General features: G+C 56.7%; 328 protein-coding genes, 7 tRNA genes, 3 rRNA genes and 100 pseudogenes (2 of these 438 only partly in view). 260 read left to right on the top strand and 178 right to left on the bottom strand.

The window, feature by feature from the left end; translation table 11 throughout:
* Together ilvD and ilvA are read left to right on the top strand one after the other, a co-directional pair.
* Nucleotides 1-162, top strand: partial view of a dihydroxy-acid dehydratase gene (gene ilvD / locus JZM24_RS07550; protein WP_215669217.1) — the 3' end only. The gene continues 1,689 nt to the left of window position 1, outside the view; the window shows 162 of its 1,851 coding nt (coding positions 1,690-1,851); its start codon lies beyond the left edge, outside the window; it ends in the stop codon at nucleotides 160-162.
* A 6-nt stretch (nucleotides 163-168) separates the two neighbouring features.
* Nucleotides 169-1,686 (top strand): annotated as a pseudogene (gene ilvA, locus JZM24_RS07545) (threonine ammonia-lyase, biosynthetic); the annotation flags it as partial.
* A gap of 46 nt (nucleotides 1,687-1,732) precedes the next feature.
* Here the strand turns inward: ilvA and ilvY are convergent.
* The gene (gene ilvY / locus JZM24_RS07540; protein WP_215669216.1) at nucleotides 1,733-2,614 is read right to left on the bottom strand and encodes an HTH-type transcriptional activator IlvY; all 882 of its coding nucleotides are present in this window, start codon (nucleotides 2,612-2,614) and stop codon (nucleotides 1,733-1,735) included.
* A gap of 194 nt (nucleotides 2,615-2,808) precedes the next feature.
* Between ilvY and ilvC the strand changes: the two genes are divergently transcribed.
* From ilvC to JZM24_RS07520, 4 genes and pseudogenes are all read left to right on the top strand, one after another.
* Nucleotides 2,809-4,287 carry a ketol-acid reductoisomerase gene (ilvC, locus tag JZM24_RS07535; protein ID WP_215669215.1) on the top strand — a complete coding sequence of 493 codons (1,479 nt, stop codon included), beginning with the start codon at nucleotides 2,809-2,811 and terminating at the stop codon, nucleotides 4,285-4,287.
* Nucleotides 4,288-4,446: 159 nt separating this feature from the next.
* Nucleotides 4,447-5,622: pseudogene (locus tag JZM24_RS07530) on the top strand (UvrD-helicase domain-containing protein); the annotation flags it as partial.
* A gap of 81 nt (nucleotides 5,623-5,703) precedes the next feature.
* Nucleotides 5,704-6,902 (top strand): annotated as a pseudogene (locus JZM24_RS07525) (IS3 family transposase).
* A gap of 37 nt (nucleotides 6,903-6,939) precedes the next feature.
* Nucleotides 6,940-7,809: pseudogene (locus tag JZM24_RS07520) on the top strand (3'-5' exonuclease); the annotation flags it as partial.
* Between the two features lie 154 nt (nucleotides 7,810-7,963).
* Here the strand turns inward: JZM24_RS07520 and gppA are convergent.
* Nucleotides 7,964-9,419, bottom strand: a pseudogene (gene gppA, locus JZM24_RS07515) (guanosine-5'-triphosphate,3'-diphosphate diphosphatase).
* A 7-nt stretch (nucleotides 9,420-9,426) separates the two neighbouring features.
* A pseudogene (gene rhlB / locus JZM24_RS07510) lies at nucleotides 9,427-10,695 on the bottom strand (ATP-dependent RNA helicase RhlB).
* Between the two features lie 117 nt (nucleotides 10,696-10,812).
* On the opposite strand from rhlB, the gene trxA reads away from it, so the two are divergent.
* The 22 genes and pseudogenes from trxA to JZM24_RS07400 all read left to right on the top strand — a co-directional run bounded on the left by trxA (nucleotide 10,813) and on the right by JZM24_RS07400 (nucleotide 31,446).
* Nucleotides 10,813-11,139, top strand: a complete 327-nt coding sequence (gene trxA / locus JZM24_RS07505) for a thioredoxin TrxA (RefSeq protein ID WP_215669214.1) — start codon at nucleotides 10,813-10,815, stop codon at nucleotides 11,137-11,139.
* A 390-nt stretch (nucleotides 11,140-11,529) separates the two neighbouring features.
* On the top strand, nucleotides 11,530-12,789 hold the full coding sequence (rho, locus tag JZM24_RS07500) for a transcription termination factor Rho (protein ID WP_215669213.1): 1,260 nt from the start codon (nucleotides 11,530-11,532) through the stop codon (nucleotides 12,787-12,789).
* 278 nt (nucleotides 12,790-13,067) lie between these two features.
* Entirely contained in the window at nucleotides 13,068-14,183 is a 1,116-nt protein-coding gene (gene wecA, locus JZM24_RS07495; protein ID WP_215669212.1) for a UDP-N-acetylglucosamine--undecaprenyl-phosphate N-acetylglucosaminephosphotransferase, read from the top strand.
* The gene (gene wzzE, locus JZM24_RS07490) at nucleotides 14,180-15,232 is read left to right on the top strand and encodes an ECA polysaccharide chain length modulation protein (RefSeq protein WP_215669211.1); all 1,053 of its coding nucleotides are present in this window, start codon (nucleotides 14,180-14,182) and stop codon (nucleotides 15,230-15,232) included. The genes wecA and wzzE overlap by 4 nt, the downstream gene beginning before the upstream one ends.
* Nucleotides 15,233-15,338: 106 nt before the next feature.
* Nucleotides 15,339-16,451, top strand: a pseudogene (gene wecB, locus JZM24_RS07485) (non-hydrolyzing UDP-N-acetylglucosamine 2-epimerase); the annotation flags it as partial.
* A gap of 15 nt (nucleotides 16,452-16,466) precedes the next feature.
* Nucleotides 16,467-17,729 (top strand): UDP-N-acetyl-D-mannosamine dehydrogenase, encoded by a 1,263-nt coding sequence (gene wecC / locus JZM24_RS07480; protein WP_215670047.1) that lies wholly within the window; start codon nucleotides 16,467-16,469, stop codon nucleotides 17,727-17,729.
* On the top strand, nucleotides 17,726-18,799 hold the full coding sequence (rfbB, locus tag JZM24_RS07475; protein WP_215669210.1) for a dTDP-glucose 4,6-dehydratase: 1,074 nt from the start codon (nucleotides 17,726-17,728) through the stop codon (nucleotides 18,797-18,799). Before wecC ends, rfbB begins: the two co-directional genes overlap by 4 nt.
* A 14-nt stretch (nucleotides 18,800-18,813) precedes the next feature.
* Nucleotides 18,814-19,695 (top strand): glucose-1-phosphate thymidylyltransferase RfbA, encoded by an 882-nt coding sequence (gene rfbA / locus JZM24_RS07470; RefSeq protein ID WP_215669209.1) that lies wholly within the window; start codon nucleotides 18,814-18,816, stop codon nucleotides 19,693-19,695.
* Complete coding sequence (rffC, locus tag JZM24_RS07465; RefSeq protein ID WP_215669208.1) at nucleotides 19,673-20,401, top strand: dTDP-4-amino-4,6-dideoxy-D-galactose acyltransferase; 729 nt, start codon at nucleotides 19,673-19,675, stop codon at nucleotides 20,399-20,401. Before rfbA ends, rffC begins: the two co-directional genes overlap by 23 nt.
* The gene (gene rffA / locus JZM24_RS07460) at nucleotides 20,388-21,509 is read left to right on the top strand and encodes a dTDP-4-amino-4,6-dideoxygalactose transaminase (RefSeq protein WP_215669207.1); all 1,122 of its coding nucleotides are present in this window, start codon (nucleotides 20,388-20,390) and stop codon (nucleotides 21,507-21,509) included. Before rffC ends, rffA begins: the two co-directional genes overlap by 14 nt.
* A 1-nt stretch (nucleotide 21,510) precedes the next feature.
* Nucleotides 21,511-22,761, top strand: a complete 1,251-nt coding sequence (wzxE, locus tag JZM24_RS07455) for a lipid III flippase WzxE (RefSeq protein WP_215669206.1) — start codon at nucleotides 21,511-21,513, stop codon at nucleotides 22,759-22,761.
* Nucleotides 22,758-23,843: a TDP-N-acetylfucosamine:lipid II N-acetylfucosaminyltransferase gene (locus JZM24_RS07450; RefSeq protein ID WP_215669205.1), complete on the top strand. Its 1,086-nt coding sequence runs from the start codon at nucleotides 22,758-22,760 to the stop codon at nucleotides 23,841-23,843. The genes wzxE and JZM24_RS07450 overlap by 4 nt, the downstream gene beginning before the upstream one ends.
* Entirely contained in the window at nucleotides 23,840-25,189 is a 1,350-nt protein-coding gene (wzyE, locus tag JZM24_RS07445; RefSeq protein WP_215669204.1) for an ECA oligosaccharide polymerase, read from the top strand. The genes JZM24_RS07450 and wzyE overlap by 4 nt, the downstream gene beginning before the upstream one ends.
* Before the next feature lie 27 nt (nucleotides 25,190-25,216).
* A complete protein-coding gene (gene wecG, locus JZM24_RS07440) occupies nucleotides 25,217-25,957 on the top strand; it encodes a lipopolysaccharide N-acetylmannosaminouronosyltransferase (protein WP_215669203.1) in 741 nt (246 codons plus the stop codon).
* Between the two features lie 121 nt (nucleotides 25,958-26,078).
* Nucleotides 26,079-26,155, top strand: a tRNA-Arg gene (locus tag JZM24_RS07435).
* Nucleotides 26,156-26,217: 62 nt separating this feature from the next.
* Nucleotides 26,218-26,293 (top strand) — tRNA-His (locus tag JZM24_RS07430).
* Nucleotides 26,294-26,307: 14 nt separating this feature from the next.
* A tRNA-Leu gene (locus tag JZM24_RS07425) sits at nucleotides 26,308-26,394 on the top strand.
* Nucleotides 26,395-26,474: 80 nt separating this feature from the next.
* Nucleotides 26,475-26,551, top strand: a tRNA-Pro gene (locus JZM24_RS07420).
* Between the two features lie 908 nt (nucleotides 26,552-27,459).
* Nucleotides 27,460-28,212 (top strand): methyltransferase domain-containing protein, encoded by a 753-nt coding sequence (locus JZM24_RS07415; RefSeq protein WP_215669202.1) that lies wholly within the window; start codon nucleotides 27,460-27,462, stop codon nucleotides 28,210-28,212.
* Between the two features lie 7 nt (nucleotides 28,213-28,219).
* On the top strand, nucleotides 28,220-28,594 hold the full coding sequence (locus tag JZM24_RS07410; RefSeq protein ID WP_215669201.1) for a cupin domain-containing protein: 375 nt from the start codon (nucleotides 28,220-28,222) through the stop codon (nucleotides 28,592-28,594).
* 1 nt (nucleotide 28,595) lies between these two features.
* Nucleotides 28,596-29,624: a pyridoxal phosphate-dependent aminotransferase gene (locus JZM24_RS07405; protein WP_215669200.1), complete on the top strand. Its 1,029-nt coding sequence runs from the start codon at nucleotides 28,596-28,598 to the stop codon at nucleotides 29,622-29,624.
* Between the two features lies 1 nt (nucleotide 29,625).
* Nucleotides 29,626-31,446: an MATE family efflux transporter gene (locus JZM24_RS07400; RefSeq protein ID WP_215669199.1), complete on the top strand. Its 1,821-nt coding sequence runs from the start codon at nucleotides 29,626-29,628 to the stop codon at nucleotides 31,444-31,446.
* Between the two features lie 304 nt (nucleotides 31,447-31,750).
* On the opposite strand, the gene JZM24_RS07395 is transcribed toward JZM24_RS07400, so the two are convergent.
* The 3 genes from JZM24_RS07395 to JZM24_RS19390 are packed head-to-tail and all read right to left on the bottom strand — an operon-like array spanning nucleotide 31,751 to nucleotide 32,629.
* Complete coding sequence (locus JZM24_RS07395) at nucleotides 31,751-32,371, bottom strand: alpha/beta fold hydrolase (RefSeq protein WP_312884946.1); 621 nt, start codon at nucleotides 32,369-32,371, stop codon at nucleotides 31,751-31,753.
* Nucleotides 32,322-32,462, bottom strand: a complete 141-nt coding sequence (locus JZM24_RS19395; protein WP_312884945.1) for an alpha/beta fold hydrolase — start codon at nucleotides 32,460-32,462, stop codon at nucleotides 32,322-32,324. The genes JZM24_RS07395 and JZM24_RS19395 overlap by 50 nt, the downstream gene beginning before the upstream one ends.
* Nucleotides 32,459-32,629, bottom strand: a complete 171-nt coding sequence (locus JZM24_RS19390) for a hypothetical protein (RefSeq protein ID WP_312884943.1) — start codon at nucleotides 32,627-32,629, stop codon at nucleotides 32,459-32,461. The genes JZM24_RS19395 and JZM24_RS19390 overlap by 4 nt, the downstream gene beginning before the upstream one ends.
* A gap of 89 nt (nucleotides 32,630-32,718) precedes the next feature.
* On the opposite strand from JZM24_RS19390, the gene JZM24_RS07390 reads away from it, so the two are divergent.
* The 13 genes and pseudogenes from JZM24_RS07390 (at nucleotide 32,719) to JZM24_RS07330 (ending at nucleotide 43,238) form a co-directional block, all read left to right on the top strand.
* Complete coding sequence (locus tag JZM24_RS07390; protein ID WP_215669198.1) at nucleotides 32,719-33,105, top strand: MerR family transcriptional regulator; 387 nt, start codon at nucleotides 32,719-32,721, stop codon at nucleotides 33,103-33,105.
* Nucleotides 33,106-33,242: 137 nt separating this feature from the next.
* Nucleotides 33,243-33,770, top strand: coding sequence for a winged helix-turn-helix transcriptional regulator (locus JZM24_RS07385; protein WP_215669197.1), 528 nt, complete (start codon nucleotides 33,243-33,245; stop codon nucleotides 33,768-33,770).
* Nucleotides 33,767-35,025, top strand: a pseudogene (gene fabF, locus JZM24_RS07380) (beta-ketoacyl-ACP synthase II). Before JZM24_RS07385 ends, fabF begins: the two are co-directional and overlap by 4 nt.
* A 731-nt stretch (nucleotides 35,026-35,756) precedes the next feature.
* A complete protein-coding gene (locus tag JZM24_RS07375) occupies nucleotides 35,757-36,413 on the top strand; it encodes a helix-turn-helix domain-containing protein (RefSeq protein ID WP_246580011.1) in 657 nt (218 codons plus the stop codon).
* A gap of 60 nt (nucleotides 36,414-36,473) precedes the next feature.
* Nucleotides 36,474-37,121 carry a PRD domain-containing protein gene (locus JZM24_RS07370; protein ID WP_215669195.1) on the top strand — a complete coding sequence of 216 codons (648 nt, stop codon included), beginning with the start codon at nucleotides 36,474-36,476 and terminating at the stop codon, nucleotides 37,119-37,121.
* Nucleotides 37,094-37,804 (top strand): PTS sugar transporter subunit IIA, encoded by a 711-nt coding sequence (locus tag JZM24_RS07365; protein WP_312884942.1) that lies wholly within the window; start codon nucleotides 37,094-37,096, stop codon nucleotides 37,802-37,804. The genes JZM24_RS07370 and JZM24_RS07365 overlap by 28 nt, the downstream gene beginning before the upstream one ends.
* Before the next feature lie 63 nt (nucleotides 37,805-37,867).
* Nucleotides 37,868-38,077 (top strand): annotated as a pseudogene (locus tag JZM24_RS19680) (HPr family phosphocarrier protein); the annotation flags it as partial.
* 42 nt (nucleotides 38,078-38,119) lie between these two features.
* Nucleotides 38,120-38,566, top strand: coding sequence for a PTS sugar transporter subunit IIA (locus tag JZM24_RS07355; protein ID WP_215669193.1), 447 nt, complete (start codon nucleotides 38,120-38,122; stop codon nucleotides 38,564-38,566).
* Between the two features lie 13 nt (nucleotides 38,567-38,579).
* Nucleotides 38,580-38,894, top strand: a complete 315-nt coding sequence (locus tag JZM24_RS07350) for a PTS fructose transporter subunit IIB (RefSeq protein ID WP_215669192.1) — start codon at nucleotides 38,580-38,582, stop codon at nucleotides 38,892-38,894.
* A gap of 21 nt (nucleotides 38,895-38,915) precedes the next feature.
* The gene (locus tag JZM24_RS07345) at nucleotides 38,916-39,992 is read left to right on the top strand and encodes a PTS fructose transporter subunit IIC (protein WP_215669191.1); all 1,077 of its coding nucleotides are present in this window, start codon (nucleotides 38,916-38,918) and stop codon (nucleotides 39,990-39,992) included.
* Nucleotides 39,940-41,751 (top strand): phosphoenolpyruvate--protein phosphotransferase, encoded by a 1,812-nt coding sequence (gene ptsP / locus JZM24_RS07340; protein WP_215669190.1) that lies wholly within the window; start codon nucleotides 39,940-39,942, stop codon nucleotides 41,749-41,751. Before JZM24_RS07345 ends, ptsP begins: the two co-directional genes overlap by 53 nt.
* A gap of 144 nt (nucleotides 41,752-41,895) precedes the next feature.
* Nucleotides 41,896-42,726, top strand: a complete 831-nt coding sequence (locus JZM24_RS07335) for a class II fructose-bisphosphate aldolase (protein ID WP_215669189.1) — start codon at nucleotides 41,896-41,898, stop codon at nucleotides 42,724-42,726.
* A 104-nt stretch (nucleotides 42,727-42,830) separates the two neighbouring features.
* On the top strand, nucleotides 42,831-43,238 hold the full coding sequence (locus JZM24_RS07330; RefSeq protein ID WP_215669188.1) for an ureidoglycolate lyase: 408 nt from the start codon (nucleotides 42,831-42,833) through the stop codon (nucleotides 43,236-43,238).
* A gap of 61 nt (nucleotides 43,239-43,299) precedes the next feature.
* Here the strand turns inward: JZM24_RS07330 and phnA are convergent, their stop codons facing one another.
* The 6 genes from phnA to JZM24_RS07310 all read right to left on the bottom strand — a co-directional run bounded on the left by phnA (nucleotide 43,300) and on the right by JZM24_RS07310 (nucleotide 46,921).
* Nucleotides 43,300-44,436: a phosphonoacetate hydrolase gene (gene phnA, locus JZM24_RS07325; RefSeq protein ID WP_215669187.1), complete on the bottom strand. Its 1,137-nt coding sequence runs from the start codon at nucleotides 44,434-44,436 to the stop codon at nucleotides 43,300-43,302.
* 33 nt (nucleotides 44,437-44,469) lie between these two features.
* Entirely contained in the window at nucleotides 44,470-44,583 is a 114-nt protein-coding gene (locus JZM24_RS20040; protein ID WP_512699061.1) for a twin-arginine translocase TatA/TatE family subunit, read from the bottom strand.
* Complete coding sequence (phnE, locus tag JZM24_RS07320) at nucleotides 44,584-45,279, bottom strand: phosphonate ABC transporter, permease protein PhnE (protein ID WP_246579910.1); 696 nt, start codon at nucleotides 45,277-45,279, stop codon at nucleotides 44,584-44,586. It lies immediately after the preceding gene.
* Entirely contained in the window at nucleotides 45,272-45,967 is a 696-nt protein-coding gene (locus JZM24_RS07315) for a phosphonate ABC transporter ATP-binding protein (RefSeq protein WP_246579909.1), read from the bottom strand. The genes phnE and JZM24_RS07315 overlap by 8 nt, the downstream gene beginning before the upstream one ends.
* Before the next feature lie 76 nt (nucleotides 45,968-46,043).
* Nucleotides 46,044-46,268: a substrate-binding domain-containing protein gene (locus tag JZM24_RS18525; RefSeq protein WP_246579908.1), complete on the bottom strand. Its 225-nt coding sequence runs from the start codon at nucleotides 46,266-46,268 to the stop codon at nucleotides 46,044-46,046.
* 218 nt (nucleotides 46,269-46,486) lie between these two features.
* Complete coding sequence (locus JZM24_RS07310; protein WP_215669185.1) at nucleotides 46,487-46,921, bottom strand: PhnD/SsuA/transferrin family substrate-binding protein; 435 nt, start codon at nucleotides 46,919-46,921, stop codon at nucleotides 46,487-46,489.
* A gap of 136 nt (nucleotides 46,922-47,057) precedes the next feature.
* Between JZM24_RS07310 and JZM24_RS07305 the strand changes: the two genes are divergently transcribed.
* The gene (locus tag JZM24_RS07305; RefSeq protein WP_215669184.1) at nucleotides 47,058-47,816 is read left to right on the top strand and encodes an FCD domain-containing protein; all 759 of its coding nucleotides are present in this window, start codon (nucleotides 47,058-47,060) and stop codon (nucleotides 47,814-47,816) included.
* Between the two features lie 141 nt (nucleotides 47,817-47,957).
* Here the strand turns inward: JZM24_RS07305 and hxlB are convergent, their stop codons facing one another.
* The 19 genes and pseudogenes from hxlB to rpmH form a co-directional block, all read right to left on the bottom strand.
* Nucleotides 47,958-48,521, bottom strand: a complete 564-nt coding sequence (gene hxlB, locus JZM24_RS07300) for a 6-phospho-3-hexuloisomerase (RefSeq protein WP_215669183.1) — start codon at nucleotides 48,519-48,521, stop codon at nucleotides 47,958-47,960.
* A complete protein-coding gene (hxlA, locus tag JZM24_RS07295) occupies nucleotides 48,514-49,155 on the bottom strand; it encodes a 3-hexulose-6-phosphate synthase (protein ID WP_215669182.1) in 642 nt (213 codons plus the stop codon). The genes hxlB and hxlA overlap by 8 nt, the downstream gene beginning before the upstream one ends.
* Nucleotides 49,156-49,173: 18 nt before the next feature.
* Nucleotides 49,174-50,193: a dihydroxyacetone kinase subunit DhaK gene (locus JZM24_RS07290; RefSeq protein WP_215669181.1), complete on the bottom strand. Its 1,020-nt coding sequence runs from the start codon at nucleotides 50,191-50,193 to the stop codon at nucleotides 49,174-49,176.
* Entirely contained in the window at nucleotides 50,174-50,839 is a 666-nt protein-coding gene (gene dhaL, locus JZM24_RS07285) for a dihydroxyacetone kinase subunit DhaL (RefSeq protein ID WP_215669180.1), read from the bottom strand. The genes JZM24_RS07290 and dhaL overlap by 20 nt, the downstream gene beginning before the upstream one ends.
* Before the next feature lie 24 nt (nucleotides 50,840-50,863).
* The gene (locus JZM24_RS07280) at nucleotides 50,864-52,003 is read right to left on the bottom strand and encodes a mannitol dehydrogenase family protein (protein WP_215669179.1); all 1,140 of its coding nucleotides are present in this window, start codon (nucleotides 52,001-52,003) and stop codon (nucleotides 50,864-50,866) included.
* A gap of 11 nt (nucleotides 52,004-52,014) precedes the next feature.
* Nucleotides 52,015-52,830 (bottom strand): annotated as a pseudogene (locus JZM24_RS18520) (PTS system mannose/fructose/sorbose family transporter subunit IID).
* An 11-nt stretch (nucleotides 52,831-52,841) separates the two neighbouring features.
* Nucleotides 52,842-53,577: pseudogene (locus tag JZM24_RS07265) on the bottom strand (PTS mannose/fructose/sorbose/N-acetylgalactosamine transporter subunit IIC).
* A gap of 2 nt (nucleotides 53,578-53,579) precedes the next feature.
* Nucleotides 53,580-54,077 (bottom strand): PTS sugar transporter subunit IIB, encoded by a 498-nt coding sequence (locus JZM24_RS07260; protein WP_215669176.1) that lies wholly within the window; start codon nucleotides 54,075-54,077, stop codon nucleotides 53,580-53,582.
* A complete protein-coding gene (locus JZM24_RS07255; RefSeq protein ID WP_215669175.1) occupies nucleotides 54,070-54,492 on the bottom strand; it encodes a PTS sugar transporter subunit IIA in 423 nt (140 codons plus the stop codon). The genes JZM24_RS07260 and JZM24_RS07255 overlap by 8 nt, the downstream gene beginning before the upstream one ends.
* A gap of 27 nt (nucleotides 54,493-54,519) precedes the next feature.
* Nucleotides 54,520-55,326: a sorbitol-6-phosphate dehydrogenase subunit gene (locus JZM24_RS07250; protein ID WP_215669174.1), complete on the bottom strand. Its 807-nt coding sequence runs from the start codon at nucleotides 55,324-55,326 to the stop codon at nucleotides 54,520-54,522.
* A gap of 103 nt (nucleotides 55,327-55,429) precedes the next feature.
* A complete protein-coding gene (locus tag JZM24_RS18075; RefSeq protein WP_220098829.1) occupies nucleotides 55,430-55,858 on the bottom strand; it encodes a PRD domain-containing protein in 429 nt (142 codons plus the stop codon).
* Nucleotides 55,825-56,085 carry a hypothetical protein gene (locus tag JZM24_RS18070; RefSeq protein ID WP_220098828.1) on the bottom strand — a complete coding sequence of 87 codons (261 nt, stop codon included), beginning with the start codon at nucleotides 56,083-56,085 and terminating at the stop codon, nucleotides 55,825-55,827. The genes JZM24_RS18075 and JZM24_RS18070 overlap by 34 nt, the downstream gene beginning before the upstream one ends.
* Nucleotides 56,086-56,228: 143 nt before the next feature.
* Nucleotides 56,229-56,915 carry a hypothetical protein gene (locus tag JZM24_RS18065; RefSeq protein ID WP_220098827.1) on the bottom strand — a complete coding sequence of 229 codons (687 nt, stop codon included), beginning with the start codon at nucleotides 56,913-56,915 and terminating at the stop codon, nucleotides 56,229-56,231.
* Between the two features lie 406 nt (nucleotides 56,916-57,321).
* Nucleotides 57,322-58,050 carry a sigma 54-interacting transcriptional regulator gene (locus JZM24_RS19675; protein ID WP_220098826.1) on the bottom strand — a complete coding sequence of 243 codons (729 nt, stop codon included), beginning with the start codon at nucleotides 58,048-58,050 and terminating at the stop codon, nucleotides 57,322-57,324.
* A gap of 330 nt (nucleotides 58,051-58,380) precedes the next feature.
* Nucleotides 58,381-59,745 carry a tRNA uridine-5-carboxymethylaminomethyl(34) synthesis GTPase MnmE gene (gene mnmE, locus JZM24_RS07240; RefSeq protein WP_215669173.1) on the bottom strand — a complete coding sequence of 455 codons (1,365 nt, stop codon included), beginning with the start codon at nucleotides 59,743-59,745 and terminating at the stop codon, nucleotides 58,381-58,383.
* A 102-nt stretch (nucleotides 59,746-59,847) separates the two neighbouring features.
* Nucleotides 59,848-61,491: a membrane protein insertase YidC gene (gene yidC / locus JZM24_RS07235; protein ID WP_215669172.1), complete on the bottom strand. Its 1,644-nt coding sequence runs from the start codon at nucleotides 61,489-61,491 to the stop codon at nucleotides 59,848-59,850.
* Nucleotides 61,492-61,493: 2 nt separating this feature from the next.
* Nucleotides 61,494-61,751, bottom strand: coding sequence for a membrane protein insertion efficiency factor YidD (gene yidD / locus JZM24_RS07230; protein WP_215669171.1), 258 nt, complete (start codon nucleotides 61,749-61,751; stop codon nucleotides 61,494-61,496).
* Nucleotides 61,715-62,074: a ribonuclease P protein component gene (gene rnpA / locus JZM24_RS07225; RefSeq protein WP_215669170.1), complete on the bottom strand. Its 360-nt coding sequence runs from the start codon at nucleotides 62,072-62,074 to the stop codon at nucleotides 61,715-61,717. The genes yidD and rnpA overlap by 37 nt, the downstream gene beginning before the upstream one ends.
* Nucleotides 62,075-62,091: 17 nt before the next feature.
* Entirely contained in the window at nucleotides 62,092-62,235 is a 144-nt protein-coding gene (gene rpmH, locus JZM24_RS07220; RefSeq protein ID WP_071881986.1) for a 50S ribosomal protein L34, read from the bottom strand.
* 634 nt (nucleotides 62,236-62,869) lie between these two features.
* On the opposite strand from rpmH, the gene dnaA reads away from it, so the two are divergent.
* Genes dnaA through gyrB form a run of 4 tightly spaced genes read left to right on the top strand, consistent with a single transcriptional unit; the run spans nucleotide 62,870 to nucleotide 68,911 of the window.
* Nucleotides 62,870-64,255: a chromosomal replication initiator protein DnaA gene (dnaA, locus tag JZM24_RS07215; protein WP_215669169.1), complete on the top strand. Its 1,386-nt coding sequence runs from the start codon at nucleotides 62,870-62,872 to the stop codon at nucleotides 64,253-64,255.
* 2 nt (nucleotides 64,256-64,257) lie between these two features.
* Nucleotides 64,258-65,358, top strand: coding sequence for a DNA polymerase III subunit beta (gene dnaN / locus JZM24_RS07210; protein WP_215669168.1), 1,101 nt, complete (start codon nucleotides 64,258-64,260; stop codon nucleotides 65,356-65,358).
* Nucleotides 65,359-65,384: 26 nt separating this feature from the next.
* Nucleotides 65,385-66,479: a DNA replication/repair protein RecF gene (recF, locus tag JZM24_RS07205; protein WP_215669167.1), complete on the top strand. Its 1,095-nt coding sequence runs from the start codon at nucleotides 65,385-65,387 to the stop codon at nucleotides 66,477-66,479.
* A gap of 17 nt (nucleotides 66,480-66,496) precedes the next feature.
* The gene (gene gyrB / locus JZM24_RS07200; protein WP_215669166.1) at nucleotides 66,497-68,911 is read left to right on the top strand and encodes a DNA topoisomerase (ATP-hydrolyzing) subunit B; all 2,415 of its coding nucleotides are present in this window, start codon (nucleotides 66,497-66,499) and stop codon (nucleotides 68,909-68,911) included.
* A 355-nt stretch (nucleotides 68,912-69,266) separates the two neighbouring features.
* On the opposite strand, the pseudogene JZM24_RS07195 reads toward gyrB, so the two are convergent.
* A pseudogene (locus JZM24_RS07195) lies at nucleotides 69,267-70,411 on the bottom strand (IS3 family transposase); the annotation flags it as partial.
* 690 nt (nucleotides 70,412-71,101) lie between these two features.
* Here JZM24_RS07195 and JZM24_RS07190 point away from each other — a divergent pair.
* A pseudogene (locus JZM24_RS07190) lies at nucleotides 71,102-72,303 on the top strand (IS3 family transposase).
* A 330-nt stretch (nucleotides 72,304-72,633) separates the two neighbouring features.
* On the opposite strand, the gene JZM24_RS19670 reads toward JZM24_RS07190, so the two are convergent.
* Nucleotides 72,634-72,978, bottom strand: a complete 345-nt coding sequence (locus tag JZM24_RS19670; RefSeq protein WP_376775518.1) for a helix-turn-helix transcriptional regulator — start codon at nucleotides 72,976-72,978, stop codon at nucleotides 72,634-72,636.
* A gap of 645 nt (nucleotides 72,979-73,623) precedes the next feature.
* Between JZM24_RS19670 and JZM24_RS07180 the strand changes: the two genes are divergently transcribed.
* Nucleotides 73,624-73,773, top strand: a complete 150-nt coding sequence (locus JZM24_RS07180; protein ID WP_215669165.1) for a hypothetical protein — start codon at nucleotides 73,624-73,626, stop codon at nucleotides 73,771-73,773.
* A gap of 212 nt (nucleotides 73,774-73,985) precedes the next feature.
* Here JZM24_RS07180 and JZM24_RS07175 read toward each other — a convergent pair.
* Nucleotides 73,986-74,853, bottom strand: a pseudogene (locus JZM24_RS07175) (ShlB/FhaC/HecB family hemolysin secretion/activation protein); the annotation flags it as partial.
* A gap of 1,403 nt (nucleotides 74,854-76,256) precedes the next feature.
* Here JZM24_RS07175 and JZM24_RS07170 point away from each other — a divergent pair.
* From JZM24_RS07170 to JZM24_RS07155, 4 genes are all read left to right on the top strand, one after another.
* The gene (locus tag JZM24_RS07170; protein ID WP_215669164.1) at nucleotides 76,257-76,865 is read left to right on the top strand and encodes a hypothetical protein; all 609 of its coding nucleotides are present in this window, start codon (nucleotides 76,257-76,259) and stop codon (nucleotides 76,863-76,865) included.
* A 588-nt stretch (nucleotides 76,866-77,453) separates the two neighbouring features.
* Nucleotides 77,454-77,723, top strand: a complete 270-nt coding sequence (locus JZM24_RS07165) for a hypothetical protein (RefSeq protein ID WP_215669163.1) — start codon at nucleotides 77,454-77,456, stop codon at nucleotides 77,721-77,723.
* Between the two features lie 102 nt (nucleotides 77,724-77,825).
* On the top strand, nucleotides 77,826-78,173 hold the full coding sequence (locus JZM24_RS07160; protein WP_215669162.1) for an LPXTG cell wall anchor domain-containing protein: 348 nt from the start codon (nucleotides 77,826-77,828) through the stop codon (nucleotides 78,171-78,173).
* A 24-nt stretch (nucleotides 78,174-78,197) separates the two neighbouring features.
* Nucleotides 78,198-78,458, top strand: a complete 261-nt coding sequence (locus JZM24_RS07155; protein WP_215669161.1) for a hypothetical protein — start codon at nucleotides 78,198-78,200, stop codon at nucleotides 78,456-78,458.
* A 472-nt stretch (nucleotides 78,459-78,930) separates the two neighbouring features.
* Here JZM24_RS07155 and JZM24_RS07150 read toward each other — a convergent pair whose 3' ends face one another.
* The gene (locus JZM24_RS07150) at nucleotides 78,931-79,497 is read right to left on the bottom strand and encodes an ROK family protein (protein ID WP_215669160.1); all 567 of its coding nucleotides are present in this window, start codon (nucleotides 79,495-79,497) and stop codon (nucleotides 78,931-78,933) included.
* Nucleotides 79,498-79,513: 16 nt separating this feature from the next.
* Between JZM24_RS07150 and JZM24_RS07145 the strand changes: the two are divergent.
* The 5 genes and pseudogenes from JZM24_RS07145 to metF all read left to right on the top strand — a co-directional run bounded on the left by JZM24_RS07145 (nucleotide 79,514) and on the right by metF (nucleotide 85,221).
* Nucleotides 79,514-80,712 (top strand): annotated as a pseudogene (locus JZM24_RS07145) (IS3 family transposase).
* 209 nt (nucleotides 80,713-80,921) lie between these two features.
* A pseudogene (locus JZM24_RS07140) lies at nucleotides 80,922-81,098 on the top strand (PLP-dependent transferase); the annotation flags it as partial.
* A 2-nt stretch (nucleotides 81,099-81,100) separates the two neighbouring features.
* A pseudogene (locus tag JZM24_RS07135) lies at nucleotides 81,101-83,539 on the top strand (bifunctional aspartate kinase/homoserine dehydrogenase II).
* Nucleotides 83,540-83,807: 268 nt separating this feature from the next.
* Nucleotides 83,808-83,969: a hypothetical protein gene (locus JZM24_RS07130; RefSeq protein WP_215669159.1), complete on the top strand. Its 162-nt coding sequence runs from the start codon at nucleotides 83,808-83,810 to the stop codon at nucleotides 83,967-83,969.
* Between the two features lie 328 nt (nucleotides 83,970-84,297).
* Nucleotides 84,298-85,221, top strand: coding sequence for a methylenetetrahydrofolate reductase (gene metF / locus JZM24_RS07125; protein ID WP_215669158.1), 924 nt, complete (start codon nucleotides 84,298-84,300; stop codon nucleotides 85,219-85,221).
* A gap of 106 nt (nucleotides 85,222-85,327) precedes the next feature.
* On the opposite strand, the pseudogene ppc reads toward metF, so the two are convergent.
* A pseudogene (ppc, locus tag JZM24_RS07120) lies at nucleotides 85,328-87,971 on the bottom strand (phosphoenolpyruvate carboxylase).
* 253 nt (nucleotides 87,972-88,224) lie between these two features.
* Nucleotides 88,225-89,370, bottom strand: a complete 1,146-nt coding sequence (gene argE, locus JZM24_RS07115) for an acetylornithine deacetylase (protein WP_215670043.1) — start codon at nucleotides 89,368-89,370, stop codon at nucleotides 88,225-88,227.
* A 195-nt stretch (nucleotides 89,371-89,565) separates the two neighbouring features.
* On the opposite strand from argE, the pseudogene argC reads away from it, so the two are divergent.
* The 4 genes and pseudogenes from argC (at nucleotide 89,566) to oxyR (ending at nucleotide 94,364) form a co-directional block, all read left to right on the top strand.
* Nucleotides 89,566-90,563, top strand: a pseudogene (argC, locus tag JZM24_RS07110) (N-acetyl-gamma-glutamyl-phosphate reductase).
* A gap of 23 nt (nucleotides 90,564-90,586) precedes the next feature.
* Nucleotides 90,587-91,360: an acetylglutamate kinase gene (gene argB / locus JZM24_RS07105; protein WP_220098823.1), complete on the top strand. Its 774-nt coding sequence runs from the start codon at nucleotides 90,587-90,589 to the stop codon at nucleotides 91,358-91,360.
* A gap of 129 nt (nucleotides 91,361-91,489) precedes the next feature.
* A pseudogene (argH, locus tag JZM24_RS07100) lies at nucleotides 91,490-92,856 on the top strand (argininosuccinate lyase).
* A 590-nt stretch (nucleotides 92,857-93,446) separates the two neighbouring features.
* Nucleotides 93,447-94,364, top strand: a complete 918-nt coding sequence (gene oxyR, locus JZM24_RS07095; RefSeq protein WP_215669157.1) for a DNA-binding transcriptional regulator OxyR — start codon at nucleotides 93,447-93,449, stop codon at nucleotides 94,362-94,364.
* On the opposite strand, the gene sthA is transcribed toward oxyR, so the two are convergent.
* Nucleotides 94,347-95,744 carry a Si-specific NAD(P)(+) transhydrogenase gene (gene sthA / locus JZM24_RS07090; RefSeq protein WP_215669156.1) on the bottom strand — a complete coding sequence of 466 codons (1,398 nt, stop codon included), beginning with the start codon at nucleotides 95,742-95,744 and terminating at the stop codon, nucleotides 94,347-94,349. The two genes, oxyR and sthA, sit on opposite strands and share 18 nt — an antisense overlap.
* 243 nt (nucleotides 95,745-95,987) lie before the next feature.
* On the opposite strand from sthA, the gene fabR reads away from it, so the two are divergent.
* Together fabR and JZM24_RS07080 are read left to right on the top strand one after the other, a co-directional pair.
* A complete protein-coding gene (fabR, locus tag JZM24_RS07085) occupies nucleotides 95,988-96,632 on the top strand; it encodes an HTH-type transcriptional repressor FabR (RefSeq protein ID WP_074012463.1) in 645 nt (214 codons plus the stop codon).
* 3 nt (nucleotides 96,633-96,635) lie between these two features.
* A complete protein-coding gene (locus JZM24_RS07080) occupies nucleotides 96,636-97,013 on the top strand; it encodes a YijD family membrane protein (protein ID WP_215669155.1) in 378 nt (125 codons plus the stop codon).
* A 28-nt stretch (nucleotides 97,014-97,041) separates the two neighbouring features.
* Here the strand turns inward: JZM24_RS07080 and trmA are convergent, their stop codons facing one another.
* Complete coding sequence (gene trmA / locus JZM24_RS07075; protein WP_215669154.1) at nucleotides 97,042-98,154, bottom strand: tRNA (uridine(54)-C5)-methyltransferase TrmA; 1,113 nt, start codon at nucleotides 98,152-98,154, stop codon at nucleotides 97,042-97,044.
* 249 nt (nucleotides 98,155-98,403) lie between these two features.
* On the opposite strand from trmA, the pseudogene btuB reads away from it, so the two are divergent.
* From btuB to rrf, 6 genes and pseudogenes are all read left to right on the top strand, one after another.
* Nucleotides 98,404-100,291 (top strand): annotated as a pseudogene (gene btuB, locus JZM24_RS07070) (TonB-dependent vitamin B12 receptor BtuB).
* Nucleotides 100,236-101,108, top strand: a complete 873-nt coding sequence (murI, locus tag JZM24_RS07065; protein ID WP_215669153.1) for a glutamate racemase — start codon at nucleotides 100,236-100,238, stop codon at nucleotides 101,106-101,108. The pseudogene btuB and the gene murI overlap by 56 nt, the downstream one beginning before the upstream one ends.
* A gap of 636 nt (nucleotides 101,109-101,744) precedes the next feature.
* A 16S ribosomal RNA gene (locus JZM24_RS07060) occupies nucleotides 101,745-103,286 on the top strand.
* Between the two features lie 219 nt (nucleotides 103,287-103,505).
* A tRNA-Glu gene (locus JZM24_RS07055) sits at nucleotides 103,506-103,581 on the top strand.
* A 392-nt stretch (nucleotides 103,582-103,973) separates the two neighbouring features.
* Nucleotides 103,974-106,978 (top strand): 23S ribosomal RNA (locus JZM24_RS07050).
* Between the two features lie 180 nt (nucleotides 106,979-107,158).
* Nucleotides 107,159-107,274: ribosomal RNA gene (gene rrf / locus JZM24_RS07045) — 5S ribosomal RNA — on the top strand.
* The 16S, 23S and 5S rRNA genes sit together here with 1 tRNA gene alongside, the layout of an rRNA operon.
* Before the next feature lie 363 nt (nucleotides 107,275-107,637).
* Here the strand turns inward: rrf and mobB are convergent.
* The gene (mobB, locus tag JZM24_RS07040; protein ID WP_376775517.1) at nucleotides 107,638-108,132 is read right to left on the bottom strand and encodes a molybdopterin-guanine dinucleotide biosynthesis protein MobB; all 495 of its coding nucleotides are present in this window, start codon (nucleotides 108,130-108,132) and stop codon (nucleotides 107,638-107,640) included.
* Between the two features lie 16 nt (nucleotides 108,133-108,148).
* A pseudogene (gene mobA, locus JZM24_RS07035) lies at nucleotides 108,149-108,737 on the bottom strand (molybdenum cofactor guanylyltransferase MobA).
* 144 nt (nucleotides 108,738-108,881) lie between these two features.
* Here mobA and JZM24_RS07030 point away from each other — a divergent pair.
* From JZM24_RS07030 to spfP, 5 genes are all read left to right on the top strand, one after another.
* Entirely contained in the window at nucleotides 108,882-109,136 is a 255-nt protein-coding gene (locus JZM24_RS07030) for a YihD family protein (protein ID WP_215669151.1), read from the top strand.
* A gap of 94 nt (nucleotides 109,137-109,230) precedes the next feature.
* Nucleotides 109,231-110,217: a serine/threonine protein kinase gene (locus JZM24_RS07025; RefSeq protein WP_215670041.1), complete on the top strand. Its 987-nt coding sequence runs from the start codon at nucleotides 109,231-109,233 to the stop codon at nucleotides 110,215-110,217.
* Between the two features lie 41 nt (nucleotides 110,218-110,258).
* Nucleotides 110,259-110,882 (top strand): thiol:disulfide interchange protein DsbA, encoded by a 624-nt coding sequence (dsbA, locus tag JZM24_RS07020; RefSeq protein WP_215669150.1) that lies wholly within the window; start codon nucleotides 110,259-110,261, stop codon nucleotides 110,880-110,882.
* A 407-nt stretch (nucleotides 110,883-111,289) separates the two neighbouring features.
* Nucleotides 111,290-114,076, top strand: coding sequence for a DNA polymerase I (gene polA / locus JZM24_RS07015; protein ID WP_215669149.1), 2,787 nt, complete (start codon nucleotides 111,290-111,292; stop codon nucleotides 114,074-114,076).
* A 164-nt stretch (nucleotides 114,077-114,240) separates the two neighbouring features.
* Nucleotides 114,241-114,288: a small protein SpfP gene (spfP, locus tag JZM24_RS19985; RefSeq protein ID WP_446680066.1), complete on the top strand. Its 48-nt coding sequence runs from the start codon at nucleotides 114,241-114,243 to the stop codon at nucleotides 114,286-114,288.
* A gap of 373 nt (nucleotides 114,289-114,661) precedes the next feature.
* On the opposite strand, the gene yihA is transcribed toward spfP, so the two are convergent.
* Entirely contained in the window at nucleotides 114,662-115,306 is a 645-nt protein-coding gene (gene yihA, locus JZM24_RS07010; RefSeq protein ID WP_215670040.1) for a ribosome biogenesis GTP-binding protein YihA/YsxC, read from the bottom strand.
* Nucleotides 115,307-115,475: 169 nt separating this feature from the next.
* On the opposite strand from yihA, the gene yihI reads away from it, so the two are divergent.
* Both yihI and hemN read left to right on the top strand, forming a co-directional pair.
* Nucleotides 115,476-116,018 (top strand): Der GTPase-activating protein YihI, encoded by a 543-nt coding sequence (yihI, locus tag JZM24_RS07005; protein WP_215669148.1) that lies wholly within the window; start codon nucleotides 115,476-115,478, stop codon nucleotides 116,016-116,018.
* Between the two features lie 182 nt (nucleotides 116,019-116,200).
* Nucleotides 116,201-117,549: pseudogene (gene hemN / locus JZM24_RS07000) on the top strand (oxygen-independent coproporphyrinogen III oxidase).
* Between the two features lie 58 nt (nucleotides 117,550-117,607).
* Here hemN and JZM24_RS06995 read toward each other — a convergent pair.
* The 4 genes and pseudogenes from JZM24_RS06995 to glnA all read right to left on the bottom strand — a co-directional run bounded on the left by JZM24_RS06995 (nucleotide 117,608) and on the right by glnA (nucleotide 121,865).
* Nucleotides 117,608-117,730: a YshB family small membrane protein gene (locus tag JZM24_RS06995; protein ID WP_215669147.1), complete on the bottom strand. Its 123-nt coding sequence runs from the start codon at nucleotides 117,728-117,730 to the stop codon at nucleotides 117,608-117,610.
* 105 nt (nucleotides 117,731-117,835) lie between these two features.
* Nucleotides 117,836-119,249, bottom strand: a pseudogene (gene glnG, locus JZM24_RS06990) (nitrogen regulation protein NR(I)).
* An 8-nt stretch (nucleotides 119,250-119,257) separates the two neighbouring features.
* Entirely contained in the window at nucleotides 119,258-120,307 is a 1,050-nt protein-coding gene (glnL, locus tag JZM24_RS06985) for a nitrogen regulation protein NR(II) (protein ID WP_215669146.1), read from the bottom strand.
* 139 nt (nucleotides 120,308-120,446) lie between these two features.
* A complete protein-coding gene (gene glnA / locus JZM24_RS06980) occupies nucleotides 120,447-121,865 on the bottom strand; it encodes a glutamate--ammonia ligase (RefSeq protein WP_215669145.1) in 1,419 nt (472 codons plus the stop codon).
* A 368-nt stretch (nucleotides 121,866-122,233) separates the two neighbouring features.
* On the opposite strand from glnA, the gene typA reads away from it, so the two are divergent.
* A complete protein-coding gene (typA, locus tag JZM24_RS06975) occupies nucleotides 122,234-124,045 on the top strand; it encodes a translational GTPase TypA (protein WP_215669144.1) in 1,812 nt (603 codons plus the stop codon).
* Nucleotides 124,046-124,115: 70 nt separating this feature from the next.
* Here the strand turns inward: typA and deoR are convergent, their stop codons facing one another.
* Nucleotides 124,116-124,883, bottom strand: coding sequence for a DNA-binding transcriptional repressor DeoR (gene deoR / locus JZM24_RS06970; RefSeq protein WP_215669143.1), 768 nt, complete (start codon nucleotides 124,881-124,883; stop codon nucleotides 124,116-124,118).
* A gap of 656 nt (nucleotides 124,884-125,539) precedes the next feature.
* Between deoR and fucP the strand changes: the two are divergent.
* The 5 genes and pseudogenes from fucP to fabY all read left to right on the top strand — a co-directional run bounded on the left by fucP (nucleotide 125,540) and on the right by fabY (nucleotide 130,065).
* Nucleotides 125,540-126,870, top strand: a pseudogene (gene fucP / locus JZM24_RS06965) (L-fucose:H+ symporter permease).
* A 307-nt stretch (nucleotides 126,871-127,177) separates the two neighbouring features.
* Nucleotides 127,178-127,755 (top strand): annotated as a pseudogene (gene yihX / locus JZM24_RS06960) (glucose-1-phosphatase).
* 55 nt (nucleotides 127,756-127,810) lie between these two features.
* Nucleotides 127,811-128,714: pseudogene (locus JZM24_RS06955) on the top strand (virulence factor BrkB family protein).
* A complete protein-coding gene (gene dtd, locus JZM24_RS06950; protein ID WP_215669142.1) occupies nucleotides 128,662-129,099 on the top strand; it encodes a D-aminoacyl-tRNA deacylase in 438 nt (145 codons plus the stop codon). The pseudogene JZM24_RS06955 and the gene dtd overlap by 53 nt, the downstream one beginning before the upstream one ends.
* 36 nt (nucleotides 129,100-129,135) lie before the next feature.
* On the top strand, nucleotides 129,136-130,065 hold the full coding sequence (gene fabY / locus JZM24_RS06945; RefSeq protein ID WP_215669141.1) for a bifunctional GNAT family N-acetyltransferase/hotdog fold thioesterase: 930 nt from the start codon (nucleotides 129,136-129,138) through the stop codon (nucleotides 130,063-130,065).
* A gap of 128 nt (nucleotides 130,066-130,193) precedes the next feature.
* Here fabY and JZM24_RS06940 read toward each other — a convergent pair.
* From JZM24_RS06940 to JZM24_RS06910, 7 genes and pseudogenes are all read right to left on the bottom strand, one after another.
* Nucleotides 130,194-131,886: pseudogene (locus JZM24_RS06940) on the bottom strand (AsmA family protein).
* 138 nt (nucleotides 131,887-132,024) lie between these two features.
* Nucleotides 132,025-133,353, bottom strand: coding sequence for a uracil-xanthine permease family protein (locus JZM24_RS06935; RefSeq protein WP_215670039.1), 1,329 nt, complete (start codon nucleotides 133,351-133,353; stop codon nucleotides 132,025-132,027).
* A 219-nt stretch (nucleotides 133,354-133,572) separates the two neighbouring features.
* Complete coding sequence (recG, locus tag JZM24_RS06930; protein ID WP_215669140.1) at nucleotides 133,573-135,657, bottom strand: ATP-dependent DNA helicase RecG; 2,085 nt, start codon at nucleotides 135,655-135,657, stop codon at nucleotides 133,573-133,575.
* A gap of 229 nt (nucleotides 135,658-135,886) precedes the next feature.
* Entirely contained in the window at nucleotides 135,887-137,992 is a 2,106-nt protein-coding gene (spoT, locus tag JZM24_RS06925; RefSeq protein WP_215669139.1) for a bifunctional GTP diphosphokinase/guanosine-3',5'-bis pyrophosphate 3'-pyrophosphohydrolase, read from the bottom strand.
* A gap of 20 nt (nucleotides 137,993-138,012) precedes the next feature.
* Nucleotides 138,013-138,288: a DNA-directed RNA polymerase subunit omega gene (gene rpoZ, locus JZM24_RS06920; protein ID WP_215669138.1), complete on the bottom strand. Its 276-nt coding sequence runs from the start codon at nucleotides 138,286-138,288 to the stop codon at nucleotides 138,013-138,015.
* Nucleotides 138,289-138,342: 54 nt separating this feature from the next.
* Entirely contained in the window at nucleotides 138,343-138,966 is a 624-nt protein-coding gene (gene gmk, locus JZM24_RS06915) for a guanylate kinase (RefSeq protein WP_215670038.1), read from the bottom strand.
* A gap of 382 nt (nucleotides 138,967-139,348) precedes the next feature.
* Nucleotides 139,349-139,774 carry a MarR family winged helix-turn-helix transcriptional regulator gene (locus tag JZM24_RS06910; RefSeq protein ID WP_215669137.1) on the bottom strand — a complete coding sequence of 142 codons (426 nt, stop codon included), beginning with the start codon at nucleotides 139,772-139,774 and terminating at the stop codon, nucleotides 139,349-139,351.
* Nucleotides 139,775-141,292: 1,518 nt separating this feature from the next.
* Between JZM24_RS06910 and JZM24_RS06905 the strand changes: the two genes are divergently transcribed.
* The 13 genes and pseudogenes from JZM24_RS06905 (at nucleotide 141,293) to JZM24_RS06845 (ending at nucleotide 151,613) form a co-directional block, all read left to right on the top strand.
* Nucleotides 141,293-141,709 (top strand): VOC family protein, encoded by a 417-nt coding sequence (locus JZM24_RS06905; protein ID WP_215669136.1) that lies wholly within the window; start codon nucleotides 141,293-141,295, stop codon nucleotides 141,707-141,709.
* A 439-nt stretch (nucleotides 141,710-142,148) separates the two neighbouring features.
* Nucleotides 142,149-143,042 (top strand): ABC transporter permease, encoded by an 894-nt coding sequence (locus JZM24_RS06900; protein ID WP_215669135.1) that lies wholly within the window; start codon nucleotides 142,149-142,151, stop codon nucleotides 143,040-143,042.
* Nucleotides 143,043-143,140: 98 nt separating this feature from the next.
* The gene (locus tag JZM24_RS06895) at nucleotides 143,141-143,992 is read left to right on the top strand and encodes an ABC transporter permease (RefSeq protein WP_215669134.1); all 852 of its coding nucleotides are present in this window, start codon (nucleotides 143,141-143,143) and stop codon (nucleotides 143,990-143,992) included.
* A complete protein-coding gene (locus JZM24_RS06890; RefSeq protein ID WP_215669133.1) occupies nucleotides 143,989-144,957 on the top strand; it encodes an ABC transporter ATP-binding protein in 969 nt (322 codons plus the stop codon). Before JZM24_RS06895 ends, JZM24_RS06890 begins: the two co-directional genes overlap by 4 nt.
* Nucleotides 144,950-145,966, top strand: a complete 1,017-nt coding sequence (locus tag JZM24_RS06885) for an oligopeptide/dipeptide ABC transporter ATP-binding protein (RefSeq protein WP_215669132.1) — start codon at nucleotides 144,950-144,952, stop codon at nucleotides 145,964-145,966. The genes JZM24_RS06890 and JZM24_RS06885 overlap by 8 nt, the downstream gene beginning before the upstream one ends.
* Nucleotides 145,963-146,343: a hypothetical protein gene (locus JZM24_RS06880; protein ID WP_215670183.1), complete on the top strand. Its 381-nt coding sequence runs from the start codon at nucleotides 145,963-145,965 to the stop codon at nucleotides 146,341-146,343. Before JZM24_RS06885 ends, JZM24_RS06880 begins: the two co-directional genes overlap by 4 nt.
* A 276-nt stretch (nucleotides 146,344-146,619) precedes the next feature.
* Complete coding sequence (locus JZM24_RS06875; protein WP_215669131.1) at nucleotides 146,620-147,540, top strand: ABC transporter substrate-binding protein; 921 nt, start codon at nucleotides 146,620-146,622, stop codon at nucleotides 147,538-147,540.
* 160 nt (nucleotides 147,541-147,700) lie between these two features.
* Nucleotides 147,701-148,351: pseudogene (locus JZM24_RS19665) on the top strand (MFS transporter); the annotation flags it as partial.
* A gap of 13 nt (nucleotides 148,352-148,364) precedes the next feature.
* Nucleotides 148,365-148,718 carry an MFS transporter gene (locus JZM24_RS06865; RefSeq protein ID WP_312885000.1) on the top strand — a complete coding sequence of 118 codons (354 nt, stop codon included), beginning with the start codon at nucleotides 148,365-148,367 and terminating at the stop codon, nucleotides 148,716-148,718.
* Nucleotides 148,719-148,734: 16 nt separating this feature from the next.
* Nucleotides 148,735-149,580 carry a CocE/NonD family hydrolase gene (locus tag JZM24_RS06860; protein ID WP_215669129.1) on the top strand — a complete coding sequence of 282 codons (846 nt, stop codon included), beginning with the start codon at nucleotides 148,735-148,737 and terminating at the stop codon, nucleotides 149,578-149,580.
* Between the two features lie 61 nt (nucleotides 149,581-149,641).
* Nucleotides 149,642-150,646, top strand: coding sequence for a CocE/NonD family hydrolase C-terminal non-catalytic domain-containing protein (locus JZM24_RS06855; RefSeq protein WP_215669128.1), 1,005 nt, complete (start codon nucleotides 149,642-149,644; stop codon nucleotides 150,644-150,646).
* A 35-nt stretch (nucleotides 150,647-150,681) separates the two neighbouring features.
* Complete coding sequence (locus JZM24_RS06850) at nucleotides 150,682-151,044, top strand: type 1 glutamine amidotransferase family protein (protein ID WP_215669127.1); 363 nt, start codon at nucleotides 150,682-150,684, stop codon at nucleotides 151,042-151,044.
* On the top strand, nucleotides 151,002-151,613 hold the full coding sequence (locus tag JZM24_RS06845) for a GlxA family transcriptional regulator (protein WP_215669126.1): 612 nt from the start codon (nucleotides 151,002-151,004) through the stop codon (nucleotides 151,611-151,613). Before JZM24_RS06850 ends, JZM24_RS06845 begins: the two co-directional genes overlap by 43 nt.
* 44 nt (nucleotides 151,614-151,657) lie before the next feature.
* On the opposite strand, the gene JZM24_RS06840 is transcribed toward JZM24_RS06845, so the two are convergent.
* From JZM24_RS06840 to JZM24_RS06810, 7 genes and pseudogenes are all read right to left on the bottom strand, one after another.
* Nucleotides 151,658-152,176, bottom strand: coding sequence for a nitrilase-related carbon-nitrogen hydrolase (locus JZM24_RS06840; protein ID WP_281418184.1), 519 nt, complete (start codon nucleotides 152,174-152,176; stop codon nucleotides 151,658-151,660).
* 22 nt (nucleotides 152,177-152,198) lie between these two features.
* A complete protein-coding gene (locus tag JZM24_RS19115) occupies nucleotides 152,199-152,450 on the bottom strand; it encodes a nitrilase-related carbon-nitrogen hydrolase (protein ID WP_215669125.1) in 252 nt (83 codons plus the stop codon).
* 250 nt (nucleotides 152,451-152,700) lie between these two features.
* On the bottom strand, nucleotides 152,701-153,714 hold the full coding sequence (locus JZM24_RS06830) for a CocE/NonD family hydrolase (protein ID WP_215670036.1): 1,014 nt from the start codon (nucleotides 153,712-153,714) through the stop codon (nucleotides 152,701-152,703).
* A 108-nt stretch (nucleotides 153,715-153,822) separates the two neighbouring features.
* Nucleotides 153,823-154,455, bottom strand: coding sequence for a CocE/NonD family hydrolase (locus JZM24_RS06825; protein WP_215669124.1), 633 nt, complete (start codon nucleotides 154,453-154,455; stop codon nucleotides 153,823-153,825).
* Nucleotides 154,456-154,799: 344 nt separating this feature from the next.
* Nucleotides 154,800-155,369, bottom strand: coding sequence for a GNAT family N-acetyltransferase (locus tag JZM24_RS06820; protein WP_215669123.1), 570 nt, complete (start codon nucleotides 155,367-155,369; stop codon nucleotides 154,800-154,802).
* Nucleotides 155,366-155,935 (bottom strand): helix-turn-helix domain-containing protein, encoded by a 570-nt coding sequence (locus JZM24_RS06815; RefSeq protein ID WP_215669122.1) that lies wholly within the window; start codon nucleotides 155,933-155,935, stop codon nucleotides 155,366-155,368. The genes JZM24_RS06820 and JZM24_RS06815 overlap by 4 nt, the downstream gene beginning before the upstream one ends.
* Before the next feature lie 62 nt (nucleotides 155,936-155,997).
* Nucleotides 155,998-158,291 (bottom strand): annotated as a pseudogene (locus JZM24_RS06810) (FdhF/YdeP family oxidoreductase).
* Between the two features lie 157 nt (nucleotides 158,292-158,448).
* Here JZM24_RS06810 and JZM24_RS06805 point away from each other — a divergent pair.
* Nucleotides 158,449-158,878, top strand: a pseudogene (locus JZM24_RS06805) (GNAT family N-acetyltransferase).
* Between the two features lie 27 nt (nucleotides 158,879-158,905).
* Here JZM24_RS06805 and JZM24_RS06800 read toward each other — a convergent pair.
* Complete coding sequence (locus JZM24_RS06800; RefSeq protein ID WP_246579906.1) at nucleotides 158,906-159,949, bottom strand: type III polyketide synthase; 1,044 nt, start codon at nucleotides 159,947-159,949, stop codon at nucleotides 158,906-158,908.
* Nucleotides 159,950-160,413: 464 nt separating this feature from the next.
* Between JZM24_RS06800 and JZM24_RS06795 the strand changes: the two genes are divergently transcribed.
* Complete coding sequence (locus tag JZM24_RS06795; RefSeq protein WP_215669120.1) at nucleotides 160,414-161,067, top strand: Tle-like phospholipase domain-containing protein; 654 nt, start codon at nucleotides 160,414-160,416, stop codon at nucleotides 161,065-161,067.
* A 534-nt stretch (nucleotides 161,068-161,601) separates the two neighbouring features.
* On the opposite strand, the pseudogene JZM24_RS06790 reads toward JZM24_RS06795, so the two are convergent.
* From JZM24_RS06790 to JZM24_RS06765, 6 genes and pseudogenes are all read right to left on the bottom strand, one after another.
* Nucleotides 161,602-162,588: pseudogene (locus tag JZM24_RS06790) on the bottom strand (NAD(P)/FAD-dependent oxidoreductase); the annotation flags it as partial.
* Between the two features lie 308 nt (nucleotides 162,589-162,896).
* A complete protein-coding gene (locus tag JZM24_RS06780) occupies nucleotides 162,897-163,394 on the bottom strand; it encodes an RcnB family protein (RefSeq protein WP_215669117.1) in 498 nt (165 codons plus the stop codon).
* Nucleotides 163,395-163,906: 512 nt separating this feature from the next.
* Nucleotides 163,907-164,371, bottom strand: coding sequence for a hypothetical protein (locus JZM24_RS06775; protein ID WP_215669116.1), 465 nt, complete (start codon nucleotides 164,369-164,371; stop codon nucleotides 163,907-163,909).
* Between the two features lie 568 nt (nucleotides 164,372-164,939).
* Nucleotides 164,940-165,089 carry an NUDIX hydrolase gene (locus JZM24_RS18500; RefSeq protein ID WP_246579905.1) on the bottom strand — a complete coding sequence of 50 codons (150 nt, stop codon included), beginning with the start codon at nucleotides 165,087-165,089 and terminating at the stop codon, nucleotides 164,940-164,942.
* 39 nt (nucleotides 165,090-165,128) lie between these two features.
* Nucleotides 165,129-165,548 carry an NUDIX hydrolase gene (locus JZM24_RS06770; protein WP_246579904.1) on the bottom strand — a complete coding sequence of 140 codons (420 nt, stop codon included), beginning with the start codon at nucleotides 165,546-165,548 and terminating at the stop codon, nucleotides 165,129-165,131.
* Nucleotides 165,549-165,575: 27 nt separating this feature from the next.
* Nucleotides 165,576-166,709, bottom strand: a complete 1,134-nt coding sequence (locus JZM24_RS06765) for an MFS transporter (protein WP_215669115.1) — start codon at nucleotides 166,707-166,709, stop codon at nucleotides 165,576-165,578.
* A 120-nt stretch (nucleotides 166,710-166,829) separates the two neighbouring features.
* On the opposite strand from JZM24_RS06765, the pseudogene JZM24_RS18495 reads away from it, so the two are divergent.
* Nucleotides 166,830-167,729 (top strand): annotated as a pseudogene (locus JZM24_RS18495) (LysR family transcriptional regulator).
* A 262-nt stretch (nucleotides 167,730-167,991) separates the two neighbouring features.
* On the opposite strand, the pseudogene JZM24_RS06750 reads toward JZM24_RS18495, so the two are convergent.
* Together JZM24_RS06750 and JZM24_RS06745 are read right to left on the bottom strand one after the other, a co-directional pair.
* Nucleotides 167,992-169,189, bottom strand: a pseudogene (locus JZM24_RS06750) (IS3 family transposase).
* 599 nt (nucleotides 169,190-169,788) lie between these two features.
* Entirely contained in the window at nucleotides 169,789-170,190 is a 402-nt protein-coding gene (locus JZM24_RS06745) for a VOC family protein (RefSeq protein ID WP_215670035.1), read from the bottom strand.
* A 220-nt stretch (nucleotides 170,191-170,410) separates the two neighbouring features.
* Here JZM24_RS06745 and JZM24_RS06740 point away from each other — a divergent pair, with 220 nt between their 5' ends.
* Nucleotides 170,411-171,304, top strand: coding sequence for an AraC family transcriptional regulator (locus JZM24_RS06740; RefSeq protein ID WP_215669112.1), 894 nt, complete (start codon nucleotides 170,411-170,413; stop codon nucleotides 171,302-171,304).
* A gap of 695 nt (nucleotides 171,305-171,999) precedes the next feature.
* Here JZM24_RS06740 and JZM24_RS06730 read toward each other — a convergent pair.
* The gene (locus JZM24_RS06730) at nucleotides 172,000-173,160 is read right to left on the bottom strand and encodes a replication initiation protein (RefSeq protein WP_246579903.1); all 1,161 of its coding nucleotides are present in this window, start codon (nucleotides 173,158-173,160) and stop codon (nucleotides 172,000-172,002) included.
* Nucleotides 173,161-173,780: 620 nt separating this feature from the next.
* On the opposite strand from JZM24_RS06730, the gene JZM24_RS06725 reads away from it, so the two are divergent.
* From JZM24_RS06725 to JZM24_RS06715, 3 genes and pseudogenes are all read left to right on the top strand, one after another.
* Nucleotides 173,781-174,311: an SEN1982 family lipoprotein gene (locus tag JZM24_RS06725; RefSeq protein ID WP_215669111.1), complete on the top strand. Its 531-nt coding sequence runs from the start codon at nucleotides 173,781-173,783 to the stop codon at nucleotides 174,309-174,311.
* Between the two features lie 10 nt (nucleotides 174,312-174,321).
* Nucleotides 174,322-174,597, top strand: a pseudogene (locus tag JZM24_RS06720) (hypothetical protein).
* 963 nt (nucleotides 174,598-175,560) lie between these two features.
* Nucleotides 175,561-176,621 (top strand): annotated as a pseudogene (locus tag JZM24_RS06715) (IS3 family transposase); the annotation flags it as partial.
* Nucleotides 176,622-176,798: 177 nt separating this feature from the next.
* On the opposite strand, the pseudogene uxuR reads toward JZM24_RS06715, so the two are convergent.
* From uxuR to uxuA, 3 pseudogenes are all read right to left on the bottom strand, one after another.
* Nucleotides 176,799-177,576 (bottom strand): annotated as a pseudogene (gene uxuR, locus JZM24_RS06710) (Uxu operon transcriptional regulator).
* Between the two features lie 345 nt (nucleotides 177,577-177,921).
* A pseudogene (locus JZM24_RS06705) lies at nucleotides 177,922-179,394 on the bottom strand (fructuronate reductase).
* Between the two features lie 96 nt (nucleotides 179,395-179,490).
* Nucleotides 179,491-180,680: pseudogene (gene uxuA, locus JZM24_RS06700) on the bottom strand (mannonate dehydratase).
* Between the two features lie 368 nt (nucleotides 180,681-181,048).
* Between uxuA and JZM24_RS06695 the strand changes: the two are divergent.
* Nucleotides 181,049-181,821: pseudogene (locus JZM24_RS06695) on the top strand (transporter substrate-binding domain-containing protein).
* Nucleotides 181,822-181,893: 72 nt separating this feature from the next.
* On the opposite strand, the pseudogene JZM24_RS06690 reads toward JZM24_RS06695, so the two are convergent.
* Nucleotides 181,894-184,038, bottom strand: a pseudogene (locus JZM24_RS06690) (TonB-dependent siderophore receptor).
* Nucleotides 184,039-184,259: 221 nt separating this feature from the next.
* Nucleotides 184,260-184,598: a hypothetical protein gene (locus JZM24_RS06685; protein ID WP_215669110.1), complete on the bottom strand. Its 339-nt coding sequence runs from the start codon at nucleotides 184,596-184,598 to the stop codon at nucleotides 184,260-184,262.
* A gap of 30 nt (nucleotides 184,599-184,628) precedes the next feature.
* Between JZM24_RS06685 and JZM24_RS06680 the strand changes: the two genes are divergently transcribed.
* Both JZM24_RS06680 and JZM24_RS06675 read left to right on the top strand, forming a co-directional pair.
* Entirely contained in the window at nucleotides 184,629-185,273 is a 645-nt protein-coding gene (locus JZM24_RS06680) for an HAD family hydrolase (RefSeq protein ID WP_215669109.1), read from the top strand.
* A 180-nt stretch (nucleotides 185,274-185,453) separates the two neighbouring features.
* Nucleotides 185,454-186,935: pseudogene (locus tag JZM24_RS06675) on the top strand (SulP family inorganic anion transporter).
* Nucleotides 186,936-187,094: 159 nt separating this feature from the next.
* Here the strand turns inward: JZM24_RS06675 and JZM24_RS06670 are convergent.
* From JZM24_RS06670 to JZM24_RS06630, 9 genes are all read right to left on the bottom strand, one after another.
* Entirely contained in the window at nucleotides 187,095-187,706 is a 612-nt protein-coding gene (locus JZM24_RS06670) for an undecaprenyl-diphosphatase (protein ID WP_215669108.1), read from the bottom strand.
* Between the two features lie 322 nt (nucleotides 187,707-188,028).
* A complete protein-coding gene (gene arnF, locus JZM24_RS06665) occupies nucleotides 188,029-188,421 on the bottom strand; it encodes a 4-amino-4-deoxy-L-arabinose-phosphoundecaprenol flippase subunit ArnF (protein ID WP_215670034.1) in 393 nt (130 codons plus the stop codon).
* Nucleotides 188,421-188,756: a 4-amino-4-deoxy-L-arabinose-phosphoundecaprenol flippase subunit ArnE gene (arnE, locus tag JZM24_RS06660; RefSeq protein WP_215669107.1), complete on the bottom strand. Its 336-nt coding sequence runs from the start codon at nucleotides 188,754-188,756 to the stop codon at nucleotides 188,421-188,423. Before arnE ends, arnF begins: the two co-directional genes overlap by 1 nt.
* On the bottom strand, nucleotides 188,753-190,405 hold the full coding sequence (arnT, locus tag JZM24_RS06655; protein WP_215669106.1) for a lipid IV(A) 4-amino-4-deoxy-L-arabinosyltransferase: 1,653 nt from the start codon (nucleotides 190,403-190,405) through the stop codon (nucleotides 188,753-188,755). The genes arnE and arnT overlap by 4 nt, the downstream gene beginning before the upstream one ends.
* A gap of 7 nt (nucleotides 190,406-190,412) precedes the next feature.
* Nucleotides 190,413-191,306 (bottom strand): 4-deoxy-4-formamido-L-arabinose-phosphoundecaprenol deformylase, encoded by an 894-nt coding sequence (gene arnD, locus JZM24_RS06650; protein ID WP_215669105.1) that lies wholly within the window; start codon nucleotides 191,304-191,306, stop codon nucleotides 190,413-190,415.
* On the bottom strand, nucleotides 191,303-193,285 hold the full coding sequence (arnA, locus tag JZM24_RS06645; RefSeq protein WP_215669104.1) for a bifunctional UDP-4-amino-4-deoxy-L-arabinose formyltransferase/UDP-glucuronic acid oxidase ArnA: 1,983 nt from the start codon (nucleotides 193,283-193,285) through the stop codon (nucleotides 191,303-191,305). The genes arnD and arnA overlap by 4 nt, the downstream gene beginning before the upstream one ends.
* Nucleotides 193,282-194,262 (bottom strand): undecaprenyl-phosphate 4-deoxy-4-formamido-L-arabinose transferase, encoded by a 981-nt coding sequence (gene arnC / locus JZM24_RS06640; protein WP_215669103.1) that lies wholly within the window; start codon nucleotides 194,260-194,262, stop codon nucleotides 193,282-193,284. Before arnC ends, arnA begins: the two co-directional genes overlap by 4 nt.
* A gap of 1 nt (nucleotide 194,263) precedes the next feature.
* Nucleotides 194,264-195,403 carry a UDP-4-amino-4-deoxy-L-arabinose aminotransferase gene (arnB, locus tag JZM24_RS06635; RefSeq protein WP_215669102.1) on the bottom strand — a complete coding sequence of 380 codons (1,140 nt, stop codon included), beginning with the start codon at nucleotides 195,401-195,403 and terminating at the stop codon, nucleotides 194,264-194,266.
* 1,003 nt (nucleotides 195,404-196,406) lie between these two features.
* The gene (locus JZM24_RS06630; protein ID WP_376775541.1) at nucleotides 196,407-197,510 is read right to left on the bottom strand and encodes an ABC transporter substrate-binding protein; all 1,104 of its coding nucleotides are present in this window, start codon (nucleotides 197,508-197,510) and stop codon (nucleotides 196,407-196,409) included.
* A 424-nt stretch (nucleotides 197,511-197,934) separates the two neighbouring features.
* On the opposite strand from JZM24_RS06630, the gene JZM24_RS19385 reads away from it, so the two are divergent.
* Together JZM24_RS19385 and JZM24_RS06625 are read left to right on the top strand one after the other, a co-directional pair.
* Nucleotides 197,935-198,123, top strand: coding sequence for a hypothetical protein (locus tag JZM24_RS19385; protein ID WP_312885010.1), 189 nt, complete (start codon nucleotides 197,935-197,937; stop codon nucleotides 198,121-198,123).
* On the top strand, nucleotides 198,065-199,255 hold the full coding sequence (locus JZM24_RS06625) for a chloride channel protein (protein WP_312884999.1): 1,191 nt from the start codon (nucleotides 198,065-198,067) through the stop codon (nucleotides 199,253-199,255). Before JZM24_RS19385 ends, JZM24_RS06625 begins: the two co-directional genes overlap by 59 nt.
* Here JZM24_RS06625 and JZM24_RS06620 read toward each other — a convergent pair.
* Nucleotides 199,239-200,453: an MFS transporter gene (locus tag JZM24_RS06620; protein WP_215669100.1), complete on the bottom strand. Its 1,215-nt coding sequence runs from the start codon at nucleotides 200,451-200,453 to the stop codon at nucleotides 199,239-199,241. The two genes, JZM24_RS06625 and JZM24_RS06620, sit on opposite strands and share 17 nt — an antisense overlap.
* A gap of 258 nt (nucleotides 200,454-200,711) precedes the next feature.
* On the opposite strand from JZM24_RS06620, the pseudogene JZM24_RS20035 reads away from it, so the two are divergent.
* Nucleotides 200,712-200,813: pseudogene (locus JZM24_RS20035) on the top strand (integrase core domain-containing protein); the annotation flags it as partial.
* Nucleotides 200,814-201,695: 882 nt separating this feature from the next.
* Here the strand turns inward: JZM24_RS20035 and JZM24_RS19380 are convergent.
* Both JZM24_RS19380 and JZM24_RS06610 read right to left on the bottom strand, forming a co-directional pair.
* The gene (locus JZM24_RS19380) at nucleotides 201,696-201,824 is read right to left on the bottom strand and encodes a hypothetical protein (protein WP_312884936.1); all 129 of its coding nucleotides are present in this window, start codon (nucleotides 201,822-201,824) and stop codon (nucleotides 201,696-201,698) included.
* Nucleotides 201,803-202,396, bottom strand: coding sequence for a PAS domain-containing protein (locus tag JZM24_RS06610; protein WP_312884935.1), 594 nt, complete (start codon nucleotides 202,394-202,396; stop codon nucleotides 201,803-201,805). The genes JZM24_RS19380 and JZM24_RS06610 overlap by 22 nt, the downstream gene beginning before the upstream one ends.
* Nucleotides 202,397-202,687: 291 nt before the next feature.
* Here JZM24_RS06610 and JZM24_RS06605 point away from each other — a divergent pair.
* Nucleotides 202,688-203,907 (top strand): annotated as a pseudogene (locus JZM24_RS06605) (acid phosphatase).
* Between the two features lie 64 nt (nucleotides 203,908-203,971).
* Here JZM24_RS06605 and JZM24_RS06600 read toward each other — a convergent pair.
* A pseudogene (locus tag JZM24_RS06600) lies at nucleotides 203,972-204,807 on the bottom strand (MurR/RpiR family transcriptional regulator).
* Nucleotides 204,808-204,950: 143 nt separating this feature from the next.
* Here JZM24_RS06600 and murQ point away from each other — a divergent pair.
* The 5 genes and pseudogenes from murQ (at nucleotide 204,951) to tadA (ending at nucleotide 208,588) form a co-directional block, all read left to right on the top strand.
* Nucleotides 204,951-205,810 (top strand): annotated as a pseudogene (gene murQ / locus JZM24_RS06595) (N-acetylmuramic acid 6-phosphate etherase).
* Between the two features lie 183 nt (nucleotides 205,811-205,993).
* Nucleotides 205,994-207,151 carry a PTS transporter subunit EIIC gene (locus JZM24_RS06590; protein ID WP_376775516.1) on the top strand — a complete coding sequence of 386 codons (1,158 nt, stop codon included), beginning with the start codon at nucleotides 205,994-205,996 and terminating at the stop codon, nucleotides 207,149-207,151.
* A 45-nt stretch (nucleotides 207,152-207,196) separates the two neighbouring features.
* The gene (locus tag JZM24_RS19660) at nucleotides 207,197-207,340 is read left to right on the top strand and encodes a hypothetical protein (protein ID WP_376775515.1); all 144 of its coding nucleotides are present in this window, start codon (nucleotides 207,197-207,199) and stop codon (nucleotides 207,338-207,340) included.
* Between the two features lie 33 nt (nucleotides 207,341-207,373).
* Complete coding sequence (yfhb, locus tag JZM24_RS06585; protein ID WP_215669099.1) at nucleotides 207,374-208,012, top strand: phosphatidylglycerophosphatase C; 639 nt, start codon at nucleotides 207,374-207,376, stop codon at nucleotides 208,010-208,012.
* A gap of 66 nt (nucleotides 208,013-208,078) precedes the next feature.
* Entirely contained in the window at nucleotides 208,079-208,588 is a 510-nt protein-coding gene (gene tadA / locus JZM24_RS06580) for a tRNA adenosine(34) deaminase TadA (RefSeq protein WP_215669098.1), read from the top strand.
* Nucleotides 208,589-208,804: 216 nt separating this feature from the next.
* Here the strand turns inward: tadA and mltF are convergent, their stop codons facing one another.
* Nucleotides 208,805-210,292, bottom strand: coding sequence for a membrane-bound lytic murein transglycosylase MltF (mltF, locus tag JZM24_RS06575; RefSeq protein ID WP_246579902.1), 1,488 nt, complete (start codon nucleotides 210,290-210,292; stop codon nucleotides 208,805-208,807).
* A gap of 292 nt (nucleotides 210,293-210,584) precedes the next feature.
* Here mltF and purL point away from each other — a divergent pair.
* The 6 genes and pseudogenes from purL to glyA all read left to right on the top strand — a co-directional run bounded on the left by purL (nucleotide 210,585) and on the right by glyA (nucleotide 220,836).
* Nucleotides 210,585-214,452, top strand: a pseudogene (gene purL, locus JZM24_RS06570) (phosphoribosylformylglycinamidine synthase).
* A 726-nt stretch (nucleotides 214,453-215,178) separates the two neighbouring features.
* Nucleotides 215,179-216,612, top strand: coding sequence for a sensor histidine kinase (locus tag JZM24_RS06565; protein WP_215669097.1), 1,434 nt, complete (start codon nucleotides 215,179-215,181; stop codon nucleotides 216,610-216,612).
* 3 nt (nucleotides 216,613-216,615) lie between these two features.
* The gene (locus tag JZM24_RS06560) at nucleotides 216,616-217,533 is read left to right on the top strand and encodes a hypothetical protein (RefSeq protein ID WP_215669096.1); all 918 of its coding nucleotides are present in this window, start codon (nucleotides 216,616-216,618) and stop codon (nucleotides 217,531-217,533) included.
* Nucleotides 217,530-218,867: a two-component system response regulator GlrR gene (gene glrR, locus JZM24_RS06555; protein ID WP_215669095.1), complete on the top strand. Its 1,338-nt coding sequence runs from the start codon at nucleotides 217,530-217,532 to the stop codon at nucleotides 218,865-218,867. The genes JZM24_RS06560 and glrR overlap by 4 nt, the downstream gene beginning before the upstream one ends.
* Before the next feature lie 67 nt (nucleotides 218,868-218,934).
* Entirely contained in the window at nucleotides 218,935-219,264 is a 330-nt protein-coding gene (gene glnB / locus JZM24_RS06550) for a nitrogen regulatory protein P-II (RefSeq protein ID WP_215670033.1), read from the top strand.
* Nucleotides 219,265-219,582: 318 nt separating this feature from the next.
* Complete coding sequence (gene glyA, locus JZM24_RS06545; protein ID WP_215669094.1) at nucleotides 219,583-220,836, top strand: serine hydroxymethyltransferase; 1,254 nt, start codon at nucleotides 219,583-219,585, stop codon at nucleotides 220,834-220,836.
* Between the two features lie 181 nt (nucleotides 220,837-221,017).
* Here the strand turns inward: glyA and csiE are convergent.
* Nucleotides 221,018-222,271, bottom strand: a pseudogene (csiE, locus tag JZM24_RS06540) (stationary phase inducible protein CsiE).
* 420 nt (nucleotides 222,272-222,691) lie between these two features.
* Between csiE and JZM24_RS06535 the strand changes: the two are divergent.
* Entirely contained in the window at nucleotides 222,692-223,720 is a 1,029-nt protein-coding gene (locus JZM24_RS06535; RefSeq protein ID WP_376775540.1) for a nickel/cobalt transporter, read from the top strand.
* Here the strand turns inward: JZM24_RS06535 and idnO are convergent.
* Both idnO and suhB read right to left on the bottom strand, forming a co-directional pair.
* Nucleotides 223,721-224,485: pseudogene (idnO, locus tag JZM24_RS06530) on the bottom strand (gluconate 5-dehydrogenase).
* A 588-nt stretch (nucleotides 224,486-225,073) separates the two neighbouring features.
* Nucleotides 225,074-225,877: an inositol-1-monophosphatase gene (suhB, locus tag JZM24_RS06525; protein WP_215669091.1), complete on the bottom strand. Its 804-nt coding sequence runs from the start codon at nucleotides 225,875-225,877 to the stop codon at nucleotides 225,074-225,076.
* 136 nt (nucleotides 225,878-226,013) lie between these two features.
* Here suhB and trmJ point away from each other — a divergent pair, with 136 nt between their 5' ends.
* From trmJ to sseB, 5 genes and pseudogenes are all read left to right on the top strand, one after another.
* Entirely contained in the window at nucleotides 226,014-226,781 is a 768-nt protein-coding gene (trmJ, locus tag JZM24_RS06520) for a tRNA (cytosine(32)/uridine(32)-2'-O)-methyltransferase TrmJ (protein ID WP_215670032.1), read from the top strand.
* A 214-nt stretch (nucleotides 226,782-226,995) separates the two neighbouring features.
* A complete protein-coding gene (gene iscR, locus JZM24_RS06515) occupies nucleotides 226,996-227,493 on the top strand; it encodes a Fe-S cluster assembly transcriptional regulator IscR (protein ID WP_215669090.1) in 498 nt (165 codons plus the stop codon).
* A 47-nt stretch (nucleotides 227,494-227,540) separates the two neighbouring features.
* Entirely contained in the window at nucleotides 227,541-228,734 is a 1,194-nt protein-coding gene (locus tag JZM24_RS06510; RefSeq protein ID WP_215669089.1) for an IscS subfamily cysteine desulfurase, read from the top strand.
* Between the two features lie 540 nt (nucleotides 228,735-229,274).
* Nucleotides 229,275-230,573 carry an aminopeptidase PepB gene (pepB, locus tag JZM24_RS06505; protein WP_215669088.1) on the top strand — a complete coding sequence of 433 codons (1,299 nt, stop codon included), beginning with the start codon at nucleotides 229,275-229,277 and terminating at the stop codon, nucleotides 230,571-230,573.
* A gap of 111 nt (nucleotides 230,574-230,684) precedes the next feature.
* A pseudogene (gene sseB / locus JZM24_RS06500) lies at nucleotides 230,685-231,478 on the top strand (enhanced serine sensitivity protein SseB).
* A 159-nt stretch (nucleotides 231,479-231,637) separates the two neighbouring features.
* On the opposite strand, the pseudogene sseA reads toward sseB, so the two are convergent.
* A pseudogene (sseA, locus tag JZM24_RS06495) lies at nucleotides 231,638-232,488 on the bottom strand (3-mercaptopyruvate sulfurtransferase).
* Nucleotides 232,489-232,787: 299 nt separating this feature from the next.
* Here sseA and ndk point away from each other — a divergent pair.
* From ndk to JZM24_RS06445, 10 genes are all read left to right on the top strand, one after another.
* Nucleotides 232,788-233,219 (top strand): nucleoside-diphosphate kinase, encoded by a 432-nt coding sequence (gene ndk / locus JZM24_RS06490; protein WP_215669087.1) that lies wholly within the window; start codon nucleotides 232,788-232,790, stop codon nucleotides 233,217-233,219.
* A gap of 172 nt (nucleotides 233,220-233,391) precedes the next feature.
* Nucleotides 233,392-234,576, top strand: a complete 1,185-nt coding sequence (gene rlmN, locus JZM24_RS06485) for a dual-specificity RNA methyltransferase RlmN (protein ID WP_246579901.1) — start codon at nucleotides 233,392-233,394, stop codon at nucleotides 234,574-234,576.
* A 71-nt stretch (nucleotides 234,577-234,647) separates the two neighbouring features.
* Nucleotides 234,648-235,418 carry a type IV pilus biogenesis/stability protein PilW gene (gene pilW, locus JZM24_RS06480; RefSeq protein ID WP_215669086.1) on the top strand — a complete coding sequence of 257 codons (771 nt, stop codon included), beginning with the start codon at nucleotides 234,648-234,650 and terminating at the stop codon, nucleotides 235,416-235,418.
* Entirely contained in the window at nucleotides 235,408-236,337 is a 930-nt protein-coding gene (rodZ, locus tag JZM24_RS06475) for a cytoskeleton protein RodZ (RefSeq protein ID WP_215669085.1), read from the top strand. The genes pilW and rodZ overlap by 11 nt, the downstream gene beginning before the upstream one ends.
* A gap of 36 nt (nucleotides 236,338-236,373) precedes the next feature.
* A complete protein-coding gene (gene ispG, locus JZM24_RS06470) occupies nucleotides 236,374-237,495 on the top strand; it encodes a flavodoxin-dependent (E)-4-hydroxy-3-methylbut-2-enyl-diphosphate synthase (RefSeq protein WP_215669084.1) in 1,122 nt (373 codons plus the stop codon).
* An 18-nt stretch (nucleotides 237,496-237,513) separates the two neighbouring features.
* Entirely contained in the window at nucleotides 237,514-238,788 is a 1,275-nt protein-coding gene (hisS, locus tag JZM24_RS06465) for a histidine--tRNA ligase (RefSeq protein WP_215669083.1), read from the top strand.
* Between the two features lie 13 nt (nucleotides 238,789-238,801).
* A complete protein-coding gene (locus JZM24_RS06460) occupies nucleotides 238,802-239,425 on the top strand; it encodes a YfgM family protein (protein ID WP_215669082.1) in 624 nt (207 codons plus the stop codon).
* A gap of 10 nt (nucleotides 239,426-239,435) precedes the next feature.
* Nucleotides 239,436-240,617: an outer membrane protein assembly factor BamB gene (gene bamB, locus JZM24_RS06455; RefSeq protein ID WP_215669081.1), complete on the top strand. Its 1,182-nt coding sequence runs from the start codon at nucleotides 239,436-239,438 to the stop codon at nucleotides 240,615-240,617.
* A gap of 135 nt (nucleotides 240,618-240,752) precedes the next feature.
* Entirely contained in the window at nucleotides 240,753-242,231 is a 1,479-nt protein-coding gene (gene der / locus JZM24_RS06450) for a ribosome biogenesis GTPase Der (RefSeq protein ID WP_215669080.1), read from the top strand.
* Nucleotides 242,232-242,236: 5 nt separating this feature from the next.
* Entirely contained in the window at nucleotides 242,237-242,461 is a 225-nt protein-coding gene (locus JZM24_RS06445; protein ID WP_215670030.1) for a zinc ribbon domain-containing protein, read from the top strand.
* On the opposite strand, the gene JZM24_RS06440 is transcribed toward JZM24_RS06445, so the two are convergent.
* From JZM24_RS06440 to JZM24_RS06410, 7 genes and pseudogenes are all read right to left on the bottom strand, one after another.
* On the bottom strand, nucleotides 242,458-242,832 hold the full coding sequence (locus tag JZM24_RS06440) for a protealysin inhibitor emfourin (RefSeq protein WP_215669079.1): 375 nt from the start codon (nucleotides 242,830-242,832) through the stop codon (nucleotides 242,458-242,460). The genes JZM24_RS06445 and JZM24_RS06440 overlap by 4 nt on opposite strands.
* Nucleotides 242,833-242,879: 47 nt before the next feature.
* Nucleotides 242,880-243,914: a M4 family metallopeptidase gene (locus JZM24_RS06435; RefSeq protein WP_215670029.1), complete on the bottom strand. Its 1,035-nt coding sequence runs from the start codon at nucleotides 243,912-243,914 to the stop codon at nucleotides 242,880-242,882.
* A gap of 477 nt (nucleotides 243,915-244,391) precedes the next feature.
* Nucleotides 244,392-245,264, bottom strand: coding sequence for an NAD(P)-dependent oxidoreductase (locus JZM24_RS06430; protein ID WP_215669078.1), 873 nt, complete (start codon nucleotides 245,262-245,264; stop codon nucleotides 244,392-244,394).
* Between the two features lie 19 nt (nucleotides 245,265-245,283).
* Nucleotides 245,284-245,733, bottom strand: a complete 450-nt coding sequence (locus JZM24_RS06425) for a GNAT family N-acetyltransferase (protein WP_215669077.1) — start codon at nucleotides 245,731-245,733, stop codon at nucleotides 245,284-245,286.
* 596 nt (nucleotides 245,734-246,329) lie between these two features.
* Nucleotides 246,330-246,785, bottom strand: coding sequence for a GNAT family N-acetyltransferase (locus JZM24_RS06420; protein WP_215669076.1), 456 nt, complete (start codon nucleotides 246,783-246,785; stop codon nucleotides 246,330-246,332).
* Nucleotides 246,786-247,068: 283 nt separating this feature from the next.
* A pseudogene (locus JZM24_RS06415) lies at nucleotides 247,069-248,240 on the bottom strand (oligosaccharide MFS transporter).
* A 135-nt stretch (nucleotides 248,241-248,375) separates the two neighbouring features.
* A pseudogene (locus tag JZM24_RS06410) lies at nucleotides 248,376-251,448 on the bottom strand (beta-galactosidase).
* 297 nt (nucleotides 251,449-251,745) lie between these two features.
* Here JZM24_RS06410 and JZM24_RS06405 point away from each other — a divergent pair.
* Nucleotides 251,746-252,822: a LacI family DNA-binding transcriptional regulator gene (locus tag JZM24_RS06405; RefSeq protein WP_215669075.1), complete on the top strand. Its 1,077-nt coding sequence runs from the start codon at nucleotides 251,746-251,748 to the stop codon at nucleotides 252,820-252,822.
* A 44-nt stretch (nucleotides 252,823-252,866) separates the two neighbouring features.
* Here JZM24_RS06405 and JZM24_RS06400 read toward each other — a convergent pair whose 3' ends face one another.
* The 3 genes from JZM24_RS06400 to mqo are packed head-to-tail and all read right to left on the bottom strand — an operon-like array spanning nucleotide 252,867 to nucleotide 255,404.
* Nucleotides 252,867-253,292: an MDR/zinc-dependent alcohol dehydrogenase-like family protein gene (locus tag JZM24_RS06400; RefSeq protein WP_215669074.1), complete on the bottom strand. Its 426-nt coding sequence runs from the start codon at nucleotides 253,290-253,292 to the stop codon at nucleotides 252,867-252,869.
* Nucleotides 253,289-253,780: an alcohol dehydrogenase catalytic domain-containing protein gene (locus JZM24_RS06395; protein WP_215669073.1), complete on the bottom strand. Its 492-nt coding sequence runs from the start codon at nucleotides 253,778-253,780 to the stop codon at nucleotides 253,289-253,291. The genes JZM24_RS06400 and JZM24_RS06395 overlap by 4 nt, the downstream gene beginning before the upstream one ends.
* A gap of 4 nt (nucleotides 253,781-253,784) precedes the next feature.
* Nucleotides 253,785-255,404 (bottom strand): malate dehydrogenase (quinone), encoded by a 1,620-nt coding sequence (mqo, locus tag JZM24_RS06390; protein ID WP_215670028.1) that lies wholly within the window; start codon nucleotides 255,402-255,404, stop codon nucleotides 253,785-253,787.
* 554 nt (nucleotides 255,405-255,958) lie between these two features.
* Between mqo and JZM24_RS06385 the strand changes: the two genes are divergently transcribed.
* The gene (locus tag JZM24_RS06385) at nucleotides 255,959-256,450 is read left to right on the top strand and encodes a GNAT family N-acetyltransferase (protein WP_215669072.1); all 492 of its coding nucleotides are present in this window, start codon (nucleotides 255,959-255,961) and stop codon (nucleotides 256,448-256,450) included.
* An 83-nt stretch (nucleotides 256,451-256,533) separates the two neighbouring features.
* Complete coding sequence (locus JZM24_RS06380; RefSeq protein ID WP_215669071.1) at nucleotides 256,534-257,754, top strand: MFS transporter; 1,221 nt, start codon at nucleotides 256,534-256,536, stop codon at nucleotides 257,752-257,754.
* Between the two features lie 459 nt (nucleotides 257,755-258,213).
* Here the strand turns inward: JZM24_RS06380 and xseA are convergent, their stop codons facing one another.
* On the bottom strand, nucleotides 258,214-259,590 hold the full coding sequence (gene xseA / locus JZM24_RS06375) for an exodeoxyribonuclease VII large subunit (protein WP_215669070.1): 1,377 nt from the start codon (nucleotides 259,588-259,590) through the stop codon (nucleotides 258,214-258,216).
* 168 nt (nucleotides 259,591-259,758) lie between these two features.
* Here xseA and guaB point away from each other — a divergent pair, with 168 nt between their 5' ends.
* The 17 genes and pseudogenes from guaB to JZM24_RS19375 all read left to right on the top strand — a co-directional run.
* Entirely contained in the window at nucleotides 259,759-261,222 is a 1,464-nt protein-coding gene (gene guaB / locus JZM24_RS06370; RefSeq protein ID WP_215669069.1) for an IMP dehydrogenase, read from the top strand.
* A gap of 107 nt (nucleotides 261,223-261,329) precedes the next feature.
* A complete protein-coding gene (guaA, locus tag JZM24_RS06365; protein WP_215669068.1) occupies nucleotides 261,330-262,907 on the top strand; it encodes a glutamine-hydrolyzing GMP synthase in 1,578 nt (525 codons plus the stop codon).
* Between the two features lie 148 nt (nucleotides 262,908-263,055).
* Nucleotides 263,056-263,304, top strand: coding sequence for a transposase (locus tag JZM24_RS06360; RefSeq protein ID WP_215669067.1), 249 nt, complete (start codon nucleotides 263,056-263,058; stop codon nucleotides 263,302-263,304).
* 673 nt (nucleotides 263,305-263,977) lie between these two features.
* A complete protein-coding gene (locus tag JZM24_RS06355; RefSeq protein WP_215669066.1) occupies nucleotides 263,978-264,235 on the top strand; it encodes a hypothetical protein in 258 nt (85 codons plus the stop codon).
* Nucleotides 264,236-264,435: 200 nt separating this feature from the next.
* A complete protein-coding gene (locus tag JZM24_RS06350; protein ID WP_312884997.1) occupies nucleotides 264,436-264,711 on the top strand; it encodes a leucine-rich repeat domain-containing protein in 276 nt (91 codons plus the stop codon).
* A gap of 88 nt (nucleotides 264,712-264,799) precedes the next feature.
* Nucleotides 264,800-265,643, top strand: a pseudogene (locus JZM24_RS06345) (transposase).
* Between the two features lie 900 nt (nucleotides 265,644-266,543).
* The gene (locus tag JZM24_RS06340; RefSeq protein WP_215669064.1) at nucleotides 266,544-267,470 is read left to right on the top strand and encodes a MurR/RpiR family transcriptional regulator; all 927 of its coding nucleotides are present in this window, start codon (nucleotides 266,544-266,546) and stop codon (nucleotides 267,468-267,470) included.
* Nucleotides 267,471-267,484: 14 nt separating this feature from the next.
* Nucleotides 267,485-268,414 (top strand): agmatinase, encoded by a 930-nt coding sequence (locus JZM24_RS06335; RefSeq protein WP_246579899.1) that lies wholly within the window; start codon nucleotides 267,485-267,487, stop codon nucleotides 268,412-268,414.
* A 76-nt stretch (nucleotides 268,415-268,490) separates the two neighbouring features.
* Nucleotides 268,491-269,276, top strand: a complete 786-nt coding sequence (locus JZM24_RS06330; protein WP_215669063.1) for a transporter substrate-binding domain-containing protein — start codon at nucleotides 268,491-268,493, stop codon at nucleotides 269,274-269,276.
* 75 nt (nucleotides 269,277-269,351) lie between these two features.
* Entirely contained in the window at nucleotides 269,352-269,639 is a 288-nt protein-coding gene (locus JZM24_RS06325) for an MmgE/PrpD family protein (RefSeq protein WP_215669062.1), read from the top strand.
* 7 nt (nucleotides 269,640-269,646) lie between these two features.
* Nucleotides 269,647-270,162: an MmgE/PrpD family protein gene (locus JZM24_RS06320; RefSeq protein WP_215669061.1), complete on the top strand. Its 516-nt coding sequence runs from the start codon at nucleotides 269,647-269,649 to the stop codon at nucleotides 270,160-270,162.
* A 19-nt stretch (nucleotides 270,163-270,181) separates the two neighbouring features.
* Nucleotides 270,182-270,403, top strand: a complete 222-nt coding sequence (locus tag JZM24_RS06315) for a hypothetical protein (RefSeq protein WP_312884932.1) — start codon at nucleotides 270,182-270,184, stop codon at nucleotides 270,401-270,403.
* A gap of 9 nt (nucleotides 270,404-270,412) precedes the next feature.
* A complete protein-coding gene (locus tag JZM24_RS06310; protein ID WP_215669059.1) occupies nucleotides 270,413-270,649 on the top strand; it encodes an MmgE/PrpD family protein in 237 nt (78 codons plus the stop codon).
* Complete coding sequence (locus JZM24_RS06305; protein ID WP_376775538.1) at nucleotides 270,633-271,298, top strand: amino acid ABC transporter permease; 666 nt, start codon at nucleotides 270,633-270,635, stop codon at nucleotides 271,296-271,298. Before JZM24_RS06310 ends, JZM24_RS06305 begins: the two co-directional genes overlap by 17 nt.
* Before the next feature lie 12 nt (nucleotides 271,299-271,310).
* Nucleotides 271,311-271,970 (top strand): annotated as a pseudogene (locus JZM24_RS19980) (amino acid ABC transporter permease).
* Nucleotides 271,967-272,716, top strand: a complete 750-nt coding sequence (locus JZM24_RS06295; RefSeq protein ID WP_215669057.1) for an amino acid ABC transporter ATP-binding protein — start codon at nucleotides 271,967-271,969, stop codon at nucleotides 272,714-272,716. The pseudogene JZM24_RS19980 and the gene JZM24_RS06295 overlap by 4 nt, the downstream one beginning before the upstream one ends.
* Nucleotides 272,717-272,885: 169 nt before the next feature.
* Nucleotides 272,886-272,993 (top strand): annotated as a pseudogene (locus tag JZM24_RS19375) (RidA family protein); the annotation flags it as partial.
* 66 nt (nucleotides 272,994-273,059) lie between these two features.
* Here JZM24_RS19375 and JZM24_RS06285 read toward each other — a convergent pair.
* From JZM24_RS06285 to bcsO, 7 genes and pseudogenes are all read right to left on the bottom strand, one after another.
* On the bottom strand, nucleotides 273,060-273,557 hold the full coding sequence (locus JZM24_RS06285) for a tetratricopeptide repeat protein (protein ID WP_215669056.1): 498 nt from the start codon (nucleotides 273,555-273,557) through the stop codon (nucleotides 273,060-273,062).
* Nucleotides 273,520-274,851: a tetratricopeptide repeat protein gene (locus tag JZM24_RS06280; protein WP_215669055.1), complete on the bottom strand. Its 1,332-nt coding sequence runs from the start codon at nucleotides 274,849-274,851 to the stop codon at nucleotides 273,520-273,522. Before JZM24_RS06280 ends, JZM24_RS06285 begins: the two co-directional genes overlap by 38 nt.
* Before the next feature lie 37 nt (nucleotides 274,852-274,888).
* Nucleotides 274,889-276,895, bottom strand: a complete 2,007-nt coding sequence (bcsB, locus tag JZM24_RS06275) for a cellulose biosynthesis cyclic di-GMP-binding regulatory protein BcsB (protein ID WP_281418210.1) — start codon at nucleotides 276,893-276,895, stop codon at nucleotides 274,889-274,891.
* Nucleotides 276,896-276,907: 12 nt separating this feature from the next.
* Nucleotides 276,908-277,141, bottom strand: a complete 234-nt coding sequence (locus tag JZM24_RS06270; RefSeq protein ID WP_215669053.1) for a cellulose biosynthesis cyclic di-GMP-binding regulatory protein BcsB — start codon at nucleotides 277,139-277,141, stop codon at nucleotides 276,908-276,910.
* Nucleotides 277,142-277,178: 37 nt separating this feature from the next.
* A pseudogene (gene bcsA / locus JZM24_RS06265) lies at nucleotides 277,179-279,278 on the bottom strand (UDP-forming cellulose synthase catalytic subunit).
* A gap of 19 nt (nucleotides 279,279-279,297) precedes the next feature.
* Nucleotides 279,298-280,098, bottom strand: a complete 801-nt coding sequence (gene bcsQ / locus JZM24_RS06260) for a cellulose biosynthesis protein BcsQ (protein WP_215669052.1) — start codon at nucleotides 280,096-280,098, stop codon at nucleotides 279,298-279,300.
* Nucleotides 280,089-281,048 carry a cellulose biosynthesis protein BcsO gene (bcsO, locus tag JZM24_RS06255; protein ID WP_215669051.1) on the bottom strand — a complete coding sequence of 320 codons (960 nt, stop codon included), beginning with the start codon at nucleotides 281,046-281,048 and terminating at the stop codon, nucleotides 280,089-280,091. The genes bcsQ and bcsO overlap by 10 nt, the downstream gene beginning before the upstream one ends.
* Before the next feature lie 781 nt (nucleotides 281,049-281,829).
* Between bcsO and hmsP the strand changes: the two genes are divergently transcribed.
* Entirely contained in the window at nucleotides 281,830-283,836 is a 2,007-nt protein-coding gene (gene hmsP / locus JZM24_RS06250; RefSeq protein ID WP_215669050.1) for a biofilm formation regulator HmsP, read from the top strand.
* A gap of 235 nt (nucleotides 283,837-284,071) precedes the next feature.
* Nucleotides 284,072-285,558, top strand: a pseudogene (locus tag JZM24_RS06245) (M16 family metallopeptidase).
* 164 nt (nucleotides 285,559-285,722) lie between these two features.
* Here the strand turns inward: JZM24_RS06245 and kdgK are convergent.
* Nucleotides 285,723-286,664: a 2-dehydro-3-deoxygluconokinase gene (gene kdgK / locus JZM24_RS06240; RefSeq protein ID WP_215669049.1), complete on the bottom strand. Its 942-nt coding sequence runs from the start codon at nucleotides 286,662-286,664 to the stop codon at nucleotides 285,723-285,725.
* Nucleotides 286,665-287,167: 503 nt separating this feature from the next.
* Between kdgK and JZM24_RS06235 the strand changes: the two genes are divergently transcribed.
* Complete coding sequence (locus tag JZM24_RS06235) at nucleotides 287,168-289,225, top strand: AsmA family protein (RefSeq protein ID WP_215669048.1); 2,058 nt, start codon at nucleotides 287,168-287,170, stop codon at nucleotides 289,223-289,225.
* Between the two features lie 45 nt (nucleotides 289,226-289,270).
* Here the strand turns inward: JZM24_RS06235 and JZM24_RS06230 are convergent.
* From JZM24_RS06230 to JZM24_RS06210, 6 genes and pseudogenes are all read right to left on the bottom strand, one after another.
* Nucleotides 289,271-290,045: pseudogene (locus JZM24_RS06230) on the bottom strand (CDP-diacylglycerol diphosphatase).
* Nucleotides 290,046-290,156: 111 nt separating this feature from the next.
* On the bottom strand, nucleotides 290,157-290,435 hold the full coding sequence (locus tag JZM24_RS18490; protein WP_246580004.1) for an MFS transporter: 279 nt from the start codon (nucleotides 290,433-290,435) through the stop codon (nucleotides 290,157-290,159).
* 6 nt (nucleotides 290,436-290,441) lie between these two features.
* A pseudogene (locus tag JZM24_RS06225) lies at nucleotides 290,442-291,463 on the bottom strand (MFS transporter).
* A 625-nt stretch (nucleotides 291,464-292,088) separates the two neighbouring features.
* Nucleotides 292,089-293,158, bottom strand: a pseudogene (yhjD, locus tag JZM24_RS06220) (inner membrane protein YhjD).
* Between the two features lie 181 nt (nucleotides 293,159-293,339).
* Nucleotides 293,340-294,692 (bottom strand): glutathione-disulfide reductase, encoded by a 1,353-nt coding sequence (gene gorA / locus JZM24_RS06215; protein ID WP_215669047.1) that lies wholly within the window; start codon nucleotides 294,690-294,692, stop codon nucleotides 293,340-293,342.
* Nucleotides 294,693-294,790: 98 nt separating this feature from the next.
* On the bottom strand, nucleotides 294,791-295,633 hold the full coding sequence (locus JZM24_RS06210; protein ID WP_215669046.1) for a 23S rRNA (adenine(2030)-N(6))-methyltransferase RlmJ: 843 nt from the start codon (nucleotides 295,631-295,633) through the stop codon (nucleotides 294,791-294,793).
* Between the two features lie 845 nt (nucleotides 295,634-296,478).
* Between JZM24_RS06210 and JZM24_RS06205 the strand changes: the two genes are divergently transcribed.
* A complete protein-coding gene (locus JZM24_RS06205; RefSeq protein WP_215669045.1) occupies nucleotides 296,479-297,792 on the top strand; it encodes a purine-cytosine permease family protein in 1,314 nt (437 codons plus the stop codon).
* A 37-nt stretch (nucleotides 297,793-297,829) separates the two neighbouring features.
* On the opposite strand, the gene JZM24_RS06200 is transcribed toward JZM24_RS06205, so the two are convergent.
* Nucleotides 297,830-298,498, bottom strand: a complete 669-nt coding sequence (locus JZM24_RS06200) for a MarC family NAAT transporter (RefSeq protein ID WP_215669044.1) — start codon at nucleotides 298,496-298,498, stop codon at nucleotides 297,830-297,832.
* A gap of 178 nt (nucleotides 298,499-298,676) precedes the next feature.
* Between JZM24_RS06200 and JZM24_RS18485 the strand changes: the two genes are divergently transcribed.
* The 3 genes from JZM24_RS18485 to JZM24_RS18475 all read left to right on the top strand — a co-directional run bounded on the left by JZM24_RS18485 (nucleotide 298,677) and on the right by JZM24_RS18475 (nucleotide 299,710).
* Nucleotides 298,677-299,135, top strand: coding sequence for a pyridoxal-phosphate dependent enzyme (locus JZM24_RS18485; protein WP_246579898.1), 459 nt, complete (start codon nucleotides 298,677-298,679; stop codon nucleotides 299,133-299,135).
* A 125-nt stretch (nucleotides 299,136-299,260) separates the two neighbouring features.
* Nucleotides 299,261-299,521: a hypothetical protein gene (locus JZM24_RS18480; RefSeq protein WP_246579897.1), complete on the top strand. Its 261-nt coding sequence runs from the start codon at nucleotides 299,261-299,263 to the stop codon at nucleotides 299,519-299,521.
* A 9-nt stretch (nucleotides 299,522-299,530) separates the two neighbouring features.
* A complete protein-coding gene (locus JZM24_RS18475; protein ID WP_246579896.1) occupies nucleotides 299,531-299,710 on the top strand; it encodes a hypothetical protein in 180 nt (59 codons plus the stop codon).
* Nucleotides 299,711-299,918: 208 nt separating this feature from the next.
* Here the strand turns inward: JZM24_RS18475 and JZM24_RS06190 are convergent, their stop codons facing one another.
* Nucleotides 299,919-300,341, bottom strand: a complete 423-nt coding sequence (locus tag JZM24_RS06190) for a DoxX family protein (RefSeq protein ID WP_220098820.1) — start codon at nucleotides 300,339-300,341, stop codon at nucleotides 299,919-299,921.
* A 272-nt stretch (nucleotides 300,342-300,613) separates the two neighbouring features.
* On the opposite strand from JZM24_RS06190, the gene prlC reads away from it, so the two are divergent.
* Nucleotides 300,614-302,665: an oligopeptidase A gene (prlC, locus tag JZM24_RS06185; protein ID WP_215669043.1), complete on the top strand. Its 2,052-nt coding sequence runs from the start codon at nucleotides 300,614-300,616 to the stop codon at nucleotides 302,663-302,665.
* Complete coding sequence (gene rsmJ / locus JZM24_RS06180; RefSeq protein ID WP_215669042.1) at nucleotides 302,662-303,423, top strand: 16S rRNA (guanine(1516)-N(2))-methyltransferase RsmJ; 762 nt, start codon at nucleotides 302,662-302,664, stop codon at nucleotides 303,421-303,423. The genes prlC and rsmJ overlap by 4 nt, the downstream gene beginning before the upstream one ends.
* A gap of 209 nt (nucleotides 303,424-303,632) precedes the next feature.
* Here the strand turns inward: rsmJ and JZM24_RS06175 are convergent, their stop codons facing one another.
* The 3 genes from JZM24_RS06175 to uspA form a co-directional block, all read right to left on the bottom strand.
* Nucleotides 303,633-304,166 (bottom strand): NAD(P)-dependent oxidoreductase, encoded by a 534-nt coding sequence (locus tag JZM24_RS06175; protein ID WP_215669041.1) that lies wholly within the window; start codon nucleotides 304,164-304,166, stop codon nucleotides 303,633-303,635.
* Between the two features lie 178 nt (nucleotides 304,167-304,344).
* Nucleotides 304,345-305,271, bottom strand: a complete 927-nt coding sequence (locus JZM24_RS06170) for a LysR family transcriptional regulator (RefSeq protein WP_215669040.1) — start codon at nucleotides 305,269-305,271, stop codon at nucleotides 304,345-304,347.
* Nucleotides 305,272-305,869: 598 nt separating this feature from the next.
* Nucleotides 305,870-306,322: a universal stress protein UspA gene (uspA, locus tag JZM24_RS06165; protein WP_215669039.1), complete on the bottom strand. Its 453-nt coding sequence runs from the start codon at nucleotides 306,320-306,322 to the stop codon at nucleotides 305,870-305,872.
* Between the two features lie 442 nt (nucleotides 306,323-306,764).
* On the opposite strand from uspA, the gene uspB reads away from it, so the two are divergent.
* Nucleotides 306,765-307,097 carry a universal stress protein UspB gene (gene uspB / locus JZM24_RS06160; protein ID WP_215670026.1) on the top strand — a complete coding sequence of 111 codons (333 nt, stop codon included), beginning with the start codon at nucleotides 306,765-306,767 and terminating at the stop codon, nucleotides 307,095-307,097.
* Nucleotides 307,098-307,151: 54 nt separating this feature from the next.
* Here uspB and pitA read toward each other — a convergent pair whose 3' ends face one another.
* Nucleotides 307,152-308,726 (bottom strand): inorganic phosphate transporter PitA, encoded by a 1,575-nt coding sequence (gene pitA / locus JZM24_RS06155; RefSeq protein ID WP_215669038.1) that lies wholly within the window; start codon nucleotides 308,724-308,726, stop codon nucleotides 307,152-307,154.
* A gap of 273 nt (nucleotides 308,727-308,999) precedes the next feature.
* On the opposite strand from pitA, the gene JZM24_RS06150 reads away from it, so the two are divergent.
* Nucleotides 309,000-310,211 carry a BaiN/RdsA family NAD(P)/FAD-dependent oxidoreductase gene (locus JZM24_RS06150; RefSeq protein ID WP_215669037.1) on the top strand — a complete coding sequence of 404 codons (1,212 nt, stop codon included), beginning with the start codon at nucleotides 309,000-309,002 and terminating at the stop codon, nucleotides 310,209-310,211.
* A gap of 112 nt (nucleotides 310,212-310,323) precedes the next feature.
* On the opposite strand, the gene JZM24_RS06145 is transcribed toward JZM24_RS06150, so the two are convergent.
* The 5 genes and pseudogenes from JZM24_RS06145 to JZM24_RS06125 form a co-directional block, all read right to left on the bottom strand.
* Entirely contained in the window at nucleotides 310,324-310,602 is a 279-nt protein-coding gene (locus JZM24_RS06145; RefSeq protein ID WP_246579895.1) for an FAD-dependent oxidoreductase, read from the bottom strand.
* 20 nt (nucleotides 310,603-310,622) lie between these two features.
* Nucleotides 310,623-311,243, bottom strand: a complete 621-nt coding sequence (locus tag JZM24_RS06140; protein WP_215669035.1) for an FAD-dependent monooxygenase — start codon at nucleotides 311,241-311,243, stop codon at nucleotides 310,623-310,625.
* A gap of 13 nt (nucleotides 311,244-311,256) precedes the next feature.
* On the bottom strand, nucleotides 311,257-311,472 hold the full coding sequence (locus JZM24_RS06135) for an FAD-dependent oxidoreductase (protein WP_215669034.1): 216 nt from the start codon (nucleotides 311,470-311,472) through the stop codon (nucleotides 311,257-311,259).
* A gap of 317 nt (nucleotides 311,473-311,789) precedes the next feature.
* The gene (locus JZM24_RS06130) at nucleotides 311,790-312,677 is read right to left on the bottom strand and encodes a DODA-type extradiol aromatic ring-opening family dioxygenase (protein WP_215669033.1); all 888 of its coding nucleotides are present in this window, start codon (nucleotides 312,675-312,677) and stop codon (nucleotides 311,790-311,792) included.
* A gap of 115 nt (nucleotides 312,678-312,792) precedes the next feature.
* Nucleotides 312,793-313,991 (bottom strand): annotated as a pseudogene (locus JZM24_RS06125) (IS3 family transposase).
* 976 nt (nucleotides 313,992-314,967) lie between these two features.
* Here JZM24_RS06125 and JZM24_RS06120 point away from each other — a divergent pair.
* From JZM24_RS06120 to JZM24_RS19645, 3 genes are read left to right on the top strand one after another with little or no spacing between them, the layout of a single operon-like run.
* A complete protein-coding gene (locus tag JZM24_RS06120) occupies nucleotides 314,968-315,570 on the top strand; it encodes a pentapeptide repeat-containing protein (RefSeq protein WP_215669032.1) in 603 nt (200 codons plus the stop codon).
* Nucleotides 315,542-315,904, top strand: a complete 363-nt coding sequence (locus JZM24_RS06115) for a pentapeptide repeat-containing protein (protein WP_215669031.1) — start codon at nucleotides 315,542-315,544, stop codon at nucleotides 315,902-315,904. The genes JZM24_RS06120 and JZM24_RS06115 overlap by 29 nt, the downstream gene beginning before the upstream one ends.
* A complete protein-coding gene (locus JZM24_RS19645; protein ID WP_215669030.1) occupies nucleotides 315,894-316,091 on the top strand; it encodes a pentapeptide repeat-containing protein in 198 nt (65 codons plus the stop codon). Before JZM24_RS06115 ends, JZM24_RS19645 begins: the two co-directional genes overlap by 11 nt.
* Before the next feature lie 514 nt (nucleotides 316,092-316,605).
* On the opposite strand, the gene metJ is transcribed toward JZM24_RS19645, so the two are convergent.
* On the bottom strand, nucleotides 316,606-316,923 hold the full coding sequence (gene metJ, locus JZM24_RS06105) for a met regulon transcriptional regulator MetJ (protein WP_011411976.1): 318 nt from the start codon (nucleotides 316,921-316,923) through the stop codon (nucleotides 316,606-316,608).
* A gap of 316 nt (nucleotides 316,924-317,239) precedes the next feature.
* Between metJ and metB the strand changes: the two are divergent.
* A pseudogene (gene metB, locus JZM24_RS06100) lies at nucleotides 317,240-318,229 on the top strand (cystathionine gamma-synthase); the annotation flags it as partial.
* Nucleotides 318,230-318,646: 417 nt separating this feature from the next.
* A pseudogene (locus tag JZM24_RS06095) lies at nucleotides 318,647-319,707 on the top strand (IS3 family transposase); the annotation flags it as partial.
* Nucleotides 319,708-319,741: 34 nt separating this feature from the next.
* Here JZM24_RS06095 and JZM24_RS18465 read toward each other — a convergent pair.
* The 7 genes and pseudogenes from JZM24_RS18465 to aspA form a co-directional block, all read right to left on the bottom strand.
* Entirely contained in the window at nucleotides 319,742-320,248 is a 507-nt protein-coding gene (locus JZM24_RS18465; protein WP_246579893.1) for a tyrosine-type recombinase/integrase, read from the bottom strand.
* Between the two features lie 59 nt (nucleotides 320,249-320,307).
* A complete protein-coding gene (locus JZM24_RS18460; protein ID WP_246579892.1) occupies nucleotides 320,308-320,571 on the bottom strand; it encodes an Arm DNA-binding domain-containing protein in 264 nt (87 codons plus the stop codon).
* Between the two features lie 185 nt (nucleotides 320,572-320,756).
* Nucleotides 320,757-320,832, bottom strand: a tRNA-Phe gene (locus JZM24_RS06085).
* Between the two features lie 106 nt (nucleotides 320,833-320,938).
* Nucleotides 320,939-321,514: pseudogene (gene dicD / locus JZM24_RS06080) on the bottom strand (division control transcriptional repressor DicD).
* Between the two features lie 43 nt (nucleotides 321,515-321,557).
* A pseudogene (locus JZM24_RS06075) lies at nucleotides 321,558-323,332 on the bottom strand (protein-disulfide reductase DsbD).
* On the bottom strand, nucleotides 323,308-323,676 hold the full coding sequence (gene cutA / locus JZM24_RS06070) for a divalent cation tolerance protein CutA (protein WP_215669029.1): 369 nt from the start codon (nucleotides 323,674-323,676) through the stop codon (nucleotides 323,308-323,310). The pseudogene JZM24_RS06075 and the gene cutA overlap by 25 nt, the downstream one beginning before the upstream one ends.
* Nucleotides 323,677-323,745: 69 nt before the next feature.
* Nucleotides 323,746-325,182, bottom strand: coding sequence for an aspartate ammonia-lyase (aspA, locus tag JZM24_RS06065; protein ID WP_215669028.1), 1,437 nt, complete (start codon nucleotides 325,180-325,182; stop codon nucleotides 323,746-323,748).
* A gap of 354 nt (nucleotides 325,183-325,536) precedes the next feature.
* On the opposite strand from aspA, the gene JZM24_RS06060 reads away from it, so the two are divergent.
* The 4 genes and pseudogenes from JZM24_RS06060 (at nucleotide 325,537) to JZM24_RS06045 (ending at nucleotide 328,758) form a co-directional block, all read left to right on the top strand.
* Nucleotides 325,537-325,992: an FxsA family protein gene (locus JZM24_RS06060; RefSeq protein ID WP_215669027.1), complete on the top strand. Its 456-nt coding sequence runs from the start codon at nucleotides 325,537-325,539 to the stop codon at nucleotides 325,990-325,992.
* Between the two features lie 219 nt (nucleotides 325,993-326,211).
* On the top strand, nucleotides 326,212-326,505 hold the full coding sequence (locus tag JZM24_RS06055; RefSeq protein ID WP_215669026.1) for a co-chaperone GroES: 294 nt from the start codon (nucleotides 326,212-326,214) through the stop codon (nucleotides 326,503-326,505).
* A 45-nt stretch (nucleotides 326,506-326,550) separates the two neighbouring features.
* Nucleotides 326,551-328,197, top strand: a complete 1,647-nt coding sequence (groL, locus tag JZM24_RS06050) for a chaperonin GroEL (RefSeq protein ID WP_215669025.1) — start codon at nucleotides 326,551-326,553, stop codon at nucleotides 328,195-328,197.
* A 208-nt stretch (nucleotides 328,198-328,405) separates the two neighbouring features.
* Nucleotides 328,406-328,758 (top strand): annotated as a pseudogene (locus tag JZM24_RS06045) (DUF4156 domain-containing protein).
* Between the two features lie 143 nt (nucleotides 328,759-328,901).
* Here JZM24_RS06045 and epmB read toward each other — a convergent pair.
* A pseudogene (epmB, locus tag JZM24_RS06040) lies at nucleotides 328,902-329,930 on the bottom strand (EF-P beta-lysylation protein EpmB).
* A 41-nt stretch (nucleotides 329,931-329,971) separates the two neighbouring features.
* Between epmB and efp the strand changes: the two are divergent.
* The 3 genes from efp to JZM24_RS06025 all read left to right on the top strand — a co-directional run bounded on the left by efp (nucleotide 329,972) and on the right by JZM24_RS06025 (nucleotide 330,980).
* Nucleotides 329,972-330,538 carry an elongation factor P gene (gene efp / locus JZM24_RS06035; RefSeq protein ID WP_215669024.1) on the top strand — a complete coding sequence of 189 codons (567 nt, stop codon included), beginning with the start codon at nucleotides 329,972-329,974 and terminating at the stop codon, nucleotides 330,536-330,538.
* Nucleotides 330,539-330,618: 80 nt separating this feature from the next.
* Complete coding sequence (locus tag JZM24_RS06030) at nucleotides 330,619-330,741, top strand: entericidin A/B family lipoprotein (protein WP_215670025.1); 123 nt, start codon at nucleotides 330,619-330,621, stop codon at nucleotides 330,739-330,741.
* A 107-nt stretch (nucleotides 330,742-330,848) separates the two neighbouring features.
* Nucleotides 330,849-330,980: an entericidin A/B family lipoprotein gene (locus JZM24_RS06025; RefSeq protein WP_215669023.1), complete on the top strand. Its 132-nt coding sequence runs from the start codon at nucleotides 330,849-330,851 to the stop codon at nucleotides 330,978-330,980.
* Nucleotides 330,981-331,396: 416 nt separating this feature from the next.
* On the opposite strand, the gene JZM24_RS06020 is transcribed toward JZM24_RS06025, so the two are convergent.
* Entirely contained in the window at nucleotides 331,397-331,939 is a 543-nt protein-coding gene (locus tag JZM24_RS06020; protein WP_215669022.1) for a lipocalin family protein, read from the bottom strand.
* 232 nt (nucleotides 331,940-332,171) lie between these two features.
* On the opposite strand from JZM24_RS06020, the gene epmA reads away from it, so the two are divergent.
* Nucleotides 332,172-333,149: an elongation factor P--(R)-beta-lysine ligase gene (gene epmA / locus JZM24_RS06015; protein ID WP_215669021.1), complete on the top strand. Its 978-nt coding sequence runs from the start codon at nucleotides 332,172-332,174 to the stop codon at nucleotides 333,147-333,149.
* A 187-nt stretch (nucleotides 333,150-333,336) separates the two neighbouring features.
* On the opposite strand, the gene mscM is transcribed toward epmA, so the two are convergent.
* From mscM to rsgA, 3 genes are all read right to left on the bottom strand, one after another.
* Entirely contained in the window at nucleotides 333,337-336,657 is a 3,321-nt protein-coding gene (gene mscM / locus JZM24_RS06010) for a miniconductance mechanosensitive channel MscM (RefSeq protein ID WP_215669020.1), read from the bottom strand.
* 31 nt (nucleotides 336,658-336,688) lie between these two features.
* Nucleotides 336,689-337,576, bottom strand: coding sequence for an archaetidylserine decarboxylase (asd, locus tag JZM24_RS06005; protein ID WP_215669019.1), 888 nt, complete (start codon nucleotides 337,574-337,576; stop codon nucleotides 336,689-336,691).
* An 83-nt stretch (nucleotides 337,577-337,659) separates the two neighbouring features.
* On the bottom strand, nucleotides 337,660-338,697 hold the full coding sequence (gene rsgA / locus JZM24_RS06000; protein WP_215669018.1) for a small ribosomal subunit biogenesis GTPase RsgA: 1,038 nt from the start codon (nucleotides 338,695-338,697) through the stop codon (nucleotides 337,660-337,662).
* Nucleotides 338,698-338,800: 103 nt separating this feature from the next.
* Here rsgA and orn point away from each other — a divergent pair, with 103 nt between their 5' ends.
* Both orn and JZM24_RS05990 read left to right on the top strand, forming a co-directional pair.
* Entirely contained in the window at nucleotides 338,801-339,346 is a 546-nt protein-coding gene (orn, locus tag JZM24_RS05995) for an oligoribonuclease (RefSeq protein ID WP_215669017.1), read from the top strand.
* A 147-nt stretch (nucleotides 339,347-339,493) separates the two neighbouring features.
* Nucleotides 339,494-339,568 (top strand) — tRNA-Gly (locus JZM24_RS05990).
* Nucleotides 339,569-339,887: 319 nt separating this feature from the next.
* Here JZM24_RS05990 and JZM24_RS05985 read toward each other — a convergent pair.
* A pseudogene (locus JZM24_RS05985) lies at nucleotides 339,888-341,086 on the bottom strand (IS3 family transposase).
* A gap of 363 nt (nucleotides 341,087-341,449) precedes the next feature.
* On the opposite strand from JZM24_RS05985, the pseudogene JZM24_RS05980 reads away from it, so the two are divergent.
* The 8 genes and pseudogenes from JZM24_RS05980 to JZM24_RS05945 form a co-directional block, all read left to right on the top strand.
* A pseudogene (locus tag JZM24_RS05980) lies at nucleotides 341,450-341,721 on the top strand (transposase); the annotation flags it as partial.
* Nucleotide 341,722: 1 nt separating this feature from the next.
* Nucleotides 341,723-341,902: pseudogene (locus JZM24_RS05975) on the top strand (PTS fructose transporter subunit IIB); the annotation flags it as partial.
* Between the two features lie 26 nt (nucleotides 341,903-341,928).
* Nucleotides 341,929-343,009: pseudogene (locus JZM24_RS05970) on the top strand (PTS fructose transporter subunit IIC).
* Nucleotides 343,010-343,020: 11 nt separating this feature from the next.
* The gene (locus JZM24_RS05965) at nucleotides 343,021-343,872 is read left to right on the top strand and encodes a class II fructose-bisphosphate aldolase (RefSeq protein WP_215669016.1); all 852 of its coding nucleotides are present in this window, start codon (nucleotides 343,021-343,023) and stop codon (nucleotides 343,870-343,872) included.
* A 95-nt stretch (nucleotides 343,873-343,967) separates the two neighbouring features.
* Nucleotides 343,968-344,828 (top strand): ketose-bisphosphate aldolase, encoded by an 861-nt coding sequence (locus JZM24_RS05960; protein WP_215670024.1) that lies wholly within the window; start codon nucleotides 343,968-343,970, stop codon nucleotides 344,826-344,828.
* Between the two features lie 446 nt (nucleotides 344,829-345,274).
* Nucleotides 345,275-345,532 carry a biofilm development regulator YmgB/AriR family protein gene (locus JZM24_RS05955; protein WP_215669015.1) on the top strand — a complete coding sequence of 86 codons (258 nt, stop codon included), beginning with the start codon at nucleotides 345,275-345,277 and terminating at the stop codon, nucleotides 345,530-345,532.
* Between the two features lie 210 nt (nucleotides 345,533-345,742).
* A complete protein-coding gene (locus tag JZM24_RS05950; protein WP_215669014.1) occupies nucleotides 345,743-346,561 on the top strand; it encodes a class I SAM-dependent methyltransferase in 819 nt (272 codons plus the stop codon).
* Nucleotides 346,562-347,089: 528 nt separating this feature from the next.
* Nucleotides 347,090-347,935, top strand: coding sequence for a fumarylacetoacetate hydrolase family protein (locus tag JZM24_RS05945; RefSeq protein ID WP_215669013.1), 846 nt, complete (start codon nucleotides 347,090-347,092; stop codon nucleotides 347,933-347,935).
* A gap of 166 nt (nucleotides 347,936-348,101) precedes the next feature.
* Here the strand turns inward: JZM24_RS05945 and hemY are convergent, their stop codons facing one another.
* From hemY to hemC, 4 genes are read right to left on the bottom strand one after another with little or no spacing between them, the layout of a single operon-like run.
* Nucleotides 348,102-349,418: a protoheme IX biogenesis protein HemY gene (gene hemY / locus JZM24_RS05940; RefSeq protein WP_215669012.1), complete on the bottom strand. Its 1,317-nt coding sequence runs from the start codon at nucleotides 349,416-349,418 to the stop codon at nucleotides 348,102-348,104.
* A gap of 3 nt (nucleotides 349,419-349,421) precedes the next feature.
* A complete protein-coding gene (hemX, locus tag JZM24_RS05935) occupies nucleotides 349,422-350,627 on the bottom strand; it encodes a uroporphyrinogen-III C-methyltransferase (RefSeq protein ID WP_215669011.1) in 1,206 nt (401 codons plus the stop codon).
* Nucleotides 350,628-350,649: 22 nt separating this feature from the next.
* Entirely contained in the window at nucleotides 350,650-351,390 is a 741-nt protein-coding gene (gene hemD, locus JZM24_RS05930; protein ID WP_215669010.1) for a uroporphyrinogen-III synthase, read from the bottom strand.
* Nucleotides 351,387-352,328, bottom strand: coding sequence for a hydroxymethylbilane synthase (hemC, locus tag JZM24_RS05925; RefSeq protein ID WP_215669009.1), 942 nt, complete (start codon nucleotides 352,326-352,328; stop codon nucleotides 351,387-351,389). Before hemC ends, hemD begins: the two co-directional genes overlap by 4 nt.
* Before the next feature lie 287 nt (nucleotides 352,329-352,615).
* Here hemC and JZM24_RS05920 point away from each other — a divergent pair, with 287 nt between their 5' ends.
* From JZM24_RS05920 to JZM24_RS05880, 9 genes and pseudogenes are all read left to right on the top strand, one after another.
* Entirely contained in the window at nucleotides 352,616-355,165 is a 2,550-nt protein-coding gene (locus JZM24_RS05920; protein ID WP_215669008.1) for a class I adenylate cyclase, read from the top strand.
* Nucleotides 355,166-355,305: 140 nt separating this feature from the next.
* Nucleotides 355,306-355,524, top strand: coding sequence for an LPS translocon maturation chaperone LptM (gene lptM / locus JZM24_RS05915; protein ID WP_215669007.1), 219 nt, complete (start codon nucleotides 355,306-355,308; stop codon nucleotides 355,522-355,524).
* Nucleotides 355,525-355,593: 69 nt separating this feature from the next.
* The gene (gene dapF, locus JZM24_RS05910; protein ID WP_215669006.1) at nucleotides 355,594-356,418 is read left to right on the top strand and encodes a diaminopimelate epimerase; all 825 of its coding nucleotides are present in this window, start codon (nucleotides 355,594-355,596) and stop codon (nucleotides 356,416-356,418) included.
* Complete coding sequence (locus tag JZM24_RS05905; protein ID WP_215669005.1) at nucleotides 356,415-357,119, top strand: DUF484 domain-containing protein; 705 nt, start codon at nucleotides 356,415-356,417, stop codon at nucleotides 357,117-357,119. Before dapF ends, JZM24_RS05905 begins: the two co-directional genes overlap by 4 nt.
* Nucleotides 357,116-358,027 carry a tyrosine recombinase XerC gene (xerC, locus tag JZM24_RS05900; RefSeq protein ID WP_215669004.1) on the top strand — a complete coding sequence of 304 codons (912 nt, stop codon included), beginning with the start codon at nucleotides 357,116-357,118 and terminating at the stop codon, nucleotides 358,025-358,027. Before JZM24_RS05905 ends, xerC begins: the two co-directional genes overlap by 4 nt.
* Nucleotides 358,027-358,740: a 5-amino-6-(5-phospho-D-ribitylamino)uracil phosphatase YigB gene (gene yigB / locus JZM24_RS05895; RefSeq protein ID WP_215669003.1), complete on the top strand. Its 714-nt coding sequence runs from the start codon at nucleotides 358,027-358,029 to the stop codon at nucleotides 358,738-358,740. The genes xerC and yigB overlap by 1 nt, the downstream gene beginning before the upstream one ends.
* A gap of 78 nt (nucleotides 358,741-358,818) precedes the next feature.
* Complete coding sequence (gene uvrD / locus JZM24_RS05890; RefSeq protein ID WP_215669002.1) at nucleotides 358,819-360,981, top strand: DNA helicase II; 2,163 nt, start codon at nucleotides 358,819-358,821, stop codon at nucleotides 360,979-360,981.
* Nucleotides 360,982-361,318: 337 nt separating this feature from the next.
* A complete protein-coding gene (gene corA, locus JZM24_RS05885; protein WP_215669001.1) occupies nucleotides 361,319-362,269 on the top strand; it encodes a magnesium/cobalt transporter CorA in 951 nt (316 codons plus the stop codon).
* A gap of 121 nt (nucleotides 362,270-362,390) precedes the next feature.
* A pseudogene (locus JZM24_RS05880) lies at nucleotides 362,391-363,477 on the top strand (AbrB family protein).
* 7 nt (nucleotides 363,478-363,484) lie between these two features.
* On the opposite strand, the gene rarD reads toward JZM24_RS05880, so the two are convergent.
* Both rarD and JZM24_RS05870 read right to left on the bottom strand, forming a co-directional pair.
* Nucleotides 363,485-364,381, bottom strand: coding sequence for an EamA family transporter RarD (gene rarD, locus JZM24_RS05875; protein WP_215669000.1), 897 nt, complete (start codon nucleotides 364,379-364,381; stop codon nucleotides 363,485-363,487).
* A 3-nt stretch (nucleotides 364,382-364,384) separates the two neighbouring features.
* Complete coding sequence (locus JZM24_RS05870) at nucleotides 364,385-364,837, bottom strand: thioesterase family protein (RefSeq protein ID WP_215668999.1); 453 nt, start codon at nucleotides 364,835-364,837, stop codon at nucleotides 364,385-364,387.
* A 205-nt stretch (nucleotides 364,838-365,042) separates the two neighbouring features.
* Between JZM24_RS05870 and pldA the strand changes: the two genes are divergently transcribed.
* From pldA to gntT, 8 genes and pseudogenes are all read left to right on the top strand, one after another.
* Nucleotides 365,043-365,918 (top strand): phospholipase A, encoded by an 876-nt coding sequence (gene pldA, locus JZM24_RS05865; protein ID WP_215668998.1) that lies wholly within the window; start codon nucleotides 365,043-365,045, stop codon nucleotides 365,916-365,918.
* 63 nt (nucleotides 365,919-365,981) lie between these two features.
* Nucleotides 365,982-367,823: an ATP-dependent DNA helicase RecQ gene (gene recQ / locus JZM24_RS05860; RefSeq protein WP_215668997.1), complete on the top strand. Its 1,842-nt coding sequence runs from the start codon at nucleotides 365,982-365,984 to the stop codon at nucleotides 367,821-367,823.
* Between the two features lie 348 nt (nucleotides 367,824-368,171).
* On the top strand, nucleotides 368,172-368,798 hold the full coding sequence (gene rhtC, locus JZM24_RS05855; protein ID WP_215668996.1) for a threonine export protein RhtC: 627 nt from the start codon (nucleotides 368,172-368,174) through the stop codon (nucleotides 368,796-368,798).
* Nucleotides 368,799-368,812: 14 nt separating this feature from the next.
* A complete protein-coding gene (pldB, locus tag JZM24_RS05850; RefSeq protein ID WP_215668995.1) occupies nucleotides 368,813-369,808 on the top strand; it encodes a lysophospholipase L2 in 996 nt (331 codons plus the stop codon).
* Nucleotides 369,809-369,854: 46 nt separating this feature from the next.
* On the top strand, nucleotides 369,855-370,661 hold the full coding sequence (yigL, locus tag JZM24_RS05845; protein ID WP_215668994.1) for a sugar/pyridoxal phosphate phosphatase YigL: 807 nt from the start codon (nucleotides 369,855-369,857) through the stop codon (nucleotides 370,659-370,661).
* 258 nt (nucleotides 370,662-370,919) lie between these two features.
* A pseudogene (locus JZM24_RS05840) lies at nucleotides 370,920-371,615 on the top strand (pirin family protein).
* 132 nt (nucleotides 371,616-371,747) lie between these two features.
* A pseudogene (gntR, locus tag JZM24_RS05835) lies at nucleotides 371,748-372,687 on the top strand (gluconate operon transcriptional repressor GntR).
* A gap of 273 nt (nucleotides 372,688-372,960) precedes the next feature.
* Nucleotides 372,961-374,278, top strand: a pseudogene (gene gntT / locus JZM24_RS05830) (gluconate transporter).
* A gap of 150 nt (nucleotides 374,279-374,428) precedes the next feature.
* Here the strand turns inward: gntT and JZM24_RS05825 are convergent.
* Nucleotides 374,429-375,022 (bottom strand): YhgN family NAAT transporter, encoded by a 594-nt coding sequence (locus tag JZM24_RS05825; RefSeq protein WP_215668993.1) that lies wholly within the window; start codon nucleotides 375,020-375,022, stop codon nucleotides 374,429-374,431.
* Nucleotides 375,023-375,230: 208 nt separating this feature from the next.
* Between JZM24_RS05825 and asd (JZM24_RS05820) the strand changes: the two genes are divergently transcribed.
* The 6 genes and pseudogenes from asd (JZM24_RS05820) (at nucleotide 375,231) to glgP (ending at nucleotide 386,322) form a co-directional block, all read left to right on the top strand.
* On the top strand, nucleotides 375,231-376,337 hold the full coding sequence (gene asd / locus JZM24_RS05820; RefSeq protein ID WP_215668992.1) for an aspartate-semialdehyde dehydrogenase: 1,107 nt from the start codon (nucleotides 375,231-375,233) through the stop codon (nucleotides 376,335-376,337).
* Between the two features lie 782 nt (nucleotides 376,338-377,119).
* On the top strand, nucleotides 377,120-379,297 hold the full coding sequence (glgB, locus tag JZM24_RS05815) for a 1,4-alpha-glucan branching protein GlgB (RefSeq protein WP_215668991.1): 2,178 nt from the start codon (nucleotides 377,120-377,122) through the stop codon (nucleotides 379,295-379,297).
* Nucleotides 379,294-381,246 (top strand): annotated as a pseudogene (glgX, locus tag JZM24_RS05810) (glycogen debranching protein GlgX). Before glgB ends, glgX begins: the two are co-directional and overlap by 4 nt.
* 12 nt (nucleotides 381,247-381,258) lie before the next feature.
* Nucleotides 381,259-382,549 (top strand): annotated as a pseudogene (gene glgC / locus JZM24_RS05805) (glucose-1-phosphate adenylyltransferase).
* Between the two features lie 52 nt (nucleotides 382,550-382,601).
* Nucleotides 382,602-384,032: a glycogen synthase GlgA gene (gene glgA / locus JZM24_RS05800; RefSeq protein ID WP_215670023.1), complete on the top strand. Its 1,431-nt coding sequence runs from the start codon at nucleotides 382,602-382,604 to the stop codon at nucleotides 384,030-384,032.
* A gap of 24 nt (nucleotides 384,033-384,056) precedes the next feature.
* Nucleotides 384,057-386,322: pseudogene (gene glgP, locus JZM24_RS05795) on the top strand (glycogen/starch/alpha-glucan family phosphorylase).
* 197 nt (nucleotides 386,323-386,519) lie between these two features.
* Here glgP and glpD read toward each other — a convergent pair.
* The gene (glpD, locus tag JZM24_RS05790; RefSeq protein WP_215668990.1) at nucleotides 386,520-388,028 is read right to left on the bottom strand and encodes a glycerol-3-phosphate dehydrogenase; all 1,509 of its coding nucleotides are present in this window, start codon (nucleotides 388,026-388,028) and stop codon (nucleotides 386,520-386,522) included.
* Between the two features lie 305 nt (nucleotides 388,029-388,333).
* On the opposite strand from glpD, the gene glpE reads away from it, so the two are divergent.
* The 5 genes and pseudogenes from glpE to malQ form a co-directional block, all read left to right on the top strand.
* Nucleotides 388,334-388,657, top strand: coding sequence for a thiosulfate sulfurtransferase GlpE (glpE, locus tag JZM24_RS05785; RefSeq protein ID WP_215668989.1), 324 nt, complete (start codon nucleotides 388,334-388,336; stop codon nucleotides 388,655-388,657).
* A gap of 310 nt (nucleotides 388,658-388,967) precedes the next feature.
* Nucleotides 388,968-389,624 (top strand): rhomboid family intramembrane serine protease, encoded by a 657-nt coding sequence (locus tag JZM24_RS05780; protein WP_215668988.1) that lies wholly within the window; start codon nucleotides 388,968-388,970, stop codon nucleotides 389,622-389,624.
* 24 nt (nucleotides 389,625-389,648) lie between these two features.
* Nucleotides 389,649-390,407 carry a DeoR/GlpR family transcriptional regulator gene (locus tag JZM24_RS05775; RefSeq protein ID WP_215668987.1) on the top strand — a complete coding sequence of 253 codons (759 nt, stop codon included), beginning with the start codon at nucleotides 389,649-389,651 and terminating at the stop codon, nucleotides 390,405-390,407.
* A 371-nt stretch (nucleotides 390,408-390,778) separates the two neighbouring features.
* Nucleotides 390,779-393,186: pseudogene (malP, locus tag JZM24_RS05770) on the top strand (maltodextrin phosphorylase).
* 53 nt (nucleotides 393,187-393,239) lie between these two features.
* Nucleotides 393,240-395,309, top strand: a pseudogene (gene malQ / locus JZM24_RS05765) (4-alpha-glucanotransferase); the annotation flags it as partial.
* A gap of 350 nt (nucleotides 395,310-395,659) precedes the next feature.
* On the opposite strand, the gene nfuA reads toward malQ, so the two are convergent.
* The 3 genes from nfuA to JZM24_RS05750 are packed head-to-tail and all read right to left on the bottom strand — an operon-like array spanning nucleotide 395,660 to nucleotide 396,879.
* On the bottom strand, nucleotides 395,660-396,235 hold the full coding sequence (gene nfuA, locus JZM24_RS05760; protein WP_215668983.1) for a Fe-S biogenesis protein NfuA: 576 nt from the start codon (nucleotides 396,233-396,235) through the stop codon (nucleotides 395,660-395,662).
* 59 nt (nucleotides 396,236-396,294) lie between these two features.
* Nucleotides 396,295-396,441, bottom strand: a complete 147-nt coding sequence (locus JZM24_RS05755; protein WP_215668981.1) for a phosphoribosyltransferase family protein — start codon at nucleotides 396,439-396,441, stop codon at nucleotides 396,295-396,297.
* Between the two features lie 9 nt (nucleotides 396,442-396,450).
* On the bottom strand, nucleotides 396,451-396,879 hold the full coding sequence (locus tag JZM24_RS05750) for a hypothetical protein (RefSeq protein ID WP_215668979.1): 429 nt from the start codon (nucleotides 396,877-396,879) through the stop codon (nucleotides 396,451-396,453).
* Here JZM24_RS05750 and JZM24_RS05745 point away from each other — a divergent pair.
* Nucleotides 396,878-397,084, top strand: coding sequence for an alpha/beta hydrolase family protein (locus tag JZM24_RS05745; protein ID WP_376775512.1), 207 nt, complete (start codon nucleotides 396,878-396,880; stop codon nucleotides 397,082-397,084). The two genes, JZM24_RS05750 and JZM24_RS05745, sit on opposite strands and share 2 nt — an antisense overlap.
* A 206-nt stretch (nucleotides 397,085-397,290) precedes the next feature.
* On the opposite strand, the gene JZM24_RS05740 is transcribed toward JZM24_RS05745, so the two are convergent.
* From JZM24_RS05740 to JZM24_RS05720, 6 genes and pseudogenes are all read right to left on the bottom strand, one after another.
* A complete protein-coding gene (locus JZM24_RS05740) occupies nucleotides 397,291-398,979 on the bottom strand; it encodes an alpha-amylase family glycosyl hydrolase (RefSeq protein WP_281418209.1) in 1,689 nt (562 codons plus the stop codon).
* 205 nt (nucleotides 398,980-399,184) lie between these two features.
* On the bottom strand, nucleotides 399,185-399,313 hold the full coding sequence (locus tag JZM24_RS19110) for a hypothetical protein (protein ID WP_281418183.1): 129 nt from the start codon (nucleotides 399,311-399,313) through the stop codon (nucleotides 399,185-399,187).
* Between the two features lie 98 nt (nucleotides 399,314-399,411).
* Nucleotides 399,412-399,615, bottom strand: a complete 204-nt coding sequence (locus JZM24_RS05735; protein WP_215668977.1) for a FeoC-like transcriptional regulator — start codon at nucleotides 399,613-399,615, stop codon at nucleotides 399,412-399,414.
* Between the two features lie 9 nt (nucleotides 399,616-399,624).
* A pseudogene (gene feoB / locus JZM24_RS05730) lies at nucleotides 399,625-401,925 on the bottom strand (Fe(2+) transporter permease subunit FeoB).
* Nucleotides 401,926-402,001: 76 nt separating this feature from the next.
* Nucleotides 402,002-402,228: pseudogene (gene feoA / locus JZM24_RS05725) on the bottom strand (ferrous iron transporter A).
* Between the two features lie 758 nt (nucleotides 402,229-402,986).
* Nucleotides 402,987-405,330: pseudogene (locus JZM24_RS05720) on the bottom strand (Tex family protein).
* 151 nt (nucleotides 405,331-405,481) lie between these two features.
* Between JZM24_RS05720 and greB the strand changes: the two are divergent.
* The gene (greB, locus tag JZM24_RS05715) at nucleotides 405,482-405,955 is read left to right on the top strand and encodes a transcription elongation factor GreB (RefSeq protein WP_215668976.1); all 474 of its coding nucleotides are present in this window, start codon (nucleotides 405,482-405,484) and stop codon (nucleotides 405,953-405,955) included.
* A gap of 161 nt (nucleotides 405,956-406,116) precedes the next feature.
* On the opposite strand, the gene JZM24_RS19640 is transcribed toward greB, so the two are convergent.
* Nucleotides 406,117-406,329, bottom strand: a complete 213-nt coding sequence (locus tag JZM24_RS19640) for a hypothetical protein (RefSeq protein WP_376775551.1) — start codon at nucleotides 406,327-406,329, stop codon at nucleotides 406,117-406,119.
* Here JZM24_RS19640 and ompR point away from each other — a divergent pair.
* Nucleotides 406,249-406,898: pseudogene (ompR, locus tag JZM24_RS18455) on the top strand (osmolarity response regulator transcription factor OmpR). The gene JZM24_RS19640 and the pseudogene ompR overlap by 81 nt on opposite strands.
* Nucleotides 406,895-407,919, top strand: a pseudogene (envZ, locus tag JZM24_RS05700) (two-component system sensor histidine kinase EnvZ). The pseudogenes ompR and envZ overlap by 4 nt, the downstream one beginning before the upstream one ends.
* Nucleotides 407,920-408,198: 279 nt before the next feature.
* On the opposite strand, the gene pckA reads toward envZ, so the two are convergent.
* The 5 genes and pseudogenes from pckA to JZM24_RS05675 all read right to left on the bottom strand — a co-directional run bounded on the left by pckA (nucleotide 408,199) and on the right by JZM24_RS05675 (nucleotide 414,081).
* Nucleotides 408,199-409,818 (bottom strand): phosphoenolpyruvate carboxykinase (ATP), encoded by a 1,620-nt coding sequence (gene pckA, locus JZM24_RS05695; protein ID WP_215668972.1) that lies wholly within the window; start codon nucleotides 409,816-409,818, stop codon nucleotides 408,199-408,201.
* A 195-nt stretch (nucleotides 409,819-410,013) separates the two neighbouring features.
* The gene (gene hslO, locus JZM24_RS05690; protein ID WP_215670021.1) at nucleotides 410,014-410,892 is read right to left on the bottom strand and encodes an Hsp33 family molecular chaperone HslO; all 879 of its coding nucleotides are present in this window, start codon (nucleotides 410,890-410,892) and stop codon (nucleotides 410,014-410,016) included.
* Between the two features lie 33 nt (nucleotides 410,893-410,925).
* A pseudogene (hslR, locus tag JZM24_RS05685) lies at nucleotides 410,926-411,288 on the bottom strand (ribosome-associated heat shock protein Hsp15); the annotation flags it as partial.
* Between the two features lie 53 nt (nucleotides 411,289-411,341).
* Nucleotides 411,342-412,022, bottom strand: a complete 681-nt coding sequence (gene yrfG / locus JZM24_RS05680) for a GMP/IMP nucleotidase (RefSeq protein WP_215668969.1) — start codon at nucleotides 412,020-412,022, stop codon at nucleotides 411,342-411,344.
* 116 nt (nucleotides 412,023-412,138) lie between these two features.
* A pseudogene (locus JZM24_RS05675) lies at nucleotides 412,139-414,081 on the bottom strand (IgaA/UmoB family intracellular growth attenuator).
* A 351-nt stretch (nucleotides 414,082-414,432) separates the two neighbouring features.
* Here JZM24_RS05675 and nudE point away from each other — a divergent pair.
* Entirely contained in the window at nucleotides 414,433-414,996 is a 564-nt protein-coding gene (nudE, locus tag JZM24_RS05670) for an ADP compounds hydrolase NudE (protein ID WP_215668968.1), read from the top strand.
* Nucleotides 414,997-415,035: 39 nt separating this feature from the next.
* Here the strand turns inward: nudE and mrcA are convergent, their stop codons facing one another.
* A complete protein-coding gene (gene mrcA, locus JZM24_RS05665; protein ID WP_215668966.1) occupies nucleotides 415,036-417,585 on the bottom strand; it encodes a peptidoglycan glycosyltransferase/peptidoglycan DD-transpeptidase MrcA in 2,550 nt (849 codons plus the stop codon).
* 149 nt (nucleotides 417,586-417,734) lie between these two features.
* Between mrcA and JZM24_RS05660 the strand changes: the two genes are divergently transcribed.
* The 12 genes and pseudogenes from JZM24_RS05660 (at nucleotide 417,735) to JZM24_RS05605 (ending at nucleotide 429,181) form a co-directional block, all read left to right on the top strand.
* Nucleotides 417,735-418,559: a hypothetical protein gene (locus tag JZM24_RS05660; protein WP_215668964.1), complete on the top strand. Its 825-nt coding sequence runs from the start codon at nucleotides 417,735-417,737 to the stop codon at nucleotides 418,557-418,559.
* Nucleotides 418,547-419,110 carry a PilN domain-containing protein gene (locus JZM24_RS05655; protein ID WP_215668962.1) on the top strand — a complete coding sequence of 188 codons (564 nt, stop codon included), beginning with the start codon at nucleotides 418,547-418,549 and terminating at the stop codon, nucleotides 419,108-419,110. The genes JZM24_RS05660 and JZM24_RS05655 overlap by 13 nt, the downstream gene beginning before the upstream one ends.
* Entirely contained in the window at nucleotides 419,076-419,702 is a 627-nt protein-coding gene (locus tag JZM24_RS05650; protein WP_215668960.1) for a hypothetical protein, read from the top strand. Before JZM24_RS05655 ends, JZM24_RS05650 begins: the two co-directional genes overlap by 35 nt.
* 321 nt (nucleotides 419,703-420,023) lie before the next feature.
* The gene (locus JZM24_RS05645) at nucleotides 420,024-421,268 is read left to right on the top strand and encodes a secretin GspD/PilQ domain-containing protein (RefSeq protein ID WP_246579891.1); all 1,245 of its coding nucleotides are present in this window, start codon (nucleotides 420,024-420,026) and stop codon (nucleotides 421,266-421,268) included.
* A gap of 334 nt (nucleotides 421,269-421,602) precedes the next feature.
* Nucleotides 421,603-422,124: a shikimate kinase AroK gene (gene aroK / locus JZM24_RS05640; RefSeq protein WP_011412117.1), complete on the top strand. Its 522-nt coding sequence runs from the start codon at nucleotides 421,603-421,605 to the stop codon at nucleotides 422,122-422,124.
* A gap of 40 nt (nucleotides 422,125-422,164) precedes the next feature.
* Nucleotides 422,165-423,250: pseudogene (aroB, locus tag JZM24_RS05635) on the top strand (3-dehydroquinate synthase).
* Between the two features lie 104 nt (nucleotides 423,251-423,354).
* A pseudogene (locus tag JZM24_RS05630) lies at nucleotides 423,355-424,398 on the top strand (SPOR domain-containing protein).
* An 87-nt stretch (nucleotides 424,399-424,485) separates the two neighbouring features.
* Entirely contained in the window at nucleotides 424,486-425,298 is an 813-nt protein-coding gene (gene dam, locus JZM24_RS05625) for an adenine-specific DNA-methyltransferase (protein ID WP_215668959.1), read from the top strand.
* Nucleotides 425,299-425,344: 46 nt separating this feature from the next.
* Nucleotides 425,345-426,025 (top strand): ribulose-phosphate 3-epimerase, encoded by a 681-nt coding sequence (rpe, locus tag JZM24_RS05620; RefSeq protein WP_215668957.1) that lies wholly within the window; start codon nucleotides 425,345-425,347, stop codon nucleotides 426,023-426,025.
* Nucleotides 426,018-426,729: pseudogene (locus JZM24_RS05615) on the top strand (phosphoglycolate phosphatase). The gene rpe and the pseudogene JZM24_RS05615 overlap by 8 nt, the downstream one beginning before the upstream one ends.
* Nucleotides 426,726-427,730, top strand: coding sequence for a tryptophan--tRNA ligase (gene trpS, locus JZM24_RS05610; RefSeq protein ID WP_215668955.1), 1,005 nt, complete (start codon nucleotides 426,726-426,728; stop codon nucleotides 427,728-427,730). Before JZM24_RS05615 ends, trpS begins: the two are co-directional and overlap by 4 nt.
* Before the next feature lie 182 nt (nucleotides 427,731-427,912).
* On the top strand, nucleotides 427,913-429,181 hold the full coding sequence (locus JZM24_RS05605) for a cytosine deaminase (RefSeq protein ID WP_376775537.1): 1,269 nt from the start codon (nucleotides 427,913-427,915) through the stop codon (nucleotides 429,179-429,181).
* Nucleotides 429,182-429,193: 12 nt separating this feature from the next.
* Here the strand turns inward: JZM24_RS05605 and JZM24_RS05600 are convergent.
* Nucleotides 429,194-430,655, bottom strand: a pseudogene (locus tag JZM24_RS05600) (aminotransferase-like domain-containing protein).
* Between the two features lie 175 nt (nucleotides 430,656-430,830).
* Between JZM24_RS05600 and JZM24_RS05595 the strand changes: the two are divergent.
* Complete coding sequence (locus JZM24_RS05595; RefSeq protein WP_215668952.1) at nucleotides 430,831-431,088, top strand: DUF1127 domain-containing protein; 258 nt, start codon at nucleotides 430,831-430,833, stop codon at nucleotides 431,086-431,088.
* Between the two features lie 270 nt (nucleotides 431,089-431,358).
* Here JZM24_RS05595 and JZM24_RS05590 read toward each other — a convergent pair.
* Nucleotides 431,359-432,369: pseudogene (locus JZM24_RS05590) on the bottom strand (HoxN/HupN/NixA family nickel/cobalt transporter).
* 378 nt (nucleotides 432,370-432,747) lie between these two features.
* Nucleotides 432,748-433,929: pseudogene (gene tsgA, locus JZM24_RS05585) on the bottom strand (MFS transporter TsgA).
* 298 nt (nucleotides 433,930-434,227) lie between these two features.
* Between tsgA and ppiA the strand changes: the two are divergent.
* The 5 genes and pseudogenes from ppiA to argD all read left to right on the top strand — a co-directional run bounded on the left by ppiA (nucleotide 434,228) and on the right by argD (nucleotide 438,540).
* Complete coding sequence (gene ppiA / locus JZM24_RS05580) at nucleotides 434,228-434,800, top strand: peptidylprolyl isomerase A (RefSeq protein WP_215670019.1); 573 nt, start codon at nucleotides 434,228-434,230, stop codon at nucleotides 434,798-434,800.
* Nucleotides 434,801-435,418: 618 nt separating this feature from the next.
* Nucleotides 435,419-435,577: a YhfG family protein gene (locus tag JZM24_RS05575; RefSeq protein ID WP_215668950.1), complete on the top strand. Its 159-nt coding sequence runs from the start codon at nucleotides 435,419-435,421 to the stop codon at nucleotides 435,575-435,577.
* A pseudogene (locus tag JZM24_RS05570) lies at nucleotides 435,567-436,160 on the top strand (putative adenosine monophosphate-protein transferase Fic). Before JZM24_RS05575 ends, JZM24_RS05570 begins: the two are co-directional and overlap by 11 nt.
* Nucleotides 436,161-436,620: 460 nt before the next feature.
* Complete coding sequence (locus JZM24_RS05565) at nucleotides 436,621-437,202, top strand: aminodeoxychorismate synthase component II (RefSeq protein ID WP_215670018.1); 582 nt, start codon at nucleotides 436,621-436,623, stop codon at nucleotides 437,200-437,202.
* 193 nt (nucleotides 437,203-437,395) lie between these two features.
* A pseudogene (argD, locus tag JZM24_RS05560) lies at nucleotides 437,396-438,540 on the top strand (bifunctional acetylornithine/succinyldiaminopimelate transaminase).
* Between the two features lie 69 nt (nucleotides 438,541-438,609).
* Here the strand turns inward: argD and JZM24_RS05555 are convergent.
* Both JZM24_RS05555 and crp read right to left on the bottom strand, forming a co-directional pair.
* On the bottom strand, nucleotides 438,610-440,694 hold the full coding sequence (locus JZM24_RS05555) for a YccS/YhfK family putative transporter (RefSeq protein WP_215668949.1): 2,085 nt from the start codon (nucleotides 440,692-440,694) through the stop codon (nucleotides 438,610-438,612).
* Between the two features lie 52 nt (nucleotides 440,695-440,746).
* Nucleotides 440,747-441,379, bottom strand: a complete 633-nt coding sequence (gene crp / locus JZM24_RS05550) for a cAMP-activated global transcriptional regulator CRP (protein WP_011412109.1) — start codon at nucleotides 441,377-441,379, stop codon at nucleotides 440,747-440,749.
* Nucleotides 441,380-441,696: 317 nt separating this feature from the next.
* Between crp and JZM24_RS05545 the strand changes: the two genes are divergently transcribed.
* Nucleotides 441,697-442,104, top strand: coding sequence for an OsmC family protein (locus tag JZM24_RS05545; protein WP_215668948.1), 408 nt, complete (start codon nucleotides 441,697-441,699; stop codon nucleotides 442,102-442,104).
* 385 nt (nucleotides 442,105-442,489) lie between these two features.
* Here JZM24_RS05545 and JZM24_RS05540 read toward each other — a convergent pair.
* Nucleotides 442,490-443,360, bottom strand: a pseudogene (locus JZM24_RS05540) (phosphoribulokinase).
* Between the two features lie 191 nt (nucleotides 443,361-443,551).
* Nucleotides 443,552-443,773 carry a YheU family protein gene (locus tag JZM24_RS05535; RefSeq protein ID WP_215670017.1) on the bottom strand — a complete coding sequence of 74 codons (222 nt, stop codon included), beginning with the start codon at nucleotides 443,771-443,773 and terminating at the stop codon, nucleotides 443,552-443,554.
* Between the two features lie 128 nt (nucleotides 443,774-443,901).
* Here JZM24_RS05535 and JZM24_RS05530 point away from each other — a divergent pair, with 128 nt between their 5' ends.
* Nucleotides 443,902-444,495 carry a LysE family translocator gene (locus JZM24_RS05530; protein ID WP_215668946.1) on the top strand — a complete coding sequence of 198 codons (594 nt, stop codon included), beginning with the start codon at nucleotides 443,902-443,904 and terminating at the stop codon, nucleotides 444,493-444,495.
* A 187-nt stretch (nucleotides 444,496-444,682) separates the two neighbouring features.
* Here JZM24_RS05530 and JZM24_RS05525 read toward each other — a convergent pair.
* Nucleotides 444,683-446,603, bottom strand: a pseudogene (locus tag JZM24_RS05525) (ABC transporter ATP-binding protein).
* 129 nt (nucleotides 446,604-446,732) lie between these two features.
* On the opposite strand from JZM24_RS05525, the gene kefG reads away from it, so the two are divergent.
* The 4 genes and pseudogenes from kefG (at nucleotide 446,733) to slyD (ending at nucleotide 449,943) form a co-directional block, all read left to right on the top strand.
* Nucleotides 446,733-447,296, top strand: coding sequence for a glutathione-regulated potassium-efflux system ancillary protein KefG (kefG, locus tag JZM24_RS05520; protein WP_215670016.1), 564 nt, complete (start codon nucleotides 446,733-446,735; stop codon nucleotides 447,294-447,296).
* A pseudogene (kefB, locus tag JZM24_RS05515) lies at nucleotides 447,286-449,114 on the top strand (glutathione-regulated potassium-efflux system protein KefB). Before kefG ends, kefB begins: the two are co-directional and overlap by 11 nt.
* On the top strand, nucleotides 449,098-449,301 hold the full coding sequence (locus tag JZM24_RS05510; protein WP_215668945.1) for a YheV family putative zinc ribbon protein: 204 nt from the start codon (nucleotides 449,098-449,100) through the stop codon (nucleotides 449,299-449,301). The pseudogene kefB and the gene JZM24_RS05510 overlap by 17 nt, the downstream one beginning before the upstream one ends.
* A 93-nt stretch (nucleotides 449,302-449,394) precedes the next feature.
* A complete protein-coding gene (slyD, locus tag JZM24_RS05505; protein WP_215668944.1) occupies nucleotides 449,395-449,943 on the top strand; it encodes a peptidylprolyl isomerase in 549 nt (182 codons plus the stop codon).
* Between the two features lie 60 nt (nucleotides 449,944-450,003).
* Here slyD and JZM24_RS05500 read toward each other — a convergent pair whose 3' ends face one another.
* Both JZM24_RS05500 and JZM24_RS05495 read right to left on the bottom strand, forming a co-directional pair.
* Nucleotides 450,004-450,222 carry a protein SlyX gene (locus JZM24_RS05500; RefSeq protein WP_215668943.1) on the bottom strand — a complete coding sequence of 73 codons (219 nt, stop codon included), beginning with the start codon at nucleotides 450,220-450,222 and terminating at the stop codon, nucleotides 450,004-450,006.
* Nucleotides 450,223-450,462: 240 nt separating this feature from the next.
* Nucleotides 450,463-451,633 (bottom strand): annotated as a pseudogene (locus JZM24_RS05495) (IS3 family transposase).
* 224 nt (nucleotides 451,634-451,857) lie between these two features.
* Here JZM24_RS05495 and fkpA point away from each other — a divergent pair.
* The 13 genes from fkpA to rplC form a co-directional block, all read left to right on the top strand.
* Entirely contained in the window at nucleotides 451,858-452,685 is an 828-nt protein-coding gene (gene fkpA / locus JZM24_RS05490; protein WP_215668941.1) for an FKBP-type peptidyl-prolyl cis-trans isomerase, read from the top strand.
* A gap of 287 nt (nucleotides 452,686-452,972) precedes the next feature.
* On the top strand, nucleotides 452,973-453,695 hold the full coding sequence (locus JZM24_RS05485; RefSeq protein ID WP_215668940.1) for a helix-turn-helix transcriptional regulator: 723 nt from the start codon (nucleotides 452,973-452,975) through the stop codon (nucleotides 453,693-453,695).
* Nucleotides 453,692-454,084 (top strand): sulfurtransferase complex subunit TusD, encoded by a 393-nt coding sequence (tusD, locus tag JZM24_RS05480; RefSeq protein ID WP_312884923.1) that lies wholly within the window; start codon nucleotides 453,692-453,694, stop codon nucleotides 454,082-454,084. The genes JZM24_RS05485 and tusD overlap by 4 nt, the downstream gene beginning before the upstream one ends.
* A gap of 7 nt (nucleotides 454,085-454,091) precedes the next feature.
* Nucleotides 454,092-454,451: a sulfurtransferase complex subunit TusC gene (gene tusC, locus JZM24_RS05475; RefSeq protein WP_074013461.1), complete on the top strand. Its 360-nt coding sequence runs from the start codon at nucleotides 454,092-454,094 to the stop codon at nucleotides 454,449-454,451.
* Between the two features lie 14 nt (nucleotides 454,452-454,465).
* A complete protein-coding gene (gene tusB / locus JZM24_RS05470; RefSeq protein ID WP_215668938.1) occupies nucleotides 454,466-454,753 on the top strand; it encodes a sulfurtransferase complex subunit TusB in 288 nt (95 codons plus the stop codon).
* A 133-nt stretch (nucleotides 454,754-454,886) separates the two neighbouring features.
* Nucleotides 454,887-455,261 (top strand): 30S ribosomal protein S12, encoded by a 375-nt coding sequence (gene rpsL / locus JZM24_RS05465; RefSeq protein ID WP_215668936.1) that lies wholly within the window; start codon nucleotides 454,887-454,889, stop codon nucleotides 455,259-455,261.
* Between the two features lie 94 nt (nucleotides 455,262-455,355).
* A complete protein-coding gene (gene rpsG / locus JZM24_RS05460; RefSeq protein ID WP_215668935.1) occupies nucleotides 455,356-455,826 on the top strand; it encodes a 30S ribosomal protein S7 in 471 nt (156 codons plus the stop codon).
* A gap of 94 nt (nucleotides 455,827-455,920) precedes the next feature.
* Nucleotides 455,921-458,026 (top strand): elongation factor G, encoded by a 2,106-nt coding sequence (gene fusA / locus JZM24_RS05455; RefSeq protein WP_215668932.1) that lies wholly within the window; start codon nucleotides 455,921-455,923, stop codon nucleotides 458,024-458,026.
* 71 nt (nucleotides 458,027-458,097) lie between these two features.
* The gene (tuf, locus tag JZM24_RS05450; protein ID WP_215668931.1) at nucleotides 458,098-459,282 is read left to right on the top strand and encodes an elongation factor Tu; all 1,185 of its coding nucleotides are present in this window, start codon (nucleotides 458,098-458,100) and stop codon (nucleotides 459,280-459,282) included.
* 534 nt (nucleotides 459,283-459,816) lie between these two features.
* Nucleotides 459,817-460,011, top strand: coding sequence for a bacterioferritin-associated ferredoxin (bfd, locus tag JZM24_RS05445; RefSeq protein WP_215668930.1), 195 nt, complete (start codon nucleotides 459,817-459,819; stop codon nucleotides 460,009-460,011).
* 74 nt (nucleotides 460,012-460,085) lie between these two features.
* Nucleotides 460,086-460,565: a bacterioferritin gene (gene bfr, locus JZM24_RS05440; RefSeq protein WP_215668928.1), complete on the top strand. Its 480-nt coding sequence runs from the start codon at nucleotides 460,086-460,088 to the stop codon at nucleotides 460,563-460,565.
* 426 nt (nucleotides 460,566-460,991) lie between these two features.
* The gene (gene rpsJ, locus JZM24_RS05435; protein WP_009639175.1) at nucleotides 460,992-461,303 is read left to right on the top strand and encodes a 30S ribosomal protein S10; all 312 of its coding nucleotides are present in this window, start codon (nucleotides 460,992-460,994) and stop codon (nucleotides 461,301-461,303) included.
* Nucleotides 461,304-461,335: 32 nt separating this feature from the next.
* Nucleotides 461,336-461,373: the 5' end (the start) of a 50S ribosomal protein L3 gene (gene rplC / locus JZM24_RS05430; protein ID WP_215668926.1), read on the top strand. 592 nt of this gene lie beyond the right edge of the window; the window shows 38 of its 630 coding nt (coding positions 1-38); it begins with the start codon at nucleotides 461,336-461,338; its stop codon lies beyond the right edge, outside the window.

Genomic DNA, 461,373 nt, shown 5'->3' with positions numbered 1-461,373 from the left:
GAACTGGCGGCACGGCGCGAAACCGAACTGGCGCGCGGTGCTGCGGCCTGGACGCCGGTCGCGCGTGAACGGCAGGTGTCGTTCGCCTTGAAAGCCTATGCCAGTTTAGCGACCAGTGCCGACAAAGGTGCGGTGCGCGATAAAGCCAAGTTGGGAGGATAAGGCGCCATGGCTGAGTCTCAACCGTTTTCCGCCGAGCCCTGCCCTGCGGAGTACCTGCGCGCGGCGTTGCGCGCGCCGGTGTATGAAGTGGCACAGGTGACGCCGCTGCAGGTGATGAATAAAGTGTCGGAACGCCTCGGCAATACGGTACTGGTGAAACGTGAAGACCGTCAGCCGGTGCACAGCTTTAAACCGCGCGGCGCTTACGCGATGATTGCGGGGCTCAGCGAAGCACAGCGCGCCTGCGGCGTCATTACCGCCTCGGCGGGCAACCATGCCCAATGGGTGGCACTGTCCGCTAGCCGGATCGGCATTCCGTCGCTTATTGTCATGCCGGTCAACACCGCCGATATCAAAGTGGATGCGGTGCGCGGCTTCGGCGGCGAGCCGCTGTTATTCGGCGCCAACTTTGATGAAGCTAAGGCTAAGGCCATTGCGCTGGCGCGCGAACGTCATATGACTTTTGTGCCGCCGTTCGATCATCCGGCGGTGATCGCCGGGCAGGGGACGCTGGCGATGGAGCTGTTGCAGCAAGACGCCCATCTGGACCGCATATTTGTGCCGGTGGGCGGCGGCGGGCGTGGCGGTGCTGATAAAGCATCTGATGCCGCAGATCAAAGTCATCGGCGTCGAAGCGGAAGAGTCCGCCTGTCTGGCGGCTGCGCTACAGGCCGGCGAGCCGGTGGATTTACCGCGGGTCGGTCTGTTTGCCGAGGGGGTGGCGGTAAGGCGTATCGGCGATGAAACCTTCCGTCTTTGCCGCGATTACCTTGATGATGTGGTCACCGTGGACAGCGACGCGATTTTCGCGGCGGTAAAAGATTTGTTTGAGGACGTACGGGCGATTGCCGAACCCTCCGGCGCGCTGGCGCTGGCGGGGATGAAAAATATGTCCAACAACACGGCATCCGTGATGAGCGTCTGGCGCACGTACTGTCCGGCGCTAACGTCAATTTCCACGGCCTGCGCTATGTCTCGGAGCGCTGCGAACTGGGCGAGCAGCGCGAGGCGCTGATGGCGGTGACCATCCCGGAAAGAAAGGGCAGTTTTCTGGCCTTTTGCGAGCTCCTGGGCGGTCGGCCGGTAACGGAGTTCAATTACCGCTACAGCGATGCCGATAACGCCTGTATTTTTGTCGGCGTCAGGCTGACCCGCGGGCGCGAGGAAATCCTGGCGGAGATGGTTGCCGGCGGCTATCAGGTGTCGGATCTGTCCGATGACGAGATGGCCAAACTGCACGTCCGCTATATGGTGGGTGGACGGCCGTCGAAACCGCTGCGCGAGCGTTTGTACAGCTTCGAGTTCCCCGAATCCCCCGGGGCATTGTTGAAATTCCTCTACACGCTGGGCACGCGCTGGAATATCACCTTATTCCATTACCGCAGTCACGGCACGGATTTCGGCCGGGTCTTGGCGGGCTTTGAACTGGCGGAGCGTGAGCCGGAGTTCGATCATCACCTGTCGGCATTGGGCTATGAATGCCACGATGTCACCACCAATCCGGCGTTTCGTTTGTTCCTGGCGGATCTACCGCCATGTCCGCCGGGGCGAATCTGGCGTCAAGCGGCGGTCAGCGCTCCAGCAGTTGCCAGAAGGCGTCGATCAGCGGTTCCTGTAGCCGCTTTCTTTGCGCGCAAACCCCGAGCGCCAGCGGCGAGACCGGGGTGCCGTGCTCCAGCAGAGTGATGCGGCTGCGCACCGGCTCCGGCGAATTGTCCATCACCACCGACGGGATCAGCGCGATGCCGCAGCCCAGTGCCACCATCGACACAATCGCCTCATTGCCGGCAACGGTAGCGTAAATCAGCGGATTGCTGATATGGTTGCTGCGAAACCACAGTTCAATACGCCGGCGCGCCGGACCGTGCTCCGGCAGTATGAACGGGGTGTGCGACCAGTCAGGCTGTGGGGTCTTCACTCGGGCGCGAACCGGGCAAGGCAGCGCCGGCGCGATTAATATCATGGGAATTTCGCCGATCGGGGTGAAATCAATACTCGCCGGCAGGATTTCGGGATGTCCGGCAATCCCTAAATCCGCTTCGCCGGACTGCACTTTGTCCAGCGCATTGGCGGCGTCGTCGGTGGTGAGTTTGATTTCCACCAGCGGGTGCTCGGCGCGGAACAGATCGAGTATCGGCGGCAAATGGCTGTAGGCAGCGGTCACCGAGCAGAACAGCCGCAGTTCGCCGCTGAGCGAGGGGCCATGCTGGCCGAGGCGCAACTGCTGGTATTGCAGCAGGGTTTGCGGCGCGAACTCTTTAAGCTGCTGGCCGGCGTCGGTCAATTGCACCGTGCGGTTGTCGCGTAGAAAAAGCGTCTGCCCGACGTCCTCTTCCAGGCGCTGGATCTGGCGCGACAAGGTCGATGGGCTGACGTGCACCGCCTTGGCGCTACGGCCGAAATGGCGGCTTTCCGCCAGGTGGAGAAACAACTTGAGGTCGCGGATGTCCATGAATTCGCCCCGAAAGTGAATGAACCCACCGTCGCGTATTGTCGGCGAGGTATATTGCAGATTCTGCAAGGTCAGATTGTTAATATATCAATTTAAGCAATGCTTTTCCTGCTTTATAGTGGTCGGCAGAGAAGAATCCTGTCCGCGGGCCAACGCCTGCGGCAAGCCCTAATACCTGATGATGGAGTTGCTAGATGGCTAACTATTTCAACACCTTAAACCTGCGTCAGCAGTTGGCGCAGTTAGGTAGATGCCGTTTCATGAGCCGGGATGAATTCGTCGATGAAGCGGATTACTTGAAAGGCAAAAAAGTGGTGATCATCGGCTGTGGCGCCCAAGGCTTGAATCAAGGGCTGAATATGCGCGACTCCGGTCTGGATATTGCCTACGCGCTGCGTAAAGAAGCCATTGCCGAGAAACGTCCCTCCTGGCGCAAGGCGACCGAAAACGGTTTCCGCGTCGGCACCTATGAAGAGCTGGTGCCGGACGCGGATCTGGTGGTCAACCTGACCCCGGACAAGCAACATTCCGCCGTGGTGCAGGCGGTACAGCCGCTAATGAAGCAAGGCGCCGCGTTGGGCTATTACCACGGCTTCAACATCGTTGAAGTGGGCGAGCAAATCCGTAGCGATATCACCGTTATCATGGTGGCGCCGAAATGCCAGGGTACCGAGGTGCGTGAAGAGTATAAGCGCGGCTTCGGCGTGCCGACCCTTATCGCGGTGCGCCAGGAAAACGATCCGAAGGGTGAGGGCATGACGCTGGCCAAAGCCTGGTCGGCCGCCACCGGCGGCCATCGCGCAGGGGTTCTGGAATCCTCTTTCGTCGCCGAGGTAAAGTCGGATCTGATGGGCGAGCAGACCATTCTGTGCGGCATGCTGCAGGCCGGCTCGCTGCTGTGCTTCGACAAAATGGTTGCCGATGGCGTCGACCCGGCTTATGCCGGCAAACTGATCCAATTCGGCTGGGAAACCACTACCGAAGCGCTGAAACAGGGCGGCATCACGCTGATGATGGACCGGTTGTCCAACAGCGCGAAATTGCGCGCTTATGCGTTGTCCGAGCAGCTCAAGCAACTGATGCAGCCGCTGTTTGAAAAACACATGGACGATATCATCACCGGCGCCTTCTCCAGCGGCATGATGGCCGATTGGGCCAACGATGATGTTAAACTGCTCGGCTGGCGTGAAGAAACCGGCCGTTCGCCGTTCGAGAATGCGCCGCAGTTCGACGGCAAAATCAGAGAGCAGACCTACTTCGATCACGGCGTACTGATGATAGCCATGGCAAAAGCCGGCGTGGAACTGGCATTTGAAACCATGACCCGTTCCGGCATTATCGCCGAGTCGGCCTATTACGAGTCGCTGCACGAATTTCCGCTGATCGCCAACACCGTTGCGCGCAAGCGTTTGTATGAAATGAACGTGGTCATTTCCGACACCGCCGAGTACGGCAACTATCTGTTCGCTAATGCCGCCGTGCCGTTGCTGAAAGACGCGTTTATGGGCAAATTGCAGGCGGGAGATCTGGGTAAACCGGTGGCCGACGGTGAGATCGACAATGCGCGTCTGCGCGATGTTAATGAGGCTATCCGCCAGCATCCGATTGAAATCGTGGGCGCCGAACTGCGTGGTTACATGAAGGATATGAAACGCATCGCGGTCGCGAACTGACCGGCGGCAGGGTCATCCAGACGGCTGACGCGCCATGCAAACTTCAGCCCCCGCCGTCCGGCGGGGGTTTTTTTTGCCCGCCGCGGGGATAAACCCCGGCGCCGCTTTCTGCTACAATCCCCCTCCGTTCACACCACCGTTTTTGCCCGGGATTCATGTATGCGCCTTAATACAAGCCAATAGCAAGCCGTCGAATTCGTCACCGGACCCTGCCTGGTGCTGGCCGGCGCCGGCTCAGGTAAAACGCGGGTTATCACCAATAAAATCGCCCATCTGATCCGCGGTTGCGGCTATCAGGCGCTGCATATCGCGGCGGTGACGTTTACCAATAAAGCCTCCAGGGAGATGAAGGAGCGGGTGGCGCAAACGCTCGGACGTGCTGAGGCGCGCGGGATGACCGTCGCCACGTTCCATACGCTCGGACTGGCTATCATCAAGCGCGAATATAAGGCGCTGGGCATGAAGGCCAAATTCTCGCTGTTTGATGAGCAAGACCAACTGGCGCTACTAAGGGATCTGTCCGAGCCGTGGCTGGAAGGGGACAAAGACCTGCTCAAGTCGCTGACCTCCGCCATATCCAACTGGAAGAACGATCTGCTGTCACCGGCGCAGGCGGTGGCCCGTTCCGAACGGGATAAGTTGTTCGCCCATTGCTATGCGCTCTATGACGACCATCTTATCGCCTGCAATGTGTTGGATTTCGATGATTTGATTCTACGGCCGACCCAACTGCTGCAGCGCGACGAGGCGGTGCGCGAGCGCTGGCAGAACCGGCTGCGCTATTTGCTGGTGGATGAGTATCAGGATACCAATACCAGCCAGTATGAACTGGTGAAGCTGCTGGTAGGGCCACGGGGCCGTTTCACCGTGGTGGGCGACGACGATCAGTCGATCTATTCCTGGCGCGGCGCGCGGCCGCAAAATCTGGCGTTGCTGCAACAAGATTTCCCGACGCTTGCGGTTATCAAGCTGGAGCAGAATTATCGCTCCACTGAGCGCATTCTGAATGCCGCCAACATTCTTATCGCCAACAATCCTCATGTTTTTGAAAAACGCCTTTTTTCCCGCCTCGGCCATGGCGGCATCCTGAAAGTCATCACCGCCAACAATGAAGATCACGAGGCCGAGCGGGTGGTGGGGGAGCTGATCGCTCACCACTACATCAGCAAAACCCGTTATCGCGATTACGCCATTTTGTATCGCGGCAATCACCAATCGCGGCTGTTTGAAAAAATGCTGATGCAGAACCGCATTCCTTATCGCATCTCCGGCGGGACGTCGTTTTTTTCACGGCCGGAGATTAAGGACTTGCTCGCCTATCTGCGTGATTTATCCCCCTGAAACACCAGACAGTAGCTGTATCTCCAGATAAGAGATAGGCTTGAATATATGTCTAACACTAACGCCAATTTTGATATGACCGGGATCCTGTTAGGTCAAGAAGTCCGTAAACGTAAAACTCCTCAGGAAAAAATGGCCATTATTCAGCAGAGGATGGAGCCCGGCATGAATGTCTCCCATCTCGCACGACTGCACGGTATCCAGCCCAGCCTGCTGTTTAAGTGGAAAAAGCAATATCAGGAAGGCAGCCTCACCGCCGGGGAGGACGTTGTTCCTGCCTCTGAGCTTGCAGCTGCATTGAAGCAGGTCCGGGAGCTCCAGCGCCTTCTGGGTAAGAAGACGATGGAGGTTGAGATCCTAAAAGAAGCCGTGGAGTACGGCCAGTCACGAAAATGGATAGCGCACGCGCCCTTGTTGCCAAAGGCCGGGGAATAGCACAGGTCAGCCGCGCCATGAGCGGGTCGCGTGCGCCGCTGTCACTGCGGATTAAGCGTTCTGCCGACTGGCAGGACAGGCGCTGTAACCGGCGTAATGACGAAGCAGACGCTGAAATACTGTCGGACATCCTCGACATCATCAGCGATATGCCCAGCTACGGCTATCGGCGGGTGTGGGGCATCCTGTGTAAACAACGTCGCGCAGAGGGACTGCCGCCGGTAAATGCGAAACGACTTTACAGGATCATGTGTGAGCATAACCTGCTGTTATTACATTGAAAACCAGAGCGGCCGAGGCGTGAGCATAAGGGCAGGATCGCGGTGGCAGAAAGCGATATGCGCTGGTGTTCAGATGGCTTCGAGTTCGGCTGCGACAACGGTGAAAAACTGCGGGTCACCTTCGCACTGGACTGCTGCGACAGAGAGGCCATAGACTGGGCTGCGAGCACTGTAGGCTACGACAGTTCGACCGTGCAGGATGTGATGCTGAGGTCGGTAGAAAAGCGCTTCGGCGACAGGTTACCCGATACAGCGGTGCAGTGGTTGACGGACAACGGTTCAGCGTATACCGCGCATGAAACGCAGAGGTTCGCCAGAGAACTGGATCTGGAGCCCTGCACAACAGCGGTGAGCAGCCCGCAGAGCAATGGCATGGCCGAACGGTTCGTGAAGACGATGAAGGAAGACTATATCGAGTTCATGCCAAAACCGGATGCGAGAACAGCCCTGCGAAACCTTGCAGCAGCGTTCACGCATTACAATGAAAACCATCCGCACAGCGCGCTGGGATATCACTCTCCGAGAGAATACCGGCGGCAGCGGGCTTCGTTAACTTAAGATACAAAAGCTGTACGGAGATGGCGGGGCAAGATCAATCGCCTATCTGCGTGTGCTGACCAACCCCGATGACGATAGCGCGTTTTTGCGGATAGTGAATACGCCGCGGCGGGAAATAGGCGCGGCGACGCTGGCCAAATTGGGCACCTGGGCGACGCAGCGCGACAAGAGCATGTTTACCGCCAGCTTTGATTTGGGCCTTGGACAAACGCTCAGCGGCCGCGGTTTGGAGTCGCTGCAACAGTTTACCCACTGGCTGGACGGTGTCGCCCGACAGGCGGAACGAGAGCCGGTGGCAGCAGTGCGTGAACTCATCCACAGCATCGACTATGAAAGCTGGCTGTATGAGAGTTCCACCAGCCCGAAAGCGGCGGAAATGCGGATGAAAAATGTCAACCAACTGTTCAGTTGGATGACCGAAATGCTGACCGGCTCCGATTTAAATGAGGCGATGACGCTGGATCAGGTGGTCACCCGTTTCACCCTGCGCGATATGATGGAACGCGGCGAGAACGAGGAAGAACTCGATCAGGTGCAATTGATGACGTTGCATGCCTCTAAGGGGCTGGAGTTTCCCTATGTGTTCCTGGTCGGCATGGAAGAGGGGTTGTTGCCGCACCAAAGCAGTATCGACGAGAATAATATCGAAGAGGATCGCCGGCTGGCTTATGTCGGCATTACCCGCGCGCAAAAGGAACTAACCTTCACCCTATGCCGCGAGCGGCGTCAATACGGTGAGCTGGTCAAGCCAGAGCCGAGCCGCTTCCTGCTTGAGTTACCCCAGGACGATGTGCAGTGGGAGCAGGTACGCAAACCGGTCAGCGCCGAGGAGCGCATGAGCCGCGGCCAGGGGCATCTGGCCAGCCTGCGCGCCCAGTTGGCCAAGGCGCGCGGCGAGGGCGACTGACCTTCCCCGCGCTGAGAGGGTACGCGGTTCGGCGGGGGGCACCCTCGGGACGCCTCCTGCGGCAAACTAGTCGGCGGTGAGGGGGCGGTGGAAGCTCAGCGTTGCGGCACGTCCTGCGGCCATCGCCGTTAATGGCAAAGCGGCCTATGCCAGCTCAGACTTGCGGCGTTTCTTCCAGCAATAAGGGCCAATGGACATAACTCTGCCACTGGCTTTCTTGCTCCAGGTATTCCGCCCGCAGCGGATGCTGGTGCAACCAGCCGTGGGACAAGATGACATGCAACGTCTCTTCCATGGCGCGCAGCTCTACCGCGGGCAGCGCATCATCGCGGCGGCGGCTGGCAAAGATGAGCGCCAGCCGCATCAACCGGCATAAACGCTGGGCGAGACGCGGTGGCAGGCTGTTTTGCTCATTGAGCTGGGTTAAGTCGATGTGATTGCTCTGATTTTGCAGCAGCGTGGCGATAAGCTTTTGCTGGGCGGGGGTGAAACCGGGAAGGTCGGTATGGCGGACGAGATAGGCGGCGTGTTGCGGAGCGCGTTTGATATCAATACTGAGACCGATTTCGTGGATCATGCTCTTCGGCCACCTGGCGGGCAAATCCGTCCGCCAGCCGGGTCACCCGCTGCGCCTGCTCAGTATCCAACTGGTAGCGGCGCTGCAAATTCTTAAGGGTACGCTGGCGGATGTCGCCGCCGACCGGCAGCGCCATCATGCCGTACATCATGCCCTCGCGCAGCGCGCCACCCGCCAGGGTCATGGTCTTGATGCCAAGCTCGGCAAACACCGCCAGCAGAATGGCCAGTCCGCTTGGGAACACCAGCGCCCGATCCAGCGTCAATCCTTCGATTTCCAACTCTTCGAGCTTGCCGCAATGGATGGCCCGCTGTTTAAGCTGCAACAGCTTGCTGAGCGTAATGTGCTCATCCATCCCATGGGCGACCATTATTTCCTGCAGCGCCTGCACCGTGCCGGAGGCGCCGACGCACACCTGCCAGCCCCGGGCCAACAGCCGGAAGGCGACCGGCCGGATTTGTTCGCGCGCCGCCTGCTCCGCCCGCTCGAAGTTTTCCCGGGTCAGGCTGCGATCGTTAAAATAACGCTCCAACCAGGTGACGCAACCCATTTCCAGACTGAACAATTCCAACGCCTGCGCGCCGCGCCCCACGACCAGCTCGGTGCTGCCGCCGCCGATGTCCACCACCAGACGTTCATCGGAGCAGCCGGTGGTATGGGCGACGCCCTGATAGATGAGCCTGGCTTCCTCTTCGCCGGAGATGACCTGCACTGGGCAGCCCAGAATGTCACTGGCCGGGCCGAGAAACTCCGCCGCGTTGGTGGCCAGGCGCAGGGTGGCGGTGGCGACCACGCGTACCTGAGTGGGAGGAATATCCTGCAAATGTTCGGCAAACAGGCGCAGACACTGCCAGCCCCGCTGCATCGCGTCGCTGGACAGCCGATTATCGCTATTAAGTCCGGCGGCCAGCCGCACTTTACGCTTGATACGCGCCAGCGTCTGAAGGGTGCCGGCCACCTCACGCACCACCAACATATGAAAGCTGTTGGAGCCTAAGTCAATGGCGGCATAAAGAGAGGTGGCGCTTATCATCTATGTTTCATCCCGGACGTTTACGGTTATGGCGCAGTGCGCCGCTGCGGGGACCACTGCCGCCGGTGCGGCGGCGGGTCAACCGTTTTGGCGCGGGCAGGTCGGTCAGCAGCGCGTCGCTGTTATATTTACTGACGGGGATCTGATGGCCAATATAGCTTTCTATGGCAGTAAGATTCAATGCATATTCTTCGCACGCCAGGCTGATGGAGCAACCGCTCTCGCCGGCGCGTCCTGTACGGCCGATACGGTGCACGTAATCTTCGCAATCGTCGGGCAAATCATAGTTGAAAACGTGGGTCACGGAAGGAATGTGCAGTCCGCGGGCGGCCACGTCCGTCGCCACCAGAATATCCAACACGCCCTGGGTGAACTCTTCCAAGATGCGCAGGCGCCGTTTCTGCGAAACATCGCCGGTCAGCAGCCCGACGCGATGACCGTCAGCAGCCAGATGGCCCCAGATATCCTCGCAGCGGTGCTTGGTATTGGCGAAAATAATACACCGGTCGGGCCATTCTTCCTCGACCAGCGTTTGCAGTAGCCGCATTTTTTCCTCGTTGGAGGGATAAAACAGCTCTTCTTGTATGCGGTGGCCCGTTTTCTGCAGCGGCTCCACTTCCACATACTCAGCGTTATTCATGTGCTCGAACGCCAGCTCGCGCACCCGATAGGAGAGCGTGTCTGAGAACAGCATATTCAGCCGTCCGGCGTCGGACGGCATCCGGCGGAACAGCCAGCGGATGTCTTTGATAAAGCCGAGGTCGAACATCCTGTCGGCTTCGTCCAGCACCACGACCTGTATGGCGCCCATATTGACGTAGTTTTGTTTGGTATAATCAATCAGCCTGCCGGTGGTGCCCACCAGGATATCCACCCCGGCTTCCAGCACTTTCAACTGCTTATCATAACCATCGCCGCCGTAGGCCAACCCCATTTTCAGGCCGGTCGCCTGGGCTAATGGTTCGGCATCGGAATGGATTTGCACCGCCAACTCGCGGGTAGGCGCCATGATCAGCGCGCGGGGCTGATTGGTTTGACGTCCCTAGACGGCAGGGTGAGTAAGTAAATGATGAAACGTGGCCGTTAGGAAGGCCAGCGTTTTGCCGGTACCGGTTTGCGCCTGTCCCGCGACGTCTTTGCCTGCAAGCGTAATGGGCAAAGTCAGCGCTTGAATGGGCGTACAATTATTAAAGCCTTTAGAATCAAGTGCTTCAATGATCAACGGGTGCAGGGCGAAGTCGGAAAACTTCTTTTCTGTTAAGTGTGTTTTGCTCATAGTGTGGTAGAATAACAGTTAACTATTGCATTACGAAAGTGTATACAGTGAAATAAAGTCAACCTGTTGTTGGCAATGGCTGCAACGGCAGGTAACGATAATCCTGTGGAGTAAAACATGAGCGATAAAATTATTCATCTTAGCGACGACAGCTTCGAAAAGGACGTATTACAGGCCAAAGGGCTATTTCTGGTCGATTTCTGGGCGGAATGGTGTGGTCCATGTAAAATGATTGCGCCTATTCTGGCAGAAGTTGCTGATGAATTCGACGGCAAACTGACCATCGCTAAATTGAACATCGACAAGAATCCGGCCACTGCACCGAAGTATGGTATCCGCGGCATTCCCACCCTGTTGTTGTTCCGCGATGGTGAAGTGGTAGCCACCAAGGTTGGCGCCCTGTCCAAAGGACAGTTGAAAGAGTTCCTTAACGCAAATCTGTAAGCGGTATTGCGAATATTCCTCCGGGCGCTGGCGTTCATAAGCATTTCTCATATTGACCGCTAGACGCCCATCAAGAACCATGCTAAGTTTATGTCCACTGCATTGTGATCTTACCTGTAGTTTGAATCTAAGCTTTACTCTTTGTCCGCCCCCCGTTGTAAGAAAGCACCAAACGTGACCAACGAGGCGTCAGGCAGGCGGGATTTAAATTAATCCGTTGTTAGGCACTCTTAATCTCAGTCTTCTTGTTATTCATACTGCATGAGTGGCTGTTCATCAGCCCAAACGTGATATACCGGGATTAAATGCCATAGACAGGCACGATTTTACGCTGCCATACCATCCACAAAATCAGTTCGAGATATACCCCAAGTTTAAGAACCCACCATTATGAACCTTACCGAATTAAAAAATACGCCGGTTTCAGAGCTAGTGACCCTCGGCGAAAATATGGGGCTGGAAAACCTGGCCCGCATGCGTAAACAAGACATCATCTTCGCCATCCTCAAGCAGCATGCCAAGAGCGGCGAGGATATCTTCGGCGATGGCGTACTGGAAATTTTGCAGGACGGATTCGGTTTTCTCCGCTCCAGCGACAGTTCCTACCTTGCCGGTCCCGATGATATCTATGTTTCTCCCAGCCAGATCCGCCGTTTCAACCTGCGTACCGGCGACACCATCTCCGGCAAGATCCGCCCGCCGAAAGAGGGTGAGCGTTACTTTGCGCTGCTTAAGGTTAACGAAGTCAACTATGACAAGCCGGAAAACGCCCGCAATAAGATACTGTTTGAAAACTTGACGCCGTTGCACGCCAATTCGCGTTTGCGCATGGAGCGCGGCAACGGCTCTACCGAAGACCTGACCGCGCGCGTTTTGGATCTGGCCTCGCCTATCGGCCGCGGCCAACGTGGGCTTATCGTGGCACCGCCGAAAGCCGGTAAGACCATGCTGCTGCAAAATATTGCCCAAAGCATCGCCTATAACTATCCCGACTGTGTGCTGATGGTGTTGCTGATTGACGAACGTCCCGAAGAAGTGACCGAAATGCAACGTTTGGTGAAAGGCGAAGTGATCGTCTCTACCTTCGACGAGCCGGCCTCTCGCCATGTGCAGGTTGCTGAAATGGTAATTGAAAAAGCCAAGCGCCTGGTTGAGCATAAAAAAGACGTTATTATCCTGCTGGACTCCATTACCCGTCTGGCTCGCGCCTACAACACCGTTGTGCCCGCTTCCGGCAAGGTATTGACCGGTGGTGTGGACGCCAACGCCCTGCATCGTCCGAAGCGTTTCTTCGGCGCCGCGCGCAATATGGAAGAAGGCGGCAGTTTGACCATCATCGCCACCGCGCTTATCGACACCGGCTCGAAGATGGACGAAGTGATTTACGAAGAGTTCAAGGGAACGGGTAACATGGAACTGCACCTGTCGCGTAAAATCGCCGAGAAACGCGTCTTCCCGGCGATCGATTACAACCGCTCGGGTACCCGTAAAGAAGAATTGCTCACCACCCAGGAAGAGCTGCAGAAAATGTGGATCCTGCGCAAAATCATTCATCCCATGGGTGAAATCGACGCGATGGAATTCCTGATGAACAAGTTGGCGATGACCAAAACCAACGATGAATTCTTTGACATGATGAAACGTTCGTAAGTCACAAAAACTCGGGTAGCGCCACGTGAGAACGTGGCGTTTTTCGTTTCTGATGCTAGGATAGTCACATCTTTGGTGTGCCCGGTTACATGCCTTTCAGCTGTCCGGGCGATTTTGATCCTATCTGCACGCCTGACGGAGATTCAGGTGGAAAATAAAGAGATAACAGAAACCCTATTTCGTTGTTACAAAACTCAGTGACGGGTAAGGCATCGGAGTTGAGGCGTAAACCATGGTGACGCATTGAACGGCCTGATGGATGCAGAGAGCTTTCTATTGTGAACATACTCAATATGAGTACTGATTTTGTTGCTATTTTTCTGTTTTCTTTGCTCTTTTTGTTTTTAGCGCGCAAGGTTGCCAAAAAAATAGGCCTGGTTGACAAGCCCAACTACCGCAAACGCCATCAGGGACAAATCCCCTTGGTCGGCGGTATTTCCATATATGCCGGCATCTGTTTCGCCTTTCTCTATACTGATCATTATATTCCCCATGTCGCGCTGTATCTCATGTGCGCGGGCGTCCTGGTGGTGACCGGCGCGCTCGACGATCGGTTCGATATCAGCGTGGTGGCGCGCGCCATTATCCAGGCTCTGGTCGCGGTGGCGATGATGGTGTTTAGCGGCCGCTATATCAATAGCCTAGGCTATATCTTTGGACCGTGGGAGATGGTGCTGGGCCCTTTCGGCTATCTGGTGACGCTGTTCGCCGTCTGGGCGGCGATCAACGCCTTCAACATGGTGGACGGTATCGACGGACTGCTGGGCGGGCTCTCCTGCGTGTCCCTAGGCGCCATGGGTATCCTGCTAACGCTTGATAATAATCCTGGTCTGGCGCTGTGGTGCTTTGCCATGATCGCCGCCGTTTTGCCCTATATTCTATTGAACCTGGGGGTCTTCGGCCGGCGCTATAAAGTGTTTATGGGGGACGCCGGCAGCACCATGATCGGTTTTACCATCATCTGGCTGCTGCTGCAAAGCACCCAAGGCTGTGGGCATCCGATGAATCCCGTCACCGCGCTGTGGATTATCGCCGTGCCGCTGATGGATATGATAGCCATCATGTACCGCCGGATGCGCAAAGGCATGAGCCCGTTTGCGCCGGACAGGCAGCATATCCACCATCTCATCATGCGCGCGGGGTTCAGCTCGCGCCAGGCATTTATCATTATCACGCTTACCGCCGCGCTGTTAGCGTTTTTCGGCGTGGCGGGAGAGCGTTGGCTGCGCTGGCCGGAGTCGGTCATGCTGTTGCTGTGGATCGGGGTGTTTTTGTTGTATGGCTACGTACTGAAATGCGCCTGGCGGGTTGCCCGCTTCGTCAAGCGGACCAAGCGACGGCTCGGCCATTATAAGAAAAGCACCACCTTAAACGTAAATTCGGGGCGAAAATGACATCTGCAAGCTCACCATCCTCTGCCGGCCGGGAACAGGGTATCGACAATGAACTGGACTTGCGCGGTCTGCTGTGTGCCCTGTGGCGCGGCAAGATCACACTTATCGCCTGTGCTCTGTTGTTTGCGCTGGGGGCGCTGATTTACTCCCTGGTGGTGCGTCAAGAGTGGACCGCCATCGCCATAACCGATAAACCCACGGTGAATGTGCTGGACAGTTACTTTTCCCAGCAGCGGTTTCTGCGCAATCTGGATGTGAAAAATACCGCGCTGCCGACTACCGACACCCTTTCGATTGCCGACGAAGCCTATCAGGAGTTTTTGCGTCAGCTCGCCTCCTATGATACCCGGCGGGATTTCTGGCTTGCCAGCCCCTATTACCAGGCGCGAAAAAAGGGCGACACCCATGCCGACGCGGTGCTGCTGGATAAATTAATCAACGCGATTCAGTTCCTGCCGCGCGACGAGGTAAAAAAACTGCCCGACAGCGCGCGTTTGGTGGCGGAAACCGCGCCGGACGCCAATCAACTGTTGCGGCGCTATGTGGATTTCGCCAACCAGCGTGCGGCCAACCACCTCAATGAGGACGTTGTGGCCGCCTGGGCTGCGCGCACCGTTTCGCTCAAGGCGCAGGTGAAGCGGCAGGAAGCGGTGGCAACGGCGATTTACCATCGCGAGCAGTTGCAGCTTAATCAGGCGCTAAAACTGGCGCACGCCCAGGGCATCGATCGCAGCCGGACCGATGTCGCCGCCGACAATTTGCCTCAATCCGAACTGTTCCTGTTGGGCCACCCGCTATTGCAGGCACGTCTGGACGCTCTGCAGGCGGCCGGACCGGCCTATGATACCGATTACGACCAAAACCGCGCGATGTTGACTAACCTCAATGTAGGGCCGGTATTGAACAAAAGCTTCAAAACTTACCGTTATTTAAGGACCCCTGAAGAGCCGGTAAGACGCGATAAGCCACGCCGCCTGTTCCTGCTTATTTTGTGGGGCGCCGTGGGTACGTTGGTCGGTGCGGGTGTCGCGCTGGTGCGCCGTCGTTAATGCCGCCGACAGGCATTAAACTGTCGGAATAGACCGCTGCCGTTAGCCGCGCGGCCCACCGAATTCAAAGCCCTAGCCGGCTTTGCTCAGAATTAAGGGAACTGTTGTGAAAGTGTTGATCGTCTTTGGCACACGGCCGGAAGCCATCAAAATGGCGCCGCTGGTTCTGGCTCTGGCCAATGATCCGGCCTTTGAAACCCGCGTCTGCGTGACGGCCCAGCATCGCGAGATGCTGGATCAGGTGCTGCGCCTGTTCGCGATCGTGACTGATTACGATCTGGATATCATGCGCCCGGCTCAGGGCCTGAGTGAGATAACCAGCCGTATTCTGACCGGCATGCAGCCGGTGCTGGAGGATTTCCGCCCGGATGTTGTGCTGGTGCATGGCGATACCACCACCACCTTGGCCGCCAGCCTGGCGGCGTTTTACCAGCATATTCCCGTGGGCCATGTGGAAGCGGGGCTGCGTACCGGCGATCTGCTTTCCCCGTGGCCGGAGGAGGCGAATCGCAAATTGACCGGCCACCTAGCCCGCTGGCATTTTGCGCCGACCGAAAACGCGCGCGCCAATTTGCTGGCGGAGGGACTGCCGGCGGCGCAAATTGCGGTAACCGGCAATACGGTTATCGATGCGCTGTTCTGGGTGCGTGATCGGGTCATGAGCGACGCGGCACTGCGCGCCAGCCTGGAACGGCGTTACGCATTTCTCGATGGCGTGCAGAAGATGATTTTAGTTACCGGCCACCGCCGCGAGAGCTTTGGTGATGGTTTCAAGCGCATTTGCGCCGCGCTGGCGCGCATTGCGCTTGATCATCCCGACGTGCAGGTGGTTTACCCGGTGCACCTCAATCCAAACGTCAGCGAACCGGTTAACCGTATGCTTAGCGGTATCGCCAATATAAAATTAATTGATCCGCAAGACTATTTGCCGTTCTTGTATTTAATGGATCGCGCCACGATTATTCTGACCGATTCCGGCGGCATCCAGGAAGAAGCGCCTTCTCTGGGAAAACCGGTGCTGGTGATGCGTGTTGCCACCGAGCGACCGGAGGCGGTGGCGGCCGGCACCGTGCGGCTAGTAGGGACGGACGAGCAGGCGATTCACCAGGCGGTATCGCAGCTGCTGAATGATGCCCAGGCGTATCAGCGGATGAGCCGGGCACATAACCCCTACGGCGACGGCCACGCCTGTGAGCGGATTATCACGGTATTAAAAAATATAGCAGGTGAATCTATGAGTTTTGACACAATTTCCGTAATTGGACTGGGGTATATCGGTCTGCCTACCGCCGCGGCGTTTGCCTCGCGCCGCAAGCGGGTAATCGGGGTAGACACCAATCAGCACGCGGTGGATACCATTAACCGCGGCGCTATTCACATCATTGAACCCGATTTGGACCGTGTGGTGACCGAAGCCGTACGCGAGGGGCTGTTGCGGGCGGTAAGCCAGCCGCAGCCGGCGGACGCGTTCTTGATTGCGGTGCCGACCCCTTTCAAAGGCGAACATCAACCTGATCTCAGCTATGTGCAGGCGGCGGCGTTATCCTTAGCGCCGGTGTTAACGCCGGGCTGTCTGGTGATCCTCGAGTCCACCTCGCAGGTCGGGACAACCGAACAGATGGCCGGCTGGCTGGCCGGCGCACGGCCCGATCTGACCTTCCCGCATCAGGTGGGCGAAGCGGCGGATATCAATATCGCTTATTGCCCGGAGCGCGTGCTGCCCGGCAAGGTGATGGTGGAACTGATTAAAAATGATCGGGTGATTGGCGGTATGACGCCGCGCTGCTCGGCGCGCGCCGCCGAGCTGTATCGCATCTTCCTGGAAGGGGAATGCGTCGTCACCCATGCCCGTACTGCCGAAATGTGTAAACTGACCGAAAACAGCTTCCGCGATGTCAATATTGCTTTCGCCAATGAGCTGTCGGTGCTCTGTGCGGAACAGCAAATTAACGTCTGGGAGCTGATAGCGCTGGCCAATCGCCACCCGCGGGTCAATATTCTGCAGCCGGGGCCTGGCGTCGGCGGCCATTGTATCGCGGTGGATCCCTGGTTCATTGTGGCGCAGAACCCGGCGCAGGCGCGGCTAATTCGCACTGCCCGCCAGGTCAACGACGATAAGCCCGACTGGGTGGTGGAAAAAGTGAAGGCGGCGGTGGCGGACTGTCTCAACGACAGCGGGCGCGGCAGTAACGATGTGACCATCGCCTGCTTCGGGCTGGCGTTCAAACCTGATATCGACGATTTGCGCGAAAGCCCCGCGCTGCACGTGACGCAGCTGATTGCCCGCTGGCATCGCGGCCAGACGCTGGCGGTGGAGCCGAATGTCCACGCGCTGCCGGCATCTCTGGACGGGCTGGTCACGCTGGTTGACCGCGATCGGGCGCTGGCGACCGCCGATGTGCTGGTGATGCTGGTGGATCATCAACAGTTTCGCGCCATGGCGTCTGATGCCATTCGCCAGCGCTGGGTGGTGGATACCCGCGGAGTCTGGCGATGAGACGCCTGCTGATTACCGGCGGCGCGGGGTTTATCGGCTCGGCGCTGGTGCGCTATATCCTTGGCGCTACCGACGATCGGGTGCTGGTCGTCGACAAGCTGACTTATGCCGGTAATCTGGACTCGCTGGCGCCGGGGGCTGGTCATCCCCATTATCGCTTTGCCCGCGCCGATATCGGCGATGGCCCGGCGATGGCGCGGCTGCTCGCGGAGTTTCAGCCTGACGCTATCATGCATCTGGCGGCGGAAAGCCATGTCGATCGCTCAATTGACGGTCCGGCGGCGTTTATCGATACCAATATCACCGGCACCTCGATCCTTATGGAAGCGGCGCGGGAATACTGGCAGGCATTGCCCCCCGCCGCCCGCGCCGATTTTCGCTTTCATCATGTCTCCACCGATGAAGTGTATGGCGATTTGCCCGATGACGGCAGCCGGTTTAACGAAAGCTCGCCCTATGCGCCCAGCAGCCCGTACTCCGCCTCGAAAGCCGCCAGCGATCATTTGGCGCGCGCCTGGATGCGCACTTACGGTCTGCCGGTGCTGGTCACCCATTGCTCCAATAATTATGGCCCCTACCATTTCCCGGAAAAGCTGATTCCGCTGATGATCATCAACGCGCTGGCGGGCAAGCCGTTACCGGTTTACGGCGACGGCGGCCAGATTCGTGACTGGCTGTATGTGGAAGATCATGCCCGCGCGCTCTATCAAGTGGTGACCCGCGGCCGTCCCGGTGAAACCTATACCATCGGCGGCCATAACGAGCGGCGCAATATTGAGGTGGTCGAGGCGCTATGCGCGCTATTGGAGCAGGCCGGTGCCCCTCATCCAGCCGGCGTCACGGCGTTCAGGCAACTCATTACGCTTGTAGAAAATCGGCCGGGGCATGACCGGCGCTATGCGATTGACGCCGGCAAAATTGCCCGGGAATTAGGTTGGCGGCCGCAGGAAACCTTTGACAGCGGCCTGGCGAAAACCGTGCAGTGGTATTTGACCCATCGTGAGTGGTGGCAGCGCGTTCTGGACGGCAGCTATCGCGGCGAACGTCTCGGTCTCGGGCCAGGCCTGTAAGGCGAGGATGACAGATGAAAGGTATTGTCTTGGCGGGCGGCAGCGGCAGTCGCCTCTATCCGATTACCCGCGGTATCTCCAAACAGTTGTTGCCCGTGTACGACAAGCCGATGATTTATTATCCGCTATCGGTGCTGATGCTGGCGGGGATCCGCGATATTCTGATTATCACCACGCCGGAAGAGATGCCGCTATTCAAGCGGTTGCTCGGCGTGGGCGAGGCGTTTGGCGTTCGTCTGACTTATGCCGCCCAGCCGAGTCCCGACGGTATAGCGCAGGCGTTTCTGATTGGCGAAAGCTTTATTGGCGACGACCGTTGCTGCCTGGTGCTCGGCGATAATATTTATTTCGGCCAGGGGTTCAGTCCCAAGCTGCGGCAGGTGGCGTCACGGGAGCAGGGCGCGACGCTATTCGCCTATCAGGTGATGGATCCTGAGCGTTTCGGCGTGGTGGCGTTCGACGACGATTTTCGCGCCGTCGCGCTTGAGGAAAAACCGGACCATCCACGCTCACGCTGGGCGGTGACCGGGCTTTATTTCTATGATCGTCAGGTGGTGGATTTCGCCAGGCGAGTCACGCCTTCAGCGCGCGGAGAGCTGGAGATTACGTCGATAAACCAGATGTATCTGGAGCAGGGCGGGCTGCACGTCGAGCTGCTGGGACGGGGTTTTGCCTGGCTGGATACCGGCACTCATGACAGCCTGATTGAAGCCAGTACCTTTGTGCAGACCGTTGAGAAGCGCCAGGGGTTTAAAATCGCCTGTCTGGAAGAAATCGGTTGGCGCAACGGTTGGCTCGACGATGACGGCGTGCGGCGCGCGGCGCAGGCACTGGCGAAAACCGGCTATGGCCAATATCTGTTGGATCTGCTCAATGTCCGTCCACGCCAATATTGATCTTCTGACCTGGGAGAGCGACTTTTTCGGCCGTCGCCTCGGCCGCGTCGTATTTGATGATACCGCACCCTGTTTGACGTCCGGGTGGCTTACGGCGTTTGCGCTGGTGCAGGCGAAAGTGGTGGCACAGGCGACGGTGCAAATGGATGCGCTCAGCGCCCTCGGCTTTCGGCCGGTAGAAGGTGAAATAGACTGCTGCTATACCTTGCCAGCCGCCGCCGCGCCCGTCGCGGCATTGCCGGCGGCGGAAATGCGCGTGGCGGAGGCCGCCGATATTCCCGCGCTGCGCGCGCTGGCGGCGCAGACGTTGACGTTGAGCCGCTTTCGGCCGCCGTGGTTTAGCGATGAAGAACGCCAGCGTTTTTATGCCCAGTGGGTGGAAAACGCCGTGCGCGGCAGTTTTGATCATCTTTGCCTGGTGGCTGACGGGCCAGGCGGCCTGGAAGGGCTGGTGACGCTCAGGGATACCGGCGAACAAACGGCGCGTATCGGCCTGTTGGCGGTGTCTCCCGCCGCCCGCGGTCGCGGTATCGGCAAATTGCTGTGCCGCGCGGCGTTGGGCTGGTGTCGCAGCCGCGGCTTCAGCCAACTGCGGGTGGCGACGCAAACCGCCAATCTGCCGGCGCTGCGGCTTTATCTGGCAAGCGGCGCGCAGATTGTGCATGCCGCGCATTGGTTATACCGAGGACCTCATGATTCCATTTAACGCGCCACCGGTGGTCGGCACCGAACTGGGCTTTATGCAAGCGGCCATGGGCAGCGGCAAGTTGTGTGGCGACGGCGGATTTACCCAGCGCTGCCAGCAATGGCTGCAGCAGCGCTTTGGCAGCGCGAAGGTGCTGCTTACGCCCTCCTGCACCGCCTCGCTGGAGATGGCGGCCATCCTGCTGGATATTCGTCCCGGCGATGAAGTGATTATGCCGAGCTACACCTTCGTTTCCACCGCTAACGCCTTTGTACTGCGCGGTGCGACCATTGTGTTCGTCGATATCCGCCCGGACACCCTGAATATCGATGAAACGCTGATAGAGGCGGCGATTACGCCAAAAACCCGCGCCATTGTGCCGGTCCACTATGCCGGCGTAGCCTGCGAAATGGATACTATAATGGCCATCGCCGAGCGGCATCGCTTGTGGGTCGTGGAGGATGCCGCCCAGGGGGTCATGGCGACCTATAAGGGGCGCGCCATCGGCACTATCGGCCATATTGGCTGCTTTAGTTTCCATGAAACCAAAAACTATACCGCCGGCGGCGAGGGCGGCGCGACGCTTATCAATGACGCCACCCTGGTCGAGCGGGCGGAAATTATTCGCGAAAAAGGCACCAACCGCAGCCAGTTTTTCCGCTGGCAGGTGGATAAATATACCTGGCGCGATATTGGTTCCAGTTACTTGATGGCCGATTTGCAGGCCGCCTATTTATGGGCGCAGCTGGAGGCGGCGGACACCATCAATCAACGCCGCCTGGCGCTGTGGCATCGCTACGCTTCCTCGCTGGCGCCGCTGGACGGCCTGACGTTGCCGTCAGTGCCGGAAAGCTGTCAGCACAATGCGCATATGTATTACGTCAAATTGCGCGATATCGACGACCGCGACGCCTTCATCCGCCATATGAAAGCGGCGGACATCTTGACGGTGTTTCATTATATTCCGCTGCACGACAGTCCGGCGGGCCGCCGCTTTGGCCGGTTCCACGGCAACGCTCGCTACACCGGTAGCGAAAGCCGGCGCCTGGTGCGCCTGCCGCTGTTTTATAATTTGGGCGACGACGATCAGCAGCGCGTTATCGACGCGACACACGGCTACTACCGCTGATATGTCGCTGGCGAACGCCTCGATATGGAATGCGCTGTCCACGCTGATTAAAATCGGCGCCTGCCTGCTGGTAGTGAAAGTGTTGGCGGTGGCTTTCGGCCCCGACGGCGTGGGGCAGGCGGGGAATTATCGCCAGTTGGTCACGGTGCTGGGCGTGCTGTCCGGCGCCGGCATCTTCAATGGCATAACCAAATTGGTGGCGGAGCACCAGCATCAGCCTGAGCGGCTGCGCGCGGCGTTGGGCACCGGTTCGGCGATGGTCCTCGCCTCCTCGCTGCTGCTGGCGGCGGTGTTCATATTTGCCGCCGATCCGGTCAGCCGCGCGCTGTTCGGCCACGAGCGCTATCAGGGAGCCATCGTCGCGTTGGCGTTTATTCAGCTCGGCATCGCCTACGCCAATCTGGGGCTGGCAGTATTGAAAGGGTACCGCGACGCCGCCGGCAATGCCCTGGCCGTCAGCGCCGGCAGTTTACTCGGCGTCGCGGCCTTCTTCGCCTGCTATCGCCTGGGCGGTTATGCGGGGGCGTTGGCCGGATTGGCGCTGCTGCCGGCGATGGCGCTGCTGCCGGTGCTGTTGATGTTGTGCTACCGCCTTCAAATGCCGCTGTCGTTGTTGTTGCCCGCCTGTGACCGGGGTTATGCCGCGTTGCTGGGCAAGTTCACCGTCATGGCGATCATTACCTCGGTAACACTGCCGGTGGCCTATGTGATGATGCGTAATTTTCTGGCGCGCAGCGAGGGGTGGGCAGCGGTGGGGATCTGGCAGGGCGTCAGCAGTATCTCGGATGCCTATTTGCAGTTTATCACCGCCTCGTTTACCGTTTATTTATTGCCTACCCTTTCGCGATTAACCGATAAGCGGGCGGTGGGACGGGAAATTGCGCGCGCGTTGCGGTTTGTCTTGCCGGCGGTGGCGACGGTCAGTCTGACGCTTTGGCTGCTGCGTGATGTGGCGATACGGTTGCTGTTTTCCGCCGAATTCAGCGCCATGAGCGGTTTATTTGCCTGGCAACTGGTGGGGGATGTTCTCAAAGTGGGCGCCTATGTTTTTGGCTATCTGGTGGTGGCCCTGGCGGCGCTGCGGGTCTATTTACTGGCTGAAATCACCCAGTTTGTCCTGTTGACCGGTTTTTCCCACTGGCTGATTCCGCGTCACGGCGCGCTGGGCGCGACCCAGGCCTATATGGCTACCTATATCGTCTATTTCGCGCTGTGCGGCGGTGTGTTCCTACTTTATCTCAGGAAAAAATGAGTAATTTAATTCATGTGCTGGGATCCGATATCCCGCATCATGATGTGACGGTGCTGCGTTTCTTTAACGATACGCTGGCGGCAATTTGCCCGCCGGCGCAGACCCGGCGTTTTATGGTGGTTGCCCGGGACGGCGCGCCATTTTCCAACCTTGGCCAGCTGGATATAGAACGTTTCGACAGCAAACGGTCATTAACCAAAGCGCTGGTGCGCCGCGCCGCCGCGGCACCGGACGAACGCTATCTTCTGAACGGCCAGTTCAATCCATCGCTGTGGCTGGCGATGCTGGCGGGTAAAATTCGCCCGGCGCGCCTGAGTTGGCACGTATGGGGCGCGGATCTGTATGAAGACTCACGTCGTCTGCGCCACCGGTGGTTCTATCTGCTGCGCCGGCGCGCCCAGGGGCGGGTTGGCCATGTGTTCGCCACCCGCGGCGACCTGGCCTGTTACCGCCAGCGTCATCCGTCGGTGCCGGCTTCGCTGCTCTACTTTCCCACCCGGCTGGCCACGGATATCGCGCGGGTGGCGCCTGATGAGACAGATAATCGGCCGCTGACGCTGCTGGTAGGGAATTCCGGTGATGCGTCCAATCGCCACAGTCAGGCGCTGCGCGCCATTCATCATCGCTTTGGCTCCGGGGTGCGCATCATTGTGCCGATGGGCTATCCCGTCGGCAACGATGCCTATATTGCCACGGTGCGGGCGCAGGCAGAGCGCTGTTTCCCGGCCTGGCAGGTAAAGATCATCACCGAACAGCTGGCCTTTGACGATTATCTTGCGCTATTGCGGCAGTGCGACGCCGGCTATTTTTTGTTTCCGCGCCAGCAGGGTATCGGCACGCTGAGCCTGATGATCCAGCTTGGCCTGCCTTTTGTGCTCAGCCGACACAATCCGTTCTGTCAGGATCTTCTGGCGCAGCAGGTGCCGGTACTGTATGAGGATGACGCGCTCGATGCCGCCATGATCCGTGAGGCGCAGCGGCGCATGCTGGCGCTGGACTCGGCGCGCATCGCCTTTTTCTACCCCAATATCCTGCAAGGCTGGCGCCAGGCGCTGTCCATTGCCGCGGGAGTACCGCTATGACCCTTGCGCAGTTTGGCGGCCTGCTGGTGGTCTATTTATTATCGCTCACGTTGGTGGTGGCGATGACCTACCGGGAGTTTCGGCGGGTCAGGTTCAATTTCAATGTCTTTTTCTCATTGTTATACCTGTTGACGTTTTATCTCGGCTTTCCTTTTACCTGCCTGCTGGTGTTTCGCTACGGCGTCGAGGTGGTCCCGGTAGATAACCTGCTTGAGGCATTATTAGCGGCGACCGCCTTTTACGGCATATATTATGTCAGCTATAAAACCCGCCTGTTCGCTCGCCAGCGCGGCCCGCGGCCGCCCTGGTTTAGCATCAGCCGCACCGAAATCCATGTGCTATGGCTGCTGCTGGCGCTCATCGCCGTAGCAACGGTGTTGATCTTCTTCATGCAGAACGGTTTCCTGCTGTTCCGGCTGCGCGCCTACAGTCAGATCTTCTCAAGCGATGTTTCCGGCGTGGCGTTAAAGCGCTTCTTTTATTTCTTCATCCCCGCCATGCTGCTGATTTATTTCCTGCAGCCTACCCGACGCAACTGGATTATATTTCTTATTACTACGGTTGCTTTCGGCATTTTTACCTATCTGGTGGTGGGCGGCACCCGCGCTAATATTATCATTGCCTTCGCGTTGTTTTTGTTCATCGGTATTCAGCGCGGCTGGATCACGCTGTGGATGCTAGCGGGTGACGGTGTGGTGGCGATCGGTGGCATGTTCTGGCTGGCGCTGAAACGCTACGGACTCAATGTCAGCGGCGATGAGGCGTTTTATACTTTTCTCTATTTAACGCGGGATACTTTCTCGCCCTGGGAAAATTTGGCGCTACTGCTGCAAAACTATGGCCATATCGATTTTCAGGGGTTGGCGCCCATCGTGCGTGATTTTTACGTATTCATCCCCGTCTGGCTGTGGCCGGATAGGCCATCGCTGGTGCTCAATACGGCCAATTACTTTACCTGGGAAGTGCTGGGCAACCATTCAGGACTGGCGATATCACCCACGCTTATCGGCTCGCTGGTGGTGATGGGCGGGGTGGGATTTATCCCGCTGGGCGCTGTCGTGGTCGGGCTTATCATCAAGGGCTTCGACACGCTGTATGAACGCGGCAGGGCGACGGAGAATCGCTACCGCGCATCGCTACTGCAGTCATTTTGCTTTGGCGCGGTATTTAACATGATTGTTTTGGCGCGGGAAGGTGTGGATGCGTTTGTATCACGGGTGGTGTTTTTCTGCCTGATATTCGGCCTGTGTCTACTGATGGCCAAATTATTGTTCCTGCTGTTCCGACATGCGGGATTAATTCGGCCGCGCGCCGCCAGATTAAACGACTACAGCGCTATGCCGTAACCGATTACCCCCCATGGGAAAAACATAATGCATAATAACGACGGGGTACCCCACTATCACATCCGCGGTCTGTCAATTTGTGGGTTTCGCGATCGGGCCGAATTTGTCGATTATTTGTTTGCAGGTGGACGGCCGAAAACCGGCACGCTGGTGGCGATTAACGCCGAAAAAGTGCTCAATGCCGAGCGGGATGCGGCGCTGAAAACGCTGCTCGACCAAGCGGAATACAAATATGCCGACGGCATCAGCATCGTGCGCTCGATCCGCCGTAAATATCGCCATGCCGAGGTAAGCCGCATCGCAGGGGCGGATTTATGGGAAGATTTAATGGCACGCGCCGGCAGGGAAGGTGTGCCGGTATTTTTGGTCGGCGGCCGCCCGGTGGTGTTGATGCAGGCCGAGGCGCAACTGCGCGCACGCTGGAATGTCAACATCGTCGGCCGGCAGGACGGCTATTTTAGCGCCGATGCGCAACCGGCCCTGATAGCACGCATCCGCGCCAGCGGGGCCGCTATTGTCACCGTTGCCATGGGGTCGCCGCGCCAAGAGCAACTGATGCAGGCAATTCGGCGAGAGCATCCTGCGGCGCTGTATATGGGCGTGGGCGGCACCTATGACGTGTTTACCGGTCACGTCAAGCGTGCGCCCAAGGGATGGCAGGATCTCGGTCTGGAGTGGCTTTACCGGTTATTGAGCCAACCATCGCGCCTGCAGCGTCAGCTTAAACTTTTACGTTATCTGGGCTATCATATTAGCGGACGCCTGTAGCCGGTGGAAAGAAAAGGCGCGCCGCCGACCTAAGTGAGCAAAGGGTAACCAAACGCATCATTTCTCGGAAAAATCACTAGACAGCCGGCGCGTAAATCCGTACTATCCACAATGGCGCTACGCGCCCGTAGCTCAGCTGGATAGAGCGCTGCCCTCCGGAGGCAGAGGTCTCAGGTTCGAATCCTGTCGGGCGCACCATCACATTTGTGCCGCAGAGCCGTGGTAAGTCTAATGCCGCGTTGCAATAGTAATCAGTAATGGTGATTGTAGCTCAGTTGGTAGAGCCCTGGATTGTGATTCCAGTTGTCGTGGGTTCGAGTCCCATCAGTCACCCCATTATTAGTGGGCATGCGAAGGTGGCGGAATTGGTAGACGCGCTAGCTTCAGGTGTTAGTGTCTTAACGGACGTGAGGGTTCAAGTCCCTCTCTTCGCACCACATCCTTGATTTGCCAGTATTACCTGCCCGTTTACACCCGGTATGAGCTTGCTCACGGTGGCATGCGCAGCGTTTCACCTCGGCGAGTAGCGCAGCTTGGTAGCGCAACTGGTTTGGGACCAGTGGGTCGGAGGTTCGAATCCTTTCTCGCCGACCATATTCCCCTAAGGCTTGTTAGACGATGTCCAGACAGGTCTTATGAAAAAAACAGCAAGTTATCATAACTTGCTGTTTTTTTATCACTCATCCTCTCATGCGGGTACTGTCTTTACTTTTTCAGTCAAGGTGTGTTGAGTCTCCTGTGGCCGGTTTTGCTGTAACTTTCTGGGGCACCCGCCTGAGGTGCAATGAAGACGTGCCAAAACCGGCCCGCGGCACGCGTGATAGCAGAAAGCAGCCACTTCACTGCGTTTATCATTAGCGCCTCGCAAATCATCCCCCTTGTCAGCCTACATTCTAAAATCCATGCCAATGCTTGTTTCAGCGTGATGGCGAAACGCCAGGCAAAAGACATCTTATTTATTATTAACACTAAAAGAATCAGATAAAATGTTTTAAAATTAATTTATATTATTAATTAATTATAATCAATAATGAAGTGAGTAATAAGCTTTGATATTCACAAAATCCTGAAATTTACTTATCTTTAGGAAAAAGGAATTAAGTATACAAAAAGGTGATTGCTTAAGTGTAATTAAGAGATGCATCACATATTTAATTAAATATGACATGCTATATCTATAAAAGACAATATGAGGATTTTTATTATTTCCTTATCGATCGCAAATTGTCATCAAATATAATACAATATTAATTAGTGTTATTTGAAAGAAGGTAACTGTCTCATCCAACGGAAACAAGGTTGGTCATTTTTGGTGTGTTACCATCTCGGTAAAACCGGTGTGTTGGAACTGTTTACCAATAATGAAAACGTCAATTTGAGGACAATCCATAACTCGTTGTTGGAGGAGAGTCATCCCGAATGGGCCGATACGTTAATCACCTTTGGCATCAAATGTGGGATATTCAGACGGCAACGTGAGGATCAATTAGCGCTAACACAACTTGGTCAGGATATTTAAAAAAAATATCGGTTTTTTTATATGGGCGGTAGGGGGATATGGAGAGCTATTCAGAAAATATCCCTACCCGATTGCCGCCGAGGGAGAAGGCTGTCACGCCTTCGCCCTCGGCGGCAACGTAGCGCAGGGGTCGCGTCTGGCGAACCAGTCGTTTATGTGGGATATCATTACCACCGAGTTTCGTCGGCACCCCATCAAGCGCGTCGCCGATCTGGGCAGCGGGAATGCCGGTGCGTTGATTAGCCTGTGCAAGGTGTTCCCGGAGGCGACGGGGATAGGCATTGATGTCAGCGCCAAGGCTATAGACGATGCGCAGCGAAATATTCTCCGCCACGGACTGCAGGACAGGATCAGGCTTTATAATCAGAACGTCCTGCAAGCGGTAGAGGATCCTGTATTGCAACAGCGTTTTGCACAGGCGGATACCCTGATGACTTTCATTATGATGCATGATCTCTTCAATATTGAAGACCCGATATGGGTATTGAAAAAACTCCGCAGCACGTTCCCCAACGTAAGGGAATTCCTAATTGCCGACACGTTCATATCGGAAGAACAAAGCCTGTCTGATGAAAGCCCCATATTCGTTTACGGTTTTGAATACGTTCATAGCCTGATGAAAATCAAACTGTTCAAAAAAAGCGACTATGAAAATTATTTCGCTGCCGCCGGGTTTAACATAATGGCGACCCACTATCTGAATGTCCCCAATACCTATCTTTTTGTTTTGCAATGAGGCCGATATGGAACAGCAGAAAGCGTATTGCCAGTTGCCAATTTTTCATCACGTCACGGGTCATCATCAGCCGGTGCCTTATTTCCTGACTTCAAACATGTTTGGGGGACTGCCGTTTGAACTGGCGGGGGGCGATATTTCTCTGCAAGTGGGCCAGCCCGTTGCTGAGCCGCATCGGCATGAGGTAGATGAAATTTATTTACTTATCTCACCGGTGCCAGGGGAGGCCGTGATTGACGTCAATATACAGGGTGGTGTGAAAACGTATTCATCGCCCAGCGTTATCCATGTTCCCGCCGGTGCAACGCATCAATTTATTACCAGAAAAGCCGGTCTGGGTAGTTTTTGTTTCGGTATTTTATACCGCCGCGACGGGAGGTAGCATGACCCGATTGCCCACCTTTAATACCTGCGATCGGCACGTGCGGCACCGTTTGCATCTTAACGAAACCGATTCTAAAGTCGTACACCCCCTGCAAACCTGCTTCAACGAAGAATTTGCCCGAATCAGCATTTATCCCGATCCAGAAAACCAGGTCGCCACGGAATGCATCGACCGTCATTACCGCTTGTCCGCCGATCAGCTGCTTCTTGGCAACGGGGTAGACGAAATCATTTTATTAATCTGCCTGTCTTTTTTGCAATACGGCAGGCAAGCGCTATTGAGTGAATCAACTTTTCCCGGTTATCAAGCCGCAGTACGACTGGCCGGCGGACACTGCCTGTGGGTGCCGCTAGATCGTGGCCGCTGCGATCTTCAGGCCTACCGGCAAAGCGTCGGCAGTGGCGCGGCGCTGGCTTTTTTATGCAACCCCCATAATCCCACCGGCACGGTGATGGAAAGTCGGGAGGTGACGACGTTTATCGACAGTATGAATCAGAATAATATTATCCCGATCATCGATGAAGCCTATGTTCACTTCGCCGGCGAAACGCGTTATTCGATTCTGGCGGCGATACGTCAAGGCGCACAAGCGATAATGCTGAGAACGTTTTCCAAAGCGTTCGGTCTGGCCGGGCTAAGGGTCGGCTTCGCCACGGTTGGCCGCTCGGCGCAGGCGTTACCGTTCAGAGTAAATCGTTTCGCTCAGCGGCTGGTGGCAGAAGTGCTCACACTCGGTGCGGTAGACAATACCGTCGCCTGCGTCAGGGGATGGCTTCGGGGGATCATGGCGGCGTTTGACGCAGGGGGAATCGACTATCTGCCTACCGCCACCAATTTCATCTGCTTTAAGCCGCCGCTCGGTAGCGAAGCGCTGCTGGCCCGCGCCCAAACCAATGCGATCCGGGTGCGTGATTGTGCTCCGTTCGGGATGCCGTGCTGGATCCGGGCTTCCATCGGTCAAGAAAGCGATCGCGATACTCTGCTGGAGTTACTGCAGCTTCCCGGCGTTACTGTTTTGGAACCCTGATATGGCAATCGCGAATATCAAGTACCGTTATCAACAAGTGGCGTTAACGGCCGTTCCTTTCATTTTGTTGATGCTTTCGCAAAGTCTGAACAGTTTGATCGATATGTCTATCGTGGGCAGGATAAGCGTTTCCGCCGTTGCGGCAGTGGGGCTGTGCGGCTTTATTTTCTCTCTCCTTACCAGCACCGTCACCGGCATTATGATTAGCGTGCAGACCCTGGTGGCGCGCAATCTGGGCGCAGGCAGTGTGCAGCAGGCGGTGGATGCGCTGCACAGCGCCTGCATGGTGGCGCTGTTGGCCGGTGCGCTGATTATGCTGGCCATTCCGCTGGTACCCGGCGTTATCCGGCTGATAGTGGCTGACGGCGAACTGGCTGAGAATTGTATTACCTATCTACAAATACTGATGTGCGCGGCGCCGGCGATTGGCTGTGTGCGGGCTTTTCGCGGCTATTTCGGCGGACTGGGAGAAAACCGTTTCAGTCTACTCATCATCATCGGTATCTACCTGTGCAATTTCATTATCGGCTACACACTGGTCTCGGCAGGTATGGGTATCAGGGGAGCCGGCCTCGGCACCGTCGCCGCCTGGTATATGGGTACGCTGCTGTTTTTTCTCAGCGGTCACTTGCTGGACGCGGAATATCGCTTTTACACCGTCCACTCTTTGACCGCTCAGTTAAAACCCATCGTCAGTCTTTCCTGGTATGCCGGCGTACAGCAGTTGTTTTTTTCGGGCGGCTTCGCCGTGATGTTTATTATCGCCAGCAGGATGGGGACAGCACCGCTGGCGATCATCACGGTGCTGAATAACCTGATGCTGTTCAGCGTCACACCGCTAATCGGTATTGGTATGGCCTCGGCGGCATTCATCAGCAAATCTCTTGGCGCGGGCCGCTGCCGGGAGGACGGCCGCTGGGGAAATGCGGCGCTGTTGGTCGGGATCACCCTGTTTGCCACGCAATTGCTGCTGTTATTAGATCCGATCACTGTGATGTCATTTTTCCTCCACGATGCCACGCTGCTCGACGGGCAAATCGCGCTGTTACGCGCCACGGTAGCCTGTGTCATTTTTGAGGTGTTTGCGCAGATTTTAAAATTCTCGCTGTTTGGCGCAGGTTATAACCGGCAGATAGCCAAACTGACCATTCCACTGCAATGGGGGGTATTTGTGCCCTCCGCCGGCTATTTGTGTCTGCTACAGCACGGCGCGATCCAATTCATTTCTCCCTCGCGCTATCTCACGCCCTGTATGGGGTTTCAGCAGGGTGAGGCCATTGCCAGCAGTATGCTGTCGGAGGACGAAGCCATTGCCGCGCCGCTTAAGCGCTATGTGGAGCAGGTCATAGCGGCACTGCCTTCGCCGCAAAACTTCGTTTTTCACGCCGAGGTGTTCGAGGACCGGCATGGCGATTTGAAACTGTGCGAAATTGCCGCTCGAGCAGGCGGCGGGCCGGTAATTCCGGCGATAGAAACCGTTTACGGCCTTAACCTGAAGGAAATCGCCTTCAAATCTATTCTCGGTCAGCCGCAGGCGTTGACGTGTCTTGGCAAGCGAAACGGCCGGCTGAGCGGCTGGCTTATTATACCGAACCGCTATCCCCAGGCGCGGGTGGAAAATCTTCCCGCGCACTGTCCTTTTCCTGACGTGGTCAATTACAACGTATTTTATCAAAACGGCGCTGCGTTTGCCGATAGCTACCAGGTTCTGGCGGAAATCATTGTCACCGGCGAGTCTACGCGTCACATTGCGGCAACGCTCTCGCAGGTCATGGCGTGGTTTAATGACACTGTACAATGGCACGCTCAAGGGAATGAGTAGTCCCCCGGGTTGGCGTGGTGGGCCGCCCGTAATAAACGCTCTGCGCCGCACGGCGCCAGCCCCAATCGCTATGGGGCGCTGAATGTCAATGCGCCGGGCAGGGCGACCCGTAAGGTGGATAGCCATTGTCAGCCCGGGCGACCTTTAACGTTGGATAGCCATTGTCAGTCCGGGCAATACCTGCTCTCGAAGACTAATACCCCCAGGGCAATAGCTATCGCCGAAGATGAATACCTTATACCCGGCAATATTTGTCACCGGAGGTGAACACGCCAGCCTGGCCGATGCGCGACGATAGGGATCCCTAGTGTCCCGCCTCGGCAATAAACGCGGCGAGATCGTGATTAAACCGCTGTGATTCCTCAATAAATGGCGCATGGCCGGCGTTGGCGTAAACTATACTGCGGATGTGCGGATTCAGCGCTTTGGCCCGGGCGATGGCGGCTGTCGGATCCACCAGTGCGTCCTTGCCGCCGTACAATAACAGCACCGGTATATTGGCGCGGCCCAAGCCCTGCGGCGCAGCGACATCCAGCGATTGAATGACCTTTTGCATATCCCAGGCGGCCGTGGCGGCATTGGCCAGTAAGCGTTCAAAGGTCACCGTATCGGGTTGATGATAAAAACACAGCCGCAGGAAATCCCGTTCCGCATCCAGATGGGTACGCAAATCCGGCGAAGTCAGATCGCGATACACGCGCGAATGCGGCGGGATCTGCGAGGATGTCAGCTCTATCACACCGTCGACATATAACGCGCCGGCTAATCGGCTGTCGCCATAGTACGCCAGATAATTACTGATAACCGTCCCCCCCAGCGACCAGCCGGCCAGGAGGGCTTTTTGCCCCTGGGTTAACGTCAACACCGTGGCGAGTTCATCGGCCCAACGCCGGTTTACCGGACAGGCCATGCCCGCGCAAATCATAGGTAATCAGGCGGTAGTGCTGCAAAAGTGGGCTGTTGACTTGCGCATCCCAGTTCAGATGGCTCCCCAGTAAGCCGTGAATAAAAATCACCGGCGACCCGGCGGGGGGTTACCGGCCTCCTGCACCGCAATTTTGACGCCGTCTGGCGCGCTAAGGGTATAAAGACGGGTTTGCGCCAACACCTGGTCCTGGATCAGCAGGAAAACAAGGTACATCAGCAAGGCATACAGCTGACGTGAATAAAGAAGTTTGTACATAGATAAAACTCGCTTGTAGGATGGGAGCCTCCAGTGTTAAGCCTGATATCAATGTCAGGGTCAAGAGAAGATGAGAACAGGTCAATGCTATGGAAAAAACCGCTGACGCCACTCCGCTGACCATCGGTAAACTTGCGCGCGTCACGGGCGTCAGCGTGCGCGCCATCCGCCATTATGATGCCAATCAGTTGTTGGCTTCCTTCCGCGCCTGTAACGGTTATCGCTTGTTCCCCACAACGGCGATTACTCAGGTCAGACAAATTCAGCGCATGCTGGCAACCGGTTTCAGCCTGGCGGAAATCCGCGCCTTCCCCGATTGTATGCGGCTGATTGAAGGTGCCGGCGCTTGCAGTGAAACAACGGCGCTACAGCGTAAGCGGCTGGCCGACATTGAAGCGCAGATTGCCGGACTTGAGCGGCGGCGCGCGCGGCTGCTCCGAACCTTGGCGGAGGGCGTGATCCCGCCCCTCGATTAAGGCGATTCTTACCGCCATCATTGCTCCCTACAGGTCAGACTTGTTTAGCTTACACTTGTACGCTAAAGTGACTTTATAGTTACTACATTTATAGTAGTTACTAGGGTTGCAGTATTTATGAGAACAGGCGGAGCGCAATGCAACGAACGCAGTTTGAGAATAGCGACTGTCCTATCGCACAGTCATTGGCGCTGGTGGGAGAGTGGTGGAGCATCCTAATTTTGCGCGATGCTTTTCATGGCCTGACAGAATTTGATGAGTTTCAGCAAAGCCTGCAACTATCGCCGACGATGCTTACCCGACGGCTGAAACATTTAGTGCAGCACCGCATCCTTTATAAGCACCCGTATCAAAGCCGACCGGTGCGATATGAATACTTGCTTACGCCCCGCGGCAAAGCGTTTTTCCCGGTGCTTATCAGTCTGCTGCATTGGGGTAACACGGCGTTTGCCCGTGACGATATCGCGGTGGTGCCCGTGCACCGGCAAACGGGCCTGCCAGTGGCGCCCGTGTTGATGGATAAAATTAGTCAAGAAATGTTGACCCTGGATAACCTGACGTTGGTGCCGGGGCCGAAAGCCGGAGAGAGTATGAAACGGCGGCTAAAAAACTTGCAGGGTTCGCTCTCCCTTGCCGGCTCGCCTAACCTTGGGAATACAGAATGAACCGTCGCATCGTTATCACAGGAATGGGAGCCGTCTCGACTTTGGGCTGCGGCGTGGAAATTATCTGGTCGAGATTGCTGGCGGGTCAATCCGGGATACGGTCGCTGCCGAAGGAGATTGGCGCGCAGTTACCGGTAAAAATCGGCGGCAGCGTGCCGGATAGTATTGCCGATCCGCTGGCGGGTTTTAACCCTGAAAGCGTCGTGGCCCTCAAAGATCAGAAAAAGATGGACCGCTTCATTCTTTTCGCTCTCGCCGCCGCCGAAGAGGCGCTGCGCCAGTCGGGTTGGATTGCCGCTGGGCAACGGCAGCAGGAGCGGACCGCGACCATTATCGCAACGGGAATCGGCGGCTTTCCGGCTATCGCCAATGCGGTCCTAGCCGGGGACCCGGGCGGTTATCGCCGTTCACCATTCCTTCATTTCTGGCAAATATGGCGGCAGGCCAGGTGTCGATTAACTACGGCTTTAAAGGTCCGCTAGGCGCCCCCGTCACCGCCTGCGCCGCAGGAATACAGGCTATTGGCGATGCCGCGTGATTAATTCATTGTCATGAAGCGGATAGCGCGCTGTGTGGCGGCACCGAGTCGGCTATGAATAGCGTCAGCCTGAGGGGATTCGCCGTAGCCCGCGCCGTGGCCACCCATTATAATGATCTGCCTGAACAGGCATCGCGACCTTTTGACAGCGATCGCGAGGGTTTCGTCATGGGGGAAGGCGCGGGTCTGCTGGTTATAGAGGCCCTGGAAAATGCCTTGGCGCGCGGCGCCGAACCTATCGCCGAAATAGTCGGCTACGGTACCAGCGCCGATGCCTACCACATGACCTCTGGACCGGAAGATGGCGATGGCGCCTATCGCGCGATGTCGCAGGCACTGCGTCAGGCGAATATTTTCCCTGAGCAAGTACAGCATATTAATGCCCATGCCACCTCGATACCTGTCGGCGACCTGGGCGAAATTAATGCTATTAAACGCTTATTTGGCGAAAACAGCGCCCTGGCGATTACCTCGACAAAATCGGCCACGGGGCACCTGTTAGGTGCGGCAGGCGGTATAGAAACGCCGTTTACCGCCTTGGCGTTAAGGGACCAGCGGGTGCCTGCGACGCTGAATTTACACCACCATGACCCCGCTGCCGACGGTCTGAATCTTGTTAGCGGCGATGCGATAAGTTGGCCTATGACCTACGCCTTATCGAACGGTTTCGGCTTTGGCGGCGTTAACGCCAGTATTTTACTAAAAAAATGGCAGTAAAATCTGGCCGCCGTTGGCCCGCGGGGATGTTCACCCCATCCCTGGCCCCCTCTCTTTCTTCATGTCCATCTCCAGCTCCAGTCCCGGTCCCAGCCGAGTTGACCTTCCCGCAGACCTATGCTGCCGCCTGTAACCGTCATCGACGTGTTTATTGATGGCACAGCCTACAACCTCTTCTGGGCGCCGGCTGCGCTGATAAGATTCTCAACCTTTCCTTTCCCTTCCCCATCGCTGGCTGTAACCGTTATTTTGGCGCTTATGGCTGATGAAGGTCTGTCACATTCTCGAGCGAAGACCTTGGCGTATTCCTAAGCCCGCGTGGCGCTCGGTCAGCCGCTGCACCAGCGGACCATTAAAGCAGTTTGCCACCTACGCCATGAAAATCGACGCAATAGCGCGGGCTCGGCGTCGGCCGATAATGGGATGGTAAATTTAAAAAAAGCCAGGCCGGCTTATCCCATTTTTTGTGATACAACAAGCGACTACGCTTCTTTGAAATGAAAAAAATGTGACGGCCAATTAAATAATTAGCTTTTTTCAATTTAAAACGTGATCTTGATCTCTGTAATATGGAAAAATCTTCCGAATGTGAAAATATTATGCCCTCAGGTCGCTTTGCTATCCCTGAACGTGCTGGTAATATCAATAATGAATATTGAGGAAACAAGATGATTCCCGCGAAGGAAAAAGCAACAACCTGACGATAGTAGGGTTAAGGTGTAATTACCGTGATGCTATTTACTGTCCGACAAAGAAAGATAATAGAAATCCTGTGGATGGTGAGAGATTTTATCACGGTAAAAGATATTGCCGATGAGATTGCATTCTCGGAAAAAACAGTCAGAAGTGAACTCAATATTATTGGTCATGAAATTCATCACAATAACATAGGTAAGCTTTTCGCTAAAACTAACAAGGGCTTTTTTCTTGATGTCGACAGGGCTGCTTTTGATAAAATTTCAGCGACGTTTATTGATAAACATATAGATAATCGTATTCAAAGTAGATTGGCGCGTGTGCTGGTTATGCTGCTGACGATGACAAAAGTGACGTTGCAGGAATTGGCCGATGGTGCGTATTTAGATAAAAGCGGGCTTAAGAAATACCTGACAGAGGCGGAGCAGTGGTTAGCCCGGTTTGAGGTAAGGTTGCATAAAAGTGAAACTTATTATTCTTTGGAGGCCAGCGAGGCAGCCTTACGTAAGGTTTACTGGCATTTATTTCTTGAATTGAAAAGCCGGCTAAAAAAAGATGCTGCTGCATTAGAAGAAATTCATGAAAGGCATCACATTTCTCTGGATGAAAGTGACTATCTGGCGATTAAGGTACTGTTTAAAAAGGAAATGAACTATTTCGATCCGGTGATAAAAACGCTGGATAGCTTATAAAATCATTTTTTTGTTCACTACACATATGATGCCTTTGTTTGGTTAATCGTCAATCTGTTATTGGCGGTAAGCCGCCAGGATAAAACCAGCGACCCTGACTCTTTGCTGCCGACGGCCTATCTAAGAACAAATAATGCTAGTCCAGAACAGGCAATGGCGATTTATCTCTGCCAGCAATTGAAAATCGCGGCCGGTGGACGTTCCGCCACGCTGGAGCGCCATTACATAACCGCCTGTCTTTTATGCTGTGAGCTTAATGAAATTAAAGAAAAAAATTTAATAGAACAGGTTATCTCTTCACCGCCGGACATCATGGAGGTTACACAGCGGTTTATCCTTTCACTGAGCAATATAGTCAGCGGTGAGTTGGTGCGCGATAAGTCTTTATTATCAAGGTTGATTCTTCTGATCCGCCAGATGATTTTCCGGCTGACGTTCAAAATGAACAACGTAGAGACTGAGTCCGCTCAGCTTTTGGTCAGGCAAGTTAATCTTTCTTATTTGGACCTTTTTCTGGAGATTGAATATTTTATCCGCCTTTTCGAGAAACAATACGGCACCGCCTTTACCGATCATGAAATTGGTTTCATCACACTTTGCATAAAGAATGCGCAAAGTTTATCCATGAAAAAATACGCGTTGCGATTGTATGTAACTATGGTATCGGTGTTTCACAATTTGTGGCGCAGAAAATCCAGCGTGCCATAACTCAGGTTGAGATTGTTGACATCTTGTCAGTCCGGGAAATGTACCGCCTTGATAGCAAATTTTGTGATTTGGTCGTCGCTACCGTTCCCGTGAATTTGCCTAAAGAAACCACGGTCCAGGTAAACGATGTCTTGCTGCCTTATGACCTCGCCGTCATCAAGGACGCCGTGAAAAAAATGCAGAAAAGCAAAATGCTGGAAAGTGTTCTGTCGCACGGGAAAGTTACCGCAAAGCGCTTTCAAGCTTACATATTGCCAGAGATGACCTTCATCATGGAAGGCGCAATGGATAAAGGGACGCTATTGACCACCCTGTGTCATGCCGCCGTGGCGCAGGCGCTCGTTGAGCCCGATTATCTTCAGTCAATTCTTGCAAGGGAGAAAATCTTTTCGACGGAGATTGCGGCGGGCGTGGTGTTAACTCACGGCGCTCCGGTTCTGGTCAAACAAAATTTTATCTCCCTGACGCGGTTAGCGACGCCCGTCTATTGGCAAGAAGGGCGAGCGTGCGACGTTATTATACTTGTCGCTTTTAAAAAAGCGGCTGACGGTAAAATAGATAGTAGTATCGCCGGTTTCTACTCAATGTTAGCGCGTTTAGTGGACAATGAGTATGCCATGAAAGCACTGCGGCAATGCAAAACGCCCGGGGAATTATACCATTATTTTATCAGCCAACATTGAAAAGAGAGGGAGAGGATGAAAACCCACGAAGTCATAATTCAGAGTGAATAGGGATTACATGCCAGACCGGCGGCGGACCTCGTTGATAAATCCAAAAGCTTTACAAGCAAAATCACGCTTGAAAAGGATGGGGAAACATTCAACGCCAAAAGTTTTACTTCGGTGTTAAGCATGGGGGCATGCAAGAATGATAAGGTTATCATTATGGCGGAGGGGAATGACGAGGCGTTTGCGATTTCGTATCTCACCCGCTTGCTTAATGCCGTGCAGTAATGAACAGGATGTTTGTAGCGGATTAACGTTAAGGTTGTCATTATGATACTTTCAGATGTTATCAATAAAAATGCCATACAGGTCAACATGCGAGCGCAAAACAAAGAGCAAGCCATTAGCATGTTGGCGGCGTTATTGCAAAAAGATGGCGCAGTTAAGGATAGTGAAAGGTTTATCCAAGATGTCTATCAACGTGAGCGCGAGGGCAAGACTGGCATTGGTGGTTATATCGCGATTCCTCATGGGAAATCCGAGTTTGTCGCCCATACCTGTATCGCCATTGGTTTATTGGATCAACCAATTAATTGGGAATCTTTGGATGGTAACCCGGTAAAAGTCGTTATTTTATTTGCGGTGAATAAGAAAGATAAGAATGATTATTCTGTCAAAATGATGTCGCAGGTTGCACGCATGCTTGGCAAGGAAGAAGTCTGTGCACAACTGTTGTCGGCGAAGTCGGCCGAGGAATTGATCTCTATATTTAATTAATCCGGAGTGTGATATGAACATCGTCGGAATTACCGCCTGTACTGCGGGCATTGCCCATACCTACATTGCAAAAGAAAAATTAATCCAGGCGGCGATTAGCCTGGGTCATAATATAAAAGTTGAAACGCAGGGCTCAATTGGCGTTGACGATAAACTGAGCGCCGAGGATATCGCCAATGCTGATATCGTCATTTTGGCGACAGATATCTGCATCGGCGGCCCGGAGAGATTTAAAAACAAGCATGTGGTCGAAGTGCCAATCGCAACGGTTGTAAAGTCACCTAAGTCCCTGATCCAGAAAATTCAGGAAAAAATGGCTAACGGCTAATATGATTGATGAGGCAATAAAATGACTTACGGTATCGGTTTTAAAAAGCACATGCTTACCGGCGTATCTTATATGATCCCGGTGGTAGTAGCTGCCGGATTGTGTATGGCGATCGCGAAAATTTGTGGTGGCCCTTTTGTTGCTAATGCCACCGAGACGGTGCCCTGGTTTATTAATCAACTTGGGGTAGTGGCGATGGGATTGGTCGTCCCGGTGTTGACCGCAGGGATTGCCTATTCTATTGCTGAAAGACCGGGGATAGCGCCAGGTCTGATCTTGGGTTTTATCGCTTTGGAAATCAAGGCCGGCTTTTTGGGCGGTATGCTGGCGGGTTTTCTGGTCGGTTATGTGATATTGGCGATACGACGTTTTCTCAAATTACCGTCCAGCATGCAGGGCTTGATGCCGGTATTGTTCATCCCGTTGTTATCCACGTTGGTTGTCGGATTGGCCTTTTATCTCATCGTTGGCAAACCGGTGGCGATAGCGCAGGCCGCGGTTATCGATTGGATGAGCAGCCTGATGGGCGGATCCAGAATGGTACTGGGGGCCATTATTGGCGCCATGATGGGTTTTGATCTGGGTGCTCCCGTTAATAAATCAGCCTCTTTATTCTCGAATGCCATGCTGGCACAGGGGATCTATGGTCCCGAGGCGGCCAAAATTGTCGCCGGCATGGTACCGCCTATCGGCGTGGCGATTTCGGTATTTATCTCGCGGCGTAAATGCTATTCCCAAGGGGAAATTGATGCCGCTAAGGCCGCCTTTCCGCTAGGTTTATGCTTTATCACCGAGGGCGTGTTGCCTTTTGCCGCCGCTGATCCGCTGCGGGTTATCCCTGCGTGTATGGCCGGGGCCGCCGCGGCCTGTGGTCTGACTATGTTGTGGAATGTCACCAGTACGGTTCCCCATGGCGGCATTTTCGTTATCCCGATTATGGGTAATCCCTGGGGCTTCGTCGCCGTGCTGATTCTCTGTAGCCTCATTACCGCCGCCGTCCTGACCATCCTGAAGCCGGTATTAACCGCTACCGATGCACAATCGGATGCAGAAGATGAGCCGGAAATCGATGATTTTGAAATCAGCATCAAACAGTAACCGGCATCAGGGCATTCATTTATTACATTCGAGGGTCACCATGTACAGCATACAGGGCATTGGAGCAGCGGCGGGAATGGCAATCGGTAAAATACAGATCATCCGTCCGGCAACGCTGTCGCTCCCCGCCGAGGTAAAAGGCACGCCTGCAGATGAATGGCAACGCTTGCTTGCGGCTCAGCGTCAGAGCCTGAAAACGATGTCTGATTATCATGAACAGGCGCAACAACGTTATTCGCAAGAGATGGCGAAGATTTACAAAGCCTATTGGCTGATGCTAGATGACGAGGTTTATCTCGATAACATCAAAAAGTATATCGATGCCGGAGAGCGGGCAGAGCGCGCCGTTGCTCTCGAAACCGAGCGCTTGTGCTGTAGATTGAGCAAAACCCAATCGGCTTATTTAGCCCAGCGGGCAGAAGATATTCGTGCCGTACAACACAGGCTGATTGCGGCGTTGGGCTCTGCTGACAAAACGGAATCTCCCGCTCCCCAGGAGGCAAGGATTATCATTGCCGAGAAATTGACACCGGCCGATACCCTGGTTTATACGCCAGAACAATTGCAAGGATTTGTGACCTGCGGTGGCGGTATTACCTCGCATTCCGTCATTCTGGCGAAAGAGTTAGGTATTCCCGCCATTGTCGGCGCCGAGATGGCTTTAGACGAGTTTACGGACGGGCAGTGGGCGGTACTGGATGCCGACAGGGGCAGACTTTATATCGATCCGGATGAAACCTGCCTTGCGCAATACCGGCAAATGCTGAAGGCGGCCGCCGAGAAAGAGGAACAAATGAAGCGCTTCGTCTCGACGGCAGCGCTCCAACCGGGACAGGTCAGCGTTTGTGCTAACATCACCGCTCTGAGCGAGGCGCAAAAGGCCCTGGAGCAAGGCGCTGATGGCATTGGCCTGGTGCGTACCGAATTTCTGTATATGAACCGCGATGCATTTCCCAGCGAGAGCGAGCAGTTTACCTTTTACCAAACACTGGCTTTAATGATGCCGGAAAAAGAAATTGTCATCCGTACCCTGGATATCGGCGGCGATAAACAGGCGGCTTATATCGGTATCCCGGCGGAGGAGAATCCGTTTTTGGGGCATCGAAACATACGTTACTGTCTGGAAAATCCAGACGTCCTCTCTTGTCAATTACGGGCTATTCTGCGGGCTTCAGCCTTTGGCCAGCTAAAGATCCTGATTCCGATGGTGACGACGCTGGAAGAGCTGTTCGCCACCCGAGCGCAATTGGAACGTGAAAAGGCACGGCTACGGCAGGAGCGCATCGCTTTTGATGAAAATATTGCTCTGGGAGTCATGATTGAGACGCCGGCGGCGGCAATAATGGCGGATGTGTTTGCCGCCCACTGTCATTTCTTTAGCATTGGGAGTAATGATTTGACGCAATATATTACGGCCAGCGATCGTAATAACAGTAAAACCCAGCATCTATATTGTCCGCATAATCCTGCCGTTTTGCGCATGATAAATCATGTTATTTCATCCGCGCGTAAGCATGCCATTCCGGTACACGTTTGCGGTGAAATTGCCTCTGATGAAAAGATGATCCCTTATTTGATAGCGGCAAGCGTCGATGAATTAAGCGTGACGCCGTTGAATATTTCAAAAGTCAAATATTTGGTAGCCAAAAGCGCACAGACGTCAGATATCGATTGGCTTGCGAATATTATGTCGATTTGCGAAATTGCTAACCTGGAACGTGAATTGAAAAAAAGAAGTGATGAGGTAATGGCGCTTTAGTAAAGCCCGCTTTCATATTGCTAGATACTTTACGGCTATTTGATATTTATCAGAAAGCGGAATCGCTATTGCCTAACTGTCCTTAAGTCAATAAACACTATTGGGGTAATATTATGTATGTAACCATGAAAACCATATTGGACGATGCAAATAAACATTTTTTACGGGGTGATCTCTGCCAGCGTGATTAACCTGGAATTAGTGCGCGGTGCAATCAGGGCGGCACAGGAAGAGAATGCACCGATCATCATTAATATTGTCCAGGGGCAAATGAGTAAACATGGCGATGGCGAAATCATTTCCGGTATCGTCAGGACGTTAGCCGCGCGGGCAACGGTACCCGTTGCGCTGAATCTTGACCACGGCAAAGACTATGAGCGGATTACGCATGCTTTTCGCCACCAATTTTCTTCTATCATGATTGATGCCTCCGAATACCCGCTGGAAGAGAATATTCGTCGCACCAAAGAGGTCGTGACGTTATGCCATTCGCAGAATGTCACGGTGGAAGGTGAAATCGGTTTTATCGGTCAAGCGGCTAACGCTGATGAGAAAAAGCTGGATCTCTTTACCCGGGTTGAGGACGCGGTGTATTTCTTCGAGGCTACCGGCGTCGATGCCATGGCTATCGCCGTAGGCACCGTGCACGGAAAATACCCTTCACATCTTGCACCCAAGATAGATTTCGATCGCATTTCGCAAATCAAGCAGGCGACCGGTAAGCCGTTGGTGCTGCATGGCGGTTCTGATTCCGGAGAAGATAATATCCGGCAGGCGGTGGCGTGCGGTATCAACAAAATCAACGTCTGTACTGATACCTTTGTCGGTTGCAAGGAAGGTTTAAAAACCATACTGCAAGAAACGCCCGATGTCGATTTTATGACGATGATGATCAACATGGAAACCACGGCCAAGAATATCTTGCAAAAGTATATTTACATTTCGGGTTCCAGCGGTAAAGCGGCGAATTTCTAGTCGTCGTTGTTGCACGCTTTATTTGTTTTGCCTGGGTGTATTTTTGGCGCTCTGGCAGGGGTTCTCTCAACCTGTCCAGAGCTTTTTTAAAAGGAGTGACGCTTATGTGCCATCACGCGGTGACAATTACCGAACATGAAGGCAGCGGTTTAAAGATGATGGTCGAGAGCGATGGCTGGTTTGTCGGCATCAAAAATTGGAAGCCTGAAAACGATTTACACAACCTCGATTGCCTGGAACGTCATCTGCTGACCGATGAGGTCTTTATTTTACTGGCCGGCCGTTGCACGCTGGTTATCGCGGAAAAGGATGACAATGACCAGTTGTCGTTGCGGGCTATCCCGCTCCAACCCCATAAAGTGTATCGTGTTGCGAAAAGCGTTTGGCATAACACCATTACTTGGCCCGGGGTGAAATTAGCGCTGATTGAAAACCGCGATACCGGCGTTGCTAACAGTGAGTTCATGCCTCTTGATGAACACCTGCGGGCAGAGCTCAGCGCTGTCCTGTAGCCCGGAGGGATGTCCGGAGCCGTTGCACGGCCCCGGAAAGTTGGTCCCGCAGGCGTTAACGCTACCGCCTGCGCCCGCCGCGGGCGCGTAGGCGATGACCTTTAAGGCCTTCAAGGTCATGCCGTTCGGCACTGCTGCCGATACAGACGTTCTTTTTCGTCACCACCACCACGTCCGCTTCTCTGTCTTCAGGTAAGTCAAAAAGACGGCAGGCCGTCGTTTTGTTCAGGGCGTAATCGATGCCTTCAATAGCATGAATGCGATCGATTATCGCCTGTACGTTGACGTTCCCTTTGCTCCACACCCGGACGAAGCTGCCCAACGCGCCGTGGTGCGCGACAAAGACGTCGGTGATGTGGCATATGACCGTGGTTTCTCCCGTGCCAAACTCGGCGTCGAGTATTTCCTGAAGCCAGATGACATTCGGCTCGTCCCGGTCGTTGCTCTTGTCGCTCATGCCATGGTCGGCGATAAGCCCCAGCACGATATCTTGCTGCGCTAGCCGGCCAAAAGCCTCATCAAGCTGCCGATAGAATGCCAGCGCCTCGGTTTCCTGCGGCGCCCATTTATGCTGTACGAAATCGGTAAGGGAAAGGTACATCACATCGGGACGGCGGTCCTGCAATAAGCGGATACCGGCCTCCAGCACGAACAACGACAGCGCCATAGAGTACATGTCGGGTTTGGGCATGCCGATGTAGGCCAACACGTCCTCGATACCGTTTTCAGCCAGCGTACAGCGGTCGGCATATTCGTAAGAAAAGCTGATATGGCCCTGGCTAACGTCCAGCCCCTTGCCCAACTGACGGCGCAGCTTATCCTTCGCGGTAATGGAAACCACCTTGGCACCGGCGTTGGCAAACCCGGCAAGAACGGTCTCTCCCCGCAGCAGTTCCGGTCCGGTCATGACCACCGGTTCCCAAGTGTGGGTATCCAGATAAAAATTCCCTGAAATACCGTGTTGCGACGTGGGTACCCCCGTGATAATCGACATATTATTCGGACAGGTGAAGGAGGGCATGGCGCTGGCCGCCACCGCCGCATAGCCTCGCTGAATGAAACGTTGAATATTGGGGATTGCCCCCGACGCCAGATAGGTTTGCAGGTATTCGGGATCGCCGCCGTCAATGCATACCACGACGACGGGGCGTTCGGGATGGCGGTAGGGTATACCGTTGATAGTGAGGGTTTGGTTCATGCTTTTTCCTTTCAAACAATGATAAAGGGCGTTTTACCGCCTGGGGGTCAGGAGCGAGGATCGGGCATAGGAGGAGAGTTGTTCCACGCCCAATACCAACAAGAAAATCATCAAAATGATGGTGGCCTCCTGATCGAAACGGAACATTTACATGGCGATCGCCAGCTCGGCGCCAATGCCGCCCGCGCCCACCAAGCCGAGTACCACCGAGGAACGTACCGCTTTTTCACAGGAAAACAGGCTGCTGTTTATTAGACTGGGCAGCGACATCGGCAAGGCGGCGCAGACAATAATGGCCGTGCGTGATGCACCCATTGCCGCCAGGGCCTCCGGCGGGCCTTCATCGACTTCTTCGATGGCTTCGGCAAAAAAGCGGGCGCAAAAGCCGACCGTATCCATGATGAGCGTCAGCGTCCCGGCGAAAGGGCCAAGACCGACCGAGGCGACGAAAAATAACGCCCAGGCAAGATCCGGCACCGTGCGAATAAAACTTACCGCTCCCCGAATAGCGGTTCGGATGGCGGGATGCGGCGTGTAGTTTTTGGCCATCAAAACCGCTAATGGCAGACTCAGCACAATGCCGATGAGGGTGCCGACCAGCGCCATCTGAAAGGTTACCAGCAGCGCATCCATCAGCGGAAGGGCGCGGTCCGTGGCGGGGGGGACCATGTCTTTGGCTATCACCGCCATATTCGGTAAGCCGCGCAGAAACTGCGGCACGGATATCCCTGCGGCAGATAACGACCAGGCAAAAAAGACCACAAAGGCGGCAAACAGCAGCGATTGGCGCCATGACGGTGACGTCCATCGTCCCGGTAGACTGGCGCGCGGTTCTTCACTCATACAGGCCTCGTAATTGTTCAAGATTAAGGTCGCGGCCCGGCGCATCAAGATTCAGGCGCGCGTTTTGCAATCCCAGGATGCGATCGGCATAGCACAGCGCGTGCGCCATATGATGCGTCACAAATACCAGCGTGATGGATTCGCGCCGGGCGAGTTCGGAAAACACCTGCATGACTTCTTCCCCGGCGCGCGGATCCAGGCTGGCGACCGGTTCATCGGCGAGAATTATCCGCGGCTTTTGCATCAGCGCGCGGGCAATGGCGACGCGTTGGGATTGGCCGCCGGACAGTTCGTTCACGCGGCGTCCGCTAAGCGGTGCGAGTTTCGCCTGCTCCAGGCAGTGCATGGCATAATCCCGATGTTCGCGGGTGGCGATGCTGTGGAACCACATGCGCGGCGTACGTGAACAGGCCATTCCGCCGTGCAGTACGTTGGTCAGCACGGAAAGCCGATTAACCAAATTGTGTTTTTGAAACACAAACCCCACCCGCGCCCGTGCTCTGGCCAGGTCGCGATAGGACAGACCGATAATGTTTTTGCCGGCCAATTGCACGTCGCCGGTGTCGGGCTCAATCAGGCGCATACAGCAGCGCAGTAGCGTGCTTTTCCCGGCGCCATTGCCGCCAATAATGGCAACGCGTTGTCCATAAGGGATGTCAAAAGAGACGTCTGACCAAACGGGAGGCATTCCCGTTCCGAATCCTTTACTCAGTCCCCGCACGCGCAATGCCACGGGACTTACTGACCGATCGGCGGCTGACATGTCATTCACCAATGAAGTCGGCATATTCTGGGTAACCCGCGGTGCGATACATGGCCCGCACGACGTTGTAATCTTTATCCGCCATCGCCGTGAGAAAACGCATGCCCTGATAGCGCTTAACATGCTCAGCCCCCTGACCAATGCTGGCGATAATCGACGCCGAATTGTCGATGATCGCCTGACGCAACGAACGGATAGTCTCCGGCGGCACATGGGCACCCGCCATCAGCAGATCGTTAGGGAGATCGCCGCTGCGGGCGAGAACGCGGTAGGCGTTCTGCTGTTCCTTTGGCGCTTGGCTCAGGAAACTATCTCGGAACGCACCATGCCGATGGCGTCCAGCGTGCCATTGTTCAGCGCCTCCCAGGCCAACCGCAGGTTGGTATTGGTGATGGCGGTATCCTTAAGCGGGTTCAGACCGGCATCGGCCAGTAATTGTAGTTGTCATAAATGGCGCGATGTGGAACCCACCGAACCCATACCGATGCGCTTGCCCTTAAGATCCTGCGCGGTGAAATACGGGCTATCGGCCTTGACCACAATGAGCGAATAGTAATCATGGCGGTAAAGTCCCACCACCACGCTGGCGTTGGCGCGTTTTTGCATCACCACATATTCGGCCGGGCCTGCCAGAACGAAGTCCACTTTTTGAAACCGTAGCGCTTCCAGCGCCGCCGTGCGGTTGGTTACCGGCAGAAACTGGATATCCAGACCGCTAGTACGTTCAAGCTCCTGTTTGAAGGGCCCAAATTCTCGCTGCAGCTCCTCCAGACCGACCAGATCCGTCACCGCCAATCTGACGGTCTGTGCCTGAGCGCCCAGCGCCGTTCCGACCAGGGTTAGCGTCAACAGGGTGTAAGCCAAACATTTGCGTAGCATGGTTCATCTCCAATAACAGCATTAAGGTGTCGTGTGACATGCTAAGGGAGGATTATTGCATATTGTTGACAATTTACAATTAAGCGACACTGTTCTATTATTTGCCTACGCCGTTTCAATGTGATGTGAGAGTGCTATGAACACGCCTGATACGATTACCCTGTTGCGCACCCAATCGCTGACCAATGTGGTACAGGTTGAGCTGGAGCGCCGTATTGTCGCGGGAGAATTAGCGCCCGGTTCGCCCCTACGTGAGGCGACGATTGCGGCCGAAATGGGCATTTCTCGCGGCCCGGTCAGGGAGGCATTTCACATGCTGGAAGAACGTGGTCTGGTGTTATTCGAGAAAAACTGTGGGGTGCGGATACGGCGGCTGGATATGGCGCAGGCGCTGCAAATTTATCAGGTGCGCATTCCGCTGGAAGCATTAGCCGGCTCGCTGGTGGCTCAACAGCTGACGCCGGCGGGAGACGAGCAGCTGCGCGAGGTGTTGCGGCAGATGGCCGGTTGCCTTGAACGCCAGGATATCGCCGTGTACACGCCGCTCAACTTCCAGTTTCACGACCTGCTGGTCAAATATACTGGTAACCCGGCGCTGTATGACACTTACCGCAGGCTGGTGGTGCAGCTGGAGTTATTCCGCCGCTACACCTTTCGCCACGATCCGCAAACGATTAATCTTTCCTTTCGAGAGCATAGCGCCATTTTTGACGCGGTACTGGCGCAGGAGGATGCCGCGCTGGCTGCGAGGTTGTTGCCTTGCGGCGCCTTGAACAGGCCGCTTCGTCGTCCTGATCCTATTGCCGGTCTACACTTATCAACGAACCGTAGGCGCATTGCCCACATCGGGAGCATGCGGTGTCGGTGTTCAGGGAGGCATCGCGGATCTTTTTAGCAGCGGCCCGGAAACCCCATCCGCGCGGGCGGAGAGGGGGCGCCTGGCGTGACGGCGGCGCGTTGGCCGCTATTTCGGCTTGGCGTCACGGCGGCGCGATGGCCGTAATTCCGGTTTGGCGTGAGGGCTGCGCATTGGCCGCTATTCCAGATTGGCGTGGCGGCTGAACATTTGTGTGTCGTTCTGTCCCGTTAGCTGCTTAAGGCGAATCACGACGCTGTCATAAATCAACCAGCTCAGCTGTTCAAACGACGACCACGTCGGCTGCACCGTCGCCGCTTTGGTGGAAGCGTCTTCACTTTTGGCGGTGATACCGGGAATGGCGATCGTCACCGCGGCGAGTTGCCCTATGCTGTGCTGTGGATAAATAGTCAGCGTGGCGAGGGTCGCCCCTTGTTTATGCGCCTTTTGCGCCATGGTCACCAAACTGCCCGTTTCGCCAGAACCGGAACCGATAATCAGCAAATCATCCTGCTGAATGGAGGGCGTCGTGGGCTCGCCGACAAACCACACTTGGAAACCCAGGTGCATAAGGCGATTAGAAAATGCTCTGGCCGCAAACCCCGAGCGGCCGGCGCCGGCGACGAAAACGCGTTTGGCGGCCAAGATCGCATCGCCCAGCGCCTGTACGCTGTCGTTATCGATCTGCTGCGCATCTTCGGTTAACTCCGCCAGGATCGCCAACAAGTTGTCGCATTTATTCATGAGCGCCTCCCAGCATCGCCGTTTTAATCAGTCGCGCTTCCAGCACCGGATCGTCCGCTTTGGTAATAGCCGAACCCACGATAATCACATCCGGCTGCTGATCGACATACTGCTGGATGGTCAGGCTATTAATCCCGCCCGCCACGGAAATGGCGGAGTGGCGTGCGTGCTGTTTCATCACTTTAAGATCTTCGATGGGCTGACGCCCGGCAGCTTGCTGATCGGCTCCGGTATGCACCGCCAGATTTTTGACCCCGGCGGCCTCCAGCTCGGCGATGCGCCCCGGCAAATCCTCCACGCAAATCATATCAATCACCAATGCCTTGCCGCTGTCATGCGCCGCCCGCAGACAGCCTTTGACCGTCAGAATATCGGTGACCCCTAAAGCCGTAACATAATCCGCACCCGCGTCGAAGGCGAGCTGGCTTTCAAAATAGCCTCCGTCCATGATCTTCTCATCGGACAGAATTTTCTTTTCCTGGAAACGCTCACGGAAACGGCGTACGGCTTCCATGCCGCGGGCAATCACGAACGGGGTGCCTATCTCAATGATATCAACGTACTCGAGTACGCTTTCCGCCAGGGCGAGCGCCTCATCCAGCGGTAATTCGTCTAATGCCAATTGGAGTTTCATCTTTCATTCCTTATGTCGTTACAATGAAGCCAGACCCAGCCCCAGCCCCAGCGGCGCGGCCGGCAAAGTCAGGAAACGTTTCAGTTCGTCGTCGAGCAGCAATAGCGTCAGGCACAGGCCGTTCATATCCAGCGACGTTACGTAATCGCCGACGTAAAGCCGCCAAACCTGCGCGCCGTGACCGGTTAACTCGTCAACGATATGTCCGGCCATCAGGTACTGCTCCATCAGCGGCGTGGTGCCCAGACCGGAAACCATCATGGCGAAAGCGCCTTTTTCTGCTTGCAGGCCGAAGTCTTCCCTCAGCGCGTCGACCATTTGCCGCGCGATATCTTGCGCATTCTCCAGGGGAGCCACGCGCTGGCCGGCTTCGCCGTGATGACCGATGCCAAACTCATACGTCCCCGGCGCGATGGTAAAATTTGGTTTACCCACGGCTGGGATCACGCACGGCGACAGCCCGACGCAAATACTGCGGGTGCGTTGCGCAGTTTTGTCGGCGAGCTGTATCACCTGCTCAAGCGTTCCGCCCTGCTGCGCCAGCGCCCCGGCGGTCTTCAACATGAAAACGCCGCCCGCGATACCGTGACGTTTTTCCGCGTCCTGGTGCGGCGCCGAGGCGATATCATCCCGGGCTTTTACTATCCTGACCCGCCTGTGCTCATCCTCCGCCATGGCGATCGCCATCTGAACGTTCATGCTGTCACCGGCGTAATTACCGAACAAGCAGGCCACGCCTTGGCCCTGGTCGGCAGCGCGGATCGCCGCGAGAAACGCGTTGGCGGTAGGGGACGAAAACACTTCGCCGACGGCGACCGCGTCGAGCATGCCCTCGCCGAGATAGCCGAGAAAAGCGGGTTCATGCCCGCTGCCGCCGCCAGTGACAAGCCCCACTTTACCGGGGGGCTGCGCTGCGCTTGTACGGGTAATAACCCGCGGGTTTTCATCGCAGCGCTGTACGCTTTCGGCATGGACGCGTAAGAAACCGTCGAGCATGTCATCCACCACGCGGTCGGGATCATTCAGGAGTCGTTGCATGCGCTTTCCCTTGTTCGATGAGTAAGATTGCCGTGTCTGCGAAGGCGGACAGCAGCAGCAAACATGAGCCTGCGCCTGCGTCTGGATGACCAATACTGCGTTCACCCAGGCGGCTGGCCCGGCCAATCCGCGCCTGCATGGCGCGCGTGGCGTCAAAACCGTCCTGCGCCGCGCTTTTCAAGGCGCTTAATGCCGCTTCCTCGCTTGCCACTGTCGCGATCGCCGCGTTAAGGGCCTCCAGCGCCGGGACAAGCACATCCAGCAGCGTTTTGTCGCCGGGCTGCGCCGGGGTTAATGTACGCAGGTCGCTCAACCCTTTGTCGAACATTGTTTGCAGCGTGGCGGCGTCAATAACCGAACGGTCGCCGCTGGCGCGACTTAAACCGCGGAACCAGCAGCCATAAAGCGGCCCCATCGAGCCGCCGATTTCGCCCATTAATATCTGGCTGATAAGGAGAAGGGCTTCGCTCATGGTCATTTCGGGGGTGAATTTCTCGGCCGCCAGCGTGAAGCCTTTATTCATATTAATGCCGTGGTCGCCATCCCCCGCCGCGCCGTCTATTTCGCTTAGCCAGGATTTATTTTTCTGAATAATGGCGACCATATTTTTGGCAATAAGCAGCTCGTCTTTGTTGGCAAAAGACATAATGACTACTAAATAAATCGTGCGTTAAAAATCTACTGCGGCATAACTTTTCATAATTTTATTATGCAGGTCGCTACTCTCCTGTATACCGGTAAAATGGCTAATGGCCCGGCTAATATCATGATCCGCAATAAAGCGATGCAAGATAACGCTTTGCTCATCGTCAGGATCGTTATAGCGAAGTGCGGCGGCAATGCCTTTAATCAATAAATCATTGGGCAAGCCTTTTTCTTCGCATTGTAAACAAGGGCCGGTCAGGCGATCGCCAGCAGATAATTTACGAATCAGCGAGCGGCAGACACGCTGTACCGTATCCACCACGCCGGGTGTGCGAAATCGATTGATAACAAATCGAATATAATCATCCAGCTCTGCGACGCTAAAACCATAAATGACGCTTAGCAATCGTGCGGTTTCCCTCATCGACTGGCGAATAGCGTCAACCAGCGCGTCGTCGGCGAATATTTGCTGCATGGTGACATATCCCTGCAAATGCCCCATATAACCCGCCCAGGCATGACCGCCGTTGATAATATAAAGTTTGCGGTCCATGTATTGCTGTAAATTATCGGTATATACTGCACCGGGAAGCGGTTGCGCCGCCGGTGCAATCAGCTTGGTTTTATCAATGACTAGTTCGTAATCCACGCCGGCATCAATACTTTGCTGCTGATTGCGCGTAGAGGCCAGCACCATCCGGTCGACGGCGGTGCTGGGAAAAGCGGCCAGGGCATCGACGTCGGGCTCTCCCAGCGCGGCGATTTCTTTTTTCAGCAATTCACCGTTAAAACGCGCATTCTCACAGACAATGATATTGATGCGGTTTTTCCCCGCCGCCCGCCGCGCCTGAAGTCCCTCCAGAAGGAGCGGCGCGATATGGCGCAGATTATCCGCCCATACCGCCGTCGTAATGAGATCCGCCTCCGTTATTTTCTGCACAACCAGCGCCCGATCCTTAACCGGCGACAGCGCATTAGCGACCGGGATAAATTTGCGCTGATACCCCTTTTCGATAAGCCAGATGTCGTAGCCTTTATACTGTTTTATTTGTGTATTCAGGGCGTCATTATTCTCCACAAACGTAATGTCATAACCGCCGTCGTGAAGTAAATCACCGATGAATCCCCGGCCGATACTGCCTGCGCCAAAATGGACGGCCTGCACAGCACCTCCTGTTAAAATATGCCCAGTAATGCCCCGATAATTGCAATAGCCACAATCAATAGCATAATGATGGTGAAATTCTGGTTGAGTTTTATCAGCCACCAGTAGATGCCAAATACCGCCAGTAGCGGCAAAACACCGGGGACAATATTGTCGATAACCTGCTGCAATACGGAAGGTTTATTCTGTTCGCCAAAACTGAACTGTAGCGGCGTACTGAGCTTCACATAGGTCGATGACAACGCGCCCATCATAAAAAGACCCAATGTACTGGCGCCAGTAATCAGCATGCGGATATGGCCAGATTGTAAAATTTACCGGATGGACGCCTGGCCGGCGCGATAACCATAGGCCGCCAATTTTCGGCCAACCACAATCTGGATAATCGGCAACAGCAGTAGGAAAAAGGCGCCGAGAATGCTTCCGTTAGCCGAAAGCGTCACCGCAAGGCCAAAGATAATCGGCTTCAGCGTCGCCCAGTCAATGGAGTCGCCTATACCCGCCATCGGGCCCATCAAACCGGTTTTGATACCGGTGATGGTGTCATCATCGATATCTGCCCCTTTGGCTTTTTGCTCTTCCATGGCGATAACGATACCGTTAATCGGCGCACCGAAGACGGCCTCGGTATTGTAAAACACCAAATGACGCTTGATGGCAAGCTTCAAATCTTCCGGGTCAGGATACAGCTTTTGCAAAATGGGCAGAATGCCGGTGGTAAAGCCCAGCGCCTGTAACCGCTCGTAGGAAATCCCCATTTCTGCAACGATGTAATAATAGAGCCAGCTATTTTTTACATCCTTTTCTGTTATCTCTTTAGGGTACATAGGTAAGATACTCACGCTTCTTTTTTATTTTGATAATAAGAGATGAGCAATACTGCGCTGAGGCCGAAAATCGCCGCGCCGAAGACTGGGATACCGCTGAACTGCACTAGGAAATAGCCGATGAAAAACCAGGGTAGCAGCGCCTTTTTGCCAATGACAAAAATGGTCAAGGCAAAGCCGAGCGCAGGTAGCAGGCCGCCCGCGACGCTGAAACCATGAATCAGCCATTCCGGTACACTGTTTAGAAATGCATTGATACTGTTTTTACCGTAAAGATTAGCCAGGAAGGGCATCGGGAAACGGATGAAGAAGCCAAGCAGAGTCGGCCAGAAGATGGCGCACAGCTTAATTTGGCGTACATTGCCTTCTTCAGCGTATTTATCCGCCATATGCACGAAGACGGCGTTGACGGTTTTCCTGAATTGATCGAGAAAGACGCCCATTACCCCGACCTGCACCGCGATAGCGATAGCCAGCTTCGGCGAGAGACCTGTGTTTAAGGCGAGCGGTAGCGATAAGGCCGGCCAGGCAGTCATCGGCCGGCAGGTTGGAGCCCGCCGCCACCAGACCGATGTACAGGATTTGAATCGCCGCACCGATGATGACCGCCTGCGTGACGTCACCCATTATTAAGCCAATTAGTACCGAGGCAAATAATGGCTGACGGATGGCGTGGGTAATGGCATAACCGACATCGGTTTTACATATCCAATACCAAAGCCCTGTAAAAATCGCGACTTCCCACATAGTCAACCCTCCAGACGCGTAATGGCCTTATCCAACGTTAATTTGACTTCCTCCGGGGTGACCTGGAAGTAGACGGCGGTTCCCTGCGACTGAATAAATTTGAGATCCTGCAAATCCTGATCATCAATGGATATGCCGTTCACTACGCTGCGCCGGTTGACACCGCCACCCAGCCCCCCAACCTGAACTTCTTTGAACACAACATCCCTTGCCATCAGATGCCTGACGTTACCGATGGATTTGAATAACACCAGTACGTTGCTTTTATTGGTGTCGAAGTACCACTCCTGAGAGGCTTTGATAAAATCATCTTCAGCCATGACATGGACATCGACGCCTGGTGGCGCCGCCATCACATAGATATCGGCCAAAAAAGGGTCTTTGGATAATTTGTCATCGACAATAACGATCTCGGTAGCGGAAATAATATTTCGCCATTTTGTAATGACTTGCCCATGAATGAGGCGAAAATCGACCCGTACCAGTTTTATATTATTCATAGGTATTCCCGTTGGCTATTGATGTCACGTTTTTAATACTTTCACCGCCAGCTTCAATGATTCGGTTTACCAGTTCCTCAATACTTAACTCATTACGGTGCATCTCGGCCTCAATCAGCATGGGAAGGTTCATGCCGCAAATCACCGGAAACCCTTTGCGTTTGGCGAATACCGTTGCGACGTTTGACGGCGTGCCGGCATAGATATCGGTAAAGATGATGCTATGGGTGGGTGACCGTTTTAACACCTCGCCCATTTCTTCCATTAATTTCTCAGGCGCCATGCCCGGCATTAATGAAAAACAATAAATATTCTCGATTTTACCTAAAATCATTTCGCAGCTATTAACCAGTTCGTTGCCAAAGCGACCATGTGAAATGACGAATAACCAGGGGACAACATTTAATTTATCCATAAAATTTCCTGCCAGAAATGAAAAGGATTAGCCGCGAGATTTGCCTCCCGTGATATTTATGGTGGTGCCGGTGATATAGCTGGACTTGTCGGATAGCAGCCAGGTAACCAGATTGGCAATTTCATCCAGTTTTCCCTGACGGCCAAGAGGTATTTTTTGGCTGTAATCTTCATCGATGTTCGTCGCCTTCATACCGCGTGTGTAGGCCAGCGCTTCACGGTGCTTGGCATCCCCCATCGGCGTCGGCTCATTGATGCCGGGTGCAACGCCAACCACCCGAATACCGAACGCACCCAACTCCTTTGCCCAAGACAGGGTGAAGCCATGAACGGCGGCTTTGGTCGCGGAATAACAACTCTGTCCTCTTGAACCTTCAATGCCGGCCTCGGAAAGAATATTCACCACCGCGCCTTGTTTTTGGCGGATCATGATGCGGGCGACCTCCTGCGTACAAATAAAAGGCCCCTTTTGGTTGACTAGCACCATAAAATCAAAGTCGTCGTCGCTTAATTCATACTGCGGCGTTTCGCTGTAATAGTCGACCAACAACCGGGCGCGATTGACCCCTGCATTGTTGACCAAACCATCAATACGCTGATACTGACGATAGACATCATCAACAAACTTTTTAAATGATGTGCGATCGGTGATATCGCACAAGCGGTAATCTACCCCGGCCGCGCGGCTGGCCACATCCGGTAATTGGATATACTCGACAATGACCCGGGCATTATTTTCCAGCAGGTCGCTGACAATATGCGCACCAATCCCTGAGCTCCCGCCGGTCACGATAACGACCCGCTGATTCAAATCTATCCACTTATTCGACGCCATTGCATTCTCTCCAGATGAAGTTGAAGCCAGGTAGTGCTAGAGATAATACAAAAGGCGTGCCAGATTTTATTTTAGTTTAATTTCATTAGGTTAAGTCTAGTGTTTAAGCCTCGCCGGAAGCCTGCACACTATTTTTGTCGGCTTTCAACACTAGTAACGACTGGTCAACAGTGATCCAGGGCTCCATCAGCTCATAAATCATCAGGCATTCCGTTGTGGTCACGGCGAAACGGTACTTGGTAATAAGTGGTCGGAAGGCTTCCGGCGTCAGGGAGATAAAATTGCGCTGCTGCTCGGTCAGCTCACTTTCCCCGCGATGATTTAAACCATCATGGGTCATCAGTCGTTCGATCATCGCCGACAGATGCATAAACAAATTGATACGCAGATAGCTTTCAAAGTGAATGCTGTAGGTCATCTCGAAGAATTTCACCACATTTTCCACTTCTTCGATGATAACGTTGGGGTTAAGGAATGAGAGGTGGCTGGCGACGCCCTCTATGGTGAAGAGAATGACGATTTCATCGACCATTTTTTCAGTTGATCCGCGGACATGATCGTCGAGAAATAAATTTTCCACAGTTGATCAGGTTTATCGCCGATAAGCTTTCTGACGTTGATAATAGGAATATAGTTGGCGTTCAACTCGGTGGTGGTAATGATCAACCTCGTGCCGTACAGGGCGCTATCATCTTTTGCCAGCTTCCACTTCAAATCGTCATATTCCATTGTCACGACATCCAGCGTTTCATCATCCACTTAACGGCGGGCTATCTCCTGCAACTGTTTTGACACCCCTTCGCCGGAAATACAGGAGATGATCAATTTATTACCCTGGACAATACCGGAGTAATAGCGCGCCTATATCTCCCAGGCGCCCTTAATGCCGTCGACAATCTCTTTCATCGACAGCCGCTGCTGGATTTTTCCGCAATATCGAGCGCCATTGAGGTGCTGACATTATTCATCACCAGCAAATCTCCCTGGATGTGAAGTTTAATTTCGGCGTAAATATCCTCAAGCAAGCCCATGTCCACCAAAATCACCATGCCGGCTTGTTCTTTCAGGCCGTCAATCCAGGCGGTAAGATGGCTGATAATCCCCCGGGTATCGACGGATAGTGGCATATCAAAGGCCTTGAGATAGAATCCCCCCAGCAAATTATTCGCCGTTCCCGCGATGCTGGAGGCATGAGCCACTATGATGCCCTGGATCAGCGGCTCTTGCTCGACCTGGTGGCAAAAAACGGCGCTCAATAAGGGGTGTAACAGGGGTTCCGGCGTTTCTGGCAAGCGCCGCTGCAGTAGCGCAATGGTTTCACTGGCCAGCAAACAGGCGCGCTGAGGAATGTATTCCGTCACCGCGGTGAGATGCTCGATAGCGGCGGGAGAGAGCGTGTCGTGCAGGCACCATTGCAGACAATGGAAGACGGCCTTTTCCATCATCTCGCCCAGACGTAAACCGCTTAGCTCTGTAAACTCGCCTAAGGTATCGACCGTTGTTTTCCATAGCACTCCATGGTAGAGCCGCCCGGCGGCTGCTTCGTCCAGTGTGGCGTGGTAATGCTCTTCCAGCTTGCGAACAAACAACGGAACATTAGCGGTCCGGCAAAAATTTTCCAGCAGGGTTTATCCCGTCACAGATCTGGCCGGTGTAAGCGGTAATGCCGGGAATGTGCTCTCGTCCCAATGAAAAATGACGTTTTCGCTGTCTTCTGGCGCCGGCGGATTACCGACAAGACGAATGCCAGTCTTTGGTCCCTGCGTAAAAGCGGAAGCGCACAATACTTTAATGCGGTTTTTAAGCTCACCGATGTTTCCCCGCCCTGGGGAGTTATCAAATGGCGGATCAATTCTGTGGGAACGTGAATATCTTGCTTAAAGCGCTGCGCTTCAGCTTGGAAAAAAGTGGATACCAGCGCCAATTTCTCACTAAAAGGGCGTGATTCGGACGAGGGTAATTCGACCATAACGGGAATACGGCGGCGGAACGTTGTCAGCAAGACATTTTCGCTATTTTCGGTGGTGGCGAACAGAAAACGTACGCGGGCGTGACAGGGTTGGCGGTTATCTCCCAAGCGATAAAAGTAGCCTTTATCCATAAAAAGGAACAGTTTTCCTGGTTTTCGGCGTAAAGACGATGAACCTCATCGAGGAAGAAAAAGCCGTCGTCCGCTTCATCAAGCAAACCGGTTTTCTCTTTATCCGCGCCGGTGAAGGCGCCTTTCACATAGCCAAACAGCGTACTGGATAATAATTCCGGGTTATTGGCGTAATCGGCGCAATTAAGCTCAACCAGCCGCGCGCTGCGGGAAATTACGCCGGTTTCACCTGCATAGCGGTGCAACAAGGTGGCGAGATAGCTTTTTCCGACGCCGCTGGCGCCGGTGACCAATATCGGCAAACCGCCATCGGGGTAATTGACCGCCGCCAGGCATAATTCCACCGCGCTTTTCAAGCTGCCCGTGGCGCCGATCAATGCCTGAAAAACCTCTTCCGCAGGCTGCTGCGGGGCCATTGCCTGCGTATGACTGCTTAGCCAAAAATGGACCGGGCGGGTATTTTCTTTGCGCAGAAAGCCCTCGTCGCACAGTTGATTCAGATAGAGGCTGATTACGCTGCGGCTGGCGGAGGTAAAACGTTCGCAGTCCAGCGTCGTGAAACCTTCGCTGTCGTGGTGATAGAACGCGCTTAATTGTCGGTAAAGATCGTCTTTCGCGGACATGGGTTACCTTTTCACATAAAACCGATTAAAGGTTACCTTGTTGCTTTCACGCGGGTTTCGCAAGCGCCGGAGCGGGTGAAAGCCAACCACCTCACAGATTTGGCGCTGGCAAATCCCCATGTCCCGCATTGCCGCCGGGTAGCGTTAGCTATTCCCCGGTTTTCGCGTGCCGTCGGCGACAGAAAGCGTTTTTATGTTTTAGCGGATTTACCCGCAATCGACTGCCGCAGACCATCATTAGGCCACAGGCAGTATGGATTTAATCAGCGAAGGAGGGAATTTGCCCGCTGGGGATTAAGCGTAACAGTGAGGAAGTCGAAGGAACCGGACTCACTTGCCGATACAAAAACTGGAAAAAATTCTGCCCAGCAGGTCATCTGAGCTGAATTCGCCGGTGATCTCGCTCAGAGATTGCTGCGCCAAACGCAGCTCCTCCGCCAGCAGCTCGCCAGCGTAAGCGCTCACTAACTGTTCTTTTCCCTGCTGTAAATGGGTTGCGGCAATTTCCAGCGCGTCGAGATGGCGCCGGCGGGCCAAAAATCCCCCCTCGGTGCCGCCGTTAAAGCCCATGCTCTGCTTCAGATGGTCGCGTAGCAGGTCCACGCCTGCGCCGGACTGCGCCGACAGGGTAATAAGTGGGTAACCGCCCACTTCCCCACAATTTACGCTTTCGCAGGTCAGGTCGGCTTTATTGCGTACCAAGGTGACCGGCATTGCGGGCGGCAAACGGCTAATAAACGCCGGCCACAGCGTATCGGGGTCACCAACGGGCGTGGCGGTGCCGTCCACCATCAGCAGCACATGGTCGGCCAGTTCTATCTCACGCCAGGCACGCTCAATGCCGATACGTTCCACTTCGTCGCCGGCGTCGCGCAGGCCGGCGGTATCGATGATATGCAGCGGCATACCGTCAAGGTGGATATGCTCACGCAGCACGTCACGCGTCGTGCCCGCAATGGCGGTGACGATCGCCGCCTCGCGCCCCGCCAACGCATTCAGCAGGCTGGATTTACCGGCGTTTGGCTTACCGGCAATCACCACTTTTATCCCTTCGCGCAGAAGACTGCCCTGCCGCGCTTCGGTGCGCACCCGTTGCAGGCTGGCGATAACGTCGTTCAGGTTGGCTTCAATTTTACCGTCGGAGAGAAAATCAATCTCTTCATCGGGAAAGTCGATGGCCGCTTCAACATAGATACGTAGGTTAGTAAGCGCTTCCACTAATTCATGAATACGGCCGGAAAACGCGCCCTGTAGCGAATTTACCGCCGAGCGTGCGGCCTGAGCCGAGCTGGCGTCGATGAGATCGGCAATAGCCTCTGCCTGGGCCAAATCCAGTTTGTCGTTAAGAAAGGCGCGTTCCGAAAACTCGCCGGGGCGCGCAATGCGTACGCCGGGCATCGCGACGATACGCTGTAGCAACAAATCCAATATAACCTGGCCGCCATGGCCCTGTAATTCCAGGACATCTTCGCCGGTAAAGGAGTGGGGGCCGGGAAAAAAAAGCGCGATGCCCTGATCAAGCGTCGCGCCGTCGTCGTCGCGAAAGGGCAGATATTCGGCCTGACGCGGACGCGGCAGCTTGCCCAGCAGCGCGCGGGCCACCGGGGCGGATAAGGGGCCGGAGACGCGCAGAATGCCGACGCCGCCGCGTCCAGGCGGGGTAGCAAGGGCAGTGATAGTATCCGTTTGGCTCATTGTAACGCTCGCTTTGCGCCGCGGGGCGCGGTGGTAAAAAAATAAAGGCGGTCATATTGATGACCGCCTTATCAGCGTGGCTATCTGGACGGGCGCGCGCCGTTACTTGGCTTTTTTATCCCTGCTATGCAAGCCGCGTTTTTCCAGGCCGCGATAGATAAGCTGCTGCTGGATGATGGTTACCAGGTTGCTGACGATATAGTACAACACCAGACCCGACGGGAACCACAAGAAGAACACGGTGAAAATGACCGGCATAAAGGTCATGATCTTCTGCTGCATCGGATCAGTGACGGTGGTGGGCGACATCTTCTGGATGAAGAACATGGTAATGCCCATCAAGACCGGCAGGATGTAGTACGGGTCTTGTGCCGACAGGTCATGGATCCACAGCGCGAACGGCGCATGGCGCAATTCAATGGAGCCTGACAGCATGTAATACAGCGCCAGGAAGATGGGCATCTGGATCACCAGCGGCAGGCAGCCGCCCAGCGGATTGACCTTTTCCGCCTTGTACAGCGCCATCATTTCCTGGCTTTGCCGTTGTTTATCGTCACCCAGGCGCTCGCGCATCGCCGCCAGTTTCGGCTGCAGCATGCGCATTTTGGCCATCGAGGTGTACTGCGCCTTGGTCAGCGGGTACATGATGCCGCGCACGATGAAGGTGATGATAATGATGGAGAAGCCCCAGTTGCCGATAAAGCTGTGGATGAATTTCAGCAGCTTGAACAGCGGTTGGGAAATAAACCAGAGCCAGCCGTAATCGACCGCCAGATCCAGATGCGTGGCGATGGCCGCCATCTTGTCCTGAATCTCAGGACCAAGCCACAATGTGGCTTTCAGCTCGCTTTGGCCGCCGGCGGCGACGGTGACGGGGGCGGATTTAAAGCCGACCGCCGCCATACCGTTGCCTAAGTCCGTGGTGTAGAGAGTGTTTTTACCCGCAGTGAAAGGGACCCAGGCCGTGGCGAAATACTGCTGCAGCATGGCGACCCAGCCGCCGTCGGTGCTGACGCTCAGATTCTCGCCTTTGATGTCCTTGAAGCTGTACTTCTGATATTTGTCGTCGGTAGTGGAATAGGCCGCGCCACGGTAGGTGTGCAGCGCGAAGTTGCTGCTGCCGGTCTCACGTGCTTTGGGCAAATCAATGGATTGCTTCAATTGACCGAACAACGTCAGCTCGAGCGGCTGCGCGCTGGCGTTATTAATATCGTAATTGACATTTAACGCGAAATCGCCGCGTTTCAGGATAAAGGTCTTGGTATACACCACGCCGTCAGGGGCGGTGTAGGTCAATGGCACGCGCAATTCGCTTTGGTTATCCGCCAGAACATAGGTGTCTTGATTCGTGGTGAACAGCGGGCGCTCGCCGTTGGCGGGATTATCCGGGCCGTTTTTACCGGTCAGGCCGCTTTGCGCCTGATAGACGAATTCCGGGGACGTTTCCAGCAAATGGAAATGCTGCGGTGAACCCAGTTTATCGGGATAGGACAGCAAGAAAGCCTGTTCGATGTCACCGCCGCGGGTGTTGATTTTCAGCGACAGCACGTCGGTTTTAACCGTAATGAGCTGGCCTTGTCCGCTGGCGGGCACACCCTGGCTGTCCGGGGCTGCCGCAGTGGTGTTCGCGGTCTGTTGCGTGGTCTTGGCGGTAGGCGTAGGAGCATGGTCCGTCTGCCAGGCTTGCCAGATCATGAAAGACACGAACAGCAGAGCGATGACAAGAAGATTGCGTTGCGAATCCATTGTTAGTGTTCTCTATTGTCAAAGTTTTTTGGCGGCACGGGAGCTTCGCCACCTGGGTTCAAAGGGTGGCATTTTAATACGCGTTTTAATGTCAACCAACTGCCTTTTAACGTACCAAACCTGCGTATCTCCTCAATTCCATACTGCGAACAAGTGGGCTGGAACCGGCAATGAGGCCCCAGCAACGGGCTGATGACGAGTTGATAACCGCGTATCAACCCGATCAGCAGCTTTGCGACTGGAGACAATGGCGGCGCCATAATTTTTCTAACGCTTCCGTCAGGGCATGGTTATCCAGATCGGCCACGTCTTTTTTGGCGATGACCACAAAATCCATGGCGGGCAGGGCGTGCTGATGCAGGCGGAAACTTTCACGCGTCAGGCGCTTGATCCGGTTACGTTCATGGGCCCGTTTTACATGTTTTTTGGCGACCGTAAGACCGACGCGGGGATGCCCCAGCGTGTTCAGGCGGCCGAGGATGGTGACATACGGCGTGCCGGCCCGTTGAGGATGCTGGAAGACGAAAGTAAAATGATTGGGAGTTAACAACCGTAACTCCCGGGGAAGTGCGAGCTTAACCACCCGGTGGATAAGCTTTCTTACTTGGAAGATACGGTCAGGCGTGTACGGCCTTTTGCACGACGACGTGCCAAAACCTGACGACCGTTCTTCGTTGCCATACGAGCACGGAAACCGTGGGTACGGTTGCGTTTCAATACGGACGGTTGGAAAGTGCGTTTCATAGCGATTTCTACCTAAACTTTGATAATTACTGATCAGTAAACGCGTTTGGCCGCCCGGTGTGAAAACGACCGACGCCTCAATCGCATAACGATAAAGAGGCGGGATTGTAATAATTGTACAGTCCCGAGTCAATTAACATCGCGCTTGCCCGCCTGAATACCCGTGTTCATACCAGAATCTCCGTCCGGCAAATCGGACAGGACAACAGACGTCACGCGTAGGGCAGAGAATTATACGGGGTTCCCACCAAAGCGCAAGGATCCTGCGGGATCTAGTCTATTCCTGTCAGGATCACATGTCCGCGATCCCGGCCGAAAAATTCAGACTATGCTTAATTTCGTCGATCATAAGGCTTACTTTTTATCCAGCGGGGAGATTATCAGGTACACTCGCAAGCGCCCGGTTACCCTGTGGATAAAAAGGATGAAAACTGTGTAGAAGAGGAAGATCTGTGGCGCGGTTTGCGTTATGATCCGCACTCCCTGACGGGGATCTCCGCTAAGATCCGTCGCGGGAAAAACCGTTTAAGGCGGTTCGCAGGTTGCATCACGGTAATCTGTGTCAAAAAGATGATCCTGAATCATACAGTTTTGTTTCTTTTCTTTTGTTGATCTTGTTCGATTGGAGTCCGCCGTGTCACTTTCGCTTTGGCAGCAATGTCTTGCCCGGTTACAGGATGAGTTACCTGCCACAGAATTCAGTATGTGGATACGCCCCCTACAGGCGGAACTGAGTGACAACACTCTGGCGATTTACGCCCCTAATCGGTTCGTGCTGGATTGGGTGCGGGATAAGTATTTGAACAACATCAACGGTTTGCTAAATGATTTCTGCGGCACTGATGCGCCGCTGCTGCGCTTTGAAGTGGGCAGCAAGCCGCCGCAAATGACGGTGCTGCAGCCCGCGAGTCAGCACGTCAGCGAAGCGCCCTCCCAGGCGACGGTTGCCCGTCCGCGGCCAAGCTGGGATAACGCTCCGTTGCAGCCGGAGCTTTCTTATCGCTCCAATGTGAATCCAAAACATAATTTCGACAATTTCGTTGAAGGTAAATCGAACCAGCTGGCGCGCGCGGCAGCGCGACAGGTCGCCGATAATCCGGGCGGCGCTTATAATCCGCTGTTCCTTTATGGCGGCACCGGGCTGGGCAAGACCCATTTGCTGCATGCGGTGGGCAACGGCATCATGGCGCGCAAGGCCAATGCCAAAGTGGTGTACATGCATTCCGAACGTTTTGTCCAGGATATGGTCAAGGCTTTACAGAATAATGCCATCGAGGAGTTCAAACGCTATTACCGGTCGGTGGACGCTTTGCTTATCGATGACATTCAGTTTTTCGCTAATAAGGAACGCTCGCAGGAAGAGTTTTTCCATACCTTTAATGCGTTACTGGAAGGTAATCAGCAGATTATCCTGACCTCCGACCGTTACCCGAAGGAGATAAACGGGGTGGAGGACCGGCTGAAGTCGCGCTTCGGCTGGGGGCTGACGGTGGCGATTGAGCCGCCTGAGCTTGAGACGCGCGTGGCGATATTGATGAAGAAAGCCGACGAGAACGCGATCCGCCTGCCGGGGGAAGTTGCGTTTTTCATCGCCAAGCGTTTGCGTTCTAACGTGCGCGAGCTGGAAGGTGCGTTGAATCGCGTCATCGCCAATGCTAATTTCACCGGCCGGGCGATTACCATTGATTTTGTGCGCGAAGCGCTGCGGGATTTGCTGGCGCTACAAGAAAAGCTGGTCACTATCGATAATATCCAGAAAACCGTGGCGGAATACTATAAAATCAAGGTGGCCGATTTACTCTCTAAGCGGCGTTCACGCTCGGTCGCCCGCCCCCGACAGATGGCGATGGCGTTATCGAAAGAATTAACCAATCATAGTCTGCCCGAAATTGGCGATGCTTTCGGCGGGCGAGATCATACGACGGTGCTGCACGCCTGCCGGAAAATCGAGCAGTTGCGTGAAGAGAGCCACGATATTAAAGAAGATTTCTCCAACTTAATCAGAACATTATCTTCCTAACTATGAAATTTATCGTTGAACGTGGGCAGCTGCTAAAGCCACTGCAACAGGTCAGTAGCCCGTTGGTGGGCCGCCCGACCTTACCGATTCTGGGTAACCTGTTATTGCAGGTGTCCGAAGATCGCTTGCTGCTGACCGGTACCGATTTGGAAATGGAAATGGTCGTGCAGGTCGCGCTGAGCGCCGCCCATGAGCCGGGCGCGACCACGGTGCCGGCGCGCAAGTTTTTTGATATTTGCCGCGGTCTGCCGGAAGGAGCGGAAATCGCCGTGACGCTGGAAGGGGAACGGATGCTGATTCGCTCGGGGCGCAGCCGCTATTCGCTTTCCACGCTGCCCGCCTCCGACTTTCCCAACCTGGACGATTGGCAAAGCGAGGTGGAATTCACCCTGTCGCAGTCTATTCTGAAGCGATTAATTGAATCGACCCAGTTTTCCATGGCCCATCAGGATGTGCGTTACTACCTCAACGGTATGCTGTTTGAAACCGAAGGCGAGGAGCTGCGTACCGTGGCCACCGACGGGCATCGGCTGGCGGTCTGCGCCATGTCGGTCGCCGAGGCGCTGCCGTCTCATTCCGTCATTGTGCCGCGCAAAGGCGTGATGGAGCTGGTGCGCATGCTGGACGGCGGCGAAAATCCGGTGAAGCTGCAAATCGGCAGCAACAATATTCGCGCCAGCGTCGGTGATTACATCTTCACCTCCAAACTGGTTGACGGCCGTTTCCCCGATTATCGCCGCGTATTGCCGAAGAATCCCGATAAAACGCTTGAAGCGGGCTGCGATGTGCTCAAACAGGCGTTCGCCCGCGCCGCGATCCTTTCCAATGAAAAGTTTCGCGGCGTGCGGCTGTATCTGAGCGCCAACCAGCTGAAAATCACCGCCAACAATCCGGAGCAGGAAGAGGCGGAAGAGATTCTGGATGTCACCTATCAGGGCAGCGAGATGGAAATCGGTTTCAATGTCAGCTACGTGCTTGACGTGCTGAATGCGTTGAAATGCGAGGAAGTGCGGCTGCTGCTGAGCGATGGGGTGTCCAGCGTGCAGATTGAAGACAGCGCCAGCCAGGCGGCCGCCTATGTCGTTATGCCGATGCGTCTGTAGCCAATGTGGTAAGGTAGTGTGAGTTAATGGCTCTGTCGCGTCTGCTGATTCGTGATTTTCGTAATATCGCCGCCGCCGATTTGTCTCTGGCCGCTGATTTCAACTTTTTGGTGGGCGCCAACGGCAGCGGTAAAACCAGCGTTCTGGAAGCCATTTACACTCTTGGCCACGGCCGCGCGTTTCGCAGCTTGCAATCCGGGTGGGTTATCCGTCATGAGCAGCCGGAATTTGTCCTGCACGGGCGTATTGACGCAGGCAATGTGGATGCGCGCGCGACCTCGGTGGGGCTTTCGCGCAATCGGCTGGGCGACAGCACGGTGCGCATCGACGGCAGCGATGGCCATAAGGTGGCGGAACTGGCCCAGCTGTTGCCGATGCAGTTGATTACCCCGGAGGGCTTTACGCTACTGAATGGCGGGCCCAAGTACCGGCGGGCCTTTATAGACTGGGGTTGTTTTCATAACGAGCCGGCTTTCTTTACCGCCTGGAGCAATCTGCGCCGGTTGCTGAAACAGCGCAATGCCGCCCTGCGACAGGTCAGTCGTTATCAACAGCTGCGCGCCTGGGATCAGGAGCTGATTCCGCTGGCGAACCGAATCAGTCAATGGCGTGCTGACTACAGCGCGGCGATCGCGGCGGATATTACCGCCACGTGCGCGCAATTTCTGCCTGAGTTTCGCCTCGATTTCAGCTTTCAGCGCGGCTGGGACAAAGAAAGCGATTTCGGCGAGCTGCTGGAACGCCAGTTCGAGCGCGATCGCGCGCTAACCTACACTGCGTCGGGCCCCCATAAAGCGGATTTCCGAATCCGTGCCGAAGGTGTACCGGTGGAGGATATTCTCTCGCGCGGTCAGCTCAAATTATTGATGTGTGCCCTGCGTCTGGCGCAGGGCGAATTCCTTACCCACCGTAACGGCCGGCGATGTCTTTATCTGATTGATGACTTCGCATCCGAACTGGACACCGGGCGCCGTCGCCTTTTGGCGGAACGTCTGAAAGACACCCATGCCCAGGTTTTCGTCAGCGCGGTCAGCGCGGATCAAATCCGTGATATTACCGATGAAAATGGCAAGATGTTCAAGGTGAAACAGGGTAAAATAAGCCTCCAATCCGAAGTTTAAATGAGCGGGAAACGTTGATGTCGAATTCTTATGACTCCTCAAGTATCAAAGTACTCAAGGGACTGGACGCGGTGCGTAAGCGCCCGGGTATGTATATCGGCGATACCGATGATGGTACCGGTCTGCATCATATGGTATTCGAGGTTGTGGACAACGCTATCGACGAAGCCCTTGCCGGTCACTGTAAAGAAATCGTGGTCATGATCCACGCAGACAATTCTGTTTCCGTCCAGGATGATGGTCGCGGCATTCCGACCGGCATCCACGAAGAAGAGGGCGTCTCTGCCGCCGAAGTTATCATGACCGTGCTGCACGCGGGCGGTAAGTTTGACGACAACTCCTACAAGGTGTCGGGCGGCCTGCACGGCGTCGGCGTGTCGGTGGTGAACGCGCTGTCGGAAAAACTCGAGCTGATGATAAAGCGCGAAGGTAAAGTGCATCAGCAGACCTACCAGGGGGGCGTGCCCCAATCACCGCTGTGTGTGGTGGGGGAAACCGAGCAGACCGGCACCACGGTGCGGTTTTGGCCGAGTTTTGCTACCTTCACCAACAATACCGAATTCCAATACGAAATCCTGGCCAAACGGCTGCGGGAACTGTCCTTTCTGAACTCCGGAGTGTCAATCCGCCTGCGCGACAAGCGCAACGACAAGGAAGACCACTTCCATTACGAAGGTGGCATAAAGGCGTTCGTGGAATATCTGAATAAGAACAAAACCCCTATTCACCCGAATGTGTTCTATTTCTCTACCGAAAAAGACAGCATCGGTGTGGAAATTGCGCTGCAATGGAACGATGGGTTCCAGGAAAATATTTACTGTTTCACCAACAACATTCCCCAGCGCGACGGTGGTACCCATCTGGCCGGCTTTCGCGCCGCCATGACTCGCACGCTGAATTCCTATATGGATAAAGAAGGTTACAGCAAAAAGGCCAAAATCAGCGCGACCGGCGACGACGCCCGCGAGGGGCTTATCGCCGTGGTTTCTGTCAAGGTAACCGATCCAAAGTTCTCTTCCCAAACCAAGGACAAACTTGTTTCGTCCGAGGTGAAATCGGCGGTGGAATCGCTGATGAACGAGCGGCTGGTGGAATATCTACTGGAAAACCCCAACGATGCCAAAATCGTGGTGGGCAAAATCATCGATGCCGCACGCGCCCGTGAAGCCGCCCGTAAGGCGCGCGAGATGACCCGCCGTAAGGGGGCGTTGGATCTGGCCGGTCTGCCGGGCAAGCTGGCGGATTGTCAGGAGCGCGATCCGGCGCTGTCGGAATTGTACCTGGTGGAGGGTGACTCCGCCGGCGGTTCGGCCAAGCAGGGCCGTAACCGTAAGAATCAGGCGATATTGCCGTTGAAAGGGAAAATCATCAACGTCGAAAAAGCCCGTTTTGACAAAATGCTGTCTTCGCAGGAAGTCGCTACGCTCATCACTGCCCTCGGCTGCGGCATCGGCCGCGACGAATACAACCCGGACAAGCTGCGCTATCACAATATCATTATCATGACCGATGCCGATGTCGATGGTTCGCATATCCGCACCCTGTTGTTGACCTTCTTTTATCGTCAGATGCCGGAAATTATTGAGCGCGGTCATGTGTTTATCGCTCAGCCGCCGCTGTATAAAGTCAAAAAGGGCAAGCAGGAACAATATATCAAAGACGATGAGGCCATGGATCAGTATCAGATAGCGCTGGCGATGGATGGTGCCACGTTGCACGCCAATGCCCATGCCCCGGCGCTGGCCGGCGAGCCGCTGGAAAATCTGGTGGCCGAACATTACGCCGTGCAGAAGATGATAGGCCGCATGGAACGGCGCTTCCCGCGTGCGCTGCTTAACCACTTAATTTATCAGCCGGCCCTGACGGAAGCGCAGCTGAGCCAGCAGGATCAGGTCACAAGCTGGATCACCTCACTGGCGCAGGCGCTGAACGATAACGAGAAGCACGGCAGCAGCTACAGCTTTAAAGTGCAGGAAAATCGCGAACGCCAGCTGTTTGAGCCGGTGCTGCGGGTACGCACGCATGGCGTCGATACGGATTATCTGCTGGATTACGATTTCATCCACGGCGGTGAATATCGCAAACTGGCTACGCTTGGCGAAACGCTGGGGGGTCTTATCGAAGCGGATGCCTATATCGAGCGCGGTGAACGCCGTCAGCCGGTCACCAGCTTTGAGCAGGCGCTGGAATGGCTGGTGAAGGAGTCGCGCCGCGGCCTGGCGGTGCAACGCTACAAAGGTCTGGGCGAGATGAACCCTGATCAGCTGTGGGAAACGACCATGGACCCGGACAGCCGCCGTATGTTGCGCGTCACGGTAAAGGACGCCATCGCGGCCGATCAGCTGTTTACCACGCTGATGGGGGATGCGGTAGAGCCGCGGCGTGCGTTCATTGAAGAAAACGCGCTAAAGGCCGCTAATATCGATATTTAACGGCAAGCGTCGACCACAATCATCCGGGATTAACCTCCCGGATTTTTTTGCCCCGCTTTCACTTACTCTGACGTTGTGCCAGTCGGTTGCGGCGATGTATTCCGCCAGACCCGCCCGCACGTCACTTAATAGAAATGTCCTCCTCTTGTCATTATCTGGCATTATCGCCGGCGCAAGCTCTATTATTGGGCCGCTCGCCGTAAACACCGTCGCGACAACGGTTGACAGCCTTGTCTGGTGATATAGGCTAAAGTGTGATCTTGCCCCGCCATCTCCGTACAGCTTTTGTATCTTAAGTTAACGAAGCCCGCTGCCGCCGGTATTCTCTCGGAGAGTGATATCCCAGCGCGCTTTACGGATGGTTTTCATTGTAATGCGTGAACGCTGCTGCAAGGTTTCGCAGGGCTGTTCTCGCATCCGATTTTGGCATGAACTCGATATAGTCTTCCTTCATCGTCTTCACGAACCGTTCGGCCATGCCATTGCTCTGCGGGCTGCTCACCGCTGTTGTGCAGGGCTCCAGATCCAGTTCTCTGGCGAACCTCTGCGTTTCATGCGCGGTATACGCTGAACCGTTGTCCGTCAACCACTGCACCGCTGTATCGGGTAACCTGTCGCCGAAGCGCTTTTCTACCGACCTCAGCATCACATCCTGCACGGTCGAACTGTCGTAGCCTCCAGTGCTCGCAGCCCAGTCTATGGCCTCTCTGTCGCAGCAGTCCAGTGCGAAGGTGACCCGAAGTTTTTCACCGTTGTCGCAGCCGAACTCGAAGCCATCTGAACACCAGCGCATATCGCTTTCTGCCACCGCGATCCTGCCCTTATGCTCACGCCTCGGCCGCTCTGGTTTTCAATGTAATAACAGCAGGTTATGCTCACACATGATCCTGTAAAGTCGTTTCGCATTTACCGGCGGCAGTCCCTCTGCGCGACGTTGTTTACGCAGGATTCCCCACACCCGCCGATAGCCGTAGCTGGGCATATCGCTGATGATGTCGAGGATGTCCGACAGTATTTCAGCGTCTGCTTCGTCATTACGCCGGTTACAGCGCCTGTCCTGCCAGTCGGCAGAACGCTTAATCCGCAGTGACAGCGGCGCACGCGACCCGCTCATGGCGCGGCTGACCTGTGCTATTCCCCGGCCTTTGGCAACAAGGGCGTGTGCGCTATCCATTTTCGTGACTGGCCGTACTCCACTGCTTCTTTTAGGATCTCAATCTCCATCGTCTTCTTACCCAGAAGGCGCTGGAGCTCCCGGACCTGCTTCAATGCAGCTGCAAGCTCAGAGGCAGGAACAACGTCCTCCCCGGCAGCCACGGCGGTGAGGCTGCCTTCCTGATATTGCTTTTTCCACTTAAACAGCAGGCTGGGCTGGATACCGTGCAGTCGTGCGAGATGGGAGACATTCATGCCGGGCTCCATCCTCTGCTGAATAATGGCCATTTTTTCCTGAGGAGTTTTACGTTTACGGACTTCTTGACCTAACAGGATCCCGGTCATATCAAAATTGGCGTTAGTGTTAGACATATATTCAAGCCTATCTCTTATCTGGAGATACAGCTACTGTCTGGTGTTTCAGGGGGATAAATCAACTTAGGATTTGAGCTCCCATGGGACAAAAGGGGACATCAAGACATATTTTTTATCCTCCAAAGCCTCAGTTTGTTATCCAGTAAGACATTTTCGCTCACCATTTCACTATGACAAACGAAACTTTGAAACTCATACAGAATTTGATTATGTTCCTATGAATAAGAGAATTTGACTTTGCTATGTCGACGCCATTCTTGCCAAGTGGTAATCTTAGTACTATTTTCAAGGCGCCTTGGGCGTCAATTTTTCCAGAAAAATCATAACTCTTCTCATTGATATTGAGAAAGATTTTACCATAAACATTGGATATGCCGTCAGCTTTTTTATTTTAACCGATAGATGAGTGTTACAGGCATTGATGTCGCCTTCGTTAGTCTAATGGGTTTAAGTAATGAGTCTGTGACGTCTTTTCTTTTTTGCTAATTTTTTTATATTTCTATTGCGCCAATGAGGTAGAGAAAAAACGGCAGCGGAGATGAACAGGATTATTGTGGCAACGATATCTGTGATTTATCCCCCTGAAACACCAGACAGTAGCTGTATCTCCAGATAAGAGATAGGCTTGAATATATGTCTAACACTAACGCCAATTTTGATATGACCGGGATCCCGTTAGGTCAAGAAGTCCGTAAACGTAAAACTCCTCAGGAAAAAATGGCCATTATTCAGCAGACGATGGAGCCCGGCATGAATGTCTCCCATCTCGCACGACTGCACGGTATCCAGCCCAGCCTGCTGTTTAAGTGGAAAAAGCAATATCAGGAAGGCAGCCTCACCGCCGTGGCTGCCGGGGAGGACGTTGTTCCTGCCTCTGAGCTTGCAGCTGCATTGAAGCAGGTCCGGGAGCTCCAGCGCCTTCTGGGTAAGAAGACGATGGAGGTTGAGATCCTAAAAGAAGCCGTGGAGTACGGCCAGTCACGAAAATGGATAGCGCACGCGCCCTTGTTGCCAAAGGCCGGGGAATAGCACAGGTCAGCCGCGCCATGAGCGGGTCGCGTGCGCCGCTGTCACTGCGGATTAAGCGTTCTGCCGACTGGCAGGACAGGCGCTGTAACCGGCGTAATGACGAAGCAGACGCTGAAATACTGTCGGACATCCTCGACATCATCAGCGATATGCCCAGCTACGGCTATCGGCGGGTGTGGGGCATCCTGTGTAAACAACGTCGCGCAGAGGGACTGCCGCCGGTAAATGCGAAACGACTTTACAGGATCATGTGTGAGCATAACCTGCTGTTATTACATTGAAAACCAGAGCGGCCGAGGCGTGAGCATAAGGGCAGGATCGCGGTGGCAGAAAGCGATATGCGCTGGTGTTCAGATGGCTTCGAGTTCGGCTGCGACAACGGTGAAAAACTGCGGGTCACCTTCGCACTGGACTGCTGCGACAGAGAGGCCATAGACTGGGCTGCGAGCACTGTAGGCTACGACAGTTCGACCGTGCAGGATGTGATGCTGATGTCGGTAGAAAAGCGCTTCGGCGACAGGTTACCCGATACAGCGGTGCAGTGGTTGACGGACAACGGTTCAGCGTATACCGCGCATGAAACGCAGAGGTTCGCCAGAGAACTGGATCTGGAGCCCTGCACAACAGCGGTGAGCAGCCCGCAGAGAATGGCCGAACGGTTCGTGAAGACGATGAAGGAAGACTATATCGAGTTCATGCCAAAACCGGATGCGAGAACAGCCCTGCGAAACCTTGCAGCAGCTTTCACGCATTACAATGAAAACCATCCGCACAGCGCGCTGGGATATCACTCTCCGAGAGAATACCGGCGGCAGCGGGCTTCGTTAACTTAAGATACAAAAGCTGTACGGAGATGGCGGGGCAAGATCAGCAAAAATTTTTTAGCCCTTAAAAGGTCGGACCTTAAATCTGTTTTTTTGTATCTTTATTTCTTATAGATGTCTATATATTTCCTGTCAATTGAAAGTGAAAGATATTTTAATCACCATGATCAATTAGATAAAAGCACGCATAAAAAAGGCCGGATGAAATCCGACCTTTACTCAAAGCAACTAATATTTTTCATATATAGCCTTAAAACGCTCTTTATGCGATTTTGAGACGTTTTACACTAAAAATAGTGTCATCATATTCAAGATTACAAATAGTAGGTGAGAGTGTTTTTACGCAGCCTGATTACGTGAAAGAAAAATATTTTCATCAATCCAAGCGCCTACTTCACTTTCTACAAAAGCGATAGTTCTTTCACCGGTTTTAACAGGCATTGGGAAGCTATTCTTTTTAATCAGGTTATAAATCCATGTCCGGCCATAACCAGTCCGGTCGATTACTTCAGAAATGCTGATTAGTTTTTTCTTCTGCGTCCTATATTTCTCCATCGTCGTTTGATGGAATGTATTATTCAAGTATCGCTTATGACAATCAACTATATTTTCAAAAAACGCTGGATTTTTCATGGCATTTGAGGTAACAACACACATGAATACAGATAAGCCGATTAAAAACAATTAGTTATGTAATTTAGCAAAAAGTGCTTTTATTCTTACAGTATCGGATATGTCGATGTTGGCCTGTAAGATTTTTGCCTCATGCGATTTGATGTTCAGTAATGTTCACTGACGTTCACTACTGTAAACTATTTATTTAAATCGACTTTCGCCTCCATTTGTTGGTAAAAGTTAGTTGGTAAAACTAAATAGATGATATTTTTATTCATCTAAAACATAGGAATAAAGTGATGTTCGATTCCGAGTCCGGCACCATTTATTCCGCATTTCCACGCATTGGTTGCAGGTTCAGTCTCGCAACGGTCGTTCACTAGGTAGTCGTTGCAAAAATGTCGTCGTGCCCCTCAGAAATGACCCTTTCTAACGTTATACTGAATTTTCCCTTGAAGTTAACTCTGCATGCGCCCATTGGTTGGCAAAAATTCTGAGGGTGATACATTGCCCGCCCAAACTAATGGGAGTCGTTCCTGCGGCTTGTAAACAGGATATGTCATAACCCGTTCTATCTAAAGCCGTGTGTCACATTGTTGCGGGCAGCGCTCTAGACGCCTACCGAGACCCTACGTTAAGCTTAAGGGCAAGCGGATACAGCAGGCCGGAATTTTAACCGTCATATCACTTGCGGCTAGGGTGATGCACGGCTGATTGGTCATCACTACCCAGCCCAGCGCGCTGATGAACAAGGTGCTGCAACAAACTGACCGGCTGTCGGTGCAGTCGCGGCGGGAGCTGGAGCAAGTGATACAGAGACTGGCGCTGCGCAAAAACCTGGCCCAGGGAAATCGGGCTAAGTAACCGGTCGGGCGAATGAAGGACCCCCGTTGAGGTGGCCGGGGTGACACATTAATAAAATCAGGCTCTATATGGCCTTCCGCTTTGAGGATCTCAAGGAAACGTTGGTACGCGGTTTCATCCTACTCACGAAGAACATCAATTAAGTTTTCTTCAATTAAAGCATGCTAATATATACCGGAATGGTAATAAATCCTTCAGCTATAGACGGATCAATAGTCGTTGTAGTTCGCCGAGAATGCCCAGTAGCCCACCGGGAAAAAATAGTTCAGGGTGTGCGAACGGTTGCCGAATGGCCCGTGCTGAAAGGTATCTTTACCGATATTGGCGTAAAACAAGTCGTTATGCGCTAAAGGACCATCGAAGGCTAGGGTGGCCGAGCTGAGATAGCGCCCGGTGCTGTTGGCACCGCTGTCGTCCACCCCCAGACGCAGCCGCACCGTCCAACCTCCTTTCTAGTCCACCTGCAGGTCACTGGTGGCCTCCCGCTTGCCGGGCAGAATAGTGATATCGGCATTGACGTTGGGCACCCGCTTGAGGTTTTCCAGGCTTTGCTCGATATCGCGCAGATTAAGAAAATCGCCCGATGTGGCCGGAATGGCATTCCACAGCCGTGCGCGCCAAGAGACCGCCGCGTCGAGGCGGATGGCATTGATGCGCCCAGGCTGCAGGGTGAGCGTCTGGACGCCTTTGGTCATGCTCTGCTCCTGCGCCATCACCCGCGAGGTAACATACCCTTTAGCCAGAATGGCGTTCTGTACTTTGTTGATGGCGAGCACAATACCTTGGGCACCGAGGCAGCGGCCTTGGGCAGACACCGCGGCGTCGAGCGCGCTCTGCCGACTCCCCGACAAGACTAAGCCGGTGAATGATAAAACAAGGACGCTCAGCGTTCGGGTGATCCTGCTGACGCTTATTGGTGCGAGGAAGACGTTCATCAGTCTTGAACGTATCTTGCCGTTGCAAGGCACGCTCGCGCTCTTGATGACACAACTGCTAGCGGGCATCAAGCGCTGCGGCCCTTTGCTCAGGAGTATCAGGCGGCGCGGCGGTCGCCAACGGAGAGTAAAGGACCAACAGCATTTTCGCGAAAGCAGGCACCCGCGTCGACTGACATCGCTGCGAAAGACAAGTGTTATTCATGAAAAATCCATTTTCATTGTATAGAGAAGCATGCCATTGAGAGCGCGGCGGTCACCCTCGCGCTTTGAAGCATGCGTTTCCTGCTTCAGGGTGTGCACTGCCGGATGCCGAATTAGCTCGCATCCAACCATGGTCTGCGGTCTGCTTTACGCCGAATTGCATCCTGCAAGGCGGCAAAGGGTGCTCTAACGCGGCCTGCAAACAGGCCGGTTGATGTGGCTCGGATACCCAGCGCATAGCTGTTGCCCTAACCGCGCATTAATACGGCTATTGCCACAGCGTCTTCTATCAGCACGCGGATGACCCGACAGGGCCATACCTTACGGTTTAAGCACGGTCACACCAGTCAACTTGAAATGGCTCCCTGGCGACGTTAAAGAGACGCGTCACATGCCAGGCGCGGCAGCGATGGTGACTAATGAACGGGCATGGCAATGTATTTGCGCTTCATCTGAGTGCTTGTGACATTTCTATTAACCCTTTGTTTTGTAATCTATCACAGCGCCCACAGCAGTTCTGTGGACTAACGCAGTCGGCACTTGGCTAGATCTTACAGACAAATATTCCAAGCACTTCCATCACGATGGCTGTAATGGCTGCGAAGTGGTTGTGAAGGTCTTATCCTGCTGACCTGTTAGGCCGGATGCCAGACTGCTATCCGGTAAAAGTGGTATTCAGCGCACTATCTAAAATATCCCACACTCGTTTCAGCCATTTCTCCCTGTTTTCGCCACCATAATCCCCCCAACAAGCCTACTTGTCAGCGCCCGGACACGCCCGCTGACGGTTGCCATAGTAACCAGAAAATAGCCTATACCGTTCTCTTTCTAATGGCACGATATCAGACAATAATTGAGGCCATCACGGCGCAAAGATGCCGAAAGATAAGTCAGTAAGCGGCAAAATCTTACGCGGTGCAGTTACCACCACAGCGAGTTCCTTCCCCTTTTATGCAGTGGCTGGGGGCAATATGACGCTTTTCACGCACAACCACGCGACACGAAAAAGTCATAGACGCCTGCAGTAAAACAACATACCGTCTCCCCTCTTTGAAATCACCAGCGATGGCCGCAGGTTTCACGCCACCTTTATTTTCGACTAAGTTTTTACTACCGCCCAGGCTAATCGACCTGTCGTCCCGCTCATTTTAAATCAGCATGTCAGTACACAAAATTTAATGCTAATAAGACCGTCATTCACTGATATCGATTATTATAGCAGTCCCGTTCTGGCATTAAGCATTATATCCCTTGTCGACAAAAGCGAATTTTGATAACTGCTTGATATAAAATCACCCGTGTCTATGATATGGTTTTTTTGAAAATTAATATCTCGGAGTTACCATGAAAATAGCAACAGAAACCCCATCCATAACAAAGATTAACAACAACGGCGTTGGTGAGGTGGTTAAAAAGGCCGCGAATTCGCTTTCCGATGTCTTTGGAAACATTAAGAATGTTATCAGCACTTCCCTAAAACTTAACATTACACCAAACAACCATGGCCATGGAACCTCCTGGGTTTATTATAATTACATAAAGAAAGACAACATTACGCATACGGGTAATAAAGCATCTAACGTAGAAAATAATTTAGTGGAGAATGATATTAACCTTACCAAACGCCTCTCATTTGCCACCATTCATCAAATGATGTCACCCTGGCCGGAGAGCAAATACCTCATTGCTGAACCTCTAAGCTCAGTGGGGATTAAAAACGCAGCTTCACAGGAGTGTGTCGCTAAAAAAACTGCCCCAACGCCGGGCAAGTTATCAGTCAAGATAGAAATACCCAACATTGCTTTTCCAAGCACGAAACAGTGTGATCAAATAGACCACGGCTCAATATTAATAGACTCCAGCCTTAGTGGCAAAATAACATTGCATTCCGAAAATGAGTTAATGAATAATCGGTTATTCAGAAGGCAGGCAGAGAGGCATAAGAGACCGTAAGCCACCTATCATTAGTTATGATAAATAATAATAGGGTAAATCGATATAGCAGCCTTTTATTCTGCCCCGGTCTAACGCCGGGGTGATTGTAGTGACCAGGAGGGAAGGTCTCGAACTGGTTTGAAACAGACTCTTCCGTTGTCAGTTGAAGTTTCTAGTTACAGCGCGGCTCCATCGCCCCGCTGCTTATGAGAAAAAATAACGCATGCATACGGATGTAGCGCTAATCGACGCATTTGATATGTCCCGGGTTTATATTGGCTGACAGGACCTTGCTATCTATTTGAAGAGGATGACGCAACAAAACGGGTGGCGTATTGCTAAACCTGCGGCTTGCATTGCACAGAGATCTATTACGCGTGTGGTGCCAAGATGGATCGTCACTTTGACATAATCGAGACACCATCAGCATCAGCATCAGGAGAAATTCGAGCTCGTGTTATTTCTTTATTCAATAACGAGGGACTATTATTCTGATTCTCAAAACACCCATTATGCATGACATGATAAATAGTAATCACAGCATTATCCCAATACCCTTATGGAATATTTTTTTGTTAAAAAACCCAACCTGAAGGACAGAAACCTATGACATCACCACATATAATTAAACCCGAGGCCAATACACCGATTGCCGCATCTGATGGTCAAAACCCATATTTTTTCATCATTGATACTTCCGGCAGAAGCAAGAGAGAAATAAAACACGTCTTCAGTGAATTTTTTAATGCCTTTGAGATTTTTCTCCACTCAGGACATAAAATAAAGTTAGAAAGTGATTCATCCAAAGTGGATAAAGACAGCATTGAGACCAAAGAGACGCATACAACCGCTCAACCCGCTGCACAGATCAGATAGTCGGACGCGCAGGAAGACATAGCAGAGGGTCCCGCGTTAAAGAAGACACAACCCAAATCGACAACTGAAGGGGAGCATGACGATAGCGGGAAAGAGGCTAAGATGCCTACTGCCAACATCGAACCAACGACGCAGACGCTTTCAGATAACGCCAAGTTGGACGCGGCTACCCTTTCTGATCCTATCAAACCGACGGCTAAAGCTGTTGCTGACGACGACAAGTCAACGGTCGACGTTATCGCTAAAGACACCCAATCGATCGCTAATACACCCACCGACAATATTGAGCCCGAGCCTGATACTGGCTCAGGCTCGGACCTGCCTGTTATAGTAGGCTTAGGAGTTGCAGCGGGGGGAACCGCCAGCATTTATTACGCAGTCAAAAAGAAAGCTGTCAAAATGACCATGAGAATGCGTGATAGCATTCCTATGTTAGTACGCTCACCGTAAGCGTTGTTAAATCGGAATATTAATATGGAAATACAAGAAGTTGGCATATCGCAACTTAATGAGGCGTTAAGTGCGCTCGCCTTTGAGTTAGCCTCTGCACTTGACGACGTTTCTGAGGTTATCGACAATACCGAGAATGCCGCTAATACTGAAAATACTGAAGTTGCCGCAAATACCGGGAATGGCGATAATGTTGCGGTTACTGGGAATACCGTCATTGGCGGTACGCCAAACCCACCGCTAAAACCCAAAAATAAAATTATCTTAAGCCCTTCCGCCGCCTGAGAATGCATAAATAAATTTTTTCTGCCAGTGCGCGGTAATGGGCCATAGCACCAGATACAGCTGAAAAGACGGGCCTTATGACGTCTCAAATTTTATTGTCGTGTTAAAGTGGTCAAACGCCTGTAGAGGATGCGGGTCCCTGCCAGACCGGTTATTAAAGCGCCCTTGATCTTGCGCATAGCCTGAATAAAAAACCCTAGCGCCAGGATGTTATGCTCTACAACCGGCGGTTAGGGTTTAATCTCCCTGGTAGAAGATCTCTGTTGTGCGGTAACGAATAAGCCGGCGATAGCAAGCCGGCCTGCGCCGCAGATGTTGATATGCCTGCGGCAGGCATACCGTGGCCTTGGCTAGGGCGATTCCTGCGCTAGCCATCTTGCTATGTCCCCTTTGCCGTCCCAGGTATCTGTTCTCGCCTGTCGGCGCTATACCGGTAGACATATTGGGCGGTGGTAGCGATTAACACTATCGGTTATGGCTCAATCCCGACCGGTAGCAAGGTTGGCCGAGCACAAATCGGCCGATGATAGCGATCAACAATATGCGTTATGGCTACATCTCGCGCCAGCAGGCAAGCTCCTACCACCGTCGCCTCCGAACCCATTTGGGAAACCTCGATGCGCGTGTCTTGGTTTCGCCGGGTAAACTCGTCGATAATCCGCTGGGCGAAAGGTAGATTTTGCGACAGGCCGCCGCCGAGGATCAGTATGCTAGGGTCCAGTATAGTTGCCACGGCGGCGGCGATACGCCCCAGCTCGACGCCGTACTCATTCATTAGCACCTGCGCTCGCTCATCCCCTGCGGCGGCCAGCGAAAACAGCGCTTGCGGAGAAGGCGGTTGACCTTCCACGCCGCTAAACACGTCTCTGGCCCTTTGCATCAAACCGTCCGACCCATAGCGCTGTTCAAGCGCGTCAAAGCTTGAGGGTTGGCTATGACGCCAGGAAGGCGGGATTTGCGCCAGTGATTTATCCCCCTGAAACACCAGACAGTAGCTGTATCTCCAGATAAGAGATAGGCTTGAATATATGTCTAACACTAACGCCAATCTTGATATGACCGGGATCCTGTTAGGTCAAGAAGTCCGTAAACGTAAAACTCCTCAGGAAAAAATGGCCATTATTCAGCAGAGGATGGAGCCCGGCATGAATGTCTCCCATCTCGCACGACTGCACGGTATCCAGCCCAGCCTGCTGTTTAAGTGGAAAAAGCAATATCAGGAAGGCAGCCTCACTGCCGGGGAGGACGTTGTTCCTGCCTCTGAGCTTGCAGCTGCATTGAAGCAGGTCCGGGAGCTCCAGCGCCTTCTGGGTAAGAAGACGATGGAGGTTGAGATCCTAAAAGAAGCCGTGGAGTACGGCCAGTCACGAAAATGGATAGCGCACGCGCCCTTGTTGCCAAAGGCCGGGGAATAGCACAGGTCAGCCGCGCCATGAGCGGGTCGCGTGCGCCGCTGTCACTGCGGATTAAGCGTTCTGCCGACTGGCAGGACAGGCGCTGTAACCGGCGTAATGACGAAGCAGACGCTGAAATACTGTCGGACATCCTCGACATCATCAGCGATATGCCCAGCTACGGCTATCGGCGGGTGTGGGGCATCCTGTGTAAACAACGTCGCGCAGAGGGACTGCCGCCGGTAAATGCGAAACGACTTTACAGGATCATGTGTGAGCATAACCTGCTGTTATTACATTGAAAACCAGAGCGGCCGAGGCGTGAGCATAAGGGCAGGATCGCGGTGGCAGAAAGCGATATGCGCTGGTGTTCAGATGGCTTCGAGTTCGGCTGCGACAACGGTGAAAAACTGCGGGTCACGTTCGCACTGGACTGCTGCGACAGAGAGGCCATAGACTGGGCTGCGAGCACTGTAGGCTACGACAGTTCGACCGTGCAGGATGTGATGCTGATGTCGGTAGAAAAGCGCTTCGGCGACAGGTTACCCGATACAGCGGTGCAGTGGTTGACGGACAACGGTTCAGCGTATACCGCGCATGAAACGCAGAGGTTCGCCAGAGAACTGGATCTGGAGCCCTGCACAACAGCGGTGAGCAGCCCGCAGAGCAATGGCATGGCCGAACGGTTCGTGAAGACGATGAAGGAAGACTATATCGAGTTCATGCCAAAACCGGATGCGAGAACAGCCCTGCGAAACCTTGCAGCAGCGTTCACGCATTACAATGAAAACCATCCGCACAGCGCGCTGGGATATCACTCTCCGAGAGAATACCGGCGGCAGCGGGCTTCGTTAACTTAAGATACAAAAGCTGTACGGAGATGGCGGGGCAAGATCAATCCAAATTACAATCAATCCAGTCCAGAATATAGTGCAAAAAAATCATTTTCCGCTCATTTTTTTGCGACGAGTCCAGAATCAGTAAAATCACTGTAAGCCGCGCCAGTAAAGGGCTTCCGGCTAATCCATCGTTACCCTAGAGAGTCCAGAAATGCTTGCCACCCCACAGGGGCGTGGAAAGTCTTATTTCCCACGCCGCGACCATGACGCATGCGGGTATGGCGGCGGAAGCCCGTGCCCGCGCCGGTATTGGCGAAACGCTGCTACGCGTGTCGGTCGGGATCGAAGATAGCGAAGATTTAATTGCCGATCTGGAACAGGCTTTCCAGGCGGCACTACAGAGGTAAGCATGAGTCCATTAGTAAGCGCGGACAGCCCGACCGGCCGTCAATTGCATAAATTTGGCGGTAGTAGCCTTGCCGACGTGAAATGTTATCAGCGGGTGGCGGGGATTATGGCCGAGTACAGCCGGCCCGGCGATCTGATGGTGGTTTCCGCAGCGGGCAGTACGACCAACCAGCTGATAAGCTGGCTGACGCTGAGCCAAAGCGATCGTTTGTCCGCCCATCAGGTGCAGCAGAATTTACGCCATTATCAAAGCGAACTGATTAACGGCTTGCTGCCCCCTGCGGACGCTGAAGGGCTGCTCGCTGCGTTCATTCGCGATCTGGAGCGGCTGGCGGCATTGCTGGATGGTCGCATTACCGATGCGGTCTATGCCGAGGTGGTCGGCCACGGCGAAATCTGGTCTGCGCGGCTGATGGCCGCGCTGCTCAGCCAACTGTATATGGAAGCGCAATGGCTGGATGCACGCGATTTTCTGCGTGCCGAACGTGCCGCTCAGCCCCAGGTCGATGAGGGGCGTTCCTGGCCGCTATTGCAACAGCTGTTGACGCAACATCCTACCAAACGGCTGGTCATCACGGGCTTTATCTGCCGCAACCAGGCCGGCGAGACGGTGCTGCTCGGCCGCAACGGCAGCGATTATTCCGCCACCCAAATTGGAGCGCTGGCAAGCGTAGCCAGTGTCACTATCTGGAGCGATGTGGCTGGCGTTTACAGTGCCGATCCGCGCAAAGTGAAAGATGCCTGACTGTTGCCGCTGCTGCGCCTGGATGAAGCCAGCGAGCTGGCACGTCTGGCGGCACCGGTCCTGCACGCCAGGACACTGCAGCCGGTTTCCGGCAGCGATATTGATTTGCTTTTACGCTGCAGCTATCAGCCGGAGCAGGGCTCGACGCGCATTGAGCGGGTATTGGCCTCCGGTACCGGCGCGAAGATTGTCACCAGCCATGATGACGTCTGCCTGATCGAATTGACTATTCCGCCGCAGCACGACTTCGCGTTGGCCCACAAAGAGATGGAGCTGGCGTTGAAACGTGCGCAGATCAAACCGCTGGCGGTTGGGGTCCATCGCGACCGGCGTTTGCTACAGCTGTGCTACACCGCTGAGGTGGCCGGCAGCGCGTTGCGTATTCTTGAACAGGCCGGTTTGTCGGCGCATTTGCAATTGCGCGAGGGGGTGGCGCTGGTCGTGCTGGTTGGCGCCGGCGTGGCGAAAAACCCGCTGCACAGTCACCGTTTTTACCAGCAGCTTAAATATCAGCCCATCGAATTTTTCTGGCAGGCGGAGGATGGCATCAGTTTGGTCGAGGTGCTGCGGGTAGGGCCTACCGAGCATGTGATTCAAGGGCTGCACAGCTCGTTGTTCCGCGCCGAGAAACGTATCGGCCTGATGCTGTTCGGCAAGGGCAATATCGGTTCGCGCTGGCTGGAGCTATTTGCCCGTGAGCAGAAAAACCTCTCTGCGCGTACCGGCTTTGAATTTATTCTCAGCGGCGTGGTGGACAGCCAGCGCAGCCTGCTTAGCTACGACGGCCTTGGCGCCAGCCTGGCGCTGGCCTTTTTCAATGATGAAGCCACGCTTACCGAGCCGGAAGATCTGTTTTTGTGGATGCGCTCCCATCCTTATGACGATTTGGTGGTGCTGGATGTGACCGCCAGCGAAGCCCTGGCGGATCAATATTTGGATTTTGCCAGTTACGGTTTCCACGTTATTAGCGCCAACAAGCTGGCGGGGGCGTCTGACGGTGATAATTACCGTCAGGTGCGTGACGCCTTCGCCAAAACCGGCCGCCACTGGCTTTACAACGCGACGGTTGGCGCCGGCCTGCCGGTGAACCATACGGTGCGGGACTTGCTGGACAGTGGTGATAGCATTCTCTCCATTAGCGGTATCTTCTCGGGGACGTTGTCGTGGTTGTTTTTGCAGTTTGACGGCAGCGTGCCTTTTACCGAACTGGTGGAACAAGCTTGGCAGCAGGGCCTGACCGAGCCGGACCCGCGCGTCGATCTCTCCGGCCAGGATGTGATGCGTAAACTGGTGATCCTAGCCCGCGAGGCGTGGTATGCCATTGAGCCTAATCAGGTGCGGGTTGAATCGCTGGTGGCGCCCGGTCATGAAGCGGGGTCGGTGGATCACTTCTTTGAAGAGGGCGGCGAGGCGCTTAACGAACACATGCTGCAGCGTCTGGAAGCGGCGCAAGAAATGGGGCTGGTGCTGCGCTATATCGCGCGTTTCGAGGCTAACGGCAAGGCGCGGGTGGGCGTAGAGGCGGTGCGGCGAGAGCATCCGATGGCCTCATTGCTACCCTGCGACAACGTGTTTGCCGTTGAGAGCCGCTGGTACCGCGATAATCCGCTGGTCATTCGCGGCCCTGGCGCCGGACGGGACGTCACCGCCGGGGCTATCCAGTCGGATCTTAACCGTATGGCGCAGTTGCTCTGAGGGCGAAGCGCAAGGGTAACCGGCGTAAAGGTTGCCAGCGCCCGATGGCGCAGGTGTCCCGTGCCGCTGTGGTCGGTGCCTGAAGGCGGGGATGTCCGGCGCCGCAGTGGTTGGTGCCCGATGGCGGGGTGTCCCGTGCCGCAGTGGTCGGTGCCCGATGGCGGGGTGTCCCGTGCCGCGGTGGTCGGTGCCAGATGGTTGGGTGTCCCGTGCTGCGGTGGTTGGTGCCCAATGGCGGGGTGTCCCGTGCCGCGGTGGTCAGCGCCCGATGGCGGGGTGTCCCGTGCCGCGGTGGTCGGTGTCCGATGGCATGGTGTCCCGTGCTGCGGTGGTCTGGTGCCCGATGGCGGGGTGTCCCGTGCCGCAGTGGTCGGTGCCCGATGGCGACAGCGTCCCGCGCTGCGCCCTGGGGATGCCGTTCCGGTTGTGATGAATCTGCTTCATCATCCCGCACCGTGCGCCAATGCGCCGCGGCGACGCCCGCGCCTCCTTAGGTAACAGGGATCGGTCCAGGCCCCTTTCTCCGCGCCGCGCGCTCTGCGCGTGTTCGGGTACTTCCCAGGTTGTAACCGTTTTATGCCTCACTAAGCCAAATTGAAAATAATTCACTCTCCTTGAATATTACTCGCCTCCGGCAACAATGAATTGATTGACGAAACTCGTGAATTCAGTCATTTTCTATTTAGACCTCTAAACGTATAGACGCTTATCTGTGGCGGGCACAACGCCCCTCCTACATCGTGTCATGAGGTAAAGGTATGAGTTTCTTTCACGCCAATCAGCGGGAAGCATTGAATCAGAATCTGGCGGAACTGCAGGGCCAGATAAACGTCTCGTTTGAATTTTTTCCGCCCCACACCAGCGAGATGGAACAAACTCTCTGGCAATCTATCGACCGGCTGAGCGAACTGAAACCCACTTTTGTCTCGGTGACCTATGGGGCCAACTCCGGTGAACGCGAGCGTACCCACAGCATCATCAAAGATATCAAAGAACGTACCGGTCTGGATGCCTCGCCGCATCTGACCTGTATCGACGCCACCCCGCACGAGCTACAGGTGATAGCGCAGGACTACTGGCATAGCGGGATCCGCCATATCGTGGCGTTACGGGGCGATTTACCACCCGGTAGCGGTCGGCCGGCGATGTACGGCGCTGATCTGGTCGCGCTGCTCAAAAAGGTGGGAGACTTCGATATCTCCGTGGCTCTCTACCCGGAAGTGCATCCAGAAGCCAAGAGCGCTCAGTCGGATCTGATCAATCTGAAAAAGAAAGTCGATGCCGGTGCCAGCCGGGCGATTACCCAGTTCTTTTTCGATGTGGAAAGTTATTTGCGTTTTCGCGACCGCTGCGTGGCCGCCGGTATTGATACCGAAATTGTGCCGGGTATTTTGCCGGTGTCGAATTTTCGCCAACTGCAGCGTTTCGCCGCCGTCACCAATGTAAAAGTACCCAACTGGATGACCACCATGTTCGACGGGCTGGATAACGATCTGGAAACCCGCAAAATGGTGGGCGCCTCCATCGCCATGGACATGGTAAAAATCCTCAGCCGGGAAGGGGTAAATGATTTTCATTTTTACACCCTGAATCGCGCCGAGCTAACCTATGCCATCTGCCATACGCTGGGTGTGCGCCCGGAAATCAAAATCGCCCCTGCGGCCAATCGGGCCGCAGGATAACGCGTCCCGCCGCCGGGTTTCTATTTTGCGGGGGTGATGGCCCGTTATCGCAAGCGCCGATGTCGTTCGTGGGCGGCTTCGCTGCCGCCGCGCGCTTCACCGCTCCTTAGCCGGTATTCCGCATCCCCGCCGCCACCCCGGCGATAGTAACCATTAACGCCTGTTCCACCCTTGCATCTGGATGCTCCTGCTGCCGTGAACGATGCAGCAGCTCCGCTTGCAGCACATTGAGCGGATCGGTATACACATTACGCAGGGCGATGGATTCGACAATCCACGGCAAATCGGCCATGAGGTGATCATCGTTGGAGATCGTCAATACCACGTTAATATCGTCCGCCAGCTGTTGCCGCAGCTTTTTGCCCAGCGGCCACAGGGACTCTTCCACCAGACGCTGATCGTAATATTCGGCCAGCCAAAGGTCGCTTTTGGCGAACACCATCTCCAGCATGCCGATGCGGGTGGAGAAAAAGGGCCAATCGCGGCACATGGCTTCCAATTGGTCTTGCTTGCCGGACTCCACCGCTTTTTGCAGCGCCGCGCCGGCCCCTAGCCAGGCAGGCAGCATCAGGCGGTTCTGCGTCCAGGCGAAGATCCATGGAATGGTACGCAGGCTCTCGACGCCACCGGAAGGACGGCGTTTGGCCGGCCGTGAGCCGAGCGGCAACTTGCCCAGCTCTTGCTCCGGGGTCGCTGAACGAAAATAAGGGACGAAATCCGGGTTTTCACGCACGTAGCCGCGATACATATCGCAGGAAACCGTCGATAGCTCTTCCATCAGCGCGCGCCATTCCTGACGCGGTTCCGGTGGCGGCAATAGGTTGGCATCAAGAATGGCGCCGGTGTAGAGTGCCAGGCTGCTAATAGCCACTTCCGGCAGGCCGTATTTGAAGCGAATCATCTCGCCCTGCTCGGTCACGCGCAGGCCACCCTTCAGGCTGCCGGGCGGTTGGGACAGCAGCGCGGCATTGGCCGGCGCGCCGCCGCGACCGATAGAGCCGCCGCGTCCATGAAACAACGTCAGATTGATACCGGCCTTGTCGCAGGTTTTGATCAATGCGTCCTGTGCGCGATACTGCGCCCAGGACGCGGCCATCACGCCGGCATCTTTGGCGGAATCGGAATAGCCAATCATCACCATTTGCTTGCCCTGAATGATGCCGCGATACCAATCAATGTTAAGCAGCTCGGTCATGACCCGATCGGCGTTATTCAGATCGTCTAGAGTTTCAAACAGCGGTGCTACCGGCAAGGTGTATTCACATCCCGCTTCTTTCAGCAGCAAATGCACCGCCAGAACGTCGGAGGGGGGTACGCGCTATGGAAATCACATAGGCAGCCACCGAACCCGGCGGCGCGTCAGCAATGACCCGGCAGGTATCGAGCACTTCGGTCGTCTCATCGCTAAGCTGCCAGCGTCGGGGGAGCAACGGACGGCGGGAATTAAGCTCGCGGATTAAAAACGCCTGTTTATCGGTTTCCGGCCAGCTGGCATAATCTCCCAGACCCAGATAGCGGGTAATTTCGCTTAACGCCTCGGTATGGCGGGTGCTCTCCTGACGCACGTCGATGCGCACCAACTGAATACCGAAGCATTTAATGCGCCGCAGCGTATCCAGCAGCTGACCGCTGGCGATAATCTTCATCCCGCACGCCCGCAGCGATTGATAACAGGCGTAAAGCGGTTCCCAAAGCTGATCGTTGGTTTCCAGCAAATCGGTCGGCGCCGAGCGATGTTCGCCGCGCAGTTGCGCCGCTAGCCAGTCCTGGGTACTCAGTAACTGCGCGCGCAGCCGCTTCATCAGCCGGCGATAAGGCTCCTGCTCTTCTTCGCCTCCTCCCGCCAGCGCGCGCAGCTCGGGGGTGCATTCGCCCATCGACAGCTCCGACACCAACACCTGAACATCGCGCATAAACAGATCCACCGCTTTCCAGCGGCTAAGCAGCAGCACGCGGCGGGTAATATCGGCGGTCACGTTGGGGTTGCCGTCGCGATCGCCGCCCATCCATGAGGTGAAGGTGACCGGCACATTTTCCACCGGTAATTTGTAGCCGAAGACATCCTCCAGTTGTTCATTCAGCTCACGTAAATAGCGCGGCACGCCATCGCAAAGACTGTTTTCCACTACCGCAAACCCCCAGCGGGCTTCATCCACCGGCGTCGGGCGATGTTTACGGATTTCGTCGGTATGCCAATATTGGGCGATCAATTGGCGCAAGCGGCGCATGATTTGCTTATGTTCATACTCCGGCAGATCGTGGTGATCCAATTGCTTCAGGCAGTTATTCACCTCCACCAGCATATGTATCAGGGTGCGGCGGGTAATTTCGGTGGGGTGCGCGGTCAAGACCAGTTCTATCGACAAGGATTCCACCGCGGCGCGAATGGCTTTTTCATTCAGTTCCGGGTGCTGTTTCAGCCGGGTGAAGACTTTGCCCAGCACTTCAGGATTATTAGCCGCTTCACCATGGGGGGAAATAGAATGAAATTGCTCGGCGGTGTTGGCTAAATTGAGAAATTGGCTGAAGGCGCGCGCCACCGGCAGCAACTCATCATTGGACAGGTTTTGCAGCGTGGAAAGTAACTGCTGGCGATGCTTTTCATTGCCGGCCCGGGACGATTTAGACAACTTGCGGATGGTTTCGACCTTTTCCAGGATATTTTCACCCATCGCATCTTTTATCGTGTCGCCCAGAAGCTTCCCGAGCATACTAACATTGCTTCGCATTGCCGAATATTGTTCGTTCATATGGACCCTGATTGGACTCTTTGTAAATTTATTTCACCGGATAGCGTTAATCGTTTGCCTTATATCTAGCCACGTATCGCAATGTTCGTCAATTGCCAACATTTCACGACAAAAAACCCCACATTCGCGGCAATTCGCGAGATTTAATTACACCTGCCAATTATAAGAATATCTTATTCGTTCGGGCGGTGTTTTCGGCGAAAAGGGTGTTTTCCACTCGCGACCACGCCGGCGTGGAAAGCGGGTTTTTTATTCAGTGATGGCAGAAATGTTGCACGATTTGCGTAATCAATTCCCGGGTAGGTTTAATGAAAGCGGTATCAATGAATTCGTCAGGTTGATGGGCCTGATTAATCGAACCCGGTCCCAGTACCAGGGTGGGACATAACGCCTGAATAAACGGGGCTTCGGTACAGTAATTGACCACTTCGGTTTCCACCCCCAGCAGCTTTTCCACCACCTGCACCATCGGCGCATCCGTCGGGCATTCATAGCCCGGGATGGGCGGATGCAGTGCTGAGACCGTGATACGCCCCGGCCAGCGTTCGCTGACGGAGGCCAGGGCATCGGTCATCAGCTCTTCCAGGTCGCCGAGGGTCAGACACGGCAGCGGGCGAATATCCATGTGCAATTCGCAGCAGCCGCAGATGCGGTTGGCCGCGTCTCCGCATTGAATATGGCCGAAATTCATCGTGGGGTAGGGAATGACAAAAGCCGGATGATGGTAACGTGTTTGTAGGGTATCGCGCAGCAGCATCAGGTGAGAGATGGCTTCATGCATCACCTCGATGGCGTTGACACCGCGCGCGGGATCGCTGGAGTGCCCCGACTGACCCATGACGGTGACCGCGTTGGAAAGGTGGCCTTTGTGCGCGCGCACCGGCGTCAGCGAGGTGGGTTCGCCGATGATGGCGCAATCCGGCCGCAGCTGACTGCTGCGGGCGAAATAGCTGGCGCCGGCCATGGAGGTTTCTTCATCCGCGGTCGCCAGGACATACAGCGGTTTTTTAAGCGAAGCGACATCGATATCACGCAGGTTGTTTAGCACAAAAGCAAAAAATCCTTTCATATCCGCGGTACCCAGACCGTAGAGCTTATTGTCGTGCTCGCTTAGGACAAAAGGGTCCCGCGTCCAGCGGCCATCGTCAAAAGGCACCGTATCGCTGTGGCCCGTTAATAATAATCCCCCCGGCCCACTGCCCGCGCTGGCTAGCATGTTAAACTTATTACGTGTCCCCGGTACCGGCTGGACCTCCACCTGAAACCCCAGATCGCGGAACCACCCCGCGAGCATAGTGATTAAGGACTCATTACTTTGATCCAGCGCGGCGTCGGTTGCGCTAATGGACGGCGTGCCAATAAGCGCACGGTATAACTCAATAAAAAGGGGTATTTTCATCATCGGGGTTGACAGCCTTTGCTTTGGATAGTATCAATATTCATGCATTTATTGTGAATAAAAATACAGTAATGTCGAGCGTGACGTAAAAGGGTTTACACCAGACTACTACGCTTGACCTCGCGGGTGAACAGCGGATTGGCGCTGATTCTCCCTACATCCGTTTAGATATGGTTAAGAAGGCAAATGAATTTTATGCTGAATACGCTGATTGTCGGCGCCAGCGGCTACACCGGTGCTGAGCTTGCGCTCTACGTGGCCCGCCACCCGCAGTTGAATCTCGCCGCGCTAACGGTTTCCGCGCAGAGTGCCGATGCCGGCAAATTGCTGTCCGAGCTACACCCGCAATTAAAATGCATTGTCGATTTGCCGCTGCAGCCCATGGACGATGTCAGCGCATGGGCGAAGCGCGCCGATGTGGTGTTTCTCGCCACCGCCCATGAAGTGAGTCATGATCTGGCGCCGCAATTTTTAGCGGCCGGCTGCGTGGTGCTTGATCTCTCCGGCGCCTACCGCGTCAATCAGGCGGCCTTTTACACCGAATACTACGGCTTTGAACATCAGCACGGCGACTGGCCGAGTCGGGCGGTCTACGGGCTGGCGGAGTGGCAGGAAGCGGCGTTAAAAACCGCCCAGCTGGTGGCGGTGCCCGGCTGTTATCCCACCGCCTCACAGCTGGCGCTTAAACCTCTGGTCGAGGAGGGACTGCTTCATGGTGGCCGGTGATCAATGCCGTCAGCGGAGTCAGCGGCACCGGGTGTAAGGCGTCGCTCGGCAATAGTTTTTGCGAAGTCAGCCTTCAGCCTTATGGTATTTTCACCCACCGGCATCAGCCGGAGATTGCTTGTCATTTAGGTATTCCGGTGATCTTCACGCCGCACCTGGGCAATTTCGCCCGCGGCATTATGGCGACCATCACCTGCAGGCTGCGGCCCGGCGTGACGTCGGCGGCAGTCGCGGCCAGTTTCCATCAGGCCTATGACGATAAACCGCTGGTGCGGCTTTACGACCAAGGCGTGCCGGCGCTGAAGGCGGTCGTGGGCACGCCGTTTTGCGATATCGGTTTCAAAATGCAGGGCGAACATCTGATCGTGGTCGCCGCCGAGGATAACCTGCTGAAAGGGGCGGCGGCGCAGGCGGTGCAGTGCGCCAATATCCGTTTTGGTTTTGCGCAGACGCTGGTGCTTTGCTAAGGACTAATGAGGCCAATAACATAATGAATCGATTGATTATCAAACTGGGCGGCGTTTTGCTCGATAGCGACGAGGCGCTGGAGCGTTTGTTTACCGCGCTGGGCAGTTATCGCGCCGAGCATCGGCGTCCTTTGCTTATCGTCCACGGCGGCGGTTGCCTGGTGGACGAGTTGATGCATAAACTTTCCCTGCCGGTGGTCAAGAAAAACGGCCTGCGGGTGACGCCTGCGGATCAGATAGCGATTATTACCGGCGCGCTGTCCGGTACCGCCAATAAAACGCTGCTGGTGTGGGCGAAAAAACATGCCATCAATGCGGTGGGACTGTGCCTGGGGGATGGCGACAGCGTGAACGTCACGCCGCTTGATACGGCGCTGGGTCATGTCGGCCATGCTCACCCCGGTTCGCCGGCGCTGCTGTCGACGCTGTTGGCGGCGGGCTATTTGCCCGTTATCAGCTCGATCGGGTTGACCCATGACGGCGAACTGATGAACGTTAACGCCGATCAGGCGGCCACCGCGCTGGCCGCTACGTTGGGCGCCGACCTGATTTTGCTATCGGACGTCAGCGGGATCCTCGATGGCAAAGGCCAGCGCATCGCGGAAATGACCGCCCAGAAAGCCGAGCAATTGATCGAGCAGGGGATCATCACCGACGGTATGATAGTGAAGGTCAACGCCGCGCTTGATGCGGCCCGCACGCTGGGCAGACCGGTGGATATCGCCAGCTGGCGCCACGCCGAGCAACTGCCGGCGCTGTTTAACGGCGTTGCCATCGGCACCCGTATACTGGCCTGATTGCCGGCCTCGCCGGCAGCGTGACGCCGGCCGGTTCGTTTTACCCTCTTACGGCGCGGCACGAGGCCGCGCACGCACCCTTACCGCGCGCGATGGCGCGCGTCAGCATCGTTTTCAGGAGAGCAGGTTATGGCACTTTGGGGCGGACGATTCAGTCAGGCGGCGGATCAACGTTTTAAATCTTTTAACGACTCGCTGCGGTTCGATTACCGTTTGGCTGAACAGGACATCGTCGGTTCCGTGGCCTGGTCCAGCGCGCTGGTCACCGTAGGGGTGTTGAGCGAAACGGAGCAGCAACAGCTGGAAGATGCTCTTAACGTGACCTTAGAGGAGGTGCGCGCCGCGCCGGAAGTCATCCTCATGAGCGATGCAGAAGATATCCATAGCTGGGTAGAGCAGCGCTTGATTGATAAAGTGGGCGATTTAGGCAAAAAGTTGCACACCGGACGCAGCCGAAACGATCAGGTGGCAACCGATCTCAAGCTGTGGTGTAAAGCGCAGGTCAACGATCTGCTTGGCGCGATACATTTATTGCAGCAGGCGCTGGTCATGACCGCCTAGGCCCATCAGGACGTGGTGATGCCCGGCTATACCCATTTACAGCGCGCGCAACCCATTACCTTCGCCCACTGGTGTCTGGCCTATAGCGAAATGCTCGCCCGCGATGAAAGCCGCCTGCGCGACACGTTGACGCGTCTGGACGTCAGCCCGCTCGGCGCCGGCGCGCTGGCCGGTACCGCCTATGCTATCGATCGCGACAAGCTGGCCGGCTGGCTGGGTTTTGCTTCTGCGACCCGTAATAGTCTGGATAGCGTTTCCGATCGCGATCATGTTCTGGAACTCCTGTCGGATGCGGAGATTGGCATGGTGCATCTTTCCCGCTTCGCCGAAGATTTGATTTTCTTTAATACCGGCGAGGCGGGCTTCATCGAATTATCGGATCGCGTTACTTCCGGCTCGTCGCTGATGCCGCAGAAGAAAAACCCCGATGCGCTGGAGCTTATCCGCGGCAAATGCGGACGAGTGCAGGGCGCGTTGACCGGCATGATGATGACGTTGAAGGGCCTGCCGTTGGCCTATAACAAGGATATGCAGGAAGATAAAGAGGGGCTGTTCGACGCGCTGGATACCTGGCTTGACTGTCTGCATATGGCGGCGCTGGTGCTTGATGGGATCCAACTGAAATCGCCGCGCTGCAGCGAAGCGGCGCAGCAGGGTTATGCCAACGCCACCGAACTGGCGGATTACCTGGTGGCGCGGGGTATTCCATTTCGCGAAGCGCACCATATTGTCGGCGAGGCGGTGGTGGAAGCTATCCGTCTGGGGGTGCCCCTGGAAGCGCTACCGCTGGCGCAACTGCAGGCTTTCAGTCCGGTGATTAACGATGATGTCTATCCGATCCTGGCGCTGGCGTCGTGTCTGGCGCAGCGAAAGGCGGTGTGGCGCCGGAGCAGATCGCCCAGGCTATCGCCGTGGCAAAACAGCGACTGGCATAAAGCCCGCGGCGCGGCGCCTGCCGGATGCTTTGAACGGGCAGGTGGGTGGATTGACGCGTGGGTCCAGCGTGGCCGGGCATTGGCCCGCAGAGGCTACTGCTGCGGGCGGCCCGCGTCTTCCACCAAAACGCTGAGCGTTTTTCGCGCTGCACGGCGCATCCATTGATGCATTCAACTAATGTTCGCGCTGCACGGTGCATCCATTAGTGCATTCATCCTATGTTCGCGCTGCACGGTGCATCCATTGATGCATTCAACCAATGTTCGCGCTGCACGGTGCATCCGTTGGTGCATTCAACCAATGTTCGCGCTGCACGGTGCATTCGTTAGTGCATTCAACCAATGTTCGCGCTGCACGGTGCATCCATTGATACATTCAACCAATGATCGTTCGGATAGGCAGAGAATATCGCTTGCGGGACCTTTTCCCTGCCTAACCCGTAACTTTCTCCCGTCATTTTATGAGATTGGTGAAGTGGGACACCATTAACCTGTGGCGTAAATTATTATTGGTTTTAGCTATTGATAGGGTTAATCGTTGATTGCTATTCTATCTATCGACGCGGGCTATCGCGTCGATGGAGGAATTGATGAACATTCGCGATCTAGAATATTTGGTGGCTCTGGCCGAGCATCGTCATTTTCGACGCGCCGCCGACTCCTGCCATGTCAGTCAGCCCACGCTCAGCGGACAGGTGCGCAAGCTGGAAGATGAATTGGGCGTGATGCTGTTGGAACGAACCAGCCGTAAAGTGCTTTTCACCCAAGCCGGCCTGCTGTTGGTGGATCAGGCGCGTACGGTGCTGCGGGAAGTGAAAGTTCTGCGCGAGATGGCCAGCCAGCAGGGAGAATCCATGTCGGGGCCGCTCCATATCGGCCTTATCCACACCGTGGGGCCGTATCTGCTGCCGCATATTGTTCCGACGCTGCACCAGACCTTTCCCAAGCTGGAAATGTACTTGCATGAGTCCCAAACCAGCCAGCTGCTACAGCAGCTCGACAGCGGCAAGCTGGACTGCGCCATTCTGGCGCTGGTGAAGGAGTCGGAAGCGTTTATTGAGGTGCCCTTGTTTGACGAACCAATGCAGTTGGCTATCTATGCCGATCATCCATGGGCGGATCGCGATCGGGTGCCAATGTCCGATCTGGCCGGCGAGCGTCTGCTGATGCTGGAGGATGGCCACTGTTTGCGCGATCAGGCGATGGGGTTTTGCTTCCAGGCCGGTGCCGATGAAGACACCCATCTCCGCGCTACCAGCCTGGAAACCCTGCGCAATATGGTGGCGGCGGGCAGCGGCATTACCTTGTTGCCCTCCCTGGCGGTACCGCGGGAGCGCAAGCGGGATGGCGTTTGCTATCTCCCTTGTTACAAACCGGAACCGAAACGTACCATTGCGCTGGTGTATCGCCCCGGTTCACCGCTGCGTGCCCGCTATGAGCAACTGGCGGACAGTATCCGCAGCCATATGCAAGCCTACATGGTCACTGGCTTAAAAGAGGCGGTTTAAGCCGTTAAGCGCTGCCACCCGGTAGGCTTCCGCCATGGTGGGATAATTGAAGGTGGTATTGACGAAATACTCGATAGTATTGCCTTCCCCCTTCTGCTCCATGATGGCCTGGCCGATATGAATAATTTCGGCGGCGCGCTCGCCAAAACAGTGGATGCCTAGGATCTGCTTCGTCTCGCGGTGAAATAACAATTTCAGGCTACCGACATTCATGCCGACGATTTGCGCCCGCGCCAGATGTTTGAACTGCGCGCGTCCGACTTCATACGGGATCTTCAATGCCGTGAGCTCTTGCTCGGTTTTGCCGACAGAGCTGATTTCGGGAATGGTATAAATGCCGGTGGGAATATTTTCAATCAGCTGCACATTGGCCTGGCCTTTGATGATCACCTGCGCGGCGATACGGCCCTGATCATAAGCCGCGGAGGCCAGGCTGGGGTAGCCAATCACATCGCCGACCGCGTAAATATGGCGGGCGGCGGTCTGATACATGCTGTTGACCTTGATAAGGCCGCGGCTGTCCGCTTCCAGCAAGACATTGTCCAGCTTGAGCGTATCGATATTGCCGGTGCGGCCATTGGCGTAGAGCAGGCAATCGGCTTTCATGCGCTTGCCGGAGCGGAAACGCACCTCGACGCCGTCCTCGAGCCCTTTGATTTCTTCGTATTCCTCATTGTGGCGAATAACTACCCCGTTTTCCCAGAAATGATAGGACAAGGCGTCGGACATCTCCTGATCGAGGAACGCCAGCAGCCGATCCCGGGTATTAATCAGATCCACCTTGACGTTCATGCCGCGGAAAATCGAGGCGTACTCGCAACCGATGACGCCGGCGCCGTAGATAATGACATGGTGGGGATCGTGCTTGAGATCGAGGATAGAGTCGCTGTCATAGACACGCGGATGGTCGAAATCCACATCTTGCGGGTGATAGGGCCGGGAGCCGCAGGCGATAACGATGTTTTCCGCGCTGAGGGTTTCGGTCGTGTTATCGCCGTAGTGGATCTGCACCCGGTGTTCATCGACGAAGCTGGCCTCGCCGGTAAAGATTTGGCAGTGGTTGCGCTCGTAAAAACCCTGGCGCATGTGGGTTTGCTGCTTTATGACCTGATCGGCATGACGCAAAATATCGGCGAAACCGGTGTGGGGCAGGCGGGTATTACCGTGCAGCGGGCTCTGATTAACTTCAATAATCCGGCTGACCGCCTGGCGCAGCGCTTTGGAGGGTATGGTGCCCCAATGGGTACAGCCGCCGCCGACGTTGTCATAGCGCTCAATGACCGCGACGCGCGCGCCCCGCTTGGTCAACCCCATGGCGGCGCCTTCGCCGCCGGGACCGGAACCGATAATAATGGCATCGTAATCGTACTTCGCTTGCATAGCTGCCCCAACCCGATAAGTACAAATTAACAACCTAATTGTAACATCAACGCCCGCATATCCCAATTGTCAACGTAGCGGGCGGAGGGTAATCGCACGGATCGTCCCTTCGCGCCCACGGGGACGGTCAAGGTTGGTACCAGGGCGTTTGGGACGTTAAAATACACAGTTTGTATCAACGCTGTTGCAACAAATTTTGATATAGTTGTTTTTCTACATTAATGGCGAGGCTGGATGGTTTATATGGGCGTCAGAGCGCAACAAAAAGAGCGAACCCGGCGTTCGCTCATTGAGGCGGCCTTCAGCCAGTTGAGCGCTGAACGCAGTTTCGCTAGCCTGAGCCTGCGTGAAGTCGCCCGCCAAGCCGGTATTGCACCCACCTCATTTTACCGCCATTTTCGCGATGTGGATGAGTTGGGCCTCACCATGGTGGACGAAAGCGGCCTGATGTTGCGCCAGCTGATGCGCCAGGCGCGTCAGCGTATCGCCAAGGGTGGCAGCGTGATCCGCACCTCGGTGGCTACGTTTATGGAATTTATTGGTAATAATCCCAACGCTTTCCGCCTGCTGCTGCGTGAACGTTCCGGCACCTCCAGCGCCTTCCGCGCCGCGGTGGCGCGGGAAATCCAGCATTTCATCGCCGAACTGGCCGATTATTTGGAAATCGAGAACCATATGCCGCGCAGTTTTACCGAAGCGCAGGCGGAGGCGATGGTCATCATCGTGTTTAATGCCGGCGCCGAGGCGCTGGATGTCGATCTAGAGCAGCGCCGCCAGCTGGAAGAGCGGCTGGTGCTGCAGCTGCGCATGATTTCCAAAGGGGCTTTTTATTGGTACCGTCGCGAGCAGGAAAAAGCGCTGACCCTTACTGAGAATAATGGCAGGTAACAGATGACCCAACACCCCATTGCAGAGAAAGGCACACTGCTGTTGGCACTGATTGCGGGCTTGTCCCTTAACGGCAGTTTCACCGCGCTTTTTAGCGCCATTGTGCTTTTTTCGTTCTTCCCGCCGATTGCGCTGGCCCTGGCGTTGCACTGCCTGCATCATCGTTATCACCAAAGTGCCATGCCGCCTGGTTATCCGCTGCTGGTGGCGGCGAATTTTCTGCTTGGGCTGTTATTGTACAGCGCGGTTGTCCGCGCCGAATATCCCGCAATCGGCTCCAATTTCGTACCGTCAATTCTGGCGGTGGTGCTGGTGTTGTGGATTGGCCGGCGGCTGAAAATCCTGCGCCGCACGCAAGCGGACGGCGATGAATACGACTGATACCTGATTCAGGCCGGGCGCCGACGGCTCAAACCGCCGTCGCCTTGCGCACCAGCAACACGCCACATTCCATATGGTGGGTGTAGGGGAACTGATCAAACAGCGCCAGCCGCTCGATAGTGTGGGTGTTCGACAGCGTGGCAAGGTTGCGGCACAGAGAATCAGGGTTGCAGGAGATATACAGGATCCGGGGATACGCCTGCACCATGCTGACCGTCGCTTCGTCCAGCCCGCTACGCGGCGGGTCAACGAAAATCGTTTCGCAACGGTAGCTCTGTAAATCAATCGCCTTAAGACGGGTAAACTCCCGCTCTTTGCGCATCGCCTGGGTAAACTCCTCAGCCGACATACGGACTATCTGCACATTATCGATGTGATTTGCGGCGATGTTATAGTGCGCGGCCTCCACCGACGGCTTGGCGATTTCGGTGGCAAGCACCCGGTCGAAGTGACGCGCTAGCGCCAGCGAAAAATTGCCGTTGCCGCAGTAAAGCTCCAGTAAGTCCCCCTGCGCGCCTTCGGTGGCCGCCAGCGCCCATTCCAGCATGTGTATATTGACTCCGGCATTGGGCTGGGTAAAGCTGTTCTCGATTTGCCGGTAAATGAGCGTGCGGCCGGCGACGGTCAAACGCTCGTCGACATAATCGTGATCCAGGCAAATTTTGGTCTTGCTGGCGCGACCGATGAACTGGATGTGATAGCCGCGCGCGCGCAGGGCGTCACGCAGGCCTGCGGCGCACTCGCGCCAGGCGTCGTCCAGCGGCCGGTGATAGATGAGGGTAACCACCGCCTCACCGCTCTGCGTCGTGAGATAGTCTATTTGGAACAGTTTGGCGCGCAACAGGGGTTCCGGGCGTATGGCCGTCATCATTTCGGTCATCAGCACATTGATGAGCGGACTGCCGGGCATGAAATGATCGATGCGGATCCGCGCTTTGGTCTGCGGATCGAACATGATGTGATACAGGTCATCCTCATCATGCCAGACTCGAAATTCGGCGTGCATGCGATAATGCGAGGGTTGTGAGCGGAAAATTTGCGCCTCGGGCGCCTGGAAAGGCAGCATCATCTGCCCCAGACGTTCCGCTTTTTCCGCCAGCTGCTGTTCATACTGTCTAATGGGTAACGTCTCTGGCGTCATGGTCGTTTCCTGCTGGTCGGGCGGTCATTACCGCTTTTGCCCGGGATTGTAGGGAATAAACCGTTAATGTCCAGTTTTGTCGCCTGTCATTGTTTAGGTGCATTTGTTTCCTGGACACGTTTATAACCGGGACGGTAGGATTATTGTTCGGCCAATACATGGCCGGTTTTCCGTCGCCTGCTCAAGGTCCGCCACCGGCGTCCGGTACCTGTCGCCCGCGGCGTCCTGCCAATCGATTGGATGCGAAAGATGTTTAATACAAAAACGACCGTGCTGGTGATGCTCTCCGTCACGGCTTTTTCCGGCTGGGGGCAAGAGACTGGCGCAACGCAGGCCGACGGCGGCAATGCGCTAATAGTCTCCGCGAACCGTTTCCCGCAACCCGTTTCCACGGTACTGGCGCCGGTCAGCGTGGTCACCCGCGACGATATCGACCGCGGGCAGATCAAATCGGTGGCCGAGGCGCTAAGCCGGTTGCCCGGGGTGGACATCGGTCAGAACGGCGGTCTCGGTCAACAAAGCTCGCTGTTTATTCGCGGTACGAACGCCAGCCATGCGCTGGTCTTAATCGACGGCGTGCGCATGAATCAGGCGGGCATTTCCGGCTCATCCGATCTCAGACAGATCCCCATCGCACTGGTACAGCGCATTGAATATATCCGCGGACCGCGCTCGGCGGTCTACGGCTCGGATGCGATTGGCGGTGTGGTCAATATTATTACTACCCGAGAGCAGAACGGCAGCACGCTCAGCGCCGGCATGGGCTCCCACGGTTATCAGACCTATGATGGCGCTACCCGCCAGCAGTTGGGAGAGGATACCACCGCCACTCTGGCGGGTAATTACACCTATACCCGCGGATTCGATGTTCGGGCCAACTTGCCGGATACCTACGGCGATCCGGCACAGCCCGATCGCGATGGTTTTATGAGTAAAACCTTGTACGCCGGGCTGGAACATCGCTTCAACGATCGGTTCGGCGGGTTTGCCCGCACCTATGGTTTCAGCAACCGCAGCGCCTACAACGGTACCTATTCTTATAGCGACTTCAATCACCCGGATGCGCTGCCGGATACCCGCCAGCTCTACAGCCGCACCTGGCTGGGACACCGGCCTGCGCTTTCAGCAGGGGATCTATGCGTCCCAATTGTCTTTCAGCTACAACCATACCAAAGACTACAATTACGATCCTCGCTATGGACCCTATGCGGATTCCGCCACGCTGGATGATTCCCAGCAGTATTATCTGCAATGGGGAAACACGCTGCATATCACCCACGGCACCGCCAGCGCCGGGGTGGATTGGCAGAAGCAAACTACCGAGCCCGGCACCAATTATCTCACTGATGGCTACGAACAGCGCAATACCGGTCTGTATGCCACGGTGCAGCAATTATACGGTCCTGTCACCCTTGAGGGGGCGGCCAGAGAGGACGATAATTCGCAGTTTGGCTGGCACGGTACATGGCAGGGCAGCGCCGCCTGGGAAGTGGTCGAAGGCTATCAACTCCTGTTGTCTTATGGCACCGCGTATAAGGCACCCAATCTCGGCCAGCTTTACAGCGCGTATGGCGGCAATGCGCAGCTCAATCCCGAGCAGAGCAAGCAATGGGAAGGCGGGATTGAAGGCTTGACCGGCCCGCTTGATTGGCGGTTAACGGCCTATCGCAACGATATCGACGATATGATTGCGTGGGATAGCGGCGAGGACGCTTATTACAATATCGGCAAGGCGCGCATTGAAGGGATGGAATGGACCGGCTCGTTTACCACCGGGGTGCTGTCCCATCAGGTGACACTGGAATATCTCGATCCGCGTGATGCCAAGACCAACGAAATATTGGCCCGCCGCGCGAAACAGCAGGTGAAATACCAGTTGGACTGGCTGGTGGCCAATATCGATTGGTCACTGAATTACCGTTATTTGGGGCAGAGTTGGGACACTAATTACAACACCAATCAACGCGTACGGTTGGGCGGGGTCAGTCTTTGGGATATTGCGGCGTCATATCCGCTGACAACCCGGTTGACGGTTCGTGGTAGACTGGCCAATGTGTTCGATAAAAATTATGAGACAGCTTATGGCTACCCGACTGCAGGGCGGGAATTCTATCTCACCGGAACCTATGCTTTCTGACGGCAGCGTCGTCAAACGGCCCACCATTCTTGTTTTTGACTCTGGTGTGGGGGGCATGTCGATTTATGATGAAGTCAGGCAAACGTTGCCTAATGCCCATTATTTGTACGTATTTGACAATGAGGCTTTCCCTTATGGGGAGAAACCGGAGCAGTTCATTGTCGACAGGGGCGTCGCCATTGTCGGTGCGATGTGGCAACTGCATAAGATTGATTTGGTCATTGTTGCCTGCAATACCGCCAGCACCATTTCCCTGCAGGCGCTGCGTGAGTGTTTCCCCTGCCCGATTATCGGCGTGGTACCGGCGATCAAACCGGCGGCCCGACTCACCCGTAATGGTATCGTCGGGTTGCTGGCGACCCGCGCAACCGTACAGCGCAGCTACACCCACGATCTCATTAATCAATACGCCGGCGATTGCCAAATCCTGCAGTTGGGGACGGCCGAACTGGTGGATATGGCGGAAGCCAAACTGCACGGCGAAATGGTGCCGCTGCCGGTGTTGCGCAAACTTCTGCGCCCCTGGTTGAGGGCAGCGGAGCCGCCTGACACGGTTGTGCTGGGCTGTACCCACTTCCCTTTGTTGAGCCAAGAGTTACAGGCGGTACTGCCGGAAGGCACCCGTCTGGTCGATTCCGGTTCGGCCATTGCTCGCCGCGCGGCCTGGCTGGTGGAGCATGATATGGATGTGAGCAGCCTGCAGGGCGAAACGGGACCGAATAAAGCCTATTGCCTTGCCACCACACCGCAGGCGGTAGCGTTGATGCCGGCACTGACGCGCTATGGTTTCGGCTCATTGGGAAAGCTTACGCTTTAATCACCCCCGATGCTGCTATCTCGCCGCGCGTCATTGCCTTTCCTTTCGCGAGTCCGATGTCAGTCGACCGTGGCATTGCCCCGGCGGCGGAAAATGATGGCCGGCGAGCAATTTGGGAATATGCGAACAAGGGAATAATGGAATGACGCAATAGGGTGATAAGGGAATATGGTGATAAAGGAATAAGGGCATAAGGGCATAAGGTTCTTTAGCGCATCGGCATCGGACTCGACTGAAAACCAACGTCAGACCGTTAATCGGGCCATGGAAATTAGGCGCTTCGTTTAATTTATCGCCACTCGGCGCAAAAGTTGTAATTAGCACTTGTCACCGGCCGTCCAGGCCCTATAATGCGCCTCTGCTGACCGGGAACAGTCGCTGCGGCGCACCGGCTCAGCCAGAGGCAGGCAGCCCGCTACGGGAGAATAAAAGCTTGACTCTGTAAGAGGAAGGCGTAATATACGCCGCCCGCGCCGGTCGAGAAAACAGCCTCCCGGCACTGCTCTTTAACAATTTATCAGACAATCTGTGTGGGCACTCACAAGACGATATCGATACACGAAATATCGAGTCTTGAAGAGTGAACAACGAATATTCTTATGAATACCGGTTTTAATTCTTTGAGCATCAAGCTTTTAATTGAAGAGTTTGATCATGGCTCAGATTGAACGCTGGCGGCAGGCCTAACACATGCAAGTCGAGCGGCAGCGGGAAGAAGCTTGCTTCTTTGCCGGCGAGCGGCGGACGGGTGAGTAATGTCTGGGGATCTGCCCGATGGCGGGGGATAACTACTGGAAACGGTAGCTAATACCGCATAACGTCGCAAGACCAAAGTGGGGGACCTTCGGGCCTCACACCATCGGATGAACCCAGATGGGATTAGCTAGTAGGTGGGGTAATGGCTCACCTAGGCGACGATCCCTAGCTGGTCTGAGAGGATGACCAGCCACACTGGAACTGAGACACGGTCCAGACTCCTACGGGAGGCAGCAGTGGGGAATATTGCACAATGGGGGAAACCCTGATGCAGCCATGCCGCGTGTGTGAAGAAGGCCTTCGGGTTGTAAAGCACTTTCAGCGGGGAGGAAGGCGGTGGCGTTAATAGCGCTATCGATTGACGTTACCCGCAGAAGAAGCACCGGCTAACTCCGTGCCAGCAGCCGCGGTAATACGGAGGGTGCAAGCGTTAATCGGAATTACTGGGCGTAAAGCGTACGCAGGCGGTCTGTTAAGTCAGATGTGAAATCCCCGGGCTTAACCTGTGAACTGCATTTGAAACTGGCAGGCTAGAGTCTCGTAGAGGGGGGTAGAATTCCAGGTGTAGCGGTGAAATGCGTAGAGATCTGGAGGAATACCGGTGGCGAAGGCGGCCCCCTGGACGAAGACTGACGCTCAGGTACGAAAGCGTGGGGAGCAAACAGGATTAGATACCCTGGTAGTCTACGCTGTAAACGATGTCGATTTGAAGGTTGTGGCCTTGAGCCGTGGCTTTCGGAGCTAACGCGTTAAATCGACCGCCTGGGGAGTACGGCCGCAAGGTTAAAACTCAAATGAATTGACGGGGGCCCGCACAAGCGGTGGAGCATGTGGTTTAATTCGATGCAACGCGAAGAACCTTACCTACTCTTGACATCCAGAGAACTAAGCAGAGATGCTTTGGTGCCTTCGGGAACTCTGAGACAGGTGCTGCATGGCTGTCGTCAGCTCGTGTTGTGAAATGTTGGGTTAAGTCCCGCAACGAGCGCAACCCTTATCCTTTGTTGCCAGCGATTCGGTCGGGAACTCAAAGGAGACTGCCGGTGATAAACCGGAGGAAGGTGGGGATGACGTCAAGTCATCATGGCCCTTACGAGTAGGGCTACACACGTGCTACAATGGCGCATACAAAGAGAAGCGATCTCGCGAGAGTCAGCGGACCTCATAAAGTGCGTCGTAGTCCGGATTGGAGTCTGCAACTCGACTCCATGAAGTCGGAATCGCTAGTAATCGTGGATCAGAATGCCACGGTGAATACGTTCCCGGGCCTTGTACACACCGCCCGTCACACCATGGGAGTGGGTTGCAAAAGAAGTAGGTAGCTTAACCTTCGGGAGGGCGCTTACCACTTTGTGATTCATGACTGGGGTGAAGTCGTAACAAGGTAACAGTAGGGGAACCTGCGGTTGGATCACCTCCTTATCAAAACGATACGTTAAGTGACGTGTCCACACAGATTGTCTGATAACTGTCACGAGCAAAGCAGCCCGTCGGCGGCTTTTTCCTGTTCGCCTGGCGAACGGGGGTAAAGCTATCGGCGGCTGGGCGACGACGTTAACGGCGCTTTTGCGGTCAGGGTTACCTGACTTAAAGCGGTCTCTGCCGCGTAAAAGTCATGCGATACGTTGCCCGCGTTTTCGTGTCCCCTTCGTCTAGTGGCCTAGGACACTGCCCTTTCACGGCGGTAACAGGGGTTCGAACCCCCTAGGGGACGCCACTTTGCTTTTTATTTCAGAGCGCGTTTATCAAGCGAGCTGCGAAATACCGCTCTTTAACAATCCGGAACAAGCTGAAAATTTGAAACACATGCTGAAGTGCAAACTCAGTATGCGAGTCTCTCAAACGAAGTAAGCAAACCTGAGATAACGCGTAAGCGTTATCACTGTAGCGCGACAGGCACTGTTGTCTCCGCGCGGTCTTCGCAGACTACGCCGGGTCTCGCCTGTATGGCGATACTCGAGCGAGACGGCGCGAACGGCTGAAAGCCCAGGCGCACGGCACGCAGGCACCGCGGTGGACTGTATGTCCATGAGGATGCCGAGTACCGCGCAACGCCGGATTTCGGTCGTGCAGCCTGTCGGACAAGGTGCAGACAGCTCAGGGTTGTGAGGTTAAGTGACTAAGCGTACACGGTGGATGCCTAGGCAGTCAGAGGCGATGAAGGACGTGCTAATCTGCGAAAAGCGCCGGTGAGCTGATATGAAGCGTTATCAGCCGGCGATGTCCGAATGGGGAAACCCGGTGCAATTCGTTGCATCATCGTTAAGTGAATCCATAGCTTAACGAGGCGAACCAGGGGAACTGAAACATCTCAGTACCCTGAGGAAAAGAAATCAACCGAGATTCCCCCAGTAGCGGCGAGCGAACGGGGAACAGCCCAGAGCCATCATCAGCTTGCGCATCAGGAGAACGGTCTGGAAAGTCCGGCGACAGAGGGTGATAGCCCCGTATCCGAAGGTGCGCTTGTTGTGAGCTCGATGAGTAGGGCGGGACACGTGATATCCTGTCTGAAGATGGGGGGACCATCCTCCAAGGCTAAATACTCCTGACTGACCGATAGTGAACCAGTACCGTGAGGGAAAGGCGAAAAGAACCCCGGCGAGGGGAGTGAAATAGAACCTGAAACCGTGTACGTACAAGCAGTGGGAGCATCCTTTGGGGTGTGACTGCGTACCTTTTGTATAATGGGTCAGCGACTTATATTCTGTAGCAAGGTTAACCGTATAGGGGAGCCGCAGGGAAACCGAGTCTTAACTGGGCGTCTAGTTGCAGGGTATAGACCCGAAACCCGGTGATCTAGCCATGGGCAGGTTGAAGGTTGGGTAACACTAACTGGAGGACCGAACCGACTAATGTTGAAAAATTAGCGGATGACTTGTGGCTGGGGGTGAAAGGCCAATCAAACCGGGAGATAGCTGGTTCTCCCCGAAAGCTATTTAGGTAGCGCCTCGTGAAGTCATCTACGGGGGTAGAGCACTGTTTCGGCTAGGGGTCCATCCCGGATTACCAACCCGATGCAAACTGCAAATACCGTAGAATGTTATCACGGGAGACACACGGCGGGTGCTAACGTCCGTCGTGAAGAGGGAAACAACCCAGACCGCCAGCTAAGGTCCCAAATTCATGGTTAAGTGGGAAACGATGTGGGAAGGCCCAGACAGCCAGGATGTTGGCTTAGAAGCAGCCATCATTTAAAGAAAGCGTAATAGCTCACTGGTCGAGTCGGCCTGCGCGGAAGATGTAACGGGGCTAAACCATGCACCGAAGCTGCGGCAGCGGACGTATCACTTAAAACGCTTCACGCGACGGCGAGCCGGCGCGTGCAAGCCACATTCCCGTTGAGTCGGCGACAGCCGGACACGGGCCAGGCGTTTTAAGGATACGTCCGTTGGGTAGGGGAGCGTTCTGTAAGCCTGCGAAGGTGGCCTGTGATGGCTGCTGGAGGTATCAGAAGTGCGAATGCTGACATAAGTAACGATAAAGCGGGTGAAAAGCCCGCTCGCCGGAAGACCAAGGGTTCCTGTTCAACGTTAATCGGAGCAGGGTGAGTCGACCCCTAAGGCAAGGCCGAAAGGCGTAGTCGATGGGAAACAGGTTAATATTCCTGTACTGGGTGTGACTGCGAAGGGGGGACGGAGAAAGCTAGGTTCGCCGGGCGACGGTTGTCCCGGTTCAAGCGTGCAGGTGGAAAGAGCAGGCAAATCCGCTCTTTCATAACACTGAGGCGTAATGACGAGCCACCACGGTGGTGAAGGAATTGATGCTACGCTTCCAGGAAAAGCCTCTAAGCTCCAGGTCACATCGAATCGTACCCCAAACCGACACAGGTGGTCAGGTAGAGAATACCCAGGCGCTTGAGAGAACTCGGGTGAAGGAACTAGGCAAAATGGTGCCGTAACTTCGGGAGAAGGCACGCTGTCACGTAGGTGGAGGGCCTTGCGCCCCGAGCTGAAGCCAGTCGCAGATACCAGCTGGCTGCAACTGTTTATTAAAAACACAGCACTGTGCAAACACGAAAGTGGACGTATACGGTGTGACGCCTGCCCGGTGCCGGAAGGTTAATTGATGGGGTTATCCGTAAGGAGAAGCTCTTGATCGAAGCCCCGGTAAACGGCGGCCGTAACTATAACGGTCCTAAGGTAGCGAAATTCCTTGTCGGGTAAGTTCCGACCTGCACGAATGGCGTAATGATGGCCAGGCTGTCTCCACCCGAGACTCAGTGAAATTGAACTCGCCGTGAAGATGCGGTGTACCCGCGGCAAGACGGAAAGACCCCGTGAACCTTTACTATAGCTTGACACTGAACATTGAGCCTTGATGTGTAGGATAGGTGGGAGGCTTTGAAGTGTGGACGCCAGTCTGCATGGAGCCAACCTTGAAATACCACCCTTTAATGTTTGATGTTCTCACTCAGGCCCGTTATCCGGGCCGAGGACAGTGTCTGGTGGGTAGTTTGACTGGGGCGGTCTCCTCCCAAAGTGTAACGGAGGAGCACGAAGGTTAGCTAATCACGGTCGGACATCGTGAGGTTAGTGCAAAGGCATAAGCTAGCTTGACTGCGAGAGTGACGGCTCGAGCAGGTGCGAAAGCAGGTCTTAGTGATCCGGTGGTTCTGCATGGAAGGGCCATCGCTCAACGGATAAAAGGTACTCCGGGGATAACAGGCTGATACCGCCCAAGAGTTCATATCGACGGCGGTGTTTGGCACCTCGATGTCGGCTCATCACATCCTGGGGCTGAAGTAGGTCCCAAGGGTATGGCTGTTCGCCATTTAAAGTGGTACGCGAGCTGGGTTTAGAACGTCGTGAGACAGTTCGGTCCCTATCTGCCGTGGGCGCTGGAAGATTGAGAGGGGCTGCTCCTAGTACGAGAGGACCGGAGTGGACGCACCACTGGTGTTCGGGTTGTCATGCCAATGGCATTGCCCGGTAGCTACGTGCGGAAAAGATAACCGCTGAAAGCATCTAAGTGGGAAACTTGCCTCGAGATGAGTCTTCCCTGAGGCCTTGAGCCTCCTGAAGGGACGTTGAAGACGATGACGTTGATAGGTCGGGTGTGTAAGCGCTGCGAGACGTTGAGCTAACCGATACTAATGACCCGTGAGACTTAACCTTACAACACCTGAGCTGTTTGAGAGCGTGTGCGAGACGAGAGCGAAAGCGAACGTTGACGTCAAAAACGCAAGAGACGAGACGATATCAGCGATGTTCCGGATAATGCCCGACGGTCACGCAAGTGATGGTCGGGCGGCAAGAGCAGTCTGTGCGGCGGGAGCGGCACGGAGAGAGAATTTGCCTGGCGGCACTAGCGCGGTGGTCCCACCTGACCCCATGCAGAACTCAGAAGTGAAACGCCGTAGCGCCGATGGTAGTGTGGGGTCTCCCCATGCGAGAGTAGGGAGCTGCCAGGCATCCAATACGTCGCACCGGGTCAGCACGGGGTGACAAGCAGGTTCAACGAGCCCTCTGCGTCAGCAGGGGCTTTTTGTTTTTGTGGGCCACGGCGGGCCGGCGCCGCAACAGGCAGTGCGCCCGCTGGTCGACAAGCGACAGACAAGCGAATAGCGCACCAACACTGCAATTGAGGCGCAACAAACGGGGCAGCCGGCCGCGATAGGATCCCTCGGTTGATGAGCGTTACAAGGGGGAAGGCGCAGCCAAAAACGTCGCGACACGAACGATACTCAGGGCGACAGGGACACAGAGCCGCTCAATCAATAAGCGGCAACGTAGCACAGGTGCCGGTTGGCTGACACGATAACGCGTATACAGGCTTAGGCGTGTGCGAGCCAATCGACGATAAAGCGAGCAATATCGGCGGGTTGATTAATATCCAGCTGCGGTAGCGCGCTGTCCAGCCGCACATTGCTGGCTATCGCTATAACATGGCTGTCGATCAGCGTGCGCCAATCCTGACCGGTAGCAGAACGATGGAGAGCGATCTTATTGACCGACTCATGCTTGAAGCCCTCCACCAGAATCAGATCGAGCAGCGATGGATCCATTTGTTCGGCCAGCCACGCCAAGGAAGGCATCTGCGCCGGCACGTTTTCAGTCATCAACGCCCAGCGCGTTGAACTCGCCACCATCGTCTGCCGCGCACCGGCCTTGCGTAACATATAGCTGTCTTTGCTGGGCGTATCCACATCCATTTTATGATGGGTATGCTTGATGATACCGACGCGCAGACCGTATTGGTCAAGCAGCGGGATGAGCTGCTGAAAAAGGGTGGTTTTACCGGTGCCGCTATAAGCGGCAACGGCCAGCAAGGGAAGGGGGAAAGGCTCATGGCAGCAGTCCGTGTGTCCACAGGGCAAGATCCTGCGGCGTATTAAGATTCATGAAATAAGGTGGGGAAACGTTAAACACTACCCGCTTTGACGGGACAGCAGAGAGAAAAAGTCTTACCCGCCGCCCCCGCGTTGCAAAAACGCTTCCAGATCCGGTGCCAAAGAGCGATGCAGTAGCGTAAACGTGGGATGGTCATGGCTGTCATCACAGGCAAAAGCCGCCGGGGCCTGCTGTCGATTCGCCCACAGCCGCGCCACCAAATCCTGCGGAAACACCGGCACATCACAAGGGACAAACGCAACCCACTCGCTACCGGCAAGGTTTAAACCTGTCAGCATCCCGGCCAACGGCCCGGCAAAACCGGGAAAGGTATCCGCTACCACACCCGTAAGCCACTTTGCCGATATATGATCTCGTGACGATTGCCGTTAATCATCAGCGAAGCGACCTGCGGCGCGAGGCGATCGTCCACGTAACGGTATAATGTCTTGTGATTGATTTGCAGCAGACCCTTATCTTCACCGCCCATTCGCGTCGAGAGTCCACCCGCCAGGATCACGACGGTAATGCCGTTGGTTGTCATGGCTCTCTTCAGGATGAAATTCTATGACGTAGGGATTACTCTTCATATTAGGATACAATGTTTTAGCGAATGCAGGATAATGCTGTTTATCCCCGTTCGCGAATCTTGCTACAGTACTGTCAGACGATAACTAAGGAATGTGTTATGAAATGCCATCGCGTTAATGAATTAGTGGAGTTGTTGCACCCCGCCTGGCAACAAGAGCCTGATCTTAACCTGGTACAATTTCTGCAAAAGCTGGCGCAGGAGGCTGGTTATCAGGGTGATCTGAACGGCCTGACCGATGATATCATGATCTATCATTTAAAAATGCGCGGCAGCGATAAAACGGCCGCTATTCCTGGCCTGGCGAAAGATTATGAAGAAGACTTCAAAACGGCCATCTTGCGCGCCCGCTGAATTATTAAGGAGTAAGCCGAGTTGATGAGACTCTTTATGCGTGGGTCGCACCGGGCCGTCATTTTTTTCTAACGATTACATGTTGCAACGGCAGATTATGAGCACAGGATTCAATTTCCAGGCATTAATGCCCGATTTGATCATGGACGCCCTGCAACAGACGGGGATCGTCGTTGATTCTGGCTTAACCGCTCTGAACAGCTATGAAAATCGCGTCTATCAGTTTCTGGACGAAGACAAACAGCGCTATGTGGTGAAATTTTATCGCCCCGAGCGCTGGAGTGCCGAGCAAATTCTGGAAGAGCACCAGCTGGCGCATGAGCTCGCGGCAGCCGAAATACCGGTGGTGGCGCCGCTTGTTATTCATAATGCGACGCTACACCACTATCTTGGCTATTATTTTTCCCTGTTTCCCAGCGTTGGCGGCCGTGCCTTCGAGCAGGATAACGATGAGCAGCTGGAATGGGTAGGGCGCTTTCTCGGCCGTATTCACCGACACAACGGCAGTCGCTGCTTTAGTGTGCGACCCACCATGGGATTGGAAGAATATCTGACGCAGCCGCGTCGCGAGCTGGAAAATAGCACTCTGATTGCTGTCCGGCAGAAAGCGATATTTTTACAAGCCTGTGATCAGTTGATAGCGCAGGTGCATGCGGTGTGGAACACCGATTGGCGGCCGCTGCGTCTGCATGGCTATTTGCACGCCGGTAATATATTGTGGCGTGACGGTCCGACATTTGTTGATCTGGACGATGCCCGCAATGGTCCGGCCATCCAGGATTTCTGGATGCTGCTTAACGGCGATCGCCGCGACAGACTGTATCAGCTGTCGCTGCTGCTGGACGCCTATGCTGAATTTATGGACTTCGATTCCCGGGAATTGGTCCTGATTGAGCCGCTACGGGCAATGCGGATGATCCATTATCTCGCCTGGGTTAGCCGTCGCTGGGACGACCCGGCGTTTCCGCGCAGTTTTCCGTGGATGGTTGAAGGAGAATTCTGGTCGCAACAAACCGCGCTATTTATTGAACAGGCGGCGCTATTGCAACAGCCGCCGTTGCAGCTGATGCCGGTATATTGATTGTTTTAAGCCTAAGTTATTCATTTGGAGAGACACTATTTATGAAAAAAATATGGTTTGCGTTGGTGGGTATCGCGTTGGCGTTCAGTGCATCGGCCGCGCAATTCACTGAAGGTCAGCAATATGTCCAACTCGACAAGCCGGTGACCAGTGAACCCCAAGTGCTGGAATTTTTCTCGTTTTATTGTTCGCATTGTTATCAATTCGAGCAGGTTTATCACATCTCCAGCACGGTGAGAAAAGCGCTGCAGGCCGGCACCAAAATAACCAAATACCATGTGGATTTTCTGGGGCCAATGGGCAAACAGCTGACTCAGGCCTGGGCGGTAGCCATGGCGCTGGGCGTGGAAGATAAAGTCAGTCCGCTGCTGTTTGATGGTCTGCAAAAAACGCAAACCCTACAAACGCCGGACGATATCCGCGCGGCGTTTGTCAAAGCGGGCGTTAGCGCACAAGAGTATGATTCCGCCTGGAACAGTTTTGTCGTGAAATCGCTGGTCGTGCAGCAGGAAAAAGCGGCCACCGACCTGCAGTTGCGCGGCGTGCCGGCGATGTTTGTCAACGGCAAATATATGGTGAAAAACGATGGGCTGGATATGTCGTCTATGGACGCTTATACCAAACAATTCGCCGATGTCGTGAAATTTCTACTTAGCCAAAAGTAATATCGCCGGCGGGTGAATGACGCGAAATGCCGGCGTTGTCATTTCTGGCGATGTGCTAAACAGCAAGTATCTCCTTAATCTGTCGAAGGATAATGCTGATGCCCGTAACGGGTCATAGCAGGTTTATATCCACAATGGCAATACCCTTGGGATGTTATTTGCTATTGTCAGGTTAATATATTAATTACTTGATAATAAAGGTTTTTTGTCTAGCGATCTCGTGAATATCGCGCCTGTCAATAAAAACTATATTTTTTACTCACAAAGTTATCCACAGCATGATCCTGCGGATCTGGCCGCATTCCCGGTATTTTTATCGCCCTTATGCTACGCTAACCATCGTCTCCGTCTGCCGGCTGTGGCATGCTACCCCTTATGTTTGCTGACTAAAAAGAACGAAATACGCTATGGTCCAAATCGCAGAAAACCCGATTATTTTGGTGGATGGTTCCTCTTATCTTTACCGCGCCTATCACGCCTTTCCACCGCTGACCAATAGCGCGGGGGAACCTACCGGGGCGATGTACGGCGTATTGAATATGCTCAAAAGCCTGCTGGTGCAGTACCGGCCAAGCCATGTGGCGGTGGTGTTTGACGCCAAGGGCAAGACATTCCGAGATGAGTTGTTCGAGCATTACAAATCCCACCGGCCGCCCATGCCGGACGACTTGCGCAGCCAGATAGGGCCGCTGCATGATATGGTCAAAGCAATGGGTCTGCCGCTGCTGGCCGTCAGCGGCGTCGAGGCCGATGACGTTATCGGGACGCTGGCGCTGTCGGCGGCGCGCGACGGCCGGGATGTGCTGATAAGTACCGGCGACAAGGACATGGCGCAGCTGGTGTCGCCCAAAATTACCCTGATTAATACCATGTCCAACACCATCCTCGGCCCGGAGGAGGTGCAGTTGAAATTTTGCGTGCCACCTGAGCTCATCATTGATTATCTGGCGCTGATGGGCGACAGTTCCGATAACATTCCGGGCGTGCCGGGGGTGGGTGAGAAAACCGCGCAGGCGCTATTGCAAGGACTGGGCGGGCTGGAAAGCTTGTATCAACAGCTTGATAGCGTCAGTACCCTGAGCTTTCGCGGCGCTAAAACTATGGCCGCCAAGCTTGAGCAGCACCGTGAGGTGGCTTTTCTTTCCTACCAGCTGGCGACCATTAAAACCGATGTAGCGCTGGATTTGCCCTATGACCGGTTAACGGTGGAAGAGCCCGAGGCCGAAGCGCTGATGCTGTTGTTTCAGCGTTATGAATTCAAACGCTGGCTGAGCGATTTGGAAGCGGGTAAATGGCTACAGGGACGCAAAAGTGCCGTTGCCGCGCCGTCGCCGTTTACCGCGCCCCGTCCGGCGGCGGCCGAGGAGCCGACCGAGGCGTTGTCGAAAGACGGCTATGTGATTATCGACACTATGGCGACCCTGGAGACGTGGATCACTGCCATCCGCCGCGCCGGGGTATTCGCCTTTGATACCGAAACCGACGGGCTGGACACGCTTACCGCCAATCTGGTAGGGCTGTGTTTTGCCGTTAAACCGGTTGAGGCCGCCTATTTGCCGCTGGGGCACGATTATCTGGATGCGCCGGACCAGCTTGACCGCGCGGCGGTATTGGCGGCGCTGAAACCGGTGCTCCAAGATCCCACCATTGGCAAAATTGGCCAGAATCTCAAATTCGATCGCGGGGTTATGAAACGATACGATATCGAGCTGACCGGCATCGCGTTCGATACCATGCTGGAATCTTACGTGCTGGACAGCGTCGCCGGCCGCCACGATATGGACAGCCTGGCCGAGCGTTTTTTACAGCACACCACCGTGAGCTTTGAAGAAATAGCGGGCAAAGGCCGCAATCAGTTGACATTTAATCAGATAGCAATGGAGCAGGCCGCACCTTACGCCGCTGAAGACGCTGACGTGACGCTGCGTCTGCACCAAAAGCTGTGGCCACGCATTGAGCATGCACCGGCGCTAAAGAAGGTGTTTACGGAAATCGAAATGCCGCTGGTGCCGGTCCTGTCGCGCATTGAGCGCACCGGCGTGCTTATCGATGAAACTATCCTCGCCGCACATTCGGTGGAACTGGCCAAACGCCTGGAACAGCTGGAAGGGGAAGCGCACCAACTGGCGGAAGAACCGTTTAATATTTCTTCTACCAAACAGCTGCAGGCGATTTTGTACGATAAGCAGAAATTGCCGGTGCTGAAGAAAACCCCCGGAGGTGCCCCTTCAACCAATGAAGAAGTGCTGGCAGAGCTGGCGCTGGACTATCCGCTGCCGAAGCTGATTTTAGAATATCGTGGCCTGGCCAAGCTTAAATCCACCTACACCGATAAGCTGCCACATATGATTAACACGCTGTCGAAGCGGGTCCATACTTCTTATCATCAGGCTGTCACCGCCACCGGGCGGCTGTCCTCCAGCGACCCGAACCTGCAAAATATTCCCGTGCGCAACGATGAGGGCCGGCGCATCCGGCAGGCGTTTATCGCGCCGCCGGACGCGCTTATCGTGGCGGCGGACTATTCACAGATTGAGCTGCGCATTATGGCGCATCTCTCGCGCGCCGCCGGATTACTTAACGCCTTTGCCGCCGGCAAGGATATTCACCGCGCCACTGCCGCCGAAGTCTTCGGTATGCCGCTGGAAAAGGTGACCCAGGATCAGCGCCGCAGCGCCAAGGCGATCAACTTTGGCCTGATTTACGGCATGAGCGCTTTCGGTCTGGCGCGGCAGCTGTCGGTGCCGCGATCGGAAGCGCAGAAATACATGAATCTTTATTTCGAGCGGTACCCCGGCGTACTGGAATATATGGAACGCACCCGCAGGCAGGCCAGCGATCAGGGTTATGTCGAAACCCTGGACGGCCGCCGGCTGTATTTACCGGATATCCACTCGCGCAACGGCATGCGTAAAAAAGGCGCGGAGCGCGCCGCCATTAACGCCCCGATGCAGGGCACCGCCGCTGATATTATCAAGCGGGCGATGATTGCGATTGATGGCTGGCTGCAGCAGGAAGCGCCACCGGTCCGCATGATTATGCAGGTACACGATGAACTAGTATTTGAGGTGCGGCGCGATGCGGTAGAGAGCGCCAAAGAGCGGATTAAGGCGCTGATGGAAGGCTGTTTTACGCTGGATGTTCCGCTGCAGGTGGACGTGGGTGTCGGTGAAAACTGGGATCAAGCTCACTAAGCGGCGAATGAATAAGCACTTTTTATAATTAAGCTACATTAAAGTGTGATGTATTCCCACAATAAGCATTCCTTATACCTAAAAAGGTGAAAGTAAACTACAAAAAATTCTTTTGCCCCATCAAAAAATAGGGTAAAGTTATCGGCGTAGGGTACAGAGGTAGGATGTTCTATCTTTCAGGCCTTTTACTTCGCGTAATCGGTTTTGGCTAAGTATTAGCCGCCCCGGTCATTTAATGGCTGGGGCGTTTTTTATTGGGCGCTGATAAATCGGTTCAGGGTTATCATTGTCGTCATCGTCATCACCAACGTCGTAGCGGTGGGCTGTACTCTCAAAACGATGGCTGCGATCCCCCGATCCAAGGGCGTTAGTGGCGGCGTCTCCTGATACAACCAGTGCGGCGGGTGCCAATACGTCCCATCGCCCAGTTTAGGCCATGATATCGCGGGCAAGGAGGTTAACAGGGCTCTTGCCGCGTTGAAACCGCAGGGCTTGAGTCATGGTCATCAGGCCGTAACGCCGCGGTAGGGGGCTTAATGGCGCCAGCATCACCGCCCGGCCGTGACGCCAGGCGAGTCTTGTGCCTTACTCTGCTTCCGGGGAGGCTTGTGGCGCTAACGCCGGCGGGATGGCGGCAAACCAGTCGTCCAATTTATGCCGCAGCGTATCCACCCCCTGTTTTTTTAGCGATGAGAAGATTTCAACCTGAACATCGCCCATAAAAGCCAGCGCCGCTTCGCGCACTTGATTCAGCTGCGCCTTACGTGCGCCGGAAGCCAGCTTATCGGCTTTGGTGAGCAGGACTAGCACCGGGATATTGACATCGACCGCCCATTGCACCATTTGCTGGTCAAGATCTTTCATCGGGTGGCGAATATCCATTAACACCACCAGACACTTGAGGCTGTCGCGCATTTGCAGATATTCGCCCAAGGCGCGTTGCCACTTGAGTTTCAGCTCTTCCGGCACTTGGGCATAGCCGTAGCCGGGCAGATCGACCAGCCGGATGCCGGGTTCCACCTCAAACAGGTTGATAAGCTGGGTGCGTCCGGGGGTTTTACTGGTCCTGGCCAGGCTTTTCTTATTGGTCAGGGTATTAAGCGCGCTGGATTTCCCGGCGTTAGAGCGCCCGGCGAAAGCGATTTCAATTCCGCTGTCCACCGGCAAATGGCGGATATCCGGCGCGCTGGTGACGAAATGGGTCAGCTGATAGTTATAGGATTTGGCCAACGGTATCCTCTCTTTGTCGATGGCATATTCACGGCAATTATACCGGTTATGGCCCGGGATGCGTTTTTTATCTTCGTCCGCGGGCGCAGTCACCTTTTTTCTTGCGCGGCTTTCTGATAGATTCCGCCGCAACGGTAGACGTTATTACCCTTACCCAAGAGAAAACATCATGAATCCATCAGCACGGGGCATCCGCGGCAAGCCCGGCGACGCGCGCAAGAAGAAGCAGCGTAAAAGCCGCGAAGAGTTGAATATCGAAGGGCGCGAACGTAAGCGGCAGAAAAAACGCCGCGGTCTGGCTGCCGGCTCGCGCAGTCAGGGCGGCGGCGGCGAGACCGTGCGCCAGACTACCCGTGCGCCGCAGGATAGCCGTATCGGCAGCAAAAAGCCGGTGGCGCTGACGGTGGAGGGCGCGGTGGCGCCACGCAAAGCCCCCTCAGGCGCACCGCCGCTGCAAAAGCCGCAGGAAACGGCCGAACAGGAGCTAGCACATCTGGAGAATGACGAGCGTCTGGATGGGTTGCTACAGCGCCTTGAGCAGGATGAAACCCTTTCCACCGCCGAGAAACGCTATGTGGACCAGGCGCTTGATCGTATCGATGAGCTGATGACCGAACTGGGAATTGAGCTTATTGACGATGAGGAACAGCCGGCGCAGCAAGAAGACATGCTGCCGCTGCTCAAACGCGGCTACGATAAAGACAGTTTCTAACCCTTGCAGACATTAACGCTACTGCTCGCGCTATTGTTAACCTGTTATCTTGTGTGGTTATCGGGTAAACTATGGCGCCTCTCGCGACGCAAGGCGAGGCTGCAGGCGGCGCGCGCTACGCTACGCCGACCCGTCCCACCTGTCAGACGGCGCCGTCGACGCCCTCTGGTAAGGAGTAAACCGTGAAATCACTGCCAGCAATCGAATGGGATTCGGCCCTCATTCAGAAATATAACCACGCTGGGCCGCGCTATACCTCCTATCCCACCGCGCTGGAGTTCAGCGAAAATTACGATGATACAGCGTTTGCCGCTGCGGCGAGCCGTTACCCCGAACGGCCGCTGTCGCTGTATGTTCACATCCACTTCTGTCAAAAGCTGTGCTATTTCTGCGGCTGCAATAAGATAGTCACGCGTCATAGCGAAAAAGTCGATGAGTATCTCGACACGCTGGCGCGAGAAATCAGCGCGCGATCGCCGCTGTTCGCCGACAGAAGGGTCACACAAATGCACTGGGGCGGCGGTACGCCGACTTTTTTATCGGTGGCGCAGATGGCGCTGCTGCGGGAAAACTTCGCGTTTGACGCCGACGCCGAGCTGTCGATTGAAATCGATCCGCGGTAGATCCCGCTGGAGCTGATTGATGATTTGCAGCGCCAGGGGTTCAATCGTATCAGCGTCGGCGTGCAGGATTTTAATGACGAGGTGCAGCATCTTATCAACCGCGAGCAAGACGAGGCGCTGATTTTTGGCCTGATTGAGCGCGCCACCCGTCTGGGGTTTCGCTCGACCAACATCGATTTGATTTACGGCCTGCCGCGTCAGACGCTGGATCGCCTCGCTTACACACTGCAGCGGGTTATTGCGTTGGGTCCGCAGCGCTTAAGCGTGTTTAACTATGCCCATATGCCAACGTTGTTTGCCGCACAACGTAAGTTAAAGGACGCGGATTTGCCCGACGCCGCGCAAAAACTGGCACTGTTACAGTACAGTATTGCAACCCTTACCGGTGCGGGTTATCAGTTCATCGGCATGGACCATTTCGCCCGGCCGGATGATGAACTGGCGCTGGCCCAGCGGGAGGGACGGCTGCACCGCAATTTTCAGGGCTATACCACTCAAGGCGGCTGCGACCTGTTGGGTCTTGGTCTGTCGGGCGATCATTATGCGCAAAATCAGAAAGTCATGCGTAGCTACCGCGACGCCGTCAACCGGCAAGGTAACGGTCTGTGGCGCGGCGTGGCGCTTAGCCGCGACGATTGCCTGCGTCGGGATGTCATCAAAGCGCTGATTTGCCAGTTCCGCCTCGATTATCATGTCATCGAAACGGCTTACGGCATTCGCTTTACCGATTACTTTGCCGAGGATTTGGCGCAAATGGCGCCGCTGGTGGAGGACGGGCTGGTGACGATGAGCGCCGGCGCATTGGAAATAACGCCCGGGGCCGCTTGCTGGTGCGCAATATCTGCATGTGTTTCGATGCCTATCTGCGCGCCAGCCAGCGTCAACGTCAGTTTTCCCGGGTGATATAAATCGCCCCTTTCCACCGTGAGACAGAAAGGAGCGTGATGAGGGTGGCAGGACGGCCGCTCACTTCAGTGAATTGATGAGCGTGGCGCACATAACTGCCGCCAGCGCCGTCTGTGGGGCGTGCCCCGCAGCGGCGACCGCGTCCAACCCATGCGTCACGAAATTCATCAGGGTCTGCAACATGGCTTGTCTCCCTTTGTGCACAGAAATAATACTGAGCCGGCCGGCAATGTAAACTGTTTATACGCCATTTTTATTGCCGGCACACGCTGTGCGGGGCAGTAGTGGTCACTCCATTCCCAGCTCTTTCAATTTGCGCGTAAGCGTGTTGCGGCCCCAACCGAGTAAACGGGCGGCCTCCTGCTTATGGCCCTGGGTATGACGCAACGCGGTGGTCAGCAGGGTGCGCTCCATCTCCGGCTGTGCCTCCGACAGCAAATTTTGATGACCGGAGCGCAACGCGCGATCGGCCCACTGTGCCAGCAAGGTGGCCCAGCTGTCCGGCAGCGATTGCACGACATTATCGGGCGCGGTGGTTTCAAATAGCTCCGGCGGCAGATCCTGAATCAACACCTCCTGTCCGGCGGCCATCACCGTCAGCCAGCGGCAGGTGTTTTCCAAATTGGCGCACGTTTCCCGGCCAGGGCAGGCGGGTCATCGCGGTTTCGGTCTCCGGGTGCAGATTTTTCGGCTCCACCCCCAGCTCCCTGGCCGCTACCTGCAGGAAATACCGCGACAGGCGGGGAATATCTTCCCGGCGCTCGCATAGCGGCGGCAGATGCACGCGTATAACGTTCAGACGATGGAATAAATCCTCACGAAAACGGCCTTCCTGCACGCGCAGTTCCAGGTTCTGGTGGGTGGCGGCGATAATGCGCACATCCACCTTAACCGGCGCATAACCGCCGACGCGGTAGAATTGGCCGTCCGCCAGCACGCGCAACAGACGGGTTTGCACATCCAGCGGCATATCGCCGATTTCGTCCAAAAATAGCGTGCCGCCGTCGGCCTGCTCGAAACGGCCCTGACGGATTTGATTGGCGCCGGTGAACGCCCATTTTTCGTGGCCGAACAACTCCGACTCAATCAGATCCTTTGGAATCGCTGCCATATTCAGCGCGATAAACGGCGCCTTGGCGCGCGGGCTATGGCGATGCAGGGCGTGCGCCACCAGTTCTTTACCGGTGCCGGATTCGCCGTTGATAAGCACGCTAATAGACGAGCGCGACAGCCGGCCGATAATACGGAATACGTCCTGCATCGCCGGCGCTTCGCCAATGATATCGGCGGTAGGGCCGCTGGCGGGCTGACTGCGAGGCGGCTGCTGCTGCTCCAAGTAGTGGCTGACCGCGCGCTCCACCAAAGCAACCGCCTCGTCAATATCGAAGGGTTTCGGTAAATAGTCGAACGCCCCTTGCTGGTAAGCGCTGACTGCGGCATCCAAATCTGAATGAGCGGTCATGATGATGACCGGCAGCATCGGATGACGCTGTTTGATTTGCTTGAGCAATGCCAGCCCATCCATGCCGGGTATGCGAATATCGGATAATAATACGTCCGGCGTTTGGGTGGCGAGCGCGTCCAGCACCTGGCTGCCACCTTCAAAGGTGGTGCAGGTCAACCCGGCTCCAGTGAGTGCGCGTTCAAGCACCCAGCGGATGGAGCTATCGTCGTCGACGATCCAGACTATCACTCGTTGCATACAGAACCTCACTGGCGAATAGGCAGGTAGACCGAAAACTCAGTATGTCCCGGCCAACTGTTAAATTCAATCTTTCCTGAATTCTGATCGATCAGACTGCGGGCGATGGAGAGGCCGAGGCCGGTTCCCCCTTCGCGGCCGCTGACCATGGGATAAAACAGCGTATCCTGCAATTGCGCCGGGATCCCTGGGCCGTCGTCCTCGATATCAATGCGCGCCACCAGCCGGTAGCGCACCCCGTGCAGCGTCAGCTGGAAAGCGGTACGCGTTCTGAGGGTAATGGTGCCGCCCTCCTCGCCCAGCGCCTGCAGCGAATTGCGGGTGATGTTCAGCAAGACCTGTTCCATCTGATCCGGATCATGGGTCAACTCCGGCAGGCTGGGATCATAATCCCGCACCAGCGTGACATTGTCCGGCATCTCAAGCGACACCAGCTTGAATACCCTTTCGCAGACCTGATGAATACTTTGCGTCACATGCATACCGGGCTGCTGTGGGCCCAATAAGCGGTCGACCAGATTGCGCAACCGATCGGCCTGTTCGATGATCACCTTGGTGTATTCCGTCAACGCCGGGTCCGGCAGTGCTTTGGCCAGCAGCTGCGCAGCGCCGCGCAGGCCGCCAAGGGGATTTTTAATCTCATGGGCAAGGCCGCGCACCAAATTCCGCGCGGCAACCTGCTGTGCATGCTGCAGCTGTTCCTGGCTGAGTCGGCGCTGATTATCCATCGGCGCCAGCTCCATCAGGATAGTCTCTTCCGGCAGCAGCTGCGCGGTCAGCGATAGGATATGCGCCCTGCCGTCCACCACCAGCGTCACTTCGTTATCGGTAAACCCCTGTCCTGCGTCCAGACTTTCGCGCATCAGCTCGACATTCAGGGAAAAATAGCCCAGCAATTCCGGCAGCGGGGTGCCGAACAGCTTACGTGAGCTTTGCGCCAGTAATTGCTGTGCGGCCGGGTTGGCGTAATGCACCGCCAGATCGTTATCCAGCAGCAGGATACTGGTGATTAATGAATTAAGGATCTGCCCAGCTTCGGGCAGTGTGCCGGTTGCCATTTAGCAGTCTCCCGCACTCTGTTAGTGCAAAGCGCTTGATTGTCGGTGATGGCGCATGGCATCGCGCCAGGTTTGGTGGAGAAAAAAGCCCATCCGAAGATGGGCTGAAAGTTTCCACGGCAACAAAAAACTCGGGCGATTAAACGCTGTAATACAGCTCGAACTCCACCGGGTGCGGCGTCATGCGTACGCGGTCGTTCTCTTCCGTGCGCAGCGTGATATAGGCATCGATGGTGTCGTCGGTGAATACGCCACCGCGGGTCAGGAACTCGCGATCCGCATCCAGGGCGTTCAATGCTTCCTCAAGGGAGCCGGCCACGGTTGGGATTTCGCTGGCTTCTTCCGCCGGCAGATCGTAGAGGTTCTTATCCATGGCGTCGCCGGGATGGATTTTGTTGATAATGCCGTCCAGGCCGGCCATCAACAAAGCGGAGAACGCCAGGTACAGGTTGGCGGCCGGATCCGGGAAGCGCACCTCGATACGGCGTGCTTTCGGGCTGGCGACCACCGGAATACGGATGGAAGCGGAGCGGTTACGGGCGGAGTAAGCCAGCATGACCGGTGCTTCGTAACCCGGGACCAAACGCTTGTAAGAGTTGGTGGTCGGGTTGGTCAGCGCATTGATGGCTTTTGCATGCTTGATAACGCCGCCGATGTAGAACAGCGCCGCTTCAGACAGGCCGCCGTACTTGTCGCCGGAGAACAGGTTGTTGCCGTCTTTGGTCAAGGACATATGGCAGTGCATACCGGAGCCGTTATCGCCAAAAATCGGTTTCGGCATGAAGGTCGCGGTTTTGCCGAATGCATGGGCAACGTTATGAACGACGTATTTGTAAATCTGGATTTCGTCGGCTTTTTTAGTCAGGGTATTGAAGCGGGTGGCCACTTCGTTCTGGCCGGCGGTTGCCACTTCGTGGTGATGCGCTTCCACGACCAGGCCCATTTCCGCCATGGTCAAACACATGGTAGAACGCAGATCCTGCGAGGAATCGACCGGCGGAACCGGGAAATAGCCGCCCTTCACGCCCGGACGGTGTCCTTTGTTGCCGCCTTCGTAAGCTTTACCGGTGTTCCAGGCGGCTTCGATATCGTCGATAGCCACATGCGAACCGGAGATAGAGGTGCCGAATCGAATGTCGTCGAACAAGAAGAATTCGGGCTCCGGTCCAAACAGGACCTGATCGGCGATGCCGGAGGACTTCAGGAAGTCTTCCGCACGTTTGGCGATGGAGCGCGGATCGCGATCGTAACCCTGCATGGTAGCCGGCTCAAGAATGTCGCAGCGGATGATAAGCGTCGAGTCTTCATAGAACGGATCCATCACGGCGGAGGATGCGTCTGGCATCAGCACCATGTCGGACTCATTGATGCCTTTCCAGCCGCCGATAGAGGAGCCGTCGAACATTTTGCCTTCTTCAAAGAAGTCATTGACGTCTTCTTTGCTGACCGGCGCAGGGATCGTAACGTGCTGCTCTTTACCTTTGGTATCGGTGAAACGTAAGTCGATGAATTTTACTTCATGTTCTTTAAGCATCGACATGACTTGTTCAACGGACATAACTCATATTCTCCCGGATGTTGCTTGTTGTCGTCGTGGAACGAACGCCTATGGATTGGATTTTCTACCTTATAAGGTCTATAGCTAAAACTGTGCCAACATTGTCAAACCGGCGCGGAACGCATCGCTGCGGACTTTTGCGGCGGGGCGCGCTGCACCAGATTGGCCGGATTGAACCATAGTAGTGCATTTAGCGGCAGGCTGGGCACTATTTTGGTGCAGAGGGAGCGGCGGAAGGGAATATTGCACCGGGAGAGGGATGCGGCGGCGTGCAAAAAGACGCAATCGCCAAGAACGACGGATATTGTTTAGTCCCTCGCCTAATCCGTGTACAATAACGCGCTATTTCTAATGCCTGAGGCAAAGTTGTGATCGAAAATCTGCGTAACATCGCCATCATCGCGCACGTAGACCATGGTAAAACTACCTTGGTTGACAAATTGTTGCAACAATCCGGCACGCTGGGTGACCGTAATGATGGAACCGAACGCGTGATGGACTCCAACGATTTGGAGAAAGAGCGTGGGATTACCATCCTCGCTAAAAATACCGCCATCAACTGGCAGGACTACCGCATCAACATCGTCGACACCCCCGGACACGCCGATTTCGGCGGCGAAGTTGAGCGCGTGATGTCGATGGTTGACTCGGTATTGCTGCTGGTCGATGCCATGGGTGGTCCGATGCCCCAGACCCGTTTCGTGACGCAGAAAGCGTTCGCTTATGGTCTGAAACCTATCGTGGTCATCAATAAAGTTGACCGCCCCGGCGCGCGTCCCGACTGGGTGGTGGATCAGGTCTTCGATCTGTTCGTCAATCTGGGCGCCACCGACGAGCAGCTTGATTTTCCGATCGTTTACGCATCAGCGCTGATGGGCATTGCCGGTCTGGAACATGAAGACATGGCCGACGATATGACGCCGCTGTTTGAATCCATCGTGAAAAATGTCGAGGCGCCGAGCGTCGACGTCGACGGCCCGTTCCAGATGCAAATTTCCCAGCTGGACTATAACAGCTATGTCGGCGTTATCGGCGTCGGGCGCATCAAGCGCGGCTCGGTAAAACCGAACCAGAATGTGACCGTAGTGGACAGCGAAGGCAAACGTCGCAACGGCAAAGTGGGCCAGGTCCTGGTCCATATGGGCCTGCAGCGTATCGAGTCCAAACTGGCCGAAGCCGGCGATATTATCGCGATAACCGGGTTGGGCGAGCTGAATATTTCCGACACCATTTGCGATCAGGCTCAGGTAGAAGCGTTGCCGCCGTTGACGGTCGACGAACCGACCGTCTCCATGTCGTTCGGCGTCAACACCTCGCCGTTCTGCGGTAAAGAAGGGAAATACGTCACTTCGCGCCAGATCCTGGAACGTCTTAACAAAGAACTGGTACACAACGTGGCGTTGCGGGTGGAAGAGACCGAAGATCCGGATACCTTCCGCGTTTCCGGCCGCGGCGAGCTGCACTTGTCAGTGCTTATCGAGAACATGCGCCGTGAAGGGTTCGAGATCGCCGTTTCCCGGCAAAAAGTGATTTTCCGTACCATCGATGGCGCCAAACAGGAACCTTTTGAATCGGTCACGCTGGATATCGAGGAGCAGCATCAGGGGCCGGTTATGGAAGCCATGGGCATCCGTAAAGGCGAGATGCGCGACATGCTGCCGGACGGCAAAGGCCGCATCCGACTGGATTACGTGATCCCGATCCGGGGCTTAATCGGTTTCCGTACCGATTTTCTGACCATGACCTCGGGTACCGGTCTTTTGTACTCTACCTTCAGTCACTACGACGATATGCGTCCCGGTGAAATCGGCCAGCGCCAGAACGGCGTGTTGATCTCCAACGGTCAGGGTAAAGCGGTGGCTTATGCCCTGTACAGCCTGCAGGACCGCGGACGCCTGTTCCTGGGTCACGGCGCGGAAGTTTACGAAGGTCAGATTATCGGTATCCACACCCGCTCCAACGATCTGACGGTGAACTGCCTGACCGGCAAGAAGCTGACCAACATGCGCGCGTCCGGTACCGACGAAGCGACGACGCTGGTGCCGGCGATCAAGATGTCTTTGGAGCAGGCGCTGGAATTCATCGATGATGATGAATTGGTGGAAGTGACGCCGCAATCCATCCGTTTTCGTAAGCGTTACCTGACCGAAAACGAACGTAAGCGCGCCAATCGCTCGTAACGGTTGCCGCCCGCCGCGACGCCGTGCTACTGGAGGGAGGTTGCCGCCTTTGCCTGAAAGCGTTTCCCCGTTATATCCCGTCGTAGCGCAGCGTGATTGCCTGCTGTCGGCAGTAATCGACAAATTTTTGTGCCGGCCGTCTGTCGGTTATCAAGGTGGCAAAGGCGGTCAGCGGACCGATACGGGCCGGGCGGACGCAGTCGAATTTACCGTGATCAATCACCAGAATGGCGTGTTGCGCCATGGCGAGCGCGCGCTGTTTCAACGCCAATTCATCAAAATGGAAGCAAGTGGCGCCGCTTTGCAGGCAGAGGCCCGCTGCGGAAAAAAACGATTTGGTCGGGCAGATATCATCAAGCAGTGAGTCGGGCGTCAGCGGGGTAAAAGTGGCATTGCCGGGATGGTACCGTCCGCCGCACAATATGGCATTGCAGCGCGGTTTCTCCCGTAGCGCTAGAAAGGTGTTCAGCGAATAGCAGACGGCGGTAAACGCCAAATCGTCATCGATGGCATCAATGATAAACGGGGTGCCGCAATCGAAAAACAGTGTTTCGTCCGGTTCAATCAGCGCTGCCGCCAGCCGGCCGGTCTGCGCTTTTTCGTCAACGTGACGCGGCTGCTGATCCGAAACGAAATAGCGCGTCACTGCATTGTTGCGCGGCGCAGTGACGACATAACCGCCCAGCAGCACCACCGACGCTGTTTCTGCGCTCAAATCCCGGCGGCCGGTCATCTCGGAAACGCCAAGCAGCGCGGCGGCGTCTTTCAAATGCAGTTTGTCCGTTCGTTTCAGTGCCTGCCTCAGTCTGTTAATCCGTTCTTCGCGCCGCATTTCCATGGGACTATCCCGCTGTTGCCTGAAAGAAGGAGACCGGAGCCCGCCAGTGCGAGCAGAGTCGCGTTTGACCCCTCGCACGCCCTTAGGCCAGTACGCGCCGGGTAGGCCATGCGGGGGATATTACCCGCAATGACACGACCACGCAAACCGCCCCCGCTCACTATCCACCTGATTCGCAGACCATTTGCCTCCCATGCCGGGGTATGAAGGACGGGGATGACCCGGCAGGCTTTGGTCTGTCGATAAAGGGGAGCGTCAATGTTTATAACATAACATTATTACGCGTTAATAAGTGATTTACCGGCATATATCTCCTTAATAGGCGTTAGGTGTAAATCTAATTACATTTACCATTGGTTAATGTTGGCTAAATGACACTAGGAAAGTTAACTCATGAAGAGGATAGGGATATGGATATTACGGCCATCGGCGTCTTACGTTTCACTCCGCGCCACGGCAACGGCGGGATGCCTCGGTACCCTCAACGTCGGTATCTCGCCGACGTTACCCCGGCCGGCGGCATTGTCGTGCATCATCTACGCGTTCCGGTAACAATACGGGTCATAAGCCTGCCTGCCTTTGCCGTCACACTCCCAGCGGCTAGACATATCGCCGTGACGGGCGACGCTGCCGCCACGCCTGTTGAGGGTTAACCGATGCCTCAGCCAAGCGTACAATTAGCCGACGGTTATCTGAAAAAAACCCCGGTATTCCAGTTTATCCTGCTGTCATGCCTGTTTCCGCTCTGGGGCTGCGCCGCCAGTCTTAATGACATTCTGATTACCCAATTCAAAAGCGTCTTCGCGCTGAGCGATTTCGCCAGCGCGCTGGTTCAAAGCGCCTTTTACGGCGGTTACTTTTTGATTGCCATCCCGGCGTCGCTGGTGATCCGCGCCAGCAGCTACAAGCTCGCTATTATTCTCGGTCTGACGCTGTACATCATCGGTTGCGCGCTTTTTTATCCCGCAGCGCGGATGGCGACCTATACCATGTTTTTGGCGGCGATATTCGCCATCGCCATCGGACTCAGCTTTCTTGAAACCGCCGCCAATACCTACAGCGCGATGATAGGCCATCGCGATTACGCTACCCTGCGTCTGAATATAAGCCAGACTTTCTACCCGATCGGGGCGCTCATGGGCATCGTGCTGGGGAAATACCTGGTATTCGACGAGGGCGGCAGTCTGGAAAGCCGCATGGCATTAATGACGGCCGAGCAGATACACGCGTTTCGGCTGTCGATGCTGGAAAATACGCTTGAGCCCTATAAATATCTGATTATGGTGCTGATGGGCGTGCTTATATTGTTTGTGCTGACCCGATTCCCTCACTGTAAACCCCAGGCCGTACAGCGCCGCACGTCGCCGGGTATGGGCGAGACACTGCGCTATCTGGCGGGTAACCGCCGGTTTCGTCGTGGCGTGATGGCGCAGTTTCTCTATGTGGGGTTGCAGGTGGCGGTATGGTCGTTCACCATTCGTTTGGCGCTGACGTTGGGCGCCGCGAATGAGCGCCATGCCTCCAATTTCATGATTTACAGTTTTATTGGTTTTTTATCGGCAAATTCATCGCCAATTGCCTGATGACCCGCTGCAACGTGCAGAAAGTGCTGATCGCCTATTCGGTCATCGGTGTCGCGATGCTGGCGTATGTGATGCTGGTGACGGATTTCAGCGCCGTTTATGCGGCCGTCGGCGTCAGCGAGCTGTTCGGCCCCTGTTGGGCCACAAATTACACCGGTACGCTTAAAACGGTGGATAATCAGTATACTGAAGTGGCGGGAGCGGTGATTGTGATGTCCATCGTGGGCGCGGCGATCGTCCCGGCGCTGCAGGGTTATGTCTCCGATTCCTTGGGCTCCATGCAGCGGTCTTTCGGCGTGTCGCTGCTGTGCTTTGCGCTTGTCGGCTATTATTTCTGGGGGGAGCTGCGTCATCAGGGGCGGCGGCGCACCACGCTTTCCGCCGCCGCGCAGAGCAAATTCTAACCGATGCCCCCGGATTGACGCCGGCGCCATGCGCTGGCCGACCGCCTCGGCCCGGGCAAGGGCTTGCGCTGGCGCCATTCGGCAGCGCTTGAGCCGACCCGGCCCGGTCAGGGGTCACCAGGTTTTTCGGCCCCAGCCAGTGGTTCCATTGCATGGCGGCGGGAAGAATCGCCTCTTCGGGCGTCCCGCCGGCTCGCTGGTGGCCCCGGTGGGACCTATTTTTCCCCTCCGAGTGGCCGCAATCGCGCTGTTCAGTCAGGCCGTTTCCCGCTACAGTGAAGATCTCACGAAGAATTCCGGAGGGACCATGCTATATATCTTTGATCTGGGGAATGTTGTCATTGATATCGACTTTAACCGCGTACTGGGGGTCTGGAGCAACTTCATCCGTGTCCCGCTGGCCACCCTGCAAAAAGAGTTCGTCATGGGTGAGGCTTTTGAACAGCATGAGCGCGGCGATATCACCGATGAAACCTTCGCTGCTAAAATTTGCGGCGAACTGGGTATTGCACTTAGCTTTGAGCAATTCACCGCCGGCTGGCAGGCGTTGTTCGTCGGGCTGCGGCCAGAGATGGTGGCGATTTTGACCCGATTGCGCGAACAGGGCCATCGGGTGGTGATCCTCTCCAATACCAACCGCTTGCATTGCGAATACTGGCCGAGCTAGTATCCAGAGGTGCAAAAATGTGTGAATAAACTTTATCTGTCGCAGGATCTGGGCATGCGTAAGCCAGACCCGGCCATTTATCGCTATGTGCTGGCGCAGGAAGGGACGACGGCCGACGGTGCGGGATAATGCCGATAATTATCGCTTCGGCGCGCCAAGTGGGTATCCGCAGCGTGCATGTGACGGACCGGGAGGTCGTGCCGGCATTTTTTGCTTGACGGCAGGAAAACGTGGACGTTCTGCGCTGAGGCGATCACCGCAAAGAGGGTGTCGATGACGGGTCTTCGGCTGCATAAGCTCTTGCCGGTGCTGCACTTTATCCGGCACTTGGGCAAGCGGGTTTATCGTGATGATATTACGGTACTGGCAGGTCATCTGGCGTATGTGTCGCTGCTGTCGCTCGTGCCGCTGGTGACGGTCATTTTTGCGCTGTTTGCCGCCTTTCCGGTGTTTTCCGACGTCAGTGTGTCGAGCTGCGCCATTTTATTTTCACCAATTTCATGCCGGCGACCGGCGACGTTATCCAGCGCTATCTGGAACAGTTTACCCTCAACTCGAGTCGAATGACCGCCGTGGGCACCTGTGGCCTCATCGTCACTGCGCTGCTTTTGATTTACTCGGTGGATACGGTGCTCAACAGTATCTGGCGCAGCAAAAACAAGCGGCCGATTATTTTCTCTTTCGCGGTCTATTGGATGGTGTTAACCCTGAGTCCGCTACTGGCGGGCGCCAGCATGGTGTTGAGCTCGTATCTGTTTTCGCTTACCTGGCTAAATGTCAGCGGCGCCAACGGATTATTGACGCTCTTGTTGCGCATTTTTCCGCTGCTGCTTTCCTGCGCGTCGTTCTGGCTGCTCTATAGCCTGGTGCCGACGGTGCGGGTGCCGGCGCGGGATGCGCTGGTGGCGGGATCATTGTTTGAACTGGGAAAAAATTTGGGCTGTATGTCACCCTGTTTCCGTCCTACCAGCTGATTTACGGGGTGCTGGCGGTCATTCCCATTCTGTTTCTATGGGTGTACTGGAGCTGGTGCATTGTATTATTGGGGGCGGAGATCACCGCATCGCTGAGCGAGCACAGGCTGGCTGCCGCGCATCACGCAGCCCAGACTGTAAGGGATACTGATGATAGCGTTGATACAACGGGTCAGGCAGGCCAGCGTCACCATCGACAATAAGGTGGCGGGCGCCATAGGTCCGGGGCTCCTGATTCTGCTGGGCGTAGAGCGGCAGGACGATGAACAGAACGCGGCTAAATTGTGTGAGCGGGTGCTGGCTTACCGTATATTCTGTGATGAGCAGGGCAAGATGAACCTGAATGTGCGCCAGTCGGGAGGGAGCGTACTGGTTGTATCTCAATTCACATTGGCGGCGGACACCGATCGGGGCCTGCGTCCGGGGTTTTCCCGCGGCGCGGCGCCGGCGGATGCCCGTCGGCTGTATGATGACTTTACCGACCGCTGCCGGCAAACCGGTATTCGGACCGAAACCGGTCGCTTCGGCGCCGATATGCAGGTGGCGCTGGTCAACGATGGGCCGGTAACCTTCTGGCTGCAGGTCTGAACGGCCGGACGGCATATTCAATAAAGAGAGATCGGTATGTATCACTTGCGCGTTCCAGAAACCGAACAGGAACTACAACAATACTATCAGTTCCGCTGGGAGATGCTACGCAAGCCGCTACATCAGCCGCCGGGCTCCGAACGGGACGCTTATGACGGTATGGCGCATCATCAGATGGTGGTGGATGAGCAGGGGCAGCAGGTGGCGGTGGGGCGACTTTATGTCAATGCCGATAATGAAGCCTCGATACGCTTTCTGGCGGTGCATCCGCAGGTGCAGGATAAAGGCCTCGGTACGCTGGTCGCGATGACGCTGGAGTCGGTGGCGCGCCAGGAGGGGGTCAAACGGGTGGTGTGTAGCGCCCGTGAAGATGCGGTGGCTTTTTTCGCCAAACTGGGGTTCGTCAATCAAGGCGAAATCATCACCCCTTCTACCAACCCCATCCGGCATTTTCTGATGATAAAGCCCATCGTCACTCTGGATGACATCCTGCATCGACCCGACTGGTGCAGCCAGCTGCAGCAGGCCTGGTATCAGCATATACCGCTCAGCGAGAAAATGGGCGTGCGCATCAGCCAGTATACCGGGCAGAAGTTTATGACCACCATGCCAGAGACCGGCAACCAGAATCCACACCATACGCTTTTTGCCGGCAGCCTGTTTTCGCTGGCGACCTTGACCGGCTGGGGGCTTATCTGGCTGCTGCTGCGCGAGCGCCAGCTGGGCGGTACCATCATTCTTGCCGATGCGCATATCCGCTATATCAAACCGGTGATCGGCAGGCCGGGAGCGATAGCGGATTTAGGATCGCTATCGGGCGATTTGGACAGGCTGGCGCAGGGGCGCAAAGCGCGGGTGCAGCTGTACGGCAATGATGTTAAAGCGGCCATCTTTGAAGGCATTTTTCTGGTCCTGCCGCCGTCGCTGGATGTTCCCCTGGAACGAGGCGGTTCCAATGCCGGCTGAGGCTGCGCGCGGCTTCGCGTATCCCGGCGCGACATGCTATCAACGCAGGCTATGCCCCCTCGCGCGGGCTAGCGCAAATGCTGGCTGAGGTTAAGCGCGGTGTGCGCCATCCGGCGCGAGCGACCCTGTCAGGGCTCAGGCGTCGCCACAACCTCCCCGTGACGCATGCTTTGATTGAGCATTTGCCCCGCCGTGCTCTGCGCCTGCAGCGTGCCGTTCAGCGAGGGCTTGAGCGGCTCGGCCGCCGTCATCTGTCCCCGCAATTGCAGCTTGAGATTGGCGTTGCCGGTCAGCGGCAGCGTCGGACACCCCCAATTTTGCAGCACGTTAACCGGGACCGCCCGCCCGTTGAGGTTGAGCGTAAAATCCCGCGCCGGGCGCTGGCTGACGGTTGCGGTGGCTTCCAGCAGCCCCTCGCCGGTGAAAGCGCTCAACTCGCTGATTAGAGAGCGCATCACCGGTCGCATTCAGCGTTAGCGACGGCTGGCGCACATCGGTTTTGTTAAAGGTGGCATCGCTGCCGTTCAGGGTCAGGTTGCCGGACCAGACTCCCCATTGATGGTCGCGCGCCAGCACCAGTCGCCTGCCGGTGACGTCCAGAGCGGTTATCTGGAACGGAAACGCTGGCGTAATATCAATAATCAGGTTGCGGTTGGCGCTCAGTCTGTCCACCGACACGCCCGCCAGCCAGGATGGCAGCGGCTGGAGCCAGCTTGCGCGCCAGTTCGCGGGCAACGTATATTCCAGGCCGGCTATCATCATCTCATCCAGCGCCAGCTTGCGATCCTGCCGCAGCCAGCGGCCGCTGGTGCGCAGCAACCCTCTTTCCCAGCGGCCGCTGAATTGGCGGATCTCAACGCCTTGCGGCGAAAACGTCATATTGGCGAGGGTGTCTGTCAAGTGCACGCCGCCATTGATTAAATCGCTGGCGTTGAACGAAAGCGAGCCGTCCTGCGCCGACCAGTCTCCGTTCTGGAAAGTCATGTCGCGCAGGGTTAAATCCAGATCGTTAAACGCCCAGTTGACCCCCTCCATACGCGCATCAATCAAATCGACGCGGCGCAGAGTGATTTTGGGCACCGAGAATACCTGGCGCAGGAAATCGTGCAGCGTTTTTTCCGACTGCAAACGCACATTGCTTAGCCGTAGGGTATCGACCTGCCAGCTGCCGTCTGGCGCGCGTCTGGCGGTGCCGGTAAGCTCCCCTTGATACAGATCGGCGCCGAGATTATCAAGCGTAAGCGCCTGATTATTAACCTCCCCCTGGACCAGGACATTTTGCGCCGGAACGCCGTTGAGCGTGAGCGAACGCGCGCTGAGCTGGAAGCGCGCCTGCCGGCCCAGCGGATAGCCGATCTGTGGCTGCCAGGGCGAGATGCCGGCATTGACGTTCTGGCCGTTGAGCCGCCAGTCGCCGTGCGGGGCGCTGACCGCCATGCCATTGAGCTGTAGTGTGTCAGCCTGTAGCGGCCAGGACGGCGCGGCCGGGTCTAGGTTTAGGGTTCCCTCCTGCAATTGCAGGCGATTTACGTGCCAGGGGTCGTTGAGTTGCCGCACGCCAAGCTCTGCCAACACCCTCTTGGCCACCAGCGTCGGCAACGTCCCTTTCTTGCCGACGCTGACGTTATCGAGCTGGATCTCGCTGAAATTGGTCCAACTGTGATTGATACCGCCGATAGAAACCTGATAATCGCTATGCCGAGTCAACTGTCGGCTCAACCAGCCGGCCCCCCAGGAGGTTTGCAGCAGCATATAGATAAGCACAATGAGCAATAAGAGAACGAGGATCAGAGAGATCAGCAATTTGCCTAGCAATTTCATTGCACATTCCGCAGTGGTGAAGACAGATACACTGTTTATGCCGCAATTGACCGGCTATCTCAAGTGACAAAGCAGTGCGGCAACAAAAAAAGACCGCGACGTTATCGCCGCGGTCTGAATCGTTCCCGGTCGCCATGCTTAGTTTTTTTCTGGCGGAAACAGGATGTTGAGGAAAATAGCGGTAATGCCGCCGGCGGCGATGCCGGACGAGAGCAGCGTTTTCAGCCACTGCGGCGCGTATTGCAGGATGATCGGCTGCTGAGAGACGCCGAGTCCGACCGCCAGCGACAGGGCGATAATCATGATTGCCCGGCGGTTAAGGCGCTCGCGGGAGACGATTCGTACCCCCGACGCGGCAATGGTGCCGAACATCACAATCGTCGCGCCGCCCAGAACCGGCTCGGGAATATGCTGCACCACGCCGCTGACCGCCGGGAACAGGCCGAGGGCGATAAGCATCAGCGCCACCACAAAACCGACATAGCGGCTGGCGACGCCGGTAAGCTGGATCACGCCGTTATTCTGGCCGAAACAGGAATTTGGAAAGGTATTAAACACCGCCGACAGCATGGAGTTCAAACCATTGGCCAGTACACCGCCTTTCAGGCGCTGCATGTATAAAGGACCCCGCACCGGCTGTTCCGACACGTCCGAGGTAGCGGTGATATCGCCAATGATCTCGATAGAGGTGACCATAAACACCAGCATCAGCGGAATAAGCAGATCACAATCAAAACCCAGCCCGTAGTACAGCGGCGTCGGCACCACAATTAACGGCTGTGCCGTCGCCGGCGCCGACGGCGGCAGCATTCCGGTCGCCCAGGCCAGCAGATAGCCTACCACCATGGCGATCACCAGCGAGGCGACGCGCAGATAGGGGTTGCGCTGGCGGTTCAGCAGAATAATTACCAACAACACCACGCCGGCCAGCATCAGGTTTTTCGGGGCGCCGAAGGTATGGTCGTTCAGCGCGGCAAAACCGCCGCCAATGGACGTCAGGCCCACTTGAATAAGCGAAATGCCGATAATCATCACCACGATGCCCGACACCAGGGGGGTAATGATGCGCCGTGCCAGATGCAGTACCCGCGAGAGCAGGATTTCGGTGCAGGAGGCCACCATCAAGGTACCAAACAGCGAGGCCATCATTGTCGGTACATCGGCGCCGCCGTTTTTCAGCGCCAGACCGCCCATAATCAGCGGCGTCACGAAATTAAAGCTAGTGCCTTGAATGGACAGCAGGCCAGAACCCACCGGCCCCCAGGTTTTAATTTGCAGAATGGACGCCAAGCCGGAGGCAAACAGCGACATGCTGATGATATGGCGGGTATCGTCGGCCGGCAGGCCCAGCGCCTGGCAGATCAACAGCGCCGGCGTAATAACCGCCACAAACATCGCCAGCAGATGCTGACAGGAGGCAAACAACGTTTGCGGCAGCGGCGGCCGGTCATCAAGGCGGTAAATCAGTTCGCTGGGGGCGCTGTCGGCGGGGGGCGGAAGAGGTGTTAATCACGGGCGATGTCATGGCAAGCAACGTTCCTGGGCGGCAAAGAGGGCATTTTAATCATCCTGACCGGAAAAGCAATCGATTGCACCGCCCGCGAGGCGGGTCATTGACGTTGATCAACGGTTCGCCCCAAGCGGCGCAGCAGCCGGGCTGTCGCGCCACCGCGCCCGGGGCGCTGGTCAGGCAAAGGTATAGCGTACGCGCTCCGGCATCCAGCGTTCAATCAGGGCGCGGGCCGCGTCGGGGTGATGTTGATGGATATGCCGCGCCAGGCGCTGCACTTCCGGGATCATCCCCTGATCGCGCAGCAGATCCGCCACCCGAAATTCGGCATTACCGGTTTGGCGGGTGCCCAGCAGTTCGCCGGGGCCGCGAATTTCCAGGTCCCGCTGGGCGATGACAAAGCCGTCATTGCTATCGCGCAGCACCTGCAGACGCGACTGCGCGGTTTTGCTGAGCGGCGTCTTGTACAACAATACGCAGTGTGAGGCCACCGCGCCGCGACCGACCCGCCCGCGCAGCTGATGCAGCTGCGCCAACCCGAGGCGCTCGGGATTTTCGATGATCATCAGGCTGGCGTTAGGGACATCGACGCCGACTTCGATGACCGTGGTCGCCACCAGCAGCTGAACCTCGCCCGCCTTGAATGCCTGCATGAGCTGCTGTTTTTCCAGCGCCTTCATGCGCCCATGCACCAGCCCGACGCGCAGTTCGGGCAGAGCGCTTTTCAGTTCTTGCCAGGTTGCCTCCGCCGCCTGTGCCTCCAGTACGTCCGATTCTTCTATCAGGGTACAGACCCAGTACGCCTGGCGTTGCTCCTGCAGACAGGCCTGGCGGACGCGCTGGATGATTTCGGCGCGCCGGGTATCCGGGATAGCGACCGTGGTCACCGGCGTGCGTCCCGGCGGCAATTCATCGATGACTGAGGTATCCATGTCGGCATAAGCCGTCATCGCCAACGTTCTGGGGATAGGGGTGGCGGTCATAATCAATTGATGCGGATGAAAGCCCTGCGCGCTCCCTTTTTCCCAAAGCGCCAGCCGCTGGTGAACGCCGAAACGATGCTGCTCGTCGATAATCACCAGCGCCAGGCCGGCAAAGCGCACCTGCTCCTGGAAAATGGCGTGAGTACCCACCACCATCGCTACGCGACCCTCACTGATGGCCTCCTGCTGCGCCTGACGCGCTTTCCCTTTCTGCTTGCCCGCCAGCCAGCCGACCTCAATGCCCAGCGGCGCGAACCAGTCGCGAAAGTTCTGCGCATGCTGTTCGGCCAACAGTTCGGTAGGGGCCATCAGCGCCACTTGCCGGCCATCGCTGATGGCGCTTAGCGCCGCCAGCGCCGCCACCAGCGTTTTGCCAGAGCCGACGTCTCCTTGCACCAGCCGCATCATCGGGACGTCGCGCGCCAAATCTTGAGTGATTTCCGCCACCACGCGCCGCTGGGCGCCGGTCGGCGCAAACGGCAGCGCGGCAAGAAAACGCCGGGTCAGAAGGCTATCGGCGCGCAGCGGCAGCGCGCGATCTTTTTGCACCCCGGCTCTGACCGCCAGCATGCTGAGATTATGCGCCAACAGTTCTTCCAGAATAAGCCGGCGCTGCGCCGGGTGACGGCCCAGCACCAAATCGTCCAAGGCGATCTCCGGCGGCGGGCGGTGAAGCATCCGTAATGCATCGGGCAGGCTCATTAACCCGCCGCTCAGTTCCGGCGGTAGCAGCTCGGCGACCGGGGTGATATCCAGCAGTTTCAGGGCCTGATCGACCGCGTTGCGCAGCGTTGCCTGCCGAACGCCCTCGGTGGTCGGATACACCGGCGTCAGCGCGGCGGCAAGTGTCACCTCGCTGTGCTCATTAATAACATGATATTCGGGATGGATAATCTCACCGCCATGCTGGCCGCGACGGATTTCGCCATAGGCGGTGACCCATTGGCCGGGGGAAAGGCTATTTTTCATCGCCGCATTGAAATGGAAGAAACGCAGCGTCAGTACACCGCTGTCGTCACGCAGGCGGCAGTTAAGCATGCGTTTGCGGCCAAAGCTGATGTCGCTATTCAGGACCTCTCCCTGCACCGTCACCGTCATACCGGGCAGGGCCTCGCCGATAGGATACAGTTTGGTGCGATCTTCATAGCGTGCCGGCAGATGTAACAGCAAATCCTGCAGGTTTTCCAGACCGAGCAGGGCAAACTTGCTGACAAGACTCGGGCCGACCCCTGAGAGAGTATGCAGCGGAATGGCTCTTAGCAAGCGGCCTTCGGTCATATCAGCACTCCGTGGTGTGAAAAAAAGACCCACTGTTCCGGGGAAACAATCATGTCAGACCGGAGTCTTAGCCATAGCGCGTATCTCGCGCCCCCTAAGAATACAGGTCGGGCGGGTATAATCAAGGGCGGGTGAGGCCGCCGCGTGCGGCATAAGAGGGTGGGCGTCAGCGTTGAGCTGCGGGCGCTCTGCACGACCACCGACGCGTAAAGCGTTCCGGCGGCAAGGTTTAGTTTCTGTTGCGGTTCACCCGAATGACATCCGGCATGATGCGGATTTTGCGCATGATATTCGCCAGATGGATACGATCGCGGGTTGTCAGACGAATGAACGCGCTGTACACCCGACCGTCTTTCTCTTCGGTGTTCAGGCTCTGAATATTGGAATTGGCGGCGTTTATCGACGCGGTCAAATTGGCCAACGCGCCTTGATGGTTAAACATATCTACCTTGATCTCGGCGATAAACTCCTGTTCGCTCACCATTTCCCACTCCACCGGCATGAATTTCTCCGGCTCTTTCTGATAGCCCCGGATATTGCGGCAGGATTCGTGATGTATCACCAGCCCTTTACCGGGGCTGACATGGGCGATAATCGGGTCGCCGGGGATAGGCCGGCAGCATTTGGCAAAGGTGATAAGCACGCCGTCGGCGCCTTTGATCGACAAGGTGCGCGGGCCGCTAGGCGGCGTCAGATTGGACCCATCGCCCTGCAAATTCTTGGCAATCACCACGCTCATCGCGTTACCAAGACCGATTTCCGCCAGCAAATCGTCAAGCGTTGCCAGTTTCATCCTGTCCAGCTCGCGCTGAATATTCTCCGGCGGCAGCTCGACGAGTTTGCGGCTGCCCCCCAGCGCATGATTAAGCAAGCGGCGGCCAAGGCTGACGGAGTCGTCGCGTTTGAGATTTTTCAGCATCTGGCGGATTTTGGCGCGCGCCTTGGAGCTTACGACGAAATTGAGCCAGGCGGCGTTGGGCCGCGCGCCGGGAGCGGTGATAATCTCCACGGTCTGGCCGCTGCTGAGCGACTGGGAAAGCGGGTAGGGCTGCCTGTCGACGCGGGCACCCACGCAGGCGTGGCCGATATCGGTGTGCACCGCATAGGCAAAATCCACCGGCGTGGCGCCCGCCGGCAGTTCGACGATACGCCCTTCGGGGGTAAAAACATAAATTTCGTCGGGAAAGAGATCGGATTTAACGCTCTCTATAAATTCAAACGAGCTACCGGCGCTTTGCTGAAGCTCAAGCAGGCTTTGCATCCAGCGCTGGGCGCGGATTTGCGCCGTGGTGCCGGTTTCGCCCTGCTCTTTATACGCCCAATGCGCCGCCACCCCCATCTCTGCCATTTGATCCATGTCTTCGGTACGGATCTGCACTTCCACCGGCACGCCGTGCGGACCTATCATCGAGGTATGCAGCGATTGGTAGCCGTTGGCTTTGGGGATGGCGATATAATCCTTCACCCGACCGGGGCGCGGTTTATACAGGATATGCATTTGACCCAGCACCCGATAACAGGTATCCACTTCGCTAACGATGACCCGAAACGCGTAGATGTCCATGATGGAGTGAAAACGCTGTTCTTTCAGATGCATCTTGCAATAAATGGAATAGAGATGTTTTTCCCGTCCGCTGACGCGACAAGGAATGCCTGCTTCGGTTAAACGACCTTCTATTTCGGCGAGGATTTTCTGGATCATCTCCTTGCGGTTGCCGCGCGCCGCTTTGACCACTTCTTTAATGACCCGATAGCGGTTGGGATACAGCGCCTCGAAACCCAGCTCTTCCAGCTCGGTTTTCAGGTGATGAATCCCCAGACGGTGGGCCAACGGACTGTAGATTTCCAGCGTTTCGCGTGCGATGCGGCGGCGTTTATCCGGCCGCAGGGCGCCCAGAGTACGCATATTATGGGTACGGTCAGCGAGTTTTATCAGGACGACGCGGATATCCTGCACCATCGCCATGATCATTTTACGAAAGTTTTCCGCCTGGGCTTCTTTCTTGTCGCGGAATTTAAGCTTGTCCAGCTTGGATACGCCTTCCACCAGCTCGGCGACGCTTTTGCCGAACAGCTGTTCCATGTCCTGATAAGTGGCTGGGGTATCTTCGATAACGTCATGCAGCAGCGCCGCCATCAGCGTCTCGTGATCGAGACGCATCTCGGCCAGAATGCAGGCGACCGCCACCGGATGGGTGATGTAAGGCTCACCGCTGGAACGAGTTTGCCCCTCGTGCGCATCACGAGCGACAAGATAAGCCTGCCGGAGGAGTTTTATCTGATCCTCGGGCAGATAGCGTTGAATCAGTAGATTCAGACTTTCAAACAGATACAAGGTAGGGTAGTCACCTGCTGTTAGCGGCGGCCTTCAGCGATCGCGGTCACCGCCTGAATCTCAGCGGCTTCCTGTTCTTGCTGCTCCTGGCGATCCCGTAAATCCAGGATCTGGCTGGTGATCAGGCCTTCCTCGATTTCACGCAGGGAGATAACGGTGTATTTATCGTTTTCTTCCGCAACCAGTGGATCTTTACCGCCCACCTGAATCTGACGCGCGCGACGCGCGGCGACCAGTACCAGGTCAAAACGGTTACCAATTTTCTCGACGGCGTCTTGTACAGTTACGCGTGCCATATGTGAGATACTCCACAGATGAAGAAATGACTGGGCATCATACTGAAAGTTGCGTCAGTCTGCCAACAATTTGCTGATTAATGCGTCATGGCGTAATTTCTGCCGCTCAAGGCGCAACCGTTCAGCCCGGATAATGGTTTTCAGATCAAGCAATGCGGTATTGAAGTCGTCGTTGACTATCAAATAATCATACTCCGCAAAGTGGGTCATTTCAGCTACCGCCTGGGCCATGCGCAGGGCGATCACCTCTTCACTGTCCTGACCTCGCCCGCGCATTCGCCTATCCAGTTCCTCCTTGGACGGCGGCAAAATAAAGATGCTGCGCGCGTCCGGCATTTTAGCGCGGATCTGCTGTGCGCCTTGCCAATCGATGTCGAGAAAGACATCGACACCGGTGGCCAGCACTTGCTGAATGGCTTCGCGCGAGGTGCCGTAATAATTGTCGAACACCCGGGCGTATTCCAGAAAGGCGTCTTCGGCAATCATGCGCTCAAATTCCGCCACTGGCACGAAAAAGTAATGCTGACCGTGCGCTTCTCCCGGACGTAAGGTGCGAGTGGTGTGGGAAATCGACACCTGAGTGTCATAAAGCGGCTGGGTTTTCAGCAACGCCTGAATCAGGCTGGATTTTCCTGCGCCGCTCGGGGCGGAAACGACATAAAGCGTACCTTGAATCATCATGAAATAATCAGCTGAGGTTGAAAGAACTACAGGGCGCGTCTCTATTATACACGGCATTGAAAGGTGTTTCAGCTGTCAACGTAGCGGTAGGGTTGGCGGATGGGGCAAACCATCGGGCGGGAAGGAATAAAAGAAGCACGGTTGCCGGTGAGGGCAAAAATCGTCCGTGCTTTCCCTTTTTGAACGTTTAAGATATTTATCGGCAAAAATCCACCAGTAAAAAAAACCACCTTTGAGTATTAAAAATCGCGATAACCTGTCTATTATCTGGTTGCCGGAATAGTCGTCCAACCCGTCAGTCCGGTCACGATAAATGACTACAATTATCTGGCCCTTTTTTACTGCGGATTTAAGTGCTGATATAACATCATAAGCCGAGCTATTTTTGCTGCGCTTCAAGTACATTGCAAACTTCGCTGAACTTCTCCAGTTGCATCTCGGATAACGGGGCAAACATGCGATCCAGAATGACTTTGTGGGTCTGTTCGGCGATGCGCAATTTCTCACGACCTTTCTCCGTGATATAGACATACTTCACCCGGCGGTCGGTGGGGCTTTGCTGGCGCTGCAGCATCTCCTCTTTTTCCAGTGCATCAAGCACGGTCACCACAGTACGGGATGAAAAGCCCATGTAATTCTTGATATCGGTGGCGCTGGTTTTGCCGGTGGTAATCAGGTGCAAAATCTTCATTTTCGACATCGAGAGGCCTTCGTTCACCAGCTGCCCATTCACTTCTTTTCGCAGACGGTGATAGATACGTGATAGGGACTCTACCATGACTGAAGTATCGGTTGATTTATCCATGTTCTAATCTCTATATGTTATTTATTCGCTATCAGTTATTCCCAAAGCACGTTAGATTTCCGTTAGTATTACTGATGGCTTTAATGGCATCGGGTAAATATTACACTTATACGGAATCGATGATGCTGGGAAATATTCTAAACAAGCAATGTTGTTAGCTTACGCTAACAAGAAATACATTTTTTTAACAAAATTACTGAAGTTCCCTCAACCTCCATTAAATAGGGGCATCCTGGAGACAGAAGAGTATGGGTTACTTCCAGGTTATTATTAATGCCCAATCGAGGTATGATTGGCCCCCCTGCTTCATTACTGACTGCCAGAGCAGTTTATCAAAGTTTTTTTAAATTTGAAATATGACTATAAGAAAAAGGCGCATATATTATGAAAATATAATTGCAAGCATATCTTTTTATGTTTTATTAGTGATAATACATATTAATAGCCTGATAACCTTTGCCGGAATTTACAGAGATGAAGATTTCAACCCGTTGTTGGAAAAGGATTTTTAGATGAAACGCCGTGCCGATTTCGTTGCAGTAGATCACATAAAAATCGAGATAACAAAAAATAATTGCAAATTAAAATCTCACAAAAAAGCTAAAAAAACCTTAATACGCCTTAAGTCATTTTAACCTTTCATGGTTACTTTATTGAAAGCAAACGAGATTTTGTTTTTATCTTTTTCTCTAAAAATCTAAATTAAGCAAAGATTTATGGTATTTTTATCATTAAAATCAACAAATTGTAGAATTTATAATCTATTGGCGCGGTGAGAGGCTCCGGCGGAGGCCATCGCCTCCCGCGTGCGGTGGTGAAGGCGGCAGAAATAGTCTGCAAAAATGCTTCTTTTCGAGCAATAATTAAAGCGGTCAGGGTCTACACTTGCTTATGCATATGGGATAGAAAGCGCGAAATACCGCTGGGAAAATATCCCCTCTTAATCATGCGGACGGCGTAATTCAATCGCGTTAACGACGCCGGTTTGCTTGCGTCGTTAACACAGTCGTTATAAACAAGTCCGTAGCCGCGGTGATGGCGGCCATCGTGCAGAAGGGCAATAGCCTATTATGGCGCTGTGCTATTTGCGCTAGAAATGCCTGCGAATGACAAAACAGGCGCTGGCGGCATGGTGATAATTCCCGGTGCGCGGGTGCTGAAATCGACTTTTAGGCTTTCTTCAGGCGGCCTTGAGCCGTCGGGCGCAAAGGCCAGGCAACATCGGCGCTATTTCCGTCCAGCGTTGCCCGGGCGCTATTTCCGCACAACACCGCCCGGGCGCCGTTGCCGGCAAGGTCACCCGTAAGCCGTGGTACGATGTACAGCCGTCCGTTATCGGCCGAAATTCAAACTGCGCGGCGGCGATGCCACTATTTTATCGTCGACGGTAGGCACAAAGAGGCAGAGAAAATAGTTAATCCCGCAAAGAGCCGTAATAACCTTGCCGCATGCACGGCAGGCTATGACTGATGTCGCAGGCATAGCCACAGACCTTGCTGCACTAACTATAGTTAAGGCATGAGTCGCCATGAGGAATTGACACATGTTCAGCTCGGCGTGCGGGACATGGCGCGCATGCAGCCATTTTACGACGCGGTGTTGGCCGAACTCGGCCTGGTGCGGGTGACGGAGGCCGAATCCGGCGAAGCGGGAGTGATCTGGCAACGCGCGGATCGGCGCTGGCCGCAGTTTGTGCTACGGGCGCCACTCAACGGTTTGCCCGCCACTTGTGCCAACGGCAGCCAGGTCAGCTTCGCCGCCCCTTCGCCCGATGCGGCGGCGGCGGCATGGTCGGTCGCGCTGACGCTCGGTGCAATCAATGAGGGTGAACCGGGGATTCGGCCGCAGTATGCCCCGGATTTCTATGGTGCCTACTGCCGAGATCCTGAGGGGAACAAACTCTGTTTTGTCTATGCCGAAAGGGTAAACGACTAAGCCGCGCCTGTTTTTCCATCGGCGGCTTGCCTGTTGCCGGCACGCCGTTAACCCCCTTCTGCATGTTTTGCGAGGATGAGTGCACCGCTTTGCTGTGACCGGCCAGCGACGATTTTCGGCGTAGCCGTGCGTCCCTAACCATAACCCTCCTTTCAACCCGGGATCCGAGGCAATAACTGAAGACCGTGCGTCCAGGCCTACGTCAACGTGCGCCTATATGAACTTGTCCCGAGCGTTTGGCTGCAGCATTTCATCCTTATCAGACGGCAGCGCCACGCGACATACGGCGTTCTTATATGTCGCATTTCTCACCGATCAGGTCGTAAACACGACGTTTATCGCCAAAAAAGACTGGCAAGCTCATAACCGTTTGCAACCGCATTAATGCGGTCTCGGTCCCGGCCGGCGTTTCTTCGTCGACACTATTACAGGCGCATCTATGCTCATTTATCTGCTTCGCCGGCTGCTATTGGCGGCGTCGGTTATGTTGGTGGCCGTCTCGCTACTGTTTTGCCTGGTGTTTTTAGTGCCGGGCGATCCCGCGTCGGTCGCGCTCGGCCCGCGCGCCAGTGAGGCGCAAAAGCAGGCGCTGAGCGCTACTATGGGATTGGACCAGCCCGCACCGGTACAGATTGGCCGTTTCCTTGCGCGGGTGGTGCGCGGCGATTTGGGTGAAGATGTGCTGACCCATCGCCCGGTGGGACAACTTATCGCTCGCGCCCTGCCCAACACGTTGGTACTGGCGCTGTGCGCCATCCTCTGGGCAATCGTGTTGGGTATTCCGCTAGGCTGCTGGGCGGCATTACGGCAGAACAGCTGGGCCGATCGGATTATCGGCGTGCTATCGGTCAGCGTTATCGCGCTGCCGGCGTTTGTCGTGGCGATCTATGCCCTGCTGATTTTCTCGGTGTCGCTGAAATGGTTTCCGGCGATCGGCGCTGGCCATCGCGGCGATCTGGCCTCGCAGCTGCATGCGCTGGTGCTGCCATCGCTGACGGTGGCGCTGGGCTGGATCGGCTATCTTTCCCGGCTGGTGCGGGCCTCCATGCTGGAAGTTCTGAAGGAAAACCATATCCGCACCTTCCGCGCCTTCGGTATGCCTGACCGGCTGATCGCACTGCGTTATGCGCTGCCGATCGCGGTGGTGCCGGTAGTATCAGTGTTGGGGGTCGGCATCGGCTCGCTGCTTTCCGGCGCGGTGCTGACGGAAATCGTCTTCGCCCGACCGGGGCTCGGCAAATTGGCGTTTGATTCGGTGATTTCCCGCAATTTTCCGGTGGTGATGGGCACGGTCGTGGTGACGTCTGGCCAACCTTATCGCCGATTTGATTAACACCTGTCTCGATCCGCGCGTGCGGCAGGAGTTGTCATGACTGAACTGTCGACGGCGCTTCGGCGCAGGCTGTCGCCGCCACCCCGCCGCGGATGGGCATGGCGCGGGTACTGCGTCAGGTCTGGTCGACCGGAATCGGACGCTTCGCCTTACTCTGCGTCATCGCGCTGTTATTGTGTGCGCTGTTCGCCCCCTGGCTGGCGCCGCATAATCCCATCGCTATCAAGGCCATATTGCGGTTGAAGGGGCCGAGCATGTACTATTGGCTGGGCAACGATCAACTGGGGCGCGACATTCTCTCGCGGCTGATTTACGGCACGCGCGTTGCGATGGTGGTGGCTTTTGCCGGCACGGGCGGCGCCTTGTTACTGGGTTCACTGCTCGGGCTGGTCGCCGGCTACGGGCCGCGCCAGCTCGATACGCTATTGATGCTGCTGTGCGATTCGCTGATGTCGATTCCGATGATTTTGTTTGCACTGGCGGTGGTGACGATGGCCGGCTCCAGTCTGGCCACCATTATCCTTATCATTATTACTTTCATGGTGCCGGGGTATTTCCGGGTGGTGCGCAGCCAAACCCGGGTGCTCAAGCGGATGGAGTATATCGTCGCGGCCCGGGCCATGGGCGCGTCGCCGGTCAGCGTTGTCGTCCGGCATCTCATTCCCAATTTGACCGGCACCCTGCTGGTCATGGTGGCGATGGATATTCCCGCAGTGATCGCCATCGAGTCGGGTCTTAGCTTCCTCTGCCAAGGGATCCAACCGCCGGACGCCAGCTGGGGCACGGTACTCAATGACGGCTACTCCTACATCCGCCAGGCGCCGCATATCGTTATCGCCGCCGGCATGCCAATCGTTCTCGCCACTCTGGGCTTCACCTTCCTCGGCGAGGCGCTGCGCGACGCGCTGGACCCCCGTACCGCCAACCATACCGGAGGCGATCGCGCATGACATTGCTCACTATTAATCAGCTAATCGTCAGCTACGACACTCCCCGCGGGCCGTTACAGGCGGTACGCAACATCAACCTTACGGTCAATAAGGGCGAAGTCCTGGTATTGGTGGGCGAAAGCGGTTCGGGAAAATCAACGTTGGTCAGCGCCATGCTGACCCTGCTGCCGCCCAACGACCGGGCCAGCGGTGAACTGCGCTACCGCGGCGTCGACTTGCTCACGCTGCCGGAGGATGGCCGACGCAAACTGCGCGGCAACGGTATCGCCACCGTCTCGCAGGATCCGTTTACCGCGCTTAATCCTGTGGTGACGATCGGTAGACAGCTGGTCGCTTTTCAGCATCACAAGGGCGGTACGCGTGCGGAAAAACGCCAGCGCGCCCGCCAAATGCTGGAACGCTTAGGCATTTCCGATCCCGCCGGCCGGCTTACGCAATATCCCCATGAGCTGAGCGGCGGTATTCGCCAACGTATCGCCATCGCCGCGGCGTTGCTTACCGAGCCGGAATTGCTGATAGCCGATGAGCCGACCACCGCGCTGGACGCCACGACGGAAATGCAGGTGGTGGAGGTCCTCAAGGCCAGCCGGAAACTGGTAGACGGCGCGATTATATTTGTCACCCACGATTTGCATCTGGTCAGCGCGCTGTGCGACAAGGTGGCGGTCATGTACGCCGGCGAAATTGTCGAGGCGGGGCCGATAGAGCGTCTGTTTGCCGCGCCATCGCATCCCTATACCCAGGCGCTGCTGGCCTGCGATTCGGCGCGTATCCCCGGCGTCAGCCGCGAATTGCCGTTCATCGCCGGCGCCGTTCCTCCCCCCGGCGGCGAGCGGGTCGGTTGTCCTTTTGAGCCCCGTTGCGCACCGGCCTTCGGACCGTGTCGCGGTGTGACGCCGGCCTTGACCTGTCTGGGACAAGATGATTGGACGGTACGTTGCCATAAGGTCGGTTCACATGCTTGAAATCAAAGATCTGGTGTTGCGCTACCGCACCGGTAGTCTCTTCAGCCGGCTCAAACCGGGTGCGGTGCGATCGGTGGATATATTGGCCGGCGTTAGCCTGCATGTGGCGCCGGGCAAAACGCTGGGCCTTATCGGCGAAAGCGGCAGTGGCAAAACCACCCTTGGCCGGGCGGTGATCGGCCTGACGCCGATTAGCGGCGGCATGGTACAGGTCAACGGCCGCGAGCCACGGGACGCCAGCGATTGGTCCTGGCGCGGGATCCGGCGCGACACTGGCCTTATCTTCCAAGATCCGATGGCGGCGCTCGATCCGCGCATGCGCGTGGAAAAGCTGGTGACTGAACCTTTCAGCGTCAACGGTCGCGAGATTGACCGCCGCGCGGAGGCGAGCCGACTGTTGTCGATGGTCGGGCTGCCGGCGGCGTTTATCGATCGTTACCCGCATCAACTGTCGGGAGGACAGGCGCGGAGCGTGGCGGTAGCGCGGGCGCTGGCGCTCAGACCGAAACTCATTATCATTATCGCCGACGAGCCTACCGCCGGTCTCGATTTATCGGTACAGGGCGAGTTGCTGAATTTGCTCACTTCCCTGCAGCGCGAGCTGGGCATGAGCTGTTTGATGATCACCCACAATCTGGCTATCACCCGCCATGTTACCGACGACATCGCCATCATGTATCTCGGACGCATCGTCGAAAGCGGGCCGACCGCGACTCTGTTTCGCGCGCCGGCGCATCCCTATACCGCCGCGCTGTTAAGCGCCAAAAGCAGCGACGGCGCGGCGGGGAAAGGGGCGCTGACGGGCGAGATCCCGACGCTTGCCCATCGTCCCACCGGTTGTGAATTTCATACCCGCTGCCCACGGGCGCAAGACCGCTGTCGCATCGACGCGCCGCTGCTGCGGCCGATGACCGGCGGGAAGCACGTTTCCTGTCATTTTCCTCTTCTCCGCGCGGCACACGCTTCCGCCCGGTCCGGCGCCATTATTTTTAAGGATACACATGCATGAAAGGCCTGTCGATGAACAGACGTGAGTTGCTTAAAACGCTGGCGGTATTGGCCGCTGGCGCGTCCGGATCGCTGGTGGTGGGCGGTCAGCGGCGGGTTTTCGCCGCCGATAGCCAGAACAAGGTGCTGCGGGTGCAAAATGACCTTGACATTACCAATCTCGACCCCGCTAACCGCAGCGGTTGGTATGACGAAATGGTGATGTTTGCTATTTATTCCGGGCTGTGCCAATACAAACCGGGGACCGATTGGGGCTGGCAACTGGATGCAGCACAATCGCTGGAGCAGGTCGACCCGCTTACCATCCGCTTCGCGCTGCGTCCCGGCATCCAATGGACCGGCGGGTTTGGCGAAATGACCGCCGAGGACGTGAAATAATCCTATGAACGGTTTTTAAACAAAGAGCTGGCGGCGATTTATGCTTCCGACTGGTAAGCGCTGGACCACGTTGAGGTCACCGGCAAATATGAAGGTATTATCCACCTCAAACACCCGTTCGCTCCGCTGTTTATCAGCACTCTTCCCCATGCCTCCGGGCTGATTATGTGCAAAAAAGCGCTGGAGGCCACCCAGGATAAAAAAATCGGCACCGCGCCCGCGGCCTGCTCCGGGCCTTACAAGATCGGCGATTGGCAGCCGCGGTAGCGGTTGACGATGGTGCGTAATGAAGGATGGAACGGCCGCCGCAGCGAGTACGATCAAATCCAGCTGGTGCCGATTGGTGATTTGAATACCGCCCAGATCGCGTTTGAAGCCGGCGATCTGGATATGACCAAAATCAACATTAGCGCTATCGGTAAATACCGCGACGATCCGGGCGACAATACGCTGACCGTACGGCCTGCGCTGGCCTACACCTGGCTCTGCATGAATGTTGATCACCCCAAACTGAAAGATGTGCAGGTGCGTCGGGCTATTCAGCAGGCTATCGACGTCCCTGGCATTCTGGACGCCACCTTCGGCGGCGCGGTGAAACCGGCCTATGGTCTGGTGCCGCCGCCGCTGGCCGGCGCGCGCAGCAAAAATATCTATCCTTACGATCCGGAGCAGTCGAAAGCGTTGTTGAGAAAGGCCGGTGTTGCGGGGTTGCAGCTCCGCCTGGACCTCTCTACCTCTACCGATGGCGGGACTGTGGCCCAGGTCATTCAGGCACAGCTGGCGGAAGTGGGGATCGATCTCAAAATCAATCAAATGGACGGTGCGGCGTTTGTCGCCGCGGGGCAGGAGTCGGAAGGGGATGCCTGGAAGGATTCCCAGTTGCGTCTCACCACCTTTACCACCGCGCCGGACGCCAGTTGGGTCACCGCCTGGTTTACCTGCGATCAGGTCGGTATCTGGAACACCCAGCGCACCTGCGACAAAAAGTGGGATGCGCTCAATGCCGCGGCCGCAGTTGAGCTGGATCAGGCGAAACGGGCGGCCATGTATGTCACGTTGCAAGACCAGTTGGAAGAGACGGGCGCCTATGTCTTTTTATACCATGGCAGCAACGCCTGGTTGACGCCGAAAACCGTGCACGGTGCCTGGACGCCCGATGGCCAGTGGCCGTTGTTCCGGGATGTCACCGGCGCCTGAAACGCCGGTTATCTGCCCGGGCGATGTAGCCCGGGCCTTGTCTCGCCTGCATTTCCCTTGAGGGAAGCTGTCGCGTGCGGCCGTTTGTGGGAGTTTCCTTGACTACTGCCCGTTTTTCCCTTTCGCCTAAAAAGGGATTGCGTCCTTCAGGCAATGTCTTGTGCGGCACGCCAATTATCGCCGGTTTTTCGGCGGACAATTGCTGTCGGTCATTGGCAATTGGGTCCATACCATCGCCCTCGGCTGGCTCATCTGGCGTTTGGGGGTGTCATCGCCCGTATTGCTGGGAATGTTGGCGTTTTGCAGCCAGGGGCCGATTTTATTTTTCGGCTTGTTTACCGGCGTGATCGTCGACCGCTGCGATCGCCGCCGGCTGGTACTGACAACGCAGATCGGCATCACCTTACTGGTCACGTTGCTGTCGGTGCTGACGCTGAGCAATCTTATTACCGGCGCGCTGGCGATAGCCATTGCGACCGGCCTGTGGTTGATTAGCGCATTTGATTTACCCGTCCGGCAGTCGCTGGTGGTCGATTTGGTGGCGCACGACGATTTGGCGAATGTGCTGGCGCTGAATTCGGTGATTTTCAACGGCGCGCGCCTGATAGGGCCGGCGTTGGGCGGCGTATTGGTGGATACCGTCGGCGAGGGGTGGTGTTTCGCCTTCATTGCCGCCTCCTACGTGCCGCTGATCCTATTCTTGTTCACCATTCGCGTGCCGCAGCGCCCGCCGTCGACCCGGCTGAAAGGTTTGCTGCACGAGATGGGCGAGGGGCTGGATTTTCTGCGCCAGGATACCGCCGGCGCTGCGTATTCTGCTCTTGGTGGGGCTATGCAGTCTCACCAGCGTGCCGTATTTTTCCTTTCTACCCATGCTGGCGGATACCGTGTTGCACGGAGGTCCCACCGGTTCGGGCATTTTAATGAGTATTACTGGCGTCGGCGCATTACTGGCGGCGTTACAGCTCACCTTCGCCGGTCAGATAGGCGCCATGGGGCCCTGGCCGCTACGGGCTGCGGTCATGTTGGCGCTGGCGCAAGTCCTGCTGGGGCTGTCGCAGCATTTTTGGCTAAGCGCCATTATCGCCGCGCCCATCGGTTTTGCCATTCTCACCCAGAATCTGACCTCCAACTCGCTGTTGCAGCATCGGGTGCCGGCCTCGCCCTCACAACTTTAGCGACAGGAGCTGTCCCATGTCCCAAGCGTCATCCACCGTCGATTTTTCGCTACAGATACCGTCCTATCGTCAGATTTTTGTGCCGCTGGCGTACGGCACCCGCATCGCTGCCCGGCTGTGGCTGCCTGAGCACGCCACGCCGGCGCCTCTGGTGCTGGAGTGGATCCCCTACCGGCAGTCGGACAACACCGCGACGATTGACGCTATGATGCACGGGTTTTTTGCCGCCCACGGTATCGCCGCCCTGCGGATCGATTTGCGCGGCAGCGGCAATTCCGACGGTTTGCTGCGCGATGAATACCTGGCGCAAGAGCAGGATGACGCCGTAGAGGTGATTGCCTGGCTGGCGCGTCAGCCGTGGTGTAATGGCAATGTCGGCATGATTGGCATTTCCTGGGGCGGGTTCGCCGCGCTGCAGATCGCCGCGCGCCGGCCGCCGGCGCTCAAGGCGATTATTACCTGCTGCTCCACCGATGATCGCTATCGCGACGATGTGCATTACATGGGGGGAGCGCTGCTTACGGATGTATTGCAATGGGGCAGCGGCCTGTTTACCCAATTGGGCAGACCGCTGGATCCGGCCCACGTCGGCGAGGGCTGGCTGTCACGTCTGGCGGGGATGGAGCCGCCGCTGGCCCACTGGCTGGCGCATAGCGAGCGCGATGCATTCTGGCGCCACGGCTCGGTCTGTGAAGATTATCAGGCTATCGAGTGTGCCGTCTATGCGGTTGGCGGCTGGACCGATGGCTATTGCGATGCCATTTTACGGTTGATGCAGCATCTGGATGCGCCGCGCAAGGGGTTGATTGGCCCTTGGACCCACGTTTATCCCACCTGGGGGGGTGCCCGGCCCGGCAATTGATTTCCTGGGCGAATGTTTGCGCTTTTGGCGGCAATGGCTGCTGGGCGAAGAGACCGGGATTATGGATGAACCCATGATGCGCCTTTGGCAAGGGGAAGGATTGCGGGCCGATCCTCGCGGTATTACCCTGGGCGGACATTGGCTGAGCGCGCCGGGCTGGCCGGCGAGCCACGCGCGGGCGGATTTCTATTTGGACGACAACCGTCTGCTGCTGCAGCCGCCGGCGCCGTTGTCGCTGTGCGGCAACGCGTCGCTGGATGTTGCGGTGGCCTTCGATTCCCCCTCGGCTTTGCTGGTGCTGCGGCTGAATGAAGTAAGCGCCGACGGACACTCCGCGCGGGTGACGTTCGGCGTACACCGGCTTACGCGTCCTAAGAGCGTCGCGCCGGGCGAGTCATTCCGCGTCAGGTTATCGCTTAAAGGGGTGGCCTATCGCTTTTCAGCCGGCTGCCGGCTGCGGCTGGCGCTTTCTACCGCCTATTGGCCAATGGTTTGGGCCGAACCGGGTCAAGGGCCGGTGCAGCTGTGGACGGACGGCGCGTTATTACAGTTGCCGGGACCTAGCGATGCCATTACCGGCGACGGGCCGGCATTCGGCGCGCCGCGCTCGGCGCCGCCACATCCCCATGAGGTGGTGGCGCCGGAGGTGACCCGCCGCCAGGTGGAATGGGACGTTGGCGCAGGCGTACATCGGGTTATCATGGACGCGCAACGGCAGCAAACACGGATTGGCGAACTGCGCTTCGGCAGCCAGGGACACGAAGTCTACACCATTGGCGCGCTGGCGGAGAGCGCGCGCATGGAAGCCCATCGTGTTCAGCTTTACACCCGTCCCGGCTGGGATATCAAGCTGGAATGCGATACTGAGCTTGCCTGGCAGGCGGGGGGGCTGGTGTTGACGTCGCGTTATCAGGCGTGGGAAAACGAGGTTTCCCCTCTCGCCACCGCGATGAAAACGGCGGCGGGGATAGCTGAAACACAGCGGAAACGGTACAGTCATGGTAAACGGGAACGGCGTGCGGCCGTTCGCGCTAAACCGGGCCAGCGCCTTCGAGCCGGGCCTTGACGGTGTTTTTTCTTCATGGGAAGCGATAAACGTCCATGCCATCCGTTGAACCCACCGTTTTCACTTTTTTGCTGGGCCATGATTTTTCCATGATGAGCCTGGCTTCGGCGATTGAGCCGCTGCGTTCCTATAACCGCTTATTCAAGGAACGCGCCTTTACGTGGCATTTGGCCAGCCTGAACGGCGAACCGGTCACCGCCGCCAACGGTATTCCCTTTCCGACATGTCCCATTCATGATGTGCTGGCAGACTCCCATTATCTTTTTATTTGCGGTGGCGAGCGGGTAGTGGCGCCGCAGTTCGAGCGAGGCTATCAAAGCGCCAGGCGGCGCGCGCCGGCCTGTTTATCGGATCTTTGTCCACCGGAACGTTCCTGCTGGCGAAATGCTGGCTACTAAACGGCTACCGATGCACCATTCACTGGGAAAGCCACGCCGCGTTTGTGGAAAGTTACCCGGAAATCGAATGTACCCGCAAAATCTTTGAAATTGACCGTAACCGTTTAACCTGTTCCGGCGGTACCGCGGCGATGGATATGATGCTTAATCTGATTGGCGAACGTCACGGTGACGGCCGCGCCACCGCGGTGGCGAACCAGTTCCACCATGAGCGGATCCGCAGTGCGGCGGACGATCAGCGCGGTCACCGCCCACATCGGTCGCTGCTGCCGCCGGTGCTGAGTGCGGCGATCGCGGTAATGCAGTCCACTTTCGAGGAGCCGCTTGCGCTGTCGGCGGTGTCGCAGCAGGTGGGGGTGGGCACGCGCCAGCTGGAACGCTTATTCGGCCGACATGTTGGCAAGACGCCGCAACGTTATTATCTGGAGCTGCGGCTGGATCAGGCGCGCGAGATGCTGATTTACTCCGACCGGTCGATTATCGATATTGCCGTCTCGGTGGGATTCAGTTCCACGTCCCATTTCGCTGGCTGGTTTCGGCGCACCTTCGGCGTGCTCCCCGGGGGTTGAGACAGCGCAGGCGCGATGAGCGGCCTTATCGCGAGGGAACGGCGCTAATCGGCGGGCATAATGCCGTTGAGGTACTGGTCATGACGGCGGTCGGTCGCCCAGGGATGCAGCCGACGCCAGCGCGTCAGCATTTGACGGTCCAGCGTAGCGCTGAGCGTGAAGGCGCCCGCGGCAGGCGCGCTGGCCAGAATGCCGCCGTCGGGGCCGACGATGCGGCTTTGACCGATACAGGCGAATGCGCCATCGCCGTCACTGCGGTTGGCAAAAGCGATGTAGCAGCCGTTTTCGTACGCCCGCGCCGGCACGACATGGCGCGGCACCACGTCATAGCCGCTGGGCGTGGCGCTGATACACAACAGGCAATCCATACCGGTTAAGGCCTGGGCGCGGACCAGCTCCGGAAAATCCAGGTCATAGCAAATTGCCATGCCGAAACTGAACCCCTGCAGTGAAAATCCCGTCAGCCGATCGCCGGCGCTAAATAACGCCTGTTCATACCCCGACCAGAGATGGATCTTTCGGTAATTGGCGCAGACGTTGCCCTGCGCGTCAATGGCCAGCATGGCGTTATAGCGCGCTTCGCCGTCACTTTCCGCATAGCCGAATACCAGCGCCTGACGCCGCGCGCGCCAGCGCCGCTAATCGGCGCAGCGTTTCGCCCGAAGAGGGCAGCGCCATGCGCCGGATGGCATCCTGGTGTTGATACCCGCACAGCGCCAGCTCCGGCAACAGCAGCAGATCCGCCGCCGGCGCTGCGGCCACGGCGTCATCCAGCCAGTCGGGAACGGTGGCGATATCCGTCGGCGCGTCGGCGGTTTGGATGATGCCAATCCTCATGCGGGCTCGTCTCCCTGGGCAGGATAAAATGGAAAGTCGTGCCGCCAGCGCCGGGAGAAACAGTGCTCCTCGCCATCCCAGGCGTCGAGGGTGGATTCCAACCGCCAACCGCCAACCGCCAGCCGCCGGCGTCGGCGGTGAGCAGGCTATGAATTTCCAACCGCGCCTGCCAATCGCCGCGATGAAAACCGGCGCTGCGCCAGGCTTCGGAGCGGGCGCCGGCGGGGTCATGGGCATTGACGCAATAGGTTTAGCGGCCCAGCGCCTCAAGACGTAGCCCGGTCTCTTCCAACGTCAGCGCGCCGAGATTGCGCACGACCTCAAGCGTGGTCTCGCCATCGTCCATATCCCGGGTCAGACGCTGGCGCCAGCGGGCTGGCGCCACCAGCACCCGCGCCGGGACAGGCGGCGGAGACCAGGGCTCGCCCAGCGCCGGCGGCGGGCAGGTTGCGGCCTCGGGATCGCGCAGCGGCAAAACCAGGCTGCCGCTTTGCACCGTCAACACATGGCGCACCGGCAGCGGCGCCGCCAGCGGCCAATAGCTTGTCGAAAGCGCAACGCGCAGACGGTAGCCCGCCGGCAGGATGAACGCTACCGCTTTCAGCATCACGCTTACGTCGTAATAATGTCCCGGCACCAGCGGTTCGGCGCGATCGAAGCCGTTACGCGCCGCAAAATTTAATAATCCATAGCTTATCCGGATTGCTACGCCGTCCGGCGCCACGGCATTCAGGCGTACCGCCAGCATCGCCAGGGGATTGTCCGAGCATAGCCGCAGCCGCACCTGGGCCCGGCCGAGAAGCTGTTGCGCCGTGGTGGCGACAGGCGCATCAAAGCACAAAGAGCCGGCGTCATCCTCGCGTTGATCCCCCGGCATATCCGGTCCCCAGCCGTATGGACACCACTCGCCCGACGCCAGGCCGGTGGTGGCCGGAGAACATAGGGTGGCGGTAAACTTTGCCGGCGCGTCCTGGAGCCGACCGGGCGCCAGATGCAGCGTGCGCGCCTGGACATCCGCGGACGGCCAGCGACGTTCCGCCGCCCACCTACCCTGCCGCTGCTCGTACCGGGCGCGGGGCGGCTCCGGCCGTTGCTGCCAGTAGGTCAGCATCGGTTCCTCCATCATCCCGGTCTCTTGTCCTTTAAGCCAGTGATCGAACCAACGCTGGACATAGCCGATAAAATCGATGCGCGGTCCCGGTGTGGCGATATGGGGAAATTCGTGTCCCCAAGGGCCGATGAGCCCTTTGCGCGGGCCACGCAGATTTTACAACAGGCGCAGCACGGTGTTGGTATAGCCGTCTGCCCAACCGCCCACCGCCAGTACCGGCACGGTGATTCGGTCGTAGTCCTCACAAACCGATCCGCTCCGTCAGTAGTCGTCGCGCCGGGGGTGTTGCATCCAGCGTGCTGCGGACGGCAGTGACATGGCGTTGAGGCGTTCCAGCCACATCGCTTTCCAGTGGTCACCGACGATAGCCGGGTCCGGCGGCGTCGGCGTCCAGGTAAACAGGGTGGCGCCATATTGCAGATTGTCGTTCAGCAGGGCGCCGCCCATATAATGCATATCGTCGGCGTAGCGATCGTCGGTGGAGCAGGCGGTAACCACCGCTTTAAGCGCCGGCGGTCGCAGGGCGGCGATTTGCAGCGCGTTGAAACCGATCCAGGAGATGCCAATCAGCCCCACGTTGCCGCTGCACCAGTCCTGCGCGGCAATCCAGGCGATCACTTCGCAGGCATCGCGCCATTCCTGAGGGGTATATTCATCGTTCATCACGCCGTCGGAGTCGCCGGCGCCGCGCATGTCGACACGCAGGACAGCATAGCCGCAGCCGGCGAGGCCGGGATGCAGCACGCCATCATCACCGCGGTGCCGGTCGCGGCGGCGGTAGGGCAGGTATTCCAGAATGGCGGGTACCGGCGTCGTCGCGTCCGGCAGCCACACGCGGGCGGCCAGACGGCAGCCGTCCGACAGGGGGATCCAGACCGTTTCGATTATCCGCATACAACACCGCTTCAGCCTTTGAAAATTGCCTCTATCTTTGCACAGTGAGCCGCGAAAACCATTCCGTTTGCGACCCGTTTGGCGTCAAAAGCGACCTGGTGGCCAAAAGTCGGCTAAGGCAATAGGGCAAAGCCCTTGCAAGGTGGCGGCGCGGGTATCGACCGAATCGCGCTGGGGGCAGAGGTGACGCCGGGCGCCAAAAGTCGACTGCCGGCCAACGCCGGGTGCCGAAAGTCGACTACCGGTTGACGCCCGGCGCGAAAACCTTACTACCGGCGTCGACTGCCGGCTGACGCCGGGCGCCAAAAGTCGATAACCGACTCACGCCGTACGTCAGAAGCCTGCTATCGGCCGGCGCCGGTAGCAGGGGCGTGCTGCGCTACTGACGTTAACGGTAAATAATAGACGGTGGTGGCGGTCAGTCTGCCGTCGGGAAACAGCGCATAATCAGGAATGCCACCTGCCTGCTGCCAACCAAGGCGCGTATAAAGTCGTTCAGCGTCGCTGCCGGTAGAGGTATCCAGCACTAGCATTGTCTTGCCGGCCTCTACCGCCAGCGTCTGTGCCGCACGCATCAATGCCTCGCCCACGCCGAGACGACGCGCACTGCGGTGTAACAAGAGTTTGATAATGTCGCCGCGGTGCGGTTGATTATCCGGCTGCGCCAGTACCATCTGTACCGTGCCGATAATCGCTCCGCCGGCGTCACGCGCCACCAGAATGGCGTGGTCGCCGCAGGCGGCCTGCGCCGCTTTCTGGCGCCAAAAGTCCTCGGCACGGGTGATCAAAAGCGGCAGCATAAAACCGACCGAGGCACCGCCCTCCACACAATCAATTAATAGCGCGCTCAGGGACGCCAAATCCGCCTGGCTTAGGGCTGCACCCAGCGCGTGAAGTGTGATGTCAGCCGTCATGGTAGGTGCCCTTTAGACGACAGCAGCACCAGATAGCGTGCGGGTTCAGGATGAGGATTATGGAACGCGGTAGTGCTATCCAGGTCGAAGCCCAGACGATCTCCCTGCTGCAGGGAATAGGCCTGCTCGCCGACGCGGATCTGGATACTGCCCGCCAGCAACCATATTTGCTGATGAATGCCGGGATCACGCTGGCCGGTTTCATAGGCGACGCTGGCGCCGGCGGGAAAGGTGACCTCGATCATTTGCACCGGAAAGTAGGCGTTGTCCGGGGTCAGATTACGCCGTAGATAGCCGGATTGCGGATCCTGCCACTGCGGCTGGTCTTCACGCCGCACCAGCGGCGCGCTGTCGGTTAGCGTAACCTCGAACAGCGCGTTGAGCGGTAAGCCCAGACCGCAGGCGAGCTTCTCCAGCACCACGGCCGTCGGGCTGCTTTCGCCACGTTCAATGAGCGAGATCATCGATCGGATGACTTCGCAGCGTTGCGCCAGGGCCTCCAATGAAAGTACACGCTGACGACGCAGGGCGCCAAGCCGGGCGGCGATGCGTGCATTAATATCCATGGTAACCACCATTTCCAAAATACTGGATTTCTATTCTGGTATAATGAAAATTAATGTCAAGCTCAATATCTACAGCGCTCAAGCGTAACGGGCACGCTTTTGTAGGCGGGAACACCGCTGTCGTGATCATAGCTATCGAGCGCTACCAGCCTGTTGGCTTCGGGATAATAGGTCGCCACCGAGCCGGGTGCCATGTCGTAAACGACGACGGTCAGATTATTCAGCCGCCGTGAAGATTGCCCGCCGGCGGCGTCCAGCGCGATCACGTTGACTTTGTCTCCAACGCGCAATGCTCGCCGTTCCGCCTCCGCCGCGCTGAGAAACAGCACATCGCGCAGGCCGGTCACGCCGCGATAGCGGTCGTTGAGGCCATAGAGGGTGGTATTGTATTGATCGTGACTGCGCAGCGTGGTCAGCACCAGGTCATGGTGGGTCGAGCCGCAGGGATCTTCATTGATACCCGGCAGGGTAATGAATTGGGCGCGCCCGCTCGGGGTATTCCATTTGTGTTCCGAGGCGGCATTGTAAAGCCGGAATACGCCGGGTTGCTGAATGCGTTTATTGTAATCCTTAAACGCGGGAAATACCGATTCGATGGCATCACGGATCCGTGCGTAATCGGCAACCAGTTTTTCCCAGGGCACCTGGCTGTCGGGCAGCGTAGCGCGGGCCAACCCGGCGACGATGGCGGGTTCGGAACGCAGATAAGGCGAGACCGGCGGTAGCGTACCACGCGATGCATGCACCATTGACATCGAGTCCTCGACACTAACAGCTTGAATGCCGCTGGCCTGGGTATCCTTTTCGGTGCGTCCCAGCACCGGCAAAAGATAACTGTTTTTCGCCAGCAGAAGATGGGAGCGGTTCAGCTTGGTCGCCATGTGCACCGCCAGCTCCAGTTTGCGCATCGCCACAAACGTCACCTCGGGATCCGGCATCGCGGTAGCCAGGTTCCCACCTAAACAAATCAACGCCTTAGAGCTGCCCTGCTGTATAGCCATTATGCTTGCCACCGCCGCATGACCATATTTGTTCGGCGGCGTTAAGCCAAATGTGCGCTTGATGCCGTCAAGCAGCGCCTGATTGGGTATTTCCGTAATACCCACCGTCCGGTCGCCTTGAACGTTGGAATGTCCACGCAGCGGGCAGATTCCTGCACCCTGCTTGCCCATATTCCCGCGTAGCAGCAGATTAGCCAGCTGCTGCACATTTTGCGTCCCGTGCTGATGCTGGGTAATGCCCATGCCGTAGCAGATGATGGTCCGCTCGGCGTCGGCGTATAAGCGGGCGATATGTAAGATCTCACTGTGACTCAGACCCGAAACCGCGATAATATCTTGCCATGCGGTATGGTCCAAATCAGCTTTCAGCGCCGCGAAACCCTGGGTATGGTCGGTAACGAAATCTTCATCGATTACCCCTTTATCGCCCCGGGCCTGTGCATCCTGGTGCAACGTCAGCAGCGCCTTCATGACGCCTTTTAGCATGGCGGCATCGCCGCCGACCCGAACCTTATAATAGGTCGATGAGAGCGCTGTAGAGGTAAGGGGCAGCATTTCTATCGGGCTCTGGGGGGATGTGAATCGTTCTAGCCCCCGTTCTTGCAGCGGATTAAACGCCACGATGGTGGCACCGCGCTTGGCCACTTCGCGCAGGGTGGCTAGCATCCGCGGATGGTTGGTCCGGGGTTATGACCGATACACATTACCAGATCGCAGTGCTCGAAATCCTCAAGCGTCACGGTGCCTTTACCGACGCCGATGGATGCCGGCAGACCGACGCTGGTGGGTTCATGGCACATGTTGGAACAGTCGGGGAAATTATTAGTGCCATATTCGCTGGCAAACAGTTGGTAAAGGAACGCCGCCTCATTGGACGTACGCCCTGATGTGTAAAATTCAACGCAGTTAGGGTCGGAATAACGTCGTAACTGCGCGCCAATTTCGCCCAAAGCGACATCCCAATCTATTGGCTGATAGGTATCTGTAGCGGCATCGTATTTCATCGGTTGGGTCAGTCGTCCTTCACCTTCTAATTCAAAATCATGGCGCTGCCAGAGCTCGCTTACGGTGTGGGCGGCGAAAAAGTCCGGCGTAGCCCGCTTGCCGGTGGCCTCCCAACTGACCGCTTTGGCACCGTTTTCGCAAAATTCAAAAGATGAGGTATGGAGCGGATCCGGCCAGGCGCAGCCGGGGCAGTCAAAGCCCTGCGGTTGATTAACTTTAAACAGAGCAATAACATCCTGGTTTACCGACATCTGGACGCGAATGGCATCAGCCACCGCTTTTAATGCCCCCCACCCGCCGGCAGAGCCGCCATAAGGCGCAATGCCGATTGTGCTATTTTTCTGTTTCATCTTTACCCCATTTTTAACGATGGCTCAGGCATAATGCCATTTTAAGTGTAGGCCATTGCCTCAGACGCGCCGTCGGACGGGAGCGGCGGCAATCAATCATTCAACGGAGAGAGAGGTTTTCATGACGGTAAACTGGTGAGACTGGCACCACAGCGAAGTGAGCGCGCCGGAACTTTACCAACTGCTGTCGTTGCGCAGTGCGGTATTCGTTGTCGAACAACAGTGTCTGTATGCGGATATGGATGGGCAGGATATGAAGGGGGATAATCGACATATTGCCGGCTTTGACGAAGCGGGTCTAGTGGCGTGCGCCCGTTTGCTGGTGCAGCGGGACGCGGTGATTATCGGACGGGTGGTGACTGCCCAGCGTGCGCGCGGTCAGGGTCTGGGAGCGCAGTTAATGCGTCATGCGTTGGCGTCGTGCGCCGCGCACTGGCCGGAGAAACCCATTACCGTCTCCGCCCAGGTGCATTTACAATGCCTTTTACCGCAGTCTGGACTTCGTGGCGGTGACGAGTCTGTACGATGAAGATGACATTGCCCATATCGGCATGCGTCGCCCGCCCTCGAGCACGTTAAAGAACTAATAAACGCATGGCCAATAAGCCGATCCGTTAGATCCACTGCGACAGACTCATTTCGGCAATAATACCGTGGCCGAAGCCGGCGATAATTGCCTTGCCGCCGCGTGCGAAAATCCCTTTTTCATGCATGCTGCGATAGGCCTCGAACACTACCGAACTGGCGATCTTGCCGCAATTGACCAACGTGTCGCGGCTGAAAGAAAACTGCTCCAAATCCACGCGAAGATACTTGGCAAGATCATCCAGGATACGCGGCCCGCTGGCATGAATAATGTAATAGGCCAGATTTTCGATATCCCAACCGTGATCGCAGGCTAATTGACGCATCACCGGTGCAAGCGGTTTCATGGTGCCCGGCATGCGCTTGTCCAGACGGAAATGAAAACCTGTGTCTTTCACTTGATAGCGGATCCATTCATCGGTTTCAGGGATCAGATAACTGCCGTTGCGTTCGAGCGAGAGACCCTCGCCGGGTTCCGCGGTGACCACCGCTGCGCTGATGGCATCGCCAAATAGCCCATCGGAAAGCAGACTGCCGACGTCGCCATCTGTGGGCTGATAACTCAGCGAGCAAAACTCGCAGCTGATGATTAATACGTTGCTGCCGGGATGGGCCAGAACATAATCATGTGCCCGATTGATGGCGGCGCCGGCGGCGGCACAGCCCAGCTGGGCGATGGGCAATTGCATGGTATTATCCGGTAGCCCCATATGATTAATAAGCCAGGCGGTTAGCGACGGCATTAAGAAACCCGAGCAAGGGACATAGATAATCGCGGCGATTTGGCTGGCGCTAACGGCGGCATTGTTCAGCGCTTGCTCAACCACGCCGGGCACCAAACGTTTAGACTCATATTCAAATAACGCATTCCGGTAGCCAAAACCGGGATGCAACGTGGCGAGTTCGATTGGCTGTATAATATGTCTTTTCATGACGCCGGTATTAATAATCAATCCTATCGATTTTTCCAGATTAGGATTGTCTTTAAAGTTTGTCCTGGCTAAATTAATCGTGTCTTGCTGGCTAATAATGTATTCCGGCAAATAAACTGCGGGCTTGTGCAAGGTTAGCATATTTATGGTCTCCATAATTACTTGAATAATATCGAGTTATCAAGATGAGCGATTATCCTTGTCGGCGCTCATATTGTTAAGTTGGCTCATGTTTGTCAATGTGCTCTGGAAGCAGTATTAATTTTCCCGCGGCATCGTTTCAGGAAAATTCACAGATATATAGATGACTTAATTATGGTATTTGCGGTTTGCGCTGGCGGGTGAGCAAGCAGGGAAATATATGTTTACGCTCGCAGCTATTGCAGGCGTTAATAATGGTATTTATTTGTCTATCCACCTACTTGCATCAAGCGCATGATAAATTGTGGAGAGAAGTGTCTTAACCGCTAGCGGAAGCTCAACCTGCCGGCAATCGCCCGTATATTGGCGGACAAACAAGTCAATATGATCACTTCCTGCAATTTCCGACTATTGCTATCCCTTAAATTGCCCGTAACGACAGTGATAGAGCGATTGGGGGAGACATGTTACGACGAATTTTCGCGCCGAGTCACGTCCTGGCGTCTTTGACGAATTATCCGGCCGGCGGCCACCGGGAACCTATTGCCGCGTTGGCGCGGCTTAAAACCGTCGCGCGCGTCTCCAATACCGTCACTGACGGTGACGCGGCGAGGCAAAAAATTGTGCCAGTGTCCACGATTCAGGGTCGGCGCGGCGGCGATTACATTACCTGCGGCATTTTGCCGCAGAAGGGGGACTATCAGTTAGCGCAGATCGCCGGCGATGTTTACGCTGAACATTCCACTCTGCCACCGGGCGCTTTCCGTCGTTTTACCGCCGACGATTTTCGCCGTTATGGTTTCGATGAGCGCGTGCTGCGCGATCCGTGTTCAGGCTTTCAAGCCAATTTCTATAGCAACGGCAAGCAAGTGGCGCTGGCTTTTGCCGGCACTAATGATTTCAACGACTGGCTGACCAATATACGCGCATCGCTGGGCTTCCGGGATGCACAATATCGAGAATCCGTCGCATTGGCGCGGCAGGCCAAACGGCGTTTTGGCGACAAAATGCTGTTTACCGGTCATTCTCTTGGCGGTTCGCTGGCCGCCACTGCCGCCGTGGCGACCGGTTCGATGGCCGTCACCTTTAACCCGGCGGGCGTGGCTAAAAAACCTTAAGCCGCTATGGAGAGTCGCCCGTCAGGGCGAGATGGCGGGCGGATAACGGCAGCATCCGCTGTTACAGCGGACAATATGATCCGCTGTATTGCGTGCAGCGCTGGCTGCTATCGCTGCCCAGGATACCGGGGCATCGCATCATGCTCAGGCCACCGGCGGAACTTGCCGGTAACGTGCCGCTGCTGCAGGCGATGGTCTGGTTCTGGCGGGCCCACGGTATTAAGGCCGTCATCGCGGCCATGGGCCGTGTCGTCAAGTCTGCCGCTTATGGATGAGCGATGGTTTTTTTAAGGCCTGCCGCGTGTGGGGAGGGGTTTCCATTTCAAGTCTGCCGCGCGTGGGGAGGGATTTCCTTTTCAGGCCTGCCGCGTATGAGTAAGTGGTTACTTTTTGTGGGCATGTGGCGTCGGCCAGCCGCTGGCGTTATCGATCGTCGCGTTGTCCTTCGCCGTCAGCGGCGCCCATCGGTGAAGGTTGCATGGCGTACTGCGCATGTGTTCGCGCCACCCGCCATCTAAGGCGCGGTGTGGATGGCTAGTGGAAAAAACGGTCGGGTCGGAAGGGCGCTAATAATGACGCAGGCTTTCCTGTTATCACCTCTTGCGCCGTCAACGTTGCCAGCAGCGCCGCCAGCGTCACCCCGCTGTGGGTGACCAGAAGGTGATAGCCCGTAATGCCCGGCAAAGGGCCGGCCGCAGGCAACCCGTCTTGCGGCAGCGCACGGATGCCGGTGGTGACCTGATAATCCGTCAGACCCCGCAAGCCTGGCAACAGTCGGGCGGCTTGTGCTAATAGCGCGGCTGCCGCCTGGTCCCGCGCGGTGGGAGATTCGGTTAGCGTCCAGGACACCTCCAAATCGTTAGGACAAATAAGACTGTGATCGGGACCGTCGGGACGGATATCGAACGTCGGGGTGATAAGGACATGACGGACCGGCGCCGCCGCAGACGGCACCCGCACCAGCAGGCCTGCGGTGGGGGCGAGCGGCGGGGCGAGATCCGGTTGGAAAAGCGGGCTATCCGCCCAGCGTCCGCAACAGTTCACGACCCGGTCGGCATAGAGTGTACGGCCGTTAGCCAGGGTGACGCCGGTGACATGATTGCCCTGACGAATGATGCCGGCGACGGGGGTGGCGGTGGACATGCGGCCGCCGCCGTCAATCACCGCATCCAGCAGGGTGTTGATGTACAGCCGCGTATCCAGCCAACCCTCACGTTCACACCACAACACCGGCGTGGTGGGTACGGCGTCGCGTGCCAGCGCCGGTTATCGCGCCAGTAACGTCTCTTTGTCCAGCCAGCGGACAGGGTACCCCCATGCCGTCAACTGTTCTGCCTTCGTCGCCAGCGCAGGCGCGTCATGCGGATGACGATACTCGGCGCTGCCGGTGAGATGTAACCAACGATGCTGAGGAAAGCGCGCCTGCAGCGCCTGATGCGCGTCTATGCCGGCATCATTCAATTGTTGGTAGTCCCGCGGGGGTTTACCGTGGGCGTTGACCCAGGCAAAAGAGGTGCCGGACGTGCCGCTGGCCCGCTAGCCGGCGTCGAGTACGGTCACGCTGGCGCCTAGATTGATGGCTTCAAAGGCCAGTGACGCGCAGATCACGCCGGCGCCGATAATGATGATTTCCATTCGCTTTGCCTGTTGATCTTTCGCGGAGCTGTGCCGGCGCTTCGTCGACGTCCGCAAAAATAATGGAAATAAAGAATTTACAGGTTAATGATTGGGGGGGCGGGACGCAAGCACTGCTGTTTGGGAGCCTGCGCAGGCGCGGCGAAATACGTCTTTCAAGCCGCCGGCGGCGCAACGCCACCGGCGTGGGACGATTAATGAGGCAGCATAGTGCTCATGATGATTGAGGTAATGATCCCCGTGGCGGCGGCAATCAACACATAATTGCCGTCGATATAGGCCCAATGTTCTCCGGGGGGCGGCGCCTGCAGGCCGCGCGCATGCCAATCGTAAACGCGATAATCATCGCCGCGAAAACGCGGGGGGGCGGGATGGCCGCGGCGAAAGTCATGGCCATTCCAGGCGAAATGATCGCGCGGGCCGCCGGGCCTGCCAGGATTGCCGTGCGGGACCCTCTCATGACCGTGGCCACCGCCGCGACCCCCCTCATGTCCGCGGCCACCGCCAGGACCCCCCTGGTGGCCGCCGCCATGCCCGCCGTCGCGTCCTCCTGGTCCACCCTGACCGCCATGGCCCTGTTGCCACTGCTGCTGAGATGGCTGTCCCTGCGGACCGTCGGCCCGGGAAAACGCGGAGAAGCTACTGCTGGCCGCGAATACCATCATAACCAATGCAAGCGTGGTCTTTTTCATTAGTGATTCCTCATTAAACAACTGCCGGGTATTGCCTGTTACTGACTAATATGGGATACACTTTGGCGGTATTAAATAACGAAATGTCTTAAAAGGGTCGATCTGACCCAGCTTTACTTCGTTTAGTAAATTCTAAACATATGTAACAGGAAAAACGCATCTTGGCGGATTGTTAACCGCGGTGCAGTAGAATTGCAGGTAGGGCCGTCGATGAGCGTAATGACTCACGGCGTTTCATGGCAACAAATAATAATGCTCATCCTGTTCGCTTAGTCGAAATCGTTGGCGCTTTGCGTTAATCAAATAACCAAAAAAATGACGTTTTCTATGAAATCGTGGCCGCATGCCGTACCTGAAACGCTTTTCAATGGTATGGCGTTTACCTCAGTGAAGGCGCACTGATTATTCCCCCTGAGATGACCCGATGATATGAATTACCGATCGACTACAGGTAAAGCGGCATGATTTACCTGTTAAGGGAATACCCCCGGCGTATTACTTACGCTATTCCGTTAGCTATTATTGCAACAGGCGTACCGCAAAATGCGGGCGGCAATCGCCAGCGCGGACGAGAGAAGCAACGCTACACCATGCCCGGCAGAAAAACCGTGGGAGATAATGCGTTTGGCCTTGGGCAGCGGTAGCGTTAAGAGATAGGTTAAAAAGGGTTCGCACACCATATCCGCTACCGCCCAAAAAAGAAAACCGGCGGCCGCAAGATTGAGCTGCCGGGCGGCGATGAGGGAAAAGTAATGCCCCTGACGGTAAATAGCGAATAACCGGTCTAGGGCAAACATCCCGAAGCCCAGCGACAGCAATGGCAGGGTTGTGACAAGCATGCCTAGCGACATTTGCCAGAAATCCGTGAGTATTATTGCCGGATTGGTAATGACTCTTTGTGTGACAAAAAGACCGAGTCTATAGGTTTGGAGCATGATCTCGGGAATATACCAGCTCAAGATGTTAATAATAATCATTAATAAAATTATCAGCAGTGAAATTTTTGACACTACTCTGCCGTAATAGATAATAGATTGGTGTTTTTCATGGCTGTTCATTGTAATGGCATACTCTGCGACTGAGAGGAAATATTTTAGCGGTTTCTGGATGAAATGTTGATTCTGATAATGGCTTAGGGTCGTTTCTTGTTATTTTTAAATCACCGTTAAGTGTCGGTTCATTCGGTGTGCAGCGTTGATATTGCGCCAATAAGTAATATCAACGACTGGCTCAGAATTGATCTTCATCGCGCGTAAAAGCTTGCGCGGCACCACCATGGCGACCGCCATGATTGGCGGGCGGCGCTACATTCGGCGCCGCGGTCCTGTTCGGGCCCTGCGGCGCCGGTTTACCTGTTGCCGCCGTTAACCTGTTGCCGCCGTTTACCTATTGCCGCCGTTAACCTATTGCCGCCGGCGGCAATCCGTCCGCTGGCGGCGATAAGACCATCGGACAGATCGATGCGCAAGGGGGAAGACCGTTACGCCAGAGAGGGTTGGCCTGTCACCGTCAATCAAACCAGGCGTCCGCTGCATTGTTGATGATCTACAGACTGGTATGAGTCTCTTCGGGGACAATGCGGGTGAGGGACAGCGGTGGCAACCTGTTGGGATCGAAGAAACCGATATCCAGCGATTCAGGGCTTAAGCGCAACGCGCCGCCGGTTTCGCGGCAATGGAAAATCAGTTTATACACGTGCCAGGGATACGGGGGGTGGCCATGCAGGTTACGATCCTATAATCCGAGCAGGCGGGTCGCCTCTACCTGTAGCCCGGTCTCTTCCCTGACTTCGCGGCAAACCGCCATGGATGGACGGTCGCCAACATCGGCCCAGCCGCCGGGCAGACTCCAGGCTGAATCGTCCGCCTCCTTGACCAGCAAGATTTTGCCCGCGCGCAAAATCAGCGCGCGGTTGTCGACCTTCGGCGTGGCATAGCCCTCCTGCTGTTGAAACGCGCTGATAAACGTCCGGGCGTCGGTGGGTGAGAGCTGCGCAAACAGTGCGCCGGCGATATCGCGAAGCTGTTCATAGCGTTCAATATCGTATGCGTCAGCGGTATAGGTCAGGCCGGTTTGCGCAATCGCCTGTATTTGCTGTGCCATGGCCGTTAAGGCCGTACTGGCAGCTTCGGATGAGCCCGGAAACGTCGTCATTTTTCCTCCCCATGGGTCGTATAAACCTTATTTAACGCACGCGGCGCGCGCCTGATGTTGCGCCCATGCCCATATCATCAGACCGGCGATGGCGATAATCATGCCGGTAGACAGCAAACCGGGGCTACCGAGGCGTTCAAGCAGTAACCCGCCCGCCATCGCGCCGCCGCCGATACCAACATTGAACGCCATGACATACAGCGCCGAGGCAAATTCGGCCTTATCGGGCGCAAGAGTAATGACCCAGCTTTGCAGCGCGATAATCGAAACGGCAATGGCACCTCCCCAGAGGGCCATGACAAGCCAGGAATAACCTGCCCACGGCCGGGCCGTCAACATCAGCAACAAACTGACGAGCACGCCGGCCCCGGCGAGCGCAGTCATTATCGCCGGACGCAGGGAAAGTGTGCCGGCGAGCAGCGTGCCGAGGGCGCCCGCCACGCCGAAGAGCAACAAATGCAGCGGGATCGCGGCCCCGGCGATGTTGAGTGGCGAATGCAGTAGCGCGGTGATGTAGGTGTAACAGGTGAAGTGGCCGGTCACCATCAGCAGCGTAACGCCAATCGCGCTCAACAGCGGTGCCGAGGGTGCTTTTGTTCGGGTTTTAGCTTTGGGGATATCGTCTTGCAGCGACGGTAACCAGAGATAGCCGGCAGCGAAAATCATCAGCCCGAATAGCGCGAACCCCCGCTGCCAGCCGAAAGCCTGACCGAGCGCCGAGGATAGCGGCACGCCGGCGACGATCGCGAGAGAGATACCGGCAAACACGATTGCCGTCACGCGGCTGGAGGGCATGGCGGGCGCAATTTTAATGGCATAGGCGGCGATACTTGACCAGAACACGCCATGTCCCAGCGCCGCCGCAATGCGCACTATCATCAGCAGCCAATAGTGGTGGGTGATGATAGCCAAGCCATTACACACGGCGATGATCTCCAGCAACCATAAAAACAGCACGCGCCTATCAACCCGGCGGGTCAAAAGGGTCACCGGTAGGACCGTGAGGGTGATAATCCAGGCATATCCCGTCACCAGAAAGCCAACCTGTCCTTGTGTCACCTGCAAGTCCTTAGCGATCACGGTAAGGAGACCGATGGGCAAATATTCCGTCGTCTGAGAAACAAATGCCCCCAACATTAATATCAACAGCGCCTTCACCATGCGATTTTTACGTCTCTTTTTGCAAGCATTAGGGTATCCACAGTATCCTGAAGCGGATTATTGAAAAACAGGCTTGTATTCACGACTTTCGTGAAAAGTCATCACTAATGCGGAGACGGCATGGCGCAGTGGGATAATCTCGATATTTTTGTTCAGGTCGTCAAATCAGGCAGTCTCGTGGCGGCAGCCAGGGCCAGCGGGCTATCGCCGTCGGCGGTGAGCAAAGCCATCACCCGTCTGGAGCAGCACCTTGCCACCCGGCTGATAAACCGCAATACCCGCAGCATGGCCCTCACCGCGGAAGGGATGCGCTTTTATGAGCGCTGCGTCGGGATCCTCAACGCCGTCGAGGAAGCCAGAAATGAGTTGTTACAGGCCAACCATTCCCCCTCCGGCACGCTGCGCGTCAGTCTGGCTCAGGAAAGCCTGGTGTTCCCCCTGATGGCCTCTTTCGCCGCCCGTTATCCGACTATTGTGCTCGATCTGGACTTTAGCGATCGGTTGGTTGACGTCATAGAAGAAGGCTTTGACGTCGCAATCCGCAGCGGCCACGCCGCCGATTAGCGCCTGGTGGCACGCAAAATCACCACCTTCAGCTCCAGCGTGGTGGCGTCACCGGCTTATCTCGATCGGGCGGGAACGCCCGAGGCGCCGTCGGACTTGGCAAGCCATGCCTGCGTCCACTACCGCTTTCCCCACAGAGGTAAGCTGGAATTGTGGCAGCTAAAAACGCTTTCGCCCGCCCAGTTCGCCGCGTTACCGCTTACCATGGTGTGCAACAACATGCATGCGCGGCAAGATTTCGCCAGAAAGGGCCTGGGACTCGCCTGGTTGCCCGATTATTACGTGCAGGAGGATCTTCGGCGGGGATCATTGGTGTGCCTGCTGGAACGTTTTGCCGAACGTTGCGATCCGCTGTGGGCGCTTTGGCCCGCCGGGCCTTTTATGCCGCTGAAAAGCCGCGTGTTTATCGATTTTCTGGGGGAAGCGCTGGGTGAGGTGGCGGCGGTCGCGCGTTAAGCGGCGACGAAGACGGGATGCGATGCAACGCCCAGGCTGTTCAACGGTGAAATGACGCTTGATCGCGACGCGACCGCCATAGCGATCGAATAGCGCATTGCCCGAGCGCTGGGCCTGACGGTGGAAGACGCCGCAAGCGACAAATCACTTCACGCCGGCGCGCTGGTTGGTGATAACGGTGATCCTGGAGGCATGTTGTTTATTTATCATCAGAAGAAGAGAAGTTGATCTTGCCCCGCCATCTCCGTACAGCTTTTGTATCTTAAGTTAACGAAGCCCGCTGCCGCCGGTATTCTCTCGGAGAGTGATATCCCAGCGCGCTGTGCGGATGGTTTTCATTGTAATGCGTGAACGCTGCTGCAAGGTTTCGCAGGGCTGTTCTCGCATCCGGTTTTGGCATGAACTCGATATAGTCTTCCTTCATCGTCTTCACGAACCGTTCGGCCATGCCATTGCTCTGCGGGCTGCTCACCGCTGTTGTGCAGGGCTCCAGATCCAGTTCTCTGGCGAACCTCTGCGTTTCATGCGCGGTATACGCTGAACCGTTGTCCGTCAACCACTGCACCGCTGTATCGGGTAACCTGTCGCCGAAGCGCTTTTCTACCGACCTCAGCATCACATCCTGCACGGTCGAACTGTCGTAGCCTCCAGTGCTCGCAGCCCAGTCTATGGCCTCTCTGTCGCAGCAGTCCAGTGCGAACGTGACCCGCAGTTTTTCACCGTTGTCGCAGCCGAACTCGAAGCCATCTGAACACCAGCGCATATCGCTTTCTGCCACCGCGATCCTGCCCTTATGCTCACGCCTCGGCCGCTCTGGTTTTCAATGTAATAACAGCAGGTTATGCTCACACATGATCCTGTAAAGTCGTTTCGCATTTACCGGCGTCAGTCCCTCTGCGCGACGTTGTTTACGCAGGATGCCCCACACCCGCCGATAGCCGTAGCTGGGCATATCGCTGATGATGTCGAGGATGTCCGACAGTATTTCAGCGTCTGCTTCGTCATTACGCCGGTTACAGCGCCTGTCCTGCCAGTCGGCAGAACGCTTAATCCGCAGTGACAGCGGCGCACGCGACACGCTCATGGCGCGGCTGACCTGTGCTATTCCCCGGCCTTTGGCAACAAGGGCGCGTGCGCTATCCATTTTCGTGACTGGCCGTACTCCACGGCTTCTTTTAGGATCTCAACCTCCATCGTCTTCTTACCCAGAAGGCGCTGGAGCTCCCGGACCTGCTTCAATGCAGCTGCAAGCTCAGAGGCAGGAACAACGTCCCCCCGGCAGTGAGGCTGCCTTCCTGATATTGCTTTTTCCACTTAAACAGCAGGCTGGGCTGGATACCGTGCAGTCGTGCGAGATGGGAGACATTCATGCCGGGCTCCATCCTCTGCTGAATAATGGCCATTTTTTCCTGAGGAGTTTTACGTTTACGGACTTCTTGACCTAACAGGATCCCGGTCATATCAAAATTGGCGTTAGTGTTAGACATATATTCAAGCCTATCTCTTATCTGGAGATACAGCTACTGTCTGGTGCTTCAGGGGGCTAAATCACCCGGCTGGTTATAGGTTTCTATGAGGATAATGTTGCCATTGGCATTTTTATAGATTATCGACCTCTTGTGGGTAATAACGGTCGCCGACGAACCATCATTGAATTTAATAAATGTTTTATCGACTGCCCGCAGAATTTTCCAAAGTGATCTGGTGCTGACGTTTCTGTCTCGTTCGATAGCTTCGGCTGCCGATCTCAGCAGCTGTGCTCGTTGATAAGGGGATATCGGATAGCTGTAGTTTCGAGTACACATGTCGATTCTCTCCTGAAATGGAGTGGCAGGCTAAATCAATCGAGATGATTCAAACAATATAGAATCGCTTATTTAATGCGTAACTATTCAGTTGACAGCGTCAGCATCGTCATGGCATTAAACGAGGATAATGACTTGGCGAAACCGCGGAGCGGTAAGCGGCTGTCAGATAATGGCCGCCTCAGCGCGGCATCTGTTACCCTGATTGCCATAAGGTCATTGACTGGCCTCATCCTTCAGCTGGTGTTGCGTGTTTATTTTGTCTGTTGCCAGCTTTTAAACACAAATTCCAGGCTATAGCCATCAGGATCTCTGACTTGAGCCGCGTAATAGCGTGGGTCATAGTGCAGTTGCGGGCTCGGGGGATGTATTTCACTGGCGCCGGCCAATAGCGCTTCGGCATGCGCCTGGTTAACCCTCTCCTGCGATTTGGCCGCGAAGCCAATATGGACCGAATCCGTTGCCACTGTTCCTTGCCTAAGCCAGAAGACTATCCTACCGTTAGCGCCAAACCCTTTCAGGTCGGGATGGCCTGCGGGGCCGTCTTTACCGTCATAGTCGTGGCGACGGTCGAGGCCCAGTAAGGGCAGCACCCTGGTATAAAAGGCGAGTGCGCGTTCCATATCGCTTACGGTAATAAAGACATGATCCAGCATGCTGCACTCCTGTATCCGATAATAACCGCCCGAGACCTCTGCTCTCCGGGCATAAATTTCCCCGCCATCGGCGCTGAGCAATAAAGCAATAACAGATGATAAATCTGACACAGCCAAGATTACGCCAATCCTGTGGAAGTGGCTGGTGCAATGCTGTTTAAAGGTTGCCTAATCCTGCTTTTCTCTTGTTGCCGGCGTACGGGCATGTTATTTATCGTCCATGAAAAAACAATGGTATGAACTCCGCCAGCTGGCCTCCGGCGCAGGCAATCAGCGCACCGAAACCGGACTACCGCGCGTGGCGATGGTGCAGGGAGACATTCCCGAACACCGCCTGACTGCGGTTTATGAACCGATGATTAACCTCATCCTGGCCGGATCAAAAAGCATGACGGTGGGGAACAGAACCTACCGATACGATCCTGCCACCTATTTTGTCATGTCGGTGGCTTTACCGGCGGTCGGTAAAGTGCAGGCGGATGACAAGACCGGTGCGCCGTATCTCGCCGTCATCCTGACGCCTGAACCGGAGATTATCGCGGACCTGCTGGCCAATATGCCTGATTCTAGCAGTGCGCCGCTGCACGGCACAGGTTTTGCGGTCGCGCCGGTGACAGCGGAATTATTGGATGCCTGTATAAGGTTGCTACGTCTGATGAGTAAGCCGGACGACATCGCCGCGCTGGCGACGCTGTACGAACGAGAAATTCTGTTTCGCGTGCTTCAGGGCCCGCTTGGCGCGTTGCTCCGGGATATTGCCACCCCTGACACGCATTTGTCCCGTATTTATACGGTGATCAATTGGATAAAACAAAACTATATGCAAGCGGTTCGGGTTGACGAGCTTGCCAAGATGGCCGCGCTGAGCGTGTCGGCGTTTCATCGTCACTTTCGGGCCATCACCGCGCTTAGCCCTGTGCAGTACCAAAAACGTATTCGATTAATGGAAGCTCGGGAAAAGCTCGTCTCCCGGCGTGAAAATATCACCACAATTGCCCTTTCTGTCGGCTATCAAAGCCATACGCAGTTCAGCAGGGAATACTCACGCCTCTTCGGCCGGCCGCCGTCAGTGGATCTCGCCAGACTGAAACACGGCCATGGCGGCGCAAGATAAAACGGATTGCCTGGTCGCTCTCTTTAACCAAGCGTTTGTCGAACATTAACCTGTCGGCTAGCCACCCGATAGTGTGCAAAGCTCGTGGCGGCGAAATAAAAGCCTGCGAGGCGGCAATGTACATGAGAGAGCGGTCTGGCTTGGGTGTTAGGGTAGTGAAAGTAAAAATTGCTTAATGATTTTAATCGTTAACGGTGGATGGGGTGAGTGAATCATCCGGCTTACCTATGGGCGAAAATAGGCAGTATTCGGAGGGGGCGGGTGCGGAGGATGCCTTCCTGATCTAGGCTACGGGAGACGACAGAGACAAAAAAGCCCGCAGGGATTGTGCCATGCGGGCTCTTAGGACTTCATTGGAGACTCTGGTACGCTGGCGTCCCTGTGGTTTACTTTATAATATACTGATCTTTAGAGTAATTATTATTTTATTTTTGGTTAAGGGTTCAATAAAGGGTCCTAAAAATGGCGTAAACACAGATTTTACTTTCTCAAGAGCTAAAATCTTCAACATTGCGGACGGTGAGGAGTTGAACTCACGCCATAAAGAATATTTATACAATGATTGGTTGCTTGAATGCTATAATAAAGGTCCTTTTTATAGCATACTTAATACTTACAAAAAAAAGTAATCACGAAACGCAGGAAGCATTACGCTCTTTTTATAAAGAGAAAGATACAAGCAGAAGAGTGGTAAGTTAGTCTCTTGATAGCGAATGGTATTTAGAATAAGTTTTCGAGCATTTAGGGTTATATATGAAAAATATACTAAATGAAAAATATCTTCTATAATAAGCAATCGCACTATATTCGGTTGTATTCATACTGTCAGCTACTTCTTTCCATTTCAAACCTGATGATCTTAAATTAAACGCAAGACTGCGTTTTTCATCTGCTTGTCTTTCATAATTTTCACGAGTAATACCGTAGTATTTAATAACGGTTGAACGTGATACTCCTGCAGCTCTCGCTAGATCTTTTGCTTTTATCTTTTTGCCATTGATTATCATAATAAAATCTCCAGTGCTTTTGCTAATCTTTTTTCTCACTTGTTTTTTTGATTTCTTACCACGTATTGATTGAATAATAGAAAACTGTTCTTTTGAGAAATTTTTCCATGTCCACTTGCATATACTGGTGCAGATCTGTTTTACTTCATTATATGATAAAGGGTTGTCTGGGTTGCTATGATTATTTAGTAGGGCTACCATTGAGAACATCTCATTATAAAAATCATAATATCCTTTATTCACTTTATATTTTAAAACATCTCTATACGCTATTATCATCAAATCTTCAAATAAATTAACATTACGTCCTAAACCATAAGTCGGATTTTTCCTTTTATTTATAGAGGTTATGGTCTCAGGAACAAACTCAGCCAAATAATCTAAATCATATGCCTTGGTATCCGTCCATGTTGTACGCCACTCCGCTTCGTTTGCTGGGTTTTTCATTAAAATATCAGCATAGGCTCTATCAGCGTCCAATCTTTCTGTAAAACCACATTGAACAATGGATGTTAGTTTTAGTGGTTTCATTCTTGCAGAATCTGTTTTTAATACCGGATTTTTCAAAGCATAGAGCAAATGCGCATGACCGTTTCTCGTGTTCTGTATTATGGTATTAGGACGGGGCAAATCAGCCAGATCCCACGCTATAGCACCTCTCTCATGATCTACATCGAAAACCAAGCCATTAATAAAAGACCTATTATTAAATCCTATGTATTTTTTTAATAATGCCTTTTCCTTCGGGTTTCGGTAGACGCCATCATTAAAATCATCTGTACTTAAAGCATATTTCTGAATTTGACTTTTAAATCTATCTATATTATATATATCTTGTTCTAAATACATTGGGTTGTCCTTAAAGTTAATGCTCCTTTTTATTGGTTTCTCGATTGAATAAAAAAGGGGCTTTATATTTATCTATTCATAGAGCATCGCTCATTATTATTTGTCTATTTAATCAATAATGCATTTATATATTTTGTCAAGTGACGAAATAGCCATATCAGATATTAGGTATTATTTGATTGAAAATATTACACAGTTAAGCGATATTTTTAATACATAGGTAGCTTATGTTTTTATAGCACTAATAAAATATAAAGCAGGACTAGAACTAAAAAACCATAGGGCCAAGCTTAATTTAGCAAAGGTAAACCATAACTATAAATATCCCGCGCCAAATAACCCACCATAAAACTTTGCCGTTGTTATCCAACATCAAGAGCTGAATCCTTAATAAAAAATGATCGGTAAAAAAGATCAATGTAAATACATTGATAGTTTTTAGCAATCAAAAGACGCGTTATTAATTGGTTTTAGCAATCAATTTAACGCATGTGATAGTATGTAACTATCATTATGTGCTTTTCGATCGGTACAAACGATATGACGCATAATCAATTTAATTGAATTCTAAGGTGTTTACAGATCAAGCGTAGATCTGTGTCATTCGTGAGGAAAAAGGTATGCGTAAAATTATGTTAGTAGCGGATGCGGCTGCCCTGCTGTCGGGTTGTGGTGAAAAGGGTGACTTTGAGAAAGCTATAAACGCCAAGATCGGGCAGGCCAGATATTGCTTCTCACTGGGGGATAACAATACCAGTTTCCCCGTCCGTCTTGCCAAACCTCGACTTGACCCGACTGGCACAGGGACAAATTCGGTAATCCTTGATGGCTTTATTGAGCAAGGACTGATGGTTTTTGATAAAGACTATGACTTCAATGTATTAGGAATAACAGACGAAGAAATAAAAGCTAAAGTCTGGAGCACAAAAGATGGTGCCTGTGTAGGTCGTCGGGCTGTAGACGAGATTAAGGAATGGACAGAGCCGGGTAACGGCGGCCAGAAGGTTGTTCGCGTATCCTATACGTGGAAGCTTGTTGACGTTCCGAGCTGGATTGACAAAAAAGCGTTCGCCAGCGTCAAGGGTATGAATGAACCTGCTGATGGTGCTATGAATCTTGTCAAAACAAGCAATGGCTGGAAGGCGAACTAAGGAGACAATTATGAAAAATAATACAATCCAGTGTCCTTTTTGCCTGAAAGAAAGCCTGCGTGGGGTTCACGTATGCAACGGGTGACAGGCTTCCGTACTGCATGGAACATTTCCCGGTTGGTATGCTGCTGTGATCATCCTGCTGGCTTTTGGCTTGTCTTTTCTCATTGGCATGTCAACAGGTATTGCAGGAGCTACTATTAGCTTACCGCTAATATTTGCTGTTGGATTTATGGTAGGCAAAGATATTTTTTCTGACAATATTGTATTCAGAAGAAGAATGTAAAACATGTCTTCTAAGGCGATGGCTCGCAGTGCGAACCATCACCTATATAAATTTTATTTCATCCCCTATGTCATCAAGCACTAAATCGGAACCCGCAAGCGGGACCCCACGATTTAGCCCTTGACGATTTGACCCCGCTGCAAATTTTACGCAAGGCTACCAGAAAGACAATATATTATTCACCCCATCTTTTATTTGCATTTTATTAGACGTGCAGTGTATTTATTTATGTATCCGCTATTGACTGGTTTTTTAGATCGGTTATTTATTTAAATATAAGTGTAGTTCAGCTTTATATTTTTGTTTTTCGGAAACTGAGGCAAGGAGTAATAGCGTATCCGCTATTCTCTCCCAATCCTTCGGATTACCCCCACGCGCTACGCTTGGAGGGTTGTTAAAATATCTACCCTTCCGCCTATTCCCCTTGTCAAAGGGGAGGCGGTAAATCAAACCCCAAAGGTTTACTTTGGATATTATAAATAATATTAGGAGTTATACATATGTCGCACGATTTTAGTATTGAAAGAAAAAAGATAAAAAAGTATCTTTCTTTTTTGGTTGTGTTGATGCTGTTTTTTATAAAAGTTTTCATTGTGAAAAATATAATAATAATTTTTCAGGTAGCAATGAAGGTAAAACAATAAGTAAAAAAGAAGCAGAAAACGCATTGAATAAAATAATAAATAGCGAAGAAATAAAGAACTATCCAGATCCTGATCGTATCAATGACATTAGAGATTTTTATAATAACGTTGTTTTAAAATCAGAAGAAGATAAGTTTTATATTCATTTTAGTTTAGGGGGTTAATATATGCTTATAGCAATAGCAATAGCAATAGCAATGATGCTTCTTTGTATCATGTGATTTAGCCTGATTTATCCCCCTGAAACACCAGACAGTAGCTGTATCTCCAGATAAGAGATAGGCTTGAATATATGTCTAACACTAACGCCAATTTTGATATGACCGGGATCCCGTTAGGTCAAGAAGTCCGTAAACGTAAAACTCCTCAGGAAAAAATGGCCATTATTCAGCAGAGGATGGAGCCCGGCATGAATGTCTCCCATCTCGCACGACTGCACGGTATCCAGCCCAGCCTGCTGTTTAAGTGGAAAAAGCAATATCAGGAAGGCAGCCTCACTGCCGGGGAGGACGTTGTTCCTGCCTCTGAGCTTGCAGCTGCATTGAAGCAGGTCCGGGAGCTCCAGCGCCTTCTGGGTAAGAAGACGATGGAGGTTGAGATCCTAAAAGAAGCCGTGGAGTACGGCCAGTCACGAAAATGGATAGCGCACGCGCCCTTGTTGCCAAAGGCCGGGGAATAGCACAGGTCAGCCGCGCCATGAGCGGGTCGCGTGCGCCGCTGTCACTGCGGATTAAGCGTTCTGCCGACTGGCAGGACAGGCGCTGTAACCGGCGTAATGACGAAGCAGACGCTGAAATACTGTCGGACATCCTCGACATCATCAGCGATATGCCCAGCTACGGCTATCGGCGGGTGTGGGGCATCCTGCGTAAACAACGTCGCGCAGAGGGACTGACGCCGGTAAATGCGAAACGACTTTACAGGATCATGTGTGAGCATAACCTGCTGTTATTACATTGAAAACCAGAGCGGCCGAGGCGTGAGCATAAGGGCAGGATCGCGGTGGCAGAAAGCGATATGCGCTGGTGTTCAGATGGCTTCGAGTTCGGCTGCGACAACGGTGAAAAACTGCGGGTCACGTTCGCACTGGACTGCTGCGACAGAGAGGCCATAGACTGGTCTGCGAGCACTGTAGGCTACGACAGTTCGACCGTGCAGGATGTGATGCTGAGGTCGGTAGAAAAGCGCTTCGGCGACAGGTTACCCGATACAGCGGTGCAGTGGTTGACGGACAACGGTTCAGCGTATACCGCGCATGAAACGCAGAGGTTCGCCAGAGAACTGGATCTGGAGCCCTGCACAACAGCGGTGAGCAGCCCGCAGAGCAATGGCATGGCCGAACGGTTCGTGAAGACGATGAAGGAAGACTATATCACTCTCCGAGAGAATACCGGCGGCAGCGGGCTTCGTTAACTTAAGATACAAAAGCTGTACGGAGATGGCGGGGCAAGATCAGTCAGAGTCAGTCTTGCCGGTTGAGCATTATTTAGCAAGCGGCCGCATGAAAGAGAAAAAACGGGCCGCGAGGGTTTGTACGCCGACCCGCTTGCCGAGGGTTTACTCGCTGTGGCTTAAAGGCCAGGATTCAAACAGATAACCATCAAAGTAGATATCATCAACATCGGAGAATTCAAGCAAGCGCAGTTTGACGTTTTCCAGGTGTTGCCACATGGCGAACTTAGCACCGCGCGGATCTTTTTTAATCAGCGCCGCCAGGATCTGTTTATGGTCATGCAGCCATTCTTTACGATAGCGGGTATTCGCCAAATGGCGATGCAGCTGGATCCACATGGGATTATTTTCGCGCCACTCCCAGCTCTGCTTAAACAGTTCCACCAACATACTGTTATGGGTTGCGGCGGCCACCGCCAGATGAAAATGCATATCGCCATTTTCCGGGCCGTTGGGAGAATCTGAGGCCAGCTCTTCTTCCTCCAGCGACAACGCCTGACGCATATTGACGATGTCCTCACGGGTGGCCCTGCAGGGCGGCGAACTCGGCAATATTGCTTTCAAGCAGTTGACGCGCCTGCAGTTGCTCAAACGGACCCGCGTCATTACAGACGATTTGCGCGTCTTTGTCCTTACCGCCCGGATGCGCTTCCGGTGTGCTGATGACAAAAATGCCCGCGCCGCGTCGGACCTCAATCAGCCCTTCCAGCTCCAGCATAATGAGCGCTTCGCGAATCAGGGTGCGACTCACGTTCAGCATGTCGGCAATTTCACGCTCCGGGGGCAAACGTTCGCCGAGCACATAACGCTTTTGCGCAATCATGTCACGCAGAATACCGCCTACTTCCTGATAAGGACGCTGTTGTATGAGACTCGATTTCATAGTGGCTTTGTCACTGTCGGTTAACATCTCTGACTAAGAAAGGCGCGGCGGCAATAGCCAGATACCGCCATAGCGCCGGCCATTGGCCCTGTCGTTATAATGGCATATTTTCAGCCGCGATGCCATTTTGGGCGCCCTCTTGTCAATTTGGTTGACCAGACGACGCAAGTATGGCGGCATAATCCTACGCGGCCCTTAGCGGGCAAAAATTCTGCCACTGTCGCTCGCTGATGTGCTGTGCTGTAACGCATTTAGCCCGCTCGCGGCCAGACAGGCAAGCGTAGAGGTAAATACCTGTCTGTCGGCACTGCCGCGCGCCGCACAACATACGGCGCGCGCAGGCGGCTATCGGCTCAGCGCTGCCACCGCGGCCCTGGACCCCAACCGGCAAAGCCGCTCATAGGCCTCGGTGACCACCGCAACAAATTGCGCATTCGCCGGCAAATCATCATCAAAAATACTGCGGATGCCGAGCAGCGCTTGCACGCGCGCCGGACCGCTGGGATATTGCCGGTTAACGGCCTGGAACGTACTGCTTAGAGGATCTACCACCTCGATAGTGTCGCCCTGCTCATCCTTTGCCAGGATATAGCGCATCCACCCCGCCACACCCAGCGCCAAATGGCGATAATCCGTTCCCTGCGCCAGGTGCTGACGGATAGGATCCAGCATGCGCTGCGGCAGTTTCTGTCTGCCATCCATGGCGATTTGCCAGGTTCGATGACGCAGCTAGGGGTTAGTGAATCATTCAATTAATAGTTTGGCGTAGGCCGCAAAATCCGTGCCGACGGGCATGGACAAGCTCGGCGCCTGTTCCTGCATCATCAACGCTAAGGCCGCCTGACGATAGGGGGCATGGGTCATGGTATCGGCGATGGTGTCACATCCCCCCAAATACCCCAAATAGGCCAGGAAGGAGTGGCTACCGTTCAGCATGCGTAGTTTCATCATTTCAAAGGGAACCACATCATCCACAAATTGCGCGCCGACGCGGTCCCAATCGGGGCGGCCGTTGACGAAGTTATCTTCGATGACCTACTGGCGAAAAGGTTCGCAGGCGATAGCGCAGGGATCGTAAACCCCGAGGCCGCCGGCAATCTCGTCTAACACTTCCGGGGTCGCGGCGGGAACAATGCGGTCAACCATCGTACAGTGGAATGTCACCTCATTCGCTATCCAGTCGGCGAGGCCGGCGTCGCGCGCCCGGTCAAGTCCCAAAACGGCGACCCGCGCCACATGACCATTTTCGCGCAGATTGTCGCAGGACATCACGGTAAAGGGCAGCAGGCCCTGTTGCCGGCGCAGGCGCAGCGCTTCGACAATATAGCCGATGGCGGAACGTGGTTCACTCGGCGTGGCCAGGTCATGTTTAATCAGCGTATTTGCCAGATCGAGTTCACCGCTGGCCGCTTCGGCGCAATACCCTTTTTCGGTCACGGTCAGCGATACGATAGCCGTTTCCGGGCGAACCATGGCCTCCAGAATGGCGCGGCAGCCATCAAGTTCGGGATGCAGCGCCTCTTTCATTGAACCGATAATCTTCAGTTCGGTGGCCTCAGCGCCCTTTTCCGCAACGGTGTAGAGAAAGTGTTGTTTGCGTAGGGCATCAATCAAAAGCCGATCGTTACCGGGCATCAGGTTGACTTCGCAATACCCCCAGTCCGATGCCGTCGTTTCCAACAGATGATGGGTGAACAGCGCTTGATGGGCGCGATGAAAGGCGCCGCAGCCTAAATGCACCATCCGCGCCGTTAGACGTGAGGTGTTCCAGGCGGGCCGGGCAACGATCAGCGTGCCGGTGGCAATAGTTGTTTCCATGAAAGCCTCCTACCCCTCGGCCCGCCGACAACATGACCGGGCGATAAGCCGAAGGGATCTTTAGCAAACGGCACGGTTCTATCGTGCCAAAGCGGTTCAGTGATGAGTGAAATAGACGCGCTGGATGGTCAGTTCGACGCCGCGTATTTCCGCCAGACCTTTTAACCGGCCAATAGCGGAATACCCCGTATTGGTTTTCTTGGTCAGATCGTCGAGCATCTGGTGTCCGTGATCGGGACGCATCGGGATGGCGTCTTCGTTGCCGGCGTTCTTACGCCGATGTTCTTCGTCTGCGATGGCCTTAATGACTGCGAACATGTCCACATCCCCCGCCAAATGTGCGGCTTCATGGAAACTGCGTGGATTGCTTTCGCGTTGGGTCGAACGCAGGTGGGAAAAATATATTCGCGGCCCGAACCGCTCGACCATTGCCACCAAATCGTTGTCGGCGCGCACACCGTAGGAGCCGGTGCAGAAGGTAAAGCCGTTAGCCATGCTCTTAACAGTGTCCACCATCCATTGCATATCGTCAGCGGTGGAAACAATACGCGGCAGCCCCAGAATAGGCCGCGGCGGATCATCGGGATGTACCGCCATTCTGACGCCCACTTCCTCCGCGACCGGAATAATGGCACGCAGGAAAAATAGGCGAAGTTCTCACGCAATATGTCGTGATCGATGCCTTCATAGCGCGCCAGCTGAGCGCGGAATTGGTCCAGCGTATAGCCCTCTTCGGCACCCGGTAAGCCGGCGATGATATTGCGGGCAAGGCGCGTTTTCTCCTCTTCGTCCATCTCAGCAAAGCGCTGCGCCGCCTGTTGCACTTCCTAGGCGCTGTAATCCGCCCTGGCGCCGGCTCGCTGCAGGATATGCAACTCAAAAACGGCGAAAGCTACTTGATCGAACCGCAGGGCTTTGGCGCCATCCGGTAACTCATATTCCAGATCAGTGCGGGTCCAATCGAGAATCGGCATGAAGTTGTAACACACCGTTCGGATGCCGCATGGCGCCAAATTTCTCAGCGTTTGCTGATAATTGTGGATCCACTGGTCATAATGGCCGCTGTGGGTTTTGATATCTTCGTGAATCGTGACACTTTCCACCACCGACCACGTAAGCCCCGCCGCCTCGACTATCGTTTTGCGCTGCTGGATGTCCTCAACCGTCCACACCTCACCATTCGGGATCTGATGTAATGCGGTAACGATACCGGTGGCTCCGGCTTGTCGTGCATCCGCCAGTGAAACCGGATCGTTAGGACCATACCAGCGCCAGGTCTGTTTCATTTTCTACCTCATCAATATGCGATCTTCATGCCGCGCAGGGCCGACACTGAGCGTTAAGCGCCAATTGGTTGACCAAAATAGAGTTATCAGTGTCACCAACGGCCAATTCGGTCTATAACGTGTGCCAAAAAGCAGAAGATATCAACCTAAACGCCGAATTTGGTTAACCAAATCACATTTTTCTTCGTTTCTGTAAGCCCAGCGAGTGTTAATACGCCGCGGCCACAACTGTCAGATACGACGGTGACGACACGTGTTAAGGGGATAAGTTATTGAGCAACACCCGTCCTTTCCCAGAGCAAATCGCGGCATAATTCGTTTACCGGCGGCCATTGTTGGCCGCTCAGTGACGATAGGGAGATCGCATCATGATTAACGCGCTACGCGCTTGTGTTTTGCTGAGCCTAAGCGGCGTCGTTTGGGCGCAATCGCGCCTTGACCACATATGCAGCAGGGGGTATTACGGGTCTGTACCACGGGCGATTATCGGCCCTATAGCTTTTTACGCGGCGATGGGCGCTATGAGGGAATCGATATCGCCATGGTCCAATCGTTGGCCGATAGTCTGCCGGCCAGCATCCAATGGGTGCCCACCACTTGGAAAACTCTGATGAAGGATTTTCACCAGCAATCCTGCGATATCGCCGGGGGCGGTGTATCCGTTACGCTTGATCGGCAAAAGCAGGCCGGTTTTACGCGGGTGGTGAGTGTCGAGGGCAAAATACCGCTGGTGCGCTGTGCAGAACAGCAACGGTTGCACAGTCTAGTGCAGATGGACCGACCGGCGGTACGGGTCATTGCCCCGGCGGGCGGCACCAATGAAGCAGTAGTGCGTAAACAATTGCCGCGGGCCACGCTAATCCTGAGCCATGATAATGTGGCCATTTTTCAGCAATTGGTTGACCATAAGGCGGATGTGATGATCACCGACGTGCAGGAAGCGTTATTTCAACAGCAACGCTACCCGTGGTTATGCGCCGTACGTCCCCATGCGCCGCTGCAATACGGTGAAAAAGCCTATATGCTGCCGCGAGACGATATGGTTTGGAAAATGTATGTCGATCAATGGCTGCATTTGCGCCAGGCAGACGGCAGCTATCGGGCGTTAGCCCGCCAGTGGATGGCAACGGCAGCCGATTAACGGTTGCCGCCATCGGCCGCCCTGACCGCCAGGGCGGTCATTCAAGCAGAGTCGTTCACCTCTTACGCCGGGTTAAAAGTCATAACCGACCGTTGCCAATACTGAACGCTCTGCCCCCCAATAACAGTAACCGGTGCCATAACAGGCTGCGACATAGTCTCGATCGGTGAGGTTATTGGCATTCACCTGAACATACGCGCCTTTCAGGCGGCTATCCCATGCGCCCAAATCGGCGCGTACCGACGCATCCAGGAGCGTCACGGACGGCACGCGCAGGGTGTTTTCGTTATCCGCCCATTGTTTGCCGATATAACGCCCCCCGGCGCCCACGCTGATACCATAGTCAAAACGGTAATGACCCCAGAAGGAGGCCGTTTGATTGGGAGTGACATAAGGGGTATGGCCATCATTGCCGTCAACAGAGTCTTTAAAGCGAACGTGATTGAGAGAATAGCCGGCAAGGGTGCTCAGGCGAGAGGTAATCTGGTTATGGGCTTCAAGTTCAATCCCTTGGGAATGGACTTTACCCGACGGCGTATAGGTGGCGGTGATGATATCGCGATTGGCGACATCTTTTTGCATCAAATCATACACCGCGATGGTATACAGATCATAGCTGCCCACCGGTTGATATTTCAGGCCGGCTTCATACTGCTCTGAGGTGGTCGGTTTAAGCAAATTACCGTCGGCGCCGGTCAGCGATGTCGGCGTAATGGCCTGACTGTAGCTGATATAAGGCGAAACACCGTTAGCAAAGGCGTACAAAAGCGAAGCACGACCGCTAACATGATCGTCGGAACGGCGCACAGCGGTGTCATAGCTGTGGCCTACCTGCTTGGAGACAATACGATCGTAACGCCCCGATACATCCAGGTGCCATTGACTCATGACCATCTCATCTTGCAGATAAACACCGCTTTGGTAATAGCGGCGAGTATTGTTGTTGTCGTTGTAATAGCCTGGAATTGTCAAGGCGGGATCCTGGAACAGCGCACTGCCCGCCGAGGCGCCCGTTGCGGCATTCAAATAGGTGCCGTAGGCGCCGCCGTCCAACAAATCGTTTTTATATTGATGATATTCCGCGCCGAGTACTACCTTATGATCCACGGCCCCGGTGGTAAAATCCGCCTGCACCCGGTTATACATCGCAAACGCATCCAGCGAGGAGCGTTCCCCGGTATAATAGCGGGCCAATAGATCGCTATCCCCTACCCAGCCGCCCTGGTACACCTGATCGATTGCAACATTGGAGTGCGTATAGCTGCCGGTGGAATGGACCGACCAGGTATCGTTAATGACATGCGCGAAGTCATAACTGTAAATCTGCTCCCGACGCTTGTATTGATCCAAATCGCTTTCACCGTCATAAAAGCTGCGGCTCAAGCGGGAACCGTGGCGTTCGTTTAAACTGCCGTCGGACGGCACCGCGCTGTGATAGCCTACCGAGGGATCTTTTTGCCAATAGGCTTTCAGCAGCAGGCTGGTATTTTCATTGGGTTGCCAAAGCAGCGAGGGAGAAATGGCATAGCGTTCCTCGCGGGTATGATCGTATTGGGTATCGCTGCTGCGGGTCATGCCGGTAATGCGAAATGCTTATTGATCATTTATCGCGTTGGTATAATCAAAAGCACCGCCTTTAGTATTTTGCGAGCCGCCATACAGCAGGAAATGCCCTTCTTCGGTGAATTGCGGGCGTTTCGTCGTCATATTGACCAGGCCGCCCGGCACGGTCTGACCATAAAGCGCGGAAGAAGGCCCTTTAATGACATCCACGCGTTCAAGAAACCAGGGATCGACCTGCAGGTTATTATGGCTACCGCTGTCGCTCATAACGCGCAAACCGTCCAGGAAGGTATTATCCACATCACCACCGTGGAAACCGCGCAGCGAAATGGTATCAAAACGCGTCGCCGCCCCGGCGAAATTGGTGAAAACCCCGGGGGTATAATTCAGCACCTGATTTAAATCCATCGCGCCCTGATCGTCTATTTGCTGACGGGTAATGACGGAAATGGATTGCCCGGTGGTGATAAGCGGCTTATCGGTTTTGGTCGCACCAGTGCTGGTCTTGGCGGTATATCCTGAGGTGGGGGCGTCTGCGCCAGCGTCCTGTTGGGCGGTCACCACAATGGTTTCTTCCGCCCCCGCCATCAGCGGCAGGGTTAACGCCATGAAGCACATGAGCGCAGATGTTTTGATCTTGAAAGCGTTAGTCATTCACATTATCTCTTTCTTAAACCGTACAGCACCCGTGCGGCGCGTTTTATGCCCCTGCGACCGGGTGATAGAGGCATTCCCTGGCAAATCCGGCTTGAATGCGGATAATAATGATTATCTTTATGAATATATTTTGCAAGCATTCTTATTATTAATTCACTAATTATGAAATTTATTGTTAGCGATAATTTCCTTGCCGGCTAATGAAGTGGTTTTGCGTGCTACCCCCGCTCGCGGCCTATATTGTGCAGCGGAAATACCACGTAATTACTGAGGATTTTCTCTCTTACCCACCTATTTGCGCCCCTATAGCGGCTATTTACCAATGCGAAAAACCTGCCCTGGTCACGGGTAACACTCGCGCATTCGGAAGAAATAATCGCGCCGTCGCGATAGTTGTTTTTCATCGCGATGTCGCGGGGGAAAGCTCCCGGCGACAAATCATTAGCCACGCCGGCAAAGACCTGCCGTTTTGAAGGGCGCAGTGCCACGACCACGGCAATGTGCCCTTGCCGCGGCGTTGCACTTGCGCCTGCGCGTGGCATGATAGGCAACTTCATGCGCGTCGCCGCCGGTAATGAAGCGAATCTATGGCAATCAAAGCGGTATTTTTTGACGTGGGCGAAACCCTGGTCGACGAAATTCGGGAATGGGCTCTGTGGGCCGATTATCTGGGGCTTTCCCGTTTGACCTTCTTCGCCGCGCTGGGCACCGTCATTGCCCGGGGGGAACATCACCGCCAGGTATTCCGCCTGGTGCGGCCCGATTGTGATTTCCAGCAGCTGCAGCAGCAGCGCAAACAGGCCGGTGACACTTACCGCCTGACCGCGGCGGATTTGTATCCGGACGCCATACCCTGTCTGGCGCGCCTGCGCCAGGCCGGCATACGGGTCGGGGTTGCGGGTAATCAACCCCAGGCGGTGGAACAGGCGCTGCGCCGGGCAGGCGTGCCGGCGGACATAATAGGGTCTTCGGCATCATGGGGGGTGGAAAAACCCGATCCACGCTTTTTCCAGCAAATCCTTGCGGCGGCGCCGGACCTATTACCGGCAGAGATAGCCTACGTAGGCGATCGGCTGGACAATGATGTGCGGCCCGCTCAACTGGCAGGGATGCGGGCGGTATTTCTACGCCGCGGTCCCTGGGCGCTACTGCATAGCGGGGAAAGCGTGACGCCTGACATCACCCTTGATGGTCTCGACGCGCTGCCCGACATCCTTCGCCGTTATTTCTGAACACACCTAATGGTAGATCGCGAATGAAGCATCTTGGCGCAAAGTCGTTTACACTCTTTCCCTGGCGTGACTGCCCGGGCGCCAAGGCGCGGACGCGTGCCGATAAGCGGTTCTGGAGCGTCCGCTGGTAGCGGATCCCGGTCATCATGATTTCCTCATCTCCCTGGTTAACTGACTTACATGGCAAAGACGCCTATTTCCCCTGTTTCTCACCCCGCCGCGCCCGGCGCTCCCCGACGGGTGGCGCGTGAATGTCTGGCGGGTATTGTAACCGCGCTGGCGCTGGTCCCGGAGGTCATTTCCTTTTCTGTCATCGCCGGCGTCGACCCCAAAGTCAGTCTACTTTCGTCAATTGTGCTGAGCTTGGTGACCTCGCTGCTTGGTGGGCGTCGCGCCATGGTCACCGCAGCAGCCGGTTCGGTGGCGCTGGTTATCGGCCCGATGGTACATGTCCACGGCGTGGCCTATATCTTGCCGACCGTATTACTGGCCGGCGTCGTGCAAATCCTGTTTGGTGTCGCGGGTCTGGCGCGCATGATGCGTTATATTCCGCGCTCGGTCATGGTGGGGTTCGTCAATGCGCTGGGTATTCTGATATTTTTCGCCCAGGTGCCGCATCTGCTGCATCACGACCGGCACGTCTGGCTGCTGTTTGCGCTGGCGGTGGTGATTGTGCTCGGCTGGCCGCGCTTGACGTCTGTCCTGCCGTCTTCGCTGTTGGCGATTGTCGTTGTGACCGTCATTGCGGTCTATGGCGGCTGGTCGGTACCCACGGTTGGCGACGCCGGGCCAATGATGGCCGGACTACCGGGCCTCACCGAATGGCGTGTTCCTTTTAACACCGAGACCCTGCGCATTATCTGGCCCACGGCGCTCAGCGTGGCGTTTGTCGGTCTGCTGGAATCGCTGCTGACGGCCAAGTTGGTTGACGATCTGACCGATAGCCATTCCAGTAAGCGTCGCGAGTCCTGGGCGCTGGGCGTGGCCAATATCTGCGCCGGTTTTTATGGCGGCATCGCCGGCTGTGCGATGATTGGTCAGACCATCGTCAACGTTCAGTTAGGGCAAGCGCGCACCCGTCTTTCCACGCTCGCGGCGGCGCTGATGCTGTTGTTGCTGGTGACCGCATTGAGCAGCGTGATGGCGCGGATCCCGATGGTGGTACTGGCGGCGGTGATGATGATTGTGTCGTTAAAAACCATTAATTGGCACAGCGTCAGTCCCGCCACGCTCCGTCACATGCCTTTTTCGGAAACGCTGGTGATGGGGGTAACTGTCGCGGCGACCGTCTGGACCGGCAATCTGGCTGTCGGCGTGATGTGAGGGGTGGTGCTGGCCATCATGCTGTTCGCCCGCCGCGTCGCGCATGTGATCAACGCCGAGCGCGAACTGGCCGCCGATGGCAGCACGGTACAGTATCGAGTGCACGGCCCGATATTTTTCGGCAGCAGCAATGATTTGGTCGAGCGCTTTGCCTACGGTCTGGATCCGACAAAAGTGATCATCGATTTGACCCACGCGCAAATCTGGGGCGCCTCGAGCGTGGCGGCGCTGGACGCCATTGTCACTAAATATCAGGCCCACGGCGCCGAGGTGACCATTACCGGTCTTGACGCGCGCAGCGGTGATTTCCATCGGCGTTTGACCGGCCGTTTGCCCTAATCGCCGCCGCCGCGTAGCGGGTGTGGCGATCCGGGTGCGAATGCGGATGCAGAGGCAGATGCAAGTGTAGATGAAGGTGCGGGTGCGGCGCCAGGCTAGCCGAATAATCGGCACAATTTACAGCCTCCCAGGAAGTAATACCCTGGCGCGGAACGTTGATTATTTCATCATCCCTTTGCGTATACCCGCGGCGAACAGGGCATGATAAAGCGGATAAACATACGCATAAACGGTATTCACCGCTCTGGCACAACGCAGGCTTAACGCCGCGCTCACCAGCGCAACCCCGAGCGATGCCATCATATCGAGCGGAAAATGAACGCCCATATACACCCTGGCCCAGGCGACCATCACGCTGAGGGCGAATAGCGCCAGCCCCTGCCGACGCAGGGTACCGCGGGCTATCAAGCTAAAGCTTATGGCGCAGGCCAGCGACATGTGATCGCTGGGGAAAGAATTATTGGCCGCGTGATAAAGGAAATGCTGCCCGACGGGGATCATAAACGGCCGCGGGTGTTGCCATATCATACCCAGCGCAATATTGACAGCCAGCGCCAATAGCATACTGAGCGTGGCGTAAAGCACGGCTTTTTTTTGCTCTTCTCCGCGCCAAAACCAATTGAACAGCAACACCAGTGGAAACAACGCCACGGCGTCGCTGGCGAAAAACGTTCCCACCCGCAGCATGCCGGCGCTCACTGCGGCGGGGGCATTGATTAACTGAAACAAATAAACGTTAAGCTGTTCCAGAGCCGGCGAGAATGTGGTCATAGCATGCATCCATAGTAAGTAAAAGCGGGGGAAAGCGCCGCTCGGTGAACGTCATTAGTCGGGCGGATGCCGGGCCCTGCCCCGTGTCGCGCGGCGTTCGCTAGTAAACGTCGCGGGCTGGCGCCGGCACAGAACGCCATGTGTCGCAGTAGCTTATTGTGCCACAATGACCTGAAGGCAACATTAGGACCACGCCGATAATCGCCAGAGCGCGGCGGGCAGCTCTTGCTCTTCATTGACAGCCCAGCGGCGCAACGTGTCGTTCTTGCCGCCGTTGGCAATCTCAGCAACGCGGCGGTCAACCTTACCGCCGTTGGCAGCCTCAGCGGCGCGGCATGTCGCCCTTGCCGCCAGCGGGCAGGCAAATCAACAGCAGGCCGCCGCAAATTAGCGCCACGCCCATCAGGCGCGAAAACGTAAACCGCTCATTAAATTCAGGGATCATCAGCGCGCAAGCGGCCACCAGGACATAACTCAGGCTGAGCAGCGGATAGGCTTTATTCAGCGGCAAACGGCGCAGCGCCATAAACCAGCATGCTATGGAACAGACATAGGCCAGCAAGCCCCCCGCCAACAAAACGATGGTCCCCGCGTTAGCCGGGTCCAGCCACAGTCGGAGGGCGTTAAGCGGCGGCAAATGCATCATTGCCCATTTCAACAGCAGCTGTGCGGCGCTGACCAACGCCACGCTGAACAACGCCCAGCCGTAACCCATCACAAATTCACCCCCATGCACATCACGCCTGCGACTATCAGCAGCAGGCCGCAGCCGTGGCGTAACGACACCGGCTCTCGCCACAGCCAACGGGCGGCCAGCGTCACCAGCACAAAATTGAGGCTAAACATCGGATAAGCGATGCCGACCGGAACCCGCTGCAGGACCCAGAGCCACACCAGCATGGCGCCGCCCAGCAGCAACAGACTGATTGCCAGCCAGCGCACCCGATGGCGCATCTCGCCGGCATCGGCTGAGGTACCTGCGGCGTGTTTCTGACACAATTGCCCGGCGCAGCTGAGCAGACTCACGAGGAAAATCAGCAAATACATCATGGCCGACGCTGATGGTACGCTAATAGCACCAGCCGGCCGCGCCGGTAGGTCTCATCCGCACGCGGCAGATGGCTAAGTTGCGTCTCGCCGTCAGGAAGCAGCAGCACCAGCGCCACCGAGCCCTCTTTGCAACGCTCATTGAGCCAGACGGGAAAATCCTCTTCGCGAATGAAGCGGTCGGCGGCGTCGGGATAGCCCAAACCGTAGGCCAGCTCTCCCTGGCGTTCAAATAACGAGATATCGCTACGTTGCAGCTCCCAGGCAAGCCCTGCCGCCACGCCAACGCTATTGGCGAAAATAAAGCGGCTGTTTTCCAGCTGCGGCCGCACGGTTTGGATAAATGACAGCGGCTGCTTAGCGTCGATCACCCGCTGTGGTATCGCCTGCCCTACCAGCAGCGCAATCCCCAGCGGACACAGCGCCGCCCAGCGCCAGCGTGCGGTGGGCGCGCGCAGGGTCAGCCCGCCCACCGCCGCCCAGACCAGGAAACCGAGCACCCCCAGCAGCACTTTGTGGCCTTCATCCTGCGCAAAGAGCGGATGCTTTGCCAGACCCCAGGGAGCCAATACGCCGGCTACCGTGATGACGCACAACAGCCCGAACAGCAGATTCAGGACGCCGTTAACCTTTAGCGCCCGCCCGCTGCACGTCGCCGCATAGCGCGCCATCAGCAGTGCCAGCGGCGCGAAGCAGGGAAGAATATAGGTCGTCAGCTTGCCTTTCGACAGGCTAAAAAACAGCAGCGGCATGACGACCCAGCCCAGCAGATAGAACGCCCCGCTCTGCGTTTGACGTTCACGCCAGGCGCGACCCAGCGCACCGGGCAGCAGCCCCAGCCAGGGCAACGTCCCCGACAGCAGCACCGGCAGGTAATACCAGAAAGGGGCTTTATGTTGGGCATTATCTTCCGCGAAGCGCTGAACATGCTCGACCCAGATAAAATAATGCCAGAAATCCGGCTCGCGCCGCGCGATGGCGATAACCCACGGCAGACTTGTCGCCACGGCGCCGAGTAGCGCCAGCGGCCCGTACATAAACACCTCTTTCCAGCGTTTTTGCGCGATGACCCACGGCAGAACGCTGAGCACCGGTACCGCCAGCGCCAGAAAGCCTTTGGTCATAAACCCTAGCCCGCAGGCGATGCCCAGCGCCAGATGACCCAGCCCCTTACGCCAGCCGCGGGGCGCCTGTACCGCCTGCCAGAAAGCGCACATGGCGGCCGCCAGCCATAGGGCTATCATCGGGTCGAGCACCGCATAGGTCCCGATGCTATAAACCAACAGGCAGGAGCTGTAGATCGCCGCCGCCGTCAGACCAAGCCACCGGTCCTGCCATAACCGCAGCGCCAGCCAGTACACCATGAGCGCCGTCAGGGCAATCGAGAATGCGGAACCAAAATGCACGGCAAAATTGGTGTGGCCAAACGCCCACTGGCTGAGATTATTAATCCAGTAGCCGACGGACGGTTTTTCAAAATAACGCAGCCCCAGGAAATGGGGGACAATCCAATCGCCGCTCGCCAGCATTTCGCGGCTTATTTCAGCATAACGGGTTTCATCCGGCTGCCACAGGCCTCGAAACGACAGCGGCAGCAGATAATACAGCGCAATAACGCACAGCAGCCCGATACCGGGTTTGATGGATTTCATTCTCGACTCACTTTAACAAGCGCTGACATCCCACCCACCCTTCTCGTCCCGGAATCTCGCCACGCACCACCTGACCGACAGGAAGCGCAGCGGTATCCTGCGGGAGAAGCCCTCGCAACGGACAAAAGCGGATGCCTTCCGCCGCCGTCATCGACAGCAGTTCTTGAAACATTCCGCTTAGCGCAATCCCTTCCGCCTCGGCGTGAATGGTGTAAACCGGCGTCCCGCTGTCGGCCTTGATGCTGTCGAGAATGAAACGGTTGTAGCCGGCACGGGTCGTGGTCTGACCGATGGCCTCATCAAACGTCGGCTGTGTCACCGGGATCTGCACCGCGCCAAACGCGCCGTTGGCCAGCAGAGGCCGGAACGGCGCCGTACCGCGACAGTCGCTGTTGTAGTGAAAGTCAAAAGGCTGCTTGGCTTGCACCACGCGATCGTCCGCACGCCAACCTGCGACCGCTGAACAGGTCACCGGCCGCTCGATAATGGCGGTCAGCGCGTCCCGCGCCAGTCGAGTTTGTTCGGTCAGTTGCCGTTCATTCCATACACCGGCCCAGGTCTGCCAGGCAAAATGATCCCAGGCGTGCAGCCCGACTTCATGATCGGCCGCGGCGGCGCGGATCTGCGCCGCCAGTCCCTGGCCGATTTTTCTGCCCGGCCAGGCGGTGCCGGCCAACAAGATATCCCAGCCGTAGAGCGAAGCGGCGCGGGAGCGCAACATCTTCAGCAGAAATTGCGGTTTTGCCAGGCGCCAAAGATGGCGCCCCATATTATCCGGCCCGACGCTGAAAAAGAACGTCGCCTGGATTCGCTTCGCCGCCAGTAATTCCAGCAGGCGCGGCACGCCGTCGCGGGTACCGCGCCAGGTATCGACATCAATACGCAGGCCGACATTTTTCATTGCGCCGCGTCCGGCATATCGACGGTTTGCAGGAAAAAGTCCAGCGTTTCGTCAATGGTCTGCGCCATGGGCACCGAAGGAGTCCAGTCCAGCAGGCGTTTGGCGTTACGGATGCTCGGCTTACGGTGCTCCACATCCTGATAGCCTTTACCGTAGTAACTGCTGCTCTCCACATCCCGGAAGCCGGCAAACGGCGGGAAGTGCTGACGAAACGGATGACGCTCAAAGCTTGCCAGCAGCAATTCCGCCAACTGCCGTATGCTGGCTTCATTGTCCGGGTTACCGATATTGATTATCTGACCGTCGCAATTGTTGTCCTTGTTCTCAATGATGCGGAACAGTGCCTCAATGCCGTCGCTGATATCGGTAAAACACCGTTTCTGCGCACCGCCGTCCACCAGTTTGATGGGCGAACCCTCCACCAGATTCAAAATCAGCTGCGTAATGGCACGCGAGCTGCCGATACGCGCCGCGTTCAGGTTATCCAGCCGCGGCCCCATCCAGTTAAAGGGACGGAATAGCGTGAAGCGCAGCCCTTCTTTTTCGCCATAGGCCCACAAGACGCGGTCCAGGAGCTGTTTCGACACCGAGTAAATCCAGCGCTGCTTATTGATGGGTCCCACTATCAAGCTGGAATCGTCTTCGTCGAATACCGGGTCGGTACACATCCCATAGACTTCCGACGTCGACGGGAAAATAATGCGTTTTTGGTATTTAACGCAGTGACGGATAATCTTCAGGTTCTCTTCAAAATCGAGTTCAAACACCCGCAGCGGATTACGCGTGTATTCAATGGGCGTGGCAATCGCCACCAGCGGCAGAACAATATCGCATTTCTTGATGTGATATTCGATCCACTCCGAATGGATGCTGATATCGCCCTCGACGAAATGGAATAGCGGGTTCACCATAAAACGGCTTATCGCATCGGTACCGATATCCAAACCGTAAATCTCGTAATTGCCGTCGCGCAACAGGCGTTCGGTCAAATGGTTGCCGATAAAGCCGTTTACGCCCAGTATAAGTACGCGGGTGCGACGCTTATGGCTGACCAAAGGAGGTGGATTCAGCAAGGCTCCCTTCACCAGTCCCAGCGCTTGCGCCAGCTGGCCGCCCTGCATATACACGCCCTGCTGACTCTGGCCGGTCTGCACTTCCAGCGCATCGCTGCCGCAGGCAATAACCAGCGGATCGATGGACAGCACCGTACCGGGCTGCGCGTCGGCGCTATTCGGCCGCACCTGCGCCTTCCAAATGATAAATCTCTCGCCGCCGGCATGGCTGAAGGCGCCCGGCCAGGGATCGGTCACGGCGCGCACCAGATTGGTCAGGGTCGCGGCCGGCTGATTCCAGTCAATGCGGCCATCTTCCGGCGTGCGGCGGCCTACATAGCTGGCGGCGCTCTCGTCCTGCGGCGTTTCAGTGAAGCGCTGCTCGCGAATCGCCGGCAATACCTTCTCCAGCACCCCGGCCGCCGCTTCGCACAGCTTGCGGTGCAGCGTCAGCGCGTCATCCTGCGGCGTAATCGCCACGCTGCGCTGCGCCAGTATGGCGCCCGCATCGGCGCGCGCCGTCATACGATGCAGGGTGACACCGGTTTCCTGTTCGCCGTTGACCAACACCCAATTCAGCGGCGAGCGGCCGCGGTAGCGCGGCAACAGCGAACCGTGCAGGTTAAACGCGCCGACCGTCGGCAGGCTCAGGATCTCCTGGCAAAGCAGCTGGCGATAGTAGAACGAGAAAATAACGTCCGGCGCCAGCGCTTTGATGCGCGCTATCCATAGCGGGTGGTTAACGTCCTCCGGCGCGAATACCGGGATATTATGTTCCGCTGCGATGCGTGCCACTGAACCAAAAAACGTTTTCTCTGACGACGCATCAGGATGGGTAATGATGGCCTCGATAGTATAGCCTGCGTTGATTAGGGCGGTGACGCCCACGCAGCCCATATCATGATAAGCAAAAATGACAGCTTTCATCGTGTTTCCTGTTGAGACGAGAGTGGATTTTGACTGACCACACGCTGGACAAAATAACGGGGACGGGCGCGCACATCGTTATAGATACGGCCGATATATTCTCCCAATAGCCCCATGCCGATGAATTGCGCGCCGATAAAAATAAACAGCACCGCAAACAGCATAAACACGCCTTCCGCCGCCCAATGGGAGCCGAGAAACAGGCGCAACGTGATAAGCAGCAGGGAAAAGGCGAACCCCAGCAGGGCAATCATGCTGCCGATAACGCTCAGCATGCGCAGCGGCGTGGTCGTCAGACAGGTGACGAGGTCGTACATCAGATTGACGAGCTTCATCAGACTGTATTTGGAATCGCCAAACTCCCTTTCCGAATGCATTACCGGTATTTCGATGGTTTTGCGGGCAAAGGTATTGGCCAGAATCGGTATGAACGTGCTGCGCTCGTGGCAGTGCAGCATGGCGTCAATAATGTGGCGGCGGTAGGCGCGCAACATGCAGCCGTAATCGCCCATCGCTTTGCCGGTCGTACGCTGGATCAGAGCGTTAATCATGCGTGAAGCCCGCTTGCGGAACCAGCTGTCCTGCCGATTCTGGCGCACGGTGCCCACCACGTCATAACCCTGCGCCGCCACCTCGACCAGCCGCGGGATTTCTTCCGGCGGATTCTGCAAATCCGCGTCGAGCGTCACCACCAGGTCGCCAGTAACATGGCTGAACCCCGCCATGATGGCGGAGTGCTGACCATAATTGCGGTTGAGCAATACCGCGACAATATGGCTGCGCGGCGCTTCCGCCGCGGCGGTAAGCACGGCGGCGGAATCGTCGTTGCTGCCATCATCCACCAGCAAGATTTCATAGGCGGCGTCGAGCTGTTCACAGGCCGCCACCGTGCGTCGCATCAGTTCTGGCAGGCTTTCTTGCTCGTTATAGACCGGAATTACGATCGAAACTTTGTCAATTTTCATGGGTGTCGTCATATCAAACCTTGACAATGGCGCGCAGCGCGGTAATCACGCGCTCGACATCGTCATCGTTCATGGAGGGGAAAAGCGGCAGTGAACACATACGCGCGGAGTTCCACTCGGTGGCCAGTAAGACCAGATCGGGAAAACGCTCACGGTAATAACGCTGTGTATGGGCGGCGCGAAAATGCAGTCCGGTGCCGATACCGCGTTCTTTCAGCGCCTGCATCAGGCCGTCGCGATCGATGCCGCACCGCCGCTCGTCGACGCGGATAATAAACAGGTGCCAGGCGTGGTGGTGTTCCCAAGCGGGCGGCACCAGCGGCAAAAACGCCGTGTCGGCCAGTCCGTGCAAATAGCGCTGGGCCAATAGCGCCCGGCGCGCGTTGTGCTGCGTCAGCTTATCAAGCTGCACCAGCGCGATGGCGGCATTTATATCGGCCAGATTGTATTTGTAGCCCGGCGCGATCACCTCTGCCTGCGGGGCCCTGCCCTGCATGGTGCGATCGAACGCATCCACCGCCAGGCCGTGGAACTTCAGGCTGCGGATGCGCTGCGCCAGCGCATCGTCATCCGTCACCACCATCCCCCCTTCGGCGCAGGTCATATTCTTGATGGCGTGAAAGGAAAAAATGGCGGTACCGGCGGCGCCCACGTGACGCCCTTTGTAAGCGGTTCCCGCTGCATGTGCCGCATCCTCAATCACCGGAATGCCGTAGCGTTCGCCCAGCGCGCGAATGGCATCGATATCCGCCGGCGCGCCGGCGTAATGTACCGGCACAATCGCGCGGGTTCGCGGGGTGATCGCCGCTTCAATCAGCGCCGGCGTCACCATCAGCGTATCGCGGTCGACATCAATCATGACCGGTTCGGCGCCCAGCAGGCAGATCATGTTCAGGGTGGAAACCCAGGTTAGCGAAGGCGTAATTACTTCGTCGCCCGGCCCTAGCCCCAAGGCCATGATCGTCACGTGCATACCGCCGGTCGCCGAACTCACGGCGATGGCATGTCGATTGCCGGTCAATTGACAAAACGCCTGCTCCAGCTGTGCGCATTTCGGCCCGGTAGTAATCCAGCCGGACCGGAGCACGTCACCGACGGCGGCAAGCTCGGCATCGCCCAGCGCCGGACGGGAGAACGGCAAAAATTCAGACATTATTAGGTTTCCCTTAAAAATGGCGAGTCAAGATTGAGCGGCAGCAAGCGACATAATTGGCGTGAACTGTATTTCCGCTGAACGGTAAAGTTCTGTAATGAATGACCGCGCTACAAACCGGAGGGATCTTAACTGAATTTCCTTAAATGAAAATTAGGAGCGGCAATGAATAGGGCTATTTTTAAATGTTCGTTTAAGTTATGTTTACCCACTCATACGCGGGTATTCTTTCATCATGCTATGTAACATTTTTCTCATTGCTGTATCGACTTCTATTAGTCTCGGCCACGATAGGTAAATCAGCGCAAAAAATGAAATCGTTTGCTTTCGCCTGACGTCTCCTTCTTTTCACTTTATTCAGGCAAATAATTAAAGCGCATCCTACTGAAATCAATAAGCTTGACCTGATAATTGCCATAAGCCCCCTTTTCCGGCGGCCGCAACATCGGCGAAAAGGCTGACAAAGGTTCCTTTTTCTGCGCTCAGCTAACTTGCGTATTCCTTATGAGTATTATGAGTAAGAAGCAGGTAGGCGATGATTAAGATGCAGGTGCGCACTCGCGGATATCGTCGTTGAGATATCGCGGTGGGCAGGCGTGATGAAATGCGACGCGGCCAACAGTGCCAAAGCCGGCGCTGGCTGAGTAAGAAGGTGCGATGGACATCCTACAAAGGCATGACGGCCACGGACTGAGGTGCGACCCCCTGACGGTGTTTTCGCCGCCGGCTGTCCTGCGTTGGCGCCATTCTGATTGCCGGGCGCGGTAGGTCGCCGTCGTCACGCTTATGCGTCGACGCCCTGCAACGCTGTCATTTTCCACCGCCGAAAGCGGTGGCGGTGGCATGCCGACCTGGCCACATTCGCCCCGTATCTGTGCCCTTCTCTGCTGCTAAAGGGGTACGTCGTCAACGTACCCTCTGACCATAAATCATCCGGCGGCGCTCAAACGCGCCGCGCTGCCTTCTCACCCGGCTGTCGGCTGACAGCGGTCACACCATAAGGCTACGGCTGATAGCTCAGCGTAATCGGCGCGTCCGGGATGTGGGTGAAGGTGGTAATAATGTGGTGATAATACGCCAAGGGATCCAGGCTGGGTAACGCTTGTGGATAGAGGTCTTTGGCCAGAATTTCCATACCAATAATATTATATGGATGGTTATAAAAGTGATGATATACCCCAAAGACCGCCCCCGCCTTCACCGGTGCGATAGCATCCAAACCGGTACGGTGAATAAGCCTATTAAACACCGCGCCAACCTGCTCGTGGCTAACACCATAACCGAAGGGCAATATATTATTATTCGATCGTTTGGAGCCTGTCATAATATAGGCATCCGGCTTCATGGCGATGATTTTCTCTAACGAAACAAACCCTGATGCCCCCGGTAATAGGTCTGAACCAATATTGTGAGCGCCGACCGATTCCACCAGTCCACCCCAGCCATTATGGCCATGGGTAAAGCAGCAATTATCGCTATTGCCGGCGATAGGTTCGATAAATACCGTAGGTTTAATTTCAATATTATTAATGGTTTGCTGGATGTGGGCGAAACGTTGCTGATAAAACGCGGTATATTCTGCGGCGCGCGCTTCCTGATTCAACGCCTTGCCCAACAATGTGATACTGGCGGCGGTATTTTGCGCCGGATGCAGTTCATAATCGATAAACAGCACCGGAATACCCAACTGTTGCAGATTGCTGATAACGCCGGTTTGCTCCAAGGCCGGTTTCGCCCGTAGCTGGGCTATCATCAGGTCCGGTTTCTGGGCGATAACACTCTCCAGATTCACCTGCCCCTGATCATTAAATCCCATGTCGATAATGTCGCCGGCGGCCGGCCAGGTTTTTTTCAGCGATTGCCAAGTTTCAACATCCTGCTTTTTGGGTAAATTATTCCAGGCTACCACGCGGCGAAAGGGGTTTTCCCGATCCAGCAGCGCCAGGGAAAGGATATCACGACCGTCTTGCAATATGACATGGGCGGGCTCTTTCGTCAGGGTGAGCGTTTGGCCGTCCATATCGGTGAGGGTAAGTGGATAGGTGCTCGCCAGGCAATTGGCCGCGGCGCACAGCGCGCCTACCGTGATTATCATCTTGATTTTCAACACATGCATACCTGTATGAATAATTTTAATTGATAATTATTATCATATAGAGATTTATTAGCCAACCCCTTCAGCGCCAGCCGACGGCCGCTCGCGCTGGGCCGAAAACCAAAATCCCCCTACCTCTTTGCCGCGCTACGCGGGCGCCCGGCGCGATTACAGCCGAAGATTAAACAATCCCTAAATAAAGAGCGGAAAACCGCCGTCAACGATCCTTGGCAGCCGTTTATCGCGGGTGGCGGCAAGCGTTTCGTGATAATTTAGGTTTAACGATTCAGCTCTACAGGGCGACGCCGTCCTGCGAGCGCCGACATCGCACTGTGCAACCGTTTAAATCGCATTATGACAAATCCTACATCACGCTCGCATTTCGTTCTGGCTCTGATCGTCATCCTCACCGGCATCGTCGCCGGCATGAGCGGGTATGCTGCTGGCAATGCTGCTTCATGCCATACAGCATCTCTTTTTCGGCTATAGCGTGCCGCACATCATCAGTCAGGAAAGTTTTTTGCAGGGCGCCGCCGCCCCCGCACGACGGGCGGGCGTGCTGGTGGCTGCTTTATCGCTATGGCCGCCCGCGGGTCAGTATTGCCCTGGCATTAGCAGCCGCTAAACCGGCCATGCCGGTGGTGGCAACGCTTATCCACGCGCTGTTGCAAATTATTACCGTGGCGCTGGGATCGCCGCTGGGCCGCGAGGTCGCGCCCCGCGAAGTGGGCGCCATGAGCGCCGGCCGTCTGGCGCGCGCCTTCAGTCTTGGCGACGCCGACACCCGTGTCATGATGGCCTGCGGCGCCGGTGCCGGGCTGGCGGCGGTGTATAACGTACCGCTGGCCGGTGCGCTATTTGTATTGGAAGTGATAATGGGAACGTTCAACTTCTCGGTGATGATCCCGGCGCTGGCCTGTTGCGCTATTGCGACGGTGGTGGCGTGGGCGGGGCTTGGCAATGAAACGCAATATCACCTGTCCGGGCTGGCGGTGACGCCTTCGCTTTTGGTGTGGTCACTGCTGGCCGGTCCGCTGTTCGGACTGGCCGCCTATGGCTTTGGCCGCCTCACGCGCAGTGCCAGGGAGAAAGCACCGCGCAACGCTCTGCTGCCCCTGCTGTGTCTGCTGAATTTTACTTTGATCGGTCTGCTGGCGGCGTATTTTCCGGCCTTGTTGGGCAACGGCAAAGGCCCCGCGCAGTTAAGCTTTAGTAATCACCTGCTGATAACGGCGGCGGCAACGTTGTTATTATTGAAGGTCGCGGCGATTTGGGGCAGTCTTCGCGCCGGGGCCCAGGGTGGCCTGCTAACGCCGGGATTGACCTGCGGCGCGCTGCTGGCCTGCCTGCTGGGCGGCGCCTGGAACGGGTTGTGGCCCGGTACCGCGCCGGGGGCGTTCGCCGTCATTGGCGCCGGGGCATTCCTGGCAGCGTCGATGAATATGCCGCTGACGGCGGTCGTCTTGATATTCGAGTTCACCGGCCTGACGCTGGACTTCCTGCTGCCGATGATCGTTGCCGTCACCGGCGCAATGGTATTGTCTAGACTTTGTCAGCAGCGCCCAGCGCGGCGGAAAACAGTACCCCGGCGCAATGTGGCGCCGGGGTATCCGAACGGTTGCAGGCGAAAACCTCCCCCGCACCGCTATCCCGCTCGTGACAAGAGGGCCGGGCCGCCCCTGCCGCGCGTCTACGTGGCCGGTGGCTCGCGGTCTGTGATCTGCGGCTTGCCCGGCAGTCTCAACCCGTGCCTTTAATACGGCAATAGGTATACACGCTAAGCCCGCCAGCAATAGCGACAGCGCCGATGACCACGAAGCCCGGCAGGTAGGAGTCCGTGCTACCGTGAAGAAACTCGACCACAAAACCCGCCGTGGTGCCCCCGACACCCGCGCCGATACCGTTGATAACCCCGGATGCCGCCCCGACCGCCTCTTTTTTGACGCTGGAGGTGATAATGGACCAGATATTGGTGGTAAAACAGCTGGTGAACCAGGCGATGGACAGCGTGATAACAGCCATTTTCATCACCGGACTGGCAATCAGGGGAAGCGTCATCAACAAGATCCCCGCTACCGACAGACCGGCGGCGGCGATTAACCCGCGCCGTTGGGTTCTGTCGCTGATATAGGACATGGGAATAGCGAATAGAATCGCCAGGAAATAAGGCAATGAACTGGCCAACCCCTGCCACAAACCGCTGAATCCGAACGCGCTTACCACCATCGGAATAAACAGTGTCACGCCCCAAAACAACATACCGTTGGCGAAATAACTGAAAATCAGCAACAGAAATGGCGCGCCGCCTAAATCGCGAAAGGACACCATCCCTTTGACCGGCGCGTCAACGGTGCTGGTCTCGACGTTATTTTCCAGCGGCGTATCCGGAGCATTTTTGAGAAATATAAGGAACATGGGGACAACAATCAGTACGCCAAGCCCGCCGGTGATATAAAAAACACACTGCCAGCTTAAATAGGTAAATATTGGCGTCAGAATCAGAAAGCCTAACGACAGTGCCAGAAACTGACCGTAAAATTGTATCAAATTGGTTCCACGGGTAATTTCATCTTTGGTGAACCATGCCCGGGCAAATCTGAATTGCTGCGGCCAGTAGATCCCTTCAGCCACGCCAAGAATAATACGATAAATAATCAGCACCGTAGGCGACGTTACCCACGCCGTCATGATTTGCACCACTGACCATAAAAATACCATACTGACGATGGTGATTTTAGGATTCAACTTGGTTGTCAAAATACCGCCGAAGAAATTGGCAAACGCATAGCCAATTAAAAAACCCGTGAGCGCCAGACTTTTTACCGCGGAACCGTTTATATCCAGATCTTTCTCGATGCCGGGCAAGGCAATAGAAAGATTGGATCTATCCAGATAGGCGACAAAAATCCCGACCATTAGCGTTACGCCAATGCGAAACCATTTAGAGGTAAACATAGTCATTCCCACATCAAGGTATGATTTATGAGTAAACTCGTCCTTTCAGGATCAAGTCGAATAATGCTTTATCATATCGAAGTCAATCTCAATGCCGAGCCCGGGACGCTGCGGCACCTGCATCAAGGGTCCGATAGCCAAATCAGAGAGCTGCTCGCGGAAGATATTCGGCGCACGATCCAGCTCCAGCACAGGGCGCGGTTTTGCCATGGCCGGTACCGCCAGCGGGATGGCGCTGGTCAGATGCAGCGTGGCGGCAAGGGAGATGGCCGAACCCCACTAGCAGCGTTCACGCATTACAATGAAAACCATCCGCACAGCGCGCTGGGATATCACTCTCCGAGAGAATACCGGCGGTAGCGGGCTTCGTTAACTTAAGATACAAAAGCTGTCCGGAGATGTCGGGGCAAGATCAAATAGTTGTCTTAACAATAATCAACAATATGGATGGTCTCTTGTGACATTGAGGTCTGAATGTTGCACAATTGAAGGCAATCGCACAGATGGAAACACAACCATGTTGCGGTTTTACGATGTCGGTGCTCCATTACACATTGGCGTGAACAACTGGAATATAACAATGCCCTCAACAGAAGTTAATCGCGTCGCAAATATGTCAACAAATTTTATCCCGCAAAGAGGACTAAGAATTCCTTATCTCTTAGCTACACCAGGAAGTGCGGAGGGAATCATTTATAATGGCGGGAACTGGTATGAATATGGTTCCATTAGTACTAATGCACTAAATTAATGGCATGATGATGAGGTAGCGCTAAGCCTGCGGGTGTACCCTAAACTAACTGTAATAGTGGGGACGCCCGCTAATAAGATAGCTACCATAGAGCATATAAAGTATGTAAAGCATGTTTAAAGTGCGATAATGGTTGTGACCTCCGAGAATATCTTTAAGTAGTAAAAGTTGACGACAATAGCAACGCGGTGCTAAGCGAGAGTCCCGCGCTTTTTGCCGCCAGCGCCTGGGCATAAACGTTGGCTTTGGAAAATACCGGCAATTATTGAGGGCAGAGGTAAGCCGTTTGGCAATCTCACGGTTATGTCAATCCTCGCGTGTTCACCGGTGTTTTCATTCATAATGATAAGACGTTGGGGTTGCCGTTTGGCTCCTTCCCGGTAGCATTGGTCTTTCGTCTTCACGGTGGAAAAGACACCTCCCGCGACGCTCCGGCGCTGGCCTCGCGCGCGCATGACATTGTCGCGCGGCCAGGCGTTACCAGAAGAAATTCACCCCCCCCCGCGCAGGCGTTTTCGGGGTATATAGTGATTCAGACCCGTTGCCTGGCAATAATCAATCAGGGCACTGAGGGAATTAATGCCAGCCTTGCTATAAATCATGCATAAACGGTTTTCCACCGTCCGATGCGACAACCCCAGTGCTGCGGCAATCTCTTTGGCACTGAATTTCTGGATGGCGAAAAAATGATATCCAGCTCTTTCTCGTTAAAGGTACCGTCGGGCGGCGTGAGGCTGATAACCGACGGCTTGAGCTGTTCGCAGAAATCCCACAGCGAGAGAAAAGTGAATCTTTTGGCGTAACAAAAGGTGCCCAACACCTCTCCCTGGCGATCATAGATGGGAAATTTGGCGCAGTACCACGGCTCGAGCACCGCGTTGCGGGTGAAATAGGAGGTGGTAATGATCTCCGCGCCTTCGGGGCTGGCTTGCGCTTTTCTGTCGTGCGCCTGATAGTCGGCGGCGAATTCCGCCCAAGGAGTAGGAAACTCACCGTCCAGACGGCCCTCGAAATCAAAGCCGACGGGGATATTGGCAAAATCCTGCGCCGCCTGGTTGATATAGACATAACGTGAATCGTAACTTTTCAATGCCCACGGCAGGTGGGCGTTTTCCATCAACGTTAACAGCGGTAGCTGATTGAGCGTTTCCCGGGTAAGCGCGGCGGACAATCCTTTGTCGTGTTGCTCCATGAGGTTGCCTCCTTGGCAATCGTTATCCTGGTGCGGAAATGCCAAACTATTTACAAGAGTAACAATTACATAAATGCTAAGGCGGATAAAGAGTACTGTCACCTTACTTCAGAGGGTAACACTGAGGGGGCCGAAAATCCGGTTAAGCCTTGTCCGGCGGGCTGTGGCGCAACAACAACCGCAACGGCTTTTGCCCCGCACGCGGGGATCGGGCTGACATAAAACCGTCATATTACGGGCATAACATGACCAAAAGCTGTCTATTCCCCCTTTGCTGAGAAGGAATTCCCCATGTTTTCATTACGCTTTCCCGCGCTACTGTGTGTTCTGTTTCTCCCTTATGGCGTACTGGCGCAGCCTATCTCAGAGGCCACCCTGCCGCAAACCCTGGAGGCGACGACCCTTGCCAATAGCCAGCCTGGATTTGCGACGCTTGCGTCGAATGTGGCAGACCATCTGCGTCGTGCGCTCGCGGGCAATGGCGGCAAATTGGTCCGCGCCCATCTGGATGACGCCGAACAAACGCCGCAACAGGCCGACAGCGCCTGGCTGCGGCAAAGCGGCTATGATTTTGCCTACCCCGCCAATCAGCAAGCGGGTATTGCGCTGCTGGAAAGTTTCAACGCCCTCTCACCGGCCGTCCAGCAGCAAAGTCTGGCTACCGTGACGCAAATCAATCAAAACGCCACCCACGGCGTGCGCCAGCAGGCCTTGCTCGATGCCGAGGGTATTCCCTATCTCTATTTTCTGTCGGATGCGCTCGGACCACGTCTGGGGGAGGCTTTCATCAACGCCTATGATAAAGGGGAGCTCAGTAAGGCGGCCGCCTTAATCAAAGCCAGCGAAGTCAGTACCTCGGCGGCGAAGAAACATTTCAATTATCCGCGGCCGTTTCTTCGCCCGGGCAACCACATCTTGCCGGTACCGGATGACATCGTGGTGCGCGACAACTATCCCTACACCGCCGACGGCGGCGCATTTCCCAGCGGCCATACCAACACTGGTTACACCGATGCGTTATTGATGGCGGAAATGATCCCGGAACGCTTCGTCACGTTGGTCGATCGCGGCGTGAAGTATGGCTACTCCCGACTGGTGTTGGGTGTGCATTATCCGCTGGACGTAATAGGCTCGCGGATGGTGGCGGAGCGCAATGTGGCGCATTATCTCAACGATCCGGCTTATCGGGCATTATTTGACCAGGCCAGACAACAATTGCGCAGCGCGCTGGAGAAAGAGTGCGGCACCACCATCGCTCAATGCGCGAAGAGCGCTCAGGGAGACGATCCGTATACCCAGAGCGGCATGACGGCATTTTACACCGCTACACCATGACCTATCGCCTACCGCGCGCCGAGGTGACCACCATGCAGGCGGTGACCGTGCCCGACGGGGCAGAGGTGCTGCTGGCATTCCCGTTGCCCAACCTCAGCGCCAGCCAGCGCCGTGCGCTCATGGTGCGCACCATGATTGCCAACGGTTATCCGCTCTCAGGCGGTCAGGGGGAGTAAAATTTCTGGCAGCGGCTGAATCTGCATGAGGCCGTACTACGCGCCCGCGCGGGTTGATACGTTCTCAGGCCAGTTTTTTGACCAGCTCTTTACTGTGACGGATGCGATCCGGGGCTTGTGCCAGATCCTGTTGTACCAGCCCCATAAACAGCAGGTCGGTTAACGCCTGTTGCGCAATATTCGAGGAAATGGCCCCGCTGCGCTGGGCCTGCTGCTCTGAGACGGTGTAAAGCGTCAAATCGGCATACTGTTGCAGTTCGTTGGGGGCGAAATTGGTGACCGCCATGACCCGAGCGCCCACCCGCAACGCCTCCTGCGCCGCCAGGTTGATTTCCCGCCGCGTGCCGCTAAATGAAATGGCGAATAACAGATCGTCCGGTCCGAGTGCTTGCACCGTGGCCAGCAATACGTGCATATCGTTTTCCGCCACCGCCGCCATGCCGATTTTCATCAGTTTGTAGGAGAAATCCCGCGCCACCAGTCCCGACGCGCCGATACCGACGATAATCACTCGCTTTGACCGTTGCAGCATTTCCACCCCCTGGCGCAGTTTGTCTTCGCTGTTGATATCCAGCGTGCCGCGCGGAGCGGCCACTTTTTCCGCCAGCAGTTTTTCCCCGAAGGTTTTGATAGGATCGTCGCTGAGGATTTGGTTATGCACCGGTATTGACGGGGGCTCCTGACGGTTGACCAGCGCTTCGCTCAATGCCAGCTTCAGCGCGGTAAATCCTTTGTAGCCGAGCTTCTGGGGCTTGACTGGCTGACGCCGGTCATCTGCGCCACGCGCTGGGAACTGAGATGGCGCGCTTCTTCGGTATGATGCAGTAAAAAATCCGCCAGTTTTTGATCATTGCGCGACAAAGAGCGATAGAGCTGGCGGATGCGTAATAAACTAATCATGGGGTATGCTCCGGCGTTACGCCGTCGTGTTGGAACGATGGCAAGGCGCCCTGTTATCGGGCGGCGAGATTTCTCTCGCCTGCAGGAATTATCTATTCGATAATAGTTTTAATTATTTGAATTAAAAATTCAACGGTGGCTGTATGAATTTAGGGGCATTAATATCGGAAACACGTCATCCCGACTCGATGGCGTTGGATACCTTATCGACGCTTGAGATGGTGACATTGTTTAACCAGCAGGACCGGCAGGTGCCTGAAGCTATCGCCGCCGAGTTGCCGGCGGTGGCTGCGGCTATTGATTGCGTGGCGCAGGCGCTGAGCGCCGGCGGGCGGCTTATTTATCTGGGGGCCGTGACCAGCGGCAGGCTGGGGGTGCTGGATGCATCGGAAATTCCGCCCACCTTCGGCGTGCCGCCAGGCAGGGTGGTCGGCCTTATCGCCGGCGGCACCGGCGCACTGCTCAAGGCGGTTGAGGGCGCGGAGGACGATAGGGAACTGGGCGCGCGTGATCTGCAACACCTCAGCCTCACCCCGGCCGATATCGTGGTGGGGCTGGCAGCCTCAGGCCGGACGCCGTATGTGTTGGGTGCGTTGCGTTATGCCCGCGCGTTGGGCTGCACCACCGTCGCGATTTCCTGTAATCCCGACTCGCCCATCGCCCAAGCGGCGGACATCGCGATATCGCCGGTGGTGGGGCCTGAAGTGCTGACCGGCTCGACGCGCATGAAGTCCGGGACCGCAGAAAAACTGGTGCTGAATATGATTTCCACCGGCGACATGGTTAAGTTGGGTAAGGTTTATCAAAATCTGATGGTGGATGTTAGGGCCACCAATGCGAAGCGTGCGGGGTCGAGGCGGAGCAGGCGTCGGCAGCCCTGGAGCAGACCGACTATGAAGTTAAACCGGCCATTCTGATGCTGCTTAGCGGCAAAAGCGCCGCGCAAGCGCTGGCGGCGCACGGAGGCTATCTACGGGCGGCGCTGGCCGACATTCGCGCGTAACGGGGCGGCATGCGTTACCTGCCGGCAGGCGTATGCCTTCCAGGTGGCAGCCGTCGCCGGTACGATGCAGCGTCGGTATCAAGACGTGACATAACGGCGCGCCGTGCGTGCACCGGCGAAAAGGACAATAGCGACGGGCCACCTGCAGGCGGCGCGCCAACGTTAACGGGACGGGAGCCCATAATGCAACACAGCGAAAGCGTAGCGGCAGCGCTGCTGGCCGGTCTGGGCGGGGCGGACAACGTGCCGCGGCTTGAGAACTGCATGACCCGGGTGCGGGTGGCGGTGCTCGACGACCGGCGGGTGGATGTGGCAGCGCTGCAACGGGTGGAAGGCATTAAAGGCTATGTCCTGCAGGGACGGCAACATCAGCTCATCGCCGGACCGGGCGCTGCGGCGAAGGTAGTTGACGCCGTGCGCCGCCTCATGCCTGACGCGCCGGCTGCACCGTTCGGCGCCGGGGCGGCGGAGAGCGCGGCGCAAACGCGTGAGCGCATCAAGACGCGTTACGCGACCCCCGTCAGTGGCGCCTTGCGCCAATTGGCTGACGTGTTTATTCCGCTCATCCCGGCGTTCATCGCCTCCGGCCTGATTACGGGGCTGGTTAATCTTTTGACGCGGTCGGACGTCAGCGGCGATATTGCGCGGCACTACCCCAATCTGCTCGGGCTACTGGCGCTGTTCGGTAGCGCGGTATTCGCCATCATGACGATTTTGGTGGGGGTGAACGCGGCGCGGGTGTTTGGCGGTTTACCGGCCATGGGCGGTGTGATGGCCGCCATCCTGAGCAGCCCTGGTCTGGCGCAAATACAGCTTTTCGACCAACCGCTACAGCCCGGTCGCGGCGGCGTAATTGCCGTCTTGCTGGTGGTGGCCCTGATGTGCTGGGTAGAAAAATCGCTGCGGCGCCGTTTGCCCGAGTCGATTGAGCTGATAGTTAATCCGCTTCTGACTACACTGATAACTGCCTCGCTGGCGATAGTGGTGTTACAACCACTCGGTGGGGCTGTCTCTGACACTATCGCCCACGGTGTGAATGTGGCGATTGATCGGGGCGGCATGGTGGTCGGCGCAGTGCTGGCGGGCAGCTTTTTGCCGCTGGTGCTGACCGGCTTGCATCAAGGAATGGTGCCGCTGCACGTGGAGCTTATCCAAGCCCACGGCGTGAATCCCCTGCTGCCGATCCTGGCCGTGGCCGGAGTAGGGCAGGTGGGCGCGTCCTTGGCCGTGCTGCTGAAAACCCGCAGCGCCCGGCTGAAAAAAGTGCTGAAAGCCGCCTTGCCCGTGGGTGTGCTCGGTATTGGCGAGCCGCTGATTTTCGGCGTCACGCTGCCGCTGTGACGCCCGTTTGTCGCCGCCTGCTTTGGCGGGGCGGTCGGCGGCGCGGTGATAAGTTATCTTAAGGTGGCGACGCTTATTACCTTTGTCCTGTCAGGATTGCCGCTGGCGCTGACCATCGTCACCGGTAAGGTCGCGGCTTATCTGGTGGGGTTGGCAGCTGCCGTGATGGCGGGATTTATCTTTACCTGATTGATTGGATTTAAGGATCCGGAGGAGTAGCTTTTGACTGACCCAACCGCCCGGCGCGTGGTGTTTTTTGATTTGGACGGCACATTACATCAGCAGGATATGTTTGGCTGCTTCCTGCGCTATCTGCTTGCGCATCTGCCACTGAATATCGTAGTGGTGGTCCCCGCTCTGCCGGTGGTGGTGCTTGGGCTGCTGGTAAAGGGCCGCTCGGCCCGCTGGCCGATGAGCCTGCTGCTATGGTCGATTACCTGCGGCCACAGCGAGGCGCGGCTGCAGGCGTTGCAGGCACGGTTTGCGGCTGTTTTCCGCCAACGCGTGCGGCGTTTCCCGCAGGTACTGGCGCGCCTGGACGACTATCTCGCCAGTCACGATGCCCAGGTGTGGCTGATTACCGGCTCGCCGGAGTCGCTGGTGAAAAAAGTGTATTGCGACGCGGTGTTCCTGCCGCAGGTCCGGCTTATCGGCAGCCGGATGCACCGGCGTTACGGCGGCTGGATACTGACGCTGCGCTGTCTTGGGCATGAGAAAGTGGCGCAGTTGGAGCGCGAATTGGGCATTCCGTTGAAATTATACAGCGGCTATAGCGATAGCATTCACGACAGTCCGCTGCTGTATTTTTGCCAATACCGCTGGCGGGTAACGCACGATGGCCAACTCAAGCAGCTGGATTGATTCTGCCTTCCTTCTCTCTACCCGGGCCGGTATACTCCGCGGCGGTTATCAGCCGGGAGGAAGGTCATGAGCGAGCGCTGCTGCGATGAAGTTTGGATGCGTCACGCCCTGATGTTGGCTGCGCGCGCGCAAGCCGAGGGCGAGGTGCCGGTCGGTGCGGTCCTGGTGCTTAACGGCGCGATTATTGGCGAAGGCTGGAACCGTTCCATCGGCCATCACGATCCCACCGCCCATGCCGAAATCATGGCGCTGCGCCAGGGGGGGCAGCAGGCGGGTAATTATCGTTTGCTGAAAGCGACCTTGTACGTGACCCTGGAGCCTTGCGTGATGTGCGCGGGCGCGATGATCCACGCCCGTATAGGCCGCCTGGTGTTCGGCGGCCGGGACGAGAAAACCGGCGCCGCGGGATCGCTCATGGATATAATTGGCCATCCGGGCATGAATCATCGTATTGCGCTCACCGTCGGTGTGCTGGCGCAGGCGTGTTCCGCTCATCTCAGCGAGTTTTTTCGCCACCGCAGGGCGCAACACAAGGCGCAGCGGCAGGCAATGAAGCCGCCAAACGACCCCTTTTAACGACGCAAAACGGCCGCTGCCGGAGGCACTTCGTAACGGGTAGCATGGTCGCTGTCAGGCGAGCGTGTATCACGGCGGAGTGCGGCCGCGATAAGGCGCAGAATTGAACGGCGCTGAACCATTGCCGCACGCCAGACCTTTCTCACGGCGCTGCGTCGCTCGGCAAGCTATCCCCCCGGGCGAAATCTGGTCTGCCCGGCGGCGTGCGTAGCGCCGTCAGGGGCGAGCGGCAGCGCTGGCCGGCGCCAGCGCGCGCAGATCTTCCGCCACCACCACCGGGTAAGCGTTGGCGGGATCGGCATTCCAGGCCGCCAGCTGCGCCGCCTTTTTCTCTTTCTCCTGCAGGTAACCTACCAGACTGATTTCATAGCGGCGGATGTTTTCCACGTAATTATACGCCTGCTGGCCGCGGGCATAGCCGTAAAGGGTTTGCTTGTAGTAGCGCGGCTGGCTGAGCATCGGCAACCGCAGCTTCACATCGACCCAGCTGTCGGCATTACCATGCTGCTTGGCCGTCAGGGCGCGCGCATCGAGCATATGAGCATAACCCATGTTATATGCCGCCAGAGCAAACCAGATCTTTTCATCCTCGGGGATGGTGTCCGGCACCCGCTGCATCATGCGCGACAAATACAGGGCGCCGCCGCGCACGCTTTGTTCCGCGTTGGTCCTATCGCCGATGCCCAGACTATCGGCGGTGGGACGGGTAAGCATCATCAGTCCGCGTACCCCCGTGGCCGACGTGGCCAGCGGATCCCAATGGGATTCCTGGTAGGAAATGGCCGCCAACAACTTCCAGTCGATATCCTGGGCATAACGCTTAAACAGCGGCTGCAGCGCCGGCAAGGTGGCATCGATAGCATTAAGGAAGGTTTTGGTATCCACATAATCGAACCCGCCAACGTGACCGAGATATTTTTCCTCCAGCCGCGCCATGATGCCGTTGTCGTTTAATTGGCTGAAGAAATCCAGCAGCGCGGCCGACAGCCCCTCGTTATCGCTGCGCCGGAGATACCAGGTGACCGGCTCTTCCTCGGTAATGTCAAATGCCACCGCCAACTGCGGATGCACCCGCTGCAACAGCCCGACGGTGGCCGAATCGGCCAGCGTATAGTCCAGCTTGCCCTCGGCGACTTTTTCCAGCAACGACCGACTGCTGAGATCGGAGGATACCTCCCAGGCAAGCTGGGGATACTGCTTCTTTTTCAACTGCCGCAGCTGGGAAATTTGCGCCGAACCCGAGGCCACCGCCAGCCGCCCGCGCAAATCGCCCAGATTTTTCGGCCGCGGCTGGCCCAGGCGATACACCAGCTGCTGCGAAACCGAATAGTAGGAGGGACCGACGGTGAATCGGTTCAATCGCTCGGCGTTGTAAATCAGGCTGGCCGCCAGGATATCAGCGTTATCATTATCCAAATCGTCAAACAGCTGATTCAGGTTGCTGCGCACGCGTACCTTCAAGGTGACGCCGAGGTAATCGGCGAAGCGTTGCGCCAGATCGTAATCAAAGCCCGCCGGTTGATGATTGACGCGATAATAGCTCAGCGGCGCGTCAAGGGTGCTGATACGAAGTTCGCCGCGCGTTTTGATGGCCGCCAGGCTATCCTGATGGGCATTTCTCCAAGGGACGGTAGTCCAAAGGGCCCAGGTGAGCAAAATGGCAATAAGGCCTATAATAAAATAATTTATTTTGAACCGCTTCAAAGCGTTATCTCGTGCCGGAGGCAAGCCTCGCTGTCGTTTACGGCAACATTATTATGATTTTTTCTCCGAACAGGAGGGCATTTTGCGCAACAAAGCGCCAACGTGCAACCAGATTGATGCATCTTCGCGCGCGGTGAAAGGAAATTAAAGGATAAAAGAATAACTGCGCAAACGGTTTCGTCCGCAGCCGGGATTCTTTATAATGACGCGCGTTTTCCCCTGTTGTTGCGCCCCATGAATGGTCGAGCCACACACCCGCGGCCGGCGGTTCAAAGACGAGAGATCTGTTACTATGGAAATATTGCGCGGTTCGCCCGCTCTGTCCGCATTTCGCATTAATAAGCTGCTGGCCCGCTGCCGGGACGCCCGACTGCCGGTGGACGATATTTATGCCGAATATATCCACTTCGCCGATGTCAGCGCAGCGCTGGATGAGGATGCGTCAAGCCGGCTGCAGCGGCTGTTGAAATACGGTCCCTCTCTCGCCGAACATCAGCCGCAAGGGCGGCGGCGGCTGGTCACGCCGCGGCCCGGAACGCGCTCTCCCTGGTCATCAAAGGCGACCGATATTGCCCACAACTGCGGACTGCCGAAGATAAAACGTCTGGAACGCGGTCTGGCCTATTATATTCAGGCGCCCCAATTAAGTGAGTCGCAGTGGGGGCAACTCGCCGCCCTGTTGCACGACAGAATTATGGAAACGGTATTCACCCGCCTGGAGGAGGCAGCGGCGCTGTTTGCCCAGCACGCGCCGGCGCCGGTAATGCTGGTGGACGTTTTGGGCGAGGGGCGCGGCGCGCTGGAGGCGGCAAATCTGGCGCTGGCGCAGGACGAAATCGATTATTTATTCGCGGCGTTCAACCGCCTGGGGCGTAACCCCATCGATGTCGAGCTGTATATGTTCGCTCAGGCCAACTCCGAGCATTGCCGGCATAAAATTTTTAACGCCAATTGGGTGATCGACGGCCAGCCGCAGGCCAAGTCGTTGTTCAAGATGATCAAAAACACCTTCGAGCAGACCCCCGACTATGTGTTGTCGGCCTATAAGGACAATGCCGCGGTGATGGAGGGATCGGCGGTAGGGCGTTTCTTCCCCGACGCGCAGGCGGGGCGCTATGACTATCATCAGGAAGCGGCGCATATTTTGATGAAGGTCGAAACCCATAACCACCCGACCGCCATCTCGCCCTGGCCCGGCGAGGCCACCGGCTCCGGCGGTGAAATCCGCGATGAAGGCGCCACCGGCCGCGGCGCCAAGCCGAAAGCCGGTCTGCTCGGCTTCTCGGTTTCCAATTTACGTATTCCGGGCTTTGCACAGCCCTGGGAAGAAGATTTCGGCCGCCCAGATCGTATTGTCAGCGCGCTGGATATCATGACCGACGGCCCCCTGGGGGGCGCGGCGTTCAATAACGAATTCGGCCGTCCGGCGCTGACAGGCTATTTTCGCACCTATGAAGAGCGCGTGGATAGCCATAACGGCGTGGAGCTGCGCGGTTACCATAAGCCCGTCATGCTGGCCGGCGGCATTGGCAATATTCGCGCCTCGCACGTGCAAAAAGGCGACATCAGCGTAGGCGCCAAGCTTATTGTTCTGTGTGGTCCGGCGATGAATATCGGCCTTGGCGGCGGCGCGGCCTCGTCGATGGCCTCCGGTCAGTCCGATGCCGATTTGGATTTCGCCTCGGTGCAGCGCGACAATCCTGAAATGGAACGTCGCTGTCAGGAGGTCATCGACTGCTGCTGGCAGCGGGGCGAAGACAACCCGATTCTGTTTATCCATGACGTGGGCGCCGGCGGTCTGTCCAACGCCATGCCGGAGCTGGTCAGCGACGGTGGACGCGGCGGGCGTTTTCAGCTGCGCGAGATCCCCAACGACGAGCCGGGGATGAGCCCGCTGGAAGTCTGGTGCAACGAATCTCAGGAGCGTTATGTTATGGCGGTCGCCCCTGAACGGCTGGCGGAATTTGACGCCATTTGCCGCCGTGAGCGCGCGCCCTATGCGGTGATAGGTGAGGCGACCGACGCGTTGCATCTTAGCCTGGACGACGCGCATTACGCTAACCGGCCGATTGATTTGCCGCTGGATGTCTTGCTCGGCAAGACGCCGAAGATGCAGCGGGAAGCCGTCAGTTTGCAGGCCGCCCGGCCACCCGCTAAACCGCGATGGTATCACGCTTGCCGAGGCGATTAACCGCGTGTTGCATTTTCCGGCGGTGGCGGAAAAAACCTTCCTTATCACCATTGGCGATCGTAGCGTCACCGGAATAGTCGCGCGCGATCAAATGGTCGGCCCGTGGCAGGTGCCGGTGGCGGATTGCGCCGTGACCACCGCCAGTCTGGATAGTTACTACGGCGAGGCGATGTCGCTGGGCGAGCGGGCGCCGGTCGCGCTGCTCAATTTTGCCGCCTCCGCCCGTCTGGCGGTAGGCGAGGCGCTGACTAACCTGGCCGCCACGCATATCGGCGATATCAAGCGGGTGAAACTCTCCGCCAACTGGATGGCCGCCGCGGGTCATCCCGGTGAAGATGCCGGTCTGTATCAGGCGGTGAAAGCGGTGGGCGAGGAGCTCTGTCCGGCGCTGGGGCTTACGATCCCGGTGGGTAAAGATTCCATGTCGATGAAAACCCGCTGGCAGCACGGGGCCGAATCCCGGGAAATGACGGCGCCGCTGTCGCTGGTCATCACCGCCTTCGCCCGCGTGGAAGACGTACACGCTACTGTGACGCCGCAATTGCAGCCGGCGCGCGATAATACGCTGTTGCTCATCGATCTGGGCGCTGGCCATCAGGCGTTGGGCGCCACCGCCCTGGCGCAGGTGTATCGCCAGCTCGGGGATGAAACCGCTGACGTGCGCGACGCCGGTCAGCTGGCCGCCTTTTTCCGCGTCATGCAACAACTGGTGGCGCAAGGGCGACTGCTGGCCTATCACGACGGCGGCTTGCTGGTGACGCTGGCGGAAATGGCGTTTGCCGGCCACTGCGGTATCGATGCCGACGTTGGCCCGCTGGGGGATGACGCCCTGGACACCCTGTTTAATGAAGAGCTGGGGGCGGTAATCCAGATCGACACGGCCGATCTCGACGCGGTCACGGCGCTGTTCCACCAGGAGGGTCTGGCGGACTGCCTGCACTATCTGGGCACGGCCCAGCCAGGCGACCGTTTTATCCTGCGCGCCGGCGAGCGTTCGCTGTACAGTGAAAGCCGTACCACCCTGAGAACCTGGTGGGCGGAAACCAGCTGGCAGATGCAGCGGCTGCGTGACAATCCCGAAAGCGCCGATCAGGAACACGCCGCCCGTCAGGACGATAACGATCCGGGCCTGACGGTGGCCTTGAGCTTTGATCCTGCCGATGATATTGCCGCGCCGTTTATCGTCAAGGGCGCGCGGCCGAAGGTCGCCGTGCTGCGGGAGCAAGGCGTGAACTCCCATGTCGAGATGGCGGCCGCTTTTCACCGTGCCGTGTTTGAGGCTATCGATGTGCATATGAGCGATTTGCTCACCGGTGCGCAAACCATTGAGGGCTTCCATACGCTGGTGGCCTGCGGCGGTTTCTCTTACGGCGATGTATTGGGCGCCGTGGAAGGTTGGGCGAAGTCAGTCCTGTTTAACCCACGGGTGCGCGATGAGTTCGAGGCGTTTTTCCACCGGCCTCAAACCCTGGCGCTCGGGGTCTGCAACGGATGTCAGATGATGTCCAATTTGCGCGAACTGATCCCCGGCGCGGAGTTATGGCACCGTTTCGTGCGCAACAAGTCCGAGCGCTTTGAGGCCCGATTCAGCCTGGTGGAGGTGACGCAGAGCCCGTCGCTGCTGTTGCAGGGTATGGTCGGATCCCGTCTGCCTATTGCCGTCTCCCACGGCGAAGGTCTGGTGGAGGTGCGCGACGCGGCGCATCTGGCCGCGATTGAGCATGCGGGCCTGGTGGCCCTGCGCTATGTGGACAACTACGGCAAGGTTACCGAAAACTATCCCGCTAATCCGAACGGATCCCCTAACGGTATCACCGCCGTGACCAACGCCAGCGGCCAGGTTACCCTGACCATGCCGCACCCTGAACGGGTTTTCCGTACCGTCAGCCACTCCTGGCACCCTGCACAGTGGGGCGAGGACGTGCCCTGGATGCGGCTGTTCCGCAACGCGCGCAAGCAGCTGGGTTAAGCGCATAGGATAGTCTGCGCCGGCTGGCGGTCGGCGCAGAGGCGCCGCGTGGGTGATTGCGGCGACACCCTTCGTGGAGCAGGCGTGACGTGTCGTGGAGCCGGCGTTACTTGCCGCGCGGCAATAACGATGTTGGCTCGGGCGTTCGGCGGACGCTGCTGAAGACAACGCTGACGCGGTACGGTAGTAAGCCGGGATGATGGGATCGCGGCAGGTGTCGCTTTCTCCACGCGAGCGGCTAACAAACTGTCGCTGACAAGAGACATTTATCTTGCTGAATTTTATTGCTTTATAGCAGAGCATGTTTTTATGTCTCCCGTAGGAGACAGATTCATTTGCTTTGCGATAGGGCATGTCGATAAGCTCAGACAAATTATAATTAAAAAACGCTTATTATTCAGTTATATATCCCTATTATTGGCGGTTTGGCACGGTTTCTGCTATATCTAAATCAGTCGCTCATTCACCTTGATATGACAGCGTCACATGCAAAGCACTACGACCGCTCCATAACTGCCGAATGATGCCAATGTACGATGCCTACCGTCCAACGTAACCGTTAATCGCTGCCTTCGCGGTGTTAACAACCACAGGGCGACACGTTGAGTGAGGCACCCCCTATCTTACATTCAAGGCACTTGACCTCCGGGCAAGTGCCTTTTTTGTTCTTTCCCTGTTGGCGACAGTCGGCTAGCATCGAGGCCTATCCCTATTCCGCTGAGGACGATGACCGTGAACAAGTGGCGTCCGTTTCCCCGTTCGCTGCGCCAATTGGTTGTGCTGGCGTTCAGCCTGGTGTTACTGCCGCTACTGTTGCTGGCCTGGCAGGCTTGGCAAAGTCTGGATACCCTGAGCGAACAGGCGGCGGAAATCAACCGCTCGACGCTGGCGGACGCACGGCGCAGCGAAAATATGACCGGTTTGGCGCTGGCAATGGAGCGCAGCTATCGCCAATATTGCGTCCTGGACGATCCTACATTGGCCCGCCTCTACCAAAACCAGCGCCAGCAATATCGACAAACCCTCAGCGGCCGCGGCGATCCGTTGCCGGATCCGCGTTATCGTCAGCGGCTGGAAACCATGCTGGCTGCCCTCGATCAACTTCATTGTGACAACAGCGGCCCGGGCGGGCAGGCCTCGGCGCAGCTGGAGGCTTTTTCCCGCGCCAACGACGAACTGGTACAGGCGACGCGCGAAAATATCTTTGCCCGCGGCCGCCAGCTGCAGCAGGCTATCGCGGAGCAGGGCCGTATTTTTGGCTGGCTGGCGCTATTGCTGTTCCTATTTAGCCTGACGCTGGTTTTCCTGTTTACCCGAATGATTATTGGTCCGGTGAAGCGCGTGGAAAATATGATTAACCGGCTGGGGGAAGGGCAAGCGCTGGCGGCGGATACGCCGTTTAGCGGGCCGCGTGAAATTCAGTCGCTGGCCCAGCGGATTATCTGGTTGAACGAGCGATTGGCCTGGCTGGAATCCCAGCGGCATGAATTTCTGCGCCATATTTCCCATGAATTGAAAACGCCGCTGGCCAGTCTGCGCGAGGGGGCGGAGCTGCTGGCCGACGAGGTGGCGGGCCCCCTGAGCGCCGATCAGCGAGACGTGGTGGCGATTCTCGACAGCAGCAGCCGGCACCTGCAGCAACTCATCGAACAATTGCTGGATTACAACCGCCGGCTGGCGGACGGCCCTTCTTTTGCCGCCGATATCGATTTGGCGGCAATGGTGGCGTCGGTTATTGCCGCCCACAGTCTGCCGGCGCGTGCCAAGGGTATCCACAATCACGTGACGCTTGAGGTGACCCATTGCCGCGCGCAGCCGGAGTTGTTAACACGGGTGTTGGATAATCTGTATTCCAATGCGGTGCACTACGGCCAGGAATCCGGTAACATCTGGATCAGAAGCCGCCTAAGCGGGCAGCGTATCCTGCTGGAGCTGGCCAACAGCGGAGCGCCCATTGCCGAGACGGATCTGGCATTGATTTTTGAGCCGTTTTACCAAGGCAGTATTCAGCGTAAAGGCGTGGTAAAAGGCAGCGGACTGGGTTTAAGCATCGCCCGGGATTGCATTCGCCGTATGCGGGGTGAACTCGATTTGGTACGGGTAGATTACGCTGCGGTCTGCTTTCGCATTACCCTCCCTCTAACCGGTGAGACTCGTTAATAGATGACTGGAGCAGCACGTTCACCGCGGCAGACCCCGCGCTTTTTCTCGCCGCGTTCGCCGGCCGACGCCCAACTGCGCGCCGCGCTAATGGCGTTGCTTCTGCCGTTACTGCTCTCGGCCTGCCAGCAGCACGGCACCCGGCACCCGTTGCTTAGCGAGGTGCCGGGACCTCACACCCATCTGGCGCCGTCAACGCTTGCCAAAGTGTGCGATGATATCTGGCAGGATGATGATGACAGGGTAAACAAGCCTGACTATTGGTTAAGCCTTATGGAATGCGCCTCACGCATGACTCCGGCGCAGGCGCGTGCTGAGGCATGGCGCCACCAGGATGAAAGCTGGCAGGACAGTTTCCGCCACAGCATTTTGCTCGACGCTACGGACATCGATGTCGCCGGGCGGCGTCAGGCATATCATCGCCTTTTAGGCTATCGCGACACTTTCCCGACCGGCATCTATCCGCTGTTTACTCTTTGGCGCCAACAGCAGGCGCTGCGGCTGGTGTTGGCCGATGAGCGCAGCCGTACTCAGCGTCAGCAGCAGGAAAACGACAGGCAGATCCGCACGCTCACGGCGCGCGAACAGCAGCTAAACCAGGCGCTGGCAACCACCACCCGTAAGCTGCAAAATCTCACCGACATTGAGCGGCGCCTGTCCTCGCGCAAATGGCAAACGTCGGAGGATGACGGCACCACGCCCCTCGACGGCGGCAACGGCAAAGCGGCGGCAGAGAAGCGGCAGACGCTAGAGGATGGAGGCACCACGCCCCTCGATGGCGGTAACGGCAAAGCGGCGGCTCTGAAGCGGCAGACGCGGGGGGCGGTCGGTTCGAGCGCCGGCGGCGATGTGGCGGACGCACGCCCCGCTCATGTCCTTCCTCCCGTTGCGACACCCGATGCGGGAGACACTCGCCCATGACGACCTGCAGACATGCCCATCTCCTGCTGGTGGATGATGATACCAGCCTGTTGAAACTGCTTGGCATGCGGCTGACCAGCGAAGGATTCACGGTGATTACTGCGGAAAATGGCCAAGAGGCGCTACGACTGTTGCAACGCGGTAGAATCGACCTGGTCATTAGCGACTTACGTATGGATGAGATGGACGGTATCGCGCTGTTCATGGCCATACAGCAGCAGCAGCCCGGCTTACCGGTAATTATTCTTACCGCCCATGGTTCGATCCCGGACGCGGTGTCGGCGACCCAAGAGGGGGTGTTCAGCTTTCTGACCAAACCGGTGGATCGCGACGCGCTGTATCGCGCCATCGATGGGGCGCTGGCGTTGACCCGTCCCGCCGGCGACGAACGCTGGCGAGAAACCATTGTCACCCGCAGTCCGCTCATGCTGCGCTTGCTGGAGCAGGCGAAGATGGTGGCCCAATCGGATGTCAGTATCCTGATTAGCGGTCAGAGCGGCACCGGTAAAGAGATCCTGGCGAAAGCAATCCACGCCGCCAGCCCGCGCGCTAATGCGCCATTCGTCGCGGTCAATTGCGGCGCACTGCCGGAGCCGCTGCTGGAATCCGAGCTGTTCGGCCACGCCCGGGGCGCTTTCACCGGCGCGGTAAGCCAGCGTGAAGGGTTGTTTCAGACCGCCGATGGCGGCACGCTGTTTCTGGATGAAATAGGCGACATGCCGCTGTCGTTACAGGTTAAACTGCTACGGGTGTTGCAGGAGCGCAAGGTGCGACCGCTGGGTAGCGACCGCGACCGCGCTATCGATGTGCGCATTTTGTCCGCCACCCATCGGGATTTGCCCAAGGCGATGGCGGCGGGGGAATTTCGCGAGGATCTGTATTATCGATTAAATGTCGTCAGCTTGAAACTGCCCGCCTTGCACGAGCGGGCGGAAGATATTCCCTTGTTGGCACCGCATTTATTACGCCTGGCGGCCCAGCGCCATAAACCGTTTGTGCGCAGCTTTTCCGCGGATGCCATGAAAAGGCTGGTGGCCGCCGGTTGGCCCGGTAATTTACGCCAGCTGGTGAACGTGATAGAACAGTGTGTTGCGTTGACGTCTACGCCGGTCATCGGCGATGCGCTGGTGGCGCAGGCCTTGGCGGACGATACCACGGTGATGCCGACCTTTGCTGAGGCGCGTCACCAATTTGAGCTGCGTTATTTACGTAAGTTATTACAAATAACCCGCGGGAATGTGACGCAAGCCGCACGGATGGCGGGTCGAAACCGTACAGAATTTTATAAACTCTTGTCCCGCCATACGCTGGACCCGAATGATTTTAAACATTAATCGGCCCTGGTTTTCACAATTGACGGTAGGCGCCGGTAATCTGCTAAGTAGGTGAAGTAATGAAAAAATTGATGCCATAATCAAACCATTTAAACTGGACGATGTGCGTGAAGCGCTGGCTGAAGTCGGCATTACCGGTATGACGGTAACCGAAGTCAAAGGCTTCGGCCGCCAAAAAGGGCATACGGAATTGTACCGCGGTGCGGAATACATGGTGGATTTTCTGCCCAAGGTGAAAATCGAACTGGTGGTGCCGGATGATATCGTCGACAGCTGCGTCGATACCATTATGCACACCGCACAGACCGGCAAGATCGGCGACGGCAAGATTTTTGTTTTCGACGTCGCGCGCGTGGTGCGCATCCGAACCGGCGAGCAGGACGAAGAGGCTATTTGAGGCTGCGGCCTGATACCTGGCGCGAGCCTGGCGTAACGCCTGACGCTTTGCTTGGGGACACACGGCCCACCTTGAGCGCTAAACGGGCAATGTCCCGCGGGTGGGCCGCATGAAATTTTCCTCTTGTACGATGAAAATATTTCGTCATGCGGCGTAAGGCGCGACCACAGGCTGCACGCATCGTTATTAAGGGAATCGTTTGCGTAAAAAGCGGAGCTGAGCCCTATCGGAAGCCGGGCAAAAAAGATTACACTGACGGCCGGTCATTCCCCCTATTTTAATCGCCGTAGTCAGTTAGCTGAGAGTCAGGAGAAACAGATGTTAAAGCGTGATATGAACATTGCAGATTATGATGCCGAATTGTGGCAGGCAATGGAGCAGGAGGTGGTGCGCCAGGAAGAGCACATTGAACTGATTGCATCTGAAAACTACACCAGTCCGCGCGTTATGCAGGCGCAGGGCTCACAGCTGACCAATAAGTACGCTGAAGGTTATCCGGGCAAGCGCTACTACGGCGGATGCGAATACGTCGATGTGGTCGAGCAGTTAGCCATTGACCGTGCCAAAGCCCTGTTAGGCGCCGATTATGCCAACGTGCAGCCGCACTCGGGCTCACAGGCGAACTTTGCCGTTTATACCACGTTGTTAGAGCCGGGCGATACGGTGCTGGGCATGAACCTGGCGCACGGCGGCCATTTGACCCACGGCTCACCGGTCAACTTCTCCGGCAAGCTTTATAACATCGTGCCTTACGGTATCGATGAGAGCGGCCATATTGATTATGACCAACTGGCCGAGCTGGCGAAAACCCATCAGCCGAAAATGATCATCGGTGGCTTCTCGGCCTACTCCAGCGTGGTCGACTGGGCCAAAATGCGGCAGATCGCCGATAGCATCGGCGCTTACCTTTTTGTGGATATGGCGCACGTGGCGGGTCTTATCGCCGCCGGCGTGTATCCGAATCCGGTACCCCATGCCCACGTCGTGACCACGACCACCCACAAAACGCTGGCCGGCCCGCGCGGTGGTTTGATCCTGGCCAATGGCGGCAGCGAAGAGCTGTATAAAAAGCTGAATTCTGCCGTATTCCCCGGCGCGCAGGGTGGCCCGTTGATGCATGTGATTGCCGCCAAGGCGGTGGCGCTGAAGGAGGCGATGGAGCCGGCGTTTAAAACCTACCAGCAGCAGGTGGCCAAAAACGCCAAGGCCATGGTGGAGGTTTTCTTGTCACGCGGTTTCAACGTTGTCTCCGGCGCTACCGATAATCACCTGTTCCTGCTGGATTTGGTGGATAAAAACCTGACCGGCAAAGAAGCGGATGCCGCCCTGGGCCGTGCCAATATCACCGTGAACAAAAACAGCGTGCCCAATGATCCGAAAAGCCCGTTCGTCACCTCCGGGGTGCGTATCGGTACGCCGGCGGTGACGCGCCGCGGTTTTACCGAGGCCGACGTACGCGATTTGGCGGGTTGGATGTGTGACGTGCTGGAAAATATCCATGACGACGCCGTCATCGAGCGTACTAAGAATAAAGTGCTGGATATCTGCGCCCGCCATCCCGTTTACGCGTGATGACGGTGCGAGCCGCCGGATTCTGCCGGCGCCGCCGCAACCACTAGCCACCGGCCGGCCCCCTTTTGCGGGGCCGGTTTTTTTGCCCTGGCGGTAGCCGAATAACGCGTCGCCTTTGCTGGCGGCTGGGGTGTCTGATGTCACTCGGTGCGGCGTCGGGCCGACCGGGAGGCGGCCGAGTTCAGGATTCTAGCAGATCGCGGATCCGCTGACGTTGCGCCTGCGGTAGCGGCATGCGCACCTGCAGCAGCGGTGGTGAATACAAAGGCAGCTGCATTTGGAAAGGGGTGATGACCAGCACGGTATTTTTCGGCGCGCCGCGGGCCTAAAATTCACTCACCGACTGAAATTTGATGTTCAGCGGCAACAGCGTCAGTTCCCGGATTTGCAGCTCCAATTTGCGCTCCTGCGCCCCCTCCGATTGACTTAAAATCACCACCTGCTTTTCCTGCAGATCCGTCTCCTGCATAAGCCAGGCGCCGAAAATAACCGCGATCAACCCCATCTCTTCCCGGCTGAAACGGATACGATACTCCGCCTCCAGCGGTATCATCGCCGCGCGGGTGGCGCGCAGCAGACTGGGGTACTTTTCTTCAACCTCGCTCTGCAGGCTACTGTCGATGCCCATATGGAAATGGCAGCGTTCCAGCGCGGCGCTCAGATGGAAAAACAGCTGTTCCGCCAGCGCGTCCTCCTGGGAAAAGGTTCTGCCGGAAAGCTGGGCGAAACGTCGGATAAGCCGCTCGACCGCCTGTTTGAGCCGTCTATCATCGGCACAGTCTGGATCGGCAGGTTGGGGATGCCGCAATAAACTGATAAGCAACGTCAGCCCAAACAGCTCGCCGGCCGGCACAGACCAGTCGCGCAAGGCTTCCTGCACCGCCGGGTACGCCTGTTTCTGGATAAGCCATTGCCGCTGGTGCTGATTAAAGTTCGGCGTTTGCCGACGATGGCATTGCAGCTGTAGGTAACGCAGCCAGAGAGAGAGGAACTGGCGGTTGCTTTCGGCGCGCTGATCGGGTAGCAGCGGCAGAAGGTGCTCCATGGCCTCCGTCAGACGCGGCGGCGGTATTTGCAGCGCGGGTGGCAAGTCGCGCCACTGATGCGTTAGCGCGGCGGTGAAATCGCGTTCAACGCGATCCGGGCAGAGGCGCAGCGCCCGGCGCAGGCCATCGAACAGACATAACCGATGATTGAGAACGTTGCCCTCAATACGGTATTCCCCCTCCCGGCACAGCAGGGCGAGCCGGTACAGCGTGCCGATTTCGGCTTCAAGCTGCGCGAGATCGCTTTGTACGGTATCGGGATCGATCCCGCACCGATGTGCCAGTTGTGCCAGTGAGCAAGGCTCCGTCGCCGAGTAGAAAAGCAGCAACAGATGGCTACGCCGGCCGGAAGCGGACAGCGCGGGCGCCTGTGAAGTGGGCGGACTCATGGGTCGTATACCCTTTTGCTATCGTAACAGCCTTAATCATAGTCAACCGCTATCTCGCCACTGCCGGAGCGCCAACTTTGTTTCATAGCTTTTAGCCGCGTCACATTTTTCCCGGCGCTGCCGGACCAGCCGTAAATCCTGCCGCCAAGGGGAAAGGGGGGATAGATCGCCGTCTAAGGTATGTTATTTTATAACAATATCGGGTTGGGGGGCTGTCGCCTGTCGGCATAGGCTATGAGCAACTTAACGATGGCATTATGATCTGTTGCGGGCGTCTGGCCTCTGTCGGTATAGACTATGACCCAACTTAACGATGGCATCCTGATCTGTTGCTGGCGCCTGGCGTCTGTCGGCATAGGCTATGATCCAAATTAACGATGACGTCCTGATTGTTGCGAGCGTCTGTATGGAGAAGCGGTGATCAAAATTAACGATGACATCTTGCGGTCGGAGGATCCTCGCCCATCCCGCCTCTGGCTGAATTTGTGGCCGCTATGGTCCTTTTTTGTGGCGCTGGCGGCGGCGGGCCACTGGATCTGGCTGCGTTGGCCACAGATACTTTTACAAATGGTCCTGTGGCAAAAGCAGTTGCACCAGCAGATGGTTGTGCTGTTGCAGGAGGTGCAGGCTAATCCACAGCATTATGGCGCCACGCTGCTGTTCAGCTTCGTGTATGGCATCCTGCATGCGGTCGGACCCGGCCACGGCAAGGTGGTCATTACTACCTATCTTGCCACCCACCGTTCCCGATTGCGGCAGAGCTTGCTGATGACGCTGGCCGCGGCGCTGTTGCAGGGTACGATGGCAGTCATGCTGGTCACCCTGACGCTGAATCTGCTGCGACTGTCTTCCCGCACATTGCACCTCGGCCAATTCTGGCTGGAAAAGGCCAGTTTTGTGCTGGTGGTGGGATTGGGCGTTTGGCTATGCTGGCGCGCGCTCAGGCGCCTGTTACTTCTCCTGCGTACGACCGCGACGCTTGAGGGGAGGGCACCGGTGTTCCGGGCCTTGACGCCAGCAAATCACCACCACCACGCGGGCTGTGGCTGTGGGCACCGTCATTTGCCGCGCGATGAGGAGCTACAGACGGCCGACGGCTGGTACAATCGTGCCGCCGTGGTCGTCGCCATGGGGTTGCGCCCCTGCTCCGGCGCGATACTGGTGTTGCTGTTCGCCAAAGTGATCGGTGTCTATGCCTGGGGCGTCTTGTCCGCGTTGATGATGGCGGTGGGTACTGCGTTGACGCTTTTGACGCTGGCGCTGTTGGTGTTTTTTGGCCTAACCGTTGCTGAACGGCTGATTAAGCCGCGCGCGCCGGCGCTCTGGCGCGATGTGGTATGGGCAACGCTGGCGCTCGCCGGCGGGGTCGTGCTGGTCGGTGCTGGCGCGCTGCTGTATTTCAGCGACGTGCCGGAAATGGTCAGCGGCATCCGCCCGTTTGGCGTCTAATCACACCACCGCCGCCATGCCGCCGTCGACAAACAGCAGATGACCATTGACGAAATCTGCGGCGGGAGAGGCAAGGAACACCGCCGCGCCGATCAGTTCCTGAGGATCGCCCTAGCGCCCGGCGGGCGTGCGCTGATAAAGCCACCGGTTAAACGTTTCATCCTCCGATAGTGTGGTGGTCATTTCGGTTTTGAAATACCCTGGCGCGATACCGTTGACCTGAATGTTATAAGGCGCCAGCTCGGCGCACATTCCGCGGGTCAGCATCTTGACCGCCCCTTTAGCGGCGGCATAAGGTGTGATGTTCGGCCGGGCCAGCTCGCTTTGCATTGAGCCGATATTGATGATTTTACCCCGCCGACGCGTCACCATCCGTTTTGCGACCTGTTGCGAAACCAGAAATACTGCCTTTTGATTCACATTGATAATCTCATCCCAGTCGGCTTCGGGAAACGATAGCAACAGATGCCGGCGCTGGATGCCCGCGTTATTGATTAGAATGTCGATCGGGCTCTGTTGCTGTTCCAGTTGTTCAATTGCGCGGCTGACCTCGGCCCCTTTGGTAATGTCAAAGCTCACGCCATGTGCATCCAGGCCCTCGGCCCGCAGCCGTTCTGCCGCCCGTTCGGCATTTTCCGCGGTCGTCGCGCTGACGATTACGCTGGCGCCATGACGGGCGAGGCCGCCGGCCAGCAAATAACCTATCCCCCGGGAGCCGCCGGTCAACAGCGCACGTTTCCCCGTTAAATCAAACAGATTTTGCATAATGTCCGCCTTGCTGATTAATCGGTAAATGTGGGAGGTTCGCCGCGGCGATATTTCCCATTCTCACTTCTCTACCACGAATTGTCCGGCATGGGAATGACTCTGCGGGCATAGGAACGGCAGGCGTGGTGTCGGGAATGGGTTATGCCGTGACGCTGCGAAGGCAGGTATGGCATTGGGAATGGACTATGCTGTGGCGTTGCGAAGGCAGGTGCGGCACTGGGGAAGGATTATATCGAGGCGCTGCAAGGCAGATGTTGCTTTGGGAAAGGATTATATCGTGGCGCTGCAAGGCAGGTGCGGCGTTAGGACAGGGTTATATCGAGGCGCTGCAAGGCAGGTGCGGCGTTAGGACAGGATTATATCGTGGCGCTGCAGTGGCAGGTACGGTATTGGAAAAGGATTATATCGTGGCGCTGCAAGGGAAGTGCGGCACTGGAAATGGGTTGCGCAATGGTGCTGGAACGGCAGAGTCAGCGAAAGGAACTGTGGCGCCAGGGCGGGGCGTGACGATAAAAAAGTGGCTCGGAAGGCGTCGGGTAAGCCCGCTACGTCGGGGCCGGCGGTTGATGCCGGCCCCGAATGGATTTAGCGCTTCAGCGCCTCACTCAACTCGTCGCGCAACGTCGACAGCATGGCTTTCACAACGCGAGGGTTACCGGCCACGATATTGCCTGAAAGCAGGTGATTATGGCCACCGGTGAAATCGGTGACCAGACCGCCCGCTTCACGCACCAACAGTTCGCCGCCGGCGAAGTCCCAGGGCTTCAGACCGATTTCAAAAAAGCCGTCCACGCGACCGGCGGCCACATAGGCCAAATCCAGCGCCGCTGAGCCGGTACGGCGGAAATCCGCGCATTGAATGAACAGTTTACTCACCAGGGCGATATAGCTGTTGGCGTGCTGTTTCTGTTTAAACGGAAAACCGGTAGCCAGAATAGTACCGTCCAGATCGCGAGCGCTGCCGCCGCGCAGGCGGTAGCCGTTTAACTGAGCGCCCTGACCGCGTGACGCGGTGAACAGCTCATTGCGCATCGGATCGTAGACCACGGCAACTTCCGGGCGGCCTTTGATGCGTACAGCGATGGAAACGGCAAAATGAGGGAAACGCTTAATAAAGTTGGTGGTGCCATCCAGTGGGTCGATAATCCATTGTACATCGGTGTCTTCGCCTGCCAGCTCGCCGCTCTCTTCGCCGATGATGGCGTGCTGCGGGTAAGACTTGCGGATAACTTCAACAATCAAACGTTCCGCTTCGCGGTCAACGTAAGTGACAAAGTCGTTGTCGCCTTTCTGGCTGGCTTCGACCGCATCAGGGGTTTCATAATGTTTGGCAATTAAATTACCCGCCTTCCGCGCAGCACGAATGGCGATGTTGAGCATCGGATGCATGGATATCGTCCACTAGAATGTTTAAAGAACTAAAACGGCGCGGAGTATAGCAGAGCAACAGCAAAAAACCTACGGCTATGCTACGATATTGCCCACATTTCCCCTGACTTGTAAGACTATGCTGCACAATAAGACTATGCTGCACAATATCCGCATCGTTCTGGTTGAAACGTCACATACCGGCAATATCGGTTCCACCGCTCGCGCGATGAAAACTATGGGCTTAAGCAATCTCTATCTGGTCAATCCCCTGCACCAGCCCGATGCGCAGGCTATCGCTTTATCCGCCGGCGCCAGTGATATCATCGGCAATGCCACCGTGGTTGACAATCTTGACCAGGCGCTGGCCGGTTGCAGCCTGGTGGTCGGCACCAGCGCCCGCTCGCGGACGCTTCCCTGGCCGATGCTGGAGCCGCGGGAGTGCGGCGTCAAAAGCATTCAAGAGGCAGCGCAAGCCCCGGTGGCGCTGCTGTTCGGGCGTGAGCGCTTCGGCCTGACCAATGATGAGTTGCAAAAGTGCCATTTCCACGTCCAGATCCCGGCCAATCCCGAGTATAGCTCGCTCAATCTGGCGATGGCGGTGCAAATTCTGGCCTATGAAGTCCGTGTCGCCTGGCTTGAAAGTCAACGTCAGGACGCAACGGCGCAGGAAGCTTCGGTCTACCCTTTGGCGGAAGATCTTGAGCGTTTTTATCAGCATCTGGAGCAGGTGCTGAGCGGTACCGGTTTCATTCGCCGTGCCCATACGGGGCTGGTGATGAACAAGCTGCGCCGGTTGTTCAATCGTGCTCGGCCAGAAAGCCAGGAATTGAATATCCTGCGCGGCATGCTGACCTCCATTGAACACCCGCAAAAGCCGGAAACGCCCATGCCGGGCACCGGCAACGCACGTCCGCCGGCGTGAAGCCGTTCTGCCTCCGGCATCGCCCGCCGGTAGCATTAGCCCGCGGTGGGGTCCAGGGACGTCCTTATCCGGGGCGGGTTTGCGCCGCCGGGCGCAAGAGACCTTACCGGCGGAAAGGGAATAAATAGTTGAGCAAATTACTCGGTTAAATAGTTGACTACTTTAGTCAGGAATGGCAGACTTTTGCTACGTTATTTTCACCGGTATTCTGATCATGAGACTGACTTCCAAAGGCCGCTATGCGGTCACCGCAATGCTTGATGTCGCCCTGCACTCCGGTAAGGGGCCAGTGTCGCTCGCCGAAATTTCCGAGCGCCAGGGCATTTCCCTTTCCTACTTGGAACAGCTGTTTTCCCGCCTGCGCAAGCACGAGCTGGTGGCCAGCGTGCGGGGACCCGGCGGCGGCTATTTGCTGGGGCGTGACTCTGATCAGATTGCCGTTGGCGCGATTATCACCGCTGTGGATGAATCGGTAGACGCCACCCGTTGCCAGGGTAAAGAAGGCTGCCAAGGCGGCGACCGCTGCCTGACCCATACGCTTTGGCGTGATCTCAGCGTGCGCATCAGCGAGTTTCTCAACAACATTACCCTGGCGGAACTAGTCAGTAATGAAGAGATCCTCGACGTCGCCGATCGCCAGGACAACGATACCCGTCGTCCGATTGCCAACGGCCGGCCGCAGGAAACGATTAACGTCAACCTGCGCGCTTGAGTACAATAAGGGCACCCGCTGTTATTGATGCCTGGAGTTAATGCTTCATGAAATTACCGATTTATCTTGATTACTCCGCCACTACGCCGGTCGATCCGCGGGTGGCGGAGAAGATGATGCAGCATCTTACGCTGGACGGTATTTTCGGTAATCCGGCTTCCCGCTCCCACCGTTATGGCTGGCAGGCAGAGGAAGCCGTTGATATTGCTCGTAATAACATCGCCGCCCTGGTTGGGGCTGACCCCCGCGATATCGTTTTCACTTCCGGCGCCACCGAGTCCGATAATCTGGCCCTTAAAGGGGCCGCTCACGCCTGCCGTGCCAAAGGTCGCCACATTATTACCGCTGTAACCGAGCATAAAGCGGTATTTGACACCTGCCTGCACTTGGAGCAGGACGGTTTCAGTGTCACCTGGCTGGTACCGCCGGCAAACGGCATTGTCACTCCGCAGCAATTAAGCGATGCGTTGCGTGATGATACGATTTTGGTGTCGTTGATGCATGTTAACAATGAAACCGGCGTGATTCAGGATATCGCGGCTTTCGGCGCACTGTGCCGCGCCCGCGGGGTGCTGTTGCATGTGGATGCCACTCAAAGCGTCGGGAAATTGCCCATCGATCTGGCCACGTTGCCGGTGGATCTGATGTCGTTCAGCGGCCATAAAGTGTATGGGCCGAAGGGTATCGGCGGGCTGTTCGTGCGCCGCACGCCGCGGGTGCGGATCGAAGCCCAAATTCACGGCGGCGGCCACGAGCGCGGGATGCGCTCCGGGACGATGCCGGTACATCAAATTGTCGGGATGGGGGAGGCCTTTCACCTCGCGGCGCAGGAGCTGGCGAGTGAAATGCCGCGCCTGCGCCATTTACGTGACCGATTATGGCAGGGGCTGCAACAAATTGGCGGGGTGGCGGTCAATGGTGACCTGGAGCAGGGCGTGGCCACGGTGCTGAACGTCAGCTTTCGCGACGTTGACGGCGAATCGCTAATCATGGCTCTGAAAGATCTGGCGGTATCAACAGGATCCGCCTGCACCTCCGCCAGCCTTGAGCCGTCTTATGTGCTGCGCGCGATGGGGCTGGATGAAGAGCTTGCCCACAGCTCCATCCGCTTCTCTTTGGGGCGCTTTACCACCTCTGAAGAAATAGACTATGCCATCGGCCAGACCCGAACGGCCATTGCGCGATTGCGGGAGGTCGCGCCGCACTACGCCGCCGGCGCCGCGAACTGGATGCAGCGATAGGCAGCTATTGCGGCGGCGGCGCCGCATCGCTGCGCCATGGGGTATACCGGTGGCGTCTTCGCGTCGCTGCGCCATGGGGTACACCGGTGGTGTCGCTGCGACCTGGTTTACGCAGGTGGCATTGCCCCCTCCGACTGCGCTAGTGGTTAAGCCATGGCGCGAATAGACGCGGCGTTTCCCTCTCGCGTTCGCTATGCAGTCAGGCGCCGACGACCCGCTGGGGAACCGTATTCCGTCCATTGTTATAGCCTGTTGTGCGCGGCAGGCCTTTGCCCTGGCGGTATCCGGCCATCGATGCGGCACGCGCGGCCAAGATTCTCCGGGCCGAATTTGTCATTTTTCTGTCATCGGTTTCAACGACCATAACCCCGCCGCTGCTTTTCCCGCCAGTTGCCCGCGCCGGGAGAAAAACTGCTGGCGGCGGCCGTGAGGGTCTGGTTAGATGAAACACAATAGCAGGCGGTCGGGAACCGCGATGACACCCCACTGTACCGGATACGTATAGACGGCATTACTACCCTAAATTATTGGAGCAGTCTCATGATGACCGAAGCGATGCAGCTCACGCTTTCCACCGCGCCCGCCGAGGCGCGCTGGGGTGAAAAAGCATTATTGAGCGCCGATGAGCGTGGAATGACCATCCATTTAACCGGTGATGACGCGTTAAGCGCCATCCAGCGCGCGGGACGCAAAATTGACGGGCAAGGGATAAAGCGTGTCGCGCTGGTGGGAGACGCGTGGGATCTGGCGAGCTGCTGGGCGTTCTGGCAAGGCTATCGCGCGCCTAAAGGCGAGCGCCACGTGACATGGCCGACGCTGCCCGAGGCGGCGCGCAAGGAGCTGGAAAACCGGCTGCAAATCGTTGACTGGGTGCGTCACACTATCAATACTCCGGCGGAAGAGCTCGGCCCGGAACAACTGGCGCAGCGCGCGGTGGATATCATGTCTGCCGTGGCTGAAGATGCCATCAGCTACCGCATCACGAAAGCCGACGACCTGTTTGATAACCAGTATATGGGGTTGCATACCGTTGGCCGCGGCTCCGATCGCCAGCCGGTATTGCTGACGTTGGACTACAATCCTGGCGGCGACGCACAGGCGCCGGTGCTGGCGTGTCTGGTGGGTAAAGGGATAACCTTCGATACCGGCGGTTACAGCCTGAAGGGTAGCAGTTTCATGGATTCCATGAAGTCCGATATGGGCGGCGCCGTTACGCTGACCGGCGCGCTGGCGCTCGCCATCAGCCGCGGCCTGAACCAACGGGTGCGGCTGATTCTGTGCTGTGCCGACAATATGGTGAGCGGCAATGCCTTCAAATTGGGTGATATCATCCGTTATCGCAATGGCAAGTCGGTGGAAGTGATGAACACCGACGCGGAAGGCCGCCTGGTATTGGCGGACGGGCTTATTGACGCCAGTGCGGCCAAGCCGCAGCTGATTATCGATTGCGCCACCCTGACCGGCGCCGCGAAAACCGCGCTGGGCAATGATTATCATGCGTTGTTCAGCTTCGATGATGCTCTGGTGGCGACGCTGATGCAAAGCGCCAGTGAAGAGAATGAACCCTTCTGGCGTCTGCCGCTGGCGGAGTTCCACCGTCAGCATCTGCCGTCCAATTTTGCCGACATGAGCAATGTGGCGGGCGGCGCGCACAGCGCGGGCGCCAGCACCGCCGCGGCGTTCTTATCTCATTTCGTGGAAAATTATCGTCAGGGCTGGCTGCATATCGACTGCTCCGCCACCTACCGTAAAGGCGCGGTGGATCAGTGGTCCGCCGGCGCGACCGGGCTGGGCGTACGCACGCTGGCCAATCTGCTGCTGGCCCGGGCGCAAGACTGATGCCGATGCCCGTCGATGCGACTATAGCAAAGATGCCCGTAACAGCCCGCGCGCGGACTGACCAATCGTTTGACATGACGCCCGCGCAGGCGGCGTCTGGAATTGCAAAGTATGACGTCCTCACAAGATAACGCGCTGGAGCAGGCGCTGCAGCGCGTCGCTGGCGAGCCGGCTTATCGCCCAGCTTTTTTAAACTGTTGCTGACGGCGACGGTGTATGTGCCTGGTGAAGCCGGCGATGATTGGATAGCCGGCGCCGCGCGCGACGACGGCGCATCGCCTGTCACGTTGCAGCATTGGGAAAAGCAGGATGGCAGCTCCGCCATCCCCTTTTTTACTTCGGTGGCCGCGCTGGAAAGGGCGGTGACGGCTCCCCAGCCTTTCGTCGCGCTGCCGGTGCGTACGTTGTTTGCCATGACTGCCGGCGCCGAGCTGTTTCTCAATCCCAAGCTGCCTTACGGCAAGTCTTTCGCGCCCGATGAAGTGGCGGCCCTCTTGAGCAACGACGGTGACGCGTTGACAGAACGGCAGGTTATGGAAGGGGAAACGCGAATGACCCTCAGCCAGCCTGAAGACATGCCGGTACAAATGGTGGAATCGCTGACCGCTTTATTCACGCAATATAAGCAAGTGCGGCGGGCCTTCCTGGTACAGGTGCGGGACGATGCGGAGCAAGAGCCGCACTGGCTAATCGGTCTGGAGTGCGACAGCGATGCCGAGGAGGCCATTCAGGCCACGTGGCAGGTGGCGACCGATACCGCGCCGTACGAGCTGCCGGTGGATATTTGCCTGGTGGAGGAGGGCGAGGCAGGCATCAGCCATTATTTCCTCCATCACATTACCCCGTTTTACGAACGGCGCTGGGGCAGCTGGCTACGGTCGGTTAAAGGCGATGTTCACTCCTAGATACCTTTCCCAGACGCCGAGAGGGTCAAGACAATCTCTTTACGCCAATGAAGGGCATTGGCGCAGGAGTAGTGCCACTGTCGCTGCGGTTCGCCTGGCGCTGCGCGGTCAAATACACCAACGTGCAGCCTGAGGCTTGAACCGCTATGCCACCGAGCGTTATTTGGCGTCGGCGATGGGTGTATCGCTGCGCGCGCCACATTCACTCCATGAGCAGTCATACAGGCTGATGTTCTGTGCGCCCAGCTCCGTGAGAGCCAGCACCGCCACCGCCGCGGTAACGCCGCAGCCGCAGCTGGCAACGATGGGCCGCTCTGGGTCAATGCCCGCCTGGCGTAGTTGTTCTGCCAGCGCCGGTAGGGGCTTTAGATGCCCGTCTTGCACCAACTGATTCCAGGGTAAATTCAGGCTGCCGGGAATATGACCGCGCAGCATGCCGGGGCGGGGCTCCGGCGCCTCGCCGCGAAAGCGCGCGGCGGGCCGGGCATCGACAATTTGCGCCGATTGGTCGGTGCTGATACGGCGGATGTCGTCGAGTGAACGCACCCGATTGGCCGAGATGCGCGGGGTAAAGGTTTGCGGCGCGGGGGTCGGTTGCCACTCCTCCAGCGGCAGGCCGGCACGCCGCCAACCGTCCAGCCCTCCCGCCAGCAGCGACACCTGCCGGACGCCGCTGGTTTGCAGCATCCACCAGGCGCGCGGGGCAGAAAACAGTGAACCATCGTCGTAAATGACGCAGTGGTGTGTGTCGCTAACGCCGAGCGCACCCATATCGCGGGCAAACTGCGCCGGGGAGGTTAGCATATGGGGCAGCGGAGAGGCGCTATCGGACAGGGCCTCGATATCAAAAAATACCGCACCGGGCAGATGACCGGCGCGAAACTCCGCAACACTCTCGCGTGGCCCCTGATAACCGGGCGGCAGCATGCGCGCGTCCAGAATACGTACCTGGGGATCAGCGAGATGTTGCTGCAGCGCCAGGCTTGGGTAACGAATAACGATTGGGTCATCATAGGCTCCGTCTCGGCGTGCGCCTGGCATTGTGCCGGCGCCATCGCATAACAGGCATTGTCGGTTTTTTTGTCGTTGGCTACAAGCCGGGGTGGCTGCGGTTGGGTCAGGGCGCGCAAATGAACGGCTCCCGGGGCGGCGCAGGGTTTTCGCCCTCGGCGCGGCGTCGTTTTTTTAATAAAATGTTATTTTTAAAGGTAGCGGAGCGCTGCGCGCGCCCCTATAATCTGCGCCACTTGCACCGGCCGGCGTAACAGCGAATTAGCGCGACCATAACAAAAACCACCGAGAGGTTCTTATGACCATTGAACGCACCTTTTCCATTATTAAGCCGAACGCCGTGGCCAAAAACGTCATCGGTGCCATTATCCAGCGTTTTGAAAGCACCGGACTTACCGTGGTTGGCGCTAAAATGCTCCAACTGACCCGTGAGCAGGCGGAAGGCTTCTATGCCGAACATAAAGGCAAACCTTTCTTCGACAGCCTGGTGGATTTTATGATCTCCGGCCCCATCCTGGTGCAGGTGCTGGAAGGCGAGGACGCCGTGCGCCGCAATCGTGAAATCATGGGCGCCACCAACCCGGCCAATGCCCTGGCCGGCACCCTGCGCGCCGATTACGCCGACAGCTTTAGCGAGAACGCGGTACACGGTTCGGATTCCGCTGAATCTTCCGCGCGCGAAATTGCTTATTTCTTTGCCGATGGCGAAGTTTGCCCCCGTATTCGCTAATCGTCGCCGCACAACAGAGAAAAAATGCCTGCTTCACCTTTTAAGCCAGGCAGCTCTGCGCTAAAATCAGTGTCCAATGCGCCCCGGATGAGGTGGTAATCCGCACTCGGCCGGGGCATTTCTTTATGTATTTCGCGCCATAACGTGTAATAACGAGGCCTGCAATAAAATGATGTCTGAACAAGTTTTGTCTGAACTTTCACCCGCGGCGGCAGCAGCGTCCGCTTTCCCTGCGCCTGCAGCCCAGCAGAAATTGAACCTGCTTGATATGAACCGCCAGCAGCTGCGCGAGTTTTTCTCATCGCTGGGGGAAAAACCCTTCCGTGCCGATCAGGTGATGAAATGGATGTATCACTATTGCTGCGATGATTTCGATCAGATGACGGACATCAACAAACATCTGCGCGCCAGGCTGAAAGCGCTGGCGGAAATCCGCGCGCCGGAAGTCGCCGAGGAGCAGCGCTCCGCCGACGGCACCATCAAATGGGCCATCAAGGTGGGCGACCAGCAGGTAGAGACGGTCTACATCCCCGAGGATGACCGCGCGACGCTGTGCGTCTCCTCCCAGGTTGGCTGCGTGCTGCAATGTACTTTCTGCTCCACAGCGCAGCAGGGGTTCAACCGTAATCTGCGGGTGTCGGAAATTATCGGCCAGGTGTGGCGCGCGGCGAAGATCATCGGCGCCGCCAAGGTCACCGGCCAGCGTCCCATCACCAATGTGGTGATGATGGGCATGGGCGAGCCGCTGCTCAATCTCACCAACGTGGTGCCGGCAATGGAGATTATGCTGGACGATTTCGGCTTCGGGTTGTCCAAGCGGCGCGTCACGCTGTCCACCTCCGGCGTCGTGCCGGCTCTGGAGAAGCTCGGCGACATGATAGACGTGGCGCTGGCGATTTCGCTCCATGCGCCGAACGATACCATTCGCGACGAAATTGTGCCGATTAACCGCAAATACAATATCGAGACTTTCCTGTCGGCGGTGCGCCGTTATCTTGACAAGTCCAACGCCAATCAAGGCCGGGTGACGGTTGAGTACGTGATGCTCGATCACATCAACGACGGGACCGAGCACGCGCATCAACTGGCGGAATGTTTAAAAGATACGCCGTGCAAGATTAACCTTATTCCCTGGAACCCGTTCCCCGGCGCCCCTTACGGTCGCAGTTCCAATAGCCGGGTGGACCGCTTCGCCAAGGTGCTGATGGGCTACGGATTCACAACCATCGTGCGTAAAACGCGCGGCGACGATATCGATGCCGCCTGTGGACAGCTGGCGGGCGAGGTGATCGACCGTACCGAGCGTACCCTGCGTAAACGTATGAACGGCGAATCAATTGAGGTGAAGGCGGTTTGATGGCAAGCGTTGGCGCTGGCCTTTGACCCACGTTAGTTAATGGAAATAGCGCAAATGAAACGGGCACCGGCATGAAGCTGATTCGGATGGGTGGAATGGCAGTTATCATCGCTTTTTTGGGCGGTTGCGCCGGCGATAGCCGGCAGGCGCAAGGCGACGCGCCGTTACCGCAGGCGACGCCGCAATCCGCTCCCACCCGCTTGCAACTGGGGATGGCCTATTTGGCGGCGGGTAATCTGGATGCCGCCCGGCAGAATCTGTCGATGGCGGTGAAAGCCGCGCCCGACGATTACCGGACCAAGCTCGGTATGGCGCAGTACGAGCAGCGGATCGGCGAAACCGCCGCCGCAGAGAACCGCTATCGCCTGGCCATGAAACTGGCGCCGCAAAACAGTGAAGTTCTGAATAATTACGGTGCGTTTTTATGTCGTTTAGGGCAGTATGTACCGGCGCAACAGCAGTTTGCCGCTGCTGCGCAATCGGCGGATTACGGCGAGGTGGCCGATAGTCTGGAGAGCGCCGGCTACTGTTTTTTCAAATCAGGGGACGATGCACAGGCGCGTACCTTGCTCTCGCGGGCGCTGAAGTATGATCCTGAAAAAGGCGTGGCGCTAGTGTCTGAAGCGAACCGGCAATTAACGGCGGGTCGCGCGGACCGAGCGCAGCGGCTATTGGATATTTACCAACATGTGCTTCCGGCCAGCGCCGAAAGCTTATGGTTACAGATTCGTTTCGCTGCGTTAGCCAACCGGCCGAATGACGTGCAACGTTATGGCACACGGCTTGCGCGAAGTTTTCCACAATCCGAACAGTACCAGCAATTCTTAGCTAATGAATACTGAAGCCCTGCAAGATCAAGCATCAACCACCACGGGCGGACGCCTGCGTCAAGCCCGCGAAAATATGGGACTAAGCCAGCAGGCGGTGGCCGAGCGGCTGTGTCTGAAGGTGTCCACCGTGCGGGATATCGAAGACGATCACGTCAATCCCAATCTCGCCTCGACGTTCCTGCGCGGCTATATTCGCTCTTATGCGCGCCTGGTGCATATATCTGAAGAAGAATTGACGCCGATGATGGCCAAGCAGGCGTCGATAAAGGCCTCGAAGGTGGCGCCGATGCAGAGCTTCTCGCTGGGCAAGACCCGCAAGAAACGCGACGGCTGGCTGATGGGCTTCACCTGGCTTATCCTGTTTGTGGTGATCGGTCTGACGGGCGCCTGGTGGTGGCAAAATCATCAGGCCCAGCAGCAGGATATCGCCAACATGGCCGATCAATCCTCCGCCCAGTTATCGCGGGGGGATGATGCCACGTCGGTACCGCTTGGCGACGGCGCGGACGACGTCGGCCAGCCGCCGGCGGATCAACCGGCCGACGCGGATGCCGGTGCGCCGGCTGCGGCGCCGTCTTCATCACCCGCCAGCGCGGCGCCGGCGGTGGTCAGCCCCTCCGCGCCGCAAGGCGCGGCCGCACCGACAGCGCCCGCCGCCCCGGAGACCAGCGCCGCTGACGCCGACGGCAATGCGCTGGTGATGAATTTTACCGGCGACTGCTGGCTGGAGGTGTTCGATGCCGGCGGCAAAAAACTGTTTAGCGGTACACAGCATAGCGGCGGCAGGCTGAATCTCACCGGCCAGGCGCCGTACAAATTAAAAATCGGCGCCCCTGCCGCAGTGCAGGTTCAGTATCAGGGCAAGCCGGTGGATCTGAGCCGGTTCATCCGGTCAAATCAGGTTGCGCGACTGACCGTGGCCGCCCAGTAAAGAGTAAAGCCAGTCGGCAAGGTTGGAGAAAGATCAATGCATAATTCCGCACCCATAACCCGTCGAAAATCGAAACGTATTTACGTCGGCAAGGTGCCGGTAGGTGACGGCGTCCCCATCGCGGTGCAGTCAATGACCAACACCCGTACCACAGATGTCGCGGCAACGGTGCAGCAGATACAGGCGCTGGAACGCGTCGGCGTTGATATCGTACGCGTATCGGTGCCCACTATGGACGCCGCCGAAGCGTTCAAACTCATCAAACAGCAGGTTGCTGTTCCGCTGGTCGCGGATATCCATTTTGACTATCGCATCGCGCTGAAAGTCGCCGAATACGGCGTTGACTGTTTACGTATCAATCCCGGCAACATCGGCAACGAGGGGCGTATCCGTTCGGTGGTGGACTGCGCGCGCGATAACAACATCCCGATTCGCATCGGCGTTAACGCCGGCTCCCTTGAGCGCGATCTGCAGGAAAAGTATGGCGAACCTACGCCGGAGGCCCTGTTGGAATCGGCCATGCGCCATGTGGATATCCTTGACCGGCTCAATTTCGATACGTTCAAGGTCAGCGTGAAAGCCTCCGATGTGTTCCTGGCGGTGCAATCCTACCGCCTTTTGGCCTCGCGTATCGATCAGCCGCTGCATCTGGGTATTACCGAGGCCGGCGGCGCCCGCGGCGGGGCGGTGAAATCGGCCATCGGTCTTGGCCTGCTATTAAGCGAAGGCATCGGCGATACGCTGCGCATCTCGCTGGCGGCGGATCCGGTAGAGGAAGTGAAGGTCGGTTTCGACATTTTAAAATCGCTGCGTATTCGCGCCCGCGGCATCAACTTCATCGCCTGCCCGACGTGTTCGCGTCAGGAGTTTGATGTTATCGGCACCGTCAATGCCCTGGAGCAGCGGCTGGAGGACATCGTCACGCCAATGGATGTCTCCATCATCGGCTGTGTGGTGAATGGTCCCGGCGAAGCGCTGGTGTCCAAGCTGGGTGTGACCGGCGGCCATAACAAAAGCGGCTACTACGAAGACGGCGTTCGCCAGCGCGAGCGTTTCGATAACGAGCTGATGATCGACCAATTAGAGGCCCGTATTCGCGCGAAAGCGGCGATGCTGGACGAGAATAATCGCATCACGGTCAATCTGATAGAAAAATAACACAGGTAGAGATTCGACATGGCAAAGAACATCCAGGCCATTCGCGGCATGAACGACTATTTGCCGGAAGAGACGGCATTCTGGCAGCGCGTGGAAGGGACACTCAAAGACGTGCTGGCCAGTTACGGCTACAGTGAAATCCGCTTGCCGATCGTCGAGCAGACCCCGTTATTCCAGCGGGCTATCGGTGAAGTTACCGATGTGGTGGAAAAAGAGATGTACAGCTTTGCCGATCGCAACGGCGACAGACTCACCTTGCGTCCTGAAGGCACCGCCGGCTGCGTGCGCGCCGGGATTGAACACGGCTTGCTGTACAATCAGGAACAGCGGTTGTGGTATGTGGGGCCGATGTTCCGCTACGAGCGTCCACAGAAAGGCCGCTACCGTCAGTTTCACCAGATGGGCGCCGAGGTATTTGGTCAGCAGGGCCCGGACGTTGACGCCGAGCTTATTCTGCTCACCGCCCGCTGGTGGCGTGCGCTGGGTATCCACGAGCATGTGGCGCTGGAGCTGAACTCCATCGGTTCGCTGGAAGCGCGCGCGCGCTACCGCGAGGCGCTGGTGGCGTTTTTGCGCCAGCATGAAGACCGTCTGGATGAAGATTGCCGCCGTCGCATGCACACCAATCCGATGCGGGTTTTGGACACGAAAAACCCCGATATTCAGGCGCTGCTCAACGACGCACCGGTTCTGACCGATTATCTCGATGACGATTCCCAGGCCCACTTTTCCGGTCTGTGTGAACTTTTAGACCTGGCCGGCATCCCATATACGGTTAATCCGCGTTTGGTGCGCGGGTTGGATTATTATAACCGGACGGTGTTCGAGTGGGTCACCACCCGTTTGGGGTCGCAGGGCACCGTTTGCGGCGGCGGCCGCTACGATGGTCTGGTGGAACAGCTGGGCGGGCGCGCCACCCCCGCCGTGGGTTTCGCCATGGGGCTGGAGCGGCTGGTGCTGCTGGTGCAGGCGGTCAACCCGGATTTCGCCGCAGCAGCGCGTATCGACGCTTATTTGGTGGCGGCCGGGGACGGCGTGCAGCGTGAGGCACTGCGGCTGGCGGAGCAGCTGCGTGACGCGATGCCTTCCCTGCGGCTGATGACCAACTACGGCGGCGGCAGCTTCAAAAAGCAATTTAGCCGTGCCGATAAGCACGGTGCCCGCGTCGCGCTAGTTCTGGGAGAAAGCGAAGCGGCAGTGGGGCAGGTATTGGTGAAGGATCTGGCCACGGGTAACCAGGAAACGCTGGCGCAGAGCGATGTCGCCGCGCGGCTGGCATCGATTTTAGGTTAAGGAGAAGGGCACCGTGGAAGTCTACAGCACTGATAACAAACAGCGCGATGCGCGGCGCCGCTTTTTTGTCGACAACGGCAAGGCGCTGGCGATAGGCGTCGTGCTCGGCGTTGGCGCTCTGGTGGGCTGGCGTTACTGGCATAATCACCATAACGACGCCATGATGGCGGCATCAAGCGCCTGGCAGCCGGTGAACGCCGGTCTCAGCGGCCAGGCGGCCCAGACGCAGCTGGACGCCGCGCAGCATTTTGCCGACGCCAACGACAATAACTATGGCGCGCTGACCTCGATGGGGTTGGCGCGGCAGTTCGCAGAGCGGGGCGATTTCACGGCCGCGGAGAAGCAGTTGCAAAAAGCGCTCGGCCAGACCCGCGAGGCCAATCTGCAATCGCTTATTAATTTGCGGCTGGCGCGCGTGCAACTGCAGCAGAAAAACGTGGATGGAGCGTTGAAAACCCTCGACGGCGTGAAGGAGCAGGGATGGACGGCGCTGGCAGAGGATACCCGTGGCGATGCGCAGGTGATCAAAGGCGATCAGCAGGCCGCGCGCGCCGCTTATGAAAAAGCGCTGCAGTCCGGCGCGCCGCAGGCGCTACAGGCGCTGGTGCGTATGAAACTGAATAATCTGTCCAGCTGAGAGGGACCCCATGCAATTGCGTAAGACGATGTTTGTAGGACTGTTATCGGTCACCCTGCTCAGCGGGTGCGCGTGGTTCAGCGGCGATGAAGACGTAGTTACCATGTCGCCGCTGCCCAAAGTGGACAATCAATTCCAACCAACGACGGTATGGAGCCGTTCGGTCGGTAGCGGTTCCGGCGAATTCTATTCCAACTTGCATCCCGCCTGGCTGGATGCCCGCGTCTTCGCGGCGGATCGCCGTGGCGTGGTGAAAGCGCTGGATGCGGACAGCGGCAAAGAGATTTGGTCGACCAACCTTTCCATCCATACCGGTTTCTTCTCGCGCAATCGCCCGGCACAGCTTTCCGGCGGCGTAGCGGCGGCGGGCTCCCGGGTGTACGTGGGCAGCGAGCTGGCCAAGGTTTACGCGCTAGACGCCGAAGACGGCAGCGTCGCCTGGGAAGCGACGGTCGCCGGTGAGGCCCTGTCCACGCCGGTGGTCAGCGATGGCGTGGTGCTGATCCATACCAGCAACGGCATGCTACAGGCGCTTAATGAGGCCGACGGCGCGGTAAAATGGACCGTCAACCTTGATGTGCCGCCACTGACGCTGCGCGGCGAATCCTCGCCGACCACGGCGTTTGGCGCCGCGATCGTGGGCGGTGATAACGGCCGGGTCAGTGCGGTCATGATCAATCAGGGCCAGCTGATTTGGCAGCAGCGCATCTCGCAGCCGAGCGGCGCCACCGAAATTGCCCGCATCAACGATGTGCAGACCACGCCGGTCGTGGTTAACGGCGTCGTGTACGCCCTGGCCTACAACGGCAACCTTGCGGCGCTGGATCTGCGCTCCGGCCAGGTGATGTGGTCGCGGGAAATCGGTTCGGTAACCAATCTGCTGGTGGACGGCGGCCGGATTTACCTGGTGGATCAAAATGACCGCGTTATTGCGGTGGACACCCAGGGCGGCGTCATCCTTTTGCGTCAGAGCGAGCTGCTGCACCGTAACCTGACCTCGCCGGTGCTGTATAATGGCTACATAGTCACCGGCGACTCGGAAGGCTACCTGCATTGGATCAACACCGATGATGGCCGGTTAGTCGCTCAGCAAAAAGTGGATAGCGCCGGGCTGCTGGGTGCTCCTATTGTTGCCGGCGATAAACTTATCGTGCAGGCAAAAAATGGCGAGGTTTACGCCATTACCCGCTAAGGCGTGCTATCATCCGGCGCCGGTAGCTGGATACGCGTTTGCCGCAACGGCTCCTGACATGTTCAGGAGCCGTTTTGTCTTATATAATCTCTCCTGTGCAGTCTTTGCCGTTTTTTACCTGATGAGGTTGTAATAATGATACCTGTCGTCGCGCTGGTCGGGCGCCCGAATGTAGGAAAATCCACTTTATTTAATCGACTAACGCGCACTCGTGATGCGCTGGTGGCGGATTTTCCGGGGCTGACGCGTGACCGCAAGTATGGTCGTGCCGAATGGGAAGGCCATGAATTTATCGTTATTGATACCGGCGGTATTGATGGCACTGAAGAAGGGGTGGAAACCCGCATGGCCGGTCAGTCGCTGGTGGCGATTGAAGAGGCCGACATCGTGCTGTTCATGGTGGACGGACGCGCCGGGCTGATGGCGGCCGATAAAGGCATTGCCAGGCATCTGCGCAGCCGCGAGAAAACCACGGTGATTGTCGCCAATAAAACCGACGGGATTGATGCCGATAGCGCGGTGGGGGATTTTTATTCCCTGGGCATGGGCGAGATAGTCCCTATTGCCGCCTCGCACGGGCGCGGCATCAACAGTTTGCTAGAGCAGGTTCTGCTGCCGCTGGTAAGCGATGGTTTGCCGGCGGCGGAGGCCGACGACGAGGACGAATTCGCGCCGTGGCCTGACGAAGAAGCCGAGGCGCTGGCGCTGGAAGAAGAGGAAGAGCCTTTTGACCCGCAGTCGCTGCCGATAAAGCTTGCCATCGTCGGGCGTCCCAACGTCGGTAAATCCACGCTCACCAACCGCATCCTCGGCGAAGAGCGCGTGGTGGTCTATGACATGCCCGGTACCACCCGGGACAGTATTTATATTCCCATGGTACGTGACGAGCGGGAGTATGTCCTGATTGATACCGCCGGCGTGCGCAAGCGTGGCAAAGTCACGGAAACCGTGGAGAAATTCTCCGTCATCAAAACGCTGCAGGCTATTGAAGATGCCAATGTTGTATTACTGGTCATCGATGCCCGTGAAGGCATTTCCGATCAGGATTTGTCGCTGCTGGGTTTTATCCTCAACAGTGGCCGCTCGTTGGTGATTGCGGTCAATAAATGGGATGGTCTTTCCAGCGAGACGCGTGACGAAGTGAAAGCAGCGCTGGATCACCGTCTCGGCTTTATCGATTTTGCCCGCGTGCATTTCATTTCAGCGCTGCACGGCAGCGGCGTCGGCAATCTGTTTGAATCGGTCAATGAAGCCTACCAATGCGCCACCAAGCGAGTGAGCACTGCGCTATTGACGCGCACCATGCGCATGGCGGTGGATGAACATCAACCGCCGCTGGTGCGCGGTCGACGCGTTAAACCCAAATATGCCCATGCCGGTGGCTACAACCCGCCGATTGTGGTTATCCACGGTACGCAGGTTAAAGATTTGCCGGATACCTATAAGCGCTATCTGATGAATTATTTTCGCCGTTCGCTGGAGATAATGGGTACGCCGATCCGCATCCAGTTTAACGAGGCCGCCAATCCCTTCGCCGGGCGGCGCAATACCCTAACACCGACGCAGCTGCGTAAACGCAAGCGGCTGATGAGTCACATCAAGAAAAACAAATAAGCGTGATGAACATGATGCACTGTGAGGTTTGTCAACAGCCGCTGGTCACAGCGGGAGATAGGCTGCATTGTCCCGCCTGCGGGCAAGATTATCGCGAGTCTGCGTCCTGCCCCGATTGTGGGCAGCCGCTCGAGATCTTGAAATCCTGCGGCGCGGTGGACTATTTTTGCCCCCACGGCGACGGCCTCATCGCTAAAAAACAAGTGACGCTGGCGCTTGTCACCTGCTAGGTCGGGTCATGGGGCCCCGGGGGAGCGTCGTCCAATTGTCCGTGACGCCACAACGTCTGCAGCTCTGGCGGCGCACTTTGTTCCGGCACCAGTAACTCCAGCTCGTTTGCGCCGGCTGCGCCGTCACCACGATAAGAGATCCGGATACGAAAGTAGCGTTGGTCGCCGCGTCCAGGCGCGCTATCGCCACGGGGCGGCTGAGCCAGCGGCGCCGCCTGGTTGATGAGGGCGCATAACCTTTCGCGTTCAGGCGGCGGCAAATCCCCTAGCACGAAACGCTGCTGACCCGTTAGCGCGGGAATAAAGGCGAAGCCGCCCTCCCGTGATAGTGCAATCACGGTATGGTTATCCAAAACAGGTATTCTGCCCATGCTGTCCTCCCGGGGGCTGCGACAATTTCCCACTGAACCGACCCCCCTTACGTTAAGACACCCACCTGCCGCCAGGCGTTCTCGACAACCTCGCCGGTTTCCGCGTCGAATTGCTCTAGAGCGTGACTCACGGTCAGTCTCGCGAAATCAGCAAAGCTGGCGTTCTGCAGCAGTTTTTTATCCGTCAGCGTAGCGTACCAGATGGTGCCGGCCTTTTCCCAGGCATTGCCGCCCAGGGCGATAGCCGTCAGGTAGAAGGCACGATTGGGGATGCCGGAATTAAGATGGACGCCGCCATTATCTTGGCGGGTGTGGACGAAGTTGGCCATGTCTGCCGGCTGCGGATCCTTGCCCAACACCGGATCGTCATAGGCGGTGCCGGGAGCCGGCATTGAGCGCAGCCCTTTGCCCTGGACTCCGTCGGCCAACAAACCCGCGCCGATAAACCAATCCGCCTGTTGCGCGGTTTGTTGCATATGGTATTGTTTTACAAGGGAACCAAAGACGTCGGAAAGCGATTCATTCAGCGATCCCGCCTGTTCAAAGTAAATCAGGTTGGCTTCATGTTCCGTCACGCCATGGGTCAACTCATGCGCCACGACATCAAGCGCAATAGTGAAACGGTTAAAGATCTCACCGTCGCCATCGCCGAACACCATCTGCTCCCCATCCCAGAAAGCGTTTTGATAAGCACTGCCGTAGTGGACGGTACCGACCAGAGGCAATCCTTCTGCATCTAGTGAGTTACGCTTGAATACCCGCCAATAAAAATCGTAAGTGACGCCCAAATAGTCATAAGCCTCATCAACCGCCACATCTTTCCCCGGCGATTGTCCTTCCTGCCGCACTTTAACACCGGGCAGATTCATACTGTTGTGGGCGTCATGTAGGGTAAGTTTGATCTTTCCCGGCGGTTGCGTGTGTGAGTGATGTGCAACCGCTGGCGTGCGACCCATCAGGTTATGCACGTGGGTGAGGGTATGGCGCGCAAACAAGCGCTGATGCTCATTCCCTTTTTCCATGATGCGTTTTAAAAGGTAAGGTGTGATGACGCTGGCAAAACGCGAGCAGCGGGTGTCCATCATAGCAAACCTCCTGCATTTGGAGAAATGACCCCGCCGCTATTTTGGGAAGCTCGACGGGCAAGCGAACAATTAGAATGAATTGTAATTATAAATGCTGACAAAAAATGGAGTAATTATTATTTGTTCTGCTAATCATAAGTAAGAACTGGACTGATGCATTGGTGACAACGGCGGGCGACAAGGTGGCAGGGGGCGACGACGGCCATGCAGCCGCGCGTGCTGGTGCATGAGGAGAAAGAGTGGCAAAAGAGAGCGGACGCGCGCGGAGGCCAAGGTTAGTGTCTTGGCGCTGCAGCGGCTGAGAGGGCAATGTTCTTGACGGGAGGTAGTTCATGTGAATACGCAATGCCCACGACAATAGTCATTGGCGAAAAACCGATACCATTTCACCTAACCCTTGGCGCCTGCGTCGAGGTGGATAAAGCACACAAAAAAACCGGCCGCCGGCCGGTTTATGCTTCTGCTAGCGCAGGCTCAGGGCGCCAAATAGCGATAGATGACCGAGATATCGCTTTCGCCATGGCCGGCGTCTACTGCCTGCTGCCAGACGTCGCTGATACGTTGTAGCCCCGGCAAGTTGCGCGAGTCCGCCGCCTTGAGCGCCTGTCGGGCATCTTTGAGTCCCCAAATCAGCGCCATTTGCGGACAATAATTGTCCTGCTTGATCATATCGAGCTTTCCTTTAACATAGGGCGCCGCCAGTGGCCCCCCTTCCAGAACGTCCCACAGATCATCGGGGCTGAAACCCAGCGTCGCCGCCAGCTGCGTGCTTTCGGCGATGCCTTGCATCATGGTGATAAGCCAGGCATTAACCACCAGCTTCATCCGGCTACCGGCCCCGGCAGGACCGAGCCAGCGGGTGCCTTTGGCAATAGCGGCGAATACCGGTTCAACGGCGGCCGCCGCCTGACGATCACCGATTGCCAGCACCAGTACCTGGGCGTTTTCCGCCGGCGTTTTGGTGCCGGAAACCGGCGCGTCAATAAAAACGATATCGTCGCGCGCCTGCCTGACCGCCGCGATGAGCTCCTCCGTGCCCTTAACGCCCAGAGTCCCCATTTGGGCGAGGACAGCATGCGGTTTCATGGCTGCCAGTGCACCTTCGGAACCCAGCAGTACAGTACGCGTCGTCGGGCCGTCCGGTAGCATGGTCAGTACCACATCGGCCTCGCGCACGGCTTCCGCCGGACTGGCGCGCACAATAGCGCCAGCGTCGGCCAGATCTTCGCCGCGCGAGCGGGTCCGGTTCCATACGCGCGTCGCCAGACCCGATTTCAGCACATTGGCGGCAAAGGCATGTCCCATGGCGCCCAGTCCCAGCACCGCGACCGTTGGTTGCTTATTCATAACGACCCCACTCCTTTCACTAACGCTGATATTTCATGAAATCGGTTTTGCGGGCGATCTTATCGTATAGCCACATCGCCTGATGATTATCGCTCTGCGTCATCCAGTATACCCCAGCCAGCGCTTTACGATCGGCATAGTGGTATACCTGTTCAATCAGGCGCCGGCCGATGCCTTGTCCACGGACAAGATCGTCCACGTACAGATCCTGCAAATAGAGCATTGGCTGCTGATACCAGCAGTGATCGTGCACAATGCAGTTGGCAATCCCCACCAGACGGCCGTTGCGCTCGGCGACGAATCCGCACATGGCTGGGTAGGCGTTATCCGTCAAACGCGCAAAGGTGTGTTCGTATAGCGCATCATCGCGGATAGTCGAATAAAAACTCAGATAGCGACGCCACAGGAGTTTCCAGTCATCCTTATCGCCAGGGACGAGGGTGCGGAGAGTGACAGTGCGATTATCCATTGATAGAAGTCTCCCGAAAATAGAGCATAATCCTTGACGTTATCGGCAAAACCTTCTCCCTGTCAATCGCGGACCGAAGGTACCGTCAAGCCCCGACGAGGGCATTGCCTCCAGGTTTATGTCTTGGTGCCGACGCGCCGGGATGTAACCCTTGGGTAGGGCAGAATGACCGGTTGGGCGAAGATAAGGCGAAAAGGAAAAGGTGAGAACTGAAGGGGCGGATGGGGGCAACAAGGCGCTGAACGATGGGCGGGGCACAAGGCGTTTGAGTAAGTAGATAGCGCAGTGGCGAAACCAGCCGCACCGGGCGGGCTAGTATATCTCAACTGAGCTTCACCCCCTCCCCCGGCTGTGCGCCGTTGAAATCATCCTTCAGGCAAAAGGGTGTCAACATAACGTCGGTGCGCGCCAGCGGAGTGGTCAACTCCCCGTTTTCGTTCGTGATAATGAATCTCATGGCGGTAGTGGCACGCTGTTTGGTGCTATTTCACCTAACCGCTTTTCACCCGAGTTCAATTTGACATGATGCCAGCGATCGCGGCTTCGCAGGTTTAAGACATCAAACAGGGCAGTCCCTGCGCACAGGCCACGCGTCATTAATCGGCGGTACTGGGCGGCTCCCAGCGCATATGCCACGCATAATCATCACCTGTGATGATGGTAAAGCCCAGCCGCAGATAAAGGTTTTTAGCGGGATTGTTTTTCAGCACCTTTAATTCTACCGCTAAATCCTCCCGCTGCGCCTGCTTTAATACGCCCGCCAGCAATTGCTGGCCAATGCCCTGCCGCTGAAATTCCGGTGCCACTTGGATCTGGCCGATAAACCAGGCATCATCGGTAAGATAGTATTTAAACAGTCCGGCCAGTTTACCTTCCATCAGAATAATATGGGCGTCGTTCCAGTGATCGATAATTCTGCTTAAATGCGTCTGTTCATCCGCGTCGATGCCGCCATTAATCAGATAGCCCTCCATGGTGGCGAGTCTTAACGCATACAGGGCGGGAATGTCGCTGACTTCCGCCCGACGCAGGCTGAGAGAGGTTGAGCTCATAGTCACTCCAGGCAACAAAGGGTGAGATTATGCGTGCTGGCGGGATAATGGGCAAGAGGGGCCATTAACGGTTGCGTGAGCAACTGACTCTCAGGCCATTAACGTGGTCACGCCTGCTGTACTCGCTTGGCGACGCGAGGTGATACCGCTCGGGCCAGACGTGGCGAAGATCTAGTTGTCGCCGGCGTTGACAACGCTATTTGCCTCTATAAATGCACCTGTGCTTAAGACGTATTTGACGCCAGCGCCTGCGTCCTCGCTGGCGCTCACCCTTAAGTCAGACTCAGACGATTTTGCCGGACTGCGGCGCCGGCGCCGTCAACGCTTTATGGCGCCCTGTTAACAAAAACGCAGAAATGAGGGTAAATGACAGGGTGATCAGACCAAGCACCAAATAGGCTTGGTGGAAACCGACCTGGTCATACATTCTCCCCACCCATGTCGACAGCACGACGCCGGCTAATTGCTTCGATAAATTAAACCTGATAAGAAACAGTGTTGCGGACAGACGCGGATCAAACACCGAAGAAATATATTTAAACGCCCCGACCAACAAAAACGGCAGTTCAAACATATGCAGCGTTTTTAATATGATCACCTCAATACCGCTGGTGGCAAAGGACGATCCAAGAATGCGTACCGACATGATAAGTCCCGCCACCAACAGCGCGTTCTTACTGCCGATGCGGTTGATAATCGCCGGAGTGAAAAACATAATTAAACCGTTTAGCAATTCCCCGCCGGTGGTAACAAAGCCAAAGATTTCGGTGCCGCGCTGCGGGCTGGCAAAAAACCTTTGAAGAAATTGGCGAATTGCTGGTCGAAAACATCGTAAATACTGGCTAACCCAATCACATAAACGATGAATGCCCAGAAACGCGGCATTGCCAACAACTCTGCCGCCATTTTCAGTGAAAAGGCGCGCCGGTTGACGCCAAGTTTATCCATGACCTGCGCATTGATATTGCCCTCGGGGCGCGACAGAAACAGCAATATCGCCAGCACCACCGCGAAACCGGAGGCAATCCAGAAAGTAATGTTGGGATCGATGCTAAACAAAATACCGGTGAGCGAGGCGCAAATATCCCAGCGCACTCTGCCATATTCAAAATGGTTGGCGCGGCTAACCCGCTCGATAAACGCCTCCACCGCCCCGGAACCGCTAGAGAACGCGAAGCCGAAATACAGACCGCCTGCCAGCGCGCCGGCGTAAATATTAAACTGCAGCAGCGGCGACAGCACAAAGATGAAAAAGGGCGCAAACAACATCAGCAAGATGGTAATACTCCACAGCAGATGTTTACGTAACCCCAATTTGTCGGAGATCAGGCCAAACAGCGGCTGAAAAACGATAGCGAAAAACGAGATTGAGGAGAACACCATGCCAGTCTCGGTTTTGCTGAGGTGATTGACGTCCGCCAGCCAAATTGGAAAGAACGGAAAATAGGCGGACATAATGAAATAATAGAAAAAGAAGAACAGCATAAAATAGATAAAATTATGCTTCTCACGGGTGGTCAGCATCGCAGTCTTCATCGTCGTCACCATGCCAGGTAGGTATCAGAAGGGGGATAAGGGGGGCGAACCCCCTCAGTTCAACTGCCAGCACAAGGAATAGCGGTAGCGCTCTGCATCCAGCAGGTAGGCCTGATGAACGCTGGGACTCCACGAATAGTCCCCGCCGACACCCATATGCGCGGTATCCAGGTTGAGCCAGAGGCCGGCTTCGGGACGCAGCTGGTGCCAATGACGGGCTTCGGTCAACTGTTGCGTACCGTAAGGGCTGACCGAAAAATGGAACGCGCCAGTGACCCGCAGTGGACCGACGTCGAGTTCGCGGCTATGGCAACGCATGCCGTTTTCGCTGGGAAAGATATACGGGGTGCTCATTTCGGCCAGCGGTCGCCGCCAGCGGGAAAAACGCGCGGCGGTACGGCGGTCGGGATAGTTTTCATGCGTGCCGTCACCTAGCCAGTCGATCTCCTGCGCCTCGCTATTGATACGGCAGGTGACGCCGACTCTGGGCAACGGCGGCAGTTGCGACGAGCGCACTACCTCGATATCGGTCACCAGGGCGCCGGCGGCGGTAAAGCTTAATTGCCAGCGGCTGAGCACTAGCAGGGTCTGGTGATGGAAATAGCCCATTTCGCTCTGAACGATGACCCGGTCGCTTAACTGCTCGGCCTTCACGCTGAAACAGCGCTGCTCAATGCTGAACAGACCGGCGGCGCGCCAGCGTTCTACCCAGGCATTGGCATCGATTCTGTCCACCTCGCTAATGCCGATATCGTTATCCAACGGCGCGCGGATAAACTGGTCGGTCAAGGGCGTTTGCAGCAGAGAAAGCTCCCCTTGCTGCCACTCATGCAAATAGCCGCTGCGTTTGTCGACGCGCCAGCGCTGCGTATGATGGGTGATGATCAACTCATTGACGGTCTCAAGGAACTGCGGTACAGCGGCCAGTGTTCCCAGGCGCTGATATGTCCGGCCGGCGACCAGGGCGTCGCTGCGGGTTGTTGTACGTAAACCTGTAGGGTCAGCGTGCCGGCTCGGGCAGGAGACGACCATTGCGGGTCAAGAGTGAGAACGCGTCGTTCCTCCGGCGCTAGCCGCAACGGCAGCTCACCGCCGTGTAGACGCTCGCCTTCCAGCTCTAGCCACCAGACTAGGTTTTCATTGTCGCTGGTGCGAAACAGATACTCACTTTCAACGCTTATTTTCAGCCCGGCGGCGTCAACCAGGGCGAATTGGAAGAATTGCTGCTGTTTTTTCACCTCATACATGCCGGGATGCAGGGTGCGATCGGGGAATACCAGCCCGTTAAGGCAAAATTGCCGATCGTTGGGGGTGTCGCCGAAATCACCACCGTAGGCCCAATGGAATGTGCCCTGCTCATCGCGCTGCTCCAGCGCCCTGGTCGGCCCAGTCCAGATGAAGCCGCCCTGCAAGCGGGGATATTGGCGGAACGCCCGCCAATAATCGGCAAAGCCGCCGAGGCTGTTGCCCATGGCGTGGGCGTATTCGCATAGGATAAGCGGCCGCTGCTCGCCGGGCAGCACTATCCATTTTTTGATAGCCCATTTCGGCACCGCCGGGATAGGCAAGTCCTCCTCGACCCGCGCGTACATTGGGCAAAGAATATCGGTGGCGGCGGTGTCGGCGCCGCCGCCCTCATATTGTACCGGTCGCGACGGGTCCTGGGTTTTGACCCAGCGATATAACGCATCGTGCGTGGCGCCATGGCCCGCTTCGTTGCCGAGCGACCAGATAATGATACTGGCGTGATGATGGTTGCACTGCACCATGCGGGTAACCCGCTCGCTGAAGGCGGCAAACCATATCGGGTCGTCCGCCAGCCGGCTCATGGGCTCCATGCCGTGCGTCTCGATATTGGCTTCGTCCACCACGTAAAGACCATAGCGGTCGCACAAGCGATACCAAAGCGGGGTGTTGGGATAATGAGAACAGCGGACAGCATTAAAATTATTCTGCTTCATCAGCACAATGTCCTGCACCATGGTCTGCTCATCCATGGTCTGGCCGTTAACCGGGTGGTGTTCATGGCTGTTGACGCCGCGTATCAGCAGGGGTTTGCCATTGAGTTGCAGCAGTCCGTCGCGCACGTTAACCTGGCGAAAACCCACATCATAGGCCTCCGCTTCAACCAGCTTGCCTTCTGCGTGCCAAAGCGCCACCACCACGCGGTACAGGGCGGGATCTTCCGCGCTCCACAGCCGCGGCGCCGCAACCGGCACCCGCAGCCATGCCCGTTCGGGATAGCCGCCGCGATCGTCGACCGCCAAGGTACCCAGCGCTTGGCTGTGTTCAGCGACAAGATTGTCCTGCCACCACAACGCGACCTGTAGCCGATATTCCGCCAGCTGGTCCGGGGCGGCGCTGACCGATGCGCTCACTTGCAGTTCGCCATGGCTAAACAGCGCATCCAGCACGGTATCAAGGCGGATGTCGCTAAATGTCGCTTCAGGCTTGTGCAGTAACGCCACCGAGCGAAAGATACCGCTCATTCGCCACATATCCTGATCTTCTAAATAGCTGCCGTCGCTCCAACGGAGTACCAGCACGCATAAGCGATTGGCGCCGGGACGAGAGCGTCGGTGAGATTAAATTCAGCCGGCAGGCGGCTGTCCTTGGAGTACCCGAGCCATTGGCCATTGCACCAGACATAAAAGGCGGAGCTGACGCCGTGAAAAATAATGCGCGTGCGGCCGCACGCCTGCCAGTTGGCCGGTAACTGCACGTTGCGCGTATAACAGCCGGTAGGATTGAGCGCCGGCACCCGCGGCGGGTCGACCGGAAAAGGGTATTTAACGTTGGTATAGATAGGACAATCATAGCCGGCCAGCTGCCAGTTACCGGGAACATTAATAGCGCGGGCGTCGTCCTCATCCTGCACCAACCAGCGTTCCGGCACCGCTTCCGGTTGAGTAAAATAACTGAACTGCCATTCGCCATCCAGTAACAGGTGGCTTGGCGAATCGCCGCCGGTGAGCGCCGCATCGGTGTCCCGGTAACTCATGAAGGGCGCATGAGACGGCAGCTTACCGTAATGAGTTATCGCCGGGTTTTCCCAGTCACGCCGCGCCAGGACGTCAGACAGGGCGGCTGGCACCGCCGGTCGCGGTTGATGTACAGCGTGGGTCATAATTGGCCTTACCTTGAGCAGGGAAGAAAGTGTCGGCAAAAATGAGCGATGTTATGCGCTCACATATTATGAGAAGTAAACGTCTTAAGTGCCGGTTATCGCAAGTATCCACCCCATTAAAGGTGATCATTTTCAAATAAAATCAGCAGAAAGTGTTTCAATTAGCGAAGTATGTCACAATTCTGCGGCGTGTGAGCGCATGACTTTTCATCACTGCTTAGCGTTCGCCGCGGTTTGATTTATGCTGTTAAAAGAATACGCTTGAGTCCTATACCGGTCCGCTACAGGAACAACACTGTGAAGCACAAAAACGCCACCCTTGACGATGTCGCCCGCCATGCCGGCGTTTCTTATCAGACTGTTTCACGGGTATTGAATGGATCGGCGCGCGTGGCGGACGCGACGCGCGCACGGGTGGACGAAGCCATTAGAACGCTGAACTATGTGCCTAACCGGATGGCGCAGCAGCTGGCCGGCAAGCGGGGCTGTACCCTGGGGCTCATCACCGCCTCGCTGGGTTTCCATGCGCCGTCGCAAATCGCTTCCGCGATTAAGGGCGTTGCCGGCCAACGCGGGTTTACGGTGCTAATTGCCATGACCGAACCGCAGCACGAAACCGGACTGCAGGACGCGCTTAATGAGCTGAAGGCGCAGCGTGTGGAAGGGGTTATCATCAATTTGCCGCTGGCGGCGCAGAGTGCCGCGGCAGTCGTCGCCGATAATCCTGAACTGGCGTGCTTGTTCCTGGATGTGCTGCCGGACGCCGGTGTGTTCCATGTCATGTTTAATCCCGCAGACGGCACGCGCGCCAGCGTCGATCATCTTTATCACCTGGGTCACCGGCATTTCGCGCTGCTGGCCGGTCCGCAAGATTCGGTTTCCGCCCGCCTGCGCCTCGACAGTTGGCAGCGGGCGCTGGCGGCGTATCAACTGCATCCGGTGGCATCAGCGCAAGGCGACTGGAGCGCCGCCAGCGGCTTTCGCTGTATGGCCACAATGCTCAAGGCGCAGGCGGCGTTCAGCGCCGTACTGGTCGCCAACGATCAGATGTCGCTCGGTGTGATTAGCGCGTTGCAGCAGCAGCTGGCGGTGCCGGAGCATGTTTCGGTGATAGGCTATGATGATACCGAGGACAGCGCCTACTTCCTGCCGGCGTTGACCACCGTTTCACAGGATTTCAACCGGCTGGGGCAGGAAGCGGTGAATCGGCTGATGGCACGGCTAGGCCAGGGGGAGGGCGCGGAAGGGCAGTCGATTATGCTGCCCACACACCTGGTGACCCGCTATTCCACCGCCGCGCCGCCGGACGGTAAACCGAGTTTGAGCCTGCTGGCGGACGAGCTGCAGCGGATAGCGGCGTCGTTAAGGCGTTGAGGCTGTGCCATCAATCCGCCCGCCGTTAGGCGCGCGGCATTAGGCTAACCACAGCAGCGGTTTGACGGTGCGGCCGGATTGGTAAAAAAGCGCCATCGGCTGAGCGGGAAGGGAGCCAGCGGCGACAGCTGCGTGCGGCGCAATAAGGGCCAAAGCGCCGCGAATTCCTCCTGCCAGTCGGCAGTCGACATTTCGACCAGGGCGTCGCGCAGATGAAATCGCTGCGCTATCGCGCCGCCGGGCGTCACGGCGAGAGGCTGCCCGGAGAGTAAACCGTAGCTTATTAGTGTTCCGCAAGGGCGCAGTGCCGCAAGTAATGCGCCGCCAAGCCGTCCTCCAACGGTGTCGAACACCAGTCTGCTTTGTGCCGCCAGCCGCAGGATCTCGCCTTCGCAGTGCATCGCCAGCGGCTGAATACCCAGCCGGCGCAGTCGTGGCGCGTGCTGCGGGGCGCGGTGCAGACCTATCACCCGCCTGCCAGCGCCCATTGCCCCAACAACCGCGCGCAATCCGAGCCTGCCGCGGTCAAGATGATCTGTTGATCACGTACCGGCCAGCGCCGCAGCATCAGCCGTGCGGCCAGCGGGTTGATGTAGCCGCGCAGCGCAATGTCGTCCGCAATATCTTCCGGCACCGGTAACAGCCATTGTCCGCTGCAATTCAGCCGCTGTTGCCAGGTGCCGTCACCCCGCAACGGCAGGACACGCTGACCAAGGCAGAAAGGCAGGGCGCCGGAGGTGGCGACCACCCGACCGAGCCCCTCATAACCGGCGACAACTGGCGGCTGTACTCGGTGTGCATAGGCGCCGGTAATCGGGATAACATCAGAGGGGTTGATAGGCGCGGCAATCATCTGTACCTGCACTTGGGCAGCGGCGGGCGTTGCGAGTGGAGCGGTTTCCAGCGACAGTACCGCTTTGGGCTGGCCAAAGCGGCGATACCACAGCGCACGATTCATCCGTTTAAATCGCTTTCTGCAACCCTTCCCATTTGCCCTCTGCCGATTCGCCGGGCAGCGGTCTGGCCTCGATATAGGTCAGGCCCAAAACCTCGGAGGTATAGCGGCGGATATCATTGGTCAGCGCGAGATTACCGTTAATCGTCTGGCCGTAGGACGGAACCATCTCTTTCAGTTTTCGCTGCCAGGCATCGGTGGTCACCTGTTCTTTGAACATCGAAGCCAAAAGCTCCAGCATGATGGGGGCGGCGGTAGAGGCGCCGGGCGAGGCGCCAAGCAACGCCGATAGCGAGCCATCGGCCGAGCTGACCACTTCGGTGCCAAACTGCAGGATCCCGCCTTTACCGGCGTCTTTTTTAATCATCTGCACCCGCTGGCCAGCCTCAATCAGCGACCAATCCGCCATTGTGGCCTGCGGATAATATTCGCGCAGGGCATTCAGGCGATCTTTATTCGACATCATCAACTGGCTGATGAGGTAACGCATCAGTGCGAAGTTATCCAGCCCGACGCGCAGCATAGGCAGCAGGTTTTGCCACGTGAGCGAATGGAACAAATCCAGCCACGACCCACGCTTGAGAAATTTGCTGCTAAAGGTGGCGAACGGACCGAACAGCAGCGCCTGCTTGCCGTCAAGAATACGGGTATCGATATGCGGCACCGACATCGGCGGCGCGCCGACCGAGGCTTTACCGTACACTTTGGCGTGATGCTGGACAACCACCGCAGGGTTGGTCGCCACTAGAAATTGCCCGCCAACCGGGAAACCGGCATAGCCATTCACTTCGGGAATGCCGGATTTTTGCAGCAGGGTCAGTGAGGCGCCACCGCCGCCGATAAAAACATGACGGGCGCGCACCATGGACTGCTGTCCGCCATTGCTATGGTCGGCGACGTGCACGCTCCAGGTTTGATCGGCGTTGCGCTTGATATCCACCACGTCATGCTGGAGATGCAAATGGAACTGGGGGTGCTGCTGTAGTGCTGACAGCAATTGCTGCGTCATTTCACCGAAATTCACATCAGTACCCATTTCCATACGGGTAGCGGCCACTTTTTGAAAAGTGTCACGTCCATCCATGACCAGCGGTGCCCAATCGCGGATCTGCTGCGGGTTTTCAGAGTACTCCATGCCGCGAAACAACGTGCTGGTTTGCAGGGCATCGAAGCGTTGACGCAGAAAGCGGATATTGTCCTCACCCCACACAAAGCTCATATGCGGGACGTTATTGATAAAGCTTTGCGGCTGGGTGAGAATTTTTTGCTTAACCAGATAGGCCCAGAACTGGCGCGAAATTTCAAAAGATTCGTTCACCGCGACCGCTTTAGAAATATCCACCGAACCCGTTTGGGTCAGGGTGGTGTAGTTCAGCTCACAAAACGCGGCATGGCCGGTGCCGGCATTATTCCAACCGTTGGAGCTTTCCTCCGCCGTTTTTTCCAGACGTTCATACATATGAATGGTCCAGCCCGGCTCAAGCGCTTTCAGATAAGTTCCCAGCGTGGCGCTCATGACTCCGCCGCCAATCAGTACGATGTCCACCGGGGGTTTTTCCGCAACCTGAGGCTGTTTGGTTGACGCAGAGAGCGTCATACCAAGGGCTGCGATAAAATGCTCTTTCATGCGCAGTATCTCGTTTAAGAAAATGAAGCCGACGCCCTGGCCATTTTCGTTCGGGTTGGCGCCCAAGGGAGTCTGCTAATACTCTTCGATTCTATTAGTCACTACCGGTTAAGTAAACTACAAAATTATTGCAACTGAGACTAACAGTAACGAATGCTAATGATTGATAAGGTATTAAAATTAATATAAATTAATCATATGATAAATTGATGGTTAACATATGATTAACCAAAATTTACCGTCTTTATTTTAAAGCTATAACAAGGATTTTAAGTGTGATCCACTGCATAAAAATAAAGTAACGGTTTTAAATACTGCAAAAATAAATTTTTTAGAATCTCATAATGATGCGTGCGGATGAACCGCCAGCAATAAAGTTGGATGCGTGCGGATGAACCGCCAGCAATAAAGTTGTTTTCATCGACCAGCCGCTGATATGATTTTTACTACTACAGGGGGAATGATGTTTCCCCGTCGGGCTTTCACCCTCCGACGCCGCTGCCGACAGGGTCGGGCGGCGCCGGTTGACGGCCAGAGATGCCAGGGGATGACACATGATTGACATCAGATCGTACCGAGAGCGGGACAGGCAGGCGGTGGCGGCCATCATTTTGCCCATCCAGCAGCAGGAGTTTGGTATCGCCATTAATGCTGTCGACCAGCCCGATCTGCAAGACATCCGCGGTTTCTACCAAACCGGCAACGGCGGGTTTTGGGTGGCCTGCCACCGGGGGGAAGTGGTTAGCACCGTTGGCCTGAAAGATATCGGCGGCGGCCAGGCCGCGTTACGCAAAATGTTCGTTAAACACGGCTACCGCGGCGCGCCGTTGCTGGTGGTGGCGGGGTTATTGGAGCATGCGCGCGCCCATGCCAGGACACATCGCATCAGCGATATTTATCTTGGCACCACCGCCCAGTTTATTTCCGCCCAACATTTCTACCGCAAACAGGGATTTAGCGCCGTTACACGCGACGACCTGCCCGCCGCCTTTCCCATAATGGCGGTCGACACTCTCTTTTTCCATTTGTCGCTAGCGCAGCGATAAGCCCCCGGCCGGCCCCGCCGACGCGGCGGCGCCCGAGCGCAAACAGACTTTTTATTTTTAACCCGCGATGAAGGATTGGTCTGATGCAAAACGGTAGTGTAGCGCCTGATGATAATGATTACTGGCGGCGCAATTTATTCGTGTGTGTGTTTGGCTCTTTTACCACCATCGTGGCGATGACATTGCTACTGCCATTTTTACCGCTTTACGTTGAGCAATTGGGGGTAACCGGGCATGCGGCGATAAGCGAGTGGTCGGGGGTCGCCTACGGCGCTGCCTTTTTCACCGCCGCGCTGACCGCGCCGCTCTGGGGGCGCTTGGGCGACCGTTACGGCCGCAAGCTGATGCTTATCCGGGCGAGCCTCGGCATGGCGGTGGCGATGACGCTGCTCGGCTGGGCGCAAAGCGTCTGGCAATTGGTGGCGCTGCGCCTGTTGGCCTGGCTGCTGGGCGGATACGCCTCCGGCTCGACTATTCTGGTCGCCACCCAGACGCCACAGGGGCGCACGGGATGGGCTTTGGGCATGCTGTCCTCCGGCATCATGGAGGGCAATCTGGTCGGGCCGATGATCGGCGGTACGCTGCCGCCGATCAGCGGTATCAGCGGTACGTTTATATTGGCCGGCGGCGCCATTTTTATTGCTTTTCTGGCTACGGTACTGCTGCTCAAAGAGGTGCCCGGCACCGGCGCCCGGCGGGTTGCGGCGGCGACATCGCCCGTCGTCAGCCCTTGGCGCAATCTGCCGGTGATGGCGATGCTTATCACCGGGACATTACTGATGTTGGCGAATATGTCCATCGAGCCGATTATCACGCTCTATGTTGCGCAATTGGTCTCCGGCCAGCAGGTGACGTTTGTCGCCGGGCTGGTGATGGCGGCGCTGGGCAGCATCTTATCGGCCTCGCGGCTCGGTCGACTGGCGGACAGGGTCGGCCATTGGCGGGTCATTATCGGCTGTTTGCTGGTGGCGGCGGTTTTGCTGATTCCGCAGGCGTTTGTGACCGCCGGCTGGCAATTGGTGGCGCTGCGCTTTTGTATGGGGCTGGCCTTGGGGGGGCTGTTGCCCTGTATCGCCAGCGTGATTCGCCACACCGTGCCGCCTGAGCGGGCCGGCAGTGTGCTGGGCCTGTCGACATCCGCGCAGTATGTCGGCCAGGTGACGGGACCGCTAATGGGCGGCGTGATAGGCGGCCATTTTGGTATGCGTCCGGTCTTTCTCGGTACCTGCCTGTTGCTGGCGGTCGGCGCGGGCTTCAACCAACTGTGCCGCAAAGCCGCCTCCCGCCCGGCGCAAGACGATTAAACGCGCTCCTGACAGACCTATCACCGGGCGCGCCCGTGGTGGCGTGGGGAGCTGGGCGCGGTGACGTATGCGGGCGTGAACGTCGTATGCGGTGACCTGACGGCGACGACGCGAAGGGCCCTGTGGCGTGGCATCGGGTAGGGTAGTGCACGACGTGAAGGCCATGTGGCGTGGCGTGCGGAAGTGCCACGACGTGAACGGGCATGCTGTGTGCGGTAGCGCTACCTTCGTGCGGCCATGCACCGAAGCCAGTCAATGGGAGGCGGCACGAGCGGTCATGTGGTGTGGCATAGGGTAGGGAGGTGTGCACGACGTGAAGGCCATGTGGCGTGGCGTGCGGAAGTGCCACGACGTGAACGGGCATGCTGTATGCGGTAGCGCGACCTTCGTGCGATGATGCATCGCAGGCTGCCGATGAAAGGCGGCATGAGCGGTTATCAGCAGGCGCCAGCCATGGCATCAGTTTTTTGCGCTTCGCGGACGCTTCGCCGGCTGACGGGTTATCTCGGTAACCTGGCTCTCTACCCAGCCATCGCTCAGCCGGGTCGTCAACCGATCGCCGGCGCTTAGCTGACGGGTTTGCTTCACTACCGCGCCGTGGCTATCTGTGGTGACGCTAAACCCCCGCGCCAGCGTTTTTAGCGGACTCACGCCCTCCAGACGGTAGCAGAGCGCGACAAAGGCATTATTTTGCCGGTTTACCCGCAGGCTTATTCCCTGGCTCAATTGGTAGCGCAACGCCTGAAAACGCTGCTGCGCCCGGTTGATACGCGCGGCGGGGGCCTGCTGCACCAGATGCTGGCGCACAGCGTCGTGACGGCGCTGCGCCTGGCGCAACTGCCCCTGTACGCCATCGTCCAGGCGGCGGCGCAGGGTCATCAGCGCGGTATACTGGCGGGCGAGCCGCAGTTGGGGATGCTGCTGCTGCAGGCGGTGCTGTAAACGGCTGTATCTCTGCTGGCGCTGCGCGAGGAAATAATCCATCGCCATTTCCAACCGCTGCTGCTGGGACTGAAGCTGCCGCAATAGCTCCAGCTGATTGCGGCTCACCAGCTCGGCGGCCGCCGAAGGCGTTGGCGCGCGCAAATCGGCGACAAAATCGGCGATAGTCACATCGGTTTCATGGCCGACGGCGCTGACCACCGGCTGGCGGCTGGCGAAAATCGCCCGCGCCACCCGTTCATCGTTGAAGCTGGCGAGATCCTCCAACGAACCGCCCCCGCGACCGACGATCAACACATCGCACTCAGCGCGCCGGTTGGCGGCTTCGATGGCGCGCACAATCTGCGCTGGCGCTTCTTGTCCTTGCACCGCGGTGGGATAAATTACCACCGGCAGCGACGGATCACGGCGTTGCAACACCTGCAAAATATCATGCAACGCCGCGCCGCTGGCGGAGGTAATCACCCCCACGCAGCGGGACGGACTGTGCAGCGGCTGCTTGCATTGCTGATTGAACAGCCCCTCGTCACTTAATTGCTGCTTGAGCTGCTCGAACTGTTGTTGCAGCAAGCCGTCGCCGGCCGGCTGCATACTTTCGGCAATCAGCTGATAATCGCCGCGCGGCTCATAAAGCGTCAGGGAAGCGCGCACCAGCACCTGCTGACCATTGCGCGGCGCAAAGGTTGTACGGCGATTGGTGTTGCGAAACATCGCGCAGCGCACCTGGGCGCGGTCATCCTTCAGGGTGAAATACCAGTGGCCCGATGCGGGTTGGGAAAAATTGGAGATCTCGCCCGTCAGCCAAATCTGACCCATCTCGCCTTCCAGCAATTCGCGAACCGTTTTATTCAGGCGGCTGACAGTAAAAATCAGAGAGGAAGGCAGGGTAGACATGTGAGCGGGATCAAACTCTATTGCAAAGCCTTGATCTATTAGTGTCACTTATTGTGAAACGGTAAGCAAGAGATTTTTGAAAATAACACTGGAGGCAACCGATTACGTTCTGTATAGTGCCACGGCAATATTTTATCTGTTTCACATCCACCTTGGTGAGATATTGCTATGTTACGTATTGCTAAAGAAGCTCTGACATTCGACGACGTATTGCTCCTTCCCGCCCACTCCACTGTTTTGCCCAACACCGCCGATCTCGGCACCCGATTGACTCAGAAAATTCGCCTGAATATTCCCATGCTGTCCGCGGCAATGGATACGGTAACCGAATCCAGCCTGGCCATCGCGCTGGCGCAGGAAGGCGGTATCGGCTTCATTCACAAAAACATGTCTATCGAACGCCAGGCCGAGGAAGTCGGTCGTGTAAAACGCCATGAAAGCGGCGTCGTGACCAACCCCCAGTGCGTGACTCCCAATACGACCCTGTCCGAGGTGAAAGAGCTGACCGCGCGCAACGGTTTCGCCGGCTACCCGGTGGTGACGGATGAAAATGAACTGGTAGGAATTATTACCGGCCGCGACGTTCGCTTTGTCACCGACTTAAGCCAGCCGGTTTCCGCCGTAATGACGCCGAAAGAACGCCTGGTAACGGTAAAAGAAGGTGAAGCCCGGGAAGTGGTATTGGCAAAAATGCACGAGAAGCGTGTTGAAAAAGCGCTGGTAGTGGACCAACAGTTCCATCTGCTCGGCATGATTACGGTAAAAGACTTCCAAAAGGCCGAACGCAAACCCAACGCCTGTAAGGATGAACACGGCCGCTTGCGCGTCGGTGCCGCGGTGGGCGCCTGCGCCGGCAATGAAGAACGCATCGATGCCCTGGTGAGCGCCGGCGTTGACGTTTTACTTATCGACTCCTCCCACGGCCATTCCGAAGGAGTGCTGCAACGTTGCCGCGAAACGCGCGGCAAATACCCCGACCTGCAAATCATCGGTGGCAACGTTGCCACCGGCGCCGGCGCGCTCGCGCTGGTTGCGGCCGGCGTTAGCGCGGTGAAAGTGGGCATCGGCCCCGGCTCTATCTGTACCACCCGTATCGTTACCGGTGTGGGCGTGCCGCAGATTACCGCTATCTCTGATGCGGTGGAAGCCCTGGAAGGGTCGGGGATCCCGGTCATCGCCGACGGCGGCATCCGTTTTTCCGGCGATATTGCCAAAGCCATCGCCGCCGGCGCCGCCTGCGTAATGGTGGGATCGCTTTTGTCGGGCACCGAAGAATCCCCGGGGGAAATTGAACTGTTCCAGGGCCGATCCTTCAAATCTTACCGCGGCATGGGATCGCTGGGGGCGATGTCCAAAGGATCGTCCGACCGGTATTTCCAGACCGATAACGCCGCCGACAAACTGGTGCCGGAAGGGATTGAGGGTCGCGTGGCCTATAAGGGGCGCCTGAAGGAAATCGTCCATCAACAAATGGGCGGGCTGCGTTCCTGTATGGGGCTGACCGGTTGTGCTACTATCGACGACCTTCGTACCAAAGCGGAATTTGTCCGTATCAGCGGTGCCGGCATCCAGGAAAGCCACGTTCACGACGTCGTCATCACCAAAGAATCCCCGAACTACCGCCTGGGTTAACGAATTTCTCTCGGCGTGCGGGCCTCGCCGCTCCGCCGCCGTTCTGTCCGGTCTCTGACGACCGGGCACTGAACCTTTTTGTTACACGCTCTCGGAATACGCCATCAATGACAGAAAATATCCATAAACACCGCATTCTGATTCTGGACTTCGGCTCGCAATACACCCAATTGGTGGCTCGCCGGGTGCGCGAACTGGGCGTCTATTGCGAACTTTGGGCTTGGGATGTAACCGAAGCGCAAATACGCGCATTCAACCCCAGCGGCATCATCATTTCCGGCGGTCCGGAAAGCACCACCGAGCAGGACAGCCCGCGCGCGCCGGACTATGTGTTTCAGGCAGGCGTGCCGGTGCTGGGCGTATGCTACGGCATGCAAACCATGGCGATGCAGCTCGGCGGCAAAGTCCAGGTCTCGACGCAGCGCGAGTTTGGTTATGCCCAGGTTGAAGTGTTGACCGACAGTTTACTGGTGCGCGACATTCAGGACGACATCGGCACCGGCGGAGCGCCACTGCTGGATGTCTGGATGAGCCATGGCGACAAAGTCACCGCCATTCCGGCGGATTTTGTCACCGTTGCCAGCACCGAAACCTGCCCCTTCGCCATTATGGCCAATGAAGAAAAACGGTTCTACGGCGTGCAATTTCACCCCGAAGTCACCCATACCCGTCAGGGTCAGCGCATGCTGGAACGCTTCGTACTTGATATTTGCCGGTGTGCACCGCTGTGGACGCCGGCCAAAATTATCGAAGATGCCGTCGCCCGTATCCGCGAACAGGTTGGCGACGATCGGGTCATTCTCGGCTTATCCGGCGGGGTAGATTCATCGGTTACCGCCATGCTGTTGCACCGGGCCATTGGCGAACAGCTGACCTGCGTGTTCGTCGATAACGGTCTGCTGCGCCTTAACGAAGCCAGTCAGGTGATGGACATGTTTGGCGATCGTTACGGCTTGAACATTATCCCTGTGCCGGCGGAAGACAGGTTCCTTTCCGCGCTGGCCGGCATTGAGGATCCGGAAACAAAAAGGAAAACTATCGGCCGGGTATTTGTCGAGGTGTTTGACGAACAGGCGCTGAGCCTCACCGACGTGAAATGGCTGGCGCAGGGAACCATTTACCCTGACGTCATCGAATCCGCCGCCGCCGCCACCGGCAAAGCCCATGTCATCAAGTCGCACCATAACGTTGGCGGCCTGCCGAAAGAGATGAAAATGGGGCTGGTGGAGCCATTAAAAGAGCTGTTCAAGGACGAAGTACGCAAGATAGGCCTGGAACTCGGCCTGCCTTACGATATGCTTTATCGCCATCCGTTCCCCGGACCGGGTTTGGGCGTGCGGGTGCTGGGTGAGGTGAAGAAAGAGTATTGCGATTTGCTGCGCCGTGCCGATGCTATCTTTATTGAAGAACTGCACAAGGCGGATCTGTACAATAAAGTCAGCCAGGCCTTTACCGTCTTCTTGCCCGTGCGCTCCGTCGGTGTCATGGGCGACGGCCGCAAATACGACTGGGTGGTTTCGCTGCGCGCAGTAGAAACCATCGACTTTATGACCGCCCATTGGGCGCACTTGCCTTATGACTTCCTGGGCCGCGTTTCCAACCGTATTATCAATGAGATTGACGGTATTTCCCGGGTCGTGTATGACATTTCCGGCAAACCGCCGGCGACGATTGAGTGGGAATGATGTTTCAACCGGAAACGTCCGGCAATAGCAGGAAAAAAACCACCTCTAAGTCCGCATAAATGCGGACTTTTTTCTGACCCTGACCCTTAATCCTGCTCCATTTAGAAACCAAATTCCGGCTAGATATTTACCTCTTTGAGCGAAGGTTGTGCCGCTGAAAGTGTCACGATTCACCGAAGAGCAGATTGCCTTTGCCCTGAAGCAGGCAGAACGGGGCACGCCCGTGCCGGAAGTCTGTCGCAAGCGGGGTATTTTCGATGCCACTTTTCCTACGTGGCGCAAGGAATACGGCGGGATTTCCCCCTCAGCGCTGAAGCACATGCGTCAGCTGGAAGAGGAAAACCTGCGGCTGAAGAAACGGGTTGCCGATTGGAGCCTCGACAAGGCGATGCTTTGAACGTGCTGGCAAACAAGGACTGACGCTGGCACGTCTGCGTTAAGGGGTCAAAGACCGGCAGGCGCGTTATGGGGCCAGCGCACGACAGGTTTGTGTTGCGCTGCAGATTAGCCGCAGTTCGTTCCGTTACCGCGCTGTGGCGGCCAATGACAGCGTGCTGCGCCTGTGTATCCTGGAGATCACTGAAACCCGCGTGCATCACGGTTACCGGTGGGTACATGTCATACTCCGGCGACAGCATTTGGCGTTTCATTTGTCAGGATGGGACAACACACTGTCCTGCAAACCAAAATAGCAAAAGCTCTTTACGGTGATCTCTACACTTTCTGGATCGCGGAACCCGCTGAGGATAAACAAAATCCGCTCTATGCACCAATCTCTCTCAGCGCTTTAGCCAGTCCGTTTTATTAGAAGTATCTTGTTGATTAATCTAACTAGTTATAATCTTTTAATTCCATTTCTTTCTATCGTTATTATTCATCGATAATGAAATTAATTAAAATGAAACTAACGGCATGGCAAAATCAAAGAATACAGGGAAGCCTGTAAGATGAAATATAGTCATTCATGTTTATGTTTGATCGGTGCATAAGCTAAATTTTATATTACCTGCGGCAATTATAGTTTAGGTTACATGGGTTACCACCCATAACTTTACAACAAATGAATGCTTATGAATACTGTCTCACTGCAAGGTCTGAACTCCTCTAATATCCTGCATCACACTAATGAGGGACAGCGTCGTAATACCGGAGCGCAATCTGACCAAATTTTGCAAGCATGGCGAGATTGGGCTAATGCCGCCGTAAGGGGAAAGTTTGACGTGGATATTGTCGTTGGTGAGTTACGCCATGAGAAAGCATTACCCACGCTTGAAAAACGTTTGAACGAGTCTAATGTGAAGATGAATCTTTCAGAACTGTGGCAGTAAAGTTTCCCTGCTTCTTTCCCGTCGCACATCACCTCGATCGATTTCATACAGAATATGCTGACCGACGTCACGGAAATTATGGACAGCCTTCCCAATACCTTGACGAATCTGAATCTAAGCTTTAATCCCATCGTGAATCCGCCCGAACACTACCCACCCTACCTGCAGACATTGCTAATTTTTTCTTGTGAAATAAAAAACTGTCGAATGACTTTGTTACCTCCCTGCCCACGTCACTGAAAAGACTGGATCTTTCATCGAATTATTTGACCTCTCTGCCGCAAAATATTTCAGCGCTGCCGGCCGGATTGGAGAAGCTGGTGCTGATGAATAATAAATTAACCGATATTCCGGAAACGTTGTTCACCCTGCCAGCTAGTTGTGAGATTTATACAGTTGGCAATCCTATTCCGGCAGAGCGCAAGCAACAGATTAAAGCGCGTATCAACGCGCCGGACTATCAGGGTCCGCGTTGATTTATCCCCCTGAAACACCAGACAGTAGCTGTATCTCCAGATAAGAGATAGGCTTGAATATATGTCTAACACTAACGCCAATTTTGATATGACCTGGATCCTGTTAGGTCAAGAAGTCCGTAAACGTAAAACTCCTCAGGAAAAAATGGCCATTATTCAGCAGAGGATGGAGCCCGGCATGAATGTCTCCCATCTCGCACGACTGCACGGTATCCAGCCCAGCCTGCTGTTTAAGTGGAAAAAGCAATATCAGGAAGGCAGCCTCACTGCCGGGGAGGACGTTGTTCCTGCCTCTGAGCTTGCAGCTGCATTGAAGCAGGTCCGGGAGCTCCAGCGCCTTCTGGGTAAGAAGACGATGGAGGTTGAGATCCTAAAAGAAGCCGTGGAGTACGGCCAGTCACGAAAATGGATAGCGCACGCGCCCTTGTTGCCAAAGGCCGGGGAATAGCACAGGTCAGCCGCGCCATGAGCGTGTCGCGTGCGCCGCTGTCACTGCGGATTAAGCGTTCTGCCGACTGGCAGGACAGGCGCTGTAACCGGCGTAATGACGAAGCAGACGCTGAAATACTGTCGGACATCCTCGACATCATCAGCGATATGCCCAGCTACGGCTATCGGCGGGTGTGGGGAATCCTGCGTAAACAACGTCGCGCAGAGGGACTGCCGCCGGTAAATGCGAAACGACTTTACAGGATCATGTGTGAGCATAACCTGCTACAGCGGTGAGCAGCCCGCAGAGCAATGGCATGGCAGAACGGTTCGTGAAGACGATGAAGGAAGACTATATCGCGTTCATGCCAAAACCGGATGCGAGAACAGCCCTGCGAAACCTTGCAGCAGCTTTCACGCATTACAATGAAAACCATCCGTACAGCGCGCTGGGATATCACTCTCCGAGAGAATACCGGCGGCAGCGGGCTTCGTTAACTTAAGATACAAAAGCTGTACGGAGATGGCGGGGCAAGATCACTATGTTGGCGTCTGTTGCAATAGCCTAATTCAACCGGGCGGATCGAAATATCGCTATCTTTAAACAGTTCATTCGCCTAGCACGCCGTTGGTCATTGAGTGAAATTGGTATAGGAGACGAAACCAGGTCACAACGTTTTTTTACGGTTAGTGCGGGAAAACGTCTAACGGGCTTTCCAATGAAAGTGTTAAGGCGCTAGATTCAGCGACATGCGCGGTGAAACTCCATTGCCGCGTTCATTCTGTGGCGACCCTGAGAATGTCAGGTGTGACATTGATAGCCAGCGCTTTTACACTCGGGGATGGCGACGACTGTCATTTAAAACCAAGGCGCGCCTCCGGCAAACGGCATTTCACCAGCAGGGGCTTAACACGACGGGTCAGAAATCATGGTCCGTTCAGCACGCTGCGTTGGCAAGGGGATGAGACAGCCCACCGACTGCGACCGCTTGCGTTTGTCACTCGATGTCTACCTTGTACCTTTAGATGCCGCACGGGGTTATCGGGGGTAGTACGGTAGGCTGTTGACGTCATTTTGCCTTCAGACCGGCATCACGCGTAGTCACGGCAGACAGAGGTCGGCTACAGCAATGCCCCGGCATGGTGCGCAAACGCACCGTTACCCGCCAATGCCGTGTTTGAGGCGGTCGCATCAGATACCATCAAGCGACGCTTTTGTCCCGCCGGTATATTTATTTTTAGTCAAAATTGAATCAATTCAATCACCTTTTTTCTTTTGTATTTTCCTCCTTTGCCTCAAGCAATGATTGGCTTCGTGCGTCAAATGAATCATTATCAATCTTTTTTGGCATAGGCGTTGCAACTCTCTTGTCATCTGCCCCATTGCAATGCAAGGAAATTGGATGGACTCCGCAACGCTGCGCCAACAGTTGAAATCGGTTTACGACTCTTTGCCCAAGCAAGAGCGTTTGGCCGCAAGCTTTGTGCTCGACCACCCGCAAGAAATCGCGGTGATGTCGATGCGGGAGCAGGCAAGCCTTGCCGGGGTGCCCCCTTCCACCATGACCCGGCTGGCCAAGCGTCTGGGGTTGGACGGTTTCGACCAGCTGCGCGCGGTATTCGTCAATGCGGCGCGCGCTCAAGGGCATGAATACGGCTCCCGCGTTCCCGGGTTGGTGGAAATGAAGCGCAAGATGGGCGAAGCATCGTTGGTCATGGATATGGTGAATACGCTGAATAGCCATACTCAAAAATTGTGCCAGCAAGACAATCTGGACGCTATTGTACGCGCCGCACACATGCTCGCTTCGGCACGCACCATCTATTGTTTGGGGTTGCGCTCCTCGTTTCCGGTGGCATTCCATTTTGCCCATGTCGCGTCTTATTTTCAGGACAATGTGCGGTTGATCGAAGGGGCGGGCGAAAGCGGCGTGATGTCGCTGATGGGCAACCTCGGTCCCAAGGATGTGCTGCTGACGTGCAGTCTGTCGCCCTATGCCCGCCGTACCATTGCCTTGTCGCGCTATCTGGCGCAGGAAAAGGTCAAGGTGATCACCATTACCGATAACGATAGTTCGCCGGTAGCGCGTCTGGCCAGCGAAACCATTTTGGTCCACAAGCATACCACGTCATTTTTCGACATGTTGACGCCGGCCTTTCTGGTCGCCGAATTGCTGGTGGCATTGTTGGCGGCATCCTCCCGACAAGATGTGCGCAAATTGGTGAATAACACCGAAGAAAAACTCTGGGCGATGGGGGAATGGTGGAGTTTGGATTATCCGTTCGCCATTAAGCCATCGCCGCGCACGAAATTCGCAATACGTAACTGATAAAGGAATAAGTCATGACCGACTATCACGCAAAACTGACCACCGCACCCAAACACGGCCACAAAAGCCTGCTGTATTCCGAAGTGGTGTCCGATCTCAATACGCTGGACGCGGTGGATATCGCGGTGCTAGGCATTCCGTATGGTTCCCCTTATAGCATTGATGAAGTCACCAACGGCTCGACCGCGGTACGCCAAGCCTCCGATCGCGCGCAGCGCAGCATTGAGCGCTATGATTTCGACATCGGTAGCTCAATGTTGGGCAACCAGCCCATTCGTATGGTTGATGTGGGCGACATTGCCGGCGACGCACGTGAACTGAGTGGCCACTATGCGGCGGCTGAAGCCGTGGTGCGCAAAATCTTGTCGCTGGGGGGCATGCCGCTGGTGATTGGCGGCGCTCATGGCATTCCCATTCCGGTATTGCGGGCGCTGGATTCTGTAGGGCCGATCACGCTGATACATATCGATTCCCATCTGGATTGGCGTCAAGAAGTTAACGGTGTCACCGACGGTTACTCCAGCCCGATACGGCGCGCGTCGGAAATGGCTCATATCGGCGAAATATTCCAAATCGGTTTGCGTGCTAATGGCTCGGCCAGCCACGAGGAAGTGGAGGCCGCCCTTGCCTACGGCGCGCAACTGATCACCGCCCATGAATTGCATGACGAAGGCCCAGAGGCGATCCTGCGGCGTATTCCCGACGGCGGCAATTATTACATCACCATGGATGCCGATGGTATCGATCCCACCATCATGCCTGCGGTCAACGGCCCGGCGTTAGGCGGGGTAACCTATAGCGAAGCCCGTAAAATCATTCATGGTCTGGTGAAAAAAGGCCGGGTGGTCGGCATGGATATCGTGGAGATCACGCCGAAAAAAGATCTCAATCAGATTACCGCTATTACGGCTTGTCTACGGCTTGTCGCTTCTTCGTCAATCTGATCGGCAAGGCGGTACAGGCCGGTTATTTCAAAAAATAATATCCATCGTCGTTTCACTCTATTACAGGAATACAGCAATGAGAAACCGTCTTGTTTCAGCCGCGCTGCTTGGCGCGTTAACCTTATTCTCCATCGCTGCCGCGCAAGCCGCCGATGCGTTGGACATCATCATGCAGCAAAAAAATCTGCGCGTGGCGGTGCCGGTGGACTATCCGCCGTATGGCTTCGTCGGCGCCAGCATGCAGCCTCAGGGGGTAGATATCGATGTCGCCCAGCTGCTGGGGGAAAAACTGGGGGTCAAAGTGACGTTGATCCCGGTCACCGGCCCCAACCGGGTGCCTTACCTGCAAACCAGTAAAGCCGATATGACTATCTCTTCTCTCGGCAAAACCGCGGAACGGGCCAAAGTCATCGATTACAGCATCGCCTATGCGCCCTTTTTTGATGCGGTATTCGGCCGCGAAGCGGTAAAAGCCGGCAATTTCGACCAGCTGGCGGATAAATCGGTTGCGGTAACGCGCGGCTCGATGCAGGACGAAGAGCTGTCCCGGTTGGCGCCCAAAGCGCAGGCTAAGCGCTTTGAAGACAACAATAGCACTATCTCGGCTTTTCTTTCCGGCCAGACCGATTTGGTGGCTATCGGTACCACGGTGGCGGGGGCGTTAAAACAAAAGAATCCAAACCTGGATCTACATTTGAAAGTCATCTTGTCCAATGCGCCTTGCTATGTGGGCTTGCCTAAGGGCAACCCGGCGCTGGTGGCCAAGGTTAATGAGATCCTGCGCGCCGCGAAAGCCGACGGCACGCTGGATAAGATTTCGCAGAAATGGCTTGGTGCCCCTGCCGGCGATTTGCCTGAATGACCAGGCAACCTGATCCGGCCCTGGCGCAGCTGACCGCCTGGCTGTCGACATTGCGTTTAGAGGCTATTTCCGCCGATGTACAACGGGCAGCGCTGCCTGGTGGATACGGTAGGCGTCATGTTAGCGGGCGCCACGCGTCCGCAGGCCCGGCTGGCGCAACGCCATGTGCGGGCGAATGCGGCGCCCGGCCCGCTGGCGGGTGATGAGGCGGGATTAGTCGCGCCCGCCGCCGCGTTCGCCAATGCCGTCTCCGCTCACGTGCTGGATTTTGATGATAACTGCTATGCCGGCTTCGTCCACGGTTCGGCGGTGATCGTGCCGGCCGCGGTGTCGGTGGCGCAGGCGCGCCACCGACACGGGTGAGCAATTATTGCTTGCCCTGGTGGTTGGCGCGGAGTGTCAATACCGGATAGGCCGGGCGTTGGGCCGCGAGTTGTATGATCGTGGCTGGTGGACTACCGGCCTGTTGGGACGCATCGGCGCGGCCGCCGCGGCCGCACGGCTGCTGGCGTTAAGCGGTACCGCTTTCGATTGCGCACTGGGCCTGGCCATCGCCGGTACCGGCGGGGCTAAAAGCGCGTTCGGCAGCGATGCGAAACCGCTGCTGGCCGGTGAAGCGGCGGAAGCCGGCGTGCGTGCCGCCATGTTAGCCGCGCTTGGCGCCAGCGCCCCGTTGGACGCCTTGGAAGGAGACTACGGGTTGGCGGCGCTCTGTAATGGCGGCTATTGGGACGGCACCGCCTTGGCGCCGGAAGCGAGTCAATGGTGTTTGCTGGACCCCGGCGTGGATATCAAACGCATCCCGGTGTGCCTCTCCTCCCACGCCGCGGTAGATGCGGTCATGCAATTAGCGACGCGACACGGCGTCGCGTGTCCAGCGGGTTGAATGCGACGTGCCGCCGATAGTGGTGGCCAATCTGCGCTATCCGCATCCTGTCACTGTGCAACAGGCCCAGTTCAGCCTGCCGTTTGTAGTGGCCGCGGCCTTATGTTTCGGCGACATCCAGCTACAGCACTTGCATGACGACATCCTGGCGAATCCACAGATGCAGCGGCTGATGGACCGGGTTTCCATGACCAGCACGCCACGCTGGGAGGATGCCGCCCTGTTGCAACGCGCGCCGTAAGGCGCCGTGGTGACGCTGACGCTGGATGACGGCACGCAATGGCGCCAAGAGGTAGCGCAAGCTTACGGTACCGCCGCCCATCCGCTCGATTCGGCCGCTTTAGATAACAAGTTTCGCCATTGCGTGAGTCCGGTATTGGGCAGGGAGGCCGCCGACCAATTGTTGCAACAACTCTGGGCATTGCCGTCGTTGTCGGTGCTGGATGCTCTGCTCGGCGCGCCAACGGGAGATAACCATGGCGTTTGATTTTACCTCGGTGCTGAACCAATGGCCGTTGTTACTCTCCGGTATGCTGACCACGTTGCTGATGACGGTGCTGGCGACCGGATTGGGTCTGACGCTTGGGATTGCCTGCGGTTGGTCGCGGGCGCAAGGACCGCGCTGGCTGAAACCGGTGGTCGGCGTTTATATAGAAGTGTTTCGCAATACCCCGTACATCGTGCAACTGTTTTTTATTTTTTTCGGCCTGCCGGCCATGGGGTGGAAGATGAGCGCGCTGACCGCCAGCGTAATGTCATTGGTACTGAATCTCGGTGCCTATGCCGCGGAAATCACCCGCGCCGGCATTGAAAGCACCCCGCGCAGTCAATTGGAGGCGGCGCAAAGTCTGGCGTTAAACCGCTGGCAGATATTTACCCGGGTGGTCTTGCCCCCGGCGCTGGCGCGCGTGTGGCCGGCGTTGGTCAGCCAGGTGATCATCATCATGTTTGTCTCAGCGGTTTGCAGTCAAATTTATACCGAAGAACTGTCCTACAGCGCCAATCTCATTGCCAGTCGTTCGTTTCGCAATTTCGAGGCTTACATTGTCGCCACGGTACTGTACCTGGGTTTGGCGGTGGCGGTGCGCCAAGGGCTGAACTGGTTTGGCCCACGTTTTATTTTTGGCCGTAAGTGACTGGAGGCGGGCATGAGTGATTTTTCATTGTGGGATATTTACCGCAATTTGCTGTGGGCGCTGGGCTGGACCGTGGGGTTATCGGCGATTGCCTTTATCGGCGGCGGCGTGGTCGGGGCGGTGTTGCTGATGTTGCGCTTACTGCAACGTCCGTGGTTGACCCGTCTGGTGGCGCTGTACGTACAGCTGTTTCAGGGAACGCCGCTGCTGATGCAGCTGTTTCTGACCTATTTTGGATTGGGGTTGTTAGGGGTCGAAACGTCGCCGCAGTTTGCCGCCAGCCTTTGCCTGACGTTATACGCCAGCGCTTTCCTTACCGAAATCTGGCGCGGTAGCGTGGCGGCCGTTTCGCGTCAGCAGTGGGAGGCCGGCGCCAGTCTGGATTTGTCCTTCGGCGAACAATTGCGCTATGTGATTTTACCCTAGGCGTTACGGTTGGCTATCGCCCCGACCGTGGAGTTTTTGGTGCAGGCCATCAAGGCCACTGCGCTGGCTTCGGTCATTGGTTTTGTTGAACTTACCCGCTCGGGGCAGATCATTGCCAACGCTACTTTTGCGCCATTTTTGGTCTACGGCAGCGTGGCCGCGTTCTATTTTTTGCTGTGCTTTCCGTTATCGCTTTGGAGTCGGCAATTAGAGAAAAAACTTAATCTTGGGAGCCGCATGCCATGACTGACATTTCCAATCCATCCCCCTTCGCCTTGGTTGATATTCGCGGTCTGCACAAGCGTTTTGGCGACAATGAAGTGCTCAAAGGCATCGATTTGCAGACTAAGCGTCAGGAAGTGGTGAGCATCATTGGCAAAAGTGGTTCCGGGAAAAGCACCATATTGCGCTGTATTAACGGGCTGGAAACTTTTCAGCAGGGGCAACTGACCGTGGATGGCCAGGCTATTCAGCACGACAGCCCCGCGGCGTTGCGCGAATTGCGCCAGAACGTCGGCATGATTTTCCAAAGCTTCAATTTATTTCCTCATCTCACGGTCTGCCGTAACGTCATGTTGGCACCAACGTTGGTAAAGAAAAGGACCGCCGGCGAAGCGGAGCGCCAGGCGCGCCTTCTGTTGCAGCGCGTGGGGCTGGCAGAAAAATTCGACGCCTGGCCGGACAGTTTGTCCGGCGGCCAACAGCAGCGGGTGGCCATCGCCCGTTCGTTGGCGATGGATCCAGAAATCCTGCTGTGTGACGAAATCACCTCGGCGCTCGACCCGGAGCTGGTGGGCGAGGTGTTGCAGGTCATCGAATCGCTGGCGCGTGACGGTATGACCCTCATCATGGTGACGCATGAAATGAATTTTGCACGCAAAGTAAGCGATTACGTCGTGTTTATGCACCAAGGCAAAGTCCATGAAGTCGGGACGCCGCAACAGATTTTTGAACAACCACAACCCGTTGAATTAAAACAATTCCTCGGATAATCATCCCTTAAGGAGAAACAATAACGGCACATACCCGTATTCGTCCCTTTAACTCGAAAGTGACCTATCCCGAACAGAACCTGGATAATGATCTTTGCCAGGCCGTGGTGGCCGGCAACATAGTGTTCTGCGTGGTCAAATAGGCCAAAATCTGGATACCCGAGAATCAGTGGGCATTGGCGATGTCGCGGAACAGACCGAGCAAGCGATGGCCAACATCAAAATGTTGTTGGATGAAGCGGGCAGCAAGTTGGAAGATATTTGCAAAATCACCGTCTACCTTACCGATGTGCGCTATCGGGAAACGGTTTACAACATTATGGGTCGTTTTGCAGTGCGACGATCAACTTATTGTACGCGGCGGCGTTTGCGCCAGCACGCGCAGCGTATTGAGCGCCGCGGTACGATTGCCCTGGGCGATGTAGGTGTCGGCATCGGCCATCTGCTGGTGAAACCGCACCCGCGCGGCCAATTCGCGCATGGCGCGGTTGCGGCGATTGTCCGGGATCCAGGCCAGCAATTGGGCCTCGGTCGCCATGCGTCCGGTTTCGCTGGCAAACAGCGCCACGGCATACAGGTTGTCCGCCGTGGCGCCGCGTTGGGAAATCGCCGCCATCAACCCTTGCGCCCGGGCGCTATCCCCCTGCTGTTGCAGAATGCGCGCCATATCCAGCCGCACCCAGACGTTGCCGGGCTGTTTTTGTAGCGCCTGATTCAGCCGCTCCAATGCCTGTTGCGTGTTGCCCGCTTGCAGTGCCTGTTGCGCCTGTCTGCGCAGCGGATCGACGCTGTTACCGGCCGATTCACGGGGACGCGCGTCGGCGGGTAGGGTTTGCAGCAACGCCTGGGCTATTTTCTTGGCGCAGGGTGTAATACAGCCCCAGTTTAGCGTCCTTGTTCTGCGCGTCGCGGTTCAGAATGGCCCGATAAGTCTGCTCCGCACCAATGAGGTCATTTTGCCGGCGCTGCAGGTCGGCGCGAAATAGCGCTGCGGCCAGTCCTTTATCTCCGGTCTCTTGGGCCAGTGGCGCGCTGAGCGTCAACGCTTGGGCCGGATTACCGGCGGCGGCGGCCGCCTTCGCTTGATTCAGGGCGCCATAGAACTTCGCGTCCTGCGCCAGCGCGGCCCATTGAGCGCTGTTGGCGCCGCCCTGTTTGGTGGCCTGATTGAGATAGTTTTCGGCGCTGGTGAAATCATTATTGCGCAGGGCGATATAACCCAGTCCGGCAAGCGCATCGCCATCATTGGGGTTGGCGGTCAGCACCGCCTCGAAACGGCTACGGGCGGCGGCAGTGTCGCCGCTGTTTAAAGCGGCATAGCCGGCCCCTTTCTCCGTACCGCCGACGCTTTGCTGAAAATGCTGCCATAGGGCGCTGTCGTTGGGGTGGCGTTGCATATAGCGGTCGTAGTCTGCTTTGTCGGCGGCCTGCGGCGCCAGCCATAACAGCGCCTGGCGCAGAGCGGCGTCGGCGTTGCGGCTGGCGGACGCCAGCGGCGTCAGGATGGCGATACCTTCGCGGCGGTTCGCTTCGTCATAGGTCAATATGCGTCCCAGCGCCAGCCGGGCGGAGCGGTCATTCGGCAGCGCTTGCAGCCGGCTGCGCAGACCGGCTATCGCCTGCGGACGGGCGGACGGAAGCCAGGCCAACGTATCATAGTATTCCACCGCCAGACTGTCTGGTGGAGTGGCATCCTGGAATAACGCGCGGTAGCTTGCCACCGCCTGCAGGGTACTGCCGTCGGCCGCTATCCGGCTGGCATAGGCTAATTGCGCCGGCGATATAGCCTGTACGACGTTAGCGCTGTCCAGGCTTTGCAGGCGGGTATCACTGGGGGAAACCGCGGTCAAACGGGCGCGCCATTTTGCCGCCTGCGCCTGGTTGCCGTTTTTCAGCGAGTAGAGCGCCAGCAAGTACAGGGCATCGGCATTATTCTCATCCACCGCCAGGACTTTTTGCAGCGACTCACGCGCCAGATCATCATGGCTTTTATCGTGCCAATAGACAGCCTGCTGTAGCAGGGCGTTTATCGCCGGGCTGTTGTCGGCGGCGTGTGAGGCGGCCGCATACAGCGAAAGCCCCGTCAGGCCCGCGGCGCACCAGGTGGCAAAGGTTGGCTTAGCGACCCGTTTCATAGCCGATACTCATAACACTCACTCCGCAATGCCTCATTTAATGACCCTGATTGTTATTGGTGCTGTGAGCCAGCCGTTTGGCGGCGTGGCGGGCCAGCAAAAGGTAAATGCCGCTGCCGATCAGCAAAGAAATCAGCAGTCCGCACACCGCCAGCAGGATAATATGCTGGTTGGCGTACCACAGCACCCGCATGTACCAGGGCATTTCACCGCGCGGGAACAGCGCGCCGACGCTAAAGCTGCGCACGCCGTTCTCGTTGTTGATGACCGCCACATCGCCACGGATGCCGGCGTTTATCGCGGCGGATTGCAGATCCTGGTTGAGCTTTACCAGCTGGTCATCGTTGGTCGCAGTGACCAACACCACCACCCGCTTGGCGGTCCAGGGCGACTCGAAACTCAGAAAGCCGCGCCAGGCGTCGGTGGAGGTCAGGTAGCGATCCGCTTCCCGATCGTGGCTGAACAGATGACCGTTGAGATAATTATTCAGACGATCCGTTAGTCGCCGCTCCCGCACCGACAATAGGCCGTTGCGCAAAGCGAAGCGCGATTTGGCGGCCAATGGCTGCACAAACGCCGCCTGTTTGAGCGATGCCACCGCTAGAATATCTTTGATCGCCAGCCGTTCGGCCGCGCCGGCGCCGGTGGGCAGGCCGAACTGGACCGTTACCCGGTTCAGCGTGATGCCGGTCGCGTTGCCGGCGCGGGCCGCCATCGCCATTAGCGTGGCGAGTTCCGCCGCCTGCGGTTTGGCCGGTAGTAGCATTACCGTCTGGGAAAAATCCGCCATGCGGGTAAAGGGAAATGAGGCGCCCACGTAATAGGAAAGATTCGGCAGCAGCGATAAATGGTGGGTACGGCTTAAATCGATAGACGAGTCCGGATCGATGCGGCTTTTTAGGGTGTTACTGGTCAGCAGGCTGCAAGGGGCATCCGGCTTTGGTCGCAGGAAGAAATAAAACTGCATCTGGTTATCGCCATAAATCAGATAGGGCGCCAGCTCCAGGGTATAGCGTTCTTGACGAGAGTCGCCGACCAGTTTGCGCCACAGACCTTCCAGCAGGCCGCGCTTGTTCACCGGCAGGCTGTAAAGGAAGGTGCCGTTGAGGGTAACATCCAGCTTGGAGTGATCCTCATCGATCCCGCTATCGGCGGGGAAACGGTAACCAATATCCACCGGAAAATGGTCGCCGTCCCACATAAACAGATCCGGCGCGGCGCGAAAACCAATGCGAATGCCGTCATGATACAGCCCGCTGGCGGTCAGCGACTGAATATCCTGCGTCAACTCGCGCAGGTAAACCGGGCGGCTGGTGTCTATCCAGCGCGGCGCATCGTAGGGCTGACGTTCAGGGATGGCCTGCTCCTGCACCTGTATCACATCCTGTCTGGCCGGCAACGGCATCGAAATCAGCTGCCAGGCGGCCTGGCGCAGTTCGACGCCATTGCGACCCACCACCAGCAGTAATTTATACACCGGATTTTGTGGGTTGTTGATGACCTGTAGCGTCGGCCCCGTGACCTGCGGCAGGGTGAGTGCGCCGATTTTGTCGCCCGGTTCGCCGAACAGGATGCCATTTTGCGCCGGCAGCGCGTCGAGAAGGACGGAAAAATCAACGCTGCGGTTGCTGGCGTGCAGGCCAAAATAGGAAGCCAACATGCTGGCGGCTTCCTCCGCATCGGGCTTTAACGTGCTTGAGAACAGGAAGGCCAGCGAGGATCCCTTCATCGACTGCGGATCGAAAAACGGCCGCGGAAAATGCGACAGATCCCGGCCCGTGTCGAGGATCTGGCTGCTCAACTGCATATGGGTGCCGGGCAGGATGGTGACCCAGTATTTATCGGTAAGATCCCGATCGCAGGACAGCGTATTATCGTCACTGACGCTGAAGCTAAGATTATTTTTCCCCACCACCATTGCCGACGGGACGTAAATCCGATAGAGATTGTTGCCGTCGGCCGTTTGATTTAACCGGATGCTGCCCAGGTCCTGACCGTTGAGCATTAAACGCAGGCTGGTATCCAGCGCCTGCGACACCTTCAACGCCAAAGAGAGTCAGGTATTGGTGACCACCTGGTTTTGCGCCAGGGTGAAGATGATGCCCGATTGTAACTGCCAGCCGCTGAGGGTCAGACCGTTCGGCTGCACCATCTCGGCGATGATAATGGTTTCATCATCAATGGGGTCAAGCGGCGAGGCGCTTTCCTGGCCGTAGCCGCTTGCCTCACCCGGTGCCGCTTTTGCGTCAGCCGACGCCGCCAAAAGCGCCGCTAAAAGAGAAACCATCATCCTGAAATGACATGACATATATAGATTCCGCCCGTCCTTATGCCGTCTCACCAGACCCGGCGGACCGGGCGTGCTTTTTCTTTCGACCGCGCTCTTTCCAGGTGTTATAGAACAGCTCGAATACGCAACGCACGATGCTGGCAAAGGAGCGCAAATGACGATCGCGGGGATAAGGGGTGGTCAGCCAGGCATCGGCGCGCGCCATAACGACCCGCACCAGCTCGCGCCGCTTATCCAGGGGCATATCTTTGAACATGAGCCGTATCACGTCCGGTCCGGCGTGGATGACGCTAACCGGAATACAGACGCCACCGGACTGCAACCGAAGTTCCACTTCTTCGATAGTGTCCTGGCGATGGCCGTCGTCCGGCGTCACCAATTTTACCCCGCCCATGGAAAGATCCCGCGTTTCGCTGACCACGGAGATACCGCTGGCGTAATGAATAATCGCCGTAATGGTCACCTCGACGCGGATGGTTTTACGGACCTGACGGGTTTCTTTGGCCACCGCGATGGCCGCCAGTAAAATAATGACGCTTAGCATGGCCCAGACGATATTAAAGACAATCACCCGCGGATCGACGTTGAAATAGTCATACATCACTGCCCGCACAATCCCCGCAATCACACCCAATACCAGCAAACAGGCCACGATAATGTGCGGTCGCACGATATGGGCGTCGAAAAAGCCTTCATCCAACAGGCCGCCTTTGTCCGTCACGTTTAATTTGCCATGCTTGGGGGAGAGCAGGGTCAAGCAAGTCGGAATGATAAGATGGAATGCCATCACCGTTTCGTAAATCTCGCCCCAGAAGGTATAACGATACCGGCCGTTCATACGTGAATTAAGCCAGATGGCCATAAACAGGTGCGGCAGCACATAGGCGAAAATGGTGCTGGCCGAGGAGGCGATGATATTCTGGTTAAACAGCAGAAACGCCAACGGTGCGGTTAAAAACACGACCCGCGGCAGGCCATATTGAAAATGCAGCATGGCGTTGAGATAGCACAACCGCTGTTGCCACTTTAATCCGCGGCAGAACAGCGGATTATCCATGCGCAGTATTTGCGTCATGCCGCGTGCCCAGCGGATACGCTGAATCACATGTAGCCCGAGGCGTTCGGTGGCCAGGCCGGCCGCCAGTGGAATCGCCAGGAAGGCCGAATTCCAGCCTTTACGCTGCAGTTTGAGCGCGGTGTGGGCATCTTCGGTGACGGTTTCCACCGCAAAGCCGTGGGTTTCCTCCAGCGCTGAACGGCGGATAACCGCGCAAGAGCCGCAGAAGAAGGTCGCGTTCCAATTATCATTACCTTGTTGCACCGGTTCGTAAAACAGCGCGCCTTCATTCGGGTTATGTCGCGCCGCCGAGAGATTACGCTCGAAGAGATCGAGGGAATAAAAGTAATGCGGCGTTTGCAGCAGCGCCAGTCGCGGATCGATAAGGAAACTGCCGACGGTGGCCTGCAAAAAGCCGCGGGTGGCGACGTGGTCGCAGTCAAATACGCAAATCAGCTCGCCCCGGGTCGGGGTCAGCGCATGGTTGAGGTTACCCGCCTTGGCGTGTTTATTATCGTCGCGGGTGATATAGCCTACGCCGGCGTCGGCGGCGAAGACCGCAAATTCGCTGCGTTTACCATCGTCGAGAATATAGATACGCATTTTGTCATGCGGGTAATCGATGCACTGCGCCGCCAATACGGTATCGCGTACTACATCCAGGCTCTCGTTATAGGTAGGAACATAAATATCCACCGTCGGCCACAGCGAGATATCTTCCGGCATCGGTTCAATGCGTCGTTTTAGCGGCCAGATGGTTTGCAAATAACCCAAGACCAAAATAACCCATGCGTAGAGTTAGGCGATAAAAATCCCGATGCCCAGACAGGCTTCCACCGTGGAATTAAAGTGCAGGGTTTCGGTGGCGCGCCAGTAGATATAGCGCGTCGACATCAAACAGGACATCACCACCAGTAAGACGTTCACATAGTGGCTTTTACTGATGCCGAGTAATAACATCAGCCCCAGGCTGGCCAGACCGAAAAAATACTGTTTATCGCTGTCCATCGGCGTAATCACTATGATTGTGGCGATGGGGAGCATCACTAGTAACAGCAAATAAAACAGCACTTTATTCATATTCTGACCTGCGATAATGTCAAATGCCCGGATTGGGCATGGCGTACATTTCGCCATCCCCTACTTTAACCCCAACGATAGCGGCGACTTTTTTACTAATAAGCTCAATATCGAAGGCTGCCGCAGACACCGGTCTGAACTCGATAATCGAACGTTGGGACGCGTTGGCTTCCGGCACGCATTCATCGCGATGAATCATGCCCAGCAGTTTGTCCCCCAGCCGCTGTTCAAAAAAATGCGAAACGTCACGGCTGAGATTACGGCGCATATCACTCTGATTGACGACGTAATATTCCCCCAGACGCTGATTGAGCGGCGCGCCAAGGAATTTGTGATTTTCAATCTGCGGCAGCAGCGACAGCGAGGCGGTGTCCGCCAGCATCATGACAATATGCAGATCGGCGAAGCTCTGTACGGCCTTCAGCGCCGGTACCGGCCCCGGCGGGAAATCGGCGATAACCACCAGACCCGGATAATTCAACACTGTACTCAGACCGCGCTGCAAAAAGTGCGGGTCGTGGCTGATAGCGTTTTCAAACGCCAATCGTTGCTCTTCTTCCGCTTCGCCATAGGGCAGCACAAACACATTGGCGTCCGCCTTGAGAATAAACTGGCTCCAATCCATGACTGTGGTGGCCTGCTCGACATAGCCGCGTGTGTCGGATATCGGCACGCCGAAATGCAGCCGCAAGGCGTTTTGTACATCGAAATCAATGACCAGCACTTTGCTGCCGCTGCGGGCCAGGGCATAGGCTAAATTAGCGCTCACGGTGGTTTTGCCCACGCCGCCCTTGGGCGAACAGACGCAAACTAACGGCATAACGCGATATTCTCTAAAAGAAGTGGAAGGGAAAGATCGCGGCCGCCGTGGGTGTCGGCAGTGGCTGCGGGGCCACGATTGAATAAGTTTTTAAACCGCTTATCGGCGTCGCCGGGCATACCCTTTGCCGCGTTCGGCATCAAAAACGGATTGCCCTGCGGCACGTAAGCATCGCGGGCGCGGGCCGCTCCCTGCTCCGGCGCGAACTGGCCCTGCGCCTCGGCAAACGGCGACGTAGAGCGTACCTCGTGCGGGGCGTTAAACGGGTTACCCTGCGGCGTTAAAGCCTCGGGTGCGCGGCCTGGTGCCCGGGCATACCCATCTTGCGCCTGGGTCAATGGCGTTGTATCAGGCGTTTGCGCCGGGTCGCCCGTCATCAAGCCGGACGACGGGGTGCTGGCAAACATCGCCGCACCGCCTTGCAACGGTAATGCGTTGCCGTCGGTCGGCGCCGGGTCGCGGGGGCTCGGAGACGCGCGGCTGTCGGAGGCCGGCTGGCGTGTTAATTGACTAAATACCGATCCCGGCCCATTAGCGAGCCTGCTGGCGCCCATGGCGCCCATGGCGCACGCTAGCGGTGCGCTGCCGGCGGCAGTCTGCGGCGGCAAAGCATTATCCACCGCGTTGAACAGCGGCGAAAACACCGAGGGACCATACGCGGGGCGATCAATTCCGGCGGTGGCGGCAGATCCCTGGGCGACGGGAGGCTGCTGTGCCATTGCCGGCGATCGGGCGCTGAACTCTTGTTGTGATATCGGTGACGGCGGCGGCAGGATCGTCGAATGACCTTGCTCCAGCGGGTGTAACGACCGATCGGCATTGACGATCTGTCGGATAATGGTCCAGCTGGAAACAGAACTATGAGGGTTATTATCAGCGATTTCTTTATAATCAATAGCTTCCATATTCAGCTTTTCTTTGAATCGCTTAATGTCATCATAATTATTCATAGCTCACCTTAGGAATGGCGTGTGGCAGAACCGTACCGGCGCGTTTTCGCTAGGGTTAAGCGTAAAGGCGCAATCGGGCAAAATAAGCTTTGGGCGCGAATGAAAAAAATGACGAAATCTATAAGACAGGCTAATACAAGTCTCATTTATTTACCAATCTTGAACGGCGGCAGCGCCGTATAATAGCGATTGGTTGTCAGGGCGCTGTGGGGGTTGTATACCCGGCGCCTTGCTCGCGCGCGACTTTAAACATAGACCATTTTATTGGAATTGCCGGATAAATTTTTCCGGGTGTATCCCATGTCAAATGCCAATCGCTGCTGCTTTTTAATTAAAAGCCTTTTAAAAGGCAATATTTATTTTTCTGCTCGTTAATAATAGTTAAAACATGCGGCTTTTTGAAAAAACAGCCTATTTTCTACGACCGGAAGGAGGCTTTATAGTGAAGTTCTTGCCCTGAGGCTTGTGTAAAGTTAGCGTAATAGCCTTAACGATTACTTTACAAAAATTGATCATTTCGACCAAAACCAAAGACAGGCATAATGAAAGCCATTTCATTCCCACGCCGCTATCGCATAAGATTTGGCTGAATCGCCCGTTTTGAGGCATAAAACGCGCTATCAAATCGGTTATATTAGGCGGGATAATCGGTGCGACCTGCGTTAGGGCAGCTTGCGCCATCCACCGGCATTCGGCTACCGAGATGGCGGTGTTCCGGTTTGCGGTCAGCGGAGGGCACCGCCGCCCGCGTTTGACCTGCCAGCATTATATGGAGAAGAGTTTGCGGATCAGACGTTCTTTAACGATTAAACAAATGGCAACGGTGTCCGGCGTGGCATGGGTGACCCTTTGTCTGTTTATCGTGATCCAGCTTTTCCATTTCGTTCAGCAGCGTAGTGAAGATTACACCCTGCAATTGCAAAATATCGCCTCGTCGGTGCGCCAGCCGCTATCCAACGCGGTGCTCAAAGCGGATATCCCCCAGGCCGAACAGATTCTGGTTACCCTTAAACGCAGCGGCATTCTGAGCCGCGCCGATGTGGTACTCCCGAATGATGTCCATGTTTTGCACGGCGAGTTCCCGCCCGAGCGGCCGGTGCCGGCGCTGATACGCCGCGTGTTCCGCCTGCCGGTCGAGGTGCAGATGCCGCTTTATTCCTTGCCGCGGCCGTCTCATCCCCAGGCGCTCGCCTATTTGGTGCTACAGGCGGACTCGTACCGCCTGTATCAGTTTATCATCAGTGCCATTGCCACAATGATAACGACGTATTTGCTATTGGCGCTGATCATGACTGTTGCCATTACCTGGTGTATTAATCGCCTGATGGTGCATCCGCTGCGCGCGATTGCCCGCGAGCTGGAAAATCTGGCGCCGGAGGAAATTCCCTCCCACCAGCTTACTCTGCCGAATATGCATCGGGACGATGAATTGGGGGTGCTGGTACGCAGTTATAACCGCAACCAGCAGGCCAGTGCGCGCGCCCGGCAGGATCTTGAGCGGCGGACGACGCGTCATCCTGACACCGGTTTGCCTACCCGCGCGCGCTTCCTGGCGATGCTGGATGCCCGTCTGGCGTCGCAACAAGAAACCCGACCCTGTTGTTTGTTTGTCATCGCGGTCAGTACCCTTTTGGAGGCGGCGGTGGCGTTAACCGAATCGCAGTGCGGTCTGCGGCGCGCCGCGCTGGCGGATCAACTACGGCTGGATCACGGTGAAACCGGCCTGCTGGCGCAATTGAGCCCGCATGAATTCGCATTGTGCCATTGGGATACGCAGCCGCCGTTTCAGGCCAGGCAACTGGCCCAGCGCCTTTTATCCCGTATTCAGCATCCGCTGACCCTCGGTACGCTGACGCTGCGGCCCGCGGCCAGTATTGGCGTCACCATGGGTCAATTGGGTGACGAAATCTCTGAAGGCTTGCTGCGTCGTGCCGCGTCTGCCGCGTTGTCGGCAGACGCGCGGGGTAAAAACCAGATTGTGTTTTTCGAGCTCGAACAGGCTGACGCGGCGGCCCGGCGCTTGACTATTGCCCACACTCTGATAGACGGGATAGCGCACGGGCGCTGCGCACTGTTTTTCCAACCGCAGGTGGATATGCGCGACCGCCGCCTGTTAAGTGCCGAAGCCCTGCTGCGCTGGCGCCAGGACGATGGCAGTTGGAGCCTGCCGGAGGATTTTATTCGTCAGGTAGAGGCGGTGGGCGTGATGGTACCGCTGGGCAATTGGGTGCTGGAGGAAGCGTGCCGGGTGCTTGGAGCATGGCAGGCACGCGGTATCGACCTGCCGTTGGCGGTGAATCTGTCCGCGCTGCAATTACAGGAAAACGGTCTGGTCGCGTCGTTAAAACATTGGTTGGCGCGTTATCAGGTCCGCAGTGCGCGATTGGTACTGGAAATCACGGAAACCACCTGCATTGCCGAATTTGACGCCTCGTTCCAGGTGCTGCGCGAGCTGCGCAACCTCGGTATCGTTATTGCGCTGGATGATTTTGGCATGGGCTATTCCAGTTTATATTGCCTCGATCGCCTGCGGCATTTGCCCGTCGATATGCTGAAAATCGATCGTAGCTTCATCGCCACCCTGCCCGAAGATGCCGTCATGTTGCAGGTAGTCAGCGCCATCGCCGGCGTACTCGGCCTGCCGGTTATCGCCGAAGGGGTGGAAAATACCGCCCAATGCGATTATCTGCTGGCGCATCATATTCATCGCGGTCAGGGTTATCTGTTCGCCGAGCCGCTGACGCAGCCGGCATTTGAACAACGCTTCCTTCACGCGCCGGTCCCCTAATTTCCTGTCGCTTGCGCCAGTCCAGCGGCCTCTGTCCATTTTTTGTCCTGCCATGCCTCCAGAAGGTAATATTTTCTGCTGCGGGGTGACATCTGCAAAGGTCCGTTGTCTAACAACATGGTACACTTTGCGCCACACTTTTTTTTCGGCGGAAACGTAAAAACGATGCAAAGCACAGTCAACCGTCAAAGTGAGATTTAGGTTTTTCATTGGTACTGATTGAGTAGGGGTTCACATGCAGGGCACCGGCATTCGTCTTTTTTAAGTGGTGTTTTACTGGTGACATCGGGCGGGTGGGCACAGGCCGGAAGCATTACAACCCGATGCCGCCTGGCAGCAGGGAAAACTGAGCAATGGTTTCGCCTGGCAAGTCCTGACGACGCCACAGCGGCCAAACGACCGTATAGAATTGCGGCTGATGGTCAATACCGGTTCGCTGGCAGAAACCGCCCAGCAAACCGGTTTCGCGCGTCTTGTTGCCCGTTTGGCCCTGACGCACAGCGAAAAATTCACCAACGCGCAGCTTACCTCCTTATGGCAGCAGGGCGAGAATGAACAGCGGCCGCAGCCGCCGGCGCGCGTTTCCTATGATACGACATTGTATAGCCTCAGTTTGCCGAACGGCCGGCCGGATTTAGTCAAAGAAGCGTTGAAATGGATGGTCAATACGGCTGGCCAGCTGTCCATTACCCCGGCCGCGGTGCAGCAGGCGCTGGCGGCAGCGGATCCGGTGGCGACGGTACCGGATAACCCGCGCAACAGCTGGTGGCATTATCGCCTGAAAGGGTCGTTGCTGCTGGCTCACAGCCCGGATACGCCGACGAAAAATCTCCGGTGGATGCCGAACAATTGCAGCATTTCTACCAGCAATGGTACACCCCAGACGCCATGACGCTGTATGTGGTCGGCAATGTGGACGGGCGCGCCCTTAATGAGCAGATCGTTAAAAGCTTCTCTGCGCTGCAGGGCAAACGCGACACGCCGGCGACCATGCCGACGATGTCGCCGTTACCGCATCAACCCGTGAGCCTGTTTAGCGAAGCAGGCGGCTACGACAGTCTTAAGCTCGTCTGGGACAGCCCGTGGCAGCCTATACGTGATTCGCAATCGTTGAATCGTTATGGGCGCGGGGATCTGGCGCGCGAGGCGCTGTATATGCATTTGCAGCAGGCGCTCAAGGAAAGCGACCTGAAGCAGACTAATTTGCGCTTTGACTGCAATGTTAACTATTTACGCGCTCAGTGTGCGATTCACGTCGATACGTCAGCGGATAATTTGACGCCGTCGATGACCTTCGTCGCCCACGAGCTGGCCAATGTGCGCAACAATGGCTTGAGCCAGGCGGAATTCGACGCGCTAATGGCGCGCAAAACCGGTGAATTGAGCACGCTGTTCGCCACTTACGCGCGCACCAGCACCGACGTTTTGATGAGTCAGCGTTTACGCTCTAAGCAAAATGAGGTCGTGGATATCGCGCCGGAACAGTATCAGAAATTGCGTAGCGCTTTTCTTGGCGGGCTGACGCTGCAAAGGCTGAATCAGGAATTGCGCGGTCAGCTGTCGCAAAACGCCACTCTGGTGCTGATGCAGCCAAACGGCGAGCCGGAGGTGAACATGAAGGCGCTGCAGGAGATCTACGAGCACATCATGGATCCAGGCCCGCTGCCGGCGACGATTGACGAGAGCAAGCCGGAGGTCACCGATATACCGCCGGCCTCGTGAGAGAGGCGCTATCACCGTGCGGTCGGTCAGCGGACGGTAGCCTGTTCAGGTCTTGATTTTTGGCGTCCATCTTCCACATTATCCCATTGGTCGCGGCGGCTGTCAGCCTGTCGCGCTTTTAGCACCGGCGTGTTTGTAGCGCTGTTGCTGCCTTGATAGGACCATCAGCCCTGCCGGGTGGGCATGGCATCGCGCGGTATAATGGCGCCACGGTACTGGGTAACCGTGCTGGCGGTGCGATGCCCGCTCTCGGCGGCCGTGGCCGCGCCGCCGCCGGTCAGACGCACCGCCAGATAGCCGGCGCTAAAAGAGTCACCGGCGGCGGTGGTATCAACCACTTTTTCTTTCGGCAATCTCACCGCGGGCACTTCCTGCAACGCCCCGTTGGCTTCCGCCACCAGACAGGCATCGGCGCCGCGTTTGATGACAATTTCACTGACGCCCAGCGCGCGGGTGTGCTCAAGTACGGCGTCTACCGGTTGTTTACCCCACAGCATGTCCTCGTCGTCGAGCGTCAGAAAGGCGATATCGGTACAGGCGAGGATGTCGCGATAGGCCGCTTGGGTTTCTTCCAGGCTCTGCCACAAACGCGGGCGGTAATTATTGTCAAAAATGACTTTACCGCCGTTGGCACGACAGGTCCGCAGCAGGGCCAGCAGACGCTCGCGGCTTTGCGGCGACAGGATGGCGATGCTTATCCCGCTTAAATAAAGGTAATCGAAGTCCGCCAGCGCCGAGAAAATGTCAGCCGACGACGCGCTTTCCAGCCAGTAACGGGCGTCTGCCTCGTTGCGCCAGTAATAAAAAGTACGCTCGCCGTGGGCGTCGGTTTCAATGTAATACAGCCCGGGCAACCGGTTCTCCAGGCGCTGAATGAGCGAGGTTTCTACCCCCTCCTGTTGCCAGGCCTTTAGCATATCATCACTAAAGCTGTCGGTACCGAGGGCGGTAATATAATGCACCTTGAGCTCAGAGGCAGCGACCAGGCGCGAGAGATAGACTGAGGTATTTAATGTATCGCCGCCAAATCCGCGCTTAACGTCGCTGCCCTTTTGCGACAATTCGATCATGCATTCGCCGATAATGGCGATCTTTTTGCTGGTCATTGCTTGCTGGCCCGTCATATAAAGAGAAAGCTGATATAGGCACTTAGTCTCAACAGAATGATCGATGCAGTCAATAGCCGCTGAAACGTTGTTTTAGTTTATCATGACCTGGATCGTCACTGCGGCGACTTTCCCGACGTTTATCCCGCCATGCAAAACCCGTCGACACCCTGCTGCGGCAGTAAGCAAACCCGATAGTTTTGCCGGCGACCTGACGATTTCCGGCATGCCCGGGTTATCAGCGGTCCCCCTTCGCGGTGTGCGACGGCCAGCGCGCCGCGCTATTGTCAGCCGATTCACCCACTGACTATGGCTTCGCGCTTTGCCAGCAGGAGTTGCAGTGGCACCGCACCCTGGGCACGCTGCCGCTGCGGTGTAACCCTCTGGCGACACGCCAGTTTTGCGCTTGATCTCCCGCCGGTTTCACCCGCCAAATCTGGCAGGCGCGTAATCCTCAACTATCATTAATGCATCGGGGAAGACTAACGAGGATATCGACATTCATGACACGGACCAAGAAAGTGATAGGTGGGATCGTGCTGTTTCTGCTGCTGCTCATCGTGGCTATCGTGATTTTTATCGCCACGTTTGACTGGAACCGCCTCAAACCGACCATAAACGAAAAAGTCTCCACCGAACTCCAGCGCCCCTTCGCGATTAACGGCGATTTGGGCGTGCAATGGTCCCGGAAGCGCGACGAGCGCGGCTGGCGCAGTTGGGTGCCGTGGCCGCACATCCATGCGGAAGATATTTCGTTAGGCAACCCGCAAGATGTGCCGGGCGACTACACTGCCCGGCTTAAACGCATCGAGGCCAGTATCGCCCCTTTAGCGCTACTGCACCGTGAAGTGTATCTGCCGCGTATTACTTTGGTCAGCCCTGATGCGTCGTTGAAACGATTAGCGAACGGTAAGAATAACTGGACTTTCAACCTGGCCAACAGCGACGAGAAAGACAGCCAAAAACCCGTTTCGCCGTGGTCTTTTCAGGTGGATGATATCGTTTTCGATCGTGGAAAGATTGATTATCAGGACGCCATCGCCAAGGCGGATATTCATCTAACGGTAAACCCGCTCGGTAAACCGGTGGCTATGGCCGAACTGACCGGCAGCGGCGACGATAAGCAGGCGGCGGCGAAAAATGACAACAACTACATTTTCGGCTGGAAAGCGGAGGGGACTTACAACAACGAACCGCTTAGCGGCTCAGGAAAAATTGGCGGCATGCTGGCGCTGCGTAGCGCGGGGACCCCGTTCCCGCTGCAGGCGGATGTGCGCTCGTGTCGGACCCGCGTGGCGTTCACCGGGACGCTTGAGGATCCGCTTAATTTCGGTGGTCTGAATTTGCGCCTGCGGCTCGCCGGAGAAAATCTCGGGGATTTGCAGGGGCTGACCGGGGTGGTGCTGCCTGATTCGCCGCCCTATAACACCGACGGACATTTGGTTGCCAATTTTAAAGGCAAAAATGCGGGCCGATACCGTTACGAGAAGTTTAACGGCAAGATTGGGCAGAGCGATATCCACGGTACGTTGGAATACCGCCAAGGCAAACCGCGGCCGTCGCTGAGCGGCGAACTGGTGTCAAATCGGCTGCGCTTTGCCGATTTGTGGCCGCTTATCGGTGCCGACTCCGGCACCGCGTCCGGCAAACAGGCGGCCAAAACCAAATCGATACAGCCCTCTGATAAGGTGCTGCCGTATGACAAATTCGATACCGCCAGCTGGTCCAAGATGGATGCGGACGTGAAGTTTACCGGCGAGGATATCGAACACGGCGATGCGCTACCGTTAAGCGATCTTTATACCCATCTGAAGCTGGATAATGGTGAGCTGTTGCTGGATCCGCTGCGCTTTGGCATGGCGCGCGGTACGCTTAACGCCACCATCCGCCTGGAAGGGCAACGCACGCCGATGCGCGGCCGCGCGGATCTTCATGCCCGTGGCCTGCAACTAAAAGCGCTGTTCCCGAGCGTCGAAGCGATGCGCAGCAGTATGGGCCAGTTAAATGACGATGCGCAATTTACCGGCACCGGCAATTCCGTCGCGGCGCTGTTGGGCAGCAGCAATGGTAATCTGCGGCTGTTGATGAACGATGGCATTATCAGCCGTAATTTGATGGAAATCGCCGGTCTCAACGTCGGTAATTACGTCGTCGGTAAGCTTTTTGGCGACGAGCAGGTGAAAATCAACTGTGCCGCGGCGGACGTCAATGTCAATAACGGTCTGGCGCAGCCGCGACTGTTCCTGTTCGACACGGAAAACGCGGTCATTCATGTTGACGGCACCACCAACCTGGGTACCGAAAGGCTGGATTTGTCGATCAATCCCGATAGTAAAGGCGCGCGCATTGTGACGCTGCGATCGCCGCTGTATGTGCGTGGCACCTATAAAAATCCTTCCGCCGGCGTGAAACCGGGGCCGCTCGTCGCTCGCGGCGCCGCAGCCGTTGTGCTGGGGGCGGTGGTAACGCCGGCGGCGGCGCTGCTGGCGCTCATTTCCCCGAGCGGCGGCGAGGATAATCAGTGCGCGCCGATATTAAAAGAAATGAATATCAAAAAGTAACCGGTATCGCCTCCGGCGGCGGGCGCCAACCCGCTGTCGGGTTGGTCAATGACCGTTCAGAATGGCGCAGCTGTGATCCTGAATCTCTTCAATCGTGCCGGTATTGCGGTGCAGCAGACTGCGCTGGCTGGCCAGAAGCACCAATGAGCCATCCAGTAGCGGCGCCAGCGCCATACCGTATTCGCCCATCTCCTCAGCAGCATCCGGTACTTCACGCGCCAGCAGCAAAAAGGGGCTTTGCGCCGCCAGGCCAGCCGTGGAAATACGCCTGGCCAGATATTTGTGGCATAGAATCGGTTGCGCCAGCGGTTGCCATTCGGTGCTGATATTGGCGGCATCGTTGTCCAGCCGCTCGCGGATATCCGGCCGCAGACAGGAAATATGGATATTCAGCTGATTTTGCGTCCGGCCATAGGCGGAATTGATCGCCAGCGACAAATCACGGTCTCCGATAGGCTTACCCCGCCTCTCGGATAGAAAATGTCTGGCCTGCCAGGCAAGATAAAAGAAATTGGGCGTCGAGGTAGAGAGTAAACGTGGGCTTTCGATACCGCTGATTTTATCGGTAGGCATTAATAAAAACTGCAGCGGCCCGACAAAATCATCTTTAAATACCATAGCCGGCAGCGGTATTGACCTCGCTGCACGGCGCCGGATCCCCACGCTGAAGTTGATTCGGCACGCATTTCTCACTGACTATCCCCCACAGGGCGTCGGGATGTGTCGGCGAGGAAGTGTGGTAATATTGCCAGGCGCCAAGCGCCGCAACCAAAATAACAATCACCAGCAGCAGCGCATATTTGATCTGTTGCCACGTCATGGGTCATCCTCTTCATGTTCTCTACGCCGCATTAAAAAACGGGCCGCATCCGCTGGGATGACAGCCCGTCATTACCGTTATCTTTACCGGCCGGCCGCTAAGCCGCGCAAATTAAAGCGCCCTGTGCCGTGTCTCATGCGACGCCAACAGCGCCAGTAATGTCAGGCAGGCAATCGTCGCCAGGTAAATCCCCACGTAGAACAACCCGTAATTGGCGGTAAGCCAGGCGGCAATGTACGGGGCGACCGATGCACCGATGATTGACGCCACATTATAGGAAAAAGAGGCGCCGGTATAGCGAACTTCGGTGGGAAACAGCTCCGGCAACAGTGCACCCATGGGGCCGAACGTGAGGCCCATCACCATAAAGCCGCATAACAGAAACGCCATCACCAGCTAGACATTCCCCGAACCCAGCAGCGACGGGAACACCAACGCAAACGCTATAATCAAAACCGTAATGGCTATCATGGTGTAGCGGCGGCCGAACTTATCCGCCAATTGACCGGCGATGGGGACCATCAAACCGAAACCGATAACGCCAATCATCAGCATCAGCAGAAAATCGTTGCGCGAGAATCCCAGACCGCGCGGCATGGGCGCCGTACCGTAGGTCATGGAGAATACCGTCATAATATAGAATAGGGTATAAGTGGCCACCATGATAAACGTAGCGATGATGGTCATTTTCAAATGCTGGTTAAGCAGGGTACCAATAGGCATGCGTACCTGCGCCTTCGCCTTGGCGATTTTGGCGAAAACCGGCGTTTCATGCAGCGAAACGCGCACATACAGCCCAATCAGCACCAGGACGGCCGACAGCAGGAAAGGCACGCGCCAGCCCCAGCTCATAAACTGTTCGTCGGTCAGCAGCCAGGAAAGCAGCAAGAACATGCCGTTGGCGAAGAAGAAGCCGATGGGCGCGCCCAACTGCGGGAAGGAGCCATACAAGGCGCGTTTTCGGTCGCCAGCATCGCCGCGCCGCCCCATTCTCCCCCCAGGCCAAGACCCTGGCCGAAACGGGCCAGCGCCAGCAGCAGCGGCGCCAGTACGCCAATCGTCTGATAGCCCGGCAGAAGGCCTATCACCACCGTTGAGATGCCCATGGTGAGTAAGGAGGCCACCAAGGTCACTTTGCGGCCGGCACGATCGCCAAAATGGCCGAACAGCGCTGAGCCAATCGGCCGGGCGATAAACGCGGTGGCGAAGGTGGCCAGGGATTGTAGCGTGGCGGCGGTGTCGTACCCCTGCGGGAAAAAGATATGCGGGAAAACAATAACCGCGGCGGTGGCATAAATATAGAAATCGAAGAATTCGATGGCGGTGCCGATCAACGACGCAACAATCACTTTACCCCGTGAATTAACGGGAGGGGCGGCTGCGTCGGAATCCAGAGTCGGTGCTGCTGAGGCTTGCATAATTGTTTCTTATTGGTCAACTACGGAAAAGATAGGCATCTTAGACAGAGAAATAAGGCATTTCAATGTCTGAATTTTTACCAATTAGTCATTTCCCCCCGCCAGCAGCAGATTATGCCTCCTCATGATGTTTCCGCAGGGAAAGCCGCCGGAGAAAGTGTTTGCAGCAGAGTTAATTTCTGTAAAAACCCGTAAGAAAAATTACCCCCTAGCGATAAATGCTGGTTTGTGGTTGTAAATATGTAAAAGTTAGTATAAAACACTGCCGTAACGCTAATCATTTGGCATACTCCGCTGCCGATTAAGGTTACGCCAACATATCCTGCAGGACGATGACGTGCCACCGCCTCCCGGGCGCTTAGCAATAGCGCGGCAGAGCCGTGCGGCGCGGTCTATTGACGCCACCGCATGTTATTTTTCGGCGGCCGGCTTTACCCCAGCGGTGGCGTCTGGCCGCCGGAGCGATGTCTCAGGCGTCGCCGTGCCAATGAGCGGTGGCGTCTGGCCGCCGGAGCGATGTCTCAGTCGTCGCCGTGCCGATGAGCGGTGGCGTCTGGCCGCCGGAGCGATGTCGCAGGCGGCACCGTGCCGATGAGCGGTGGCGTCTCGCCACCGGGGCGGTGGTTCAGGCGTCGCCGTGCCGATGAACGGCGGCATCGTAACCGTTATCGGTCGGGTCGGAGGTTGCGTCCGCCGCGTCCCGGGGGTGACTGTTTTTTTTGGCGTAGTCGGCGGTGCCTATCCAGGCGGCGCAGAACAGCGTCAGCCGGGCAAAGAAATAGAAGAACGCCATCAGCCCGATAACCGAGCCGAAAGCGGCGCCAGAGGGCGATTTGGCCAGCTGGGGTAGCGTCATGGTCATAATGATTTTGATTATCTCGAAACCAAACGCCGCCATCAGCGCCCCGCGGAAAATGGCTTTATTACGCGGCTTGTGACGGGGTATGACCCAAAATATACACAGAAATAACAGGAAGTTAGCTAGCATAGATAGCGTCATGCCCGTCACTACCATCACCGGCCGCAGCCAGGTAACATTATCGAGCCCCATCGCCCTGATAATCTGATCCTGGGCGCCGGCGAAGACTGACGTCAGCGACAGCGTGACAATCAGCGCCACCACCAGACCTATCAGGGAAATCAGATCGCGCAAATATTTCAGGTAAAATTTCTCCTGATCCTGGGGATTGCGTTCCCATTCGTCACGCAGTTGGGCGCGGATAGCCTCTCGCAGGTTGCCCATCCAATTCAGCCCTGAGTAGAGCGCGACCAGCAGACCGGTGATGCCGACCGTGGTGCACTGTTGCACGGCCGTACGCACCGTATTTTTCAGCGTGGTCGCCAGCGTTTGCTCGCTGATACTGTCGGCTATTTTATTAATCAAATCGGTCAGGATATCCGGGTTGGACGCCAGAAAAAAACCGACACCGGCAAACGACACCATCAAAATAGGAATTAAGAAAAGAAAGGAAAATAGGTAATCGCGGCGCCAAACTGGCTCCCCATGCGATCGCTAAAGCGCTCCGCGGCGCGGATCAAATGCGCTACCACCGGATAAGCGCAGATCTTTTCGATCAACCGTCCTGAACGGTGGGCAACCTTATCAATCGACTCATGGCAGGTATGAAGCGTGGTCAGCGGAGTGGTAATTTCCGGTTCCCGGGCGGTCGCGGCATGCGTCTTTTTTTCGGCCATAGTCCCTCTCGAAGTCAGCCCAGCATTAATAGCCCTAATGGAAATAATTATAGCCAATGATCCCGACTGAGGGGCCGGCATCGCGGCAATGTCTTGGCAGTAAGTTCAATTGGCTGCTGGAATGGGGACGGAAAGGGAACACACGGGCGCTGTTGCAGGCCCGTGAGAAATGAAAGATAGCTTAACGCATTGTCACCAGCTCTTCCGCTGCGGTCGGATGGATAGCCACGGTATTGTCAAAATCCTGCTTGGTGGCACCCATTTTGATGGCGACCGCAAAACCCTGCAGCATTTCATCCATGCCAAAACCGATACCATGCAGACCGACAATTTTCTCTTGCGGACCGACACAAACCAGCTTCATACGGCACGGCTGACGATGCCGGGTGACCGCGGTGTACATGGAAGTGAAAGATGTCTGGTAGACGTTGACCTCAGCGTCACCGTACTTCTCCCGGGCCTCTGGCTCAGTCAGACCAATGGCGCCGATAGGGGGATGGCTGAAAACCACCGTCGGGATCAGATCATAGTCCAGATGCTCTTCCGGCTTGTTGTTAAACAAGCGCTCCGACAGCCTGCGACCGGCGGCGACCGCTACCGGCGTTAACTCAACCGCGCCGGTATTATCGCCAACGGCGTAAATACCCGACACATTGGTGTTTTGGTATTTATCTACCTGAATGTGGCCGGTATCGTCGGTTTTTACGCCCGCCGCCGCCAGATTGAGATTATCGGTGGCCGGCTCGCGGCCAATGGCCCAAATCAACGCGTCAACGGTAAATTGCTGTTCATTTTGCAGCGTCAGCGTCAGGCTGCCGTCGGGGTTTTTCGCCACCGATCGCGGCACCGAACCGGTATGAAGCGCCGGCCCTTCTGCCTGCATCACCTCGACCAACGTCTCGACAATCAGCGGATCAAAGCTGCGCAGCGGCGCGTGTTTACGAACAAACAGATGGGTCTTGGCGCCCAGGCCGTTAAGCACACCCGCGATTTCCACCGCGATATAACCGGCGCCTACGACCGCGACGCGTTCCGGCATGGCGTCCAGCGCAAAGAAGCCGTCGGAATCAATGCCATATTCCGCGCCCGGGATAGCCACTTTGCTTGGACGGCCGCCGGTCGCTATTAATATGTGATCGGCGGTGATGCGCTCGCCGTTCACCTCCACGGTATGCGCATCAACAAAACGGGCGAAGCCGTGAATGACATCGACATGATTATTGCCCAGCACCCGTTCGTAGGATTGATGAATGCGATCGATATAGACGCTGCGGCTTTCGACCAAGGTGCGCCAGTCGAATTTGTCGACGGTCGTGCTGAACCCGTAATCGGGCGCATACAGCCTTACCGCCTCGGCAATTTGCGCGGCGTGCCACATCACTTTTTTTGGAACGCAACCCACGTTGACACAGGTGCCGCCAAGGTATTTGGCTTCAATCAGCGCACATTTACGGCCGTACTGGGCAGCGCGATTAGTTGACGCAATGCCGCCGCTGCCGCCGCCGATAGTGAGGTAATCGTAATGTCGGGTCATTCGGGCGTTTCCTTCAGCAAAATCGTTGGCACAAGTGTAACGTGCAAACGCCCGTTGTCGCAAAGATTGCGTCAATCCCTATGATAGGCGGGGCGCCGTTACTCCGGCACTAGCCAGCGCGCGAAAGCGTGGCCCTGGCCGGTGGGGACCAGCGTCTGATGCAGCCAGGGTAATAAGGCATTCATTTGCTGTTCCAGTTTCCAGGGGGGATTGACGACAATCATGCCGGAGGCGGTCATGCCGCGCCGATCGCTATCGGGACGGACCGCCAGCTCAATGTGCAGAATTCGCCGAATGCCGCTTCGCTCCAGCGCCGACAGCGTGCGCTTCACCTGCTGGCGCAGCACCACCGGATACCACAGCGCATAGACGCCGGTGGCGAAACGCTTGTAGCCTTCCTGAATAGCGCTGACCACGTCCTGATAATCCGTTTTCATTTCATAAGGCGGATCGATCAGTACCACGCCGCGCCGGGATGCCGGCGGCAATTGGGACTTGAGCTGCTGATAGCCGTCCGCCCGCAGTACCGTGGTGCGGGCATCTTTGTGAAATTCGCTGCGCAGCAGCGGATAGTCGCTGACGTGCAGCTCGGTCAAATGGAATTTATCCTCGTCGCGCAGCAGTTGGCGGGCCAACAGGGGCGAACCGGGATAATAGCGTAGCTGCCCGGTGCGGTTGAAATGACGGATGACGTCGAGATAAGGCGACAGCAGAGCCGGCACATCGTCACGCTGCCAAATCCGGGCGATGCCTTCCAGGAATTCGCCGGTGCGCTCGGCATTTTCACCGGAAAGCAGATAGCGGCCCGCGCCAGCATGGCTGTCCAAATAAAGGAAAGATTTTTCCTTTTCTTTCATCGCGCTCAGGATGAGGCTAAGCACGGTATGTTTAAGCACATCGGCGTGGTTACCGGCATGGAAGCTGTGGCGATAGCCGAGCATAGGTTTGATATCTACTTAATAAATAATGTTATTTTAGGATGCTGATGCCGTGATTTGCTCATGTTACCCGCGTATCTATTCGGAGCCAACGCATCTGACTCAGAGCAAAGAAAAGCATATGAACAATATCTCAGACGGAGGATTATATCAGGATGCGGACGCAATGGGTTAAATCCATCCCGACGCCGCAACGCACAGGCCGCCAGGGGTTCTGATTCGTGCCGCTATTTTCGATTATTGTTGACTGCGGATGACGTTTCGCCCCAGACAACCGCCACGTGCAAGATAAGCTAAACATCCGGCGAAAAGAATGAAGAGATGTAAAAAGGGCGCGTTTCAAGGCGTTTCGCGCACCAGGTTACCGGTTACCACCATTATTATCCCCAGACGGGCGGCACAGTGATAGTCTGAATCCACTGCCGTAAAAGTGAATCGGTCACTCAGCGAGGCGGCTGCGATAGCGCCGGAAAACCGGTAGCGGAGGCGGGTTCCCCATGCCCGGCGGGGCGAATGACGCATGGCCAAGCGCCAGCTTGTCAGTTCGGTGGCGTTTGTCGCTAAAGCGCCTGCGGCCCGGTGGCTTGATGTGCCCGTAGCCTTCGGCTTTAACGGCGCCGCCGGTGAGAAGGGTGATAACTGAAATAGGCATTATCTATTTTTAAATAAATAATACAGCAGTGCGTTAAGCTGGAAATACGGCAGTTATTGAAATGCTCATTGATGTGTTTTATTATATTCCTGTCGTCGATTCAGATTTGAATCATTCTATATTCATATTATTTAGTGCATGAAAGCCCTATCCGCGCCAGGAAATGACGCGGCAATAAATAACAAGGAGAAGTATTATGCAGGGAGCAGAGACGAATAAAAATGACCATGCCTATAACCGGGTGCCGGCAACGGCCCGGGCGAGTCTGTTGAATGCCACGTTAGTGCGAATGGGCGTGATGACGTCCTTATCGCAATTTATGGTTGGCGCGACGCTCGGCCATAGTATGAGTTTTGGGCAGGCCATGCTGGCGACGGTGCTGGGTAGTCTGTTGTTGGAACTGGTAAGTCTGGGAATGGGACTGGCCGGGATGAGTGAGGGTTTATCTACCAGCCTGCTGGCCCGCTGGTGCGGATTTGGCCGTATCGGCTCGTGCCTTATCGGCGTGTTTATCGCCTTAAGCCTAATTGGCTGGTTTGGCGTGCAAAATTCCGTGCTGGCGGACGGATTACTGCATGTTTCACAAGGAACACTCAATTTTACCGCCGCCGCCATTTTATCTGGATTGAGCATTACACTATTAGTGTTATACGGGTTTTCCGCCTTAAGCTGGACGGCGAAAATATCAGTGCCGTTGTTTTTCTTGGTGGTGGTGTATATTCTTTATGATATCGTCAGCGGCCCAGATGTGCTTAATTTTCTGGATGGACAGCCTAATGGGCCGGCGATGTCGTTAAGTCAGGGGGCGACCATGGTGGCCGGCGGATATATTGTCGGCGCGCTGATTTCTCCCGATATTTGCCGCTATTGTAAAAATAAAAATCACGTTTTATTTATGGTGACTTCTTCTATTATTGTGGGTGAAATAATCATAAATTGCCTGTCCGTTATTGTCGCCCATACGCTTGGAACGGCGGACGTGGTCACCATTATGACCCACAGCGCCGGCGGGATTGGTCTGGTTACCGTGATCCTCTCCGCCATAAAAGTGAATGACGTCAATTTATACTCTGCCAGCCTTGGCATGGCAACCGCGCTGGATGCGTTAACCCATCGTAAATGGCGCTACCGCTGGTTGACGCTGATTCTGGGACTGACCGGCACCGCACTATCGGTGATGGGTATTATTGCCCATTTTATCGACTTTCTCATTTTGCTGGGCGTGCTGTTCCCGCCCATTGCCGGCGTCATGCTGGTGGATTACTACGTGCTGCGCACCCATCGCGCGCTGCTTGATGCGACCCGCGCACGCCACGTTCTGCCCGATGCGGCGACGACGCCGGGCATCGGCTGGCCGGCCATGGCGGCCTGGCTGGGCGGCAGTACGGTGGGCCTCACCTGCCAACTGTGGATCCCGTCACTGAATGCATTGCTGGCGGGCTGCCTGTTCTACTGGCTGATGGCGCAGGCGAAACAGAGGATAACGGGCCGCTGCCGGTCTGATGGCTAAGCACCGGCGCGCCAGGGCAGGGGCGTCGGCGACGGTATCAGGCGTGGTAATCGGCGATGATCTCCAGCACGCCATTGATAACGAACTGGACGCCCATACACACCAGCAGAAACCCCATCAGCCGTGAAATCGCTTCAATACCGCTGGCGCCGACCACATGCATAATGGCGCCTGAACTGCGCAGCGCTATCCAGACAACCACGCTGATGGTCAAAAAAACCAGTACCGGGGCGAGCGTGGTGACCCAGGGGGAAAAATGGACGTCTTCGTTGACGGTCGAAACCCAACTGATGATCATGGCGATGGTGCCCGGTCCCGCCGTGCTCGGCATGGCCAGCGGCACGAAAGCGATATTGGTGGATTTATGCTTATGCATCTCGCGTGCCTTGCTTTCGGCAATGCCTGGATCGTCATCGGTCTGCGCGGGAAACAGCATGCGAAACCCGATAAAGGAGACGATAAGCCCGCCGGCGATACGAAGCCCCGGGATAGAGATACCAAAAGTATTCATCACCAGCGTACCAGCATAGAAGGCGACCATCATAATGGCGAAGACATAGACCGACGCCAGACGGGCCTGCTGGTTTCGTTCCGCCGCGGTCATGTTTTTACTGAGGCTGAGGAACAGCGCTACGGTGGTGAGTGGATTCACTAACGGCAGCAGTACCATCAGACCCAAGCCGATGGTTTTGAAAAGTTCAAACATACGCGCGGTCTCCAGCCCGGTTTTTTCCGGCCGCCAGGGCATTAAAACTGGCGGCCGGAAAGCAATAAGTCATTAATTTTACAGGCATTGACCCTCTCTAGCCAACTGATAAATTGTCAGTACACATAACAAGAATGGTTCAGTCACTTTCGCCCAGCTCCACAGCCAAGGAAAGCACATGAATTTTGCATTGTTCAATTCCCTTAACGGTGCGCCTGATCCCACTCGTGCGCTCAGCTTGTTCCCCGCGTTAAATTCCTTTTATCAGGCATTGGGCAATACACCCTTACAACCGGTGCCCGGCCCGGCGGGGGGCGGCCGTATTCTGGCGAAGTTCGAGTTCGTCAATCCGTTCGGCTCGGTGAAAGATCGCGCGGCGTTCGGCATGTTCTGTGAGGCTATCAATCAACATGATTTTAGCCGCGCACCGCTGAAACTGTTGGACGCTTCTGGCGGTAATATGGGCAAAGCCCTGGCGAAACTGGGCCAGCTGTACGGCATTCCGATACATTTGATCATCCCCGATAGTTCACCGCCGCCGCTGGTGGATTTTCTGCGCGACGCCTGCGCGGAGCTAAGCACCGTAGAAAGCCGCTTTTTCCTGCTGGGACTTATCAGAGCCGCGCCCAGGCGATAGGTTTGCACGATCCCGGCTGGACACTGCTGTCACAACATCTGGATTTGGTGAATGTGGCGATTCATCAATACCAGACCGGGCAGTAAATTCGCCGTCAACTGGCGGCTGAGAAAGCGGACGGTTGGGTGGCGGCAGTCGTGACCGGTGGTACCTTGAGCGGCGTCTATGCCGCACTGGTTAAGGACAATCCAGCGCTAAGGGTGCTCGGCAAGACGCCTAGCGAATTGCCGTTTGGTACCTATGATCCGCCTAATGATTGCGATAAATTCGGTGGCGCGGGCGGGATGGGTTTTGGTTTCCGACAACCCTTTCTCGCCCATGTGGGGCTGGAGCATGTTCCGTTCAAAGAGGTCAGTTGGCAGGCATCGTTAAGCGCGATGTATTAGTTTCATCGTTTGACCGGTGTCCGTATTGGCGCGTCCGCCGCCGCCAACTGGCGCTGCGCCTATGAGCTGGCGCAAGAGATGACCCCGGCGCAGTGCGTCATTACGCTGTTCGCCGATGCCGGCAGCGACGCCGAGCGTGACCGGGGAGAGCAGTATTTCCACGCGCTGGGTGCGCTGCATCCGGTTTAGGCGGCGGTACCGTCGCGGGTGCGCCGGCATAAATTGCCCTTCGCGGCGTTGCGGCCATCGATTAGCTTTCCTGCGCCGTCGCCAGTAAGGCTTCACGCCTGCTTACCGCGGCCGGTTGTCCCTCATCGGTTTTAGCGCTAACGGTTGCCTCTCATCGTCTCTTTGTAGCGGCCAGCACTCCGCGCCCCTGATGCGGGGTGGTAGCACGCTATCGCCAGGCGGGATTGCTCATCACGCTATAGCGGCCACAGCCCAGCAGCGCGATCGCGAGCCCGGCAAAAAGATAGACCGCAATATTTTCCAGTCCCCAGGCGCCCACGTTCGTCAGGGTAAAAATGATGCCGGGTTCGGTAATCAGCCAGGCAAACAGCATGGTGAAGGCGAAGATCAGTGCCGCCGGCCGCACCAGAATGCCGAAAATAAACATCAGCGGTACAATGATTTCACCCAGGAACACCCCATAAGCGACGATGGCGGGCATTCCATGGGCCTGAACCATCCCGATGATGCCATTGATGCCGAACAGCAGTTTATGGATGCCGTGAAACAACATCATGGCGCCAAAGGTAAACCGCAGCAGCAATTTCCCCAGATCCGGCTTATCCAGCATTCGGTTAAAGGCAGTTAGCATGATGATACCCGTCCTCAGAAATAGGTGGTGAGTGATTAACTGTTAATAATAACTATTCAATACCTTATTACTGAATATTTATCCGCACCAGATCAAGCAATTAATCGCTAATCCAGACCCGTTTGCCGGAAATCGTCAGCGCATCAACTCTTAGGCAGCGTAAGCGGAGGGAAAATGACCGGTCGCGTCGCACGGCGGCCGTTACACTTCGCTCGCCATTGAGTTATCCTCATGTTAATCCTATTGGCTTTCACGAACATCAGGACTGCGCTATGACTAATTCGTTACTGACCTCGTTTTCCTTGCCCCCTTTTGCCGCTCTTCGTCCTGAGCACGTCGTGCCGGCGGTGAAAGCCGCGCTTGAGCACTGTCGCCACACCGTTGAGGAGGTCGTGGCGCAGCCCGGTCCGTTCACCTGGGAGACTCTCTGCCAACCGCTGGCGGACGCTGATGACCGTTTGAGCCGGATTTGGTCGCCGGTGGGCCATTTAAATGCGGTGAAGAACAGTCAGGAATTGCGCGAAGCCTATGAACAGAGCTTGCCGCTGCTGTCTGAGTACAGCACTTGGTTAGGGCAACATAACGGTTTGTATCAAGCCTATCGTAATCTGCGCGACGGCCAACACTATGTGCAGCTGAGCGTGGCGCAGAAGAAAGCGGTGGATAATGCGCTGCGCGATTTTGAATTGTCCGGTATTGGCTTGCCGGCGGAAAAACAGCAGCGCTATGGGCAAATCGTCGCCCGTTTGTCGGAGCTAGGGTCGGCCTACAGCAATAACGTGCTGGACGCCACCATGGGCTGGAGCAAGTTGATAACCGATGAGCAGGAATTGGCCGGCATGCCCGAAAGCGCCCTTGCCGCCGCCCGCGCCCAGGCGCAGGCCCGCGAGCAGGAGGGCTGGTTACTGACGCTCGATATCCCTAGCTATTTTCCGGTGCTCAACTATTGCGATAACGCCGCGCTACGTGAGGAGCTTTACCGTGCCTATAACACCCGCGCCTCCGATCAGGGGCCGGATGCCGGCAAATGGGATAACGGCCCCATCATGAGCGAAATTCTGGCGCTGCGCCATGAGCTGGCGCAACTGCTGGGCTTCAACAGCTATGCCGATAAATCCCTGGCCACCAAAATGGCGCAGGATCCGCGGCAGGTGCTGTATTTTCTCACCGATCTGGCCAGGCGCGCGCGCCCACAGGGCGAGCAGGAGCTGGCGCAGCTGCGCGCCTTCGCGCAACGCCACTTCTACCGCGATAGGCTGGATCCGTGGGATATCGCTTATTACGGCGAAAAACAAAAACAGCACCTGTTTTCGATCAACGATGAACAATTGCGTCCCTATTTCCCTGAACCGCGGGTCGTCAGCGGCCTGTTCGAGGTGGTCAAACGTATTTACGGCATCACCGCTAAAGAGCGCACCGATGTCGATACCTGGCATCCCGAGGTGCGTTTCTTCGATCTGTTTGATGAGCACGGCGAACTGCGCGGCAGTTTTTACCTTGACCTGTACGCCCGCGACAATAAACGCGGCGGCGCCTGGATGGATGACTGTGTCGGCATGATGCGTAAGGCCGATGGCGAACTGCAAAAACCGGTGGCTTATCTCACCTGCAACTTTAACCGCCCGATAAACGGTAAACCGGCGCTTTTTACCCATAATGAGGTGACCACGCTGTTCCATGAGTTCGGGCATGGGCTGCACCATATGCTGACCCGTATTGACACGCCCGGGGTGGCTGGCATCAGCGGCGTACCTTGGGATGCTGTGGAACTGCCGAGCCAGTTTATGGAGAATTATTGCTGGCAGCCTGAAGCGCTGGCGTTTATTTCGGGCCATTATGAAACCGGCGAGCCGCTGCCCGATACGCTCTTGAACAAGCTGTTGGAAGCAAAAAATTATCAGGCGGCGCTCTTTATTCTGCGCCAACTGGAATTCGGCCTGTTTGATTTCCGCATGCATTACCAATGCCAGCCTGAGCAGGGCGCGCGCGTGCTCGACACTCTGGCGGAGGTGAAAAAACAGGTGGCGGTGGTACCGACCGTGCCGTGGGGACGATTCCCCCACGCCTTCAGCCATATTTTCGCCGGTGGTTATGCGGCGGGGTATTACAGCTATTTGTGGGCGGATGTGCTGGCGGCGGATGCCTGGTCGCGTTTCGAGGAGGAGGGGATATTCAACCGGGATACCGGCGAATCGTTCCTCGATACCATCCTTTCCCGCGGCGGTTCCGAAGAGCCGATGGTGCTTTTTGCCCGTTTCCGCGGCCGCGAGCCGCAGTTGGACGCCATGCTGCGCCATTACGGCATTCGGGAATATGGGGCTTGAGCACGGTCTTTTTGAGCAGTGAGGCCGGCATCGACCCCCAATCTTTGCAGGCGCTGGCCGCGCGCTGGGGGTTGAAAAGCGATCCCCAGGCCGCCTTGGCGCTGGTCATGACCTCCGAACGGGTGGAATTGCGTAAACGGGACGAGCCCAAATTAGGCGCTGTCGCCGTGGATTTCGTCACCGGCGCCATGGCGCATCGGCGCCGCTACGGCGGCGGGCGCGGTGAGGCGGTGGCCAAGGCGGTGGGCATCAAGGGTCAATGGTTGCCGGACGTGTTGGACGCCACCGCCGGTCTGGGTCGCGATGCTTTTGTGCTCGCCTGTTTGGGCTGCCGGGTGCGGATGTTTGAGCGTCATCCGGTCGTGGCGGCGCTGTTGGAAGATGGTCTGCGCCGCGCTTATGCCGATCCTGAGTTAGGCCCGTGGCTTGCGCCGCGTTTGACGCTGCATCACGGCTCCAGCCTGAGCGCGCCGGCGCAGTTGCACCCTGCGCCGGATGTGGTGTATCTCGATCCGATGTTTCCGCACCGGCAAAAAAGCGCGCTGGTGAAAAAGGAGATGCGGTTATTTCAACTGCTAGTGGGGGCCGATGAGGATGCCGACGGGCTATTAGCGCCCGCGCTGGCGTTGGCGCGGCGCCGTGTGGTGGTAAAAAGGCCCGACTATGCGCCGCCGCTGGCGGGCGTGCCGGCGCAGTCTGCTATTACCACTAAGAACCATCGTTTTGATCTTTATCCGTCACAGACGTCCTCGCCGTAGGGTAACGACTGAGGGCGAAAGACGCCGCGGAATTAGCGTGACGTCAAAGAACATCCCTGCGACGCGCTGGGTGCCGGGGCATGCCCGGTCGAATATCGCTGAGCAATCCTGCGGGCGGGCTAAGGTAAAAGTGATGCGGCGTGCGGGCGATAACATCGCGGCGGCTAAAAGCCGCCGCAATCGTTTGCTTTAATGGCAATAATCAAGCGTTAATTCAGCTTATAGCTGTTTGCGCCTGTGCCGGCCAGACCGCCACCGTCGACAATCAAATACGCCTTGCGGATCGGCGTGCCGTCAAAAAAGTTTTGCAGAATTTCTAATGTTCCCGCTGCGTATCGCGCCTGCGCCGATAAAGAAGAACCTGCAATATGCGGCGTCATGCCCTGGTGCGGCATGGTGCGCCAAGGGTGATCACCCGGTGCCGGTTGGGGAAACCATACATCGCCGCCGTAGCCAGCCAATTGCCCCGAGTTCAATGCACGGCTGATGGCGTCGCGGTCACACAGTGCGCCGCGCGCGGTATTGACCAGATAGGCCCCACGCTTGAATTGCGCTAGAAACGCGTCGTTGACGAAACCCTGCGTTGCAGGATAGAGCGGCGTCTGCAGGTTGACGACGTCGCAAACCCTGACCAAGGATTCGGGCGAGTCATGGTAAGTCAGGCCGAGTTCTTGCTCTAATCTCACCGGCAGTCGGTGCGGATTGGCCGCCCGGATAGGTGAGGATCGTCGGCAGAGTGTCACGGGCGTAAACCGGGGGAAAGCCGGTTATCGGATCGGGGTAAAGTACACATAATATTTTCGACATCGTCCATCCTTAGGCTAATGAAGCGCTTAACATTCATTGCTATTGCGCTATCCACTTTGCGCCTTGACCTCCCCCCCGTCTAATCGATTGCTGGCATCGGTTGATAGAGACAAACTATCTGCCGTTACGGGTCATCGCCTGGTCCAGTGCATGCTGGAGATCCAAGGGCGGCGTCGTGGCCCAAATGCCGCACAGCAGCGCTGGCTGAATGTCTTGTCGCAAGCGCAGTAAGCTTATTTCCGGCCCCGGCACGGGTTGCGGCATGATGGAATGAACGGCGATGTCATGAGTGATAAAACAGGTGGGTATCGCGCTAATGGGGGCAATGCTGGCAACCTGTCCGCGGCTTACCATCTCATACAACAGGTCGAGGGTATTGGTTTCAACCACTACCGAGGGGCTGACGCCCGCCTGCTGAAAGGCATATTCGACGATCCGGCGGTTCTGCATGTCGTGGTTGAAGAGACACAGAGGTAATTGCCCCACCTCTGCCCAGCTGTAAATTTTTTGGTCAGCTGTCGGGGCGCCGGCGCCGGTCAGAAGCACGATTCGCTCGGTGAACAGCGGCAGGGTTTCATAGACCGCGGCAGGGCACTGCTCCGTGTAGGCGATGCCGACGTGCAACTCATGCTTTTTCAGCCGGCTCAATATTTCACGGGTGCTCAAAGCAAACACCTTCAGACTCAGCCGGGGAATTTCACGGCGGTATGCGTCGATCAACAGGAAAACCACGCGCACAGCTGAAGGCACGATGCCCATCTCCAACACGCCTCCCGCCACCGTTTGTGCCAGAGCGGCTTCCTGTTTCAGACCATCCAGAGAGGCCAGCGTGTGTCTGGCCCAGGCCAGCACCCGTGCGCCCTCTGGCGTGAAACCCTGAAAGTGATGATCGCGCTGGATGATAGTGATACCGAGTTCTTGCTCCAACTGGCGGATAGCGGCAGACAAGGACGGCTGAGAGACACAACAATGCTCTGCGGCTTGTGCAAAATGGCGGTGCTCTGCCAGCGCTATCAGGTAATTGAGCTGTCGAATGAACATAGCGTAATTCCTTTTGTTAAAGCGATCCCTGTGAAGCATTTTCGCCTGATGCGAAGGGTCCGGCCCTGGCGTGCCATAACGACGCCGGCATGACAATTGAGGCGTGCGCCGAGGTGCTGGTTCCTCAAGCCTGAATTTTACTAGTCATAACCCTGCAAGAAAGAGTGTCGGGACGTTCGCTGACGTGCTTGTTCCTCAAGCCCGCACAGCCGCAACAGCCGTTTTGCAGAGCCTAAATAGCGGACAATGCCTGCCATTGAGCGGCAAGATGGATGGCATGAGTGGCAGCCTGACGCTGCCGTTGAACGGAATGCGCGGAGAGTAACAAGGGTGATACCTTTTTAGGGTGGTCGCTAACCCGTCTGGCGAAAATAACTTCGCCGCCACATACCCAGCGTGGGCCAATGCGCTGAGGCTGAGCAAGGCCCCGCCGTCAGACAAAGTGCTTACAGCGGCGACAGGCTGGCGCCGGGCAAAGTGCTCACGGTGCAACAGGCTTACACCAGGCAAAGCAGTGCGCGACTCTCAAGTCTACGCCTTGCTCTGCCCGGCGCTTACTGCTTCTATATCGCCGTTTTATCCTCGCACGCCGGGCAGGTCAGGCGATATCATCCATGTCTTCTTCATCGTCGCTGAGCGGGACGATCAACATATCCACATGGACCGTGTTGATGAGCTGGCGCGCGGAAGACATCAGCTTACTCCAGAAGTCCTGGTGATGGCCGCACAGCACGAGACCCACGTCGTATTTGTTGATGGCGTCCACCAGCACCTGGCCCAGATCGCCACTGCCGCTCAGCGTTTCGGTAATCGGATAGCCGGCGTTTTGCGACAGCTGGGTCATGGCATGCTGCGTTTCTTCAGATATGCGCTTTTGCATATCGCCGAGATTGACGTCGATAAGACCGGTATAGAGGTCGGAGTAATTGACGTCAACGTGGATCAGGGAAACTTTGGCGTTATAAGGTCTGGCCATTGATACGGCTTTTTCGACCAGCACGTTACTTTCCGGTGAAAGGTCAACGGCTATCAGGATGTGTTTGTAAGCCATAATCAGACTCCTTGCAAAATGTCACTCGTCTATTCTCGTCGCAATATGCGACCCCGGCGACAGCGGACGCACTATCTCCAGTCTTGGTGTCCCTCTTTCAGTATAGCCGTACTCGCCCGCGGAACGAAGCGGCTGACCTGCGCAACTGCGAGAAGGGTCACGATATCTTCCCCCGATCAGGCCGACGGTGCTCACTAAACGCGAGGGTAAAACTTTTTTGCGAAAATGCATAATTTCTGTCGCTTCGGTTGGCGGCTTTTGTCAAAATTTTTCTACACTGAACAGTATGCCATCTCACAGTTCTCTTCCGCGCCGCTCGCATGCGCATAGCAACAAACTTCAGATGGTCTGTCAGTCGTGAGCTTACACATGTCGGTTATAACCGTTGTCGTACCGCGGACGTCGGGCATTGTGGCGGTTTTGGATGTTGCCGGGAGGACTCATCATGAACACTGTTGCGCTGTTCTGGGCTTTATGTGTCGTATGCCTGATTAATATGGCTCGTTATTATTCTTTGCGAGCGTTGCTGGTGGTGCTGCGCGGCTGCGATCCGCTGCTATACCAATATGTCGACGGTAGCGGTTTCTTTACCGCCCATGGCCAGCCCGGCAAGCAGTTGCGACTGGTGCGCTACATTTTTGCCCAGCGCTATCTGGATCATCACGACCCGGAATTCATCCGCCGCTGTGAGCGTGTGCGCGGGCAATTTATGCTGACCAGCGCACTATGCGGGCTCATCGCGGTCAGCCTCATCGCCCTGGCTATCTGGCATTGAGCGCCAGGCAAAAAAAAGACGGCCGGCTGGCCGTCTTGTTGCGTGCGGCGCTGGTTAGATAAGTTTTAGCGCCAGCCAGTACAGGCTACCGGCCAGAATAATCGCCACCGGCAGCGTCAGTACCCAGGCCAACAGGATGTTTTTCACGGTCTTGCCCTGCACACCGCCGCCATCCACCAGCATGGTACCGGTCACTGCGGACGACAGCACGTGGGTGGTGGAAACCGGCATGCCGGTATAGCTGGCAACGCCGATGGACACCGCCGCCGTCATCTGGGCCGACAGCCCCTGGGCATAGGCCATGCCTTTCTTACCGATTTTCTCGCCGATGGTCGTGGCCACCCGACGCCAGCCCGCCATGGTGCCCAGCGAAAGCGCCAGCGCTACGGCGATGATGATCCACATCGGCGCGTACTCTACCGTATACAGTAGATCCTGACGAAGGTTCGACAAGAAGCGTTTATCTGCAGAAGGGGTTTCCGGCAGCTTCGCCACTTTATCGGCGGTGTCGGCAATGCACATCAGCAGGCGCCGTACGTGAGAGCGCTGATCGGCGTTGAGGGTTTCATAGCTGTCCAGATTGCCCAACAGCAGCGAGGCGCGATTGATGGCGAACAGCGCCCGGGACAGGTCGCAATGAAACTCGTGTGGCGGGGAGGCATCCCCTTGTTCCAGCCGCTGGCCATCGGCTATCGGCGCGCCGCTGGCGACAGGGGGGATGGCGGGAACGGCATTTTGCGCGGCCGGCGGCGGCACAGGCTGTTCATCCGGGCCGACGACATGGGTGAACGCGCCGGGGTGCTGGGTATAATATTGTTGCAGATGATTCACCGCATCGCGGGTGCGGCTGATGTCGTAGCCGCTGGCATTCATATTGACTACAAATCCCGCCGGCGCAACGCCTATTAGCACCAGCATGATAAGCCCGATACCTTTCTGCCCGTCGTTGGCGCCATGGGAAAAACTCACGCCGGCGGCGGAGAAAATCAGGGCGATACGGGTCCAAAACGGCGGTTTACGCTTGCCGTCCTTTTTCTCCCGCTCCGCCGGCGTCAGATGGATGCGGCGGCGTTTTTTGGTATTGCTCCAGTAGTGGCGCAGAACAAACACCATCGCCCCCGCCAGCACCAATCCCACTAGCGGAGAAATAATCAGCGACAGGAAGATTTCAATCAATTTGGGGATATTCAGCGCCTGGACCACTGAGCTGTCGCTGACCAATGCGTTGGTCAGACCGATGCCGATAATCGCGCCGATCAGAGTGTGCGAGCTAGAGGCCGGCAGGCCGAAATACCAGGTTCCAAGGTTCCACAAAATCGCCGCCAGCATCATGGAGAACATCATCGCCAGGCCGTGGGCCGAACTGACATTAAGCAACAGGTCGGTCGGCAACAGATGAACGATGGCATAGGCCACGCTCAAGCCACCCATCAGTACCCCGAGGAAATTAAACACCCCGGACATGGCGACCGCCAGTTGCGAGCGCAGTGCGCGGGTGTAGATGACGGTGGCCACCGCGTTGGCCGTATCATGAAAGCCATTAATGGCCTCATAAACCAAGACAAAAATTAATGCGAGCACCAACATTAAACCGGTATGGAATTCCAGGCCGGTGAATAGATGTAGCATAGAGAGTTACGCCATTGTTTGGACATGAACGGGCCGCATTATCTGCGACAAGAGGGCCAGGGGAAAAGGAAAATATGACCTTTTTTTGATATTCTTGCTGCCGGCAGACAGGCATTCACCCCTATAAACTTTCAAATTCAGCAAGATACGCTTTTTTACCCAATCTAGCATTTTGTTACCATAGCATTGTCATGTCAGGCCCATTACAATCGGGCCGCTGTGTTAAGCCCGCCCGGTCGGGTCGCCCATTTAGAGTATAGGCAGAGTGACATAATGGCAGAGAAGTTTGAGGTGGTTGTTATCGGCGCCGGCGCGGCGGGCATGTTTTGCGCCGCCCAGGCGGGCCAATCGGGCCGCCGTGTGCTGTTGTTGGATAACGGCAAAAAACCCGGCCGCAAGATTCTGATGTCGGGCGGCGGACGCTGTAATTTTACCAACCTCTATATCGAGCCGGCCGCCTATCTGTCGCAAAACCCCCATTTCTGCAAATCGGCGCTGGCCCGCTATAGCCAATGGGATTTTATCGATCTGGTGCAGCGCCACGGCATTGCCTGGCATGAAAAGACCCTCGGCCAGCTGTTTTGTGATGATTCCGCGCAGCAGATTGTTGATCTCCTGTTGGCGGAGTGCCGGCTGGGACAGGTCACACTGCGTCTGCGCAGCGAAGTGCTGACGGTCGCCAGGCAATACGGTGGTTTTCGGCTGACGCTGCCGCAGGGGGAGATTTTCACCTCTGCGCTGGTGATCGCTACAGGCGGGCTGTCGATGCCCGGCCTGGGGGCGACGCCGTTTGGTTACCGTCTTGCCCAGCAGTTCGGGCTGGCGGTGATTCCCACGCGGGCGGCGCTGGTGCCCGTTACGCTGCATAAACCGCTGCTGGATTCGCTGGCGATGCTGGCGGGCGTCGCGGTGCCGGCTGTCGTCAGCGCCGAAGATGGCACCCGTTTTCGCGAAAACATCCTTTTTACCCACCGCGGACTGTCCGGCCCGGCGATATTGCAGATTTCCAGCTTTTGGCAGACGGGCGAGTTCTTGACCCTCAATTTACTGCCGGAGGTGGCATTGTCGTCCTTCCTCAGCGAGGAAACCGCCGCCCATCCCAACCAAAGCCTGAAAAATACCCTGGCGAAGCTGTTGCCGCGTCGGCTAGTGGATTGTTGGCACCAGTTGTACGACATTCCCGATATCAGCCTGAAACAGCTGACCCCGCGCCTGACGGCGCAATGGGTGTTGCCGCTGCAGCAGTGGCGAGTGCAACCCAACGGTACTGAAGGCTACCGCACCGCCGAAGTAACGCAAGGCGGCGTCGATACCCGCGGTCTGTCTTCCAAAACGCTGGCGTGCAACGACGTCCCGGGGCTGTATTTCATTGGCAAAGTGGTGGATGTTATCGGCTGGCCCAGGCGTCCCATTGACGCCGTCGGGCAGATAACGCGTTGCCCCGCCACGCCGCTGATTACGCGCCAAGCACTGGGCAAGCGCTAGCTGCCGGCGATGGTCTGTTGCCAGCGCTCAGTCATGGTCGCACGGGCAACGCCTTGGGGTGTCGACGCGCGATCATCGGCCAAGCCGGGCGCCAAATCGGCTTCGACCCCAATTAAACGCCGATCTTATAGCCGTGAAGCCAGGAAAAATGCCGGCCAAGTTCATTAAGGACCCGATTGCGCTCCAGGCGCGCGGCCCCTGCGGGGAGATGCAGGCAATCATTGACGCTTCTCGACGAGGTTTGGATCCGTTCACCCCGCGCTTTACGCTCCCGCTCATAGGCATCGAACTTGGCTGCCATGGAGGAGAGTGCGTCATCATTGATAACATGGGCGAGGGCAATAGCATCTTCAAACGATGAAATAGCCCCTTGTCCGTGATGCGGCATCATGCCGTGTGCAGCATCACCGATCAACACCGCCCGTCCGCGATGCCATGAGGACTGACCTGGAACATGCCCCAGCGTTCAGCCAGATTCACATGCTCAAGCAATTGCCCGACGGCGGGATGCCAATGGGCAAACTTTTTGCCGATGGCCGCGGCGTCGGCAGGGACTCGCCAGGCGTCGTGCTCCAACTTCTCCGGGCCATCCATGAATACTACGATGGTTTGATATTCAAAGTCTTTGCCGATGGGAAAATTAAGTACATGCATGCCCTCGCCAATCCAGTCCGTAAAGGAATGCGGCTCGGGAAGACGGTCTAATAGTGCGGTTTTGGCCAGCCCACGAAACGCACTGTTGCCCGTAAACACCGGGAGGGCGGTATCACTGACCGTCTGCCGCACCACCGATCGGATACCATCCGCCCCGACGACCAAATCCGCGGTATCCCGGGTGCCGTCAGCCCAATAGAGCGTTGCTTCTTCCCCTGAATCATCCAGTCGGGTCAATTGCTTACCGAGCCGGATATTAACTCGCCCGACGACGTCAAGCAACGCCGCCTGAAGATCGGTACGGAAAGCGCCATAATAGGGGGAACCATATTCCTGCCGGTACCAGTTATCACGCGCTAGCGGCTGGGAGGCCGCCACGCTGCCGTCCCCATTACGAAAATAGGCCGCTTCCGTCTCGCAAGACCGTCGACGCGATACCCATTTCTGCAAACAGGCGCGTTCCATTCGCCCAAAGCGAGATCCCGGCGCCGAGCTCGGTCAATTCATTGGCCTGTTCATATACGATAACATCATGCCTGCTGTTTCTCATGGCGGCGGCGAAAGCTAACCCGCCCATACCCGCTCCGATTACCGCGATTCGTGCCATCGGGTTTGTTCTCCAGTCATTTTCGACAAAATGGGGATGCCATGTCCTGTCGGCGACAGTAAGCCTCGTTGCCCCAATACAAAGCATCATCGGCTGGCGTTAGCTGAAACACCTGGCCAAGGCGCCCTGATCGGAGCGCCTTTGTTATCAGCCTTTCTTCTTGGACGCTGTTTGCACCCGATGATGAGCCCTAACGACGCTCAAGCTCAGCTCTGACCCGGATAGGTTAAATAGCTCATGCCCGTAATCCACTCTGGAACGGATTCATACGCCACATAATCAGGGCGGGCTCCTTTCATGGCGCCCATCAGCGCGACCTAATTAAGCGCCTCATGGCCACCGTGGCCGCCGCGCTCTTCCACTTCCTCGTAGGTCAGCGCGCGCATATAGGCCACATCGCCAGCCTCGAAGCGCTCCAGCATTTCGCGATCCCATTCTTCATTGACCAGCGGATGGCTGTGGCCCAAGGGCCATTCCATTCTGCTCATCATATCGATTTCGTATTGGGAAAAGTCGGTATAAAGGGTCGGGTCGTCAACCAGAGCGCTCTTGCCGACGGTTTGATAGACCTTCATGCGCTGCAGCAACTCATCCTCTTCCGGCGCCCCCTCGACCCAGACCGGCGGCCAATGAGAGAGCCCCCCCGTCGCGAGGAAGTGAACGCGATAATCGTTCGGCAAGGCATCGATGATTTCACGCACTTTCAATCCCAAATCATAAGCACGGGAATACGGCATTATAGGCGGAGAAAAGACGTTGATATAAACCGGTACCACCGGAATATTGAATTCAGGATTGATAAAAAACAGCGGCATCATCAGGTTATTTCCGTACTCGATAGCGCCCATCCGCGTGGTATCAAAACCGCCGTGGATCAGTTTCTCCAGCAGGGTTTGTGCGATGCCTGCATGACTGGCAATACTATGCTGAGTATCAAATTTCAGCGCTTCCATCATGTATTCTGCCGGGCCGATATTGGCATCGCTTACCGGAACACCCAGCGTAGGCATGAGATTACGGAAGTTATTTTCAAAATGATCATCCAAAAAAGCAATAATCAGATTCGGTTTAGTTTCATCGATACATTGCTTAAGTTTGGCGTGGATCGCCGCCAGGCGTTCACGCTGTTCAGCCGAGTGCGCATCCGCCCAGCCTAACGCGCCGGGGACATGGGACATACTGATTGCACTGACAATCTTGGCCATATCAATACCTCATGAATTACACTGTCTTGATGAGTGAAATAAATAACACCCCTGTGAATCACCCGGCGTTTTTTACTGTGATCTTGCCCCGCCATCTCCGTACAGCTTTTGTATCTTAAGTTAACGAAGCCCGCTGCCGCCGGTATTCTCTCGGAGAGTGATATCCCAGCGCGCTGTGCGGATGGTTTTCATTGTAATGCGTGAAAGCTGCTGCAAGGTTTCGCAGGGCTGTTCTCGCATCCGGTTTTGGCATGAACTCGATATAGTCTTCCTTCATCGTCTTCACGAACCGTTCGGCCATGCCATTGCTCTGCGGGCTGCTCACCGCTGTTGTGCAGGGCTCCAGATCCAGTTCTCTGGCGAACCTCTGCGTTTCATGCGCGGTATACGCTGAACCGTTGTCCGTCAACCACTGCACCGCTGTATCGGGTAACCTGTCGCCGAAGCGCTTTTCTACCGACATCAGCATCACATCCTGCACGGTCGAACTGTCGTAGCCTCCAGTGCTCGCAGCCCAGTCTATGGCCTCTCTGTCGCAGCAGTCCAGTGCGAAGGTGACCCGCAGTTTTTCACCGTTGTCGCAGCCGAACTCGAAGCCATCTGAACACCAGCGCATATCGCTTTCTGCCACCGCGATCCTGCCCTTATGCTCACGCCTCGGCCGCTCTGGTTTTCAATGTAATAACAGCAGGTTATGCTCACACATGATCCTGTAAAGTCGTTTCGCATTTACCGGCGTCAGTCCCTCTGCGCGACGTTGTTTACGCAGGATGCCCCACACCCGCCGATAGCCGTAGCTGGGCATATCGCTGATGATGTCGAGGATGTCCGACAGTATTTCAGCGTCTGCTTCGTCATTACGCCGGTTACAGCGCCTGTCCTGCCAGTCGGCAGAACGCTTAATCCGCAGTGACAGCGGCGCACGCGACCCGCTCATGGCGCGGCTGACCTGTGCTATTCCCCGGCCTTTGGCAACAAGGGCGCGTGCGCTATCCATTTTCGTGACTGGCCGTACTCCACGGCTTCTTTTAGGATCTCAACCTCCATCGTCTTCTTACCCAGAAGGCGCTGGAGCTCCCGGACCTGCTTCAATGCAGCTGCAAGCTCAGAGGCAGGAACAACGTCCTCCCCGGCAGTGAGGCTTCCTTCCTGATATTGCTTTTTCCACTTAAACAGCAGGCTGGGCTGGATACCGTGCAGTCGTGCGAGATGGGAGACATTCATGCCGGGCTCCATCCTCTGCTGAATAATGGCCATTTTTTCCTGAGGAGTTTTACGTTTACGGACTTCTTGACCTAACGGGATCCCGGTCATATCAAAATTGGCGTTAGTGTTAGACATATATTCAAGCCTATCTCTTATCTGGAGATACAGCTACTGTCTGGTGTTTCAGGGGGATAAATCACAACTCGCCCCCAGAGCATGGCATAATGGGTCAAAGCCGTTTGGTAATTTTTACCACGCCCCTGGCGTGAAATACCTCCCCTGGTTCATCACGTTACGCCTACCGTTTTCTTTAATCTTTATCGATCAGTGCGGTCAATTATGGCTGCTGCTTACTTTAATTTAATTGTAATCGATAATTGCGGTCTTATGACTACTGTTGACTTTCACTATAATCAATCCATGCGGACTATTATGGCTATTGCTTTCGTTGAGTGTGATCAATAGATTTCGGCTAATATGGCTATTGCTTTAATTGAGTTTTATCAATAAATTTAGTCTATTTTATTCTCTAAGTCCTTTACGTGCGATTAATCAATTCAGCCAATTCTCATTGCTGCACGCTTTGCTAGTGATGAATCAATGCGGTCTATTTTGTCTAAGCCTCGCTCATGAGTTCGCCATATTAATCAACGTGATGAGTTAAGCCATAAATAAGCGTGCGCGAAATGATCATGCTCAAAATAAGAGTTTTACCTTATTATCGCCCTCTCACAAAAATAGCAAAATCCTATGGACCTATTACATTGGAATTGTTCCTCGTATGAGATACTTAACTGGGACAAGACTATAACTAAAATGAGTGACCGTAACCTGTGCTTATCTTCACCTGCACTGATGAAACACGAGAGGCAATGACGTACCCAGACCAAAATTCTCATGCTTATCGCTCAGTATGCTGCCGATCAAATATCCACCGCAATCGGCACTCGGCAATGACTCCTTTTTAGGGTTTGGGCTTTGCGGATGCGCGCTCTTTTTTTGTGGTGCTGCTTGCCTGATCGGTTTTAGTTCAGTAGTAGGTTTAATTTAATAACTTCCATCCATTTATCCGACAAAGGTCATTATGATTACAACGCATACCTCCATTAATAGTACCTTGGATTTTGCCCGCGCCGCGGGCACCGGCTCATCTCATGCCATGAAAGATGACATGTCGCCGACAGGTATCCTCGAGAATGTATTAGATATTTTGACCTTTGGCGGTATAAGGCGTGAAAAGAAAAATTTATACACCGTCATGATGGACAAAATGGTGGAAGCGTTAAATGGAACAGATATAACCGAGCCGCGGGATATCATTTTACATGATGTCAGCGGCTATAAAGTATCGTTCAAACTTACATCAATGGATAGCGATGAGAAAAAGGTGACGGCGGAAGTTGGTGATGGCGGACATGCTGTCAGTCATAAAATTGCTCTCAAGACCTATCATGATGTCTGCCGGACATTAATGCTGAGGAACCAATTTCAACTACCTCAGGACCCCGTTATCTTGACTGAACAAGGTAAGATGAAACTGATCGGAACGAATCTGGCGCGCGAATATCTGGCCGGTTTAGACCTGTCCGGTGCTGATCTGTCCCACGCGAATCTTTCCCGTACCAATTTGGCCGGTGCCCACCCTGGAAGACGCCATTTTGGCGGGCGCCACCCTGATGCGTGCTGACCTCATCAATGCTGACCTGACCGGTGCTAATTTGACCAGGGCTGATTTTTCCCGTGCTGATTTGACCAAGACCGATCTGACCAACGCGACGCTGCTTAAAGCTGAGCTGACGGATGCTATTCTGAACGACGCCGAACTGGTTGGTGCTAATCTGTCGGAAGCCAATTTGTTCAGAGCGCGGCTAAAGGGTGCTGATCTTTCCAATGCTACTCTTATCAAGGCCAATCTGAGTCATGCTAACCTGGTTGGTGCTGATATGATGCACGCAAATCTGACGGAAGCTGATTTATTTTGGGCACAGCTAAACGGTGCTGACCTCACCCATGCCAGTTAATCTGACTGAAGCGGATCTGGCTGATGCCGAGCTTATTGATGCCGATCTGACCTTCGCTAAGCTTGGCGGTAGCAATCTCGAGGGCGCTGATTTGCGCGGCGTCGATCTGTCTTTTTGTGACTTGACTCAAATAAACCTCATTGCCGTTGACATCAGTAAAGCCAAGCTGGTTGGTGTTAAAATGTAGCGAGACATTCTGAGGGGCTTTGTTCTTACAATCGCGAACCAGAACGCAGCCCTCTTCCTTTTCAACACCGCCAAAGCAGAGGGGAAGAAAACCCTGAAAGCGAACATGCCGAACGGCGCTGGGCAAATTGTGCATAGCTTTATTTTGCATAAATGCATGACAGAAGCGCGCGCTCAGGGCTTCTCCTATCACCCGTTTACGGAACAAATCTGCCCATCTTACCCGGCTTTGCTTATGCCGCGGGTTCAGCCCGTTTATCCTAAGCGCCCGCTACCGGCGATGCAGCGAGGCGCGCACGATTGACAAGCCGGGAAAGCCACTTGAACAGGGTTTGTCTCTTTTTTCGGCAAAGGCTTGGCATGCGGATTGTCATGTTCCTGGCCCAGGTTAGCGCTGAGTCACGCGCTATACCCGCAGTGCAGGGGGGATAACGGCGCCAGGAGCCCTGACATTGACGGATTAATGAGCGGTGGCGGTGCGGAGCGTCACGACGCCCCGGTTGATTTGCGGGATGTTAATATTCCCACGTATCGGGATCGATCCCCATTTCCCGCATCATGTCTTTAGCCACTTCCGGGATTTCATCGTTTCGCTCTTTGCGCAGATCGTGATCGTCCGGCAGCGGTTGGCCGGTGAAGGCGTGCAAAAACGCTTCACACAGCAGCTCGCTGTTGGTGGCATGGCGCAGATTGTTCACCTGGCGCCGGGTTCTTTCGTCGGTCAGAATCTTGAGAACCTTCAGCGGAATGGATACCGTAATCTTTTTGACCTGTTCACTTTTTTTACCATGTTCAGCATAAGGGCTGACATACTCACCTTTCCATTCCGCCATGGGATACCTTAATGTCTCAACGAATGAATATAAATTGCAGAAAGTTCGCTAATTATGCCGTATATGCGGGAAACGCTCTACTTAATGCCGGCTAAATTTGCTGTTTATCACCATTTCCTATCATTTCGCCCTCGACCCCGACGTTCGCCTGCGTTACAACATGAGGATTGGGTTTTAACATTTCAAATCAGCGTAATTTTAGCGGTTATTGTTGCTGGGCTCAATCTATACGTAAAGAAGTTTAGATGTATTGACGTCTATCTTTGCGCGGTATACTCTTCCACCTCACTTTTAGCATTTGTCAGGATGCGACACCATGACGCGCAAGCAGGCCACCATCGCAGTTCGCAGCGGGTTGAATAACGACGAGCAATTCGGTTGTGTCGTTCCGCCGATTACCCTCTCAAGTACCTATAATTTCATCGATTTCAACCAGCCGCGTGTACACGACTACTCGCGACGCGGCAACCCGACGCGGGATGTCGTGCAGCGGGCGCTGGCGGAACTGGAGGGCGGTGCGGGCGCGGTGATGACCAGCAGCGGTATGTCGGCTATTCATCTGGTGTGTACGGTTTTTCTCAAGCCCGGCGATCTGTTGGTGGCGCCGCATGATTGCTATGGCGGCAGCTACCGGCTGTTCGATATCCTGAGCAAACGGGGTGCCTATCGGGTACAGTTCGTTGATCAGGCGGATCCGCAAGCACTGGCTCAGGCACTGGCCGCCAAGCCAAAGCTGGTGTTGATAGAAACGCCCAGTAATCCGCTGCTGCGGGTGGTGGATATTGCCGCCATCTGTGGTGAAGCGCATAAAGCGGGCGCCTTGTGCGTGGTGGACAACACCTTTATGAGTCCGGCGCTGCAGCAGCCGCTGGCGCTGGGCGCCGATCTGGTCGTGCGTTCCTGCACCAAATATCTCAACGGGCATTCCGATGTGGTCGCGGGCGCGGTGATTGCCAGCGAGGCGGAAATAGCCATCGAACTTGCCTGGTGGGGCAACAATATAGGCGTGACCGGCAGCGCATTCGACAGCTATTTGCTGCTGCGTGGGATACGTACCCTGACGCCGCGCATACGGCAACAGCAGAGTAACGCCCAAGCTATCGTCGCGTATTTACAGCAACATCCGCAGGTGAAAAAGTTGTATTATCCTGGCCTGCCGGAGAATCCCGGGCACGAAATTGCCTGTCGTCAGCAAAGCGGCTTTGGCGCGACGCTCAGTTTTGAACTGGACGGCGACGAAACCACGCTGCGCCGATTCCTGGCCGCGTTGACGCTCTTTACTCTGGCCGAGTCGCTGGGGGGTGTAGCGATGCAAAATATTTTGGACTAATTTGCAAGCAATTCTGGACTCCTTTAAACCCTAAAAAGTAACCATTTTGGACAGTCCAGAATTGTTTGCAAAAAGGAAATCAGGCGAAATTGCGAATGATCAACTCGCGTCTGCTATGAGAGCTGTTGCCTAATGAGTATTTTAGGTCAACAACGTCGATATGAAGGTTTTTGAAGATGCTTCTCATTTCTGGGATATCATTAACTGAAATAACCATTCTTCCTGCTATCGAATGAGCCAGGCTATCAATGATGCTGTATTGCTCCAGGCCAAACGCCGCGCCATAGCCTTGAGTCTTCCAGTGATTTATCCCCCTGAAACACCAGACAGTAGCTGTATCTCCAGATAAGAGATAGGCTTGAATATATGTCTAACACTAACGCCAATTTTGATATGACCGGGATCCCGTTAGGTCAAGAAGTCCGTAAACGTAAAACTCCTCAGGAAAAAATGGCCATTATTCAGCAGAGGATGGAGCCCGGCATGAATGTCTCCCATCTCGCACGACTGCACGGTATCCAGCCCAGCCTGCTGTTTAAGTGGAAAAAGCAATATCAGGAAGGCAGCCTCACCGCCGGGGAGGACGTTGTTCCTGCCTCTGAGCTTGCAGCTGCATTGAAGCAGGTCCGGGAGCTCCAGCGCCTTCTGGGTAAGAAGACGATGGAGGTTGAGATCCTAAAAGAAGCCGTGGAGTACGGCCAGTCACGAAAATGGATAGCGCACGCGCCCTTGTTGCCAAAGGCCGGGGAATAGCACAGGTCAGCCGCGCCATGAGCGGGTCGCGTGCGCCGCTGTCACTGCGGATTAAGCGTTCTGCCGACTGGCAGGACAGGCGCTGTAACCGGCGTAATGACGAAGCAGACGCTGAAATACTGTCGGACATCCTCGACATCATCAGCGATATGCCCAGCTACGGCTATCGGCGGGTGTGGGGCATCCTGTGTAAACAACGTCGCGCAGAGGGACTGACGCCGGTAAATGCGAAACGACTTTACAGGATCATGTGTGAGCATAACCTGCTGTTATTACATTGAAAACCAGAGCGGCCGAGGCGTGAGCATAAGGGCAGGATCGCGGTGGCAGAAAGCGATATGCGCTGGTGTTCAGATGGCTTCGAGTTCGGCTGCGACAACGGTGAAAAACTGCGGGTCACGTTCGCACTGGACTGCTGCGACAGAGAGGCCATAGACTGGGCTGCGAGCACTGTAGGCTACGACAGTTCGACCGTGCAGGATGTGATGCTGAGGTCGGTAGAAAAGCGCTTCGGCGACAGGTTACCCGATACAGCGGTGCAGTGGTTGACGGACAACGGTTCAGCGTATACCGCGCATGAAACGCAGAGGTTCGCCAGAGAACTGGATCTGGAGCCCTGCACAACAGCGGTGAGCAGCCCGCAGAGCAATGGCATGGCCGAACGGTTCGTGAAGACGATGAAGGAAGACTATATCACTCTCCGAGAGAATACCGGCGGCAGCGGGCTTCGTTAACTTAAGATACAAAAGCTGTACGGAGATGGCGGGGCAAGATCAGCGGAATGATCCAAAGTTGATCTTCAAAATCCATTTCAGACCAACGGGCGAAGCCTAGTTCACTTGAACGAATGAATACAAGCATAGATAGCTTTAAAGCTAATACAGTGAGTTTGCGGCCTTTGTAAGCATTTATGCGGCTTAATTGATCGGGTATTTTCTCAAGTTCAAGAGCGGGATAATGAGTCCGCTTAGGCGTGATTAATGTTCCGCCAAGTTCATGAGCTGGGGTTTGAGCAATCATATCTTCCTGAACAGCATAACGCATGATAGCTGTAATACGTTGTTTCAGGTGTGAAGCTGTTTCATGTTGGCCTTTGCCCTCAATTTTACGAAGAGGAAGAAGCAGATCACGAGTGGTTAACTTCGTAATATCTTTTGAACCAAGAGCCGGGATAAGATGATTGATGTGGATGTTTAAAATCCGTTCGCTGTGTTGAGGTATACACCGCTCACTAACAGACATTTTCTTATGCCAATCAAGCGCTACGGCCTCAAATGTAAAATCTCCGCGCTCTTCAGCCTTTACAGCCTTTTTTGTTGAAGTGGGTCGATACCACTGGCTAACAGAGATTTCATCTCCAAGAGGCTTGTACGAGCTTCTGCGAGTGATACGGTAGAGTAGGTGATTATAGAAAACACTTTCTGCTTACCATCAAAACGATAAGCCGCTTGCCAATACTTTGACCCATTCGGATGCACAAGCAGATACAGCCCCTTGCCATCGGAAATTTTAGTTGGTTTTTCGGAAGGCTTGGCGTTTTTTACTACAATATCAGTCAAGCGCATGGCGGGCCTCCAGTGCTGTAAATGTTGGTAAAAAACTCATCGAACTGAGTTTACCAACTTTTTTACCAACAAAAAGTGGTGGCTGCCAGTGTATTTCAATGAACAGTAGTTAACATGAAGAACGGGATAACTTGTTGACTTTATAAAGCAAAAAGGACGCCAAAGGGCGTCCGTTTCTGAATGGTTGGTGCCCGGACTCGGAATCGAACCAAGGACACGGGGATTTTCAATCCCCTGCTCTACCGACTGAGCTATCCGGGCAACGGGCCGCATTAAACCGTATTGGCTCGTTTTCGTCAACGGGTTTATCCTGGAAATAAGCGAAACCGCCGCCAATTGCTGAGTTTTCAGACAAAATGCGGAAAATTCAGCTTAGGGCGCCGTTTTTACGGCACAGCGCCAAACGCAGAATATCCTCCGCCAAGCGACGCGCAACCGCCACATCCTGGGCGTTGTGTTTGACCAGCAGTTTACTCAAGCACCCTTCAAGCACCAGCTCCATCTGCTGGGCGACCATGGTCGGATCGTCAGCCTCCAGCTCCACCAGTAGCGCCCGGGTATAGCGGTAAGAAGCCTGTTTTTGCCGTTCGGCCAACTGATGGATCGGGTGCGTTGTTTCGGGATAAAAGCTGCAGGCGGCGATAAACAGGCAGCCTAGGTAACGCTGTTGCTCAACCTGCTCTGTCAAAATACGATAGCGCGCCAACGGTTTTTGCTGTGCATCCATCGCCTTATCCTGCAGTACGCGGCTACGCCATTCATCGACCTAGCCGGCATGATACTGCAGGCAATCATGATGTAACGCTTCCCGATCCGGCCAATAAGCGCTCAACTGTGGCAGCGTCAATGTCAGTTCGTCGGCCAGCATCGGCAATGAAACCCGCGCGAAACCGCGTTGCTCAAGCAGGCTCAACGCCCGATCGCGTATGTGTTCTCGTTGCACATTTCCTCCTGGTTAACCGGCGGTTGCCTTGCCTGAGTGTTGCTCACGGGGACAGTTTCCGCAAATGTTGCGCAAATTCCGCCGCGTTCATAAAACCGGCTACTCGCGAGCCTGGAATTTCGTTGCCGCGGCTGTCGAAAAACAAAATGGTTGGCAGACCCATCACACGCAGTTGGCTAAGCAGCATTTTTTGCGCCGGTGCATTGGCGCTGACATCCGCCTGCAGCAGCGTCAGGCGGTTCATTTGTTCGACCACGGCGGAATCGCGAAAGGTGTATTTATCAAACTCCTTACAGGCCACGCACCAGTCGGCGTACAGATCCAGCATCACCGGCTTGCCGGGGGCGGCGTTAAGTGCCTGCGTGATTTGCGCTAACGTTTGCACCGGCTGAAACTGCGGTGCGGCGTCGGTGGCTGACGCCGTGCTGGCCGGTGCCACCCAAAGCCAATCCTGCAGCGGCCGCGCGCTTATCAGGGTCAGGCCCAACAGGAGCAACGCCAACCACCGGGCGCCGCGCCAGCGTGCCTGCAGGCACAGCAGGAAAGCCCAGCCGAAAAATGCGACGCCCAGCAGTCTCCAGAGCCGCGTGCCCCAGCTATCCCCCAGGATGCGCTCCAGCAAGAGAACACCGGCAGCGCCAGAATTACGAAGCCGAATCCCTGTTTGACCAGCTGCATCCAGGGACCACTCTTGGGAAGCAGCCGATGGCCGAACAGCGCGACCAATATCAATGGGATACCCATCCCTACCGCATACAGCCACAGGGTGAAACCGCCAAACCAGAGATTACCGCTCTGGGCGATGTAGAGCAAAATGGCGCTTAGCGGCGCGGTAGTGCAGGGGGAAGAAAACAGACCCGCCAGTGCGCCCATAATAAAGACGCCGGGCAGGGTGCCTTGACGCTGGCGGTTGCTCCACAGCGCCAGACGGGTCTGAAGCGCCGGAGGTAATTGCAGGGTGAAGACGCCGAACATCGACAATGCCAGCAGGATAAACAGCATGGCAAGCTCGATCAGCAGGGCGGGCTGTTGCAGCGCCGCCTGAGATTGCAGGCCGTCGGCGGCTACCGCGACCACCAACAGTGTATAGGTGATGGCCATTCCCATCACGTAGACCAACGCCAACAACAGTACCCGGGGGGTGCTTAGCTGTCGCCGGTCACCGAGGATCACCGCGGAAATCAGCGGATACATCGGCAGCACGCAGGGCGTAAAGGCGATGCCGATACCGATAAGCAGCGCCCACAGCGGGGAGAACGGCACTTTGTTGCTTTGGGGCGGGGGCGCCGGGGTGATTATGCCCGGGCCGGCGGTGGGTGAGGGTGCCGGGATAAGGTCTACGCTACCTGTCCCTGCCCCGCCTGGGGGTGTCGCGGCTATGGCCGACAAGGGAATGACCTGGGTTTCTGGCGGGTAGCAAAAGCCGGCTTCGGCGCAGCCTTGCCAGCTGACGCGAAGCTGGCTGTGGTTTTGGGCCTGCGTCAGCGGCAACGTTATGAGCAGCTCATCGCGGTAAATCGCCACATCGCCGTAAAATTCGTCATGGTGGCGGCTACCGGCAGGCAGCGTGAAGGCGCCGAGGGTAGCATTAACCGGCTCAAGCTGGACTTGCTGGCGGTACAAATAATAGCCGGGATGGATATCCCAGCTCAGCCTCAGTTGCGCCCCCTGCTGGCGGAAATCGAAGCGGAACGCTTGTTCCGCAGGAATGAACTGGTTGCCATGAGAATTGCCGAATAAGGCGGCATGGGAAGGCAGTAGCGGCAGCAGGCACGTTAGCCATGCCAGCAATATCAGCGTAAAGCGTCGTTGAGCCATGATAGATAATCGGGATCGCCGCCGGTAACGGGCAGGACCAATAACTCCGGGGTTTGATAGGGATGATGGGCTTTAATTTGCGCAAACACTGTCTGCTGCAGGGTCGCGTGGCTTTTGATAAGCAATTGAACTTCGGCCTGCTGTTCGAGCGCGCCCTGCCAGTGATAAAACGATGTGGCGCCGGGCAACAGGGTGACGCAGGCGGCGAGTTTGCCGGCCAGCAGGCGCCGGGCGATGACGCAGGCGCAGGCGTCATCGGGCGCGGTGCAAAGGATGAGACACCACCCCGGTTTCTCGGGCTGTAGGTGGTCGCCGCCCGGTTTGCCCTCTGGGTTATCTGCCATTATCACCCCTCGTGTGGAAAACGCCGGCGGGCAGTATAGCCTGTTCGCGCCGCCGGCGACAGTGCAGGGTCAGGACGGAGTGTCGTCGGAATAGCGTCTGGCCTTGTATTCTGGATACATCAGGTTTTGCAGCGAGAAAATATCGTCCAACTGCGCCGCAGTAAGCAGGCCGCGCTCAATCACGACCTCTCGGACGCTTTTCCCGGTTTCAGCACAGATTTTGCCGACGATGTCGCCATTGTGGTGGCCGATAAACGGGTTGAGATAGGTCACGATACCGACGGAATTAAAGACATATTGCTCGCAGATGTCCTGATTGGCGGTAATGCCGCCGATGCATTTATCCTGCAAATTGTAACAGGCATTGGTAAGAATATGCAGCGACTCGAACATCGCCTGGCCGATGACCGGCTCCATCACGTTCAACTGTAACTGACCCGCTTCCGCCGCCATGGTGATGCAAGTATCGTTACCGATAACCTTAAAGCACACCTGATTCACCACTTCCGGCAGCACGGGGTTGACCTTGGCGGGCATAATTGACGATCCCGCCTGCAGTTCTGGCAGATTGATTTCGTTGAGGCCGGCGCGCGGTCCTGAGGACAGCAGCCGCAGGTCGTTGCATATTTTAGATAGCTTCACCGCCAGGCGTTTCAGGGCGCTGTGGACCATGACATAGGCGCCGCAGTCGGAGGTGGCTTCGATTAAATCCTCGGCCGGGACGCAGGGCAGACCGCTTATCTGCGCCAGTTTCTCCACCGCCAGCGCTTGATATCCCTCCGGCGTATTGAGCCGGGTGCCGATGGCGGTCGCGCCGAGATTCACCTCCAGCAGCAATTCTGCGGTGCGCAGCAGGTTTTTGTTTTCCTCTTTTAGCAACACATTAAACGCGTGGAACTCCTGTCCGAGTGTCATGGGAACCGCGTCCTGCAGCTGTGTCCTGCCCATTTTCAAAATACCGACAAATTGCTGCGCTTTCTGTTCAAAACCCGCCCCCAAGTAATCGATCGCTTCCATCAGACGCTGAAGTGCGTGATATACCGCCAGGCGAAAACCGGTGGGATAAGCATCATTAGTGGACTGACATAAGTTAAGATGATCATTGGGATTGAGGAATTGATATTCCCCTTTCTGGTGCCCCATTAATTCCAGGCCGATATTCGCCAGCACTTCATTTGTGTTCATATTAACTGAGGTGCCGGCGCCGCCTTGAAATACATCTACCGGAAACTGATCCATACAGCGTCCCCGGACCAGCACTTCATCGCAGGCGCTGGCGATGATATCGGCAATACTGCGCGGCAGTGTCTTCAGCTCCTTATTGGCCAGCGCGGCGGCTTTTTTGACCATCACCATGCCGTGTACCAGCTCGCGAATATCGCTGATACGCGTGTTGCTGATGTAGAAATTTTCGCTGGCGCGCAGGGTATGAATGCCATAATAGGCGTCAGCCGGCACTTCGCGGGTGCCCAGCAGGTCTTCTTCGATACGGATGAGGGTTGACATGCGTCTTCCTTGTAATTGTCGGTCTTTATCATTAATGTTAAAAGAAAATGGGTTAATATTTACTCTATGCAGTGTCTTTAACTGATGCGGATTTTATTTTTGCCATTATATTCTGTCATTAAGACAAGACCATTAAGTCGATCACGCTTAGTTAATCGTTTTTATTTAACCCGTTAGCGACGGCGGTCTGTTACTCTGGCGGACCACGACCCGGCGTGCTGCTTGAAAATCGCCTTGGGGGATACCATTACACTAAGACAAGCCGGCAACAAGGCTCATTTTTTTGCGGTGGCGAATTTTAGCGTTCAGGGTCTGCGACTTTCGCCATCGCAATCGATAACACAGGAGAATTCGGTGCGCTGGATACCGTTAATCATTATCTTTATCATCACCTATATTGAGATTTCCCTCTTCATACTGGTCGCTCAGGTGCTTGGCGTGTTGGCGACACTATTACTGGTGATCGCCACCTCTTTTATCGGCGTCTCGCTGGTGCGCGCTCAGGGGCTGCGCATTCTGGGGCAAATGCAGGTGAAACTGGCCCGCGGGGAGAACCCCGCCGGCGAGATGATCAAAAGCGTTTCTCTGCTGCTGGCGGGATTTTTGCTGCTGCTGCCCGGTTTTTTCACCGATTTTCTCGGTCTGCTGCTGTTATTGCCACCGATACAAAATCTGATAACGCTGCGCCTGCTGTTTTATCTGCGGTTTCAGCGTGGTCAGGGCGCCGGGGGAGAAACCTTCGAGGGCGAGTACCATCGTCATGACCTTCCTCACGATAGGTTAAACGACCGGCACGACGACGAGAAATAAGCGAAAAAATGGGATGGGGTGATAACTTGTAACTTATTGATTGAATTGATGTTAAATTTATTGCGGCGAAAAATTGTTCGCGTAAATGAAAAAATTTTTTTTACCCCCTTGAAGCTTCCCCGAACGCCCCCATCTTAATCACCACGAGGCCGGGCATGATGTCATGCCGGGCATTCATCCCAAAAAAACTGATACGGACTTTTTCAAGGGGAGCTATCAATGAAAATTCGTCCATTACATGATCGCGTTATCGTCAAGCGTAAAGAAGTCGAAGCCAAGTCTGCGGGCGGCATCGTGCTGACCGGCTCTGCGGCGGGTAAGTCCAACCGAGGTGAAATACTGGCTGTGGGCCACGGCCGTATCCTGGAGAACGGCGAAGTGAAAGCGCTGGACGTGAAGGTAGGCGATATCGTGATTTTCAATGACGGATATGGCGTGAAGGTTGAGAAAATCGACAACGATGAAGTGCTGATCATGTCCGAAAGCGACATCCTGGCTATCGTTGGGCAGTAATCCGCGCGTAATCATCTGAACTGAACGAATTTAAGGGAAATAGAAATGGCAGCTAAAGACGTAAAATTCGGTAGCGACGCTCGCGTAAAAATGCTTCGCGGCGTAAATGTTCTGGCCGACGCGGTAAAAGTGACTCTGGGTCCTAAAGGCCGTAATGTCGTGCTGGACAAATCATTCGGCGCGCCGGTCATCACCAAAGACGGCGTTTCGGTTGCACGTGAAATCGAATTGGAAGATAAATTCGAGAACATGGGCGCCCAGATGGTGAAAGAAGTTGCCTCTAAAGCTAATGACGCTGCAGGCGACGGCACCACTACCGCGACCGTGCTGGCCCAGTCTATCGTTAATGAAGGCCTGAAAGCCGTGGCCGCCGGCATGAACCCGATGGATCTGAAGCGTGGTATCGATAAAGCCGTTATCGCCGCCGTGGAAGAACTGAAAAAACTGTCCGTACCCTGCGCCGATTACAAAGAAATCGCTCAGGTGGGGACCATCTCCGCCAACGCCGATGAAACAGTCGGTACCCTGATCGCTGAAGCCATGGCGAAAGTGGGCAAAGAAGGCGTTATCACCGTCGAAGAAGGTTCTGGCCTTCAAGACGAGCTGGACGTGGTGGAAGGGATGCAGTTTGACCGTGGTTATCTCTCCCCGTATTTCGTCAACAAGCCGGAAACCGGTGCCGTTGAACTGGAAAGCCCGTTCATTCTGCTTGCCGACAAGAAAATCTCCAATATTCGCGAAATGCTGCCGGTGCTGGAAGCCGTTGCCAAAGCAGGCAAACCGCTGCTGATCATTGCTGAAGACGTTGAAGGCGAAGCGCTGGCGACGCTGGTGGTGAACACCATGCGCGGTATCGTAAAAGTTGCCGCCGTCAAGGCCCCGGGCTTCGGCGATCGCCGTAAAGCCATTCTGCAGGATATCGCTATCCTGACCGCGGGTACCGTTATTTCCGAAGAAATCGGCCTTGAGCTGGAAAAAGCCACCCTGGAAGATATGGGTCAGGCCAAACGTGTCGTTATCACCAAAGACACCACCACCATCATTGACGGCGAGGGCGACAAAGCGCTGATCGATAGCCGCGTTACCCAAATCAACCAGCAGCGCGACGAAGCCACCTCCGATTACGACCGTGAAAAACTGCAAGAACGCGTGGCCAAACTGGCAGGCGGCGTTGCGGTTATCAAAGTGGGTGCCGCTACCGAAGTCGAAATGAAAGAGAAGAAAGCGCGCGTTGAAGACGCCCTGCACGCAACTCGCGCTGCAGTGGAAGAAGGCGTGGTCGCCGGTGGCGGCGTGGCTCTGATTCGCGTAGCTAACAGCATCGCAGATCTGCGCGGCGACAATGAAGATCAGAACGTCGGTATCAAAGTCGCGCGCCGCGCGATGGAAGCGCCGCTGCGCCAGATCGTCGCCAACGCCGGTGAAGAGCCGTCCGTCATCGCTAATAAAGTGGAAGCGGGTGAAGGTAACACCGGTTACAACGCGGCTACTGAAGAGTACGGCAACATGATCGACATGGGTATCCTGGATCCGACCAAGGTAACCCGCTCTGCACTGCAGTACGCTGCGTCTATCGCTGGTCTGATGATCACCACCGAATGCATGGTGACCGACCTGCCGAAGGAAGACGAGCCTGATCTGGGTGGCACAGGAGGCATGGGCGGCATGGGCGGCATGGGCGGCATGATGTAATTCCCCCACACCGTTGATTGCTCAGAAACCCCCGGCAAGCCGGGGGTTTTGTTTTTTTGGTAAAAAATTATCAACGAAGCGGGTTTTAAGGTATAAACTCAGGGCGTCCACAGGGCGGATCGCCGAAAAATACGGACTGGCTGCGACGGAGGGAAGCGTGGCGCACACAGCCAATTTGCTCCACCCTACAGGAACTCATGAGGAAAAGATGCGGACCACATTCTTAATGATGCTTTGTGCCGGCAGTCTGTTGATGGCGGGATGCAGCAGCACACATGAATTAACGGCAGCCGGCCAATCGGTGCGTTTCACCGACGAACAGCCCGGCAGCGAGTGCCGCCTTTTGGGCGAGCTTACCGGTACCCAGAGCAATTGGCTTTCCGGGCAAAACGGTGATAACAGCGCCATGCGCGGCGCGGCGAATGATTTAAGGAACCGTGCGGCGGCTATGGGTGGCAATGTCATTTACGGTGCCACCAGTCCGGTTAGTAAGAAACCTACCTGGCGAGCTTTGTGCCGCTGGACAGCAAAATTCAAGGAAAAGTCTTTACCTGCCCATAATGCCCGGCGGCAACGATAGCTGGCGTTTGCCGGCTCCGTGCATCCCCGGCCTTTAACAGGCCAGGGTGCGTCGCCCGGCAAATCCCGGGTAATGGTACGCCATCCGGCGCACTGGAGCGTAACACGTCGCGCAATTTTCGCCATCAGCGTTGCCGCAATCCAAGATCCAGTGGTGTTTTGCTGCGTTCGCCGCCGATTTCCCGCGCCAGTCGCGGCACCAGATAGCCTGAGACTTTCTTCAGTAGCTGCTGCATGATCTCCCTTGCTTGCTTATCCTCTACCATAAAATGCGCCGCCCCCTGCACCCTGTCCAAAACATGTAGGTAGTAGGGCAGAATGCCGGCGGCGAACAAGGCTTCACTCAGCGCCGCCAGCGTATCGGCGTTATCATTGACCCCGCGCAGCAGGACGCTTTGGTTAAGTAAAGTCACCAGCGCATTGCGCAACCGTGTCGTACTCTCGCACAAAGCGGCATCGATTTCGCGCGCATGGTTGATGTGCGTTACCAATACCACCTTGAGTCGGCAGCCAGCCAACCGCTGGCATAGACGTGCGGTAATACGGGCCGGGATCACCACTGGCAGTCTTCTGTGAATGCGTAGGGTGGTCAGGTGAGGGATCTCTTCCAGCAGGCAGATAAGTTCATCCAGCTCGTGATCTTTAGCCATTAACGGATCGCCGCCGGAAAGAATGATTTCATTCAGCTAAGGGTGTTGGCGGATATAGGCAACGGCACGCAGCCAGTTCGTTTTGTTGCCCTGATTTTCCTGATAGGGGAAATGGCGCCGGAAACAGTAGCGGCAATTGACCGCACAGCTGCCTTTCACCAGCAACAGCGCGCGGTTTTGATATTTATGCAGCAGGCCGGGCACCACGCTGTGCTGTTCGTCCAGCGGGTCGGTGCTGAATCCCGGCGCCACATCGAACTCCTCGCGCGCCGTAATCACCTGGCGCAGCAGTGGATCGTCCGGGTCGCCCGCGAGCATGCGCGCCGCAAAAGCGTGGGGGACGCGGAACGGGAACAAGCGCCGTGCCTCGGCACCTTCGCGCAGGCCGGGGTGCCGATCGAGCCCGAGAAGCTCAAGAAGTTGCACAGGGTCGGTAATGACATCGGCAAGTTGATGTAACCAATCTTCTCTAGCGAGCGTATTTCGGGTTATAATATGTGCCATTTTTTGGCTTAATTACCAAGTTTATATTTAATAGGACCACCATGGCGTCTTATAGTACCAATGAATTCCGTTCCGGTCTTAAAATCATGCTTGATGGCGAGCCGTGCGCGATCATTGAGAATGAATTCGTGAAGCCCGGCAAAGGTCAGGCGTTCAACCGGGTCCGTCTGCGCAAGCTGGTTTCCGGCAAAGTGCTGGAAAAAACCTTCAAATCCGGTGACTCGGTGGAAGCCGCCGATGTGATGGATATGAACCTGACATATCTGTACAACGACGGTGAGTTTTGGCATTTCATGAATAACGAAAACTTTGAGCAGTTGGCTGCCGATGTTAAAGCGGTGGGCGACAATGCCAAATGGCTGGTGGAACAGGCCGAGTGTGTGCTGACCCTATGGAACGGCCAGCCGATTGCCGTGACGCCGCCTAACTTCGTCGAGCTGGAAATCACGGAAACCGATCCGGGCCTGAAAGGCGATACCGCAGGCACCGGCGGCAAGCCGGCCACGCTCACCACCGGCGCGGTGGTGAAAGTGCCGCTGTTTGTGCAGATTGGTGAAGTGATCAAAGTGGATACCCGCTCCGGCGAGTATGTCTCCCGAGTCAAATAACGCCGTGCGGGAAATGCCGCCCCGAGGCGGCCGTTGCTAATTTTTGGCATTCGTGAAATGTAAGACTCAAGTTGGCAAAGATGACCAGGTTATTGCTGCTCGCTGTTTTAGCGTTAACGGTGTTGAGCGGGTGTAATACCACACGCGGCTTCGGGGAAGATGTGCAGCATCTCGGCGGGGCGATTTCCCGTGTAGCTAGCTGATTACAACGCGTAAAAAGTCTGAAAGTGCGCCTGTTGGCCGCCAAAAACGGATAGTTAAACTATGCTTATAGTGAATCACGTTTGGTGTTCATTATAAGGATAATATTATGTTGAAAAAAACTATCATTGCCCTGTTATTAGTTATGGTGTTGTCTTCTCTGACCGCATGTAACACCACCCGCGGCGCCGGCGAAGACGTCTCTGCAGGTGGTGAGGCAATTCAGCGCGCAGCACAGTAATGGCACGCCGGTAATTATCCCGTTTCACCTTGGCGTACGGCACCCTGCGGGTGTGTTGGGTGATTCTGCACTGGCGATGCCCTTGGGGTGGTACGGCCATAACACGTGTTTGGCCGTATCCCTTTGCTTGCTTTGACCTTCTACTACCCCGTTTCCCTTGTGAACCCTGATGTCCCTAATAGCCGCTGTGTTAGCCAGGGTCACAGCTGTCCACGCATAATTTCTCGCCGCTTCATAGCCGCGAATGGCATCTGTTTTTCCGTTTGCCAAGGTTTATTCACCGCGCGCAACCGCTCTGACTCCCTTATCTTCGCCGGTGATTTGCGCTAGCGTAATCTCATTGCCTCCATAGCACTCAACGGGGGCTGCTTATGCGGCAGGTGGTCGCGCACCGGGTGTGGTGGCGCACTCACGGCTTATGTCGACGGCGGTGGCATGTCCTGTTTGACCCAAATCAGGTCATCCACCGGGAAATAAAACGTCCTTGCGGTCTGCAGCAGCGCTTGCCTGGCCTGCTCCTCAAGCGTTGGAGTACGCGACAATAGCCACAAGTAATCATGGCTCGGTCCGGCGACCAGTGCGTAACGGTAATCTTTATCCAGTGCGATAACATGATAACCGCCGTAAAAGGGCCCGAAAAACGACACCTTTAGCGACGCCGTATGCGGTGAGCCAATAAAGTGAGCCTTACCAATATTCTGCTGCCAGCGTTGTTTGGCCGCGGAGTATCCCCTATTGATAACTTTGAGACTGCCGTTAGGGCGGAGAACATACCGCGCGGTGACATGACTCAGACCGCGTTCAAAAGTGTGATCGAGACGGGCAATTTCATACCATGTGCCCAAATAGCGATCGACGGTAAAATGATCAACTGGTTTCACGCCGGCAGGCGGCGATACGCTGCAGGATAAAGACAGTAGAGAAGAGAGGAGCAGCGAAAGGTTTCTCCATACAGCCATAGCGCATCATCCATGAGGGAAAAGAATGTTAAGTGTAGTATTCCGCCGCGGAATGATAATAAAACCCGCAAGGACGACTGACGTCAAGCACGCCATGTAGTTGTATTAAACATGGAAAGCGTTAACGCGCGGCCTGACGGCACGGGATCGAGGTTAAAAAGCGCGACGGTGATGTTTGTTTGCGCTCAAAGATACGGGTAGACTGCATCCCCTGCTTAACGGAGGGAAAGCTATGAGCGATTCGGCCAGCTGGCAACCAAGCGCGCCTATTGCCAATTTGTTAAAGCGCGCTGCTATCGTGGCCCAGATCCGGCGGTTTTTCAGCGAACGCGGATTATTTGAAGTGGAAACGCCGGCGATGAGTCAAGCCACGGTAACGGATATCCATCTTGTTCCTTTCCAGACCCGTTACATCGGACCGGGAGCGGCTGACGGCATGCCGCTGTACCTGATGACCAGCCCAGAATATCACATGAAGCGCTTGCTGGCGGCGGGAAGCGGCCCTATTTTCCAGCTGTGCCGCAGTTTTCGTAATGAGGAAGCCGGCCGTTATCATAATCCAGAATTTACCATGCTTGAGTGGTATCGTCCCCATTACGACATGTACCGTCTGATGAATGAGGTCGACGATCTGATGCAGCAAATCCTGGACTGCGACAGTGCGGAAACGCTTTCTTATCAGCAGGTGTTCACCCGCCATGTGGGAATCGATCCCTTATCGGCGGACAAGGGGCAGTTGTATGACGCGGCGGTAAAATGGGATCTTAAAGAGGCGGCCTCGACGGAAGACGATCGCGATACGCTTCTGCAACTGCTGTTTGCGATGGTGGTGGAGCCGAATATCGGCCACGATAAGCCGGCTTTCGTTTACCATTTCCCCGCTTCTCAGGCCGCGCTGGCAGAAATCAGCACCGAGGATCATCGGGTAGCGGACCGGTTTGAAGTCTATTTCAAAGGCATCGAGCTGGCTAATGGCTTCCGTGAGCTGACCGATGCGCGTGAGCAGCGTCAACGCTTCGAGCAGGACAATCGCAAGCGGGCGGCGATGACGCTTGGCGAGCAGCCTATCGATGAGAATTTACTGGCGGCCCTGGCACAAGGGATGCCGGAATGTTCCGGTGTAGCGTTGGGCGTCGACCGGCTGGTCATGCTGGCGCTTAAAGCCGAGCGCTTGAGCGATGTTATCGCTTTTCCGGTGGAGCGCGCCTAAGCGCTAACGCTGCTAATGCTCGTCTAAACGAGTGCTGTCGGTAACGTCGTGACTCCCCCATGTATCCCGTCTCCGCCGACACCGCCTGCGCCCGTTGGCACCGCCTCCCTGACCTCGCGGTACCGGCGGGGACGGCACAACTGCCGCGACGTTCAGCCGTCGGGGGCAGGTGGCGGCACCCCGGCCGTCAAAGCGAGCCGCTTTCCGGCTTAATGCGGTTACCGGGCGTATTATCAGCCTTAATCTGATTCTGGCGCAGCTGGAAGGGAGGGAAGGGTAATTCCATACCGTGTTCGTGATAGCCTTCGAGGATCAGCGCGTGCACCTGGTGGCGCAGCGGCATCCGATGCCCCATCTCTGCCGCGTGCATTCGCAGCTCAAACAGCGGCAAACCCTGTTGCAAGTCCACCAAAAAGGCCTCCGGCGCCGGCAACTCAAGCACCAGCGGACAACGGCGCGCCGCCTGCACCAGAATATGGGTCACCTGTTCAATATTGGCGCCGGCCGGAGCGGGCACGCTAAGCACCACGCGCGTTACGGTATCGGACAGCGACCAGTTGACGAATTGTTCGGTGATAAACGCCTTGTTGGGAACGATGATTTCTTTCCGATCCCAGTCGGTGATTGTAGTGGCGCGGGTATTGATCCGGGTAATATTGCCGGTCAGGTTACGAATGGTCACGGTATCGCCAATACGGATCGGTTTTTCAAACAAGATCATCAGACCGGAAATAAAGTTGGCGAAGATCTCCTGCAGACCAAACCCCAGCCCAACGCCCAATGCCGCTACCAGCCACTGCAATTTCGACCACTCGATGCCTATCATGGAAAAACCGATAAGCCCCCCCAGCAGCAGCAGACCGTATTTGGTCAGCGTGGTAATGGCATAACCGGTCCCGGGGGTCAAATCCAAATGCTGCAGTAGCGCCAGCTCGAGCAACGCGGGTAAATTGCGCACCATTTGAGTGGTGATAATCAAGACCAGTATGGCTATCAGCACTGCGCCGAGCGCAATCGGCTGAATGCTATCTACCCCTTGATTCGTCGAAGTGGCATCCCACAAAGTGATATTTTCCAGGAAACCAAACGCCGAATGCAGCTCTGACCACAGTAAAGTCACCGATAGCAGCGCGATCAGCGTCAGAATCGACCGTACCAGCTGCAGCGATTGTGCGCTGATGGTATCGAGATCCAGCACCTTCTCATCGACCTCGGCGGCGACCTCATTCAGCTGTGATTGCGACAAATCTTCTTCATTGCGCGCCCGCTGGGCCAGCATCTCCGCGCGGCGCTGCTTGGTACGCTCAAATGCGATGCGTCGCCGCTGAATAAACATCCAGCGGCGGATAATGTGATAGATAATCAGCAATAGAAACCAAATCGATACCGATGTTTCCAGCCGCGCCAGCAGCGCTTGCGCCGTTGCCAGATGCCCCAGACACGCCGCGGCGGCGGCAACGATAGGCGCGCAGATCATCAGATTCCATAGCGAACGATTGACGACATTATTGCCGGCGCCATGCTTATCGAGATACAACGGCAGGCCGGCGCGTTTCAGGCTGCTGGTGACCAGCGCCAGACAGGCGCACAACAGAACAAAGCATAATCGGCCCAGGGTGCCGGCAAACTCCCGTTCGCTGTAGTTATCAAAAGAAATTAGCGCCATGATCAGCGGTACGATCATGCCAATAGACAGCGTGTAATAACGCAGTGCCCGTTTCACCTGCTGCTTTGGCCAACCGAAATGCACCACGAACAGCCCCTGCGGGCGGGCGAAGTGAGCGCACACCATAAATACCCACAGCACCGGCACCGTGGCGCTGACGCCGTCGCCGATGGCGACCGCCACCGGATAGGGCCAGGCGTGGCGCAATCCATAGCCCAGCGCCGCCCACAGGACCGGCAGCGGCAGGGCAACCAGCACCGACCATAACACATTGCGCAGGGTCAGGGAAAAATGGTCTTGATTGACTTTCCCCACCCGGCTGCTGGAACGATCGAGAAAGGCATGATAATGCCGGCGTGAACTGAGGCTGAAACCGACCAGCAGCAGCGCCCAGAACAGTGGAATGAGCGTTTCCTGGCTGGTCAGCATCATGCCGATCGCGTGGGTCAACTGGCTGAAAGTGTCCAGGGTCACCAGCCGGCGCAGATCAAGTCCAACGTGTAGCGGATAGGAAAGCGTAATCGGACTCACGTCGGCCACCCAGAACAGATAGCGGTGGGCCGCTTCCTGAATCTCATTCATCGCTTCTTCAAGCCGGCTATTGGCCACTTTCAGCTTGGTGAGCTCCAGGATCTGCGTGTCGCACCCGGTCAGCAACGCATTGAGCAGATTGCGCTGGGTGGCGAGCTGCGCGTCGAGAATGCGGCGCTGCGCCGGCGTCAGCGGTGACCCGTCATCCTGCGCGCCCTGAGCAAGTTGCGGCAGCTTGTTCATTAAGTCTTCAAAATGCAGGCGCTGGACGCGCAGCTGGGCCATATCGCTGTCAAGCTGCTGCGGCTTCGGCATCTCCGGCAGCCTGGACACCTGAGCGCGCAAGGTTTCCCCCAGCGCCGGCGATTCATCCAGCCATTGTGCCTGCTCGCGCAGCGTGGTGAGCGCCTGACGCACCTGCAGGGTTTGCGAAGCGGCCTGACGTTGTTGCGAGGCGATAAGATCCATGCGCTGCGCCTGTTGGTTCAGCGCGGTGGACAGTTCGCGGTTGGTTTGCAACGGGTAGCCGATCGACTTGGGCAGCTCGCCAACCTGTTCCGCCAGCATTTCAGTATGTTCAATCGCCTGCTCTGCCTCCTGCTGACGCAGGCTATTAAGCTGATTGCGCAGCGCCTGCTGCTCCTTGTCCGCACGATCATGGCGTTTTTTTAGCAATTCGCCGCGCAGGCGTGATAACTCCTGACGGTTATTGGCGCTCAACTGAGCGAGGTCCCACTCCTCAACCTTCAGCCGGCGGGCGGCCTGCTCCGCCTGCAACGCGGTGGCCTGCGCCTGTTCCAACGGCGAGGCCGGCGTGGGCAGCGCCTGGAGCTGCTGTTCCACATCGTTTAGCGCTCTGCGTGCTTCGGTCTGTTGCTGTGGCAGCAGGCCCAGCGAGTCGCTGATGGCGCGCGCCAGGTCTTGCTCTTGCTGTAGCTGGTCGGTCAAATCCAGTAATTGACTGTTGGCCTGTAACAGCCGTTGATTGAGTTCGCTGCTGTCGAGTTTAGGGCTGAGCGCGGCAGGCTCATCCGGCTCGCTGTCTTTATCATCGCGCAGTTGACGGGTGAGCGCCGGAAAATCATCGATAGCCTTTTGATATTCGCTGATTTTAGCGCTGGACGCTTTGCCTTCTGCGATGGCGTTCAGCGCTGACTGCAGCGCCTCGACAATCGCCGCCTGGTTCGGCGCGTTTTTGTCATCTTGCGCCTGCTGCAGATCTTTTTTGATCTGGCCCTCGTCAGGGAAATTGACGGCGAAGGCCGGGGAGGCCAGCAGCCACCCCAGGAGGAAAATCGTAATCAGGCGCAAGGTGAAAACTCTCTTGTTAACCGTAGGTAATTCAGGTCAGCGGGCTGTCGGTCTGCGCGATGCCGTGGGCCAGTCGCTGCCCAACGCGGGTGACATAACGGGTATACAGATGATCGCCCAGCAGTACGTTTTTGCCGGCGAACAGATTGATAACGGTAGAGCCCAGCTTGAAACGCCCCATTTCCTGGCCTTTGAGCAGCACCACCGCCCCGTCGGCGTCGGCCTGAGGATAGCGCCAACGCTTGATAATCCCCTCTCGCGGCGGCGTGACGGTTCCCGCCCACACGGTTTCAATGCTGCCGACAATGGTTGCACCCACCATAATCTGCGCCAACGGGCCGAAATCGGTATCAAATAGGCAGATAATCCGCTCGTTGCGGGCGAACAGATTGGGAATATTGGCCGCTGTCAGCGGGTTCACCGAAAACAGCTCGCCCGGGACGTACAGCATTTCGCGTAATACGCCGTTGCAGGGCATATGTACGCGATGATAATCGCGCGGGGCAAGATAGGTGGTGGCGAAACTGCCGTTGCGGAACAGGTCTATCATCGACTCATTGCCTGCCAGCAGGGCTTCCAGACTATAATGGTGGCCCTTCGCCTGGAACACCTGCTCGCCTTCGATGGGGCCGAACTGGGAGATTATCCCGTCCGCCGGCAACACCAGCACGGCGGGGTCGGCATCAATGGGCCGGGCTTCATCGCGCAGGGGCCGGACAAAAAATGTGTTAAAGGTGGGATAGGCGGCCACATCCGGCTGCTGTGCTTCCTGCATGTCGACCTTATACCCGCGCACAAACAGCGTAATGACCCCGCGGGTAAGCCAGCCGCCGCGGCGTTCCGCGCCCCAACCGGCCAGCTCAGTCAGCCAGCGTTTAGGCAGTAGGTGTTGTAAAGCTATCTTTATCCTGTCCAGCACGGGGGCCTCGTTCTCGTTATCTGTTTAGCCAAAATGGGGCCGCATTGTACCGGCGGCGGCGTTAAATGTCAGCGATCGGGCCATCAAAACGACTTACGGGCAGTGACCTGCGCCATGCTGTCGAGGATGCGATGATAGTTATCGAACCGCTCGCGGGCGATAGCGCCGCTTTCCACCGCGCCGCGGATGGCGCAGCCGGGATCGGTATCATGTCGGCAGTCGCGAAATTTGCAGGTGCCCAGATACTCCCTGAATTCGATGAAACCGCGTGCTATGCGTTCCGGCGCCAAATGCCACAGGCCGAATTCCCGCACCCCCGGAGAATCGATCAAATGACCGCCATGGCTGAAATGATATAACCGGGCGGTAGTGGTGGTGTGCTGCCCGAGCCCTGAGTTATCGGAGACGCTATTGACCAGAATCTTCTCGTGTTCTGGCGGCATCAGCGCATTAAGCAGACTCGATTTACCCACCCCCGACTGGCCGGCAAAAATACTTGTGCGCCCGGTCAGCGCCTCCTGAAACGGGTCCATCCCCTCGCCGGTATGGCTTGACACCATCAGCACCCGATAGCCTATGCGAAGATAGATAGCCATCTGCCGCTCCACTTCCGTGCGGGACGCAGCCGTCAGCAAATCGATTTTGTTCAGTACGATAAGCGGCTCCACCTCTACCGTTTCGCACGCCACCAGATAACGATCAATAATATTCAAAGACAGCTCGGGCAAAAGGGCGGAGACGATGACGATTTGATCCATATTTGCCGCAATCGGTTTGACGCCATCATAGACATCAGGACGCGTGAGCACGGAGCGGCGCGGATGAACCGCCTCCACGATCCCGCTGACGCCGGTCGGCTGTTCGCTGCCGGCGCGCCAGACCACCCTATCGCCCGTGACCAGAGATTTGAGCGTGCGGCGCAGATTGCAGCGATAAATGCGGCCCGCGGCATCCTCCACGTCGGCATGCATGCCAAACCGGCTGACCACCACGCCCTCCTGGGGCTCACCTAACGGCTGGTCGTCCCATTGGGCCGCGCCGCGCTCGCGCTGCTGCAGGCGGCGCTGATGGTTGTCCTGTACCCGGCGCTCCTGACCTTTGGACAGTTTATTTTTACTCACTGCGCCTCACTTAGTACGGATGAATCGCCCGTGGCGATGAAAACGGCTATCATACAGAGTATTCTACCAGATAAGCCGTAAAATCCCTTGCTACGAGAAAATCATGCCGGTAAATGATAACAACCTGATTTGGATCGATCTGGAAATGACAGGGCTGGATCCCGAACGCGATCGCATTATCGAGATAGCGACGCTAGTCACTGACGCTAATCTGGCTATTTTAGCGGAAGGTCCGGTATTGGCCATACACCAATCCGACGCGCAACTCGCGTTAATGGATGACTGGAATGTCCGCACCCACACCGCCAGCGGGCTGGTTGAGCGAGTGCGGCAAAGCGCGCTAGATGAAGAGGCGGCGGTAGCGCAGACCCTGGCTTTTCTGTCCGACTGGGTGCCCGCCGGCAAATCGCCAATTTGCGGCAACAGCATTGGCCAGGACCGGCGCTTCTTGTTCCGCTATATGCCGGCGCTTGAGGCGTATTTCCACTATCGTTATCTGGATGTCAGTACGTTGAAAGAACTGGCCCGCCGCTGGAAGCCGGAAATCCTGGCCGGGCTAAAGAAAAATAATACCCATCAGGCGCTGGATGATATCCGCGAATCGGTGGCTGAGCTGGCCTATTATCGCGAGCATTTTATTCGCCTATAGTGCTCGACGTTAAAAACGGGGGGAGTGTGGTTATTTTTGCACCAATCGCAGCGCATAAAGCCCTTTTTAACGCTGAAAGGCTTGCAGCGTGGCAGGTTTGCCGTATAATTCGCTCCCCGTAACGTCAGACTTTCGCGTTACGCCCAAGCGAGAATAGCTCAGTGGTAGAGCACAACCTTGCCAAGGTTGGGGTCGCGAGTTCGAGCCTCGTTTCCCGCTCCAATTTCTTCCTTTCATGCGTTATGCAGTTTCTTGTCCCTCAGCTCTCGCCAAAAATTCGCCATACTCGCCGTACTCTCTCCTTATTCTCCGCTGAAACATGCCGCTGGGTGACATTCTGTGCCGTGTGTACCTTATGGCCCCTGATGGCCGGTCCACTTAAGGTACGATGAGAAAGCGTTGATAAAGGTAGGAACTGTTGTTGATGGTGCCCGTGTCACTGACATTATGCACATCATGGATAACTTTAAGATGCGTAAATACCCCCTCGAAGCGAAGCAACGCTGATCTTGCCCCGCCATCTCCGTACAGCTTTTGTATCTTAAGTTAACGAAGCCCGCTGCCGCCGGTATTCTCTCGGAGAGTGATATCCCAGCGCGCTGTGCGGATGGTTTTCATTGTAATGCGTGAAAGCTGCTGCAAGGTTTCGCAGGGCTGTTCTCGCATCCGGTTTTGGCATGAACTCGATATAGTCTTCCTTCATCGTCTTCACGAACCGTTCGGCCATGCCATTGCTCTGCGGGCTGCTCACCGCTGTTGTGCAGGGCTCCAGATCCAGTTCTCTGGCGAACCTCTGCGTTTCATGCGCGGTATACGCTGAACCGTTGTCCGTCAACCACTGCACCGCTGTATCGGGTAACCTGTCGCCGAAGCGCTTTTCTACCGACCTCAGCATCACATCCTGCACGGTCGAACTGTCGTAGCCTCCAGTGCTCGCAGCCCAGTCTATGGCCTCTCTGTCGCAGCAGTCCAGTGCGAACGTGACCCGCAGTTTTTCACCGTTGTCGCAGCCGAACTCGAAGCCATCTGAACACCAGCGAATATCGCTTTCTGCCACCGCGATCCTGCCCTTATGCTCACGCCTCGGCCGCTCTGGTTTTCAATGTAATAACAGCAGGTTATGCTCACACATGATCCTGTAAAGTCGTTTCGCATTTACCGGCGTCAGTCCCTCTGCGCGACGTTGTTTACACAGGATGCCCCACACCCGCCGATAGCCGTAGCTGGGCATATCGCTGATGATGTCGAGGATGTCCGACAGTATTTCAGCGTCTGCTTCGTCATTACGCCGGTTACAGCGCCTGTCCTGCCAGTCGGCAGAACGCTTAATCCGCAGTGACAGCGGCGCACGCGACCCGCTCATGGCGCGGCTGACCTGTGCTATTCCCCGGCCTTTGGCAACAAGGGCGCGTGCGCTATCCATTTTCGTGACTGGCCGTACTCCACGGCTTCTTTTAGGATCTCAACCTCCATCGTCTTCTTACCCAGAAGGCGCTGGAGCTCCCGGACCTGCTTCAATGCAGCTGCAAGCTCAGAGGCAGGAACAACGTCCTCCCCGGCAGTGAGGCTTCCTTCCTGATATTGCTTTTTCCACTTAAACAGCAGGCTGGGCTGGATACCGTGCAGTCGTGCGAGATGGGAGACATTCATGCCGGGCTCCATCCTCTGCTGAATAATGGCCATTTTTTCCTGAGGAGTTTTACGTTTACGGACTTCTTGACCTAACAGGATCCCGGTCATATCAAAATTGGCGTTAGTGTTAGACATATATTCAAGCCTATCTCTTATCTGGAGATACAGCTACTGTCTGGTGTTTCAGGGGGATAAATCAATTATTACGCAGAACCAAAGTCAACGGCGAAGCCATCGCACAAACCTACCAAGATGACTTAGCCGTGACCCTCTGTCGATTCTCTACGGTTTTTGGTGCCTCCCGGAGAATGCGGTTTGATTTGGCGGTGAATGGTATGACTGCTAGCGCCGTTAACAAGGGAGAATGCGTGATTCATGGCTGATTTATCCCCCTGAAACACCAGACAGTAGCTGTATCTCCAGATAAGAGATAGGCTTGAATATATGTCTAACACTAACGCCAATTTTGATATGACCGGGATCCTGTTAGGTCAAGAAGTCCGTAAACGTAAAACTCCTCAGGAAAAAATGGCCATTATTCAGCAGAGGATGGAGCCCGGCATGAATGTCTCCCATCTCGCACGACTGCACGGTATCCAGCCCAGCCTGCTGTTTAAGTGGAAAAAGCAATATCAGGAAGGCAGCCTCACTGCCGGGAGGACGTTGTTCCTGCCTCTGAGCTTGCAGCTGCATTGAAGCAGGTCCGGGAGCTCCAGCGCCTTCTGGGTAAGAAGACGATGGAGGAACCCGCTGACGCCGGAGGCGATTGCCGCCGCCGATGTGGTGATCCTGGCGGTGGATATCAAAATCAATGGCGAGGAACGCTTTAAGGGCAAGCGTCTGGTGCGGGTAAAAACCGACGTGGTGATTAAATCACCGGTCAAGTTCCTGGAAAAAGTGGCCGGCTCGCTGGAACGGGCCTGATAACCAACGGCTTCGGGAGCCACATCATGAACGTGAGTCAACAAAACACTGGCACCGTCATCAAAGGGCATCTGTTGACCGGCATCTCCTGGATGATCCCGCTGATTGTCGCCGCGGGGATCTGCATCGCGCTGGGACAGGTCATTAGCGGGCCTGACGTTGGTCAGAAGACCGGCAGCGTACCCTGGATGCTTAATCAAGATAGGCGGATGGGGAATGGGTCTTATCGTGCCGCTGATAAGCGCCGCCATCGCCGATCGTCCCGGTTTCGCGCCGGGGCTTATCATCGGTTTTATTTGCGCTCAGATCCAGACCGGGTTTATCGGCGGTATTCTCGGCGGTTTTCTGGTGGGCTACACCGTGCTCTTGCTGCGTCGGGTTATCAAGCTGCCGGCGTCGATGCAGGGGGTGATGCCGGTGATGATCCTGCCGGTGCTAAGCACCGTCATTGCCGGACTGTTGATGATGACCTTTATCGGCCAGCCTATCGTCTGGCTGCAAAAGGAGCTGATCCATCTATTGGAGTCGATGCAGGGCGGATCGCGCTTCCTGATGGGGGCTATTCTGGGCGCTATGGCCACCTTCGATTTTGGCGGCCCGGTGAATAAAACCATGTCGCTGTTCGCCGACGGTCTGCTGGTGGACGACATCTATGGCCCGGAGGCGGTGAAATTCGTCGGCTCCATCATTCCGCCGTTTGGCATCACCCTGTCGTTTTTGCTTACCCGGTACAAATACACCCGCGCGGAGAAAGAAGCGCTCAAAGCCGCTTTCCCGATGGGGATCTGCATGATAACCGAAGGGGTTATCCCTATTGCGGCGCGGGATTTGCTGCGGGTGGTGGCGTCGTGCGTTGTGGCATCGGCTATTGCGGGCGGCCTGATTATGGTCTGGGGCATCGAGGCGCCGGTGCCGCACGGCGGGATGTTTGTGGTGCCGCTGTTTACCCGGCCGGTGATGTTCTGCCTGGCGCTCGGCATCGGTACCGTGGTTTGCGGCGGCATGCTGTCACTGTTGAAAAAACGGGTCACCGAGGCGGATGAGGAGTTCGATGATGTGGAAGATAAGTCGGTGCGGGATGAAGACATCAAATTCACTTTGGAATAACGGGAGTTGCCATGTTTGCCGCTATGAAGAGTCTGCTGGACGATGCCAGCCGGCGGCAGTACGCGCTGTTAGCCATTAACTGTTTCAATCTGGAAACCGCGCGCGCCACCATGCGCGCCACCGAGCAACAACGGGCGCCGGTGATCCTCAACCTCTATCAGGGCCATTGCGGCCATCTGCCGCCGCGGGTGGCGGTACCGCTGGTGCGTGCGCTGGCCGAGGATGCTGCGGTACCGGTAACGCTCAGTCTGGATCACGGCAGCGATAGCACGCTGATCTGGCAGGCGTTTCGCGCCGGTTTTGGCGGCTTGATGATTGACGCTTCCAGCCAGCCGCTGGCGGAGAATATTCGCCAAACACGTCAGGTGGTGCAACTGGCGGCGACCGACGGCGTCTGCGTTGAGGGCGAGTTGGGGCATATCGCCGATGCGCCAGTTTATCAGGTCGCGGATGCGCGGCAGATGATGACCGCGGTGGCGGACGTCGAGCCTTTCCTGCGCCAGACCGGCATCGATTTGCTGGCGGTATCGGTGGGCACCGCGCACGGCCTTTATCCGGCGGGCGTAACGCCGGAGGTGGATTTTGAGCGGCTGGAGGCCATCCACAGCGCGTCCAGCGTACCGCTCGCGCTACACGGCGGCAGCGGAACCCGACCGGAGGATATCCGCCGGGTCAGCCAGTACGGCGTGGCCAAGATCAACGTCGGCGTCGCCGTGGCCCAAGCGGGCAAAACCGCCCTGCAGGAGGGGCTGCGCCAGCATCCCGAGGTTGAACTGGCGGAGTTGCTGCAACTGATGGAATCCGCCTGTCAGGAAGTCGTGGCCGAATATCTCGGCTGGTCCGGGTCGGCCCATAAAGCCTGATTCCGGCCGGCAACACCCATAACCTACTGTTCATCGGCGCCACGGTGCCGATGCGAGCAACCTTTATCCGCAATTTAACCCAGAAGGAAGATATCATTCTGATTTCTATGAACGACATCCTGCAACCCACCCGCGAGCACCGTTTCGCTATCGGCGCGTTTAATGTGGCCGACAGCTGCTTCATCCGTGCGGTGGTGGAAGAGGCGGAAGCCACCCGTTCACCGGCTATCATTTCCATTCATCCCAGTGAACATGATTTTGTCACCGATGCTTTTTTTGCCTATGTGCGCGAAAGGACGTTGAAAAGCACGATGCCTTTTGTCCTGCATTTGGATCACGGCGCTTCCATCGAGCATGTGCAGCGCGCCATTCAGTGCGGATTTACCTCGGTGATGATCGACGGCGCGCTGCTGCCCTATGAGGAGAATGTGGCGTTAACCCGCGAGGTAGTGCGGCTGGCGCACGCGGTCGTGGTGTCGGTGGAGGGGGAGCTGGGTACGATCGGTCAGACCGGGAATTCGGTGGAGGGCGGGGTGTCGAAAATCACCTATACCGATCCGGCGCAGGCGCAGGATTTCGTCACCCGCACCGGTGTGGACACGTTGGCGGTGGCCATCGGCACCGCGCACGGTATTTATCCCAAAGACGTCAAGCCGGCGCTACAGATGCACATTCTGCGCGAAATCTCGCAGCGCGTGTCGATTCCGCTGGTACTGCACGGCGGGTCGTCCAACCCGGACGCCGAAATAGCCGAGGCCGTGACCCTGGGCGTGGGCAAAATCAATATTTCCAGCGATATGAAGTTTGCCTATTTCGCTAAAGCGCGCGAGATCTTGAGCCGGGAAAGCTGGTGGGATCCGAACGTAATTTATCCCGAGCCTATCCTGGCGGCCCGCGAGGTGATCCGTAACAAAATGACGTTGTTCGGCTCAATCGGTAAGGCCGGGCTTTATTAAGGCGTCGCCGCTATTGCGCGGCGCCTGTCGCCAACGGCCTGGGGTGAACCAGGGGCGCGGGCGGCGGACCGCTTTGGACAATCGAGCGACGCCGAACGGGCACCAGAACTGATTTACACGGGGCTTATGCCCCGTTTTTGCGGCTTGCGCGGTAGCGGTTTTCTCGCGTCATTGCCGTGGATTATTCCCGGCAAGCCCGCCGATTCCTTGTCACTGGCAGCATGGAGCACCCGGCGGCAAATCCCCAGCGGCCAGTCCTTTCCCGGCAGGAAAAGTATTTTTTACCATCGGCGTTGAAAAGCCGCTAACCCCGTCTAAAGTTAATTCGCTGACGCCGGGGTTGTGGTCCTTGGCGGCGGTGCAGGCTGGCTTTCCCGGTCACTATTCTAAACAACGCCTTTTCCTACCGCGGCGCCGTCGATGCCAGGTTATTTGAGAGAGACTTCATGAGCAGCGTAAACGTTGAAACGGAACAGCCGATCCTTCCCCCCGCGACGCTTCCGGCCGCCGGGGCGCTTGAGGCGAAGGATCTGCTGGCGACGATTATTAGAGAAATACAATTGACCGGCCGTCCCGTCAGCCATAAATTGATTCTGGCGCTATTGCTGGAGCGTCTGGAAACCGAACATGATGCGCAGAAGCAAGACTGCTATCGTGAGGCGTTGAATCTATTCATGCATACCAGCGTCATGGACGATATTTGACCTATCTCGCTGTCCCCGGTCATACGGCGCAATGCCTATGACGCGGCGCGGGCAGGCCTCGCCGGCGACGCCTTTGGGGTTTTAAGCCGCATCTAAAAGGCGCCGACGCGATAAAGCGGCGTCTGTTCAGGTTTTCTACGCAGCCCGGATAGAGTCACCTATGCCACCGCCTTTTGCGGCGCGTGGTTCATCCGCATGCGAGGTGTACCGATGGCAATCGATTTTCATGCTAGTTCTAATCAATATACCTATGCCAAGCGCGTAGCTCATGCCGGCTGGGGCGATTTTATTTGCCAGCGGGTGGATCCCGCCGGTAAAGCGATTGCCGATATCTGCTGCGGCTGCGGCATCTATAGCGCTGTCTGGGCAGGGTTGGGCGCCCGGCAGGTCACCGGCGTCGATTTTTCCGCGCAGATGTTGCACGATGCGCAGGAAACCGTGCAGGGATTGACCAATGTCGCGTTTGTGCAGGGTGACGCGGCCGCTACCGGGCTGGCTGACGCCAGTCAGGATATCGTTTTCGCCCGCGCCCTGATTCACCATTTCGCTTCGCCGCACCCTTTTTTGCTTGAAGCATGGCGCATCCTCTCGCCGGGGGGACTCCTGCTGATTCAGGACAGAACGCCGGAAGATGTCTTCTTGCCGGGATCGCCCGAGCATATGCGCGGCTGGTTTTTCGATTTGTTCCCGCAGTTAGCCGCCTATGAAAGAGAGCGCCGCCCCGCCAGCGGTGCGATTGAGGCGGCGTTAACGGCGACGGGGTTTGAACTGCGTCCGACCACCACTTTATGGGAGACCCGGCGCGAGTACGCCGATAGCGCCGCGTTGGCGGCCGATTTGCGCCGCCGTACCTGGCGTTCGATCCTGCATGAATTAAGCGATGAGGCGCTGGCACAGTTGATTGCCTATATCCTCGCGCGCTTGCCGGCGGGACAGCCGATTGTGGAAAACGATCGCTGGACGCTTTGGTGGGCGCTTAAACCGAACGTTGCGGGCACTACAGCTACCGAGCCCGCGCCGGCGCAATAGCGCCTGGGGTCGCGCCGGCGGCAGGGCATTGACGCCCGTGTGGGAAAAAAGATGCCCTCTGCGATGGGCGGTAGATATTCACGCCCGTGCGGGAAGAAAGGTGACGTCTGCTGAGTGGTGACCAGGCACTGACGCCCGTGCGGGAAGAAAGATGCCGTATGCTGAGGGGTGAAAGAGGCTCACGATGGTACGGGCAGTGACTGGCTGTCCGGCACAGTAAGCTTATGCGGGAGCAAATACACCGCTGGTCGCCTGAGAAGGATGTCCCGCGGGTGGGCTTGGCCCTATGGTGAGATAAAAAAAGCCGGTGACACCTGGAACGTCCTGTTCCGGCCCCCGGCCAGTAAGCAAATTCCCTACGCCGCTAGGCGTTTTGCTATAAATACAAGTTGGTAGAAAGCAAAAATGCCCTGCCCGGTCATTTTTCATCGCCGGGCAATTTTCGTCAAGCTGCACTAAAGGATAGGCCCGCGTCTGACGGTGGCCTGCAACGCTTTTATTTTTTTCTCGCCGCTAAGGAGGCGATGTATGAAGCTATTACGTTACGGTCCGCCGGGGGAAGAGCGTCCGGGTCTTCTGGACAGCAACGGTCAACTCCGATCGCTGGCCGGGGTGATAGACGATATTGCCGGCGAGGCGCTGTTACCATCGGCGCTTGCCCGCCTGCGTGCCCTGGATCCTGACACGTTGCCAAAAGTGGCGGGCGATCCGCGTATCGGCCCCTGCGTTGGTCAGGTGGGCAAGTTCGTCTGTATCGGGTTGAATTATGCCGATCATGCGGCCGAAACGGGTGCGACGATCTCCACCGAGCCTATCGTGTTTAATAAATGGATCAGCGCTATCAGCGGCCCCTATGATGCGCTGCATATTCCACGCGACTCGCTGAAAACCGATTGGGAGGTCGAGCTTGGCGTGGTGGTGGGTGAAGGCGGCCGCAATATCCGCGAGCAAGACGCTCTGCAGCACGTGGCGGGCTATTGCGTAGTGAACGATGTTTCCGAGCGGAATTGGCAACTGGAGCGGGGAGGGACCTGTGATAAAGGCAAAGGGTATGACAGTTTCGGTCCTATCGGCCCCTGGCTGGTGACCGCCGATGAGATAGGCGATCCCCAGGCGTTGCAGCTCTGGCTGGAGGTGGATGGTAAGCGTTATCAGACCGGTTCCACGGCGACGATGATTTTCACCGTCCAAGAGATTGTCAGCTATTTAAGCCGGTTCATGCGTTTGTTGCCGGGCGATATCATTGCCACCGGTACGCCGCCGGGGGTGGGGATGGGGCAGAAACCGCAGCCGGTGTTCTTGCGGGCGGGCCAATGGCTGCGGCTGGGGGTCGAGGGGCTCGGCGAGCAGCGGCAACTGACGGTACAGGACTAACGCCCTGCCGCCTGCCGGCATGCGGCCGTCCCCCCCGGCGTCGGCGTCGTTTATTTTTAGCGGCCGGCATCAGATTGGCGGCCATTCACTTTAATGGCCGGCGTCAGGGCGGCAGGGCATTTTACGCCGGCACGCCGCCTTGCTGCCGCTCCCGACGGCGCAGTATTTACTTTTCCAATCCGGCGTCAGGACGGGGATCGGCGGGGGACGTTTTCAGCAGGCCTGCAGAGGGGGCGCCCGCCGGCGTTTGAATCGACGCCGCCGACGCGCCGGCCGGGCCGTATGCTTTAGTTTGCGGCGCCGCCAGCGTCAGTATCAAGCCCTCGCGACGCATCTGCGCCGACTCTTCCGGCTTATGCAGCCGGTCAAGCACGTCCGCAAGCCAAGCGTAGTCATGGGCATCCGGGCGCTGCTTAAGCGCGGCGCGGAAGGCCTCGGCGGCGGCCTGCCACTCGCCGCGTTTCATCAACAGCTGCCCCAGCGTACTGTCTAACAGCGGCGTATCTCCCTGTTGACGGATTTGCTGGCGCAGGGCTTTCTCAACCTGCTCTGGATCGCCGCTTTTCAGCCGCGGCAGCAGCAGGAGCAATCTATCGTCGGCGTGATGATGCTTAAGCGCTTTGACGATAAGGCGCTGGGCGGTGTCGTGATCGTTGCATTCGATGAGATGTTCGGCCAACGCCACTTGCAGAGGGACGTCGTTGCGCACCTTCCGGCTCTGCTCGCGCCACCAGCGGTTTAAACCCTCGCTGCCCTGATCTTCCATAATCTGGTCCATCAGCCCGTTAAAAGCCTGATACTGCAGGCGGTTCAACGTCTCTTCGTCATACACCTGCACCTTACGCATCGCCGGCGGAATATCCAGCAGCGACTGCCAGGCACGGGTACGGATGAATGCCTGTTCCGCCAGACGCAGCACTTCCGGATGGCGCGGCGCGGTCTCCAGCAACCGGTCGACGCCGTGGCGCGCGGCATGATCCTCATGGCGTGCCAGCTGAATACGTACCCGGGTGATGTCCACCGGTAATTGATCGTTGTCCGCTACTTCCGCCGCGCGCGCCAGGTATTGATTGGCGCGCAAATCGTCTCCGCGCTGCTGTGCGGCTTCTGCCGCCAGGAGGTAGTTGACCACCGGCTGATCGGCGTGATCGGCATTGCGCGCCAGCAGTTTTTCCACCTGCCTATAATCCCCTTCGGTCAGCTTCATCAGTGCCGCCAGGGTATGCTTGCGGGCGCGATGATTTTTGCGGCCGTTAGACCAGCGGCGGGTACGCGCCCCGGTCCGAAACAGTCGGCGGATAACCCATTCGATAATAAACAGGACGATAAACGCCAGGATGAGAACAATCACCAGACCGGTAACGCTGGTCTCAATATTGTAGTTGTCGGTCTGAATCAGCACATAACCCTGATGACCGGCGACCAGCGGACCGAGCACAATGCCCGCGAACAGCAGGATGAACAGCAACAAAACCTTGAGCATCGCTTATTCTCCCTGTGCGGCGGGGGCCGCCGGCTGGGCCAGCAGGTTGCGCACCCGGGTCTGCATCAGTTTATCCAGCAGCGGCTGGCTCTGCAGGCTGTCCGGCAGGTTCATGGTGATATCCTCCTCCCCCAGCGCGTCAATCTGGCTCAGGAAGGCGCGGGTATTGGCGTCGTCGGTGTCGAAATAAGCGCGCACCCAGGTGGAAACCGAATCCAGCGACTGCTGGTAGATTTCATTTTGATGGCGCGGCACTGCCTGGGCGGCGACCAGTAACCGTGCACGGATGTTTTCCCGCAGGTAAACATCCTGATTCGGCGCCAGCAGCGGCTCGGCGCCGGTATCACGGCGACGCACGGTAATAAAATCGTTCATGAAGTTGTGCCAGCTTTTGCTGAGATTCTGCCGCCACTCCTGGATTGACCCCGACAATTCACCGCTGTCGCTATCCATGGGCGATTCATCGCTGTCGTTATCCGCCAGACGCAGATTATCTACTTGATTGGTCAACTGATTGAGCTTGAGAATAATGCCGTCGAAGTCTATCTGGCTGACCCCGGCCAAGGTGCCGATATCGTCGGTTATTGCGCGTCGTGCTTCGGTCAGGCTGGGATCGTTCATTTGCGCCAGACTGGCGTCAGCGCTTTTCAGTAGTGCGCCGGCGGTGACGACATCTCGATCGCTCCACAATTTACGCCCGGCCATTTTTACCAGAAAATCCGCCTGCGACAGCAGCCAGGTATTGGCGTTGGTGCCGGTAATGGCCGTCAGTTTATTTTGCAAATCCTCCAGCTCGCGCCCCTGGGCGTCTTGCTGCGCCCGTGCCGCGTCGAGCGCCCGCCCCTGGGCGGCTAGCGCGTCCTGGTATTGCTGGCGTTGTGTCTGCTGGGCCTGACTGAGTGCATCAAGCCCCTCTTGCAACTGCGCACGGGCGGCCTCCTGCTGACGCGCGGCGATATAGACGCCCAGCGCCAATAATAGCGCAATGATCAGCGCCAGAACCGCCACTATTAGCGCGAGCGGCCGGCGCCCACCGGCCGTCTTGCCCGGTTTGCCATTACCGACCGGCGGGGTTTTTCCCCCCGCGGCGCGCGTGGTGACGGCGGGCCGAGGCCCGGCATCGCCGGAGAGCGGGGTCGAAGCATGCGGGCTATCGGTCTTCCTGGTCGCGTCATCCTGCGGGATCGTTGGAGTAGTGTGTTCCGTCATGTTGGCCTGTCCCATGATTAAATTAGAGCAATACGCGCATCAAAGCATCGTTGTCTGCTGCGTTCGCTACGACGATATCCGTCCAGCCCAATTGGCGGGCAAGCATGGCTAAACGTTCGCTGATGACTATCAGCCGGCAATGCGTCAGCCAGGCGTGGCGATAGTATTCAGGCATTAAAGTATAGAATTGTTGTAACATTTCGCCGCTGGTAATTACCAGCGTGTCGATGCCCAGCGTCCGCATCCGCCGGCCCTGCTCTTCGCCGTCGTAGTGGATCGGGCTGCGGCGATAGCATTCGCAATAGGTAGTGTGCACGCCGCGCTGGCGCAAAGTTTGCTCCAGCACTTCCCGCCCGCCGTTACCGCGTAAAATCAGCGCGCGCTTGCCCTCGATGCGCGCAAGCGCCGGCAGGCGCAGCAAATCCTCGCTGGTTTCCCCCTCATCGGGATAGCTGACCGGCAGCCCGCAAAGACCGTGCAGCCGCAGGACGGTAGTACGGCCTACGGCGAAATAGCGCAACCTGGCCGGCCAGGTGACGCCTTGTTGCGTCAGCCAGGGATGGGCGTAGTTAATGGCATGTTGAGAGACGATAAATAGCAAATCACCGGCCATCAGATCGGCAAGGCGCTGGGCGAGGTGCGGCAGATCGTTGCCCGGGGTAAAGTCGATAAGCGGCAGATGCCAAGCGGATTTGCCACGGGCGCGCAGCCTGTTCACCAGCTGTTCGCCTGCGGGCGATGGGCGGGTGACGAGGATGCTCATTGCGGCGGATTATCCTGATAAACGCGGGCCAGGATGGCGCGGGCGCCGCGGTCCAGTAAATCATCCGCCAAACGCAAGCCAAGCTGCTCCGCCAGCGCCAGCGGCGCGCGTCCTTCGCTGCGAATGACGATGGTGCCGTCAGGCGATCCCACCAGCGCGCGCAGCCATATTTCATCGCCGTCAAGCACGGCATAACTGCCGATAGGCACCTCGCATCCACCCTGCAGACGGGCGTTCATGGCGCGTTCGGCGCCGACGCGCAGGGCGGTTTCCCGGTGATGCAGCGGCGCCAGCAGCGCCAGCGTACGGGCATCGTCAAGCCGACATTCGACGCCGACCGCCCCTTGACCTACCGCCGGCAGTGACTCCGCGGGATCGATGGCCTGACGGATGCGGTCCTCCAGACCCAACCGTTTCAGGCCGGCCACCGCTAGAATGACCGCGTCAAAGTCGCCCCGATCCAGTTTCGCCAGCCGGGTGCCGACATTGCCGCGCAAATCGTGCACTATCACATCGGGGCGCCGTTCGCGCAACTGGCATTGCCGGCGCAGGCTTGAGGTGCCCACAATCGCGCCCGGCGGCAGCGCGTCGAGATTGGCGTAACGCGGGCTGACAAAGGCATCGCGCGGGTCGTCGCGCTCGCACAGCACGCAAAGTCCCAGACCGGCGGGGAATGAAACCGTAACATCTTTCATCGAATGCACGGCGATGTCGGCGCGATGCTCCACAAGCGCCCGTTCCAATTCCTTGATGAATAACCCTTTGCCGCCGACTTTTGCCAATGGCGTGTCAAGAATGATGTCGCCGCGGGTGATGAGAGGCACCAGCTCTACCTGAAAATGCGGGTGATGGCGTAGCAATGCATCGCGCACGTATCCTGCCTGCCAAAGCGCTAAAGGACTTTGCCGGGTGGCGATTCTGAGAAGGTTGTCTTGCATAGTCATTACCGATTTTATCATTCACTCACCATCCTAACACCGATAGTGAAGCACTGTCAGTTTTCGGCGGCGGAGAAACCAGGCGGGATGGGGAAAAAAGGAATAACAAGTTGCCATTGGGGAAAGTGCTATACTCATTGGGTAGCTTAACTTTCTTTACGGTCAATCAGCAAGGTGTTAGATTGATCACGTTTCCAGCATTTACCGGCCAATAACTCTACAACTCACTACGCTGGTCGGGTGGAGAAACGGGTTCTTCTGACACCGGGATAATCAGGCGAGACGTCTTGTACTTCTACATCGAGACCTTGAAACAGAGACTGGACGCGATTAACCAACTACGGGTAGATCGCGCGTTGGCGGCCATGGGGCCGGATTTTCAACACGTATACAGTCTGCTGCCAACCTTACTACATTTTCACCATCCGATGCTTCCGGGTTACCTGGACGGCACCGTGCCCCACGGCATCTGTTTTTATTCCCCCGATGAAACCCAGCGCGCCTGGCTCGACGATATCGGCCGTCAGGCTGGCGCGTCGGTGGCGGCGCCGGACAGCGGCGAGCAGCCGATTACCGGCGTTTACTCCATGGGCAGTACCTCTTCCATCGGTCAGAACGCCAACTCCGATCTCGACATCTGGGTGTGTCATCAGTCCTGGCTGGACAACGAGGAGCGCGCTCAGTTACAGCGTAAATGTCACCTGCTTGAGCAGTGGGCGAACCGCCGGGGCGTGGACGTCAATTTTTTCCTGATCGATGAAAACCGTTTTCGCCACAATGAAAGCGGCAGTCTCGGGGATGAGGACTGCGGCTCTACCCAGCATATCCTGCTGCTGGATGAATTTTATCGCACTGCCGTGCGCATGGGCGGTAAGCGTATCCTGTGGAATATGGTGCCCGGCGACGAAGAAGCGCACTATGATGAGTATGTCCTGTCGCTGTACGCCCGCGGCGCGCTGACGCCCAACGAATGGCTGGATTTGGGGGGCCTTGGCACCCTGTCCGCAGAGGAGTACTTCGGCGCTAGCCTGTGGCAGCTGTATAAAAGCATCGACTCGCCTTACAAAGCGGTGCTGAAAACGCTGCTGCTGGAAGCCTACTCCTGGGAATATCCCCACACCGAACTGCTGGCCATGAAAATCAAACAGCGGTTACATGACGGCGAAATCGTTTCCTTCGGCCTCGATCCCTATTGCATGATGCTGGAACGGGTGACTTACTACCTGACCCAGATAAACGATATGACGCGGTTGGATATGGTGCGCCGCTGTTTCTATCTGAAGGTGTGCGAAAAACTGTCGCAGGATCCGGCGGGCACGCCCTGGCGGCGGGAGATCCTGACGCAGCTGGTGACCAGCTGGGGCTGGGATGAAGCGCGGCTGAAGATGCTCGACGATCGCGCCAACTGGAAGATTGCGCAGGTGCGCGAAGCGCATAATGAGCTGCTGGACGCCATGATGCAGAGTTACCGTAATCTGATCCGGTTTGCCCGTCGCAACAACTTGAGCGTCAGCGCCAGCCCGCAGGATATCGGCGTGCTGACCCGCAAGCTGTATGCGGCTTTCGAGGCGCTGCCCGGTAAAGTGACCCTGCTCAATCCGCAGATCTCGCCGGATCTGTCGGAACCGGACCTGACGTTTATCCATGTGCCGCAGGGCCGCGCCAACCGTACCGGCTGGTATTTATACAATCAGTCGCCGTCGATGGATTCCATCATCAGCCATCAGCCGCTGGAATATAACCGTTATCTCAATAAACTGGTGGCCTGGGCCTGGTTTAACGGGCTGTTGACCCGCTCGACTCAGGTGCATATCAAGGGCAGCGACACCTGCGATAGCGCTAAGCTGAATGAGCTTATCGCCGATGTGGCCAGCCACTTCCCGCTGCGGGTGCCTGCGCCGACGCCCAAGGCGCTCTACAGCCCGTGCGAAATCCGTCATCTGGCGATTATCGTCAATCTTGAGCACGATCCCACCGCGGTATTCCGTAATCAGGTGGTGCATTTCGACTTCCGCAAACTGGATGTGTTCAGCTTCGGCCAGCAGCAGTGTCTGGTGGGTAGCATTGATTTGCTTTACCGCAACTCGTGGAATGAAGTGCGCACGTTGCATTTCAGCGGCGAGCAGGCGGTGATGGAAGCGCTAAAAACCATTCTCGGCAAAATGCATCAGGATGCCGCGCCGCCGGATACGGTGGAGGTGTTCTGTTACAGCCAGCATTTGCGCGGGCTTATCCGCACCCGGGTGCAGCAGTTGGTTTCCGAGTGTATCGAGCTGCGCCTCTCCAGTACCCGCCAGGATCCGGCGCGGTTCAAGGCGGTGCGCGTGGCGGGACAGACCTGGGGGCTGTTTTTTGAGCGCCTTAGCGTTTCGGTGCAGAAGCTGGAAAACGCGGTGGAATTCTACGGCGCCATTTCCAACAATAAACTGCACGGGTTGTCCATTCAGATGGAGACCGAGCAGATCCATCTGCCGCCGGTGGTGGACGGGTTCGCCAGCGAAGGCATTATTCAGTTCTTTTTTGAGGACACCAGCGACGATAGCGGCTTCAATATCTATATTCTCGATGAGACCAATCGGGTGGAAGCCTATCATCACTGCGAAGGCAGCAAAGAAGAGCTGGTGCGCGACGTCAGCCGGTTCTACTCCTCTTCCCACGACCGGTTTACCTACGGTTCTAGTTTCATTAATTTCAATTTGCCGCAGTTTTACCAGATTATGAATCTAGACGGCCGCATCCAGGTCGTGCCGTTTCGCAGCAGCGTGCTGTCCCATTTGTGCGCCACGCCATTTACAAATGGCGCGCCACCGCTGGCGCAAAACGCGCGCAGCAGCTAATCCGCCGGCGGGGTACGCCTTCCCCGCGCTCGCCATTTCGCGCCCGTCGCGTCGCTTGCCAACGACAATTGCTGTTGCTTTTCATATGCCAACTGCGATGATAGGAAGCTGAGACGGATGAACAATAGGTAATGGGTGAAATGAAAAGCGAATTGCGCCGCGTGGCGTTCGGGTTGATGCTGCTGGGACTTTACGGCTGCGGCCTGAAAGGTCCCCTTTATTTTCCGCCGGCGGACAAAAGCGAACAAAAGCATCAACTGACGACCACGCCGTCCTCGACCCAGTCGCCGGTACAGACTGCGTCCCCCGGGGATGACGGTAGCAGCACCGCCGTTGGGACCGAGACCGAACAGCCGTAATCGCGCCGCAGTCGCTTCCTGCCGGAAGAAGCGCTATGCTGCGTTATCGGCTACTCAGCGGAGTGGGATATGCAGTTCTCCAAAATGCACGGCCTGGGTAACGACTTTATGGTCGTGGATGCCGTGACGCAAAATGTCTATTTCTCACCCGAAATGATCCGCCGCTTGTCGGACCGACATTGCGGCGTGGGGTTTGATCAATTGCTGGTGGTGGAACCGCCCTATGATCCGGAACTGGATTTCCATTATCGTATTTTCAACGCCGACGGCAGCGAAGTGGCGCAGTGCGGCAACGGTGCCCGCTGTTTTGTCCGTTTCGTGCGCATGAAAAATTTGACCAACAAACGCGATATCCATGTCAGTACCCAAACGGGGCGCGTGGTGTTGACCGTCACCGAAGACGATTTGGTGCGCGTCAATATGGGTGAGCCGAATTTCGACCCGCAGCAGGTGCCGTTTCGCGCGGCCAGGGCTGAAAAAACCTATATTATGCGTGCGGCGGAGCAGACGGTGCTCTGCGGCGTGGTGTCCATGGGTAACCCGCACTGCGTGATTGCCGTGGACAGTGTAGACAACGCCCCGGTCGCGACGCTCGGACCGGTTTTGGAGAGCCACGAGCGTTTTCCAGAACGGGCCAATATCGGTTTCATGCAGGTGTTAGACCGCGGGCATATTCGCCTTCGGGTTTATGAACGCGGCGCAGGGGAAACCCAAGCCTGCGGCAGTGGCGCCTGTGCCGCGGTCGCGGTGGGGATCTCACAAGGCCAGCTGGCGGAACAGGTAGAGGTGGATCTCCCCGGCGGTCGGCTCGCCATCAGCTGGCGCGGACCGGGTCATTCACTGTACATGACCGGGCCGGCCACCCATGTCTATGACGGATTTATTCATCTATGAAGCAAGTCGGCGAACAGGCGGACAGCGCGCAAACGCTGGATGACGAACAGGTGGTGCAGTACTTGCTCACGCACCCGGAATTCTTTATCCGCAATGCCCGGGTTGTGGAGCAGATGGTGGTGCCGCATCCGGTGCGCGGCTGTGTGTCGCTGCTGGAATGGCAACTGGGGCGTCAGCGTGCCCATATTCAGCAGTTAGAGGACGATATCACCCGCCTCATGGAACACGCGACCACCAATGAGCCGCTGTTCTATCGTCTACTGCGGCTGCAGTCCGATCTGGCGGCGGCCGGCAGCCTGCAAGAGCTGCTTAATCGCCTGCAGCGCTGGGCGCGCGGCCTGGGACTCGCGGGCGCGCATGTGCGGCTGTTCAGCGACCAATGGCAGTTGGGCGCGCCATCTGGATTCACTCATCTGGCGCTGGCGCGCAGCGCGTTTGAGCCGCTGCGGATCCAGCTCCTTGGTCAGGACAACCATTATCTCGGCAAGCTGAACGGCCCGGAACTGCTGCTGCTGCTACCTCAGGTGCGGCAGATAGGCTCCGTCGCCATGTCGCTGCTGGGGGATGATGGCGCCATCGGCGTGCTGATGTTTACCAGCCGCGACAGCCAGCATTTCCAGGACGGGATGGGCACAGTGCTATTACAGCAGCTAGCCACACTGTTACCGGGCCTGCTGGAACGTTGGGTCAGCCGGGCATGACCGGCACCGGCTCTTTGCTGCAGCCCCAGGTAGACGCTTTCCTGTATTATCTGCGGGTGGAGCGGCAACTGAGCGCCAAAACGCGGGAAAGCTATCAGCGGCAGCTGTATACCATTATCGCCATGGTCGGTGAGATGGGGCTGACGGAATGGCGCCAGTTGGAGGTGAGCCAAGTGCGTGCGATGGCCGCGCGCAGCAAGCGTCATGGGCTGCAGTCCGCCAGTTTGGCGCTGCGCCTCTCCGCGCTGCGCAGCTTTCTCGACTGGCTGGTGAGCACCGACGCGCTGGGCGCAAATCCGGCACGCGGCGTTTCCGCGCCGCGCCGCGGTCGGCATTTGCCAAAAAACATGGATGTCGATGAAGTTGACCACCTGCTGAATATCGACACCCGCGATCCCTTGGCCCTGCGCGATCGCACGATGCTTGAAGTGATGTACGGCGCGGGCCTGCGTTTGGCGGAGCTGGTCGGTCTTAATTGCGCGGATGTGGATCTCGGCGGCGGCGAAGTCCGAGTGGTGGGTAAAGGCAACAAAGAGCGTAAATTGCCCATCGGCGCCACCGCCGTCACCTGGCTGACGCGCTGGTTAGCGTTACGTGACCGCTACGCGCCCAAGGATGATGCGGTGTTTATCGCCAACAGCGGACGCCGCATTTCGGCGCGCAGCGTACAAAAACGTTTCGCCGAATGGGGTGTGAAGCAAGGGGTGAACAGCCATATCCATCCCCATAAGCTGCGCCACTCCTTCGCCACCCATATGCTGGAGTCTAGCGGCAACTTGCGCGCGGTGCAGGAGCTGCTTGGCCACGCTAACCTCAGTACCACCCAGATATACACCCACCTCGATTTTCAGCATTTGGCATCGGTGTATGATGCCGCGCACCCACGAGCTAAACGGGAAAAAACCTGATGCATTTCTATCGTCCTTTGCGACCGCTGCGCGCGTTAACCTTTGATCTCGATGATACCCTGTACGATAACCTGCCGGTGATTGCCCGCACCGAATATGAGTCGGTGCGGTTCCTACAGCATTACCATCCTGCGCTGCGCGACCTGGGGCAAGAAGACTATCAGCGTTTGCGCCGTGAACTGCGTCAGCGCGAGCCGGAGATTTATCACGATGTGAGCCAGTGGCGCTGGCGCTCGATCGAATTGGCGATGCGTAACGCGGGGCTCAGCGAGCACGACGCGCGCGCCGGCGCCAATGCCGCCATGGAGGTCGTCTTGCGCTGGCGCAGCCAGATTGATGTCCCGGCAGACACGCACGAGACGCTGGCGGCCCTCGGCGCCCGCTGGCCGTTGGTGGCGATCACCAACGGCAACGCTTCTCCTGAGGTCTGCGGGTTGGCGGGCTATTTCAGCCACATTCTGCGCGCTGGCCCGGACGGCCGCGCCAAGCCCTGGCAGGATATGTACCATCTGGCGGCGACGCGGCTGAAGGTGCCCCCCGAGACTATTTTGCACGTGGGCGACGATCTGGAAGCGGATGTCACCGGAGCCATCCGCTATGGGATGCAGGCCTGCTGGATCAATGATCGCGGCGGCAATTTCGCCGCCGCCGATGCGCGTCTATTGCCGCATCTGGAAATTTCGCGATTGGCATCCCTGATAGCCTTGTTATAATCAACGTTAAATCTGTATAAATGACCAGTGTTTTGCCGCCGCCGGGCGGCGTTCCTCATCGCATGCTAAAGGCCACCTATGGACGTTTCTGATTTGCTCAACAGCTTGAACGACAAGCAACGGGAAGCCTTGGCGGCGCCGCGCGGTAATTTTCTGGTGCTGGCCGGCGCCGGCAGCGGCAAAACGCGGGTGCTGGTGCATCGTATCGCCTGGCTGCTGTCGGTGGAAAATTGCTCGCCTTATTCGGTAATGGCGGTCACCTTTACCAATAAGGCGGCGGCGGAGATGCGCCACCGTATCGAACATCTGGTGGGCACCAGCCAGGGCGGCATGTGGATCGGCACCTTCCATGGGCTGGCCCATCGCCTGTTGCGCGCCCACCATCAGGATGCCAACCTGCCGCAGGATTTTCAGATCCTCGATAGCGAAGATCAGCTGCGCTTGCTAAAACGCCTTATTCGCGCCATGAATCTGGATGAGAAACAGTGGCCGCCGCGCCAGGCGATGTGGTATATCGGCGGCAAAAAAGACGAGGGACTGCGTCCGCAGCATGTGGAGAGTTACGGCAACCCTGTAGAGGAGACCTGGCAACGCATCTATCAGGCCTATCAGGAAGCGTGCGACCGCGCCGGGTTGGTGGATTTTGCCGAGCTGCTGCTGCGCGCCCACGAGCTGTGGCTGAACAAGCCGCATATTCTGCGCCACTACCGCGAACGTTTTACCAATATTCTGGTGGACGAATTCCAGGATACCAACCAAATTCAGTACGCTTGGATCCGCATGCTGGCCGGCGATGACGGCAATGTGATGATCGTCGGCGACGATGACCAGTCGATCTACGGATGGCGCGGGGCGCAGGTAGAAAACATCCAGCGCTTCCTGGATGATTTCCCCGGCGCGCAGACCATTCGACTGGAGCAAAATTACCGCTCCACCAGCAATATCCTGCAGGCGGCCAACGCTCTTATCGCCCACAACGGCGGCCGGCTGGGCAAAAATTTGTGGACTGAGGGCGCCGAAGGCGAACCGATCACCATTTACTGCGCCTTTAACGAACTGGACGAGGCGCGCTTTGTGGTAAACCGCATCAAGGTAAGCCAGGAGCAGGGCGGGGCGCTTAAGGACTGCGCCATTCTGTATCGCAGCAACGCCCAGTCGCGCGTGCTGGAAGAGGCGCTGCTGCAAACGGGGTTGCCTTACCGGATTTATGGCGGTATGCGCTTCTTCGAGCGTCAGGAAATCAAGGATGCGCTGGCCTATTTGCGGCTTATCGCCAACCGCAACGATGACGCCGCCTATGAGCGGGTGGTCAATACGCCGACGCGCGGCCTCGGCGATCGCACCCTGGATGTCGTGCGTCAGACCGCCCGCGACCGGCAACTGACGCTGTGGCAGTCGAGCCGGGTGCTGCTCACGGAGCGCGTGCTGGCCGGCCGCGCCGCCGCCGCGCTGCAGCGGTTCTTGGAGCTGATTGATGAGCTGGCGGAAGAGACGGCGGAGCTGCCAATGCATGTGCAAACCGATCGGGTGATTAAAAACTCCGGCCTGTGGAGCATGTACGAGCAGGAAAAAGGGGAAAAGGGACAGGCGCGGATCGAGAACCTGGAAGAGCTGGTCACCGCTACCCGCCAGTTCAGCTACAACGATGAAGATCAGGATTTGCTGCCGCTACAGGCGTTCTTGTCTCACGCTGCCCTGGAGGCCGGCGATGGCCAGGCCGATGCCTATCAGGACGCGGTGCAATTAATGACGCTGCATTCCGCCAAAGGGCTGGAATTTCCCCAAGTGTTCATCGTCGGTATGGAAGAGGGCATGTTCCCCAGCCAAATGTCGCTGGACGAAGGCGGGCGCCTGGAAGAGGAGCGCCGCCTGGCGTATGTTGGCGTCACCCGGGCGATGGACAAGCTGACCATTACCTATGCCGAGACTCGCCGGCTGTACGGTAAAGATGCCTACCACCGGCCGTCGCGCTTTGTCGGCGAACTGCCGTCGGCGTGCGTGGAAGAAGTGCGCCTGCGCGCCAGCGTGACCCGTCCGGCCAGCCAGCAGCGCATCGGCGCGCCGTTGAGCGAAAGCGATAGCGGTTTCACCCTCGGTCAGCGGGTACGTCATCCGAAATTTGGCGAAGGCACGGTGGTCAATCTGGAAGGCAGCGGCGAACATAGCCGCCTGCAGATTGCGTTTCAAGGCCAGGGCATCAAATGGCTGGTGGCGGCTTACGCCCGCCTGGAAACCGTTTGAGGCCGTTGCGCGCCGCGCCATTGTACAGAAACTGACCAAACGGTTTTTCTCACGTATTGACAGTCTTTTTCTTCTCGGCGTAACATGCGCGCACTACTATTAGGAGAGGATTACGCCTTGGACACCCCCAGTAGATACTGGCTCGATAATCTGTTTATCAGGTACATCCACTAAGGCTGCCTCCAGCGCTGGCCGCCTCAGTGGTTGTCAGCGACCTTCAATTAGTGTCGCGCAGAGTCGGATCTTTGACGGTCTGAAACTCGACGGTGACTCCTCACCCCGTATTTCTGTGATCTAATGCGTTTCCCGTTGGTTACCGTGAAGGAAACGAGGGCGTATGCTTAACGCATTTCAACTGGAAAACCATCGTTTATCGCGTCTGGACGCCGATGAGCTGGGCACCCTACCTGAATCGGTATGGGTTGATCTGATCGAGCCCGGCGATGATGAGCGCGAACGGGTGCAGCACGAGCTGGGACAGAGTCTGACGACGCGCCTGGAGCTGGAGGATATCGAAGCGTCCGCCCGCTTTTTCGAGGACGAGGACGGGTTGCATATCCACTCCTTCTTCTTTTATGCCGACGCCGAAGATCACGCCGGTAATGCCACCGTGGCGTTTACTATCCGCGACGGTCGGCTTTACACCCTGCGCGAGCGAGAATTGCCGGCGTTTCGCCTGTACCGCATGCGTACCCGCAGTCAAACGCTGATAGACGGCAACGCCTACGAGCTGCTGCTGGATTTGTTCGAGACGAAAATCGAGCAATTGGCGGACGAGATTGAAAATATCTACAGCGATTTGGAGGCTTTGAGCCTGGTCATCATGGATGGCCGCCAGGGCGATGAGTATGACAATGCGCTCTCCACGCTCGCCGAGCTTGAGGATGTGGGCTGGAAAGTCAGGCTGTGCCTGATGGATACCCAGCGGGCGCTGAACTTTATGGTGCGCAAGGCGCGACTACCGTCAGGGCAGCTGGAGCAGGCGCGGGAGGTGCTGCGCGATATCGAGTCGCTGTTGCCCCATAACGAATCGCTGTTCCAGAAGGTGAACTTCTTGATGCAGGCGGCAATGGGCTTTATCAATATCGAGCAGAACCGCATCATCAAAATATTCTCGGTGGTCTCGGTGGTTTTCCTGCCGCCGACCTTGGTTGCCTCCAGTTATGGAATGAACTTCGAGTTTATGCCCGAGATCAGATGGTCTTTCGGCTATCCGGGCGCCATTATGCTGATGATTTTGGCCGGGCTGGCGCCGTATTTGTATTTCAAACGCAAAAACTGGCTGTAGGGAGCGGCGAAGGTGGAGACGGCGGCTGGCCAAGGCGCCGCTCCGGACGCAGGATATTTTCCTCCGCGGCCGCAATATGATAAAACGGCTACTTACGCCTGCTTTGAAACGACCTTCATTCATGAAAGCTTTGCCGGTTTATCTTCAATGGTTGATCCTGCGGGCGTGTTCGCTGGCGCTGGGATTTATCCTGCAACATTACCACGTTCACGCCGCATTGCTGCTTGGACCCATGATGGTCGGTCTGGTGATGGCTTTGTCCGGCGCCCGCATCGCCATCTCGCCCAAGGTGTTTATCGGTTGCCAGGCCATCCTGGGGTGCATGATAGCCGGTGCCCTCTCCCCTTCCATTCTGTCGGTGCTGGTGAGCGACTGGTTACCTGTGGTGTTGACGCTGGCGGTCACGCTGCTGGCCAGCGGCTTGTCGGGCTGGTTGCTGGTAAGATTCAGCAGCCTGCCTGGGCCGACCGGCGCCTGGGCCGACCGGCGCCTGGGGCGCGTCGCCGGGTGGCGCGTCGGCGATGGTGGCGATGGCGGGGGACTTCGGCGCCGATGTGCGGCTGGTGGCGTTTATGCAATATTTGCGGGTGTTGTTCGTCGCCACCGCCGCGGCGGCGGTGGCGCATATTGCGCTAGGCGAACAGGGGGCTGTCGCACCGGCGGTGACGTGGTTCCCCCCGTTGGACGCTCGCTTTATCGCCACGCTGGCGGTGGCGGTCGTGGGGGCGATACTCGGCCGACGGCTGCGTATACCCGCCGGCCCGCTGCTGCTACCGATGGTGGCCGGGGCCACGCTGCACGCCACCGGCACGCTGACGCTGCAAGTGCCGGAATGGCTGCTGGCGCTGGCCTACGCGTTTATCGGCTAGAGCGTCGGCCTGCGCTTCACCCGCGCTATCGTGCTGTTGGCGCTGAAGACGCTACCGCAGATGCTGGCGTCCATCGCCGGCCTGATGCTGCTGTGCGGCGCCATGGCCTGGCTATTGACCAAACTGCTGCCGGTGGATTTGCTGACCGCTTATTTGGCCACCAGCCCGGGTGGCTTGGATACCGTGGCGATTATCGCCGCCGGCAGTCAGGTAAATACCGGTTTCGTTATGGCGATGCAAAGCCTGCGTTTATTCGCCATTCTGCTGTTCGGGCCGGCGATGGCGCGTTTTATTTCGCGCACCTCCGTCCGCCGCCCGACCAGCCAGTCGCGCAATTGACGCAGCGTCAGGCGGCCGAGAACCGCCGACGCTGGAGCAGAATGGCGTCGGTAACGAAAACCCCTAGCGCCAGCCAGATAAAGGCGAAGGTATAGAGCTTATCGGCGCTTAACGCCTCGCCATAAAATCCCACCGCCAGCAGGAACATTAACGTCGGCCCGAGATACTGGAAAAACCCCAGCGTCGACAGCCGCAGCCGGTTGGCGGCGGCGGTAAACAGCAGCAGCGGCACCGTGGTCAGCACGCCCGCACAGGCGAGTAGCAAATTAAGATGCCAGCCGTTGGCGCCGAGATGGCTGGTCGGGCTATCGGCTACAATAAACAAATAATAGGCGGCCGCCGGCAGCAGCCAGAGGGTTTCAATGAGCATGCCGGTTTGCGCGTCGATGCCGATCTTTTTGCGCAACAGGCCATACAGCGCGAAAGTGAGCGCCAGCCATAGGGCGATAAGCGGCAGTGAACCGAACATCCACAGCTGTACCAGCACGCCGGCGGACGCCAGTACCATCGCGAACCACTGCAGCCGGCGGAAACGTTCGCCCAAAAACAGCATGCCGAGCAGCACGTTGACCAACGGGTTGATAAAATAGCCGAGGCTGGCTTCCAGCATATGGTGGTGATTGACCGCCCAGATAAACAGCAGCCAGTTGCTACCGATCAGCACAGAGGTCAACGCCAGCGTAAGCAGCAATTTGCCGCGCCGTAAAGACTGGCGCAACTGCGGCCAGCGGCGGCCGAGGCTCAGCAGCACCAGCATAAACACCACCGACCAGAGAATACGGTGCGCGATAATTTCGTTGGCGGGCACCTGGGCTATCAATTTGAAATAGGCGGGTGCCAGGCCCCAGATAAAATAGGCGCCGAGAGCGCACAACACACCCTGGCGGGCGCTATTGTCACTCATTGGTCAGCCTACCAGATAGTTAGCGGTGGCGGTGGCGAGATGATGCCCCCGATTGTTGTGCAGCTCCGCGCGCGCCACGGAAATCTTGTTGCCGCCGCGCAGCAGATGGCTGGTAACGATAAACCGCTCGCCGTGACCGGGTAGCAGATAATTCACCCGCATGTCGATAGTCCCCATGCGCGCCAAGCGATGGCGCAGATCCTGCTCCGATAGCGCGCTGGTCACGCAAGTGATCCCGGCGACGACGTCGAGCACTGACGCGATCACTCCGCCGTGCAGAATGCGCTGCAGGGCGTTGCCCACCAGCTTTTCATCGCGCTCAAATTCGAGTTGTGCGGCGTCGTTCTCATGGCGGGTGAGTTTCAAACCCAATTCGCGGTTGAACGGCATATGATAGACAAAGATATCCCCTATCAAACGGCGGACGTGATCGGCGGTAAGCGGGGTTGCAGACATAGTTAATTCCGGATTGGGGCAACGCTTGATGCGCGGAATAATGTAATATTTATGTTCATAGTATGCTTAATTAATGTGGCTTACCAGCCTCGGGTGGCGGCGTTAACTTTAGGCAGTTTTCCCTAAAACAAAGTTCCAAGAGCGTGTAAAATGATTAGCTTTGAATGCTTGTGTTGATGGGTTACGCGCTTTCGGAGAACATTTTATGCGCAAACTTTGGGGGGCAACCGCTCTCTTGCTGGGATCGACTTCTTTCGTTTACGCCCAAGAAGCCACGGTTGAGAAGATCCATGATACACCGGCGGTGAAGGGAAGCATTATTGCCAATCTGTTACAGGAGCACGACAATCCCTTCACGCTGTATCCGTACGAGAGCAACTACCTGCTCTACACCTATACCAGCAACATCAACAAACAGGCGATAAGCAGCTACGATTGGGCCAACAACGCCAAAAAAGACGAAGTGGCTTTCCAATTAAGCCTGGGATTTCCGCTGTGGCGCGGTATCGCGGGCGATAATTTGTTGCTGGGCGCGTCCTATACCCAGCGTTCCTGGTGGCAGTTATCCAACAGTGAAGAATCGTCGCCCTTTCGCGAAACCAATTATGAACCTCAGCTGTTCATTGGCTGGGCAACGGATTATGATTTCGCAGGCTGGACCTTGCGCGATGTGGAGATGGGCTTGAACCTGAACCATAAATCCAACGGCCGCTCGGATCCCACCTCGCGCAGCTGGAACCGCGCCTATACGCGGCTGATGGCGCAAAACGGTAACTGGCAGGTAGAAGTGAAGCAGTGGCTGCGGCTGGATGACAGCAGCGATAACCCCGATATTATTAAGTACATGGGTTATTACCGGTTGAAGATAGGTTATGCCTGGGGTGAAAGCATCTTCAGCGCGGAAGGACGCTACAACTGGAACAGCGGCTACGGTGGCGCGCAGGTGGGCTGGAGCTATCCCGTCAGCCGGCACGTCCGTTTTTATACTCAGGTGTTTAGCGGCTATGGCGAGTCGTTAATCGATTATAATCATCGCCAGACACGTATCGGGATGGGCTTTATGCTCAATGATATGGTGTAATTCATAGGGACTTAACCACGGACGCCGCTGCGGCGTTCGTCTGAAGACAAAGATGGAGCAGATGTGTCTACGGCGGAAATAATACAGCGGGAAGCGTTGGCGGAGCAGGTGTTGCACGACACCTTCGGCTACCAGCATTTTCGGCCGGGCCAGCAAGCGATCATTCACGCGGTGCTCAGCGGCCGCGACTGCCTGGTGGTGATGCCCACCGGCGGCGGTAAATCGCTGTGCTATCAGATCCCCGCCCTGGTGATGGACGGTCTGACGCTGGTGGTTTCGCCGCTGATTTCGCTGATGAAGGACCAGGTCGATCAACTGCTGGCCAACGGCGTCGCGGCGGCCTGCCTGAACTCCACCCAGAGCCGCGAGCAGCAGTACGAGATAATGTCGGCGTGCCGCGCCGGGCGCATTAAAATGCTCTACATCGCCCCCGAGCGTCTGATGATGGACAATATGCTCGAGCAATTGCAGCAGTGGCGGCTGGCGATGATCGCGGTGGACGAGGCGCACTGCATTTCCCAATGGGGACATGACTTCCGCCCGGAATACCGTGCGCTCGGGCAAATAAAACGGCATTTTGCCACGTTGCCGTTCCTCGCGCTGACCGCCACCGCGGACGAAGCCACGCGGCAGGATATTCTGCGCTTGCTGGATTTGCGCGAGCCGCTAATCCAGCTCAGCAGCTTTGACCGTCCCAATATCCGCTACACGTTGGTGGAAAAGTACAAACCCTTTGAGCAACTCTGGCACTTTGTACAGGGCCAGCGTGGCAAAAGCGGAATTATTTATTGCAATAGCCGTTCGCGGGTGGAAGATTTGAGCGCGCGTTTGCAAAGCCGCGGCTTCAGCGTGGCCGCCTATCACGCCGGCCTGGAAAACGATCGCCGCGCTCAGGTGCAAGAGGCGTTTCAGCGTGACGATTTGCAGGTGGTGGTGGCGACGGTCGCCTTTGGCATGGGCATCAATAAGCCCAACGTGCGCTTTGTGCTGCACTTCGACATCCCTCGCGCCATCGAATCCTATTACCAGGAAACCGGGCGCGCCGGCCGCGACGGTCTGCCGGCCGAAGCCATTTTGCTGTATGATCCAGCGGACATGGCCTGGCTGCGGCGCTGTCTGGAAGAGAAACCCGCCGGTCAGCAGCAGGACATCGAGCGTCATAAGCTTAACGCCATGGGCGCCTTCGCCGAGGCGCAGACCTGCCGGCGGCTGGTGCTGCTGAACTATTTCGGCGAAGGCCGTCAGATGGCATGCGGCAACTGCGACATCTGCCTCGATCCGCCCAAGCGCTACGATGGGCTGGAGGAAGCACGCAAAGCGCTCTCCTGCATTTACCGGGTCGGGCAGCGTTTTGGTATGGCCTATGTTGTTGAGGTGCTTAGAGGCGCTAACAGCCAGCGTATCCGCGAAAATGCCCATGACCGGCTGCCGGTTTACGGTATCGGCCGCGAGCGCAGCAATGAGCATTGGATAAGCGTGCTGCGGCAATTGATCCATCTGGGGCTGGTCAGCCAGAATATCACGCAGCATTCGGCGTTACAGCTAACAGAGTCAGCGCGGCCGGTGCTCAGGGGCGAGGTGGGCTTGATGCTGGCGGAGCCGCGGGTGACCAATCTGAAAACCCGCGCGACCCCCAAAACCTACGGCGGCAACTATGACCGCCCGCTGTTCGCCAAGCTGCGCAAGCTGCGTAAAACGCTGGCGGACGAGGCCAATGTCCCGCCTTATGTGGTGTTTAATGACGCTACGCTTTTGGAGATGGCCGAGCAGCTGCCCACCGACAGCGGTCAGATGCTGCGGGTCAATGGGGTGGGGAACCGCAAGCTGGAGCGTTTCGGTCTGCCGTTCCTGGCCCTAATACGTGAACACCTGTCCGGTGAGGACTCGCTGCCGCCGCTGCGTTGACGGCGGTAAGGCCGACAGGTTCGCCAGGCTTTGGCAGCGTCGTCCCGGGTAAATCCCCTCTGACGCGCGTGGCGCCATGGTTTTTGATTTATTTAACGCCATGTGAGGCTACCGTCACCCTCTGACGTGGGGCATGGCTATGATTTATTTAACGCCATGTGCGGTTACCGTCACCCTCTGACATGGGGGCGTCATGGCTATGATTATTTAACGCCATGCGCGGTTACCGTCACCCTCTGACATGGGGGCGTCATGGCTATGATTTATATAACGCCATGTGTGGTTATCGTCACTCCCTGACGCGCGGGGCATTATGCCTGGGCGTTTTATTTCTGGAGCAGGAAAACTATGTTTATGCTGTTTGTTACCGTGGCGCTGGTGCACCTGATTGCCCTGATGTCGCCCGGTCCCGATTTCTTTTTCGTCTCGCAGACGGCCGCCAGCCGCTCGCGCCGCCAGGCGATGTACGGCGTCCTGGGCATCACCCTCGGGGTAGCCATCTGGGCGGCGGTGGCGCTGTTGGGGCTGCATTTGCTGTTAAGCCGCATGGCATGGCTGCACAGCCTGATTACCGTCGGCGGCGGTCTGTATCTTTGCTGGATGGGCTGGCAATTGATGCGCGCCGCGCGCCGACAGGCACCCGCGGGTGCCGTGCCGACGATGGAGGTTGCCGCTGGTGCTGGTCGGGAACATCGTTTTTTGCGCGGTTTGTTAACCAATCTGGCCGACCCCAAGGCGGTCATTTACTTTGGTAGCGTATTCTCGCTCTTCGTTGGCGATGATGTTGGCGCCGGCGCCCGCTTGGGGATATTTGCCCTGATTTTAGGTGAAACCCTTTTGTGGTTTTCCCTGGTGGCGGTGGTATTCGCCCTGCCGGCGATGCGCCGCGGCTATCAGCGTCTTGCGCGCTGGATTGATGGCGTGGCCGGGGTGTTGTTTGCCGGCTTCGGCATTAATCTCATTCTGTCGCGCTGAGACGTTGCCGGGCGATGTGCCGGGTGCGTAACGCGGCGTGGCTAACCCGCGAACGGCAATTTGCCGCCTTCTCCGCCGGCGAGCTGCTGGATTTTTGGCGCGGGCGGGAAGAAGGGGAATTTGCCGGCGCGCAGTCGCTGCCGATCCGCTTTGTGCGCTTTTGTGCCCCCGACCATGATAAAGTGGTGGTCATCAGCACCGGCCGTATTGAAAGCTATGTCAAATACCCGGAAGTGGCTTATGATCTGTTCCAGTGCGGCTATGATGTATTGATTATTGATCACCGTGGACAAGGGCTTTCCGGGCGATTGCTGGCGGACAGCCACCGCGGGCATGTATTGCAGTTCGCTGATTATGTCAGCGATTTCGCCCACTTCTGGCAGCGGGTTGTCCAACCGGCCGGCTACCGTCGGCGCTTCGCGCTGGCGCACTCCATGGGCGGCGCCATATTGGCGCTGTTTCTGGCCGAGCAGCCGGACGCTTGCCACGCCGCCGCGCTGTGCGCACCCATGTTCGGGCTGCGCTTGCCGATGCCGCGCTGGATGGCCTGGCGGATCCTGGAGTGGGCGGAAGCGCGGCCGGCCATGCGCGATCGCTATGCGGTAGGCACCGGCGCCTGGCGGCCCCGGCCGTTCATGGTCAATATGCTGACGCATAGCTGTCAGCGTTATCGCCGCAATTTGCGCTATTACGCCGATTACCCGGAGCTGCAGCTGGGCGGCCCCACTTACCATTGGGTGCGTGAAGGCATGTTGGCCGGCCAGCAGGTGTTGGCGCAGGCCGGGTCTATCACCACGCCGGTGCTGCTGCTGCAGGCCGGAGAAGAAAAAATCGTCGACAACCGTAGCCATTGGGCGTTCTGTCAGGCCATGGCCCGGGCGGGTCATCCTTGTGAAAATAACGGCCCGATAACGATGGCTGGCGCGCGTCACGAAATTTTATTCGAGACAGACCCGCTGCGCGCGCAGGCGCTCACGATAATCGCTGATTTCTTTATGCGGCATCATTAATTTGCGGCGCTGGTTTCGCCGCATACACCAGAGGTTATATCGCCCCATGTTTCATATTGTTGCGTCCGATCTAGATGGCACACTGCTTTCACCGGCCCACAGGCTTACCCCCTACACCAAACAAACCCTGCAGCTGCTGACCGCGCGCGGGATCCACTTCGTGTTCGCCACCGGCCGCCACCATGTGGATGTAGCGCAGATGCGCGCCAATCTGGAAATTGACGCCTATATGATAACCTCTAACGGCGCGCGGGTGCACAACACCGCCGGCGAGCTGATCTTCTCCCACAATCTGGACGAGGACATTGCTGGAGAGTTGTTTAGCGTAGTGCATCAGGACCCGAAAATCCTGACCAATGTCTTTCACAATGATGAATGGTTTATGAACCGCAATCGCGCCGATCAGGAAGATTTTTTCCGCGAATCCACCTTCAAATATCAGGTGTATCAGCAAGGTGGACTGCCCACGGACGGCATTTGCAAAGTGTATTTCACCTGCGACGATCATCAGCAGCTGCTGGTATTGGAAGAGGCGCTCAATGCGCGCTGGGGCGATCGGGTCAACGTCAGCTTTTCACTGCCGGTTTGCCTGGAGGTCATGGCGGGCGGGGTTTCCAAGGGGCACGCGCTGCGGCAAGTGGCCGGTTTGCTGGGCTATAAACTGCAGGATTGCATTTCTTTCGGCGATGGGATGAATGATCAAGAAATGCTGGCGATGGCTGGTAAAGGCTGCATCATGCAAAACGCCCAGCAGCGTCTCAAGGAGGCATTGCCGGCCCTGGAGATCATCGGCAGCAACGAGGACGACGCGGTTCCCCGTTATCTGCGGACAATGTATCTGGGCAGGCAGTAAAAAGATCTTTACAAGTGCGAATGATAATGATTACTATTGTCGTGCTTACCGGCCATTGCGATACTGGCACGGGAGCACGACATTGCTCACATTGCTTCCAGTAATTTCAGCCAGCCTGTGCGCTGGCTTTTTTTTCCCCGGTTTGTCCATTGATGCGACATTTTGGTTCTAATTTTTTGAACTTATCGATGATATTTTTCCGCTATTATTCTTTCTGGTCGCGGTTAGACTGGAAGAAAATAGTGAGGAGAATTGAGTATGAATACCCTGCGCGCCGCCAATGATCGCGGTTATGCTCAACACGGCTGGCTGACCAACTGGCATAGCTTTTCCTTTGCCGATTACTATCACCCGGATTTCATGGGGTTCTCCGCGTTACGGGTGATAAACGAAGACACCATCGCCCCCGGTAAGGGATTTGGCACTCACCCTCATAAAGATATGGAAATCCAGACCTATGTGCGTTCCGGCACGGTCGCGCACCGGGACAGTATGGGCAATCAGGCCCACATTCAGGCCGGCGAGTTTCAGATCATGAGCGCCGGGACCGGGATCCGCCACTCCGAATACAATGCCCGCGACGATGCGCCCTTACATCTTTATCAAATCTGGATAACGCCGGCGCAAACCGGACTGCCGCCGCGCTACGAACAACGTCGCTTTGCGGCGCCCTAAGGCCGCCAATTAGTGCTATCGCCCGACGGCCGCGATGGCTCGCTGCGGGTGTTCCAGGATATGACCCTGACCCGCTGGGCGCTCCCCCGCGGGCGGTCGGACTCGCTGCCCATCGCCCCCGGCCGTCTGATGTGGCTACAGGTTATCTCCGGCGCGCTGACGGTGAATGATGTCAAATTGACGACCGGCGATGCGCTCGCGGTGGTGGAAGAAAGCCGGGTTACACTGGCTGCACACGACGACAGCGAAGTACTGCTGTTTGATCTGCCCCCGGTTTGACTGGGATAAAAATACTCGGTTGCGGTTTTTTTTGTTAAACTTGGCTGAATCGTCGGCGGAGGTTAACAAGTTAATAATGAAGAAAAAAGGCCGGGACTGCAGGATGTCGCCGATCAGGTTGGGGTAACCAAAATGACGGTGAGTCGTTATCTGCGCGATCCGGATAGGGTTTCTCAGGCGCTGCAGGAGAAGATTGCCGCGGCGCTTGATAGACTGGGGTATATCCCTAACCGGGCGCCGGATATCCTCTCCAACGCCACCAGCCGCGCTATCGGCGTTTTGCTGCCTTCGCTGACCAATCAGGTGTTCGCCGAAGTCCTGCGCGGGATCGAGCAGGTCACCGATGCCAATGGCTATCAGACCATGCTGGCGCACTACGGTTATTCGCCGGAGCTGGAAGAGCTGCGGCTGACCTCGCTGCTGTCTTATAATATCGACGGCCTCATCCTGTCCGAACGCCATCATACCCCCCGCACGCTCAAAATGATCGAAGTGGCCGGCATTCCAGTGGTGGAGATCATGGATTGCGTCTCCCCTTGTCTGGATATGGCGGTGGGGTTTAATAATTTCGAGGCGGCACGGCAAATGACCCGGCTTATTGTCGAGCGTGGGCATCATCAGGTAGTGTATTTCGGCGCCCGACAGGATGAACGTACCATAATTAAGCAGCAAGGCTATGAGCAAGCCATGCGCGATGCCGGCCTGCCCGCCTATAGCGTCATGATGGCGGACTCCTCCAACTATTCCGCCGGCGTGGAATTACTGCGTCAGGCGCAGCGGGAATATCCCGGTATCAACGGCATAATCAGCACCAATGACGACTTGGCTATTGACGCATTGTTTGAATGCCAGCGCCAAGGGGATAGCCGTGCCCGACAAGATGGCGATAGCCGGTTTTCACGGTCACGACTTCTCCCGCGTGGTTCATCCGCGCTTGGCCAGCGTACTCACCCCCCGTGAGAAAATGGGGCGCCTGAGCGCCGACTGCCTCCTGGCCTGCCTGCGGGGCGAACCGCGCGCCAACGGGCAAATCGACGTCGGTTTCACGTTGCTGGCCGGGGAAAGCATTTAACCCGCCCAAGGAGCAGGCGACTTTTCGCGGTAACGTTCGCGTTACTGGCCGCCCGTTTTTTTCCCTTACTTCGCAAACCGGGCAACGCCGCTGACGTTGTGCCCCTGAGCAGAATATGATCCCGCTCCCAAAAAGCTAATATAATTCCCCTATCAATTCCTTAGCGCGCAATGTTACCGGTAACATCATCTCGTAAGATATGATTTGAAGACTATCACCGATTGACCGGCGCGCGACTCACCGGTTCGGACAGATATCCATTGGGGAAATATCATGCCACTTTTTATTGTTGCCATTGGAGTAGCACTCCTGTTGCTACTGATGATCCGATTCAAATTGAACGGTTTCATCGCGTTAATCCTGGTTGCACTGGCGGTTGGGGTCCTACAGGGCATGCCGGTCAATAAAGTCATCGGATCGATCAAAAACGGCGTTGGCGGCACGCTCGGCAGCCTGGCGCTGATTATGGGTTTCGGCGCCATGTTGGGAAAACTGCTGGCGGACTGCGGCGGCGCTCAACGTATTGCCACCACGCTTATCGACAAATTTGGTGAGCGCTATATTCAATGGGCGGTGGTATTAACGGGGTTTACCGTCGGTTTCGCGCTGTTCTACGAGATTGGTTTTGTGCTGATGCTGCCGCTGGTGTTCAGTATCGCCGCTAACGCGCGCATTTCGCTGTTGTACGTGGGCGTGGCCGATGGCCGACGCGCTGTCGGTAACGCACGGTTTCCTGCCGCCGCATCCGGGCCCTACCGCCATTGCCGCAATCTTCCACGCGGATATGGGCGGAACGCTGTTGTACGGCACCATTCTCGCTATCCCGACGGTGATTCTGGCCGGGCCGGTGTATTCACGTTTCCTGCGCCATATTGACAAGCCGGTTCCGGAAGGTTTGTACAATCCAAAAAAATTTACCGAGCAGGAGATGCCGAGTTTTGCCGTCAGCGTCTGGACTTCGCTGGTGCCGGTAGTATTGATGGCGCTGCGTTCCGTTACCGAAATGGTATTACCGGCGGGCAATCCCATCTTGGCTTGTACCGAGTTTTTCGGCGACCAGATTATGGCCACGTTAATCGCCGTGCTGATTGCCATTTTCACGTTCGGCCTCAATCGCGGCCGTTCTATGAATGAGGTGATGAATACCATTACCGATTCCATAAAAATTATCGCCATGATGCTCTTGATTATCGGCGGTGGCGGGGCGTTCAAACAGGTTCTGGTGGACAGCGGCGTGGATAAATACATCGCCTCGCTGATGGAAGGCAGCACTATTTCACCGCTGTTGCTCGCCTGGACCATCGCCGCTACGCTGCGCATTGCGCTGGGTTCGGCGACGGTTGCCGCAATTACCGCCGGCGGTATCGCCGCACCGCTTATCGCCACCACCGGCGTCAGCCCCGAGCTGATGGTCATCGCCGTCGGCTACGGCAGCGTAATCTTTTCTCACGTTAATGACCCCGGTTTCTGGCTGTTCAAGGAGTATTTCAACCTGACCATCGGCGAGACCATCCGCTCCTGGTCGGTGCTGGAAACCATCATCGCGGTCAGCGGCCTAGTGGGCTGTCTGCTGCTGAATATGGTGATTTAAGCTTTAGCGAATTGCACGTGGTAACACCCGCAGTCCGGCGTGGCAGTGTGCCCGCCGGGCTTTTTTTAGCTGGTCCGCCTGCCGGCTCCTTACCCGGCCTGCTTGACTACGCTTGCGCCCGGTCAATCGACCGGCGATAATTTTTCTCAATCAGGCGCGCAGATAGGCGCGGACGCCGTCCAAAAACATTTGGGTCGAGATCATCACCAGCAATAACCCCATTAACCGCTCAAGGGCGCTGACGCCTTTATTGCCCAACAAGCGTAAAAAGACGTTTGATAGCATCAGTATGACCACCGACAGGCCCCAGGCTATCAGCAACGCCAATACCAAATGGTTAATTTGTTGAGGATATTGATGCGACAGCAGCATCAATGCCGCAAGGATAGACGGCCCGGCGACCAGCGGAATCGCCAGCGGCACCAAAAACGGCTCCTCTCCCGCCGGCAGGCCGGAGCTGTTGCCTTCTTGGGACGGAAAGATCATTTTGATGGCGATTAAAAATAAAATAATGCCGCCGGAGATCGACACCGTTTCAGTGCGCAGGCTGAGGAACGACAGAATATGCTCGCCGGCGAACAAAAAAATCAGCATTAGCAGCAGCGCTATCAGCATTTCCCGGATGACGATAATACGCCGCCGCTTCGGCTCCAAATGTTTAAGCACCGACATGAAAATGGGCAAATTGCCCAAAGGATCCATAATCAAAAATAACAAAACGGTAGCCGATATCATTTCGCTCATTATCACCTCGACGTCCTTAGCGCCGGCGGCCCGGCAACGACAGGGGAAGAGTATAAGTGCCGTTGCTGAAAAAGGGCTTAAAATCGAATAATTTCACTTGCGGCGTTTCGGCCAGATTTTGTAAGGTGGACACAGTGTTTCCTGCTGAGGCTTCGCAGTAAGAGCACGCGGAAAAGTTTGTCACCCCCCTACGGCAGGACAGTTAAACATGAAAAACGTTGGTTTTATCGGCTGGCGCGGTATGGTCGGTTCAGTGCTAATGCAGCGCATGACCGAAGAGCGCGATTTTGACGCCATCCGCCCGGTTTTTTTTTCCACTTCCCAGCATGGCCAGCCGGCACCGGCGGTGAACGGTCAGCAGGGTGTGCTGCAAGATGCGCGGGATCTGGCGGCGCTCAGCGCGCTGGACATTATTGTCACCTGCCAGGGCGGCGATTATACCAACGAAATCTATCCCCAGATGCGTGAAATCGGCTGGCAGGGCTATTGGATTGATGCGGCGTCGTCGCTGCGTATGCGCGATGACGCGATTATCATCCTGGATCCCGTCAATCAGGCCGTGATCCAGCAAGGGCTGGAACGCGGCATAAAAACTTTTGTCGGCGGTAATTGCACCGTGAGTCTGATGCTGATGTCGCTGGGCGGTTTGTTTGCCCAAGATTTGGTGGAATGGGCCTCGGTGGCCACCTATCAGGCGGCATCCGGCGGCGGTGCGCGCCATATGCGCGAGCTTTTGGTACAAATGGGGAAATTACATGGCGCGGTAGCCAAGCCGTTGCAGGATCCAGCATCGGCCATTTTGGATATCGAACGTCGGGTTACCGAATTGACCCGCAGCGGTACCCTGCCGACGGATAATTTTGGCGTACCGCTGTCCGGTAGCCTGATCCCCTGGATCGACAAGCAGCTGGAAAACGGTCAGAGTCGCGAAGAGTGGAAAGTTCAGGCGGAAACCAACAAAATACTCAATACCCGCCAGCCGATACCGGTGGACGGGCTGTGCGTGCGTATAGGCGCTCTGCGCTGCCATAGCCAGGCGTTTACGCTGAAGCTAAAGAAGGATGTGCCGCTGGCGGAAATTGAGCAACTGCTCGCCACCCATAACGATTGGGTGACCGTGGTGCCCAACGATCGCGAATTGTCGATGCGGGAGCTGACGCCGGCAGCGGTGACCGGCACGCTGAAAACCCCGGTCGGCCGGATGCGGAAATTGAATATGGGCCCGGAGTATCTTTCGGCCTTTACCGTCGGCGACCAGCTATTGTGGGGCGCCGCCGAGCCTCTGCGCCGTATGCTGCGCCAGTTGGCACATTAAAGCCCTCTCGCCGGATGCCGCCTGCGCTGTGTTTGCCGGTGGTGGTTAGCTGCCGCTGACGGCATTATTTGCCTGGCTGGCGTCATGCACAACGCATTTTCGCGGGCTGACGGCACTCGTCCGGTGCGTTTTCTGGGGCAGGGGCTCTTCGTTGCGCTGGGGTGTGACCTATGGTGATGCCGATGGGCAATTTTTCTCCCCGCGCTGCTTTCGCGCTGACTTCCGGCTGAAACGCGTCGCACTTTAAGCGCCATATAGCGCCAACGATTCAGGTACGCTGATACTTTGTTCCTCCAGCGAGAGAGGAATGAGGCGGCCCATTGCACGCCTCCCCCTGAGCGTGGCCGGCCCGCCCCGCCGCCGCTGCAAGCGGCCGCGGTGACGATAATCCGCTCATCCGTAAACGCATTCCCTGCAGGTGCGGGTCACCGATTGCGCCTGATGCCGCACCTGTCGCCAACGTATTTACTTGGCTGATAAAAATTTAACTTAGCGAAGTTAAGTTTTTCATAGGCTTAATAGTTAATAAAAAATTTCCTTAAGTAAGCCTGAACGCGCCGTAAACATTTGTCTATGATTATTATTGAGAGTTACATGATTGCGTTCTCATCGTAATTGTCTATCATATGGCATTTTTCTGCTCCCTTATTGCGTACGTTAACCGCTAACGTGCCGTCGCGCGCGCGCGGTTAACGGTGCGAAAGCAATCTGACGGGTAGGTGTTAAACATTTATCTTTTTGCAATACCCTTTTATTTCATGGAGTAAGCAAAGGATGAGACCATGGAAGGATATCCAGACCAAGACGTAATTACCGCACTGGTGGCCGGCCATTATGCCGATCCGTTTTCTTTATTGGGCATGCATCAAACCGTTGAGGGATTAGTAGTACGTGCCTTATTGCCTGAGGCCAGCGCGGTAACGGTAATTGAAGCTAAAAACGGACGTCGGGTCACAGAGTTAACCTGTGATGATCAACGCGGCTTTTTTAGCGGGATTGTCCCGCGGCGTAAAAACCCTTTCCATTATCAACTGGCGGTCACCTGGCATGACCATACCTATATTATCGAGGACCCCTATCGTTTCGGTCCTTTGCTGCAGGATATTGACAGTTGGCTGCTGGCGGAAGGGACCCATTTACGTCCCTGGGAACGGTTGGGGGCGCATCCGGAAGTGCTGGACGAGGTCGCCGGTATGCGCTTCGCCGTTTGGGCACCTAATGCACAGCGGGTTTCGGTGGTCGGGGAGTTTAATTTTTGGGATGGCCGCCGCCATCCGATGCGCCAGCGGCGGGAAAACGGTCTCTGGGAATTGTTTCTGCCGGCGGTAACCCTTGGCCAATTATATAAATATGAAATTATCGACTGTCATGGCCAGACGCGGCTCAAGGCCGATCCTTACGCTTTCGAGGCGCAAATGCGCCCGGACACGGCATCGCTGACGCGGGGGTTGCCGCCGCCGGACGCGGCACGTCGCCGGGCCAATGCGATGAATCAGCCTATCGCCATTTATGAAGTGCATCTTGGCTCCTGGCGCCGCCACGCAGAGAACAATTACTGGCTCAGCTATTTAGAGCTGGCGGAGCAATTGCTCGGTTATGTGAAGTACATGGGTTTTACCCATATCGAATTACTGCCGATTAACGAACACCCCTTTGACGGCAGCTGGGGGTATCAGCCTCTCGGCATTTATGCCCCGACGCGCCGTTTCGGCACGCCGGAAGATTTTCGTGCGCTGATTGATGCCGCTCATCAGGCCGGACTGGACGTGCTGCTGGACTGGGTGCCGGGCCATTTCCCGAGCGACGAGTTCTGGCTGTCCCAGTTCGACGGCACAGCACTGTATGAATATGCCGATCCAAAAGAGGGGCGGCATCAGGACTGGAATACGCTTATCTACAACTACGGCCGTAACGAGGTGCGTAACTATCTAGCCGGTAATGCGCTGTTTTGGCTGGAACGCTATGGCCTTGACGGTCTGCGGGTGGATGCGGTGGCGTCGATGATCTACCGCGATTACAGCCGCGCCGCCGGCGAATGGGTGCCCAACTTTTATGGCGGTAACGAGAATCTGGAAGCCATCGCTTTTCTGCGCTACACCAATCATACCGTCGGCACTCAGCGTGACGGCGCGGTGACCGTGGCGGAAGAATCAACCTCCTTTTCCGGCGTCACCCGTCCGCCGGACGCCGGCGGGTTGGGGTTCCATTACAAATGGAATATGGGCTGGATGAACGACACCCTGCACTATATGCAGCTCGACCCGGTGCATCGCAAATACCATCACCATCAAATGACCTTCAGCATGGTTTATGCCTACAGTGAGAATTTTGTGCTGCCGCTGTCCCACGATGAGGTCGTGCACGGCAAAGGGTCGATTCTGCAACGCATGTCCGGTGACGATTGGCAAAAGTTTGCCAACCTGCGCGCCTATTACGGCTTTATGTGGGGGCATCCCGGCAAGAAGTTGTTGTTTATGGGCAATGAATTCGCCCAGCGTCGGGAATGGAACCATGACATCAGTCTGGACTGGCATTTGCTCGACGATGAAAACGGTTACCATGCCGGCGTCCAGCGGCTGGTGCGGGATTTAAGCCAGTGCTACCGCAGCTACCCACCGTTTTACGAGTGTGATTATACTTTTTCCGGCTTTCAGTGGCTGGTGTCCGACGACCATGAAAACTCGGTCTTCGCCTTCCTGCGTCGCGATAACGCCGGCAATGAAATACTGGTGGTCAGCAATTTCACCCCGGTCCCGCGTCAGGGCTATCGCATCGGCGTTCCCAATGGCGGCCGCTGGCATGAAGTGCTGAATACCGACTCGGGTTACTACAATGGCAGTAATGAGGGTAATCAGGGCGAAATTCACAGCGAACCCGTCACTTGGCATTACCATGGCTATTCTCTGTCCCTGACGCTGCCGCCGTTGGCGACGCTCTTTTTGTTACGGGAGGTGGAATGACGGCGCTGACGGCAGGGTCCCCTGAGTGCATTGGCGCCCATATTGACGCCGCCGGGGTCAGTTTCTGCCTGTTTTCCGCCCATGCGACGCGGGTGGTGCTCTGCGTGTACGATGAACAGGACCGCGAGCAGCAGTGGAAACTCCCCGGCCGCACCGGCGATCGCTGGCACGGGCATCTGGCCGGCGCCGGCGCGGGATTGCGCTACGGTTTTCGGGTCGAGGGCCCCTTTACCCCCGGCGAAGGCCACCGTTTTAACCCGGCAAAGCGGGTCATTGATCCCTGCGCCTATCTGCTTGAGGGCGAGCTCGGCTGTCATCCCGCGCTGCGGGATGCGGGCTGTCGCCCCGATCCTACCGATAGCGCGCCGTATGTCCCCAAATGTCGGGTCGTGGCGCTGGACTACGACTGGCGTGGCGATACGCCTCCGGCGGTGCCCTGGGGCAACACGGTAATTTATGAAGCCCACGTGCGCGGTCTCACCCGGCAGCACCCCGCCGCGTTGCGCGGTACCTATGCCGGCCTGGCTCATCCGCACATGCTGGCGTACCTGCGTGAGCTCGGCATCACCGCCGTTGAATTGCTGCCGGTGCAGCAACATGCCCATGAGCCGCGCCTGCAACGTCTGGGGCTATCTAATTACTGGGGTTATAACGTGTTGGCGCCCTATGCGGCGGGCCTGCACGGGCAAAGCGCGCTGGATGAATTTCGCGATATGGTGCGGGCGCTGCACGGCGCCGGCATCGAAGTCCTGCTGGATGTGGTGTTCAACCACAGCGCCGAACTGGACAAGGAAGGGCCGGTCGTCTCGCTGCGCGCCATCGACAACCGCAGCTACTAATGGCTTGATGAGCAGGGCGACTATCAGAAATGGACCGGCTGCGGTAATACGCTGCGCCTTTGCCAGCCAATGGTGCGGGAATGGGTGATGGCGTGTCTGCGTTTCTGGGTAAGCGAGTGCCACGTCGATGGTTTCCGTTTCGATCTTGGCAGCGTCCTCGGCCGTACGCCGGCGTTTAGCGCCGACGCGCCGCTGTTGGCTGCCATTAAAGCCGACCCGCTGTTGGGGCGCTGCAAGCTCAGCGCCGAGCCGTGGGATATCGGGCCGGACGGCTACCAGGCTGGGCGTTTCCCATCGCCGTTTGCCGAATGGAACGATCGCTTTCGCGACGATATGCGCCGCTTCTGGCTGCATGGGGATATCCGTCTGGGCCAATTCGCCCGCCGCTTCGCCGCCTCGGACGATCTGTTCCGCCAGCGTTCCCCGGCGGACTCGCTGAATGTGCTGACCTCCCATGACGGGTTTACCCTGCGCGATCTTGTGAGTTTCAATCACAAACACAATGAGGCTAACGGGGAAGACAACCGCGACGGCGCCGGCGAGAACCACAGCTTTAATCATGGTCATGAGGGGCTGGACGCCAACGAGGAGGTAAAGGCTTACCGCCATAACAGCCAGCGCTCGCTGCTGACGACGCTGCTATTGTCCCAGGGCACGCCGATGCTGTTGGCCGGCGATGAGCATGGCCACAGCCAGCAGGGCAATAACAACGCCTATTGCCAGGATAATGCCACCACCTGGCTGGACTGGGCACAGGCCGACGAGGCATTGACGTCGTTCACCGCCTGGCTTATCCGGCTGCGTCAGTCCATTCCGGCGCTGAGCATCGATCGTTGGTGGGTAGAGGGGGCGACGCAGGAGGTGGAATGGCTGGATGAGCAGGGCGCCCCGTTGTGCGCGGAACAATGGCAGCAAGGGGGATCGCGGCTGCAAATTCGTTTATCGCTGCGTACGCTTTTTGTGATCAATGCCACGACAAGCCCCTGTGAAATCACCTTACCTGAAGGATGGTGGCGGTTAACGGCGCCGTTTCAGCCGTATATGTCAGCGCCGGCTGATGATGTGCTATCGCTCGCTCCCCGGGCGGTATGCGTGTTGGAACAGGATTAACAGGAGTCGGCTATGGTGCGGTTTGCAAGCAGTGACCCGGTAATGCTGGCGCGTCAGTTGCCGCTCCAATCCGTGGCGTTGATTCTGGCGGGCGGGCGGGCGCGGCTCGCGGCTGAAAGGTCTGACCGCCGAGCGGGCCAAACCGGCGGTGCACTTCGGCGGTCAGTTTCGCGTAATCGATTTTGCCTTGTCCAATTGTCTGAATTCCGGCATCCGGCGCATTGGGGTGATTACCCAGTACCAATCCCATACGCTGGTCCAGCATATCCAACGCGGCTGGTCGTTCCTGAACGCCGAGATGAACGAATTTGTCGACTTGTTGCCCGCCCAGCAGCGGCTGGCGACCGAACACTGGTATCGCGGTACCGCCGATGCGGTATCGCAAAATCTGGATATTATTCGCCGCTATGGCGCGCAATATCTGGTGATTTTAGCCGGTGATCATATTTATAAGATGGATTATTCGCGGTTGCTCATCGATCACGTTGAAAAGGGCGCGCCCTGTACCGTCGCCTGCCTGCCGGTACCCCGCGCCGAGGCACGGGGTTTTGGCGTGTTGGCGGTAGACGCCGATTATCGGGTGGTGGATTTCGTAGAAAAACCGGCGGATCCGCCGGCGATGCCGGGCCAGCCGGACAAAGCGCTGGCCAGCATGGGCATTTATGTCTTTGATGCCGACTACCTGTACCGGCGGCTGGAGCAAGATAGGCGCGATGACCAATCCAGCCATGATTTCGGCAGAGATATCCTGCCCCGGGTGACCGCCGACGGCGACGCCTACGCTCACCCTTTTACGCTTTCGTGCGTGACGTCGGAGCAACCCGGGCAGGGCACGCCCTACTGGCGTGATGTTGGGACGTTGGACGCCTATTGGCGCGCCAATTTGGATCTCGCCTCGGTCATGCCTGAGCTGAACATTTACGATAGCGCGTGGCCGATCCGCACGGCGATGCCGCCGATGCCACCCGCCAAATTTACCCAAGACTGCGCCGGCCATTCCGGCGTGACGCTGAATTCACTGGTCGCCGGCGGCTGTATTTTGTCCGGGACCCATTTAAAACACTGCGTGCTGTTTCCCCGCGTGAGGATCCATTCTTTTTGCGAGTTGTAACAGACGGTGCTGTTGCCTGACGTGATTGTCGGACGCTCCTGCCGGCTGCGGCGATGTATTGTCGACCGCGCCTGCCAGATCCCTGATGACATGATAATTGGCGAAGATGCGGAATTGGATCGGCAACGCTTTCACCTTACCGAGGAAGGCATTGTGCTGGTCACCCGCGATATGTTGGCAAAACTCAGTTAGGGAAGACCCCAAACGGTCACTAGAAAAGCACTAAGCCACAACAGGAGCGATGATGCAGGTTCTACATGTTTGTTCTGAATTGTTCCCCTTACTAAAAACCGGGGGACTGGCAGATGTGGTAGGGGCGCTCCCCGCTGCGCAAATCGCCGAGGGCGACGATGTGCGGGTGTTATTACCTGCTTTTCCGGATTTGCGTAAAGGTGTTCCCGATAGCTGGGTAGTAAAAGAATTTGATGCGCTGTCCCGCCACGGCGTGCTGCTGTACGGCCGTTTTAACGGCGTTGTTATCTATCTGATGGATATCCCCGACCTTTACGATCGCCACGGCAGTCCCTACCATGACCAGGATCAGTTTGCCTATATGGACAACTATCTGCGTTTCGCGATCCTGGGCTGGGTCGGGGCGGAAATGGCCTCCGGGCTGGATCCTGCCTGGCGACCGGATATCGTTCACGCCCACGACTGGCACGCCGGACTGACCTGTGCCTATCTGGCGGCGAAGGGCCGACCGGCGAAATCGGTGTTTACCGTGCATAATCTGTCCTATCAAGGGTTGTTCTCCGCGCACCATTTACCGGAACTGGCGCTGCCGGATGACTTCTTCCAAACCTACGGTTATGAGTTTTATGGCCAGATTTCCTATATGAAGGCCGGGCTGTTTTACGCCGATCATGTCACGACGGTCAGCCCTACCTACGCCCGGGAAATCACCCAGCCGGCCTACGGTTACGGCATGGAGGGACTGTTGACGTCCCTGCAGACCCATGGGCGGTTGAGCGGTATTCTGAACGGCGTCGATGATGCTATCTGGAACCCGACCCATGATGCCATGCTGGCCACGCGCTATAACCGCGATGTTCTGGAGGCGAAGGTGAACAATAAGCGCCATCTGCAAACCGCGATGGGGCTTACGGTGGACGAAAAGGTGCCGCTGTTTGCCGTGGTCAGTCGGCTGACCAGCCAGAAAGGGCTGGATCTGGTGTTGGAAGTCCTGCCGGACCTGCTTGAGCAGGGGGGGCAGATTACCCTGCTCGGCGCCGGTGACGCCACGTTGGAGCAGGGATTTCTGGCCGCGTCGGCGGAATATCCCAGCCAGGTGGGGGGACAGTTGGGATACCATGAGGCGTTTTCGCAACGCATTATAGGTGGTGCGGACGTGTTGATGGTGCCGAGCCGCTTTGAACCCTGCGGCCTCACCCAGCTTTATGCCTTAAAGTACGGCACCCTGCCGCTGGTACGCCGTACCGGCGGGCTGGCGGATACCGTCACTGACAGTTCGCTGGAGAACCTGTCGGACGGCGTCGCCAGTGGTTTTGTGTTTGAAGATGCCTCCGCCGCGGGCCTGCAGCGCGCCATTCGCCGGGCTTTTGTCTTGTGGTCGCGGCCGTCGCTGTGGCGTTATGTACAGCGGCAGGAGATGGGACTCGATTTCAGCTGGCGCGTTGCCGCGAAAGCGTATCAGTCGTTGTATCAACGCCTTTAAGGTTTAATCAGGGGAAACACGGGCATGAATTCACCGTTTATCTATGCGTCACCCACCCTCAGCGTCGAGGCGCTTAAACATTCCATCGCCTATAAGTTGATGTTCACTATCGGCAAAGATCCGGCCGTGGCGAATAAACACGAGTGGCTCAATGCCGTGTTGCTGGCGGTAAGGGATCGTATGGTGGATCGCTGGCTGCGATCCAACCGCGCCCAGCTGTCGCAGGATGTACGCCAGGTTTATTATCTGTCGATGGAGTTTTTGCTCGGCCGCACGCTGTCCAACGCGCTGCTGGCGATGGGAATTTACGAGGATACCCGTGCTTGATGGAATGGGGCTGGAACTGGATGATCTGCTGACCGAGGAGAACGATCCCGGTCTGGGGAACGGCGGGTTGGGGCGGCTGGCGGCCTGTTTTCTCGACTCGATGGCGACGCTGGCGCTGCCGGGACGCGGCTACGGCATCCGCTATGAATACGGCATGTTCAAACAAAATATCGTCAACGGTCAGCAGGCTGAATCACCCGATTATTGGCTGGAGTACGGTAATCCCTGGGAATTTCCGCGCCACCCTAGCCGCTATAAGGTCCGTTTCGGCGGCAGACTGCAGCATGAAGGCGCCAAGATACGCTGGGTGGAAACCGAAGAGGTACTGGCCTGCGCCTATGATCAGATAATCCCGGGGTTTGATACCGACGCCACCAATACCCTGCGGCTTTGGAGCGCGCAGGCGAGCAGAGAAATTAATCTCGGTAAATTCAATCAGGGCGATTATTTCGCCGCGGTGGAAGACAAAAACTATTCCGAAAACGTCTCCCGCGTACTCTATCCCTACGATTCTACTTATTCCGGCCGCGAGCTGCGGCTGCGGCAGGAATATTTTCTCGTCTCCGCTACGGTGCAGGACATTCTTAACCAGCATTGGCTACTGCACAGCACCTTCGACAATCTGGGCGAAAAGATTGCTATCCACTTGAACGACACCCATCCGGTGCTGGCGATCCCCGAATTGATGCGTCTGCTCATTGATGAGCATAAGTTTGACTGGTCACGCGCCTGGGCGGTGGTTTGCCAAGCGTTTTCCTATACCAATCATACATTGATGAGCGAGGCGCTGGAAACCTGGCCGGTGGATATGCTGGGCAAGATATTGCCGCGCCATTTGCAGATAATCTTCGACATCAACGATCACTTCCTGAATCAGGTTCAGATGCAGGTACCGGGCGACAGCGAATTGCTGTCGCGCGTGTATATCATAGATAAACATAACGGTCGTATGGTGCGTATGGCCTGGCTGGCGGTGATCGCCAGCCATAAGGTTAATGGCGTTTCCGAACTGCATTCCGAACTGATGGTGCAGTCGTTATTTGCCGATTTCGCCCGCCTGTTTCCCGATCGTTTTTGCAATAAAACCAACGGCGTTACCCCACGGCGTTGGCTGGCGCTGGCCAATCCGCCGCTGTCGTCGTCGCTGTTTGACGTGCAAATCAAACGCATCCACGAATACAAACGCCAACTGCTCAACGTGCTGCATATCATCACCCGTTATAACCGCATCCGCGAAAACCCTGACGGTGATTGGGTGCCACGAGTGAATATTTTTGCCGGCAAAGCCGCGTCGGCCTATTACATGGCTAAACATATCATCCGTCTTATTAATGATGTGGCGGCGGTTATTAATCGCGATCCGCTGATGAAAAACCGGCTCAAGGTTATTTTCGTGCCGAACTATAGCGTCAGCCTGGCGCAGCTCATTATTCCGGCGGCGGATCTCTCCGAGCAAATTTCTCTGGCGGGCACCGAGGCGTCCGGTACCAGCAATATGAAGTTTGCCCTTAACGGTGCGCTGACTATCGGCACCCTCGACGGCGCCAATATTGAAATGCGCCAGCATATGGGCGAAGAGAATATGTTTATTTTCGGCAATACCGCTCTACAGGTCGAGGCGCTGCGCAGCGACGGCTACAATCCGCGCAGCTATTATGAGCAGGATGCGGAGCTGCATTTGGCGTTGTCGCAAATAGCCACCGGCTTATTCAGTCCCGGCGAGCCGGGACGTTACGGCAACTTGTTCGATTCGCTGGTCAATTTGGGCGACCATTATCAGTTGCTGGCGGATTACCGCAGCTATGTGGATACCCAAGAGGAGGTGGACAGACTGTATCAGCGCCCGGACGAGTGGACGCGGCGTGCGGCGCTGAATATTGCCAACATGGGGTATTTTTCCGCCGATCGTACGATCCGCGAATATGCCGAGGAGATCTGGAAAGTGGCACCTATTCGCCTGTAGCGGCGCCGCGCTGGCTGAGGGACGGCGTTATCAGCGGGAGGCGATCGCCAGTAAGCGCACCCTGGGCCAGCGCCTCGCGGCGCTAAGGCGCTCAGTGCTGCTTCGTTACGACCTGGCAGACAATCGTCGATTGTGGCGCTGAGGCGCTCAGCGCTGCTTGGTTACGCTCACCGGAAATCCACGCTGCCGCACTTCGCTTAGGAGGCCAGTGACAGCCGCGCCGGACTGACGTGCTGCGCCAGCCAGTCTTTGACGCGCGCCTGCGGCGCCGCATCCAGCCACATGCCAAGCTTGGTGCGGCGCCAAATAGCGTCGTCCAGCGTGACCACCCATTCCTGCGCCATCAGATAGCGTAGCTCGGCTTCATACAGGCCGTGGCCAAAATCCTCACCGAGCTCCGCAAGACCGGTCGCGCCAGCCAGCAGCTGTTCACTGCGGGTACCGTAGGTGCGGCTATAGCGCCGCGACAGCGCTTCCGGCAGAAAGGCGAATTTGCGACGCAGCACGGCGGCATAATCGTCGCGGGTGGCGGCGAAATCACCGCCTGGCAATACCGCGTTGCGGGTCCAGGCGCCTTTGGCGTGGGGATAATACTGTGCCAGTTTTTCCAGCGCATGTTCGGCCAGCTTGCGGTAGGTCGTGAGTTTACCGCCGAAAATCGACAGCAGCGGCGCTTGGCCGTTTTCGTCGCTCAGCGACAGCGTGTAATCGCGGGTCACCGCCTGCGGTGAGTCGGATTCGTCGTCGCACAGGGGGCGAACGCCGGGATAGGTCCAGACAATATCTTCGCGGCCCATGGCACGTTTGAAGTGGGTGTTGTAAACCTTGAGCAGATAGTCTATTTCATTCTCGTCGATCTGGACCTCGCCCGGATCGCCGTGATATTCGACATCGGTCGTGCCGATGATGGAAAACGTTTCCATCCACGGAATGACGAACACAATGCGGTGATCCTCGTTTTGCAGGATGTACGCCTGCGGCTGGTGATGGACGCGCGGCACGACAATGTGGCTACCTTTAATCAGGCGGATACCGTATTGCGACGGCAAATGCAGGCTTTCGTCGATGAAGTGTTTCACCCAGGGCCCGGTGGCGTTAGCCAGGCCTTTGGCCTGCCAGCGATGCTGCTTGCCGGTGAGGCTATCGCGCGCCTCAACCTGCCACAATCCGTTTTCCCGCCAGGCGCGTGTCACCTGCGTCCGCGTCTTGACCTCACCGCCGCGTGCCACCACTTCCTGAGCGTTAAGCACCACCAGGCGCGCATCGTCCACCCAGCAATCGGAATACTCGAGACCGCGCACGATCTCGGGTTTCAGCACCGAGTCCGCGCCAAAGCGAACGCTCTGGCTGGCCGGCAGGCTGGTGCGCTTGCCGAGATGATCATACATAAACAGACCGATGCGGATCATCCACGCCGGCCGTAGGTGCGGGCGGTGCGGCAGCCGGAATCGCATCTGGAAGGCGATGTGGGGGGCCATTTTCAGCAGAACTTCCCGCTCGGCCAGCGCTTCGCTCACCAAACGAAATTCATAATGTTCGAGATAGCGCAGGCCGCCGTGAATAAGCTTGGAGCCGGCGGAAGAAGTGGCGCACGCCAAATCCTGCGCTTCCAGCAGCAATACGGACAGTCCGCGCCCGGCGGTATCGGCAGCGATGCCGGTACCGTTGATCCCGCCGCCGATGACGATCAAGTCTTTGGTTTCCACGTTACCTTCCTCCAAATGCGCGTTACAGTTCTTTTATGTTTATTTTCGCTCATTATTGTACGCGCAAACCAACATCCACGACACGTTCTCTGCACAAAAAAACCTGCCATGCGTGACGGAGGTAACGTTTTTGCCCGCGCGGCGCGCGTTGCCCTTGGGCTGACAAGGGTGAGGCAGCACGATCCCGGCACCGATATTGCGCGGCCGACCGCCGCTAAAAGCGCTGCACGGCAGCCCGTGGCTTGCTACACTTCATGCGCCGCCGTATGGCGCATTAACTTTTGGTGAAACCGAGGCGTCAGGTTATGGATCAATTTGCAACAATCAGCGTGGAGCAGGCCAGAGAACGCTGGCGGCAGGGGGAGGCGGTGCTGGTGGATATCCGCGATCCGCAAAGCTTCGCCGCCGGCCACCCCCGTGGCGCGTTTCATCTGACCAACGACACCCTGGCGGCGTTTTTGGCGCAACATGACGCCGCGCGTCCGGTCATGGTGCTGTGCTATCACGGTAACAGCAGTAAAGGCGCCGCTCAGTACCTGTTAACGCAGGGGGTGGAGGCGGCCTACAGCGTGTATGGCGGGTTTGATGCCTGGCTGAAAGCCTTTCCGCAGGAGACGGAATCGCTATAACGGTTGTCGCGCGCCGCAAGACGTCGGTCGATGTCGTGCCGTTGACCACCGGCGGGGGTGGACCCTGCTCTTTTGCCCGCATGCTGTCTCTCGATGAGACATAGATCGCAAAATTAGCGGGTATCGGCGCGGTGCGAAGCAATCCGCCGAGTCAGGGTTTCGCCCGCTGGCCTTTTTCCTTTATCCTCAGAGGATTGCCCGGCCGTCTGGCGGTGCCGACGCCAGAAGTAAACCCTCGTCGGACCGCGCATTGAGCCTGCGTATGCGGTATGTTGTCCCCATTACCTTATTCTGGAAGTGTAAGAGAATCATGATTCGAGTTACCGCCTTGTCTAACGCACGTCTGGCCCTGGCCTTCATTGATTATATGAAAACCCAGGGGGTGGACATGGAGCTACGCCCGCAGGGGCGTTATGCCGAGTTGTGGCTGGCGCAGGACGAGAAATTGGCACAGGTTGAGACGGCGCTGGAAGCGTTTCTGCTCGAGCCGGAGCACCCCCGTTATCAAGCCGCCAGCTGGCGCACCGGCTCATTACATTACCGTGGTGAAACCGGGTCGGGCCTGCGCGGCTGGCTGCCGGCGTTACGCCAGCAGGCGGGGCCCTTAACGCTGGGCGTGACGGCGCTGTGTGTGCTGGTGTTTATCTTGATGGCACTGCTCGGCGACGATCGGGTGATGGCCGCGCTGGCGTATCCCGCCGGTCCGGCCCAATACGTTCAGATTTGGCGTTGGGTCAGCCATGCCTTTTTGCATTTCTCGTTATTGCACCTGCTGTTCAACGTGATCTTGCCCCGCCATCAAAAGCTGTCCGGAGATGGCGGGGCAAGATCATGGCTGATTGCCGGCTATTTCAATATCTTGGGTATCGCCATTGCCAATGCCGCGCACGTGGCGGGTCTGGTCACGGGCCTGCTAATGGCATTCTGGCAAACGCGGCGGAGTCAACGTCACGGCGATCAGCGCTGATCGGCCGGCAGCAGAGGAATCAACGTGAAGCAAACGCAGCGGCATGATGCCATCATCAATCTGGTTCGCCAGCAGGGCTACGTCAGCACCGAGGAACTGGTGGATCACTTTGCCGTCAGTCCGCAGACGATACGGCGCGATCTCAACGATTTGGCCGAGCAGAACAAGATCCAGCGTCATCACGGCGGTGCGGCGCTGCCGTCGAGTTCGGTTAACGCCGCCTATCATGACCGCGAGGTGATGTGGTCGGCGGAAAAGGCGCGCATTGCGGCGCGTGTCGCCAGCCAAATCGCCGATGGGGACACGCTGTTTATCGATATCGGCACTACGCCGGAGGCGGTGGCGCATGCGCTGTTGGGCCATAAAAATCTGCGGGTAGTGACCAATAATCTCAACGTGGCGACGCTGCTTACCGCCAAGGAGGATTTCCGCCTGATCCTGGCCGGGGGAGAGGTGCGAACGCGCGACGGCGGCATTATCGGCGAGGCCACCTTGGATTTTATCTCTCAATTCCGGCTTGATTACGGCATTCTCGGCATCAGCAGTATCGATTTGGACGGCTCGCTGCTGGAGTTCGATTATCACGAAGTGCGCACCAAACGGGCGATTATCGACAATTCCCGTTGCGTGATGCTGGTGACCGACCACTCCAAATTCGGCCGTAGCGCTATGGTGAACCTCGGCAAAATGGACCTGGTGGACTATCTGTTTACCGACCAACTGTCGCCACCGGGCGTGATGACGCTTATCGAACATTCAGATGTTAAATTGGAGCTATGCTGAGCGCGAAAGCGATGGCATAAAAATCCTTGCCGGCGCTCCATTTTTTAACGGCGTTGACTATTCTTTAATCATCACGGCATTAGCCAGACTCTTCCGCTACCTTCCGCAAGACGATAGTGACGGCGCCACCAGGAGGCGCTGCCGGGTAGTCGTGTTTGGTCTGACGGCCTGTACGGTGCTGTCCTCCCGCGTTTCCCGGCGATAGTGGTTTTTCCGGTGTCGGTGTTATTCTGGTATAGTCGTGTCCGGCTCGGCGAGCTGCACGGCGATGGCGGATGCGCCGCCAGTATAGCCGTGACGATGGCGGGCTCAGGGGTAGGGCGCCGGTATTGGCGCTCTCCACGTTAGGTTAACAGGAGTGAGACGTTCATATGCCAAAACCCAAACTCGATAAAGCGGCATTCCAGGCCGCGCTTGACCGCCAGTGGCAACGTTACGGTCTTGCCGGCGCGCAGGATATGACCCCGTTAAAATGGTGGCAGGCGGTCAGCGCGGCGGTCAACGAATGCCTCCCCCCTAAACCCGCACGACCGGGTGACAGTAAGAAATTCCCGCGTCATGTCAATTATCTCTCCATGGAGTTCTTGCTGGGTCGTCTGACCAGCAATAACCTGCTTAATCTCGGCTGGTACGATACCGTCAAGACAGTGCTCGACGGTTATCAGGTTAGCCTTGCCGATGTATTGGAGCACGAGGTGGATCCGGCGCTGGGCAACGGCGGCCTGGGCCGTCTGGCCGCCTGCTATATGGATTCGATGGCGACCGTAGGCCAGCCGGCCATCGGCTATGGGCTGAATTATCGATACGGTTTGTTCCGCCAGACCTTCGTTGCAGGTCAACAATGGGAAGCGCCCGACGACTGGCATCGCAATACCTATCCCTGGTTCCGCCATAATACGGCGCTGAATGTCGAGGTGGGGCTTGGGGGCAAGCTTAAAAAAACGGGCAGGGCGGCAGCCGCTGGGAGCCGGCGTTCACGCTCATCGGCGAGGCGTGGGATCTGCCGGTGGTGGGTTTCGGCAACGGCACGGTACTGCCGCTGCGATTATGGCAGGCGACGCACCCGCATCCCTTCAGTCTGGCGTTATTCAATGAAGGTAAATTCCTTAAAGCTGAACGGGCCGGTATCGACGCCGCCAAACTGACCAAGGTGCTTTACCCGAACGATAACCACCAGGAAGGCAAACAGCTGCGGCTAATGCAACAGTATTTCCAATGTGCCTGCGCGGTGGCGGACATTCTGCGTCGCCATCATCTGGCCGGCCTCAGTCTGGAGAGCCTGCCGGATTATGAGGTTATTCAGCTCAACGATACCCATCCCGCCATCGCTATCCCCGAGATGTTGCGCGTGTTGCTCGATGAACACCAACTGACATGGGATGAGGCCTGGCTCATTACATCACGCACCTTTGCCTATACCAACCACACGCTGATGCCGGAGGCGCTGGAGCGCTGGGATGAGAAGCTGGTGCAGACGTTGCTGCCGCGCCATTTCGCCATTATCAAATACATCAACGACCGGTTTCGGGTGCTGGTGGAACAGCGTTGGCCGGGCGATAGCGCAGTATGGCACCGTCTGGCGGTGCTGCATGATAAACAGGTACGCATGGCAAATTTATGCGTGGTATGCGGTTTCGCGGTAAACGGCGTCGCCGCGCTGCATTCCTATCTGGTGAAAAGCGATCTGTTCCCCGAATACTACCAACTGTGGCCGCAAAAGTTCCACAACGTGACCAACGGTATCACCCCGCGCCGCTGGTTAAAGCAGTGTAATCCGCAGTTGTCGGCGCTGATTGACGAGACGATTGGCAAGAGCTGGATAACGCGGCTGGAAAGGTTAAAGGCGCTGGAGCCGTTTGCGGATGACGCGGCGTTTCGCGCCCGCTTCCAGCAGATCAAACGCGATAATAAGCGTCGATTGGCCGACAACATTCACCAGGTGACCGGTATCAGCGTTGACCCGGAAGCCTTATTCGATGTGCAAATTAAACGGTTGCACGAATATAAGCGCCAGCATTTGAATCTGCTGCATATTCTGTCGCTATATCGCCAATTACGGGATAATCCCGGGCTGGATATCGTGCCGCGGGTATTTTTGTTTGGCGCCAAGGCGGCGCCGGGCTATGCGCTGGCGAAAAATATTCTGTATGCCATCAATCAGGTGGCGCACAAGATCAATAACGACCGCACGATTAACGATCGGCTGAAGGTGATTTTCATGCCCGATTACCGCGTGACGCTCGCCGAATGGATGATCCCCGCAGCGGATCTGTCCGAGCAGATCTCCACCGCCGGCAAAGAGGCATAGGGCACCGGCAATATGAAACTGGCGCTGAATGGCGCGCTGACCATCGGTACGCTCGACGGTGCGAATGTCTAAATCGCCGAGCAGGTGGGCGAGGAGAATATTCTCATTTTCGGCCAGACGGAGAGTCAGGTGAAGACGCTGGTCGCCGGCGGCTATAAACCGGCGCAGATCCTCAAGCAGGACAAGGCGCTGAAAGGGTTACTGGCAGACTTGTCCAGCGGCGTCTACAGCAATAAAGACAAGCATGCATTCGACATGTTGTTGCAAAGCCTGCAAAAAGGCGGCGATCCTTATCTGGTGCTGGCGGATTTCGCCGCCTATTGCCGCGCCCAGCAACAGGTGGATGCGCTTTACCGCCGTCCCGATGATTGGACACGTTGCGCGGTGCTCAATACCGCGCGGGTGGTATTCTTCAGCTCTGATCGGGCGATACGTGATTATCAACAGCGTATCTGGCAGGCAAAACGTTGAGGCGCCACGATGGCTATACAGGGGGACAGCATGGACAACCACGGGGCGCGACGATGACGGACCCGGAAGTGCTTTATCAGCGTGCGCAGCAGGCCGGCATTATCACGGAGTACGTCGACGCCTGGCAACGGCCGCGGCACATTAGCCCGGAGACATTGCGGCTACTGTTGGCCGCCATGCCGGGGGCTGAAGCCTGCGATCGCGCCGCTACGCTGCCGGCGGGTATATCCGGGGCCTGGACGCTTACCGAAGAGTCGGGCAGGCAGAATCACGGACAGACTTTGGCGAAGCCCTTGGCAGGCGACGAGGCATCGGCGCCTGCCGTTAAGCGCGGTGTGCACCATCTGACGCTGCCGGCGGGGGTAGCTGACGGTTACCACCGGTTGACGCTCGGTGCCGCCGACCCTGATTGGGAGTGCAAAGTGATCGTCGTCCCCGAGCGCTGTTATGAACCGCCGGCGCTCCGCGCGGGCCATCGGCTGTGGGGCAGCACTGTTCAGCTCTATACGCTGCGTTCGGCGCGCAATTGGGGTATCGGCGATTTCGGCGATCTGGCGCAAATGATCGCAGGGGTCGCTAAGCTCGGTGGCGCTTTTGTCGGCATCAACCCGCTGCATGCGCTCTATCCGGCCCTGCCTGACTGGGCCAGTCCCTACAGCCCCTCTTCGCGCCGCTGGCTGAATATTATCTATATCGACGTCGGCGGATTGGACGATTTTTTACAAAGTGAACCCGCACAGCATTGGTGGCAGCAGCCGGAAATCGGTCATCGGCTGCAGGCGCTGCGCGCCAATGACCATGTCGATTATGCGCAGGTGATGCAGCTCAAATTGACGGCGCTGCGTTACGCCTGGAGCAAATTCAAGCAGCGGGTGGAAGGTTGTCCTGAACGTCGCTCGCTGGCCGAATTTGTCGCGGCCGGCGGCGACAGTCTGTATCAGCAGGCCACATTTGATGCGCTGCACCTGCAACAGGTGGCTGAAGGCGTTGCCAGCCCGGGATGGCGCGCCTGGCCGGCGGAGTATCAACAGGTCGTCAGCGCGGCGTTGGCGCGTTTCAGACAACTTCACCAGGACGAGATCGCTTTTTTCAGTTATTTGCAGTGGCTGGCGGCCAGGCAGTTAGAGGGCTGTTATCGGCTCAGCCAGCGGCTGGCGATGTCGGTGGGGATTTATCGCGATTTGGCGGTGGGCGTAGGTGATGGCGGTGTGGAAACCTGGGCCGATCCTATGCTTTATTGTTTGTCCGCGTCGGTAGGCGCACCGCCGGACAGGCTGGGCCCGCAGGGCCAGAATTGGCAATTGCCGCCGCAGGATCCAAATGTGCTGTACGCGCGCGGCTATCAGCCTTTCATCGACATGCTGCGGGCCAATATGCGCTATTGCGGCGCGCTGCGCCTGGATCATGTGATGGCTTTGATGCGCCTGTGGTGGGTACCGCAGGGCTACGGTTCGGAGCACGGCGCTTACGTGCGCTATCCGGTTGATGCTTTGCTGGCGGTACTGGCCCTCGAAAGCCAGCGCCAGCGGTGTATGGTCATCGGCGAGGATCTCGGCACCGTGCCGGAGGATATTGTCGAGAAGCTACGTACCACGGGGGTGTATTCATATAAGGTTCTGTTTTTTGAACGGGATCAAGATCGGCAATTTCGTGCGCCGGCAGACTATCCCGCGCAGGCGATGGCCACGCTGACCACCCATGATTTGGCGACCTTAAGCGGTTTTTGGCAAGGGGCGGACATCAATTTGGCCCATCGACTTGGCCTGTATGACGACGAGCAAACCTGGCAACGGCTTCTGGAAGAGCGTCGTCAGGAACGGCAGGCGCTGCTGGACGTACTGCGGCGCGCGGACTGCTTACCGGCCAACACGCCTGCGCGGGCTGATGATGAAGCTATGTCACCCGCGTTAAACGCCGCCATACACCGTTTTATGGCGCAAAGCCGCAGTGCGCTACTGGGGTTACAGCCCGAAGACTGGCTGGCAATGGCGACGCCGGTCAATGTACCCGGTACCACCGATGCTTATCCCAACTGGCGGCGCAAATTGACGCAGGATCTTGATGCAATGTTTGGCGATCCTCACATAATCCGGCTGCTGACGGCGGTCGGAAACTGGCGCCGCCTCGCTTTGGCGCACGCGCCCGTGGAGATCCGTTCGGGTAAAAGAGCGCAGGACGATAAGGACTATAAGAACGATCGCCCGGCATAACGCCTTCAAGCAGACGCCTTACATACCATATTCAACCCGACGCCCGGGATAACGTATTCAAGCAGATGTCCAGGATAACGTATTCAAGCAGAGGCCCGGGATAACGTATTAACCAGACACCCGGCATATCGTATTCAAGCAGAGGGCCGTCGCCGGGCGCAGGGGATCCGCTGTCAGAGCGCAGCGCAACCTTTTGAATAGCACCCCGGTGCGGAGCAACGGCGGCGTGGCGAGCCCCGTCTTGCTTGCGGGGCCGTCAGGTATTAATAGTAGGAGTGCTCGCCGCGCTGATGCTCGGTGAGATCGCGCACGCCCTTCAATTCAGGAAATTTTTCCAGGAGCTCTTTCTCAATCCCTTCTTTGAGCGTGTAGTCCACCATTGAACAGCCATTACAGCCGCCGCCGAATTGCAGGATAGCGAGCATATCGTCGGTAATTTCCATCAGCGTCACCTGACCGCCGTGGCCCGCCAGCTGCGGGTTGATCTGCGACTGCAGCAGATATTCCACGCGCTCGATAAGCGGCGCGTCGTCGTTCACTTTGCGCATCTTGGCATTGTGGGCTTTCAGGGTCAGCTGGGAGCCGAGCTTATCCGTAACGAAGTCGATTTCCGCGTCCAGCAGGTAAGGCGCGGAAAGCTCGTCCACATAGGCTGAAATTTTATCGAACTTCAGTTCGGTATCGGTGGCTTCCACCGCGTCCGGCGGGCAGTAAGAGACGCCGCATTCCGCATTGGGCGTGCCAGGATTGATAACGAACACGCGGATCTGGGTGCCCGATTCTTGATTGGACAGTAATTTAGCAAAATGTTCCTGGGCAGCATCGGTAATACGGATCATAACATTCACTCAATAGTTGACTAAACTAGTCGGATATTATACGCCCTTTCCCCTACAGACTACAAGGTGCGGAAGATGCTCCACAGCCGTACTTCACGGGCATCATGGCGCAGCAGCAGCCGTCTGATTTCGCCGGCTGTGCTGCCCGTGGTCACCACATCATCCACCAGCGCCACCCGTTTGCCGGCTACATCGGCGAGGCACAAAAAGGCGCCTCAAAGGTTATGCCGGCGTTGGCGGGCGCCTAATCGCTGCTGAGGCGGGCCGCCGCGGGCGCGAAATAACCCTTGAGCCTGCCAGGGCACCCGTAGCCAGTGTGCCAGGACGCGGGTGAGCAGTTCGGTTTGATTATAGCCTCTTCGCCAGTGACGGTAAGCATGCAAAGGCACATTAAGCAACAAATCCGGCTTCTCCTCACCCGCGGCGGTGCGCTCGCGCCAGCGCAGCCACAGCAGCCGGGCAAGTACGCGGGCAAGGCCGGTTTCGCCGTGATATTTGAGTTTTTTCACCAGTCGGCTGAGCGGCGGGCGATAATCTCCCACCGCGAGCAGGCTGTGCCAGGGCGGGGGCCCGCAGCTGGCAGCGCCCGCGACCGAGGTTCTGACCGGTGGGCTGGCGCTGCTGCGCGCCAGCGATTTACGCATGGCGCTGGACCGGCTTGACCTGCCGATGCTGCGCCTGTACGGCTATCTGGACGGTCTGGTGCCGCGTAAGGTGGTCCCGCTGGTGGATGAATTGAGCCCCGCCAGTCAGAGCATGGTGTTTGCTGGCGCGGCGCCTGCACCATTCATTTCCCATCCGGCGCCGTTTTCCCAGGCGCTGTGCGACTTCACTCAGCGCGTATCCTGAAGGCATTGGCGAGCGGTAGGCGGTTCCAGCCATGAAACGGGATAAGGTGTGAGGCAAGCGTAGTCGCGCCGGCATTGGCGGCCGGCAAGCGGCGCTTGCCAGTAGGCGCTGCAGGGGCGAGCGGATTGGCATCAGGGTTGGTGGCCGGCAAACGATGCCCGTCAAGAAGGAGTATGAGGCGCAGGCAGTGCGTATTCGCACGCGCGCTAACGATCGTTAAGCGGTTCCAGCCAATAAAAGGCATAGGGCGCGAGGGTCAGCGGGCCGCCGCTGACCGAACCCTCAGCGGTCAACTGACGATATTCGCCGTCCGGCAAGGTGCAACTTACCGCTTTATTCGCCAAGTTAAACAAACACAGCAGCCGTTGACCGGCGGCGCGACGATAAAAGGCGAGCAGGGCATTATCCCACTCCAGGACTTCCATGGCCGCATCAGGATGAAACGCCTGTTGTCGGCGGCGCAGGCGAATCAGCGCACTCAACGCCTGGAATACCCGTGATCGCAGGCTGGTTTGCTCGTCCAGCATCGCTTCTATATTTTTCAGCGGGTACTTCTCTCGATTAACTGCGCGGTTATGGCCGGCGGCCTTTACCCCTTCATAGTCATTACGCGACCCGAGAATACTTTGCACATAGACCGCCGGCACGCCGGGGAATGCCAGCAAAATGGCATGGGCGAGGATAAAGCGGCCAAGGCGCGTCTCGTCGCTATCCTCGCGCCGATTGATCGCATCCAGATAGGTGACATTGATTTCATACGGGCTGGTGGTGCCGTCGGTGTTTTGCTTGTACGAAACCAGGGCGCCTTCCGACTCCAGATCGCGCACCAGCCGGATGATCTCCGCCTCCGGCAGAATGCCGCGCAACGGGTTCAGACCGATGCCGTCATGAGAGGCGAGAAAATTGAAAAAGGTGGTGTCGCCGCTGCCGATCTCAAGCCCTGCGGCCCAGTGACGCAGGGCGCGGCTGCTACCGTTGTGCAGGGCGTGCAACACCAGCGGCGGAAGCGGGAACTGATATACCATCTGGGCTTCATCGCGACCATTGTCGAAATAGCTGATATTATCCTGATGGGGCACATTGGTTTCGGTAATGATCACCGTTCCGGGTGCAACCTCGTCGCAGATGGCGCGAAACAGCTTCACCAGCAAATGGGGGCGGGGGAGATGAATACAGCGGGTGCCCACCTCTTTCCACAAATAGCCCACCGCGTCGAGGCGGATATAGTCCGCGCCTTGAATCAGGTAATGTAACAGTACACCGATAACGGCGATCAATACATGCGGGTTGGTGAAATTGAGATCCACCTGATCGGCGCTGAATGTGGTCCACAAATAGCGGGTGCTACCGTCCTGGGCGGTGAAAGGGGTAAACAGCGGCGACGTGCGCGGGCGTGTCACGCTGGCAAGATCGGTCGCGGGGGGAAGCGCAATAAAAAACGCGTCATAGGCCTGTTGGCCCGCCAGATAGCCTTTCACCCACCGGCTTTCAGCCGACATGTGGTTGCAGACGAAATCGAACATCAGCCGGGTGGTGAGATTAAGCTCGCCTATTTGCTGCCAACTGCCGATGATAGGGTTGACCTGCTGGTAATCGATAACGGAAAAGCCATCGTCGGAAGAGTAGGGGTAAAACGGCAGCAGATGCACGAGGGAAAACGTGGTGCGCAGGCGGTGGTTGAAAAAGGTGGTGAAGGTGTTGAGCGTGGGTTTTTCGGCCTCCATGAACTGGTCGGCGTAGGTGATAAGCACGACGTCATCCTCATCCCAATGCGCTTTGCGCGCCTGATGCGGCGTGGATTTGGCGAAGCTGATTTGGCTCTTGATGGTATCCAGTTGCCCCTGGCTTAAGGCGGCCGGATAAATCTCTGTCAGCAAGCGGGTAATGGCTTCCATCATGGCACCTTGTTGATGTGACGAACGTTCTGACACAGCATAAATGTGGCAATGACACCTAGTTGTCACTTTAGCTACTGGTGGCGAAATCGCCAAGGAGATTGATCAGACGTGCGCTAATCAAAAGGGGTGGAGTCGGGGATAAACGTTGTTATTAGAATGGCTTAGTGCCGGCGCTAAGAATGCGCCGGAAACCGCCTTTTTATTACGACATCCTGTATCGGCGCACCGATACCAGCGCCACCGGCGACAATGCCGCCGACAGTGGTCGCCGGTACGGTCGGGGATGGCCGTAGCCTGGCCCTTGGTCGCCGGTACGGTCGGGGATGACCATAGACTGGCCCTTGGTCGCCGGTACGGTAGCAGATGACCGTAGCCTCGCTTTTATTTGCCCGCCGCTGCCGTCGAGCGCAACGGGTAACCGGGTAGCCGTCAGCCATCGCTGCGATCGCAAGTGCGGCAGGCGCCGGCGGCGGTATCGTCGCCGGCAACCCGCTCCACCTGGCCCATCATCTCCAACCGTTCCAGCATCTCCGCGGCCATTGCCTGGGGCAGCTGCAGCCGCAGGCCCAGGGCGCGGGCATCCGCCTGACCCATCAATTCGAGCGCGTCGCGCAACTGCATTAGTCCAGACACCGTGCCTCATTAGTGACAACTTTCGCCGCCGGCAGGCTGGCAACAGGGCGTGGACTCTGACGCGTTAAGCCCCGGCTGGAAACGATCCCGACAGCGGTAAAGACAGGCGATCAGCAGGCCGTTGACGATGATTACGGTTGCTATCGTCATCGCGATGTACAGCGGATGATGCACAAAGGTGGCCGTCTGGTAAAACAGCGTTGCCAGAGAATAGGCCACATTGACGCCCCACAGGGCGGACAGCAGCATCCAGCCGCTGCTGCTTTCGCGGGTGATGGCGCCCAGGACCGAAATACAGGGCACATACGACAGGACAAAGATCAAATAGCTATAGGCGGCGATGGCGCTGCCGAATTTGCTGCTCATCATGCCCATGGCGCCACCGCTCATCTCGCCGTCGCCCTTGCTGGCTTCGATCGGGTTGGAGAGGACGCTGAAACTGATGACAGCCCGCAGATCCTGCCAGGTTTCTGTCATCGCGCCGGACAATTCATCCAGCAGATTGAACGACGCCGGCTCGAACCGGGTGCGGGTGATCTGTTCGGCGGTATAGAGCGTGTTCAGCGTCCCCACCACTACCTCTTTTGCCATCGCGCCGCTGATAAGACCGACCGTGGCCTGCTAGTTATCCTCATGGACGCCCATCGGTTTAAGCAGAGGGGTCAGCGTCTTGCTCACCGCCGCCAGCGCCGAATGATTAACACTGTCCGCCGCTTCGCCGTGCAGGGTGAAGCTGTTAAGGGCGCCAATCAGCATGCTGGCGAGGATAATCACTTTGCCGGCCCGAAGTACGAAGCCCTTCAGCCGCTGCCAGGTTTGCAACAGCAGGCTTTTGATATGCGGCACGTGATACACCGGTAGCTCCATGATGAAGGGAATGGCTTCACCGCGCATATTTCAGCATCAGGCCGGTCAGGATCGCAACCACGATCCCCAGCACATATAGCGAGAACACCAGGGTCGCGCCATGCTGGCCGAAAAAAGTGGCGGCAAAGACGGCGAAAATCGCCAGCCGTGCGCCGCAGGACATAAAGGGCGCCATCATGATGGTCATCAGCCGCTCGCGCGGCGCGTTAAGTTAAGTGCGCGCGCGCCCATGACCGACGGCACATTGCAGCCGAAACCGACGATCAGCGGGACAAACGATTTGCCCGGCAGACCGAGGGATTGCATCAACCGGTCGATAACGAACGCGGCGCGCGCCATATAGCCGGAATCTTCCAGAAACGACAGACACAAATACATAATGCCGATTTGCGGAATCAGCGGCAGTAGGGTGTTGATCCCGCCGCCTACGCCCTGGGCCAGCAGCAGCGTCAGCCATTGCGGCGCATGCAACTGATAGCCGAGCCACTTGGTGCCATCGATGAACAGCGCGGCGGATCCCCCCTCGAACAGCGGCTGCAGGGCGCCGCCGAGGTTAATGGCGAGGATGAACATCAGATACATCACCATAAAGAACAGCGGCACACCTAGCCAGCGGTTGAGCAGCAGGGCGTCGAGCCGCGTGGTGAGGCGGTTGGCCGGCGTCAAATGGCCGTTACTCACGGCCTGACAGAGGGCGATGATAGTGGCATAGCGGGCATCGGCAATTAACAACGCCGCATCCTGCTGCAGGCCCGCGCGCAGGCTTTCCAGCCGCTGGGGCGAGGTCAATAGATCGCGGCTGTGAATGTCCCCTTCCAGCATGTGCAGCGCCAGCCAGCGCCGCTGCCGCGGCGCATAGTGGCCGGGAGTAAACGGATGCAGCCGCTCTACCGCCTGGCGAATGTCGGGCGGTTAGTCAACCGTCAGGGACGACGCAACCGGTAACGGGCCGTCGAGCCCCGCTTTTAACGCTTCGATGCCTTCGGCGCGGGTGGACACCAGGGGGATCACCGGGCAGCCAAGTCGCCGTTCCAGCGCCGGGATATCGATGGTAATGCCCTGGCTGCGGGCGATATCCAGCATATTTAGCGCCACAATGCAGGGAATACCCAGTTCCAACAGCTGTAACGTCAGGTAGAGATTCCGCTCCAGGTTGGCGGCATCGACCACGTTGATAAGTACATCGGCCTGCCGTTCGAGGATATAGCGACAGGCGATTTGCTCGACCAGCGAGCTTTGCTGCGACAGTGTCGTCAGGGAGTAGGCGCCTGGCAGATCGACGAGCGTAATGCGCTGTGCGGGGGTGGTGAAAAAACCTTCTTTGCGTTCCACCGTGACGCCGGCCCAGTTACCGACCCGCTGGCGGGCGCCGGTCAACTGGTTGAAGAGGGTCGTTTTGCCGGCGTTGGGATTACCGATCAAGGCCACAGTGCGTGTAGTGATCATGAATGAAACCTGTAAGCAATGACAAATATAAACTGATTGCTCCGATCGCGCGGTGCGAAGGGAGCAGGTAGGATCAATAGCCGGTGCGGCTCAACGGCAGCAGTGACAGATCTTTTTTTCGCAGTACCAGCTGTACCCGCCGTACCTCTATCTGCACTGGATCCCCCAGCGGCGCGACGCGCACCACTTGGAACGAGCTACCGGGCAACATGCCGAGCGACAGCATTTTCTGCCGAAAGGCGTGGTGGTCTCTGCGGCGTAGCCGGTAATTTTATAATAATGCTGCAATTGCAGTTGCATAGTGACCTTCTTGATGGTGACCGTAAGCGCGGTGGAAACGGCAATAGCCGCGATACCCGGCAAGTACCGCTTGTCGGGTCGGGCTGGCACGATTTAATTAATGCAAATGGTAAAAGTAATAGTTATCAATAACAATAATTTTAACATCTTATCACCCGAGCTAAATAAAACAAATCATCAACCAAATTCTTTTTTAATGGCGCATGAAAAAACATAGTCTTCGGTTGTCAGTATAACTTATTGTATTTAATATGTTTATAGTTTGACGGTGACGTGGTGATATCGTTTTTTAACATGGGGGGCGGTTATTTTATTTTGCATTGCCCCACGGTGATAAAATGAAACTACCCCTGTGCTTTTAGGCTATAAATATTAAATAAGCGTCGAAAATGCTCTAATGAAAATATTATGTTAATTATTAAAATAGTATGTAATTAACGAATGCTGGGGATATCGATTAATATAAAATAGTTTAAATGGTTATTTATTTATCCACCATTCCCCGGCAGATTTACCGTAGCCGCAATGGAGGCGCTCCCCCGAGGAACGCCGAGTGACCGCGATCTGATCAGTAAGGGACAGGGAACGCCAGGCGGCGCCGTTGAAGGCGACAAGGATGCCGGCCATCTTTCGCCGTGCTCATCGCGCGGCCTGCTTTCACCGTGCTCATCGCGTCGGTCTGTTTTCCGCCTTCTCACCGCGCCGTCCTGCTTTCGCTGCCGGCGTATTCCACCGGCCCGTTCCCGTTATTCGGCGTGTTAGCGCCGTTTGCCGAGGGCGGCCGCCAGCGCGTCGCCCATTGCGCTATTGCCGCCTGCGGCAGGGCCTCCAGATTGACGACCGCCGCTGCGCGCGGTGGGGCGGGCCGCCGTTGCGCCGCTATCCCGTCGGCGGTCAGCCGTATCCCGGCTCGCCGGCGCCTCCACTGGCCGCTCATCGAGCCGCATGGACAAGGCGATGCGCTTGCGCGCGATATCGACGTCCATGACCTTCACTTTGACAATATCGCCGTCTTTCACCACCTTGTGCGGATCGTCGATAAACCGATCGGACAACGAGGAGATGTGCACCAGGCCGTCCTGATGCACGCCAATATCCACAAAGGCGCCGAAATTGGTCACATTGGTCACCGTGCCTTCCAGCACCATGCCCTGGGGCAAGTCCTGCAGCGTTTCCACGCCGTCGGCAAACGTGGCGGTCTTGAACTCCGGCCACGGGTCGCGCCCCGGTTTCTCCAGCTCTTTGATAATGTCGGTAACGGTGGGTAACCCGACGCGCTCATCGGTGAAGCGGGGCGGGCTCAAACCGCGTAGCGTCGCGGGGTCGCCCATCAGATCGCTGAGTGTTTTCTCCGTGGCCTGTAAAATCCGCTCCACCACCGGATAACTTTCTGGATGTACGGTAGAGGCGTCGAGCGGATTGTTGCCGTGGTTAATGCGTAGGAAGCCGGCGCATTGTTCAAACGCCTTCTGGCCCAGGCGGGGAACTTTCAGCAACTGTTGACGATCGCGGAAACGGCCGTGTTCATCACGCCAACTGACGATGTTTTGCGCCATCATGCGCGTCAGGCCGGCGACGCGAATCAGCAGCGGCACCGAGGCGGTATTCAAATCAACGCCGACGGCGTTGACGCAGTCCTCGACCACCGTGTCCAGCTTTTTCGCCAGCAGGCCTTGGCTGACATCGTGCTGATATTGACCCACGCCGATGGATTTCGGATCGATTTTGACCAGCTCAGCCAGCGGATCCTGCAGTCGGCGGGCGATGGAAACCGCCCCACGCAGCGAGACGTCCAAATCGGGAAATTCCAGCGCCGCCAGCTCCGAGGCGGAATACACCGACGCGCCGGCCTCGCTGACGATGACTTTTTGCCCTTTCACATCGGGATAACGCTTCTGAACTTCGGCATAAAACCGTTCGGTTTCCCGCGACGCGGTGCCGTTGCCGATGGCGACCAGTTCTACATTATGTTTCAGACACAGCGCTGCGACCGCCGCCGCGGCTCTGTCGGTCTGGCCGGTGTGGGGGTAAAGGGTATCCGTCGCGACCAGCTTACCGGTGGCGTCCACCACCGCGACCTTGACGCCGGTGCGCAGCCCCGGATCCAGGCCCATGGTAGCGCGCAGTCCCGCCTGCGCCGCCATCAGTAAATCATGCATGTTGCGGGCGAAGACCTGTATTGCTTCTTCCTCGGCCTTTTCACGCATGCTGCCCATCAGTTCGGTTTCCAGATGCATCAGAATTTTGATGCGCCAGGTCCAACTGATCACCGTTTTACGCCAGCTATCGGCAGGCGCCTGATTGAAGCGCACCTGCGAATGATCGGCGATCACCTGCTCGCAGTAGCTGGCACGTGGCGGCTCGTCGACGTGCGGATCGGCGTTCAGCGACAGCTGTAACACACCCTCGTTGCGTCCGCGCAACATGGCCAGCGCACGGTGCGAGGGGACTTGAGACAGCGGTTCGTGATGATCGAAGTAGTCGCGGAATTTGGCGCCTTCTACCTCTTTACCGGGCAACCACCCGCGCCACCAGATGAGCATTTTTCCACAGATAAGCGCGGATTTTCGCCAGCAGCGCGGCATCTTCAGCAAAGCGCTCCATCAGGATATAGCGTGCGCCGTCAAGGGCCGCTTTGGCGTCGGCCACGCCGGCATCAGGGTTGACGAATCCGGCCGCCGCGGTATCGGGGTCGGTAGACGAATCCTGCCAAAGCCGGTCGGCTAGCGGCGCCAGCCCCGCCTCGATGGCTATCTGGCAGCGGGTACGGCGTTTGGGTTTATAGGGCAGGTAGAGATCTTCCAGCTCGGTCTTGCTTAAGGTCGCCTGAATAGCCGACGCCAGCGCCTCGGTAAGCTTTCCCTGTTCGTCGATGGATTTCAGAATGCTTTGGCGCCGTTCATCCAGCTCGCGCAAATAACCCAGACGCGTTTCCAGCGTGCGCAGCTGCGTGTCGTCCAGCCCGCCGGCGACTTCTTTGCGATAGCGGGCGATAAATGGCACGGTGTTGCCTTCGTCCAGGAGCCGCACCGCGGCGTCCACCTGGTCCGCCCGGGCTTTTAGCTCGCTGGCGATAAGATGGTTCAATGACTCTCTATTCATGCGTTAACGTTCATCTTGTCATAAGGATTGCTTGGTCCTGCACAGTTATACGGTTTGCGGCGGCAAAATGCCAGCCGCCCGCGTCCATTCACCCCCGCCGCTGCTATGGTATATTGCCGTTATGGGCGAAAGTGTGTGATGACAGGTGACGATGAAAACCAACCTTATTACCCGCCAGGGCTATCAGGAATTACAAGATGAGCTGGACCATCTGTGGAAACGCTACCGACCGGAGATTACCGAGAAGGTGGCCTGGGCCGCCAGTCTGGGCGATCGCAGTGAAAATGCGGATTATCATTACAATAAGAAAATTCTGCGCGAAATTGACCAGCGGGTGCGTTACCTGCGCCGCGTGCTGAAAGAGGCGCGGGTGGTGAATTATTCCCCGCAGCAGGTGGGGAGAGTCTTTTTTGGCGCCTGGGTGGAAGTAGAGAACCCGGAAGGGGAAACCAAACGCTTTCGTATCGCCGGTCCCGATGAAATTTATAAACATAAGGACTATATCTCCATCGATTCGCCCATGGCGCGCGCCATGATCAAAAAGGCGGTGGACGATGAGGCGGAGGTGGTGACCCACGGCGGGCGTCGCACGTGGTATATCACTGACATCTCTTATCACGAATGACGTGTGCGGGGCGGTGGAGGACTGTCGTGGCCGTTAATTATTATTCGCAGCGGCACGACAGATGTTACTATCAGGTCGATCTCGCGCGGAAAGTGTTGATAACTAAGCATCTTCATATGCTTTGTAACAATTTCGCTTAGAATGGTCACCTGAATTCGCTGTCAGTGATCCACCTGTTTTTGAACAATATCCTTTACGGGCGTTTCGCCTTTGGGAGAGAGATAATGCAAGAGAATTACAAAATCCTGGTTGTGGATGACGATATGCGCCTGCGGGCGCTCCTTGAGCGTTATTTGACCGAGCAAGGCTTTCAGGTACGCAGCGTCGCCAACGCCGAACAGATGGACCGCTTGCTGACGCGCGAATCCTTCCATCTGATGGTGCTGGATCTGATGCTGCCGGGAGAGATGGGCTGTCTATTTGCCGCCGGCTGCGCAGCCAAAGCAACCAGATGCCGATCATTATGGTCACCGCCAAGGGGGAGGAGGTGGATCGTATCGTTGGCCTGGAAATCGGCGCCGATGACTATATTCCCAAACCGTTCAACCCCCGTGAACTGCTGGCGCGTATCCGCGCGATACTGCGCCGGCCGGCTAACGAGCTGCCGGGAGCGCCGTCGCAGGAAGAGGCTATCATCGCCTTTGGCAAGTTCAAGCTTAATCTCGGCACTCGTGAGATGTTCCGCGAAGATGAGCCGATGCCGCTGGCCAGCGGTGAATTTGCGGTGCTCAAAGCGTTGGTCAGCCACCCACGGGAGCCGTTGTCCCGTGATAAACTGATGAATCTGGCGCGCGGCCGGGAGTATAGCGCCATGGAGCGCTCCATCGATGTGCAGATTTCGCGTTTGCGGCGCATGGTGGAAGAAGATCCCGCCCATCCGCGCTATATTCAGACCGTATGGGGTATAAGCTATGTCTTTGTACCGGACGGCAGTAAAGCATGATGCGATGGCGCATCTCTCCGCGCAGTTCCTTCGCCCGCAGCCTGTTGTTAATCGTTACCTTGCTGTTCGTCAGCCTGGTAACGACCTATCTGGTGGTATTGAATTTCGCCATCTTACCGAGTCTGCAACAGTTCAATAAAGTGCTGGCTTATGAAGTCAGAATGTTAATGACCGATCGGCTGCAGTTGGAGGATGGGACGTGCCGCTGGTGGATTTGGAACATGCCGCACTGCAGGTGGGTAAGGGCATCATTCCACCGCCGTTGCGGGAGTATGGTGCTTCGGAGGTGCGCTCGGTAACGCGGGCGTTCAACCAGATGACCGCCGGCGTCAAGCTATTGGCGGATGACCGGACCTTATTGATGGCCGGCGTCAGCCATGATTTGCGCACGCCGCTGACCCGTATCCGCCTGGCAACCGAAATGATGGGCGCGGAAGACGGCTATCTTGCCGAGTCGATTAATAAAGATATCGAAGAGTGCAACGCTATCATCGAGCAGTTCATCGATTATCTGCGCACCGGCCAGGAGATGCAGACCGAAATGGCGGATCTCAATAGCATTCTGACCGAGGTGGTGGCGGCGGAGAGCGGCTATGAGCGCGTGATCGAAACCGATATTTGCGACGAGGAGCTTGTTGTTAACGTCAATCCGCTGTCCATCAAACGCGCGGCGCTGAATGCCGCGCGCTACGGCAACGGCTGGATAAAGGTAAATAGCGGACGCGAAACCAATCGGGTCTGGTTTGAGGTTGAGGATGATGGTCCGGGCATCCAGCCGGATCAATTACAGTACTTATTTCAACCGTTCGTGCGCGGCGACAGCGCGCGCAGCACCAGCGGTACCGGCCTCGGTCTGGCCATTGTTCAGCGCATCATCGATGCGCATGCCGGTAAGCTGGAAATCGGCCGCAGCGCACGGCAGGGCTTGCGTATCCGCGCCTATTTGCCGCTGCCGGTCGCATCGGTGGATCACGGCGCCAGCATCAGTAAGGCTAAAGCCACAGGCAAAAGCGTCGAATAAGCGGCGGCCAGGCACAGTGCGCCGCCTCCCAGCCAGCGGCCGGGTCAAAGCACCACATGAATGACGGCATGGCCGCCCGCCGGCCGGGTCAAAGCACTACGCGAATGACGGCATGGCCGCCTGCGGGTGGGTCAAAGCACCACACGAATGACGGCATGGCCGCCTGCGGGTGGGTAAAAGCACCACACGAATGACGACATGGCCTCCTGCCGGCCGGCGGTCTGCCAAGGTGTGCCGGGTGCGATAGCAACGCCGCGCCTAACGCGCGTCCCAGCCGGTTCAGCACTGCGGACCCGCACTCACCAGCGCCATCCCCGCCGGCGTATCGGTGAACTTACTGAAATTGTCGATGAAGCGCTGGGCCAGGCTGTTCGCCTTGGCCCGCCATTCGTCGACGCTGACATAAGTGGTGCGCGGATCGAATATCGCGCTGTCCACGCCCGGCAGCGCGGTCGGGATCGACAGATTGAAAACCGGCAGGGTAGCGGTTGGCGCATCGTCGATATCGCCGCGCAGTATGGCGTTGATAATCGCCCGTGTATCCTTGAGGGAAATCCGTTTGCCGCTGCCGTTCCAGCCGGTATTGACCAAATAGGCGCGGGCGCCGGCGGTGTGCATGCGTTTGGCCAGAACATCCGCATAGCTGGTAGGGTGCAGCGACAAAAACGCCGCGCCGAAGCAGGCGGAGAAGGTGGGTACCGGCGCCACCACACCCCGTTCTGTCCCTGCTAGTTTGGCGGTAAAGCCGGACAGAAAATGATACTGGGCCTGTTCCATCGACAGGCTGGCGACCGGCGGCAGTACGCCGAAGGCATCCGCCGTCAGGAAGATGACGCGCGTAGCGTGTCCGGCGCGCGACACCGGTTTAACGATATTATCGATATGATCGATGGGATACGACACGCGGGCGTTTTCGGTTTTGCTGCCATTATCGTAATCCACGCTACCGTCCGCCCGCACCACCACATTTTCCAACAGCGCGTTACGGCGTATCGCCTGATAGATCTCCGGCTCCGCCTCGGGCGAAAGGCGGATCGTTTTGGCGTAACAGCCCCCTTCAAAATTGAAGACGCCGTCGTCGTCCCACCCGTGTTCATCATCGCCTATTAGACGGCGGCGAGGGTCTGTCGATAGCGTGGTTTTGCCGGTGCCGGACAGACCGAAGAACAGCGCCACGTCGTCATCGACACCGACGTTGGCCGAGCAATGCATGGAAGCGATTCCTTTAAGCGGCAGCAGGTAATTCATTACCGAGAACAGCCCCTTTTTCATTTCGCCGCCGTACCAGGTCCCCCCGATAAGCTGAATGCCTTCTGTCAGGTTGAAAGCGACAAAGTTTTCCGAATGCAGACCCTGTTCACGCCACTCGGGATTGGTGCATTTGGCGCCGTTAAGCACCACGAAATCCGGTGCAAAATCGCGCAGTTCTTCATCGCTTGGCCGGATGAACATGTTTTTAACAAAATGCGCCTGCCAGGCGACTTCGGTCACAAAACGCACCCGCAGCCGGCTGTCCTCATTGGCGCCGCAGAAAGCATCAATGACAAACAGGCGCTTGCCGCTGAGCTGCTGGCCGACCCGCCTTTTGAGGTGATCCCAGGTCTGCTGGTCAAGGGGATGATTGTCATTGGCGCCTTTGCCCTGATCGGACCACCACAGGGTGTCGCGGGTTTTATCGTCTCGTACCAAATACTTATCGAATGGTGACCGGCCGGTGAAAATCCCGGTGTCGACCGCCACGGCGCCAGATTGGATGAGCGTACCGCGTTCAAACCCGCTGAGGGCGGGGTCGGTTTCTTCTGCAAACAGCCGATCGTAACCCGGGTTGTACACCAGTTCGCGGCAACCCGTTATTCCATAACTGAGCCATTGTTGCGGGGTAATACTCTCACTTTCCATGTCACTGCTCCTTAACTCAATAAGTACCGTTAGCGATTGTAGGGGTTAGCGGTGGGCGCGCCGAGAGATATATCAAGGATTCGCCTGAGCGGGCAGGCTTTACATTATTTTGCGGACTGGCGCACGGAAAATAAGTTATTACCTTAACATATGCCGCCGGAGAGGCAATCGTCCGGCGGGGCAATTGAGTAAATCCTAAGCCTGAGGTGAACGCCCTTGCGCCGCCTGCCGCTGAAGGTCCGCAATGGCGTCGGCATCGAAAAGATAGTGGCTGGCGCAAAAATCACAATGCATATCCACTTCGCCGTCCTGCGCCAGCATGTCGTTCAATTCCTGCTCGCCGAGGGTCATCAGAGCATCGGCGCAGCGCTGGCGTGAGCAGGTGCAGCGGAATTGCACCGACTGCGCCGGGTAGACGGTCACCTGATCCTGATGATAAAGGCGATATAAAACGTCATTGGCCGGCAAAGCAAACAGTTCATCGCCCTTCACCGTCGTGGTCATTTGCGCCAGATGGTCGAAATCGTCGGCGCGGGTATCCTGGCCGGGTAATACCTGCAGCAGCAGGCCGGCGGCGGCCTCCGCTCCCTGATGCTCACCGATGCGGATAAACAGCCGCGTCGGCAACTGCTCCGATTGCAGGAAGTAATTCTCCAGGCAGTCCGCCAACCGGGGGCCTTCCAGACCGACCACACCCTGATAACGCTCGCCTTCGGCGGGGGTCAGGGTAATCACCAGATAACCGTTGCCCACCATTTGCGCCAGGGTAGCGTCATCGGCGATGTCGCCGTCGATGCGCGCCAGACCGCGCATGTTCTGCCGATCGTCGCCGTTAATGACCGCCAGCCGCAGCGGGCCATCTCCCTGCAACTGGACGGTAATTTCGCCGGTGAATTTCAGCGTGGCGGTAAGCAGGCTGGTGGCGACCAGAAGTTCCCCCAGCAGCGTTTTCACCGCCGGCGGATAATTGTGCTGGTCCAGCACCTGCCGGTAGGTTTCCTGTAATGACACCAGTTCACCTCTGACGGCATAGTCTTCAAAGAGGTAACGGTGCAGTTGGTCTTGATGGGTCATCATGGTCTCTCATGCCTGCGGCGCCGGGAGGGGTTATTCCGCCTCGCCCGAGTCGCCATACTTAAATTTGATCAGATTGCGGCGTTCTTTTTTGTCCGGGCGCCGGTCCGGGTGTGGCATGGTCAGGGCGTTGTGTTTCCGCGCCTCGGCCATTGTCTCCCGTTTGGCAATACTGACGTCGGTTTCCTGATACAGTTGCTGTGCATCGCTTGCAGGACGGCGCTGATCGGTGATAGCAAGCACCCGCACCTGACGCTGGTCGTTGCCTTGCCGCAGGGTGATCTCCGCGTTCAGCTCCATAGTTTTGCCGGGTTTGCTGCGCTGCCCATTGTAATGGACCTTGCCGCCCTCAATCATCTCGCGGGCCAAGGCGCGGGTTTTATAAAATCGAGCCGCACGGCCGGAATATCGCCGTCAGCTTCTTTGTGTTTCATTCTGTCTCCTGAGTGTCAGGACATCGTTTCAGCCAGTGCGGGCAGCAGCGCGCGATAATCGTTCAGCGCCGGATGCCGCTTAAATGTTTGCGGCGCCAGCCCGGAATCAGGGTTGCTGACGCCGAGACAATAGCGGATACCGAAGCGGCTGGCCGCGTCGAGGATCGGCTCGCTATCGTCGATAAACAGCGTCCGCGCCGGATCAAACCCGGTATGCGTCCGTACGCGCTGCCACAATGATTGATCTTCCTTGGGATAACCAAATGTATGGGTGGAAAGTAATAAATCAAGGTGCTGACCCAGACCGGTATAGCGCATTTTCACCGCCAGACCGTCGGGATGCGCGTTGGTAAGCAGGATGGTGCGCCGGCCGTGCTGGCGCAATGCGCTCAGTAGCGGCAGCGTGTCGTCGCGCAACCGCACGGTATGACCTAGTTCAGCGGTCATGGCGGCGATGTCCAGCGCCAGCCGCCGGCTCCAGTAATCAAAACAGTACCAGTTCAAGGTATGGCGCACGCTGTGATATTCGCGCTCTATCAGGGCGCCGGCCTCAGCCGGGGTGATACCGCGCCGTTGGCTCAGGGCCGCCGGTACGCGATACAGCCAGAAGTCACGATCGAAGGCCAAATCCAGCAGCGTGCCGTCCATATCAAGAATGACGGTATCAATAAGGCGCCAGTCGATGACTGCGGACATGCGGACTCCAGGACGTGAGCATGGCAAGGCGGAGGGGCTGCGGCAAGACGCCGAACGGCCCGGTCAACCCTCAGAATAGCATATTTGCCGCTCGACCGGGGGGCTATTGACGGCTGTCAACCCCGCCAAACGCGGTTGCTGCTCAAGCCCATCGCCTCGCGGCTGAAGCAGCCGTCATAATAGCGCTGGATAGCCCGCGCCCGCCGTCGGCCGTTATGCAGGCGGCGCAGTAGCAAGACGGCGTTGAAGGCGGCGAGCGTCAGCAACAGTATCAGCAACAGAGTTGCGCCCACGTTGCGCTACAAGGATACCCTCTCAGGCTCATTGTGCAGCGCAATATGGCGGGTGCCGTTGGCGTCGACGGTAATATTGGTGATGATGCCCTCGGCGTTAAACGGTGTATGCAGCAGTTGGGTAGATAGCCGCTGCAGCTCGTGCAATTGCGCCAGGCCGGTGTAATCGCTGAAGTTCACGGCGGGCGGTGGGGTATCTACCAGCTGCTTGTCTTCATCGCTGCGTAGTAAAAAACCGCCTGGAGGCTGGCTATTGAGCGCGTTGGTCGCATTGCACGTCTCGCTGGCGAAGTAATAGGCGGTGGCAGCGTTGACCAAACCTTCCAGCGTGTCGGCGCTTACTGGACGCAGTAGGACGTTGATGCCTTTCAGCGATCCGGCGTGGGCGCGTTTGACGATAGTCGGCCAGTCGCGCCCATTGGCCAGATTCACCAACGCCGCCTGCAGTCGTTGGCAAGGCGCGGCATCATCCTGGCACAACTCTTGCGTTTTAAGCACAATGTCGCTGAAATCATCAAGCAAAATCATGCCGGATTTTTGAATGGCGGAGGCCAGCCCCGGGGTGATTTTATTCTCGCTGTCCAAGGCCGGATGCAATTGATTATTTACCGCTGTCAGCAGCGCTTCGGCACGATCGACCGTATCGGATTCCGGCATCGGCAGCGGTACGGCGTTGTTCCAGTAAATCGCCGAACAATCGAACGGCAAGAACGGCGTTCGGCCGTTGTCGCTTTGCACATAACACATCCCGGTACCGCGGGCCGACAGGGTATCGCCGATGCGCAGCGTGGCCTGGTTCAAGGCGGCGACGCTATCGACGCGCACCGTTTGCGCCCCCTGCAGCCAGGCTACGCTCAATTTCAGCGGCAGCGAGAGCGGAACATAGGCCAGCAGCAACGCCAGGATCAGCAGCGAACTGCACAGCATCAGCAAATTCCCGCCCCAACGTTGCAAAGGAAAATGAGTCACTTCGTCATGCAGCGAAAGGTAGCGGCCCTGGCGCACTACCTGGCTGTTAAGGTCAATATCGATATCGGTTTTCTTGTCCAGATCGCGGGCAATATACGGCTGCCAATGCGTCGGGTATCTCAAATCGAGGCTGCCAAGGGAAATATTGCTGATGCTGCCCTGATCGTATTCGCCGAACAGTCCCCAGCGCCGGGGGATCCCGCGCAGGCAGTGAATATCCTGCCGATTGCGTAGCGGCGGCGGGCGAAATCGCAGCCAGGCTGCCAGCCCGGCCGGCAACCCGGCCAGTGTCGCCAGCCAAGGCTGCGCCATGGTGGGCGCCAGCAGGCTCAGAAGTATCAACAGCAGCGCCGCGCTGCACAGGGCCGCTTCGCGTCGCCCGGACGGACGGCTAATGACGCGCTATTGCGGCGTTTCCTTGCGCACCTTGAGCAACTCGACCTGCTGTCGGTCCGTATCAGCTCGACATGTTTTTCCTCGGCAATGTATTGTTCCCATTGCGACGGCAAATGTATTTCGATGTTGTCGAGATAATAACGCCATTTATGCGGTGCATCGGTCGCCAGACCATAGCGGGTGATGGCGTGGGTACCGGCATAGACGTTATCGCTGCGCGGTGTCAGAGAAACGCCCGCTGCCGCGGGCTCTTCTGCGGTCAGCTTACGTGGAAAAGGTTTGATGAACGACAAACGTTTGACGGATACAGGGCGGGTACGCCGGCGATAATAGCGCCAGCCGATAACGAAAACCACCGCACAGGCAAGCACGCCAGCCAATACAGTGACGATTGCGCTCATGCTAACCCCACCCACAACTTCATAAGTAACACACCAAAATTAACCGTCGCCGCAAGGATTTTCGTCGCAGCTGCTGCTTGACATTGGCCTGCGGCTGGCGCAGGAGGCCATCGGCGAATAACAGGCATAATAACCGGTACTGGAGCGAGAGTAACAAGCCCGCTGTAGCGGATATATCAGCATTTTCCTATTTTATGGGCCGATAGCCGTAATTATGCAATGTCGCCTTGACGAGGTGAAAAGTGATGCTGCGCAGACAGGTTGCGGCCTGGTCCATTCTTAACGCACAATGTTGAGCAACCCGATGGACGGGCGTCTCCTGGCCATCCTGTGCGCAATCTCGGGAACGATATGGATAAGAATCTGCAAAAACCCAAAATACATCGCGTGGCGACCGTTGCCCAGTCCCGCCTGTTCACGGTTGAGTCCATCGATTTGGAGTTCAGAAACGGCGCACGGCGGGTCTATGAGCGCATGAAGCCTTCCCATCGCGAGGCGGTGATGATCGTACCGGTGCTAGAGGACCATTTGCTGCTGATCCGCGAATATGGCGCCGGCATTGAGGATTATGAGTTGGGGTTTCCCAAAGGACTCATCGACCACGGCGAAGGGGTGATGGAGGCGGCCAACCGCGAACTGATGGAGGAGGCGGGCTTTGGCGGGCGCCACTTTACGTTTTTGCGCCGCCTGAGTATGGCGCCGTCCTATTTCTCCAGCAAAATGCACATTGTCGTGGCGCAGGATCTCTATCCCCAGCAGCTACAGGGTGATGAGCCGGAACCATTGCCGCTGGTGCGCTGGCCAATAAGCCGTATGCTGGCGCTGCTGGACGAGCCTGATTTTTGCGAGGCGCGTAACGTGAGCGCGCTGTTTCTCGCCCATACCTGGCTCAATCGGACACCGGGAGAAGAATGAGCCCGGGCCGGCTCCAAAGACATCCGGCCCGGCGGGCGGTCAGAACAGTTCCTGCTGCTGGCCGTTGTCCATAAGCGTAGTGCCGACTTCATGGACTACCCTGTCTTTCGGCTGGGTGCCGTCGATAAAATATTCCGACCGGCTGTTGCCGCCGCCGTCGGACAACTTACCGCTGCTCTTATCGATGGTGACGGTAACGATGCCCGGCGGTGGATCCTGTTTCTCTTCTGGGATACCGTCCAGCGCTATCTTCATATACTCATCCCATATAGGCTGGGCGCTTTTGGCGCCGCCCTCGGCGCCGGAAATCTGATCGCTGATGGCGCCGGAAGCCGTGCTTCTGCCCAAATTGTGGCGGTGATCGTCAAACCCAATCCACACGGTGGTGACCGTGCCGGGGCCGTAGCCGGAGAACCAGGCGTCTTTGGAGTCGTTGGTGGTACCGGTTTTACCGCCGATATCATGACGTTTCAAATCGCGAGCGGCACGCCAGCCGGTCACCATCCAGCCGGGTTCGCCGAAGATGTTGCTGTTAAGAGCGTCGCGCATCAAAAACGACAGCGGCGTGCTAATAACGTGGGGGGCATACAGCTGTTCGCCGTCCGCCGCCGCCTGCGCCGGTGAAACCCGTTCCAGCCGCGGCATCGGCACCGTACCGTTTTCGTCGGCCTGACGGGAGACGGCCACGTTTTCCATACTGTCGTCCGACAGCACCGCCGATTTCGGCGTATCACCATAGATAACCGGCAAATCACAGCTGCTGCACACCACTTTGGGTCTGGCGGTAAACAGCACCTGATCATTTTCATCGGTGATTTTGGTGATGAGGTAGAGGTCGACCAGATAACCGCCGTTGGCCAGTACCGCGTAGCCCCGCACCAGCTGCAGCGGAGTGAAGGAAGCGGAACCCAGCGCCAGGGATTCGGTATGGACAATATTCTGCGCCGGGAAGCCGAAACGTTGCAGATATTCCGCGGCGTAATCCACTCCCATGGCGCGCACCATCACCACGTTTTTCGACTGCCCCAGGCCCTGGCGCAGGCGAATCGGGCCGGAATAGGTCGGCGGCGAGTTGCGCGGCAGCCAGTCGGAGCCGGCGCCGGCATCCCAGCGGGATATAGGTGCATCATTAAGAATGGTCGCCAGCGTCAAACCCTTATCCAGCGCAGCGGTATACAGGAACGGCTTGATATTGGAACCCACCTGACGCAGCGCCTGGGTGATACGGTTGAATTTGCTCTGATTGAAGTCGAAACCGCCGACCATGGCTTTCACTGCGCCGTCCTGCGGACTCAGCGACACCAGCGCAGAATTGACGTCCGGGACCTGAGAAAGTGACCAGCCGTCATCCATTTGCCGCACCCAGACTTGTTGCCCCGCCTGCACCACATCGGTGACTTTTTTCGGCGTCGTCCCCTGCTGTGTGTCGCTTCTGAACGGCAGCGCCCAGCGCATGCCCGCCAGCGATAGCGCCACGTTGCTGCCGTCGGCCATCATCACTACCGCGCCGTCGACGCCGGTTTCGGTAATGACTGCCGCATGCAACGGACCGTACACCGGCAGGGTTTTCAGCCGGTCGCGGATATGCTGCGCGTCCCAGGGCGACTCGCCCACTTTCCACAGAACGCTGCTCGGACCGCGGTAACCGTGGCGCATATCGTAGGCCAGCACATTGTTGCGCACCACGGTTTGCGCCGCCTGCTGCAGCGGTTTGGTGATAGTGGTATACACCTTAAAGCCGTCGGTATAGGCATTTTCTCCGTAGCGCTTGAGCATATCCTGGCGCACCATTTCCGATACATAGGGTGCGGAAAAGTCGATTCCCGGCGCGTGATAACGGGCCACCAGCGCCGCGTCGCGCGCCTGTTCATATTCAGCCTGGGTGATGTAATTTTCATCGCGCATACGCGTTATCACGGTGTTGCGCCGCGCCAGCGCCCGTTCGGGAGAATAGAGCGGGTTGAAGGTGGAAGGGGCCTTCGGCAAACCGGCAATCATCGCCATTTCACTCAGCGTGAGCTGGCTGACGTCCTTGCCGAAGTAAACCTGCGCCGCCGCGCCAACGCCATAGGCGCGGTAACCCAGGTAGATTTTATTCAAATACAGTTCCAGGATTTCATCTTTGGTCAGCAATTGCTCAATCCGTACCGCCAGAAACGCTTCTTTGATTTTACGAATAAGCGTCCGTTCCGGGCTCAGAAAGAAATTACGGGCCAGCTGCTGGGTGATGGTGCTCGCGCCCTGTGAGGCGTGGCCGGAAAGCAGGGCGATGGAGGCCGCGCGCAAAATCCCCACAGGGTCCACGCCGTGATGCTCGTAAAAGCGGCTGTCTTCGGTGGCGACAAACGCATGCACTAATTCAGGCGGCATCTGATCGAGCCGGAGCGGGATGCGGCGTTTCTCACCGTACTGCGCGATAAGCTTGCCGTCCGCCGAGAAGATCTGCATCGGCGTCTGCAGGCGGATGTCTTTCAGCGTCGCCACATCGGGCAATTGGGGCGCAATATAGCGGTACATGCCATATATCGATGCGGATCCCAACAAAATGCAACACACTGCAAAGATAAATAAATATTTTACGAACTTCACCTGAGAATTCCCATTTTTTGTCATTTGGGCAGTTTATAAACAACCGCGCTAGTATAAAGGTTAGCCTTGCTATTGGATACGTAATTTAAGTCCCGGGCCTCAGGGAAGGGGGAACTATAGCGTTTGACCGCTGGCGGATTGGCGTGGATATGGAGCCGGACGTCTTGCGCGCGCTGGCGTTGTCGCGTGATCTCGCAGAATGGCGCTGTTGCGGCTGGTGGCAATTTCCTTTACCCATGGCGCGGGATGCACAGGGCGATCCCTGCCCTATGGCGGGCACCGCTGAGGTGCTGCGCCGCTGGCGTCGACAGCTTCCCCGGCGCTTGTCTGTCCGGCTTTGCCTGACCGGGCTGCCGGTCACCCTGACGCGCCTGCCTGCTCCCGATCGCCGCCTCGGCGAAACCACCTGCCGCTGGTACCTCGAGAGCCAGCTGCGCCGGCGCCTGCCGAGTTTGCCGGCGGCGCTGGCCTGGGACTGGTGCCTTGACGCCGCACACCCTGAGCGCGTGCTGATCGTCAGCGCCAGGTTGTCGGCGCTGCTCCTGTGGCGCCGCTGTCTGCGCGCCGCCTGTCTGCCTGTACACCGCCTGGATATCGCCGCCGCCGCGCTACGCCGCATGGCGCTGGCGTGCGGTCGTCATCCCGCGTTGCCGCTGGTGCATCAGTGCGCCAGCGGCGCTTATCACGTCGCACCGCTGGCGCAGCCGCTGGACTTTGTCTTTAGCGCCGAGTCGGCGGCGGCCTGCCATTTTACCCGTACCGAATCCGGCCCGGTTCCCGAGGGGGGTGAGCTCTGGTCGCCGTTCGACGCCTTGCGCGCTGCTTCAGGGCACCCATCCGCACCGCGCGAGCGTCGGTGGCCGCGCGGCGGGCCGGCAGACGGCGATCCGGTGTCGCTTCCCGACTGGCCGGCGGCCTGGGTGATTGCCGCCGGTCTGGCGCTGGCGCCAGAGGAACGATTGTGGGGCAGGTGAACCTGTGGCCCTGGCGGCAAACACGCCGGCGGCGTCGTCTCCGCTGCCTGTTGCTGCTGGTACTGGCGCAGTGGCTGCTGATGTTAGCGCTTATTGGCGCGCCTGCCGCCTATTGGCGCCAGCAGCGTCTGGCGCTGGAAACAAGTCTGGCTGACATGCTTTTGCCCCGCGAGGCGTCCCAGGCGGGGGCGGCCGCCCGCGGCGTCGCGCCAACGGCAAGCACGGCGCGAACGCGCTTCCAGCAGCGGTTGGATAACGGTAATCAACGCTATTTGCGCCTGTTCCGCCAATTGCCGGCGCTGCTGCCGCCGCAGCTGTGGCTCACGCATATCGAGCAGCGCAACGGCCGGCTTTCAATCAGCGGCTGCAGCGAGGGGTATTCGCCAGTGGTGGTCCTGCGGCGCCGGCTGGCAGACTACGCGCTGCTGCCGGGTGTGCGCTGGCGCGAGGTCAGGCAGCGGGACGCGGTACGCTGGCAATTTTTTTGGAAGCGGACTGGCCGGCGGAGGATGCAGCATGACGTTGCCGGCGGCGGGAGCATGGCGCGATAGGCCGGTCATAAAATGGCTGTTGGGTTATGCGCTGCTGACGGTCGCCTTAATGTTTGCCGGCGGCGCGTGGATCCTGCTGCCGGAAAAGCGGCGCCTTGAGCAGGTGCAACGGGTGTTCAACGCCCAGCTGCCTACGCACGGCGGCCACAGCCACATCGTCCTGCCATTGCACGCTGAGAAGGCCGGGGCCGGGCCGCGGTCATCACACGGGGGAGCGTGGCCGCCGCCGGCCGCTGCAAAAGCCGGTGCCGCGCCAGCCACCGGCGACAACGCAGGAGTGTGGCGCTGCCAGCGGTTTGCGCAAGATCCTGTGTCGCTGTTCATGCCGCCGGCGCTCGGCCCTCCCGCCGGGCTGCGCTGGCGGGTCACGCCTGCGGGAGACGAGACGCGTCAGCGGGGCTGGATGGTCGCGCTCACAACGGATTATGCCGGGCTTGAGCGTTTACTTAGCGCTATTACGGCACTGCAGGGCTGCCTCGGCCTGCAGGCACTATCGCTGAAAGCGACACCCGAAGGATTGATGCTGGATTTCAGATTAACGCCCGCAAACGAAAAGGAAGACGATAATGAGGAGAGTCCGGCTGGGGCATGACGGAATATGCCGCGCGAAACCGGGGACCGGACGGCTCGACGCCAGGTCAGGTCCAGCGCTGGGACGGTGGCCACTGCTCTGGCTGTTATTTTCGCTGCCGTAGGGGTTGCGCGGGTTGTCTGTGCGCATGACGAGCCAGCGCCGGCAAGTGCCGCGGACGTAATGCCTGCGGTGGCGGCAAACGATCCGTCGGCGGCAGCAGCGTACGACCTACTCGCGGCGGCCTACGATCCGCCCACGGCGGCAACTGGCAACGGCGGTGCGGCGCCGCGAGATCCGTTCCGGCCGCCATCCGCCGGCTCCCACCCACAGGATAGCGCCATGGCGAAAGTCCGTTTGTCGTCTGACATGCCGCCGTCTTCCCTGTTTTCTCTGCGGCGCGGCACCGCACCGGGCACGCTGTCGCTGCGCGCTGATGATGCGCCGGTGCGACAGGTACTGCAGGCACTGGCCGCCCTGCGCGGGCTTAACCTGGTGGTGACGCCGGGCGTTGAAGGCGAGGTTACGCTGCGGCTGCACGAGATGCCCTGGCGCCAGGTGCTGGAACTGATTCTGACGGCAGGCGGCCTACAGCCGACCCGTCAGGGACGCACGCTGGTGGTATCGTTGCAGGAAGCACCGGATGACCCGGGGCCGGAAAAGGCCACGGCGCCGGCAGCGCGGGAGGTGGGCGCGCCACTGGTTAACCGGTTGATTACCCTCCAATACGCCGACGCGGCGGAGGTGGTTCGCAGCATTGACGCCAAGCGCAGTTCACTGCTGTCATCCCGGGGAAGCGTCCAGCTCGATAAGCGCACCAATTCGCTGGTGCTGCGTGACACCGCTTCCGCGCTAACCGCCGTTAACGATTGGATCGCTGTTTGGGATGTCCCGTTGGAGCAGGTGTTGATTACCGCCCATATTGTCACCATCAGCCGGGAAAACTTGCGCGAAGTCGGGGTCAATTGGCGCTATCCGGCGGAAAACACGCGAGATGATGCGCGCGCGATCGCTAAAATGCCCGTCGGCGGACATTTGGCACGTATCTGGCTACCGCTGGCGCGCCTGAACGGCCGGATGCTCGAGCTGGAGCTGACCGCGCTGGAGCAGGAAAATAAAGTGGATATTCTGGCGAGTCCGCGTCTTTATACCGCCCATCAGCAGACCGCCAGCATCAAGCAGGGGGCGCAAATCCCTTATCCGATGACCAGCGGCCACGCCAAGCACCCTTCTATCCAGTTCAAGGAGGCGGTGCTGTGTATGGAGGTGACGCCGCGCATTCTGCGCAACGGACGCATCACACTGGATTTGCGGCTGAGTCAGAATGTGCCGGGCAGTATCATCAAGCAAGGCGACAGTCAAAGCGTTACCATCGATACGGAAGAGATCAAAACTCAGGTAACGATTGTCGACGGTGAAACTATTGTGCTCGGCGGCATTTTTCAGCATCAAAAGCAGCGCAGCCATGATCGGGTACCGCTGTTGGCCGATATCCCGCTGGTAGGGGCGTTATTTAAGCGCCAACGAGCTAATTATAAACAACGTAAATTAGTTATTTTTATTACGCCAACCCGCATATCAGGATAGACTACCGGCCCCTGCATTGGACAAAAGCGGGTACGCGGCAACAATTTATGCGTTTTTTTCGTTATCAATTTGACGCTGTCGGCGATTTCGCTTACAAGGGTAACCCATTGAGCAACGCTGAGGTTGCGTCAAACGTCCTACCGGTGGTGATACCGGGGATCCTGCTTGCGGTGTGGGCATCGATTTAATCGGTTGCCAAACTACACGGAGTGTTGAGATAATTTTCGCTTGATTCTCGCACTAACGCTCATGAGGTTTCAGTTTAGGTCCCGCCGCTAATTTGATTGGCGGGGCGGGTTGTCATTAACGAATAATCTTAGTAATACCGAAAAACATGGCAGAGAAACGCAATATCTTTCTGGTTGGGCCTATGGGTGCCGGCAAAAGCACTATTGGTCGTCAGTTGGCTCAACAACTTAATATGGAGTTTTTCGATTCTGATCAAGAGATTGAGCGACGCACCGGGGCTGATGTAGGCTGGGTATTTGACGTGGAAGGCGAAGACGGCTTCCGCGATCGAGAAGAAAAAGTCATCAACGAACTGACCGAAAAGCAGGGGATTGTGCTGGCTACCGGCGGTGGCTCCGTGAAATCGCGCGAAACACGCAACCGCCTTTCCGCCCGCGGTGTGGTTGTTTATCTCGAAACCACCATTGAAAAACAGCTCGCACGTACGCAGCGTGATAAGAAACGCCCGCTGTTGCAAGTCGAAGCTCCGCCGCGCGAGGTTCTTGAAGCTCTGGCTCGCGAGCGTAACCCGCTGTATGAAGAAATAGCGGACGTGACTATCCGTACCGACGAACAAAGCGCCAAGGTTGTTGCTAACCAAATTATCAATATGCTGGAAAGCAGCTAATCTGAATTAACGAGATGCAGAAAAGGTCATTGAGCGTACCATGGAGAGGATTACCGTTACATTAGGGGAGCGCAGCTACCCGATTACCATTGCCGCCGGATTATTCAACGATCCGGCGTCTTTCTGGCCGTTGACGCGCGGCGATAGCGCCATGCTGGTTACCAACGACCGCCTCGCGCCTTTGTATCTGGAACCTCTGTGCCAGCGGCTGACCCAGGCCGGCGTCAAGGTCGATCGGGTCGTTTTGCCCGACGGTGAACAGAACAAATCGTTGATGGTGCTGGATCAGTTTTTCACTGCGCTGCTGGCCAAACCCCACGGTCGCGATACTAGCATTGTCGCGCTCGGTGGCGGCGTCATCGGCGATCTGGCCGGCTTCGCCGCCGCCAGTTATCAGCGCGGCGTGCGTTTTATCCAGGTACCCACCACGTTACTCTCACAGGTCGACTCGTCGGTGGGCGGTAAAACCGCGGTCAATCACCCTCTCGGCAAGAACATGATTGACGCCTTTTATCAACCCGCATCGGTGGTCATAGATTTAGACTGCCTCAACACGCTGCCGCGGCGGGAACTCTCCTCGGGCCTGGCGGAAGTCATCAAGTACGTTATCATTCTTGATGCGGCGTTTTTCGCCTGGCTTGAGGACAATCTTGAAGCGCTTCTGGCGCTGGAGCCGCAGGCGCTGTCCTATTGCATTCGTCGCTGCTGCGAGCTGAAAGCGGACGTGGTGGCCGCCGATGAACGCGAGCAGGGCCAGCGTGCGCTGCTGAATCTCGGTCACACTTACGGCCATGCCATCGAAACCCATATGGGCTATGGCAACTGGCTGCATGGCGAAGCCGTGCACGCCGGCATGATGATGGCAGTGCGCACCGCGCGTCGGCTCGGTCAATTCAGTGATGTCGATGCCCAACGGGTCAGTGCGCTGCTGCAGCGGGACTGACTGCCGGTGAGCGGCCCGGCGGAAATGGCGCCGGAGGATTACCTGCCGCATATGATGCGCGATAAAAAAGTCATCGCCGGCCGGCTGCGTTTGGTGCTGCCGGTGACGCTGGGCAATGCACAAGTGCGCACCGGCGTGGCTGATGATATGGTGGTGGCATCTATTAATGATTGCCAGGCCTAAGCCGGCCGGCCGCGCGCCTGGGCGCGTCGGCGAGCCGGTTTATTGTGATAAACCCTTCCCGCGCTCCGGCGCTGGAAAAGCCCCTCTCAGTCGGAGAGTTTTATATGGATGAGTTCAAGTCGGAAGACGAACTGAGACCCGATAGCAGCGATCGCCGTCCCCACCGCCAGCGGAAAGGTCCTACCGTGCCGAAGGTGCCGGTATACAGACAGCATTTGATGATAGGTATTGGCATTTTAGTGCTGTTGTTGCTGGTAATAAGCATTGGTTCAGCGCTGAAATCCCCGCCCCGCACCGATTCATACCGCCAGGGAGCGGACAATAACGGTCAGCGTAATATCGATCTCTCCGGCTCGACTTCCGGCGCTGACGCAGGTCCGTCTTCGCCTGGCGCTGCTGCGCCGGCGGCAAACAATACACAAAACGGCGCGCCGCCGGCGGTAAACGGCAGTAACGGCACGTCCGCCCCGTAAGAGCTGAACGCGCCGCAGATTGCCTCCACGCCGACGCAAGCTGCGCCGGTGACCACGCCGAGCGGGCAGCAACGCGTGGAATTACCGGGCAACATGGCCGATGCCTTGTCGCAACAAGAGGGCCTGGTTAACGGCGTGGCCGCACAAATGAACGGTCAGGGACCGGTTTCGACCCTGCCCACCGCAGCAGCCACCCTGACGCCGGGCAGCCGCGGCGGCGCGCAACATAAAGCGACGTCGACCGCGCCGGTGAAGGCGCCCGCCGCCGCCCGCCGTGAGCCGAAACAAACGCCGATGGTGCCCAGCGCCGGCCGCCAGACCGCCAGCGCGCCGAAAGCGGCAGCAAACTCTCGCGCCGCCGCGCCGTCCGCTTCGTCAGCGTCCAGTGGGGGCGTCGCGGGTTCGATTCAATCTGCGCCCGCCGGTTATTACACGCTGCAGTTAAGCAGCGCTTCGCAGCCGGCGGCGCTTAACGCCTATGCGCGCCAACAACAACTGAGCCACTACTGGGTTTATCAGACCCGTCGTGACGGCAAGCCCTGGTACGTGCTGGTGGATGGGGTTTATCCTACGCTGTCGCAGGCGAAAAACGCGGTGGCGCAATTGCCTGCCGATGTGCAGGCCAAAAAACCCTGGGCGCGGCAAATCGGTCAGGTTAAAAAGGGCCAGAATTAATTAAGCGTTCCTGAAGATAGCGCTGTAGCGCTATGGTAAACAGGGTACAATACGCGGCTCTGAAGAGTGTGAGTAAGTAGCGAAGGCATGAAGAAGAACCGCGCGTTTTTAAAATGGGCCGGCGGCAAGTATCCGCTAATAGAGGTTATTCGCCGTCACCTGCCGGCGGGTGATTGTTTGATAGAGCCTTTTGTCGGCGCCGGTTCGGTGTTTCTCAATACCGATTACGATCGATACATCCTCGCTGATATCAACAGTGATCTCATCAATCTGTTCAATATCGTTAAAGAGCGCCCGAACGATTTTATCCGCGACGCCCGGGCATTATTTGCCGCTGACGCCAACATCTCTGAGATGTATTACCTGCTGCGCAGCGAATTTAATCTCTGCACGGACGCCCATCGGCGCGCGGTACTGTTTCTTTATCTCAACCGGCATTGCTACAACGGCCTGTGCCGATATAACCTGATCGGTGAGTTCAACGTTCCTTTCGGCCGCTATAAAAAGCCGTATTTTCCAGAGTTGGAACTTTACCGGTTTGCCGAGAAGGCCAGCCGGGCGGTGTTTGTCTGCGAGCACTACCAACAAACGCTATCCCGCGCCGTAGCGGGTTCGGTGGTATATTGTGATCCGCCCTATGTGCCGCTTTCGACCACCGCAAATTTTACGGCATACCATACCAACAGCTTTAGTCTGACCGAACAGCAGAATCTGGCGCGCCTCGCAAGCCAGCTGGCTCGCGAAATCCGGGTACCGGTGCTGATTTCCAATCACGATACCGCGCTAACCCGGCAATGGTATGGTGATGCGGTGCTGCATCATGTCACGACACGCCGCACCATCAGTAGCAATATCTTCGGGCGCAGCAGCGTAAGTGAGCTGCTGGCGTTATATCTCTGAGCGGGGCCGTCCCGCAGCAGACTGACCGTAACTGACGGGAGACCGGATGAAAAACTTTCTAATCGCCCCTTCCATCCTTTCCGCGGATTTTGCCCGCCTGGGTGAAGATACCGCCCGGGTGCTAGCCGCCGGGGCGGACGTAGTGCATTTTGATGTGATGGATAATCATTATGTCCCTAATCTCACCATGGGGCCGATGGTGCTTAAAGCGCTGCGCAACTATGGCATTACCGCCCCCATTGACGTGCATTTGATGGTCAAACCGGTCGATCGCCTGATCCCGGATTTTGCCGCCGCTGGTGCCAGTTACATTACCTTCCATCCGCAGGCGTCAGAGCATGTTGACCGCTCACTTCAGCTCATCAAAGAGCACGGCTTCAAAGCCGGGCTGGTCTTCAACCCCGCCACGCCGCTGAGCTGCCTTGAGTATGTGCTGGATAAACTTGATGTCATTTTGCTAATGTCGGTCAACCCCGGTTTTGGCGGCCAGTCTTTCCTGCCCTCGACCCTGGATAAATTGCGCCAGGCGCGCCAGATTATCGATCGCAGCGGCAGGGATATCCGGCTTGAGGTGGACGGCGGCGTCAAAGTTGACAACATTGGCGCTATCGCCGCCGCGGGCGCCGATATGTTCGTCGCCGGCTCAGCTATATTCAGCCAGCCGGATTACCGAACCGTTATCGACGCCATGCGTCAGGCATTGGCGGGAGCAGCGGGGAATGCGTGAAGAACAGCCTATCCGCGGTATCGCATTTGATCTTGACGGCACCTTGACCGACAGCGCCCCCGGCTTAACCGCCGCGCTTGATCGGACGCTGTCAGAGCAGGGGCTGCCCCAGGCCGGTCTGGCGCGCATCGCCCGCCACTTGGATCGGCAACGGCGCCGACGTACTGGTGGCGCGCGCGCTGCGCTGGGCTACCGATGCCGAGCCGGATGCCGCGTTGCAGCGTGCCACCCGTCTGCGCTTCGATGAACACTATGCCGCGACGGTGGCGGCGGGCAGTTCGTTGTTTCCCGAGGTCGCGGATACGCTGGCGCAACTTTCGCTTCAATGGCTGCCGATGGCGGTGGTGACCAATAAGCCCACGCCCTTTGTCGCACCGCTGCTGGCCTCGCTCGGCATCGAGCGCCATTTTGCCCTGATCATTGGCGGCGATGATGTTACGGCCAAGAAGCCACATCCCGCGCCGCTTTATCTGGTGCTCGGACATTTGGGGCTTTATGCCCGTGAGCTGCTGTTAGTTGGCGATTCACGCAATGATATACTTGCGGCCCAGGCCGCTGGCTGCCCAAGCGCCGGCATGACCTATGGCTATAACTACGGTGAAGCGATCACCTTGAGTCATCCGGATTACGTTCTGGACCGTTTTGCCGATCTTTTGCCCGTGCTCGGGCTGCCACCTTTCGTTAATCAGGACCGTTTAAAATGAGTAAGCCCATCGTATTCAGCGGTGCGCAGCCGTCGGGGGAACTGACCATTGGCAACTATATTGGTGCGCTGCGTCAGTGGGTCAGTATGCAGGATGAGTATGACTGTATTTATTGCATCGTCGACCTGCATGCCATCACCGCCCGACAAGATGCCCGGCAGCTGCGCAAGGCGACATTGGACGTTCTGGCGCTGTATCTAGCCTGCGGTATCGATCCCGCCAGAAGTACGGTTTTTATTCAGTCGCACGTGCCGGAGCATAGCCAACTGGGCTGGCTGTTGAACTGCTACACCTATTTCGGCGAACTGAGCCGGATGACTCAGTTCAAGGATAAATCGGCCCGTTACGCCGAAAACATCAACGCCGGGCTGTTTGATTATCCGGTGCTGATGGCGGCGGATATTCTGCTCTACCAGACCAATCAGGTGCCGGTTGGGGAAGATCAGAAGCAGCATTTGGAGCTCAGCCGCGATATCGCCAAACGGTTTAATGCGCTGTATGGCGATATTTTCACCGTTCCTGAGCCGTTTATCCCCAAATCCGGCGCGCGCGTGATGTCGTTGCTGGATCCGACAAAAAAGATGTCGAAATCCGATGACAACCGTAATAACGTCATCACATTGCTAGAAGATCCAAAATCCGTGGTTAAGAAGCTCAAACGCGCGGTAACCGACTCCGACGAACCGCCGGTGGTGCGTTACGATCCCGTGGCGAAACCCGGCGTCTCCAACTTGATGGATATTTTGTCCGGCGTGACCGGTACGCCGGTGGAGGAGCTGGAACAGGCATTCGCCGGTAAAATGTACGGCCATCTGAAATCTGCCGTCGCCGATGCGGTGTCGGAAATGCTGACCGCGTTACAGGCTCGCTACCACGCACTGCGTGCCGACGAAGCCTATTTGAATCAAGTGCTGCACGACGGGGCGGAAAAAGCCCGCGCTCGAGCCAGCGTGACCTTGGCCAAGGTTTATGAAGCTGTTGGCTTCGTCGCCAAACCCTGAGGAATCACACCCCACGCGCGCCCGGCCTTACCCCGCTAGTGCCGGGCCGCGCGGCGCGTCACTACGCTTTTTCCGTGTCACCCGGCAAAGGTAATGAATTATATGCGGTTGTTATTCTGCCGCAGTTACGCTATTTATCATGCAGGCCCCTGATAAAAGCGAGGTAATCCGTGCCTAACCCCCTGCTGCATACTATCAGTCACGTCCGGCTGCCTTGGCGTGAAGGTTTATGGCAAATCACCCTCGAGCAGGGAATCATCCGCCGTCTGGCGCCGCAAAATCAGGGTCAGCAGGACGGCGAAGGCGTCCTTAATGCCGAGGGCGGATTGGCAATTCCACCGTTTGTCGAACCCCATATCCATCTGGATACCACACAGACCGCCGGTGACCCGCGCTGGAACGAGTCCGGTACGCTGTTTGAGTGCATTGCCCGTTGGGCCGAGCGCAAAGCGACCCTGACCCATGAAGACGTCAAAACCCGCGCCGGGCAGACGCTGAAATGGCAGATCGCCAACGGTATTCAGCATGTACGCAGCCACGTGGATGTCTCCGATCCCTCGCTGACGGCGTTGAAAGCGCTGCTGGAGGTCAAGCAGGAAGCGGCGCCGTGGGTTGATTTGCAACTGGTGGCGTTTCCTCAGGAAGGGAGCCTGTCTTTTCCGGACGGCGAAGTCTTGTTAGAGGAAGCGTTGCGGTTGGGTGCCGATGTGGTCGGCGCCATTCCTCATTATGAATTTACCCGCGAGTATGGCATCGCGTCGTTGCATAAAGCCTTTGCACTGGCGCAAAAGTACGACAAGCTGGTGGACGTTCATTGCGACGAGATAGATGACGAACAATCGCGCTTTGTGGAAACCGTGGCGACGCTGGCGCTGGAGGCCCGGCTGGGCGGCAGGGTCACCGCCAGTCATACCACCGCCATGCATTCCTATAATGGCGCTTACACCGCGCGGCTGTTCCGCCTGCTGAAACTGTCAGGCATCAATTTCGTCGCCAATCCGCTGGTGAATATTCATCTGCAGGGCCGTTTTGATGATTATCCCAAGCGCCGCGGCGTCACCCGGGTGAAAGAAATGTTGGCGCAAGGGATAAATGTTTGCTTCGGCCATGATGATGTGTTTGATCCCTGGTACCCTCTCGGCACCGGCAATATGTTGCAGGTGCTGCATATGGGCCTGCACGTATGCCAGCTGATGGGGTATGAGCAGATTAATAAAGGGTTAAATTTGATTACTACCAATAGCGCGCGAACGCTTAATTTGAGCGATTACGGCATCAAATGCGGCTATCGGGCCAATTTACTGATCCTGCCGGCGGAAAATGGTTTCGACGCAATAAGACGTCAGACGCCGCCGCGTTATGTTATTCGTCACGGACAGGTGATCGCGGAAACCCCGTCGTCGCCATCACGGCTGTATTTAGCGCAGCCGGAGAGCGTGGATTTCCGCTGAACAGGTGGGATATTACTGTTCGTCCTGCGCCGTTTCCGCTGCCGGGTTCAGCTTGGCGCAGGCCTCCAGCTGCTGCGCCACCGTTTCGCCGATGCATTTTACCGCGGCCTCGATAGCCGGCGTCATACGGTTGGCATAATTGAGGCGCAGGCAGTGGCGGTATTTCCCGGAGGCGGAGAAAATCGGTCCCACCGCTACCTGCACGCCCTTGCTTTCCAATTGACGGTTCAGCCGCACGGTATCAAACGCCGGCGGCAACTCTATCCACAGCAGAAAACCGCCCTGCGGCCGGCTTATACGGGTCCCTACCGGAAAATACCGCTGCACCCATTCCGTCATGATGTCGCGATTAAGCTGATAGCGGGCGCGCATCCGGCTCACGTGCTTGAGGTAGTGCCCCTGACGCAGAAATTCGGCGATGGCCAGCTGCGGCTGCGTGGCGGTGGCGCCGGTGCCGATATATTTCATGTGCAGCACCTGCTCCATATAGCGCCCTGGCTCGATCCAGCCGATACGCAATCCCGGCGCCAGCGTTTTGTAAAACGAGCTGCACAGCAGCACCCGCCCATCCTCGTCAAAGGATTTTATTGTCCGCTGGCGGGGGTAGTGATAGGCCAGATCGGCATACACATCGTCTTCAATGATCGGCGTATCGTAACGTTGCGCCAGCGTCAATAACGCCACCTTGTGGGCGTCCGGCATGATATAGCTAAGCGGATTATTGCAGTTGGGCGTCAATTGGATAGCCTTGATTGGCCACTGTTCGAGGGCCAGTTCCAACGCCTCCAGACTGATACCGGTCAGGGGATCGGTGGGAATTTTCATCGCCTTCATGCCGAAACCCTTCAGGATTTGGGTGACACCGTGAAAGCTGGGTGAGTCTACCGCCACAATATCCCCGGGCCGGCATAGCGCATGAATGGCAATAGACAACGCTTCGTGACAGCCGGTGGTGATGATAACCCCTTCCGGCGCTACGTGGCTGCCGCTGTCTATCATCAGCCGCGCGATCTGCTGCCGCAGCGGTGCGGAGCCGCTCAGTTCATCATAATGCATGCTGCGTAGATCCGGGTGCAGCGCCACGCGGCTCATCAGGGTCCGCAGCGGTTTCAGCGTGGTGGCAGTAACGTCTGGCACGCCGGGCCCTAAATGAATAACGTCGCGGGCGCTACGGGTGCGGGTAAGTTGCAGCACCAGATCCCATTGCGAAATTTCCACGGGTCGCTGCGCGGGTCGGCACATTTCCGGCAGCGCCGGCAGTCCGTGTTGCTGACAGACGAAATAGCCGTATTTGGGGCGGGCGGTGATTAATTGGCGGTGTTCGAGCACGCGATAGGCCTGCTGTACGGTGCTGATGCTGACAGCCATGTTCCACGCTCAGCGCGCGCACAGATGGCAGGCGTTGGCCGCGGTTGTAGAGCCCTTGTTCGATGCGTTCGCCGATGATGTCGGCCAGATGATGGTAGCGGGTCATAGTTGCCTCATACAGATGGCCGCGTTAGCGTGAAAACCGGTACAGATCGTGCGTAATAATACCATTACAGATGAAATAATCGCAATCTGTATACTTAAAATTGTGCCTTTCTGAATCTGTACCGTATTGAGGCGATCTTCCATCATAGTCCTGTCCCCAAGCCACAGGAGCTATGATGAAAACGTCACCGGAATACTGTACCGCCTTGCTATTGGCGCAATCCGACCCCGCCGTTTGCCCGGCCGCCCCGGGTCGGTCAGGCTTTGTACGCCGCCTCTGGGCGCGGCTTCGCCGCTGTGGGCTCTACCGGCGCGACAAACGTATCTTGCTCGTCCTTAGCGACGACCAGCTGCGGGACATCGATTTGAAGCGCGACGACATTCATCGCTACAACGAGACGCTTCACCCGCGCTGGAGCGACCGTCGGCGCTAAAGACAACCACAGCGGGTGCTGCCAGGGCATCTGGCCTCTAAGGCGCCCACGCTGGGAAGAATACCGCCCGCGCCGGGCATTGCGGCCCACGGGCAGACGACGAGTACAGTGCCCATAGACTGTAGGCGGCACGGAAGACGGGCATTGTGTGCCCACAGACTGTCGGCGCCATCGCCGGGCACTGTGTGCCCACAGACAGTCAGCAGTGCCAACCGTCATTTTTCAGCGCGCTTGTGGTATTTACCGTGCTGAACTGCGGGCGCAGCATTATCAGACGGGGAGCTTATCATAGCGCCGCCAGCGGTAGTTAAGCACCGAAATACCCCAGCACACGGCAAACAGTCCAATCACCACAAAACCGGCGTTGCCCAACTGATCATTGAGCGAAGCGACCAGCCGTCAGGGTGCGCCATGCAGATCAAACTTTTCCGCCAGCAGTCCCGCCGCCTCAAGTCCGCCGATGAACAGCGCCACCAGCACCGAGGTGGCGGTGACGGTCATATTGTAATAAAGCCTGCGCTGCGGCTTATTCAGCGCCCAGCCATAGGCGTTAATCATCATCAGGTTATCCAGAGTGTCCACCAGCGCCATGCCGCTGGCGAACAGCGCCGGGAAGATCATTATCGACCAGATAGCGATACCCGCCGATGCGCCGGCGGCGGACAAGCCCAATAGACCCACCTCGGTCGCGGTATCAAACCCCAGCCCGAATAAAAAACCCACCAAGTACATATGCCAGCTTTTGCGCGTTAATCGGATCAGTGCGCCAAACAGACGGTACATCAGCCCGCCCCCCAGCGGCTCCTCGGGCGCCACGCCGTTTCCCTGCTTGAGCCGGCGGAACCGGCGCCATATGCCCTTAAGAATAAGGAGATTGCTCAGCGCCATCAGCAGCAAAAAGCCGCTGGAAACGGCGGATCCTATCATGCCGCCGTAAGTATGCAGCCAACCCATATGGGCCTGAAAGGCGGAGGCCGTTAGCGCGATAGCGAAAGTGGCCAGAATGACGATCGTAGAATGCCCCAGGGAAAAAAATGCGCCTACTCCCGTCGGGCGCTGGCCCTGTTGCATCAATTGACGGGTCACGGTGTCGATAGCGGCAATATGGTCAGCATCGACCGCATGGCGCAGGCCGTAGCTCCAGGCGAGCAGGCTGGCGGCGATGAGGGCGCTATTGTGGCCGAAAACCAACAGCGCCCAGGTCCAGCTGAACAGATTGGCCCCAATCAGCGCCGCCAATAACAGCGGGGCGCGAGAAACGGCGGGAGAAGATCTGGTCATGGTCACAAGGTCCTTATAGACAGAGAAAGAGTAACGTGTGCGCGCTCGGGGTCATCATGGACACCGCGGCGGCTGAAGGCGCACGGGGTGGCGGGGCGTCCTTGCCGGCGGCGAACAAATGCGGGCGCAGCATGCCACTGAGCAAACGATTGCGAGTCAGAACAATCCAGGCTATTACGGCGCGCGAAACTACTATGACATGATGAAGGTGAGTGAACAAATAGATGATGTTGAGTTGCATTAACCCGGCGCGGCGATCTTTTGCGGCCACTGTCGGCATAAAAGGGTTTGGCCTTGGGCGCGCGGTGCTCGCCGGGCTACCGTTGCAAGAGAGAGTGGTGAAAGAGGCCGGCTTGGGCAACAAGCCGGCCTGTACCCTCAGCCGACAGCCTGGCTATGGATACGGTGACGACTGACAAAGCCCAGCAGCAAGCACAGGACAAACACCGTCACATACAACAGGTTGGAGGCTTGCAGCGCCGCGCCGCCGCCGTAACGGGCCACAATAGGACCGGTAACGACAAACGTCAACACATGGTGCCGCAGGTCAGGATAAAATTGATAAGCTTGGGCGACGTTACTTGGGTCTGCTGCGAGCCCAGGGTAATGATCGTGGTGTAAATCGCGCTGGAAACAAAGCCCAGCGCCAGCAAACACTAGGGTAACAGAGCGGGGTCGCCGGCGTGGATAAACCCATACATGAAAGCCGCCGACAGCGCCGCAAGCACCGTCACGATGCGCTGCAAATCGAAGAAGCGCAGCAGTGCGCTAAAGACCCACGTCCCTATCATATAAGCGGTCCAGAAGTTACCTACCAGCCCGCCGGCCTGTTGAATATCCATATTGAAACGCGACGTCGCGTACTCCGGCACCCAAGAGATAAAACCGAGCTGGCCAAGGATATAACACAGCGCGGCCAGTGCCAGCAGCGCCACGCCCGGACCCCAGGACTCTCGTGTTTGCGGCGTCAGCTGTCCCCTCGGCGTCGCGCGCTTTCAGCACCGGAAAATCGGAAAGCAGAGTCAGCACAAAGATCACCACATACACCCAGCCAATACAGGCATACACCCAGTACCAGGTAATATGGCGCGCCAGCAGCACGCCGGCCAGCATGGGAAATAGCGTACCGGCCATACTGAAAAACGAGTCGGTAAACAACAGGCGCGAGCCGCGCTGCCGCCCCGCATACAGATGAGTAATCAGATAGATGCCGATGGACATCGTGATACCGCTGACCACCCCTAGGGCAAACATCGACAGGGAGAATATCGTCAGATTATGGCCGCTCATTAACCCCAACACCGCCAGCACCATCAACAGAAAGCCGAACATCAACTGCCGTTTCAGCGGGATGATTTCCATCAGCCAGGCATTGAGGAAAATCGCCGCTAAAATTCCGGAGTTAAGGAACGTTAAGGTATTACTCATACGGGAAACGGGTAACTGGAAGTAGTCGGCGATGTTACCCAGTACCACGCCGGTGACGATGACCAGCGCGCCCGTGAGACCATAGGAGAAGAAACTAATCCATGTTAGTCTTAATTTGTTGTTTTTATTCATTTTAAACCTAGTTTTAATCTGATGTCGACCGATGAAAGACTGGCCTCTTAAGTAATGACATCCTGCTTGTCTGCGGGAGGAGGGATCCTATCATGGCTTATTTATTATTTGCTGTTAAATGTCTAGCAGATAATATCTTCACCTGCGGCAGGTGGGAAGGGTGGGCGTTTCATCACAGTTTGGTCGGCAACGACGTAAATACTCCGTTACGTAAAAAAGGTAAATGTCTGGCACTGCCGGAAGCGGCTCTTTAGAATCTAATCGCTTCCCGTGGCCTTATCTCTTAAAAGGAATTCTTATGCTCAAACGCTCTCTGGCGACCGCTGCTACCCTGCTTGCCCTGACATTTTGCTCTGCGGGTGCATATGCCGCAGCACAGGACTCCCATGTGCTGTTGACGACTTCGGCGGGCAACATCGAGCTGGAATTGGACAGCGCCAAAGCGCCGGTTTCGGTGAACAACTTTGTGCAATACGTCAACAGCGGGTTTTATAACAACACCATTTTCCACCGCGTGATCCCCGGCTTCATGATCCAGGGCGGCGGATTCAACCAGGACATGTCGCAAAAGCCCACCCGTGCGCCAATCAAAAATGAAGCCGACAATGGCCTGCGCAACACCCGCGGTACAATTGCCATGGCGCGGACCGCTGATAAAGATAGCGCGACCAGTCAATTCTTCATTAACGTGGCGGACAATGCGTTCCTCGATCACGGCCAGCGCGATTTCGGCTATGCCGTGTTCGGTAAAGTGGTGAAGGGTATCGAGGTCGCGGATAAAATCGCTCAGGTACCCACCAAGAATGAGGGGCCCTATCAGAACGTGCCGGTTAAGCCGATTGTCATTCTCTCCGCCAAAGTGTTGCCTTAAGCCTAGCGGCACTGAGGCATAACGGCTCGGGCTTACAGCGGTTCCCGGCCGTTATACGGGTTGGTGCGGGCTAAAACCGACGTCCCACGCAGCAGGCTTTTAGCGTGGGTTGCACAGCCGTTGGGCGCGGTCGCTTTCCTTTTACGCATCCGTGCCGCGACGGCCGCTTCCAGCTGCATGTGAAAAATAGCGCCCGCTCTCAGTTGTCACCTATGCAGACAGAGTGACGCCGGGTGTTTCTTATCTTATGACGAATGAAACTCGGCATACCGCTTGCCCTGGTGTTCTCGGACGGCTGCAGGCAGGGCGCTTTGCCTTGTCTTCTCTGGCTGCTAACGGCAGGGCGCTTTGCCCTCATTGTCGCTAACTGCTGCTGGCAAGATGCTCGCCCTCATCCTCTCTGGCTGCTGAAGGCAGTGTGCTTGCCCTATGCCTGACCTGTAGATCGCCGGCGATTGCCGATGACTGGCGACGATTTATCCCCGTGAGCTATCCCTTTTTCCTGCTTTACCGATTGTATCGACCCCGCTCTGCCTGTCCCGGCGAAGCTGCTAATGCGGGTTATACTTACTCTTTCCAGGAAACTGGTAGCATCTGATAGGAGCGGCTGATGAAAAAATGACCGATAAACAAAAAGCGCGGCTATTTGCACAGCGACGGAATGAAAATTTTTGCGCCAGTAACCGGCTAGAAAGCTATGACACTGCGCCAGTCGCACTTGAAGGCGAGGCGCTGTCTGCCCGTCTGGACGCGCTGAGGAGGCATTATGAACGATAAAATCGGCGACGATCGCGATCCCTATTTTTACCCAGGTCTGAAGGTGCTGCGTAATCGCCTGAATATTCATGAAGCTGCAGGACTACAAGAAGCGTAATTGGCGCTGAGCGCGCTGCGCGCCGCCTCGCTGGAGCTCGGACCGGCCACGATGTGGTTACCCTGGTTGTGCGCCATTCATCACTCGCTGTTCCAGGATATTTATCCCTGGGCGGGCCAGTTGCGCAGCGTGGATATTTATCAAAACGATACCCGCTTTTACCACTTCGCCTATTTGGAGACGGAAGGAAATGCGGTGATGCAGCGTCTGGAAGAAGAGGATTACCTGCACCAGCTTGCGTTTGAGCCGTTCTGTGAAAAATTGGCAACCTATTACGCCGATATTAACATGTTGCACCCCTTTCGGGAGGGAAATGGGCGGGCACAGCGGATCTTCTTTGAGCAACTGATTATCCATGCTGGCTATGATATTCATTGGCGCCCCATTAACCGGCAGGATTGGCTGCGCGCCAACGAGGCCGGGGCGTTTGGCGATCCGGCGCCGCTGGCCACATTGTTCCGGCTGTCGGTGAGCGAGCCGGACTGATATCGGTTACACCGTCCACGCGGTGTCAGGTGCTTTTGGCGATATCGGCCGCCGCGGGGTATTCGCATCCCAAGGTGACATCTTGACCCCCCCGGGGGCCGGCTCTGCCGGCGACATTGCCGCTCGCGCGGCACTCACGCCGCCGTCTGGCGCGCTATCCCACCCCTGCCCCCCCCGTATTGCCCGCGGCTGAATGGCGTCTGCTAGCAGGGTGCACCCCAGCCTGTGCCGGCGTATACCGCTGAAGGTAACAGCAAAGCGGGGCTGTTCAGCTGCCGATACCCGGTTACCCCTCCGCGCTGGATAACCGCCTGAAGGCCTTTCATGCCGAACTTTTGCGGCAATGTCCGTAGTCACGTCGCCGCTGTTATCATACACTCGCTGCACATAGGAGTTCGACGTCGAGCGGCGCGCGAAGGTGTGGCGGCAGAGGCGTATGAGCTATAGTTTAAGGGGGATTATGAACGGATTGCTGATAATCGATAATTACGACTCATTCACCTGGAATCTTTATCAGTATTTCTGTGAACTGGGGGCACAAGTGACGGTGCGTCGTCATGACAGTCTGGATCTCGCGGATATCGAGCGGCTGGCGCCGGCGCGGCTGGTCATCTCCCCCGGTCCTGGCACCACGGACGAAGCGGGGATCTCTCTAGCGGCTATTCGCCATTTTGCCGGCAAAATGCCGATCCTGGGGGTCTGTCTGGGGCATCAGGCTATCGGTCAGGCGTTCGGCGCGCGTATCGTTCGTGCACGTCGGGTTATGCACGGCAAAACCTCCGTTATCCGTCACGATGGCCAAGGCGTGTTTGCCGGCCTGGCGCAGCCTCTGACGGTAACACGCTACCACTCGCTTATCATCGATGCCGCCAGCGTACCGTCCTGTCTGGCGGTGACCGCCTGGAGCCAGCGCGAGGGCGAACCGGATGAAATTATGGCTATCCGCCATCGTTCCTTGCCGCTGGAAGGTGTACAGTTTCATCCTGAAAGCATTATGAGTGAACAAGGTCATTCTTTGCTGGCGAATTTCCTCGACCGCTGATGCCGGTATCATTTTTCTTTAACGGTAATAGCGCTTGACGTGAGTGTGACTTTTTATTCATATTACATGACTATATTTTCATTTCTTATCACACCTTAGACAGAGTAAATGCCTTATGAAAACAGACGATGCCGCAGTCACCCGGGAAACGTTCGATCAGGTTATTTTGCCGGTTTATGCACCCGCGTAGTTCATTCCGGTAAAAGGCGTAGGCAGCCGGGTTTGGGATCAGCAGGGCAAAGAATACGTCGATTTCTCCGGCGGCATCGCGGTTACCGCGCTGGGGCACTGTCATCCGGCGCTGGTGGCGGCGTTGAAAACGCAGGGGGAAACGTTGTGGCATACCAGCAACGTTTTTACGAACGAACCGGCTCTGCGCCTGGCGCGTAAGCTCATTAATGCCACTTTTGCCGACCGCGTGTTTTTCGCCAATTCCGGCGGCGAGGCAAACGAGGCGGCGTTCAAATTGGCGCGCCATTACGCCATTACCCGTTATAGTCCGTATAAAACCAAAATCATTGCGTTTCATAATGCCTTTCATGGCCGCACGCTGTTTACCGTGTCGGTGGGGGGCAGCCAAAGTATTCGGACGGGTTTGGGCCGAAACCGGCGGATATCGTCCATGTGCCGTTCAACGATCTCGACGCGGTGAAAGCCGTCATTGATGATCACACCTGCGCTATCGTCCTTGAGCCGATACAGGAGGAAGGGGGCATTACCCCGGCGACGCCGGCGTTTTTGCAGGGCGTGCGGGAATTATGCGATAAGCATCAGGCGCTGCTGGTGATGGATGAAGTGCAATGCGGCATGGGCCGCAGCGGCAAATTGTTCACCTATATGCATTACGGCGTGCAGCCGGATATTCTGACCACTGCCAAAGCGTTGGGCGGCGGTTTCCCCATTATCGCGATGCTGACAACCGAAGACATTGCTTCAGTCATGGCGGTCGGCACCCACGGCACGACATACGGCGGCAACCCGCTGGCCTGTGCGGTGGCGGAAGCCGCGCTGGACGTCATCAACTCTCCTGAGGTGCTGTCCGGTATCAATGAGCGTCATGCACGTTTCATCCAGGCTTTGCATGACATTAACGCCAAGCATCATGTTTTCACTCAGGTGCGCGGCATGGGGCTGCTGCTGGGCGCGGAGCTGGCGCCGGGCTATCAGGCACGGGCACGTGATTTCCTGCATGCCGACGAGCTGGAAGGGGTCATGATCCTGAACGCCGGCCCCGATGTGATTCGCTTCGCCCCCTCGCTGGTGGTGGCGTTTGATGATATCGCCGAGGGGTTGGCGCGCTTTGAGAAAGCCGTAGCGCACGTCACCCGCTCGGATTGACGGGCGGACGGCAGGTTTGTCGGCGCGTTACCGGCAATACTGCCGTCGAAGGCTTCTCCTGTCACGGCGCTAGTCCGGCGGAGTATCGCGCAAGCGGCGCGCAAGCCAAAACCCGTGCTGCATCCGCTGCGGCCAGGCCACCGACGAAATGGTGTGCATGACGCCGAGATGGAACAAAATGCGCCGTAGATGGCGCTCCATCAGCGTTACCGCCTGATCCTGTGGACCGTCGGTATTAAAAATTCCCGGGTTCTCGGTGCTCGGTCCGTCATATTCCAGCCGTTGCTGACAGCTTTGCAGCGCCACCTCGCAGGAGGCCAGATAATCGGCCGCCAGCGTAGCGGTCAGCATATAGTGATCGCGCGCCAGCGTGGTCATGGCATTAATATGTTCAACAATAAACTGACTGTGGGTGACCCACAGGCGCATATCGCTGAGGTAACGGGAATTAAACCCCGGTTCCTGCATCGCCTGGCTCAAAGACGTGAACAGGGCATTATGCGCCTGATTGACCCCCATGCGGGCATAGGCCAACGCCGGCGCTGTGGGGTCAGGTTGCAGCAGCAACCGCAACGCCTCTTGATCGCGCTCCAGCGCCTGGTGGGCGTTTTTGCGCAGCAGCCCGCTCTGCCATTGCGGCCACAGCCATAGCATGCCGCCAAACGCCAGCATACAGCCAATCAAGGTATCGACCAGCCGCGGCAGCAGGAAATGCGCGCCGTTTAACGACAGCAGCTGCAGGGTATACACGGTCACCACTGTCATGCCGGTCATCGCCAGACCGTAATTTTTACGCAGCACCAAATAGCCGGCAAGCGTCACTAGCAGCATGCCGGTCAGGATAACGCCGTCTCCCATCTGTAACTGGAGCGTCCCCGCGGCGATAACCAGACCCGCCAGGGTACCCAATGCCCGATGCTGAATACGCACCCGGGTAGCGTTGTAGCCGTTCTGGCTGACAAACATGATAGTCATCAGGATCCAGTAGGGTTTCGGCAGATTAAACACCAGGCCCAGACTACTGCCGACAGCCAGCATAATGCCCAGGCGGGTAGCATTGCGCAGCGCCATCGATTTAAGCGAGCAGTAACTTCTCAGCGCCGGCCAGAACGGCAAACGTTGCTGGTTATCCGCCATCACATCGCGACGGTACAGCGGGCGTTGGGAACGCAACAGGCGATAGATGCGGCTGAAATGGAAATAGCAGAACTGGCCCACCGGGTTATCTGGATGGTGGCGGGCGATCTTTTCCAGCGACGACAGGCCGACATCGGCGGCAAAACGATCGGGCGAGCGATGATAAAGAATATCTTCCGCCAGAAGGCGCAGCCGAGCGGCGACCACACGCGCGTTATAGCGCAAAACCGCCTCGGCATGGCTTTGCTGCACCAGCTTTTGCACTTCGTCCGGCTGATGCAGGCTCACCGCGATATGCTCTTGTAAATCCAGCGCGACCTGGAAGGCGCGCAACAACCTCTTGTACTGGGTGAGATGGTTAGCGGAGAGCATATGCAACTGCTGATACACCTGCGCTATATGATTGATGACTTTCTGCTGGCGGGCGAACAGCGGCGGCAGCGCGCTGTCGGGATCGGTATGCTGAGTCAGCAGGCTGTATTTAGCTTCGATGTAATCCGCCAGCTCGCTGTACAGCGGACTGAGCGCCTCGCGCATCTGCTGTTCTTGCCACAGCCGGAACCACAACGCATTAAACAACCCATACCAGGCGGTGCCCGCCAGGTAGAGCAGCGGCGGCAGCCAGAGCGGCACATTGCCGGTCAGCCCAAGGGTAAACACCGCGGCGATAAGCGATGACGGCAGCAGGCGGCCGTGCAGCGGACTGATTTCGCCGCTGACGCCAAACAGCAGCGCCAGACCCAGCATGACAAACGGAAGCGGGGCGCCGTGCGCTAACAGCAACTGAATAAAAATACTGCTGAGGGCAAACAGCGCGCCGCCGACGACCAGCCGTTTAAAAAAACGCTTATGGAGCTGATCGAGGCCGGCAATATTACAGCAGGCGGGTACTAAGGAGAACAGCAGACCCTGCTGCAGGCTGTCGAACATCAGGCCGATGGCGACCGGCAGGCACAGGACTATCGTTTGCCGCAGGGCATAATTTACTTCGGGGTGATAGATGAGTCTGCGCCACATAAGTCAACTAAAGAGGGCATGGCCGTCCTGACCATGCCAGCGGTGAAAGGGATTAGCGGGTACCGTAAACGACAATGGTTTTGCCGTGAGCAGAAATGAGATTCTGATCTTCGAGCATTTTCAGAATACGCCCGACCGTTTCCCGTGAACAGCCGACAATCTGGCCGATTTCCTGCCGGGTAATTTTAATTTGCATACCGTCCGGGTGGGTCATGGCGTCCGGCTGCTTGGCTAAGTTCAGTAACGTTTGCGCGATTCGCCCGGTCACGTCCAGGAAGGCCAGATTGCCGACTTTCTCGGAGGTTACCTGCAGTCGGCTGGCCATTTGTGACGACAGACGCATCAGAATGTCGGGATTAACCTGTATCAGCTGGCGGAATTTCTTATAGGAAATTTCTGCCACTTCACAGGCTGTTTTCGCCCGCACCCAAGCGCTGCGCTCCTGCCCTTCTTCAAACAACCCCAGCTCGCCGATAAAATCGCCCTGATTAAGATAGGAAAGGATCATCTCCTTGCCTTCTTCATCCTTGATAAGCACCGCGACGGAGCCTTTGACGATGTAGTAGAGCGTTTCTGCCTTTTCACCCTGGTGAATCAACGTACTCTTCGATGGATACTTATGAATATGGCAATGAGACAGGAACCATTCGAGAGTCGGGTCTGTTTGCGGTTTGCCGAGAACCATTCGCTGTTATCCTCTTTTGTCATCGCTGTCCTTTATCAGGAGCGGCGTATTCCCTGTAAGGTAAGGTGTTATTATGATGTCATTCCGTTCATAAAAGGAACCTCCAAGGGAACTTATCAGGGTCCAATGTTGGTGACGTTTCGATCGCTCTCTTGCTCTTTCACTGTCTGTGAGTTCGATCCTGCCTTGTTTTTTAGCATAGCTTTGAGAGACTGTCTTGTGTTGTCTCGCTTCAGCATGATGCATCTGCGGTTACATTGCCAGTTTGCCGGCAAAAAGGTAGTCTTTCACCAAGAATTTTATCAGGAGTTAACGTTATGCAAGCGCGAGTGAAGTGGGTGGAAGGGCTGTCATTTATCGGCGAATCCGCCTCGGGCCACCAGATCATCATGGATGGCAACAGTGGCGAAAAGGCCACCAGTCCGATGGAAATGCTGCTGATGTCCGCCGGCGGTTGCAGCGCTATTGACGTCGTGTCGATTCTACAAAAAGGCCGCGCCGACGTGCGCGACTGCGAGGTCAAACTGACGTCGACCCGCCGCGAGGAAGCGCCGCGCCTGTTTACCCATATCAATTTGCATTTTGTTGTTACCGGTCGCGACCTGACGGATAAGACTGTAGAGCGCGCGGTCGCGCTATCGGCGGAAAAGTATTGTTCGGTATCGCTTATGTTAGGCAAAGCCGCCACTATCAGACACAGCTTTGAAGTGCGTAACCTCGACTGATAGCATGAGGTGGCGGACGGGCGTCAGGGCGGCGATAACAGGCGAATAACCGCAGAACGGTGTCGCCTGCTTCGCGGCATCAGCGCCGCCTGCATCCCCGGTGGCGACGGTGCAGGCCCTCCACGGCGCCATAACCCTGGCACCGCCGATTGACGGCTACTCCCGCCGCTACACACTCTGCCACAGCCGAAACGCCGCCCGTTAACGGCAAATCACGCTGGCGCAGGGCTACGCCACACCAACGTCGGCGCGTAGACTTCGACTGCACCATGGCTTACCGTAGGCGGCCTCCCGTGTCGGGCCATGCGCCGGCTTGCCGTGCCAGAGCACAAAGAACGTACGCCGCGCGGCAGCGTCTTCCCCCGGTAGAAAAACGCGCCGCCGGTTAGCGAATCCGTTTCCATTCCAGCAATTGCTTGACCAGCGGCGCCATAATCAGTTCCATTGCCAGACCCATTTCGCCACCCGGCACTACCAGTGTGTTGATATTGGAAATAAACGAACACTGCAGCATGGCCAATAAATAGGGAAAATCGATGTCGTCCAGGCCGCGGAAGTGGATAACCACAAAGCTTTCGTCCAATGAAGGAATCGTTTTAGCCGCGAAGGGATTGGAGGTGTCCACCGTTGGCACCCGCTGGAAGTTGATGTGGGTGCGGGAAAATTGCGGCGTGATAAAGTTGATATAATCCTCCATGGATCGCACCACGGAATCCATTACGGCCTCGCGCGAGTGACCGCGTTCATTGGTATCGCGCACCAATTTCTGTATCCATTCCAGGTTGACTATCGGTACCACCCCCCACCAGCAAATCCACATGCCGGGAGACATCATTTTGCTCGGTCACGACGCCGCCGTGCAGTCCTTCGTAGAATAGTACATCGGTCGGCTCCGGCAGCGGCTGCCAGGGGGTAAAGGTACCGGGGACCTGATTATAAGGAACCGCTTCGTCATAGGTATGCAAATATTTGCGCGCTTGTCCGCGCCCGCTTTCACCGTAGTGATAAAAGGTCCTCTCCAGCAGATCGAAGTTATTCGCATCCGGGCCGAAATAACTGACATGCCGGCCTAAATCACGCGCTTTACGAATAGCCAGATCCATTTCCGGCCGCGTGAAGTGATGAAAGCTGTCGCCTTCCAGCTCGGCGGCGCAGATGTTTAATTGCTGGAAGATTTTGCGAAAAGCCAGACTGGTAGTGGTGGTACCGGCTCCGCTGGAGCCGGTGACCGCTATAATCGGATGTTGTGCTGACATAATGTGACCTTAATAATGTTGATAACCTCTGTCAGATGACGTGCGGGCGGGCGCAGGTTATTGTTATCACGTTTGGCGCCGCAGGGCCACCGCCAGGCTTGCTCGTTTCCGCCTTACGGTAGCCGGGGGGGCGGTCCGGGGGGAATGGCCGAACGGGCCCGGTCGCGGGGTTGACCGCACCGGCGGCGACGCTAATCGGGACGATAGTGGCCGCGTGGCATAATATTAATGCTTTCATGCAGTTCCGACCACACCAGCACTGCTTCGCCGGATTGCACTTGGCGTAACACATCCGCGACTTTTTGCCGCAGGATCTTTTCCTGCTCGCCATAATCCGTGCCCTCGCGCAGCACAAACGATTCAATCAGATTATATAGCGTGGTGGGTTCGATCTGCTGCCAGGGAATGATCATTATCGGCATTTCTCCAGTGGTGGGCGAGCCGGCGGCGTGACGAAATTTCACCGACAATTCGCTTGTCGAATCGGCATCGCACTGATAATTTCATAAGCGTTATTGTCGGGAGTAATAGTGCGGGTTATATGGAGCTGGGTCTGTTTTTATCGATGCTATGTTTTCTCTGGGTTGCCGCTATCACCCCCGGTCCAAATAATATGCTGCTTACCGCCTCGGCCGCCCATTTTGGCTTTTGGCGTTCTATGCCGCTGATGTTCGGCATTATGCTTGGCATGCAGTGCATGCTGCTGCTGGTGGCCTGCGGCGTCGGCAGCCTTATCACACTCTATCCCGTCGTGCATTTTACGCTAAAAGTGGCCGGCAGCCTCTATTTGCTGTGGCTTTCTTGGAAAATCGCGACCGCCGTTTATGAAAAGCTGGATACCGATACGCAGCCGGTGCCATTTTATCAGGGCGGTCTGCTACAGTTTCTTAATCCGAAGTCGTGGCTGATGGCCCTCGGTGCGGTGGCCAGCTTTAGTCTGGCCGGGGAGGCGTATGCGGGTTCGGTGATGGCGATAAGCATCGGTATCGCCGCCGTCAATATTGTCTCGGGCGCTATTTGGCTGGCCTTTGGCACGGTGATTGGCCGGCTGCTGAAAAGCCGGCGTGCCTGGACGCTGTTCAATCTGGCGATGGGGCTGCTGACCGCCGCCTGCGTCGTGCTAATTTGGCGCTAAACGCGGTCTGTGCGTTACACCTCTGGCGCCGGGCGAGGTTTGCACGCTAGGTTCAGGCGTTGGGCACGGTGCTTGCGCTGCCGCTGTAGCGCTCTGCCTATCGTCGCTTTGGTGTTGAGTGCGGCGTGCGTCCTCTTTGTGGCCTTGAGCGCGGCCTGCACTGCGCCGGTTTAGCGCTGAACGTGGGCTACTGTGCGTCAAACGCCTGCGTCAGCGCCTCCAATTGTTCCTGCGCTTCCAGCCAGGCCAGCTCCGTCGCCTCCAGCGCCGATTTCAGTTTACCTTGTCGCTGCAGGCAATCGTTTAGCTCGATTTTACGGGCGTTGTCGTACAACGCGCTGTCGCCAAGCTGGCCTTCAACCTCGGCCAGTTCCGCCCCCAGCGAAGCCAGATGTTGTTCATGGCGACCGATGGCCTGGCGCAACGGTTGTGTCTCTTTGCGAAATTCCGCCTCGCGCCGCTTTTGGTCTTTGCGCGTCTGCGCCGTGTTCGCGGCGGCAGGCATGGCGTCCGTATCGGTATTTGACCCGCGCGGCCGCTGTTGTTCCGCCAACCATTGCTGATAATCCTCCAGATCGCCGTCGAAGGGGGCAACCTGACCCTCATGCACCAGATAAAATTCGTCAGTAGTGGAACGCAGCAAATGGCGATCGTGTGATACCACGACCAGCGCGCCGTCGAAGTCGATCAGCGCCTCGGTCAGCGCCTGACGCATATCCAGATCCAAATGGTTGGTGGGCTCATCAAGCAGCAGCTGATTGGGGCGCTGCCGGACGATCAGCGCAAGCACCAGCCGCGCTTTCTCGCCGCCGGAAAAACGCGCCGTCTGCTCCGTGACCTGGTCGCCCTGGAAACCGAAGCCGCCCAGAAAATCGCGCAGCGACTGCTCAGACTCCTTCGGCGCCAACCGGCTGAGCTGTTGCAGCGGCGTCTCATCGGCGCGCAAGAACTCAAGCTGGTGCTGGGCAAAATAGCCAAGTTTAATGCCTTTCGCCAGCGACACCGCCCCCGACCGCGGCGCCAGGGTTCCGGCCAGCAGCTTGATAAGCGTCGACTTACCCGCGCCATTTCGCCCCAGCAGACCGATGCGTGAACCGGGTACCAAATTAAGCTTAATGGAGCGTAAAATCAGGGTATCGCCATTGCCGGCGCTGACCTTTTCCATCGTCAGCAGCGGATTGGGCAAACTCTCCGGCGTACGGAAACTGAACTGGAAGGGATTGTCCACATGGGCCGGTTCGATGGGTTCCATGCGTTCCAGCATCTTGATGCGGCTTTGCGCCTGATTAGCCTTGGTCGCTTTGGCGCGAAATCGGTCGATATGGTGCTGCAAATGCGCCACTTTTTCCTGCTGGTGCTGGTAGAGCGACTGTTGCTGAGCCAGTTTGGTGGCGCGTTGCAGCTCAAACGATGATATAGTTGCCGGCGTACTCATTCAGGGACTGTTGCTCAATATGCAACACCCGGTTAATGATGGGATCAAGGAAATCCCGGTCGTGAGAGATCAGGATAAGCGTGCCGGGGTAATTTCTCAGCCACTTTTCCAGCCAGATGACCGCATCCAAATCCAGATGGTTGGTGGGCTCGTCCAGCAATAGCAAATCGGAGCGGCACAGCAGGGCCTGCGCCAGATTCAGACGCATACGCCAGCCGCCGGAGAAAGCCCGTACCGGCTGCGTCAGCTGCGGTTGGCTGAAGCCCAGACCGCTTAATAGGCTGGCGGCGCGGGCGCGAATCGTCCAGGCGTCAATCGTGTCCAGTTTACCGTGCAGCGTGGCGATGGCATGGCCGTCATTTTTTTCATTGGCAATAACTAATTCAGATTCGAGCTGACGATATTCCCGGTCACCATCGATAACATACTCCAATGCCGGTACGTCCAGTGCGAGGGTTTCCTGATTGACCCAGGCCATCGCCCAATTCGCGGGCAGGCTAACGCCGCCGGCATCGGCGCTGAGTTCTTTTTTCAGCAGCGATAGCAACGTGGATTTGCCGCAGCCGTTTTTGCCGACCAACCCGACTTTTTGCCCCGGATTGACTGTGGCGGTGGCGTTGTCCAGGAGTACGCGGGTACCGCGACGAATTTGCAACGAGGAGAAAACAATCATAAAGCGCCATAGTTAGAGTATGTTAAATTGATATAGTTGAATGTTAAACAGGATATCGCGTTCTGATTTTACTTTGCGAAGCATGGTAGCGGAAATCCTGCTGCCTGACGACGCTTTGGAGGGGAATTGATCTCTGAGCCGCCCAAAGTTTTGCTGTTGTACGCGCATCCTGAGGCCCAGGATTCGGTGGCGAACCAGGTGTTACTCAAGGCTGCGGCAACGCTCGGTCATGTCACCGTACATGATTTGTATGCGCATTATCCGGATTTTTTTATCGATATACCTCACGAACAGCAGCTACTGCGGGATCATCAGGTAATCGTGTTCCAACACCCGTTATACACTTACAGCTGCCCGGCATTGCTCAAGGAGTGGCTGGATCGCGTGCTGACCCGCGGCTTCGCCAGCGGCATCGGCGACGACGCGCTGGCCGGCAAACACTGGCGTTCGGTTATCACCACCGGCGATGCCGAAAGCGCCTATCAATCCAGCGGCACGTTAGGGGTGCAGATGACAGATATCCTGCGTCCTTTCGCTTTGACCGCCGCGTTATGCCGCATGCACTGGCAGCCGCCGCTGATTATTTATTGGGCGCGGCGCCAGGGGGCGGCACGTCTTGCCCGCTGCGCTGACGATTACGTGCGCTGGTTGTCGTTACCTTTGACGTCGGAGGGCGAAGGCCATGGAAAGTAGTCCCTCTTTTCTGATTGCGGTGGTGCTGTTTCTTTTCGCCGCCGTGGTGGCGGTGCCTATCGCGCAGCGTCTCGGTATCGGCGCGGTGCTGGGCTATCTGGCCGCCGGTATCGCTATCGGCCCCTGGGGCCTGGGCTTTATTCGCGATGTCGACGAGATACTGCATTTCTCGGAGCTGGGGGGGGGTGTTCTTAATGTTCATCATCGGCCTGGAGCTGAACCCCGCCAAGCTTTGGCACCTGCGGCACTCGATATTCGGCGTCGGCGCCGCGCAGGTGGCCATCACCGCGGTGTTGCTGTGTGCCGCGCTTATCTTTACCGGTATACGCTGGCAGGCGGCGCTTATCGGCGGCATCGGCCTGGCCATGTCCTCTACCGCCATTGCGCTGCAGTTAATGCGCGACAAGGGCATGAACCGCAATGAGGGCGGCCAACTGGGTTTCTCGGTGTTACTGTTTCAGGATATGGCGGTGATAATACCGGCACTGTCTCTGATCCCGTTTCTCGCCGGCGGCGCCGGCGGGCACGGCGATTGGATGAAAATCAGCATCAAACTGGCGGCGTTTTTTGGCATGCTGGTCGGTGTGCGCTTCCTGCTGCGTCCGCTGTTTCGCTATATCGACTCGGCGAACGTGCGCGAGGTGTTCACCGCCGCCAGTCTGGTGCTGGGTGCCGCGCTGTTTATGGATTTGCTGGGCCTGTCGATGGCTCTTGGCACCTTTATCGCCGGCGTGCTGCTGGCCGAAAGCGAGTACCGCCATGAACTCGAGATTGCCATTGAGCCGTTTAAGGGGCTGCTGTTGGGCCTGTTTTTTATTTCGGTCGGCATGGCGCTGAATCTGGGCATTCTGTATGTGCACGTCCTGACGGTGCTGGCCGGGGTCGCCATCCTGGTGGCCATCAAGGGAACGGTTCTGTATATCCTGGCGCGCCTGGCGGGGCTAAAACGTTCGGTGCGGCTGCAATTTGCCGGCGTACTCAGCCAGGGCGGGGAGTTTGCCTTCGTTCTGTTCTCGGCGGCCTCGGCGCAGAAAATCCTCACCGGCGATCAATTATCCCTATTGTTGGTGATCGTCACCTTGTCGATGATCACCACGCCATTATTGATGCAAGTGATCGATCGTATCCTGGTCCGGCGCTATAATGAAGTAGATGAAAACGATGAAAAACCGTTTGTCAACGACGACGACCCGCAGGTGATCATTGTCGGCTTCGGCCGCTTCTGGCAGGTGATAGGCCGCCTGTTGATGGCAAATAAAACGCGTATAACGGTGCTTGAGCGCGACATCAGCGTGGTCAGCCTGATGCGCGGCTATGGTTATAAAGTGTATTACGGCGATGCCACCGAACTGGAGCTGTTGCGGGCGGCGGGGGCGGAAAAGGCCCGAACGATCGTCGTCTCGGCTAATACGCCCGAAGACAATATGGCCATCATCCGCCTGTGCCAGCAGCACTTTCCCCAGTTGCAGATCCTGGCGCGCGCGCGTCGAAGCGCATGAGCTCCTGCAGGCCGGTGTATCGCGCTTTTCGCGGGAAACCTTCGCCAGCGCTCTGGAGCTGGGACGTAAGGTGCTGCAGTTGTTGGGTATGCACCCCCATCAGGCCTACCGGGCGCAGCAGCATTTCCGCCGGCTGGACATGCGCATGCTACGTGAATTGATGCCCCAAGAGGAGGGGGGGAACAGTTCGCGGGTAAAGGAGGCGAGGCGCGAACTGGAAGACATTTTCCAGCGCGAGATGCAACAGGAGCGGCGGCTGCTCGACGGCTGGGGCGAGGATGAACAACAGGGAGAACGACCCTATGACGGCAAAGCGTAAACGCTTCATCGCCGGCGCCACCTGTCCCGTCTGCCACAGCGCTGATACGCTGGCGGTATGGCGTGAGGACAATAGCGATCGGGTGGCTTGCGTCAAGTGCGGCTATACCCAGCGGCAGGACGACGACATGATTAGCGCGAAAAGACCGGATAAAGAAAACATTATTGGTATTTTCCATCCGGAGTAATGTTATTGGCCGCTTTTTTACGGCTAAATCATACATCCATGCAGTTTTTGATTAGAATCAGCGCCAAATGAGTTTCCAATGGTGGGAGAGAGCATGAAAGTAGCAAAAGATCGGGTGGTCAGTCTGGCCTACCAGTTGAGAACAGAAGACGGTGTATTGGTCGATGAATCCCCGGTGAGCGCACCGTTGGAGTACCTGCATGGTCATGGCTCGCTGATCTCCGGGCTGGAAAAAGCGCTGGATGAACGCGGTGCGGGCGACATCTTCGATATCAGCATCGAAGCCAATGATACTTACGGCCCTTACGATGAAAATCTGGTGCAGCGCGTACCCAAAGATGTATTCATGGGCGTCGACGAACTGGAAGTGGGCATGCGTTTCCTGGCCGAAACGGATCAGGGTCAGGTACCGGTGGAAATCACCGAAATCGATGGCGATCATGTCGTGGTTGACGGCAATCCTATGCTGGCCGGGCAAAACCTGAACTTCCATGTCGAGGTTATCGCGATTCGCGAAGCCACCGAGGAAGAGCTGGCCAACGGCCATGTTCACGGCCACGACCATGACCACGGTGATGGCTGCTGCGGCGGTCATGGGCATGACCACAAAGGCGGCGGCCACGGCGGCTGTGGCTGCCACTAAGCGCGAACGGCGCGGGACCCTGAGCGGGCCACGCCCGGGCGTCACCCGCTCACCCGCTTATTAGTAGTGGGGCGGGGGCGTTTCCTCGCTTTGCGAGGCGATGATCGAGGTGTTCTGCTCGCGCAATTTGTCCGACAGCAGGCGCAATTGCTCCTGTAGCCGGCTGATATCGCGCTGGTGGGCCACCGCCGTCTGATTCAGTTCCTCAATCGTGACTTCCTGGAAAGCAACCCGTTCCTCTAACACTTCCAGACGCTGTTCCAGCTGCGATAGTTCCATCCTATTCCCCTCTCGGTACCGATCAAGACCAATGGAACAGGCGTCGCACCGTTCCCGTTCCGCAGTTGCCTCGAGCGGGCAATCCCGGTAGATTCTACCTTGCTTTACGCGGATCGCCCGCATCAAGGTCATCATTAGGCGGCGATATCAAACCGGATCGCAATGAAAATGCATTATCAGGAAACTTCTTGTTGTAAAAAATGTGATCTTGCCCCGCCATCTCCGTACAGCTTTTGTATCTTAAGTTAACGAAGCCCGCTGCCGCCGGTATTCTCTCGGAGAGTGATATCCCAGCGCGCTGTACGGATGGTTTTCATTGTAATGCGTGAAAGCTGCTGCAAGGTTTCGCAGGGCTGTTCTCGCATCCGGTTTTGGCATGAACTCGATATAGTCTTCCTTCATCGTCTTCACGAACCGTTCGGCCATTCTCTGCGGGCTGCTCACCGCTGTTGTGCAGGGCTCCAGATCCAGTTCTCTGGCGAACCTCTGCGTTTCATGCGCGGTATACGCTGAACCGTTGTCCGTCAACCACTGCACCGCTGTATCGGGTAACCTGTCGCCGAAGCGCTTTTCTACCGACATCAGCATCACATCCTGCACGGTCGAACTGTCGTAGCCTCCAGTGCTCGCAGACCAGTCTATGGCCTCTCTGTCGCAGCAGTCCAGTGCGAACGTGACCCGCAGTTTTTCACCGTTGTCGCAGCCGAACTCGAAGCCATCTGAACACCAGCGCATATCGCTTTCTGCCACCGCGATCCTGCCCTTATGCTCACGCCTCGGCCGCTCTGGTTTTCAATGTAATAACAGCAGGTTATGCTCACACATGATCCTGTAAAGTCGTTTCGCATTTACCGGCGGCAGTCCCTCTGCGCGACGTTGTTTACGCAGGATGCCCCACACCCGCCGATAGCCGTAGCTGGGCATATCGCTGATGATGTCGAGGATGTCCGACAGTATTTCAGCGTCTGCTTCGTCATTACGCCGGTTACAGCGCCTGTCCTGCCAGTCGGCAGAACGCTTAATCCGCAGTGACAGCGGCGCACGCGACCCGCTCATGGCGCGGCTGACCTGTGCTATTCCCCGGCCTTTGGCAACAAGGGCGCGTGCGCTATCCATTTTCGTGACTGGCCGTACTCCACGGCTTCTTTTAGGATCCCAGAAGGCGCTGGAGCTCCCGGACCTGCTTCAATGCAGCTGCAAGCTCAGAGGCAGGAACAACGTCCTCCCCGGCGGTGAGGCTGCCTTCCTGATATTGCTTTTTCCACTTAAACAGCAGGCTGGGCTGGATACCGTGCAGTCGTGCGAGATGGGAGACATTCATGCCGGGCTCCATCCTCTGCTGAATAATGGCCATTTTTTCCTGAGGAGTTTTACGTTTACGGACTTCTTGACCTAACAGGATCCCGGTCATATCAAAATTGGCGTTAGTGTTAGACATATATTCAAGCCTATCTCTTATCTGGAGATACAGCTACTGTCTGGTGTTTCAGGGGGATAAATCATTGTTGTAAAAAATGTTCCAGAAAGCGTTAATCAATCGGCATAGCGATTGTGTTGTGTTTATGCTCACAGCTATAGTATTTGCCTGACTTTGCTATCGACCCCGGGACCGCTTACCCAGGAAAATGGAGATTTATGAAATCATTGATTAAAGTATCGTTGCTGGCCTCTACTATGGCATTTGCCCTGAACGCAAGCAACGCCCTGGCCGCCGATGCGGCACCCGGCGCCACCCCGCCCGCGACTGCTGCACCCGCCAGCGCCACCTCGGACAAATTCAAAAGCAGCGAAGATCAAGCCGCTTATGCCTTGGGCGCCTCTCTGGGGCGTTATATGGATAATTCGCTGAAAGAGCAGGAAAAGCTCGGTATTAAACTGAATAAAGATCAGCTGATCACCGGCGTGCAGGACGCTTTCGCCAACAACAGCAAGCTGTCCGATCAGGAAATTGAAGCCACGCTGCAAAGCTTTGAAGCGCGCGTGAAGCAGGCGGCCCAAACTAAAATGGAGCAGGAGGCCAAGGACAACGCCGCCAAGGGCGATAAATACCGCGCCGACTACGCCAAGGAAAAGGGCGTGAAGAAAACCGCCAATGGCGTCCTGTATAAAGTGGACAAAGCCGGCACCGGCAAAGCGCCGACCGACAGCGATACCGTGGTGGTGAACTATAAAGGCACCTTGGTTGACGGGACCGAATTCGATAATTCCTACAAGCGCGGCGAGCCGCTGTCTTTCCGCCTGGATGGCGTCATCCCCGGCTGGACCGAAGGGTTGAAACACATTCAAAAAGGCGGGAAAATCCAGCTGGTCATTCCGCCGGAGCAGGCTTACGGCAAAACCGGCGTTCCCGGGATCCCGGCCAACTCGACGCTGGTGTTCGATGTTGAACTGCTGGATATCAAACCGGCCACGGCCGCCGGCGACGCCGGACAGTCACCGGACGCGGGCGCGCAGCAGAAATAACGCCGCTGTCACCCAAGAATGGCCGTTGCCCGTGCGTTGTGCAAGCCATCCCCGCGGGATGGTTTTTTTTGCCGCCTTGCCGGCCTAAGGCGTTCACGCTTATGGCTGCCGCCCACGCCGCCTTGCAACGCGGGCGGATAATACCAATGCCGAATAATAAAAAACTTCACCAAACACAACGACAGCGTTTTGCCGGATTTGCTAGACTAGCGGCCGGATAACAGAATTACAGCCAAATCTGCCCGATACTATCCCGGCAGATTCACAACCACGGGTGGTATTTCCACATGTCTACGTCTCTTCCTCAATCTGATGCCGGCGAGCTGGATCTATTGGACGAACGTCCATTCAGCGCCGTGGATCATGAAATTCTCGCCTCTTATGAAGCCGTCGTGGATGGCCTGGCGATGCTTATTGGCGGACATTGCGAGATTGTATTGCACTCCCTGGAGGACCTGAAATGCTCGGCGGTGCGTATCGCCAACGGCGAACATACCGGGCGTAAAGTGGGGTCGCCGATATCGGATCTCGCTCTGCGCATGCTGCATGATATGGCGGGTGAGGACAGCAGCGTCTCCCGCGCCTACTTTACCCGGGCGAAAAACGGCGTGCTGATGAAATCGGTCACCATTGCCATCCGCAATCGTGAGGAGCGGGTGATAGGGCTGCTGTGCATTAATATGAATCTGGACGTACCCTTCTCGCAGATTATGCAAACCTTTATTCCGCCGGAAACGCAGGACATCGCCACCTCGGTGAATTTTGCCTCTTCGGTTGACGATTTGGTGGCCCAGACGCTGGAGTTTACGATTGAGGAAGTCAACGCCGATCGCAACGTGTCCAACAACGCCAAGAACCGCCAGATTGTGCTCAATCTGTATGAGAAATGCATCTTCGATATCAAGGACGCCATCAACCAGGTTGCCGACAGGCTCAACATCTCCAAGCACACGGTCTATTTGTACATCCGTCAGTTCAAAAGCGGCGATTTTGTGGTACAGGAACGGTGAGTTTGGACTACTGCCTGATGGTTACCGGCCCGGCCTATGGCAATCAGCGCGCCAGCAGCGCGCTGCAGTTTGCCCGGGCGCTATTGGCGTGCGGCCACCGTCTCGGCACGGTGTTTTTTTACCAGGACGGCGTGCATAACGCCAACCGCTTAAGTGCGCCCGCCGGCGATGAGGTGGATCTGGTGCGCGCCTGGCACGATCTGGCGCAGCAGCATCAGGTGGCGCTGCATGTCTGCGTCGCCGCCGCCCTGCGTCGTGGCGTGACCGATGCCCTTCAGGCGTCGCTGCTTAAGCGAAGCGGCGAAAATCTTCAGCCCGGCTTTGAGCTCAGCGGCCTGGGCAGCCTGGCACAGGCGGCGCTCGGCTGCGATCGCTTTATCCAGTTCTGAGGCGTCCATGAACCGTATCGCATTTGTTTTCAGCCACGGTCCGCACGGCGACGCCGCCGGACGGGAAGGGCTTGACGCGCTGTTGGCGACCTCGGCATTGGCGGAGGATATCGGTGTCTTTTTTATCGCCGATGGCGTATTGCTGTTGCTGGCGCAGCAGCAGCCGGCGCAAATCCTGGCGCGGGACTTTATCGCCACCTTCGGCGTGCTGCCGCTGTATGATGTCGACAGACTTTATCTCTGCGCCGAGTCGGCGGCGGAGCGCGGTCTGGATGCCGATGCCGGCTGGGTGCTGGACGCCGAATGGTTATCGGCGGCGGACTGGCGCCAGCGTCTGAGTGCTTTTGACACCGTATTGACGTTTTAACGCCGGAGGCGCCCATGCTGTATACCCTGAGCCGTTCTCCCTATGCTTGCGATCTGGCGGAGCTGCTGCGTACCGCGCAGCCCGGCGACGACCTGTTGCTGCTGGCCGATGGCGTTATCGCCGGTCTCAATGGATCACCGGCCGCGCGCGCCTTCGGCGCCTCTCACCTGACGCTGCACGCGCTGGAAAATGATATTGCCGCCCGCGGGCTGTCTGCTCATTTTTCGCCCAATTTTGCGATAATCAGTTATACTGACTTCGTCAGGCTGACTGAAAAACAGCCGCAGCAGATGGCGTGGTAAGCAAGGGTGGGTTGTATATTTCTTGACACCTTTACCCGTCAGCCATAAAATTCTGCGTGCTCTTACTTTGCCCCGCGGCATCACGGGGCGATTTATTACGTGTTTACGAAGCAAAACCCAGGAGTTTTATTGAATGGCAACGATTAACCAGCTGGTACGCAAACCGCGCTCCATGAAGGTTGCGAAGAGCAATGTTCCGGCGCTGGACGCCTGCCCGCATAAACGTGGCGTATGTACCCGCGTATATACCACCACCCCGAAAAAACCGAACTCCGCGCTGCGTAAAGTGTGCCGTGTTCGTTTAACCAACGGGTTTGAAGTCACCTCCTACATCGGCGGTGAAGGTCATAACCTGCAGGAGCACTCCGTGATCCTGATCCGCGGCGGTCGTGTAAAAGACCTGCCGGGTGTGCGTTACCACACCGTTCGTGGCGCGCTTGACTGCTCCGGTGTCAAAGACCGCAAGCAGGGCCGCTCCAAGTACGGCGTGAAGAAGCCAAAGGCTTAATGGTTCTCCGTTAAGTAAGGCCAAACGTTTTATTAATTCTGTCAAAGAACTCATCGAGTTTTGGACAACCCTGAATTAACAACGGAGTATTTCCATGCCACGTCGTCGCGTCATTGGTCAACGTAAAATCCTGCCGGATCCTAAGTTCGGATCTGAGCTTTTGGCCAAATTTGTTAACATCCTGATGGTAGATGGCAAAAAATCTACCGCGGAAGCAATCGTCTATACCGCGCTGGAGACCCTGGCTCAGCGTTATGGTAAAGGCCATCTGGAAGCTTTTGAAGTAGCCCTGGACAACGTGCGTCCGACTGTCGAAGTCAAATCGCGCCGCGTCGGTGGTTCTACTTATCAGGTGCCAGTAGAAGTCCGTCCGGTTCGCCGCAATGCCCTGGCAATGCGTTGGATCGTTGAAGCTGCTCGTAAACGCGGTGATAAATCTATGGCTCTGCGCTTGGCGAACGAACTTTCCGATGCAGCAGAAAACAAAGGTACTGCTGTGAAGAAACGTGAAGACGTTCACCGTATGGCAGATGCCAACAAGGCGTTCGCCCACTACCGCTGGTAATCGCACCGCAGTAGTTACGCTAACCCGGCGGACGCTCATGAGCTGTCCCTGCCGGGTTGGCTCGGAATGAACGCCCCAGTAATCGAGGATTCAAATGGCTCGTATAACACCCATTGCACGCTATCGTAACATCGGTATCAGTGCACACATCGACGCCGGTAAAACCACCACGACTGAACGTATCCTGTTCTACACGGGTGTGAACCACAAGATCGGTGAAGTCCATAATGGCGCTGCCACCATGGACTGGATGGCGCAGGAGCAGGAACGTGGTATCACCATCACGTCCGCAGCGACCACCTGTTTCTGGGCCGGCATGGCCAAACAGTTTGATTCGCACCGTATCAACATCATCGACACCCCGGGACACGTTGACTTCACCATTGAAGTAGAACGCTCCATGCGCGTGCTCGATGGCGCCGTGATGGTTTACTGTGCGGTTGGCGGCGTGCAGCCGCAGTCTGAGACCGTATGGCGTCAGGCAAACAAATACAAAGTGCCACGTATCGCGTTCGTCAATAAAATGGACCGTATGGGCGCCAACTATCTGCGCGTAGTTGAACAGTTGAAAACCCGTCTGGCCGCTAACACGGTTCCGATCCAGCTGGCTATCGGCGCGGAAGAAAAATTCACCGGCGTCGTCGACCTGGTGAAGATGAAAGCGATCAACTGGAGCGAAGCGGACCAGGGTGTGACCTTCAATTATGAAGACATCCCTGCCGATTTGGCCGAGCTGGCCGACAAATGGCACCAGCATCTGGTGGAATCCGCGGCTGAAGCGTCTGAAGAGCTGATGGACAAGTACCTGGGCGGCGAAGAGCTGACCGAGGAAGAAATCAAGCAAGGTCTGCGCCAGCGCGTTCTGAACAACGAAATCATTCTGGTCACCTGTGGTTCCGCGTTCAAGAACAAGGGCGTGCAGGCGATGCTGGATGCGGTCATTGAGTATCTGCCGGCACCTACTGACGTTGCTGCCATTAACGGCGTACTGGAAGACGGCGAAACCCACGCTGAACGTCATTCCAGCGATGACGAGCCGTTCTCGTCGCTGGCGTTCAAAATCGCCACCGACCCGTTCGTCGGCAACCTGACCTTCTTCCGCGTCTACTCCGGCGTCGTCAATTCCGGCGACACCGTGCTGAACTCGGTGAAGGACAAGCGCGAACGTTTCGGCCGTATCGTACAGATGCACGCCAACAAGCGTGAAGAAATCAAGGAAGTGCGCGCCGGCGATATCGCCGCGGCCATCGGCCTGAAGGACGTCACCACCGGGGATACCCTGTGCGACACCTCTGCGCCGATCATCCTTGAGCGCATGGAATTCCCGGAGCCGGTTATCTCCGTTGCCGTGGAACCGAAAACCAAGGCCGACCAGGAAAAAATGGGTCTGGCACTGGGCCGTCTGGCGCAGGAAGACCCATCTTTCCGCGTGTGGACCGATGAAGAGTCCGGTCAGACTATCATCGCCGGGATGGGTGAGCTGCACCTTGAAATCCTCGTCGACCGTATGCGTCGCGAGTTCAACGTGGAAGCCAACGTCGGTAAGCCGCAGGTGGCCTACCGCGAAACGATCCGCTCCACCGTCGAACAGGAAGGTAAATTTGTTCGTCAGTCCGGTGGTCGCGGTCAGTTTGGTCACGTTTGGCTGCGTATCGAACCGATGGAACCGGGTGGTAAAGGCTACGAATTCCTGAACGAAATCGTCGGCGGTGTGGTACCGAAAGAATACGTTCCGGCGGTGGATAAAGGCGTTCAGGAACAGCTGAAAAGCGGTGTTCTGGCCGGTTACCCGATCGTAGACGTCCGTGTTGCCGCCTTCGATGGTTCCTACCATGAAGTCGACTCCTCGGAAATGGCGTTCAAGATTGCCGGTTCCATGGCGTTCAAAGAAGGCTTCATGAAGGCGAAACCGGTGCTGCTGGAACCCATCATGAAGGTCGAAGTTGAAACGCCTGAAGACTACATGGGTGACGTGATTGGTGACTTAAACCGTCGTCGCGGTATGATTGACGGTATGGAAGACACCACGACCGGTAAAACCGTTCGTGCGCAGGTCCCCTTGTCTGAAATGTTCGGTTATGCTACTGATCTGCGTTCACAGACTCAGGGCCGTGCTTCTTACTCCATGGAGTTCCTGAAGTACAATGAAGCATTGAACAACGTTGCTCAGGCCATTATCGAAACCCGCAGAGCCAAGTAAGCTTTAAGGGTTACAATTAATTTCCCGTGCTATCACCCGTTGGTGAGAGCATAAGAGTAAGGAATATAGCCGTGTCTAAAGAAAAGTTTCAACGCACCAAACCCCACGTTAACGTCGGTACTATCGGCCACGTTGACCATGGTAAAACGACCCTGACCGCCGCCATCACCACCGTTCTGGCCAAGGCCTACGGCGGTAGCGCGCGCGCGTTCGATCAAATCGACAACGCGCCGGAAGAAAAGGCCCGTGGTATCACCATCAACACCTCGCACGTTGAATACGATACCCCGAGCCGCCACTACGCGCACGTAGACTGCCCGGGACACGCCGACTATGTGAAAAACATGATCACCGGCGCGGCGCAGATGGACGGCGCTATTCTGGTCGTAGCTGCAACAGACGGCCCGATGCCGCAGACCCGCGAGCACATCCTGCTGGGTCGCCAGGTCGGCGTACCTTACATCATCGTGTTCATGAACAAATGCGACATGGTTGATGACGAAGAACTGCTGGAACTGGTTGAAATGGAAGTGCGCGAACTGCTGTCGCAGTACGACTTCCCGGGCGACGACACGCCGGTAATCCGCGGCTCGGCGCTGAAAACGCTGGAAGGCGACGAAGCCTGGACCGCCAAGATCATCGAACTGGCCGAAGCGCTGGACAGCTACATCCCGGAACCGGAACGCGCCATTGACAAGCCGTTCCTGCTGCCGATCGAAGACGTGTTCTCCATCTCCGGCCGCGGTACCGTGGTCACCGGTCGTGTAGAGCGCGGCATCGTCAAAGTGGGTGAAGAAGTGGAAATCGTCGGTATCAAAGACACCACCAAAACCACCTGCACCGGCGTTGAAATGTTCCGTAAACTTCTGGACGAAGGCCGTGCCGGTGAGAACGTGGGCGTCCTGCTGCGCGGTACCAAGCGTGACGACGTCGAGCGTGGTCAGGTTCTGGCTAAGCCGGGCTCGATCAAGCCGCACACCCAGTTTGAATCGGAAGTGTATATCCTGAGCAAAGACGAAGGCGGCCGCCATACGCCGTTCTTCAAAGGCTACCGTCCGCAGTTCTACTTCCGTACCACTGACGTGACCGGTACCATCGAACTGCCGGAAGGCGTTGAAATGGTGATGCCTGGCGACAACATCAAGATGGTTGTTAACCTGATTGCTCCGATCGCCATGGACGACGGCCTGCGTTTCGCCATTCGCGAAGGCGGCCGTACCGTTGGCGCCGGCGTTGTTGCCAAAGTTATCGCTTAAGACAGACGTCTGATGACAACCGGCACAGTGCCGGTAATGAAAAGGGCGCCTCTGGCGCCCTTTTTTTATGCATGTCGGCCACCGGCAATCGCCTTTGACAAGCTGCGCCACGCTAGCGGCCATGCGTGAAAGAGCACGCCGCCAACCAGGCTACTTTTACTAACGACCCGCTACCAGACAGTAGAGAAAGAAATCATTCAACACTGTTCGGTCACCTTAGCGTCTAACCATGCCACCATTAGCACCGACTTGCCGTGTGAACCACCGCGGCGCCACCTTATAAACAATAACGGGCCAGATATGCCCCAGTTAGCGCCGTATTAAGCGCTTACCTCGCTAGGTCAGCTGCAGCGCTCCCCGTTGGCTTCACGACGCTCAGCAAGCGAAGCCTGGCGACAGACCGAAAAAAATACGCTTTTTACCGGTTAAAGATCAGCAGCTTATTGTACAAAACGCAAACAGCAATACTTTCGCTATTGTAATGACAAGCGTTCTCATTTAAATTAACGTGAGATAAGCCAGTGAGTAGCAGCAATGTATGTGTGTTTATGTAATGCGGTGAGCGACAAAGCGATACGCGCCGCAGTGAGGCAACACCAGCCCCAGACCTTTAAGCAATTGAAACGATTGGTGCCGGTGGGTACCCAATGCGGAAAATGCGTTTGCGTGGCGCGCCGTATAATGGAGGATGAACTTCAGCACATCGCACCATTGGAAAATATTGCCTGAGAAAGTAGGGTTATTGCTTTGCAATACTCTGTCGCGGTTATATTCTGATATAACACGCAACGGAGGATTCTGTCATGAAAGGTGATGCCCAGATTATCAACCATCCCAACAAGCTGCTTGGCAGCGAGCTCGTGGCTATCAATCAGTACTTCCTGCATGCCAGGATGTTCAAAAATTGGGGCCTGATGCGCCTTAACGACGTTGAATACCACGAATCCATTGATGAAATGAAACATGCGGATCGCTACATTGAACGCATTTTGTTTCTGGAAGGGTTACCTAATCTGCAAGATCTCGGCAGGCTGAATATCGGCGAGGATGTCGAAGAAATGCTGCGCTCCGATCTTTATTTGGAACTGCAGGGTGCGCAGGATCTGCGTGAAGGAATCGCCTACGCGGACTCAATACGCGACTATGTGTCGCGGGATTTGATGATTGAAATCCTGACCGACGAAGAAGAGCATATCGATTTTCTGGAAACCGAGCTGGCCCTTATCAGCCGTATCGGCCTTCAGAACTACCTGCAATCACAGTTGAAAGACGCCGCGCAATAAGCTTGGGGCGACGGTCCGTCAAACGGTCGGTTTGCGCGGGGCCCGGTGTAGAGTACGCCGCACACCGCGCCGTCCGCCCAGGACCTGCTACTCTGCCCCGGCTTTTTTCCTGGGCACCATCATGCTGCCTATCCGACGTCTTCCCTTGCCACCGCCTGCCCAATGCAGGGTGCTTCCCGCCGCCGCACTTCCCCCCTTTTCACCGCCCGCGCTTGCTTCCTGTACAGATTTGCGTATAATGCGCGGGCTTGTCTTGTAGTTATTCAACTTGACAGGCCGACCTGCTCGTTAGGTCCGCGCAGGCGGTAAGCCAGCTGACAACATCCCCAATTGGGGGATAACACTGAACGATTAAACTCCCCCATCAATCGAAATGGGTGTGAGGAGTAGCTTTTTACGTTTATAAATAATTGGAGCTCTGGTCTCATGCAGAACCAAAGAATCCGTATCCGTTTGAAAGCGTTTGATCATCGTCTGATTGATCAATCAACCGCGGAAATCGTCGAGACTGCCAAACGTACCGGTGCTCAGGTACGTGGTCCGATCCCGCTGCCGACCCGCAAAGAGCGCTTTACCATTCTGATCTCTCCGCACGTCAACAAAGATGCGCGCGATCAGTATGAAATCCGCACTCATAAGCGTCTGGTTGACATCGTTGAGCCAACCGAAAAAACCGTTGATGCTCTGATGCGTCTTGACCTGGCTGCCGGTGTAGACGTGCAGATCAGCCTGGGTTAATCAGGTCGTTGAACGATTGAGAGGTTGAAACAATGAAGGGTTTAATCGGACGTAAAGTGGGCATGACTCG

This window comes from Candidatus Sodalis endolongispinus, assembly GCF_018777395.1.
GTDB lineage: Bacteria > Pseudomonadota > Gammaproteobacteria > Enterobacterales > Enterobacteriaceae > Sodalis_B > Sodalis_B endolongispinus.
Note: the sequence above shows the minus strand (reverse complement) of the source record. Positions and strands in the feature narration are given on the sequence as shown.

Coding starts and splice junctions, on each gene's coding strand:
- pepB (WP_215669088.1), top strand. CDS start 229,275: ATGATGACCGAAGCGATGCAGCTCACGCTTTCCACCGCGCCCGCCGAG.
- wecC (WP_215670047.1), top strand. CDS start 16,467: ATGAGTTTTGACACAATTTCCGTAATTGGACTGGGGTATATCGGTCTG.
- glrR (WP_215669095.1), top strand. CDS start 217,530: ATGACGACCTGCAGACATGCCCATCTCCTGCTGGTGGATGATGATACC.
- JZM24_RS07250 (WP_215669174.1), bottom strand. CDS start 55,326: ATGGCGTCGAATAAGTGGATAGATTTGAATCAGCGGGTCGTTATCGTG.
- JZM24_RS05905 (WP_215669005.1), top strand. CDS start 356,415: ATGAAGCAAGTCGGCGAACAGGCGGACAGCGCGCAAACGCTGGATGAC.
- iscR (WP_215669090.1), top strand. CDS start 226,996: ATGAGACTGACTTCCAAAGGCCGCTATGCGGTCACCGCAATGCTTGAT.
- JZM24_RS06770 (WP_246579904.1), bottom strand. CDS start 165,548: ATGACGACGTTTCCGGGCTCATCCGAAGCTGCCAGTACGGCCTTAACG.
- arnT (WP_215669106.1), bottom strand. CDS start 190,405: ATGAAATCCATCAAACCCGGTATCGGGCTGCTGTGCGTTATTGCGCTG.
- bfd (WP_215668930.1), top strand. CDS start 459,817: ATGTATGTGTGTTTATGTAATGCGGTGAGCGACAAAGCGATACGCGCC.
- greB (WP_215668976.1), top strand. CDS start 405,482: ATGAAAACCAACCTTATTACCCGCCAGGGCTATCAGGAATTACAAGAT.
- JZM24_RS06995 (WP_215669147.1), bottom strand. CDS start 117,730: ATGTTGCAGACCCTGATGAATTTCGTGACGCATGGGTTGGACGCGGTC.
- argE (WP_215670043.1), bottom strand. CDS start 89,370: ATGAAAATACCCCTTTTTATTGAGTTATACCGTGCGCTTATTGGCACG.
- JZM24_RS05645 (WP_246579891.1), top strand. CDS start 420,024: ATGGCGAAAGTCCGTTTGTCGTCTGACATGCCGCCGTCTTCCCTGTTT.
- wecG (WP_215669203.1), top strand. CDS start 25,217: ATGCATAATAACGACGGGGTACCCCACTATCACATCCGCGGTCTGTCA.
- arnD (WP_215669105.1), bottom strand. CDS start 191,306: ATGAAAAATGTCGGCCTGCGTATTGATGTCGATACCTGGCGCGGTACC.
- JZM24_RS06780 (WP_215669117.1), bottom strand. CDS start 163,394: ATGAAAAAGACCACGCTTGCATTGGTTATGATGGTATTCGCGGCCAGC.
- JZM24_RS06420 (WP_215669076.1), bottom strand. CDS start 246,785: ATGAGCTCAACCTCTCTCAGCCTGCGTCGGGCGGAAGTCAGCGACATT.
- ilvC (WP_215669215.1), top strand. CDS start 2,809: ATGGCTAACTATTTCAACACCTTAAACCTGCGTCAGCAGTTGGCGCAG.
- JZM24_RS18075 (WP_220098829.1), bottom strand. CDS start 55,858: ATGGTCGATGAAATCGTCATTCTCTTCACCATAGAGGGCGTCGCCAGC.
- bcsO (WP_215669051.1), bottom strand. CDS start 281,048: ATGAATAATTATGATGACATTAAGCGATTCAAAGAAAAGCTGAATATG.
- JZM24_RS06355 (WP_215669066.1), top strand. CDS start 263,978: ATGAATACTGTCTCACTGCAAGGTCTGAACTCCTCTAATATCCTGCAT.
- JZM24_RS06435 (WP_215670029.1), bottom strand. CDS start 243,914: ATGGACACCCGCTGCTCGCGTTTTGCCAGCGTCATCACACCTTACCTT.
- lptM (WP_215669007.1), top strand. CDS start 355,306: ATGAAAAGCGAATTGCGCCGCGTGGCGTTCGGGTTGATGCTGCTGGGA.
- JZM24_RS19385 (WP_312885010.1), top strand. CDS start 197,935: ATGCTGCTGGCAATGCTGCTTCATGCCATACAGCATCTCTTTTTCGGC.
- yrfG (WP_215668969.1), bottom strand. CDS start 412,022: ATGTCCGCAGTCATCGACTGGCGCCTTATTGATACCGTCATTCTTGAT.
- JZM24_RS06565 (WP_215669097.1), top strand. CDS start 215,179: ATGACCGTGAACAAGTGGCGTCCGTTTCCCCGTTCGCTGCGCCAATTG.
- JZM24_RS06440 (WP_215669079.1), bottom strand. CDS start 242,832: ATGGGCAGAATACCTGTTTTGGATAACCATACCGTGATTGCACTATCA.
- JZM24_RS05595 (WP_215668952.1), top strand. CDS start 430,831: ATGAAAACGTCACCGGAATACTGTACCGCCTTGCTATTGGCGCAATCC.
- hslO (WP_215670021.1), bottom strand. CDS start 410,892: ATGACCCATCAAGACCAACTGCACCGTTACCTCTTTGAAGACTATGCC.
- hemD (WP_215669010.1), bottom strand. CDS start 351,390: ATGAGCATCCTCGTCACCCGCCCATCGCCCGCAGGCGAACAGCTGGTG.
- wzyE (WP_215669204.1), top strand. CDS start 23,840: ATGACCCTTGCGCAGTTTGGCGGCCTGCTGGTGGTCTATTTATTATCG.
- glnA (WP_215669145.1), bottom strand. CDS start 121,865: ATGTCCGTTGAACAAGTCATGTCGATGCTTAAAGAACATGAAGTAAAA.
- kdgK (WP_215669049.1), bottom strand. CDS start 286,664: ATGACCAGCAAAAAGATCGCCATTATCGGCGAATGCATGATCGAATTG.
- JZM24_RS06815 (WP_215669122.1), bottom strand. CDS start 155,935: ATGGATATTAATGCACGCATCGCCGCCCGGCTTGGCGCCCTGCGTCGT.
- JZM24_RS07345 (WP_215669191.1), top strand. CDS start 38,916: ATGACTTACGGTATCGGTTTTAAAAAGCACATGCTTACCGGCGTATCT.
- JZM24_RS06025 (WP_215669023.1), top strand. CDS start 330,849: ATGTTGAAAAAAACTATCATTGCCCTGTTATTAGTTATGGTGTTGTCT.
- ppiA (WP_215670019.1), top strand. CDS start 434,228: ATGCTCAAACGCTCTCTGGCGACCGCTGCTACCCTGCTTGCCCTGACA.
- JZM24_RS07410 (WP_215669201.1), top strand. CDS start 28,220: ATGGAACAGCAGAAAGCGTATTGCCAGTTGCCAATTTTTCATCACGTC.
- yidD (WP_215669171.1), bottom strand. CDS start 61,751: ATGGCGCCGCCATTGTCTCCAGTCGCAAAGCTGCTGATCGGGTTGATA.
- JZM24_RS18525 (WP_246579908.1), bottom strand. CDS start 46,268: ATGGCGGGTGCCCATGTGCCGCCGGAGACTATCCGTTCGTTGCGTCAG.
- JZM24_RS06385 (WP_215669072.1), top strand. CDS start 255,959: ATGATTGACATCAGATCGTACCGAGAGCGGGACAGGCAGGCGGTGGCG.
- JZM24_RS05510 (WP_215668945.1), top strand. CDS start 449,098: ATGACGGCAAAGCGTAAACGCTTCATCGCCGGCGCCACCTGTCCCGTC.
- JZM24_RS07255 (WP_215669175.1), bottom strand. CDS start 54,492: ATGGATAAATTAAATGTTGTCCCCTGGTTATTCGTCATTTCACATGGT.
- JZM24_RS06030 (WP_215670025.1), top strand. CDS start 330,619: ATGACCAGGTTATTGCTGCTCGCTGTTTTAGCGTTAACGGTGTTGAGC.
- pldA (WP_215668998.1), top strand. CDS start 365,043: ATGCGCAAACTTTGGGGGGCAACCGCTCTCTTGCTGGGATCGACTTCT.
- JZM24_RS05650 (WP_215668960.1), top strand. CDS start 419,076: ATGACGTTGCCGGCGGCGGGAGCATGGCGCGATAGGCCGGTCATAAAA.
- uvrD (WP_215669002.1), top strand. CDS start 358,819: ATGGACGTTTCTGATTTGCTCAACAGCTTGAACGACAAGCAACGGGAA.
- rfbA (WP_215669209.1), top strand. CDS start 18,814: ATGAAAGGTATTGTCTTGGCGGGCGGCAGCGGCAGTCGCCTCTATCCG.
- arnE (WP_215669107.1), bottom strand. CDS start 188,756: ATGATGTATTTGCTGATTTTCCTCGTGAGTCTGCTCAGCTGCGCCGGG.
- rhtC (WP_215668996.1), top strand. CDS start 368,172: ATGTTTATGCTGTTTGTTACCGTGGCGCTGGTGCACCTGATTGCCCTG.
- JZM24_RS06135 (WP_215669034.1), bottom strand. CDS start 311,472: ATGGCACGAATCGCGGTAATCGGAGCGGGTATGGGCGGGTTAGCTTTC.
- JZM24_RS07405 (WP_215669200.1), top strand. CDS start 28,596: ATGACCCGATTGCCCACCTTTAATACCTGCGATCGGCACGTGCGGCAC.
- JZM24_RS05870 (WP_215668999.1), bottom strand. CDS start 364,837: ATGTCTGCAACCCCGCTTACCGCCGATCACGTCCGCCGTTTGATAGGG.
- slyD (WP_215668944.1), top strand. CDS start 449,395: ATGAAAGTAGCAAAAGATCGGGTGGTCAGTCTGGCCTACCAGTTGAGA.
- nudE (WP_215668968.1), top strand. CDS start 414,433: ATGGATAAGAATCTGCAAAAACCCAAAATACATCGCGTGGCGACCGTT.
- hemC (WP_215669009.1), bottom strand. CDS start 352,328: ATGCAAGACAACCTTCTCAGAATCGCCACCCGGCAAAGTCCTTTAGCG.
- JZM24_RS06395 (WP_215669073.1), bottom strand. CDS start 253,780: ATGAATCGTGCGCTGTGGTATCGCCGCTTTGGCCAGCCCAAAGCGGTA.
- JZM24_RS05950 (WP_215669014.1), top strand. CDS start 345,743: ATGGCAATCGATTTTCATGCTAGTTCTAATCAATATACCTATGCCAAG.
- uspA (WP_215669039.1), bottom strand. CDS start 306,322: ATGGCTTACAAACACATCCTGATAGCCGTTGACCTTTCACCGGAAAGT.
- dtd (WP_215669142.1), top strand. CDS start 128,662: ATGATAGCGTTGATACAACGGGTCAGGCAGGCCAGCGTCACCATCGAC.
- JZM24_RS06910 (WP_215669137.1), bottom strand. CDS start 139,774: ATGGATAAATCAACCGATACTTCAGTCATGGTAGAGTCCCTATCACGT.
- glgB (WP_215668991.1), top strand. CDS start 377,120: ATGGAAGGATATCCAGACCAAGACGTAATTACCGCACTGGTGGCCGGC.
- JZM24_RS06340 (WP_215669064.1), top strand. CDS start 266,544: ATGGACTCCGCAACGCTGCGCCAACAGTTGAAATCGGTTTACGACTCT.
- JZM24_RS05745 (WP_376775512.1), top strand. CDS start 396,878: ATGGCGCTGGACCGGCTTGACCTGCCGATGCTGCGCCTGTACGGCTAT.
- JZM24_RS05780 (WP_215668988.1), top strand. CDS start 388,968: ATGATTCGAGTTACCGCCTTGTCTAACGCACGTCTGGCCCTGGCCTTC.
- JZM24_RS07170 (WP_215669164.1), top strand. CDS start 76,257: ATGAAAATAGCAACAGAAACCCCATCCATAACAAAGATTAACAACAAC.
- bfr (WP_215668928.1), top strand. CDS start 460,086: ATGAAAGGTGATGCCCAGATTATCAACCATCCCAACAAGCTGCTTGGC.
- argB (WP_220098823.1), top strand. CDS start 90,587: ATGAATCGATTGATTATCAAACTGGGCGGCGTTTTGCTCGATAGCGAC.
- JZM24_RS05825 (WP_215668993.1), bottom strand. CDS start 375,022: ATGAGCGAAATGATATCGGCTACCGTTTTGTTATTTTTGATTATGGAT.
- metF (WP_215669158.1), top strand. CDS start 84,298: ATGAGTTTCTTTCACGCCAATCAGCGGGAAGCATTGAATCAGAATCTG.
- pilW (WP_215669086.1), top strand. CDS start 234,648: ATGAAGCTGATTCGGATGGGTGGAATGGCAGTTATCATCGCTTTTTTG.
- dam (WP_215668959.1), top strand. CDS start 424,486: ATGAAGAAGAACCGCGCGTTTTTAAAATGGGCCGGCGGCAAGTATCCG.
- JZM24_RS07400 (WP_215669199.1), top strand. CDS start 29,626: ATGGCAATCGCGAATATCAAGTACCGTTATCAACAAGTGGCGTTAACG.
- JZM24_RS05535 (WP_215670017.1), bottom strand. CDS start 443,773: ATGATCATTCCCTGGCAGCAGATCGAACCCACCACGCTATATAATCTG.
- glyA (WP_215669094.1), top strand. CDS start 219,583: ATGTTAAAGCGTGATATGAACATTGCAGATTATGATGCCGAATTGTGG.
- JZM24_RS05965 (WP_215669016.1), top strand. CDS start 343,021: ATGTTTGCCGCTATGAAGAGTCTGCTGGACGATGCCAGCCGGCGGCAG.
- mnmE (WP_215669173.1), bottom strand. CDS start 59,745: ATGAGCCAAACGGATACTATCACTGCCCTTGCTACCCCGCCTGGACGC.
- arnC (WP_215669103.1), bottom strand. CDS start 194,262: ATGACGACACCCATGAAAATTGACAAAGTTTCGATCGTAATTCCGGTC.
- JZM24_RS19675 (WP_220098826.1), bottom strand. CDS start 58,050: ATGTCCGCGAAAGACGATCTTTACCGACAATTAAGCGCGTTCTATCAC.
- JZM24_RS06875 (WP_215669131.1), top strand. CDS start 146,620: ATGGTGCGTAATGAAGGATGGAACGGCCGCCGCAGCGAGTACGATCAA.
- hemY (WP_215669012.1), bottom strand. CDS start 349,418: ATGCTCAAGGTTTTGTTGCTGTTCATCCTGCTGTTCGCGGGCATTGTG.
- orn (WP_215669017.1), top strand. CDS start 338,801: ATGCCGGTAAATGATAACAACCTGATTTGGATCGATCTGGAAATGACA.
- rffA (WP_215669207.1), top strand. CDS start 20,388: ATGATTCCATTTAACGCGCCACCGGTGGTCGGCACCGAACTGGGCTTT.
- ilvY (WP_215669216.1), bottom strand. CDS start 2,614: ATGGACATCCGCGACCTCAAGTTGTTTCTCCACCTGGCGGAAAGCCGC.
- JZM24_RS05500 (WP_215668943.1), bottom strand. CDS start 450,222: ATGGAACTATCGCAGCTGGAACAGCGTCTGGAAGTGTTAGAGGAACGG.
- glgA (WP_215670023.1), top strand. CDS start 382,602: ATGCAGGTTCTACATGTTTGTTCTGAATTGTTCCCCTTACTAAAAACC.
- JZM24_RS19115 (WP_215669125.1), bottom strand. CDS start 152,450: ATGAGGATTGGCATCATCCAAACCGCCGACGCGCCGACGGATATCGCC.
- JZM24_RS06190 (WP_220098820.1), bottom strand. CDS start 300,341: ATGCTAACTGCCTTTAACCGAATGCTGGATAAGCCGGATCTGGGGAAA.
- xseA (WP_215669070.1), bottom strand. CDS start 259,590: ATGTCTACCCTGCCTTCCTCTCTGATTTTTACTGTCAGCCGCCTGAAT.
- prlC (WP_215669043.1), top strand. CDS start 300,614: ATGACTAATTCGTTACTGACCTCGTTTTCCTTGCCCCCTTTTGCCGCT.
- sthA (WP_215669156.1), bottom strand. CDS start 95,744: ATGCAAGCGAAGTACGATTACGATGCCATTATTATCGGTTCCGGTCCC.
- JZM24_RS07350 (WP_215669192.1), top strand. CDS start 38,580: ATGAACATCGTCGGAATTACCGCCTGTACTGCGGGCATTGCCCATACC.
- yihI (WP_215669148.1), top strand. CDS start 115,476: ATGAATCCATCAGCACGGGGCATCCGCGGCAAGCCCGGCGACGCGCGC.
- glnL (WP_215669146.1), bottom strand. CDS start 120,307: ATGGCAACCGGCACACTGCCCGAAGCTGGGCAGATCCTTAATTCATTA.
- JZM24_RS06880 (WP_215670183.1), top strand. CDS start 145,963: ATGAAAGGCCTGTCGATGAACAGACGTGAGTTGCTTAAAACGCTGGCG.
- tusC (WP_074013461.1), top strand. CDS start 454,092: ATGAACCGTATCGCATTTGTTTTCAGCCACGGTCCGCACGGCGACGCC.
- JZM24_RS07080 (WP_215669155.1), top strand. CDS start 96,636: ATGACCCAACACCCCATTGCAGAGAAAGGCACACTGCTGTTGGCACTG.
- JZM24_RS06795 (WP_215669120.1), top strand. CDS start 160,414: ATGTTACGACGAATTTTCGCGCCGAGTCACGTCCTGGCGTCTTTGACG.
- JZM24_RS05955 (WP_215669015.1), top strand. CDS start 345,275: ATGAGCAGCGTAAACGTTGAAACGGAACAGCCGATCCTTCCCCCCGCG.
- bamB (WP_215669081.1), top strand. CDS start 239,436: ATGCAATTGCGTAAGACGATGTTTGTAGGACTGTTATCGGTCACCCTG.
- JZM24_RS06425 (WP_215669077.1), bottom strand. CDS start 245,733: ATGGATAATCGCACTGTCACTCTCCGCACCCTCGTCCCTGGCGATAAG.
- fusA (WP_215668932.1), top strand. CDS start 455,921: ATGGCTCGTATAACACCCATTGCACGCTATCGTAACATCGGTATCAGT.
- JZM24_RS06685 (WP_215669110.1), bottom strand. CDS start 184,598: ATGAAGTTGCCTATCATGCCACGCGCAGGCGCAAGTGCAACGCCGCGG.
- JZM24_RS06235 (WP_215669048.1), top strand. CDS start 287,168: ATGACACGGACCAAGAAAGTGATAGGTGGGATCGTGCTGTTTCTGCTG.
- trpS (WP_215668955.1), top strand. CDS start 426,726: ATGAGTAAGCCCATCGTATTCAGCGGTGCGCAGCCGTCGGGGGAACTG.
- rpsJ (WP_009639175.1), top strand. CDS start 460,992: ATGCAGAACCAAAGAATCCGTATCCGTTTGAAAGCGTTTGATCATCGT.
- ispG (WP_215669084.1), top strand. CDS start 236,374: ATGCATAATTCCGCACCCATAACCCGTCGAAAATCGAAACGTATTTAC.
- JZM24_RS06055 (WP_215669026.1), top strand. CDS start 326,212: ATGAAAATTCGTCCATTACATGATCGCGTTATCGTCAAGCGTAAAGAA.
- aspA (WP_215669028.1), bottom strand. CDS start 325,182: ATGTCAACCCTCATCCGTATCGAAGAAGACCTGCTGGGCACCCGCGAA.
- JZM24_RS06890 (WP_215669133.1), top strand. CDS start 143,989: ATGACATTGCTCACTATTAATCAGCTAATCGTCAGCTACGACACTCCC.
- JZM24_RS07310 (WP_215669185.1), bottom strand. CDS start 46,921: ATGCTACGCAAATGTTTGGCTTACACCCTGTTGACGCTAACCCTGGTC.
- dsbA (WP_215669150.1), top strand. CDS start 110,259: ATGAAAAAAATATGGTTTGCGTTGGTGGGTATCGCGTTGGCGTTCAGT.
- metJ (WP_011411976.1), bottom strand. CDS start 316,923: ATGGCGGAATGGAAAGGTGAGTATGTCAGCCCTTATGCTGAACATGGT.
- guaA (WP_215669068.1), top strand. CDS start 261,330: ATGACAGAAAATATCCATAAACACCGCATTCTGATTCTGGACTTCGGC.
- tadA (WP_215669098.1), top strand. CDS start 208,079: ATGAGCGAGCGCTGCTGCGATGAAGTTTGGATGCGTCACGCCCTGATG.
- JZM24_RS06905 (WP_215669136.1), top strand. CDS start 141,293: ATGAGTCGCCATGAGGAATTGACACATGTTCAGCTCGGCGTGCGGGAC.
- corA (WP_215669001.1), top strand. CDS start 361,319: ATGCTTAACGCATTTCAACTGGAAAACCATCGTTTATCGCGTCTGGAC.
- hxlA (WP_215669182.1), bottom strand. CDS start 49,155: ATGAAACTCCAATTGGCATTAGACGAATTACCGCTGGATGAGGCGCTC.
- JZM24_RS06200 (WP_215669044.1), bottom strand. CDS start 298,498: ATGTTTGAACTTTTCAAAACCATCGGCTTGGGTCTGATGGTACTGCTG.
- JZM24_RS06120 (WP_215669032.1), top strand. CDS start 314,968: ATGATTACAACGCATACCTCCATTAATAGTACCTTGGATTTTGCCCGC.
- JZM24_RS07395 (WP_312884946.1), bottom strand. CDS start 32,371: ATGATTTGCGCGGGCATGGCCTGTCCGGTAAACCGGCGTTGGGCCGAT.
- JZM24_RS07165 (WP_215669163.1), top strand. CDS start 77,454: ATGACATCACCACATATAATTAAACCCGAGGCCAATACACCGATTGCC.
- gyrB (WP_215669166.1), top strand. CDS start 66,497: ATGTCGAATTCTTATGACTCCTCAAGTATCAAAGTACTCAAGGGACTG.
- JZM24_RS05565 (WP_215670018.1), top strand. CDS start 436,621: ATGAACGGATTGCTGATAATCGATAATTACGACTCATTCACCTGGAAT.
- hxlB (WP_215669183.1), bottom strand. CDS start 48,521: ATGAATAAATGCGACAACTTGTTGGCGATCCTGGCGGAGTTAACCGAA.
- JZM24_RS05530 (WP_215668946.1), top strand. CDS start 443,902: ATGGAGCTGGGTCTGTTTTTATCGATGCTATGTTTTCTCTGGGTTGCC.
- fkpA (WP_215668941.1), top strand. CDS start 451,858: ATGAAATCATTGATTAAAGTATCGTTGCTGGCCTCTACTATGGCATTT.
- JZM24_RS06210 (WP_215669046.1), bottom strand. CDS start 295,633: ATGCTCGGCTATCGCCACAGCTTCCATGCCGGTAACCACGCCGATGTG.
- asd (WP_215668992.1), top strand. CDS start 375,231: ATGAAAAACGTTGGTTTTATCGGCTGGCGCGGTATGGTCGGTTCAGTG.
- aroK (WP_011412117.1), top strand. CDS start 421,603: ATGGCAGAGAAACGCAATATCTTTCTGGTTGGGCCTATGGGTGCCGGC.
- mqo (WP_215670028.1), bottom strand. CDS start 255,404: ATGAAAGAGCATTTTATCGCAGCCCTTGGTATGACGCTCTCTGCGTCA.
- JZM24_RS07260 (WP_215669176.1), bottom strand. CDS start 54,077: ATGAATAATATAAAACTGGTACGGGTCGATTTTCGCCTCATTCATGGG.
- rffC (WP_215669208.1), top strand. CDS start 19,673: ATGTCCGTCCACGCCAATATTGATCTTCTGACCTGGGAGAGCGACTTT.
- rpoZ (WP_215669138.1), bottom strand. CDS start 138,288: ATGGCACGCGTAACTGTACAAGACGCCGTCGAGAAAATTGGTAACCGT.
- JZM24_RS06330 (WP_215669063.1), top strand. CDS start 268,491: ATGAGAAACCGTCTTGTTTCAGCCGCGCTGCTTGGCGCGTTAACCTTA.
- rlmN (WP_246579901.1), top strand. CDS start 233,392: ATGTCTGAACAAGTTTTGTCTGAACTTTCACCCGCGGCGGCAGCAGCG.
- JZM24_RS06730 (WP_246579903.1), bottom strand. CDS start 173,160: ATGTATTTAGAACAAGATATATATAATATAGATAGATTTAAAAGTCAA.
- JZM24_RS07355 (WP_215669193.1), top strand. CDS start 38,120: ATGATACTTTCAGATGTTATCAATAAAAATGCCATACAGGTCAACATG.
- phnA (WP_215669187.1), bottom strand. CDS start 44,436: ATGAACCAAACCCTCACTATCAACGGTATACCCTACCGCCATCCCGAA.
- JZM24_RS06895 (WP_215669134.1), top strand. CDS start 143,141: ATGGCGCGGGTACTGCGTCAGGTCTGGTCGACCGGAATCGGACGCTTC.
- rpe (WP_215668957.1), top strand. CDS start 425,345: ATGAAAAACTTTCTAATCGCCCCTTCCATCCTTTCCGCGGATTTTGCC.
- dhaL (WP_215669180.1), bottom strand. CDS start 50,839: ATGTCTTTTGCCAACAAAGACGAGCTGCTTATTGCCAAAAATATGGTC.
- JZM24_RS05660 (WP_215668964.1), top strand. CDS start 417,735: ATGGAGCCGGACGTCTTGCGCGCGCTGGCGTTGTCGCGTGATCTCGCA.
- JZM24_RS06325 (WP_215669062.1), top strand. CDS start 269,352: ATGTACAACGGGCAGCGCTGCCTGGTGGATACGGTAGGCGTCATGTTA.
- JZM24_RS19390 (WP_312884943.1), bottom strand. CDS start 32,629: ATGTACAAACTTCTTTATTCACGTCAGCTGTATGCCTTGCTGATGTAC.
- efp (WP_215669024.1), top strand. CDS start 329,972: ATGGCGTCTTATAGTACCAATGAATTCCGTTCCGGTCTTAAAATCATG.
- JZM24_RS06590 (WP_376775516.1), top strand. CDS start 205,994: ATGCAACACAGCGAAAGCGTAGCGGCAGCGCTGCTGGCCGGTCTGGGC.
- rodZ (WP_215669085.1), top strand. CDS start 235,408: ATGAATACTGAAGCCCTGCAAGATCAAGCATCAACCACCACGGGCGGA.
- JZM24_RS06610 (WP_312884935.1), bottom strand. CDS start 202,396: ATGGAGCAACACGACAAAGGATTGTCCGCCGCGCTTACCCGGGAAACG.
- JZM24_RS06825 (WP_215669124.1), bottom strand. CDS start 154,455: ATGCGGATAATCGAAACGGTCTGGATCCCCCTGTCGGACGGCTGCCGT.
- JZM24_RS06820 (WP_215669123.1), bottom strand. CDS start 155,369: ATGACGGCTGACATCACACTTCACGCGCTGGGTGCAGCCCTAAGCCAG.
- trmA (WP_215669154.1), bottom strand. CDS start 98,154: ATGACGCCAGAGACGTTACCCATTAGACAGTATGAACAGCAGCTGGCG.
- JZM24_RS06335 (WP_246579899.1), top strand. CDS start 267,485: ATGACCGACTATCACGCAAAACTGACCACCGCACCCAAACACGGCCAC.
- JZM24_RS06855 (WP_215669128.1), top strand. CDS start 149,642: ATGGATGAACCCATGATGCGCCTTTGGCAAGGGGAAGGATTGCGGGCC.
- yigB (WP_215669003.1), top strand. CDS start 358,027: ATGCATTTCTATCGTCCTTTGCGACCGCTGCGCGCGTTAACCTTTGAT.
- bcsQ (WP_215669052.1), bottom strand. CDS start 280,098: ATGCCGTTAGTTTGCGTCTGTTCGCCCAAGGGCGGCGTGGGCAAAACC.
- hemX (WP_215669011.1), bottom strand. CDS start 350,627: ATGACGGAACACACTACTCCAACGATCCCGCAGGATGACGCGACCAGG.
- JZM24_RS06145 (WP_246579895.1), bottom strand. CDS start 310,602: ATGATGCCGCATCACGGACAAGGGGCTATTTCATCGTTTGAAGATGCT.
- recF (WP_215669167.1), top strand. CDS start 65,385: ATGGCTCTGTCGCGTCTGCTGATTCGTGATTTTCGTAATATCGCCGCC.
- fabY (WP_215669141.1), top strand. CDS start 129,136: ATGTATCACTTGCGCGTTCCAGAAACCGAACAGGAACTACAACAATAC.
- hisS (WP_215669083.1), top strand. CDS start 237,514: ATGGCAAAGAACATCCAGGCCATTCGCGGCATGAACGACTATTTGCCG.
- JZM24_RS06170 (WP_215669040.1), bottom strand. CDS start 305,271: ATGTTCATTCGACAGCTCAATTACCTGATAGCGCTGGCAGAGCACCGC.
- JZM24_RS18485 (WP_246579898.1), top strand. CDS start 298,677: ATGAATTTTGCATTGTTCAATTCCCTTAACGGTGCGCCTGATCCCACT.
- rpsL (WP_215668936.1), top strand. CDS start 454,887: ATGGCAACGATTAACCAGCTGGTACGCAAACCGCGCTCCATGAAGGTT.
- arnA (WP_215669104.1), bottom strand. CDS start 193,285: ATGAAAGCTGTCATTTTTGCTTATCATGATATGGGCTGCGTGGGCGTC.
- guaB (WP_215669069.1), top strand. CDS start 259,759: ATGTTACGTATTGCTAAAGAAGCTCTGACATTCGACGACGTATTGCTC.
- JZM24_RS06840 (WP_281418184.1), bottom strand. CDS start 152,176: ATGCTGGCCATTGACGCGCAGGGCAACGTCTGCGCCAATTACCGAAAG.
- JZM24_RS06885 (WP_215669132.1), top strand. CDS start 144,950: ATGCTTGAAATCAAAGATCTGGTGTTGCGCTACCGCACCGGTAGTCTC.
- pckA (WP_215668972.1), bottom strand. CDS start 409,818: ATGGAAAGTGAGAGTATTACCCCGCAACAATGGCTCAGTTATGGAATA.
- JZM24_RS06560 (WP_215669096.1), top strand. CDS start 216,616: ATGACTGGAGCAGCACGTTCACCGCGGCAGACCCCGCGCTTTTTCTCG.
- JZM24_RS19640 (WP_376775551.1), bottom strand. CDS start 406,329: ATGGAAGGATTCGCGCGTCAGCAAGCGGTCCATCTGTTCGGCGTTGGC.
- xerC (WP_215669004.1), top strand. CDS start 357,116: ATGACCGGCACCGGCTCTTTGCTGCAGCCCCAGGTAGACGCTTTCCTG.
- JZM24_RS06725 (WP_215669111.1), top strand. CDS start 173,781: ATGCGTAAAATTATGTTAGTAGCGGATGCGGCTGCCCTGCTGTCGGGT.
- JZM24_RS05485 (WP_215668940.1), top strand. CDS start 452,973: ATGTCTACGTCTCTTCCTCAATCTGATGCCGGCGAGCTGGATCTATTG.
- JZM24_RS06380 (WP_215669071.1), top strand. CDS start 256,534: ATGCAAAACGGTAGTGTAGCGCCTGATGATAATGATTACTGGCGGCGC.
- JZM24_RS06900 (WP_215669135.1), top strand. CDS start 142,149: ATGCTCATTTATCTGCTTCGCCGGCTGCTATTGGCGGCGTCGGTTATG.
- gmk (WP_215670038.1), bottom strand. CDS start 138,966: ATGATTCAAGGTACGCTTTATGTCGTTTCCGCCCCGAGCGGCGCAGGA.
- JZM24_RS07160 (WP_215669162.1), top strand. CDS start 77,826: ATGCCTACTGCCAACATCGAACCAACGACGCAGACGCTTTCAGATAAC.
- JZM24_RS06445 (WP_215670030.1), top strand. CDS start 242,237: ATGAACATGATGCACTGTGAGGTTTGTCAACAGCCGCTGGTCACAGCG.
- epmA (WP_215669021.1), top strand. CDS start 332,172: ATGAGCGATTCGGCCAGCTGGCAACCAAGCGCGCCTATTGCCAATTTG.
- wzzE (WP_215669211.1), top strand. CDS start 14,180: ATGACATCTGCAAGCTCACCATCCTCTGCCGGCCGGGAACAGGGTATC.
- JZM24_RS05575 (WP_215668950.1), top strand. CDS start 435,419: ATGACCGATAAACAAAAAGCGCGGCTATTTGCACAGCGACGGAATGAA.
- JZM24_RS06745 (WP_215670035.1), bottom strand. CDS start 170,190: ATGCTGGATCATGTCTTTATTACCGTAAGCGATATGGAACGCGCACTC.
- dapF (WP_215669006.1), top strand. CDS start 355,594: ATGCAGTTCTCCAAAATGCACGGCCTGGGTAACGACTTTATGGTCGTG.
- wzxE (WP_215669206.1), top strand. CDS start 21,511: ATGTCGCTGGCGAACGCCTCGATATGGAATGCGCTGTCCACGCTGATT.
- oxyR (WP_215669157.1), top strand. CDS start 93,447: ATGAACATTCGCGATCTAGAATATTTGGTGGCTCTGGCCGAGCATCGT.
- JZM24_RS06280 (WP_215669055.1), bottom strand. CDS start 274,851: ATGAAACGGGTCGCTAAGCCAACCTTTGCCACCTGGTGCGCCGCGGGC.
- JZM24_RS07375 (WP_246580011.1), top strand. CDS start 35,757: ATGCTATTTACTGTCCGACAAAGAAAGATAATAGAAATCCTGTGGATG.
- deoR (WP_215669143.1), bottom strand. CDS start 124,883: ATGGAAATGCGGCGCGAAGAACGGATTAACAGACTGAGGCAGGCACTG.
- JZM24_RS06850 (WP_215669127.1), top strand. CDS start 150,682: ATGCCATCCGTTGAACCCACCGTTTTCACTTTTTTGCTGGGCCATGAT.
- JZM24_RS06740 (WP_215669112.1), top strand. CDS start 170,411: ATGAAAAAACAATGGTATGAACTCCGCCAGCTGGCCTCCGGCGCAGGC.
- JZM24_RS06510 (WP_215669089.1), top strand. CDS start 227,541: ATGAAATTACCGATTTATCTTGATTACTCCGCCACTACGCCGGTCGAT.
- rho (WP_215669213.1), top strand. CDS start 11,530: ATGAACCTTACCGAATTAAAAAATACGCCGGTTTCAGAGCTAGTGACC.
- JZM24_RS07385 (WP_215669197.1), top strand. CDS start 33,243: ATGCAACGAACGCAGTTTGAGAATAGCGACTGTCCTATCGCACAGTCA.
- ptsP (WP_215669190.1), top strand. CDS start 39,940: ATGCAGAAGATGAGCCGGAAATCGATGATTTTGAAATCAGCATCAAAC.
- yigL (WP_215668994.1), top strand. CDS start 369,855: ATGTTTCATATTGTTGCGTCCGATCTAGATGGCACACTGCTTTCACCG.
- JZM24_RS06860 (WP_215669129.1), top strand. CDS start 148,735: ATGTCCCAAGCGTCATCCACCGTCGATTTTTCGCTACAGATACCGTCC.
- JZM24_RS07155 (WP_215669161.1), top strand. CDS start 78,198: ATGGAAATACAAGAAGTTGGCATATCGCAACTTAATGAGGCGTTAAGT.
- rfbB (WP_215669210.1), top strand. CDS start 17,726: ATGAGACGCCTGCTGATTACCGGCGGCGCGGGGTTTATCGGCTCGGCG.
- der (WP_215669080.1), top strand. CDS start 240,753: ATGATACCTGTCGTCGCGCTGGTCGGGCGCCCGAATGTAGGAAAATCC.
- JZM24_RS05545 (WP_215668948.1), top strand. CDS start 441,697: ATGCAAGCGCGAGTGAAGTGGGTGGAAGGGCTGTCATTTATCGGCGAA.
- fabR (WP_074012463.1), top strand. CDS start 95,988: ATGGGCGTCAGAGCGCAACAAAAAGAGCGAACCCGGCGTTCGCTCATT.
- JZM24_RS06205 (WP_215669045.1), top strand. CDS start 296,479: ATGCAGGGAGCAGAGACGAATAAAAATGACCATGCCTATAACCGGGTG.
- JZM24_RS19645 (WP_215669030.1), top strand. CDS start 315,894: ATGCCAGTTAATCTGACTGAAGCGGATCTGGCTGATGCCGAGCTTATT.
- rpsG (WP_215668935.1), top strand. CDS start 455,356: ATGCCACGTCGTCGCGTCATTGGTCAACGTAAAATCCTGCCGGATCCT.
- groL (WP_215669025.1), top strand. CDS start 326,551: ATGGCAGCTAAAGACGTAAAATTCGGTAGCGACGCTCGCGTAAAAATG.
- JZM24_RS06270 (WP_215669053.1), bottom strand. CDS start 277,141: ATGATGGTTTCTCTTTTAGCGGCGCTTTTGGCGGCGTCGGCTGACGCA.
- arnB (WP_215669102.1), bottom strand. CDS start 195,403: ATGTCTGAATTTTTGCCGTTCTCCCGTCCGGCGCTGGGCGATGCCGAG.
- JZM24_RS07130 (WP_215669159.1), top strand. CDS start 83,808: ATGGCGGGGTGTCCCGTGCCGCGGTGGTCGGTGTCCGATGGCATGGTG.
- JZM24_RS06670 (WP_215669108.1), bottom strand. CDS start 187,706: ATGACCACATTCTCGCCGGCTCTGGAACAGCTTAACGTTTATTTGTTT.
- cutA (WP_215669029.1), bottom strand. CDS start 323,676: ATGGCAGATAACCCAGAGGGCAAACCGGGCGGCGACCACCTACAGCCC.
- rpmH (WP_071881986.1), bottom strand. CDS start 62,235: ATGAAACGCACTTTCCAACCGTCCGTATTGAAACGCAACCGTACCCAC.
- JZM24_RS06800 (WP_246579906.1), bottom strand. CDS start 159,949: ATGCTAACCTTGCACAAGCCCGCAGTTTATTTGCCGGAATACATTATT.
- JZM24_RS18490 (WP_246580004.1), bottom strand. CDS start 290,435: ATGGCGTTTCTGTTATGCGGCTTTATGGTGATGGGCCTCACGTTCGGC.
- pitA (WP_215669038.1), bottom strand. CDS start 308,726: ATGCTACATCTATTCACCGGCCTGGAATTCCATACCGGTTTAATGTTG.
- nfuA (WP_215668983.1), bottom strand. CDS start 396,235: ATGATCCGTATTACCGATGCTGCCCAGGAACATTTTGCTAAATTACTG.
- rarD (WP_215669000.1), bottom strand. CDS start 364,381: ATGAGTGACAATAGCGCCCGCCAGGGTGTGTTGTGCGCTCTCGGCGCC.
- JZM24_RS06430 (WP_215669078.1), bottom strand. CDS start 245,264: ATGAATAAGCAACCAACGGTCGCGGTGCTGGGACTGGGCGCCATGGGA.
- JZM24_RS07330 (WP_215669188.1), top strand. CDS start 42,831: ATGTGCCATCACGCGGTGACAATTACCGAACATGAAGGCAGCGGTTTA.
- JZM24_RS07335 (WP_215669189.1), top strand. CDS start 41,896: ATGCAAATAAACATTTTTTACGGGGTGATCTCTGCCAGCGTGATTAAC.
- JZM24_RS07290 (WP_215669181.1), bottom strand. CDS start 50,193: ATGCAACGACTCCTGAATGATCCCGACCGCGTGGTGGATGACATGCTC.
- yidC (WP_215669172.1), bottom strand. CDS start 61,491: ATGGATTCGCAACGCAATCTTCTTGTCATCGCTCTGCTGTTCGTGTCT.
- JZM24_RS06130 (WP_215669033.1), bottom strand. CDS start 312,677: ATGGCCAAGATTGTCAGTGCAATCAGTATGTCCCATGTCCCCGGCGCG.
- JZM24_RS06680 (WP_215669109.1), top strand. CDS start 184,629: ATGGCAATCAAAGCGGTATTTTTTGACGTGGGCGAAACCCTGGTCGAC.
- JZM24_RS05750 (WP_215668979.1), bottom strand. CDS start 396,879: ATGCGTAAATCGCTGGCGCGCAGCAGCGCCAGCCCACCGGTCAGAACC.
- tusB (WP_215668938.1), top strand. CDS start 454,466: ATGCTGTATACCCTGAGCCGTTCTCCCTATGCTTGCGATCTGGCGGAG.
- JZM24_RS05740 (WP_281418209.1), bottom strand. CDS start 398,979: ATGGAAGCCATTACCCGCTTGCTGACAGAGATTTATCCGGCCGCCTTA.
- polA (WP_215669149.1), top strand. CDS start 111,290: ATGGTCCAAATCGCAGAAAACCCGATTATTTTGGTGGATGGTTCCTCT.
- JZM24_RS06775 (WP_215669116.1), bottom strand. CDS start 164,371: ATGATTATTATTAACATCTTGAGCTGGTATATTCCCGAGATCATGCTC.
- JZM24_RS19110 (WP_281418183.1), bottom strand. CDS start 399,313: ATGGTCATCCCCGACCGTACCGGCGACCAAGGGCCAGGCTACGGCCAT.
- trmJ (WP_215670032.1), top strand. CDS start 226,014: ATGCTGCACAATATCCGCATCGTTCTGGTTGAAACGTCACATACCGGC.
- JZM24_RS06620 (WP_215669100.1), bottom strand. CDS start 200,453: ATGTTTACCTCTAAATGGTTTCGCATTGGCGTAACGCTAATGGTCGGG.
- murI (WP_215669153.1), top strand. CDS start 100,236: ATGGCTACCCGACTGCAGGGCGGGAATTCTATCTCACCGGAACCTATG.
- JZM24_RS05555 (WP_215668949.1), bottom strand. CDS start 440,694: ATGTGGCGCAGACTCATCTATCACCCCGAAGTAAATTATGCCCTGCGG.
- JZM24_RS05945 (WP_215669013.1), top strand. CDS start 347,090: ATGAAGCTATTACGTTACGGTCCGCCGGGGGAAGAGCGTCCGGGTCTT.
- JZM24_RS06150 (WP_215669037.1), top strand. CDS start 309,000: ATGGCAGAGAAGTTTGAGGTGGTTGTTATCGGCGCCGGCGCGGCGGGC.
- JZM24_RS18465 (WP_246579893.1), bottom strand. CDS start 320,248: ATGTCTGTTAGTGAGCGGTGTATACCTCAACACAGCGAACGGATTTTA.
- JZM24_RS06765 (WP_215669115.1), bottom strand. CDS start 166,709: ATGGTGAAGGCGCTGTTGATATTAATGTTGGGGGCATTTGTTTCTCAG.
- crp (WP_011412109.1), bottom strand. CDS start 441,379: ATGGTTCTCGGCAAACCGCAAACAGACCCGACTCTCGAATGGTTCCTG.
- JZM24_RS18460 (WP_246579892.1), bottom strand. CDS start 320,571: ATGCGCTTGACTGATATTGTAGTAAAAAACGCCAAGCCTTCCGAAAAA.
- JZM24_RS07390 (WP_215669198.1), top strand. CDS start 32,719: ATGGAAAAAACCGCTGACGCCACTCCGCTGACCATCGGTAAACTTGCG.
- JZM24_RS07315 (WP_246579909.1), bottom strand. CDS start 45,967: ATGCCTCCCGTTTGGTCAGACGTCTCTTTTGACATCCCTTATGGACAA.
- dnaN (WP_215669168.1), top strand. CDS start 64,258: ATGAAATTTATCGTTGAACGTGGGCAGCTGCTAAAGCCACTGCAACAG.
- gorA (WP_215669047.1), bottom strand. CDS start 294,692: ATGACCCGACATTACGATTACCTCACTATCGGCGGCGGCAGCGGCGGC.
- phnE (WP_246579910.1), bottom strand. CDS start 45,279: ATGAGTGAAGAACCGCGCGCCAGTCTACCGGGACGATGGACGTCACCG.
- JZM24_RS07305 (WP_215669184.1), top strand. CDS start 47,058: ATGAACACGCCTGATACGATTACCCTGTTGCGCACCCAATCGCTGACC.
- suhB (WP_215669091.1), bottom strand. CDS start 225,877: ATGCATCCGATGCTCAACATCGCCATTCGTGCTGCGCGGAAGGCGGGT.
- ndk (WP_215669087.1), top strand. CDS start 232,788: ATGACCATTGAACGCACCTTTTCCATTATTAAGCCGAACGCCGTGGCC.
- glpE (WP_215668989.1), top strand. CDS start 388,334: ATGGATCAATTTGCAACAATCAGCGTGGAGCAGGCCAGAGAACGCTGG.
- arnF (WP_215670034.1), bottom strand. CDS start 188,421: ATGGGTTACGGCTGGGCGTTGTTCAGCGTGGCGTTGGTCAGCGCCGCA.
- JZM24_RS06020 (WP_215669022.1), bottom strand. CDS start 331,939: ATGGCTGTATGGAGAAACCTTTCGCTGCTCCTCTCTTCTCTACTGTCT.
- recG (WP_215669140.1), bottom strand. CDS start 135,657: ATGACCGAAGGCCGCTTGCTAAGAGCCATTCCGCTGCATACTCTCTCA.
- JZM24_RS20040 (WP_512699061.1), bottom strand. CDS start 44,583: ATGTTCCGTTTCGATCAGGAGGCCACCATCATTTTGATGATTTTCTTG.
- trxA (WP_215669214.1), top strand. CDS start 10,813: ATGAGCGATAAAATTATTCATCTTAGCGACGACAGCTTCGAAAAGGAC.
- pldB (WP_215668995.1), top strand. CDS start 368,813: ATGTGCCGGGTGCGTAACGCGGCGTGGCTAACCCGCGAACGGCAATTT.
- JZM24_RS07030 (WP_215669151.1), top strand. CDS start 108,882: ATGAAATGCCATCGCGTTAATGAATTAGTGGAGTTGTTGCACCCCGCC.
- JZM24_RS06295 (WP_215669057.1), top strand. CDS start 271,967: ATGACTGACATTTCCAATCCATCCCCCTTCGCCTTGGTTGATATTCGC.
- JZM24_RS07450 (WP_215669205.1), top strand. CDS start 22,758: ATGAGTAATTTAATTCATGTGCTGGGATCCGATATCCCGCATCATGAT.